This is a genomic window from Bradyrhizobium sp. HKCCYLS20291 (assembly GCF_051167715.1).
GTDB lineage: Bacteria > Pseudomonadota > Alphaproteobacteria > Rhizobiales > Xanthobacteraceae > Bradyrhizobium.
Map to the genome: position 1 here is coordinate 1 of NZ_JBNPTO010000005.1, position 454,764 is coordinate 454,764.

Annotated in this window: 404 protein-coding genes, 2 tRNA genes and 1 pseudogene (1 of these 407 only partly in view); 190 read left to right on the forward strand and 217 right to left on the reverse strand. The window is 65.3% G+C overall.

Features of this window, described 5'->3' with window-relative positions; all coding sequences use genetic code 11:
* Positions 1-169: 169 nt before the first annotated feature.
* A complete protein-coding gene (locus tag ACQR07_RS12970; protein ID WP_434902680.1) occupies positions 170-1,774 on the reverse strand; it encodes a glycosyltransferase family 39 protein in 1,605 nt (534 codons plus the stop codon).
* Between the two features lie 116 nt (positions 1,775-1,890).
* Here ACQR07_RS12970 and lepA point away from each other — a divergent pair, with 116 nt between their 5' ends.
* Positions 1,891-3,702 carry a translation elongation factor 4 gene (gene lepA / locus ACQR07_RS12975; protein ID WP_434902681.1) on the forward strand — a complete coding sequence of 604 codons (1,812 nt, stop codon included), beginning with the start codon at positions 1,891-1,893 and terminating at the stop codon, positions 3,700-3,702.
* 39 nt (positions 3,703-3,741) lie between these two features.
* Here the strand turns inward: lepA and ACQR07_RS12980 are convergent, their stop codons facing one another.
* Positions 3,742-4,311, reverse strand: coding sequence for a hypothetical protein (locus tag ACQR07_RS12980; protein ID WP_434902682.1), 570 nt, complete (start codon positions 4,309-4,311; stop codon positions 3,742-3,744).
* A 309-nt stretch (positions 4,312-4,620) separates the two neighbouring features.
* Between ACQR07_RS12980 and ACQR07_RS12985 the strand changes: the two genes are divergently transcribed.
* Positions 4,621-6,588, forward strand: a complete 1,968-nt coding sequence (locus tag ACQR07_RS12985) for a methyl-accepting chemotaxis protein (protein ID WP_434902683.1) — start codon at positions 4,621-4,623, stop codon at positions 6,586-6,588.
* Between the two features lie 184 nt (positions 6,589-6,772).
* Here the strand turns inward: ACQR07_RS12985 and ACQR07_RS12990 are convergent, their stop codons facing one another.
* Positions 6,773-7,171 (reverse strand): rhodanese-like domain-containing protein, encoded by a 399-nt coding sequence (locus tag ACQR07_RS12990; protein ID WP_434902684.1) that lies wholly within the window; start codon positions 7,169-7,171, stop codon positions 6,773-6,775.
* A gap of 99 nt (positions 7,172-7,270) precedes the next feature.
* On the opposite strand from ACQR07_RS12990, the gene ftrA reads away from it, so the two are divergent.
* Complete coding sequence (gene ftrA / locus ACQR07_RS12995; protein ID WP_434902685.1) at positions 7,271-8,254, forward strand: transcriptional regulator FtrA; 984 nt, start codon at positions 7,271-7,273, stop codon at positions 8,252-8,254.
* A gap of 144 nt (positions 8,255-8,398) precedes the next feature.
* Entirely contained in the window at positions 8,399-8,860 is a 462-nt protein-coding gene (locus ACQR07_RS13000) for a DUF1801 domain-containing protein (protein WP_434902686.1), read from the forward strand.
* A gap of 16 nt (positions 8,861-8,876) precedes the next feature.
* Here ACQR07_RS13000 and ACQR07_RS13005 read toward each other — a convergent pair whose 3' ends face one another.
* A complete protein-coding gene (locus ACQR07_RS13005) occupies positions 8,877-11,084 on the reverse strand; it encodes a putative bifunctional diguanylate cyclase/phosphodiesterase (RefSeq protein WP_434903064.1) in 2,208 nt (735 codons plus the stop codon).
* A gap of 370 nt (positions 11,085-11,454) precedes the next feature.
* Here ACQR07_RS13005 and mepA point away from each other — a divergent pair, with 370 nt between their 5' ends.
* From mepA to ACQR07_RS13025, 4 genes are all read left to right on the forward strand, one after another.
* Positions 11,455-12,399 (forward strand): penicillin-insensitive murein endopeptidase, encoded by a 945-nt coding sequence (mepA, locus tag ACQR07_RS13010; RefSeq protein ID WP_434902687.1) that lies wholly within the window; start codon positions 11,455-11,457, stop codon positions 12,397-12,399.
* Between the two features lie 180 nt (positions 12,400-12,579).
* On the forward strand, positions 12,580-13,095 hold the full coding sequence (locus ACQR07_RS13015) for a hypothetical protein (RefSeq protein ID WP_434902688.1): 516 nt from the start codon (positions 12,580-12,582) through the stop codon (positions 13,093-13,095).
* A 27-nt stretch (positions 13,096-13,122) separates the two neighbouring features.
* Positions 13,123-13,383 carry a hypothetical protein gene (locus tag ACQR07_RS13020; protein ID WP_434902689.1) on the forward strand — a complete coding sequence of 87 codons (261 nt, stop codon included), beginning with the start codon at positions 13,123-13,125 and terminating at the stop codon, positions 13,381-13,383.
* On the forward strand, positions 13,370-13,693 hold the full coding sequence (locus tag ACQR07_RS13025; protein WP_434902690.1) for a type II toxin-antitoxin system RelE/ParE family toxin: 324 nt from the start codon (positions 13,370-13,372) through the stop codon (positions 13,691-13,693). Before ACQR07_RS13020 ends, ACQR07_RS13025 begins: the two co-directional genes overlap by 14 nt.
* Positions 13,694-13,714: 21 nt before the next feature.
* Here ACQR07_RS13025 and ACQR07_RS13030 read toward each other — a convergent pair whose 3' ends face one another.
* Positions 13,715-15,508 carry a potassium/proton antiporter gene (locus ACQR07_RS13030; RefSeq protein ID WP_434902691.1) on the reverse strand — a complete coding sequence of 598 codons (1,794 nt, stop codon included), beginning with the start codon at positions 15,506-15,508 and terminating at the stop codon, positions 13,715-13,717.
* 209 nt (positions 15,509-15,717) lie between these two features.
* Here ACQR07_RS13030 and ACQR07_RS13035 point away from each other — a divergent pair, with 209 nt between their 5' ends.
* The 3 genes from ACQR07_RS13035 to ACQR07_RS13045 all read left to right on the forward strand — a co-directional run bounded on the left by ACQR07_RS13035 (position 15,718) and on the right by ACQR07_RS13045 (position 18,863).
* Entirely contained in the window at positions 15,718-17,037 is a 1,320-nt protein-coding gene (locus tag ACQR07_RS13035; protein WP_434902692.1) for a mechanosensitive ion channel family protein, read from the forward strand.
* 101 nt (positions 17,038-17,138) lie between these two features.
* Positions 17,139-17,963: a type I methionyl aminopeptidase gene (map, locus tag ACQR07_RS13040; RefSeq protein WP_434902693.1), complete on the forward strand. Its 825-nt coding sequence runs from the start codon at positions 17,139-17,141 to the stop codon at positions 17,961-17,963.
* A 96-nt stretch (positions 17,964-18,059) separates the two neighbouring features.
* Positions 18,060-18,863 carry an intradiol ring-cleavage dioxygenase gene (locus ACQR07_RS13045; RefSeq protein ID WP_434903065.1) on the forward strand — a complete coding sequence of 268 codons (804 nt, stop codon included), beginning with the start codon at positions 18,060-18,062 and terminating at the stop codon, positions 18,861-18,863.
* Here ACQR07_RS13045 and ACQR07_RS13050 read toward each other — a convergent pair whose 3' ends face one another.
* Both ACQR07_RS13050 and mddA read right to left on the reverse strand, forming a co-directional pair.
* Complete coding sequence (locus tag ACQR07_RS13050) at positions 18,864-20,054, reverse strand: MFS transporter (protein WP_434902694.1); 1,191 nt, start codon at positions 20,052-20,054, stop codon at positions 18,864-18,866.
* Positions 20,055-20,238: 184 nt separating this feature from the next.
* A complete protein-coding gene (gene mddA / locus ACQR07_RS13055) occupies positions 20,239-21,024 on the reverse strand; it encodes a methanethiol S-methyltransferase (RefSeq protein ID WP_434902695.1) in 786 nt (261 codons plus the stop codon).
* Between the two features lie 142 nt (positions 21,025-21,166).
* On the opposite strand from mddA, the gene ACQR07_RS13060 reads away from it, so the two are divergent.
* The 4 genes from ACQR07_RS13060 (at position 21,167) to ACQR07_RS13075 (ending at position 25,125) form a co-directional block, all read left to right on the forward strand.
* A complete protein-coding gene (locus ACQR07_RS13060; RefSeq protein ID WP_434903066.1) occupies positions 21,167-22,714 on the forward strand; it encodes an alpha/beta fold hydrolase in 1,548 nt (515 codons plus the stop codon).
* A 102-nt stretch (positions 22,715-22,816) separates the two neighbouring features.
* Positions 22,817-23,305, forward strand: a complete 489-nt coding sequence (locus ACQR07_RS13065) for an MAPEG family protein (RefSeq protein WP_434902696.1) — start codon at positions 22,817-22,819, stop codon at positions 23,303-23,305.
* Positions 23,306-23,357: 52 nt separating this feature from the next.
* The gene (gene radC / locus ACQR07_RS13070) at positions 23,358-24,071 is read left to right on the forward strand and encodes a RadC family protein (protein WP_434903067.1); all 714 of its coding nucleotides are present in this window, start codon (positions 23,358-23,360) and stop codon (positions 24,069-24,071) included.
* Between the two features lie 235 nt (positions 24,072-24,306).
* A complete protein-coding gene (locus ACQR07_RS13075; protein ID WP_434902697.1) occupies positions 24,307-25,125 on the forward strand; it encodes a DUF4261 domain-containing protein in 819 nt (272 codons plus the stop codon).
* 45 nt (positions 25,126-25,170) lie between these two features.
* Here the strand turns inward: ACQR07_RS13075 and ACQR07_RS13080 are convergent, their stop codons facing one another.
* Positions 25,171-26,031, reverse strand: coding sequence for a DMT family transporter (locus ACQR07_RS13080; protein WP_434902698.1), 861 nt, complete (start codon positions 26,029-26,031; stop codon positions 25,171-25,173).
* Positions 26,032-26,185: 154 nt separating this feature from the next.
* On the opposite strand from ACQR07_RS13080, the gene ACQR07_RS13085 reads away from it, so the two are divergent.
* Positions 26,186-27,556 (forward strand): PLP-dependent aminotransferase family protein, encoded by a 1,371-nt coding sequence (locus tag ACQR07_RS13085; RefSeq protein ID WP_434902699.1) that lies wholly within the window; start codon positions 26,186-26,188, stop codon positions 27,554-27,556.
* Positions 27,557-27,597: 41 nt separating this feature from the next.
* On the opposite strand, the gene ACQR07_RS13090 is transcribed toward ACQR07_RS13085, so the two are convergent.
* Positions 27,598-27,927: a hypothetical protein gene (locus tag ACQR07_RS13090; protein WP_434865365.1), complete on the reverse strand. Its 330-nt coding sequence runs from the start codon at positions 27,925-27,927 to the stop codon at positions 27,598-27,600.
* A 152-nt stretch (positions 27,928-28,079) separates the two neighbouring features.
* Positions 28,080-28,757: a TetR/AcrR family transcriptional regulator gene (locus ACQR07_RS13095; RefSeq protein WP_434902700.1), complete on the reverse strand. Its 678-nt coding sequence runs from the start codon at positions 28,755-28,757 to the stop codon at positions 28,080-28,082.
* A gap of 162 nt (positions 28,758-28,919) precedes the next feature.
* Here ACQR07_RS13095 and ACQR07_RS13100 point away from each other — a divergent pair, with 162 nt between their 5' ends.
* On the forward strand, positions 28,920-29,627 hold the full coding sequence (locus ACQR07_RS13100) for a hypothetical protein (RefSeq protein WP_434902701.1): 708 nt from the start codon (positions 28,920-28,922) through the stop codon (positions 29,625-29,627).
* 83 nt (positions 29,628-29,710) lie between these two features.
* Here the strand turns inward: ACQR07_RS13100 and ACQR07_RS13105 are convergent, their stop codons facing one another.
* Positions 29,711-30,658: a LysR family transcriptional regulator gene (locus ACQR07_RS13105; protein ID WP_434902702.1), complete on the reverse strand. Its 948-nt coding sequence runs from the start codon at positions 30,656-30,658 to the stop codon at positions 29,711-29,713.
* A gap of 113 nt (positions 30,659-30,771) precedes the next feature.
* Here ACQR07_RS13105 and ACQR07_RS13110 point away from each other — a divergent pair, with 113 nt between their 5' ends.
* From ACQR07_RS13110 to ACQR07_RS13120, 3 genes are all read left to right on the forward strand, one after another.
* On the forward strand, positions 30,772-31,155 hold the full coding sequence (locus tag ACQR07_RS13110; RefSeq protein ID WP_434902703.1) for a RidA family protein: 384 nt from the start codon (positions 30,772-30,774) through the stop codon (positions 31,153-31,155).
* Between the two features lie 65 nt (positions 31,156-31,220).
* A complete protein-coding gene (locus ACQR07_RS13115; protein ID WP_434902704.1) occupies positions 31,221-31,667 on the forward strand; it encodes a (2Fe-2S)-binding protein in 447 nt (148 codons plus the stop codon).
* Positions 31,668-31,708: 41 nt separating this feature from the next.
* The gene (locus tag ACQR07_RS13120) at positions 31,709-33,910 is read left to right on the forward strand and encodes a molybdopterin cofactor-binding domain-containing protein (protein ID WP_434903068.1); all 2,202 of its coding nucleotides are present in this window, start codon (positions 31,709-31,711) and stop codon (positions 33,908-33,910) included.
* A gap of 80 nt (positions 33,911-33,990) precedes the next feature.
* Here the strand turns inward: ACQR07_RS13120 and ACQR07_RS13125 are convergent, their stop codons facing one another.
* Positions 33,991-34,656 (reverse strand): GntR family transcriptional regulator, encoded by a 666-nt coding sequence (locus tag ACQR07_RS13125; RefSeq protein WP_434902705.1) that lies wholly within the window; start codon positions 34,654-34,656, stop codon positions 33,991-33,993.
* Between the two features lie 109 nt (positions 34,657-34,765).
* Here ACQR07_RS13125 and ACQR07_RS13130 point away from each other — a divergent pair, with 109 nt between their 5' ends.
* The 4 genes from ACQR07_RS13130 (at position 34,766) to ACQR07_RS13145 (ending at position 37,643) form a co-directional block, all read left to right on the forward strand.
* Positions 34,766-35,959, forward strand: a complete 1,194-nt coding sequence (locus tag ACQR07_RS13130; protein ID WP_434902706.1) for a cytochrome P450 — start codon at positions 34,766-34,768, stop codon at positions 35,957-35,959.
* A gap of 23 nt (positions 35,960-35,982) precedes the next feature.
* A complete protein-coding gene (locus ACQR07_RS13135) occupies positions 35,983-36,447 on the forward strand; it encodes an SRPBCC family protein (RefSeq protein ID WP_434902707.1) in 465 nt (154 codons plus the stop codon).
* A 19-nt stretch (positions 36,448-36,466) separates the two neighbouring features.
* Positions 36,467-36,676 carry a ferredoxin gene (locus tag ACQR07_RS13140; RefSeq protein WP_434902708.1) on the forward strand — a complete coding sequence of 70 codons (210 nt, stop codon included), beginning with the start codon at positions 36,467-36,469 and terminating at the stop codon, positions 36,674-36,676.
* Positions 36,677-36,818: 142 nt separating this feature from the next.
* On the forward strand, positions 36,819-37,643 hold the full coding sequence (locus ACQR07_RS13145; protein WP_434902709.1) for an alpha/beta fold hydrolase: 825 nt from the start codon (positions 36,819-36,821) through the stop codon (positions 37,641-37,643).
* A gap of 96 nt (positions 37,644-37,739) precedes the next feature.
* Here the strand turns inward: ACQR07_RS13145 and ACQR07_RS13150 are convergent, their stop codons facing one another.
* The 6 genes from ACQR07_RS13150 to ACQR07_RS13175 form a co-directional block, all read right to left on the reverse strand.
* The gene (locus ACQR07_RS13150) at positions 37,740-39,392 is read right to left on the reverse strand and encodes a PAS-domain containing protein (RefSeq protein ID WP_434902710.1); all 1,653 of its coding nucleotides are present in this window, start codon (positions 39,390-39,392) and stop codon (positions 37,740-37,742) included.
* Between the two features lie 140 nt (positions 39,393-39,532).
* On the reverse strand, positions 39,533-40,132 hold the full coding sequence (locus tag ACQR07_RS13155) for an AprI/Inh family metalloprotease inhibitor (protein WP_434865879.1): 600 nt from the start codon (positions 40,130-40,132) through the stop codon (positions 39,533-39,535).
* Positions 40,133-40,224: 92 nt separating this feature from the next.
* The gene (locus ACQR07_RS13160; protein ID WP_434902711.1) at positions 40,225-41,208 is read right to left on the reverse strand and encodes a 2-hydroxyacid dehydrogenase; all 984 of its coding nucleotides are present in this window, start codon (positions 41,206-41,208) and stop codon (positions 40,225-40,227) included.
* Entirely contained in the window at positions 41,208-41,936 is a 729-nt protein-coding gene (locus ACQR07_RS13165) for an ABC transporter permease (RefSeq protein ID WP_434903069.1), read from the reverse strand. The genes ACQR07_RS13160 and ACQR07_RS13165 overlap by 1 nt, the downstream gene beginning before the upstream one ends.
* A gap of 83 nt (positions 41,937-42,019) precedes the next feature.
* Positions 42,020-42,820: an ABC transporter ATP-binding protein gene (locus tag ACQR07_RS13170; protein ID WP_434902712.1), complete on the reverse strand. Its 801-nt coding sequence runs from the start codon at positions 42,818-42,820 to the stop codon at positions 42,020-42,022.
* 25 nt (positions 42,821-42,845) lie between these two features.
* A complete protein-coding gene (locus ACQR07_RS13175; RefSeq protein WP_434902713.1) occupies positions 42,846-43,871 on the reverse strand; it encodes an ABC transporter substrate-binding protein in 1,026 nt (341 codons plus the stop codon).
* A gap of 92 nt (positions 43,872-43,963) precedes the next feature.
* Between ACQR07_RS13175 and ACQR07_RS13180 the strand changes: the two genes are divergently transcribed.
* The 6 genes from ACQR07_RS13180 (at position 43,964) to ACQR07_RS13205 (ending at position 53,321) form a co-directional block, all read left to right on the forward strand.
* Entirely contained in the window at positions 43,964-44,779 is an 816-nt protein-coding gene (locus ACQR07_RS13180) for a creatininase family protein (protein WP_434902714.1), read from the forward strand.
* Positions 44,780-44,925: 146 nt separating this feature from the next.
* Positions 44,926-45,204 carry a hypothetical protein gene (locus ACQR07_RS13185; RefSeq protein ID WP_434902715.1) on the forward strand — a complete coding sequence of 93 codons (279 nt, stop codon included), beginning with the start codon at positions 44,926-44,928 and terminating at the stop codon, positions 45,202-45,204.
* 329 nt (positions 45,205-45,533) lie between these two features.
* Positions 45,534-47,546: a carbohydrate porin gene (locus tag ACQR07_RS13190; protein ID WP_434902716.1), complete on the forward strand. Its 2,013-nt coding sequence runs from the start codon at positions 45,534-45,536 to the stop codon at positions 47,544-47,546.
* Between the two features lie 343 nt (positions 47,547-47,889).
* Positions 47,890-49,200: a hemolysin family protein gene (locus tag ACQR07_RS13195; protein ID WP_434902717.1), complete on the forward strand. Its 1,311-nt coding sequence runs from the start codon at positions 47,890-47,892 to the stop codon at positions 49,198-49,200.
* 1,071 nt (positions 49,201-50,271) lie between these two features.
* Positions 50,272-52,005 carry an ABC transporter permease gene (locus tag ACQR07_RS13200; RefSeq protein WP_434902718.1) on the forward strand — a complete coding sequence of 578 codons (1,734 nt, stop codon included), beginning with the start codon at positions 50,272-50,274 and terminating at the stop codon, positions 52,003-52,005.
* A gap of 14 nt (positions 52,006-52,019) precedes the next feature.
* The gene (locus ACQR07_RS13205; RefSeq protein WP_434902719.1) at positions 52,020-53,321 is read left to right on the forward strand and encodes an ABC transporter ATP-binding protein; all 1,302 of its coding nucleotides are present in this window, start codon (positions 52,020-52,022) and stop codon (positions 53,319-53,321) included.
* A 26-nt stretch (positions 53,322-53,347) separates the two neighbouring features.
* Here ACQR07_RS13205 and ACQR07_RS13210 read toward each other — a convergent pair whose 3' ends face one another.
* The 6 genes from ACQR07_RS13210 to ACQR07_RS13235 all read right to left on the reverse strand — a co-directional run bounded on the left by ACQR07_RS13210 (position 53,348) and on the right by ACQR07_RS13235 (position 59,494).
* Complete coding sequence (locus ACQR07_RS13210; RefSeq protein WP_434902720.1) at positions 53,348-53,665, reverse strand: cupredoxin domain-containing protein; 318 nt, start codon at positions 53,663-53,665, stop codon at positions 53,348-53,350.
* Between the two features lie 9 nt (positions 53,666-53,674).
* A complete protein-coding gene (locus ACQR07_RS13215; RefSeq protein WP_434902721.1) occupies positions 53,675-54,196 on the reverse strand; it encodes a DUF4142 domain-containing protein in 522 nt (173 codons plus the stop codon).
* A 96-nt stretch (positions 54,197-54,292) separates the two neighbouring features.
* A complete protein-coding gene (locus ACQR07_RS13220; protein WP_434902722.1) occupies positions 54,293-54,994 on the reverse strand; it encodes an RNA polymerase sigma factor in 702 nt (233 codons plus the stop codon).
* Positions 54,995-55,075: 81 nt separating this feature from the next.
* Positions 55,076-56,701, reverse strand: coding sequence for an FMN-binding glutamate synthase family protein (locus ACQR07_RS13225; protein ID WP_434902723.1), 1,626 nt, complete (start codon positions 56,699-56,701; stop codon positions 55,076-55,078).
* 243 nt (positions 56,702-56,944) lie between these two features.
* Positions 56,945-58,510, reverse strand: coding sequence for an acyl-CoA synthetase (locus tag ACQR07_RS13230; protein WP_434902724.1), 1,566 nt, complete (start codon positions 58,508-58,510; stop codon positions 56,945-56,947).
* A gap of 210 nt (positions 58,511-58,720) precedes the next feature.
* Positions 58,721-59,494: a ferredoxin--NADP reductase gene (locus ACQR07_RS13235; RefSeq protein WP_434865349.1), complete on the reverse strand. Its 774-nt coding sequence runs from the start codon at positions 59,492-59,494 to the stop codon at positions 58,721-58,723.
* Positions 59,495-59,782: 288 nt separating this feature from the next.
* On the opposite strand from ACQR07_RS13235, the gene ACQR07_RS13240 reads away from it, so the two are divergent.
* The 3 genes from ACQR07_RS13240 (at position 59,783) to ACQR07_RS13250 (ending at position 63,599) form a co-directional block, all read left to right on the forward strand.
* A complete protein-coding gene (locus ACQR07_RS13240) occupies positions 59,783-60,769 on the forward strand; it encodes a RimK-like protein (RefSeq protein WP_434902725.1) in 987 nt (328 codons plus the stop codon).
* An 80-nt stretch (positions 60,770-60,849) separates the two neighbouring features.
* Entirely contained in the window at positions 60,850-61,989 is a 1,140-nt protein-coding gene (locus ACQR07_RS13245; protein ID WP_434902726.1) for an FAD-dependent monooxygenase, read from the forward strand.
* A complete protein-coding gene (locus tag ACQR07_RS13250; protein WP_434902727.1) occupies positions 61,986-63,599 on the forward strand; it encodes a benzoate-CoA ligase family protein in 1,614 nt (537 codons plus the stop codon). Before ACQR07_RS13245 ends, ACQR07_RS13250 begins: the two co-directional genes overlap by 4 nt.
* 38 nt (positions 63,600-63,637) lie before the next feature.
* Here ACQR07_RS13250 and ACQR07_RS13255 read toward each other — a convergent pair whose 3' ends face one another.
* Together ACQR07_RS13255 and maiA are read right to left on the reverse strand one after the other, a co-directional pair.
* Positions 63,638-64,147 carry a MarR family winged helix-turn-helix transcriptional regulator gene (locus ACQR07_RS13255; RefSeq protein WP_434902728.1) on the reverse strand — a complete coding sequence of 170 codons (510 nt, stop codon included), beginning with the start codon at positions 64,145-64,147 and terminating at the stop codon, positions 63,638-63,640.
* On the reverse strand, positions 64,137-64,769 hold the full coding sequence (maiA, locus tag ACQR07_RS13260; protein ID WP_434903070.1) for a maleylacetoacetate isomerase: 633 nt from the start codon (positions 64,767-64,769) through the stop codon (positions 64,137-64,139). Before maiA ends, ACQR07_RS13255 begins: the two co-directional genes overlap by 11 nt.
* A gap of 100 nt (positions 64,770-64,869) precedes the next feature.
* Here maiA and gtdA point away from each other — a divergent pair, with 100 nt between their 5' ends.
* Positions 64,870-65,907, forward strand: a complete 1,038-nt coding sequence (gtdA, locus tag ACQR07_RS13265; protein WP_434902729.1) for a gentisate 1,2-dioxygenase — start codon at positions 64,870-64,872, stop codon at positions 65,905-65,907.
* A gap of 5 nt (positions 65,908-65,912) precedes the next feature.
* Here the strand turns inward: gtdA and ACQR07_RS13270 are convergent, their stop codons facing one another.
* The 9 genes from ACQR07_RS13270 to ACQR07_RS13310 form a co-directional block, all read right to left on the reverse strand.
* Positions 65,913-66,743 carry an ABC transporter permease gene (locus ACQR07_RS13270; RefSeq protein WP_434902730.1) on the reverse strand — a complete coding sequence of 277 codons (831 nt, stop codon included), beginning with the start codon at positions 66,741-66,743 and terminating at the stop codon, positions 65,913-65,915.
* Positions 66,736-67,509, reverse strand: coding sequence for an ABC transporter ATP-binding protein (locus tag ACQR07_RS13275; protein ID WP_434902731.1), 774 nt, complete (start codon positions 67,507-67,509; stop codon positions 66,736-66,738). Before ACQR07_RS13275 ends, ACQR07_RS13270 begins: the two co-directional genes overlap by 8 nt.
* A 37-nt stretch (positions 67,510-67,546) precedes the next feature.
* Positions 67,547-68,548: an ABC transporter substrate-binding protein gene (locus ACQR07_RS13280; protein ID WP_434902732.1), complete on the reverse strand. Its 1,002-nt coding sequence runs from the start codon at positions 68,546-68,548 to the stop codon at positions 67,547-67,549.
* A 136-nt stretch (positions 68,549-68,684) separates the two neighbouring features.
* Positions 68,685-69,368 (reverse strand): alpha/beta hydrolase family protein, encoded by a 684-nt coding sequence (locus ACQR07_RS13285; RefSeq protein ID WP_434902733.1) that lies wholly within the window; start codon positions 69,366-69,368, stop codon positions 68,685-68,687.
* A gap of 88 nt (positions 69,369-69,456) precedes the next feature.
* Positions 69,457-71,115, reverse strand: a complete 1,659-nt coding sequence (locus ACQR07_RS13290; RefSeq protein WP_434902734.1) for a methyl-accepting chemotaxis protein — start codon at positions 71,113-71,115, stop codon at positions 69,457-69,459.
* 19 nt (positions 71,116-71,134) lie between these two features.
* Positions 71,135-71,458, reverse strand: coding sequence for a cupredoxin domain-containing protein (locus ACQR07_RS13295; protein WP_434902735.1), 324 nt, complete (start codon positions 71,456-71,458; stop codon positions 71,135-71,137).
* A 14-nt stretch (positions 71,459-71,472) separates the two neighbouring features.
* Positions 71,473-72,549, reverse strand: a complete 1,077-nt coding sequence (locus ACQR07_RS13300) for a cytochrome-c peroxidase (RefSeq protein ID WP_434902736.1) — start codon at positions 72,547-72,549, stop codon at positions 71,473-71,475.
* A gap of 301 nt (positions 72,550-72,850) precedes the next feature.
* On the reverse strand, positions 72,851-73,495 hold the full coding sequence (locus ACQR07_RS13305) for a nucleoside-diphosphate sugar epimerase (protein WP_434902737.1): 645 nt from the start codon (positions 73,493-73,495) through the stop codon (positions 72,851-72,853).
* 134 nt (positions 73,496-73,629) lie between these two features.
* Positions 73,630-75,942: a Tex family protein gene (locus tag ACQR07_RS13310; RefSeq protein ID WP_434902738.1), complete on the reverse strand. Its 2,313-nt coding sequence runs from the start codon at positions 75,940-75,942 to the stop codon at positions 73,630-73,632.
* 154 nt (positions 75,943-76,096) lie between these two features.
* Between ACQR07_RS13310 and ACQR07_RS13315 the strand changes: the two genes are divergently transcribed.
* Entirely contained in the window at positions 76,097-78,199 is a 2,103-nt protein-coding gene (locus ACQR07_RS13315) for an ATP-dependent helicase (protein ID WP_434902739.1), read from the forward strand.
* A gap of 276 nt (positions 78,200-78,475) precedes the next feature.
* Here ACQR07_RS13315 and ACQR07_RS13320 read toward each other — a convergent pair whose 3' ends face one another.
* A complete protein-coding gene (locus ACQR07_RS13320) occupies positions 78,476-79,504 on the reverse strand; it encodes an alpha/beta fold hydrolase (RefSeq protein WP_434902740.1) in 1,029 nt (342 codons plus the stop codon).
* 907 nt (positions 79,505-80,411) lie between these two features.
* Between ACQR07_RS13320 and ACQR07_RS13325 the strand changes: the two genes are divergently transcribed.
* Together ACQR07_RS13325 and ACQR07_RS13330 are read left to right on the forward strand one after the other, a co-directional pair.
* Positions 80,412-81,488 (forward strand): LLM class flavin-dependent oxidoreductase, encoded by a 1,077-nt coding sequence (locus ACQR07_RS13325; protein ID WP_434902741.1) that lies wholly within the window; start codon positions 80,412-80,414, stop codon positions 81,486-81,488.
* Between the two features lie 10 nt (positions 81,489-81,498).
* Entirely contained in the window at positions 81,499-81,849 is a 351-nt protein-coding gene (locus ACQR07_RS13330; RefSeq protein WP_434902742.1) for a DUF805 domain-containing protein, read from the forward strand.
* Positions 81,850-81,895: 46 nt separating this feature from the next.
* Here the strand turns inward: ACQR07_RS13330 and ACQR07_RS13335 are convergent, their stop codons facing one another.
* The 4 genes from ACQR07_RS13335 to ACQR07_RS13350 all read right to left on the reverse strand — a co-directional run bounded on the left by ACQR07_RS13335 (position 81,896) and on the right by ACQR07_RS13350 (position 85,985).
* Complete coding sequence (locus tag ACQR07_RS13335; RefSeq protein WP_434902743.1) at positions 81,896-83,590, reverse strand: methyl-accepting chemotaxis protein; 1,695 nt, start codon at positions 83,588-83,590, stop codon at positions 81,896-81,898.
* A gap of 330 nt (positions 83,591-83,920) precedes the next feature.
* Positions 83,921-84,601, reverse strand: a complete 681-nt coding sequence (locus ACQR07_RS13340) for a flavin reductase family protein (protein WP_434902744.1) — start codon at positions 84,599-84,601, stop codon at positions 83,921-83,923.
* A 157-nt stretch (positions 84,602-84,758) separates the two neighbouring features.
* Positions 84,759-84,835, reverse strand: a tRNA-Arg gene (locus ACQR07_RS13345).
* A gap of 109 nt (positions 84,836-84,944) precedes the next feature.
* A complete protein-coding gene (locus ACQR07_RS13350; protein ID WP_434902745.1) occupies positions 84,945-85,985 on the reverse strand; it encodes an alpha/beta hydrolase in 1,041 nt (346 codons plus the stop codon).
* Between the two features lie 314 nt (positions 85,986-86,299).
* On the opposite strand from ACQR07_RS13350, the gene ACQR07_RS13355 reads away from it, so the two are divergent.
* From ACQR07_RS13355 to ACQR07_RS13365, 3 genes are read left to right on the forward strand one after another with little or no spacing between them, the layout of a single operon-like run.
* The gene (locus tag ACQR07_RS13355) at positions 86,300-87,223 is read left to right on the forward strand and encodes a spermidine synthase (protein WP_434902746.1); all 924 of its coding nucleotides are present in this window, start codon (positions 86,300-86,302) and stop codon (positions 87,221-87,223) included.
* Positions 87,220-87,837 (forward strand): fused MFS/spermidine synthase, encoded by a 618-nt coding sequence (locus ACQR07_RS13360; RefSeq protein WP_434902747.1) that lies wholly within the window; start codon positions 87,220-87,222, stop codon positions 87,835-87,837. The genes ACQR07_RS13355 and ACQR07_RS13360 overlap by 4 nt, the downstream gene beginning before the upstream one ends.
* A 23-nt stretch (positions 87,838-87,860) precedes the next feature.
* A complete protein-coding gene (locus tag ACQR07_RS13365) occupies positions 87,861-88,805 on the forward strand; it encodes a M28 family peptidase (protein ID WP_434902748.1) in 945 nt (314 codons plus the stop codon).
* Here ACQR07_RS13365 and ACQR07_RS13370 read toward each other — a convergent pair.
* Both ACQR07_RS13370 and ACQR07_RS13375 read right to left on the reverse strand, forming a co-directional pair.
* On the reverse strand, positions 88,793-89,254 hold the full coding sequence (locus ACQR07_RS13370) for a hypothetical protein (protein ID WP_434902749.1): 462 nt from the start codon (positions 89,252-89,254) through the stop codon (positions 88,793-88,795). The genes ACQR07_RS13365 and ACQR07_RS13370 overlap by 13 nt on opposite strands.
* A gap of 101 nt (positions 89,255-89,355) precedes the next feature.
* The gene (locus ACQR07_RS13375) at positions 89,356-91,482 is read right to left on the reverse strand and encodes an FAD-dependent oxidoreductase (RefSeq protein ID WP_434902750.1); all 2,127 of its coding nucleotides are present in this window, start codon (positions 91,480-91,482) and stop codon (positions 89,356-89,358) included.
* Positions 91,483-91,888: 406 nt separating this feature from the next.
* Here ACQR07_RS13375 and ACQR07_RS13380 point away from each other — a divergent pair, with 406 nt between their 5' ends.
* The 3 genes from ACQR07_RS13380 (at position 91,889) to ACQR07_RS13390 (ending at position 93,618) form a co-directional block, all read left to right on the forward strand.
* The gene (locus ACQR07_RS13380) at positions 91,889-92,572 is read left to right on the forward strand and encodes a hypothetical protein (RefSeq protein ID WP_434903071.1); all 684 of its coding nucleotides are present in this window, start codon (positions 91,889-91,891) and stop codon (positions 92,570-92,572) included.
* A 147-nt stretch (positions 92,573-92,719) separates the two neighbouring features.
* Positions 92,720-93,316: a YidB family protein gene (locus tag ACQR07_RS13385; protein ID WP_434902751.1), complete on the forward strand. Its 597-nt coding sequence runs from the start codon at positions 92,720-92,722 to the stop codon at positions 93,314-93,316.
* A gap of 35 nt (positions 93,317-93,351) precedes the next feature.
* Entirely contained in the window at positions 93,352-93,618 is a 267-nt protein-coding gene (locus ACQR07_RS13390) for a GlsB/YeaQ/YmgE family stress response membrane protein (protein ID WP_434865323.1), read from the forward strand.
* Positions 93,619-93,892: 274 nt separating this feature from the next.
* On the opposite strand, the gene ACQR07_RS13395 is transcribed toward ACQR07_RS13390, so the two are convergent.
* A complete protein-coding gene (locus tag ACQR07_RS13395) occupies positions 93,893-94,675 on the reverse strand; it encodes an SDR family NAD(P)-dependent oxidoreductase (RefSeq protein ID WP_434902752.1) in 783 nt (260 codons plus the stop codon).
* A 254-nt stretch (positions 94,676-94,929) separates the two neighbouring features.
* Here ACQR07_RS13395 and ACQR07_RS13400 point away from each other — a divergent pair, with 254 nt between their 5' ends.
* From ACQR07_RS13400 to ACQR07_RS13410, 3 genes are all read left to right on the forward strand, one after another.
* Positions 94,930-95,994, forward strand: coding sequence for an acyl-CoA dehydrogenase family protein (locus tag ACQR07_RS13400; protein WP_434902753.1), 1,065 nt, complete (start codon positions 94,930-94,932; stop codon positions 95,992-95,994).
* A gap of 361 nt (positions 95,995-96,355) precedes the next feature.
* Positions 96,356-97,513, forward strand: a complete 1,158-nt coding sequence (locus ACQR07_RS13405; protein ID WP_434902754.1) for an acyl-CoA dehydrogenase family protein — start codon at positions 96,356-96,358, stop codon at positions 97,511-97,513.
* 265 nt (positions 97,514-97,778) lie between these two features.
* Positions 97,779-98,585 carry an enoyl-CoA hydratase/isomerase family protein gene (locus ACQR07_RS13410; protein WP_434902755.1) on the forward strand — a complete coding sequence of 269 codons (807 nt, stop codon included), beginning with the start codon at positions 97,779-97,781 and terminating at the stop codon, positions 98,583-98,585.
* A gap of 346 nt (positions 98,586-98,931) precedes the next feature.
* Here the strand turns inward: ACQR07_RS13410 and ACQR07_RS13415 are convergent, their stop codons facing one another.
* The 3 genes from ACQR07_RS13415 to ACQR07_RS13425 form a co-directional block, all read right to left on the reverse strand.
* Complete coding sequence (locus ACQR07_RS13415) at positions 98,932-99,693, reverse strand: hypothetical protein (protein WP_434902756.1); 762 nt, start codon at positions 99,691-99,693, stop codon at positions 98,932-98,934.
* Between the two features lie 144 nt (positions 99,694-99,837).
* Positions 99,838-100,629 (reverse strand): enoyl-CoA hydratase, encoded by a 792-nt coding sequence (locus ACQR07_RS13420; RefSeq protein WP_434902757.1) that lies wholly within the window; start codon positions 100,627-100,629, stop codon positions 99,838-99,840.
* 184 nt (positions 100,630-100,813) lie between these two features.
* The gene (locus ACQR07_RS13425) at positions 100,814-101,995 is read right to left on the reverse strand and encodes an ABC transporter substrate-binding protein (RefSeq protein ID WP_434903072.1); all 1,182 of its coding nucleotides are present in this window, start codon (positions 101,993-101,995) and stop codon (positions 100,814-100,816) included.
* Positions 101,996-102,190: 195 nt separating this feature from the next.
* Here ACQR07_RS13425 and ACQR07_RS13430 point away from each other — a divergent pair, with 195 nt between their 5' ends.
* From ACQR07_RS13430 to ACQR07_RS13440, 3 genes are all read left to right on the forward strand, one after another.
* On the forward strand, positions 102,191-102,982 hold the full coding sequence (locus ACQR07_RS13430; protein ID WP_434902758.1) for a thermonuclease family protein: 792 nt from the start codon (positions 102,191-102,193) through the stop codon (positions 102,980-102,982).
* A 49-nt stretch (positions 102,983-103,031) separates the two neighbouring features.
* The gene (locus ACQR07_RS13435; protein ID WP_434902759.1) at positions 103,032-104,501 is read left to right on the forward strand and encodes a M48 family metalloprotease; all 1,470 of its coding nucleotides are present in this window, start codon (positions 103,032-103,034) and stop codon (positions 104,499-104,501) included.
* Between the two features lie 238 nt (positions 104,502-104,739).
* Positions 104,740-105,675 carry a hypothetical protein gene (locus ACQR07_RS13440; protein WP_434902760.1) on the forward strand — a complete coding sequence of 312 codons (936 nt, stop codon included), beginning with the start codon at positions 104,740-104,742 and terminating at the stop codon, positions 105,673-105,675.
* A gap of 365 nt (positions 105,676-106,040) precedes the next feature.
* Here ACQR07_RS13440 and ACQR07_RS13445 read toward each other — a convergent pair whose 3' ends face one another.
* From ACQR07_RS13445 to ACQR07_RS13465, 5 genes and pseudogenes are all read right to left on the reverse strand, one after another.
* Positions 106,041-106,904: a CarD family transcriptional regulator gene (locus ACQR07_RS13445; RefSeq protein WP_434902761.1), complete on the reverse strand. Its 864-nt coding sequence runs from the start codon at positions 106,902-106,904 to the stop codon at positions 106,041-106,043.
* A gap of 481 nt (positions 106,905-107,385) precedes the next feature.
* Entirely contained in the window at positions 107,386-107,724 is a 339-nt protein-coding gene (fdxA, locus tag ACQR07_RS13450; RefSeq protein WP_434865313.1) for a ferredoxin FdxA, read from the reverse strand.
* Between the two features lie 114 nt (positions 107,725-107,838).
* Positions 107,839-108,108, reverse strand: a pseudogene (locus ACQR07_RS13455) (RNA-binding S4 domain-containing protein); the annotation flags it as partial.
* Between the two features lie 60 nt (positions 108,109-108,168).
* Complete coding sequence (locus tag ACQR07_RS13460; protein ID WP_434902762.1) at positions 108,169-111,714, reverse strand: helicase-related protein; 3,546 nt, start codon at positions 111,712-111,714, stop codon at positions 108,169-108,171.
* A gap of 458 nt (positions 111,715-112,172) precedes the next feature.
* Positions 112,173-113,021 carry a DUF3108 domain-containing protein gene (locus tag ACQR07_RS13465; protein WP_434902763.1) on the reverse strand — a complete coding sequence of 283 codons (849 nt, stop codon included), beginning with the start codon at positions 113,019-113,021 and terminating at the stop codon, positions 112,173-112,175.
* 543 nt (positions 113,022-113,564) lie between these two features.
* Here ACQR07_RS13465 and rpmB point away from each other — a divergent pair.
* Together rpmB and ACQR07_RS13475 are read left to right on the forward strand one after the other, a co-directional pair.
* On the forward strand, positions 113,565-113,873 hold the full coding sequence (gene rpmB, locus ACQR07_RS13470) for a 50S ribosomal protein L28 (RefSeq protein ID WP_434902764.1): 309 nt from the start codon (positions 113,565-113,567) through the stop codon (positions 113,871-113,873).
* 315 nt (positions 113,874-114,188) lie between these two features.
* The gene (locus ACQR07_RS13475) at positions 114,189-115,451 is read left to right on the forward strand and encodes a T6SS phospholipase effector Tle1-like catalytic domain-containing protein (RefSeq protein WP_434902765.1); all 1,263 of its coding nucleotides are present in this window, start codon (positions 114,189-114,191) and stop codon (positions 115,449-115,451) included.
* A gap of 59 nt (positions 115,452-115,510) precedes the next feature.
* Here the strand turns inward: ACQR07_RS13475 and ACQR07_RS13480 are convergent, their stop codons facing one another.
* The 3 genes from ACQR07_RS13480 to ACQR07_RS13490 all read right to left on the reverse strand — a co-directional run bounded on the left by ACQR07_RS13480 (position 115,511) and on the right by ACQR07_RS13490 (position 116,409).
* Complete coding sequence (locus ACQR07_RS13480; protein ID WP_434902766.1) at positions 115,511-115,759, reverse strand: hypothetical protein; 249 nt, start codon at positions 115,757-115,759, stop codon at positions 115,511-115,513.
* Positions 115,760-115,841: 82 nt separating this feature from the next.
* A complete protein-coding gene (locus ACQR07_RS13485; RefSeq protein ID WP_434902767.1) occupies positions 115,842-116,084 on the reverse strand; it encodes a transcriptional regulator in 243 nt (80 codons plus the stop codon).
* Positions 116,085-116,199: 115 nt separating this feature from the next.
* A complete protein-coding gene (locus tag ACQR07_RS13490) occupies positions 116,200-116,409 on the reverse strand; it encodes a cold-shock protein (RefSeq protein WP_434865306.1) in 210 nt (69 codons plus the stop codon).
* Positions 116,410-116,860: 451 nt separating this feature from the next.
* Between ACQR07_RS13490 and rpsU the strand changes: the two genes are divergently transcribed.
* On the forward strand, positions 116,861-117,160 hold the full coding sequence (rpsU, locus tag ACQR07_RS13495; protein ID WP_434902768.1) for a 30S ribosomal protein S21: 300 nt from the start codon (positions 116,861-116,863) through the stop codon (positions 117,158-117,160).
* Between the two features lie 45 nt (positions 117,161-117,205).
* Here rpsU and ACQR07_RS13500 read toward each other — a convergent pair whose 3' ends face one another.
* From ACQR07_RS13500 to cobS, 6 genes are all read right to left on the reverse strand, one after another.
* Positions 117,206-117,631: a hypothetical protein gene (locus ACQR07_RS13500; RefSeq protein ID WP_434903073.1), complete on the reverse strand. Its 426-nt coding sequence runs from the start codon at positions 117,629-117,631 to the stop codon at positions 117,206-117,208.
* 68 nt (positions 117,632-117,699) lie between these two features.
* On the reverse strand, positions 117,700-118,800 hold the full coding sequence (locus tag ACQR07_RS13505; RefSeq protein WP_434902769.1) for an LLM class flavin-dependent oxidoreductase: 1,101 nt from the start codon (positions 118,798-118,800) through the stop codon (positions 117,700-117,702).
* A gap of 217 nt (positions 118,801-119,017) precedes the next feature.
* Positions 119,018-120,130 carry an NADH:flavin oxidoreductase/NADH oxidase gene (locus ACQR07_RS13510; protein WP_434902770.1) on the reverse strand — a complete coding sequence of 371 codons (1,113 nt, stop codon included), beginning with the start codon at positions 120,128-120,130 and terminating at the stop codon, positions 119,018-119,020.
* A gap of 111 nt (positions 120,131-120,241) precedes the next feature.
* Positions 120,242-121,318: an esterase-like activity of phytase family protein gene (locus tag ACQR07_RS13515; protein ID WP_434903074.1), complete on the reverse strand. Its 1,077-nt coding sequence runs from the start codon at positions 121,316-121,318 to the stop codon at positions 120,242-120,244.
* A gap of 67 nt (positions 121,319-121,385) precedes the next feature.
* Positions 121,386-123,287 (reverse strand): cobaltochelatase subunit CobT, encoded by a 1,902-nt coding sequence (cobT, locus tag ACQR07_RS13520; RefSeq protein WP_434865299.1) that lies wholly within the window; start codon positions 123,285-123,287, stop codon positions 121,386-121,388.
* 143 nt (positions 123,288-123,430) lie between these two features.
* Positions 123,431-124,429, reverse strand: a complete 999-nt coding sequence (gene cobS, locus ACQR07_RS13525) for a cobaltochelatase subunit CobS (protein ID WP_172114496.1) — start codon at positions 124,427-124,429, stop codon at positions 123,431-123,433.
* A gap of 297 nt (positions 124,430-124,726) precedes the next feature.
* Here cobS and ACQR07_RS13530 point away from each other — a divergent pair, with 297 nt between their 5' ends.
* Positions 124,727-125,383 (forward strand): DedA family protein, encoded by a 657-nt coding sequence (locus ACQR07_RS13530; RefSeq protein ID WP_434902771.1) that lies wholly within the window; start codon positions 124,727-124,729, stop codon positions 125,381-125,383.
* A 4-nt stretch (positions 125,384-125,387) separates the two neighbouring features.
* On the opposite strand, the gene ACQR07_RS13535 is transcribed toward ACQR07_RS13530, so the two are convergent.
* Positions 125,388-126,611 (reverse strand): citrate/2-methylcitrate synthase, encoded by a 1,224-nt coding sequence (locus ACQR07_RS13535; RefSeq protein WP_434902772.1) that lies wholly within the window; start codon positions 126,609-126,611, stop codon positions 125,388-125,390.
* Positions 126,612-126,693: 82 nt separating this feature from the next.
* Here ACQR07_RS13535 and ACQR07_RS13540 point away from each other — a divergent pair, with 82 nt between their 5' ends.
* Entirely contained in the window at positions 126,694-127,782 is a 1,089-nt protein-coding gene (locus tag ACQR07_RS13540; protein WP_434902773.1) for a citrate synthase/methylcitrate synthase, read from the forward strand.
* Positions 127,783-127,831: 49 nt separating this feature from the next.
* Here the strand turns inward: ACQR07_RS13540 and ACQR07_RS13545 are convergent, their stop codons facing one another.
* Positions 127,832-128,476 carry a J domain-containing protein gene (locus ACQR07_RS13545; protein WP_434902774.1) on the reverse strand — a complete coding sequence of 215 codons (645 nt, stop codon included), beginning with the start codon at positions 128,474-128,476 and terminating at the stop codon, positions 127,832-127,834.
* A 110-nt stretch (positions 128,477-128,586) separates the two neighbouring features.
* Between ACQR07_RS13545 and ACQR07_RS13550 the strand changes: the two genes are divergently transcribed.
* Positions 128,587-128,856 (forward strand): BolA family protein, encoded by a 270-nt coding sequence (locus tag ACQR07_RS13550; protein WP_434902775.1) that lies wholly within the window; start codon positions 128,587-128,589, stop codon positions 128,854-128,856.
* A gap of 22 nt (positions 128,857-128,878) precedes the next feature.
* On the opposite strand, the gene ACQR07_RS13555 is transcribed toward ACQR07_RS13550, so the two are convergent.
* The 3 genes from ACQR07_RS13555 to ACQR07_RS13565 form a co-directional block, all read right to left on the reverse strand.
* Positions 128,879-130,183, reverse strand: a complete 1,305-nt coding sequence (locus tag ACQR07_RS13555; RefSeq protein WP_434903075.1) for an HlyC/CorC family transporter — start codon at positions 130,181-130,183, stop codon at positions 128,879-128,881.
* Between the two features lie 76 nt (positions 130,184-130,259).
* Positions 130,260-131,408 (reverse strand): 3-dehydroquinate synthase, encoded by a 1,149-nt coding sequence (gene aroB, locus ACQR07_RS13560; RefSeq protein WP_434902776.1) that lies wholly within the window; start codon positions 131,406-131,408, stop codon positions 130,260-130,262.
* Positions 131,405-132,082: a shikimate kinase gene (locus ACQR07_RS13565; protein ID WP_434903076.1), complete on the reverse strand. Its 678-nt coding sequence runs from the start codon at positions 132,080-132,082 to the stop codon at positions 131,405-131,407. The genes aroB and ACQR07_RS13565 overlap by 4 nt, the downstream gene beginning before the upstream one ends.
* A gap of 338 nt (positions 132,083-132,420) precedes the next feature.
* On the opposite strand from ACQR07_RS13565, the gene ACQR07_RS13570 reads away from it, so the two are divergent.
* The 5 genes from ACQR07_RS13570 (at position 132,421) to ACQR07_RS13590 (ending at position 139,574) form a co-directional block, all read left to right on the forward strand.
* On the forward strand, positions 132,421-132,567 hold the full coding sequence (locus ACQR07_RS13570) for a hypothetical protein (protein WP_006613638.1): 147 nt from the start codon (positions 132,421-132,423) through the stop codon (positions 132,565-132,567).
* 171 nt (positions 132,568-132,738) lie between these two features.
* Positions 132,739-133,695 carry a site-specific tyrosine recombinase XerD gene (gene xerD, locus ACQR07_RS13575; protein ID WP_434902777.1) on the forward strand — a complete coding sequence of 319 codons (957 nt, stop codon included), beginning with the start codon at positions 132,739-132,741 and terminating at the stop codon, positions 133,693-133,695.
* Between the two features lie 216 nt (positions 133,696-133,911).
* Positions 133,912-134,874, forward strand: a complete 963-nt coding sequence (locus ACQR07_RS13580) for an acetyl-CoA carboxylase carboxyltransferase subunit alpha (RefSeq protein WP_434902778.1) — start codon at positions 133,912-133,914, stop codon at positions 134,872-134,874.
* A gap of 306 nt (positions 134,875-135,180) precedes the next feature.
* Complete coding sequence (locus ACQR07_RS13585; RefSeq protein WP_434865288.1) at positions 135,181-136,647, forward strand: L,D-transpeptidase family protein; 1,467 nt, start codon at positions 135,181-135,183, stop codon at positions 136,645-136,647.
* A gap of 1,598 nt (positions 136,648-138,245) precedes the next feature.
* On the forward strand, positions 138,246-139,574 hold the full coding sequence (locus ACQR07_RS13590; protein WP_434902779.1) for a hypothetical protein: 1,329 nt from the start codon (positions 138,246-138,248) through the stop codon (positions 139,572-139,574).
* Between the two features lie 2 nt (positions 139,575-139,576).
* Here the strand turns inward: ACQR07_RS13590 and ACQR07_RS13595 are convergent, their stop codons facing one another.
* Positions 139,577-140,536 (reverse strand): hypothetical protein, encoded by a 960-nt coding sequence (locus tag ACQR07_RS13595; RefSeq protein ID WP_434902780.1) that lies wholly within the window; start codon positions 140,534-140,536, stop codon positions 139,577-139,579.
* Between the two features lie 470 nt (positions 140,537-141,006).
* Between ACQR07_RS13595 and ACQR07_RS13600 the strand changes: the two genes are divergently transcribed.
* Positions 141,007-143,406, forward strand: coding sequence for a membrane-bound PQQ-dependent dehydrogenase, glucose/quinate/shikimate family (locus tag ACQR07_RS13600; RefSeq protein ID WP_434902781.1), 2,400 nt, complete (start codon positions 141,007-141,009; stop codon positions 143,404-143,406).
* A 242-nt stretch (positions 143,407-143,648) separates the two neighbouring features.
* Positions 143,649-145,721, forward strand: a complete 2,073-nt coding sequence (locus ACQR07_RS13605) for a putative bifunctional diguanylate cyclase/phosphodiesterase (protein WP_434902782.1) — start codon at positions 143,649-143,651, stop codon at positions 145,719-145,721.
* A 228-nt stretch (positions 145,722-145,949) separates the two neighbouring features.
* Here ACQR07_RS13605 and ACQR07_RS13610 read toward each other — a convergent pair whose 3' ends face one another.
* Entirely contained in the window at positions 145,950-147,047 is a 1,098-nt protein-coding gene (locus tag ACQR07_RS13610; RefSeq protein ID WP_434902783.1) for an ISAs1 family transposase, read from the reverse strand.
* A gap of 473 nt (positions 147,048-147,520) precedes the next feature.
* Between ACQR07_RS13610 and ACQR07_RS13615 the strand changes: the two genes are divergently transcribed.
* Positions 147,521-149,425, forward strand: a complete 1,905-nt coding sequence (locus ACQR07_RS13615; RefSeq protein WP_434902784.1) for an acyl-CoA synthetase — start codon at positions 147,521-147,523, stop codon at positions 149,423-149,425.
* A 251-nt stretch (positions 149,426-149,676) separates the two neighbouring features.
* On the opposite strand, the gene ACQR07_RS13620 is transcribed toward ACQR07_RS13615, so the two are convergent.
* Complete coding sequence (locus ACQR07_RS13620) at positions 149,677-150,705, reverse strand: glycerophosphodiester phosphodiesterase (protein WP_434902785.1); 1,029 nt, start codon at positions 150,703-150,705, stop codon at positions 149,677-149,679.
* A 209-nt stretch (positions 150,706-150,914) separates the two neighbouring features.
* Between ACQR07_RS13620 and ACQR07_RS13625 the strand changes: the two genes are divergently transcribed.
* Both ACQR07_RS13625 and ACQR07_RS13630 read left to right on the forward strand, forming a co-directional pair.
* Entirely contained in the window at positions 150,915-152,213 is a 1,299-nt protein-coding gene (locus tag ACQR07_RS13625; protein ID WP_434902786.1) for a flavin-dependent oxidoreductase, read from the forward strand.
* Positions 152,214-152,288: 75 nt separating this feature from the next.
* On the forward strand, positions 152,289-153,488 hold the full coding sequence (locus ACQR07_RS13630) for a glycoside hydrolase family 3 N-terminal domain-containing protein (RefSeq protein WP_434902787.1): 1,200 nt from the start codon (positions 152,289-152,291) through the stop codon (positions 153,486-153,488).
* A gap of 347 nt (positions 153,489-153,835) precedes the next feature.
* Here ACQR07_RS13630 and secA read toward each other — a convergent pair whose 3' ends face one another.
* A complete protein-coding gene (secA, locus tag ACQR07_RS13635; protein WP_434902788.1) occupies positions 153,836-156,688 on the reverse strand; it encodes a preprotein translocase subunit SecA in 2,853 nt (950 codons plus the stop codon).
* Between the two features lie 394 nt (positions 156,689-157,082).
* Here secA and ACQR07_RS13640 point away from each other — a divergent pair, with 394 nt between their 5' ends.
* Both ACQR07_RS13640 and argJ read left to right on the forward strand, forming a co-directional pair.
* The gene (locus ACQR07_RS13640; RefSeq protein WP_434902789.1) at positions 157,083-157,985 is read left to right on the forward strand and encodes a peptidylprolyl isomerase; all 903 of its coding nucleotides are present in this window, start codon (positions 157,083-157,085) and stop codon (positions 157,983-157,985) included.
* 253 nt (positions 157,986-158,238) lie between these two features.
* Positions 158,239-159,480, forward strand: coding sequence for a bifunctional glutamate N-acetyltransferase/amino-acid acetyltransferase ArgJ (gene argJ, locus ACQR07_RS13645; protein ID WP_434902790.1), 1,242 nt, complete (start codon positions 158,239-158,241; stop codon positions 159,478-159,480).
* A 5-nt stretch (positions 159,481-159,485) separates the two neighbouring features.
* Here argJ and ACQR07_RS13650 read toward each other — a convergent pair whose 3' ends face one another.
* From ACQR07_RS13650 to ACQR07_RS13665, 4 genes are all read right to left on the reverse strand, one after another.
* Positions 159,486-159,857, reverse strand: coding sequence for an Ig-like domain-containing protein (locus tag ACQR07_RS13650; RefSeq protein ID WP_434902791.1), 372 nt, complete (start codon positions 159,855-159,857; stop codon positions 159,486-159,488).
* 128 nt (positions 159,858-159,985) lie between these two features.
* The gene (locus ACQR07_RS13655) at positions 159,986-160,237 is read right to left on the reverse strand and encodes an Ig-like domain-containing protein (protein ID WP_434902792.1); all 252 of its coding nucleotides are present in this window, start codon (positions 160,235-160,237) and stop codon (positions 159,986-159,988) included.
* 199 nt (positions 160,238-160,436) lie between these two features.
* Complete coding sequence (locus ACQR07_RS13660; protein ID WP_434902793.1) at positions 160,437-161,786, reverse strand: TadE/TadG family type IV pilus assembly protein; 1,350 nt, start codon at positions 161,784-161,786, stop codon at positions 160,437-160,439.
* Positions 161,787-161,959: 173 nt separating this feature from the next.
* Positions 161,960-163,216 (reverse strand): TadE/TadG family type IV pilus assembly protein, encoded by a 1,257-nt coding sequence (locus ACQR07_RS13665; RefSeq protein ID WP_434902794.1) that lies wholly within the window; start codon positions 163,214-163,216, stop codon positions 161,960-161,962.
* A 152-nt stretch (positions 163,217-163,368) separates the two neighbouring features.
* On the opposite strand from ACQR07_RS13665, the gene ACQR07_RS13670 reads away from it, so the two are divergent.
* Positions 163,369-163,779 (forward strand): (deoxy)nucleoside triphosphate pyrophosphohydrolase, encoded by a 411-nt coding sequence (locus tag ACQR07_RS13670; RefSeq protein WP_434902795.1) that lies wholly within the window; start codon positions 163,369-163,371, stop codon positions 163,777-163,779.
* A gap of 110 nt (positions 163,780-163,889) precedes the next feature.
* Here ACQR07_RS13670 and ACQR07_RS13675 read toward each other — a convergent pair whose 3' ends face one another.
* Positions 163,890-164,747, reverse strand: a complete 858-nt coding sequence (locus ACQR07_RS13675; protein WP_434902796.1) for a methyltransferase domain-containing protein — start codon at positions 164,745-164,747, stop codon at positions 163,890-163,892.
* 124 nt (positions 164,748-164,871) lie between these two features.
* On the opposite strand from ACQR07_RS13675, the gene ACQR07_RS13680 reads away from it, so the two are divergent.
* The 6 genes from ACQR07_RS13680 to ACQR07_RS13705 all read left to right on the forward strand — a co-directional run bounded on the left by ACQR07_RS13680 (position 164,872) and on the right by ACQR07_RS13705 (position 168,547).
* On the forward strand, positions 164,872-165,462 hold the full coding sequence (locus tag ACQR07_RS13680; protein WP_434902797.1) for a macro domain-containing protein: 591 nt from the start codon (positions 164,872-164,874) through the stop codon (positions 165,460-165,462).
* On the forward strand, positions 165,446-166,234 hold the full coding sequence (locus ACQR07_RS13685) for a ComF family protein (RefSeq protein WP_434902798.1): 789 nt from the start codon (positions 165,446-165,448) through the stop codon (positions 166,232-166,234). Before ACQR07_RS13680 ends, ACQR07_RS13685 begins: the two co-directional genes overlap by 17 nt.
* Before the next feature lie 29 nt (positions 166,235-166,263).
* Complete coding sequence (grxC, locus tag ACQR07_RS13690) at positions 166,264-166,539, forward strand: glutaredoxin 3 (protein ID WP_434902799.1); 276 nt, start codon at positions 166,264-166,266, stop codon at positions 166,537-166,539.
* Positions 166,536-167,414 (forward strand): carbon-nitrogen hydrolase family protein, encoded by an 879-nt coding sequence (locus tag ACQR07_RS13695; RefSeq protein WP_434902800.1) that lies wholly within the window; start codon positions 166,536-166,538, stop codon positions 167,412-167,414. Before grxC ends, ACQR07_RS13695 begins: the two co-directional genes overlap by 4 nt.
* Positions 167,411-167,899 (forward strand): DUF1178 family protein, encoded by a 489-nt coding sequence (locus ACQR07_RS13700; protein ID WP_434902801.1) that lies wholly within the window; start codon positions 167,411-167,413, stop codon positions 167,897-167,899. The genes ACQR07_RS13695 and ACQR07_RS13700 overlap by 4 nt, the downstream gene beginning before the upstream one ends.
* Positions 167,900-168,109: 210 nt before the next feature.
* A complete protein-coding gene (locus tag ACQR07_RS13705) occupies positions 168,110-168,547 on the forward strand; it encodes an EamA family transporter (RefSeq protein WP_434902802.1) in 438 nt (145 codons plus the stop codon).
* Here the strand turns inward: ACQR07_RS13705 and ACQR07_RS13710 are convergent, their stop codons facing one another.
* Positions 168,548-169,447, reverse strand: coding sequence for an EamA family transporter (locus ACQR07_RS13710; RefSeq protein ID WP_434902803.1), 900 nt, complete (start codon positions 169,445-169,447; stop codon positions 168,548-168,550).
* A gap of 254 nt (positions 169,448-169,701) precedes the next feature.
* On the opposite strand from ACQR07_RS13710, the gene ACQR07_RS13715 reads away from it, so the two are divergent.
* Complete coding sequence (locus ACQR07_RS13715; RefSeq protein ID WP_434902804.1) at positions 169,702-169,983, forward strand: GIY-YIG nuclease family protein; 282 nt, start codon at positions 169,702-169,704, stop codon at positions 169,981-169,983.
* Positions 169,984-170,364: 381 nt separating this feature from the next.
* Here ACQR07_RS13715 and ubiG read toward each other — a convergent pair whose 3' ends face one another.
* Positions 170,365-171,129, reverse strand: coding sequence for a bifunctional 2-polyprenyl-6-hydroxyphenol methylase/3-demethylubiquinol 3-O-methyltransferase UbiG (ubiG, locus tag ACQR07_RS13720; RefSeq protein ID WP_434865873.1), 765 nt, complete (start codon positions 171,127-171,129; stop codon positions 170,365-170,367).
* A 48-nt stretch (positions 171,130-171,177) separates the two neighbouring features.
* Complete coding sequence (locus ACQR07_RS13725; protein ID WP_434902805.1) at positions 171,178-171,645, reverse strand: PH domain-containing protein; 468 nt, start codon at positions 171,643-171,645, stop codon at positions 171,178-171,180.
* A 146-nt stretch (positions 171,646-171,791) separates the two neighbouring features.
* Here ACQR07_RS13725 and ACQR07_RS13730 point away from each other — a divergent pair, with 146 nt between their 5' ends.
* From ACQR07_RS13730 to ACQR07_RS13750, 5 genes are all read left to right on the forward strand, one after another.
* On the forward strand, positions 171,792-173,048 hold the full coding sequence (locus tag ACQR07_RS13730) for an aspartate kinase (RefSeq protein ID WP_434902806.1): 1,257 nt from the start codon (positions 171,792-171,794) through the stop codon (positions 173,046-173,048).
* Positions 173,049-173,349: 301 nt separating this feature from the next.
* Positions 173,350-175,617, forward strand: coding sequence for a phosphoenolpyruvate--protein phosphotransferase (gene ptsP / locus ACQR07_RS13735; RefSeq protein WP_434902807.1), 2,268 nt, complete (start codon positions 173,350-173,352; stop codon positions 175,615-175,617).
* Positions 175,618-175,679: 62 nt separating this feature from the next.
* Positions 175,680-176,765 carry a peptide chain release factor 1 gene (gene prfA / locus ACQR07_RS13740; RefSeq protein ID WP_434902808.1) on the forward strand — a complete coding sequence of 362 codons (1,086 nt, stop codon included), beginning with the start codon at positions 175,680-175,682 and terminating at the stop codon, positions 176,763-176,765.
* 193 nt (positions 176,766-176,958) lie between these two features.
* Positions 176,959-177,846: a peptide chain release factor N(5)-glutamine methyltransferase gene (prmC, locus tag ACQR07_RS13745; RefSeq protein WP_434902809.1), complete on the forward strand. Its 888-nt coding sequence runs from the start codon at positions 176,959-176,961 to the stop codon at positions 177,844-177,846.
* Positions 177,847-178,397: 551 nt separating this feature from the next.
* Positions 178,398-179,270 (forward strand): DUF4167 domain-containing protein, encoded by an 873-nt coding sequence (locus ACQR07_RS13750; protein ID WP_434902810.1) that lies wholly within the window; start codon positions 178,398-178,400, stop codon positions 179,268-179,270.
* Between the two features lie 114 nt (positions 179,271-179,384).
* Here the strand turns inward: ACQR07_RS13750 and ACQR07_RS13755 are convergent, their stop codons facing one another.
* Complete coding sequence (locus ACQR07_RS13755) at positions 179,385-180,173, reverse strand: class I SAM-dependent methyltransferase (protein ID WP_434902811.1); 789 nt, start codon at positions 180,171-180,173, stop codon at positions 179,385-179,387.
* 200 nt (positions 180,174-180,373) lie between these two features.
* On the opposite strand from ACQR07_RS13755, the gene gloB reads away from it, so the two are divergent.
* Entirely contained in the window at positions 180,374-181,141 is a 768-nt protein-coding gene (gloB, locus tag ACQR07_RS13760; protein ID WP_434902812.1) for a hydroxyacylglutathione hydrolase, read from the forward strand.
* Between the two features lie 14 nt (positions 181,142-181,155).
* Complete coding sequence (locus tag ACQR07_RS13765) at positions 181,156-181,590, forward strand: cupin domain-containing protein (protein WP_434902813.1); 435 nt, start codon at positions 181,156-181,158, stop codon at positions 181,588-181,590.
* Positions 181,591-181,596: 6 nt separating this feature from the next.
* On the opposite strand, the gene ACQR07_RS13770 is transcribed toward ACQR07_RS13765, so the two are convergent.
* From ACQR07_RS13770 to ACQR07_RS13785, 4 genes are all read right to left on the reverse strand, one after another.
* Positions 181,597-183,621, reverse strand: a complete 2,025-nt coding sequence (locus ACQR07_RS13770) for a putative bifunctional diguanylate cyclase/phosphodiesterase (protein WP_434903077.1) — start codon at positions 183,619-183,621, stop codon at positions 181,597-181,599.
* Between the two features lie 187 nt (positions 183,622-183,808).
* Positions 183,809-184,681 (reverse strand): aromatic amino acid exporter YddG, encoded by an 873-nt coding sequence (yddG, locus tag ACQR07_RS13775; RefSeq protein WP_434902814.1) that lies wholly within the window; start codon positions 184,679-184,681, stop codon positions 183,809-183,811.
* A gap of 115 nt (positions 184,682-184,796) precedes the next feature.
* Positions 184,797-185,234, reverse strand: coding sequence for a hypothetical protein (locus ACQR07_RS13780; RefSeq protein WP_434902815.1), 438 nt, complete (start codon positions 185,232-185,234; stop codon positions 184,797-184,799).
* Positions 185,215-185,940, reverse strand: a complete 726-nt coding sequence (locus tag ACQR07_RS13785; RefSeq protein WP_434902816.1) for a beta-ketoacyl-ACP reductase — start codon at positions 185,938-185,940, stop codon at positions 185,215-185,217. Before ACQR07_RS13785 ends, ACQR07_RS13780 begins: the two co-directional genes overlap by 20 nt.
* Positions 185,941-185,957: 17 nt before the next feature.
* Here ACQR07_RS13785 and ACQR07_RS13790 point away from each other — a divergent pair, with 17 nt between their 5' ends.
* A complete protein-coding gene (locus tag ACQR07_RS13790) occupies positions 185,958-186,152 on the forward strand; it encodes a hypothetical protein (RefSeq protein WP_434902817.1) in 195 nt (64 codons plus the stop codon).
* A 59-nt stretch (positions 186,153-186,211) separates the two neighbouring features.
* Here the strand turns inward: ACQR07_RS13790 and ACQR07_RS13795 are convergent, their stop codons facing one another.
* Positions 186,212-187,390 (reverse strand): acetyl-CoA C-acetyltransferase, encoded by a 1,179-nt coding sequence (locus tag ACQR07_RS13795; protein WP_434902818.1) that lies wholly within the window; start codon positions 187,388-187,390, stop codon positions 186,212-186,214.
* A 383-nt stretch (positions 187,391-187,773) separates the two neighbouring features.
* Here ACQR07_RS13795 and phaR point away from each other — a divergent pair, with 383 nt between their 5' ends.
* Entirely contained in the window at positions 187,774-188,376 is a 603-nt protein-coding gene (gene phaR, locus ACQR07_RS13800) for a polyhydroxyalkanoate synthesis repressor PhaR (RefSeq protein WP_434903078.1), read from the forward strand.
* Positions 188,377-188,403: 27 nt separating this feature from the next.
* Here the strand turns inward: phaR and ACQR07_RS13805 are convergent, their stop codons facing one another.
* Entirely contained in the window at positions 188,404-190,149 is a 1,746-nt protein-coding gene (locus ACQR07_RS13805; protein ID WP_434902819.1) for an EAL domain-containing protein, read from the reverse strand.
* A 259-nt stretch (positions 190,150-190,408) separates the two neighbouring features.
* Here ACQR07_RS13805 and ACQR07_RS13810 point away from each other — a divergent pair, with 259 nt between their 5' ends.
* Positions 190,409-190,690 (forward strand): hypothetical protein, encoded by a 282-nt coding sequence (locus ACQR07_RS13810; RefSeq protein ID WP_434902820.1) that lies wholly within the window; start codon positions 190,409-190,411, stop codon positions 190,688-190,690.
* A gap of 20 nt (positions 190,691-190,710) precedes the next feature.
* On the opposite strand, the gene ACQR07_RS13815 is transcribed toward ACQR07_RS13810, so the two are convergent.
* The 3 genes from ACQR07_RS13815 to mtgA form a co-directional block, all read right to left on the reverse strand.
* A complete protein-coding gene (locus ACQR07_RS13815; protein WP_434902821.1) occupies positions 190,711-191,415 on the reverse strand; it encodes a hypothetical protein in 705 nt (234 codons plus the stop codon).
* 185 nt (positions 191,416-191,600) lie between these two features.
* Positions 191,601-191,783 (reverse strand): 50S ribosomal protein L32, encoded by a 183-nt coding sequence (gene rpmF, locus ACQR07_RS13820; RefSeq protein WP_006610266.1) that lies wholly within the window; start codon positions 191,781-191,783, stop codon positions 191,601-191,603.
* 172 nt (positions 191,784-191,955) lie between these two features.
* The gene (mtgA, locus tag ACQR07_RS13825; RefSeq protein ID WP_434865248.1) at positions 191,956-192,696 is read right to left on the reverse strand and encodes a monofunctional biosynthetic peptidoglycan transglycosylase; all 741 of its coding nucleotides are present in this window, start codon (positions 192,694-192,696) and stop codon (positions 191,956-191,958) included.
* A 116-nt stretch (positions 192,697-192,812) separates the two neighbouring features.
* On the opposite strand from mtgA, the gene ACQR07_RS13830 reads away from it, so the two are divergent.
* Together ACQR07_RS13830 and ACQR07_RS13835 are read left to right on the forward strand one after the other, a co-directional pair.
* Positions 192,813-193,733 carry a polyprenyl synthetase family protein gene (locus ACQR07_RS13830; protein WP_434902822.1) on the forward strand — a complete coding sequence of 307 codons (921 nt, stop codon included), beginning with the start codon at positions 192,813-192,815 and terminating at the stop codon, positions 193,731-193,733.
* Positions 193,734-193,742: 9 nt separating this feature from the next.
* On the forward strand, positions 193,743-194,435 hold the full coding sequence (locus tag ACQR07_RS13835) for a DUF1345 domain-containing protein (protein ID WP_434902823.1): 693 nt from the start codon (positions 193,743-193,745) through the stop codon (positions 194,433-194,435).
* On the opposite strand, the gene ACQR07_RS13840 is transcribed toward ACQR07_RS13835, so the two are convergent.
* Positions 194,436-196,355: a caspase family protein gene (locus ACQR07_RS13840; protein WP_434902824.1), complete on the reverse strand. Its 1,920-nt coding sequence runs from the start codon at positions 196,353-196,355 to the stop codon at positions 194,436-194,438.
* A gap of 219 nt (positions 196,356-196,574) precedes the next feature.
* Here ACQR07_RS13840 and ACQR07_RS13845 point away from each other — a divergent pair, with 219 nt between their 5' ends.
* A complete protein-coding gene (locus ACQR07_RS13845; protein ID WP_434902825.1) occupies positions 196,575-196,949 on the forward strand; it encodes a nuclear transport factor 2 family protein in 375 nt (124 codons plus the stop codon).
* A 30-nt stretch (positions 196,950-196,979) separates the two neighbouring features.
* On the forward strand, positions 196,980-198,587 hold the full coding sequence (locus ACQR07_RS13850) for a Na+/H+ antiporter (RefSeq protein ID WP_434902826.1): 1,608 nt from the start codon (positions 196,980-196,982) through the stop codon (positions 198,585-198,587).
* Positions 198,588-199,602: 1,015 nt separating this feature from the next.
* On the opposite strand, the gene ACQR07_RS13855 is transcribed toward ACQR07_RS13850, so the two are convergent.
* The 4 genes from ACQR07_RS13855 to ACQR07_RS13870 form a co-directional block, all read right to left on the reverse strand.
* Complete coding sequence (locus ACQR07_RS13855; protein WP_434902827.1) at positions 199,603-200,115, reverse strand: GNAT family N-acetyltransferase; 513 nt, start codon at positions 200,113-200,115, stop codon at positions 199,603-199,605.
* A 466-nt stretch (positions 200,116-200,581) separates the two neighbouring features.
* The gene (gene ispG, locus ACQR07_RS13860) at positions 200,582-201,871 is read right to left on the reverse strand and encodes a flavodoxin-dependent (E)-4-hydroxy-3-methylbut-2-enyl-diphosphate synthase (protein WP_434902828.1); all 1,290 of its coding nucleotides are present in this window, start codon (positions 201,869-201,871) and stop codon (positions 200,582-200,584) included.
* Positions 201,872-201,884: 13 nt separating this feature from the next.
* Positions 201,885-202,838, reverse strand: coding sequence for a DMT family transporter (locus tag ACQR07_RS13865; protein WP_434902829.1), 954 nt, complete (start codon positions 202,836-202,838; stop codon positions 201,885-201,887).
* Between the two features lie 318 nt (positions 202,839-203,156).
* Positions 203,157-203,648, reverse strand: coding sequence for a Fur family transcriptional regulator (locus ACQR07_RS13870; RefSeq protein ID WP_434902830.1), 492 nt, complete (start codon positions 203,646-203,648; stop codon positions 203,157-203,159).
* Positions 203,649-203,827: 179 nt separating this feature from the next.
* Between ACQR07_RS13870 and ACQR07_RS13875 the strand changes: the two genes are divergently transcribed.
* The 3 genes from ACQR07_RS13875 to ACQR07_RS13885 are packed head-to-tail and all read left to right on the forward strand — an operon-like array spanning position 203,828 to position 207,018.
* Positions 203,828-204,307, forward strand: a complete 480-nt coding sequence (locus ACQR07_RS13875) for a MarR family winged helix-turn-helix transcriptional regulator (RefSeq protein ID WP_434902831.1) — start codon at positions 203,828-203,830, stop codon at positions 204,305-204,307.
* Entirely contained in the window at positions 204,300-205,457 is a 1,158-nt protein-coding gene (locus ACQR07_RS13880; RefSeq protein ID WP_434902832.1) for an HlyD family secretion protein, read from the forward strand. Before ACQR07_RS13875 ends, ACQR07_RS13880 begins: the two co-directional genes overlap by 8 nt.
* A gap of 4 nt (positions 205,458-205,461) precedes the next feature.
* Positions 205,462-207,018, forward strand: coding sequence for a DHA2 family efflux MFS transporter permease subunit (locus ACQR07_RS13885; RefSeq protein ID WP_434902833.1), 1,557 nt, complete (start codon positions 205,462-205,464; stop codon positions 207,016-207,018).
* A 555-nt stretch (positions 207,019-207,573) separates the two neighbouring features.
* On the opposite strand, the gene ACQR07_RS13890 is transcribed toward ACQR07_RS13885, so the two are convergent.
* The 6 genes from ACQR07_RS13890 to pcaF all read right to left on the reverse strand — a co-directional run bounded on the left by ACQR07_RS13890 (position 207,574) and on the right by pcaF (position 215,095).
* Complete coding sequence (locus tag ACQR07_RS13890; RefSeq protein WP_434902834.1) at positions 207,574-209,271, reverse strand: flotillin family protein; 1,698 nt, start codon at positions 209,269-209,271, stop codon at positions 207,574-207,576.
* A 72-nt stretch (positions 209,272-209,343) separates the two neighbouring features.
* Positions 209,344-209,994 carry an OB-fold-containig protein gene (locus tag ACQR07_RS13895; protein ID WP_434902835.1) on the reverse strand — a complete coding sequence of 217 codons (651 nt, stop codon included), beginning with the start codon at positions 209,992-209,994 and terminating at the stop codon, positions 209,344-209,346.
* Between the two features lie 21 nt (positions 209,995-210,015).
* Positions 210,016-211,182 carry a PspA/IM30 family protein gene (locus tag ACQR07_RS13900; RefSeq protein ID WP_434902836.1) on the reverse strand — a complete coding sequence of 389 codons (1,167 nt, stop codon included), beginning with the start codon at positions 211,180-211,182 and terminating at the stop codon, positions 210,016-210,018.
* A 251-nt stretch (positions 211,183-211,433) separates the two neighbouring features.
* Complete coding sequence (locus tag ACQR07_RS13905) at positions 211,434-212,513, reverse strand: phosphotransferase (RefSeq protein ID WP_434902837.1); 1,080 nt, start codon at positions 212,511-212,513, stop codon at positions 211,434-211,436.
* Positions 212,514-212,880: 367 nt separating this feature from the next.
* Positions 212,881-213,774: a dioxygenase gene (locus ACQR07_RS13910; RefSeq protein ID WP_434902838.1), complete on the reverse strand. Its 894-nt coding sequence runs from the start codon at positions 213,772-213,774 to the stop codon at positions 212,881-212,883.
* Positions 213,775-213,886: 112 nt separating this feature from the next.
* Positions 213,887-215,095, reverse strand: a complete 1,209-nt coding sequence (gene pcaF / locus ACQR07_RS13915; protein WP_434902839.1) for a 3-oxoadipyl-CoA thiolase — start codon at positions 215,093-215,095, stop codon at positions 213,887-213,889.
* A 447-nt stretch (positions 215,096-215,542) separates the two neighbouring features.
* Between pcaF and mutS the strand changes: the two genes are divergently transcribed.
* The gene (gene mutS, locus ACQR07_RS13920) at positions 215,543-218,275 is read left to right on the forward strand and encodes a DNA mismatch repair protein MutS (RefSeq protein ID WP_434902840.1); all 2,733 of its coding nucleotides are present in this window, start codon (positions 215,543-215,545) and stop codon (positions 218,273-218,275) included.
* 247 nt (positions 218,276-218,522) lie between these two features.
* Here the strand turns inward: mutS and ACQR07_RS13925 are convergent, their stop codons facing one another.
* From ACQR07_RS13925 to ACQR07_RS13945, 5 genes are all read right to left on the reverse strand, one after another.
* A complete protein-coding gene (locus ACQR07_RS13925; RefSeq protein WP_434902841.1) occupies positions 218,523-219,323 on the reverse strand; it encodes a hypothetical protein in 801 nt (266 codons plus the stop codon).
* A 187-nt stretch (positions 219,324-219,510) separates the two neighbouring features.
* Complete coding sequence (locus ACQR07_RS13930) at positions 219,511-220,026, reverse strand: OsmC family protein (RefSeq protein WP_434902842.1); 516 nt, start codon at positions 220,024-220,026, stop codon at positions 219,511-219,513.
* A gap of 58 nt (positions 220,027-220,084) precedes the next feature.
* Positions 220,085-220,870, reverse strand: coding sequence for an ABC transporter ATP-binding protein (locus tag ACQR07_RS13935; RefSeq protein WP_434903079.1), 786 nt, complete (start codon positions 220,868-220,870; stop codon positions 220,085-220,087).
* Entirely contained in the window at positions 220,870-221,718 is an 849-nt protein-coding gene (locus ACQR07_RS13940; RefSeq protein ID WP_434902843.1) for an ABC transporter permease, read from the reverse strand. Before ACQR07_RS13940 ends, ACQR07_RS13935 begins: the two co-directional genes overlap by 1 nt.
* A gap of 349 nt (positions 221,719-222,067) precedes the next feature.
* Positions 222,068-223,042 carry an aliphatic sulfonate ABC transporter substrate-binding protein gene (locus tag ACQR07_RS13945; RefSeq protein ID WP_434902844.1) on the reverse strand — a complete coding sequence of 325 codons (975 nt, stop codon included), beginning with the start codon at positions 223,040-223,042 and terminating at the stop codon, positions 222,068-222,070.
* 195 nt (positions 223,043-223,237) lie between these two features.
* On the opposite strand from ACQR07_RS13945, the gene ACQR07_RS13950 reads away from it, so the two are divergent.
* The 4 genes from ACQR07_RS13950 to ACQR07_RS13965 all read left to right on the forward strand — a co-directional run bounded on the left by ACQR07_RS13950 (position 223,238) and on the right by ACQR07_RS13965 (position 229,918).
* On the forward strand, positions 223,238-226,033 hold the full coding sequence (locus ACQR07_RS13950) for a [protein-PII] uridylyltransferase (RefSeq protein WP_434902845.1): 2,796 nt from the start codon (positions 223,238-223,240) through the stop codon (positions 226,031-226,033).
* Between the two features lie 111 nt (positions 226,034-226,144).
* The gene (locus ACQR07_RS13955) at positions 226,145-226,510 is read left to right on the forward strand and encodes a DUF1304 domain-containing protein (RefSeq protein WP_434865220.1); all 366 of its coding nucleotides are present in this window, start codon (positions 226,145-226,147) and stop codon (positions 226,508-226,510) included.
* Between the two features lie 636 nt (positions 226,511-227,146).
* Complete coding sequence (locus ACQR07_RS13960; protein WP_434902846.1) at positions 227,147-228,370, forward strand: ABC transporter substrate-binding protein; 1,224 nt, start codon at positions 227,147-227,149, stop codon at positions 228,368-228,370.
* Between the two features lie 300 nt (positions 228,371-228,670).
* Positions 228,671-229,918 carry an ABC transporter substrate-binding protein gene (locus ACQR07_RS13965; protein WP_434902847.1) on the forward strand — a complete coding sequence of 416 codons (1,248 nt, stop codon included), beginning with the start codon at positions 228,671-228,673 and terminating at the stop codon, positions 229,916-229,918.
* 163 nt (positions 229,919-230,081) lie between these two features.
* Here ACQR07_RS13965 and ACQR07_RS13970 read toward each other — a convergent pair whose 3' ends face one another.
* From ACQR07_RS13970 to ACQR07_RS13990, 5 genes are all read right to left on the reverse strand, one after another.
* Positions 230,082-230,699, reverse strand: coding sequence for an ATP-dependent Clp protease proteolytic subunit (locus tag ACQR07_RS13970; protein WP_434902848.1), 618 nt, complete (start codon positions 230,697-230,699; stop codon positions 230,082-230,084).
* A gap of 43 nt (positions 230,700-230,742) precedes the next feature.
* The gene (locus ACQR07_RS13975; RefSeq protein WP_434902849.1) at positions 230,743-231,102 is read right to left on the reverse strand and encodes an SRPBCC family protein; all 360 of its coding nucleotides are present in this window, start codon (positions 231,100-231,102) and stop codon (positions 230,743-230,745) included.
* Positions 231,099-231,413: an ArsR/SmtB family transcription factor gene (locus tag ACQR07_RS13980; RefSeq protein ID WP_434902850.1), complete on the reverse strand. Its 315-nt coding sequence runs from the start codon at positions 231,411-231,413 to the stop codon at positions 231,099-231,101. Before ACQR07_RS13980 ends, ACQR07_RS13975 begins: the two co-directional genes overlap by 4 nt.
* A gap of 75 nt (positions 231,414-231,488) precedes the next feature.
* On the reverse strand, positions 231,489-232,640 hold the full coding sequence (locus ACQR07_RS13985) for an alpha-hydroxy acid oxidase (RefSeq protein WP_434902851.1): 1,152 nt from the start codon (positions 232,638-232,640) through the stop codon (positions 231,489-231,491).
* A 74-nt stretch (positions 232,641-232,714) separates the two neighbouring features.
* Entirely contained in the window at positions 232,715-234,370 is a 1,656-nt protein-coding gene (locus ACQR07_RS13990; protein ID WP_434902852.1) for an L-lactate permease, read from the reverse strand.
* A gap of 234 nt (positions 234,371-234,604) precedes the next feature.
* On the opposite strand from ACQR07_RS13990, the gene ACQR07_RS13995 reads away from it, so the two are divergent.
* Positions 234,605-235,327 carry an FCD domain-containing protein gene (locus ACQR07_RS13995; RefSeq protein ID WP_434902853.1) on the forward strand — a complete coding sequence of 241 codons (723 nt, stop codon included), beginning with the start codon at positions 234,605-234,607 and terminating at the stop codon, positions 235,325-235,327.
* 22 nt (positions 235,328-235,349) lie between these two features.
* On the opposite strand, the gene ACQR07_RS14000 is transcribed toward ACQR07_RS13995, so the two are convergent.
* Positions 235,350-235,778: a DUF1330 domain-containing protein gene (locus tag ACQR07_RS14000; RefSeq protein WP_434902854.1), complete on the reverse strand. Its 429-nt coding sequence runs from the start codon at positions 235,776-235,778 to the stop codon at positions 235,350-235,352.
* A 148-nt stretch (positions 235,779-235,926) separates the two neighbouring features.
* Here ACQR07_RS14000 and ACQR07_RS14005 point away from each other — a divergent pair, with 148 nt between their 5' ends.
* Complete coding sequence (locus ACQR07_RS14005) at positions 235,927-238,137, forward strand: transglycosylase domain-containing protein (protein WP_434902855.1); 2,211 nt, start codon at positions 235,927-235,929, stop codon at positions 238,135-238,137.
* Positions 238,138-238,240: 103 nt separating this feature from the next.
* On the opposite strand, the gene ACQR07_RS14010 is transcribed toward ACQR07_RS14005, so the two are convergent.
* The 5 genes from ACQR07_RS14010 to ACQR07_RS14030 form a co-directional block, all read right to left on the reverse strand.
* Positions 238,241-240,901: an EAL domain-containing protein gene (locus ACQR07_RS14010; RefSeq protein WP_434902856.1), complete on the reverse strand. Its 2,661-nt coding sequence runs from the start codon at positions 240,899-240,901 to the stop codon at positions 238,241-238,243.
* Between the two features lie 300 nt (positions 240,902-241,201).
* Positions 241,202-242,041, reverse strand: a complete 840-nt coding sequence (locus ACQR07_RS14015; RefSeq protein WP_434865208.1) for a M48 family metallopeptidase — start codon at positions 242,039-242,041, stop codon at positions 241,202-241,204.
* 208 nt (positions 242,042-242,249) lie between these two features.
* A complete protein-coding gene (locus ACQR07_RS14020; protein ID WP_434902857.1) occupies positions 242,250-243,578 on the reverse strand; it encodes a polyhydroxyalkanoate depolymerase in 1,329 nt (442 codons plus the stop codon).
* A gap of 123 nt (positions 243,579-243,701) precedes the next feature.
* Positions 243,702-244,514 carry an ABC transporter permease gene (locus tag ACQR07_RS14025; RefSeq protein ID WP_434902858.1) on the reverse strand — a complete coding sequence of 271 codons (813 nt, stop codon included), beginning with the start codon at positions 244,512-244,514 and terminating at the stop codon, positions 243,702-243,704.
* Positions 244,511-245,302 carry an ABC transporter ATP-binding protein gene (locus ACQR07_RS14030; protein ID WP_434902859.1) on the reverse strand — a complete coding sequence of 264 codons (792 nt, stop codon included), beginning with the start codon at positions 245,300-245,302 and terminating at the stop codon, positions 244,511-244,513. Before ACQR07_RS14030 ends, ACQR07_RS14025 begins: the two co-directional genes overlap by 4 nt.
* Before the next feature lie 97 nt (positions 245,303-245,399).
* Here ACQR07_RS14030 and ACQR07_RS14035 point away from each other — a divergent pair, with 97 nt between their 5' ends.
* Together ACQR07_RS14035 and ACQR07_RS14040 are read left to right on the forward strand one after the other, a co-directional pair.
* Positions 245,400-246,749, forward strand: coding sequence for an ActS/PrrB/RegB family redox-sensitive histidine kinase (locus ACQR07_RS14035; protein WP_434902860.1), 1,350 nt, complete (start codon positions 245,400-245,402; stop codon positions 246,747-246,749).
* 155 nt (positions 246,750-246,904) lie between these two features.
* Positions 246,905-247,459 (forward strand): ActR/PrrA/RegA family redox response regulator transcription factor, encoded by a 555-nt coding sequence (locus tag ACQR07_RS14040; RefSeq protein WP_434902861.1) that lies wholly within the window; start codon positions 246,905-246,907, stop codon positions 247,457-247,459.
* 21 nt (positions 247,460-247,480) lie between these two features.
* Here the strand turns inward: ACQR07_RS14040 and ACQR07_RS14045 are convergent, their stop codons facing one another.
* Both ACQR07_RS14045 and ACQR07_RS14050 read right to left on the reverse strand, forming a co-directional pair.
* Positions 247,481-247,846 (reverse strand): hypothetical protein, encoded by a 366-nt coding sequence (locus tag ACQR07_RS14045; protein ID WP_434902862.1) that lies wholly within the window; start codon positions 247,844-247,846, stop codon positions 247,481-247,483.
* Between the two features lie 235 nt (positions 247,847-248,081).
* Entirely contained in the window at positions 248,082-248,564 is a 483-nt protein-coding gene (locus tag ACQR07_RS14050) for an MmcB family DNA repair protein (RefSeq protein WP_434902863.1), read from the reverse strand.
* A 125-nt stretch (positions 248,565-248,689) separates the two neighbouring features.
* Here ACQR07_RS14050 and ACQR07_RS14055 point away from each other — a divergent pair, with 125 nt between their 5' ends.
* Positions 248,690-250,390 carry an alpha-amylase family protein gene (locus ACQR07_RS14055; protein WP_434902864.1) on the forward strand — a complete coding sequence of 567 codons (1,701 nt, stop codon included), beginning with the start codon at positions 248,690-248,692 and terminating at the stop codon, positions 250,388-250,390.
* Positions 250,391-250,614: 224 nt separating this feature from the next.
* Here ACQR07_RS14055 and ACQR07_RS14060 read toward each other — a convergent pair whose 3' ends face one another.
* Positions 250,615-252,213, reverse strand: coding sequence for an alpha-amylase family glycosyl hydrolase (locus ACQR07_RS14060; RefSeq protein WP_434902865.1), 1,599 nt, complete (start codon positions 252,211-252,213; stop codon positions 250,615-250,617).
* Between the two features lie 143 nt (positions 252,214-252,356).
* Between ACQR07_RS14060 and ACQR07_RS14065 the strand changes: the two genes are divergently transcribed.
* Entirely contained in the window at positions 252,357-253,025 is a 669-nt protein-coding gene (locus tag ACQR07_RS14065; RefSeq protein WP_434902866.1) for an MBL fold metallo-hydrolase, read from the forward strand.
* A gap of 81 nt (positions 253,026-253,106) precedes the next feature.
* Here ACQR07_RS14065 and ACQR07_RS14070 read toward each other — a convergent pair whose 3' ends face one another.
* Entirely contained in the window at positions 253,107-254,666 is a 1,560-nt protein-coding gene (locus ACQR07_RS14070) for an extracellular catalytic domain type 1 short-chain-length polyhydroxyalkanoate depolymerase (protein ID WP_434902867.1), read from the reverse strand.
* Between the two features lie 497 nt (positions 254,667-255,163).
* On the opposite strand from ACQR07_RS14070, the gene ACQR07_RS14075 reads away from it, so the two are divergent.
* Positions 255,164-256,405: an LLM class flavin-dependent oxidoreductase gene (locus ACQR07_RS14075; protein ID WP_434902868.1), complete on the forward strand. Its 1,242-nt coding sequence runs from the start codon at positions 255,164-255,166 to the stop codon at positions 256,403-256,405.
* A gap of 290 nt (positions 256,406-256,695) precedes the next feature.
* Here ACQR07_RS14075 and ACQR07_RS14080 read toward each other — a convergent pair whose 3' ends face one another.
* On the reverse strand, positions 256,696-257,106 hold the full coding sequence (locus ACQR07_RS14080) for a response regulator (protein WP_434902869.1): 411 nt from the start codon (positions 257,104-257,106) through the stop codon (positions 256,696-256,698).
* Between the two features lie 130 nt (positions 257,107-257,236).
* Positions 257,237-257,662, reverse strand: coding sequence for a MerR family transcriptional regulator (locus ACQR07_RS14085; RefSeq protein WP_434902870.1), 426 nt, complete (start codon positions 257,660-257,662; stop codon positions 257,237-257,239).
* Between the two features lie 87 nt (positions 257,663-257,749).
* Here ACQR07_RS14085 and ACQR07_RS14090 point away from each other — a divergent pair, with 87 nt between their 5' ends.
* From ACQR07_RS14090 to ACQR07_RS14115, 6 genes are all read left to right on the forward strand, one after another.
* Positions 257,750-258,469 (forward strand): hypothetical protein, encoded by a 720-nt coding sequence (locus tag ACQR07_RS14090; RefSeq protein WP_434902871.1) that lies wholly within the window; start codon positions 257,750-257,752, stop codon positions 258,467-258,469.
* A gap of 57 nt (positions 258,470-258,526) precedes the next feature.
* On the forward strand, positions 258,527-258,850 hold the full coding sequence (locus tag ACQR07_RS14095; protein ID WP_434902872.1) for a YnfA family protein: 324 nt from the start codon (positions 258,527-258,529) through the stop codon (positions 258,848-258,850).
* 345 nt (positions 258,851-259,195) lie between these two features.
* Positions 259,196-259,909, forward strand: coding sequence for an outer membrane protein (locus ACQR07_RS14100; RefSeq protein WP_434902873.1), 714 nt, complete (start codon positions 259,196-259,198; stop codon positions 259,907-259,909).
* Positions 259,910-260,196: 287 nt separating this feature from the next.
* The gene (locus ACQR07_RS14105; RefSeq protein WP_434902874.1) at positions 260,197-260,397 is read left to right on the forward strand and encodes a hypothetical protein; all 201 of its coding nucleotides are present in this window, start codon (positions 260,197-260,199) and stop codon (positions 260,395-260,397) included.
* Between the two features lie 196 nt (positions 260,398-260,593).
* The gene (locus ACQR07_RS14110) at positions 260,594-260,749 is read left to right on the forward strand and encodes a hypothetical protein (RefSeq protein ID WP_006610278.1); all 156 of its coding nucleotides are present in this window, start codon (positions 260,594-260,596) and stop codon (positions 260,747-260,749) included.
* 771 nt (positions 260,750-261,520) lie between these two features.
* A complete protein-coding gene (locus ACQR07_RS14115; RefSeq protein ID WP_434902875.1) occupies positions 261,521-262,897 on the forward strand; it encodes a cytochrome P450 in 1,377 nt (458 codons plus the stop codon).
* A gap of 172 nt (positions 262,898-263,069) precedes the next feature.
* Here the strand turns inward: ACQR07_RS14115 and ACQR07_RS14120 are convergent, their stop codons facing one another.
* Positions 263,070-263,912: an SDR family NAD(P)-dependent oxidoreductase gene (locus ACQR07_RS14120; RefSeq protein ID WP_434902876.1), complete on the reverse strand. Its 843-nt coding sequence runs from the start codon at positions 263,910-263,912 to the stop codon at positions 263,070-263,072.
* A 169-nt stretch (positions 263,913-264,081) separates the two neighbouring features.
* Between ACQR07_RS14120 and ACQR07_RS14125 the strand changes: the two genes are divergently transcribed.
* The 10 genes from ACQR07_RS14125 to ACQR07_RS14170 all read left to right on the forward strand — a co-directional run bounded on the left by ACQR07_RS14125 (position 264,082) and on the right by ACQR07_RS14170 (position 276,105).
* On the forward strand, positions 264,082-265,044 hold the full coding sequence (locus ACQR07_RS14125; RefSeq protein WP_434902877.1) for a sensor histidine kinase: 963 nt from the start codon (positions 264,082-264,084) through the stop codon (positions 265,042-265,044).
* A gap of 186 nt (positions 265,045-265,230) precedes the next feature.
* Entirely contained in the window at positions 265,231-267,009 is a 1,779-nt protein-coding gene (locus ACQR07_RS14130; protein ID WP_434902878.1) for a putative bifunctional diguanylate cyclase/phosphodiesterase, read from the forward strand.
* Positions 267,010-267,150: 141 nt separating this feature from the next.
* Positions 267,151-268,344, forward strand: a complete 1,194-nt coding sequence (locus ACQR07_RS14135) for a substrate-binding domain-containing protein (RefSeq protein ID WP_434902879.1) — start codon at positions 267,151-267,153, stop codon at positions 268,342-268,344.
* A gap of 62 nt (positions 268,345-268,406) precedes the next feature.
* Positions 268,407-269,171: an ABC transporter ATP-binding protein gene (locus ACQR07_RS14140; RefSeq protein ID WP_434902880.1), complete on the forward strand. Its 765-nt coding sequence runs from the start codon at positions 268,407-268,409 to the stop codon at positions 269,169-269,171.
* Entirely contained in the window at positions 269,168-269,890 is a 723-nt protein-coding gene (locus ACQR07_RS14145; protein ID WP_434902881.1) for an ABC transporter ATP-binding protein, read from the forward strand. The genes ACQR07_RS14140 and ACQR07_RS14145 overlap by 4 nt, the downstream gene beginning before the upstream one ends.
* Positions 269,887-270,897 (forward strand): branched-chain amino acid ABC transporter permease, encoded by a 1,011-nt coding sequence (locus ACQR07_RS14150; protein WP_434865179.1) that lies wholly within the window; start codon positions 269,887-269,889, stop codon positions 270,895-270,897. Before ACQR07_RS14145 ends, ACQR07_RS14150 begins: the two co-directional genes overlap by 4 nt.
* Positions 270,894-271,964 (forward strand): branched-chain amino acid ABC transporter permease, encoded by a 1,071-nt coding sequence (locus tag ACQR07_RS14155; protein WP_434902882.1) that lies wholly within the window; start codon positions 270,894-270,896, stop codon positions 271,962-271,964. Before ACQR07_RS14150 ends, ACQR07_RS14155 begins: the two co-directional genes overlap by 4 nt.
* A gap of 162 nt (positions 271,965-272,126) precedes the next feature.
* Positions 272,127-275,231, forward strand: a complete 3,105-nt coding sequence (locus ACQR07_RS14160; protein WP_434902883.1) for a bifunctional diguanylate cyclase/phosphodiesterase — start codon at positions 272,127-272,129, stop codon at positions 275,229-275,231.
* A gap of 229 nt (positions 275,232-275,460) precedes the next feature.
* On the forward strand, positions 275,461-275,865 hold the full coding sequence (locus tag ACQR07_RS14165) for a YccF domain-containing protein (RefSeq protein ID WP_434865176.1): 405 nt from the start codon (positions 275,461-275,463) through the stop codon (positions 275,863-275,865).
* 163 nt (positions 275,866-276,028) lie between these two features.
* A tRNA-Arg gene (locus ACQR07_RS14170) sits at positions 276,029-276,105 on the forward strand.
* A 451-nt stretch (positions 276,106-276,556) separates the two neighbouring features.
* Here the strand turns inward: ACQR07_RS14170 and ACQR07_RS14175 are convergent.
* A complete protein-coding gene (locus ACQR07_RS14175) occupies positions 276,557-276,970 on the reverse strand; it encodes a hypothetical protein (RefSeq protein ID WP_434902884.1) in 414 nt (137 codons plus the stop codon).
* 772 nt (positions 276,971-277,742) lie between these two features.
* Between ACQR07_RS14175 and ACQR07_RS14180 the strand changes: the two genes are divergently transcribed.
* From ACQR07_RS14180 to ACQR07_RS14195, 4 genes are all read left to right on the forward strand, one after another.
* Positions 277,743-279,434 (forward strand): PQQ-dependent methanol/ethanol family dehydrogenase, encoded by a 1,692-nt coding sequence (locus ACQR07_RS14180; protein ID WP_434903080.1) that lies wholly within the window; start codon positions 277,743-277,745, stop codon positions 279,432-279,434.
* 143 nt (positions 279,435-279,577) lie between these two features.
* Positions 279,578-280,762 (forward strand): c-type cytochrome, encoded by a 1,185-nt coding sequence (locus tag ACQR07_RS14185; protein ID WP_434902885.1) that lies wholly within the window; start codon positions 279,578-279,580, stop codon positions 280,760-280,762.
* An 80-nt stretch (positions 280,763-280,842) separates the two neighbouring features.
* Positions 280,843-281,532: a response regulator gene (locus ACQR07_RS14190; protein WP_434902886.1), complete on the forward strand. Its 690-nt coding sequence runs from the start codon at positions 280,843-280,845 to the stop codon at positions 281,530-281,532.
* A 207-nt stretch (positions 281,533-281,739) separates the two neighbouring features.
* Positions 281,740-282,483 (forward strand): response regulator transcription factor, encoded by a 744-nt coding sequence (locus tag ACQR07_RS14195; RefSeq protein WP_434902887.1) that lies wholly within the window; start codon positions 281,740-281,742, stop codon positions 282,481-282,483.
* On the opposite strand, the gene ACQR07_RS14200 is transcribed toward ACQR07_RS14195, so the two are convergent.
* The gene (locus ACQR07_RS14200) at positions 282,437-283,789 is read right to left on the reverse strand and encodes a hybrid sensor histidine kinase/response regulator (RefSeq protein WP_434902888.1); all 1,353 of its coding nucleotides are present in this window, start codon (positions 283,787-283,789) and stop codon (positions 282,437-282,439) included. The genes ACQR07_RS14195 and ACQR07_RS14200 overlap by 47 nt on opposite strands.
* Positions 283,786-284,988, reverse strand: a complete 1,203-nt coding sequence (locus ACQR07_RS14205; protein WP_434902889.1) for an FIST N-terminal domain-containing protein — start codon at positions 284,986-284,988, stop codon at positions 283,786-283,788. Before ACQR07_RS14205 ends, ACQR07_RS14200 begins: the two co-directional genes overlap by 4 nt.
* Before the next feature lie 209 nt (positions 284,989-285,197).
* Between ACQR07_RS14205 and ACQR07_RS14210 the strand changes: the two genes are divergently transcribed.
* The gene (locus tag ACQR07_RS14210; RefSeq protein ID WP_434902890.1) at positions 285,198-285,569 is read left to right on the forward strand and encodes a c-type cytochrome; all 372 of its coding nucleotides are present in this window, start codon (positions 285,198-285,200) and stop codon (positions 285,567-285,569) included.
* 44 nt (positions 285,570-285,613) lie between these two features.
* Here ACQR07_RS14210 and ACQR07_RS14215 read toward each other — a convergent pair whose 3' ends face one another.
* The 5 genes from ACQR07_RS14215 to ACQR07_RS14235 form a co-directional block, all read right to left on the reverse strand.
* Positions 285,614-286,813 carry an acyl-CoA dehydrogenase family protein gene (locus tag ACQR07_RS14215; RefSeq protein WP_434902891.1) on the reverse strand — a complete coding sequence of 400 codons (1,200 nt, stop codon included), beginning with the start codon at positions 286,811-286,813 and terminating at the stop codon, positions 285,614-285,616.
* Between the two features lie 176 nt (positions 286,814-286,989).
* Positions 286,990-287,211: a hypothetical protein gene (locus ACQR07_RS14220; RefSeq protein WP_434902892.1), complete on the reverse strand. Its 222-nt coding sequence runs from the start codon at positions 287,209-287,211 to the stop codon at positions 286,990-286,992.
* Between the two features lie 572 nt (positions 287,212-287,783).
* Positions 287,784-288,797 (reverse strand): formamidase, encoded by a 1,014-nt coding sequence (locus ACQR07_RS14225; RefSeq protein ID WP_434902893.1) that lies wholly within the window; start codon positions 288,795-288,797, stop codon positions 287,784-287,786.
* A gap of 123 nt (positions 288,798-288,920) precedes the next feature.
* Positions 288,921-289,484, reverse strand: coding sequence for a TetR/AcrR family transcriptional regulator (locus ACQR07_RS14230; RefSeq protein ID WP_434902894.1), 564 nt, complete (start codon positions 289,482-289,484; stop codon positions 288,921-288,923).
* 24 nt (positions 289,485-289,508) lie between these two features.
* The gene (locus tag ACQR07_RS14235; RefSeq protein ID WP_434902895.1) at positions 289,509-289,967 is read right to left on the reverse strand and encodes a DUF1348 family protein; all 459 of its coding nucleotides are present in this window, start codon (positions 289,965-289,967) and stop codon (positions 289,509-289,511) included.
* Between the two features lie 292 nt (positions 289,968-290,259).
* Here ACQR07_RS14235 and ACQR07_RS14240 point away from each other — a divergent pair, with 292 nt between their 5' ends.
* Together ACQR07_RS14240 and ACQR07_RS14245 are read left to right on the forward strand one after the other, a co-directional pair.
* A complete protein-coding gene (locus ACQR07_RS14240) occupies positions 290,260-291,852 on the forward strand; it encodes an ATP-binding protein (RefSeq protein ID WP_434902896.1) in 1,593 nt (530 codons plus the stop codon).
* Positions 291,853-291,942: 90 nt separating this feature from the next.
* On the forward strand, positions 291,943-292,503 hold the full coding sequence (locus ACQR07_RS14245) for a hypothetical protein (protein ID WP_434902897.1): 561 nt from the start codon (positions 291,943-291,945) through the stop codon (positions 292,501-292,503).
* A 43-nt stretch (positions 292,504-292,546) separates the two neighbouring features.
* On the opposite strand, the gene ACQR07_RS14250 is transcribed toward ACQR07_RS14245, so the two are convergent.
* Complete coding sequence (locus tag ACQR07_RS14250; protein ID WP_434902898.1) at positions 292,547-293,515, reverse strand: carbon-nitrogen hydrolase family protein; 969 nt, start codon at positions 293,513-293,515, stop codon at positions 292,547-292,549.
* Between the two features lie 90 nt (positions 293,516-293,605).
* On the opposite strand from ACQR07_RS14250, the gene ACQR07_RS14255 reads away from it, so the two are divergent.
* A complete protein-coding gene (locus ACQR07_RS14255) occupies positions 293,606-294,511 on the forward strand; it encodes a LysR family transcriptional regulator (RefSeq protein WP_434902899.1) in 906 nt (301 codons plus the stop codon).
* A gap of 633 nt (positions 294,512-295,144) precedes the next feature.
* On the opposite strand, the gene ACQR07_RS14260 is transcribed toward ACQR07_RS14255, so the two are convergent.
* Positions 295,145-295,402 carry a hypothetical protein gene (locus ACQR07_RS14260; RefSeq protein ID WP_434865159.1) on the reverse strand — a complete coding sequence of 86 codons (258 nt, stop codon included), beginning with the start codon at positions 295,400-295,402 and terminating at the stop codon, positions 295,145-295,147.
* A 356-nt stretch (positions 295,403-295,758) separates the two neighbouring features.
* Here ACQR07_RS14260 and ACQR07_RS14265 point away from each other — a divergent pair, with 356 nt between their 5' ends.
* On the forward strand, positions 295,759-296,580 hold the full coding sequence (locus tag ACQR07_RS14265) for an outer membrane protein (protein ID WP_434902900.1): 822 nt from the start codon (positions 295,759-295,761) through the stop codon (positions 296,578-296,580).
* Between the two features lie 98 nt (positions 296,581-296,678).
* Here the strand turns inward: ACQR07_RS14265 and ACQR07_RS14270 are convergent, their stop codons facing one another.
* From ACQR07_RS14270 to ACQR07_RS14300, 7 genes are all read right to left on the reverse strand, one after another.
* Entirely contained in the window at positions 296,679-296,819 is a 141-nt protein-coding gene (locus ACQR07_RS14270; RefSeq protein WP_434902901.1) for a hypothetical protein, read from the reverse strand.
* A gap of 24 nt (positions 296,820-296,843) precedes the next feature.
* Positions 296,844-298,790 carry a tetratricopeptide repeat protein gene (locus tag ACQR07_RS14275; RefSeq protein WP_434902902.1) on the reverse strand — a complete coding sequence of 649 codons (1,947 nt, stop codon included), beginning with the start codon at positions 298,788-298,790 and terminating at the stop codon, positions 296,844-296,846.
* Between the two features lie 78 nt (positions 298,791-298,868).
* Complete coding sequence (locus ACQR07_RS14280) at positions 298,869-299,612, reverse strand: di-trans,poly-cis-decaprenylcistransferase (protein ID WP_434902903.1); 744 nt, start codon at positions 299,610-299,612, stop codon at positions 298,869-298,871.
* 36 nt (positions 299,613-299,648) lie between these two features.
* Positions 299,649-300,029 (reverse strand): winged helix-turn-helix domain-containing protein, encoded by a 381-nt coding sequence (locus tag ACQR07_RS14285; RefSeq protein ID WP_434902904.1) that lies wholly within the window; start codon positions 300,027-300,029, stop codon positions 299,649-299,651.
* Complete coding sequence (locus ACQR07_RS14290; protein ID WP_434902905.1) at positions 300,016-300,633, reverse strand: hypothetical protein; 618 nt, start codon at positions 300,631-300,633, stop codon at positions 300,016-300,018. The genes ACQR07_RS14285 and ACQR07_RS14290 overlap by 14 nt, the downstream gene beginning before the upstream one ends.
* Before the next feature lie 119 nt (positions 300,634-300,752).
* Positions 300,753-301,049, reverse strand: a complete 297-nt coding sequence (locus tag ACQR07_RS14295) for a DUF3551 domain-containing protein (protein WP_434902906.1) — start codon at positions 301,047-301,049, stop codon at positions 300,753-300,755.
* Positions 301,050-301,190: 141 nt separating this feature from the next.
* Positions 301,191-302,165: a Bug family tripartite tricarboxylate transporter substrate binding protein gene (locus tag ACQR07_RS14300; RefSeq protein WP_434902907.1), complete on the reverse strand. Its 975-nt coding sequence runs from the start codon at positions 302,163-302,165 to the stop codon at positions 301,191-301,193.
* A gap of 110 nt (positions 302,166-302,275) precedes the next feature.
* Between ACQR07_RS14300 and ACQR07_RS14305 the strand changes: the two genes are divergently transcribed.
* The gene (locus tag ACQR07_RS14305) at positions 302,276-302,686 is read left to right on the forward strand and encodes a VOC family protein (protein WP_434902908.1); all 411 of its coding nucleotides are present in this window, start codon (positions 302,276-302,278) and stop codon (positions 302,684-302,686) included.
* 15 nt (positions 302,687-302,701) lie between these two features.
* Here the strand turns inward: ACQR07_RS14305 and ACQR07_RS14310 are convergent, their stop codons facing one another.
* Both ACQR07_RS14310 and ACQR07_RS14315 read right to left on the reverse strand, forming a co-directional pair.
* Positions 302,702-304,033 (reverse strand): DUF2330 domain-containing protein, encoded by a 1,332-nt coding sequence (locus tag ACQR07_RS14310; protein WP_434902909.1) that lies wholly within the window; start codon positions 304,031-304,033, stop codon positions 302,702-302,704.
* Positions 304,030-304,854 (reverse strand): RnfABCDGE type electron transport complex subunit D, encoded by an 825-nt coding sequence (locus ACQR07_RS14315; protein ID WP_434902910.1) that lies wholly within the window; start codon positions 304,852-304,854, stop codon positions 304,030-304,032. Before ACQR07_RS14315 ends, ACQR07_RS14310 begins: the two co-directional genes overlap by 4 nt.
* A 155-nt stretch (positions 304,855-305,009) precedes the next feature.
* Here ACQR07_RS14315 and ACQR07_RS14320 point away from each other — a divergent pair, with 155 nt between their 5' ends.
* Positions 305,010-306,584, forward strand: a complete 1,575-nt coding sequence (locus tag ACQR07_RS14320; protein WP_434902911.1) for an AMP-binding protein — start codon at positions 305,010-305,012, stop codon at positions 306,582-306,584.
* Between the two features lie 33 nt (positions 306,585-306,617).
* On the opposite strand, the gene ACQR07_RS14325 is transcribed toward ACQR07_RS14320, so the two are convergent.
* The 9 genes from ACQR07_RS14325 to ACQR07_RS14365 form a co-directional block, all read right to left on the reverse strand.
* Positions 306,618-307,919, reverse strand: a complete 1,302-nt coding sequence (locus tag ACQR07_RS14325; RefSeq protein ID WP_434902912.1) for a cytochrome P450 — start codon at positions 307,917-307,919, stop codon at positions 306,618-306,620.
* Positions 307,920-308,030: 111 nt separating this feature from the next.
* Positions 308,031-309,140 (reverse strand): HD-GYP domain-containing protein, encoded by a 1,110-nt coding sequence (locus ACQR07_RS14330; RefSeq protein ID WP_434902913.1) that lies wholly within the window; start codon positions 309,138-309,140, stop codon positions 308,031-308,033.
* A 219-nt stretch (positions 309,141-309,359) separates the two neighbouring features.
* Positions 309,360-311,642 carry a molybdopterin cofactor-binding domain-containing protein gene (locus ACQR07_RS14335; RefSeq protein WP_434902914.1) on the reverse strand — a complete coding sequence of 761 codons (2,283 nt, stop codon included), beginning with the start codon at positions 311,640-311,642 and terminating at the stop codon, positions 309,360-309,362.
* Complete coding sequence (locus ACQR07_RS14340) at positions 311,639-312,127, reverse strand: (2Fe-2S)-binding protein (RefSeq protein ID WP_434902915.1); 489 nt, start codon at positions 312,125-312,127, stop codon at positions 311,639-311,641. Before ACQR07_RS14340 ends, ACQR07_RS14335 begins: the two co-directional genes overlap by 4 nt.
* 166 nt (positions 312,128-312,293) lie before the next feature.
* On the reverse strand, positions 312,294-312,407 hold the full coding sequence (gene pqqA / locus ACQR07_RS14345; protein ID WP_434902916.1) for a pyrroloquinoline quinone precursor peptide PqqA: 114 nt from the start codon (positions 312,405-312,407) through the stop codon (positions 312,294-312,296).
* A gap of 131 nt (positions 312,408-312,538) precedes the next feature.
* Positions 312,539-313,171, reverse strand: a complete 633-nt coding sequence (locus ACQR07_RS14350; protein ID WP_434902917.1) for a hypothetical protein — start codon at positions 313,169-313,171, stop codon at positions 312,539-312,541.
* The gene (locus ACQR07_RS14355) at positions 313,168-313,698 is read right to left on the reverse strand and encodes a c-type cytochrome (RefSeq protein WP_434902918.1); all 531 of its coding nucleotides are present in this window, start codon (positions 313,696-313,698) and stop codon (positions 313,168-313,170) included. Before ACQR07_RS14355 ends, ACQR07_RS14350 begins: the two co-directional genes overlap by 4 nt.
* Before the next feature lie 65 nt (positions 313,699-313,763).
* Positions 313,764-315,542, reverse strand: a complete 1,779-nt coding sequence (locus tag ACQR07_RS14360; protein ID WP_434902919.1) for a PQQ-dependent dehydrogenase, methanol/ethanol family — start codon at positions 315,540-315,542, stop codon at positions 313,764-313,766.
* Positions 315,543-315,625: 83 nt separating this feature from the next.
* On the reverse strand, positions 315,626-316,150 hold the full coding sequence (locus ACQR07_RS14365; RefSeq protein ID WP_434902920.1) for a copper chaperone PCu(A)C: 525 nt from the start codon (positions 316,148-316,150) through the stop codon (positions 315,626-315,628).
* A gap of 132 nt (positions 316,151-316,282) precedes the next feature.
* Between ACQR07_RS14365 and ACQR07_RS14370 the strand changes: the two genes are divergently transcribed.
* Positions 316,283-316,999 (forward strand): GntR family transcriptional regulator, encoded by a 717-nt coding sequence (locus ACQR07_RS14370; protein ID WP_434902921.1) that lies wholly within the window; start codon positions 316,283-316,285, stop codon positions 316,997-316,999.
* On the forward strand, positions 316,996-317,682 hold the full coding sequence (locus ACQR07_RS14375) for a GntR family transcriptional regulator (RefSeq protein ID WP_434902922.1): 687 nt from the start codon (positions 316,996-316,998) through the stop codon (positions 317,680-317,682). The genes ACQR07_RS14370 and ACQR07_RS14375 overlap by 4 nt, the downstream gene beginning before the upstream one ends.
* Before the next feature lie 25 nt (positions 317,683-317,707).
* Here the strand turns inward: ACQR07_RS14375 and ACQR07_RS14380 are convergent, their stop codons facing one another.
* From ACQR07_RS14380 to ACQR07_RS14520, 29 genes are all read right to left on the reverse strand, one after another.
* On the reverse strand, positions 317,708-319,075 hold the full coding sequence (locus tag ACQR07_RS14380) for a sensor histidine kinase (protein ID WP_434902923.1): 1,368 nt from the start codon (positions 319,073-319,075) through the stop codon (positions 317,708-317,710).
* On the reverse strand, positions 319,050-320,507 hold the full coding sequence (locus ACQR07_RS14385; RefSeq protein WP_434902924.1) for a sigma-54-dependent transcriptional regulator: 1,458 nt from the start codon (positions 320,505-320,507) through the stop codon (positions 319,050-319,052). Before ACQR07_RS14385 ends, ACQR07_RS14380 begins: the two co-directional genes overlap by 26 nt.
* 8 nt (positions 320,508-320,515) lie before the next feature.
* Complete coding sequence (gene hypE / locus ACQR07_RS14390; protein ID WP_434902925.1) at positions 320,516-321,556, reverse strand: hydrogenase expression/formation protein HypE; 1,041 nt, start codon at positions 321,554-321,556, stop codon at positions 320,516-320,518.
* Complete coding sequence (gene hypD, locus ACQR07_RS14395) at positions 321,553-322,680, reverse strand: hydrogenase formation protein HypD (protein ID WP_434902926.1); 1,128 nt, start codon at positions 322,678-322,680, stop codon at positions 321,553-321,555. Before hypD ends, hypE begins: the two co-directional genes overlap by 4 nt.
* On the reverse strand, positions 322,677-322,913 hold the full coding sequence (locus ACQR07_RS14400) for a HypC/HybG/HupF family hydrogenase formation chaperone (protein WP_434869089.1): 237 nt from the start codon (positions 322,911-322,913) through the stop codon (positions 322,677-322,679). The genes hypD and ACQR07_RS14400 overlap by 4 nt, the downstream gene beginning before the upstream one ends.
* On the reverse strand, positions 322,913-325,171 hold the full coding sequence (gene hypF, locus ACQR07_RS14405; RefSeq protein ID WP_434902927.1) for a carbamoyltransferase HypF: 2,259 nt from the start codon (positions 325,169-325,171) through the stop codon (positions 322,913-322,915). Before hypF ends, ACQR07_RS14400 begins: the two co-directional genes overlap by 1 nt.
* Positions 325,168-326,160 (reverse strand): hydrogenase nickel incorporation protein HypB, encoded by a 993-nt coding sequence (hypB, locus tag ACQR07_RS14410; RefSeq protein ID WP_434902928.1) that lies wholly within the window; start codon positions 326,158-326,160, stop codon positions 325,168-325,170. Before hypB ends, hypF begins: the two co-directional genes overlap by 4 nt.
* On the reverse strand, positions 326,160-326,501 hold the full coding sequence (hypA, locus tag ACQR07_RS14415; RefSeq protein ID WP_434902929.1) for a hydrogenase maturation nickel metallochaperone HypA: 342 nt from the start codon (positions 326,499-326,501) through the stop codon (positions 326,160-326,162). The genes hypB and hypA overlap by 1 nt, the downstream gene beginning before the upstream one ends.
* Entirely contained in the window at positions 326,494-327,597 is a 1,104-nt protein-coding gene (locus ACQR07_RS14420) for a nickel-dependent hydrogenase large subunit (protein ID WP_434902930.1), read from the reverse strand. Before ACQR07_RS14420 ends, hypA begins: the two co-directional genes overlap by 8 nt.
* Positions 327,594-328,103 (reverse strand): [NiFe]-hydrogenase assembly chaperone HybE, encoded by a 510-nt coding sequence (gene hybE, locus ACQR07_RS14425; RefSeq protein ID WP_434902931.1) that lies wholly within the window; start codon positions 328,101-328,103, stop codon positions 327,594-327,596. Before hybE ends, ACQR07_RS14420 begins: the two co-directional genes overlap by 4 nt.
* Positions 328,100-328,312: a rubredoxin gene (locus ACQR07_RS14430; RefSeq protein ID WP_434902932.1), complete on the reverse strand. Its 213-nt coding sequence runs from the start codon at positions 328,310-328,312 to the stop codon at positions 328,100-328,102. The genes hybE and ACQR07_RS14430 overlap by 4 nt, the downstream gene beginning before the upstream one ends.
* Positions 328,309-329,172, reverse strand: a complete 864-nt coding sequence (locus tag ACQR07_RS14435; protein WP_434902933.1) for a hydrogenase expression/formation C-terminal domain-containing protein — start codon at positions 329,170-329,172, stop codon at positions 328,309-328,311. The genes ACQR07_RS14430 and ACQR07_RS14435 overlap by 4 nt, the downstream gene beginning before the upstream one ends.
* A complete protein-coding gene (locus ACQR07_RS14440; RefSeq protein ID WP_434902934.1) occupies positions 329,169-329,615 on the reverse strand; it encodes a hydrogenase accessory protein in 447 nt (148 codons plus the stop codon). The genes ACQR07_RS14435 and ACQR07_RS14440 overlap by 4 nt, the downstream gene beginning before the upstream one ends.
* A gap of 223 nt (positions 329,616-329,838) precedes the next feature.
* Positions 329,839-330,129, reverse strand: a complete 291-nt coding sequence (locus tag ACQR07_RS14445) for a HypC/HybG/HupF family hydrogenase formation chaperone (protein ID WP_434902935.1) — start codon at positions 330,127-330,129, stop codon at positions 329,839-329,841.
* A 29-nt stretch (positions 330,130-330,158) separates the two neighbouring features.
* Positions 330,159-330,761: a HyaD/HybD family hydrogenase maturation endopeptidase gene (locus ACQR07_RS14450; protein ID WP_434902936.1), complete on the reverse strand. Its 603-nt coding sequence runs from the start codon at positions 330,759-330,761 to the stop codon at positions 330,159-330,161.
* A gap of 4 nt (positions 330,762-330,765) precedes the next feature.
* A complete protein-coding gene (gene cybH / locus ACQR07_RS14455; RefSeq protein WP_434902937.1) occupies positions 330,766-331,509 on the reverse strand; it encodes a Ni/Fe-hydrogenase, b-type cytochrome subunit in 744 nt (247 codons plus the stop codon).
* 15 nt (positions 331,510-331,524) lie between these two features.
* Entirely contained in the window at positions 331,525-333,315 is a 1,791-nt protein-coding gene (locus ACQR07_RS14460) for a nickel-dependent hydrogenase large subunit (protein WP_434902938.1), read from the reverse strand.
* Positions 333,316-333,339: 24 nt separating this feature from the next.
* Positions 333,340-334,425 carry a hydrogenase small subunit gene (locus tag ACQR07_RS14465; protein ID WP_434902939.1) on the reverse strand — a complete coding sequence of 362 codons (1,086 nt, stop codon included), beginning with the start codon at positions 334,423-334,425 and terminating at the stop codon, positions 333,340-333,342.
* Positions 334,426-334,651: 226 nt separating this feature from the next.
* The gene (locus ACQR07_RS14470) at positions 334,652-336,091 is read right to left on the reverse strand and encodes a nickel-dependent hydrogenase large subunit (RefSeq protein WP_434902940.1); all 1,440 of its coding nucleotides are present in this window, start codon (positions 336,089-336,091) and stop codon (positions 334,652-334,654) included.
* Positions 336,088-337,104 carry a HupU protein gene (locus ACQR07_RS14475; protein WP_434902941.1) on the reverse strand — a complete coding sequence of 339 codons (1,017 nt, stop codon included), beginning with the start codon at positions 337,102-337,104 and terminating at the stop codon, positions 336,088-336,090. The genes ACQR07_RS14470 and ACQR07_RS14475 overlap by 4 nt, the downstream gene beginning before the upstream one ends.
* A gap of 15 nt (positions 337,105-337,119) precedes the next feature.
* Positions 337,120-338,208 (reverse strand): HoxN/HupN/NixA family nickel/cobalt transporter, encoded by a 1,089-nt coding sequence (locus tag ACQR07_RS14480; protein WP_434903081.1) that lies wholly within the window; start codon positions 338,206-338,208, stop codon positions 337,120-337,122.
* Between the two features lie 165 nt (positions 338,209-338,373).
* Positions 338,374-339,690, reverse strand: a complete 1,317-nt coding sequence (locus ACQR07_RS14485; RefSeq protein WP_434902942.1) for a trypsin-like serine protease — start codon at positions 339,688-339,690, stop codon at positions 338,374-338,376.
* A 133-nt stretch (positions 339,691-339,823) separates the two neighbouring features.
* The gene (phoB, locus tag ACQR07_RS14490; RefSeq protein WP_434869071.1) at positions 339,824-340,531 is read right to left on the reverse strand and encodes a phosphate regulon transcriptional regulator PhoB; all 708 of its coding nucleotides are present in this window, start codon (positions 340,529-340,531) and stop codon (positions 339,824-339,826) included.
* A gap of 16 nt (positions 340,532-340,547) precedes the next feature.
* Positions 340,548-341,264, reverse strand: a complete 717-nt coding sequence (phoU, locus tag ACQR07_RS14495) for a phosphate signaling complex protein PhoU (RefSeq protein WP_434869070.1) — start codon at positions 341,262-341,264, stop codon at positions 340,548-340,550.
* A gap of 29 nt (positions 341,265-341,293) precedes the next feature.
* The gene (gene pstB / locus ACQR07_RS14500) at positions 341,294-342,118 is read right to left on the reverse strand and encodes a phosphate ABC transporter ATP-binding protein PstB (RefSeq protein ID WP_434902943.1); all 825 of its coding nucleotides are present in this window, start codon (positions 342,116-342,118) and stop codon (positions 341,294-341,296) included.
* Entirely contained in the window at positions 342,115-342,990 is an 876-nt protein-coding gene (pstA, locus tag ACQR07_RS14505) for a phosphate ABC transporter permease PstA (protein WP_434902944.1), read from the reverse strand. The genes pstB and pstA overlap by 4 nt, the downstream gene beginning before the upstream one ends.
* Before the next feature lie 3 nt (positions 342,991-342,993).
* A complete protein-coding gene (pstC, locus tag ACQR07_RS14510; protein WP_434902945.1) occupies positions 342,994-343,992 on the reverse strand; it encodes a phosphate ABC transporter permease subunit PstC in 999 nt (332 codons plus the stop codon).
* A 102-nt stretch (positions 343,993-344,094) separates the two neighbouring features.
* A complete protein-coding gene (gene pstS, locus ACQR07_RS14515; RefSeq protein WP_434902946.1) occupies positions 344,095-345,105 on the reverse strand; it encodes a phosphate ABC transporter substrate-binding protein PstS in 1,011 nt (336 codons plus the stop codon).
* A 1,226-nt stretch (positions 345,106-346,331) separates the two neighbouring features.
* A complete protein-coding gene (locus tag ACQR07_RS14520) occupies positions 346,332-347,261 on the reverse strand; it encodes a LysR substrate-binding domain-containing protein (protein WP_434902947.1) in 930 nt (309 codons plus the stop codon).
* 103 nt (positions 347,262-347,364) lie between these two features.
* On the opposite strand from ACQR07_RS14520, the gene ACQR07_RS14525 reads away from it, so the two are divergent.
* The 9 genes from ACQR07_RS14525 (at position 347,365) to ACQR07_RS14565 (ending at position 355,829) form a co-directional block, all read left to right on the forward strand.
* Positions 347,365-347,691, forward strand: coding sequence for a Dabb family protein (locus tag ACQR07_RS14525; protein WP_434869550.1), 327 nt, complete (start codon positions 347,365-347,367; stop codon positions 347,689-347,691).
* A 78-nt stretch (positions 347,692-347,769) separates the two neighbouring features.
* Positions 347,770-348,669, forward strand: coding sequence for an NAD(P)-dependent oxidoreductase (locus ACQR07_RS14530; RefSeq protein ID WP_434902948.1), 900 nt, complete (start codon positions 347,770-347,772; stop codon positions 348,667-348,669).
* A gap of 14 nt (positions 348,670-348,683) precedes the next feature.
* Positions 348,684-349,556: an intradiol ring-cleavage dioxygenase gene (locus ACQR07_RS14535; protein WP_434902949.1), complete on the forward strand. Its 873-nt coding sequence runs from the start codon at positions 348,684-348,686 to the stop codon at positions 349,554-349,556.
* 66 nt (positions 349,557-349,622) lie between these two features.
* The gene (locus ACQR07_RS14540; RefSeq protein WP_434902950.1) at positions 349,623-351,017 is read left to right on the forward strand and encodes an FAD-linked oxidase C-terminal domain-containing protein; all 1,395 of its coding nucleotides are present in this window, start codon (positions 349,623-349,625) and stop codon (positions 351,015-351,017) included.
* Positions 351,014-352,537 (forward strand): sugar ABC transporter ATP-binding protein, encoded by a 1,524-nt coding sequence (locus tag ACQR07_RS14545; protein WP_434902951.1) that lies wholly within the window; start codon positions 351,014-351,016, stop codon positions 352,535-352,537. Before ACQR07_RS14540 ends, ACQR07_RS14545 begins: the two co-directional genes overlap by 4 nt.
* The gene (locus tag ACQR07_RS14550) at positions 352,530-353,480 is read left to right on the forward strand and encodes an ABC transporter permease (protein WP_434902952.1); all 951 of its coding nucleotides are present in this window, start codon (positions 352,530-352,532) and stop codon (positions 353,478-353,480) included. Before ACQR07_RS14545 ends, ACQR07_RS14550 begins: the two co-directional genes overlap by 8 nt.
* Positions 353,477-354,454 carry an ABC transporter permease gene (locus ACQR07_RS14555; RefSeq protein WP_434869544.1) on the forward strand — a complete coding sequence of 326 codons (978 nt, stop codon included), beginning with the start codon at positions 353,477-353,479 and terminating at the stop codon, positions 354,452-354,454. The genes ACQR07_RS14550 and ACQR07_RS14555 overlap by 4 nt, the downstream gene beginning before the upstream one ends.
* A 38-nt stretch (positions 354,455-354,492) precedes the next feature.
* Positions 354,493-355,467 carry a sugar ABC transporter substrate-binding protein gene (locus ACQR07_RS14560; protein ID WP_434902953.1) on the forward strand — a complete coding sequence of 325 codons (975 nt, stop codon included), beginning with the start codon at positions 354,493-354,495 and terminating at the stop codon, positions 355,465-355,467.
* Between the two features lie 74 nt (positions 355,468-355,541).
* Positions 355,542-355,829 (forward strand): YciI family protein, encoded by a 288-nt coding sequence (locus ACQR07_RS14565; RefSeq protein ID WP_434902954.1) that lies wholly within the window; start codon positions 355,542-355,544, stop codon positions 355,827-355,829.
* A 538-nt stretch (positions 355,830-356,367) separates the two neighbouring features.
* Here the strand turns inward: ACQR07_RS14565 and ACQR07_RS14570 are convergent.
* From ACQR07_RS14570 to ACQR07_RS14580, 3 genes are all read right to left on the reverse strand, one after another.
* On the reverse strand, positions 356,368-357,264 hold the full coding sequence (locus ACQR07_RS14570; protein ID WP_434902955.1) for an NAD(P)-dependent oxidoreductase: 897 nt from the start codon (positions 357,262-357,264) through the stop codon (positions 356,368-356,370).
* Entirely contained in the window at positions 357,261-357,665 is a 405-nt protein-coding gene (locus ACQR07_RS14575) for a carboxymuconolactone decarboxylase family protein (RefSeq protein WP_434869540.1), read from the reverse strand. Before ACQR07_RS14575 ends, ACQR07_RS14570 begins: the two co-directional genes overlap by 4 nt.
* Positions 357,666-357,790: 125 nt before the next feature.
* Complete coding sequence (locus tag ACQR07_RS14580) at positions 357,791-359,251, reverse strand: aldehyde dehydrogenase family protein (protein WP_434902956.1); 1,461 nt, start codon at positions 359,249-359,251, stop codon at positions 357,791-357,793.
* A 380-nt stretch (positions 359,252-359,631) separates the two neighbouring features.
* Between ACQR07_RS14580 and ACQR07_RS14585 the strand changes: the two genes are divergently transcribed.
* From ACQR07_RS14585 to ACQR07_RS14605, 5 genes are all read left to right on the forward strand, one after another.
* Entirely contained in the window at positions 359,632-360,300 is a 669-nt protein-coding gene (locus ACQR07_RS14585; RefSeq protein ID WP_434902957.1) for a Crp/Fnr family transcriptional regulator, read from the forward strand.
* Positions 360,301-360,389: 89 nt separating this feature from the next.
* On the forward strand, positions 360,390-360,587 hold the full coding sequence (locus tag ACQR07_RS14590) for a YgaP family membrane protein (protein WP_434902958.1): 198 nt from the start codon (positions 360,390-360,392) through the stop codon (positions 360,585-360,587).
* A gap of 59 nt (positions 360,588-360,646) precedes the next feature.
* A complete protein-coding gene (locus ACQR07_RS14595) occupies positions 360,647-361,534 on the forward strand; it encodes an MBL fold metallo-hydrolase (RefSeq protein WP_434902959.1) in 888 nt (295 codons plus the stop codon).
* A gap of 162 nt (positions 361,535-361,696) precedes the next feature.
* Positions 361,697-363,367 (forward strand): adenylate/guanylate cyclase domain-containing protein, encoded by a 1,671-nt coding sequence (locus ACQR07_RS14600; protein WP_434902960.1) that lies wholly within the window; start codon positions 361,697-361,699, stop codon positions 363,365-363,367.
* Positions 363,368-363,466: 99 nt separating this feature from the next.
* Entirely contained in the window at positions 363,467-364,177 is a 711-nt protein-coding gene (locus tag ACQR07_RS14605; RefSeq protein ID WP_434902961.1) for a hypothetical protein, read from the forward strand.
* A gap of 352 nt (positions 364,178-364,529) precedes the next feature.
* Here ACQR07_RS14605 and ACQR07_RS14610 read toward each other — a convergent pair whose 3' ends face one another.
* On the reverse strand, positions 364,530-364,904 hold the full coding sequence (locus tag ACQR07_RS14610; protein ID WP_434902962.1) for a hypothetical protein: 375 nt from the start codon (positions 364,902-364,904) through the stop codon (positions 364,530-364,532).
* A gap of 26 nt (positions 364,905-364,930) precedes the next feature.
* Here ACQR07_RS14610 and ACQR07_RS14615 point away from each other — a divergent pair, with 26 nt between their 5' ends.
* From ACQR07_RS14615 to ACQR07_RS14630, 4 genes are read left to right on the forward strand one after another with little or no spacing between them, the layout of a single operon-like run.
* Positions 364,931-365,785, forward strand: coding sequence for a transporter substrate-binding domain-containing protein (locus ACQR07_RS14615; RefSeq protein WP_434902963.1), 855 nt, complete (start codon positions 364,931-364,933; stop codon positions 365,783-365,785).
* Positions 365,786-365,813: 28 nt separating this feature from the next.
* A complete protein-coding gene (locus tag ACQR07_RS14620; RefSeq protein ID WP_434902964.1) occupies positions 365,814-366,530 on the forward strand; it encodes an aspartate/glutamate racemase family protein in 717 nt (238 codons plus the stop codon).
* On the forward strand, positions 366,530-367,189 hold the full coding sequence (locus ACQR07_RS14625; protein WP_434902965.1) for an amino acid ABC transporter permease: 660 nt from the start codon (positions 366,530-366,532) through the stop codon (positions 367,187-367,189). Before ACQR07_RS14620 ends, ACQR07_RS14625 begins: the two co-directional genes overlap by 1 nt.
* A gap of 35 nt (positions 367,190-367,224) precedes the next feature.
* Positions 367,225-368,007 (forward strand): amino acid ABC transporter ATP-binding protein, encoded by a 783-nt coding sequence (locus ACQR07_RS14630; protein ID WP_434902966.1) that lies wholly within the window; start codon positions 367,225-367,227, stop codon positions 368,005-368,007.
* A gap of 3 nt (positions 368,008-368,010) precedes the next feature.
* Here ACQR07_RS14630 and ACQR07_RS14635 read toward each other — a convergent pair whose 3' ends face one another.
* A complete protein-coding gene (locus tag ACQR07_RS14635) occupies positions 368,011-368,916 on the reverse strand; it encodes an FCD domain-containing protein (RefSeq protein ID WP_434902967.1) in 906 nt (301 codons plus the stop codon).
* A 98-nt stretch (positions 368,917-369,014) separates the two neighbouring features.
* Between ACQR07_RS14635 and ACQR07_RS14640 the strand changes: the two genes are divergently transcribed.
* From ACQR07_RS14640 to ACQR07_RS14695, 12 genes are all read left to right on the forward strand, one after another.
* Complete coding sequence (locus tag ACQR07_RS14640; RefSeq protein WP_434902968.1) at positions 369,015-369,950, forward strand: hydroxymethylglutaryl-CoA lyase; 936 nt, start codon at positions 369,015-369,017, stop codon at positions 369,948-369,950.
* Entirely contained in the window at positions 369,947-371,164 is a 1,218-nt protein-coding gene (locus tag ACQR07_RS14645) for a CaiB/BaiF CoA transferase family protein (protein WP_434902969.1), read from the forward strand. Before ACQR07_RS14640 ends, ACQR07_RS14645 begins: the two co-directional genes overlap by 4 nt.
* A 48-nt stretch (positions 371,165-371,212) precedes the next feature.
* Complete coding sequence (locus ACQR07_RS14650; RefSeq protein WP_434902970.1) at positions 371,213-372,259, forward strand: ABC transporter substrate-binding protein; 1,047 nt, start codon at positions 371,213-371,215, stop codon at positions 372,257-372,259.
* Positions 372,256-373,104: an ABC transporter ATP-binding protein gene (locus ACQR07_RS14655; protein WP_434902971.1), complete on the forward strand. Its 849-nt coding sequence runs from the start codon at positions 372,256-372,258 to the stop codon at positions 373,102-373,104. The genes ACQR07_RS14650 and ACQR07_RS14655 overlap by 4 nt, the downstream gene beginning before the upstream one ends.
* Before the next feature lie 15 nt (positions 373,105-373,119).
* Positions 373,120-373,971: an ABC transporter permease gene (locus ACQR07_RS14660; protein WP_434902972.1), complete on the forward strand. Its 852-nt coding sequence runs from the start codon at positions 373,120-373,122 to the stop codon at positions 373,969-373,971.
* A gap of 139 nt (positions 373,972-374,110) precedes the next feature.
* Complete coding sequence (locus tag ACQR07_RS14665; RefSeq protein WP_434902973.1) at positions 374,111-374,983, forward strand: dienelactone hydrolase family protein; 873 nt, start codon at positions 374,111-374,113, stop codon at positions 374,981-374,983.
* A gap of 301 nt (positions 374,984-375,284) precedes the next feature.
* Positions 375,285-376,280 carry an autoinducer 2 ABC transporter substrate-binding protein gene (locus ACQR07_RS14670; protein WP_434869534.1) on the forward strand — a complete coding sequence of 332 codons (996 nt, stop codon included), beginning with the start codon at positions 375,285-375,287 and terminating at the stop codon, positions 376,278-376,280.
* A gap of 170 nt (positions 376,281-376,450) precedes the next feature.
* Positions 376,451-377,917, forward strand: a complete 1,467-nt coding sequence (locus tag ACQR07_RS14675; RefSeq protein WP_434902974.1) for a sugar ABC transporter ATP-binding protein — start codon at positions 376,451-376,453, stop codon at positions 377,915-377,917.
* Positions 377,910-378,914, forward strand: a complete 1,005-nt coding sequence (locus ACQR07_RS14680; protein ID WP_434902975.1) for an ABC transporter permease — start codon at positions 377,910-377,912, stop codon at positions 378,912-378,914. Before ACQR07_RS14675 ends, ACQR07_RS14680 begins: the two co-directional genes overlap by 8 nt.
* Entirely contained in the window at positions 378,911-379,918 is a 1,008-nt protein-coding gene (locus ACQR07_RS14685) for an ABC transporter permease (protein ID WP_434902976.1), read from the forward strand. The genes ACQR07_RS14680 and ACQR07_RS14685 overlap by 4 nt, the downstream gene beginning before the upstream one ends.
* A gap of 8 nt (positions 379,919-379,926) precedes the next feature.
* Entirely contained in the window at positions 379,927-381,345 is a 1,419-nt protein-coding gene (locus ACQR07_RS14690) for an FGGY-family carbohydrate kinase (RefSeq protein WP_434902977.1), read from the forward strand.
* Positions 381,342-382,037, forward strand: a complete 696-nt coding sequence (locus ACQR07_RS14695) for a class II aldolase/adducin family protein (RefSeq protein ID WP_434902978.1) — start codon at positions 381,342-381,344, stop codon at positions 382,035-382,037. Before ACQR07_RS14690 ends, ACQR07_RS14695 begins: the two co-directional genes overlap by 4 nt.
* 51 nt (positions 382,038-382,088) lie before the next feature.
* Here the strand turns inward: ACQR07_RS14695 and ACQR07_RS14700 are convergent, their stop codons facing one another.
* The 12 genes from ACQR07_RS14700 to ACQR07_RS14755 all read right to left on the reverse strand — a co-directional run bounded on the left by ACQR07_RS14700 (position 382,089) and on the right by ACQR07_RS14755 (position 392,554).
* Positions 382,089-383,264 (reverse strand): Gfo/Idh/MocA family protein, encoded by a 1,176-nt coding sequence (locus ACQR07_RS14700; protein WP_434902979.1) that lies wholly within the window; start codon positions 383,262-383,264, stop codon positions 382,089-382,091.
* A 12-nt stretch (positions 383,265-383,276) separates the two neighbouring features.
* Entirely contained in the window at positions 383,277-384,332 is a 1,056-nt protein-coding gene (locus tag ACQR07_RS14705) for a sugar phosphate isomerase/epimerase family protein (protein WP_434902980.1), read from the reverse strand.
* A 376-nt stretch (positions 384,333-384,708) separates the two neighbouring features.
* Positions 384,709-385,455, reverse strand: a complete 747-nt coding sequence (locus ACQR07_RS14710; protein WP_434902981.1) for an amino acid ABC transporter ATP-binding protein — start codon at positions 385,453-385,455, stop codon at positions 384,709-384,711.
* A 56-nt stretch (positions 385,456-385,511) separates the two neighbouring features.
* The gene (locus tag ACQR07_RS14715) at positions 385,512-386,339 is read right to left on the reverse strand and encodes a transporter substrate-binding domain-containing protein (RefSeq protein WP_434902982.1); all 828 of its coding nucleotides are present in this window, start codon (positions 386,337-386,339) and stop codon (positions 385,512-385,514) included.
* A gap of 56 nt (positions 386,340-386,395) precedes the next feature.
* Positions 386,396-387,052, reverse strand: a complete 657-nt coding sequence (locus ACQR07_RS14720; RefSeq protein WP_434902983.1) for an amino acid ABC transporter permease — start codon at positions 387,050-387,052, stop codon at positions 386,396-386,398.
* 11 nt (positions 387,053-387,063) lie between these two features.
* Complete coding sequence (locus ACQR07_RS14725; RefSeq protein ID WP_434902984.1) at positions 387,064-387,732, reverse strand: amino acid ABC transporter permease; 669 nt, start codon at positions 387,730-387,732, stop codon at positions 387,064-387,066.
* 51 nt (positions 387,733-387,783) lie between these two features.
* On the reverse strand, positions 387,784-388,647 hold the full coding sequence (locus ACQR07_RS14730; protein ID WP_434902985.1) for a shikimate dehydrogenase: 864 nt from the start codon (positions 388,645-388,647) through the stop codon (positions 387,784-387,786).
* A 12-nt stretch (positions 388,648-388,659) separates the two neighbouring features.
* Positions 388,660-389,487 (reverse strand): shikimate dehydrogenase, encoded by an 828-nt coding sequence (gene aroE, locus ACQR07_RS14735; RefSeq protein WP_434902986.1) that lies wholly within the window; start codon positions 389,485-389,487, stop codon positions 388,660-388,662.
* 3 nt (positions 389,488-389,490) lie between these two features.
* The gene (locus ACQR07_RS14740) at positions 389,491-390,732 is read right to left on the reverse strand and encodes a CaiB/BaiF CoA transferase family protein (RefSeq protein ID WP_434902987.1); all 1,242 of its coding nucleotides are present in this window, start codon (positions 390,730-390,732) and stop codon (positions 389,491-389,493) included.
* Positions 390,729-391,199, reverse strand: coding sequence for a MaoC family dehydratase (locus tag ACQR07_RS14745; protein ID WP_434902988.1), 471 nt, complete (start codon positions 391,197-391,199; stop codon positions 390,729-390,731). Before ACQR07_RS14745 ends, ACQR07_RS14740 begins: the two co-directional genes overlap by 4 nt.
* 19 nt (positions 391,200-391,218) lie before the next feature.
* The gene (locus ACQR07_RS14750) at positions 391,219-391,605 is read right to left on the reverse strand and encodes a VOC family protein (RefSeq protein WP_434902989.1); all 387 of its coding nucleotides are present in this window, start codon (positions 391,603-391,605) and stop codon (positions 391,219-391,221) included.
* A gap of 4 nt (positions 391,606-391,609) precedes the next feature.
* Positions 391,610-392,554, reverse strand: coding sequence for a ketopantoate reductase family protein (locus ACQR07_RS14755; protein WP_434902990.1), 945 nt, complete (start codon positions 392,552-392,554; stop codon positions 391,610-391,612).
* Between the two features lie 102 nt (positions 392,555-392,656).
* Between ACQR07_RS14755 and ACQR07_RS14760 the strand changes: the two genes are divergently transcribed.
* Entirely contained in the window at positions 392,657-393,634 is a 978-nt protein-coding gene (locus ACQR07_RS14760; protein WP_434902991.1) for a LysR family transcriptional regulator, read from the forward strand.
* 131 nt (positions 393,635-393,765) lie between these two features.
* Here ACQR07_RS14760 and ACQR07_RS14765 read toward each other — a convergent pair whose 3' ends face one another.
* The 13 genes from ACQR07_RS14765 to ACQR07_RS14825 form a co-directional block, all read right to left on the reverse strand.
* Complete coding sequence (locus tag ACQR07_RS14765) at positions 393,766-394,887, reverse strand: mandelate racemase/muconate lactonizing enzyme family protein (RefSeq protein WP_434902992.1); 1,122 nt, start codon at positions 394,885-394,887, stop codon at positions 393,766-393,768.
* A 585-nt stretch (positions 394,888-395,472) separates the two neighbouring features.
* Positions 395,473-397,095, reverse strand: a complete 1,623-nt coding sequence (gene ggt, locus ACQR07_RS14770) for a gamma-glutamyltransferase (RefSeq protein ID WP_434902993.1) — start codon at positions 397,093-397,095, stop codon at positions 395,473-395,475.
* A 9-nt stretch (positions 397,096-397,104) separates the two neighbouring features.
* On the reverse strand, positions 397,105-398,604 hold the full coding sequence (locus ACQR07_RS14775; RefSeq protein ID WP_434902994.1) for an amidase: 1,500 nt from the start codon (positions 398,602-398,604) through the stop codon (positions 397,105-397,107).
* A 6-nt stretch (positions 398,605-398,610) separates the two neighbouring features.
* Positions 398,611-399,618 carry a branched-chain amino acid ABC transporter permease gene (locus ACQR07_RS14780; protein WP_434902995.1) on the reverse strand — a complete coding sequence of 336 codons (1,008 nt, stop codon included), beginning with the start codon at positions 399,616-399,618 and terminating at the stop codon, positions 398,611-398,613.
* A gap of 4 nt (positions 399,619-399,622) precedes the next feature.
* The gene (locus ACQR07_RS14785; protein WP_434902996.1) at positions 399,623-400,489 is read right to left on the reverse strand and encodes a branched-chain amino acid ABC transporter permease; all 867 of its coding nucleotides are present in this window, start codon (positions 400,487-400,489) and stop codon (positions 399,623-399,625) included.
* Between the two features lie 10 nt (positions 400,490-400,499).
* The gene (locus tag ACQR07_RS14790; protein ID WP_434902997.1) at positions 400,500-401,198 is read right to left on the reverse strand and encodes an ABC transporter ATP-binding protein; all 699 of its coding nucleotides are present in this window, start codon (positions 401,196-401,198) and stop codon (positions 400,500-400,502) included.
* On the reverse strand, positions 401,185-401,907 hold the full coding sequence (locus ACQR07_RS14795) for an ABC transporter ATP-binding protein (protein ID WP_434902998.1): 723 nt from the start codon (positions 401,905-401,907) through the stop codon (positions 401,185-401,187). Before ACQR07_RS14795 ends, ACQR07_RS14790 begins: the two co-directional genes overlap by 14 nt.
* A gap of 11 nt (positions 401,908-401,918) precedes the next feature.
* Positions 401,919-403,220 carry an ABC transporter substrate-binding protein gene (locus ACQR07_RS14800; RefSeq protein WP_434902999.1) on the reverse strand — a complete coding sequence of 434 codons (1,302 nt, stop codon included), beginning with the start codon at positions 403,218-403,220 and terminating at the stop codon, positions 401,919-401,921.
* A 46-nt stretch (positions 403,221-403,266) separates the two neighbouring features.
* A complete protein-coding gene (locus tag ACQR07_RS14805) occupies positions 403,267-404,313 on the reverse strand; it encodes a CobW family GTP-binding protein (RefSeq protein WP_434903000.1) in 1,047 nt (348 codons plus the stop codon).
* A complete protein-coding gene (locus ACQR07_RS14810) occupies positions 404,310-405,983 on the reverse strand; it encodes an amidohydrolase (RefSeq protein WP_434903001.1) in 1,674 nt (557 codons plus the stop codon). Before ACQR07_RS14810 ends, ACQR07_RS14805 begins: the two co-directional genes overlap by 4 nt.
* Positions 405,984-406,101: 118 nt before the next feature.
* The gene (locus tag ACQR07_RS14815) at positions 406,102-406,893 is read right to left on the reverse strand and encodes an SDR family oxidoreductase (protein WP_434903002.1); all 792 of its coding nucleotides are present in this window, start codon (positions 406,891-406,893) and stop codon (positions 406,102-406,104) included.
* 2 nt (positions 406,894-406,895) lie between these two features.
* On the reverse strand, positions 406,896-408,275 hold the full coding sequence (locus ACQR07_RS14820) for a transaminase (RefSeq protein ID WP_434903003.1): 1,380 nt from the start codon (positions 408,273-408,275) through the stop codon (positions 406,896-406,898).
* Entirely contained in the window at positions 408,272-409,756 is a 1,485-nt protein-coding gene (locus ACQR07_RS14825; RefSeq protein WP_434903004.1) for an aldehyde dehydrogenase, read from the reverse strand. Before ACQR07_RS14825 ends, ACQR07_RS14820 begins: the two co-directional genes overlap by 4 nt.
* 205 nt (positions 409,757-409,961) lie before the next feature.
* Here ACQR07_RS14825 and ACQR07_RS14830 point away from each other — a divergent pair, with 205 nt between their 5' ends.
* The 3 genes from ACQR07_RS14830 to ACQR07_RS14840 are packed head-to-tail and all read left to right on the forward strand — an operon-like array spanning position 409,962 to position 413,257.
* The gene (locus ACQR07_RS14830; protein ID WP_434903005.1) at positions 409,962-411,227 is read left to right on the forward strand and encodes a Tm-1-like ATP-binding domain-containing protein; all 1,266 of its coding nucleotides are present in this window, start codon (positions 409,962-409,964) and stop codon (positions 411,225-411,227) included.
* Positions 411,224-411,889, forward strand: a complete 666-nt coding sequence (locus ACQR07_RS14835; RefSeq protein ID WP_434903006.1) for an HAD family hydrolase — start codon at positions 411,224-411,226, stop codon at positions 411,887-411,889. Before ACQR07_RS14830 ends, ACQR07_RS14835 begins: the two co-directional genes overlap by 4 nt.
* 18 nt (positions 411,890-411,907) lie before the next feature.
* Positions 411,908-413,257 carry an aspartate aminotransferase family protein gene (locus tag ACQR07_RS14840; RefSeq protein ID WP_434903007.1) on the forward strand — a complete coding sequence of 450 codons (1,350 nt, stop codon included), beginning with the start codon at positions 411,908-411,910 and terminating at the stop codon, positions 413,255-413,257.
* Positions 413,258-413,278: 21 nt separating this feature from the next.
* Here the strand turns inward: ACQR07_RS14840 and ACQR07_RS14845 are convergent, their stop codons facing one another.
* Positions 413,279-413,947 (reverse strand): response regulator transcription factor, encoded by a 669-nt coding sequence (locus ACQR07_RS14845; RefSeq protein ID WP_434903008.1) that lies wholly within the window; start codon positions 413,945-413,947, stop codon positions 413,279-413,281.
* A 286-nt stretch (positions 413,948-414,233) separates the two neighbouring features.
* Positions 414,234-414,668 (reverse strand): hypothetical protein, encoded by a 435-nt coding sequence (locus tag ACQR07_RS14850; RefSeq protein ID WP_434903009.1) that lies wholly within the window; start codon positions 414,666-414,668, stop codon positions 414,234-414,236.
* 98 nt (positions 414,669-414,766) lie between these two features.
* On the opposite strand from ACQR07_RS14850, the gene ACQR07_RS14855 reads away from it, so the two are divergent.
* Positions 414,767-415,438 (forward strand): phosphoribosyltransferase, encoded by a 672-nt coding sequence (locus ACQR07_RS14855; RefSeq protein WP_434903010.1) that lies wholly within the window; start codon positions 414,767-414,769, stop codon positions 415,436-415,438.
* Between the two features lie 9 nt (positions 415,439-415,447).
* A complete protein-coding gene (locus ACQR07_RS14860; protein WP_434903011.1) occupies positions 415,448-416,797 on the forward strand; it encodes a nicotinate phosphoribosyltransferase in 1,350 nt (449 codons plus the stop codon).
* Positions 416,798-416,998: 201 nt separating this feature from the next.
* On the opposite strand, the gene ACQR07_RS14865 is transcribed toward ACQR07_RS14860, so the two are convergent.
* The gene (locus ACQR07_RS14865) at positions 416,999-417,676 is read right to left on the reverse strand and encodes a dienelactone hydrolase family protein (RefSeq protein ID WP_434903012.1); all 678 of its coding nucleotides are present in this window, start codon (positions 417,674-417,676) and stop codon (positions 416,999-417,001) included.
* A gap of 25 nt (positions 417,677-417,701) precedes the next feature.
* Complete coding sequence (locus ACQR07_RS14870; RefSeq protein WP_434903013.1) at positions 417,702-418,133, reverse strand: DUF2267 domain-containing protein; 432 nt, start codon at positions 418,131-418,133, stop codon at positions 417,702-417,704.
* A 427-nt stretch (positions 418,134-418,560) separates the two neighbouring features.
* On the opposite strand from ACQR07_RS14870, the gene ACQR07_RS14875 reads away from it, so the two are divergent.
* The 16 genes from ACQR07_RS14875 to glmS all read left to right on the forward strand — a co-directional run bounded on the left by ACQR07_RS14875 (position 418,561) and on the right by glmS (position 443,856).
* Positions 418,561-423,789: a hypothetical protein gene (locus ACQR07_RS14875; RefSeq protein ID WP_434903014.1), complete on the forward strand. Its 5,229-nt coding sequence runs from the start codon at positions 418,561-418,563 to the stop codon at positions 423,787-423,789.
* Positions 423,786-425,585, forward strand: coding sequence for a type I secretion system permease/ATPase (locus ACQR07_RS14880; RefSeq protein ID WP_434903015.1), 1,800 nt, complete (start codon positions 423,786-423,788; stop codon positions 425,583-425,585). The genes ACQR07_RS14875 and ACQR07_RS14880 overlap by 4 nt, the downstream gene beginning before the upstream one ends.
* Positions 425,586-425,608: 23 nt before the next feature.
* Complete coding sequence (locus ACQR07_RS14885) at positions 425,609-426,958, forward strand: HlyD family type I secretion periplasmic adaptor subunit (protein ID WP_434903016.1); 1,350 nt, start codon at positions 425,609-425,611, stop codon at positions 426,956-426,958.
* A complete protein-coding gene (locus tag ACQR07_RS14890) occupies positions 426,955-428,910 on the forward strand; it encodes a hypothetical protein (RefSeq protein WP_434903017.1) in 1,956 nt (651 codons plus the stop codon). Before ACQR07_RS14885 ends, ACQR07_RS14890 begins: the two co-directional genes overlap by 4 nt.
* Before the next feature lie 230 nt (positions 428,911-429,140).
* Positions 429,141-429,938 (forward strand): sugar phosphate nucleotidyltransferase, encoded by a 798-nt coding sequence (locus ACQR07_RS14895; RefSeq protein ID WP_434903018.1) that lies wholly within the window; start codon positions 429,141-429,143, stop codon positions 429,936-429,938.
* A 12-nt stretch (positions 429,939-429,950) separates the two neighbouring features.
* Positions 429,951-430,880: an NAD-dependent epimerase/dehydratase family protein gene (locus tag ACQR07_RS14900; RefSeq protein ID WP_434903019.1), complete on the forward strand. Its 930-nt coding sequence runs from the start codon at positions 429,951-429,953 to the stop codon at positions 430,878-430,880.
* 104 nt (positions 430,881-430,984) lie between these two features.
* Positions 430,985-431,752: an endo alpha-1,4 polygalactosaminidase gene (locus ACQR07_RS14905; RefSeq protein ID WP_434903020.1), complete on the forward strand. Its 768-nt coding sequence runs from the start codon at positions 430,985-430,987 to the stop codon at positions 431,750-431,752.
* A 188-nt stretch (positions 431,753-431,940) separates the two neighbouring features.
* Positions 431,941-432,915: a hypothetical protein gene (locus ACQR07_RS14910; protein ID WP_434903021.1), complete on the forward strand. Its 975-nt coding sequence runs from the start codon at positions 431,941-431,943 to the stop codon at positions 432,913-432,915.
* Positions 432,916-432,924: 9 nt separating this feature from the next.
* Positions 432,925-433,890: a hypothetical protein gene (locus tag ACQR07_RS14915; RefSeq protein ID WP_434903022.1), complete on the forward strand. Its 966-nt coding sequence runs from the start codon at positions 432,925-432,927 to the stop codon at positions 433,888-433,890.
* Positions 433,891-435,378, forward strand: coding sequence for a GT4 family glycosyltransferase PelF (pelF, locus tag ACQR07_RS14920; RefSeq protein ID WP_434903023.1), 1,488 nt, complete (start codon positions 433,891-433,893; stop codon positions 435,376-435,378).
* Positions 435,375-436,751 carry an exopolysaccharide Pel transporter PelG gene (gene pelG / locus ACQR07_RS14925; RefSeq protein ID WP_434903024.1) on the forward strand — a complete coding sequence of 459 codons (1,377 nt, stop codon included), beginning with the start codon at positions 435,375-435,377 and terminating at the stop codon, positions 436,749-436,751. Before pelF ends, pelG begins: the two co-directional genes overlap by 4 nt.
* A gap of 61 nt (positions 436,752-436,812) precedes the next feature.
* Positions 436,813-437,796, forward strand: a complete 984-nt coding sequence (locus ACQR07_RS14930; protein ID WP_434903025.1) for an SDR family NAD(P)-dependent oxidoreductase — start codon at positions 436,813-436,815, stop codon at positions 437,794-437,796.
* A gap of 46 nt (positions 437,797-437,842) precedes the next feature.
* Entirely contained in the window at positions 437,843-439,201 is a 1,359-nt protein-coding gene (locus ACQR07_RS14935) for a tetratricopeptide repeat protein (RefSeq protein WP_434903026.1), read from the forward strand.
* Positions 439,202-439,335: 134 nt separating this feature from the next.
* Positions 439,336-440,736, forward strand: a complete 1,401-nt coding sequence (locus ACQR07_RS14940) for a polysaccharide biosynthesis/export family protein (RefSeq protein ID WP_434903027.1) — start codon at positions 439,336-439,338, stop codon at positions 440,734-440,736.
* A gap of 395 nt (positions 440,737-441,131) precedes the next feature.
* Positions 441,132-441,965, forward strand: coding sequence for a Crp/Fnr family transcriptional regulator (locus tag ACQR07_RS14945; RefSeq protein ID WP_434903028.1), 834 nt, complete (start codon positions 441,132-441,134; stop codon positions 441,963-441,965).
* A gap of 64 nt (positions 441,966-442,029) precedes the next feature.
* Positions 442,030-443,856: a glutamine--fructose-6-phosphate transaminase (isomerizing) gene (gene glmS / locus ACQR07_RS14950; RefSeq protein ID WP_434903029.1), complete on the forward strand. Its 1,827-nt coding sequence runs from the start codon at positions 442,030-442,032 to the stop codon at positions 443,854-443,856.
* Positions 443,857-443,922: 66 nt separating this feature from the next.
* Here glmS and ACQR07_RS14955 read toward each other — a convergent pair whose 3' ends face one another.
* Complete coding sequence (locus ACQR07_RS14955; protein ID WP_434903030.1) at positions 443,923-444,795, reverse strand: LuxR C-terminal-related transcriptional regulator; 873 nt, start codon at positions 444,793-444,795, stop codon at positions 443,923-443,925.
* Positions 444,796-445,277: 482 nt separating this feature from the next.
* On the opposite strand from ACQR07_RS14955, the gene ACQR07_RS14960 reads away from it, so the two are divergent.
* From ACQR07_RS14960 to ACQR07_RS14975, 4 genes are all read left to right on the forward strand, one after another.
* Positions 445,278-447,794, forward strand: a complete 2,517-nt coding sequence (locus ACQR07_RS14960) for a PAS domain S-box protein (protein ID WP_434903031.1) — start codon at positions 445,278-445,280, stop codon at positions 447,792-447,794.
* A 526-nt stretch (positions 447,795-448,320) separates the two neighbouring features.
* Positions 448,321-448,521, forward strand: a complete 201-nt coding sequence (locus ACQR07_RS14965) for a hypothetical protein (protein WP_434903032.1) — start codon at positions 448,321-448,323, stop codon at positions 448,519-448,521.
* 75 nt (positions 448,522-448,596) lie between these two features.
* A complete protein-coding gene (locus tag ACQR07_RS14970) occupies positions 448,597-448,800 on the forward strand; it encodes a hypothetical protein (RefSeq protein WP_434903033.1) in 204 nt (67 codons plus the stop codon).
* Positions 448,801-449,017: 217 nt separating this feature from the next.
* The gene (locus ACQR07_RS14975; protein ID WP_434903034.1) at positions 449,018-449,743 is read left to right on the forward strand and encodes a response regulator transcription factor; all 726 of its coding nucleotides are present in this window, start codon (positions 449,018-449,020) and stop codon (positions 449,741-449,743) included.
* Here ACQR07_RS14975 and ACQR07_RS14980 read toward each other — a convergent pair.
* The 3 genes from ACQR07_RS14980 to ACQR07_RS14990 all read right to left on the reverse strand — a co-directional run bounded on the left by ACQR07_RS14980 (position 449,720) and on the right by ACQR07_RS14990 (position 452,093).
* Positions 449,720-449,962 carry a hypothetical protein gene (locus ACQR07_RS14980; protein ID WP_434903035.1) on the reverse strand — a complete coding sequence of 81 codons (243 nt, stop codon included), beginning with the start codon at positions 449,960-449,962 and terminating at the stop codon, positions 449,720-449,722. The two genes, ACQR07_RS14975 and ACQR07_RS14980, sit on opposite strands and share 24 nt — an antisense overlap.
* Positions 449,963-450,467: 505 nt before the next feature.
* The gene (locus ACQR07_RS14985; protein WP_434903036.1) at positions 450,468-451,523 is read right to left on the reverse strand and encodes an alpha/beta fold hydrolase; all 1,056 of its coding nucleotides are present in this window, start codon (positions 451,521-451,523) and stop codon (positions 450,468-450,470) included.
* Between the two features lie 75 nt (positions 451,524-451,598).
* Complete coding sequence (locus tag ACQR07_RS14990) at positions 451,599-452,093, reverse strand: hypothetical protein (protein ID WP_434903037.1); 495 nt, start codon at positions 452,091-452,093, stop codon at positions 451,599-451,601.
* A 708-nt stretch (positions 452,094-452,801) separates the two neighbouring features.
* Between ACQR07_RS14990 and ACQR07_RS14995 the strand changes: the two genes are divergently transcribed.
* Positions 452,802-453,074 (forward strand): hypothetical protein, encoded by a 273-nt coding sequence (locus tag ACQR07_RS14995; protein WP_434903038.1) that lies wholly within the window; start codon positions 452,802-452,804, stop codon positions 453,072-453,074.
* A 337-nt stretch (positions 453,075-453,411) separates the two neighbouring features.
* Here ACQR07_RS14995 and ACQR07_RS15000 read toward each other — a convergent pair whose 3' ends face one another.
* On the reverse strand, positions 453,412-454,764 hold the 3' portion of the coding sequence (locus tag ACQR07_RS15000) for a hypothetical protein (RefSeq protein WP_434903039.1). The gene runs 81 nt beyond the window's last position; 1,353 of the gene's 1,434 nt are visible here — the last part of the coding sequence; its start codon lies beyond the right edge, outside the window; it ends in the stop codon at positions 453,412-453,414.

Genomic DNA, 454,764 nt, shown 5'->3' on the forward strand with positions numbered 1-454,764 from the left:
ACGGTCCCGAGAACGCTGGCAGCCTGCACACCGATCGGGACACACAGCCCGGGGAAAAACAACACAGTTGCTCACCCCAGCCCTCTCCCCGTAAGAACGGGGCGAGGGGGCGCACCGCCGATTCCGCAACATCTCGGCCGTTAACCCAGGCACGGTCGCGCGCCAGCCGCTACCTTCCGGGCGGCTGGATATAGACCTTCCAAACGATTGCAGGGCCCGCCTGGCCGTGGAAGAAGCGCTGGGTGGTCATCACCAGCGGCTCGGCTTTCGGGGCCTCCTTGGCCATCCAGGCCTCGCAGGCGGCGATCCGGTTGTCGGTGGTGTCGCAGACGCCGATGAAGCCGTCGCGCTTGAGGTCATCGAGGGTGCTCAGGCCGGAACCCCAGGTCTCGTCCGCCAGAAAGGGCACCGTGAACGACCGCGGATGATCCGGGCTGTAGAAGGTCATCGGCGCGTTCATCTCGGAGTAGCCGGCGACATGCGGCCAGGGCGAGCCGAACCGGGCGTGCCAGGCCTTGGTCAGCTCCCGCGCCAGTTCCGATCGCCCGCCATAGCCGGTGGCGCCGTTCGGATTGGCGGCCATTTCGCGCCGCGCGATCCACGGTGACGCTGCGAGCGTGAGCAGCGAGAGCACCAGCCAGACGGCGGCCAGCCGCGGCAGCATCACCGATCGCAGCCGCAGCGCCGGGATTGCGACCAGCGCCAGTGGCACCAGGAAGAACAGCGAGATGCCCCAATCGGTCTTCATGTAGATCGTGAAAGCGAGACCGCCGAGCGGCGGCCCGACGGCAACGATCGCCTGCACCAGCCAGACGTTGAGGGCCTGGCCCACATTGACGCCGGGATTGGGGCCACGCCGCCAGTTCGCGAACGCTAATCGCGGCGGCCAGGCCAGGACCATGGCGGCCAGCACCACCGGCACGGCGAGCAGCGCCAGATTGTGGCCGACATAGCCGAGCACGAGCTCGGCGGCCCGGCCACGGTCGGACAGCGAATAGACGTCGCCGGCATAGGTCAGCGGCACGAAATCGACCTGCCACAGCCAGACCAGATGCGGGATCATCGCGGCCAGCAGCGTGGCGATCGCGACCCAGGGCGCGGGCGACGCCAGGAAGCCCAGCCGGTCCGGGTGCAGCAGCGCCGCCAGACCGATCGCGCCGATCATGGTCAGCACCCAATATTTGGTCATCAGCGCCGCGGCACCGGCGAGGCCGAGCCAAACGCCCGACGCGACGCTGCGCTTCTCGAAGGCATGAAGATAGGCCAGCATCAGCAGCGGCAGCGTCAGGATCTGAACCAGATCGGCGTTGTACTTGAAGCCCTTGAAATTGAAGATCGGGTACAGCGCGACCATCACCACGACGAAGAACGCCCGGCGCCGGTCGACCACCTTCAGGCTGGCGAACCAGATCGCGACGAGGCCGCTGCCGTTGACCGCCATGGCCAGCGCATAGGTCGCCCAATCCTTGACCGGAAACACGGTGAACCACAGCCCGGCGATCCAGCCCGACAGCGGAGGGTGCTTGCCGTAGCCGAGCAGAAACCGGCTGCCCCAGGCATAGGCCTCGGCGACGTCCATGTGGACATCCTGGGCCGCCTTCAGATTGGTCAGGATCGCGGTCCACAGCACCGCATGGGCGAGGACGAAGGCGATCACGACCCAGGGCGCGGCCGCCGGCGCGGTCGCGCGCGCAACCAGCCATGCAGCGATTCTCTGCAATCCGAGGCGGCTGCGCGAGCGGGCCGGAGCGTGCGGAAGGGTGGTACTCGACATGGGCCTTCGGTAGCCTGTTTTCGGGCCACGGGGAATCAGCTTGGCGTGAAGAAAGGCCCTGGAAATTCAGCAATATGGTTGCTGGTCGGGGGCTCCAGGTGCTATCTGCGCGACCCATGACGACCGCCCCCATTACCAACATCCGCAACTTCTCCATCGTCGCCCATATCGACCATGGAAAGTCCACACTCGCCGACCGCCTGATCCAGATGACCGGCGGCCTGTCGGACCGCGAGATGGCGGGCAAGGAGCAGGTGCTCGATTCGATGGACATCGAGCGCGAGCGCGGCATCACCATCAAGGCGCAGACCGTGCGCCTGCAATACCGCGCCAAGGACGGCAAGGATTACATCTTCAACCTGATGGACACGCCCGGCCACGTCGACTTCGCCTACGAGGTCTCCCGGTCGCTGGCCGCCTGCGAGGGCTCGCTGCTGGTGGTCGACGCCAGCCAGGGCGTCGAGGCGCAGACGCTCGCCAATGTCTACCAGGCGCTCGACAACAACCACGAGATCGTTCCGGTCCTCAACAAGATCGATCTGCCGGCCGCCGAGCCGGAGAAGATCAAGCAGCAGATCGAGGACGTCATCGGCATCGATGCGTCAGACGCGGTGATGATCTCGGCCAAGACCGGCTTGGGCATTCCAGACGTGCTGGAGGCGATCGTCACCCGGTTGCCGCCGCCGAAGGGCGACCGCGACGCGACCCTGAAGGCGCTGCTGGTCGACAGCTGGTACGACGTCTATCTCGGCGTCGTCGTGCTGATCCGCGTCGTCGACGGCGTCATGAAGAAGGGCCAGCGGGTCCGGATGATGGGCACGGGCGCGGCGTACGATGTCGAGCGCGTCGGCTTTTTCACCCCGAAGATGACCCAGGTCGACGAACTCGGCCCCGGTGAGATCGGTTTCATCACCGCCGCGATCAAGGAAGTTGCCGACACCCGCGTCGGCGACACCATCACCGACGACCGCAAGCCGGTGTCCGAGATGCTGCCGGGCTTCAAGCCGGCCATCCCCGTGGTGTTCTGCGGCCTGTTCCCGGTCGACGCCGACGATTTCGAGACGCTGCGCGCCGCGATGGGCAAGCTCCGGCTCAACGACGCCAGCTTCTCGTTCGAGATGGAAACCTCGGCCGCGCTCGGCTTCGGCTTCCGCTGCGGCTTCCTCGGCCTGCTGCACCTGGAGATCATCCAGGAGCGGCTGAGCCGCGAGTTCGATCTCAACCTGATCGCGACGGCGCCATCCGTCATCTACAAGATGAAGCTGACCGACGGGGAGGAGATCGAGATCCACAATCCCGTCGACATGCCGGACGTGGTCAAGATCGCCGAGATCCAGGAGCCGTGGATCGAGGCCACCATCCTGACGCCGGACGAATATCTCGGCAGCGTGCTGAAGCTGTGCCAGGACCGCCGCGGCAATCAGAAGGAGCTCACCTATGTGGGCGCCCGCGCGATGGTCAAATACGACCTGCCGCTCAACGAGGTGGTGTTCGACTTCTACGACCGGCTGAAATCGGTCTCCAAGGGCTATGCCTCGTTCGACTATCATCTGACCGACTACAAGCCGGCCGACCTCGTCAAGATGCAGATCCTCGTCAACAACGAGCCGGTCGATGCGCTGTCGATGCTGGTGCACCGGACCCGCGCGGAGGGGCGCGGCCGCGCGATGGTCGAGAAGATGAAGGACCTGATCCCGCCGCACATGTTCCAGATCCCGATCCAGGCGGCGATCGGCGGCAAGGTGATCGCGCGCGAGACCGTGCGCGCGCTGCGCAAGGACGTCACCGCGAAGTGCTACGGCGGCGACATCACGCGCAAGCGCAAGCTTCTGGAGAAGCAGAAGGAAGGCAAGAAGAAGATGCGGCAGTTCGGCAAGGTCGACATCCCGCAGGAAGCCTTCATCGCCGCGCTCAAGGTGGATAGCTGAGGACGGATCTCGGTCCGAGCGCGGCCACCGGCGCACTCATTAGACACGGCCTGCGAGTTTCGACGCGCGAGCCTGTTCAAGCTCGGGGAAGGCCGCATAACCTTCCATCTTGTAGCACGCGAGCGGCGTGCCGTCGTCGCCAGTGAGGTTGATGCCGCGGCTGGTCTGGACGCCAGCCCGCAGCGTCTCGGTTCCGTCCGCTGCCGTCTGGATGACGATCAAAGCAGTTCTCCGAACGTACATGTCCAGCGCAGAGTCGATCTTGGCCCGCGCGCAATAGATGGTGACCGCGGCCGTCGTGGGCTTCAGCCAATTCTGCCACTCGCGCAGCTTGATGACCTTTGGTCCGGCCAGTTCGGCATTGAGGAGCGCCACCTTGCGCCCGGAAGCCAAGGCCGCGTTCTTCTCCAGCAACTCGGCAATGAGCTGACGGCGGCGTTGCAGATGGGCTGGAGCGAGTGTCTTCTCCCGCGCTTCCAGACGTGCGACGTCGTCGTCGAGCGGATCGGTGGTTGGAGCCGCATTCGCGCCGGCGGCCTGTTCCGACGGACTGCTGCCCTGCCCGGCGCAGCCCGACAACATCGACCCGAGCAACATCGCGACGACCACGATCGGCCAAGGCTTCCGAATTGGCGGACGCCACACCAGCACAGCCTGCCCCCAACCCGTAGAAATCCGGAACTCCCCGCCGACAGCAGTAACGTTCGATCTGTGCGGGCGTCAACGCATTGATACAGCCTCGGCACTCATTCAACCGGCCTGCACCGGGCGCGAGGCGCTCTGCCGCCGCGAGTGGCTTGCGTCGCACGAGGCTACGCCCGTGCGTTCCATCGACAAATCTGAACTACCGTAGAATCACGGTATCCGTTCCTTAACGGTATTCTGGGACCTTGCTGCAAAGCAAGGAATGCCCCCCGAATGTCCCGTCTCCGGTCGATCTCAGCCCGCCTCATCATCGCGCTCTCGCTCACCGTCGCCATCGCCTGTGCCGTGCTCGGCACCTTCTCCGTCATCCAGCAGCGTGCGCTGACGCGGCTCGCGCTGGAGCAGCAGCTCAAGCTGCAGTTCGACAGCGTGTCGGCCGGCATCGATTACGAGGGCCGCGCAGCGCTGGCGGTGAGCTCGACGCTGGCTGCGCTGCCGCCGATCGCGGACGCTTATCTGAAGGGCGACCGCGATGCGCTGGGCGCGCTGCTCGGCGGCGCCATGCCCTTGCTGAAGGCACAGGGCATCCCGCTGGTGAACGTGTGGGCGCCGCCCGCCACCAACTTCTACCGCGTGCATGAACCCAAGGTGTTCGGCGACGACACGTCCAAGCGCCGCATCACGGTCGTGCAGGCCAACCAGACCGGAAAGCAGATCGCCGGCGTCGAGCAGAGCCGGCTGTCGCTCGGCATTTTCGGCATGACCCCGATCATGCGCGACGGCAAGGTGATCGCGACCGTGGATGTCGGCGCCGCCTTCGGCAAGGAGTTCGTCGAGCGCGCCAAGCAGCGCTTCGGCATCGATCTCGCGGTGTACTGGATCAACGACGGCCAGCCGAAGCGGCTGTCCGCGACCTTCGGCGACGATGTCGTCGCCACGCCCGACGAGGTGCTCGCGGTGTTCAAGGGCGCGCCGCTGCAGCGTGATGCGACGCTGTCCGGCCGGCCGGCAGCGCTCTATGTCGGCCAGATCCGCAACTATGCCGGCGATCCTGTCGCGGTGCTCGAGCTGATCAAGGACACCACTGCCTATGAGGCGGCCGCCGCCAGCGCGCAGCAGCAGCTGATCGCCGGCACGCTGGTGATCCTGCTGCTCGCCGTCATCGTCGCGCTGTTCGTGGCGCGCGGCATCTCGCGTCCGCTGATTGCGATCACCGCCGTCATGCACCGGCTGTCGAGCGGCGACACCGAGGTCGTGATTCCCGGCGGCCAGCGCAAGGACGAGCTCGGCACCATGGCGCAGGCGGTCGACGTCTTCCGCCGTAACATGATCGAGACGAACAGCCTGCGTGAGGCCCAGGAGACGACGCAGCAGCAGGTCGAGCGCGACAAGCAGGCGCTGCAGCGGCAGATGGCCGACCGCTTCGAAGCGGACGTCAAGGGCGTCGTCTCCGCCGTCGCCACGGCCACCGCCGACATGGAGCGCGTGGTCCAGGAGATCACTGTCAGCGTCAACGGCACCTCGCAGCGGACGGCAGCCGCCGCGGCCGCGTCGGAAGAAGCCTCGAGCGGCGTCTCGACCGTCGCAGCCGCCTCGGAGGAGCTCGCCACCTCGGTGACGGAGATCGGCCGTCAGGTCGCGCATTCCAGCAAGGTGGCCGACGGTGCCGTCGTCAAGGCGCGGCAGACCACCGAGATGGTGAGCAGCCTCGCCGCGGCCGCCGAGAAGATCGGCGACGTGCTGCGCCTGATCGACGCCATCGCCAGCCAGACCAACCTGCTCGCGCTCAACGCCACGATCGAGGCCGCGCGCGCCGGCGACGCCGGCCGCGGCTTTGCCGTGGTGGCCGCCGAGGTCAAGGAGCTGGCCGGCCAGACCGCGAAGGCGACCGAGGAGATCGCCGGCCAGGTCAGCTCGATCCAGGCCGCGACTTCCGCTTGCGTGACCGCGATCGGCGGCATCAGCGCCACGATCCAGGAGATCAGCGGCGTTGCCGCGACCATCGCGGCCGCGGTCGAGCAGCAGGATTCGGCGACCCGCGAGATCGCGCGCAGCGTCCAGCAGGCGGCCTCGGGCACCAACGACGTGTCGCGGAACGTGGTCGGCGCCAGCGACGCCGCCGAACAGTCCCGCCAGCTCGCCGACCACGTCATGGTCGCCACCCGCGATCTCGGCAAGCGCGCGGGCGAACTGTTCAGGAGCGTCGACACGTTCCTCGCCGGCCTGCGCCAGGCGGCGTAGTCATGGGTGCCAACACAGCCCCCCAAAAAAAATGCTGTCGTCCCGGCCTCGAGCCGGGACCCATAGCCACCGAAGCTGGAGTGGAGTGAGCTGGAGCCACAGCGGCACATCACCGCAGGCTGCACGGAGTATCGGTCCGGGCGTTCGCCGGGACGACACTGGGGTGAGAGCCGGGCTCTCACGTTCAGCCGCCCGTGGTCAGCGCAAAGCCCTCGTCCAGCCAGCCGGTGATGCCGCCGATCATCATCTTCACCGGCAGCCCCAGCCGGGCGAAGCGGATGGCGGCGCGGCTGGCGCCGTTGCAGTGCGGGCCGGCGCAGTAGACCACGAACAACTTGTCGCTCGGATACGCGGCCATGCGCTCTGCCGTCATGGTCCGGTGCGGGATGTTGATGGCACCGGCGACGTGCCCCTTGGCAAACGAGGCCGGTCCGCGGACGTCGACGAGAATGAAATCGGGGTCGACGGTCTTCAGGCTCTCGTGAACGTCCCAGCAGTCGGTCTCGAATGCCAGCATGGCCTCGAAATGGGCGAGCGCCTGGGCCGACGACGCTGCGGGCACTTCGGTAACATGGGTGGTCATCGTCTCTCTCCTGCTGTGTTGCGCGAGGTGGCCTAGTCTCGCGCGCAAGGCTCCGCGTCCCAAGTGACGGATCGGACAAAGTCCGGTAAGTTTCCGCCAATGTCATCAGCCGCAACCAGCCATCGATCCGATCCAGGCCTCGTTGCCGTCATCACCTATGACGGGCTGTGCACGTTCGAATTCGGCATCGCCGTCGAAGTGTTCGGCCTGCCGCGGCCGGAGTTCGACTTTCCGTGGTATCAGTTCAAGGTCATCTCGGCCGAGGGCCAGCGCTCGCGCGCGATCGGCGGCATCGTCGTCGAGGCCGGGGCACCGCTCGCCCGCTTGAAAGAGGCCAGGACGATCGTCGTGCCGGGCTGGCGCGATCGCAACGAGCGTCCGCCGGACAGGCTGCTGCGCGCGATCTCGCAAGCCTCCGCGCGAGGAGCGCGCTGCCTCTCGATCTGCTCCGGCGTATTCGTGCTGGCCGCGGCGGGGTTGCTCGATGGCAAGCGCGCGACCACGCATTGGCGGCACATGCCCGACCTGAAGCGGCAGTATCCGGACATCCGCGTCGAGGAGGACACGCTCTATGTCGACGAGGGCAACGTCATCACCTCCGCGGGCAGCGCCGCCGGGATCGACGCCTGCCTGCACCTCGTCCGGCGCGACTTCGGCAGCAAAGTTGCCAACTCGGTTGCGCGCCGCCTGGTGATGCCGCCGCATCGCGACGGCGGCCAGGCGCAATACGTTGTCGCACCGGTTCAAGTGCGCCCGGGTGCGACGATCGGCGAGGTCATGGACTGGGCGCGTGCGCGGCTGTCACGTCCGATCGCGATCAGCGCCATGGCCAGGAGGGCCCGGATGAGCGAGCGAACCTTCCTGCGCCGCTTCCACGAAAGCACGGGAGCGCGTCCCGCCGCCTGGCTGCAGCAGGAACGCATGTCCCGCGCACGCGAATTGTTGGAGAGCGGGACGATGTCGCTCGCGGACATCTCGGCGCAGTGCGGCTACCAGTCGCTCGAAACCTTCCGCACCGCCTTCCGCCGCAATGTCGGCACCTCGCCCGCGGCGTATCGCGCACGATTTAAGACACGGGCGTGAAGCGCATGGATCGATAGCCGCCGGCCGATGCTCGCGTTTATCCGCGAGCAGGAGCTCAACGCGAGGCACGCCCAGTGAGGGGTCAGCGTAGCCAGCATCATCATCCTGCGTTAATCTACCTCCAACTGACATTCGGAGGCGGGCATGCTCACGGCGGCTCATCGCACCAGACGGGCGCGACCTTCCGCGCTGCCACCCGCGCCATCCGCCGTCGCTGCCGTCTTCGCAACCTATCCGCAGCCGCTGCGCCGGCGACTCGAGGCGCTGCGGCGATTGATCCTGGACACGGCGAGGACGACGACCGGGGTCGGTGCGCTGGAAGAGACCCTCAAATGGGGGCAGCCGAGCTATCTGACCACCGAGAGCGGTAGCGGCAGCACCATCCGGATCGACCGGATCAAGTCAGAGCCCGACCGTTACGCACTCTATGTCCACTGCAAGACCGATCTCGTCGCGACCTTTCGCGAACTCTACCCCGAGCTGACCTATGGCGGCAGGCGCAGCATCGTGCTCGACGCTTCCACGGATCCACCGGAGCAGGCGCTGCGGCACTGCATCGCCTTGGCTCTGACTTATCACCGCGCCGCGCGCAAGGCACCGCGATGACTGATCGCCGCGCCTGTCAGGCCACCCGTGCATCGCGCTCGGCCGCGTCTGCGCCGCATTGCGCCCGCAGCAGCCCCACGATCTCGGCGTTGGGCCGCGGGCGGCTGAACAGATAGCCCTGCGCCTCGTGGCAGCCTTCGGCGCGCAGGCAGCTCAGCTCGGCCTCGGTCTCGACGCCCTCGGCGGTGATGGTGACGCCGAGTCCCTTGCCGAGGCTGACGATCGAGCGGACGATCGCCTGGGCCTCGCGATTGGCGGCGAGATCGCGGATGAAGGACTGATCGACCTTGATCTTGTCGAACGGGAAGCTGCGCAGATAGCTCAGGCTCGAATAGCCGGTGCCGAAATCATCCATCGAGATGCGCACGCCGAGCGCGCGCAGCGCATGCAGCGTCGCCAGCACCTGGCCGCTCTTTTCCAGCACCAGGGTCTCGGTGATCTCGAGTTCGAGCCGGCTCGCCGGCAGGCCCGACTGTTTCAGCACATCCATCACCATCGACAGCACGTTGCCGGCGCGGAACTGCAGCGGCGACATGTTCACGGCGACGCGAACGTCGTCAGGCCAGTTCGCGGCATCGCTGCAGGCCCGGAGCAACATCGTGCGTCCCAGCGCCGAGATCAGCCCGGTCTCCTCCGCAATCGGAATGAACTCGGACGGCGGGATCATGCCGCGCTCCGGATGCGGCCAGCGCACCAGCGCCTCGAAGCCGGTGATGCGCCCGGTCGCGAGATCGATCAGCGGCTGATAGTGAGGCTGCAGCGCGTCGTGCTGGATGGCGTCGCGCAACTCGCTCTCGAGCCTGCGCCGGCGCTGTGCCCGCGCGTCCATGCCGGCTTCGAAATAGCTGAAGGTGCCGCGCGTCTCGGTCTTGGCGCGCGACAGCGCCATGGCAGCGTTCTTCAACAGCTTCTCGGCATCGTCACCATCGTTCGGCGCCATCGCGATGCCGATCGTCGCCCCAATCGTCACGGCGCTGCCGTCGATGAGATAGGGATCGGCGATCGCCTGCAGCAGGCGGCCGCAGAGCTGGGCGGCATCCTCCGGCCGCGCCAACCCGCCCTGCACGATCGCAAACTCATCCGAGTTGAGGCGCGCGACGATGTCATCCTGGCGCAGCATCGACCGCAGCCGCTTGCCGACGCCGCGCAGCAGCCGGTCGCCGACGGCATGGCCCAGCGTGTCGTTGACCGACTTGAAGTTGTCGAGACCGAGCACCAGCACGGCGATCTTCTCGGAGCCGCGCCGCATCTGCAGCAGCTTGTCATCGATCTGCTGGCGCAGCAGGTTGCGGCTCGGCAGGCCGGTCAGCGCGTCGTGCTGGGCCAGGAAGGCGAGCCGCGCCTCGGCGCGCTTGCGCTCGGTGATGTCCATCAGCGCCAGCAGCACGGCCGGCTGATCGTTATGCACGAGATGACGCGAATAGATGGCGAGATCGATCAAAGCGCCGTCGGCGCGAACATGCTTCCAGGTGCGCGCCGCCCGCTCTTCATCTGATAGTTCGCCGGCCCAGGGTGGCTCGCTCTCATAGGCTTGAAGATTGCGGATGCTGAGACGCTCGAACGCCGCGCGGCCGTAGCCATAATGCCGAGCGGCGGCTTCGTTGACGCTCAGCACACGGCCATCGTCCCGGGCGCAGACGATCATCGGCACCGGATTGCCGTCGAACAGCAGCCGAAATGATTCTTCGCGCTGCTTCAATTCGGTGATGTCGACGCGCAGGCCGATGACGCCGCCATCACGGGTCAATCGCTCCTCGATCAGGATCGTCCGGCCGTCGGCCAGCCGCTGCTCGTGACGTCCGCTGGGTTGGAACAGCTTCTGCAGCCGCTGGGCGATCCACTCGTCCTCGCGCCCGGCCGCTTCGGGATAGTCGCCGCGCGCCACGCCGACCCGGATCGTATCCTGCAGCCGCGCTCCCGGCGCGAACAGATCCGAGCTGCGATTGTAGATCTCGGAATATTTCTTGTTCCAGAGAATGTAGCGGCCGTCGGAATCGAGGAACACGATCCCCTCGGGAAGGATGTCGATCGCCTCCATCAGGCGGTCATGCGCCTTGTTCGCCTCGGCAATCGCCGCGTCCGCTGTGGCGCGTGGATCCGCCACGTCGCGCGCCTTGGCCGTCAGCCGCCCAAGCTTCGGGATTGGCTTGGCCGCCAGTCGGGAACCACAGGCGCGGGGCGCGCGGGCCGGCTTCTTGGGCTTGGTTGGCCGAACGGGCCGCATCGCATGCCTCTCTGTTCTTCGTGAGAGGCAGTGTTCCGCCAAGTATCTAAGGAATGGTATCTTGGTGCAGGCCACCAACGGCGAGAGGCGGCACGAAATGAGCAACTGGCTCGCTTATTCCCGCGAGCCCGCTCCTGCGAAGCTCAGTCGATACAACCTGGAATAGGTAAAAACGGCGAGCCGCCCAGCAAAAAATACTCGCATACCGGGTATGGGCCATCAAGATGCTGTTCAACTGTCGAACGAAATCAGGCAATTGAACCTTGTTGGGCCGGTTCCGCCAAACCGACAGCAGGGTTACGGGCCGGTTAAGATCGCCATGAATCCGCGCGCCCTTCCCTGCCCGCCTACAACCGCTACACTGCAACGCATGCAAGCTCGCCTGATTCTGCTCGCAGCCGCCGTCGGAATGGCCGCCCTGGCCGGGGCCGCGCCGCTTTGGGCACAGGACAAGGGCAGCGTGGAGCCGAAGGCGCTGCCGCCGCTGGCCCATCCGGACGCGCCGGGCACACCGGCCAAGGAGCTGTTCGCCCGCCGGCTGCTGCCCTCGGCGCAGCCGACCAAGGTCCTTGGCACCTACAATCGCGGCTGCATCGCCGGCGCCGAGCGGATGCCGATCAATGGCGACGACTGGCAGGTGATGCGGCTGTCGCGCAACCGCAATTTCGGTCACCCGCTGATGATCGCGCTGCTCAAGCGGCTGGCGGTCCGGGCGCACAAGGATGCGGGCTGGCCCGGCATCCTGGTCGGCGACATCGGCCAGCCCCGCGGCGGCCCGGCGTTGAGCGGCCATGCCAGCCACCAGATCGGGCTCGACGCCGACATCTGGCTGACGCCGATGCCCGAGCACCGGCTATCGAGGAACGAGCGCGAGGAGATGTCTGCGGTCATGATGGTGCGGCCGGACCGCCTCGACGTCGATCCGCGCGTGTTCACGCCAGGACATCTGGCCGTGATTCGTGCGGCGGCGAAGGAGCCGGCGGTGCAGCGCATCTTCGTCAACGCCGCGATCAAGAAGGCGCTGTGCCGCGACGCCCGGGGGGACCGTAGCTGGTTGACCAAGGTGCGGCCGTGGTGGGGGCACGACTACCACTTCCACATCCGCATGGTGTGCCCGGCCGGCAATCCGGACTGCCACGGCCAGACCGACCAGGACGGCGGCGACGGCTGCGGTGATCTCGACTACTGGTTCTCCGACGCGGTACTGCATCCGCCACCGCCGAAGGAGCCGCCGAAGCCGCCGCAGCCGATCACCATGGCGCAGCTGCCGCCGAGCTGCCGTGCCGTGCTGCATGCGCCGGATGCCAGGAATTGAGTCGCAAGGCACATACTCAAGGCACGTATTTGAGACTCGCGGCAGCGTCCGCTGATCGGCTAAGCTGACGACATCGCGCCGTAAGCGTGATCATCACACATCGGGACGACGGTCCCACGTCCTCATCGATCCGCTGCGTCCAACGCGAACCGCGGCGCATCTGCGTACGAGACCGTCATCATGCCAACCCATTCGCTGGGCGCCAGCGCCCTCCTCCTCACCCTGTGCGCGACCACGGCCACGCTCGCGGCCGAGCCCAGCGGCTGCGACAAGTTCAAATGGGACATCGCGCGTGAGCGCGCAGCGTTGACCGCGACCAACACTCCAAAGCTCGATTCGGGCGCTGACATCGCAGCGCTGCCTGCGTCGAGCCTGTCGCTGAGCTTGCGTCCGGCCGCCGACGCCAAGCTGCCGACCCCGCCGGAACGCGCGCCGAAGGACGGCACCTTCGCCGGCTTTGCGCGGATCACAACGGCCCCCAAAGTGGGCATCTACACCGTGAGCCTGTCAGCCGCGGCCTGGATCGACGTCGTACAGGACGGCAAGATCCTCAAGCCGATCGCGTTCAGCGGCGCCACCGACTGCGACGGCATCCGCAAGACCGTGAAATACGAGCTCGGCGCACAGCCCGTCCTGCTGCAGATCAGCGGCGCGCCGGAAGCCGTGATCTCGGTCGCCATCCTGCCGGCGGAGTGAGCTTGGCCACCAGCGGACACCCCTGTCATGAACCGTGCGCTGTTGTCGGAGATGCGCTATACTTATTCGATGATCAAGGCGCTCGAACACGCAATATCGGAGCTTGCGCGGCTGCCGGAGGCAGATCAGGAGCAGATCAGCCGAGAGCTGGTCGCGCATGTCCAGAAACTTCAGGCGCTTCGCGACGCGCTCGACCTGGGCGTGAAGTCCCTCGACGCAGGGAACGGTCAGACGTTAGACATCGAAGAGTTGATCCAGCGGAAAAACGCAGGACATGTCCGCGGGTGAGCGCAGCGCGCTTTGGTCGCCAGACGCTGTCGGCGACCTCGAACGCCTTTGGGATTACCTAGCGGCTGCGGCCGGGCCAGCGACCGCCGACCGGGTCCTGCGCGATGTTCAGAGCGTTGTACTGACCCTGGCCGAGTTCCCGCACGCGGGGCGGTCTCGCGACGAACTGCGACCAGGTCTTCGTTCGATTCCGGTCGGCGCTCAGGTCGTGTTCTACCGCGTCGTGAACGACAGACCGCAGATCGTCAGGATCATAGACGGAAGACAAGACATTGCTGCGGTCTTCACGGACGAGAAGCCGTCGAATTAGCTCGATCCGAGGAAACCGCCCTCACACCCCCACCACCGACGACCACACATCGGCGAGCTTGCGCTTGACTTGCTCCTTGCGCGTCAGCACCTGCACATCCTCTTCGTCCTCGGGCAGGCGCAGGCCGACGACGTTGACGCGGCCGCCGGAGATCGAGCGCGCGACCAGCACGATGGTGTCGAGCGCGACCGTGGCGCCTTCCTTCGGCGCGTTGTCGAGATGGATGTCGAAGTAATCGGCCAGCGTCAGCTTGTCCTCGCCTTCGCCGAGCTTGACGCCATAGATGCCAGCGACCTCGTCGAGCGTGTGCTCGGCCGAAACCATGAAGTCGCCGAGCAGATGCGGATCGGGCGCCGCCGACGGCGGCATGTCGACGAAAAAACGATCGAGCGACTCGGCCTTCTCCGGCGGCGCCAGCAGATAGAGATAGTCGCCGGGCGCGATCGGATCGGCCTCGACGGGCGACAGGATCTGCTGGTTGCGGATCACCAGGGTCGGCTTCGACCAGGACGGGATCAGCCCGCGGCGGAAATACAGGCTCTTGGAGCGGATCGCGTATCCGACGAGCTGCTGCTCCAGCTGTCCCGGCAGATCGAGCTCGATGCGGCGCGGGCCGCGGTCGGTGCGCGGCAATGCGACGTGCAGCTTGCGCGCGGCGACGCCGAGCGTCCAGCCCTGCGCCAGCAGCGAGATGATCACGACCACGAAGGCGACGTCGAAATACAGATACGCCTTTGACAGGCCGACCAGCATTGGGATCGACGCGAGGAAGATCGCGACCGCGCCGCGCAGGCCGGTCCAGGCGATGAACGCCTTCTCCCGCCAGTTGAAACGGAACGGATAGAGACACAGAAACACCGCGGCCGGCCGCGCCACCAGCATCAGCATCAGGGCCACGGCAATCGCCGGCAGCAGGCTGTCGAGCAGCCGATGCGGTGACACCAGGAGTCCGAGCAGCACGAACATCACGATTTGTGCGAGCCAGGTCGCCGCGTCGAGGAAGGTGACGACCGAGTTATGTGCGCGCGTCGGTCGGTTGCCGACGATGAGGCCGGCGAGATAGACAGCGAGGAACCCGGAGCCATGCGCGATCTGCGCCATGCCGAAAATGACCAGCGCGGCCGTGGTGACAAACGGCGCATGCAGGCCTTGCGGCAGTGCCACCTTGTTGAGGCCGATGACGACCAGCCGGCCGCCGACGATGCCGAACAGCGTGCCGAGCACGGCCTCGCTGACCAGCTCGAACACGAAATGCCCGAACGAACCGTGCCCGACCGAGATCAGCTCGACCAGCATCAGGGTGAGGAAGACGGCGAACGGATCGTTGCTGCCGGATTCCGCCTCGAGGGTCGCGCCGACGCGGGGGCGCAGGCGCAATCCTTGCGCATGCACCAGCAGGAACACCGCCGCGGCGTCGGTCGAGGCGATGACCGCTCCGACCAGCATGGCCTCGGTCCAGCCGAGATCGAGCGCATATTTCGCAACCGGCGCGGTGAGGAACGCCGTCAACAGCACGCCGACAGTCGCCAGCACTGTCGATGGCGCCAGCACGGTGCGGATGCTCTGGAATCGTGTGCGCAGCCCGCCGTCGAACAGGATCAGCGCCAAGGCGACCGATCCGACCAGATAAGTCGTACGGACGTCCTGGAATTCGATATGACCCGGACCGGAATCACCTGCCAGCATGCCAATCACCAGGAACACCAGCAGCAGCGGTGCACCGAAACGGAGCGCCAGCAGGCTGGACAGGATCCCGGCCATGACCAGGACCGCCCCGAGGAGGATGGCAATGCTGACGGCGTCGAGTGATGTCATGAAAAAACGTTGATGAATCCGACTTTTACATCCTTATCGTCGCCACACTTGCACGCCAACCGGATTTGCTCATATCGCGGCGATTTGCCCATTTTTCCATCCTCGACCGCGTTCGGGGTATATTTCAGGGCAATCGCTTGTAACGAAAACGAACTAAATCCCGCCGACCGGGCCTGCCCGCGCCCCTGTTCCTCTCCGAGACCCCGCTGATGGACCTCGACCTCAAAGACGTTCTCGAATTCCTGCAGACCGTTGCCCGCTCGATCGGCGCCGAGGTCACCTCGCCCTGGTTCTATCTTCAGCTCGGCCTCGTGCTGAGCGGCGCCGGCATCGCGTTCGCGGCGAGCGCAGCGGTGCGCGCGCGCATCGACCTGACGTCGCTGGCGATGGGCTGGCCCGGACCGCTGCGGCAGCTGCTGCGGGTGCTGCTGGAGAGCGTCACCACCGTCGTGTTCGTAATCCTGATGCGGATCGCGCGCACCGGCATGCTGCTGTGGACGTGGCCGAGCCGCAGCTACCTGCTCGCCGTCGCGCTCAAACTGGCGCTGGCCTGGATCGTCATCCGCCTGATCACCTCGGTGATCCGAAGCCACTTCATCGTCCAGACCGTGTCGATCGCGGCTTGGCTGGTCGCGGCGCTCAGCATCATCGGCCAGCTCGACAACGTCGTCGATGCGCTGGACTCGGTCTCGGTCGTGCTCGGCGGCCTGCGGCTGACGCCGCTCCTGGTGATCAAGCTTGGCGTGCTGCTGCTCGGCGTGCTCTGGCTGACCAACGTCGCCAGCAATTTCGTCGAGAGCCGGATCACGCGCTCGACCGACCTGACGCCCTCGATCCAGGTGCTGCTGATCAAGATGGTCCGCATGGGCCTGATGATCCTCGGCATCGCCATCGCGATCAGCGCTGTCGGCATCAACCTGTCGGCGCTGGCGATCTTCTCCGGCGCCGCCGGCGTCGGTATCGGTCTAGGCCTGCAGCGCATCGTCGCCAATTTCGTCGCCGGCATCATCCTGCTCGCCGACAAATCGGTGAAGCCGGGCGATCTCGTGACCATCGGCGACAGCTCGGGGCGCATCAGCGCGATGAACACGCGCTACATCTCGGTCGCCGCCGGCGACGGCCGCGAGTTCCTGATCCCGAACGAGGATCTGGTGACGCAGAAGGTCACCAACTGGACCTATACCGACAAGAACACGCTGGTGAAGGTCAATTTCGGCACCAATTACGACGCCAACCCGCGCGTCGTCTGCAAGCTCGCCACCGACATCGCCGCCGAGATGCCGCGTACGCTGAAATCCAAGGCGCCGAACTGCCTGCTGACCGAGTTCACCGAGGCCGGCATGAAGTTCTCGCTGACAACGTGGATCGCCGACCCCAGCTATATGGACAGCGTCAAGAGCGAGGTGATGCTGGCGTTGTGGGAGGCGTTCAAGCGCGAAGGCATCCGGGTGCCTTATCCGGTGCGAGAGCTTCGCGTTCGCGGCGGCGCACTGCCGGTGGAAACCACCGTCGAGGTCCCGACCGGCTAGGCTCCCGGCCAATCCGGCCGTGCAGACCCGGCTTGCACCGGCCGGCACGATCATTAAATTAGGCGATCACCCCACGACATGTTCGAGAACGAAACAGGCCCATGAGCTATATCGAAGCCACCGACACCGCTGCGCGCAAGAATGGCCAGATCAAGCTGCATGGCGCGAGCGGCTTTGCCGGCATGCGCAAGGCCGGCGCGCTGGTGTCGAAGTGCCTGGACGCGCTCACCGACATCGTCAAGCCGGGCGTCCCGACCTCGCGGATCGACGATCTCGTGCGCGAATTCGCCTTCAGCCATGGCGCCTATCCCGCGACGCTGATGTACCGCGGCTACCGCTACTCGACCTGCACCTCGATCAACCACGTCGTCTGCCACGGCATGCCGAACGACCGGCCGATGAAAGAGGGCGACATCATCAATATCGACGTCACCTTCATCGTCGACGGCTGGTACGGCGATTCGAGCCGGATGTATGCGATCGGCCCGATCTCGCGCAAGGCGGAGCGGCTGATCGAGGTCACCTACGAATCGATGATGCGCGGCATCGCCGCTGTCAGGCCCGGCGCCACCACCGGCGACATCGGCCACGCGATCCAGAGCTTCGTCGAGCCGCAGGGCATGAGCGTGGTGCGCGACTTCTGCGGCCATGGCCTCGGCCGGCTGTTCCATGACGAGCCGAACATCATCCATGTCGGCCGGCCCGGCGAGGGCGTGCTGCTCAAGCCCGGCATGTTCTTCACCATCGAGCCGATGATCAATCTCGGCAAGCCGCATGTGAAGATCCTGTCCGACGGCTGGACCGCCGTGACGCGCGACCGCTCGCTGTCGGCGCAGTTCGAGCATTCGGTCGGCGTCACCAATGACGGCGTCGAGATCTTCACGCTGTCCGAGCGCCATGGCGAGAAGCCGCTGACGCAGGTGTGAGCGGCCGCCAGCCGGTTTAGCCGCGGCGCGTCCGATTGTTGCCATCCGGGATTGCTCGACTGCCGCTCCATCGCAAGGCGATCGCGGGAGGCCGCTCTGACCAATGCAACGCGCCGGGGCGTCCTCGGCCTGCTCTCGTCCGGCGCGGCGCTGCTCGCGCCAGCGGCCCGCGCGGCGTCGGAGACACAGGTCTCAGCGACCGCAGCCGATGACGCCTGCCTGCTGACGCCGCAGTCCGAATCCGGGCCCTATTACCTCGATCCCAAGCTGCTGCGCGCCGATATTGCCGAAGGCCGGCCCGGCGTGCCGCTGGCGTTGCGCCTGCGCGTCATCGAGGCCGGGTCCTGCATGGCCATCGCGGGCGCGCGCGTCGACGTCTGGCATTGCGACGCGCGCGGCATCTATTCGGGCTATCCGGGCCAGAGCGACAGCCACAAGCTCGACGAGAGCGGCAAGACTTATCTGCGCGGCACGCAGATGGCCGACGCCGCGGGCTGGGCCGGCTTCAGGACCATCTATCCCGGCTGGTATCCGGGCCGCGCCACCCACATCCACTTCCGGGTGTTCCTCGACGACGCCACGGTGCTGACCGGGCAGACGTTCTTTCCCGAAGCACTCAACGAGTTCATCTACAGCAACGTGCCCGACTACACGGGACGGCCGAAGCAGCGGCTCGTCATCAATGCCAACGATCGCGTCGCCACCGAGGCCGACGCCGATCACAAGGCGTATTGCGCGATCAAGGAAGAGCGCGACCATTATCTCGCGACACTGACGCTGGCAGTGAGCCGAAAGCCGGGCGCGGCGGTCGAGATGCCCACCGGAAAGCTGCCACCGGTGCCCTGGATCAAGGACCGGCTGGCCGCGCTGGTGCCCGGCCTCAAGCGCAACCCGTTCTGATCAGCTGCGCTCCGTGAACTGATAGGCCAAGGCGGCCAGCGGCAGCGCCGTGCCGAGTACGGCCGCCAGCGTCCAGCCGCCATGCGCATAGGCGAACGCGCCTAGACCCGAGCCGGCAGCCCCCGCGACGAAGAAGGTCGTCATGTACAAGCCGTTGAGCCGGCTGCGCTGGCCGGCGCCGAGCATGAACAGAACGCGATAGCCGAGGATCAGGCTGAGCTGCGCGCCGCAATCGATCGCGATTGCTGCGATCACCAGCGCTGCCAGCGACCATGTCGTCCCCAAGGGAACCACAAGCGTCAGCGCGAAGCCCAGCGCACACATCAGCATCGAGGCGATCGTCGCCGGCCGCGTCCAGCCGCGATCGGCAATGCGGCCGGCCACTGGCGCCATGATCGCCCCGGCGACGCCGGCGAGCGCGAACAGCGCAATGCCGGTCTGCGACATCCGGAAATCGGGCCCGGCGAGCAGGAGCGGCGCGGTGGTCCAGAACACGCTGAAGCCGCCGAACAGCGCCGCTTGGTAAAGCGCCCGGCGGCGCAGCGCCGGCGTGTCGCGATAGAGCTGCACCATGGAGCCGAGCAGCTGGCCGTAGCTCAGCCGCGCCTGCGGCTCGCGCGGCGGCAGCGCGACCCGCAGCAGCACGGCGAGCATCAGCATGGCCGCCGCCGACGCGGCGTAGATGACATGCCACGACGCATGGGCCGCGACGAAGCTCGCGACCGGCCGCGCCAGCATGATGCCGAGCATCAACCCCGTGGTGACGTTGCCGACCGTGCGGCCACGGATCGCCTCCGGTGCCATGTGTCCGGCATAGGGGATCAGGATCTGCACCGCGACCGACCCGAAGCCGGTCAGGAGCGCCGACAGCAGGAAAGTCGACGGCTGCGTCGACAGCGAAGCCGCCGCCAGCGCAGCCGCGCCGACGACGATCGTTGCAATAACGAGCTTGCGGTTCTCGATGAGATCGCCGAGCGGCACCACGAACAGGAGCCCGGCGCCGTAGCCGATCTGACTCATGGTCACCAGCAAGCCGGCGAGCTGCGGCCGCAGCCCGAGCTCGGCGCTGATCGGCCCGATCAGCGGCTGCGCATAATAGATGTTGGCGACGATCAGCCCGCAGGAGAAGGCCAGCAGCAGCGTGATCCAGGCCGACAACGGATCGGCGGACTCGGACGTCAGGGTGGTCAACGCAGATCTCTCTCAGGCAGGGGTGGCGGGCCATTGGGCCCGCGAGAACGGGAGCTGTCGAGACGCGATTTTGCATCGCAACATTCAAGCCGGACATAGGTCCTGAGATCGACAGTACCAATTCACGTCTGCGTGGCCATGCGGAGACGCATGGCCTGCCCTGCACGCGGCGATCGCTCTCGCCTCAAGGGTTGGTGCGCGGCGCCGGCGACGGCTCGCCGTCCGCGCTCCCGCGGCCTCCGGTGATCCGCGGCAGCAGCATCGGAACCCGGCGGCGGTAGCGCTCATAGGTGTCGCCGAACTGGGTCACCAGGTCGCGCTCCTCGAGCTGCACGCCCAGCAGGATGTAGGCGGTGCTGAGCGCCGCGAACAGCACATGACCGACGGACATCTCCGGCGTGGCCCAGAAGGCGATCAGGAATCCGAGCATCAGCGGATGGCGCACCAGGCGATACAGCAGCGGCGTCTTGAACGGATGGGCCGGCGGTTGCGTCCCACGCAGGGCGAAGATCGCCTGGCGCAGCCCGAACAGATCGAAATGATCGATCAGATAGGTCGAGGTGAGCGCGATCAGCCAGCCGAGCCACTGCAGGGCCGTCAGAGCGATCGCCGCGGCGCCCTCGACGCGCCACACGAGCATGGGGATCGGCCGCCACTGCCAGAGCAGCAGTAGCAGGACCAGGCTCGACAACAAGACATAGGTGCTGCGCTCGCAGGCCGGAGGAATGATGCGCGTCCATGCGCGCTTGAAGGCCGGACGGGCCATCACGCTGTGCTGGACCGCGAACAGCACGAGCAGCAGCACATCGATGATGACGGCCTCAGTGACAGGGCCGGACACGCCGACGTCGATCGACTTGGGGGTCAGATAGTTGATATTGCCGACGAAACCGACCGCCCACACGAATGACATAAGAAAAAGCGCATAGCTCGTAACGGCGTAGAATAGGATGAGGAGACGACCGGACATGTTGATTTCCTTGTTGAACGAGGACGGCCTGGCCGAAATCGCGACGCTCGATCGGCCGATCGCGTGCGTCGTTCGCCAGCCTGAGCCGTAGCAAACGACCGTCCCCCAAGCGTCCCCCGGACGCGCTCATGCAGGTCCCATGATGGTTCCGCTCCACGTCCGGACATTCGGCTTCCCCGAGTTGCAGCGCGACGGCCAGGCCTGTCCGCTGTCGCTGCGCAAGGGCCTTGCCCTGCTGGTCTATCTGGCCGAGTCCAAGGGCCCAATTGCGCGCGACACCGTAGTCGCGATGCTCTGGCCTGACAGCGCCGAGGACGTCGCGCGGGCGCGGCTGCGCCGGCTGCTGCACCGGATCCAGCTGACGCTCGGCGACGGATGCCTGACGATCGACCGGTCGACCATTCGATGGGCGGCGACGGTCGCATTGGAGGTCGACTCCGCGCTGTTCGAAGCCGCGTGCGATCGCGGCGAGTTCGAGCTGGCCTGCCGGCTCTACACCGGCGATTTCCTCGACGGCTTCAGTCCCGGCGACAGCCCGCAATTCGACGAATGGGCCTTCTTCCGCCGCGAGGCGCTGCGCGGCCGGGCGGTGCAGGCGCTGGAGCGCGTGGTGCAGGACTGCAGCGCCGCCGGCGACCATGCCGCTGCAGCCGCCCATGCCCACCGCCTCGTCGCGCTCGATCCGCTCAGCGAGGTTTATGGCCGCTCCTTGATCCGCAGCCTGCTGCTGGCTGGCGACCGCGCGGCGGCCGAGCGTCAGCTTGAGGCGTTGACGCAGCGCCTGCGCGACGAACTCGGCGTCGCTCCCGAGGCCGAGACGCTGGCGCTGCTGAAGCCTGACGCAGCCGGAGGCGAGACCGTTCCACCGACCCGCTATGTTCGCGGCGGCAGCGTTCACCTCGCCTACCAGACCTACGGCCAGGGCCCGCTGGACGTCCTACTGCTGCCCGGCTTCGTCTCGCATGTCGAGCGCATCTGGGAGGAGCCGCGCTGCCGGGCCCTGCTCTCCGCGCTCGCCGCCATGGGCCGGCTGATCCTGTTCGACCGTCGCGGCATCGGGCTCTCCGACCGGGTCGGCTTGAGCCCGAGCGTGGCGGCGACCGCGCGCGACATCTCGACCGTGCTCGACGCGGCCGGCAGCCGGCGCACGCTGCTGCTCGGCGCCTCCGAGGCCGGCCCGGCCTGCATCGCCTTCGCCGCCGATCATCCCGAGCGGGTCGCCGGCCTGATCCTGTTCGCCTCGCTCGCCAAGGGCAGCGCCACGCCGGACTATCCGCACGCGCTGCAGGCCGCCCAATACGACATCTGGCTGCAACAGCTCGTCGCGGAATGGGGCGGGCCGGCCGGCATCGAGACCTTCGCGCCCAGCCTCGCCGCCGATCCGCAAGCGCGCGCCTGGTGGGCCGGCCTGCTGCGCGCATCGTCCAGCCCGGGCGCCATCAAGGGCCTGCTCGAGGCGTTGCGGGACATGGATGTCCGCGATCTGCTCGGCCGGATCGCAGCGCCGACCCTGGTGCTGCACCGCCGCCGCGACCGCGCCGTGCTGGTCGGCGCCGGCCGTGATCTCGCCGCCCACATTCCGCAGGCGAGCTTCGTCGAACTCGACGGCGCTGATCATTGGATGTTCGCTGGCGACCAGCAGCCGGTGCTTGCCAGTATCCAGGCGTTCATCAGCCGCCTCCCGGCCTAACCGGGACGGCGCGACCGATGGTCGTCCAAACAAGAAAGCGACTCGATGGCCCTACCAGACGATGCAGCATTCCGGCGCGAGCAGAGACAGGTCGCAGCTGGCATGGCCGCCGCCGCTCTGATCGCGATCGCCGCGATCGCATTTGCGTTGTGGAAGGCCGAAGGCCCGGCCCAGCCGGCGGCCGAGCGGCTCGCGCTCGCCTTGAAGCTCGATCTGTTCGTGATCGTCTGGCTGCTCGCATCGATCGGCAACGTCGCCCGGCTGCGCTTCTTCTCGGCGCAGGACATCGCCGGCAGTGCGACCACCGTGGCGAGCGACGCGGTCCGGCGCGGCAATGCGATCCTGCAGAACACGCTGGAGCAGGCGGTGCTGGCGGTCGGGGTCCATCTCGGGCTCGCGGCCACGCTGCCGAACCCGGCGCCCCTGCTGATCACGCTCGTGGTGCTGTTCGGGCTCGGACGGCTGTTGTTCTGGCTCGGCTATGCCGGCGGCGCGGCGGGCCGCGCCCTGGGCTTTGCGCTGACGTTCTACCCGACTGCCTTTTCGCTGATCGCAGGCATCGTCCTGGTGCTGACGGGGCACACCGCCTGAGGCCGAACACTTCGAGGTTGCAAAACCGCCGAGCAAGAGCATGCTTATGCCGATGCCCGAGAAAGCCCTTCCCCCGACCGATACGCCGCCGGAGACGCCGCACTATCACGGCCACCGGCAACGGCTGCGCGAGCGCTTCCACAGCGCCGGTCCCGACGCGCTCAACGACTACGAGCTGTTGGAGATGGCGCTGTTTCCGGCGCTGCCGCGCCGCGACGTCAAGCCGCTAGCAAAGGCGCTGATCAAGACCTTCGGATCGTTTGCCGAAGTCGTACATGCGCCCGAGCCACGCCTGCGCGAGATCGACGGCCTGGGCGATGCCTCGATCACCCAGCTCAAGCTGATCGCGGCCGCCGCGCATCGGATCGCGCGCGGCCAGGTCCGGCAGAAGCACGCGCTGGCGTCGTGGCAGGACGTCATCACTTATTGCCGCACCAGCATGGCGTTCGCCGACAAGGAGCAGTTCAGGCTGCTGTTCCTCGACAAGCGCAACCAGCTGATCGCCGACGAGGTGCAGCAGACCGGCACCGTCGACCACACCCCGGTCTATCCGCGCGAGGTGATCAAGCGCGCGCTGGAACTGTCCGCCACAGCGATCATCCTGGTGCACAACCACCCCTCCGGCGATCCGACGCCGTCGCAGGCCGACATCCGCATGACCAAGACGATCGTCGACATCGCCAAGCCGCTCGGCATCACCGTCCACGACCACATCATCGTCGGCAAGAACGGACATACGAGCCTGAAGGGCTCAGGGCTGATGTGAGGCTGTCGTTTTCGGCAGATGCTGGGTGGGCATCATCGGCATGCCAAACGGCCGGCCCTCGACAACCCGGACAATCGAGCGACAAAATCCCTGGCTATTGTCTGTCACGCTCGCCAAGATCAAGCAGACTACCAGCACGCCACCGGCGCAACGTTAGCCACCGCCTGCGCGAATACTTCTCACAAATACAACCCAATGCTTCGAAAAGGCCATTCGTCGGCCCAGGTCATTTAAAATGCAGTTTTCCGCCCGTCTGTTGCTCGAACATCCCCAGTCCGTTTCGGCGTCCCAGATCCAAGCTCAGCTCGTGCAACTCGCCCCCGGGACCAAGATCGACCTTCCGATGGGATCAACGGCGGCTTCGGCGGCCGGCGCTGACATCATCATCAACATCAACGATGAGCCGATCTCAGTTACATCCATCCCCGCGCCGGCCGAGTTGCAGGTGGTCGAACGAGAGCACTACGCCAATCACATCTGGCCGTCGTTCGAAGCCGATACGGCCAGGCAGAGCGCGCACATTATCGTCGCTGCGACCCGTGATGTTTCCCAACGCGAGCCTGCTCTCGCTCAAGCAAGGGCAGTGACATTGGCGACGGCCGCTATCGCCCGTCTCATTTCGTTTATCGGGGTTCAGTGGGTGGAGGGAACGAACTCGATCAGTGCGGCAGGCTTCATCAGAGCAACCGAGACCATCGGCAGACAGGATGCGAATGCCGTCCCGTTTTGGGTTCGCATCCTGATGTATCCGGACAAGTCCAAGAGCGACCAGCCGCGCATCATCGGGGGAACTCTCGGGCTGCACTTCTTCGGCCTCTTGGATCTCGAATATCCCGCATGCAGCCTTGAGCCGCGCCTCCTCATGCAGCATGCCTACGCGACGGCTGAATATCTGCTTGGCTCAGGCAAGTCCCTGCTCGATGGGGAAACAATCGGCGTTGAAGGCGAGAGTCCCGCATTCAAGGTGTCCTATGCGCGGGACGGCGTGTTCGTCCCGTTTCCGGTGGCGCGCCTCAACGCCATCTCCGGCAAGAAGCGATGGTGGCGGTGGTAGAGCCGGCCACGCGGTGAGCTCCGCCCCCTCGCGTCTCGCCACGGCTCACGCCCAGCGGCGTGCCATGGCGACGCAAAGGACCACGACGGCAGCGGCAACAACCATCGCGGCTGACACCGGCTCGTGCAGCAGCAGGCTCGCCAGAGCGAGGCCGAGAAACGGCTGCAGCAGCTGCAGCTGCCCGACGGTCGCAGTGCCGCCGCGCGCCAGGCCGCGGTACCAGAAGGCAAAGCCGATGAACATGCTGAAGACCGACACATAGGCGAGGCCAAGCCACGCCGCCGCCGTGACGGGTTGCGAGATGTCCGGCAGCGTGATCAGCGTCAGCAGCAGCATGACCGGCGACGCCAGCAGTAGCGCCCAGGAGATCACCTGCCAGCCGCCGAGCCGTCGCGTCAGCATCGCGCCCTCGGCGTAGCCGAGACCGCAGACGAGGATCGCGGCGATCATCGCGAGATCACCGACGGGCGATGCGGCACCGTCGCGTGACAGTGCAAATCCCGACACCGCCGCGGCGCCGACACAGGCGAACAGCCAGAACAGCGGCCGCGGCCGCTCGCCGCCGCGCAGCACGCCGAACAGCGCGGTCGACAACGGCAGCAGCCCGACGAAGACGATCGCATGCGCCGAGGTGATGTGCTGCAGCGCCAGCGCCGTCAGCAGCGGAAAGCCTGCGACCACCCCGAGCGCGACGATCCCCAGTGAAGCGAAATCCTGCCGTGCCGGACGCGGCTGGCGCAGCCAGGCGAGGCACAAGGCCGCCAGCAGCGCCGCGAGCGTGGCTCGCGCACCGGTCAGGAACAGCGGCGCAAAACCTTCGAGCGCCGCCCGCGTCGCCGGCAGCGAGCCGCTGAAGATCGCCATCCCGATGGCGCCGCTGCCCCAACCCTCGACCGAACCCTTCATCGCTGCCCTCCGTGCGGGTTCGGCTTACCGCGGGACGCCTTGCCCGGATAGCCACAAATCAATACAATTCAGCCAAACTGTACTGATACTCAAAGTGATACAATTGCGTCCAGAGCCCTCCGACACGCGCCGAGCCGGCGCCCGAACCGCAGCCGTGATCGATGCCATCCGGCAGCGGCTGGCGACGCGCGCGCTCGGGCCCGGGCAGCGCCTGCCGTCGATCCGCGCCCTTGCGACGACCATGGGCGTGGCGCCGGCGACCGTGGTCGAAGCCTACGACCGTCTGGCGGCCGAGGGCGTGATTCGCGCGCGGCGGGGATCGGGATTCTATGTCGTCGACGCGGCGCCGTCGCCGCTGCTGCTGACCGATCGGGAGCCGCGCCGGTCGCGCGCAATCGATCCGTTCTGGGTGTCGCGACAGTCGCTCGATGCCGATCCGAGGACGCCGACACCGGGCTGCGGCTGGCTGCCGTCCGACTGGCTGCCGCAGGAGGCGTTGCGGCGCGCGCTCCGCGGCCTGGCGCGGGGCGGCGGCTCCGCCCTGACCGATTATGGCGCGGCACGCGGATCGCCAGCGTTGCGGCGCGTGCTGCAGGGCCGGCTTGCCGGGCTCGGCATCGACGCGTTCAGCGAGCAGATCCTGCTGACCGCGTCGGGCACGCAGGCGATCGACCTGATCTGCCGCATGCTGCTCCGTCCCGGCGACACGGTGCTGGTCGACGATCCCTGCTACTTCAATTTCCTGGCGCTGCTGCAGGCGCATCAGGCACGGATCGTCAGCGTCGCCATGACGCCGACCGGTCCCGATATCGCGCAACTCGAAACAGTGCTCGCAGCCGAGCGGCCGCGGCTCTACATCACCAATTCGGGGGTGCACAATCCGACCGGCGCGACACTGTCGCTGCAGACGGCGCATCGGCTGCTCAACACCGCCGCCGCGCACGACATGCTCATCATCGAGGACGACATCTACGGCGATTTCGAGCTGGAGCCGTCGCCCCGACTCGCCGCGCTCGACGGGTTGCAGCGGGTGATCCTGATCGGCAGCTTCTCGAAGACGCTGTCCGCCTCAGTGCGGTCCGGCTACATCGCGGCGCGGCCGGACTGGATCGAGCCGCTGATCGATCTGCAGATCGCCACCGGCTTCGGCGGCCCCGGACAATTTGCCGCGGAGACGCTGGCGCAGGTGCTGACCGGCGGCAGCTACCGCAAGCACATGGACGAGTTGCGCGCACGGCTCGCACGGACCAGGCCGCGCGTGGCCGCACGGCTGCAGCGCCTCGGCATCACGCCCTGGCTGATGCCGCGCGGCGGCTTTCAGCTGTGGTGCCGGCTGCCAAACGGATGCACGGCGACCCAGGTCGCTCAGGCCGCGCTGGCCGACGATGTGGTGCTGGCGCCGGGTGACGTGTTCAGCGCCGCACGATCCGCGGCGACGATGATGCGCTTCAACATCGCGCATTGCGAGGATGGGCGCGTCTTCACCGCGCTGGAACGCGCGCTGCAGCACGAGGCCTCGCGCTGACCGGCGCGGCCTGCCGCAAGCGCGCGCTGATCAGTCCAGGCTCAGTAGCAGTAGCGCGGATGCACGCGGACATAGGCGCCGTCGCCACGCTGCAGGTAGCAGCCGTTGCGATAGGCATAATAGCCGCCGCGGCGACGCTCGCCATCGGCTGCGATCGCAGCGCCGGTGCCCGCGCCGATCACGGCGCCGATCGCCGCCCCGCGTCCGCCGCCGATCGCGCCGCCGAGGATGGCGCCGCCGGCGCCACCGAGAATCGCACCACCGAGCACGTCCTGCGCGGCAGCCTGATGCAGCGGCGCGACGGTCGCAAGCGTCAGCAGCGCAGCGGCGCTGAAGCGGGTGAAAAAGGAAATCCCCGGACGTCGGATCATGAAAAAGTCTCCGTTACGGGCTCGTTCGCCCGATCAGGCCGTTCTTGATGGCGATCAAGGCGCAGTCAAGGCAGGAGAATCACGGGCTTCCCAGCCACCGGGCGCAGCTGACGAACTGGATGTCGGCTCTATGCCGGCTGCGGCGGCAGGGCCTATTCGCCGCGATCCGGGGCGGTTGATGCGTTGCTGAGAAAACCCTTCGAAGGCGTGCTCGCTGCATCATCCTTCGGGTCGCCGACATTCTGCGCGAGAAGGCTCACCAGGATCGGACGGAGGTATCGCGGCGTGATCGGTTCGCGCAGCACGAACACACGCAGATACACCGCGCCGATTAGGCCCTGCATCAGGGGCCACGGGTCGGCGTCCCGCGGCCACTCGCCCCGTGTGACGGCGCGGTCGAAGGCTTGCTTCAACGTTTGGAAGCGCAGTGCCCACAGTTCCTGCATTTCCCGGGTGAGGGCCTCGTCCTCGCGCATCGCGAGTGCAAACTGCATGGCAGCGTAGCCGAGAGGGCTACTGAGATGGCGCCCCGCTGCAACCATCAGAGTGAGAAGGTCTTCGAGCAATGTGCCGCGGTTCGGCATCACGACCTTCTGCGCGAACAGCCCGAAGGTGGCCTCAACCACCAGCCCCTCGCGGGTTTTCCAGCGTCGATAGATCGAACTCTCATGCACGCCAGCGCGTGCCGCCACGGCGGCGATGGTCAGCTTATCGTAGCCCGAGTCCTGCAGCTCGGCGATCGTCGCGGCGACGACCGCTTCACGCACACGCGCGCTGCGTCCGCCGGGGCGCCGCCGCAGCGAGCCCTGATCTTCGGTCTGGAGCTTCATGCTGGCATTCTATCGGCCCATCGCCGGTCAGGCAACCAGCTAAAGCAATCTTTGTCGCGTTAGCTAACGCAAGACATCTTGCGTTTAGAGCGTGACCGTCTCATCATGTCCGCCGGCGGGGCCGATCCCCTGCCTTCGAGACCCCAAGAGAAAGAGGGCGACATGCAGGGAGTTACGTTCTTCAAGGATGGCGAGCCTGTGAGCGGCGAAACGCTGCTCAGGATGGAGGTGCGCCGGGCGCGGCACATGATGGCCATGCTCGCGCGCAAGCTGGATGCGGCGGCGATGGCCAAGCTGTTTGCGGAGGAGATCGCGCTCAGCGCTTCACAACAGTTGCAGTGGCGACAGGGGGAGACCTTTAGCGAATCTCTAGCTGTTGCCCATGTCGCCGAGGGTAGCGCCGCCGAATTCCTCGAATGGTATGTCACCGGCTATCTGCAGGCCAACACGGCAGCGATGCTGCGAGCCCATCCGGAGCACCTCGGAGTCCTACAGCTTCCGGGTGGCATCGTCGGTGTCCTCGAGGTCACCGGACATTCTCATGGACCGGAGTTGCTGCGCGCCAAGCGACTGGAAGATTGGTCGGGGATACCGATTCCGCTCGAGCCTGACATGCCCTATCGCCTGATGGCGCGCTCGGAATCGGAAGACGGCCAAGTGGTGGGCTACCTGCTGCACCAGTATCGCGACACGAATCCGGGCTTCGATGCGAGGCTGGCGATCTACTGGCCGGGCGGTGCACCGGAAGCATTGGTGAAGGGTCACGCGGACCATCTGATGGTGGAATTCAACAACTGGTTCCAGATGTATCTCCAGACACGAAAGCAGCCGGCCGACCTCATGCCTGTTGCGTTGACGGTGAACAGCTGAGGCGACTGTCGCGGACGAAGCAGCCCGCAATCCTGCGGACTGCTTCGATCCCGCGTCAGAAATGAACCGCTCTTCGTTGCCGGCTAAGACGTCTTCATGTCGGCCTTTGCGTTCAAGCTGCCAACTGAGAGCTGCAATTCAGCCTCGCCCGAACGGATCACACTGATAAAGGCGCGCATGCCAGCCGACAAATGCTTGTGTGGCGCGTAGTACAGGCTGAGCCGCGGCCCCGGAGGCGTCAGCTCCGACATGACGGGGATCAAGGCTCCCACCGTGATGTGCTCGCCGACGAGAGATTCACTGACCCAGGCGAGGCCGGCACCCTGGAGGGCTGCGTCGACCATCAGGGCTTGCCGGTTCAACGTGATGCCGCCTCCTACGTCGCACTCCACGGGTTCGCCATCCCTCAAGAACAGCCATGGCTGCAACGCGCCGTTAGGCAGTCGATTGCGGATGCAGGAGTGGTGCGCGAGGTCCGCGGGCTCGGCCGGCGGACTTCGACCGGCAAAGTAGGCGGGTGACCCGACGACGACCGAACGGGTCGGCAGGCCAAATCGCACGGAGATCATGTCCTGCGGCACAAGATGCTCGTGGCGAACGCCGGCGTCGAACCCTTCAGCCACGATATCCACCAAGCGACCTTCCGCCACCACGTCGAGCTGTACCGCGGGATAGCGTCTGGTGAACTCGAGCGCGTAGCGAAGCACGGTCCGGGCCGGACCTCCGTCAGGAATGTTGATACGCAAGACCCCGGCAGGCGTATCGCGGAATTCGTTGATCGCCTCCACTGCAGCCGACAAGTCGCTCAGCGCCGGCTTGACGCGTTGAAGGAACAGCTCGCCGGCCTCGGTGAGGGACACGCTTCGCGTCGAACGGCGGAAAAGGCTCACGCCCAGCTTCTGTTCAAGCGCAGCAACGGCATGGCTCACGGCCGATGGAGACATGTCCAGCTCCTTTGCCGCGCGTCGAAAATTGAGATGGCTCGCCACGATCACGAAGACATTCAGCGCGGTGAGATTTTCGGTCCGCATTGTTCGATCTCGTTCAACAGCTCATGCAACAGGCGCTGGATTGTTCCGTCAACTCGCGAAATCTATGCTGCCGGCTCAGGTCAGGTCCAGTCGCATGACGGTGGAGGTACGTAGTGCCGATCAACGTGGTGAAGCCACGCAATCCTTCGTTGCCTATCGCACCATATGCGCAGGCCATCGAGGTTTCCGCCATCAACAAGATGCTCTTCGTCAGCGGCACCATGGGCCTGCAGCCGGATGGCACGCTGAGCGACGACTTCGATACGCAGTGTCACCAGGTCTGGCGCAATATTCAGGACACGCTCGTCAGCGCAGGCATGGACTGGGACAACCTGGTCCGCGTGACGGTCTGGCTCGCCGACGGCAAGAACTGGAAACGCGCAGCCGCAATCCGGCAGCAATACCTGGGCGACAGACGTCTGGCGATGAGCGTGATTCAAGTTGGCTTGGTCGATCATGCCTGGCTGCTCGAAGTCGAGGGTATCGCCGTCGCCTAACAGGGGACGCGTGGATTCCTTGCTCAACATAATCAGATACTGCTCTTCTCACTCTGGAGTCACTTGTGAAACTGACGATCAATGGGACCAACCGCGACGTGACGTCGGAGCCGGACACGCCGCTGCTCTGGGTCATCCGCGACGAACTCGGGCTGACCGGAACCAAATACGGATGCGGCGTGGCCCAGTGTGGCGCCTGCACGGTATGGATCGACGGACAAGCGACCCGGTCATGTGTAACGGCCGTGCAAGACGTTGTTGGCAAATCCGTCACCACGATCGAGGCGGTCACGAATGATGCGGTAGGCCAGCGCGTCGTGGATGCCTGGATTGCCAATCAGGTGCCTCAGTGCGGCTACTGCCAGTCCGGGCAGGTGATGACCGCAACCGCGTTGCTGAAGCAGACGCCAAAGCCCAGCGATGCCGAGATTGCTGCGGCCATGATCAATCTTTGTCGCTGCGGGACCTACAATGCGATTGCCGCCGCCGTGCGGCAGGCCGCGCAAGCTTGAGGGGCGCGGTTATGGACACTGTTGATAGCAGCCAGTTCGACATGAAAATTCTTCCGGAACAGGGCGCGATCAATCTGTCGCGGCGCGGGTTCCTGGGCACCTCCGTTGGCGCGTTGGTACTTGCCGCGGGACTGCCCGGTGCCGCAGCCTTCGCAAAGGACGAAGCAGTGAAGCCCGGCACCCGCGTGCCCGCGTTCCTGGAAATTCGCCCCGACGGATCGGTCCTCCTGCGGAGTCCCTTCGTCGAAGGAGGCCAAGGCATCGCTACGGCGATGGCGCAGATCGTGGGCGAAGAGCTCGACGTCGATCCCGCCTTGTTTACCGTCGAATGCGCTCCGCCTGGATCGGACTACCTGGTCATCAACGGCCTTCGCTTCACGGGCGGCAGCCTCTCGGTGCGGTCGAGCTACGAGATCATGCGGCGGCTCGGTGCGTCGGCGCGCCAGATGCTGCTGCAAGCCGCGTCCGCCCGGCTCAAAGTGCCGGTGGCGAGCTTGTCCACGGTGCCGGGTCAGGTCCACCATTCGGCTTCGAACCGGACGCTTGGCTACGGCGCGCTTGCCGCCGAGGCGATGGCTCTGCCAGTGCCGACCGACGCGCCTTTGCGCGCCGAGACCGATTTTCGCTGGATCGGGAAGCCGGTCGCTCGACTCGACGTGCGCGCCAAGTCCACGGGCAAGTCCGTCTATGCGATCGATCTTGCCGTCGACGGCATGCTCCAGGCCGCTGTGCAGCACGCGCCGCGTCTTGGATGTCAGCCTGAAAAGCTCGACAATGAGGCGGCCGTGCGAAGCATGCCCGGCGTTCACTCCATCCATCGCCTTCCTGGCGCCGTCGCAGTCGTCGCCGACAGATGGTGGCGCGCTCGCCGCGCCGTCGAAAGCCTGCAGGTCCGTTGGTCGGACGCGGCGCCGGGCACGCGCGACGCGATGCCGGCGGATTTCTCTTCACAAAGCATGCTCGCGAAGCTGGCTGCAGCTCCTGGCCCAGGTATCGCGGCCGAGAAGGAGGGAGATTCCGCTGCCGCCTTGGGCGCAGCCTCGCGCGTGATCGAGGCGACCTACGATGCGCCTTATCTGGCGCATGCTCAGCTGGAGCCACCCTCGGCCATCGCGCGCTTCAACGCCGACGGGACTCTCGAGGTCTGGGTCCCGAACCAGGCGCCGGATCGATTTCAGCGCCTCGCCGCGGATACCGCCGGCCTATCGCCCGACAAGGTGATCCTTCATTCACCCATGCTGGGCGGGTTCTTCGGCCGTCATCTCCACGCACCGGCAAACCCGTTCGTACAGGCCATCCTGCTGTCGAAGTCGGTGGGGCGACCCGTGAAGGTGATCTGGAGCCGCGAGGAGGAATTCCTGCGCGATGCGCTGCGCCCGATGGGGCTCGTGCGTTTTCGTGCGGGTCTGGATGCACAGGGCCTGCCAGTCGCGCTGGAGGCCGAGGCGGTCGGCGAGGGGCCGTTCGGTCGCTGGGCTGGTCGCAAGCCTGATGCCGCCGACAGCTCCGCGGTCGAGGGCATCAAGGAGAAGTCCTACGCCATCCCCAATCGCCGGATCGCGCATGTGCCCGTTCAGCATCCAGCCGTGATCGGCTACTGGCGCTCTGTCGGACACTCGATGAACGATTTCTTCTACGAGAGCTTCCTCGACGAGATCGCGAATGCCGGCGGCCACGATCCCTTCGAGCTCCGGCTGCGACTGCTTGCGGGCAAGCCTCGCCAGAAGAGCCTCCTGGAAGCCGTTGGCGCGCTATCAGGGGGGTGGAAGCACGGCCCGTTCGCGGCGGCCGACGGCAGCCGGCGCGCACGCGGTGTCGCCATGGCATCGCCATTTCGCTCCGAGGTCGCGACAATCGCGGAGGTCTCGCTGAACGGTGGCACGGTCGCCGTTCACGATGTCTGGGTGGCGATCGATCCGGGGCGAGCGATCAATCCGGCGATCATCGAGTCGCAGGTCAAGTCGGCGGTGGCGCTGGGACTATCGTCGGCGCTGCTCGAGGAGTTCGTGTTTGGCGACGGTCAACCGCAGGCGCGCAACTTCGACGGCTATTCCATCCTTCCGCCGCAACTGATGCCGCGCGTCCACGTGAAGGTGATCGAGAGCGGCGCGGCATTGGGCGGCGTCGGCGAACCTGGGCTGCCCAGCGTGCCACCCGCAGTCGCCAACGCAGCCGCTGCTCTGACGGGACAGCGTGTGCGGACCCTGCCGCTCTCGAAGACGCAGTTCCGGGCCGCAGGCTGAGGACCCGCTGGACTTGCGTTCCAACGCCAACTAGCCGGACTTGTGGATGGGGCGCTTTCGTGCGCCCCGTCGAACGGCCATCACGCGACCGGCGAATGGCGCGCCAAATCCTCGACATAGGCGAGCAGACGCTCCGTTGCCTTGACGGCCTGATCGGCATCGCCGGCGGCGATGGCGCGAGCGATGTCGACGTGGCTTTCGACGCCTTCGCGCGGCAGCGTTCGCCGGTGGTGCATGAACCAGAAGCGCCGGTTCTGCGTGGAGATCAGGCGCATCATCGACGCCGCGATCGGGTTGCCGCAGGCTACCAGGCAGAGCTGATTGAACTCTGCATCGAGCTGTGCGAACGCGTCGAAGTCGCCTTTTTCGAGCGCGTCGAACATCGCATCCGCGATAGCCGCAAACCGGTGACGCTGATCAGCCGTCGCCCGCGCGGCAGCGCCGCGCGCCACCACGAGCTCCAGCGGCCGGCGCACCTCGATGACGTTCAGCTCTTCGCCAAATCGGCAGTCGGCGACGACACATCCCCGGCGGGGCATGATCTGCAGCAGATGTTCCCGGGCCAGGCGCTGCATCGCTTCACGAACCGGCGTGCGGCCGATGCCGAGCCGTTCGCACAGTTCGGCCTCGGAGACGAACGCGCCGGGCCGAAGCTCGAGCGTGGCGATCATCTGCTCGAGCTCCGCGTAGGCTCTCTCCGTCAGGCTGGATAGCTCGGTGCTCGGCTCGGCGTTCGGCGCGGCCATGGCGCGGGAGCCGCCAGATTGGGGTTGACGTTTTCTCATATATCAGATCATATATCAGTAACGGGGCCGGGAAAACGGCCGGTGCAGAAGGGAAGAGGCGGACAAGGGCATGGTGCGAGCTCCGGTGACCGATTGGGCGGCTGATTGGGATCATCTCGATCCGGCCTGGATCAGCAACCCATATCCGATCTGGCAGGAGTTGCGCGATCGCTGTCCGGTTGCTCGGACCGATCGCTACCGCGGCGTCTATTTCCCGACGCGATATGCCGACATCCGTGAGGTCGCCTACGATCCGGATCGCTTCTCCTCGCGGCGCGTCGTGGTTCGCGAAGGCGACTATCGGGTGAACTCGCCGCCGATCACGTCGGACCCGCCCGAGCACCGGCCGATGCGGATGGTGCTGATCCCGCCGTTCACGCCGCAGGCCGTGTCCAAGCTCGAACCCCAGACGAGAACCATCTGCAATGAGCTGATCGATCGCATCCTCTCGCAAGAAGCCTGCGATGCCGCCGTCGACTATGCCCAGCATATTCCAGTGCGGATCATCGCCCATATGCTGGGAATACCAGCCGAGCATGGCGATCGATTCCGCACGTGGATCACCATGGCCTTGCAGGAGGGCGTGACCAATCAGGCAGCGCTGACGCAGGCCGAGCAGGAAATATCGGACTATTTCGCTCAGCAGATCGCGCAGCGACGCGAGCAGCCTGCCGATGATCTCATCAGTTTCCTGATCCAGGCCCGGCACCCGAGCGGCGAGCCATTCTCGGACCGCCAGGTTCTTGGCGCCCTGCGACTGCTCCTGATCGCCGGCATCGACACCACCTGGAGCGCGATCGGATCGTCGCTGTGGCATCTGGCGACCCACCCCGCCGACCGCGAACGTCTGGTGCGCGAGCCTCAGCTGATCGACACGGCGATCGAGGAATTCCTGCGCGCCTATGCGCCCGTGACCATGGCGCGCGAGGTCGTCGAAGATACCGAGCTGGGCGGCTGTCCGATGCGCAAGGGCGAGATGGTGATGCTGTCCTTTCCCGCCGCCAATCGTGATCCGCAGAAATTCCAGGACGCCGGCGCTGTCCGGATCGATCGGGCGGAAAATCCGCACGTAGCGTTCGGGCTTGGCATCCACCGTTGCATCGGATCGAACCTGGCGCGGATGGAGATGCGCATCGCTCTTCAAGAGTGGTTGAAGCGGATTCCCGATTTCGAGCTCGACCAGAAGCGGCCCATGACCTGGTCCGAAGGAGCAGTGCGAGGTCCGCGCCTGCTTCCGATCTTTATCGCGCATCCGGCTGACTGAGATTGAAGCCACCTGGAGATCAGATGCACTTCGTCAGGAAACACGACATCCTCATCGACGCGACGCCGGAAGCGGTCTTCGACTACGTGTGCAATCCGCATTCCTGGCCGGAATGGCTGGCGGCCTCTCACACGATCGAGGGGCCGGATCGGCCGTTGCGGCTGGGCGAAACCTTCCGCGAGGAGTGGCAGATCCGGCGCGGCATGATCGAGCTGCATTGGACGGTCACCGAGAGCGACCGGCCCAGCGCATGGACGTGCCAGGCGGACACCGACTTCATCGGCCCGATTGTCATCCGCTACACGTTCGCGCTCGAGGGCGGCCGGACCCGCTATACGCGAGAGCTCACCAATCCTAACCGGCCATCCGAGCCAAGCGACGAGCAGCTCCAGCGCATGGACGAGGAAGCCAGGATCGGGCTCGGCAATATCAAGAAGCAGGTCGAACGGCGCTTCGCTGCGCTGCACGTCAGACCCTATCCGTGCTAACAACGCAGGAGACCATGAGGTGACAACCCAAATCACCATCCGCGTCGACCAGGACAAGTGCCAGGGCCATGCCCGTTGCCACGCGCTTGCCCCGGAGTTGTTTCAGCTGGATGAGTTCGGCAACGCGCGCGAAAAACTGAGCACTTGCTCCGATCCCGACTTGATCGAAAAGGCCCATATCGCCCGCGCAAATTGTCCCGAGGAAGCGATCACGATTTCAGAGCTCTGATGACGGAACGCGGTGGCGCGAGCCGGTACAGCTAGTCCGGAACACCAGCCCGTTGTCGAACGTCACAGCGACGATCAGAGCGGGTCCGCAGGTGGATCAAGTCTCGCCTTGTCATCAACAGTCGGAAGCGCGGACCAGATCAATGCCAATCGAGACGGCCGAATCTTACGACCCGCAGCCGCAACAGCATAGCATTGCGGGGATTCAGGTCAGCATTGAAGGCGACGGCCCGCGTACGGTGGTGATGATCCACGGTTGGCCGGACACTGCCGCTCTCTGGGACTCTCAGGTCGCAGCACTCCGCGCGCATGCACGCTGCGTGCGATTTACCTTGCCGGGCTTCGACCGCTCCCATCCACGCCGGATCTATTCGTTGGAGGAGATCGTCGCAACGATTGGCCGTATCGTCGATCTCGTCAGCCGGGACCGCCCCGTGACGCTGTTGTTGCACGATTGGGGGTGCGTGTTCGGCTATCGGTTCGCGGAAGCGTATTCGCAGCGCGTGGAAGCCATCGTTGGGGTCGATGTTGGAGATGCGGGTTCGCGCGAGCACCTGCAATCCCTCGATTGGCGCGCCAAGCTCGGGACTGCCGCGTATCAGCTCTGGCTGGCGCTGGCATGGCACATGCCCGTGCGGTTGGGCGACGTCATGACCCGCAGCATGGCGCGCTTGGCAGGGGCGCCGGCAGAGGTGGCCCTAATTGGTGCCCACATGAACTATCCGTATCACGTGCAATGGACGCGCGGCTACGGCCGCGCAGCTTTGGCGCCGCGCTGGCCGATGCTGTTTATCTATGGCACGCGCAAGCCGTTCATGTTCCACTCCGAGAGCTGGGCGCGCGCGGTTCAGGCCACGCCACACGGACGTGCGCTGCCCCTGGAAACCGGCCACTGGGTGATGCACCAGGCGCCGGAGGAGTTCAATCGCGAGCTGTTGAGCTGGTTGGACATGCTGCCCGCGACATGAGCGCTGGACGAACGTTTCCGAAGCGCTGGCACATCGATCCTGCAGACTCGCCTGTCATCGCTCGCGAAGGCGAGTTCCGCCGGGCTCGTCATGCCGTCATGCTGCAGCGCGCTGTTGCAGGGTCCGGTCTTCGATGATGCTGAGCAGGTATTTCGGCTCGCCCGTTCCTGCAGCAACAGGAAGCCGGCGCACGATGACGTCGCGTGGACCATTCCCCGGAGTGACGATTGTATGGGCGCGCGGTTCTTCGGCGGCGCGGCCCGCGAGCTGGTCGTGCGCGGCTTCCTCGAGCATGGAGCCGGTCGGCTCGGAAAACAGCTCGCGCGGCGTCCGGCCGATCATCTCGGAGCGCAACACGCCGAACAGCTGCTCGGCCGCCCGATTGACGAACACGTAGCGCAGCGACTGCGCGTCTTTTGCCACGACCGCCTGCGGGATGTTTTCCAGCAGCGCGGCGAGGAAATATTCCGCCCGCGCGAGTTTTCGCTCGGCGCGCCGCTGCGCGGTGAAGTCCTCATGGGTGGCGATCCAACCGCCGCCGGTGATCGGACGCTCCGAGATGCGGATGATGCGGCCGTCGGCGAGCTCGACCTCGACGATCTCGGCTCTGCCCTCCTTGATGCGCTCGCGCAGGGCGGCAAGGAATTCCGACGGCTTCTCGCGCAGCAGACCGAGCTTGGCACGATGGGCGAGGATCTCGCGCAGATGCGCACCGGGCTTCGCGATCGAGGCAGGAACGCTGTACAGCTTGCGGTACTGGTCGTTGACCATGAGCACGTAGCCGAAGCTGTCGAGCATGATCAGGCCCTGGGCCATGTTGGCGACCGCCGCGTCCAGGCGCTGCTGGCTGCTGAGCGCGCCCTGTTCCAGCCGCTCGTGGTCACGCAGAATGTCAGTGTACTGGCGCTCGATCTCGATCTCGTGCTCCTCGAGTTCCTGCAGACGGAACGCGCCGTTCTGATAGGTCTCGACGGCGTGCGCGACACGCCCGATCTCGTCATGGCGCCGCGCATGCGGAATCTTCAGCTTGATCCGGCCGGCGGCAATGCGGTCGGTGACGCGGGCGATGTCGAGCAGCGGCATCAGCACACCCCAGCGCAGCGCCAGCGCCGCAGTCGCGATCAGCGCGACGATGACCGCACCGAGCCCGCCCAGAAAGAACGACACCAGGCCGCGTTCGTCGGCCAGGCGGCCAAGCTCGTGCATGCGGTCGTCGTAGAGCCGCGACAGCTTCTCGAGGTCCTCGTTGAGCGCGGTGCGCACCGCGCGATTGTCGTCATTGTCGCCGAGCGCGCGCGCCGCCGATGATCCGACCGAGATCGTCTGACGCGCCATCTCGGTCCGGAATGCAACGAACTGATCGATCCGCCGCTTGAATCCGGCAAACAGCTCGGTGTCTTCGGGGACCACCAGCTCCTGCCATTCCTCCACGATCTTGGTCAGTTGCCGAAGCTTCGCGAGCTGCGAATCGGCGTAGCGCCGCGCCACGTTGCGGTCCTGAGACATGTAGATGCCGCGCGACTCCATGACGACCGCGTAGATCGCCGCATTGGTGCGCTCGACGTTTCGGGAGACGGCGGCGAGAGCCTCGAGCCCGCCGTAGAACTGGCGCTGCTCACGCAGGGCTGCGAGCGCTCCGAGCGTCAACAGCAGCACGAGGACGGCAAATGCCGCGGCGGCCGCCGAGATCTTGTCGTTCAGCGTGAACGACGGCAGCGACCCGTTGAACCTGCGCAGTAGCTCCCGCATGGTCGGCTCCTTGGATGGAGTGCAACCATCAGACGCAAGATGCGTAAACAACAAGTTCCGATCGAAGAAACAGGGCGCAAGGTCCCGTTAACCATGTTCAGCGGATCGGCGGGCCACGCAAGTGGCTCCAGCGCCCGGCCTCACTGCCTGAGCATGATCAGCGGATTGGCGCTGTCCGGCACCAGCCGCCACTGCGCATTGTCATCGGCCTCGAAGCGCCAGGTCTCGCCGCGGTCGGACATCAGCATCATCTGGCCGTGCTCGAGCCGCCACTGCGTCGGCGCGAAGGCTGCGACGGTGGGATCGCATTTCGGCTTCACGAACACCTGGAAATTGTCGTTGCCAGCGTCGTTGTTGGTCAGCACGAGGCTGCAGATCGTCGCGCCGTTGTTGCGGACCATGGCCCAGTCGCCGATCATCTGGTCCATCGACTTGGCGAGCGAGCGCGCCGCCGCCAGGTTCTGCAGGATGTAGACGCCCTCGCCCTGGCGCAGGCCCTCGAAGATGCCGGCCTCGACCTCGGTGAAGTCGATCACGGCCTCACCATTGGCGGACTGCAGGCTGACGATGTCGCCGAGCCCCTTCACGTTCCAGCCGGCGATGTCCTTGGTGAAGGGCAGCGCGGTGGCGCAGCTCGGCTCCAGCTCAAGCTTCTGCCCGCGCGGCGCGGCGTCGGGCTTCAGGGTGACCACGCAGGTCTTGCTGCGCTCGGTGGTCGCGAGCTCCCACTGCCCGATCATCGCCTTCTTCAGGCTGGTCGCATCCTGTGCGACGGCTGCGACGCTGGCGAAACACGACAGCAGCGCGATCAGCAATGGGAGCAAGCTCTTCATCAGCGGCCTTTCACCGGCGTTTCCGGAACGGGCGTCAGCGGCGGCTTGCCGGCAAACCAGACCTTGAGGTTGTCGATCACCAGCTGATCCATCGCGTTGCGGGTTACGATGGCAGCCGAGCCGATGTGTGGCAGCAGCACGACATTGTCCATCGCCTTGAGCGCGTCGGGCACCGCCGGCTCCTTTTCGAACACGTCGAGTCCGGCGCCGAGAATCGTGCCGGACTGCAGCGCATCAACCAGCGCCGCCTCGTCGATGACCGAGCCGCGGGCGACGTTGACGACCACGCCGCGAGGGCCCAGGGCCTTCAGCACCTCGGCATTGACGATTCTGTTGGTGCCGGCGCCGCCGGGCACGATCACGACCAGCGTGTCGACGTCCTTGGCCATCTGCAACAGGTCGGGATAGTGCTTGTTGCTGACGCCGGCCGCCGGATTGCGCGAATGATAGACGACCGGCACCAGCGACGCCTCGAGCCGGCGCGCGATCGCCTGGCCGATGCGGCCCATGCCGACCATGCCGACGGTGCGGTCGCGCAGCGAGCCGACGCTGAGCGGATAAGCCTTCGCGCTCCACTCGCCGGAGCGCACGAAGCGATCCGCCTTGATGAACTCGCGGCAGGTGGCGATCAGCAGGCCCAGCGCGACGTCGGCGACCTCCTCGGTCAGCACGTCGGGCGTGTTGGTGACGATGATGCCGTGCTGGCCGGCGTGGGCGGCGGCGATGTGGTCGTAACCCACGCCGAAGCTCGCGATCATCTCCAGCTTCGGCAGCATCGCCATCACGGCGGCGTCGGTCTTGACGGTGTGGAAGGTCACCGCGATGCCGCGGATCCGTCCCTTCACGTCCGCCGGCAGCGCTTCGAGATCGGCCTGAGTCGTCGCATGGTGCACATTGAAGCTGTCCGGGAACCCCTTCTCCAGGATCGGCCGCAGCGGCCCATAGATCAGAACATCGACCTTGTCAGACGAAGTGGCCGCCATCAGCTATCCTTTCCAAGCGCGCTCTCATGCCAGCGCCGCAAAACGAGGTGCGAAACTAGCGCCAGCAAGCCATAGATGACAATCCCGGCCACCGACAGCAGCACCAGCGCTGCGAACATGCGGGGTATGTTGAGACGATAGCCGGATTCCGCGATGCGATAGGCGAGGCCCGATCCGGCGCCGGCGCTGCCGGCCGCGATCTCGGCGACGACGGCGCCGATCAGCGACAACCCGCCGGCAATGCGCAGGCCACCGAGAATGTAGGGCAGCGCCGCGGGCAGCTTCAGATAACGCAAGGTCTGCCAGCGCGAGGCACCGTAGAGCTGGAACAGTCCGGCGAGATTGCGATCAACCGAATTGAGCCCGAGCGCGGTATTCGACAGCACCGGAAAGAAGCCGACGATCCAGGCGCAGGTGACCACCGCGGTCTGCTGCGGCAGGTAGATCAGCAGCAGCGGCGCGATCGCGATGACCGGCGTGACCTGCAGCACCACGGCATAGGGGAACAGCGCCCATTCCAGCCATTTCGACTGGTTGAACAGCAGCGCCAGCGCGATGCCGCCGAGCGCGGCGGCGATGAAGCCTTCGAGCGTGGTGACAAGCGTCGTCAGCAGCGACTGCGCCAGAATGTCCCAATCGGAGACCAGCGTCTTCAGCACCAGCAGCGGCCCGGGCAGCACATAGGGCTGGATGCCATTGATGCGGACCACCAGCTCCCATGCCGTCATCGCGGCCAGGAAAACCACGGCCGGAATGGCGAAGCTCGCCAGCCTTGCGCCGGCGCCGGATGTGGCTTTCACCCCCACCTCGCTCACAGCGCATGCACCCCGGTATAGGCCGGCGCCAGCGCATCCGAGACGCGGCGGCAATACTCAGCGTAGGCCGGCGAGGCACGGAACGCATCGTCGCGCGCCTCGGTCTCGATCCGGAGCTCGGCGCTGAGACGGCCAGGCCGCGCCGTCATCACCAGCACGCGCTGCGCCAGATAGACCGACTCGAACACCGAATGGGTGACGAACAGGACGGTCATGCTCAGGCTGCGCCACAGCGCCAGCAGATCGTTGTTGAGGCGAAAGCGGGTGATCTCGTCGAGCGCCGCAAACGGCTCGTCCATCAGCAGGATGTCCGGCCGCGTCACCAGCGCCCGCGCCAGCGACGCCCGCATCTTCATGCCGCCGGACAATTCGCGCGGGAACGCGTCGGCGAAATCGGCGAGCCCCACCTGCGCCAGCGCCGCATCGATGCGCGGCCGCGCCTCCGCGTCCGGCACATGCGCGAGCTTGAGCGGCAGGCCGACATTGGCGCGCACGCTGGTCCAGGGCATCAGGGTCGGCTCCTGGAACACGAAGCCGATACGATGACCGGGATGGGTCTGCGACGACACCGCCGCGATCTCGATCGCCCCGGTGCTTGGCCCGGTCAGGCCGGCGATCAGGCGCAGCGCGGTCGACTTGCCGCAGCCGGAGGGGCCGAGCAGCGAGACGAACTCGCCTTTGCCTATGGCGAGATCGATCGGCCCGAGCGCGGCGACGCCGCTGTCGTAGATCTTGGTGATGCCGCGCAGGCGCACCGCGATGTCGGCGGTACGCTTCGATGCTGGAGGCGAGTTCATCTGCTGAAAGGGCCGCTCACGCGCCCTACTTCTTCGGCCGGAGGTCGACGCCGACACCCTTGTTGACGAAGCGCAGCGTGTAGGACTTGCGATAGTCGACCGTCGGCTTGACCACACCGGCACGCACCATCTTGTCGAAGAAGCTGGTGATGCGCTCCTCGGTCATCGCGCCGATGCCCTTGTCCATGCTGTCGCCGGAATCGACGATGCCGTACTCCTTCATCTTGGCCACCGAATAGGCCAGGAGGTCGTCGGTCATCTCCGGGTTCATCTTCTTGATCAGCGCATTGCCGGCGGAGTTGTCGCCATAGATGTAGTTGTACCAGCCGATGATAGAGGCATCGACGAAGCGCTGCACCAGGTCCGGCTTGCTATCGATCAGGTCGCGCCGGGTTTCGATCAGGGTCGAATAGGTGTTGAAGCCGTTGTCGGCGAGCAGGATCACGCCGGGCTTGAAGCCGGCCGCGCGCTCGACCGCGAACGGCTCGGATGTCACATAACCCTGCATCGCGCTCTGCGGCGCGGCGATGAAAGGCTGCGGATTGAACGTGTAGGGCCGGACGTTCTTCTCGGAGAAGCCGTATTCGGATTTCAGCCATTGATAGTAGCTGGAGATGCCTTCCTTGGAGACGAACAAGGTCAGCGGCTTGAGCTCTTCGAGCTTGGTGACCTTGGACTCCGGATGCGTCAGGAACACCTGCGGGTCCTTCTGGAACATCGCCGCGATCGAGACCACCGGCACGTTGTTGGCGACCGCGTCGAACGCCATCAGGGTGTTCGCCGTCATGAAGAACTCGATCTTGCCGGAGATCAGCAACATGCGGTTGTTCTCGTTCGGACCGCCCGGCACGATCGTCACGTCGAGGCCGTAGCGCTTGTAGGTGCCGTCGGCCACCGCCTGGAAGAAGCCGCCATGCTCGGCCTCGGCGACCCAATTGGTGCCGAACGAGACCTTGTCCAGGGTCTGGGCTTGGACCTGGGCGGCGGAGACCATCGCACCTGCCACCAGCCATGCGGCCATTAACGTTCGCGACAGAAGCGATTGCGCCATGTCTGGTCTCCCCGGTTCTTTCTGGCTGAACATGTTAAGATTGATTGGGTGATAATTACCCTGCCCGACGCACGAAGGAAACTACCCGCGCGATGACCACCCCGCCCCGCGATTGGACCGAGCTGAGATGGCCCGCTCTGGAAACGCCCGAGACGGCGCGCTGGATCGCGGTGCTGCCGCTCGCGGCGACCGAGCAGCACGGCCCGCATTTGCCTGTTGGCACCGACGTCTACATCGCGGACGCCTATCTTGCCCGCGTCCGGGCAATGCTGCCGGCGACCCTCCCGGTGACCTTCCTGCCGGTGCAGCCGGTCGGCATCTCGACCGAGCATATCGACTATCCGGGCACGCTGACCTTGCCGACCGAGGTCGGCTTGCGGAGCTGGCGGGCGCTCGGCGACAGCGTCGCGCGGGCCGGCATCCGCAAGCTCGTCATCGTCACCAGCCATGGCGGCAACAGCGCCGCGATGAGCCTGGTCGCGCAGGATCTGCGCGCGGCCAACAGCATGCTGGTCGTGACGACGTCGTGGTCGCGCTTCGGCGCGCCCGATGGCCTGTTTTCCGCGCACGAGCTGCGTCACGGCATTCATGGCGGCGCGGTCGAAACCTCGATCATGCTCGCGCGTCACCCCACGCTGGTGCGCGGCGATGCGGTCGCAAATTTCGCGTCGTCCGGCGCTACGATGGCGCAGAGCCATCGGGTGCTGTCGACGCAGCGGCCCGCACCGATGGCCTGGCAGACGCAGGATCTCAATGCGAGCGGAGCGGTCGGCGATGCGACGCAGGCGTCGGCTGAAAAGGGCGAGCGCGTGCTCGATCACGGCGCGCGGGCGTTCTGCACTCTGCTCGAGGACGTCGATAACTTCGACGCGAACAGCCTCGGCGGAGGCCCGCTCGCGGGCCAGTGAATCCAGCACAAGACATTAAAATTACTTATGAATTTCGATCTCGCCCTGACCGCGACAGGGCGAATCGAACCGCTTTCGCGAAGGCTCCGTCCAATCTGTCAAGCGGCCAGCACCGGCCGCTGCAACAGACAACAGGAGCCAAGACCATGTCGATCAAGACCAAGATTGCCGCCGTCGCGCTTGCCGCGCTCGCCGTCACCGGCAGCATCGCCGCGACCTCCACGCCTGCCGAAGCCCACGGCTTCCATCACCGCTGGGGCTGGGGCGTCGGTGCCGGCCTCGTCGGCGCCGCCGTCGTCGGCAGCGCCATCGCAGCCAGCAACGATGGCTACTACTACAGCAACGGCTATCGCTATTGCCACTGGGTGCCGCAGTACAACGTGTATGGCCAGTATGTCGGCCGCGTCCGGACGTGCGGCTATTGATGCTGCGGCGCTCGCCCCGCCTGGCGTCTTTGCCAAGTCCACCGTCTGCTCCACTCGCCCCATCCGACATCTCCCCCGCCCGGCCGCCCCCGGGCGGGTTTTGTTTGTTGCAGGCACGCCACAGGTAGCCGTCAGAACACTCCGATGATGCGGCGCCGGGTCTTGCTGTTGCAAATTATTTGCAATAAAACTTATCCACATTCCGCCGCAGAAGACCCACAGCTGCGATCGAAGATGGGCCGTTCTGTAATCTTCGCGTGACTGTGTGCAGGCAATGAGGTTCTGACTAAGGTCTGCGTCGCGTCTGCTTGCCTGGGACTTTGCCCACCATGACTCGTTCGAACTGCACCAGGGAGATGATCGTTGCCGGCGCCATCCTTGGCGGCACCATGGCCGCGGCGGCGCTCGGATCCGTCGTGGCGCCGGCGGCAGCGGCCGATTTGCCGGTGAAGGCCAGGATGGCGCAGACGGTGTTCGACTGGACCGGACTCTATGTCGGTGTCCACGCCGGCTACACCCGCGACCACGCCAGTGCGACCCTAGTCGATCCGACCGGCGTGGCGAGCGCCGGCAGCAGGTTCAATGGGCTCACCGGCGGCGTGCAGGCCGGCTACAATTGGGTCACCCGCTCCGGGCTGCTGCTCGGCCTCGAAGGCGATTTCAGCTTCCCGAACTATCTGACCTCCAACCACACGGTGGCGATGCTCGGCACGCCCGGCTCCAGCGTGTCCGAGTTGTGGGACTATGTCGCCACCGCGCGGGGCCGGGTCGGTTACGCCAACGGCGACTGGCTGGTCTACGCCACCGGCGGTCTCGCCTGGACCGGCGGGCGCTTCATCAACACCGACGCGGCCGGCAACGACGAGAAGCTGCTGACCACCCGGCTCGGCTGGGCCGCCGGCGCCGGCATCGAGCGCGCCTTCGCGCCGCATTGGAGCTGGCGGCTCGAATATCTCTATAGCCACTTCGAGAATGGCGGCGTCCGCTTCTCCAACGGCGCCAGCTACAACTCCGCGCTCGAATTCCAGACGCTGCGGGTCGGCCTCAATCGCAAGCTCGATTTCGAAGCCGGTCCCGGCCTCAAGCTGAAGAACGATCCGTCGGACACCGAGTCGGACCGCTGGGAGATCCACGGCCAGGCCACCGTCATCGGCCAGGGCTATCCGGCGTTCCGCGCCGCCTATACCGGCCCCAACAGCATGACGCCGGCGCGGCAATTCCAGCAGACCTGGAGCAACAGCCTGTTCATCAATGCGCGGCTGTGGGACGGCGGCGAGGTCTACTACAATCCCGAGCTGCTGCAGGGCTTCGGCCTCAGCAACACCGTCGGCCTTGCCGGCTTCTCCAACGGCGAAGCGCAGAAGTCGGACTTCCCCTATCCGCATTACAACACCTCGCGGCTGTTCCTGCGCCAGACCTTCGGCTTCGGCGGCGAGCAGGAGCAGCTCGGCAGTGGGCAATTGCAGCTCTCCGGCAAGCAAGACGTGTCGCGCTTGACCTTCCAGATCGGCAAGTTTCCGGTGCTCGACGTGTTCGACGGCAATGCCTACGCCAAGGACGCGCGCAAGGACTTCATGAACTGGTCGGTGTGGGCGCCCGGCGCCTTCGACTACGCCGCCGACAAGCTCGGCCTGACCTATGGCGCGACCGCCGAACTGAACCAGAAGAATTGGGCGTTGCGCACCGGCTACTTCCTGATGGACGCGGTCTCGAACTCGAACAATTTCGACATGAACGTGTTCCGACGCGGCAGCTACGTCGTCGAGCTTGAGACACGTTATCAGCTGTTCTCACAGCCCGGCCATTTGCGCACCATCGGCTGGTTCAACAGCGTGTTCTCCGGCAGCTATCGCGAGACGCTCGACAATCCCGCGCTCAACCTCGACATCAGCCAGACCCGCCGCGGCCGCAGCAAATACGGCTATGTCGTCAGCTTCGACCAGGCGCTGTCCGACGATCTCGGCCTGTTCGGGCGGTGGAGCTGGAACAGCGGCAAGACCGAGATCATGGCGTTCACCGACATCGACAACAGCCTGTCGCTGGGCACCTCGATCAAGGGCAATCGCTGGGGGCGCCCCGACGATACGATCGGCATCGCCGGCGTGACCAACGGCCTATCGCGCGACCATCGCGACTTCCTTGCCGCTGGCGGCCTCGGCCCGCTGATCGGCGACGGCGCCCTGAACTACCGCCGCGAGAACATCATCGAGGCCTACTACGCCTACTCGATCAACAAATACTTGACCTTCACGGCGGACTATCAGTTCGTCAACAACCCCGCCTACAACGCCGACCGCGGCCCGATCTCGATCTTCTCCGGCCGCCTGCACGGGGATTTTTGAGGGCGGGCTGAGCCGGCGTTGCCGGCTGCGTCCTGACGCGAGTGAGAGAGCGATAAGTCGCGCTCCACAAACGGCGTCGTCCCGGCGAACGCCGGGACCCATACCGCGGACCCTGTCGAGGGACGTCACTGGCAGTTGCCTGCCTCATGCCGGCCGGTGGCTATGGGTCCCGGCTCAAGGCCGGTACGACACCGAGAGTGACGGACGGCCGGTGCGCCAAACTGACACGCTGCTTGCCGCACCCAGCCATGCGTCCCCCGCAGACCGGCAATGGGCGGTTGCCATCCCCATATGCTAGGACCTGTGTCCAATCCGCCCGTTCCGGGCGCCACATCGGGTCGCAATGCTTTCCGTCGAACTGTCGATCATCGTCGTCCTCATCGTCGTCAACGGGCTGTTGTCGATGTCCGAACTCGCGATCGTGTCGTCGCGGCCCGCCCGGCTGGCGCTGCTCGCTGAGAAGGGCATCACCGGTGCCCGGCGCGCGCTGAACCTGGCGTCGGATCCCGGCCGGTTCCTGTCGACGGTCCAGATCGGCATCACCCTGGTCGGCGTGCTCTCCGGCGCCTTCTCCGGCGCCACGCTCGGCCAGCGCCTGACGCAATGGCTGCTCGAGGTCGGACTTTCGGCCTCGGTCGCCGACATCGTCGGCGTCGGCCTGGTCGTCACCATCATCACCTATGCCACCCTGATCGTCGGCGAACTGGTGCCGAAACAGGTCGCGCTGCGTGATCCCGAGGCGATCGCCGTGCGCGTCGCCCCGGCCATGCAAGTGCTGGCCAAGGTATCGCTGCCGCTGGTGGTGCTGCTGGACGTCTCCGGCAAGCTGATCCTGGCCCTGCTCGGCCGCTCCGGTAACGCCGAGGAAAAAGTGTCCGAGGAGGAGATCCATCATCTCGTCCGCGAGGCCGAGACTGCGGGCGTGCTCGAGCCCGGCGAGAAGGAGATGATCGCCGGCGTGATGCGGCTCGGCGACCGCCCGGTCGGCGCCATCATGACGCCGCGGCCCGAGGTCGACGTCGTCGACCTCAACGATGATCCCAAGGTGATCCGCGAGCTACTGGCCAAGAGCCCGCATTCGCGCCTGCCGGTCTCCGACGGCGAGCGCGACCGGCCGATCGGCGTGCTGCAGGCCAAGGATCTGCTGGCGGCTTATCTGCGCGACGAGACGCCGGATCTGCGCAGCCTGGTGCGCGAGGTGCCGATCGTTCCCTCCACCGTGGACGCACGCGACGTCATCGCGATCCTCAAGGTCGCGCCGGTGCACATGGGCCTGGTCCATGACGAATACGGCGCGTTCGAAGGCGTCGTGACCGCGGCCGACATTCTCGAATCGATCGTCGGCGCGTTCTCCTCCGAGGAGGGCCCGCCAGAGCCCGCCTGTGTCCGCCGCGACGACGGCTCGCTGCTGGTCTCCGGCTGGATGCCGCTCGACGAGTTCGCCGACCTGCTCGCCATCGACGTGCCGCCGCATCGCGGCTACCACACCGTCGCCGGCCTTGTGCTGCAGCATTTCGGCAGCGTGCCCGAGGTCGGCCAGAGCTTCGACCTCCAAGGCTGGCGCTTCGAGATCCTCGACCTCGACGGCCGCCGCATCGACAAGATTCTGGCGACGAAGCTCGCAGCCGATGGCGGCGAGCCGAATGTGGGGTAGTTCGCGTCGCTCGAATACGATTGCCTCGCCAATTGAGCTTAGCTCTAGCCGCACGAGCGGTGCCCTCCCTCTCCCCGTTCTTCACGGGGAGAGGGTCGGGGTGAGGGGCAGCCGCACGGGCAGTGCTGCTATCAGCACCGGCCTACGAGTCCGATGGAGCCGCAATGTAGCTCCGTTGGTGCCATGCCCCTCACCCGGATTGCTTGCGCAATCCGACCTCTCCCCGCAGAAGGGCGGGGAGAGGTTGCACCGCGCGTACCGCGCTCGATGTGTCACAAATGAATCTTCTGATCACCGAGTCGCCCGTCGGGCAGAGTGCCTCTCACAAGCACTCGGAATGGGCAGCGATGCGCCTCGCCGAAGGTCTGCGCCGAAACACTCATTTCCGCAGCGCGCTCAACACGAAGCCTCGTTTCAAGAGGCCCAGCCAAAAATAAATCATTTCCGAAAATCATAACTACCGTTCTATCCTCCCGCCATTCCGGTCCTGATGAGGGGCGTACGCGTCGTCACGAACGTTGGGCCGGCAATGCGATGGACGTGACGAGGGCGCTGGACGGGTGCCGTGGTCACGGACGGTGAAGTCGTGTGGTCCTGACCTCCCGGTGCTGAGGTCCGCGGCAGCGCGCTGACATGCGTTGTCGCCACGGCGGCTACGAGCCGGACGCCGGGGAGAGCACGTATAAGCCGTTAAAACCGATCGCGCAGGGAGGGCCGGGCGTTCTCGGCTGTACCTGTGGTTCTGCCGCCTGCATTTTTCTCGCAGGCGGGCCACGGGCCTCAGTCGAGGTCCGGCCTTCCCTGCGCCCTCACTTTCCACGAGGGCCGACCGACCAGCAGACCCCGGACAGCCATGTCGCGGGAACGTGAAGACGCGGCCTGCGTATCCTTTGATAGGCCGATATGCGGAGCCGGATTCCGATCCCCCGCCGCTTGATATCAAACCATCATAGAGGGCACTTAGGGTGCGGATTCGGCCGGCAGCCCGGCCGTCGCAACCAGCCCTTCGACCCCAAGATAAGAACCGTCCGCAACCCTCGATGGCTGCGGCCGACCAGACGAGACACGCCGATGCTGCTTCGGGATATCAGGACCGCCGTGCTGCGCGACGCCGTGCGCCCCAACATCTGGGACGTGGTCGCGCTGATGATCGTGGTCGGCGCGATGGTGCTGATCGTCTATGGCGGCGAGCAGACCACGCTGCCGCTGTCGACGCTCGACTCGCCGCCGGTGTCGCTCGATCCGGCCAACCTGCCGCTGTATGCGCTGCGCACGACCCTGCGCATGCTGCTCGCGATCGTCTGCTCGCTGGGCTTCACCTTCGTCTACGCGGCGCTGGCGGCCAAGAGCCGTCGCGCCGAGATCGTGCTGATCCCGCTGCTCGACATCCTGCAGTCGGTGCCGATCCTCGGCTTCCTCACATTTACCGTCGTGTTCTTCATGAACCTGTTCCCGGGCAAGGTGCTGGGGGCCGAGCTCGCCTGCGTGTTCGCAATCTTCACCAGCCAGGCCTGGAACATGACCTTCAGCATGTACCAGTCGATGCGCAACGTGCCGAAGGACCTGGAGGAGGCGACGCGCAGCTTCCATTTGTCCGGCTGGCAGCGGTTCTGGCGGCTCGACGTGCCCTACGCGATGCCCGGCCTGATCTGGAATGCGATGATGTCGATGTCCGGCGGCTGGTTCTTCGTGGTGGCGTCGGAAGCGATCACCGTCGGCAACACCACAGTCACCCTGCCCGGCATCGGCTCCTATGTCGCGCTGGCGATCCAGCAGCAGGATCTCGCCGCGATCGGCGCCGCGCTGCTGACCATGCTGCTGGTGATCACGGCGTATGACCAGTTGCTGTTCCGCCCGATCGTCGCGTGGGCCGACAAATTCCGCTTCGAGCAGACCGCGTCAGGCACGCCGCCTGAATCGTGGATGCTCGACCTGTTCCGGCGCACCCGCGCGCTGCGCTCGCTGTCCGTTCCGTTCGCGGCCATCAACCGCACGTTCTCGAACCTGCGCATCAACTGGCCGGCTGCACTGGCCCCTGCTGCGCGCCACGCGCCGCCCTCGCAACTCGTCGACGGCGTCTGGGTCGCCGTGGTCATTCTCGGCTGCGGTTATGCCGGCTGGAAGACCTACCTCTATCTCTCCGCGACCCTCGCACCTGCCGATGTCCTCAGTGCGATCGGCTACGGCCTGATCACGCTCGTCCGCGTCGCCGTGCTGATCGCGCTGGCATCGCTGATCTGGGTCCCCATCGGCGTGTGGATCGGGCTGCGGCCGAAACTCGCCGAGCGCATCCAGCCGCTCGCGCAATTCCTTGCGGCCTTCCCGGCCAACCTCGCCTTCCCCGTCTTCGTCGTGCTGATCGTGCGTTACGGCCTCGATGCCAATGTGTGGCTGAGCCCGCTGATGATCCTGGGCACGCAGTGGTACATCCTGTTCAACGTCATCGCCGGCGCGAGCGCGTTCCCGACCGATCTGCGCGAGGCCGCCGCGAGCTTGCATCTCACCGGCTGGCGCTGGTGGTTCAAGGTCGTGCTGCCCGGCGTCTTCCCCTACTACATCACGGGCGCGATCACCGCCTCCGGCGGCTCGTGGAACGCGGCGATCGTCGCCGAGGTCGCGAGCTGGGGCGACACGCATCTCACTGCATCCGGCCTCGGCGCCTACATTGCGGCTGCGACCGAGCGTGGCGATTTCCCGCGCGTCGTGCTCGGCATCGCCGTGATGTGCATTCTCGTCACTCTGTTCAACCGGCTGCTGTGGCGGCCGCTCTATGCCTTCGGCGAACGCCGGCTGCGGCTCGGCTGACCGGGAGAATTGTCATGCGCGACCAGGTCAAGGACACCTCGCTGATCGAGATCAAGAGCGTCAGCCGGCTGTTTCCGAAAGGCAGCGGCGAGGATCTCGTCGTGCTGGAGAAGGTCGACCTCACCATTCGCGGCGGCGAGATCGTCGGCCTGCTCGGTCGCTCCGGCTCCGGCAAGTCGACGCTGCTGCGGATCATTGCGGGTCTTGTGTCGCCGTCCTCGGGCGAAGCGCGCTGCCGCGGCGAGATCATCGCCGGTCCCCCGCGCGGCGTCGCGATGGTGTTCCAGTCGTTCGCGCTGTTTCCCTGGCTCACGGTGCTGCAGAACGTCGAGCTCGGCCTGGAGGCGCTCGGCATCGACAGCGCCGAGCGGCGCAAGCGCGCGCTGGCCGCGATCGACCTGATTGGACTCGACGGCTTCGAATCCGCGTTTCCGAAGGAGCTGTCCGGCGGCATGCGCCAGCGCGTCGGCTTCGCCCGGGCGCTGGTCGTGCATCCCGACCTTTTGCTGATGGACGAGCCGTTCTCGGCGCTGGACGTGCTGACGGCGGAAACGCTGCGCACCGACCTTGTCGACCTCTGGACCGACGGACGGCTGCCGATCAAATCGGTGCTGATGGTGACGCACAACATCGAGGAGGCCGTGCTGATGTGCGACCGCATCCTGGTGTTCTCGTCCAACCCCGGCCGCGTCGCCGCCGAGTTCAAGGTCGACCTGCCGCATCCGCGCAACCGGCTCGATCCGGCGTTCCGCCTGCTGGTCGACAGCCTCTACGCGCGGATGACGCAGCGGCCGGAGCCGAAGCTGCCGAGCACCGCGAGCGCGGGTGTCGGCATGGTGCTCAACCATGTGTCGTCGAACTCGATCTCGGGCCTGATCGAGACGCTCGCCGGCGAACCCTATAACGGGCATGCCGACCTGCCGGTGCTGGCGGGCCATCTGCAGCTCGAGGTCGACGAGATCTTTCCACTGGCCGAGGCGCTGCAGCTGCTGCGCTTCGCCCAGCTCAGCGAAGGCGACCTGACCCTGACCGAGGCCGGGCGGCGGTTCGCCCATCTCGAGACCGACGACCGCAAGAAGCTGTTCGCGCAGCATCTGATGGAGAACGTGCCGTTGATGGGACTGATCCGCCGCGTGCTCGACGATCGCCCCTCCCACGCCGCCCCGGCCGCGCGCTTCCGCATCGAGCTCGAGGACTACATGTCCGAGCACTACGCCGACGAGACGCTGCACACCATCGTGTCATGGGGCCGCTACGCCGAGCTGTTCGCCTATGACGAGCAGTCGGAGACGTTCAGCCTGGAGAACCCGCATTGAGCCTTCGGGCATCGAGCCTCCGGGCCTCACGGCGCGATTGTCAGGGTCGCCTTCATGTTGGGATGAAAGCGACAATAGTACTCGACCATGCCCGCCTTCTTGAGCGCCGAGCTCACCGTCTTGCTCGGCGGCAGTGCGACATCGAAGTCGCCATTGCGCGCGGTGGCCGTATGCGCCAGCGCATCCTTGTTGACCCATTCGACGGTGTCGCCGACCTTGGCCGAGACCGAGGCCGGCGAAAACGCGAGCTTGTCGATCGTAACGCGGATCGTGGCCGCGCGCGCCGGAACGCTCACCGTCGCAAGCACGGCCACAGTCACGAGAGCGAGACGTCCCGGCAGCATCGTCGCGTCCTACTTCAGATCGGCCGCGACATGCTCGGCGTGCTGCTCGTGCCCCTGGAACAGCTTAAGCCCCGTCTGCAACAGCTCCTTCAGCTCCGAATTGCTCGCCGACGGAATGAGCTGGGTTTCCAGCGCGCCGTTCACCGTCTTGTGGTAGGCAACCTCGTTGGCGATATACGCCTTGTCGAACGCGTCCCCCTTCAGCTTGCCGAGTTCGGTGAGCTTCTCGCTCGCCTGCTTCGACAGCGCGCGGCTGGTGTCGTTATCCTCGGGCGTGACCTTCAGCTTCTTGACGAGATCGAGCGCCTGCTTGTTGACCGCCTCGTGGTCGCGCACCATGCCCTGCGCGAACTCCTTGACCTCCTTGCTGCTGGCCTTGTCCAGCGCCTGCTTCGCCGCCTTGATGTCAATCTCACCGGCCGTGTAGGCGATATGGGCGATCTGCGGATCGCTGGGCTTGGCGCCTTGCGACAGCGCGACGCTGCTGGAGAGGCAGAGCACGGCGATCGTCGTGCCGAGTTGCTTGAACATGGCTTTCATCTCCTGTGTCGCCGGATCTCGTCGCCGGCGCGTGAATGGCTGCACAGGGATTGGATGAAAAACCAGGGCCGACGTTCCCGGAAATTTTCAGTTCGGAATTCCGAGACGCGCGAGCACCGCGTCGGTGAGGCGCTCGCAGCGGGGCCCTGCGAAGGGAAACGCGTCCAGCAGCACGGGGCCGATCTCCTTCTCGACATTCTCGCGCAACATGCCGCGGGCGCGATGCAGGCGCGTCTTGACGGTCTCGGGCTTCAGCCCGAGCAGATCCGCCGTCTCCTCGATGCTCATCTCCTCGATCACGCGGGCGATGAACACCAAGCGAAACGGCTCGGACAATTCATCGATGGCCCGCTCGACGACGGACTGGATCTGACGCTGCGCCACGGACTTCTCCGGATCACTGGCCGTGGAGGGAAACTGGATCACCTCGGCCGCCGGCCTGTCGTCTCGCCGGCCATCCAATGGCAAAATCGGGCGCTGTCCACGCAGCCGTCCCATCGCCTCGTTCATCGCAATGCGGACGAGCCAGGTCGACAGGCTGGATTGGCCGCGAAACTCGTCCAGATGGGTGAGCGCGCGCACATAGGTCTCCTGCACGACGTCCTCCGCCTCGCTGTCGTTGCGCAGGATGCCGCGGGCGATCCGGAACAGGCGGCGGTTGTTGGCCTGCAGGATGGCGCGGATGGCCATCTCGTCGCGAGCCTTCGCCCGCTGGATCAGGTCATCCTCCGGGCCGGCCGCCGCGGACGCTGTGTTCGCCGTGGTCCAATTCGTCGTCGTCCAAGACATCGTCGATTATCCCAACTGAGCACGCATGGCTTAGATGGAATTCGGCCGCAGAGGTTCCCAAAAAAGATTGCGCTGGGCGCCTTACTGCACCGCCGCGAACGTATCCGGGCGCGCCATCGCCCAGGCGTCACGGAAGCGGACGTCCTGGGTGCCGTCGAGCAGTTCACCCGGCCGCAGCGACGGATAGAGTCTTGCGAAGGAGGACACTTCGGTAGTCGACGTCCGCTGCGAGAAGTGGATCGGACGCAGGTCCTGCGGATGCTCCAGGCCGGCGGCCGCGAGCAGCTCGGTCAGCGCATGCAGGGTGGCGTGATGGTAGTTGTAGACCCGGTCGATCTTGTGCGGAACCACCAGCGCCCGAGCGCGGGTCGGATCCTGCGTTGCGACACCGGTGGGGCAGCGGTCGGTGTGACAGCTCAGCGACTGGATGCAGCCGAGCGCGAACATGAAGCCGCGGGCGGAATTGCACCAGTCGGCGCCGATCGACATCGCGCGCGCCATGTCGAAGGCGGTGGCGATCTTGCCAGAGGCACCGATCTTGACGCGGTCGCGGATGTTCATTCCGACCAGCGCATTGTGCACGAAGTTGACGCCCTCGCGCATCGGCATGCCCAGATGGTCCATGAATTCCAGCGGCGCCGCACCCGTGCCGCCTTCGTTGCCGTCGACCACGATGAAATCGGGATAGATGCCGGTTTCCAGCATCGCCTTGCAGATCGCCAGGAACTCCCAGGGATGGCCGATGCACAGCTTGAAGCCGGCCGGCTTGCCGCCCGACAGCCGACGCATCTCGCCGATGAACTGCATCATGCCGATCGGCGTCGAGAACGCGCGATGCGCCGGCGGCGAGATGCAGTCCTCGCCCATCGAAACGCCGCGGATCTTGGAGATCTCCTCGGACACCTTCGCCGCGGGCAGCACACCGCCATGGCCCGGCTTGGCGCCCTGGCTGATCTTGAGTTCGACCATCTTGATCTGTTCCGTCGCCGCCACGCGCGCGAACGCGTCGGGATCGAAGCTGCCGTCACGATGGCGGCAGCCGAAATAGCCGGAGCCGATCTCCCAGATGATGTCGCCGCCCATCTCGGCATGATACGGGCTGAAGCCGCCTTCGCCGGTATCATGCGCAAAGTGGCCGCGCTTGGCGCCGCCGTTGAGCGCGCGCACCGCGTTCGGGCTGAGCGCCCCGAAACTCATCGCCGAGATGTTGAACACCGAAGCCGAATACGGCTTGGCGCAGTCGGGGCCGCCGATCTGTATTCGGAACTTCTCCTCGGCATGCGGCTTGGGCGAGACCGAATGGTGCATCCACTCATAGCCCTCGCGATAGACGTCCTCCTGGGTGCCGAACGGGCGCTTGTCGAGCACCATCTTGGCGCGCTGATAGACAACCGCGCGGGTGTCGCGCGAGAACGGCATGCCGTCCTTCTCGCTCTCGAAGAAATACTGCCGCATCTCCGGCCGGATCTCCTCGAGGATGAAGCGCAGGTGCGCGGAGATCGGGTAGTTGCGCAGCACCGCGTGGCTCTTCTGCAGCAGGTCGCGAACGCCGAGCAGGGTCAGCGCGCCGAGGATCAGCAGCGGAACGAGAATGATATCGAAGATCTTGCGGTCGAAGATGCCGAGGATGAGCAGCAAGGCGGTCGCCGTGGCGCACATCGTCAGCACGATGTAGCGCGGCGAGAACGGAAGCAGCAGCTTGTCCATATGAAGCCCCGGGCGGATCGTGGACGGTCAGCGATGACGGTATTACGCGCATCACGAAGTTATCGTTACACAGGCGCGCGCCGATTGACCATCGAAGGTATCACATCGTCGATAGCCTGCGGCTATCGACCCGGGTGCCACAACGTCCTTGAGCTCGGCGTGCTGGCGACGTCACATTCTAGCGGATCCGCCGGCCGTCGGCCCTACCCGGGTGGGCACTTGACCCGGCCGTTCCGCGATGCCTCAGCCCTCCGCGAACAGGCCAGAATGCGCCTCGCGCAACTGCCGCTTCAACAGCTTGCCGCTCGGGTTTTTCGGCAGCGCATCAACGAACACGACGCGCTTCGGCGTCTTGAACGAGGCCAGCCGGCTCGACGCCTGCTTGAGCAGCGCCTCCTCGGTGAGCTCGCAGCCGGACTTGACGACCACCATCGCCACGACCGCCTCGACCCAGCGCGGATGCGGCAGGCCGACGACGGCGACCTCGGACACCTCCGGGATCAGATACAGCGCCTCCTCAACCTCGCGGCTGGCGACGTTTTCGCCACCGGTCTTGATCATGTCCTTCTTGCGGTCGACGATGGTGATGTAGCCCTCCTCGTCGATGGTCGCGAGATCGCCGGAGTGGAACCAGTCGCCGTGGAAGGCCGCGGCGGTGCGCTCGTCGTCGTGGAAGTAGCCGAGCATCAGATGCGGCGAGCGGTGCACGACCTCGCCGACCTCGCCCGGCGCGACGTCATTCATGTCGTCATCGACCACGCGGGTCTCGACGTTGAGCACGGCACGGCCGCAAGAGCCGGGCTTGCGCAGCTGATCGTCGGGCCCCAGCATCGTCGCCAGCGGCGCGATCTCGGTCTGGCCGTAGAGATTCCACAGCTGCACCTTGGGCAGCCGTTGCGCCAGCTCGCGCAGCACCTCGACCGGCATGATCGAGGCGCCGTAATAGCCCTTGCGCAGGGTCGAAACGTCAGTGGTCTCAAACAGCGGCGAGCGCAGGATCGAGATCCACACCGTCGGCGGAGCAAAGAACGAAGTGATGCGATATTTCGCAATCAGCGGCAGCAGATTGTCCGGCGTCGGAAACGCGGTGATGATGTTGGTGGCGCCGACATAGATCGATGGACCGAAGAACACGTCGAGTTGCGCGCAGTGATACAGCGGCAGCGCGTGAAGCGTGACGTCATCGGCCGCGATGCCTGCGTCGACCACGCAGCTGACATACTGCCAGATCACCGCATCATGCGTCAGCATCGCGCCCTTCGGCAGCGACTCCGTGCCCGAGGTGTAGACGATCTGCGCCACGTCGCTGCCGGCAATCTCGACCGCAGGCACCGCGGCAGTCGAGGCTGCAAGCTCGGCAAAATCGATCATGTCGGTCTGCTGCTCGCTCGGGCCTTCCGACGGCAGCCAGATCAGTTGCTCGACCGCCGGTACCAGCGCCTTGGCGGCGCGCGCGACACCGGCAAAGCCGCTGTCGGTCGCGAGCAGCCGCGCGCCGGCATGCTTGAGGATGTAGGCGACCTCCTCGGGCTTGAGCATGAAGTTGATCGGCACCAGCACCGCGCCGAGTCGCGCCAGCGCGAAACGAAGGGCGGCAAAGGCATGCGAGTTACGGGCGAGAATGGCGACGCGCTCACCCTTGCCGACGCCGCGGCCGGCCAGGCCGGCCGCGAGGCGGTCGACGACGGCGTTGAATTCGGCGTAGGTCCAGCTGGTCTCGCCGCAGATCACCGCGGTCTTGCCAGGGGTGCGCGCCGCGCTCCGGCGCAGGAGGTCACCGAGCGTCTGCCTGCGAACGATGAAATCCATGGCCGTTCCCCTTGTTGTCGCGGGGATGGCCGCCCGGCGGGCAATCCAAGTCCCCTCCCTGTCGCGCGCCGGACGTCTGAAGGTCCGGTTCTGCGGTCGAAAATCGCACGGCCCCTCGGACCGGTGCAAGGAGGATATTGCCAACGAAAAAAGCGCCCCGATTGCGTCGAGGCGCTCCTTCACAAATCTCGGATCCGGATGACCGGCGGCTCAGCGCTCGACGAACGCCTTCTCGATCACGAAGTGGCCCGGCTGGTTGCCGCTGCCCTCGAGGAAGCCGCGCGACTCGAACATGGTCTTGAGCTCGTCCAGCATCGCCGGGCTGCCGCACATCATGATGCGGTCCTTGGCGATGTCGAGCGCATGCTGGCCGAGATCGTCGAACAGCTGCTGCGACGTGATCAGGTCGGTAATGCGGCCGCGGTTGCGGAACGGCTCGCGGGTGACCGTCGGGTAGTAGTGCAGCTTGCCTTCGAGCAGCTCGCCGAACAGCTCGTCCTCGCGCAGCTTGGCGACGACGCTCTCGCCATAAGCGAGCTCGGCGACCTGGCGGCAGCCATGGACCAGCACGATGCTCTCGAAGCGCTCGTAGACGTCGGGGTCCTTGATCAGGCTGGCGAACGGCGCCAGGCCGGTTCCGGTCGACAGCAGCAGCAGCCGGCTGCCGGGCAGCAGGTTGTCGGGGATCAGCGTGCCCGTGGCCTTGCGGCCGACCAGGATGGTATCACCCTCCTTGATCTGCTGCAGCCGGGAGGTCAGCGGACCGTCCTGCACCTTGATGCTGAAGAACTCCAGCTCCTCCTCGTGATTGGCGCTCGCCATGCTGTAGGCGCGCAGCAGCGGGCGGCCCTCGACCTCGAGGCCGATCATCGCGAACTGGCCATTCTGGAAGCGGAAGCCCGCGTCGCGGGTCGCCCGGAAGGAGAACAACGTGTCCGTCCAGTGCTGAACGGAAAGAACTTTCTCTTTATAGAACGCGCTCATGTCGTTTGTTTTTTCACGTGGGCTGAGAATGGAAGAAACAAGTCGTGACGTGGCAGGGATCGCAAAAACCCTATGGATCCAGGGGATTTCGCGCCTGATGTACGTGAAAACAGCAAATAATCAACCCGCATGGATGCACCATTGATCACGATCAAACGCATGCCAAACCCGCGCTCGGCGGCCTCGATCCGCCAATCGTTCGTATACAAACGGTCCGGGTAATTTACTTGCCCAAGATCTCGTCTTGAAGCACTTTAATTCCACAGCCATCGGCCCAATTCTTGAGCAATGATTAACCATCCACGCCTCCAGCTCGCCGCCGTCAGCCGCTACTGCAGCCGCCGCGGCATTCGTCTCGATATCCGGGAGGATGGCTGGCTGCTGGTGCTCGAGGACGCCACCCGGCGTCACCTGATCTTCGGTTATGACCTCGGCCTGAACAGTGCGGTGGCGCACAGAATTGCCTGCGACAAGGCCGCCACTGCAGCTCTGCTGAAAGCCGCCGCGGTTCCCGTGGTCCCGCATTCGTTCGTCCTGGCGCCAGCGCTGACAGGCGAAGGCACGCCTGCGTGGGCGTCCATTCTGCCTCTGCTCGACGAGCATCCGAACGGCTTGGTGGTGAAGCCCAATGAAGGGACATCGGGCCGTGGCGTGACGCGAGCGACGACTCCTGCTCAACTACGACAAGCGATCAGCTCCATTGTCGAGACCGGCGCCAGCGTCGCGATCGCGCCGCTGCTGGAGATCGCGGATGAGGTCCGGGTCATCCTGCTCGATGAGGCGCCGCTGATCGTCTATCGCAAGCAGCGACCGGTCGTGATCGGAGACGGCGTTCGATCGCTGCGCCACCTCGCGCTCGCATCGGTGTCACCTCGGCAACATGCGCAGCTGCTGCGGCGTCTCGCAGAGGAGTTCGAAGTGCCGACGCTGGATGCGGTGGTCCCCGAGGGCGAGCAGCGCCTGCTGAGCTGGCGGCACAATCTCGAATTCGGCGCCCACCCGGTCCTGCTCGGCGAGGGCGCGCCGCGAAGCGACTGCGCCGCGCTGGCCGCCGCGGCGGCACGCGCGATCGGCATCCGCTATGCGTCGGTGGACGTGGTGCAGGTTGACGGCAGCTGGCGGGTGCTCGAAATCAATTCCGGCGTGAAGATGGAGACGCTCGGCCGACATGCGCCGGAGCTGGTCGAGCGCGCCTACGTCGCCGCGCTGGACGCGATCTTCGGAAAGCCGCCCGGTGACCCGACGCAAAGCTCATCCGATCAGAATCGGCAATAAAATTTCTCTGGCCTCGATCACAAGGAGGGATTAGGCTCCGACCCAAATTAAACAGTATACTGTCAATCGGGAGAACGTCCTTGCGTATCGCCGTGCTCGGCGGCGGCCCTGGCGGGCTGTATTTCGCCTATCTCTGGAAGAAGCGGCATCCGGCCGCAACGGTCGATCTGTTCGAGCAGAACCCGGCCGGCGCGACCTGGGGCTTTGGCGTCGTGTTCTCCGACCAGGCGCTGGAGTTCCTGCGCGCCGACGATCCCGACACCGTCGACGCGATCGCGCCGAGGATGGAGAGCTGGCGCAACATCACGCTCAATCTGGGCGGCGAAAGCGTGGAGATCGATGGCGTCGGCTTCTCCGCGATCGGCCGGCTCGAGCTGCTCAAGCTGCTGCAGGCCCGCGCCGAGAGCGTCGGCGTCATCGCCCGTTACGGCACGACCATCCAGTCCCTGGACCAGCTGCAGGGCTACGACCTCATCGTTGCCGCGGATGGGCTGAACTCGCTGGTCCGTCGCAGCTTCGAAGGCGATTTCGGCTTCTCCGTGTCCTATTCCAGCAACAAGTTCGCCTGGTACGGCACGAGCAAGACCTTTCCAACGCTGTCGCAGACCTTCGTGTCGACCGAGCGCGGCACCTTCAACGCGCACCACTACCGTTACGCGCCCGACATGAGCACGTTTCTGGTCGAATGCGACCGCGCGACGTGGCAGGCCTATGGCTTCGCCGAGATGTCGGTCGACGAATCCCGGCGCATCTGCGAGCAGGTGTTTGCCGATACGCTCGACGGCCACGCCCTGGTGTCCAACCGGTCGGTGTGGCGCAATTTCCCCTGGGTCTGGAACGAGCATTGGTGGCACCGGAACATGGTGCTGATCGGTGATGCGCTTCACACCGCGCATTTTTCGATCGGCTCCGGAACACGGCTGGCCATCGAGGACGCGATCGCGCTCGCCAAGGCGCTCGATGCCGAAAGCAGTCTGTCGGACGGTCTCGCCCGCTACCAGGCGGAGCGGCAGCCGATCGTCAAGAAGCTGGTGAAGGCTGCACGCACCAGCGCCGACTGGTACGAGCAGTTTCCGTCACATATGAAGCTCAGCCTGATGGATTTCGCCTACAGCTACATCACGCGCTCCGGCCGGATCGACGACAACAGGCTGCGGATGATGGCGCCGCAATTCATGGCGCGCTACGCAGCGTCCCGCGACCAGGGAGGCCGGGCATGACAAACGAGATTGCCGATCATGTTCCTTTCGACAGTGCCGGCGCGCGCGAGATCGGGTTTGCGATCCCCGTGCGCTACAATGCCAGCCGCGTACTGTTCGACAATCTCGAAAGGGGCAATGCCAACAAGCTCGCGCTGATCGGCCCGGCCGGTGAGCGCAATTATGCGGAGCTGTGCGCTGATGCGTGCCGCTGGGGCAACGGCCTCGCCTCGCTCGGTCTCGCCCGCGGCGACCGTGTGCTGCTGTTCCTGGACGATACGCCGGCCTATCCGGCTGCGTTCTTCGGCGCGGTCCGCGCCGGCTTCGTGCCGCTGCTCATCAACACGCTGACACCGCCGGACCTGCTGCAGTTCTATCTCGCCGATTCCGGCGCCAAGGTCGCGGTCGCGGATGCCGAGTTCGCCGGACGATTCGACGCGCAGGCTTGCGCGGATACGGCGCTGCAGACGCTCATCGTCGTCAACGGCACGGTGCCGGCAACGGCTGCGCCGGCGACGCATGCAGGCGCTGAGTGGCTGCATGGCTTCGCCGATCAATTGGACGAAGCCGACACGCATCGCAACGAGATGGCGTTCTGGATGTACTCCTCGGGCTCGACCGGGCGCCCGAAAGGCATCGTCCATCTGCAGCACGACATGGCCTATAGCGAGCAGGCGTTCGCGAGGAACGTGCTGCGGCTGAAACCCGACGACATCTGCTTCTCGGTGCCGAAGATCTTCTTCGCCTACGGCTTCGGCAACGCCATCACCTTCCCGTTCACCGCCGGCGCGACGACCTTGCTGGTGCCGGGCCAGCCGAAGCCCGCGGTCATCTTCGACGCCATCACCCGCTTCCGGCCCACCGTGTTCTTCGGCCTGCCGACGCTCTACACGTCGCTGACCAAGGCCGACGGAGCGAGAGAGACCGACTTCTCATCACTGCGTTTGTCGGTCTCCGCAGCGGAGGTGCTGTCGGCCGAGGTCTTCAACGGCTGGAAGAGTCTGACGGGATTGGAGATCGTGGAAGGCCTCGGTTCGACCGAGGTGCTGCATGTCTACCTCTCCAACCGGGAGGACCGGAAGAAGCTCGGCGCGGCCGGCCTGCGCGTGCCCGGCTACGAGATCGCACTCCGCGACAAGGACGGTCATGACGTCGCGACCGGTGAAGAAGGCATTCTCTGGGTTCGCGGCGACTCCAATACGCCGCTGTACTGGAACCGGCCGGACAAGACTGCAGAGACGATCCGCGACGGCGGATGGATCTACACCGGCGACCGCTTCGTCCGCGATATCGACGGCTTTCATTTCTTCCGCGGCCGCGCCGATGATCTGATCAAGATCTCCGGGCAGTGGGTTTATCCGCTGGAGGTCGAACTCTGCCTTGCCGAGCACCCGGACATCCGGGAATGCGCCGTGTTCGCGCATGAGCTGTCCGACCGACGCATGAGCCTCAAGGCGGTCGTCGTGACCAATGGCGCGTCGTACGACGAGCCGGCCATGACCAAGGCGCTGCAGGACTACGTGAAGACCAAGCTGCTGCCTTACAAATATCCGCGTGAGATCGTCTTCATCGACGAACTGCCGAAGACCGGCACCGGCAAGATCGACCGTCAGGCGGTGATGCGGCTGTGAGGACGAGCGTCCCGCCATTCGACCGCAGAAGCCGGCGATCAGCCGGCCTTGCCGAGATGCTCCAGCGCATCCTCGGCGCGCAACGGCACGCGCGAGACCTCGTTGTTGAGATCCACGAGCTGCGACAGCAACGCCATCAGCGTCTTCCGGTCTGCGGCCTTGAGCGGCGCCAGCATCCGCGCCTGCGCACGGTCGACCGAAGGCATGATCGCGCGCAGCAGCGCAGCACCCGCCTTGGTCAGATAGAGCAGCTTGACCCGCTTGTCCTCGGCCGACGGCTTGCGCTCGACATGGCCCTTGGCCTCGAGCCGCTCGATCACGCTGCCGAGCGTGGAGCGGTCGAAGGCGATCACGGCAGACAGCCGGGTCGCATCGATGCCGGGATGATTCTGGATCGCGACCAGCGCGGCGTATTGCACCGGCGTCAGGTCGAAATCCCGGCACTCCTCGACGAAGATGGAAACCGCGATCTGCTGCATGCGCCGGAACAGATAGCCGGGCTTGGTGTAGACCGCGTCCATCGTGATTTCGGGCGGCCTACTCGGCATCGGGCTGGCGCTCCGGCGCTGCATTCGCGAAAGCCGGCATTGCCTTGGCAGCGGCTTCGGCCTGCAGCAGACGCGGGAAGGCCGCAACGTCGACGCCGAAGCGACGCGCATTGCCGAGCTGCGGCACCAGGCAGAGATCGGCCAGGCTCGGGGTGGCGCCGAAACAGAACGGGCCCGGCTCATGCTTGATCAGCGCCTCACAGGCTGCGAGGCCGTCGCGATTGGCCCAGCCCGCCCAGGCCGTGACCTTGTCCTCGGGCAGGCCGAGCTCACGCAGCCGCGCCAGCACCTTCAGGTTCTGGACCGGATGCGTATCGCAGGCCAGCACCTGCGCGAACGCGCGGACCTTGGCACGGCGCAAGGCATCCTTGGGCAGCAGTGGCGGCTCGGGGTGAGTCTCGTCGAGCCATTCGATGATGGCGAGCGACTGGATCAGCGTTGCGCCGCTGTCGTCCTCCAGCGCCGGAACGAAGCCTTGCGGATTGAGGGCGAGATAGGCGGGCGCGCGCTGCTCGCCCTTGCGGAGATGATGCGGCAGATGCTCCGCCTTGAGCCCTTTGAGGTTCAACGCGATCCTGACGCGATAGGATGCGCTGCTGCGGAAATAGCCGTGCAGCTTCATCATGGCACTCCTCCCGAAATGACAGCCTTGGTTGCGATTGACGGTAAGCGAATTGACAGTATACTGTCAATTAATAACGACATCTGATCGGGAGGCGTGCATGGCCGCAGTTTCGACCCCGGAGCGCGAGGCGTTCTACAAGAAGATCGACGGCGAGAACATGACCGCGCTGTGGACTGTCATGAGCGATCTCATCACGCCCGAGCCGAAGAGCGCCTGCCGTCCGCATCTGTGGCAGTTCGCGGCGATCCGCGACTACATGATCGAGGCCGGACGGCTGATCACGGCCAAGGAGGCCGAGCGCCGCGTGCTGATCCTGGAAAATCCCGGCCTGCGCGGGCAGTCCAAGGTGACGACCTCGCTCTATGCCGGCATCCAGATGGTGATCCCGGGCGACATCGCGCCCGCCCATCGCCACAGCCAGTCGGCGCTGCGCTTCGTGCTTGAGGGCAAGGGCGCCTTCACGACCGTCGAAGGCGAGCGCACGCTGATGGAGCCGGGCGACTTCATCATCACGCCATCGATGACGTGGCACGATCACGGCAACGAAACCTCCGAGCCGATGTTCTGGCTCGACGGCCTCGACATTCCCCTGGTGCAGTTCCTCGATGCCTCGTTTGCGCAAGGATCCCAGGAGGATCAGCAGAAGGTCGCACGTCCCTCGGGAGACAGCTTCGCGCGCTACGGCCACAATCTGCTGCCGGTCGATGCCAAGCGCAAATCGCGAACCTCGCCGATCTTCAGCTATCCGTATTCCTACACGCGCGAGGCGCTGGAGAGCGCCAAGCGCGGCGAGGCGTGGGATGCGTGCCATGGATTGAAGCTGAAGTTCTCCAATCCGGAGAGCGGCGACTTTGCCATGCCGACGATCGGCACCTTCATCCAGCTGCTGCCGAAGGGTTTCAAGACCGCCCGCTATCGATCGACTGACGCGACGGTGTTCACCGCGATCGAAGGCAAGGGGCGCAGTCGCATCGGCGACCAGGTCTTCGAATGGGGGCCGCGTGATCTGTTCGTCGTCCCGAGCTGGCAGTGGGTCAGCCACGAGGCTGACGAGGAGGCCGTGCTGTTCTCGTTCTCGGACCGCCCGGTGCAGGAGAAGCTCGATCTGTTCCGGGAAGATCGCGGCAATGCCTGAGGGCTTCAGCGCCAGTGCAGCAGGCGCGCCTCAAGCAGGCTGATCAGCCGGCCGACGGCGAGGCCGAACAGCGACAGCAGCAGGATCCCCGCCATCAGCTGGTCGGTCTGCATCAGGTTGCCGGCCTGCAGCACGAATGTGCCGATGCCGGTCTCGGCGCCGATCATCTCCGCCGAGACTACCAGCATCAGGGCCACCGAGGCGGTGATGCGGAAGCCGGCGAGGATCGATGGCAAGGCGCCCGGCCAGATCACCTTGCGGACGATCAGCGGAAACGGCACGTCGAAGCTCTGGGCCATCCGGATCAGGTTGCGCGGCACCGCGTCGACGCCGCTGTAGACCGAGATGGTCGTCGAGAAGAACACGCCGAGCGCGATGGTCGCGATCTTCGGCTGCTCGCCGATCCCGAGCCAAAGAATCAGCAAGGGCAGTACGGCGATCTTCGGAATCGGAAACAGCGCCGAAACGAATGTGATGCCAACGCTGCGCGCGACGCGCCACAGACCGATCGCGAAGCCTACAGCGATGCCCGAGGCCGTTCCGAGCGCCCATCCCGGGAGGATGCGCAGCAGTGATGCCGAGACGTGCTGCCACAACGCGCCGGTCTCGGCGAGCCGATACAGCGCGCGCAGGATCCCGAGCGGCGTCGGCAGGAACAACGGATTGATTAGGGCAAGACTGCCGATGAGCTGCCACAGCCCGAGCGCCGCGGCGAGCGCGAGCAGGCCCGCCCAGCGGCTCGCAGCCGGTGTAAAGCCGCCGCCGCGGAAGCGGACCGGCCGCGCCGCGCCCGCGTCGGTCACCGGTGGTGCGACCTTTGGTACGCGGTCAAGCATGCTGGACCTCGCGCTCGGCATCGATCGCTTCAGTCCGGATCAGTGCCCAGAGCTCGTTCTGCAGGTCCAATAGCTGCGCGCGGGCTGCGGGGCTGCCGCGCTCACGGCGGCCGATCGAAATGCTGACGACCTTGCGGATGCGGCCGGGACGGCGTGACAGCACGACGATGCGGTCGGCGAGCCGTACAGCCTCCTCGAGATTGTGCGTCACGTAGACCGCGCCCATCGCCCCATCCGCGAGCAGATCGACGAAGTCCTCCATCAGCAGCTCGCGCGTCTGCGAGTCCAACGCCGACAGCGGCTCGTCCATCAGCAGGATCGCCGGCCGGACGGCGAGCGCCCGCGCAATGCCGACCCGCTGGCGCATGCCGCCCGACAGTTGCCTGGGATAGACGGCGCGGAAATCGATCAATCCGGTGCGCCGCAAGGCGTCGTCGACCGCGGCGCGGCGCTGTTGCGCTGATAACGCGGTGTGCAGCAGCGGGAAGCCGACATTGTCTTCGACGCTCGCCCAGGGCAGCAAGGCGAAATCCTGGAACACGAATGTCAGAGGATTGAGGCAGCCATCCGGTGGCGCGCCGCGCAGTTGCGCCCGTCCGGCCGTCGGCTGCAGCAGCCCGCCGAGGATCGCCAACAGCGTGCTCTTGCCGCAACCGGAGGGCCCGACGATCGCGACCACCTCGCCCGGGCCGACGGAGAACGAGACCTCATGCAGCACGTCGAGCGCCTCGAAGCGATGGCTGATGGTGTCGGCGATCAGGTCCATGTCGAACGCACCGCTGAGGTTCCGCTGGCTTCCGCGATCAATCTGGCTTCACATAGTCCTTCGCGATGATCGCCGCCGCGTCATAGCCCTGGTCCGCGAAACCCTGCGCCTGCAGCCATTTGATCTGGCTGTCGATGTCCTTCACGTCGAGCTTGCCATCGGGATCGACGTAGGAGCAGTTGCCGACCACCTGCTCGACGGAAAGATTGGTGTACTTGCCGATGATCTCGAGCAGCGGCTTCGTCTTGTCGTTGACGGCAGCGTAGCCGTCCTTCACCGAGGCCAGCACGACGTCGTGGTACTCGCGCTCGGCGCGCTGCAGCGACGCGAGCAGTTTCGTCACCGCTGCGGCATTGGCCAGGGTCTTCGGGCCCGCGAACACGCCGGTGACCTGCCACGGCGTCTCGTCGCCGACCCAGCCAATATGTTTGACCGCCCCCTCCTCCACCAGCTTGCGCGCGACGGAGATCGGCATCAGCGCCGCATCCACGGTCTCGCCCTTGAGCGCAGCGGCCATGTTGGACATCGACTGCAGCGGCACGATCTTCACGTCGGACAGCTTGAAACCGTATTTGTCGGCGAGCAGCCCGACCGAATAATGGAAGCTCGACCCCACCTGGGTCACGGCCACGCGCTTGCCCGCAATGTCCTTCGGTGTTCTGAGACCGGCCTCATAGGCCTTGTTGCTGGCGAAATATCCGTTCAGCGGAAAGCCAGCGCGATCACGGCTCATGCCGGCGATGATTTTCAGCGCGCCCTTGCCGGCAAGATTGTACAGTCCCGCCGTGAACCCGGTAGCGCCGACATCGACATCGCCCGTCGCGGTCGCCACCGCGATCGGCTGCGCCGCATCGAAGAACTTCAGCTCCACGTCCAGGCCGGCTTCGCGGAAATACCCCTTGTCGAGCGCAATGAAGACCGGCGCCGACGAGGACAGCCTGAGAACGCCGATCCGCAGCTTGGCGTCATCGGCCTGAGCGGTGGACATCGGCACCAACGCCAGAATCGCCGCGAACATGACGCTTACGTATCGCAACATCGAACTCTCCAAGATCCGGCCGCCCGGAGACTTCCCTCCAAGGGGCTGCGGACTTGTTGCAATATTTCCGGGCCAATGTCGCGGCAAATTTTCCAGGAGGTCGGCAGCCAGGCGACGTGCTCTCCCGAGGCTTCGCTCAGACACCAGCGGCGTCCAGCCACGATGCGAATGCCTGCGCCAGTTCCGCCATGACAGGCCGATCATCCCTGCCCGAGCGCGCGGACACGTGGAAGGCATGATCGGCCTGTGCGATGCAGTGCAGCGTGGCGCGTCGTCCCAGCCGCTTCACGACTGGTTCGAGCAGCTCCATCTCCGCCAGCTTGTCGCGCGTGCCCTGGAGAAACAGCATCGGGACCTCGATCGCGTCGAGATGGTCGGCGCGCGCCGCGGAGGGCTTTCCGGCGGGATGCAGCGGAAAGCCGACAAATGCCAGCCCGACGACATCGGGCAGCGGCTGCAGGCTCTGCGCCTGTGACGTCATGCGGCCGCCGAACGATTTGCCACCGGCGATCAGCGGTATCCCCGGACAGAGCCTCGCGGCCTCCGCCACCGCGGCGCGCACCGTGGCCTGGGCGAGCGCGGGTGGGTCGGGGCGCTTGCTGGCTTTTTCCATGTAGGGAAACTGGAAGCGCAGCGTTGCGATGCCGTGCGCGGCCAAGGCTTCGGCCATCTGCTGCATGAACGCGTGCGTCATGCCGGCGCCGGCGCCGTGCGCGAACACGAAGCAGGCGCGCGGGCGAGAGGGCACGATGAGCAGCGCGGATACGGAGCCTGCGCCGTCGACCGGAATGGCGAGAGAACGCGGTTGATGCTCAGTCATGCCCGGCTTTTGGGCCACGCCTCCCGTCCCGTCAACAGATCTGCCCGGTCCGCTGCAGCGTCGCCGAACCGGCAGCGCTGCATCCGGATCAAGCGGCCCTGACCGTCGCGAGGAAGCGGTCGACCTCGGTTCGCAGCCGCTTGCTGTCATTGGCCAGCGACTTGGCTGCCGACAGCAGGTTGGACGAGGCCTGCCCCGTGTCGGCGGCGCCACGCTTGACGTCGGTGATGTTCGACGACACCTGCTGGGTGCCGTGGGCGGCGTGCTGAATGTTGCGCGAGATCTCCTGCGTTGCCGCACCCTGCTCTTCCACCGCCGAGGCGATGGTCGAGGACACTTCCGACAGACGCTCGATGGTGGAGCTGATCTGACTGATCGCACTCACCGACTCATGGGTCGCTGCCTGGATACCCGCGACCTGCTGGCCGATCTCGCCGGTCGCCTTCGCCGTCTGCTCGGCAAGCGCCTTCACCTCGGACGCGACGACGGCAAAGCCACGGCCAGCCTCACCGGCCCGCGCCGCCTCGATGGTCGCGTTGAGCGCAAGCAAATTGGTCTGGCCCGCGATGGCGTTGATCAGCTCGACGACATCGCCGATGCGGTTGGCGGCCTTCGACAGCTCACCCACGCGATCGGTGGTGGTGCGCGCCTGATCGACAGCTTCGCCTGCCATGCGCGCAGACTCCTGCACCTGACGGCTGATCTCGTTCACCGAGGACGACAGCTCCTCGGTGGCGGAAGCCACCGATTGGACGTTGCTGGACGCCTGCTCAGAGGCGCCGGCGACGACTTCGGCGAGTTCGCGGCCGCGGTCGGCGGTCCCCGTCAGATTGGTCGCCGAGGATTCCAGCGTGTCCGATGTCGCCGAAACCGTTCTGACGATTTCTCCGATAGCCTGCTCGAATGTATCGGCCAAGCGACGCATGTCGGCCTTGCGCAGCTCGGACGTGCGATGGTCCTGCTCGAGCTTCTCCTCCGCCTCGCGCTGCGCCCGCTCTGCGGCGAGCCGCTTGAAGCGTTCGACGGCGCGCGCCACATGGCCGATCTCGTCCTTGCGCCGCACGCCCGGGAGAACGACGTCGAAATCGCCGTCCGCCAGACGGATCATCGCCTTCTCCAGCGAGATGATCGGGCGGCTCAGCGAGTAGGCGAAGCCGAGCGCGAGCAGGATGCCCAGCACCAGCGTCGCACCCGACGCCGTCATCATCATCGTGCGGGAATCCGCCACGTGAGCCTCGGCCTGGACGCGATACTCGTAGCCGTAAGCAGCCACCAGCTCGACCAGGTCGTCGACGCTCGCAAGCGCCTCGTTGCCCAGCTTGCTCAGCATGAAGCCGGTCGGAATTTCGGTGACGCCCTCCGGCGCAGGCTTGAGGATCTTGAGCGCAGCATCGGACCAGTCGCGCAGCTTCTTTGCCGCCTGGTCCCGCGCGGCATCGACGCTGCTCGATTTGACGCGCTCACGGACGATGTCGAGATCTTCGGACATGGCCTTGGTGAGCTTTTCGAACTTGTCCGCCGTCGTCTTGGACGTCCCCACCGTCTCCGCGCGGCTCAGCACCAGCAGCGCGGCATTCAGTTCCGAGTGGATCGAACGGGCGTGATTGATCGCCATGAGTGGCCCGTCATAGAGGCGGACCACGAGATCGCCGGCCGAGGTGATCCCGCGCAGACCATAGAGCGCCAGGCCACCAGCCAATGTGAGCATGATGCTCAGGACCGCGAGGATCCTCAACCGGATCGACATTTTGAGCTGCTCCGAAAGCTTAGTCGACGACCTTGACCATCATCTTCATGCGCGGGTGAATCGCGCAGATGACGGCGACATCGCCGGTTTCCTTGAACGTGACGTCGGTGGACGCGCCCGGCGCCTGGGAGCCGAGATTGAACTCGTTGCCCTTGCTGGCGGACATGATGTTGTGCGGAATCGTGTCGTCGTTCAGGAAGGTCAGGGCATCGCCCTTCTTCACGGTGACGCTCTCGGACGAGAAGACGCGCCCCTGCTGATGGATCACCTCGGTCGCGGCCAGCGCGCCGGTGGACAGGCCCGCGACGACGGCGAGGGCGATGGCGGCTCGTGCTTGATACATGTTCAATTCCCTTGTTAGCGCGGCAGCACCGGGGCGGCCGTCGGGGTGAGATTGCTGGAGAGGGTTTTCAGGAACGCAACGAGGTCGGACTTGTCCTGCGCGGTCAGCCCGAGCGGACGCATCAGGTCAGAGCGGCTCGGCCGCTCGACGCCGCCGCCATCGTAGTGATCGACGACCTGTTCGAGCGTCGCCAGCGAGCCGTCGTGCATGAACGGCGCGCGGCGCGTGATCTCGCGCAGCCCCGGCGTCTTGAACGCGTGCTGCATCTTGATGACGCCGGGGGCGTATTCGCCACGGCCGACGTCCTTGCTCGGAAGCCCGATGTCCTGGAAGCCGTCATTGGTGAAATTCCAGCCTTCGTGACAGGTCATGCACTGGGCCTTGCCGTTGAACAGCGCGAAGCCGCGCTTGGCGTCTTCCGAGATCGCCTTTTCGTCGCCGTCGATCCAGGCGTCGAACGGCGCCCGATCCGACACGACGGTCCGTTCGTAGGTCGCGATCGCCTTGGCCAGCGTCTTCGGCGTCATGCCTTCCTTGGCGAAGGCCGCTTCGAACAGCGGCTTGTATTCCGGTATGGTGTTCAGCCGCTCCATCAGCTGATCGAGCGGCATGTTCATCTCGCCGGCCGCCTGGATCGGTCCGAGTGCCTGCTCTTCCAGGTTTGCCAGCCGGCCGTCCCACATGAAGATCGCGCCCCAGGCCGCATTGACGATGGTCGGCGAATGCCGGCCGAGCTTGTGCATCCCGTTACCGATGCCGACCGCCATGCCATCGCCCCAGCCATAGCTCGGGCTGTGGCAGCTTGCGCAGGACTGCGCCATGGAGATCGACAGCCGCGGGTCGAAATACAGCTTCTTGCCGAGGGCCGCCTTTTCCGGCGTGTAGGCGTTGTCCTTCGGAAAGGGGATGGTCGTCGGACGGCGATACAGCGCCTTCAGCGAATCCGTGCTGGACGGTCCCTTCTGCTGCAACGTGACCTGCTTGGTTTCGCCGACCAGGGCGGCGCCGAGCCCCGCGCTGGTGAATCCGACGATGAGGGCAAGGGCAGAGCCGAGCGAGAGAGATCGAGCTGTGAGGCTGCGCGGCATCATCGGTTTTCCTGAGATTTCTTTGCGACTGCGAACGCTGGAATCATTCGGTTGAGCTTCAGCGATGACACCTGCTTCGAATTAAGGAAAACTTGATCGACCTCGACGTTGTACCGCCGGAAAACTACGGGATTAGTGAAACTAATGAGTTCGCACACGTAAGGTGGTCCCCCGATGCGAACGCAAGAGCCATGATGCTCGGCCGAGCGCCGAATGGCAACGCACAACGAACCTGCCGCGGCGGCGATTTCGATTTTCAGAAAATGAGCAGCAATGGCTCGGTCCGCAAGGTGCGGAGCGGGAACTATTTGCGCATCGTCCCGGAGAGCAGCACTGTCGTCCCTGCGGCGCGGGGAACGGCCGAGAGCAGCGCTTGCGCAACGTCGGCGGCCTTGATCGGCTTGTAGTTCGGCGGGATCAGAAAGCCCAGGAGGTTGCTGAGCACCGTGCCCCATTCCTCGCCCGGCCGGGTCGGCTGGCCGAGCTCCGCTCGGGTCCCCACGAGCAAAGACGGCCGTGCGATGACCAGTCCCGCGAACGGCAGCGCTGTCAGCTCATCCTCGAGCTCGCCCTTCACGCGGCTGTAGAAGATGCTCGACTTGGCATCAGCGCCCATCGCGCTGACCAGCCCGACACGCTTTGTGCCGGACGCCAGCGCGGCCTTGGCGATGGCGAGATTGGCATCGTGATCGATGGCGCGGAAGGCGGCCTGGCTGCCGGCGACCTTGATGGTGGTGCCGAGCGCCAGATAGAGCTCGTCGGCCGCAGGCAGCGACGGCAGCGCGGCGAAGTTCACGACATGGGCCGTCAGCTTGGGTGACTCGACCGGCGGCGACCGGCGGCCCACGGCGTGAACATGATCGACGGAGGGATCGGCGAGCAGGCCGCGAAGAAGCTCGCGGCCGACTAGGCCTGTCGCTCCAGCGATGATCACAATGCGGTTTGCCATCCCCAGTCCTCACGCGGCGCGCCTGACGAGAGAGCTAGGCATCGAGAGGTCGATCCGGAAGGCGTCTCGACGTTTTTTGGTTCCGGCCGCGGAACTTGCACCCATTCCGCGGCAGGAGGTCGCTGTGGACGGGATCAGGCGCCCTTGCGCCGCTCCGCGGCCTTGGCCATCGCCGCGGCGAACGCGCCGCCCGACGGCTTTTCTTCGCGCGTGGTCATGCGCGCCCCCGCCGGCGGTCGCGCGCTGGTGCGCTTCTCGCCCTTCTCCGGCAACGGATCTGACAGCCGCAAGGTCAGCGAGATGCGGTTGCGCGGCACGTCGACGTCGAGCACCTTCACCTTCACGACCTGGCCCGGCTTCACCACCTCGCGCGGGTCGTTGATGCGCTTCTCGGACATCGCCGAGATGTGGATCAGGCCGTCCTGGTGCACGCCGATGTCGGCGAAGGCGCCGAAGGCAGCGACGTTGGTGACGGTCGCCTCCAGGATCATGCCCGGCTTGAGATGGGTAATCTTCTCGACACCTTCCTGGAACGTCGCAGTCTTGAACTCGGGGCGCGGATCGCGGCCGGGCTTGTCCAGCTCCTTGATGATGTCGGTGACGGTGGGCACGCCGAAGCGCTCGTCGGCGAACTTCGCCGGATTCAGCGCCTTCAACGTCTTGGTCTCGCCGATCAGCACCTTGATGTCGCTCTTGGTCGCTTCGAGGATCTTCTTCACGACCGGATAGGCTTCCGGGTGCACGCCGGAGGCGTCGAGCGGATTGTCGCCGTCGCGGATGCGCAGGAAGCCGGCGCACTGCTCGAACGCCTTCGGACCCAACCGCGGCACCTCCTTGAGCTTGTCACGCGTCGGGAACGGGCCGTTGGCGTCACGATGCGCGACGATGTTCTGCGCCAGCGTTTCGCCGATGCCGGACACCCGCGCCAGCAGCGGGGCGGAGGCCGTGTTGAGATCGACGCCGACGGCGTTCACGCAATCCTCGACGGTGGCATCGAGCGCGCGCGCCAGCTCATACTGGTTGAGGTCGTGCTGATACTGGCCGACGCCGATCGAGGCCGGCGGCACCTTGACGAGCTCGCCGAGCGGATCCTGCAAACGGCGTGCGATCGACACCGCGCCGCGGATCGAGACGTCGAGATTGGGAAATTCCTTCGCGGCGAACTCCGACGCCGAATACACCGACGCGCCTGCTTCCGACACGATCGCCTTGGTCAGCTTCAAGTCCGGCTTCAGCTTCATCAGATCGTTGACCAGCTTCTCGGTCTCGCGCGACGCCGTGCCGTTGCCGATCGCGACCAGATCGATGCGATGCTTGATGCAGAGCTGCGCGAGCGTCAGCATGCTCTCGTTCCACTGCCGCTGCGGCTCGTGCGGATAGATCGTGGCATGATCGACGAACTTGCCGGTGCGGTCGATGACCGCGACCTTGACGCCGGTGCGGAAGCCCGGATCGAGCCCGAGCGTGGCGCGGCCGCCGGCGGGCGCAGCGAGCAGGAGATCGCGCAGGTTCGCCGCGAACACGCGCACCGCCTCCTTCTCGGCCTCCTGCCACAGGCGCATGCGGACATCGAGCGCGAGCGAGGTCTTGATTCGGGTGCGCCAGGCCCAGCGCACGGAGTCGGACAGGAACTGATCGGCCGGGCGCCCCTGCCGCGAGATGCCGAAGGTCACCGCGATGCGGTTCTCGTACAGCGACGGGTCCTTCGAATCCTCCGGCTCGCCGTCACCGAAATCGAGCTGCAGCACCTCTTCCTTCTCGCCGCGCAGCATCGCCAGGATGCGGTGCGAGGGCAGCTTGCTGAACGGCTCGGCGAAGTCGAAGTAGTCGGCGAACTTGGCGCCTTCGGTCTTCTTGCCATGGCGCACCGACGACTTCACGGCGCCGCGGGTCCACATCTCCTCGCGCAACGAGCCGACGAGGTCGGCGTGCTCGGCAAAACGCTCGACCAGGATCGCGCGGGCGCCTTCGAGCGCGGCCTTGACGTCCTTGACCGGATTGTCGCCATCCTTCTTGATGAACGCCTTCGCTTCGACTTCCGGCGCCTTCATCGGGTCCCCGATCAGCATGTCGGCGAGCGGCTCGAGCCCGGCCTCCTTGGCGATCTGCGCCTTGGTGCGGCGCTTCTCCTTGAACGGCAAGTAGATGTCTTCCAGGCGCGCCTTGGTGTCGGCGGTCGCCAGCGCCAGCTCGATCTCCGGCGTCATCTTGCCCTGCGACTTGATGCTCTCGATGATCGCGGTGCGCCGCGCATCCATCTCACGAAGATAGCGCAGCCGCTCCTCCAGGTTACGCAGCTGCGTATCGTCCAGCATGCCGGTTGCTTCCTTGCGGTAGCGCGCGATGAACGGAACGGTCGCACCGCCGTCGAGCAGATCGATTGCGGCTTGAACCTGGGCATCGCGGACGGAGAGCTCAGCGGCGATGATGGAGGCAAAATTCGACACGGTGTTCTTCCGAGATTCGTGACGGGGGCTGAAGGGATAGGAGTGCACGCGCGCCAGCGCAAGCGGGTGGCGGAGGCTCTGTGGGCAACCGTGGCAAAAAAGACCGGTTGCGAATCACGCGAAACGCTGCCGCAGGCCGGCCATTTCGTTGCTTATGCAAAGGGAATCGCAGATTCTGCCGGCCTGGGAGCGATTCGTGCCGGCCACAGCTGCGACATATTTCGACGACCTCAATCCGGAGCAGCGCCGCGCCGTCGAGCATGGCGGCGCGTCGGCCGCACCGGGGCCGCCGCTGCTGATCATCGCCGGCGCCGGCTCCGGCAAGACCAACACGCTGGCGCATCGGGTCGCGCACCTGCTCGTCAATGGCGCTGATCCGCGCCGCATCCTGCTGATGACGTTCTCGCGCCGCGCCGCCGGCGAGATGAGCCGGCGCGTCGAGCGCATCGCGCGCAAGGTGCTCGGCAGCCAGGCGGAGGCGATCACCGCGGGCCTGAGCTGGGCCGGCACGTTTCACGGCCTGGGCGCGCGGATGCTGCGCGACTATGCCGAGCGCATCGGCCTCGATCCCGTGTTCACCATCCATGATCGCGAGGATTCCGCCGACCTGATGAACCTGGTGCGGCACGAACGCGGCTTGTCCAACACGCAGCGGCGTTTTCCTACCAAAGGCACCTGCCTTGCGATCTACTCGCGCTGCGTCAACGCCGACATGCCCCTGGAAGAAGCCTTGGTGCGGCACTTTCCTTGGTGCGCGGAATGGGCAAACGAGCTGAAAGGCCTGTTCGCGGCCTATGTCGAGGCCAAGCAGGCCAATGCGGTGCTCGATTACGATGACCTGCTGCTCTACTGGGCGCAGATGATGGCGGACGAAACCATCGCACGCGAGGTCGGCGAGCGCTTCGACCACGTGCTGGTCGACGAATATCAGGATACGAACCGGCTGCAGTCGCAGATCCTGCTCGGGCTCAAGCCTGACGGAATGGGACTGACCGTCGTCGGCGACGATGCGCAGTCGATCTACGCGTTCCGCGCCGCGACCGTGCGCAACATCCTGGAATTTCCCGATCAGTTCAGCCCGCGCGCCGACGTCGTCACGCTCGACCGCAACTATCGCTCGACGCAGCCGATCCTCTCCGCAGCCAACGCCGTGATCGGGCTGGCGCGCGAGCGCTTCACCAAGAATCTGTGGACCGACCGCGCGGCCTCGCGCAAGCCGCAGCTGGTGACGGTGCGCGACGAGGCCGACCAGGCGCGCTACATCGTCGAGCAGGTGCTGGCCAAGCGCGAGGAAGGCATCGTGCTGAAGCAGCAGGCCGTGCTGTTTCGGACGTCGTCGCATAGCGGGCCGCTGGAGGTCGAGCTGACACGGCGGAACATTCCGTTCGTGAAGTTCGGCGGGCTGAAGTTTCTCGATGCCGCGCATGTCAAGGATGTGCTGGCGCTGCTGCGCTTCGTGGAAAACCCGCGCGACCGCATCGCCGGCTTTCGCGTGCTGCATCTCATTCCCGGCATCGGACCCGCGTCGGCCCAACGGCTGCTCGATGCCGTCAGCGAGAGCGCCGATGCGATCGGTGCGTTGTGCGCACAGCCGGCGCCGGCACGGGCGGGCGAGGACTGGACGGCGTTCGTGCGCACGGTCGAGCAGTTGCGCCGCTCGGATTGGCCCGCCGATATCGAGCGCGTCAGGCAATGGTATCAGCCGCATCTCGAGCGCGTGCACGAGGATGCCGAAATGCGCAGCGCCGATTTGCTGCAGCTCGAGCAGATCGCCAGCGGCTATCCCTCGCGCGAGCGCTTTCTCACCGAGCTGACGCTCGATCCGCCCGACGCCACCTCCGACCAGGCCGGCGTGCCCCTGCTCGACGAGGACTATTTGATCCTCTCCACCATCCATTCCGCCAAGGGCATGGAGTGGAACGCGGTGCATGTGCTCAACGTCGTCGACGGCTGCATGCCGTCCGATCTCGGCGCCGGCTCCAGCGCCGAATTGGAGGAGGAGCGGCGGCTGCTCTATGTCGCGATGACCCGCGCCAAGGACGATCTGCATTTGCTGGTGCCGCAGCGCTTCTTCGTCCATGGCCAGCCCGTGCGCGGCGATCGTCACGTCTACGCCTCGCGCACGCGGTTCATTCCCGAAGCCCTGGTGCCGCTGTTCGAGCGCACGAGTTGGCCACGGGTGCAGCCGGGCGCCGCGTATGCGAGCCAGGGGCCGCGGATCGATCTGGGTGCGCGCATGCGTGAGCGGTGGCGGTAAGCTAACAGCAGCCTCCTGACAGCGCCAATGATTGCGCCCTCTCCCCCAAGGCGAAGCAAGAGCTTCTCCAGGGTGGGAGAGGGCATCGGAGCTATCAGCGTCATACACGCTTGGGTGAGGGGTTCGTGCCACGAATTCAGGTCCGAGTTCGTGGCAACCCCTCACCCGGCTTTCATGCTTCGCATGAAAGCCACCCTCTCCCACAAGGGGAGAGGGTGCACCTTCTGCGTGGCTATGGCTTGAACACGAACTCATCGTGCGGACTAATTCTGGGTCTCAGCTCTGCAGAAGGCCCTTGACGTTGGAATTGATGAAGTCGCGGTCGGCCGGGATGCGGATCGGATTGCCGGCTCGATGGCCGTGGATCGAGGGAATCGGCTTCAGCGCGGCGGAGCGGGCGTTGACCAGCTTCGGCAGCTCGCGTTCGTTGTCGCGCCAGTCGAAATAGCGGTCGGTCCGGCCGGGCATCAGCAGCATGTGCGCGGTGATCGCCCCGAGCGCGCGGTCGAGATCGCCGCCGAAGGCCGCGCAGTTGCTGATGTCGCCGCCTTGCCAGATCGCGATCTGCGTCAGCAGGTTGTCGGCGTCGCGATGCGCGAAGGCGGTATCCCAGATCGCGGCGAGATAGTCCTCCTGCGAGGCAAAGCCCTGCTCGCGCCAGACCTCGTCGCGATAGAATTCGTAGGACATCGCCCAGCCCGCATAGATGCGGCCCATGGCGCGCAGGCCCGCGACTGGCTTTTCGACGAAGCGGCCGTTCGTGTATGCGGGATCGGCCATCAGCGCGGCCTTCACCGCATCGAGGAACAGGTGATTGTAGGGTGAGCAGCGCGCGCTGCCGCAGACGACGGCCGCGCGCTCCACCATGTCGGCATGGCAGGCAGCCCAGTGGTAGGCCTGCATGCCGCCCATCGACCAGCCATACACCAGCGCGATCCTCTCGACGCCGAACTGCTCCTCGAGCAGCCGCCGTTGCACCGCGACCGCGTCGTGATAGGTGATCACCGGGAACGGCGCCTCGCCGAACTGCGCGCGCGTGTTCGACGGCGAGGACGACAGGCCGTTGCCGAACAGATTCGGAATGATGATGAAGTAGCGCTCGGGATCGAGCGCGCCGCCCGGGGCGATCAGCCATTCGGTGTCGTAGTGCTGGGCGCCGAACGAGGTCGGATACAGGATGACGTTGTCCTTGGCCGCGTTCAGCGTGCCATAGGTCTTGTAGGCGAGGCGCAGCGACGGGAATGTCACCCCGGATTGCAGCACCACATCGCCCGCCTCGAAGATCTGATAATCGTCAGCCGCCATGGACGTGATCCCCGTGAGATTTGATCGACAGCCTAGGTGATGCGCGCCGGGCTCACACGCCCATTTTTCGACATGGCCTGATCGCGCCAGCGGCGCGGCTTGGGCGGCGTGTGAGTCATGACGGCGCGATCTCGCGGCAGCTCATGCCCGAGTTTTGCTGGGATGTGACGCCCTCGGTAAGATGAGGGCGCAGGGAATGCCGGGTGAAGGCCTCACCCATGGCCCGCCTGCGAAAAAAATGCAGGCGGCGAGAACCACAGGTTCAGCCGAACATCCGGCATTCCCTGCGCGATGGGCTTACGGCTGCTCCGTGCTCTCCCCGGGGACCGGCTGTCTTGCCCCCGTCGCCGATGGGATCATCCCACCGGCTTGGTCTCAGCGTCGGGAGACCAGGACCACACGGCTTGACCGTCCGCGGCAGATCGTTCGTCGGCGCGACAAGCACGCTGCGATCCGCCATGGCCACCGCATCCCCGCCTCGCGTCTCGTGACGACCGCGCGTACGCCCCTCATCGATGAGGCAGGATGGGCGCAGTAGAGCATAGTTTTCGGAAAAACGAAAGAAGAATTTTTGCCCGTTCGCGCGGCTTCCGTGCCGACGGGAGAGCCCGGTCCTCCCCTCCCTCCGCCGTCATGGCCAGGCCTGTCCCGGCCATCCACGTCGTTCGGCGTCCTGGGAAGAACGTGGATGCCCGGGCCTTCGCCGCGCCGAAGCGGCTTCGGCCGCGCAGGCGGGACAAGCCCGGGCATGACGTGCCACAAAATGGCAGCCACGCCAGCCGCGAGATCATTTCCTCGCTGCGTCACAGAAACCCTGTGTTTCGCCACCGCCCGCTTGCAATCGGCCTCCGCCCCTTCCAGCTGACGAGCCAACGCCGTATGACGGCGCGACGCAATGGAACGAGACATGACCCCACAGATCGAATTCGGCCTGGACACGTTCGGCGACGTCACCCGCGCCGCCGACGGCACGATGGCCTCGCATGCGCAGGTGATCCGCGACGTGGTCGAGGAAGCCGTGCTCGCCGACCAGCTCGGGATCGACTTCATCGGGCTCGGCGAGCACCACCGCGGCGATTTCGCGATCTCGGCGCCGGAGGTGGCGCTGGCGGCGATTGCCGCGCGCACCAGCCGCATCCGGCTCGGCTCCGCAGTGACCGTGCTGAGCTCCGACGATCCGATCCGGGTGTTCCAGCGGTTCTCCACGCTCGACGCGGTGTCGAACGGCCGCGCCGAGGTGATTCTCGGCCGTGGCTCGTTCACGGAATCGTTTCCGCTGTTCGGCTTCGACCTCAAGGACTACGAGGCGCTGTTCGAGGAGAAGCTCGATCTGTTCGTCAGCCTGCTGCCGCAACAGCCGCTGACCTGGCAGGGCAACCTGCGCCCGCCGCTGCGGGATCAACTTGTCTATCCGCCGGTCGAGCGTGGCCAGCTGAAGGCGTGGATCGGCGTCGGCGGCAGTCCGGAATCGGTGGTGCGCGCCGCGCATTACGAACTGCCGCTGATGCTGGCGATCATCGGCGGCGACCCGAAGCGGTTCGCGCCCTATGTCGACCTGTATCAGCGCGCCATCAAGCAGTTCGGCCGCGAGATCAAGCCGATCGGCGTGCATTCGCCGGGCTATGTCGCCGACACCGATGCGCAGGCGCGCGAGGAGCTATGGCCGGACTACAAGACCATGCGCGACCGCATCGGCCGCGAGCGCGGCTGGCCGCCGATGGGCCGCGACGAGTTCGTCCAGGAGGCCGATCACGGCTCGCTCTATGTCGGCTCGCCCGAAACGGTGGCGCAGAAGATCGCGGCGACCATCAAGGCGCTCGGCCTGTCGCGCTTCCAGCTGAAATACTCCGCCGGCCCGCTGCCGCACGCCAAGCTGATGCGCAGCATCGAGCTGTATGGCAAGGTGGTGGTGCCGCGGGTGCGGGAGCTGTTGGGGGACAGTTCGAGCTTTTCGAGTGACGACGACCCGTCGCTGTCACGGTGATCAACGCATCATGACCTATCTGCGCGGCTTCTTCAGCTTCTCCGGCCGGATCAACCGGGCGCAATACGCGATGGTGATGCTGTTTGGTTATATCGGGTCGATCCTGGTGTTCTGGCTGACGTGGCCTCATCTTCGAGCGATGGGCGATCTCGGCGTGGCGCTGGGCATGACCAACGTCGCCGTCATCCTCTGGATCTTGTTTGCCGCCATGGCAAAGCGGCTTCACGACATCAACCGATCCGGCCTTTCCAGTTTGCGCATCCTGGTCCCGGTCATCGGCATCTACACGCCATGCTCCTTGTTCTTCATTCCCGGCGACCCGTCGGGCAATGATTATGGCAGTCCTCCAGACCGGTTCTGACTGTTTGCACGATGGCGCGTCGATTTCCGAACATGCCCTCGGCCTTCTATGCCTTTGACTGCAGACCTTCGAGCTTCCGGACAAATCCCAACGCCGCGTCGTTCAAATCGCCAAATCTGGCTCGCAGCGCCTCTGCCCGCGTACCAGCCCCCTGGGCAATCGACTGGCCCTTGGCAGCCTTCGAACAGACATCCTCGACCGACCTCTGCAGGTGCTCGGCACCCTCCGCGGCACTCCGGGCCGCACGATTGATGTCGCTGGTTGCGCCGCTCTGTTCCTGAACCTCCCGAGCAATCGTCGCGTTCTTCTCGCGAATGTCCCTGATGACATCCACGATCGAGGCGATTTCGCCTGCCGCCGCTTGCGTCGCCGACTGGATGCCGAGCACCTGGGACGAGATGTCTTCGGTCGCTCTGGCCGTTTGCGTCGCAAGGGTCTTGACCTCCGCCGCGACGACCGCAAATCCCCGGCCCGCTTCGCCGGCCCGCGCCGCCTCGATCGTCGCATTGAGTGCCAGCAGGTTGGTCTGGCCGGCAATATCGCTGATCAACTCCACGACGCTTCCTATCTTTGCCGCAGCTTGCACCATGCTCTCGACCATCAACCCGGCCTGGGTCGCGCGGCTGCTGGCGATATCTGCCACCTGGCTCGCTTCCTGGGCCCGCCCATTGATGTTGCGCGTGGAGGCATCGAGTTGCTCGACCCCGGCGGCCATGGCTTGCACGCTGCCGGCAATGTCTCCGGCGGACGCCGACGCTGTTCGGCTGCACATCATATTGTCGGCGTTGAACCGCTCCAGTTCCTGGATCGCGTCGGCAATGTGTCCGGCCGCCGCAACGACGTCATCCACGGAACCGGCGACCGATTCCTCGAAAGACGAGGTCGCGCGAGCCAGAACGTCTTTCCGCTCGCTCTCCGCCTGCATCTTGAACTCTGCCTGGGAGGCCTGCAGCGCCAGTCGATCGGCCGAGTGGTCACGCAGGACGGCGACGGCCGCGGCCATGGCGCCAATCTCGTCGCGCCGATCCAGCCCTGGAATGTGTCCTTCGATCTCACCCGACACGATCTTGCGCAGCCGCTCCTCGAGGCGCCGCAGCGGCCGGGAGATCGTTCCTGCGACCAGAACGGCAAACACGACGCTCATGAGCACCACCAGCAGCGCGAGCCCGCCGAGCCGCAGCGCCGCACTCCTGAACGACTCGTCGAGATCGTCGACATACATGCCGCTGATGACCATCAGCTTCAGGCCAGGAAGCGCCTTGACGAAGGCCTGCTTGCGCAACGGCTCGGCCTGGCCGTTGCGAGGGAAATGGTAGGTGACGGTACCGCTCCCGGCGCTATGCGCGAGCTCCACGATCTCGCGCCGGAACAGGCGTCCGTTGACGTCGCCCTTGTCGGTCAGGTTCTTCCCGACGTTTTCAGGCACGCCGCCATCGGCGAGATTGAGCCCGTCCCAGTCGTAGACGAAGAAATAGTTGTTGCCGTCATATCGCGATTTCGCGACGATGTCCCTGATCCTGGCGACCATGCCGTCGCGGCTCATCTGGCCTGACAGCACCTCCTGCTGATAGGCCGCGATCTGCGATGCGACAACGTCCACCGCACCGCGCAGGGCCCGCGTCCTCTCGGCCTCCATCTGATCGCGCAGCTGGACAAGGGACACGCCGACGAGGACCATCATCGCCAGAACGCTGCCAAGCGTGAGCAAGCCCAGTCGCCAGCCGATCTTGATCTTCTTCATGCAAAATCCCTTGTCCCCTGCGCGGATGTCGGAACTTGAAACCAAAAGCCTAACGATGACGGCGCCAAACGCGGCGCCCTCTGCAAAATCCTATGCATAATTTGCATCGACCAGTCGCATCCCGCATCGAAAGCGTAGCCTGCCGAAGCGCCGTCGCGGCAAGGCGGCCGAGCGACTGCAGCTTGGTTGCGCCGGCGGGTGTTCGCGCCGCGCTCCGCACGCCCTCTTGAAACGCCGATGGCCAACCGCGCGCTCCTCGAACCGTCGGCAACGCTCCGAGGAAGCGTCGGGTGCCGAAACCGGCCGCAGCGGCGTGCCCGCGTGAGGCGCCTAGGCGTCGACAGCGGCCACCTTGCGGGCACGCTCGACATCAGGGGTGCGATAGGCCGCCTCCGGAATCGTCCCGAGCCGCGAATCGTGGACGCGCGGACCGAGGCCATAGAACTGCTGGAAGCTCATGATCAGCGGCCGCCATTTGTCCGGATCGATGCGGTCGCGCGTGCCCTCCATCAGGATCGTCGGCGCGACATGCACCCGCTGCACACGGACCTCGAAGCACTGGATGTGCCCCTTGAGGACCGCATCGTCGTCGGCGATGCCATGGACCGCCTCGACACGCGCTTCGAGCTGGACCGGACATTCTGCGACCCGCGGCGCCGCGACGGTACCCGATGCGCACGCGGTCAGCCCGGCCGCCACAAACTTGTCCGCCTCGTGGCGATAGCCCTTATGCCGCTTCATCGCCGGCACCGGGTCAGAGCCGGTGGTCAGCGCCAGGCGATCAACGGCGGCAACCAGATCGACCGACGGCAGGTTCAGCACGCATTCGCCGGTGCGGCGCATGTTCTGCGGCGTCTTCGATCCGGCGGCGAGCCCCAGCATGCAGCGCCAGCCGAGCCAGAACGCCGAGGACATCGGTGCAAGATTGAAGCTGCCGTCCTCGTTGACGGTGCTGATGAGGACGACGGGCGTCCCGAAATACAGGATGCCCGGCTCGATGGTCGCGTGCATGGGATACGTCTCCAGGTGATGCATGGGGCGGCGATGGCCGCCATCTCATTCCTGGAAGGTCCTCGAAGGGGCCCGTGGAGGCCACCCGATCTCCGATCAGGCGGGATCAACGCCTCACGGTCTGAGCTGGACTCTGCGCGCAAGACGCTGCGGCAGATGGCGATCCCGGCATGACTCGAACATGCGACCTACGGTTTAGGAAACCGCCGCTCTATCCAGCTGAGCTACGGGACCGGAGCCTGCACCGACGTGCACCTGCTTCGCCGGCCTGCATAGCAGACCCGGCAACTGACCGGAAGCGTTTAAGTCCGGCCAGATCGCCGGTCGCACGGGCGTCGCCGGATCACGGACCTTCCACGCAGCCCGGGAGATCGAACAGGGCGTGCAGCCCGCAGGACGAGGTGAATATCTTGTCGCCGTTGTGGCCGACGCCCGCGACGTCCCAGAGCCGGTGGTTGGGCGTCCCGCCATCGCGCGCGGCGAGGACGGCCGCATAGGAATGACCGCGCACGAAGCGGGTCGGTCCCTGCGCTTCGGCCATGCAGCTCTTGTCCAAGGCCGCATGGTTGGGATCGGTGTCGCGGGTGCCGAGCAGATAGATCACGCGGCGGCTGACATAAGCCCGTTCGAGATCGGCCGGCGTCGCGGCGGCGAGATAGGCCGGCCGCTCGGCCATCCCGTATTTCCAGCGGTCATAGCCCGGACAGGCCGCGGCAATCGCAGGCGCGGGACGTTCGCTGGAGAAATAGGCGTAGGATGAGGGGTTGGCGACGACGTAGCGCACCGCGACGTGCTGCCTCGCCAGCGCTGCCTCGCCGCGGCCGGCGATCGCATAACGCTGCACCACCTGGCCGCCGCCGGAATGGCCGGCGATCACGACTTCGGTCAGCCCCGGGAACAGCGAGCGGTCGGCGAGGTGATCAAGGATCGCGTCGAGCGCCTCGAACGAACTGACGGGGTGAGGAGCCGTGGCCGCATCGCCGCCCTGCCAGCCCTCCAGCGTCCAGCGCAGCGTCTCCAGAGGCAGCCGATGCGCCTCGACGTCGAGATCGGCGAGAAACTGCGGCACCACCAGCAGCGTGCTTGCGCCGGCCGCGCCTGCGGCGTCCCGGGCCTTCTTCGCGGTGTCATAGTAGACGTCGGCATTGCGCAACCGGCCGTGCAGCACCAGCACGACGCGCGTGACATCGGGCTGCGGCCGGGTCCAGGGACGCGAGACATAGAGCGGCAGAACGCCGCGATCGCCGAGCGCGATGCGATCGCCGGCCACGACCGCCACCGGCCGCCGGTTCGGGGCGGTCTCGGACGCGGTCTCGTCCTGGGCCAGCGCGACGCCGCCCAGCAAGGCAAGACAGGCAATCCATGCCGACTTCAACGCAATCATGACCCTCCCCGGACCGGATGCGGGCACCGGACGGCGGTGCCCGGCAGCCATCCTAGGGACCTCGGCGCGAGAACAGAAGGCTGGCGGCGGCACACGCCGCGAACGATCACACCCCCGTTGGGAGGGGCGGTTTGACTATCCGCCCGGCGGCCGATGGTCTAAGAGAACGGCGCCGATGCGGAACCGGCCTCGGGATCGCCGTATTGGTCGTGCCTGAGCGCGGCTCGTGACCGTTGGACAGCCGTCCCGGCCACGCGGCCGCAGCGCGGTGCGCGCCCGCCCCCATTCTCCAGCCGAGGGAAACAGACAAGTCGATGCTCATTCGTTCGGTCATTTTCGGCGCGCTCGCAGGTGTCCTCTCCCTCGCCGCCGCCCGCGCCCAGGACACCCGCAATCTGCTGGAGTCCAAGGAGTCGCTCTACAACAACATCTATGTCTATGAGCAGGGCCCCTTCCGCAGCATGACCTTCGGTCACAACCGGCGCATCTATACCGAGAGCGTCTACAACACCCGCGACGAGCTCGATTTGCCGGTCGACTACACCCGCTTCATGACGGCGAGCGTGATGTACGCCAAGGAGGTCCGCTCAATCCTGGAGATCGGCTTCGGCGGCGGCCGCACCGCCTGGTACCTGCACCGCTTCCTGCCCAAGGTGCAGGTGACGTCGGTCGAGCTCGATCCGACGGTGCTGGAGTTCGCCAAGAAATATTTCGGCATCAAGGAGGAGCCGAACTTCCACGTCGCCAACCGCGACGGAAGGCTGTTCGTGCAGGAATCGAAAGAGCGCTACGACATCATCCTGATCGACGCCTATCGCGGGCCGTTCGTGCCGTTCCACCTGCTGACCAAGGAATTCTACCAGCTGGTCAAGGACCATCTCGCCGAGGGCGGCGTGGTGGCGCAGAACGTCGAGCCGTCGACGATGCTGTTCGACGCCGCGGTCAAGACCATCCACAGCGTGTTCCCGCAGGTCGACTTCTACGAGGCCGGCGGCAACGTCGTCATGGTCGCCTATCCCGGCGACGAGCGGAAGGCCGAGGATCTCGCGGGAATCGCGCAGGAGCGCGACAAGGAGTTCGGCTTCCGCTACAAGCTGGCCGAGCTGCTGGCGCAGCGCAAGCGCGTCGACATCGACAACGGCCAGGTGATCGACGCCAAGGCCAAGGTGCTGACCGACGACTTCGCGCCGGTCGAGGCGCTGAAGAGCATCGAGCGCCACAACAAGAAGCTGCCATGAGCGAGCACGTCTCCCGCGCCGGCGTCGTCGCGATCTACGTCTGCTCGTTTCTCGTCGGCTGCGTGCTGATGGGCTTCGAGATGCTCGGCAGCCGCTACCTCAATCCGTATTTCGGCAGCGGCATCGGCGCCTGGGCCAGCCTGATCTCGACCGTGCTGTGCGCGCTCGCGATCGGCTACTTCGCCGGCAGCGCCATCGTCGACCGCCAGCCGACCACGCGCACCATCGGCACCATGATCCTGATCGCCGCCGCCTACATGGCGCTGGTGCCGGCAACCGCCGACGCGGTCATGGCCGACATCCTCGACAGCATCGGCGACGGCCCGGCGGCCACCTTGATGGCCTCGACCGCGCTGCTGCTGGTGCCGCTGACGCTGCTCGGCACGTTCTCGCCGATCGCGGTCAGCCTGCTGACGCGCTCGGCCGGCGAGGCCGGCCGCGTCGCCGGGCTGGTCTACGGCGTCTCGACCATCGGCAACGTCGTCGGCACGCTGGTCACCACCTTCACGCTGATCCCGACCATCGGCTCGCGGGCGATCACCTATTACTTCGCCGTGGCGCTGGCCGTCTGCGCCGGCATCCTGTTCATTCCGTTTGGCAGGAAGACGTCCTGACATCAGTCATTGAAGAGTTTCGGATGAGAGAGTTCTGGCCCCGCCTCGCCATTCCAGCGGTTATGGCGATTGTCCTTGTGACATCCCTGCCGGCGCGCGCGGCGGACGTTCAGATCGAACTGTGGGACGGGCAGCGCGCGATGGGCCACATCGCCGATCTGCTGCAGTTCACGCCGCGGTCGATGGGCGAGCCCGGCCAGCAGAAGACGATCGACTACATCAAGGCGGCGATGGCCAAGAGCGCGGCCGACGCCGTGCTGACGCAGAGCTTCACCGTCAAGGGCGACGACGGCAAGGCGATCCCGCTCACCAACATCATCGCCCGCTTCCAGGTGCAGAACCCGCGCCGGATCATCGTCGCCACGCATTACGACAGCATCATCAAGGCCTATCGCGACGCCAAATCGCCTGACGCGCCGATGCCCGGCGCCAACAATTCGGCGTCCGCCGTGGCGCTGCTGCTGGAAACCGCGCGCGTGCTGTCGATGTCGCCGAAGCCGGACATCGGCATCGACTTCATCTTCTTCGATGGCGAGGAGGGCCCGAAATCGCTCGGCGCCGGCGATCCGACCTGGCACGCGCTCGGCTCGCCGTATTTCGCCGCGCACCTGAAGGATTATTACCCGACGCGCAAGCCGGAGAAGGCGGTCGATTTCGACATGGTCTGCGACAAGGACCTCAAGCTGCAGCCGGAGCCGTCGTCACTGCATTCGGCGCTGCCGGAGGTGAAGAAGTTCTGGAGCATCGGCAGCCGCATCGCACCGCAGGCGTTCTCGCCGGAGCCGACGTCCTACCCGATCAGCGACGACCACACCGCCCTGCAGCAGGCCGGCATCCCGAGCTTCCTGGTGATCGATTTCGACTACGAGCCGTATTTCAACACCACGCAGGACACGATCGAGCAGTGCTCGGCCTCGAGCCTCGAAAGCGTCGGCCGCACCTTGCTGCGCTATCTCTACACGCCCTGAGCGGCGCGCCCCTTGCTGGCGCAGGCCGCGCGGATCGCCGCGGCGAGACCATGCGGGTCGTCGGTGCCGATGCGGCGCAGCCCGGTGCTGAGCACGCGCAGTTCGACCGCGTCCAGCCCCGAGACGGTGTAGAAGCGGATCCCCGAGACGATGCCGACGCCGAGCCCATGCCACCAGCGGTTACGCACCACGGCGATCCCGGTGATAGCGTCGAGCCCGACGCGATAGCGCCACAGCCCCGGCCCGAAGTACCAGCACAGCTCGCCATCGGCGATTTCGACCGTGAGCGACGAGAACAGCAGCGCAATGACGAGCTCGGTCGCCAGCAGGCAGGCTGCCGCCAAACCGTGGCCGGCATTCCACAACAGCACACCGCCAACGGCGCCCGAGCCGAGACACATCGCGATCGCGACGAGGCCCCACTGCCTGTGACGGTACCGCACGGCCATCTCCCCCAAAAGCTGGCGGAGGAATATAGCGTGCAGTGAGACGAAGTCTCGCGCGTTGCGCGAACGAGCGGTGGAGATCTGGGCGGAAGCCGCGGGCCCGCTCAGGCCATCTCCGGGACGCGCTGCTGCGGCGCTTCGACAGCGTTTGACGGCCGCGACAGCAGGCCGGGCACCAGCGCCTCGGCCGCCTCCGCGCCCGAGATGACCACCGCCTCGACACCCGCGCCGGCGTTGCCGCCGCCGGCAATGACGAGATTGCGCAGCGGCGCCTTGGCGCCCTTCAGCCGCGCCGATCGCGCCACGCCATAGATCGAGCCGGCGCTGGCGAGGTCATAGCGCGCATAGGTCACCGGGCTGGCGTCGGTGCGATAGACGATGTGCTGCGACAGGCCGGGAATGATGGTTTCGGCGGCGGCGACCATGGCATCGCCGAGCGCGAGCTTGCGGGCCTCATAGTCCGGCGAGCGGCGCCATGCCTTCCAGTCGTCGCCGCCGTCGGCGGGAAACCAGGCCTTCGCCTCCTCGTGCGTGGCGAGCGTGATGATCGTCATCGTCGCATGTCCCTCGGGCGCCGCCGACGGATCGAGCTTGGACATCACGGCAAGGCCGATGCCCATAGGCGTGTCGAGATGGGTGGCCGGAGCGATGTCCGGCACGATGTCGAGCCCGAGATGCACCGAGAAGCAGGAATTGGCCGGCGCGATCGCGGCGGCGCGTTCGCGAAATGCGGCCGGCAGATCGCCTGATGTCAGCAACTCGGTGAAGGTGCGGCCGAGGTCGGCATTGGAGACGACAGCCCCGGCGCGGACCGTGCGGCCGTTGCCGAGCGCGACGCCGGTGGCGCGGCCCTGCTCCACGAGGATCCGCGTCACCTTCGACTTCAGCTGCACCTCGCCGCCGCGCGCGAGAATCGCATCGGTGAGCACGTCGGCGAGCTGGCCGGAGCCTCCGACCGGATAGAAGCCGCCCTTGAAGTAGTAGCCGAAAATCGGGACCATCTGCGCGCAGCTCAGCCGCTCGCTGCCATCACCGAGATAGCCGGACAGCGCATTGAGCGTGGCGATCAGCGCGGGATCGGTGACGTGGGCGGCGACCAGCTCGTCGAACGGCCGGTTCATCCAGCGGTAGGCCTGCGGATGCTTGCGCGGGAAGGCCAGCATGTCCTCGATCGATTGCGGCATGCCGGGAATGCCGCTGCGTCCCTGGCCGGTCGCATACATGCTCTCGAAGATCGCGTGGATCGTATCGAACAGCTTGACGAGGCCGTCCGCGCTGGCGGGAAACATCTCGCACAGCAGCTGCACATAGGCACGCCAGTCTTCGGGCACGTCGATGCGCCGGCCGGCGAGGTGATAGGAATGGCTGACGCGCTTCCACGCGATGCGGTCGGCAACGCCCAACCGCCGCAGCACGCCGTCGACCGGACCGCCGGGCCAGACGCCGGAGAAATCATGCGGGCCGGCATCGAAGCGGTACAGCACCGGCTTGTTGTCGTGATGCGCCTTGCGCAGATAGCTGTGGCAGTAGCCGCCGGGCACGACGTGGTGATCGAACACCTTCACCTTCAGGCCGGCATCGGCCAGCAAGGCGGCTGCGGTCAGGCCGCCGATCCCGGCGCCGACGATCGCGACGTCGCAATCACGCTCGGCGCCACCGGAGAATGCCGGCGCCGGCCAATGATGCTCCTCGCGCGACTCGCGCATCCGGCGCAGCGCCTGGCGGATCGCGAGCCGCGGGCCGAAGATCGAGATCAGCGCACCGACAACCACGATCGCGGTCGTGATCCAGGAGGCCACGCCAGCCCAGCGGCACAGCCCGAGCACGAGAAACAGCACGCCCCATAGTCCGGTCATCAGCATGTTGATCAGATGAAACTGCGGCGTCGCGGCGTTGTCGGCGTAGCTGGCGCGGGCATAGTCCGATGTCCAGGGCCGGCCGACCGCGAGCGAGGCGAGGCTGATGACGCCGAGCGCGGCAAAGGACAGCCACAGCGCATTTGCAGCCGTCCAATTCGGCGCGACGTCGTTGGCGATCGCGAGCAACACGAACAGTGCGAGGCCGCCGAGCTCGAGCAATGCGAGCTCACGCCGTGTTGCGCGCCAGAGATTGCCGGCAAGAGAGAGCGCGAGCGCGGACCAGACCGCCCAGTTCGGCTGCTGAGCGCCGAGCAAAGCCCAGAAGACAATGAAGGGCAGCAGCGCGAGCTTTACGGTGAGGAATACTTTCATACCGGCAACTCCTCTGCGCGACCGCAGACCATCTTTCCAATGTCAAGATAAGCTTAGGAGCGCAATCAGGTACCCGTCAAGCATTATCTTTCCATCGTCAAGATTAGATTCATCAACCAAGGCGGGATGAAACCGGGAGAACGGTGGCCGGCATCGTTCCGGCGCCACAGCCCGGCGGTATTCCGGCCCGACCTGACCTTCGATCGGCGCCCGACTGTGGCAACAAGATCACGGAATGCGGGCCCGCCACGAAGATGACCGCAATTCGCGCAGCATCGAAGAGACACCTCGCCGCAAAATGGCGACAATCTCCCGTCATCTGAGGCAGGAGACGTCGAGGAAGCCGTACGTGTACCCACCCCGCCTGCCAGTATTGGTGTTTGCTGCGCTCACTTGCTTGCCCGCGATTCAACCTCAACGCGTGCACGCGGAGTGGTGGAGCCGAACACCGACGGATTTTGAGGAATGCGCCGACGCCGCCGAGAAATCGGCGACCAAGGAAGAGAAGACGGCGGCGCTCGCTCAGTGCAACGCGAAATTTGCCGGCAGGCGGAAGCCCGGCGGCGGCTACGCCTATTACGACTTCATGCAGGATCGCAGCTTCGACATTGCCGGCCCCAATCCGACGCCGGACGAGCAGAAGTTCATCGACCAGCAATACACGCAATATCTCGAGCGGCAGCGCCACGCCAATATGAGTTCGGCGATGATGACGCGACCGCAGCCGCAGGACCTGCAGCGCGCTTCGTTGAAGGATCTCAACGTCCGCGCTGCGATCGAGCCGCCGAAGCCGACCGTGCCCGCTATGCCGCAGCAGCGGCCGGTCAAGCCGCCCGCGGCGGCCCAGGCTGCGATGGCTCCGGTGGGAACCGCGGTTGCGCCGGCCGGAACGCCGGAGGCGCGGGCCCGCGCCAAGGCCGCGCAATGTGCCAAGGGTGTCGTCCGGGATTCGTTCTCGTGCAATTTCCCGGTGCTGTCGGAGAAGCTCGACGAGCTGAAGAAGATGCTCGCCGGTCCGGGCCAGAGCCAGGCACAGGGACAACTCGCGACGGCCCCGAAGGCGCCCAAGCGGGCCGACATCCGCAACTGACGCACGCGCCGCTCAGGCGGCGCTTTCGTTCAGCCCCCGCTCATCATCACCGCGCAACATTGCCGCGGCGGGCCGTTGCGCCGCGCCGGCTTGTAACGGTGCGGACGACTGCCTAGTTTTGTCGCCGTGGGGCGCAGGAGGCAGTCCATGGGTCTACTCGACATTCTCAACGGCATGCAGAACGGCCCGCACGGGCCATCGCATCCCAGCACCAAGGACAACGGCGGCATGTCGCCGATGACCATGGCCATTCTGGCGCTGCTGGCGTGGAAAGCTGTGAAGCACTTCTCGCAAGGCGGCCAGCAGCCGAATGCAGCGCCGGCGCCCGTTCCACCGCCGACGCCGCACAGCCAGCCGAGCGGACCTCTCGGCGGCGCGCTTGGCGGCCAACTCGGTGGCGGGCTCGGCAACATCCTGGCCGGCGGCCTCGGCGGACTGCTCGCGGGCGGCGCGGCCGGCAGCGTGCTGTCCGGAGGCCTCGGTGATCTGCTGCGGCAGTTCCAGCAGAGCGGCCACGGCGACGCCGCGAACACGTGGGTCAGCCCTGGTCAGAACAAGCCGATCTCGCCCGGCGACCTCGCCAATGCCCTCGGTGCCGACCAGCTCGATCAGCTCACCGCGCAGAGCGGGCTGTCGCGCGACGAGCTGCTGAACGGCCTCAGCCAATACCTGCCGAAGGTGATCGATCAGCTGACGCCGGACGGGCGGCTGCCGAGCGAGCACGAGCTGGCCGGCCGGATCTGACGATCTTCGATGCGTGGACGTGAAGGACGATAATCATGCTGCACATTCTGATCGTCGGGCTGGTCGCCGGCTTCCTCGCACGGCTGATTTCGCCAGGGCCCAACAATCCCTCAGGATTCATCCTGACCATCGTGCTGGGCGTCGTCGGCGCGTTCCTCGCTACTGCTGTCGGACAGGCCATCGGGCACTACAGCCCTAGCGAAGGCGCGGGCTACGTGACCGCGACTCTCGGCGCCGTGGTCGTTCTGTTCATCTGGAACAGGCTGGTCGCCAGCGGCACCATTCGCGACTTCAACCGCTAGCCGCGACCACTCCCGTCATCGGAAGCGAAACGACGCAATCCAGAGTCCCTGCTGGGCCCCTGGATTGCTTCGCTGCGCTCGCAATGACGCGGAGGGAGAATGAATTCACGTCTCACACCACCGCCGTAGCGACGCTGTACTCGGAACTGTCACTCACCCCGGCTGGTCATTGACCTCACCACTATCACCCCGTCATTGCGAGCGCAGCGAAGCAATCCAGGGCCACGCGAAAGGTCTGGATCGCGTTGCCGTTTTCGACATTTCGCTGAAAGCTTCACCCCAAGAGATGCATCCCCGCATCCATGCGCACGACCTCACCGGTCATCTGCCCGGAGGCGGGGCTGGCCAGGAACGTGACCAGTTGCGCGACATCCTCGGCCGATGACGCCGTCCGCAACGGCACCCGCGCCACCACGGCATCGCGCACCTGCTTGGCGCCGGCCTCGCCGCGCCCCTTGGTGAACCACGGCGTATCAATGTAGCCGGGGCAGACCGTGTTGACGCGGATCGACGGCGCCAGCGCGCGCGACAGCGACAAGGTCATGGTGTTGAGCGCGCCCTTGCTCGCGGCATAGGCGACCGAGGAGCCGACGCCGCTGATGCCGGCGACCGACGACACGTTGACGACCGCCGAGGCGCGCCCGCTCTGCTTGGCCGCGGCTTCCAGCAGCGCCCGCGCCGCGCGCACCATCTGGAACGGGCCGATGGTGTTGACCGCGAAGATGCGCTGAAAATCCTCCGCCGACAGTCCGTCGAGCTGATCATGCGGGACATGCTTGGTGGTGCCGGCATTGTTGACGAGCGCGTCGATCCGGCCCCACGGCGCGGCCGCGGCGACGATCCTCTTGCAATCCTCGTCACGCGACACGTCGCCCTGGACGACGACGACCTCGACGCCTGCCTTGCGGCAGAGATCCGCGGTCTGTTCGGCTTCGGTCTTGCTGTTGGAGTAGTTCACGACGATGCGCATGCCGGCCTTGGCCAGCAGCTGCGCGGTCGCAGCACCAAGGCCGGAGGCCGAACCCGTCACGATCGCGCACAGACCTTCCATCGCCATTTTCGCCTTCCTTGGTTTGCCGGCTTGTCGTTCTCTGATCCCTGCTTCTTAGCCAAGATCACGGCATCTGCAAAATCAGGCCAATCTCCGCGCTGCGGAAATCGCTAGAGCCCATGCGGGGAACGGGCGGGGCCCTGCGGGCCGCGGCGCTTGTCAGGACCTTGGCTTGCGCTCATCATGCCCGAAAGCATCGCCGGTGCGCTTCGCTATCGTCGCGCGCCGAGACGGGCGATCTGGGAAAGGCGAGGAGCGCTGTGGCGGAAGCTGAGAACATCGTGGTTGCGACCGCGGAGAAGATCTTCGCCGATCTCGCCGACCCGCAGACGATCAATCACGACAAGGACGGACGCTGGACGGCGCCGCTGTGGCAGGCGCTGAGCGAGGCCGGACTGCCGCTGGCCTGGGTCGCCGAGGATCTCGGAGGCGCCGGCACCGATCTCGCCGACGGCTTCGCCATCATCCATGCCGCCGGCCGCTTCGCGCTCGCAGTCCCGCTGGCCGAGACCTTGCTCGCCGGCTGGCTGCTGCAGCAGGGCGGCATTGCCGCGCCCGCGGGCGCGATGACGGTCGCGCCGGCAAATCCCCGAGACGTGATCACGCTGAACGCCGACGGCACATTGTCCGGCCGCGCGCGCGGCGTGCCGTTCGCCAAGGCCGCAGAGCACGTCGCCGTGGTCGCGCAGGGACGCGACGGCGCGGCGATCGCGCTGGTCGAGACGGCGCAGCTGCGCATCGCGGCCGGTCTCAATCTCGCGGGCGATCCAAGCGACACTGTCACGTTCGACAACGTCGCGCCCTCAGCGTGCCGCCCTGCCCCGGCCGGGATAGATGTCACGACGTTGATGCTGATGGGCGGCGTCGCGCGCGGCCTGCAGATCGCCGGCGCGCTCGACCGGCTGCTGACGATCAGCGTCAACTATGCCGGCGAGCGCGTCGCCTTCGAGAAGCCGATCGGAAAATTCCAGGCTGTGCAGCACAACCTCGCGCGGCTCGCCGGCGAAAGTGCCGCCGCCAGCGCCGCCGCGACCTCGGCGGCCGACGCGATCGCCCGCGCCAGCGCATTCGACGATGCGGTGTTTCTCGAAGCGGTCTCGGCCAAGATCCGCTGCGCCGAGGCCGCCGAGAAGGGTGCTGCGATCGCGCATCAGGTCCACGGCGCGATCGGCTTCACCACCGAGCACATCCTGCACCGCTTCTCGCTGCGGGCGCTCGCCTGGCGCGACGATTTCGGCTCCGAGAGCCATTGGGCCGTCGCGCTCGGCCAGCGCGTCGCCGCCCGCGGCGCCGACGAACTCTGGCCCCTGGTCGCCTCGCGGTGAGGGACGAACCGATGACCTGTTTCGCGACGCACGAGTCCGATGGAGCTGCGATGTGGCTCAGCTTGTGCCATGCCCCTCACCCGGATTGCTGCGCAATCCGACCTCTCCCCGCAAAGGGCGGGGAGAGGTTGCAGCGCGCAAACGGCGCGAGATGGGCACAATCATCACCTTGTCGCTGCCAGCGCATAACGAGCCATCGCCGCACGAACAGTGCCCTCCCTCTCCCCGTTCTTCACGGGGAGAGGGTCGGGGTGAGGGGCAGCCGCACGGGCAGTATGCGTGGCGCACTCCTCCATCATCGATCGCCAGAAGACGCGCAACGCCCTCCACGACTACAAACTTCCTCCATGGGACGTGATACATGACCGCGCTCCGTTTCGATCCGATCCGCCTGCCCAGGGAATGCGAGGAGCTGCGCAAGGAGGTGCGCGCCTTTCTCGCTGAGGAGATTGCGGCCGGGACCTTCAATCCGTTCCAGCCCAAGCGCGAGGATGCGGATGCGCGCGAGTTCTCGCGACGCGTCGGCGAGCGTGGCTGGCTCGGCATGACCTGGCCGAAAAAATATGGTGGCCACGAACGTTCCTTTCTGGAGCGCTATGTCGTCACCGAGGAGATGCGCGTCGCCAACGCGCCGACCCGGCGGTTCTTCGTCGCCGACCGGCAGAGCGGGCCGATCCTGCTGCGCTACGCGCCCGAGCACATCAAGATGGACATCCTGCCGCGCATCTGCCGCGGCGAGCTGTGCTTCGCGATCGGCATGAGCGAGCCGAATTCGGGCTCGGACCTGTTCGCGGCCAAGACCCGCGCCACCAAGACCGATGGCGGCTGGCTGATCAACGGCTCGAAGATCTGGACCACCTCGGCGCATATGGCCGACTACATGATCGCGATCTTCCGCACCTCGCCGTCGACCAAGGAGAACCGGCGTCACGGGCTGACGCAGTTCCTGGTGAACATGACGTCGCCGGGCATCAAGGTGAATCCGATCGGACAGATCACCGGGCAGAAGGAGTTCAACGAGGTGGTCTTCACCGACGCCTTCGTGCCCGACGATCATCAGCTCGGCGAGATCGACGGCGCCTGGAAGCAGGCGACCTCGGAGCTTGCCTATGAGCGGTCCGGGCCGGAGCGGTTTCTCGAGACCTATTACGTGCTGACCGAGCTGGTGCGCGCCGTCGGCCCCGAGCCCGACACGCGCAGCGCCGAGGGCATCGGCCGTCTCGTGGCGCAGCTGCACACGATGCGGCGAATGTCGGTGTCGGTCGCCGGCATGCTGCAGGCCGGTAAGGAGCCGGTCGTCGAGGCCTCGATCGTCAAGGACATCGGCACGGTGTGGGAGCAGCAGCTGCCGCATCGCGTCCGCGACCTCGCCGCCTTCGTCGAGGAGGACGCAGGCAATCGCGAGACCTTGGAGAACCAGCTGATCTTCGCGATGCAGACCGCGCCCAAGCTGACCATTCAGGGCGGCACCACCGAAGTCCTCCGCGGCATCATCGCCCGCGGGCTGGGGTTGAGGTGAGGCGACGGCGCTGTGGTCTGCGAGCGCTGGTTGTGCGCGAGCCTTCGAGCGGCTGGCTCGGTGCACCCTCTCCCCTTGTGGGAGAGGGTGGATCGCTGGCGCAGAAGCGCCAGCGAGCCGGGTGAGGGGTTCTCTCGGCAGTTGACCGTGCGGATGGAGACCCCTCACCCGCCTTCGATGCTTCGCATCTTCGGCACCCTCTCCCACAAGGGGAGAGGGTGCACCGACCGTGTTGCTGAATGATTCCGCTATTAGGAGACCCCACATGCCCCACTTCCCTGACATCGGTGTCGAGATCCACGGCCATGTCGGCCTGATCGAAATCCGGCGGCCGCCGCTCAACTTCTTTGACATTTCGCTGATCAACCAGATCGCGGACGCGCTGGAAGGCTTCGACCGCGACATCGAGATTCGCGCGTCGGTGCTGGCGGCGCAGGGCAAGGCGTTCTGCGCCGGCGCCAACTTCACCGATCCGGCTCGGCAGGCGCAGGAGGCGGCCGCGTCGAAGGGCGATCCCGCCGACAGTCTCGGCGCGATCAATCATCTGTACATGCAGGCGGTGCGCATCTTCCGCTGCAAGAAGCCGGTCGTCGCCGCCGTGCATGGCGCGGCCATCGGCGGCGGACTGGGGCTCGCCGTCTCGGCCGATTTCCGCGTCACCTGTCCGGAGGCGCGCTTCTCGGCCAACTTCACCAAGCTCGGCTTCCATCCCGGCTTCGGATTGACGGTGACGCTGCCCGAGCTGGTCGGCAAGAACAACGCCGAGCTGATGTTCTACACCAGCCGCCGCGTCACCGGCGAGGAGGCGCTCAGAATGGGCCTCGCCAATGAATGTGTGCCGCAGGACCAGGTGCGGACGGCGGCCATGAAACTCGCAGCCGAGATCGCCGAATGCTCCCCGCTCGGCCTGCTCTCGACCCGCGCCACGATGCGCGCCAACCTCGCCGACCGCGTCATGGCCGCCACCGAGCACGAGCTCGCCGAACAGACCCGCCTGCGCGCCACCGAGGATTTCAAGGAAGGCGTCAAGGCAACGGAGGAGCGGCGGTTCGCGAACTTCAAGGGACGGTGAGCGGCTGCAGGCCTCAACTCCACACACTTCCCGTGTAGCTGCCCCTCACCCCGACCCTCTCCCCGTGAAGAACGGGGAGAGGGAGCGCAGCGTGCTCGCGGCAACGGCTGCAGCGTGCTCGAGGCGACGGCTCGTGTCGCTTTGAAAGTGGACTCCCACTTCGTTAGTTGGGCCAATCTCTGTCAGCACGGACGCTGTAACCTCTCCCCGCCCTTTTGCGGGGAGAGGCCGGATTGCATCGAAGATGCAATCCGGGTGAGGGGCATGGCACATATATAGCCCACTCGCGGTCCATCGGACGGGCACCGCGAATCCACAGCAACGAGATCTGAGACGAACTCACAACTTACGTGACCGGTGTAAACCTCACGCCCGCGATCTCGAAGCCATCACGCGACACCACATATCCACGCGCCCGCGCGGCGTCGATGACGCGCGCCACATCCGTCACGCGAAAGGCCAAGCCGCTCATCAGCTCGCGCTCGCCGGGTTCGACGCGGATCGCGGCGTACGGCAGCTTCAGCAGCTGAACACCGTGGCTGTCGATCGACGGCGCGACGTCGAGGATGCGTCCCCAATGCGCCGCGAGCGATGCGGGATCGGGGCTCTGCAGCACGATTTCGGTCAGCGCCGTGGTGACGTCGCCGCGGATGGCGCGCGTCCAGTCCGGACCGGCCGGCGGATACGGGCCCAGCACGTCGTCGCTTCCCGCGGTGTGATTGAGCTCGATGAAGGCGGCGCGGCAGTCGCGCGGATGCAGCTGCACGCCGTGATAGGGCGCATGATCGATGACGGTGGCCGTGCGCACGCCCATGGCGTTCGCACGCGCGGCGCGGTCGTCCGGATCGTCGCAGGAGAAGATCGCCATGTAGCCGCCCCGCCCGCCTGATTTGTCGAGGAAGCGCCCGGCCGCGGTGCCGTCGCGCGTCGGCGCCACCACTTCGAGCAGGATCGGTCCGACCGGCAGCAGCGCATTCTCGAGGCCGTATTTGCCGACATGCGGATCGCGGTAGCAGATCTCCAGGCCCATGATGGCGGCGATGTCGGACACGACCGGCTCGAGACTGCGGGCGACGAGACAGATCTGGCGCAGATGGAGGTAAGGCATGGCAATCCTCTTTGAATGATCACCGTTCGCACGAGCCAAAGGCGTAACCCTCGTCATTGCGAGCGAAGCGACGCAATCCAGAGCTTCACGCGCGGCTCTGGATTGCTTCGTCGCAAGAGCTCCTCGCAATGACGGCGAAGGGACCTACCGTCCGTGAAACACCGGCGCGCGCTTCTCGACGAAGGCTTTCGCGGCCTCCTTGTGATCCTCGGTGTCGCTACAGCGGGAGTGGTGCATCGCCTCGGCGTCGAAGCAGGCTTCCAGCGTCATGCTCTCGGCATTGTTGATGTTGCGCTTGATGTAGCCGAGCGTCACGGTCGGACCCTGGGCCAGCGACAGTGCGAGCTCGCGCGCGGCGGCTTCGACCTCGGCGTCGGGCACGACCTTCGTCACCATGCCGAGCGCAAGCGCCTCCTTCGCGCTCAGGATCGGCGATGTCAAATAGAGCTCGCGCGCCTTGGCGCTGCCGAGCAGCTGAGTGAGGAAATAGGTGCCGCCGAAATCGCCTGACAGCCCGACCTTGGCGAAGGCGGTGGTGATCTTGGCGGACTCGCCGGCGACGCGCAGATCGCAGGCCAGCGCGATCGACAGGCCGGCGCCGGCCGCCGCGCCGTCGATCTGCGCCACGACGGGCTTCTGCATCAGATGCAGCAGGCGCGACACCTCCATGCGCTCACGCAACGAGGTGATCTTGGTCTCGAACGACGGCGCCGTCCTGGCTTCGGCCATCGCCTTGACGTCACCGCCGACGCAGAACGTGCCGCCTGCGCCCTTCAGAAGCACGGCGCGCACGTCGGGATCACCGGCGGCCCGCTGCGCGGCCTCGACCAGCCCCTTGGTGAGGTCGCCATTGAGCGCGTTGCGCCGCTCCGGCCGGTTCATTGTGATCGTGAGCAGGCCGGACTCGAGATGCTGCAAGACTGTGGTGTTGGTCATGGCCGGCGCTCCGCTGTTGATGTGAGTAATGGTCATTCCGGGGCGACGCGACAGCGTCGAACCCGGAATCCCGGAGATGAGGGACTCATGTCGAGGTTCCCTGTTCAACGCTACGCGTTGCCCCGGAACGACGACGTCGTCGATGAGCCGGCATGTTATGTCGCACCAACGGCTCCCGCGGCCGTCACTTCTTCACCAGCGGACAGCGCGACAGCTCCAGCGACTGAAACGCCTCGTTGGCGGGCACGGTCGCCAGCAGCTTGTAGTCATCCGACTTGCCTTTCGACTCCGACGGCTTCTTGACCTCGAACAGATACATGTCGTGCACCATGCGGCCATCCTCGCGGATGCGGCCGTTCTTGGCGAACATGTCGTTGATCGGGGTCGCCCTCATCAGCTTCATCACGGCGTCCGGGTCGGTGGTGCCTGCGGCCTTCACCGCCTTGAGATAGTGCGTGACCGACGAGTAGACGCCGGCCTGCGCCGAGGTCGGGACGCGCTTGGTGCGCTCCATGAAACGCTTGGTGAAGGCGCGGGTGTCGTCGTTGAGATCCCAGTAGAACGCCTCTGCGACCAGCAGGCCCTGCGCCGTCTCCAGCCCGACGCTGTCGATGTCGGACACGAAGGCGAGCAGCGGCGACAGCTTCTGGCCGCCTTTGGTGATGCCGAACTCGGCCGCCTGCTTGATCGCGTTGATGGTGTCGCCGCCGGCATTGGCGAGGCCGATCACCTTGGCCTTGGAGGCCTGCGCCTGCAGCAGGAAGGACGAGAAGTCCGACGTATTGAGCGGATGCCGGACGCTGCCGACCACCTTGCCGCCCGACTTCACCACGACCGCGCTGGTGTCCTTCTCGAGGTCCTGGCCGAAGGCGTAGTCGGCGGTGAGGAAGAACCAGCTGTCGAGGCCGGATTTCACTGCGGCGAGGCCAGTGACGTTGGCCTGCCCGAAGGTGTCGAACACATAATGCACGGTGTAGGGGCCGCAGGCCTCGTTCGACAGCCTGACCGAACCCGGGCCGTTGAAGATGATGATCTTGTTGCGCGCCTTGGCGATCTCGCCTGCGGCAAGCGCCGTGGCCGAGGCCGCGACATCCCAGATCATCTCGACGCCCTGGTTGTCGAGCATGTCTCGGGCGATGTTGGCGGCGAGATCGGCCTTGTTGAGATGATCGGCCGCGAGCACCTCGATCTTGCGTCCCAGCACCTCGCCGCCGAAATCCTCCACTGCCATCTTCGCCGCGGTCTCGCTGCCGACGCCGGTGATGTCGGCGTAGAGGCTCGACATGTCGAGAATGCCGCCGATCTTCAGCGGCTTGCTCTGCGCGTGAGCTGCGCCCGCGGACAATGTCAGCGCCGATGCCAGCATGAACAGCGACGCCGCCGCGCCGCGCATGATTGTGCTCATCGATTTCCTCCCTGCAGGGCGCGCGCTGCATGGCGGCGGCCTCGTTGATAGTTCGCATCATGGCGCACGACCGCGGATGCGGCAAGCGCCCAACAAAGCACCAACACGCCGCTGTTTTCCGCTCAGTGGAACGGATATTTCGTGCGACGATGCGGCATGGCGCGTACACGCAACATCACCTGCAGACTCTGGTTCACCAGTGCCATCCTGATCGCAACACTCGCGGCGGCATCGACGAGTCGTGCCGCACCGTGTGCGTTCGCCGAGCTCGGCGACGGGCATGTGAGCGACGTCGTCGACCCACGCAGCCTCAGGCTCAGCGACGGCCGCGAGATCAGGCTCGCCGGGATCGAGGTCCCGCCATCCGAGGAGCGCACAGCCGCGATGGACGCGCTGCGCGCCGTGCTGGGTGACCGCGACGTGATGCTGCGCGGCGAGGACGACGCACCCGACCGCTACGGCCGGCAGCGGGCGTTCGCGTTCCTGCCCGGTGCCGACTTGCCGGTACAGGCCGAGCTGCTCCGGCAGGGCGCCGTGCTGCGCGGCATCGACGTGCCGGACCGGGATTGCGCCGCCAGCCTGGATGCGGCCGAGGCGGAGGCGCGCGCTGGCGGACGCGGTGTCTGGAAGATTGGGACCGTCATAAAAAACGCCGAAAGTCCAGACGATATTTTGGCTCGCACAGGGCTATTTACGGTTGTCGAAGGGAAGGTGTTGTCCGTACGACAGACAGGGACAACAACTTATCTGAACTTCGCTCGTAACTGGACACGGGGCTTCTCGGTGATTATTCCAAAGCGTATGCTGGCGGTATTGGAAGGTGCCGGCATCGATACGAAATCACTTGCGAATCGCCGAGTTCGAGTGCGCGGATGGGTTGAGGCGCAACAAGGCCCGAGACTGGAACTGACGCAGATCGCACAGATCGAGATTTTGGGCGGCAACTGATCCGCGAAGGTACGTGAGTAGCGACGTGAATTTGTCTGTTCGTGCACGCATGAGGATGCTGAGCTGCGGTTCGCGGATCGCACCGGTTTTGCTGTGCGCGGGGCTGGCGCTGGCTGGCTGCAGCGACATGGGCAAGCTGCAGCAGGCGGCCGCGCCGCTGCCGACGCCGCGTCCGAAGCCGGCGATGGTGCAGACCACGCCGGCCAGCGATCGCGAGCATGAGCGCATTCTTGCAACCTATGGCGGCGCCTACGAGGATCCCCAGCTCGAAGGGTTGATCAGCCGCATCGTCGATCGCCTCGTTGCCGTCTCCGATCGCCCCGATCAGGGCTACAAGGTCACGATCCTGAATTCGGGGGCCGTCAACGCCTTCGCGCTGCCGACCGGCCAGCTCTACGTCACGCGCGGCCTGATCGCGCTCGCCAACGACACCTCCGAGCTGTCCTCGGTGCTGAGCCACGAGATGGCCCACGTGTTGGCGCGCCACGCCGCCATCCGCGAGGACCAGGCGCGCCAGGCCGCCGTGGTGACGCGGGTCGTGTCCGACATGGGCAACAACGATCCGGATCTGACGGCACTCGCGCTCGCCAAGACCAAGCTGACGATGGCGAGCTTCTCGCGCACCCAGGAGTTCGAGGCCGACGGCATCGGCGTCGGCATCTCGGCCAAGGCCAAGTTCGATCCCTATGGCGCGGCCCGGTTCCTGTCGTCTATGGAGCGCAATGCCGAGCTGAAGGCCGGCAAGGTCGCGATCGACCCGCGAGCGCAGGATTTCCTGTCGTCGCATCCGGCGACCCCGGAGCGGGTGCAGAACGCCGCGGCGATCGCCAAGCAATACGTCTCGGCCGACGCCAAGGAGCATGACCGCGAGAGCTATCTCGCCGCAGTCGACAACATCGTCTACGGCGAGGATCCGAGCGAGGGCTTCGTCCGCGGCCGGCGCTTCCTGCATCCGAAGCTCGGCTTCACCTTCCAGGCGCCGGAGAACTTCTCCCTCGACAACACCGCGCAGGCCGTGATCGGCGTACGCGAGGGCGGCGCCCAGGCGATGCGCTTCGACGTGGTGCGCGTGTCCCCCCGCCAGACCCTCGGCGACTATCTCAATTCCGGCTGGATGGAGAACGTCGACAAGTCGGCGACCGAGGAGCTGACCATCAACGGCTTCCCGGCGGCCGCGACGACGGCGAGCGGCGATCCCTGGCAGTTCAAGGTCTATGCGCTACGCGTCGGCAGCGACGTCTACCGCTTCATCTTCGCCTCCCGGCAGAAGACCACCGAGAGCGAGCGCAACGCGCGGGAGACCGTGAACTCTTTCCGCCGGCTCAGCCTGGACGAGATTCAGTCGGCCCGGCCGCTGCGCATCAAGGTGATCACCGTGCAGCCCGGCGACACGGTGGAATCGCTGGCGCACCGCATGTCCGGCGTCGACCGCCCGATCGAGCGCTTCCGCGTCCTCAACGGCCTCGACGCCCGCGCCCAGGTCAAGGTCCGCGACCGCGTCAAGATCGTGGTGGAGTGAGCGAGAACTGAGGACCTGAGGTATGGGGCGAAGCCCGACCGCCGCAAGCAAAGCGAGCTGAGTTTGAACATCCCGTTTTGCGGGCCTTAACTTCATAAGCGAGACGACGTTCTGCGCGGCGCGCGATCGATTGGCGGTGACACGACCGTTTGCCAATATCGGCGGTATGACCGCCCCCTCCCCGGCTCCTCACCTTTTCCAGTTGTCGTTGTTCGATCGCGAGCAATGGTGCCCAGTGTTGCAGGCCCGGTTCGCCGTCACCGATCTCGATCGGCTCCGCGCGCTGCTCGATGGGCACGCCGACGACACCGACCTCGAATGGATGTACTATCTTGATGATGCCGAGGCGCAGGCGCTGTGCGAGGCCTTCGGGATCAGCCTCGACTGGACCGCTCTCGACTTTCCCGATCGCGAGTTCATCGTTGATCGCATTCATCCGATCCAGACCGCGCCCTACCTGATCCACACCGGCTACGAGTTGCCGCTGCTGCTCGATGGCCGCAAGAAGCTGGCGCTGTTCGTCGAAGCCTATCCACCGATGAGCTTCGAGGGCGAAAGCCGCTTTGACGAGTGGTTTGCGGCAGGACGGCTGCACAAGGAGGTCGAGCTTGAGCCCTTCGACAACAGAACGGCCAGCGAACTAGGCACGGAAGGAACGCGATCCGTCTACTTCACCGCCAAGGGTGAGGAGTGGCGCGTTCCCGCGATAAAGCTGGTGTGGGGCGCGGCACGGAAGGCGCACGGCGGCTGGAACGAGTATTTCGAGCGGCTGGAGGGCATGCTGTTTGGCTACGAGGACTGGCAGAACGATTGCTGGATCGAAACCGGGCTGTGCGGCGGCGGCTTCAGTGGAACGCGAGTGTGCTGCGCCGTCGACGAGCGGGGTCTCGCCTGGATCATGCAGGCCGGCTATCGAGCGCTGCCGCCGATCGATCTGCCGGAGTTCGTCGTCGACTACTATGACCCGCTCAGACCGCTCCACGAGCAGATGGCTCGGCTCATGCGAGCCGATGCACCGGCGCTCGCGATCTTCAACGTCGGCTGGCGGGCTGTGGAGATGTGGAGCGGACAAACGGCGCCATATCGTCTTCCGGCCGCGCGTATTCCCGAGCTGAATACGCTGCTGCTGCGGCCGATCACGATCAAGACGCTCGAGTCCGAGGCTGCCCGTTAAAGCCCGGACAGTGCTTTGCAGCCCCCCTCTCTCAGCAAAGACCGTCATCCCGGGCAAGCTTGGCAACGCGCCAGCGTTGCCGGGCGCCGACCCGTGATCCATAACCACAGGAGCAAATAGTGCGATGGGCTGGAGCTCCAGCGCGCTCTCTCGCTGGAGCCGGTGGTTATGGGTCCCGGCGACACCGAGATTGCGGAGACACGCAGGGTCCCATTGAAAGCACATGCGCGGCGAAGACGCATGGACGTTGCAGCCAAACCGCGCCGTTCGACCAGCGCCTCCAACAAGCGGCCCGTCAAACAAAAAGCCCGACCTTTCGGCCGGGCTCTCGTAAGCAACTAATTGGAAAACGCAGTCACGGTCGATCAGGCGGCCTCGTCGGCCACGGCGGTGTCGTCGCCGTCGATGTCGTCGGCATCACCCTCGGCGTCGGCATCGCCCTCGGCGACCGCATCGGCTTCGGTCTTGGCGCCGCGGCGCGGGCTCTTGGCGAGCTGCGTCTCGATCTCCTTGACGGCCTCGGTCTCGGTCGAGTGCTGCACAACCGCGATCTCGCGCGACAGCCGGTCGAGCGCAGCTTCATAGAGCTGCCGTTCGCTGTAGGACTGCTCCGGCTGCGACTCCGAGCGATACAGGTCGCGCACGACCTCGGCGATCGCGACGATGTCGCCCGAATTGATCTTCGCTTCGTATTCCTGAGCGCGGCGCGACCACATCGTGCGCTTGACGCGGGCACGGCCCTTCAGGGTCTCGAGCGCCTTCTTCACCAGCGCCGGGTCTGACAGCTTGCGCATGCCGACATTGGTGACCTTGGCGGTCGGCACGCGCAGCGTCATCTTGTCCTTGATGAAATTGATGACGAACAGCTCGAGCTTGGCGCCCGCGATCTCCTGCTCCTCGATGGCCAGGATCTGGCCGACGCCGTGAGCCGGATAGACGACGAATTCGTTGGTCTTGAAGCCCTGGCGCTGGGTCGGCAGCTTCTTCTCCTCGACGCGCGGCGCAGCAGCGGCAGGCGCGGGAGCGGCGGCCGGCTTGGCAGCGACGGGCGGCTTGGCAGCAACAGGGGCCGCCTTGGCGACAGGGGCAGCCGCGGCAGCAGGCGCGGCCGTCTTGGTCACCTTCGGCGCAGCAGCCGGCTTCGCAGCGGTCTTCGCAACAGAGTCCTTGGCAAGAGTGGTCTTAGCGGCGGATGCTTTCGCGGCAGTCTTGGCAGTCTTTTCAGGCATTGCGCTTCTTTTGTTCTTGGTGGACTTGGCAGCCGAAGCCTTCGCGGCAGCCCTGGTCTCCTTTACAGGAGTACGGGCACGGCCCTTGGAAACGCTGCGGCTGGCCGCGGCGGCTTTTTTTGTACTCTTGGAAGCACTCTTTTTACGCGTTTTCTGTGACACAGCCTGCGCGCGGAACTGCCACGCCCCTGTTTGATGTTGCGGAACCTAAAAGGGCGGCCAAAAATATACGCATGGCCGGGTTCGGCTCGAAGAATGTGCCATATATAGCACATTCCCCGCAAAAATCAATGATTTAGAGGGCGCAGGGGCGGGATTGTGACGGATCCGCAAAGTTAGGGTTAAGTGGGATGCGCTTAATTCGAAAAATTTTACGGCCGTCCCGCCGGCCGTAAAATCGTCCTACCTCGTTGTTTGCGCGCTGTGATTCCCACTGGCTGCGATTCGCAGCTGGACGGGGCCTCCGTACGGCCGGTCCGGCTCAGTCGCCGGCGCCGGGCTTGGGCGAGAAAAATTTTTCGAACTTGCCCTGCTCGCCGTCGTGCTCCTTGGCGTCGGCCGGCGGGTCCTTCTTCTGGGTGATGTTGGGCCAGGACTTGGCGTATTCGGCGTTGACGCCGAGCCATTTTTCCAGCCCCGGCTCGGTGTCCGGCTTGATGGCATCGGCCGGGCATTCCGGTTCGCAGACGCCGCAGTCGATGCATTCGTCCGGATGAATCACGAGCATGTTGTCGCCCTCGTAGAAACAGTCTACCGGGCAGACCTCAACGCAATCGGTGTATTTGCATTTGATGCAGTTTTCGGTGACGACGTAAGTCATCCAGGGCTCCGGAACGGATCGACAAATCGGCTGGCCTGCACTAGCGCAGGACGTGGTGTGCCGCAAGTCAGGCAGGACCAAGAACTGAACCGCGCGCGGCTTCGACACAGCCGGTCACGATCGGCCGGTGCCTTCGACATCATCGTACAGGCCGCGCGCCGCGCTCGCGTCGCCACGGCGCTCGGCGAAGCCGGCGACCTTGAGCACGCGGACATTGCGGTCGAGCGCGATCGTCAGCACGTCGCCGATCTTCACGCCGTGACCCGGCGAGGTCTCGCGGGCGCCGTTGATGCGGACATGGCCCGAGGACACCAGGGCCGCGGCACTGGTGCGGGCCTTCACCACCCGCGCATGCCACAGCCATTTGTCGAGGCGCTGGCGCTCTGAAGGGGCGTCGGACGTCGGCGTGGTCCTTCCGGCTCGGCCCGCGCGATCACGCGGGAATCAGTCCTTGCGGTTGTTCGCCGCCAACTGCTCCTTGAGCGCGGCGAGCTTGGCGAACGGCGAGTTCGGATCGACCGGCCGGTCACGCCCACCGCCGCCGCCACCGCTCGAGGCGTAGGGCCGCAGCGCCGGACCGCCCTCGCGCTTGTCGCGGCCGCCCTTGCCGAAGTCGCGGCCACCGCGTCCCTCGCGGTCACCGCCGAACTTGCCGCCCTTATTGCGATCGCGGTTCTGATCGCGCCCCTTGGCGTCGTGGTCACGGCGCGGACCGCGGTCCTCACGCGCAGGCGTCGCGGCGGCGGCCGCCGCATCGCCGCCCTCGCGCGGCGGTCCCTTGCGGAAGTCCTTGCCGAACTCCTTGACCCGATCGCGGCGGCCATGGCCGCGATGGCGATCACGCGCCTCGCCTTCAGCCGGCGCGGCACCGGCAGTCGGCTGCTCGCCGCCTGCGGCCTGTCCGCGGTCGTGCTGCGGGCGGTGATGCCTGTTGCGCTGATGATGCTCATGCCGCGGCCGGCGTTCCTCGGAGCGGCCACCCGGACGCCAGACCTCGACCAGCACCGGCTCGGCGGGCGTCTGCGCCGCTTCGGCCGGGGTCACTTCGGCAGACGGGGCCGCTTCAGGAGACGGGGCCGTTTCGGCCGGCGCCGCCTCGGCGGTTTCGGACTGCACCGGGTCGGGATGACCATCGGCTGCGCTGGCGTCAGCGCTCATCGCGTCTGAAGCCGGCTCGTCCGTCGGCTCGGCCGCAGGAACAGCAACCGGCGCGACACCCGCCGCTGCTGGTGTCACGAAGTCGACGGTCGGCAGCGAGGCCATCGTCGACACCGGCGGCTCAGGCTCCGCCTGGACCGCTGCCATATCATCCACCGAGGGCGTCTCAGGCGCGGCCATCACCTGCTCGGTGACGGGGGCGACGGCAGCTTCCGCGACCGTCGGCACCTCCTCGCCAGCGCCAGCCTCGACAGGCTGAGCCGCGTCATCGGCTGGTGCCGCCTCCGTTGTGGCAGCAGCCTCGCCGGACGCAGGCGTCTCGGCCGGCTTCTCGACCACCTTGGGCGGCAGCGGCGCACGCTTCTCCATCCGGTAGCCGAGTGCGCGCAGGACCGAGGCGAAATCCTCGCCGGCCGAACCGGTCAGCGAGGTCATCGCCTGGGTCACGACGAAGCCGCGGCCATCGAAGGCTCCTGCCGGTTTCTCACCGGCTGCGTTCTCGCGCCAGGCCAAAGCGGGACGAATCAGATCGGCGAGGCGCTCCAGGATGTCGACGCGCACCGCGCGCTCACCCGCCTGCTTGTAGCCGAGCACGCGATAAGCATCCCGCGGCAGCGCCTTGTCGGCCGGGAACGAGGTCCGTCCCGAGCTCGCCAAATGCTGCGCGCCGGTCAGCGCGGACATGTCGACATTGCCCTGCTTCTCCGCCCACAACAGCGCGGCGAGCGCGCGCGCGGCAGGCTTCAGCAAGGCCGGGACGTAGATGTGATAGGCGCCGAAGCGCACGCCATATTTGCGCAGGACCGCGCGCGAAGGCTGGTCGAGATCCTTCATCTCGTTGGCGATTTTCGTGCGCTCGATGACGCCGAGCGCCTCCACCAGCTGGAAGGCGATGCCCCGCGCGATGCCGGTGATGTCCTCGGCCTTGGACAGCTCGAACAAGGGCCCGAGCAACTTCTCGACATGCGTCTTCAGCCACAGGTCGAGCCGGGCCTGCACCTTGTCGCGCGCCGCGCCCGTGAGGCGCTCGTCAGCGATGATGCGCAGCCGCGGATGCAGCGCGTCGTCGGCAGCAACGAGCTTGGCAACGGCATCGCCGGTCCAGCGCACGGTTCCGTCGGCCGTGAGCACGATGTGCTCGTCGGGCGCGTTGGACAGCTTCTCGGCGCGCGCTTCGATCTCGCCGGCCAAAGCCTTCTGGGCGGCAGCCTGCAGGGCCTTGGCGTCCGAGCCAGCCTCGGCGGCGTCGGGCGCAAACGTGAATCCATCCAGGCGGCCGATCGCGTGCCCTTCAACGATCACTTCGCCGGTCTTGCCGATTTCCGTATTCAAAACACTGTTCTCCCGCAGGCGCCGCATCAATACACTGGTACGACGATCAACGAAACGCTCCGTGAGCCGTTCATGAAGGGCGTCTGACAATTTATTTTCGAGTTCGCGGGTAATACCCTGCCAATAGTCGGGATCAACAAGCCAATCCGGCCGGTTCGCGACGAAAGTCCAGGTGCGAATTTGTGCAATCCGCCCGGACAGCGTGTCGATGTCGCCGTCGACCCGGTCGGCCTGATCGACCTGGGCCGCATACCAGGCGTCGGGAATCCGCCCCTTCTGCATCAGGAAGCCGAACACGGTGGTGACGAGCTCGGCATGGGCGGCCGGCGACAGCCTGCGATAATCGGGAATCTGGCAGGTTTCCCAGAGACGTTCGACCGCCGTCGCACCATGTGCCATGTCGCGCACCTCGGCATCGCGCGCCGCATGATCCAGCACGCGCAGATCCTCGGCGATCGGCGCGCGGGTCAGCGCCTCGTGCGCCGGCGTCATGGCCAGTGACACCTGCAGCGCGCTCAACGACGCAAAATCGAGCTTCGCGTTGCGCCATTGCAGCACCTTCACGCTGTCGAAGGTGTGGTTCTGCAGCGCGTTGACCAGCTCGGGCTCGAACGGCGCACAACGTCCGGTGGTGCCGAAGGTGCCGTTGCGCGTCGCGCGCCCGGCGCGGCCCGCGATCTGGGCGAACTCCGACGGTGTCAGGCGGCGAAACTGATAGCCGTCATATTTCCGGTCGGAGGCAAAGGCGACATGGTCGACGTCGAGATTGAGGCCCATGCCGATGGCGTCGGTGGCCACGAGATAGTCGACGTCGCCATTCTGGAACATCGCGACCTGCGCATTGCGGGTGCGCGGCGACAGCGAGCCGAGCACGACGGCGGCGCCGCCATGCTGCCGGCGGATCAGCTCGGCGATCGCATAGACCTCGTCGGCCGAGAACACGACGATCGCAGTCCGGCGCGGCTGCCGCGTGATCTTGCGATCGCCAGCGAATTCGAGCTGCGACAAGCGCGGCCGCGTTACCATCGAGGCGCCCGGCAGCAGCCGCTCGATGATCGGGCGCATCGTCGCCGCACCGAGCAGCAGCGTCTCGTCGCGGCCGCGGCGGTTGAGAATGCGGTCGGTGAAGACATGGCCGCGCTCGAGATCGGCCGCGATCTGGATCTCGTCGACGGCGAGGAAGGCCACGTCGAGATCCCGCGGCATGGCCTCGACCGTCGACACCCAATAGCGCGGGCTCTTCGGCTTGATCTTTTCCTCGCCGGTGATCAGCGCGACAGCCTCGCTGCCGACCCGATCCGCGATCTTGTTGTAGACCTCGCGCGCGAGCAGCCGCAGCGGCAGACCGATGATTCCTGAGGAATGCGCGAGCATGCGCTCGATCGCCAGATGCGTCTTGCCGGTGTTGGTCGGACCGAGCACGGCGGTGACGCCGCTGCCGGCAACGCGATCGGGCGTGCGCTCGAAAGGCGAGGCAGCCGAAAAAGACGAAAAAGCCATTCGTTAAATTTGGGTCTCGAAGCGGACGTTGCAGGCGCGCGGGTCAGGCGCAATGGATGCTGAATTTGTCGTGGTTCTGAGAGGCTGGGTCCTCACCCCTGTGTCACATTGCTACGCATATAGGGACGCAGCTTAAGCTTCGGAACGCCTTGAGAACGAATCACGAAGGAATCGGTGACTCCATCGTCTTTCCGGCTTCGTTCACCGCAACATCTCGCGCTCTGCGATCTCATCAGCACTAGATCAAGTTTTTGCCGCCGCGACAAGCAACGCTTTTGCGAGGGAACTGGCACGTCGTTCAGTGAGTCCCGAGTCGAATCAGAATCGCGCAAGAGTCAAACGGATTCACTGATCGCAGACAGCAGCCATTTGAAAATCCACAGCGGGTCATTCCGGGACGCGTAGGCGCGAGCCATATGACGGGCGTCGGCCAAACCAGCGCCGGCGCGCCGGCGGGCCTATTGCGTCTTGGCGACGTGCGGCGTCGCCTGGACGTTGAAAGACGTCGCCTCCAGCATTGCGGTACCCAGCGGGGTCGGGATGACCACCTTGAAAGGCACCAGGACACGCGTGCCCGCGATCGGCACGAAGGAAATTTCCATGTTGCGGGCCTGGGCGAGATATTTGACCACCGGCCGGTCCGGAATGTAGCCGGCGACGGGGGTGAAGTAGATCGCGCACACCAGGGCCGTGCCGCGATAGCCCTTGTCGGCCTTGACGTTCTCCATGCGCTTGTAGTCGAGCTTGAGCTCGTAGCGCATGCGGCCGTCGAACACCGGCGCCGCGCCACGGCAGGACTCCGGCGACAGCAGCTCACCGGTGCCGGGCACACGCACCAGCGAAGCGGTCATCGGATCGAGCACGCCGCGCTTGTGCGCATCCGTGACCGGGATCCGGTCGGGATCGACCGGGGGCGCCGGCTCGATGGCGAAATCCTTCACGTTGCCGTTCTGCAGGTTGATATGGATCTGCTCAGACTTCTTCCCCGTCGTGGTCGAAGCCTGATAGCTCTGCCCGACCAGGGCGCCGTTGACGACCCGGCCCTGCACCGCGCCGGTGCCTGAGCCCTGCGAGAAGCTCTTGAGCAACCCGGCCGTGCCGCCTTGCGCGGACGCCGCGTATTGGTCATCGGCGATCTCGACGGCCCAGGTGCCCTTGCCGACAGGAATACCGGCCAACGAGGCCGTGTATTGCGCGTCGAGCCGGGCCTGGGCGTGCGCGCCCTGGGCGAGCAGCAGCAGGCACAGGAAGGACCCCGCTGCAATCGCGCGAGGAGAGCGAAACGGAAGAGCCGATGTGATGGTCACGTGAGGGATGATCCTGCCGATCCGCCTGCCTGAGAGCGCCGGGTCAATCCGGCACGCGTTCTGCTACTTAAGCCAAAACTGCCTTCGAACAACGCGAACCGTCCAACAATGGCGGTTTGTCCAGCGCTTTGCATCCGGCCCGGCAACGCTGGTCCGGCAGCTGCCGGAACCGCTCGCAATCTCCGGTACCGCACCAGCACCGCGCCGTTCTGGCGCTCGGGGCTGTTCGCGGGACAGCATCCATCGCGCTCGAATACGCCCTTTATATGGTCTAAGGTGCAAGCTATACTGTTGATTATACAATCGCTTTTCTGCTGCTCGGCGGCCTGGGCCAAGGCATTGGGGGCATGATCGGCTGGACGGGCGGCTGTTTTGGCCCGCGGCCACGTCCGGATTCGCCGCGGCCTTCAAAACCTTGACGAAAAGCCGCATCCCCCCTATAGGACCGCATCTCCCAGAGAAGAGCTGGACGAGTTTTGGACCCCCGCGGCCCACCGACCTTGGGTGGACGAAGGGTGCGGGGATGAGAGAGGATTTATTGCCATGTCGCGGCGTTGTGAACTGACGGCCAAGGGCCCCCAGGTTGGCCACAAGGTGAGCCACTCGAACATCAAGACCAAGCGGCGCTTCCTGCCGAACCTGTGCAACGTGACCTTCATCTCGGATGCACTCGGCCGCAACGTGCGCCTGCGCGTCTCGACCAACGCCATCAAGAGCGTCGACCACAATGGCGGCCTCGACGCCTATCTGCTGAAGGCCAACGCCGCCGCGCTGTCGCCGCGCGCGCTCGAGCTGAAGCGCGCCATCGAGAAGAAGGCCGCCGAGGCCGCTCCGGTCGCCAAAGCCAGCTGAAAGGCCAGCTGAGTTCCAGTACGACACGCCGAAGCCGAACGCGTCGCACGCGGGTTTCGAGCGCCATGACATGACGAACGGCCGGATCGCGAGATCCGGCCGTCGTCGTTTTGGCGGTCACCCGTGCTGTTTGTCGTTGGGCATGCGAACCATGGTTCGCATGGTGGCGAGTCCTGGCCCGTCGAGGCGACCGGCCTGCAGGAACGAGTCCGCCGGGCGCAACACAGACGAAGTGTCAGGGCGAACCGACTTCCCCAACATCGGCCGGATGCTCTACACTCGTTGCGGTAGCATTATCTCGGACATTCCTTTGCCATGAAAAATATTGTGATCTGCTGCGACGGCACCGGCAACGAGATCAGCGAAAACATTTCCAACGTCCTGAAGCTCTATCGCTGCCTGCGCAAAACCGACAAGACCACGCCCCATCAGGCGGTCTTCTACGACCCCGGCGTTGGAACCTTGACCCAGCCCGACAGCTGGCACCGCTTCAAGGCCAATTTCAACATGGTGCTCGGGCTCGCCACCGGTTACGGCCTCGACGACAACGTCATCAATGCCTATCGCTTCCTGGCGACGCGCTATCAGGACGGTGATCGCATCTTCCTGTTCGGCTTCTCGCGCGGCGCCTACACCGTGCGCGCGCTGGCCGGGCTGATCCACAAGGTCGGACTGATCTCGCCCGATCAGATCAATCTCGCCGGCTCGGGCCTGATTGCCTACAAGAAGTATTCGTCGGACAATCCCAAGGCAGGGCGCGGCGTCACCTCGGAAGTCGAGAGCAGCGACGAGGACGGTCCAATCCCGGAGAGCCGTGACGACCAGGCCGCACAGTTCGCGCGCATCACCTCGACACGCTGGCCGACGATCCACTTCGTCGGCGTATGGGACACGGTCGCCAGCGTCATCGTGCCGCGCACGGACCGGCTGTTCGCTCTACCGAGCTTCGAAGAACTCGCCTTCACGATCGAGAATCCGAGCGTCAACATCTTTCGTCAAGCTGCGGCCATGGACGAGCGGCGCTGCATGTTCCGGCTGAAGCCGTGGAACATGCCACAGACGTTCGCGTCCAACCGCTTCAACAAGGCGCAGGCGCGCCCGCAGGACACCAAGCAAGTGTGGTTCGCCGGCGTGCATTGCGACGTCGGCGGCGGCTATCCCGAAGCGGAGTCCGCAGCCTCGAAATATCCGCTGCTCTGGATGATCGACGAGGCGGTGGAAGCCGGGCTTGCGGTCAATCCCCGCACCGTGAACCAGCTCGCCTGGGGCGTCCAGCGCAAGAACAGTCCGTTCCAGTATGTCGCGCCCAGCATTCAGGGAGCATTGCACGATTCCATGACGCCGGCTTGGCGTCCGCTCGAATATCTGCCCAAGAAGGCCAAGTACAAGGAGTGGCCGGCGCGCAAGGTGCATCTCGGCTGCTACATTCCGAACTGCGAGCCACGCTTCATTCCAGAAGGTGCCATCATCCACGAGAGCGTACTGATGCGCATCGCCGAGTCGAAAGACTACCGCCCGGTCAATCTGCCGGCGACGTATGAGCGCGTTCCGCTTCCCGTTAAGCAGAAGACGGAATGATCAGCTCCGAGTGGAGACGGCGCAAGGTCGCGAAAATGCCCGCATCCCGGCGTGCGGCCTCAGATCATCTTCAGATGAATGACGCCGTCGGTGAGCTCACCGCGCAAGAACAGCTCGCGGGCGCGCTGCTCCAGGATGGTGCGGTTCCGCTGCAGATAGGCCAGCGCCTGATTGCGACTGCAGAAGCTGGTCTCGAGATGACAGACCTGCCTCGCAGCACCGATCGCAAGTGCGAACGCAATCGTCTGCCCTCCGTCGCTCGCATCGACCTTCGAAATGCGCACGTTCGACGTTGTGGGTCTGGTCACGTCAGCCTCCTCGGCAAGACGGTGAATCTGGACGCGGAACGCTGTTCGCCGGAATCAGCGGCAGTATATCACCGCAAGCGGGCTATGACGCGACCTTCTTGCGTCGCTTGAGGGTCGCGGCGGGCGGCGCATTGGCGGCGGCTTTCGCCTGTTCCGCCTCTTTCGCCAATCTCAGCACCCGCAGGCGCTCCATGTTCTGGCGCACCGCGATCGCGCGTCGATCGGACTCGGCCATCGCCTTCGCTCCCTCCTCGGCGGCGATCTGCCGGCGTTGCGCGCGGGCGATGCTTTCAGCCGAGGGCTGCGATGCCTTCTTCATGACCATCGACCGATCCTTTCACAAGCGGCAGTCAAAGCACAAACGCAAGCGGCCCGCTCAATCAGGAGATTGAGCGGGCGAACCAGCCATTTCAGTACATCCGTGAAATGGCGTGGGGCGATCAGGCCAGCGAGAGATTCTCAGCGCTGACCTTGCCGCGCATTTTATCGGTCTTCAGCTCGAAATTGACCTTTTGGCCCTCGGCCAGACCGCTCAGACCAGCACGCTCGACGGCGCTGATATGAACGAACACATCACTGCCGCCGTCCTGCGGCTGAATGAAACCAAAGCCCTTCTGGCCGTTGAACCACTTCACGGTACCTTGCGGCATGTCTTTCTCCAAAGCATTCATCGCGCGCGGATGGCGCGATCTCACATTCAACTGAGCGATGACTTTGGAAATAGCCCGCGGGCACATTCAGAAAGGCACGGCGGCTAATCGAACGACCTTAAGGTAGAGACTTTCTCGGGGATTACAAGGGTACGAGGCAAATATAGTTGCAGACGCCGGTGCCGCGCCACCGCGCTGGCGTTGTCGATCTTTCGCTCCTATGTTGTCAGGACCATCGGTAACGGCCCGGCCACCGATGGCTGAGAGACACCTCGTGCTCCCGCCTTCCACGAAGGGGATCACGCTGTCTCACTCAGCGCGACGTGCGCAGCTCATTTCCTGAACTTGCCTGTTCAACGTGACGCCTCGATGAGCGTCGCGCCGGCCGAACTAACCCAGACGCCGAACTTACCCAAACGATGTCATCGCGAGATGAAGAGAAGGAGGACGCTTGCAGGTTCTTGTTCGTGACAACGACGTCGAAAAGGCTTTGCGCATCCTGAAGCGAAAGATGCAACGCGAGGGCGTCTTCCGCGAGATGAAGCGCCGCAGATCCTATGAGAAACCATCGGAGCAGAAGGCGCGCGAAAAATCCGAGGCCATCAGGCGCCAGCGCAAACTGGCGCGCAAGCAGGCCATCCGCGAAGGCTTGCTGCCTGCACCTGCCAAGAAGCCCCTGCAGTCGCGGCCAGGCGCCGGACAGCCGACGGGCTCGGCTGCAACCGCCAGAGCCGCTGCACCACGCGCGTAGTTTGTTGTTTGTCCGGGCGTCGATTGCAGCGCGACGCGTTCCACCTCAGTGGCGCATGCGTGCAATCGCGCCCGCGACGATCTGCATCACCACACCGATCACCCAGCCGGCCATGATCAGGGAAGTCCAGACGATGTGCGGGTCTTCCCGCAGGATGATGATCCCGACGGCGAAGAACGCCGTCAGCGTTGCGAGAAACGTACCGACCGCACTGAGAAATTCGGCCGCATCGATCTTGTTCGCGGCCGGCGTCCCCTCCTCGTGCGGATGGAACGGCATCTGCGGCGTATCGATGCCGAGGTAGAACCCGAACGCGCCCGCCAGCATCATCAGCACCAGGAAACCCTGGGTGGTCAGCGCCGGGACACTGGAGCCGACATGGGCGCCGACGAACATGCCGCAGGCCGCGCCCGCCAAGGCTAGTCCCGAACGCTCGAGCACGTGGGCAAACTGGCGGACACGGATGCGCATGGTACGGCCTCTCATGGCCTCGTTGATCCGGACCGGCGACGACCGCCGGCCCGGCTGGCATCCAAAGCCTACGCCGCTTTGGTCATGCCGGCATTGAGATGGCGCAACCTCGGCATCACCTCGTGCTTCAGGAGACGCAGCGAGTTGTGCCAGGCTTCCGGCTTGTGCTTGTAGTCGAAGCCGAACACGCACAGCGTTCCGAAGCCGCCGACCTCGTGCCAGATCTTCTCGATCTTCTCGGTCACCGTCGCCGGCGAGCCAATGATCCAGTTGCGCTTGGCGCAATAGTCCACCGTCACGTCGGAGTCGGCCACGTCGGGCGAATGCTTCAGATAGTCCTTGAAGCCGAAATGGCTGAGCAGCGGCAGGAAGTACTCGCCCATCATCCGGCCCATCATGTCGCCGGACGACAAGCGCCAGGCTTCCTCATCGGTCTCGGCGACGAACACCTCGCGCACCAGCCGCCAGTCGTTGCGGTTCGGCGTGCGGCCCGACTTGGCGGCGCCCGCTTCGACCGAGTCCCAGTGCGACGACACATAGGCCGGGTTGAGGTTGAGGCTCATCGGAATAAAGCCGCGCTCGCCGGCGAGCTTCAAGGTGTCCGAGTTCTTCGACAGCCCGGCGACGCCGATCGGCGGATGCGGCGCCTGCACCGGCTTGATGTGCGGCTTGAGGAAGTCGAACATCACGTCCGGCTTGGTCACGGTCCAGTACTTGCCCTTGTGCGTGAACGGCGCCGGCTCGTTCCACAGCCGCAGGATGATCTCCAGCGCCTCGCGGGTCATCTCGCGGTTCTGGCCGCTCATGCCGTCGACATTGAACATCGCCCAGTCGCTCGGCAGGCCCGATGCGGCGATGCCGAAATTGAGCCGGCCGTCGGACAGGTGATCCAGCATCGCGACGCGATTGGCGAGCTCGGCGGGATGGTGATAGGGCAGCAGGAATCCGCCGGGCCCGAGCCTGATGTTCTTGGTCTCACGGAAGGCCTGCGCCAGGATCAGGTCAGGCGCCGGATGCGGCTCCCAGGGCGCGGTGTGATGCTCGCCGATCCACGCTTCCTGATAGCCGAGCTCATCGAGCCAGCGCAGGACCTGCAGGTCCCACTCCTGCCCTTCCTTCAATCCGCACTCCGGCGGATGCGAGGGCATCGTGAAGTATCCAATTTCCATGGCGCTTTCCTCTCGCGTTTGTTTGGCGGCGCATCTTGGCGATGCGCTCATCGTCACGCGAGACGAAACACGACCAACCGAGTCGGCAACGCCGCACGTGGTCTGCGAAGTCTAGCACTTCGTAAGACAGCGACAATCGTCCGCTGTGTCGCTGGCGGAATGATGACCTCAGATTTATGCAACGCTGATCCGCAACATTGCCGTGATCGATTGCACGTCAGCGTGCGCCGAACGTCGTCTTGCCGAACAGCTCCTTCTGCGTCGACGGCTGCGAGCGCCAATATTGCGGAGGCGCGGTCACCTGCGCGCCGAGCTCGGCTGCGGCATGCCAGCCCCAGCGCGGGTCGTAGAGCATGCCGCGGGCGAGCGCGACCATGTCGGCCTTGCCCGACGCCACGATCTCCTCGGCTTGCTGCGCCTGCGTGATCAGACCGACCGCCATGGTCGGCAGCCCGGTGGCCTTCTTGACCGCTTCGGCGAACGGCACCTGATAGCCGGGCCCGAGCGCGATCTTCTGCAGCGGCGAGACGCCGCCTGATGACACATCGATCCAGTCGGCGCCGCGGCGCTTGATCTCGTGCGCCAGCACGATCGTCTGGTCGAGATCCCAGCCACCCTCGACCCAGTCCGTTGCCGAAACGCGAAGACCGACCGGCTTGTCCGCAGGGAAGGCGGCGCGCACCGCGTCGAAGATTTCGAGCGGAAACCGCATGCGGTTCTCGAGCGATCCGCCATAGGCGTCGGTGCGCCGGTTGGCGATCGGCGACAGGAATTGATGCAGCAAATAGCCATGTGCGCCGTGGACCTCGATCGCATCGATGCCGAGGCGGGCGGCGCGTTGCGCTGCGGAAGCAAACGCATCGCGAATGCGTGCAAGGCCGGCTTGATCGAGCGCCTCCGGCGCGAGCTCGCCGTCCTTGTGCGGCAGGGACGAGGGCGCGACCGTCTGCCAGCCGCCATCGGCCAGCGGAATCTGCTGGCCGCCATCCCATGGCTTGTGGCTGGAGCCCTTGCGCCCGGCATGGGCGAGCTGCATCGCGATCGCCGTGTTCGAATGCTTGCGGGCCGAGGCCAGAATCGGTGCGAACGCGGCCTCGGTCGTGTCGTCCCACAGCCCGAGGCAGCCGGGCGTGATCCGCCCGATCGGCTCCACATGCGTCGCCTCGATGCAGAACATCGCGGCACCAGACAACGCCAGCGTATTGATGTGGGTGAAGTGCCAATCATTGGCCACGCCATTCTCGGCCGAGTACTGGCACATCGGCGAGACGATGAGGCGGTTGGCGAGCTCGAGGCTGCGCAGCTTGATCGGAGTGAACAGGGCGCTCATGCTGGGTTCCGGGCTGGATCGAAGGGACGATCTGACCATCTCGCTGGACTGATGTCGACGCGTATCAACGATGAACAGGGCTGCAAGCGCCGCAGCGGCCGCGGCGGCGCCCTACTCCAGCAGCGTGAACTGCAGCAGCAGCGTGCGCTGGATCATCGAGAAATTGTCGTCGGACACCAAGGTCAGAACGGTCTCTCCCTGGGCCGTCACATGCGCGTCGATGCCTTCGAGATTGTCGATCTCCTGGCCGAGATCGGCGGTGAAGATCGCCGGACCCTCGACCAGCGCGCCCGGCGCGATCTGAGCCAGCGTCAGCCGCCGGATCCGGATGCCGACGCCGCTGAGCAGCGAGAACTTGCGTTCGAGCACCAAGAGATCGCCCGACGGCAGCAGCACCGCATCGCTGACATCGAAATCGTCGCTGCGCACGAGGCTGAACTGTCCCGGGGACGGACCACCGATCAGGAAGGCCAGCAGATTGCCGTTCGCATCCATTCCGCGCTCGGACAGCGCGATCACGGTGCCGGCGAGCGGCAGGCCTGTCGGCACGACCACCAGCGCTTCCAGCCCCTTATTGTTGGGGAGCCGCTTCGCAGCCGGAGGCAGCGGCACGATCTCGCCGCGCGCGCCGGTCCCGCCCTTGCCGAAGTCGTAGCGCAGCAGCTGGTTGACGCGTTCGAGGCCGACATAGACGGTATCGCCGTCACGCGCGAGCGCCTCGGAATCATACCAGCCGCGATCGGTGATGGGCCGCGCGTCCGGACCGAGCAAGGGCGCCGCTTCGACATCTGCAAGTCCGGCGATCTCGCGACCGGAATAGACGATGCGGCCGGTGAACCAGCCACCCTTGTCGCTGATTGCAAGGAAGCGCTGGCCCGTGGCATCGAGCCGGATGCCGGAGAGGCCGCCAAAACCGGGATAGGACGAGGTCAGCGCGACGCCGCTGCGGTATTGCAGCATGCCGAAGCGCAACTTGGTCCGATCGCGCAGGTCGAACGAGGGCAACGGCCGCGCCTTGACCTCGATCTTGACCGCCGAGGTGACGGAGTGCTCGTCGACGGCTCCGCGCCTGCGCACCGGCGGCGGAGCCGTTTGCGCCGAGACGACGCCGGACCATGCCAGAGCCGACACGCCGCCCATGGCCAGCGCAAGAAAACGCCTGCGGTCGGCGAGCGCCTGCAGCGACATCGTCAGCGGGGCCCCCTCCCCCACACCTCCTCCGATGCAGGAGGAAGACCCAGCCGGCCGATGGCCGTTACGAATGCAGCTTGCGCTTCTGGCCGCGCGCGGGCTGCGGCGCCGCGTGGGTCTCCGTAAACAATTCGGCGAGCTTCTCGGTGATGGCGCCGCCGAGTTCCTCGGCGTCGACGATGGTCACTGCACGGCGGTAATAGCGCGTGACGTCGTGGCCGATGCCGATCGCGATCAGCTCGACCGGCGAGCGGGTCTCGATTTCCTCGATGATGTGGCGCAGGTGCCGTTCGAGATAGTTGCCGGCATTGACAGACAGCGTGGAATCGTCGACCGGCGCGCCGTCCGAGATCATCATCAGGATCTTGCGCTGCTCGGTCCGGCCAAGCAGGCGCTTGTGCGCCCAGTCCAGCGCCTCGCCGTCGATGTTCTCCTTCAACAATCCCTCGCGCATCATCAGGCCGAGATTTTTCCGGGCACGACGCCACGGCGCGTCGGCCGACTTGTAGATGATGTGGCGGAGATCGTTGAGGCGGCCCGGATTGGCCGGCTTGCCGGCCGCAAGCCAAGCCTCGCGCGACTGCCCACCTTTCCACGCCCGTGTCGTGAAGCCGAGGATCTCGACCTTGACGCCGCAACGCTCCAAGGTGCGGGCGAGAATGTCGGCACAGGTCGCGGCTACCGTGATCGGCCGTCCGCGCATCGAGCCGGAATTGTCGAGCAGCAACGTGACGACCGTGTCGCGGAAGGTCGCTTCCTTCTCGCGCATGAATGACAGCGGCTGATAGGGATCGATGACGACGCGCGACAGCCGGGCCGGATCGAGGATCCCCTCTTCCAGGTCGAACTCCCAGGCGCGGTTCTGCTGCGCCATCAGCCGGCGCTGCAGCCGGTTGGCGAGCCGCGCCACGATGCCCTGCAGGTGTGCGAGCTGCTTGTCGAGATAGGAGCGCAGCCGCTCCAGCTCGTCATGGTCGCACAGATCCTCGGCCGCGATGATCTCGTCGAATTTCGGCGCGAAGGCATGATACTCCGGCCCGCGCGGCTCGTTGGCGCCATGGCGGTTCGGACGCGTCGCCTCGCCCGGCGTCTCGTCGTCGCCGAGCTCGCCGTCGTCGAGCGTGTCGGAGGCGGAGGCCTGCGCCGCCTCCATGGCGCTCTCCGACATCTCGTCCGAGGTCGTCTGCGCCTGGTCGGCACTCATCTCTTGCGCGGCATCGGATTCCGGCGATCCTTCGGCGCCGGACTGGTCGTTGTCGCCGTCGCGATTATCGTCGTTGTCCTCGTCCTCTTCGGAATCGGCATTGCGCTCGTCGCCGAGATCGAGCGCCGAGAGAAGGTCGTGGACGAGATCGCCGAACTTGGCCTGGTCCTCGGTGAAACGGCCGAGCTCATCGAGCCGGGAGCCGATCCGGTCCTCGAGGAACGGACGCCAGAGATCGACCACCTTGCGCGCCGCATTCGGCGGCGCCATGCCGGTGAGACGTTCGCGCACCAGCATCGCCAGCGCATCCGACAACGGCGCATCGGCACGATCGGTGATCTCGTCATACTTGCCGCGATGGAAGTGATCGTCGAGCATCGCCGTGAGATTCTTGGCGACGCCGGCCATGCGCTTGGCGCCGATCGCCTCGACGCGCGCCTGCTCGACCGCCTCGAACACGCCGCGCGCCTGCGGATTGCCGGGGATCAGCTTGCGATGGATTTTCGGATCATGGCAGGCGATCTTCAGCGCGATCGAATCGGCGTGACCGCGGACGACCGCCGCATCGCGCTTGGTCATCTTGCGCGCCGGCTCCGGCAGCCGCGCCTTTCCCGGCGCAAGGCCGGGCCGCTCGGCCGCGAAGGAGACTTCGAGCTCAGGCGCCCTGGCGATCGCGCGCAGGCAGCCGGTCACCGAGCGCTTGAACGGCTCGGTCGGCGCTTCCTTGGTCCCGGGACGGAGTTTGCTGTTGGATGTGGTCATCTGATCCCTGCGGTGTCGTCCCGGCGAAACGCCGGGACCCATAACCACCGGCGGTCATCCATTCGTATCGACGCCAACTCCAGCCTATGGCCGAAACGTCACGGCGTGTGGGTCCCGGCACGAGGCCGGGACGACGCCCGTTATCAGCTCAGCGCGACGTTGATCGCCGATTCCGGCAGCTCCGCATTGAAGCAGCGCTGATAGAACTCCGCGACCAGCGGACGCTCGAGCTCGTCGCACTTGTTGAGGAACGTCACGCGGAAGGCAAAGCCGATATCGCCGAAGATCTCGGAGTTCTCCGCCCAGGTGATCACCGTGCGCGGGCTCATCACCGTCGACAGATCGCCATTGGCAAACGCGTTGCGGGTGAGGTCGGCGAGCCGCACCATCTTGTTGACGGTGTCGCGGCCCTGCGCATTCTGATAGTGCTTGGCCTTCGCCAGCACGATCTCGACCTCCTCGTCATGCGCCAGATAGTTCAGCGTCGTGACGATCGACCAGCGGTCCATCTGGCCCTGGTTGATCTGCTGAGTGCCGTGATAGAGGCCCGAGGTGTCGCCGAGACCGATGGTGTTGGCGGTCGCGAACAGACGGAACGCCGGGTGCGGCTTGATCACCTTGTTCTGGTCGAGCAGCGTCAGCCGGCCCGAGACTTCGAGCACGCGCTGAATCACGAACATCACGTCCGGGCGGCCGGCGTCGTATTCGTCGAACACCAGCGCCACATTGTGCTGCAGCGCCCAGGGAAGGATGCCGTCGCGGAATTCCGTGACCTGCTTGCCGTCCTTGACCACGATCGCGTCCTTGCCGACGAGATCGATACGGCTGATGTGGCTGTCCAGATTGACGCGCACGCAGGGCCAATTGAGGCGGGCGGCGACCTGCTCGATGTGGGTCGACTTGCCGGTCCCGTGGTAGCCGGTCACCATTACGCGCCGGTTCTTGGCGAAGCCGGCCAGGATCGCGAGCGTGGTCGCGCGGTCGAAGCGATAGTCGGCATCGACTTCCGGGACGTGCGGGTCGGTTGCGGAAAAGGCCGGCACCTCAAGGTCGCTGTCGATCCCGAACACCTGCCGCACCGACACCTTCATGTCGGGCACACCGGTCATCTCCTGCGCGTTGGTCGTAGCGGCGGTCGTCATTCATCCTCCGAGGTCCCGGGCATTCCCGAAACCAGATTTCATGATTGGCTGCGGTTGAAGGGCTTCATGGCCAGCCTAGCAGAGAGCACGCGCGGGCAGAAGCCTAAGCCTTGATCAAAGTTCCGTCGTTATATCATCGAGATAGGCATGGGACGACGTTTTTGAAAGGCAGCCCTGCGAATCGTGTCACCTTTTCGCCCGAACCGCGCTTGCAGCTTTCTGACGTGGCACTCCGGGGCGGGGTTCCTACTTATCGAAGAGTTCGTCGCTCTCCCACTCCCCACCGGCAGGACACGCTTGGCCCATCTGCTCGACCCCCTCATCGTCTTCGTCTCAGCGCATGCGGGACTGGCCTATCTCACCCTGTTTCTGGCCGCGCTGCTGGAGGCGGTGCCGGTCCTGGGCTCGGTGATCCCCGGCACGACCATCATCCTGGCGCTGAGCGCGCTGATCCCGGGCGGCGAGCTGACGCTGCAATGGGTGCTGGCCTCGGCCATTCTGGGCGCGGTGCTCGGGGATGGCGGCGCATTCTGGATCGGGCATCGCCAGCAACGCGAGATCCTGACCGCCTGGCCGTTCTCCAACTATCCCAAGCTCGTCGCGCAGAGCGAGGCCTTCTTCCACCGCTTCGGCACGCTCGCGATCTTCTTCGCCCGGTTCGTGGCGCCGATCCGCGCCGTGGTGCCGATCACGGCCGGCGCGCTCGATATTCCTCCGACCCGGTTCTATGCGGTCAACATCCCGGCCATCCTGCTGTGGGCCTGCGCCCACGTGCTGCCGGGCGTGTTCGCGGTCCAACTGCTGCACCGCTATGGCGGCATCCCGCACCACAGCCACATCGCCAAGTCGACCTGGATTCTGGCCGCGGTCGCGGGCACGATCGTGGTCTGGCTGGTGCTCCGGCTGCTGCGGAGGCGGCGCGAAACCCAGCTCGCCGCCGGTGGGGCGAACTAGGCTCTCACAGCGAATGTACCGTGGCGCTGCGGCCCGGCGCCGGCCCGGTGTAGCGCGCGCGCGGCCGGATCAGCCGGCCGAACTGCAGCTGCTCGCAGGCATGCGCGATCCAGCCGACGCAGCGGGCCATGGCGAACAACGCCAGCTCGCTGCCCGCAGGCAGCCTCAGGCTGTGCACCAGCACCGCAAGCGCATAGTCGATGTTGACGAACTCGCCGGTCGCCTCCGCGATCCGCTCGGGCACTTCGCGGGTGAATTTGCGCGGCGCGCCGGCGCGGGTCAGCGCATCCAGCAGCGACATCGCGCGCGGGTCGCCACGCTTGTAGACGCCGTGGCCGAAGCCCGCGAAGCGCTCGCCGAGCGCCACCCGCTCGCGGATCAGCGGCGCGACGTCGCGGTCGATCAGGGTTTTCACCAATTGCGAGGCCAGCACGCCGGCGCCGCCGTGCTGGGGTCCTTTCAGCGCCGCGAGTCCCGCAATCACCGCGTCGTAGAGGCTAAGTCCCGTCGAGGCTGCGCAGCGAACCGTGAAGGTCGACGCGTTGAGTTCGTGGTCGGCCAGCAGCACCAGGGTGCGGCGGATCAGGTCGGACGCGTGCTTGTGTTCGGGAGCCCAGGCCCTGGCGACCTGGATGTGCAGAGGCTCGGCTGAAGGCGCCGCATTGAGCATGGTCGCGACGACGAGGCGCACGATGCGGGCGCCAACCAGCGAGCGACCGTCCGGAGCGCGATTGAACGCCGCAGGATCGGCATTGGCCGCCAATGCGAACACAGCGATGGCCCGGTCGATGGGGGCAGCACGGCGCGCGGCCTCCGCGATGAGGCGCATTTCGTCCGAGACTTGCGGCAGATTGTCGGATGCGAACGGGTCGATGGCGGTGACGTCCCACAGCAAGGTCGCCGCATGCTCGAGCGAATCCCGCTCCGCCAGCTCGACGCAATTCACGCCGCGGTAGATCGGACCGGCTTCCGTGATCGTCGCCACCGCCGAATCGAACACCGGCAGGTCGGCGTCGAAGCTGCGGAAGGCGCGCGGCTCGGCGGCCGGTACACGCCGCTCCTTCAGCGCGCGGATATCCTCGGCACGATAGCGATTGCTCCGGGAGTTCGGTGACGGCTCCGAGCGGACGAGGCCGCGGCTGACATAGGCGTAGAGCGTCGCCGGAGAGATCGCGAGTTCTGCGGACGCCTCGGTGGCAGATAGGTAAAGGCCGCTGTCTTTTTTCATATTGATCAGCTTAATCAAGATTGATCAAGTTGTCCACGAGGCCGATCTTGCTGGCGTGACCATTCACGCAGGAGATCCCGTCATGACCATCCAGCTTTCGAAGTCTCCCATCGGTCTCGATGGCGTTCCGGCCGCCGAGACCGTGCTCAGCCATGTCGACGGCCAGCAGGGCGAGCTCATCATCGCAGGCCACCGGGTGGCGGATCTCGCCGCCACCAGCGGCTTCGAGGGAGTGACGGCCCGACTGTGGAGCGCGGCGACCAAGCGGAGCCTCAGCGAGGCGGATGTTCGCGCCAGCCTGGGCCAGGCCCGACGGCGCGCCTTCTCCCGCCTGCCCGAGCTGCTCGCCGCGACCGCTGGATTGTCGATCATCGACGGCTACCGCGCCGCGGTCGCCGCGCTGCGGCCCGAGGCTGGGCTCGACGACGAAGCGACGATCGTCGGTGCAGGCCCCGTCATCGCCGGCGCCCTGGTGCAGCGCGCCCGGCGCGCGCAGCCGATTGCGCCTGATCCCAACATCAGCCACGCCGCCGACACCCTGCGCATGGTCCGCGGCGACACGCCCACCGATGGTGAGGTGGCCGCGCTCGACACCTATCTCGTCACCGTCAGCGATCACGGCATGAACGCCTCCACTTTCGCCGCCCGCGTGGTCGCCTCCACCCAGGCCGATCTGTTCGCCGCGATCACCGCCGGCTACTGCGCGCTGACCGGCCCGCTGCATGGCGGCGCGCCGGAGCCGGTGTTGGAGATGCTGAACGCGATCGGGACGCGCCAGAACATCGCACCCTGGGTCGATGCGGCGCTGGGCCGCGGCGAGCGGCTGATGGGGTTCGGGCATCGGATCTACCGGGTGCGCGATCCCCGGGCCGACGTGCTCAAGGGCGCGATCGAGCGGCTGGCGGGGAGCGGGGCGGATCTGCCGTTTGCGAGCGAGGTGGAGGCTTACATTCGCCAGGCGCTGCGGCAGAAGAATCCGGAGCGGGTGCTCGATACCAATGTCGAGTTCTTCACTGCCATCCTGCTCGATGCGCTCAGGATTCCGCGCCAGGCCTTCACGCCGATCTTCGCGGTGGCGCGGGCCGCCGGCTGGACCGCGCATGCGCGGGAGCAGCAGCGGACGGGGCGGCTGATCCGGCCGAGCTCGGCCTATATCGGGCCGAAGCCCTGAGTGGTGCGCCGAACGGACGGTCGCTGCGCGGCAGCCTCGCTGCCGCGCGTCAGCCCTTCACCACCGTCTTCAGGTAGTTATAGGCCTTGATGATCTCGATCAGGCGATCCTCGGTCGAGCGGTCGCCGCCATTGGCGTCGGGATGGTGCTGCTTCACCAGCGCCTTGTACTTGGCCTTGACGTCTTCCAGCGTGACGTCGGGGCCGAGCCCCATCACCTGCAGCGCCTTTTTCTCGGCGTTGAACACCTTGCGCGTCTCGGCCTTCGGTGCGGACTGCGCACCCGGGCGCCAGCCGGCGCGGCCGTTGATCTCGGCGAACACGCTGAACGGATCCGACGCATCGCCGAGATCAGACTCGGCATTACCGGTGCCGCGCTTGCCCGCGGTATTGGCGCCCATCTTCCAGGTCGGCCGATGTCCGGTCAGCGCATCCTTCTGATAACGCGCGACCGCGTCGGCATTCATGCCGGAAAAGAAGTTATACGACTGATTGTATTCGCGCACGTGATCGAGACAGAAGTGCCAATACTCGCGCACGTTCTCGCGTCCCTTGGGCGCGCGGTGCGAGCCCTTGTTCTTGCAGTCCGGCCACTGGCACGGCTGAGCCTCCTCGCGCACCACCGGCTGCCGCGCAGCCGTCTTCTTGGGCTTGATGCGGATGGAGTCGAAGAATTTGTTTGAATCGATCGGCATGGCGGACTTTGACTACGCAACGCGCAAAGCTTCAAGTCTTGACATTGCGAATACCTCAGGCGGAGCCCGCCGATTGACGAAAAATAATTTGATGCGTATTTCCGGAGACCATGCGAACCCAAGATGCTATCATCAAAAAGTTACGCGAAGCTTTCTCTCCGGAAAGCCTCGACGTGCAGGACGAATCACATCTGCATGCGGGTCACATGGGACACCGTCCCAGCGGTGAGACCCATTTCCGCGTGTATATTGTGTCGCAGGCCTTCGCCGGCAAGAGCCGCGTCGATCGGCACCGCCTGATCAACGCCGCATTGGCGGCGGAACTTGCCGGATCGGTGCATGCGCTCGCGCTGCATGCGAAGGCGCCGGGCGAAGCCTGACTCCCAATCAGAACCCTCCCAATTAGAACGCCGTGCCGGCACGGCGCGGCCGCGTCTCCTCGGTCTCGCCGCGCGGCACCGGCACGATGCGCAGCGCGGTGATGCGATTGCGCTCGCGGCGCAGCACGCGGAAGCGGAAGCCGTGGAACGTGAAGCTCTGGCCGCGGTCAGGGATCGAGCGCGCCTCGTGAATCACGAGACCTGCCACCGTCGTCGCCTCTTCATCCGGCAAGGTCCAGTCCATCGCGCGATTGAGGTCGCGGATCGGCACCGAACCATCGACGACGACGGATCCATCCGGCTGCACACGGACGCCCGCGACCTGCACGTCCTGCTCGTCGGAGATGTCGCCGACGATCTCCTCGAGAATATCCTCGAGCGTGACGATGCCTTCGACCTCGCCATACTCGTCGACGACGAGCGCGAAATGCGTCTTGCGGCGGCGGAACGCCTTCAGCTGCTCCGACACCGAGCGCATCTCCGGAACGAACCAGGGCGGCAGCGCCAGTGACGCAACGTCGATGTGCGACACGTCGCCCTCGGCTGAGCGGATCGCACGCAACAGATCCTTCGCATGCAGCACGCCGATGATGTTCTCCGGCGAACCGCGCCACAGCGGGATGCGGGTGTACTCGGTGGCCAGCACCTCGCGCACCAGCTCCTCCTGCGGCAGGTCGGCATTCACCATCACCATCTCGGTGCGGTGAACCATCACGTCCGACACCTGCAATTCGCGTAGGTCGAGCAGGCCGCCGAGCATGTCGCGATCCTGCTTCTCGACCTTGCCCTCGTGATGCAGCAGATCGACCGCGCCGCGCAGACGTTCCGTCGGCGACAGGATCGGCTGGTTGGCGCCGACCTTGAAGCCGATCAGCCGCATCAGGACGCGCACGATGGCCTCGATCACGGCAAGCACCGGACCGAGCACGAACACGGTCGCGCGCATCGGCCGCGCCACCGCCAGCGACACGCGATCTGGCGCGTTGATCGCGATCGTCTTCGGCAGCACCTCGGCAAAGATCACCACCAGCGCGGTCATCACGCCGGTCGCATAGAGCACGCCGACCTCGCCGAACCAGGCCGTGAAGATGCCGGTCGCCAGCGCCGAAGCGCCGATATTGGCGATGTTGTTGCCGAGCAGCAGCGCGCCGATCAGGCGCTCGCGCATGTCGAACAGGCTCGACACCACGTCGGCATCGCGGTTGCCCTGTTTCGACAGCCGCAGCATCGAGGCGCGGGAGGCGCCGGTCAGGGCGGTCTCGCTCAGCGCGAAGAAGGCGGAGCCCGCGAGGAGGAGAATGACGATTGAGAGTGTGATCCAGTCCATGACGCCGATGTCGCTCTCAATGGAGGCCGCCGATGATCCGCTGGCAGTGCTCAACACGGCGTAAAGCCCGGCAGGGTCAGTGGCGGCTCTTCAGCTTGACCTGCAGGAAGTCGCGCACGCGCGCGGGATCGACGTCCTTGGCGATGACGGCCCGGCCGATCGCCTCCATCAGGATGAAGGTCAGCTTGCCGCGCTTCACCTTCTTGTCCTGCGCCATCAGGGCCAAAAGCCGGTCGGCGTCGCCGATCCCCTCCTGGGCGAAGCCGGCGATGTCCTGCAGATGGGTCGGCAGGCCCACCGCGGCAAGGTGACGCTCGATCCTGACGACATCGTCAGGCGGCAGCATGCCGAGCTCGGCCGAGAACTGCGCCGCCATGACCATGCCGACCGACACGCCCTCGCCGTGGAACAGCCGGTCGGAGAAGCCGGTTACGGCTTCGAGCGCGTGGCCGAAGGTATGGCCGAGATTGAGCAGCGCGCGGTCGCCGGTCTCGCGCTCGTCGCGGGCGACGATCGCGGCCTTGGCACGACAGGAGGTCGCCACCGCATGCTCGCGTGCCGCACCGCCCTTGACGATGTCGGCGTGGTTGGCCTCGAGCCAGGCGAAGAAGTTGGCATCGCCGAGCAGGCCGTATTTGGCGACCTCGGCATAGCCGGCGCGGAACTGGCGCGGCGACAGCGTGTCGAGCACCGCGGTGTCGGCGATCACCAGCACCGGCTGGTGGAAGGCGCCAAGCAGGTTCTTGCCCTGTGGCGAGTTGATCCCGGTCTTGCCGCCGACGGAGGAATCGACCTGCGCCAACAGCGAGGTCGCCACCTGCACGAAATCGACGCCGCGGCGCAGGATCGCCGCGGCAAACCCGGCGAGATCGCCGACCACGCCGCCGCCGAGCGCGATGACGAGATCGTTGCGCTCGATCTTGGCGGCGATCAACGCCTCGCTGACCTTCTCCAGCCCCGCATAGGTCTTCGAGCCCTCGCCCTCCTCGACCACGATGGTCGATGCGGGGATGCCAGCTTCGGCGAGGATCGCCTCCGTCGGCTTGAGCCAGTGCGCGGCCACGGTGCGATCGGTGACGATGGCGGTGCGAACGCCAGGCCGCAGCGCCGCGATGCGCTGGCCGAGCGTGGCCAGCACGCGGCGGCCGATGACGATGTCATAGGCGCGATCGCCCAGCGCGACGTCGACGGTGATCGGATCGGAATGCTTCAGGGGTGCCGTCATCGGAGCGCGCTCATTGCCTGTACAGAATCGGCCTGCACCGTACTGGATGGACCCGGATCGGACTGCGGAGGAAGCGCTTCGGCCACCGGCGCGGGCGACAGAAACGCCTGCAGCGCCTCCAGGCAATCCTCCATGACCCGGTCATGCGGCACATCGCGCGAGCAGATCGTGATGTCGGCCGTCTGATAGACCGGCTCGCGCTCGGTCAGCAGCCGGGCTACCGTGGCCTCGGGATCGGCGGTCTGCAGCAGCGGGCGGTCGGCCCGCCGCCGGACCCGGCGCATGATGACATCGGCATCGGCCTTCAGCCACACAGAGACGGCCTTGTCGTGGATGCGGCAGCGCGTCTCTTCGCGCATGAAGGCCCCGCCGCCGGTCGCCAGCACCGCCGGCCCGGTTTCCAGCAGGCGGGCGATCACCCGCGCCTCGCCATTGCGAAAATAGTCCTCGCCGCGCGATTCGAAGATTTCCGGTATGGTCATGCCGGCCGCGGTCTCGATCTCGGTATCCGCATCGACGAACGGCAGCCGCAGCCGCGACGCCAGCCGGCGCCCCACGGTCGACTTGCCGGCGCCCATCATGCCGACCAGCACGATCAGCCGCTTGCCGAGGCCCGCGAGGATCGCGGCCTCCGCAGCGGCGGGGCTGGGTGCTGGTTGGGTCGTGTCGGTCATCTCCCCGCTTCTAACCCAGGCCCTGCTGCTTTCAAAGGCATCCTGTTCCGCCGTACGCCCCCGGCCCTCGCCACGGACGTCATTCCGGGGCGCGCGCAGCGCGAGCCCGGAATCCATACCCACAGGCAGATGTCGTGGAGCGAGATACCCACCACCAGCCTGCCCCACACGGCATCCTGTGGGTATGGATTCCGGGCTCGTCGCGCTGCGCGCGCCGCCCCGGAATGACGGAGCAAGACTACTGGACATCGGACGGGAAGCCGGCAGCGCCGGACTTGCCAGCCGTGTCCGAACATGTTGGATGAAACGGTTCCTCTCCGGTGGCCTGCGCGAGCCCGATGCCCAGCCTGTTCCGCTTCCTGACCGTGATCGCCGTGATCGTCGGCGTGGTCTATGGCGCGATCTACGCGCTCGCCAATTTCGTCACGCCCAAATCGCGCGAGATGACGGTGTCGATCCCGCCCGACAAGTTCCAGAAGAAGTGAACCAGGACGGCGCGGCGAACACAAAAGCCACAGGGCATTGATTAAGATTTTTGCGCTTCTCTGAGGCGGCCCGGCGCCGCGATATCGGCCAGATTTTCGGTCACCGCTCAACGTGCCGGCGCGAACGCCTCGTAGTGATTCGATCGCCTCGGACGCAGCGGATTTCACGACATGAACGTCAAGGCCTCCGACGCCAGGCTGATGGGCCTTTTCCTCGACATGATGGCTGCCGAGCAGGGCGCCGGCCAGAACACCCTGGACGCCTATCGCCGCGACCTCACAGATCTCTCCGAATTTCTGACGCGCAAGGGCGGCACCTTCATCGCCGCCGACACCCAGGCGCTGCGCGACTATCTCGCCGACCTCGACGACAGAGGCTTCAAATCGTCCAGCGTGGCGCGGCGTCTTTCGGCGATGCGGCACCTGTTTCGTTTCCTGCTGAGCGAGCGCATCCGCAACGACGATCCGGCCGCGATCCTGTCTGGACCGAAGCGCGGCCGCTCCCTGCCGAAGGTGCTGTCGATCGGCGACGTCGACCGCATGCTGACCAAAGCCAAGGAGCTGTCGGAAGCCCCTGACGTCTCGCCGTCGCAGCGGCTGCGCGCGCTGCGACTGTACTGCCTGCTCGAGGTGCTTTACGCGACGGGCCTGCGCGTCTCCGAGCTGGTGGCGTTGCCGCGCACGGCGGCGCGCAACGATGCCCGCATGATCGTGGTGCGCGGCAAGGGCAACAAGGAGCGGCTGGTGCCGCTCAACCAGGCCTCGCGCCAGGCGATGGCCGACTATCTGGCTGTTCTCGACAAGCAGAAGCCGGAGAAGAAGGCCAGCGCAACGTTCGGCAAATGGCTGTTTCCGTCGTTCGGCGAGAGCGGCCACCTCACCCGGCAGCACTTCGCCCGCGACCTCAAGGAGCTCGCAGTGGCCAGCGGCCTGCCGGCCCGGCTGGTGTCGCCGCACGTGCTGCGGCACGCCTTCGCCAGCCACCTGCTGCACAACGGCGCCGACCTGCGCATCGTGCAGACCCTGCTCGGCCACACCGACATCTCGACCACCCAGATCTACACCCATGTGGTCGAGGAGCGGCTGAAGAGCCTGGTGCGCGACCTGCACCCGCTCGCCGAGACCTGAGCCCGCCCGACACCTTCCCGCAACCAATTCCGCCGCCGCGGCGCGCCGCCCGCTTGACTTCGCGCCCGTCTGCCCCGAAAGAGCGCCATCCTGCCCGCGATCCCGGCGTGATGCCTGGAGGCCGGGCACCGATCGTGCCTTAAGCTCCTGAAGTCCCTCACCTTCAGGTCCGACGGCCAGACCGATTTCGTCCAGCGCTCTTCCTTCAGCTCCTCCATGCCGGATCCCATGCGCAGCTACCTCGATTTCGAAAAGCCCGTTGCCGAGCTCGATTCCAAGGTCGATGAACTCCGGGCGATGGCCGCCTCCGGCACCGATATCGGCGAGGAGGTCGGCCGCATCGAGGAGAAGGCCGGCCAGGCGCTGGCCGAGCTCTATGCCAATCTGACGCCGTGGCAGAAGACCATGGTCGCGCGCCATCCGCAGCGGCCGCATTTCACCGACTTCGTCAGTGCGCTGATCACCGAGTTCACGCCGCTGGCCGGCGACCGCAAGTTCGGCGAGGACGCCGCCTTGCTCGGCGGCTTCGGCCGCTTCCGGGGCGAGCCGATCTGCGTGATGGGCCAGGAAAAGGGCGCCACCACCGAATCCCGCCTCAAGCACAATTTCGGCATGGCCCGCCCGGAAGGCTACCGCAAGGCGGTCCGGCTGATGGAGATGGCCGAGCGCTTCGGCATCCCGGTGCTGTCGCTGGTCGATTCCGCCGGCGCCTATCCCGGGATCGGCGCCGAGGAGCGCGGCCAGGCCGAGGCCATCGCGCGCTCGACCGACGCCTGCCTGGCGCTGGGCGTGCCGAACGTCGCGATCATCACCGGCGAGGGCATGTCGGGCGGCGCCATCGCGCTGACCACCGCCAACCGGGTGCTGATGCTGGAGCACGCGATCTACAGCGTGATCTCGCCGGAAGCCGCCTCCTCGATCCTGTGGCGCGACGGCACCAAGGCGCAGGAAGCCGCCAACAGCATGAAGATCACCGCCCAGGACATGCTGCGCTTCGGCGTGGTCGACACCATCCTGAAGGAGCCGGTCGGCGGCGCCCACCGCGATCCCGCCGCGATGATCGCGGCCACGGGTGACGCGATCGCCCAGGCCTTCGACGAGCTCAAGGGTCTCGACGCCGACGCCATCCGCAAGCAGCGCCGGCAGAAGTTCATCGAGATCGGCCGCAAGCTGAGCTGAGCCCGGAGTGGCCCCTGCCCGGCCGTCCGTGCTCGCGTTTTTGTGAGTCTTTCCAGCCGTTTGGCCGCATTTCGGCCCTGCCGGCGGGGTCAGTTGTTTAGAAGTTGTTGACCACGAGAGCCACCGCGCCGCGGCACCGCCGTGGCCCGGGTTGCGGCTCCCAGGGCCAAAGGGTACAATTTTAATCATTGGTTTGACGTGGGCATGGCGCGCCGTCGGCCTGGGATCCGTACCAGCTTTCCCGGGGCGATCGATCGAGACGAGAGTGGGGTGTCGCGACATGCTGGGTTTGCGGGGAGCTTCGCTTTGATCAACCGCGCTTTCGTCCGGGTTCTGATGACCTCGGCGGCGTTGGCCGCCGGCGCGCTGCTGACCGGTTGCAACAGCGACCAGGTCGCGCTCGCCACCAGCGCCAAGGCCAATCAGCCTGTTCCGCCCAAGCTCGTGGCGACGATCGCCGAGAAGGACATGGACACGCAGTCGCCGATCCTGGTGCGCGTGTTCAAGCAGGAGGCCGAGCTCGAGGTCTGGAAGCAGGACCGCTCCGGCCGGTTCGGGCTGCTCAAGACCTATCCGATCTGCCGCTGGTCCGGCGATCTCGGCCCGAAGGTTCGCGAGGGTGACCGCCAGGCGCCGGAAGGATTCTACTCGATCAATCCGAGCCAGATGAATCCGCAGTCGGCCTATTATCTGTCGTTCAACACCGGCTATCCCAACGCCTTCGACAAGGCGCTGGGACGCACCGGCTCGCAGCTGATGGTGCACGGCGACTGCTCGTCCCGCGGCTGCTTTGCGATGACCGACGAGCAGATCGCCGAGATCTATGCGCTCGGACGCGAGTCGTTCTTCGGCGGCCAGCGCGCCTTCCAGTTCCAGGCCTATCCGTTCCGGATGACACCGGCGAACATGGCGAGGCACCGCAACAATCCGAACATGCCGTTCTGGCGCATGATCAAGGAAGGCTATGATGCCTTCGAGGTCACCCGTCAGGAGCCGAAGGTCGACTTCTGCGAGAAGAAATACGTCTTCAATGCCCAGAAGCCGCCGGGCGCCACGCGCGATCCGGTGTTCGACGCCGCCGCGAAATGCCCGGCCTATGTCGTGCCCGATGAGATCACGACGGCGGTGCGCGAGAAGCAGCAGGCGGACGAGGCCGAATACGCCAAGCTGGTGTCCAAGGGCACGCCGGTCGCCAAGCTCAATACCGGCATCGACGGCGGCATGAACCCGGTGTTCGCCAATCGCGTGCCGGGCGCCTCGACCGGCCTGTCCGACGCCGGCGAAGCGCCGGGCCTGTCGCTCGCCAATTTCACGCCGATTCCGGGCACGATTCCGGGTCACGTCAACCCGCCGCGCGCGCCTGAGGCCGACGAGGTCGCGGCCGCGCCGGCCGCCAGCGCGGCGCCCGCCCCGGTGGCCGCACCGACCACGCGCGTGGCCGCCGTGAGCGCGCCCGAGAAGCCGGGCTTCATGTCTAGCCTTGCCCGCAAGATGGGTCTCGGTGGCAATGCGTCGGCCGAGACCACGGCGACGACGAAGCCGGCCGAGAGCAAGACCGCGGAAGCCAAGCCGGCGCCGAAGCCGGTCGCCGCCAAGCCCGCTGAGACCAAGCCGGCCGAAACCAAGCAGGCCGCCGCCCGGCCGCCGTTCAAGCCCGCCGCCAGCGAGGCACCGGCCTCGGCGCCCGCGCAGACCCAGACCGCCCTGGTCTCCGGTGCCGCCCCGGTGCTGCAGTCGAACTCGTTCGACAGCAGGTTTGCCGGGTTCAAGTAGACAGCAGCGGACGCCGCCGCCTTCGCAGCGGCGTCCCCGTCTCGCAAGCAACCAAGACTGCACACCGGTGCCACCCTCCCCTGGAGGGGGAGGGGCGATCGCACGCGAAGCGGGCGAGCGGGGTGGGGTGATCTCTCCACGCACGCTTGCGCCAGAGGAGAGATCACCCCACCCCGCCTCACGCCTCGCTTCGCTCCTCGTGAGGCGACCCTCCCCCTCCAGGGCAGGGCAATCGCATGTGGAATTTTTCGATTCTTTTCGTGCTTCCAAGGAGCAGTCTGGATTCGAAAATTTCCTCCCGTCGGCCTTCGCGATTCCAATATTTCGTTTGGGCCGCGTTGGAGAGCCATATGCGATTGCCCTGCCCTCCAGGGGAGGGTGGGCAGCCCGCCGTGTCGCTGGGTCCGCAACCGGCTCAAACCAATCAGTGTCATCCCGGCGAACGCCGGGATCCATAACCACCGTCGGAAATCGTTGCGCGAGGAGGATGCTCCAGCGTGCCTCATACAGGGGCCGCGGAGTATGGATCCCGGGTCGGCGCCCTGCGACGCTGCGCGTCGCCGGTCTTGCCCGGGATGACGCCGGAGTTTGTTGGCACGGTTGGGCATTCTCGCGCCCGCTTTCGCGTCCGAGTGTTGCTCGTCTGATCACCCTCTCCAAAGCGAGGGTGCAGGGAAGGCCGGGCCCCGACTGAGGCCCGTGGCCCGCCTGCGGAAAAAATGCAGGCGGCAGAACCACAGGTCCAGCCGGAACGACCCGGCCCTCCCTGCGCGATGGTTTGAACGGCTGCTTCGCGATCTCCCCGGTGCGCCGGGCTTGTTGGCCACCGTCATCCGCGCGAGCGCCCGAGGGCGCATCGGCACGGACTTGACCTCAGCTTCGGGAGGCCAGGACCACGCGACTTGACCGTACGGACCGGCATTGTTCGTCGGCGCAATTGTTCACGCTGCAAACCGGCCCGCCCATCACATCCCGCACTCCACGCTTCGTGACGACCGCGTAGCGCCCCTCGTCGATGAGGCAGGACGAGCGAGAGAAGACCACGCTCTTCTGAAAAAGAGAAGTCATATATTTTTTCGCGACGGACTGGACAGCCCAAATCAGCTTGAACGCGCAAACGAAATCAGTCTCTCGGCGCAGGCCGTTTGATGGCTCTTTCGGCGCTGACATGCGCGTGACCTACAACGACGCGAGCGCCTGAGTCGCCCGACGGGCAAGTCCAATGAGCTTTCGTATGAACCTAGACGAGCGTTTTGCTCGCAAAGCGATTGATTCCTGGTCGAGCTTTCGCCGTCCCAACCGCTGTCATGCTCCGCGAAGGCGGAGCATCCAGTACTCCGCAGCAGAAGAAATTGAACCGAGGTGTCACGGCGTACTGGATCGTCCGCCGGAGCCTGTCCTCGGGCTCGCCGGAGGCGAGACCCGGGGGCGGACGATGACAGCCGGGTCAGCATGATCACGGTGCCAGGACCTTGGAAACGGTCGTCTGGGATTTGCAGCATTTTCTTGCGTGACGTCGCGCACGGAGCGCGCGGCCGGGATCTGCGACAACAGCGCCGTCACCCGAGGCGAGGTGACGCAACCGAGAGGAGCAGATCATGGGCTTTTGGGATGATGTCACCGATGCCGTCAGTTCGGTCGTGGATGACGTAAAGGACGTGGCGAGCGATGTGGCGGGTGCGGTCGGCGGCGCGGCTTCGGCCGTGGTCGACACCGTGGAGCATGTGGCCGGCGACGCGGCGCATGCGGTCGGCAGCGTGGTGCACGGGATCGGCGCGCTGGGAGGCGAGGCCATTCACACCGTGGGTGGCGTGCTCGGCGCGCTCGGGCACGGCGCCGAGGCGATCGGGAGCGGTGTGCTCCACACCGTCGAGGATGTTGCGTCGACCGTCGTGCATGTCGGCAGTGACGTCATTCATACCGGCGTCAACGTGGTCGGCGACGTGGCCTCGGGCCTCGGCCATCTCGTGCACGGTGACCTCGACGGCGTGATCAACGACGTGAAGAATATCGGCGGCGACATCGTCGATGGCGGGCTGCACGTCGCCGGCGACGTGGCGCATGGCGCGCTCGATGTCGCAGGTGACGCGGTGCATACCGCAGTCGGCCTCGGCGAAGCCGGGCTGGAAGCGGCCGGCGCGGTCGGTCACGGCGCGCTCGACATGGCCGGCACCATCGTCGGCACCGCGGCCGATGTCGGTGCCGATGCGCTCGACGCCGCGGGCGCCGTGGTAAAGGGCGGCTTCGAGGCCGGCGTGGCGGTTGCCGATGGCGCCATCGGCGTGGCGACCGACGCCGCATCCGCCGCGGGACACATCATCGGCGGTCCGATCGGCGAGGCGATCTCCGGTATCGCGCATGGCGTCGATGCGGTCGGCACTGGTGTGGTCGACGGCGTCGGCCACTTCCTCGGCGAGGGCATCAGCGGCCTGGCGCAGACCGCCGGCGACATGACCGGCAGCATCGGCCACCAGCTCGAATCGATCGGGCACGATCTCGGCTCGCTGGTCAGCGATCTCAGCCACGGCAATCTCGGCGCTGCGATCGGCGACATCTTCAAGCTGGCGCAGGATGGCCTGCGCAGCGACGGCAGCATCCAGATCGCCCATGCCGGGGCGGATGGCGGCAGCCATGGCGGGTTCTGGGACTCGATCGCCTCGGCGGTCCACCAGGCCGGCGAGAACGTCCAGGGCGCCGAGTCCGGCTCCGGGTTCGGCTTCGGCGGCGGCCCGCTGCATGGCGAAGGCTCGTCGCACAACCCGATCATCGTCGACAATTTCGGCGATCACGGCCACCCCGGGAACACCGGCATCGTGCCGCCGAACTTCGACGTCGGCCATGCCGGCGGCGCGCACGACGCCCCGCATGTCGACTACAGCCACGTCGTCCAGATGGATGACGGACATCACTTCGCGATGCACGGCTGATGTCAGCAGACACGAAGCAACCCGCGGTGCATGTCGCCGCGGGTTGTTCGTCGTCCTGATTCCTGCCGTGACGCCTCAGTGCATCTGCACCGGCTGCACGATCGCCGCAGGCGCGGCCGCGGCACGATCGCGCGGGGCAGCTGATCGTTCATCGCCGACAGCGCGCACAGCGCCAGCGAGCCCCACACCGCAGCGCTGAAATACAGCGACATCCAGGCGATCTCTTCCTTCCAATGCTCGAACTCGTGGGTCACGGTCCACTGCGTGGCGGAATCGCGCAAGCCCACCAGCGGATGCAGCAGCGGCGTGCCGGCGGCGCGCTCGATGCGCCAACGCTTCACATACATCGGCACGTCGACGACGACGAGGAAGGCGAGATAGCAGGCGATGCCGACGAGGCCCGCGATCAGCAGGCCGCGCACCAGCCCGTCGAACTCCGGCAGCAGGCGGCCGAGGCCGATGCCGACGAGCAGGAAGGCGACCGCCCACAGCGAGTTCTCGATCGCGTTGTAGAGGAAGTTCTTCGTGACGACCGCGTACCAGGAGCAGATCTCGGCGACGACGATGATCGGCACGATGAGGCGCGCCATGTTGACCGCGGTCTCGGCATCGGCGATCGCGCCGAGCTGCGCCAGGATGATGGCCCACTGCGCGGCGAACGCGATCTCCGCGATGGTCGCGACGCTGCGGCCGACGAAGATGCTCGACAGCCAGCTGTCGACCAGGCAGATGCGCTGCACGTCGGCGCGCGGCAGCACCGAGCGGAAAGCGCAGCCGAACACATAGGCCGCCGACAGCGCCAGCATCGCACTGGTGTCGGAGGACTGACTCGCTGCGGCGCTCCCGCCGTTGAGCTGGCGATACAGGATGAACCAGAACACGATGTTGGCGAGGCTGACCAGGGTCAGCATCGCCCACCACAGGGCGACCGGGTTCGACAAGGCTCGCTGCTGCGCACGCATCCGGCACTCCAAAATTCATGTGACTGTCATCTGATCGTATGAATTTCGTCATGCAGCGGCAACCCGTTCCAGGCACGGGGGACGCAAAAGCGCGTGTGGGGGTTGCGACGGAGCAAGCGCGTCCGTCGCCGCACCGTCCTGGGCCTCATGGTTCTCACGGCGATGCGAGAGCATCGCCGGAACGCGCCGCGGATTCGCACATGTCGCATAGCCATCTAACGGGCGCGGCGCTCCTCACCATGAGGGTCAAGAGTTCGTTCCGTGACGGAATGTGAATTCGCCCGAGCTCGTATCACGCACTCCGCCCTCATCCTGAGGAGACCGCCGCAGGCGGTCGTCTCGAAGGATGGCCGCGGGCGACGCCTTCTCACGACAAGCTCAGCAGCAGGGAACTTCCGCGCGGCGCCGCCGTTCATGACGCGACTGCGGCGTCGTGCCGCGCGTCGTCATCATCAGCCTGGAGCCGCGCCATGGCCACAGCCCGCCATCTTCAGCGCGCGCCGCTGCTCACCTTCACCGCTGTCATCATCGGCCTGATGGGGCTGGCGCTGCTCGGAGGCGGCGGCTGGCTCGCGGCGATCGGCGGCTCGCTGTACTACGTCATCGCCGGCGCGGCACTGCTCATCACCGCGTGGCTGTTGTGGCAGCGGCGCGCGGCGGCGCTGTGGCTGTATGCGGCGCTGCTGTTGGGCACCATGATCTGGGCGATCTGGGAGGTCGGGCTGGATTTCTGGTCGCTGGCGCCGCGCGGCGACGTACTGGCCCCACTCGGCGTCTGGCTGCTGCTGCCGTTCATCACGTCGCATCTGATCGGCGACATGCGCGCCGCGCGCTGGGGATTGGTGGCCGTGCTCGCGGTCGCCGTCATCGTGCTCGGCACCGCGTTGCGCGGCGACCGCTTCGGCGTCGATGGCGCGCTGCCGCAGACGGCGGCTACGACGGCCGGCACCGACATCGCGCCGGCGGAAGCGCAAGCCGACTGGACCGCCTATGGCGCCAGCAATTTCGGCACGCGCTTTTCCAGCCTGAAGCAGATCAACGCCGATAACGTCAAGAATCTGCAGCTCGCCTGGGAATTCCAGACCGGCGACCACAAGGGCCCGGATGATCCCGACGAGTTCACCAACGAGGTGACGCCGCTGAAGATCGGCGACACGCTCTATACCTGCTCGCCGCACCAGATCGTGTTCGCGCTGGATGCCGCGACTGGAAAGCTCCAATGGAAGTTCGATCCGAAGATCGAGCACCACAAGAATTTTCAGCACATGACCTGCCGCGGCGTCGCCTACCACGAGACCAAGCCCGGCGCCGTCGACATCGCCGGGACGGCGGCCCCCGGCGAGTGCGCCAAGCGCATCTTCCTGCCGACCGATGACGGCCGGCTGTTCGCGCTCGACGCCGACAGCGGCAAGCCGTGCGACGGTTTTGGCGATCACGGCCAGATCGATCTCAAGGCAGGCAACGAGATCACCACGACAGGCTTCTACGAGGGCACCTCGCCGCCGGTCGTGACCGACAAGGTGGTGATCATGGCCGGCGCCGTGATCGACAACTACTCCAACAAGGTACCGTCGGGCGCGATCCGCGGCTTCGACGTCTACTCCGGCAAGCTGCTGTGGGCGTTCGATCCTGGCAATCCCGATCCCAACGAGATGCCGTCGGCGACACATCATTTCACGCCGGGCTCGCCGAACGGCTGGAGCGTCGGTGCCGCCGACGAGGCGCTCGGCCTGGTGTACATCCCGCTCGGCTCGAGCTCGCCGGACATCTGGGGCGGCAACCGCTCGGCCGACAACGAACGCTACGATTCCGCTGTCGTCGCGCTCGACATCGCCACCGGAAAATTGCGCTGGTCGTTCCAGAACGTGCATCACGATCTCTGGGACATGGACATGCCGTCGCAGCCGAGCCTGGTCGACATGCCCGGCAAGGACGGCGTGGTGCCGGCGATCTACGTGCCGGCCAAGACCGGCAACATCTTCGTGCTCGACCGCCGCGATGGGCACTTGTTAGTCCCAGCCCCCGAGAAGCCGGTGCCGCAGGGTGCGGCGCCCGGCGATCATCTGTCGCCGACGCAGCCGTTCTCCGAGCTCAGCTTCCGGCCGCGCCAGGAGTTGACCGGCGCGCAGATGTGGGGCGCGACGATGTTCGATCAGCTCGCCTGCCGCATCCAGTTCAAGCGGTTGCGCTACGAGGGGCCGTTCACGCCGCCCTCCGAGCAGGGCACCTTGGTGTTTCCCGGCGATTTCGGCATGTTCGAATGGGGCGGCATCGCCATCGACCCCATCAGGAAGATCGCGATCGCCAATCCGCAGTCGATCCCGTTCGTGTCCCGGCTGGTGCCGCGCGGCAAGGACAATCCGGCGGCGCCGAATTCGGCGCATCCGCCGGGCACCGAGCTTGGCGTGCAGCCGATGTACGGCACACCCTATGGCGTCTCACTCGGCATCTTCCTGTCGCCGCTCGGCATCCCCTGCATGGCGCCGCCCTGGGGCAGCCTCGCAGCGATCGACCTCAAGACCAACCAGATCGTCTGGCAGCACCGCGTCGGCACCATTCGCGACCAGGCGCCGCTGCCGCTGCCGTTCAAGCTCGGCGTGCCGATGCTCGGCGGTCCGATGGTCACGGCCGGCGGCGTCGCCTTCCTCTCGGGCACGATGGACGACTACATCCGCGCCTTCGACGTCAAGGACGGCCGCCTGCTGTGGCAGGACCGGCTGCCGGCCGGCGGCCAGTCGACGCCAATGACCTATGAGGCCGGCGGCCGGCAATATGTCGTCACCGTGGATGGCGGCCACGGCTCGTTCGGAACGAAACTCGGCGACTACGTCCGCGCCTATGCGCTGCCGGGCAACGTCGCGAGCCGCTGAGCCCAGTTCCAGCTCCGCGCAGAGTGACGAGATCCGTTGGTGATTTCGTCACGATGTCCCCGGTTCCACACGGAACTCCGAAGCAGGCGCCGCGTGCCTTAAGCATCGGCTTTCCACCCTCGTGCATGGATCGATGCGGGCAGCATTCCTGTCCGCATTGACGCTTTGCTAACTGCGATTCACGCGCGGCAAAACGCAGCGCACCGCGAACCGTAGCTGGCCCGCGTGAGGGTTCATTGCCGATGTTGACGATCCTGTCCTGCCTGCCTGCCGATCACGATCTCCGCTACGTCGCCGCCGCGCTGCTGGTCTGCGTGCTCGGCTCCATTCTGTCGATGCGACTGCTCGCCCGCGTCCGCCGCAACGCCGGCATCCGCCGCATCAACCTCCTGTTCCTGGCTGGCCTGGTCGCCGGCGGCACGGTCTGGACGACGCACTTCGCCGCGATCCTCGGTTATGACGCGCCAGGACATCGCTCGTTCGAGCCGGCGATCACGTTCGCCTCGCTCGGCCTTGCCGTCGTCTTCGCGTGGATCGGCTTCTTCATCACGACGCGGACGCAACGCGGACCGCTGATCGAGGCCGGCGGCGCCGTGTTCGGCTTCGGCATCGCCGCCATGCACTACACCGGCATGGTCGCGCTCAATCTGGACGGCCTGCTGACCTGGAACATGCCGCTGGTCTGGCTCTCCGTTCTGTTCGCGATGGGCCTCAGTGCCGTCGCCGCCAACCGCATCGCCCGGCCGGTGACGCGGTTCTGCAAATATGGCGGCGCGCTGGCCATGGTGCTGGCGATCCTGAGCCTGCACTTCACCGGCATGTTCGCACTGACCTTGCTGCCGATGGCCGGCTCCGCAGCGCCGGCGCAGTCGCTGTCCGACAGCATCATGCTGGTCACCGTCGTCACCGGCATCGGCCTGATCATGGCGATGGCGGCATCCGCCTACACGATCGACATGCAGGCGACGCGGGAGGCGGTCGAAGGCTATCGGCAGCTGGCGCTGCAGGATCCGCTGACCGGCCTCGCCAACCGCAACGGCCTCGGCCAGCTTCTGGTCCCGCTGCTGACCAACGGCGACCAGACCGCGCATCTCGTGATGCTGGCGATCGACCTCGACCGCTTCAAGGACATCAACGACGCGCACGGCCACGCCGCCGGCGATGCGGTGCTCAAGACGATCGCCGAGCGCCTCGCCGCAACGCTGCAGCCAGGCGAGTTTCTGGCGCGGATCGGCGGCGACGAGTTCGTCGCGGTCAAGAGCGAGATCTTCGCCCGCGCCGAGGCCGCGAAGTTCGCCGAGCGGGTCCGCGCGCTGGTTCTCAGCCCGGTCGAGTGGGAGCAACGCAGCCTGTCGGTCGGCTGCAGCATCGGCATCGCCCTGTATCCCGAGCACGGCCTGACCTCCGACGAACTGCTCGCCCGCGCCGACCTCGCGATGTATCGCGCCAAGAGCCTCGGCCAGGGCAAGATCTGCACCTATGAGCCATCGATGGACGAGGCCAGCCGGCGCCGCGCCGAGCTTGCCATCGACCTGAAGCGCGCGCTGGTCCGCAACGAGTTCGAGCTACACTACCAGGTCCAGAACGACACGCAGAGCGGCGAGATCATCGGCTTCGAGGCGCTGCTGCGCTGGAATCATCCGGTCAAGGGCCGCGTGCCGCCGAACGATTTCATCCCGATGGCCGAACAGACGGGGCTGATCGTCGACATCGGCGACTGGGTGCTGCGCACCGCCTGCGCCACCGCGGCGAGCTGGAGCCAGCCGTTCAAGGTCGCCGTCAACGTCGCGCCGATGCAGCTCAACCACGATCTGCCCAGGCGCGTCGCCGAGGTGCTGCGCGAGACCGGGCTGGCGCCGGCGCGGCTGGAGATCGAGCTGACCGAGACCGGCATCATCGCCGACCGCCAGCACGCGCTGCAGGTGATGCAGGCGCTGAAGGCGATCGGCGTCACGGTGGCGATGGACGATTTCGGCACCGGCTATTCGTCGCTCTCGACCTTGCAGGTATTCCCGTTCGACAAGATCAAGGTCGACAAGAGCTTCATCCAGTCGGTCGAGACCAGCGTGCACGCCGCCGCCATCGTCAAGGCGACCTTGCTGCTCGGGCGCAGCCTGAACATTCCCGTGCTCGCCGAAGGCGTGGAAACGGAGCAGCACCTCGCCTTCCTGCGCGAGGAAGGCTGCAGCAGCGTGCAGGGCTTCCTGTTCGGCAAGCCGATGCCGCGCGACGCCATCAGCCGCATGATCCGCGACGTGTCAGGCGTACAGACGGTGGCTCCGAGTGAGCCTTCTGATAAAGCCGCGGCCGCGTGAGCGCAGATCTCCCGTCGGGATATCCCCTGGCTGAACCGAACAACCACACGGGCTTTGCTCACCCTCCCCTGAAGGGGCCCTGAAGGGGGAGGGTCGATCGCACGCGAAGCGGGCGAGCGGGGTGGGGTGATCTCTCCACACGCCCCGGTGCCAGAGGAGAGATCACCCCACCCCGCCTCTCGTGCCGCTGCGCGCCCCGTGAGGCGACCCTCCCCCTCCAGGGCAGGGCTATCGCACGTGAGCGAGGAGTTCGAAAAAGAAGTCATCGCTCCAACCGGCGCGCTTGAGCTTGAGACGCAACGAGGTGGACGTATCGGGGTGGGCTCTGGCGACATTGAGGGCCAGGCGCCTGAGCACGGCAAGGTTAGCGGGACCGTTGTCCTTGCGGTTGCGGGCGAGATCCTCGTCGAGAACGACGTCGAGCGGCCAGTGCAGGCCGTTTTCGATGCTCCAATGGGTACGAACGATGCGCAGAACCTCCGTGCGGCTGAAGTTCTGACTCATCAGAAAGTAGCGCTCGACGGTTTTGTCCTTGCCGCGCTTGCTCTTGATCCGCGCGACGGCTTTGAGGCCTGGAAAGTTATGCCTCGCCCCCATGTCCTTGACGGACACCACGAGCGCACTGCGCTTTTCCTTGCGGCCATGGGCTGCATCGGTCGTAGCAACCGCTTTGCTGCCCTTGCGCGCCGCTGCGGCGATTGCCGCACGTGCGTCGGCCAGCAGAGCGGGCTGGTTCTCCTTCACCGCCAGGACGTAGTCGCCACCTCGCGCCACGATCTGCTTGGCCATCTCGCGATGGCAGTGCAGCGCGTCGGCTGTCACAACGCACCCCTTGAGCTGCAGGAGTTGCAGCAATTGCAAAGCGCCGGCCACTTCGTTGTTGTCTGGCGCCAGAACATTGGCCAGGGCCATGCGCGTCTGCGCCGCCCACGCCGTGACCATGACCGGCGGCATGTGGCTCTTGCCGCGCTCATAACCACGCCGGAGCGCCTTTCCATCCAGCGCGATCACGCCCCGCGGCTGTGCGATCTTCGCGCCTTCGGCGAAGGCTTCCATGAAGCGCCGGAATGCCGTCTCGAACGCCTTTGGGTCGAGCATGCGGAACACACGGCTGAACGTGTCGTGGCTCGGAAATCCATGCTTGAGCACCAGCACATCTTTCCAGAGATAGGCCTTCGACCGCGCAAACAGCGCCATGTCGGTACAACTGGTGGCCCCGCACAACGTCGCCATCAGCGCAACGAACAGAAGCTCGGTCAGATCGTGCAGCGCATTGTCCGCGCGCGGGTCGGGCAGGTCTTCGAAGCATTCCGAGAATCGATCCATCGGCAGCTCCTTCCATCTCAGGAGCCACCTTCAGAATCGATTTTTGACCAGATCACAATGCCTTACAGGGCTGGTTCACATGCGATTCCCCTCCCCTGGAGGGGCAGGGCAATCGCATGTGGAATTTTTCGATTCTTTTCGTGCTTCCAAGGAGCAGTCTGGATTCGAAAATTTCCTCCCGTCGGCCTTCGCGATTCCAATATTTCGTTTGGGCCGCGTTGGAGAGCCATATGCGATTGCCCTGCCCTCCAGGGGAGGGTGGGCACCGGACGCATCTCGGCCAGGCTCCCGCGGCTTTGGTCGGAGCTGCGGCAAATGCGTCGCCTTGCCCCGCGACGCCGGGATAGACGCAAGACGAATCCTCCATCATCCTGTGCTGTGACGATCGCGACGAACGGGCCAACAGAGCTCGCGCGCGGTGGCCGGCCGCATTCGGCCGGACGACGACACGACCGACACAGGGAGGACAGGCCATGGGCATTCATCTGCTCGATCGCGCCATCGGCAGCGACTATCCGACATTCGCCAGCACGGCAGACATCCGCGCCTTCGAGCAGATGCCGTATAGCGAACGGATCGCGGCACAGAGCACCTATGAGGCGCTCAAATGCGGCGCGTCGGCCAATCCGGACGCGCCGGCGATCCAGTTTCTGCAGAATGCCGATCCGGCCGATACGCCGGTCGTGATCTCCTACCGCGACCTCGTCGCCAGGGTGACACAGGCGGCCAACATGTTTCATGCGCTCGGCGTCGGCCCCGATGACGTCGTCAGCTTCATGCTGCCCCTGGTGCCCGATGCCTTCGTGACGCTGTTCGGCGCGGAGGCCGCGGGCATCGCCAACCCGGTCAACCCGCTGCTCGAGCCGCACCAGATCGCCGAGATCCTCGATGCCGCCAAGACCAAGGTGCTGGTGGCGCTCGGCCCCCTGCCCGGCACTGACATCTGGCAGAAGGTCGAAAAGGTGCGTGGCAGCCTCAGGCACCTCAAGGCGATCGTGCAGGTGCATGGCGGCGGCGACCCGGCCAACGGCATCCATGCCTTCAACGATCTGATCAAGCCGCAGCCGGCGGATCACCTCGTCAGCGGCCGGCAGATCAAGGCCAGCGACACGGCGGCGTATTTCCACACCGGCGGCACCACCGGCACGCCGAAGCTGGTGCGGCACAGCCATGGCAACCAGGTCTACCAGGCCTGGGGCATTAACCTCGTTCTGAAGGCGAAGCCCGGCGGCACGCTGCTGTTCGGCATGCCGCTGTTTCACGTCGGCGGATCGCTGACCCAGGCGCTGCAGACGCTGTCGGCCGGCGGCTCGCTCGTGGTGCTGTCCGGCGCCGGCTGGCGCAATCCGAATGCGGTGCGCAACATCTGGGGCCTGGTCGAGCGCTTCAAGCCGGAGACGCTGTCGAGCGTGCCGACGGTGCTGGCGGCGACGCTCGGCGTACCGCAAGGCCAGGCCGACATCTCCAGCCTGCGCTACGCCGCCGGCGGCGGCTCGGCAATTCCGGTCGCCGTCGGCCAGGCGATCATGGACAAGCTCAAGCTGCCGGTGGTCGAGGTCTACGGCATGACCGAGACGGCCAGCGTGCACACCATGGCCTATCCGGACCAGCCGATCCGGCTCGGCTCGGTCGGCCTGCCCCTGCCCTATGCCAAGGTGCGCATCGTCAAGCTCGATGCCGACGGGCGCTACGAGCGCGACTGCGCTGTCGACGAGATCGGCGTCGTGATCATGGCCGGGCCCGGCGTGTTCTCCGGCTATCTCGACGACGCCCACAACAAGGGCGCCTTCGTCGATGGACACTGGGTCAATTCCGGCGATCTCGGCCGGCTCGATGCCGATGGCTTCCTGTGGATCACCGGCCGCGCCAAGGACCTCGTGATCCGCGGCGGCCACAACATCGATCCGGCGCCGATCGAGGACATCCTGTTCCAGCATCCGGCGGTCGGCTTCGCCGCCGTGGTCGGCCAACCCGACGCCTATGCCGGCGAGCTGCCGATCGGCTACGTCCAGCTCAAGCCGGGCGCCTCCGTGCAGCCGGGCGAGCTGGAAGACTGGGTGCGCGCGCGCACGCCCGAGCGCGCCGCGGTGCCGGTGCAGATCATTCCGATCGATCCGATGCCGGTGACCGGCGTCGGCAAGGTGTTCAAGCCGCAGCTGCGCTGGGACGCCACGGCGCGCGTGTTCACCAAGGTGCTGTCGCAACTCACGGACCGCGGCATCGATTGCAGCGTGAAAGTCGGCGCGCATGGCAGCCACGGCAGCCTCGCCACGGTGACCCTGCGCAACGTGCCGGCAGAGCAACGCGAGGCGATCGAGCACGAGGTGCACACACTGCTGGCGCCGTTCGTGATCCGGCACGAGGTGGTGATGGGGTGAGGCGGGATCTCGCGCGCTCACTCGGTGCACCTCGCCCCGCTTGCGGGGAGAGTCGGATTGCATCGTCAGATGCAATCCGGGTGAGGGGGTACAGGTCTTACCACGAACACTTCCCGTGCGGTGGCCCCTCACCCCAACCCTCTCCCCGTGAAGAACGGGGCGAGGGAGCAGACCGGCGATGCCGCGCCGGCTCACGACAATCGAGGCATCTTGCATGACCTCAATCATGACTTCGAAACGACAGTAGCTTGCTACTCCAGATGTGCCTTCGGGCTCGTCGATTGCAGATGCAGCTCGCCCTTCAGCTTCACGAGGCCCTTGTCGAAGGCGACCTTGCGCAAGAGATCTGGCCGATCGGAGATGATGCCGTCGACACCGATGTCCATCAGCCGCGCCATATCGTCCGGCTTGTTGACGGTCCACACCACGACCTGAAGCCCGAGCGCGTGCGCCTCGCGGATCAGCTCCGGCGTGACGTCGGCGAAATAGGGCGACCAGATCTTGCCGCCGGCGGCGTGGATGGTTGATGGCAGCGAGCCGCCGTGATCGGCGGGGTTGAAGCCGGCGGTCCAGCGCGTCGCCTCGGTCAGCGACACCGTCGGCGCTTTGCCACGTTGCAGCGACAGATAAACGGTTGGAATCTGGGGCGCGCGCTGCTGCACCAGCTGCAAGGTGCGCCAGTCGAACGATTGGATCGTCACGCGGTCGGTAAAGTGCTCGGCCTCGATCAGGCCGAGCAGCAGGCTCACGAACCGCTCAGGGTCGGGTGCCTCATTCGGAAAGGCAGGATCGAGCTTGGTCTCGATATTGAGACGCGTCCGATCGATCTGGGCGGCGAGGTCGATGACCTCCTTCAAGGTCGGAATTCGCAATGCGGAAAATTCCGTGCCGGGCGGGACCTGCTGATCCGGAAACTGCCTCGCGTAGTCGCTGCCTGGACGGATGCGGCTGACGTCGTAGGACTGCACCTCGGCGAGCGAGAGATCGACCAGCAGCGGCCCCGGCGCGCCCACATAGTTGCCGCCGCGATCGCGCGCAAGATCGGGGTTGAGCCGCCGCTCATGCGAGACCACGAGTACGCCGTCACGTGTAACGCCGACATCGAGCTCGAGCGTGTCCAGACCGACATGCGAGACCAACGCCATGCCGAAGGCAAGCAGCGTATTCTCGGGAAACAGCGCGCGTCCGCCGCGATGAGCTTGGACGTCAAAGGCGATGGCTGGGCTCGCAAGCCCAAGCATCAGCAGAGTTGTGGCGAGCAAAACGGCGGAGCGGCGCATGGCACCAGCCTACCATGAAACCTCGGATTGCCCATGCCCCTTGTCTCCGCGGGCCTTCTGAACTAGGCCTTTGCCATCAGGCCGGCAGACAATGCCGGTCGTGGATCGAGGGGAGGCGATCCGCGCGCGCTGCAGTGCCGCGCCTGCATCCCTGAAGTCCCTCCTCCTCGACCCTTGTTTCTCGAGTTCACGTGTAGCGGACCATGCCCATGACCGACCTTCCTGTCCTCATCGCCGGCGGCGGCATTGGCGGCCTCGCGACGGCGCTGACCCTGCAGCAGATCGGCGTGCCCTGCATCGTCTATGAGAGCGTGCGCGAGATGCGGCCGCTCGGGGTCGGCATCAATTTGCAGCCCAATGCGGTGCGCGAGCTCTATGACCTCGGCATCGGCGCCGACGATCTGGACCAGATCGGCGTGCCCGCGAAGGAGTGGGCGCTGGTCGGCCTGAACGGCAACGACATCTATTCGGAGACGCGCGGGCTGCTCGCCGGCTACAACTGGCCGCAATATGCCGTGCATCGCGGCAAGCTGCACATGCTGCTGCACAGCCGGCTGGTGCAGCGCGCGGGCGCTGCGACCGTGCGGCTCGGCAGCCGCGTGACTGGCTATGAGAAGAATGCCGATGGCACGGTGACCGCCCGCATCGAGCATGCCGACGGCTCGCGCTCCGAGCAGCGCGGCCGGCTGCTGATCGGCGCTGACGGCATCCACTCGGCGGTGCGCGCGCAGATGCATCCGACGCAGCCGCCGATCCATTGGGGCGGCGCCGTGATGTGGCGCGGCGTCACCTGGGCGAAGCCGATGCGCACCGGCTCGTCGTTCGTCGGCCTCGGCACCCATCGCCATCGCGTCGTGGTCTATCCGATCTCGCATCCCGATCCCAAGACGGGGCTGGCGCTGATCAACTGGATCGCCGAAGTGACGATGGACAACACCGAGGGCTGGAAGCAGACCGGCTGGTTCCGCCAGGTGCCGGTCAGCGAGTTCGCGCATCATTTCGCGGGCTGGACCTATGACTGGCTCGACGTGCCCGCGCTGATCGCCGGCGCCGACGGCGCCTATGAGAACCCGATGATCGACCGTGATCCGGTCTCGACCTGGGTCGACGGTCCGGTCGCGCTGCTGGGCGACGCCGCGCATGCGATGTACCCGACCGGCTCGAACGGCGCGAGCCAGGCGATCGTCGACGCCCGCGTGCTCGGCACCATGCTGCTGGCCCACGGCGTCACGCCGGCCGCGCTCGCGGCCTATGACGAGAAGCTGTGCGGCCCGATTTCGGCGGTGATCCTGCGCAACCGCGGCGCCGGCCCGTTCGGCCTGCTCAATCTCGTCGACGAGCGCTGCGGCGGCAAGTTCACTAACATTGACGAGGTGGTGCCGCCTGCCGAGCGCGACGCGTTCATGGCCAACTACAAAAAGGCCGCCGGATTTGCGATCGAGCAGCTGAACACGGCGCCGCGCACGATCGCGGAAGGGGCGAGGGTCGAGAGCCTCGGGGCGATCTGAGGCCTGCCTTGGGCGACGTGATCTGAACCGGTGCATACGAGCCGTCACCGAAACAGCCGCTCAGCGGAGACCGCCATGCTCCGACGATCAGGCCGACTGTCGCTGGCCGCCGTGGTCCTGATGCTGTCGGGTCAGCCCGGCCTTGCCGCAGGCTGCAGCAACAGAGCTGCGACGCCGCAGCTCGTCGGCCCGATGATCATGGCCGGCTTCTTCGGGACCAAGCCGTCGGATCCGGGTTTCCAGCAGCTGCTCGCCGATCTGGAGGAGGGGCTGATCGGCGGTGTCGTCATCCTCGGGCGCAATGTCGGCACAGCGGATGATCTCACAGGGATGATCGAGCGGATCCGGTCCTGCAAATGCGCGGCGCCTCCGTTCATTGCCATCGACGACGAAGGCGGCACCGTCGAGCGGCTCGGGACGAATGTCGGCATGGCCGAAACACCATCGGCTGCAGAGGTCGCTCGGGGCTCCATCACCGCGGCGCGCAGCACCTACGCCGCACTCGCCGGGAAGCTCGCGAGGCTGCACATCAACATCAATCTCGCGCCGGTGGTGGACCTCAACACCAACCCGTCGAACCCGATCATCGGACAGCGGCAACGCAGCTATGGCAGCGATTCCGACACCGTGGTGCGCTATGCGGCGGCGTTCGTCCAGGCGCACCGAAACAGGGGCATCCTGACGGTGCTGAAGCATTTCCCCGGGCATGGATCGTCCACCGCCGACAGCCATGCCGGCATTGCCGACGTGACCAAGACCTGGTCGTCATCGGAGCTGAAGCCGTATCGACGGCTGATGCGGCGTGGGCTGGCTGGAGCGATCATGGTCGGCCATCTCGCTCATGCCGTCCGATGGGGCGGCGTCGCCACCCAGAGCGGCGGGCATGCGATCGACCGCCTGCTGCGGCGCGACCTCGGCTACGACGGCGTCGTCATGACGGACGACCTCGCCATGAAAGCCATCCTCGACGCCAAGCCGCCGGCCGCCGCCGCCGTCGATGCCGTCAAGGCGGGCGCTGATATCATCATGTTCACCAAGTTCAGCGACGAGGACCAGACCTCGGATGTCGGCCGCGAGATCAACGGCGCGCTGACAGAGGCGGTGTGCTCGGGCGAGATTGAAGCCGGCGCGCTGCAGCGCTCGGTCGCGCGGATTCGGCATTGGACGTCGGGTTGGAAGCCGCCCGGCGGCCGCACGCCGGCACAGCGGCACGTAAGCGTGGCTCCACTCGGCACATCGGCCGGTGGCTATGGATCCCGGCGTTCGCCGGGATGACGGCGGAGTGTATGACGCGATCGTGCCCAACAGATGGTGTCGTCCCTGCGAACGCAGGGACCCATAGCCACCGGCCGGCTTGAGGGAGCAGGGCTGGAGCTACCTGCCTGCCTCCTCACATGATCCTGTGGTTATGGGTCCCTGCGTTCGCAGGGACGACAGCGGAGTTTGCCGAGATCGCAGTGCCGTAGGGTGGGCAAAGGCGCACGCACGCTTCTACGACACGGCATCATGCCAGAGCGCAGTGCCCACCGTGCACGGGGATCGACTGCGGTGGGCACGCCATCACGCGGCATTCGCCGCGTGCTGTCTTTGCCCACCCTACAAAAAGGCAGTCCTATTGGCGCTTACGCGTACCTGCCGTGGCAGTGCTTGTACTTCTTCCCCGAGCCGCAGGGGCAGTCCTCGTTGCGGCCGATCTTGCCCCAGGTGGTGGGGTCGGTCGGGTTGCGGGCTTCGGCTGGGACCGGCGCGGCGGCGGAGGACGGCACCAGGGAGACGTTGGCGAAGGCCATCTCGTCCTCGCCGGTGTGGGGGTCGGCGTGGTGCGCCTGCATCGGCGGCAGCGTCTGCTGCTGCTCTTCCGGCGGCACGATCTCGACCCGCATCAGCTGCGCGGTGACGGCCTCGCGCAGGTGCGCGATCATGGCCTCGAACAGCGTGAACGCTTCCGACTTGTACTCCTGCAGCGGATCACGCTGGCCATAGCCGCGCAGGCCGATGACCTGGCGCAGATGGTCGAGCATGATCAGGTGCTCGCGCCAGAGGTGGTCGAGCGTCTGCAACAGGATGGTCTTCTCGACGTAGCGCATCACGTCGGGGCCCCATTGCGCGACCTTGGCGGCCATGCGCTCGTCGGCATGGGTCTCGATGCGCTTCAAGAGCTCCTCGTCGGCGATGCCCTCTTCCTTGGCCCAGGCATCGACCGGCAAATCGAGGTCGAGCACGCGCTTCAATTCGTCCTTCAAGCCCGCCACGTCCCACTGCTCGGCATAGGCGTGCTCGGGCACGTGCTTGCTGACGAGGTCGTCGACGAAGGCGTGGCGCATGTCGGTGATGGTCTCGACGACGCTCTCGTCCTGCATCAGCTCGACGCGCTGGTCGAAGATCACCTTGCGCTGGTCGTTCTGGACGTTGTCGAATTTGAGCAGGTTCTTGCGGATGTCGAAGTTGCGCGCCTCGACCTTCTGCTGCGCCTTCTCCAGCGCCTTGTTGATCCAGGGATGGATGATGGCCTCGCCTTCCTTAAGGCCGAGGCGAGTCAGCATGCTGTCGAGCCGGTCGGAGCCGAAGATGCGCATCAGATCGTCTTCGAGCGACAGGAAGAATTTCGAGCGGCCCGGATCGCCCTGACGGCCGGAGCGGCCGCGCAGCTGGTTGTCGATGCGGCGGGATTCGTGGCGCTCGGAGCCGATGATGTACAGGCCGCCCGGCTTGACCACAGTCTTGGCCGCCTTCGAGCCCTTGGCCGGCTCGATCTCGACGGTCTCCTCAGCCTTCAGCACGATCTCGCGGAAGCGGGCGATGTCGGCCTTGATCTGCTCGATCTTGGCGGCCTTCTCGGCCTCGTCGGTGATCCCGGCGGTCTCCTGCTGCAGACGCATGTCCAGCGAGCCGCCGAGCTTGATGTCAGTGCCGCGGCCGGCCATGTTGGTCGCGATCGTGATCGCGCCGGGCACGCCGGCCTCGGCCACGATGTAGGCCTCCTGCTCGTGGAAGCGCGCGTTCAGCACCGCGAACAGTTTTGCCGGCTTGCCCGCGCGGGCGGCCGCATAGAGCTTGTCGAGCGCGGCCGGCTGGCCGAAATCGATCTGCTTATAGCCGTGCTGCTTCAGATAGGCCGCGAGCACCTCGGACTTCTCGATCGACGCGGTGCCGACCAGCACCGGCTGCAGGCGCGCATTGGCGCGCTCGATCTCGGCGAGAATGGCGGCGTATTTCTCCTGCTGGGTGCGATAGACCTCGTCGTCCTCATCGAGACGCGCGACCGGCAAATTGGTCGGGATCTCCAGCACCTCGAGCTTGTAGATGTCGAACAGCTCGTCCGCCTCGGTGGCGGCCGTGCCGGTCATGCCGGCGAGCTTGGAATACATGCGGAAGTAGTTCTGGAAGGTGATCGAGGCCAGCGTCTGGTTCTCGGGCTGCACCGGCTGGTGCTCCTTGGCCTCGAGCGCCTGATGCAGGCCCTCGGAATAGCGCCGGCCTGGCATCATGCGGCCGGTAAACTCGTCGATGATCACCACCTCGCCGTCGCGGACGATGTAGTCCTTGTCCCGGGTGAACAGCGTATGCGCGCGCAACGCCTGATTGATGTGGTGCACCACCGAAACGTTCTCGACGTCGTAGAGCGACTCGCCCTTGAGCTGGCCGGCGTCGCGCAGCAAGGTCTCGATCTTCTCCATGCCGGCTTCGGTCAAGGTGACCGTGCGCTGCTTCTCGTCGACCTCGTAGTCGGTCTTGTCGAGCTTCGGCACGAAGGTGTCGATGGTGTTGTAGAAGTCGGAGCGGTCGTCGAGCGGGCCGGAGATGATCAGCGGCGTGCGAGCTTCGTCGATCAGGATCGAGTCGACCTCGTCGACGATGGCGAAGAAGTGCCCGCGCTGGACCATGTCCTCCAGCCGGTACTTCATATTGTCGCGCAGATAGTCGAAGCCGTATTCGTTGTTGGTGCCGTAGGTGATGTCGCAGGCATAGGCCGCCTTGCGCTCAGCATCGTCGAGGCCGTGCACGATAACGCCGGTGGTCAGGCCGAGGAAACCGTAGATCTGGCTCATCCAGCCGGCGTCGCGGCGGGCGAGGTAATCGTTCACCGTCACGACGTGGACGCCCTTGCCGGCCAGCGCGTTGAGGTACACCGCGAGCGTCGCCACCAGGGTCTTGCCTTCGCCGGTCTTCATCTCGGCGATGTCGCCCTCGTGCAGCACCATGCCGCCGATCAGCTGCACATCGAAATGGCGCTGGCCGAGGGTGCGCTTGGAAGCCTCGCGGACGGTGGCGAAGGCCGGGACCAGGATGTCGTCGAGCGCCTTGCCGTCGGCGAGCTGCTTCCTGAACTCCTCGGTGCGCGCCTTGAGCTGCTCGTCGGTCAGCTTGGCGAGCTCCGGCTCCAGCGCGTTGATGGCATTGACGCGGGACTGGTAGCCCTTGACGCGGCGGTCATTGGCGGAGCCGAAAAGCTTACGGGCGAGCGCGCCGATCATTGCTGAAATCCTGCCTCTATGGGTCTGCGTAGCAGCCGTAACTCATGGTTTGGGTTTGCTGTTCCCGGCGTGATGCACCGCAGCACCCGCGCCAGGCTCGAACGTCGGCGCCATGAGGCGGCCGTCAGATGAGTGGGAGACGAGCAAACCAGGGTTCAACGGCCAAAAACGCAGTAAAATAAGCGCTATCGCCCTTGAAGCGATCGGGCAGAGATATGGCTGGGGGGGAACGTTGTCAACGGCGCCCGACAGCGGGACTTTGCCCTCAAACCTGTCGCCGATTTCACGAAATTGACAGACTTTTCGCGTTGCCAAGGCACCGCGATTGGGCGAGTGTCCCCGCCGCCCTGAGGCCACGCCCCTGGAGCCCCCTCTTCCAAGACAAGGATTTTCCATGACCAAGTCGTTCCCGGTTACGAAAACCGGCCTGCGCTTCGGCCTTGCTACCGCTATTGCCGGCAGTCTCGCATTGTCGCTGCTGGTCGCCCCCGCGCGCGCCGCCGACGATGCCAACCCGGTGCTGGCCAAGGTGAACGGTGCCGAAATCCGCAAGAGCGACGTCACGCTCGCCGAGGAGGAGCTCGGCCAGAGCCTGGCGCAGATGGACCCGGCGACCAAGGACGAGAACGTGCTGTCGTTCCTGATCGACATGAAGCTCGTTTCCAAGGCGGCCGAGGACAAGAAGGTCGCCGACAGCGAGGAGTTCAAGAAGCGCCTCGCCTTCACCCGCAACCGCCTGCTGATGGACAGCCTGCTCGCCAGCGAGGGCAAGGCCGCGACCACGCCGGACGCAATGAAGAAGGTCTATGAGGAGGCCTCCAAGCAGATCGGCGGCGAGCAGGAGGTGCACGCGCGCCACATCCTGGTCGAGACCGAGGACGAGGCCAAGGCCGTCAAGGCCGAGCTCGCCAAGGGCGCCGATTTCGCCGAGCTCGCCAAGAAGAAGTCCAAGGACCCCGGCGCCTCGGATGGCGGCGATCTCGGCTTCTTCACCAAGGAGCAGATGGTGCCGGAATTCGCCAACGTCGCCTTCGCGATGGAGCCGGGCAAGATCTCGGACCCGGTGAAGACCCAGTTCGGCTGGCACGTCATCAAGGTCGAGGAAAAGCGCAACCGCAAGCCGCCGGAGTTCGACCAGGTCAAGAGCCAGATCGAGACCTACGTGACCCGCAAGGCCCAGGCCGACTACGTCGGCAAGCTGCGCGAGTCCGCCAAGATCGAGCGCCTGGACAAGCCGGCCGCTGCCGACGCTGCCAAGCCGGCGGACGCGAAGCCGGCCGAACCGGCGAAGAAGTAAGCGGCCGGGCCGCTCGGCTTGAGACGCGACATACGCGCGTCATAAACAGTGTCGTCCCGGCCTCCGCGCCGGGACCCATACCGCGTGATGTCGGGAATGGGCACGCGGCCGATACCGCGGATCACGGCTAAATCCTGTGGTTATGGATCCCCGCGTTCGCGGGGATGACACCGTCGGGGCCGCAAGCCTCTCCCGCATCATTGACCGAGATGATACAGAGCGCTTCCCGCAATCTTCCGCCGGAAGCCTCTCGATGTCCTCAGCCGTCTCCCCGCTCGCCCCGACCGAAGTCCCCGAGATGCCGGCGCTCGCCGGCGTCAGGCTTGCGACCGCTGCGGCCGGCATCCGCTACAAGAACCGCACCGACGTGCTGCTGGCGCTGCTCGATCCCGGCACCACCGTCGCTGGCGTGTTCACCAAGTCGAAATGCCCCTCCGCCCCGGTCGAATGGTGCCGCGCCAAGCTCAAGGGCGGCAAGGCGCGCGCCCTGGTGGTCAACTCCGGTAATGCCAACGCCTTCACCGGCAAGACCGGCAAGCAGTCGACGGCGCTGACGGCGGCGATCGCCGCCAAGGCGGTCGGCTGCAAGCAGGACGAGATCTTCCTCGCCTCGACCGGCGTCATCGGCGAGCCGCTCGACGCCACCAAGTTCGACGGCGTGCTCGAAGGCCTCGCCGGCACCGCTGAGGCCGGCGACTGGATGGGCGCGGCGCGCGCCATCATGACCACCGACACCTTCCCGAAGGTCGCGACCGCCACCGTCAAGCTCGGCAAGGCTAAGGTGACGATCAACGGCATGGCCAAGGGCGCCGGCATGATCGCGCCCGACATGGCGACGATGCTGTCCTTCATCTTCACCGACGCGCCGATCACGGCGCCGGCGCTGCAGGCACTGCTCAAGGCGGGCGTCGAGGACACCTTCAACGCCGTGACCATCGACGGCGACACCTCGACCTCCGACACCCTGCTCGCCTTCGCGACCGGCGCCGCCGCGGCCAGGGGCGCGGCGAAGATCAGCCGCATCAGCGATCCCAACGCCAAGGCGTTCGTGAAGGCGTTCAACGCCGTGCTCGCCGACCTCGCCGAGCAGGTCGCGCGCGACGGCGAGGGCGCGCGCAAGCTGGTCGAGATCGTCGTCGAGGGCGCCAAGAGCAAGCCGTCGGCGCGCCGAATCGCGATGTCGATCGCCAACTCGCCGCTGGTGAAGACCGCGATCGCCGGCGAGGACGCCAATTGGGGCCGCGTCGTCATGGCCGTCGGCAAGGCCGGCGAGCCGGCCGATCGCGACAAGCTGTCGATCTCCTTCAACGGCATCCGCGTGGCGTCGAAGGGCGCGCGCGATCCGTCCTACGACGAGACCGAAGTCTCCGAGGCGATGAAGGCGCAGACCATCCAGATCAAGGTCGCACTCGGCCTCGGCAAGGGCCGCGACCGCGTGCTGACCTGCGACCTGACCAAGGAGTATGTCGCGATCAACGGCGACTACAGGTCCTGAGAAGGTCAGAGTTGCTCGCTGACGTGGACGGTGACCTCGACTCCCTTGGTCACCGGCCGGTTGAGCGCATCGGCCCCGTGCCGGACGTAGGCGAAATGGTCCTCGCCGACGAAGCCGGGGCTCGACCGATAGACGACGTGTTGTCCCTGGACGGTGGCCGCGCCGTGGCTCGGGGAGGACAGCAGGCGGACGCTGACCATCGGCCCGCGTGAGCCGAGAACCATGATGCTACAGCGCCTGCCGGTCTTGGCGTACATGTGTCCCTGAACGGTCTGGTTTTCCAATGTCCGGATCGACGGCACCACGCAATCGGCGGCCCGTGCTCCCGCAGAGAGAGCTACGGTCAGCACACAGGACAGCACGGCAAGTTTCATCATGATCATCCCCCCGTTCAATTAAAGGCCCGCACTGACGGCACGTCAGATTGGCGGTCGAATTAACATGTCCCTATGCGCGCATCCGCCGGCCATCAGTTCGCAACAAGTGCGTCCGGCATGTTTGCACGTCACAGCTTCTGGCTCACCTGGACGCGCATCTCGACGGTCGACGTCCGCGGCCGGTTGATCATATCCAGCCCCTTCCAGGCGTAGACGAAGTGGTCTTCGCCGATGTAGTTCGGATGTGAGACATAGGTCACCCGAAGGCCGCGCACCACGGCGCGGCCGTGGCTCGGCGGCTCCAGCACCTGCGCGGTGAAGGTCGGACCGCCCGACCGCACCAACACCATGCTGCAGCGCTTGCCGCTGATCACCATCATCTGGCCCTGCACGGTCAGACCGCCGATCGTATGAACTCTCGGTGCCCAACAATTCCTGGCTTCGCTCGGACTGCACGCTGCGGCCAGCACGACACACGACAATGCAAGCTTGATCATAACGCCCCCGGTTACAGGACGTAATGCTACGTACCGTAACGGAACAAATCAAGCCATCCTGTGGATTGCATTCCGGCGGAGATCAACCCGCGATACGCGCGTCGGCGATGGCCCGATCGAACAGCTTCTGCAGCGCGTCCGAGATGCCTTGGGTCGGTGAGACCTCGAAGTAGAAGCCGTCGGAGGCGCAAGCCTGCATGTTCTGCGCGATTTCGCTGTTCGGCGAGGGACCGAACGGTCCGGCGTTGAACGGGTCGATCCAGTTCATGTACCAGTTGTTGGTCGGCAGTTGCAGGTAGGTGGTGTACAGCACGGCGATCTTGATGCCGCGGCTCTTGAGCGTGGTGCACAGCGCCGGATTGATCGGGGACTGGCAGCGGTTGCCGCTGGCCTTCGGCTTCAGACAGGCGGCGTTGCTTTCGTCAGCCACGCCGTCCGAAACGAAGAACAGGTATTTGAGCGGCGAGCCCGTGGTGCCGTCGCCGGGCGTCGAGATCTCGTTGTTGATGGCCGGGAACACGGTGGTGAACGGCGTATCCTTGTCGGCCGTGTAGGAATCGTTGTTGCCATACACCCCCATGAGGTCGATGCCTCCGGCTGCGCTTTTGGCACTGGACAGATTCGACGACAGCGCGAACAGCGACCGCAAGCCGATGGTCTTCGACGCGGCCCCGAAATCATAAAGCGCCATGCGGAACTGGTTCGGGTAGGTCTGCTTCTGCATCGCCCTGTCCATCAGCTGCTGGGTGGCGCTGCGCAGCACGTCGATGCGCGTGGTGACTCCAATGCTCTTTGCGAGATTGTAGAAGTTGTTGGAGTCGTTGTAATCGTGGCAGGCGAAGGCACAATAACGGTTGCTGCCGTACTTGCCGTCGGAAGTCGCGTTGACCATCTTGGTGACGTCGTCGGGCGTCGCCGCGACACCCATCGACGGCGAGTTGTCGAGCAGCAGGTAGAAGTCGACATATCTGGGCATCGAGGCCGTCGCCTTCGACGAGCCCTGCAGCGTCATGGTCTTGATGCCGACGACCGTCATGAACATCATCGGCACGGTGGCCGAGTACGACACGCTGGCCGTGAGGACCGCGCCAGTCTTCTTCACCTCCGGCGTCAGGCTGTTGAGCGTGTAGCCCGACGTGCCGGACATGTTACCGTTGAAGAGCTTGGTGGCGTCGTCATTGCCGGCGGCGATCACGCCGTCCGAGGTCATGCTCCCCGCCGCGATGAAGGCCGGGGATGTGCGGGACACGGCGCCGACCGAGGCGGCGTCCACCGCAGACTGCAGCTTGGCGCGCATCTGGTTGGCGCGGCTGTAGTCGACGCCGCAACCGACCGCCGAGATCACCGGCACGCAGACGATGGCGAACGTCACGGCAACGTTGCCGCTGGCGCTACGGCAAAAGCGAGCGAGAAGATTCGACAAGTGGCGCATGGATGAAGCCTGACAGGCAGTTTGGCGGCGCGGCGGATGGCCGAAAAACTAGGCGTCGGGCGTTTAAGGTTCGCTTAGCCGCTCCGTGGAAACCCGGATCGATGCGGCTGCAGTTAAGCGCGCGTTAACGGCACCGGTGGCCGCCCGAATGGCGCCTCATCGGATGCGGATCGTCAGTTGGTGAGCCGGACCGGCGCCGCCTTGCTGAACAGATAGGTGAACGAATCCTGAATCGTGGCAAGGTCGGCGGCGGCCAGGAAATTGTCGCCGGCGCAGGCCTTCAGCGCGATCGGGATGTCGTCCACGCGCGTGGCGCCGCCGAGGCTGCCCGGCTGGCCGAGCGTCGCCTTGTATCCCCAGTCCCAGGGCATCGGGTAGTAGGGCGTATTGATGATGGCGATCGTCACGGAATTCCTGGTCAGCGAGGTGCAGAAACCGGTGTTGAACACCCGCACCTGCGAGCGCAGCGAGGTCTGCGAGGTCCAGGCACGCGTCGGATCGTTGACGCCGTCGGTCGCGATGATGACCATCTTTTGCGGCGTGGCCGACGTGCTGCCGTCGCCGCCGGTGCCGACGGTGGAGACGAAGCTGTCGATCAGGCTGTCGAACGGCGTGGCCGCCGCGGCATCGTTGTAGGCGAGACCCGGCGCCGGAAAATTGTTGCCGACCGAGGTGAAGTTGGAGGTCAGCGGCGACATCTGGGTCAGCTGATTGTCGAACGACCACAGTCCGACCTTGACGTAGTTCTTATAGACGGAGCTGCCATTCAGATAAGTGAGAAGTTTCTGCACGCCCTGATTGACCACCTGATAGCGCAGCAGCACGTTGTTCTTCAGCGCATAGCTGTAGGAGTCCGTGCCATCGGTCGTCTCGTGGCAAGCCAGGGTGCAGCCGGTCCCATTGTTCATCTGGGTGATGCCGGCCTGCGTGGCGGGCAGCAGCATGGACGACGAAATGTCGACCAGCAGATAGACGTTCACATAGGGCTGCATCGTGGCCGACGATTTGGATTGGGCGGACAGTTGCATCGTCGGCAGACCGGCGATGCGCATGAAGGAGGTGTTCATCGCGCTGCTCGCGGATCCGACACCCGAGAGCTTGCGGCCGCTGACCGTGAAGGTCAGGGTCGGCGTTGCGCTCATGCCCTCGGTATTGCCGCTGAAGAACGCGCTTGCTGCGGCGTTGGCCTTCGCGATCGCGGCCGACTGGCTCGCCCCGGAATCGAGTGCCGCCTTGCCGGCGGCGACGCCGGCCAGCACGGCTTCGTCGACGGCCATCTGCAGCTTGGTCCGCAACCTGTTGGCCATCGAGTAGTCGACACCGGCGCCGATGAAGGCCAGCAGGGGCACGCAGGCGATGGCAAAGGTGATCGCGATGTTGCCACGCTGGTCGCGACGAAAACGGCGGAGATGATCGAACAGCCAACGCATCAAATGCCCCCGGTGAAAACAGGGAACCGGAGTACAATCGAACCACTTAAGGGGCGCTTGCCCCAGTTCCATACCGTCCCGTCGAGTTCCGTGGATTTGCGGGGATCGTGCGAATGGGTTAACGCTCGGTAAATTTCGTCACCCGTGAAGCCATGCCTGACCTCAAGCTGACCCTCGTCGTCGCCTGCGCCCTCGTCGACGCCGACAATCGCGTGCTGCTGGCGCAGCGGCCGCCCGGCAAGACGCTCGCCGGCCTCTGGGAATTTCCCGGCGGCAAGCTCGAGCCCGGCGAGCGGCCGGAGGCCAGCCTGATCCGCGAGCTCGACGAGGAGCTCGGAATCACCGTGCGCGAGGCGTGCCTGGCGCCGCTGACCTTTGCGAGCCACGCCTATGAGACGTTTCATCTGCTGATGCCGCTCTACATCTGCCGCCGTTGGGAAGGCGTGGTCACCGCGCGCGAAGGCCAGCAATTGGCCTGGGTGCGTCCGAACAAGCTGCGCGACTACCCGATGCCGCCGGCGGACATTCCGCTGCTGCCGCATCTGATCGATCTGTTGATTTGAGGCGCGACGCCGTCCTCACCTCCACTCGTCATGCGCGGGCTTGACCCGCGCATCCATCACCTTGCGAAGAGGATGGATCGCCGGATCAAGCCCGGCGATGACGAGTTTGCTCATTCGCGGTCACCAGCGCCCTGGCTGCGCTTCACCGCCGCCTCCAAACTCGCCGTCGCCGAGCCTGGCTTCAACGGCTTCTGCTGGCTCTCATGCGGCGCCCAGCCGGACATCCAGATGATGTCGAAGGTGGCGCGGATGCGGCCGTCGGGATCGGCGAAACGTTCGGCATAGATTTCCGCCATGCGCAGCAAGGTGGCGCGACGCAGCGGCGTGCGGCGGCGCTCGACCAGGCTGTTAGCCGCGCCCATGCGGCGCAGGTCCTGCATCAGGCCGAACGCGCTGGCATAGCGGACGACGACACGGTCGACATCGGTGACGGGCAGCGCGAAGCCGGCCCGCTGCAACAGCCCGCCGACATCGCGCAGATCGGCGAACGGCGCCACCCGCGGCGACACGCCGCCTTCGCATTCGGCTTCTGCCGCCGCGAAGGATTGCCGCAGTTCGGTGAGCGTATCGCCGCCGATCATCGCCGCGAGCAGCAGGCCATCCGGACGGAGAGCACGCCGGATCTGCACGAGCAGCCCCGGGAGATCGTTGACGAACTGGAACGCCAGCGCTGACAGCGCCAGATCGAGCGATTGCGGCGCCAGCGGCAGCGTCTCGGCGGCCGTGTCGGGCGCAGCAAGATGCACCAGCTGCGCAACCTGTCCGACCAAATGCGGTTTCAATCCGGCGCCCGGCGTCCAGATGTCCGCGACATCGGCGAAGGATCGGTTCACCGCGGCGAGGCGATCCACGAGATCTTCGGCAACACGCTCCAGCAGGAAAGTCTCAGGCGAACGCGCAGCACGCCGCTGCCTGAGGCCGAGCAAGGCACGATCGAACAGAACGGGGGCGCTGGCAGGCTGTGTCATCGAGGCTGGTTACGACGATCCCGGCGGACGGGCAATGCGTAGTCGCTTGAGCCGGCTGCAGAGCCACGCTAACCTATGATGGTCGAGCCGAAATTGGCGCTCGGCGCCCGGGTCGATTGCGATCATGCTCACGGTTCACCTTCGCGACATCAGCAACGAGGTGGTCGATGCGTGGCGTGTCGCGTTCGGCGACCTTGCAGGCGTGCACATCTCCCACGGCAGCATTCTGGAGCAATCCGCCGACGCCATCGTCAGCCCGGCCAACAGCTTCGGCTTCATGGATGGCGGCATCGACCTGCACTACGTGCGCCACTTCGGCTGGGAGCTCCAGACCACGTTGCGCGACGTGATCGCCGAGCACCATTACGGCGAGCTTGCGGTCGGTCAGGCGATCATCGTCGCAACCGGACATCCTGTCCCCCGTTTCCTGGTCTGTGCTCCGACCATGCGCGTGCCGTCACGCATCGACGATACGGCCAATGTCTATCTCGCATTTCGTGCAGCGCTCATCGCGGTGCTGGGACACAACAGAACAGCCCCGACGCCGATCTCATCGCTGCTGGTGCCGGGCATGGGCACGGGCATCGGTGCCGTGCGGCCGGAGCAGGCCGCCCGCCAGATGCGCGCCGCCTATGATGCGATCATCAACGGCCATGGCGTCCGGAGCAGATCGGCGCGCGCGATCCTCGGGGAGCACCATGATCTCCTTGCCTGATCCGGTGCGCTCGGCGTTCGGGTCGCTCCACAGCGCCTGCGCCCACATAGCCAAGCTCGCGCTCGACATTGCACTCCCCACCCTGTGCATCTCCTGCCGCGAGCCGGTCGACGGCGAGGGCGTGTGCGCCGCCTGCTGGGGCAAATTGTCGTTCATCGAGCGGCCCTACTGCCCCAAGCTCGGCATCCCCTTCGTCTACGATCCCGGCCCCGAGCTGCTGTCGATGGAAGCGATCGCGGCGCCCCCGGCCTATGCCAGGGCACGGGCGGCCGTGCGCTATGACGAGGTCGCGGGCACGCTGGTGCATGCGCTGAAATATCAGGACCGCACCGATCTGGCGCCAATCATGGGCCGCTGGATGGCCCGCGCCGGCCGCGAACTGCTGGCCAACGCCGACCTGCTGGTCCCGGTGCCGCTGCATTGGCAGCGCGGCTTCAGCCGCCGCTACAACCAGTCCGGCGCACTGGCGCGGGTGATCGCCCGCACCAGCGGCGTCCGCCTCAGCGGCGATACGCTGCGCCGGGTTCGCGCCACCGAGCAGCAGGTCGGGCTGTCGCGGGCGCAGCGGGCCAGCAATGTCCAGGGCGCATTCCAGGTATCAGCTGACCGCCTGCACACGGTCCAGGGACGCCGCATCGTGCTGGTCGACGACGTTCTCACCACCGGCGCGACGGTGGACGCCTGCGCCCGTGCCCTGCTGCGCGCCAAGGCGGCCGAGGTGAGCGTGCTGGTCTTCGCCCGGGTTGTCGATACCCCGCGCGCCACCATATAATCCGGCGCACCGTAACAGCTGAGCGCGACATGACCGCTGCGATCGAAATCTACACGCGTCCCGGGTGCGGCTACTGCACCGCCGCCAAATCGCTCCTGACCCGCAAGAACGTTCCGTTCACGGAGCACGATGCGGGCAAGGATCCGAGCATCCGGCAGAAGATGTACGACCGCGTCGGGCCGGGCTCCACCTTTCCGCAGATCTTCATCGGCAACGCCCATGTCGGCGGCTGCGACGATCTCTATGCGCTCGACCGTGAGGGCAGGCTCGACGCGATGCTGGCTGGAGACAAGGCGACATCATGAGCAACGACCGCAGCTTTACCGCCGCCATGGTGCAGATGCGCACCTCGCTACTGCCCGAGCCGAGCCTCGAGCAGGGCACCAGGCTGATCCGGGAAGCGGTCGCGCAAGGCGCGCAATACGTCCAGACGCCGGAAGTGAGCAACATGATGCAGCTCAACCGGACGGCGCTGTTCGAACAGCTCAAGAGCGAGGAGGACGATCCGTCGCTCAAGGCCTACCGCGCCCTGGCCAAGGAGCTGAACATCCATCTGCACATCGGATCGCTGGCGCTGCGCTTCTCGGCCGAGAAGGCGGTGAACCGGTCGTTCCTGATCGGGCCCGACGGCAACGTGCTGGCGAGCTACGACAAGATTCACATGTTCGACATCGACCTGCCGGGCGGTGAGAGCTATCGCGAATCGGCCAACTATCAGCCGGGCGAGACGGCGGTGATCTCGGATCTGCCGTGGGGCCGCCTGGGACTGACGATCTGCTACGACGTCCGCTTCCCCGCGCTGTACCGCGCGCTGGCCGAGAGCGGCGCCTCGTTCATCAGCGTCCCCTCCGCCTTCACCCGCAAGACCGGCGAGGCGCATTGGCACACGCTGCTGCGCGCCCGCGCCATCGAGACCTGCTGCTTCGTGTTTGCCGCCGCGCAATGCGGCCTGCACGAGAACAAGCGCGAGACCTTCGGCCATTCGCTGATCATCGATCCCTGGGGCGAGATCCTCGCAGAGGGCGGCGTCGAGCCGGGCGTGATCGTGGCGCGCATCGATCCGGCGCGCGTCGAGAGCGTGCGTCAGACCATTCCCTCGCTGCAGCACGGGCGCCGCTTCGGCATTGCCGATCCCAAGGCCGGCCCTGACCATCTGCACCTGGTGCGGGGCTCGGCATGATCCGCTACGCGCTGCGCTGCGAGCGTGACCATACGTTCGAGAGCTGGTTTGCGAGCTCGTCGGCCTATGACGCCCAGGTCAAGCGCAAGCTGGTGGAATGCCCGTCCTGCGGCTCGACCAAGGTCGAGAAGGCCATCATGGCGCCGCGCATCGTCAGCAAGAAGGGACGCGACGCGGCACCGGTGCCCACCGCAGCCGCTCCGGCGCCCGCTCCCGCGCAAGAGGTCATTCCGCCCGGGCCAACGTCACTGCTGATGGCCCAGGAGCGTGAGCTGCGCGCCAAGCTCAAGGAGCTGCGCGACCACATCGTCAAGACCGCCGACGACGTCGGTGAGCGCTTCCCGACCGAAGCGCGCAAGATGCATTACGGCGAGACTGAGCACCGGCCGATCTACGGTGAGGCGTCGCTCGACGAAGCCCGCGAGCTGATCGAGGAAGGCATCGAGGTCGCCCCGATCCCGGTGCTGCCGGACGACCGGAATTGACGATCCGGAATGATTGCGTCCGAGAACACGAAGCCGCGTGAATTGGAAGCAAACTCTCGCAGCATTCTCCGTCATTGCGAGCGCAGCGAGGCAATCCAGGGCTGCGCGTAGGACTCTGGATTGCTTCGCTGCGCTCGCAATGACGGTTGAGATGTCTGGAGCTGAACTGCGGCCTAGCCCTGAGATGCAATTTTCCTCCGGGAGTTGACCATGTCCCCCCTCTCCTCCTCCTGGCAGCTCTGGGCGTTGTTGTCGGCGCTGTTCGCCGCGCTGACCGCGATCTTCGCCAAGGTCGGCGTCGAAGGGCTCAATTCCGATCTCGCCACGCTGATCCGCACCGCCATCGTGCTGGTGACCTTGGCGATGATCCTGTTCGCGACCGGCCAGCTCACCAGCCCCGGCCCGATCTCGACCAGGAGCTGGATCTTCCTGACGCTGTCGGCGCTCGGCACCGGCGCCTCGTGGCTGTGCTATTTCCGCGCCCTGAAGCTCGGACCGGCGACATTGGTGGCGCCGATCGACAAGCTCAGCGTCGTCCTGGTCACACTGTTCGGCGTCGTCTTCCTCGGCGAGCGGCCCTCGCCGCAGGGCTGGATCGGCATTGCGCTCATTGCCTGCGGCGCCGTGCTGATCGCCATCAAGGGCTGACTACAGCGCGATCAGCAGCGCCACGCCGGCGACGATCAGCGCGATGCCGCAGATCTCGCGCAGCGAGGCCGATTGCTTGAACGAGTAGTACGACACGGCTTGCGCGAACAGCACCTCGACCAGCGCCAAGGTGCGGACGTTCGCAGCTGCCGTGAGCGCGAAGGCCAGGAACCAGAACTGCGAGGCGAACGCGCCGACGAAGCCGGCCATCATCGACGGCCGCCATAGCGAGAGAATTCCGCGCAGGATGTTCGGTGCGCGCGCCAGCAGATAGACGGTGAGGATCGCCGTCTGCACGAACAAGCCCCACACCAGCGTGGTCGACGCCGCGGTCACGAAGGATACGCCGTCGACCGTGATGATCGCGCCGCGAAAGCCGACCGCCGACAGCGCGAACGCTGCCGCTGCGACCAGTCCCGTGACCGTCGGCTTCAACTCGGCGAAGCTCTTGTCGCCACCCGGCCTCAGCGCGGTGATGACGACGCCGATGGTGGCGATCAGGATCGCGACCACCTTCGGGATCGACAAGGGATCGCCGAGAAAGATGAAGCCGAAGATCGCGGTCTGGATCGCCTCGGTCTTCAGATAGGCCGTCGTGACCACGAAGGAGCGATCGGTCATCGCCAGCAGCATCAGCCCGGTGGCGACGATCTGGCTGAGCGCGCCGAGCAGCAGCCACGGCCAGAAACTCGCCGACGGCCATGGCAGCCGGTCACCGGTCGCCAGCAGCACCACCGTCAGGAACACCAGTGAGAACGGAAACCCGAACAGAAAGCGGATATTGGTCGCGCCCCAGGTGCCGAGCTTGGCCGTCAACGACCGCTGCATCGCATTGCGCGCGACCTGGCCAGCCGCGGCAACCAGCGTGAACGGGATCCAGAGCGAGGTGATGGAGAGCATGGGCGAAACTGCGCGACGGTGAGGGGTGCACCGTGGCGAGCGCCGCGCGCCGGGTCAACAGCGCAGACGAAGGTTCAGCCGCATGTCAGGAATGCAGCGGTTTGTGGAAGAGCCAGGCTGTTGGTGTAAGCCAGGACCTTCCGCGTCTTGTGGTAAGCTCGCGCCACACAACCGGTGTCGTCCCTGCGAACGCAGGGACCCATAACCACCGGCTTCAATTGGGTTAGGCGATCCATCCACGTGGTGGTGCGGCAATGTATTACGTCTATATTCTCGCGAGTGCCCGTCACGGTACGCTGTATATCGGCGTCACCAATTCGATACGGAAGCGACTCGAGCAGCACCGCAACGGCGAAGGCTCGGATTTCGTCAAGAAGTACGGCGTTTTCCGCCTCGTTTACGTCGCAACCTATGCCGTCGCTGAGGAAGCGATCACCCGCGAGAAGCAACTGAAGCGTTGGAAACGCGACTGGAAGATCGAGCTGATCGAACGCGACAATCTCGAATGGCGAGATCTCAGCGACCTGATCTCCTAGCCTGCCCCAAACCACTCCCTGTGGTTATGGGTCCCTGCGTTCGCAGGGACGACACCGGTTGTGGAGCAACAGGCGGGCTGAACCGACGCTTGCAGACGACGGCACGAATCGCGGTAGCCCCAGGGGCTAGGCTCTGTACATTCGGATGTCGCTGGCGCGAGGGAATACAGCTGTCGTCCCGGGCAAGCCCGGTGACGCGAAGCGGCAGCGGGCGCTGACCCGGGACCCATACCGCGTGATCTCTCTTGGGGCAGGCGGTGCGTTGAAACGGTCGTGCCCTAAACGACTCCCGGGATTATGGGTCCCTGCGTTCGCAGGGACGACACCAGTTTTGGAGCGAACAGACGGGTTGAACCAGGGAAGCAAACGATCGGCTGCGCGCTACACCATCTGCTCGGCCACCATCATGTAGTTCACGTCCATGTCGGTGGACAGGCTCCAGCGGTCGGCGAACGGGCTGTAGACGACGCCGCTCTGCTCGGTGATGACGAGGCGGTTGTCGAGCAGATATTTGGTCAACTCGTCAGGCGTGACGAACTTGCTCCATTCATGGGTGCCGCGCGGCAACCAGCGCAGCACGTATTCGGCGCCGACGATGGCGAGCGCAAAGCTTTTCCAGTTGCGGTTGAGGGTCGAGACCACCATCATCCCGCCGGGCTTCAGCACCGCGGCGCAGCGGCCGAGGAAGGCGCTGACGTCGGTGACGTGCTCGACCACCTCCATGGCCAGCACGATGTCGAAGCGCTCGCGCGCGTCCATCTCCTCGATCGTGGTGCAGCGATAGTCGATCGAGAGGTGGCCCTTCTCCGCATGCAGCTTGGCGGCGGCGATGTTGCTGGCCGAGGGGTCGACGCCGACGACCTGCGCGCCCAGCCGCGTGAACGGTTCGCACAACAGGCCCGCGCCGCAGCCGATGTCGAGCATCCTCAAGCCGGAGAGACAATTGAGGCTCTTGGCGTTGCGCTCGAACTTCCGGCAGGCGGCATCGCGGATGTAGGTGAGGCGCAGCGGGTTGATCTTGTGCAGCGGCGCCATCTTGCCCTTGGGGTCCCACCAGGTCTCGGACAGTTTCGAGAACTTGGCGATCTCGGCCGGATCGACGGTCGAGCCCGGGGGAACGGAGGAGCTGCGGGAATCCTGAGGCATTGTCATCGCTGAATACTCAATGATGGGACCTGACGGGCCGTCGGACGGCTAACGCACCGTGATGGCGTTCCGGAACGCCAGCGGCTCCGCGATGGTGGTGATGGTTTCCTTGCCCTCGCCCACGCCCAGGATGGTGACGTCGCCGTAATTGAGAATCCGTCCCATGATGGTCTGGTTGACGTCGACGCTCTCGACCTTGTCGAGCGCCATCTCGAAGGTACGCCGGCGGATGAAACCGGTCTTGTGGACCACGCGGCGGTTGGTGACATCCGTCTCGGTGGTCAGGCGGTGGAACCAGGCCCGGACCGTCCAGTACAGCGCGACCGCCGCGATCACCGCAGCGGTGGCCAGGCACAGCATGGTCAGATTGTCATTGACGGTCATGCGCGACAGCAGGACGAGCCCGAACGCAACGATCCAGCCGCCGATGGCGGGGAGGTAGAACATCCAGTGCGCATTGGTCGAATACAGCACCTTCTCGCCGGGTTGCAGGATTTCGTCGATGTAACGCGCCATACTCCGCCTCTACCCCACCCCATCACCAATAGGAACCGTCTTGCCCCCGGCCGCGGCGCTATGTATACGCGCGTTTCGGCTGGCGCGCCTCCGGTTTCGCGCTGGACCGGTCAACTTATCCTCCTGATGGGAATGAGCGCGTCGTCATGGGTCGCCTCGTGCTGAAATTCGGCGGCACCTCCGTCGCCAACATCGACCGCATCCGCAACGTCGCGCGCCACGTCAAGCGCGAGGTGGATGCCGGTCACGAGGTCGCCGTCGTGGTCTCGGCCATGTCCGGCAAGACCAACGAGCTGGTGGCCTGGTGCACCGAAGCATCACCGATGCATGATGCGCGCGAATACGACGCCGTGGTGGCCTCGGGCGAACAGGTCACGTCCGGCCTGCTTGCGATCGTCCTGCAGAGCATGGGCATCCAGGCCCGCTCCTGGCAGGGCTGGCAGATTCCGATTCTGACCAGCGACGCCCATGCCTCGGCGCGAATCGTCGACATCGACGGCTCCGAGCTGATCAAGCGCTTTCAGGAACGCAAGGAGGTCGCGGTCATCGCCGGCTTCCAGGGCATCAACGCCGACACGGGGCGAATCACCACGCTCGGGCGCGGCGGCTCGGATACCTCCGCGGTGGCGATCGCCGCCGCCATCAAGGCCGACCGCTGCGACATCTATACCGACGTCGACGGCGTCTATACCACCGATCCCCGCGTGGTGCCGAAGGCCAAGCGGCTCGACAAGATCGCCTTCGAGGACATGCTGGAGCTGGCGTCCCAGGGCGCCAAGGTGCTGCAGGTCCGCTCGGTGGAACTGGGCATGGTCCACAACATGCCGATCTTCGTCCGCTCCTCGTTCGACAAGCCCGAGGATATCGATCCGCACGCCAATCAGCCGCCGGGAACGCTGATCTGCAGCGAGGAACAAATCATGGAAAATCATGTCGTCACCGGTATCGCCTTCTCCAAGGACGAGGCCCAGATCTCGGTCCGCCAGATCGAAGACAAGCCGGGCGTTGCCGCCTCGATCTTCGGGCCGCTGGCGGATGCCAACATCAACGTCGACATGATCGTCCAGAACGTGTCCGAGGACGGCAAGACCACCGACCTGACCTTCACGGTGCCGGCGACCGACTATAACCGCGCCCGCGAAACCATCACGGCTGCCAAGGACAAGATCGGCTACCAGCGCCTGGACACCGCGACCGACGTGTCCAAGGTCTCGGTGATCGGCTCGGGCATGCGCAGCCATGCCGGCGTCGCCGCCAAGGGCTTCGCGGCGCTGGCCGCCCGTAACATCAACATCCGCGCGATCACGACCTCCGAGATCAAGTTCTCGGTGCTGATCGACGCCGCCTATACCGAACTGGCCGTCCGGACGCTGCATACGCTCTACGGACTCGACCAGGCCTAGGAAATTCTCCTCCGGAGCTGGCGATGTCCCGTTTCGTAACAGCGGGACATCGCGCAGACGTGCGCGAAAGCCGTTGACGCCGGCTGCAGTGGCAGGCGTTTTGCTTGGCAAAACAAGCCCTAATTCGCTATACGCCTCGCAGGATGGCTGCCGCGAATTGTGCTCCAGTGTTGGTTGTCCTGATTCGACCCGGCAGCTTCGGCGTGCGAAGGTGACGAATCAAGAAAGCTGTTCGATTTCGCGACTTTAGCGCCAGCTCGGCCGCCCGCCGGGCTGGCCCCAGGAAGGGGGATTGTGCCACATGCGAAGCACGTCGGGAGGCCCCCGCGTCCTGCTCAGACGGCTTCGCGAGACCATGGCGGAGCAGGTCTCGGCACAGGAGCGGCTCGACAAGATCGTGGTGCTGATCGCGGCCAACATGGTCGCGGAGGTCTGCTCGGTCTATGTGCTGCGCGTCGACAACACGCTCGAACTCTACGCCACCGAAGGCCTGAACCGCGACGCCGTGCACATGACGGTGCTGAGCGCGCATGAGGGCCTGGTCGGCCTCGTCGCCAGCGAGGCCACGCCGCTCAACCTGAGCGACGCACAGAATCACCCGGCCTTCTCGTATCGCCCGGAGACCGGCGAAGAAATCTACCACTCCTTCCTCGGCGTGCCGATCCTGCGCGCCGGCAACACGCTCGGCGTGCTGGTGGTGCAGAACCGCGCCAAGCGCACCTATGTCGAGGAAGAGGTCGAGGCGCTGCAGACCACCGCGATGGTGCTCGCCGAGATGATCGCCTCCGGCGAGCTCGCAGCGCTGGCGCAGCCCGGCGCCGAGCCGGCGGTGCGCCATTCGGTACACAAGACCGGCGCAGTGCTGTCGGACGGCATCGCGCTCGGCCATGTTGTGCTCCACGAGCCGCGCGTCGTCGTCAACAACTACATCGCCGAGGACCTGCCCAAGGAGATCAAGCGGCTCGACGCCGCGCTGGCGAAGCTGCGCGCCGACCTCGATCGCATGCTGGAGCGCGGCGACGTCGCCGACGGTGGCGAGCATCGCGAGGTGCTCGAAGCCTACCGGATGTTCGCCAACGACCAGGGCTGGTCGCACAAGCTGCACGAAGCCGTCGCCACCGGCCTCACCGCCGAGGCCGCCGTCGAGCGCGTGCAGTCCGACACCCGCGCGCGCATGCTGCGCTCGACCGATCCCTATTTGCGCGAGCGGCTGCACGACCTCGAGGATCTCGGCTACCGCCTGCTGCGCCAGCTGGTCGGTCAGGACCACGCCCCGAGCCGCGAGCATCTGCCCGACAACGCCATCCTGATCGCGCGCGCGATGGGCCCGGCGGCGCTGCTCGACTATGACCGCAAGCGGCTGCGCGGCCTGGTGCTGGAGGAAGGCACCGCCAACTCGCACGTCGCCATCGTCGCCCGCGCGCTCGGCATTCCCGCCGTCGGCGAGGTGCCGAACGCGCCCGGCATCGCCGATCCCGGCGACGCCATCATCGTCGACGGCACCTCCGGCTCGATCTATGTGCGGCCGTCCGCCGAGATCGAATCCGCCTATGCCGAGCGGGTGCGCTTCCGCGCCCGCCGCCAGGCGCAGTACAGCGAGCTGCGCAATAAGCCCTGCAAGACCAAGGACGGCCAGCCGATTGAGCTGATGATCAATGCCGGCCTGGTCATCGACCTGCCGCATATCGAGGACACCGGCAGCGCCGGCATCGGCCTGTTCCGCACCGAACTGCAGTTCATGGTGTCGGCCAGCCTGCCGCGCTCCAGCGACCAGCTCGCGCTGTATCGTACGGTCCTCGACGCGGCCGGTACGAAGCCTGTCACGTTCCGGACACTCGACATCGGCGGCGACAAGGCGCTGCCCTACATGGAGACCGTGATCGAGGAAAATCCGGCGCTCGGCTGGCGCGCGATCCGCCTCGGGCTCGATCGTCCGGGCCTGCTGCGCGGCCAGATCCGGGCGCTGCTGCGCGCCGGCGGCGGCCGTTCGCTGCGCATCATGTTCCCGATGATCTCGGAGGTCGCCGAGTTCGACACCGCGAAGGCGATCGTCGAGCGCGAACTGACATACCTGCGCCAGCACGGCCACACGCTGCCGGAGCGGGTCGACGTCGGCACCATGCTCGAGGTCCCGGCGCTGCTCTATCAGATGGACGAGCTACTCGCGAAGGTCGACTTCATCTCGGTCGGCTCCAACGACCTGTTCCAGTTCCTGTTCGCGGTCGACCGCGGCAATGCCAAGGTCTCCGAGCGCTTCGACACGCTGTCGACGCCGATCCTGCGGGCGTTGCAGGAGATCGTGCGCAAGGCCAAGGCGGCCAAGCGCTCGGTGTCGCTGTGCGGCGAGATGGCGTCCAAGCCGATCGGCGCGCTGGCGCTGATCGCGCTCGGCTACCGGTCGCTGTCGCTGTCGGCGACCGCGCATGGCCCGGTCAAGGCGATGATCCTCGAGCTCGACGCCGCCAAGGCGGAAGCCAAGATGGCCGAATGGCTGGCGGCGCCGGCCGGCAGCCACTCGATGCGGCAGAAGCTGACCGAGTTCGCCGAGAGCGAAGGTCTCGCGCTGTAGCGGCCCTGTCGCACGCCGAGCGTCTTCCGTCCGTATCGTTTGCTCCTACATCAGATCGCATCATGTCGTCGCTTCCCGAAGCCAAACTGGACGTTCTGCTCGCGCACCACGCCTCGCTCGAGGCGGAGCTGCTCGGCCAGGTCAATTCCGACCGCTACGTCCAGATCACCCGCGAGCTCGCCGAGCTCAATCCGCTGATCGACGCGGTGAAGGCCTATCGCGCCGGTGTGAAGGAGCTCGCCGATACCGAGGCGCTGATCGCCGATCCCGAGACTGATGCCGAGATGCGCGCGATGGCCGAGGCCGAGCGCGACGAGCTGGTCGCCCGCCGCGGCGAGCTGGAGCAGAAGATCCGCGTTGCGCTGCTGCCGAAGGATGCGATGGACGACCGCAACGTCGTGCTGGAAATCCGCGCCGGCACCGGCGGCGACGAGGCCTCGTTGTTCGCCGGCGATCTGTTCCGCATGTATGAGCGCTTCGCAAGCTTGCAGGGCTGGAAGGTCGAGGTGATCTCGGCGTCCGAGGGCACCGTCGGCGGCTACAAGGAAATCATCGCCGAAGTGCAGGGCCGCGGCGCCTTCGCCAAGCTGAAGTTCGAATCCGGCGTGCACCGCGTGCAGCGCGTGCCCGACACGGAGACGCAGGGGCGCATCCACACCTCGGCCGCGACGGTGGCCGTGCTGCCGGAGGTCGAGGATGTCGACGTCGACATCAAGCAGGACGATCTGCGCATCGAGACCATGCGCGCGCAAGGCGCCGGCGGCCAGCACGTCAACAAGACCGAATCGGCAATCCGCATCACCCACATTCCGACTGGGATCGTGGTGATGATGCAGGACAGCCGCTCGCAGCATAAGAACCGGGCCTCGGCGATGAACATTTTGCGCTCGCGCATCTACGACGCCGAGCAGCAGAAGGTGGACGCTGCGCGCTCCGCCGAGCGCAAGGAGAAGGTCGGCTCCGGCGATCGCTCCGAGCGCATCCGCACCTACAATTTCCCGCAAGGGCGCGTCACCGACCACCGCATCAACCTGACGCTCTACAAGCTGCCGCAGGTGATCGCGGGCGAAGCGCTGGGAGAATTGATCGACGCGCTGACGACGGAGCACCAGGCCGCGCAGCTCGCCGCGCAAGGCGCAGCGGCGTGATGCGCGTGCACGCATTGCCAGAGGCGATGCGGCACGGCCTCGTCATGGACGGTGTCGTCCCGGCGAACGCCGGGACCCATAACCACAGGCTTCAGCGGTTGGCACGGAAGGCAACTCCGACCGCCCGTCCCGCAACGACACGGCGTATGGATCCCCGCTTTCGCGGGGAAGACGCGTGGAGAGAGCTTGCGCGATGAGCGAGATCATCGCCGGCGCAACGATCGATGCGGCGCGACGCGCGCTCGCCGCCCGCTTCGAGGCCGGCGGCCTCGATTCGCCCGAGCTCGATGCGCGGCTGCTTGTTGGGCACGCGCTACAGCTCGATCTCACCGGTCTCGTGATGCACGGCCAACGACAGCTCTCGCGTGACGACGTGCAACGCCTCGCGGCGCTGGTGCAGCGCCGGCTCACCGGCGAGCCGGTGGCGCGCATCATCGGCGCCAAGGAATTCTGGGGCCTCGAGCTGCGACTATCCGCCGACACGCTGGTGCCTCGGCCGGACACCGAGACCGTGGTCGAGCTGGCGCTGGACCATCTCGCCGGCGGCGGGGCGCTGACGCGGTCGTTGCGGATCGCCGATCTCGGCACCGGCTCCGGCGCCATCCTGCTGGCGCTGCTGTCCGAGCTGCCGCAAGCCTACGGCGTCGGCACGGACATCAGCATTGCCGCCCTCGCAACGGCCCGCGACAACACGCGGTTCCTCGGGCTCGGCGACCGCGCCGGCTTCGTCGCCTGCTCCTATGCGAGCGCGCTGCAGGCGCCCTTCGACCTGATCGTCTCGAACCCGCCCTACATCCCATCGGCCGACATCGCCGGTCTCGCCGTCGACGTGCGCGCCCACGATCCGCGCCGGGCGCTCGATGGCGGCGACGATGGGCTCGTTGCCTATCGCGCGCTGATCCCGCAGGCGGCCGACCTGCTTCGACCCGGCGGCGCCCTCGTCGTAGAGGTGGGGTTTGGGCAAAGCGACGATGTCGCGACGCTGATGGCAGAGGCCGGGCTGGCGACCGATTCGGCGTCGATCCGGGCCGATCTGGCCGGTATTCCAAGAGCGGTCATGGCCCTAAAAAAGCGCCGGTAAAGGCCAGTACATGCAGAAAAAGCTCTTGGAATATCCCCCGGGAGCGACTACGTTCCGCTCATAGCACCGGCGCAGGCCCCGCCGAGCGGTATTCATGGAGCACCGCCGCGGACCAATGCCAGAGAGCCGCGCCGGGCGATTGGTTCCAGAACGCAGATCTGTCGAGCGCGAGAGCCGGATGGCTGCGCAGCCTACGACTGCAAAGCGAACGAAAGCCTGACTTTGCACTTGAGGTCTTACGCTAAGCAAACTGGGTCCGTCGTGGCGCACACCGCCGTGGCTGGCTGAATGACGTGGTTCGCCGGCCGGAAGGGCTGGTGGGTGGGGAACGCGTTTTGAACGCGCTTTTGTCGAGAGATTCGGCTGTCGATCACATCGACATCGGCCAAGACCGGCATGCCGCAACCGGCATTGGTCGGGTTGGGCCATTTGGACCGCACGCAAGGTGTCCGGGCCATGGAGCGGTATTTCAATACGGTATTGGTACTCCGGTGACAATCAGTGCTGTGACAATCAGTGCTCCTAACGCAGGGTTGGAATAAAGGCAGGACATGAGAAACGGTCAGAACAACAAGCGGATGCGCAACCGTAACAACGGCAACAATAATAATAACAATAACCGGCGCGGCCAGAATCCGCTGACCAGGGTGTTCGAGTCCAACGGGCCGGACATCAAGATCCGCGGCACCGCCTCTCATGTCGCCGAGAAATACGTCCAGCTTGCCCGCGACGCCCGCTCCTCGGGTGATCCCGTCGCCGCCGAGAACTACTACCAGCACGCCGAGCACTATTTCCGCCTGATCGCGGCCGCCCAGGAGCAGTTCCGTCAGAACCAGCCGCAGCAGCCGCGCGCCACCGATGACCTGACCGTCGACGACCTCGACGATGACGGCGAGAGCTTCTCGAATTTCGGCCAGGAGCCCGGCTTCGTTCAGCCCCAACAGCAGCCCCAGCCCTTCATGCGCGACCGCGAGGGCGGCCAGCGCGAACGCGGCGACAATCAGCAGCCCTATCAGCGCGATCAGCAGCAGCCGCGCGAGCACCGCGAAGCCCGCGAACATCGTGAGCCCCGGGAGCAACGCGAGCCGCGTGAGCATCGCGAGCCCCGGGAGCAACGCGAACCGCGTGAGCATCGTGAACCGCGGGAGCATCGTGAACCTCGCGAGCCCCGAGAGCATCGCGAGCGGCCGCAGCCGGCACAATATCAGCCGCAGCCGCAACCGCAGCCCGTGATCGCCGACAGCGGCGTCGACCGCCTGCCCTCCTTCATCACCGGTCCGCAGCCGCAGATCGCCAACCCGCCCGCCGCCTTCGAGGGCGGTGGCGAGCGCTATCCGCGCCGCCGCCGGCGGCCGCACGGCCCGCGTTCCGAGGCAGCCGCAGCAGCGCCGGCCCCGAGCGAAGATCTCAATCCGGGCGAGTGATCTTGACGATCAGTTCGATCGAACGGGTGGGCATCGCGCCCACCCGTTTTCGTTTGCGGACCCGATTTGGGCGCACAACGAATCGGGCCAGATTTCGCCGCCGTGGTGATCCGCTCAGTTCGCGATGTCGCCGTGGCAATGGGCGCTCGGCAGGGCCGACGCGCCCAGCGGATTTGATCCCTGGGTCGACGGCGCCGGCGCTAGCACCGGCTCGAGGCGCGGGATGAGCCGGATGCGCTCGCGGCGCGCCGGAATGACGCGGTAGACCTGCTTGGTCGCCTCGACGATATGCACGCCGGCAAAGGGCAGCGACAGCGCCGCGCCGACGCGTTCCCAGGCCATCGCCGATTTCAGGAACCAGCCGCCGACCGGCGGCATGAACAGCGCCTCGCCCCAGGCGCTCGGCGTGAACCAGGTCTGGCGCAGCAGCTGGGTGATCTGCGAGCGCGAATAGGGCCGGCCATGGCCGAACGGCGTGTTGTCGGTCCGCGTCCAGACGCCGCGCCGGTTGGGGATCACGATGATCACGCGTCCTGCCGGCGCCAGCACCCGCCAGACTTCGCGCAGCAGCCCGGCCGGATCATCCGACATTTCGAGCGCATGCACGATGAGAATACGGTCGACAGCGGAATCCGGCAGCGGCAATGAGAATTCATCGACCAGCGAAGCCAGCGTCGGCCGCGCGGTCGGCCATTTCAGCACGCCTTGTGCGGCCGGCATGAAGGCGATGCAGCGCTCGGAGTCTTCCCGGAACAGGCCGAGATAAGGCGTCGGATAACCGATGCCGAGCACGCGCTGCCCGGTCGCGCTCGGCCAGCGCGCGCGGATGCCGCGGTTGATCAAGAGCCGCGCGACGATCCCGAGGCGACCCGAATAGAAATTTCGCAGATCGATCACGTCCATGACAGCAATGTATCATGCGGGCGCGGCCGGCCGCGCGCCGAATATTGCGTTGCGCCCGCAACGTTAACGCCATATCTCTGCCTCCAGGAGAGGCCGGGGACCGCCCACGACGCCGGGCCCGGCCCCTGGTCCCTCACGACCTTTTTGACATTCGCGAGCGGCACGATCGTGCCCCGCCAGGTCCCGCCGACGGAGACAACATGGCCGCCGACATCCGCGTCTTCACCTGCCTGTCCGACAATTTCGGCTACCTGATCCACGATCCCGCGACCGGTGCGACCGCCTCGATCGACGCGCCCGAAGCCGGCCCGATCGCGCGGCAGCTCGAGTCCGCCGGCTGGCGCCTCACCGACATCCTGATCACCCATCACCATCACGACCACGTCGGCGGCGTTGCCGAGTTGAAGCAGCGCTATGGCTGTCGCGTGGTCGCACCGCACGACAAGACGACCGCAATCGCCAATGCCGACCTGCGCGTCGGCCATGGCGACGTCGTCAAGATCGGCGACCTGCTCGCACGCGTGCTGGAGACGCCCGGCCACACGCTCGACCATGTCTCCTACGTGTTCGATGCCGACAAGGCCGTGTTCGCCGCCGACACGCTGTTTTCGATCGGTTGCGGCCGGGTGTTCGAGGGCACCTATCCGATGATGTGGGATTCGCTGTTGAAGCTGCGGGCGCTGCCGGACGATTTCCGGCTGTATTGCGGCCATGAATACACGGCTTCGAACGTCAAGTTCGCGCTCACGGTCGATCCGGACAACGCGGCGCTGAAAGCCCGCGCCGACGAGGTGATGCGGCTGCGTGCGGCCAATCACGCCACCATTCCGACGCTGCTCGGCGAGGAGAAGCTGGCCAACGTGTTCCTGCGCGCCGATGACCCGGCCGTGGCTGTCCGGTTGCGCATGAAGGGCGCAAGCCCCGACCAGGTGTTCGGCGAATTGCGCGAACGCAAGAACAAGTCCTGAGGCGAGACGGGCCGATGCCTGCACTTTCGGCTGCCGACATCATCGCGCGTCTCGGCCTGCAGCCGCATCCGGAAGGCGGCCACTTTCGCGAGACCTTCCGCGATCCGGCCACCGATGCGGATGGCCGGGCTGCGTCGACCCTGATCTACTTCCTGCTCGCCCACGGCGAACGCTCGCACTGGCACAGGGTGGACGCCGTCGAGACCTGGCACTTCTATGCCGGCGCGCCGTTGATCCTGCAGATCGCGGGCGAGACGCGGGAGCGGCAGACGATCACGCTGGGCATCGACCTCGTTGCGGGTCAGCAGCCGCAGGCGGTGGTCCCCGCCCATGCATGGCAGGCCGCAGCGAGCACAGGCGATTGGACCCTGGTCGGCTGCACAGTCGCCCCGGGATTCATGTTCGAGGGATTCGAACTCGCGCCTGCGGATTTCGAGCCGCAAGGCTGAGGCGCGCTAGATGCCCGCGCCGGCGAACTTGACCGGTTCGGCAGCGACGTCCGCGTTGGCGAAACGCTGGCGTTCCCGAGTCAGGAAGCCGAGCACGGCATCCCCCGGCATCGGCTTGGCGAAGTAGTAGCCCTGAATGTAGTCGGCGCCGAGCCGGCGCAGGCTGTCGAGCTGCTCCTGGGTCTCGACGCCCTCGACGACGCAGGAGATTTCCATATCGGCGCACAGGCCGGTCAGCGACTTGATGATCTTGTGGCTGACCGGATTGGCGTTGACGTCCCTCACGAAGCTGCGGTCGACCTTGAGCTTGTCGAGGGGCAGCCGGTGAACGTGACTGAGCGACGAATAGCCGGTGCCGAAATCGTCCAGCGAGATGCTGCAGCCGATCGCCTTCAGCGCCAGGACCGACTGCTCGGCGCGGGTGAAGTCGAAGGTGACCGCGGTTTCCGTGATCTCGAACTCGATGCGCCGGGGCGGCACACCGCTGGCGTGAATGACGGCGATCAGCGGCAGGACGCCGTCGGGCGAGCAGATGTCGTGAGCGGAGAGATTGAAGGAGATGCGGATGTCGTCGGGCCAGGTCCGCGCCGCCGCCAGGGCCTTCACCAGCAGGACGCGGGTGAGGGTGCGGATCATGCCGATGCGCTCGGCCGCAGGTATGAAATCGGCCGGTGACACCAGCCCGAGCCGGGGACTGCGCCAGCGGGCCAGCACCTCGAAGCCGGTGGTGCGCGTGTTCATCGCATCCATGATCGGCTGGAACACCAGCTCCATTTCAGTTTCGAAATCGGCGGTGCGCAGCAGATGCTCGATCAGGTTGCGGCTGCGGACCTCGGCTTCCAGCTCGCTGGAGAAGATCACCGCCTGGCCGCGGGCGCGGCGCTTGGCGTGGTAGAGCGCATAGTCGGCGCACTCGTACAGCGCATCAGCAGCGGTCGCGGACCGCGGATAGAGCGCGAACCCGGTCGAACATGACAGCCCGGTATGCGCGGTATCAAGCTCGTAGGGGAGCTTGATGCGTTCGGTGATCTGGCGCCCGAGCGCGAGAAGATCCTCATCCGACGGGCTTCCGGCGACGATCAATCCGAACTCATCGCCTCCCAGCCGCGCAAGATGGACCTGTTGACCGACGCTTTCGCACACCTCCCTGATCCGGCGCGCCGCCTCGATCAGCACGCGATCGCCGACACTGTGTCCATAGGTGTCGTTGATCGGCTTGAAGCCGTCGAGGTCGATGATGCCGACCGCGAGCCGTGTACCGTCCCGCTGGGCTTCGGCGAAGGCCTGCGTGAGCTCGGAGAAGAAGCGGCGCCTGTTCGGCAGGTCGGTGAGCGCATCGAGATTGGCGAGCCGGAAGTTCTCGTCGGACAACGCCTGCGTTGCGGCCTGCTCGGCCAGCAGCGACTTTCGGCTGGCGACGAGCGCGGCGAAGTCGCGATAGTAGATGAACAGCACCGTAACCATGGCGCCGGACACGAGCAGCTGATTGACGGCGATCGCGCGCAACGCGTGGACGCCGGTGGCCATGAAATAGATCACATAGGGGACGATGACGACGAGGGTCACGATCAGCGCCGCCGAGCGTAGATGCATCAGGCAGAAGATGATGCCGATGACCGTGACGGCCATGAAGAATGCGACCTGCCCCTGTGCGAACGGATCGCCGTAGGGAAACAGCAGGAACGACCAGACCACGAACAGCACACCGATAGGCCCGGCGATCCGGTTGGTGACGCGCAGGCTATGCAGCACCTCCGCGTCGCCGCTGGTGACATTGTTCTGGCGCAGCCACCACAGCATGCGAACGCCGGTGATGGTCGAGAGCAGCGCCGGCACGGAAATCGTCAGCCATGTCGGGGCGAGCGGCAGGAACGTGTAGGCGAGAGCGAGGCTGTTGGTGATCAGAATGAAATAGAGCAGCGGCACCTGCTTGGAGAAGGCCTGAAACTGCGCGCGCGTCAGCTCCGGATTGTCCGCGGGCACGCGAAACAAGCTCCCCGCGCGAGCGATGTAATGTCTCACGTCCGGCATCCGCCGCCCCGTTGTCAATCTCATTGCCGACGACTCTTGCGCAGCACGGGTAAAGGCGGGGTTAGGTGCAGATGGAACGAAAACTATATCGGCGGTTGCAAGCTACCGACAGACCGCTCTGCAGCACGAAAGGTTAAGCGTGCATCAAGGATAACAACAGGGACCTGCAGCGAAGCCGGCGGACGCCTCAACGGCGCTTCCGCAGCAGCATGTCCTTGGCCGCAACCAATCCGCCGCCAGCGATCAAGAGCGCGGCGAGCGCAATCGTGGCGGTCGGCTGGGCATAGCCGGCGACGATGAGGAAGGCGGTCGACAGCAGCGGCGTGGCGTAGGATGCGGCCCCGAGCACGCGGATGTCGCCACGCTTCATGCCGATGTCCCAGGCATAGAACGCCGCCCCGACCGGACCGATGCCGAGACCCAACACTGCGAGCCATTCCACCGTCGTGGCCGGCCAGACCGTGCGTTCCAGGACGGCATGCATCACCGCTGCGAGAACGGAGGTGGCGAGGCAGAAGCCTGCCACCGCGTCGGTCGGCACCGTCTTGAGACGGCGCGACAGCACCGAATAGATCGCCCACACGAAGGCCGCGATGACGGCAGCAGCGAGTCCGGGCACATGGCTCGATGCGAAGCTCGCGCCATTGCCGACCAGCAGCAGCGCGGTGCCGACGAGACCGATGGCGGCACCGATGACGTGGTGGAGCGCCAGCCGCTCGCCGGGAAGAAAGGCGGAGAACAGCACGATCAGCAACGGCCAGAGATAGTTCAGCAGTCCGGCTTCCGCCGGTGGCGCAAAACGCAGGGCGAGAAAATACAGCGCGTGATAGCCAAACAGCCCGCCGACCCCGACCATCCAGGCCTGCCACGGCTGCCGCAAGGCGCCCCACGCCTCGCGCCGGCCGATCCATGTGAGAAGGCCGACCAGCCCGCCGATCGCGAACGTCATGGCGGCAAGCTGAAAGGCTGGGATCGTGCCCGTCGCCACCGTCATCAGCGCAAGCAGCGACCACATCAGGATCGCGGTCAATCCGATCAAGGTCGCGTTGCGCTGGGACATCAGGTGGTCATTGCGAAGGAATTTGAGCAGTCCATGATCATTCAATAACGACTCTGGATTGCTTCGTCGCTATTGCTCCTCGCGATGACGCCCCAAAAGCGCGCAGTTCGCTTTGCTAATCCAAGTCTTTTGCTGGAACATGGATGCGGACGGGCAAGCGCTGGACGAACTTGGTCGGGAGATGCTCCCATTCCGGGGCATAACCGCGTTCGCGATATTCCTGCTCCGTCAGCTCAAGATGGGCCTTGCCATTGGTGAGCGTGACGGTCTCGGCCTGTCCGTTGACGTTCTTTTGGCGATAGATGCCCTTGAACGCTGCGTTCCCCTCCTGGGGCAACGCGACATCCTTCGTGAAGGCCACCTCGCTGCCCAGCGCAAGCCCTACGAGAGCCGCGAGCGAAAGCCGCAAGCCCCATCGCGCGACATCTCTTCGGTGGAGCATGCGCATCATAATTCCGGAGAGATCCATCGAACCGGACAACTGCAAATCCGGGCCACGCGCGAGTGCGTGGCCCGGAATGATGTCCTGCTCATCAGGCCATGTATTGACCACCGTTGATCGACAGCGTCGAGCCGGTGAGCGCGCCGGCCTCATCGGCCGCGAGGAACACGACGGCGCGCGCGATCTCCTCGGGCTCGCCGAGGCGGCCGACCGGGATCAACGGCAGGATCGACTTCTCCAGCACGTCCTTCGGCACGGCCTGCACCATCTCGGTGTTGATGTAGCCCGGGCAGATCACGTTGACGGTGATGCCTGCCTTCGCCGTCTCCAGCGCCAGCGCCTTGGTGAAGCCGATGTCGCCGGCCTTCGCGGCCGAGTAGTTCACCTGACCGAACTGGCCCTTCTGACCATTGATGGACGAGATATTGATGATGCGGCCGAACTTGCGCGAGCGCATGCCCTCGATCACCGGGCGGGTCATGTTGAACAGCGAGCCGAGATTGGTGTTGATGACGGCGCTCCACTGCTCGAGCGTCATCTTGTGAAAGGCCGTATCACGGGTGATGCCGGCATTGTTGACCAGGATATCGACCGGACCGAGCTCCGCCTCGACCTTCTTGATGCCTTCGGCGCAGGCGTCGAACGAGCTGACGTCCCATTTGAAGACGGGAATGCCGGTCTCGCCCTTGAATTTCTCCGCGGCGGCATCGTTGCCGCCATAGTTCGCCGCGACCTTGTGTCCCGCAGCCTTCAGCGCCTTGCTGATCGCTGCGCCAATGCCGCGCGTCCCTCCCGTCACCAACGCCACACGTGCCATATCGAATCCTTCCCTCGATGATCGATCGCGCGACGACAACCTCTGGATGCCGCCGCAGCTTTCCGTTGTTATTGGATCATGCGCGTCCGCGCGACAATCAACTTGCCGCAGAGACATTCATGATCGCTCACTTCCGTTTTTTAGTGGTCGATTATGCGACGTGTTTGACGGACATCAAGAACAAAACGCCCGGCGAGATCGCCGGGCGTTGATCTTTAGTTGAGATGGACGCGATTGCGAGGCCGAACGCTTCGCAAGCACTGCCGTCTTTTTAGTCGCGTGCAACGCACAGCGCGATGCCCATGCCGCCGCCGATGCACAGCGTGGCGAGCCCCTTCTTGGCGTCGCGCTTCTGCATCTCGTGCAGCAGGGTCACCAGCACGCGGGCGCCGGATGCGCCGATCGGGTGACCGATCGCAATCGCGCCGCCGTTGACGTTGACCTTGGACGTATCCCAGCCGAGATCCTTGTTCACGGCGCAAGCCTGCGCCGCGAACGCCTCGTTGGCTTCGATCAGGTCGAGGTCGGCAATGTTCCAACCGGCCTTCTTCAACGCCGTGCGCGAGGCCGGGATCGGGCCGGTGCCCATGATCTTCGGATCGACGCCGGCCTGGCCCCAGGAGACGATCCGCGCCAGCGGCGTCTTGCCTTCCTTGGCCGCCTGCTTGGCGGTCATCAGCACCACGGCCGCGGCGCCGTCATTGATGCCCGAGGCATTGCCGGCCGTGACCGTGCCGTCCTTCTCGAACGCCGCGCGGAGCTTGGTCATCGCCTCGATGGTGGCGCCGTGACGCGGATACTCGTCGGTATCGACCACGGTGTCGCCCTTGCGGCCCTTGATCGTCACCGCCGTGATCTCGTCCTTGAACCGACCGGCCTTCTGCGCCGCCTCGGCCTTGTTCTGCGACGCCACCGCGAACTCGTCCTGCTGCGCGCGCGTGATCTGATACTGCTTGGCGACGTTCTCGGCGGTGTTGCCCATGTGGTAACCGTTAAAGGCATCCCACAGGCCGTCCTTGATCATGGTGTCGACCAGATCGAGCGAGCCCATCTTCACACCGGCGCGCAGATATTGCGCATGCGCGGCCATGCTCATCGATTCCTGGCCGCCGGCGACCACGATGTCGGAATCGCCGTTCTTCAGAGCCTGATAGCCCAGCGCGACCGAGCGCAGGCCGGAGCCGCACAGCTGGTTGATGCCCCAGGCCGGGCTGTCGACCGGAATGCCGGCGCCGATCGAAGCCTGGCGCGCCGGGTTCTGGCCCTGCGCGGCGGTCAGGATCTGTCCCATGATAACTTCGGACACGCGGCCCGGCTCGACGCCGGCACGTTCCAGCGCGGCCTTGATGGCGATTGCGCCCAGCTCATGGGCCGGAACACTGGCAAAGGCACCGTTGAAGCTTCCGACCGCGGTGCGGGCGGCGCTGACGATGACGACATCGTCTGACATGGGCATCTCCTGGAGTTTCTGATCTTGGGTGTGAGAACGAGGGCTTGAGAGCTTGAGGTGTGTTTGAACTGAAAGCGAATTTTTCAATTCATGGTCGTGCCGGCCGTCCGCAAGCCCGGATTGGCAAGTGCAACCTTCGGCCGTCATCCTGTTAACGTCGTTGCGACATGTCAATTGGCGGAAGCAGCAATTCCTGCTGCGCCGCACTCAAATTAGTTCAGCTGGCCGTTTCCTGGGCAAGAATTCTGCTGTGGGATTAACCGTTCCGCACAAAACCGTAGCCGAACTCGCTCGAAAGTGATTACGTTATTGCATTGCGTAGCTCGTTTGCCCTGCGGCAATCCCGCCGGGTTCCCTGTTCTCGGTTTGCATGTGTGAGCTCCATGGCGAAATCTGACCAACCCACCACAATCAAGAAATACGCGAACCGGCGGCTCTATAATACCGGGACGAGTACCTACGTGACCCTCGAGGACTTGGCCGCAATGGTTAAGAACGGTGAGGATTTCCTCGTTTACGACGCCAAGACCGGCGACGACATCACCCGCTCGGTGCTGGCACAGATCATTTTCGAGCAGGAGAACAAGGCCGGGCAGAACCTGCTGCCGACCACCTTTCTGCGCCAGTTGATCCGCTTCTATGGCGACAGCATGCAGATGGTGGTTCCCAAATACCTGGAGCAGTCGATCGATACGCTGACCAGGGAGCAAGAGAAGTTCCGCAAGCAGATTGCCGACACCTTCAGCGGAACGCCGTTCGCGCCGCTTGAGGAGCAGGTGCGCCGCAACATGGAACTGTTCCAGCAGACCTTCTCGATGTTCAAGCCGTTCGCGCCCCCTGTGCCGGCTGCGCGCGCGGACGACAAGGCGGCAGAGCCGGCGGCTCCCGCCGGCGACAACATCGACGAGTTGCGCCGCCAGATGCGGGAAATGCAGGACCGGCTCGACCGCATGTCCGATCCGAAGAAGGACGAGCAGCAGGGCTGAGGCCCGCCGTTCGGAGCCGGCGGCCGATCAGCTCGCCGCCGGCAACTCCACTTTGCCGATCCCGGGCACCGCGCCGATCCCAGGCCCCGTGCCGATCCAGGGACGTTCGGCCGAGGCAAGGCCGATCACCCGGCCTTGGATGTAGTCGCAGCCCCAGTCGCGCAGCAGCGCAACCGACGCCTCGTCCTGCACCCATTCCGCCACCGTCCTGATCTGCAGCCGACGCGCCAGCTCGACCAGCGTCTGCACGAAGGCGCGGTCATCGGCCGAGCGCACCAGATTCTGCACGAACGCGCCATCGATCTTGACGATGTCGACGCCGAGCTTGCGCAGGTTGCGGAACGAGGTGTGGCCGGCGCCGAAATCGTCGATCGCGATCCGGCTGCCGAGATCCTTCAATCGCGACACGAAGCCGCGAAGATCGTCGATGTCCTGGATCTCGACCGTCTCGGTGATCTCGACGATCAGCCGCTCGGCAACGCCCGGATGGGCGCGCATCATCGATTCGATCGAGGCCCACCAGTCCGGATCCATGGTGGTCTCCGGCGAGATGTTGAGGCTCAGCGTCACTCCCGGCGAGCTCGCCAGCTCAGCCACGACCAGCTCCAGGATGCGGTGATCGACCAGACGGATCAGGCCGAGACGCTCGGCGACCGGCACGATGTCCGGCGCGAGCACGGCGCGGCCGTCGTCCTGGCGCATCCGCACCAGGCATTCGTAGAATGCGGTGTCGCGCGATTGGGCGTGCACGACCGGCTCGAACGCCGTGACGATGCGACGCTCGTTGAGCGCGGTGACGATCTCGTCGGTGACACGGATGTTGACCTTGCGCTGGGCGTCGCGCTCGACGTTCGGCCGCCAGGTCGAGAACGAACCGATGCGACGATGCTTCGCCAGATCCAGCGTCTCATGCGCGCGATTGACGGCTTCTTCGACCGATCGCGCGTGACGCGGCACGCTGACAGCGCCAATGGTCGCGGTCACCGCGACCGGTCCGGACTTGGTCGGCACGACGTCGTCGCGCACCGCGGCGAGGAAACGCTCGGCAGCGACCGTCATGTCGTCCATCGTGCAGTTCTTCAGGATCAGCCCGAACTTGTTGCCCGAGAACCGTCCCAGCGTGTCGCCGCCACGCAAGCGCGCGCGGATGCGCTGGGCGATCTCCAGCACGACACCGTCGGCAACGTCGAAGCCGAACGCATCGTTGATGCGCGCCAGATGATCGATCCCGACCAGCATGAAGGCGCAGGCGAAGCGGAAACGCTGTGACTCCTCGATCACCTCGGCGAGCGTCGCCAGCAGATGGGTGCGGTTCAACGCGCCGGTCAGCGGATCATGGCGCGACAGCTTGAGCAGTTGCTCGTCGCGCGCATGCCGCTCATTGTTGACCCTGACGATCCCTTGCGCCCGCGCCGGCTGGCCGTCCGGCCCGGCGAACCAGCAGCCGGTCTCTTCGACCCAGATCAGTGGCGCCGCCGAATGCGTCCGTACACCGTATTCGATGCGATAGGGCGTGCCGTCCACGCCGTGCAACGGCGCGGCCTGGCGCATGACCTCGGAACGGACGGCACGTTCCGGTTCGATCAGCTTGCCGAACTCCGCGCCGCTGGAGAGCTGCGGCAGCGGCACGTCGGGAAACACGGCGCCGACATGATCGCTCCAGACGATCACATCGCTCGCCAGATCCCACACGAAGGCGGCTTGGCCAAGGGAGGACAGGATCATCGCGGTCTGCGGCAAATCGGGGGTCAAGATCGCCTCGTTTCGGGACATGCCGGGGGCGGCCCGGCCTCGATTGCAATGAGTCCAGCGCCTACCGATGCGAGCGGAGACGCCGAGCTTCGCGAATCAGACTACGCACCTCTGGTTAACGGAGCGCATGTCGTCGCGATGCTGCGGCTCCGATTGCCCGTCAACCATGTTTCATCGAATCGGAACGCGATCCGCGGGAGAGGCATTGCTCTTGCGAGTTCGACTGGCGAAAGGCTCCGGCGTCCCATAGCGTGACAACAGCGCCGGATTGGGTAGGACGATGTTAACCAATCATCGGGATGAGGACCGCCATACGGCCGCGGCCGAAGCGTCTCCTGGCGTCGCGCTGGTGCCCGCCGGTCGCGCCTTCGAGCGCCGTGCGAGCGTCATCCGCGCGGCTCGTCCGGATGCCGGTTTCGTCACGCATCTGATCGCGACCGCCGAGCAGCTGCCGCAGACGCGCCAGCTCAGGCGCGCGGCGCCCGCCGATGCCAGATCCGCCTATTCAGCAAGGCTGCAGCCGGGCGCCGTCGCAGGCGGTGCAACCCGCCGGGTGATCTGAAACAGGCTGTCGTAGGCCGGTCAGGGCTTCGGCGCGTCCGGCGCCTTGGCATCGTCCTTCGGCAACTCGGGCACGATGCGGCCGGCGGGCTCCGGCTCGATATGCTCCGCAGCCGCGTTCTCTTCGACAGCCGCAGCCGAGGCCACGGGGCGCGGCACCGAGCGGTCGAGCAGCACGGATTCAGCGACCGAGGCGGCGGCCGGCACGGCATCGACCGGCTCCTCGACAACCCGCGTCTCTGCAACAGGAGCAGCGGGCGAGGGCGGAACCTCGACCTTGGCGGGCTCTTCGGTCATCTCGGGTGCCACCTCCGAGACCGGCTCGACGGCCGGTACGGCAACCGGCTGGCGGGCGCGGCGCTTGGTGCGCAGGGAGATGCCGCCGAAGAAGTCGACCATGGCCAGCAGCGTGAGCAGCAGGAAGGTCGAGTTCCCGAACTTCTGCCACATCACGAATTCGGCCGCGGCGCCGCCGAACACCAGCAACGAGAGCAGATGGTCGGTCAGATATTTTCCGTTCGGCTTCGCCGCCTTGATGACCTCGAGCAGCAGCAGCAGCACGCCGAGCGCCAGCAGCATGTCGCCGAGCGAGATCGTCCAGACCTCGCCGGAAGGGAGCTGGAGACGCAGCAGCGTCTCGCTGAAGGCGACCCCCGGCATCAGGAAGACGATCATGTTGTAGATCGCCAGCGGGATCAGCAGCAGCGGGAAACCGACCATGGACATCGGTTGAAGCCTTGGGGATGGCGCGGGCGATGGCTCGCGCGAGATCGACGGGTCCGAACGTGTTCCGGCGCGACGGGATCACACATGACGCAGATAACGGCCCCGGCGAATCAAATCGCGCGGGACCGATTTCAACCCCATCAATGGCCGAATTCGGGCAGCTCCGAAAGCTGCCCTGCGGACGCTCAGGCGTCTTTCTTCTTCAGGACCTGACGGCCCTTGTACATGCCGGTCTTCAGGTCGAGATGGTGCGGACGACGCAGCTCGCCGGAGTCCTTGTCCTCGACATAGGTCGGCTTCTTGATCGCGTCAGCCGAGCGGCGCATGCCGCGACGCGACGGCGAAGTTTTTCTTCTGGGGACGGCCATATCGGTATCCTCTAGGGTATTTTTGCAAGGCATCGTCCGCAACGGACGGCTGCAGCCATGAAGCTGGCGAGCCCGGATGCCGATCAAGGCCGCGCTTATAGAGGAAGGGGTCCGGAATGGCTAGGGCTCTCCGAGGCATTTTTGGCCAAATTTCGCGCCGCACCGCGCCCCCTCAACGGCGATCTCCCCAGCAGGCCTGCAGGCTCTGTGCCTGCGCCCGTACCATATAGGTCGCGGACAGCCGGCGCACGCCGGGACCCGGCGTCCGCGCGCTGCGCCGGACGGGATTGGGCAGGATCGAGGCCAGCAGCGCCGCCTCGCGCGGGCCCAGGCCGGCGGCCGAGCGGTTGAAGGCGTAATTCGCGCCGGCTTCGGCCCCGAACTGGCCGGAAGGGCCGAGTTCGGCGATGTTGAGATAGATCTCCAGGATGCGCCGCTTGCTCAGGACGAGGTCGATCCACAGCGCCAGCGGCAGCTCCAGCGCCTTGCGGACGTAGCTGCGGCCCTGCCACAGGAACAGGTTCTTGGCGACCTGCTGGGTGATGGTCGAGCCGCCGCGCGAGACCTCGCCGTCCTCGGCATCGTCCATGACCTCGCGCAGCGCCCCCCAGTCGATGCCGTGATGCCCACAGAATTTGGCGTCCTCTGCGGCCACCACCGAGCGCGGCAGATAGGGCGACATCGCCGCCAGGTCGATCCAGTGCCGCGTCACCGGCTGCCCCGTCAGCGACCGCCACAGCATCAGGGTCGAGATGGGGTGACCGACGGCATAGAACGGCGTCAGCACGTAGGGCACGAGCAGCACCAGGACGACGACCAGGAGGATGGCTCTGACGGTACGCAAGGGCAGGCGTCGCTCGGGTTGGACTGCCGCAGGGACAGACGACGGCCCCGGATTATCCGACATCTCCATCAGGATTCCTGCCTTTTTCCGCCGTTGCGGCCGAAAGCCGCCACCGTTCCCACAATTGACGAAGTCGCCGCCATCAACGATTGTCCGGCGAATTTTGCCCTTGGAGCTCTTCTTAAATGACCGCGACGGCCAACGACTTCACCCAACGCCTGGACAAGACCGCGGAGGAGACCGAAGCGCTGCTCGGCGAGCTCCTGTCCGATGCCGCGATGGCCGACGAGATCGCCCGTCCGAAGCGGCTGATCGAGTCGATGCGCTATTCCAGCCTCGGCGGCGGCAAGCGGCTGCGGCCGTTCCTGGTGGTCGAGAGCGCCGCCGTGTTCGGGGTGCCGCGCCGCGGCGCGCTGATGGCGGGCGCGGCGCTCGAATGCATCCATTGCTACTCGCTGATCCATGACGACCTGCCGGCGATGGACAATTCGGACCTGCGTCGTGGCCGCCCGACGCTGCACAAGGCGTATGACGATGCCACCGCGATCCTGGCCGGTGACGCGCTGCTGACCATCGCCTTCGACATCATCACCCGCGACGAGATCCATCCCGACGCCGGCGTCCGCCTCGCGTTGACCCGGGCGCTGGCCCGCTGCGCCGGTGTCGGCGGCATGGCCGGCGGCCAGATCCTCGACCTCGCCGGCGAGGGCCGGTTCGGCGATCGCGACCCGGTCGACGTCGCCCGCGTGCAGCAGATGAAGACCGGTGCCCTGCTCCGCTTCGGCTGCATCGCCGGCGCCCTGCTCGGCCAGGCCTCGGCCGCCGAGTACCAGGCGCTCGACGATTACGGCCGCGCGCTCGGCGAAGCCTTCCAGATCGCCGACGACCTGCTCGACGTCGAGGGCGATGCCGCCACGCTGGGCAAGCCGGCCGGCGCCGACGCCGAGCTCGGCAAGACCACCTTCGTCACCCAGCTCGGCATCGAGGGCGCCAAGCAGCGCGTCCGCGACCTGCTCGCGCGTGGCGACGCCGCGCTGTCGATCTTCGGCGCCAAGGGCGACGTGCTGCGCGCCGCCGCGCACTTCGTCGCCGAACGCAAGAGCTGAGCCGCACCGTTGGCCGGGCTGCTTCCTGACGACCCGGCGCTGGCGCGCTTCGCGCGGCTGCCGGCCGCCTTGCGCATCGTCTATGCGCGGCCCCGCACCTTCATGGCGCTCGGCCTCGCGGCTGTCGCGTTCTTCCTGCTGCCCTCCGCGCTGCGGCCGATCACGCGGCTGCTGATCAGCTGGGACATCTTCACGGCGATCTATCTCATGCTCGTGGCAGTGATGATGTTGCGCAGCGAGCACCAGCACATCCGCCGCAAGGCGATCATGCAGGACGACGGCCGCTTCGTGATCCTGCTGGTGACGGCGCTCGGCGCCTTCGCCAGCATCGCCGCCATCGTGTTCGAACTCGGCGCGTCCAAGCGCGACGCCCCCGCGCTGACCCTGGCGCTGCTCACCGTGAGCCTGTCCTGGGCCGCGGTGCATACCACCTTCGCCCTGCACTATGCCCATGACTACTATCGCGGCGCCAAGCCCGGCGGCCTGCAATTCCCGAGCGGCGACAAGGACGAGCACGCCGACTATTGGGACTTCGTCTACTTCTCCTTCATCATCGGCATGACCGCTCAGGTCTCCGACGTGGGGATCACCGACAAAGTCATCCGCCGCACCGCGACCGTGCACGGCATCATCTCGTTCATCTACAACACTGCGCTCGTCGCCCTCATGGTCAACATCGCCGCCAGCGCGATCTCGTCCTGATCAGTTGCACACCTCGGCGTTGGCGTTGTTGAACTTGCCTCCGCCGCCGCGGAACTCGAGGTGGCAGCCGGGCCTGACCGGACGACAGGTATAGTTGTCACAATAGATCTGGCCCGACGACGGCTTGGGACGCGCCTCCGCCCGCGGCTTGGGGACGGCCATGCTCGGCGCCATCCCGACGCCCACACCAACGCCGCCGACACCGATGCCGACGCCGACGTTGGGGGCCGCCATCGGCATGCCCGGCTCGGACAGCGTGCGGGCGCGGCGGCGCGACGGCGCGTCTGCTTCGTCGCTATTGTCGCGCTTCGCCACCGGCTTCTTGTCGCGCCGCTTCTCGCACTCGTTGTCGTCGTTCACGAACGAGCCCTCGGCGCAGACGATGCGGGTGCAGCGGTCGCCATCCGACTTGTAGCCGTGCTGACAGGTCAGCGGGCAGACCCGTGCCTGCTTGAGCTTGATGGCCTGGAGCGCATCGGCCGAGGCGGTCTGGGTCTCAAGCTTGGTGCCGGCGTAGCGGTTGAACTGCGACAGCGAGCGGCGCGAGGCGGAGCCCCAATCGCCATCTGCATCCTCGGTGAGGCAGCCGACGCGGCGCAGCTCGAGCTGCACCGACTTGGCGAGATCGGCGGGCTGATCGGCCGGGGTCAGCGCGGCCACCTGCGGCCCCTTCTCGGGTGCGGCGGCGGGCGCAGCAGGCGACGTCGCGGCGCGCGGATTGTCGGCAGCCGCGAGTTGCTGCTCCTGGCGCTTCTTCTCGGCCTCGGCGGCCTGCTGCTGCGCCAGCTGATTGGCCTTCTCGGCGGCGACGCGCGCCTGCTCGGCCGCCTTGGCTTGGGCCTCCGCCTTGGCCAGCGTATCCTTGCGCGCGCCCTCCGCGGCGAGGCGGGCCCGCTCGGCCTCGGCCAGGCGCGCCTTCTCCGAAGCCGCCGCCCGGTTCTCCTCGGCCGCGAGCTTCTCGAGCTGCAGCTTGGCGAGACTGGCATAGAAGCCGTCGGGATACTGCGCCAGGAAGGCGTTCAGCGCGCCCTTGTTGCCGACCTGCATCGCGAGCTCATAGTCGCGACGCATGTCGGCCTGCGGATTGGCCGGCGGCGGCGTCACCGGCATCTGCGTGACGACGCGCGGCACGCCCGCAACCAGCGGCACATCCTCGCCGCCGAGCGAGCCATAGACGAACGGCTCCTGGCGGTTGGCGGTCGACTTCAGCACCTCGTCGCGCACGAAGCCGAACGCCTTGCGGACGTCGAGGCCGGGGGTGGCGATGTGCCGCGACAGCGCCACCGTGAACGGCGAGTTCTTGCCGTCGCCATCCTGGGCGGTGGAACCGGCCTTGGCGGAATAGGCGATCAGCGTGTTGGGGCTGGTCGGCTCGACCTTGGCGAGGCCGCGGCCGAGGCTGCGGGTCGCCACCGTCCGCTGCATGTTGCGGGTGAACGGGTTGTCGCGGCAGGCATCGAGGATGACCAGCCGGAGCTTCTTCGCCGGCTCGACGGCGACCAGGATGCGATCGAGCGACAGCGTCTCATCATAGACGTCAGTGTCGCGCTCGAGCCGCGCATCGATCGGGATCAGGTAGTTGGATCCTTCGACCTCCATGCCGTGGCCGGCATAGTAGACCACCGCGATGTCGGCATCACGGGCGGCGTCGGCGAAATCGCGCAGCGCCCGCCGCGTCTCCCGCGCGGTCAGATCGCGGCGGTAATCGACGACGTCGAAGCCGGCACTCTTGAAGGTCGCAGTCATCACCGCGCCGTCATTGGCGGGGTTCGTGAGCTGCGGCACGTTCTGATAGGCGGAGTTGCCGATGACGAGCGCCACCCGCTTCTCCGCGAGCGCGGGGTGGCCGGCCAGCAGCAGCGCTGCCGCCAGCAGGAACCCGGCCCATCGAAATCCGCCCAATCCAGATGACCAAGACATCGTACCTACCCCACAGCCAAGGGAGACCTGTTGGCCTTGCGTATCGGAGAGCGCCCATTCGGCCTGTGACCGGAATCACGTAAGGCCCATATTCCCGGAACTTGCCGCGTCGGCCAGTATATTTCTGTCGACGCAGCATCGGCCGCAGTTCATGGCTTGCCAAGCCCGGATTTGCATCGAAAATGCGATGCTTGTTTGTCCGGGTTCCAGGAGCATGCCGTGAGCACAGATCGTTCCAGCGTCGAGGCCGTCGTGCAGGGCTATTTCGATGCGCTCTACGAGGGCGACGCCGACAAGCTCGGCGCGGTCTTCCACCCGACAGCCGACCTGCGCTGGGTCGAGAACGGCGAGCTCAAGATCCTGACCGTACCCGACTGGCTCGCCTGGGTACGCAAGCGTCCGTCGGTCAGGGCTGAGGGCAAGCCGCGCGAGGACTTCATCGTCACCGTCGACCGTTCGGACGACAAGACCGCCTTCATCAAGGTGCGCTGCCAGCTGCCGCCGCGCTTTTTCACCGACTATCTCGTGGCGATGAAGCTGAAGGACGGCTGGCAGATCGTTTCGAAGTCCTACCGCTACGATCTCCGGGACTGAGCCCGGCGCGGCGGCGCCCGGCTGTTTCCGATGGAAGCACATTTTCAGACATTCCTGATCCTGCTGGCGGTGCTGGCGGGAACCGCCCTGATCGCGCGGCGCGCTAACCTTGCGCCGGCAATCCTGTTGATGCTGGCCGGCATCGCGCTGGCCTTCGTGCCGAAGATGCCGGCGTTCGTGCTGCCACCCGAACTCGTGCTGCTGGTGGTTCTGCCGCCACTGATCTATTCGTCCAGCGTCGCGATGAGCTGGCGCGAGTTCAAGCGCAACCTGCGGCCGATCGTGCTGCTGGCGGTCGGCTGCGTGATCTTCACCGCTTCCATGGTCGCGGTCGCGACTCATACGCTGCTCGGCCTGCCCTGGAGCCTCGGCTTCCTGCTCGGCGCCATCGTGGCGCCTCCCGACGTCGTGGCCCCGCTCGCGATCGCCCGCCGGCTGCATCTGCCGCGACGGGTGATGGTGATCCTCGAAGGCGAAGGCCTCGCCAATGACGCGACGGCGCTGATCCTGTATCGCTTCGCGGTGGCCGCAATCACCACCGGCGCGTTCTCGCTTCCCGTGGCGGCCGGCGAGTTCGCCGCGATCGTGGTCGGCGAGATCGCCTTCGGCATCGGCGTCGGCTGGCTGATGCTGCGCGCCCGGCACTATTCGCGCGATCCGCAGGTCGAGATCACGCTGTCGCTGCTGACGCCCTATCTGGCCTACTGGATCCCCGAGCATGTCGGCGGCTCCGGCGTGATCGCGACCGTGGCCTGCGGCCTGTACATGAGCTGGAACGGTCCGCTCTGGATCTCCTCGGCGACCCGCCTGCAGGGCGTGTTCTTCTGGGACCTCGTGGTCTACCTGATCGAGGGCATGCTGTTCCTGCTGACCGGGCTGCAGATGCGGCTGATCTATGAGAAGTCGAAGGTGTTTCCGCTCGATGACATCATGATCGCGACCGCGCTGGTCGTTGCCATCGTGGTGATCGCGCGCTTCGCCTGGACCTTTCCGGCAACCATCCTGCCACGGGTTCTCAGCAGTTCGCTGCGTGCCCGGGATCCGCTGCCGCCGTGGCAGCAGACCTTCATCATCGGCTTCACCGGCGTGCGCGGCACGGTCTCGCTGGCGACCGCGCTGGCGCTGCCGCTGACCTTGTCGAGCGGCGACGCGTTTCCGTATCGCGACGAGATCCTGTTCATCGCCTTCGGCGTGATCTTCTTCACCCTGATCGGCCTCGGCCTGACGCTGCCGCTGGTCGTGCGCTGGCTCGGCGTCTCCAGCACCGGCCGCGCCGAGCATGTGCGCGAACACGAGCAGGAGGTCGCCGCCCGGCGCGAGGTGCTCGACCGCGCCTTGAAGTCGCTGGAGACGATGACCAATGATCGCGAGCTGTCCGACGAGGTGGTGCGGCTGCTGCGCGCCCGGCACGAGGTGCGCGCCAACCAGCTGCCGGACACGCTCAATGCCGACGATGACGACGCCTCCGCGCTCGGCATCGCGCTGACCCGCGAACTGATCGGCGTCGAGCGCAAGACCATTCATGCCATGCTCCGCGACGGCCAGATCACCGACGAAACCCGCCGCCGCATCGAGCGTGACCTCGATCTGGAAGAGGCCAGCCTCGCCAACCGGGAATACGGGCAATTGCCGATGTAGAAGCGAGTTGCCGACGTCGCATCCCACATTCAGTGTCATCCCGGCGAACGCCGGGATCCATAACCACCGGTCGTCATCGTGACGAAGGCTGATAGCTCCAGCGTGCCTCACATTCGCTCCCGGGAGTGTGGGTCCCGGGTCGGCGCTTCGCCAACGCATGCGCGTCGGCGAAGCTTGCCCGGGACGACGGCGGAGGGTGGAGACGCAGTTCCTCATCCTCGCGCCCGCTTTTCGCGTCCGAGTGTTGATCGTGTTCTCGCCCTCTCCAATCGGAGGGCGCAGGGAAGGCCGAGCCTCGGCTGAGGCCCGTGGCCCCCGTGCGGAAAGATTGCACGGGGCAGGAACCACAGGTTCAGCCAGAACGACCCGGCCTTCCCTGCGCGATGGTTTTAACGGCTGCTTCGCACTCTCCCCGGGGACCGGGCGTTCTTGCCCCCGTCACCAGCGGATCATCACCGCCGGCTTGGCATCAGCATCGGGATGTCAGGACCATGCGACTTGACCGTCCGCGCCATGGCGTTCGTCCGCAAGCCCATTGGCCCGCTGCGCCACGTCGCGTCCACCGCATCCCGCCTCCACGTTCGTGACGACCGCGAAGCGTCCCTCCTGAGCGAGGCAGGACGGGCGGAAAGATCGATCTGATTTGCCCGACGGCACAAGGCCAAAGAGGTGCGACATGGTAACGCGACGGGCAAGGTTTCAGTCGTCAAGAGTACGCCGGCAAAACAGCTGGTACGAATGTGACGCCGCTCTCTCCTCACGTCATTCCGGGGCGCGCATCGCGCGAGCCCGGAATCCATAGCCACGAGCGCCTATGAGGGAACGAGATGCTCGTGGCGCCTATCTTCGGCAAATTCCGATTGGTGGTTATGGATTCCGGGCTCATTCGCGCTGCTTCAAAATGGCTGCGCCATTTTGCGCGCGAATGCCCCGGAATGACGGCGTGGAAGGAGCTGGGCTCACTTGATGTCGTCGAGCGCAGTAAAACTCACGTGTCGCAAAAATGCTTGCAGCCTCACCGCTCGATCATCCAGCGTGTCACCGCCTGGCGATAGTTCATCGGGCCGGGCACCGTCTTGTAGGTCTTCAGATAACGGAAGCCGGCCTTCTGCAGCGCGCGGTTGGGGGCGGTGTTGTAGGCGTTCGGCTCGCAGAACAGTTGCTTGAGCTGCAGGCGGTCGAAGTAGAGAGCGAGACTGCGGCGGATACATTCGGTGCCCAGGCCGCGGCCGCGCAGCTCCGGCGCGGTGACGTGCAGATGCATGTTGGCGTGGCTGCCGCGCACGATGCGATCGCAACTGGAGAAGCCGATCGGCCGGCCGTCGAGCTGCCAGACCAGCAGCAGCACCGCGCGCTCGGCCGGCGGGGCGTCGTACAAGGCCGTGTACAGAAGTCGCCACGCCGGCACGGTCGGCATCCGCGTCGGATCGATGCCCATGAGGTCGAGCTGCTCGATGCTCGACGAATAGAAATAGTCGATGACCATGCCGGTCTCGTGCAGCTCCATCTCACGGATATCGAGAGTCATCGATGCGTCCTCTTCAGCGGGCCTCACAGTGCTGACGATGCGGGCAGCAGTGGGGCGATGCGGGACGCGTGTAGGAGCAGCTGCAGATTGGAGGCGAAGGACGACCTCGCCCAGCAACGGGAGTGAGTTGTTACGTCGCACGTTGCGGCCCTCTTACCTCTCCCCGCCCTTTGCGGGGAGAGGTCGGATTGCGCAGCAATCCGGGTGAGGGGGCATGGCACATCCGTTGCGCCGGGCACAGGGCCATCGGACGGGCACGGCGGCTCTGAGTCGATGTGAAATGCCCTTACAGATGATCACTGTCGGGGAGGCGTAGGAAGGGATTCTTATTAAGCCGCCGCACCACCCGTGCGGCTGCCCCTCACCCCAACCCTCTCCCCGCAAGAGCGGGGCGAGGGAGCGCACCGGCGTTGCGGCGACTAATCGGATCCAATGACCGTGACGCGTCGTGAGCGAACAGACCGCCCTACTCCGCCGCCGTCACGCTCTCCGGGGCCTTGGCATTGCTGCCGTAACGCTGGTCGATGTAGTCGATGACGAGCGCCTTGAAGTCGGCGGCGATGGTCGGGCCGCGCAGGGTGCGGAACTTCTTGCCGTCGACAAACACGGGGGCGGCTGGGGCTTCGCCGGTGCCGGGCAGCGAGATGCCGATGTTGGCGTGCTTGGATTCGCCGGGACCGTTGACGATGCAGCCCATCACGGCGACGTTGAGACCCTCGACGCCCGGATATTTCGACTTCCAGCTCGGCATCTCGTCACGGATGAAATCCTGGATCGAGCGGGCCAGCTCCTGGAACGTCGTCGACGTGGTGCGACCGCAGCCCGGGCAGGCCGCGACCAGCGGCACGAAGGTGCGGAAGCCCATGGTCTGTAGCAGCTCCTGCGCGACCTGCACCTCGAGGGTGCGGTCGCCGCCGGGCTCGGGCGTCAGCGAGATGCGGATGGTGTCGCCGATGCCCTGCTGCAAGAGAATGCCGAGCGCGGCCGAGGAGGCGACGATGCCCTTCGAGCCCATGCCGGCTTCGGTGAGACCGAGATGGATGGCGTAGTCGGAGCGGGCAGCGAGGTCCTGATAAACCGCGATCAGGTCCTGCACGGCCGAGACCTTGGCGGACAGGATGATGCGGTCCTTCGGCATGCCGAGCTCTTGGGCGCGCTCGGCCGAGTGCAGCGCCGACTGCACCATGGCTTCGCGCATGACCGCGCGGGCATCGCGCGGCGCGGCGGAAGCGGCATTCTCGTCCATCAGCTTGGACAACAGCTCCTGGTCGAGCGAGCCCCAATTGGCGCCGATGCGCACCGGCTTGGCGTATTTGTTGGCGAGCTCGATGATGGTCGAGAACTGGGTGTCGCGCTTGTCCTTGAAGCCGACATTGCCGGGATTGATGCGGTACTTCGCCAGCGCCTCGGCGCAGGCCGGGTAGTCGGTCAGCAGCTTGTGGCCGATATAGTGGAAGTCGCCGATCAGGGGCGTGGTGATGCCGCGCTTGTCGAGCTGCTCGCGGATGTGCGGGACGGCCGCCGCGGCCTCGTCGCGATCCACGGTGATGCGGACCATCTCCGACCCGGCGCGCGCCAGCGCTGCGACCTGGGCCACCGTCGAGTCAACATCGGCGGTGTCGGTGTTGGTCATGGACTGAACCACGATCGGCGCACCGCCGCCCACGGCGACGTTGCCGACCATGACTTTGGTGGTCTGATGCCGGGGAGCGGGTCCGGCGACATCGGTCTGGCTCAGGATCTCGGGCTTGTTCATGGGCGCTCGGATATCAGGTTTTGGTGACATTCAGCAATGGATCAGTCGCGGCGGCGACCGCGCGGTTCGGGCGGTTGACGAGAAAAAGCCCAATGATCACAAGCACGGCAGCGAGGCCAAAGGCCAGCGTCAGGGCGTCATGCAGGATGAAATAGCTCGCCACGACGCCGAATAAAGGGGTGATGAAGGTAAATGCCGACAATTTGCTGGCCGAATAGGCCTTGATCAGCGCGAACCAGATCGTGAACGTGGTGCCGACCACCCAGATCGCCTGATAGGCGAGTAGCCCGATCACGAACGGACTGGGAACCTGGCTCAGCCGCTCGCCGGCGATCAGCGCCGCCGCGGCCATGATCGGCACGGACACCGCCACCTGATACCCCAGCGCCCGCTCCGGTGCGATGAAGCGCATGCGGGTGCCCTTGATGAACACCGTGGTGACTCCCCACAGCAGCCCACCGCCGACCACCAGCAGATCGCCGAGCAGCACCCGGCCGTCGACATTGGCCTGCGGGATGCCGATCGCCAGCGCGACGCCGGTGAAGCTCATGGCCAGACCGCCCCATTGCGCCGGGCCGAGGCGCTCGCCCAGGAATCGGAACGAGCCGAGCGCGACGAAGAACGGCGCCGTGTACAGGAACACGACCGCGCGCGACGCCGAGGTCAGCAACAGGCCCTGGTATATCAGTACGAACTCGAAGCCGAACAGCGCGCCCGCGATCAGGCCGAGCCCCAGCGTGCCGTCGCGCTCGAACATCCTCACGCCGCGCAGCTGCGCGAAGATCAGCAGTACAGGCAGCGCACCGGCAGAGCGGAACGTTGCCTGCAGCATCGGCGGCACCTCGGGCAGCGCCAGCTTGATTGCGATCTGGTTGAAGGCCCAGGACAGGCAGAGCACGAGCGTGATGGCGATGGCGCCCGGACCGAGCGGCCGGGTCGCGGCGGACGAATTGGACGTTGCGGACACGAGGACGTTGGCTCCCGGAGGCGTTTCGTTTGTTTGGACCGCGGCGGTACGGTCAGCATTGTCTTGGTCCGCGCAATTGAGCGAACGCTAGGCCGGCAGCGGCGGTCCCCGCCTCTCCCCGCAGCGGGGAGAGGCCGGATTGCATCGTCAGATGCAAATCCGGGTGAGGGGGCTCTCCGCACGGTCGGTGGGTGCGGTGGCCCCTCACCCCAACCCTCTCCCCGTAAGAACGGGGCGAGGGAGCGCACTGCCGGTGCGGCAATAGCTCGAATACGACGATCGATCGCACGTGTACACCTTAGAGCGCCGTGACGGATCTCACGCCGCCTGCCTGCAATGGGCGCAGAGGCCGGTGATCTCGACCACGGACATCTTGGGCGTGAAGCCCGAGGCGGCGGCGGCGCTTCTGAGGCTCTCGGCGATCGGCGCGGCTGGAACCTCGCCGACGGCGCCGCACTTTTCACAGATCAGGAACGCCACCAGCGCCGTCTGCTCGTGGTCGTGCGCGCAGGCGAGGAAGGCGTTGCGGCTTTCGATGCGGTGCACGAGGCCGTTGGCCATCAGGAACTCGAGCGCGCGATACACCGTGATCGGGGCCGGCCGCGCCGCGACCTTGGCGAGTTCCTCGATGATCTCGTAGGCGCCGAGCGGCCGGTGGCTGGACAGCAGCGCCTCCAGCACCTGGCGGCGCTGCGGCGTGAATTTCTGTCCGCGCTGGGCGCAGACTTGCTCCGCATGGCTGAGTGCGTCGGCCGCGCAGCGGCCATGATCATGGTCCGGCGCCGGGAACGTGGGTTTTGGGCGTGTCATTCGGTCTAATCTAGCATTTCCGGGCGCGGTCGCCAAAGGCCGCGCTCGAGCCATGCAGCGGAGGCAGGGCCGGTCCGCACTCCAACACCATCCCAAAATTCATAAGCTTGCTTATCATATTCCAAGCTCATGAGAGCCAAAGCTTAGTTTCCCCCCTGCTTCACGAATCGAGAACCGCCATGACCCGCACGTCCGTGGACGTGAACTTCCTGTTTACGCTCGGCGAGCTGCAGCGCCTGGTGCGCGCCTATGCCGACAAGGAGGCGGCGCGCTTCGGCATGACCCGCGCGCAATGGGCCGTGCTCGCCAAGGTCGAGCGCAACGAGGGCATGAAGCAATCCGAACTCGCCGAGCAGATGGAGATGCAGCCGATCACGCTGACTCGGCTGATCGACAAGCTGGCCGATGCCGGGCTGATCGAGCGCCGCGGTGACGACACCGACCGGCGCGTCAACCGGCTCTATCTGAAGAAGGCCGCGCGGCCGCTGCTCGCCAAGCTTGCCGTGCTGCGCGGCGAGCTGACCGACACCGCCCTCGAGGGCATCAGCCCTGAAGAAGCCGAGCGGCTGATGACCCATCTCGAAGCCATCAAGGAAAATATCAGAAATGCCCTGCAGTCGCTCTGCGACGAGCAGCGAAAGGAGCAGCGTTATGGCTGAGCCCGCCCTGAAACTCGCCCCGGACCAGAAGGCCAATCCGGATGCGGCGCCGCCGGCAGCGGCGGCCGCCAAGCCCGCACGTCCCGGATTTCTGCGCCGCTATCGCCGCACGCTGCTGCTGGTGGTGCTGCCGCTCGCCGCTGCGATCGGCGGCCTCGCGCTATATCTCAACGGCGGCCGCTACGTCACCACCGACGACGCCTATGTCGGCGCGCAGAAGGTGCTGATCACGCCCGACATCTCCGGCAAGATCATCAAGGTCGTCGTCAAGGAAGGCCAGCAGGTCCAGAAGGGCGACGAGCTGTTCGAGATCGATCCGGTGCCGTTCCGGCTGGCGGTCGACCAGGCCAAGGCGGCGCTGGAGCAAGCGCGGACCAGCTATGACAATCTCACCGCCAACATCAAGATCTACGGCCAGATGCTCGACCTCGCCCAGCAGGGGATCGACCTGAAGCAGAAGGACGTCGAGCGCAAGCAGACGCTCGCCAAGAACAATTTCGGCTCGCAGCTCGATCTCGACAACGCCGCCAACGCGCTGGTCACGGCGGGCGCGCAGGCGCAGTTCATCAAGCAGCAGCTGTCGAACGCCAGGACGCAGCTGCTCGGCAATCCCGACCTGCCGATGGAGCAGTTCCCGCCCTACGTCCAGGCCAAGGCCAAGCTCGAGGAGGCGCAGCGCGACCTCGACCACACCACCTTGCGCGCGCCGATGCCGGGCATCGCCACCCAGGTCGACCAGATCCAGCTCGGCCGCTTCGTCACCGCGGGCACGCCGGTGTTCTCGGTGATCGACGTCAGCAATCCCTGGGTCGACGCCAATCCGAAGGAGAGCGACTTCACCTATGTCGCGGTCGGCCAGCCGGTCGAGCTCGACGTCGACGCCTTCCCGAACCACCGCTTCAAGGGCACCGTCGGCTCGCTGTCGCCGGGCACCGGGGCGCAGTTCGCGATCCTGCCGCCGCAGAATGCGACCGGCAATTTCGTCAAGGTGGTGCAGCGCGTGCCGATCCGGATCTACTTCGACAAGAGCGACAAGTTCGTCGCCAGGCTGAAGGCGGGCATGAGCGTCAACGTGTCGGTCGATACCGGCCATGAGCGCACGCTGGCCGGCCTGTTCGGGTCGGCCCACGCGGCGGACAAGGAGGAGTAGCGCCATGACCGCGCCGGCAGCCTCATCGGCGGTTCCGGGCTTTCGCCGCAACATGGTGACGATCTGCGCCATGACGGCGACGATCATGCAGGCGCTCGACACCACCATCGCCAACGTCGCCCTGCCCTACATGCAGGGCACGCTGTCGGCCTCGCAGGACCAGATCAACTGGGTGCTGACGTCCTACATCGTGGCGGCCGCGATCATGACCGCGCCGGTCGGCTGGATCGCCAACCGTTTCGGCCGCAAGCGCACCTTCATCGTCTGCTCGGCCGGCTTCACCATTGCGTCTGTCATGTGCGGGCTCGCCCAGGACATCACCCAGATGGTGCTGTTCCGCCTGCTGCAGGGCGTGTTCGGCGCGGCGCTGGTGCCGCTGTCGCAGGCGGTCATGCTGGACAGCTACGCGCTGCACGAGCGCGCCAAGGCGATGGCGATCTGGGGGATGGGCGTGATGCTCGGCCCGATCATGGGCCCGTCGCTCGGCGCCTGGCTCACGGAGACCTATTCCTGGCACTGGGTGTTCTTCGTCAACCTGCCGTTCGGCGCCGTCACGGTGCTCGGGCTGATGGCGTTCATGGAGGAAACCAACCCGAATGCGGAGCTGACCTTCGACTGGTTCGGCTTCGCCGCGCTCGCCATCGGCATCGGCTCGCTGCAGATCGCGCTCGACCGCGGCGAGGACCAGGGCTGGCTGGAGAGCAACGAGATCATCATCGAGTTCATCGTCGCGGCTGTCGGCTTCTATTATTTCCTGGCGCATTCGCTGACCACGAAGCGGCCGTTCATCCAGTTCGCGCTGTTCAAGGACCGCAATTTCGTCGGCGGCTGCGTGTTCATGACGGTCATGGGCCTGGTGCTGTTCTCGACCATGGCGCTGTCCTCGCCTTACTTGCAGAACGTCATCGGCTATCCCATCATCACCGCCGGCGTGCTGCTGGCGACCCGCGGCTGCGGCACCTTCGTCGCGATGATGCTGGTCGGGCGTCTGCTCCGCTACATCGAGGCGCGCACGCTGATCATCGTTGGCTTGGCACTGACGGCGCTGTCGCTGTTCGAGATGACGGCGTGGACCGACCAGACCGGAGTGCCCGAGATCATCACCATCAGCATCATGCAGGGGTTCGGCTTCGGCCTCGTCTTCGTGCCGCTGTCGACGGTCGCGTTCCTGACCCTGCCGGGCGCGCTACGCACCGATGGAACCTCGATGCTGACCCTGGTGCGCAATGTCGCGAGCTCGATCGGCATCTCGATTGCGATTGCGCAGCTCACCGAGGGAACCCGGCGGAACCACGCGATCCTGGTCGAGCACATCAACCCGTTCAATCACGCTCTGCAGATGCCGAACGTGAAGGGTTTCTTGAACCTGTCCACCGATGCCGGGCGGGCGATGGCGGATGCGATGGTCATGGTACAGGCGCAGATCCTGGCGTTCTCGCACGACTACCAGCTGGTGATGACGTTCATCCTGGTGTCGATCCCGCTCGCCGTGATGATCGGCTCGACCCGGACCGCGCTGCGTGCGCAGTCCGCCCCGGCCGATCACGCGGTGATGGAGTAATGGTGGAGGGGAGCATGCGTGCGATGTTCGGACGCAGTGTGCGCGGATAGCAAAAAGGTGACCGCGACGTGATGGATTTGTAACTTCAATCCGGCGCGTTTCCGGCTATCCTATCACTACCCCACTCGGCTCTCTGCGTATGAGTTGCGCGCAGAGACCGCACTTCATGAGCGCCCCACTCGTGATGTGCCGGGCGGGGGCGGTGGCTCCTCCAGCGCCGCCCCCAGCCCAGGGGGGAATTTTTCCCGCGGATGCGGTGGATCTGTTCTCGCCGATCGGCGTTTCCCGCATACACCAGTTCACAAAACCACGTCCGGTGCTTGTCGCACGACCGCGTCAACATCGAGCCTGCCTCAAGACAGATCACGCGGTATGGGTCCCGGATCTGCGCCCACCAACGCTGCGCGTTGGCGGGCTTGTCCGGGATGACGACCTTTGTTTTGAGCGCCGGTTGAATTCTCGTCGCCAGCCCCACCCTCCGCTGTCGTCCCGGCGAACGCCGGGACCCATACCGCGTGATGTCACTTGGGGCAGGCTGATCATTGATCCCTGTACCTACGGCGACGGTGCCGCGACCGGCAACGGCTCAACCGTCGCCGCGCCGTTCGCCCCCTTCGGCAGGACCACGCCCGCGAGCGCCTGCACCGGATCGTCGCCCGGCTTGAAGCCGGACTGCACCAGGATCTCGTCGATCAGGGGCTTCAGTGCATGCACGCGCAAGAGCTCGCCGGCGAGGCCTTCGCCGAAGCCGACATTGCCGCCTCCGGCGCCATTGCCATTGCCGCCGAACGCGCCGCCGGTGTGCAGGATGCGGACGTCCTTCAGGTTGGCAATCGGCTTCACCATCTCCCCGAGCGCCGCGGGCATCGTAGCGATGCGCTGCTTGGCGAGCTCGAAATCGATCACGTTGCTGCCGAGCTTGTTCTGCGCCTCGTTCTTCATCAGGATGACGGCAGCCTCCGCCTCGCCGATCTCGCGTACGCCGACGGCCTTGATCTTGTTGGCCTCGGCCTCGGCTTCGGCCAGCGTCTTGGCCGCCTCGCCGCGATCGACCGCCGCGCGCTTTTCCGCCTCGGCTGCGACGGTAATGCCGGTCGAACGCTGCTCGGCCTCCTTCCGCGCGGCCATGACTGCGGTCTGGCGTTCGCGATCGGCGATCTCGATGGCGCGTGCCGTCGTCACCTTTTCCTCTGCTGATACCGCGAGCGCCTCGGCGGCCTTGGCGACCGCGCGCGCCTCGGAGGTTTCCTTGCTCTTGGTCGCAATCTGGATGTCGTTGTCCTGGGTCGCGATCTGGATCTCGCGGTCGGCGTCGGTCTTGCGCCGGTTGATGGCGAGGTTGCTCTCGATCGTCGCGGTCTCGCGCACCTTCAACGCCTCGGCTTCGCGCTGCGCGATCCTCTGCTGCGCCTCGATGCGGGCGTTCTCCTCGGTCTGCCACGCCGTCTGCGTCGCGCTGGCGACCTCGGCGCGCGTGCTCGCGGTCTTGTTGGCGATATCGCGCTCCTGGCTGAGCTCGGCTTCCTTCTTGGTGCGCTCGATCTGCAAGGTGAGCTGGCGCGCCTCGAGATCCTTCTGCGCGATCGCCACCTCGTTGTCGCGTACGATCGCGTTGCGGTCGCGGCGCCGCGTCTCGGTCACGGTCTTCAGCAGGGTCAGGCCCTCGGCATCGAAGAAGTTCTCGGCGTTGAAGAACGAGATGTCGGTCTGGTCGAGCTTGGTCAGCGACACCGATTCCAGCTCCAGGCCGTTCGACTGCACGTCGGCCTCGACGGCGGCCTGAACGTGCTTGACGAAATCCGAGCGCTTCTCCTGCAGCTCCAGCAGTTCCATCGTCGCCGAGACCGAGCGCAGACCGTCGACGAACTTGGCCTCGACCTGGTCGCGCAGCGCCTCGGCATCATTGGTGACGGCGCCGAGCGTCTGCGCCGCGAGCGCGATCGAGTCGACATCCGGCTTCACGCGAACATAGAACTCGGCGTCGATGTCGACGCGCATGCGGTCCTTGGTGATCAGCGAGTCCTTCTTGGAGCGCTCGACCCGCAGTCGCAGCGTCTTCAGGTTCACGCGGGCAACCGAGTGGAAGATCGGCAGCACCACAGCGCCGCCGTCGAGCACGACCTTCTTGCCGCCGAGGCCGGTGCGGACGAAGGCCTCGTCGCGGGTAGAGCGGTGATAGAGCACGGCGAACACCGTGCCGAGAACGACCAGCAGCACGACGCCGATCGACGCAGGCAGAACCAGATCAAACATGGTGGCTTACTTTCGGGTTGGGGAAAGTGTCGTGAGCGAAACTGACTTGGAGCTACTTGGAGCTACTTGGAGCTACGGTGTTTTGGAGCTCGTGAGATCGTCGGCCGCCGCGATCGCGATGAAGCGGCCATCCTTGCGGTCGACGAGAAGAACCGGCGCGCCCACCGGCAGCGGCGGCGAATCCGGCGCGGCCGACGCCGTCACCGTGTGCCAGTTTCCGTGGACGTCCTTGACGCGGACACGGCCCGGCAGCCCGCCATCGAGCGGACCGACCGCGACCTCGCCGGTACGGCCGACGAGATCGGACAGGCCGACCGCATAGCTCTCGTCCTGCGGCACCAGCCGCGCCGCATAGCGCGTCGCGCTGCGCAGCAGAGGCACGGTGATGACGGCGGCGAGCGCGCCCGCGGCGGAGGGCGGCAGCGCCACCGCGACGAGCCGTGCGGCATCCTGGACGAGAAAGCCTGCAATCGAGAAGATGCCGAGGCCGAGCAGGATGCAGATCATCAGCGGCACGCCGCCGACGTTGATCCAGGACAGCACCTGGCCGATCCCGGTATTGTCGCCGTCATGGCCGAGATCGATGGCGTGGCCGAACAGCTCGCTGATCGACAGCCCGAGCAGCATCGAGCCAACCTCGATGCCGCCGACCAGCACGATCATCACGGCCGCCACTGCGAACGGCCGCACCTCGGGTTGCATGAAATGGTCAACGATGGTCATGGGACGACGCGCCCCGCCCGCTCAATTCTGCGACTTCAGACGCGCCAGCCGCTCGGCGATGTCCTTGTCGCGCTTCAGCTTCGACAAGTCGTCGATGTCGGGGGACGATGGGATGCTCTCGGGAACACCGGTCGCGCGCGCGATCGCCCGGGAGGCGCGCGCGGCCTTGGCGAGGCCGGCATCCTCGCTCTTGCGTCCGCCCGCCTTCGGCTGCATGGCCAGAGCTTCGCTGCGTTCGAGCTCGGCCAGCCGCATCTCGGCGTCCTGCAGACTAGACAGGATCGCGCGCAGGCTGGTCAGCACCGCGTCGATGCGCTCGGCATTCTCGTCGATCGCCTTCGACAGCACCTCGAACTGCGCCTCGAGATCCATCTGCCGGGCGATGCCGGCACGGGCGAGATCATCGCGGTTCTCGGTGATCGCCAGGCGGATCTGCTCGCTCAACACCGTCGTCTCGCGCTCGATCTCGGCGCGGCGCGCATTGAGCCGATATTCCTCGGCGCGCGCGGCGGCGAGGCTGTCGCGCTGCTCGCGCTCGGCCTGCTCGATCTCGCGGATCGCCTGCTTGACCAGCGCGACCTTGTTGTTGTCCTCGGCTTTCTCGATCGCCCCATAGGCGATCCCGGCGATGAGGCGCCCGGCGCGTGACAGGAGCGTGTCGGGAGCCGGCGCGTGTTCGGCGAGCATGACGTTGTCCTTTCGTGGGCTGCGGTGAGCATGTGAGGCGGTGACGCCGAAAGCGATTTCGAAGTCACCGTCGGTGGTGCGGACGAGTTGCGCTTGTGTCGCGTGGGGCCAGCCTGCGGCGTAGCCGGTCACCTCGAAGGGAATCGTGAAGCGGCCGAGCACGGTGCCGAGCGACAGATTGGAGGCGTCCCTGACATTCACCAATCGGTCGTCGAGCGGCAGCCGCGGGTTGGACGCGGCGCGATACGCCGCGCGGTCGCGCAGGCCGAGCGTGACCAGCCGCGACGGCAGCCGGGTGGCCTTGCGAATGGGTTCATAGGCATGGCCGTGCAGCGCGACGAGGTTGGCGCCGATGCCCTTGGCGGCGGCGATCTCGTCGAGCATGTCCATCATCCGGGCATAGTCGGCAAAGGTGGCCTCGATCGCGTCCCGTGCCTCCGGGGAGAGCAGGAGACGGTAGCGAACAGCCTGATCGTGGACGTTTCCGGCCATGGGGAACATCAAAGCACGAAAATTGTGCTTTAGCAAGTCACCCCTCGATCGAGAGATGCCGCACCCTTCCATGACCACGCCGAACGCCATGCCCATGCGGATTTGTCGCGCCGACCCGAGCCGACGTTCTGAACGGCGCGAACAATCTCTGGTGATCGTTAAGACGGCTTATCCGCGCGACTGTAGCTGCGAAGCACTCGCGCGTGATGAGGTTGCGATGCCGCCGAGCCGGTTCACCGGGGTTCGAGCGCGGCGCGCGATCAGTCCAGCAACGCGCGGCAACCGAGATCGTCGAAGGCGAGGAAGATGCGCTCCAGATTGTTCCACCAGATCACCGGCGGAAGCTGGATTGCCCAGTGCGAGACCGGCTGAGCGACGTGCAGGAGCACGGCGAGGCGATAGTCCTCTTCAAGCGCCGCCCGGTCGTAGCCGGCCACGCCGGCTGCGACCAATGTCTGATGATAGATGTCGAGCAGCGGCCGCTCGATCTGCGCCCGCCGATCGGGATAGAGCTGCAGCGCGAGCATGTAGGCGAGATCGTTGGCGGGCACGCCGACACGCCACTGGTCGAAATCAAACGCGCGCACGTCGTCGTGGCCCGCCACCTTGGGCACCAGGAAATTCCAGACATGCGCGTCGCCATGCAGGATGCTGAGGTTTCGCCGCGAAACATAGCGTTCCGCGAGCCGCGGCGTCGCCGCCATCAGGCGCTCGTAGACGGCGCGCCGGTCTGCGCTCAGGCGGTCCCCCATGTCATCGGCGAAGCGTTCATAGCGGCCGGCAAAAATCCTGCTGCGCTCAGCCCTCTCGTCCGCCGTCGTGAAGCTGCCGATCGATACGCCAAGCCGCGGATCGTCCCACCACGCCGCCTGCAGCCGCGCCAGCGCCCGCACGATGCCTTCGGCATGCGGCAGAGCGGGCGGCACCGGCCATGGCGTCGCCGTCTGGTGTGTGTCGGTGAGATCCTCGAGCAGCAAATGCCAGGTGAGCGCCGCTTCGTCCCACGCGCCGCCGTAACAGCCGGGCACCAGGCCCTTCGGCATGAGCCGCGCCAGCCCGCGATAGAAGTCGACCTCGTGGCGTCCGCCCCGCCACAGCGTCTTGGCGAAGGCCGGCATGGGAGTTTTCAGGATCAGCGTCTCCGGCGCATCCGGAGCGGCACCGCTGTAGGACACACCGAGGCGGATGATGCGCGATATCAGCATCGGCCGGTCGCTGATCACGGTGACGTCTGAGACCGCCCCGGAGGCGAGCACGCCCGCCTCACGCATCGTCGCCGTCAAGGCGTCGGGCTGGGCAACGGACGGCAAGTCGGTCGAGGACATGTCGGTCGAGGACATGGGCGCGCCCCTGCTCGGGAGACGGGATCAACATACCTGCAGCGAACCCACGCGCAAGGCTATTTGTAGGACAGGTCAATCTCACCCAGGTCGCGCGCCGCGTAGATGACGCGGTTCGCTTCGATTGTAAGGAAGCCGCTTCCCCACATCCGATGTCGTCCCGGCCAAGCCCTGGCGTCGCGCAGCGGCGGCAGGGCGCAGAGCCGGGATCCATAGCCACAGGCCGTTGTGAGGCGAAGACTCGGAGTTGCGATCCTGCCTCGAACGTCGCCCGGGAGTATGGGTCCCGGGTCGGCGCACGCCAGCGCTTCGCGCCGACGTGCTTGCCCGGGACGACACCGAATTCGTAGCGATGAAGCCGGCCGTGCTACTTGATCGGTGCGCGCGGCAGCTTGGTGTCGCCGATTTCCATGCGGTAGACATGATCGAGCGAGTACCAGGGCGCAGTGACGTCGGGCTCGGTCGGATGCGGCGCGTCGTGGCGAGTGAAATTGCCGAGCAACGCCTGGGTGACGCCGAACTGCACGTCGCTGTCGATGTGCGGGTCGGTGGGGTCGTAGACCTGCGAGATCAGCACCTTGAAGCCCTGCTTGACGATCAGCGCATGCAGATGCGCCGGGCGATAGGGATGACGGCCCTGCGCCTTCAAGAGCCGGCCGACGACGCCGTCGGTCGGAATGGGATAGCCGATCATCATGACCGAGCGGAACCAGAAGCGGCCGTCGGCGTCGGTGGTGAGCTTGCCGCGCAGGTTCATGTCGGCCTGCTCGGGATCCTGGTTCTCGTAGTAGCCGACCGGAGACGCATGCCAGACGTCGACCTCGGCGCCGGCGACCGCCGCGCCATGGGGATCGACGACGCGTCCATGGACGAACAGCGCCGGGCCCGGCGTCGCCGAGCGCACGATCGAGCCGCCATTCGCGGTCTCAGGCGAGTTCAGCCGCCAGAACGGGCCGAGCAGCGACTGCGCCGTCTCGGTGTTGCCGCCATCGCCATTGTTGAGCAGGCAGACCAGCGGCGAGACGCCGAGCGAGCCGGCCATCAGCACCACTTCGTTGTGCGTGTCGTTGGTGCGCTGGCCCAGTTCGGCGATGATGGCCGCAGCCTCCCGGAATTCGGCCTCGGTCAATCTGACATCGCGGACGAAGCCGTGCAGATGCCTGATCAGCGACACCATGATTTCGCGCAGCCGCGGGTTGGAGGTCTGCTCCATCACTGCCAGCACGGCGGGGGTGACATCCTGTTCGCGGGAGATGGTCATGGTGCAGTCCCTCGGCATTCTCCGTCATTGCGAGGAGCGAAGCGACGAAGCAATCCAGGGCTGCGTGTGCGACTCTGGATTGCTTCGCTTCGCTCGCAATGACGCCGGAGCGTCAGTTGATCATCTCGACCGCCAGCGCAACGCCCTGGCCGACGCCGACGCACATGGTGGCGAGCGCGCGTTTTCCCCCGCGGACTTCCAGGCCGTGCACGGCGGTCATCGCGATACGCGCGCCGCTCATGCCGAGCGGATGGCCGAGCGCGATGGCGCCGCCATGCGGGTTGACGAAATCGGCATCCTCGGCGACGCCGAGCTGGCGCAGACAGGCGATGCCCTGGGACGCAAACGCTTCGTTGAGTTCGATCAGGTCGAAATCGGTGATCTTCAGGCCGAGCCGCTCCATCAGCTTGCGCACGGCCGGCACCGGGCCGATGCCCATGATGCGCGGCGGCACGCCGGCCGAGGCGAGCCCGAGCACGCGCGCGCGCGGCGTCAGGCCGTGCTTCTTCACGGCTGCTTCCGAGGCAAGGATCATGGCGGCCGCGCCGTCATTGACGCCCGACGCATTGCCCGCCGTGACGGTGCCGGGATTGCGCACGATCGGCTTCAGCTTGGCGAGATTTTCGAGCGTGGTTTCGGGACGCGGATGCTCGTCTTTGTCCACCGTGATCGGCCCCGCCTTGCCGCCGGGGACCGACACCGGCGTGATCTCGGCGGCGAAATAACCGGACGCGATCGCCTGGCCGGCGCGCTGCTGGGAGCGGATCGCGAACGCATCCTGGTCGGCGCGCGACACCTGGAATTCCTCGGCGACGTTCTCGCCGGTCTCCGGCATCGAATCGACGCCGTACTGCTGCTTCATCAGCGGATTGATGAAGCGCCAGCCGATCGTGGTGTCGAAGATCTCGGCCGAGCGCGAGAACGCTTCGGTCGCCTTGCCCTGCACGAACGGCGCGCGGGTCATCGATTCGACGCCGCCGGCAATCGCGAGATCGACCTCGCCGGCGCGGATCGCGCGGCCCGCGGCGCCGACCGCATCGAGGCCCGAGGCGCAGAGGCGGTTGAGCGTCTGGCCTGGAATGGAATCGGGCAGGCCCGCGAGCAGCAGCGCCATGCGCGCGACGTTGCGGTTGTCCTCGCCGGCCTGGTTGGCGCAGCCGAAGAACACCTCGTCGACCGCCGCCCAGTCGAGATTCGGATTCTTGGCCTTCAGCGCTTTGAGCGGCGTCGCCGCGAGATCGTCAGTGCGCACCTTGGCGAGCGCGCCGCCGAAGCGGCCGATCGGGGTCCGTACCGCATCACAAATGAACACGTCGCGCATCGCTCTCTCCCGGGGATATCGGTGGTTTCTGATCAGAATTGACGGCGGTTTTAGGAGTGCGCCGGGGGCAGGTCAAATGACGGGAACGCGGGGTGGTATGCGCCGACAATGGCGTGCGCGCCGTGTTCACACAGGCGGTCCGCCCCCTCCCCGCCTGCGGCGGGAGGTTGCAGCAACGCAGACCGCCCCGACCGGCAACTTTAACGCACACCGTGGCTCCAACCTCGCCGTCATTCCGGGACGGCGCGCGAAGCGCGGCGAACCCGGAATCCATTGGGCCGCACAACCTGACGCACGATGGATTCCGGGTTCGTGCTGCGCACGCCCCAGAATGACGCCGGTGATCATCTCTAGCGCTCGTCCAAGGACAGATTGCCATCGTGGAAAACCGGGACATCGGCTGCAAAGCGGTAGGACCGTCCGGGCAAATTGGCTAGTTTCCGCGCCATGACGATCCAGCAGCCCATCTCCGCCCCGGTTCCACCAGAAGCCGCGCCTGCCGAGGCGACGGCCAAGCTCACGCCGATGATGGAGCAGTATCTCGACATCAAGGCGGCGCATCCCGGGCTGATGCTGTTCTACCGGATGGGCGATTTCTACGAGCTGTTCTTCGAGGACGCCGAGGTCGCCTCGAAGGCGCTCGGCATCGTGCTGACCAAGCGCGGCAAGCACCAGGGCGCTGATATCCCGATGTGCGGCGTGCCGGTCGAGCGCTCCGAGGATTATCTGCATCGCTTGATCGCGCAAGGCATCCGCGTCGCCGTCTGCGAGCAGATGGAGGATCCGGCCGCGGCGCGGGCGCGCGGCAACAAGAGCGTGGTCAAGCGCGGCGTGGTGCGCGTGGTGACGCCGGGCACCTTGACCGAAGACAATCTGCTCGACGCGCGCGCCAACAACTACCTGCTGTCGATCGCGCGCAGCCGCGGCTCGTCCGGCGGCGACCGGCTCGGACTCGCCTGGATCGACATCTCGACCTCGGATTTCATCGTCACCGAATGTGCGTTTGCCGAGTTGACCGCGACGCTAGCGCGCATCAATCCCAACGAGGTCATCGTCTCCGACGCGCTATACTCGGACCAAGCGTTCGAGCCGGTGCTGCGCGAGCTTGCCGCCGTGACGCCGCTGACGCGCGACGTGTTCGATGGCGCCACCGCTGAGCGGCGGCTGTGCGACTACTTTGCCGTGGCCACCATGGATGGCCTCGCGGTGCTGTCGCGCCTGGAAGCGACCGCGGCGGCCGCCTGCGTCACCTATGTGGAGCGCACGCAAGTCGGCCAGCGCCCGCCGCTGGCGCCGCCCGCGCGCGAGGCGACCGGCAGCACGATGGCGATCGACCCGGCGACCCGCGCCAATCTCGAACTGACCCGCACGCTCGCCGGCGAGCGCCGCGGCTCGCTGCTCGACGCCATCGACTGCACGGTGACGTCGGCCGGCTCGCGGCTCCTCGCCCAGCGCCTCGCCGCGCCGCTGACGGAGCCGGCGCAGATCGGCCGCAGGCTCGATGCGGTGAATGTGTTCGTCGCCGACAGCGCCGCGCGCGAGGATATCCGCTCCATCCTGCGCGGCGCGCCCGACATGACGCGCGCGATGGCGCGGCTGTCGGTCGGCCGTGGCGGACCACGCGATCTCGCCGCCTTGCGCGACGGCATTCTTGCCGCCGACCACGCACTGGCGCGGCTCGGCGCACTTGATCAGCCCCCGCAAGAGATCGCATCGGTCATGTCCGCGCTGGCGCGGCCGGCGCGTGCGCTGGCCGAGGAATTCGCCCGCGCGCTCGACGAGCAGCTGCCGCTGATCAAGCGCGACGGCGGCTTCGTGCGATCAGGCTATGATGCGACGCTCGACGAGACGCGCAATCTGCGCGACGCCTCGCGCCTCGTCGTCGCCTCGATGCAGGCGCGCTACGCCGACCAGACCGGCGTCAAGGCGCTCAAGATCCGGCACAACAACGTGCTCGGCTATTTCGTCGAGGTCACTGCGCAGCACGGCGACAAGCTGATGTCACAGCCGTTGAACGCGACCTTCATCCATCGCCAGACGCTGGCCGGCCAGGTACGCTTCACGACGTCGGAGCTCGGCGAGATCGAGGCCAAGATCGCCAACGCCGGCGAGCGCGCGCTCAATCTCGAGCTGGAGATCTTCGACCGGCTGTGCGCACAGGCGCTGGCGATCGGCGACGATCTGCGGGCCGCCGCACATGGCTTTGCCATGCTCGATGTCGCCACCGCACTCGCCAAGCTCGCGGTCGACGACAACTACGTCCGCCCGGAGGTCGATGGCTCGCTCGGCTTCGCCATCGAGGGCGGCCGGCATCCGGTGGTGGAGCAGGCGCTGAGGCGCGAGGGCCAGCCGTTCATCGCCAATTCCTGCGATCTGTCGCCGACGCCGGGACACAAGAGCGGCCAGCTCTGGCTGCTGACTGGTCCCAACATGGCCGGCAAGTCGACCTTCCTGCGCCAGAACGCGCTGATTGCCTTGCTCGCACAGATCGGCTCGTTCGTGCCGGCGAGCCGCGCCCGCATCGGCATCGTCGATCGGCTGTTCTCGCGCGTCGGCGCCGCCGATGATCTGGCGCGTGGACGCTCGACCTTCATGGTCGAGATGGTCGAGACCGCCGCGATCCTCAACCAAGCCGGCGAGCGTGCGCTGGTGATCCTGGACGAGATCGGACGCGGCACTGCGACGTTCGACGGCCTCTCGATCGCCTGGGCGGCGATCGAGCATTTGCACGAGAGCAATCGCTGCCGCACGCTGTTCGCGACGCACTATCACGAGCTGACCGCGCTCGCCGCCAAGCTGCCGCGGCTGTTCAACGCCACCGTGCGCGTCAAGGAATGGCAGGGCGACGTCGTGTTCCTGCACGAGGTGCTGCCCGGCTCCGCCGACCGCTCCTACGGCATCCAGGTGGCGAAGCTCGCCGGCCTGCCGCCGGCGGTGATCAGCCGCGCGAAGTCGGTGCTGGCAAAGCTGGAAGCCGCCGACCGCGGCCAGAACGCGCGCGCACTGGTCGACGACCTGCCGCTGTTCGCAGTCCCGTCGCGCGCAGCCGTGGAGCCTGCGATGTCGAAGGAGACGGAAGAGCTGATCGCCGCGGTGAAGGACCTGCATCCCGACGAGATGACGCCGCGCGAAGCGATGGACGCGCTGTACCGGCTGAAGGCGAAATTGCCGCGCAGCTGATGAGTTTCTCCGTCATTCCGGGGCGCGCGTCAGCGCGAGCCCGGAATCCATTTATCGTCAGTGCGTGCTGCCCGATGGATTCCGGGCTCGCGCTTCGCGCGCCCCGGAATGACACCGGTGGTGGGAAGGCAGGTGCGGCCTCAATCACCGTCATTGCGAGGCGCCCTTGCGCCGAAGCAATCCAGGATCCCACCCGAGCCCCTGGATTGCGTCGCTGCGCTCGCAATGACGGAGGAGGAGGAGAGAGCTAGCGGGTTACGGCCGCCTTCCGCCGCCCCAGCCACCACAGCCCCAGATTCCAGCCGACGCAGGTCGCCAGCGCGCCGCTCAGGCCGGCCACCGCACCGAGGTGCAGGCTGCCGAGATGCAGCACGATGATCGCGAGCGAGAAGCCGATCAGGCCCCAGGCGCCGTTGGCGAGCACGGCGGCGGTGGCCGGGCCGCCGATGCGCGGCTGCAGGATCAGCATCATCGAGGTGAAGACGATCGGAAACAGCGCGAGAATTCCGGAGACGCTCGGGCCGGCCCAGCCTGACACGGATGTGACCGTGGCCACGAGCGTCGCAACCAAGCATGCGCGCAGTGGTACGTCGTACCAGCGCCGTGTGATCAGCGGCATCTTCGCATGACGATAGCGCTGCAGCAGCGGCAGGCAGATTACGAAAGTGACGGCGTTGGCGGCGATGCCCATCAGAAGCGTCCACTGCACGCTCTTGATCAGCGATGCGAGCCCCAGCCAGACCGCAACCGCCGTGGCGCTCGCCACCAGCACGTTGTGACGCTGCGCCAGCACCGCATAGGCGAGGCTGAGGAAGATGGTCGCAGCGTTGATCGGCAGGCTGCTCAGCGCGCCCTGCGCGATGAAATCAGCGTCGTGATCGAGCGCCAGGAACACGTAGGTCGGTCCCGCCGAGATCGGCAAGGTCGCGACCAGCGCGCCGATCACCGGTCCGGTGCGCTCGGCGATCATCGATGCCGACACCACGAACGACGCGGCGATCGCCATGCGCAAGCCGAGTAGCAGCAGGAAGGATGGATCGAGGGACATGTTCAGCCGTCGTCCCGGGCAAGCGGACGGCGGCGATGCGCAGGCATCGCCGCAGGAAGCGCTGACCCGGGACCCATAACCACAGGCGGTGATGGGAAGGAGAAGATTGGAGTGACCAGCCGGGGCAACCATTGCCGACGGTGGTTATGGGTCCCCGCGTTCGCGGGGACGACACCGTGACTAGAGGCTACGACGCCACCCGCTTCAAACTCACCGACACCTTCGGGCCGTTCTTGATGGTCTGATAGACCACGCAATAGCGCTCGGTGAGCTTGAGCAGCAGGTCGAGCTTGTCCTGCGGGGCATCGGTGTCGACCTCGAAGCGCAGGCGGATTTCCTGGAAGCCGACCGGGGCCTCCTTGTCGACGCCGAGCGTGCCGCGGAAGTCGAGATCGCCTTCGGCCAGCACCTGCCCGCTCTTGAGCGGGACCTCGACGGCGGTCGCGACCGATTTCAGGGTGACGCCAGCGCAGGCGACCAGCGCTTCCAGCAGCATGTCGCCGGAGCACAGCTCGAGGCCGGAGCCGCCGGTGGCCGGATGCAGGCCGGCGACGGCCAGCGCGCGGCCGGTCTCGAGCTTGCAGGTCAGGCCGTCGCCGCCGACCTCACCCTTGGCCTTCAGCGTGATCACGGCGGCGGAGGGGTCGGCCTTGTAGCGTTCCTTGATCGGCGCCTGCATGGCGCGCAGCTCTGCAGCATCCATTGTCGTTCTCTCTCCCGGATTCATTTCCGAACAGATGTACCGGGCCGGGGCGCCGCTGTCACCACCACAGCCCGCCGCCGGGCTCACGCCTGCCCTGCGCATCCGGCACCATCCGGTCGAGCGACCTGTCCAGCGCGGTCAGCACGTGGCGCTTGAACTGCTCGAACAGCGGCGCAGTGCGGTCGCGCGGCCGCGACAGGTTGATGGTGATCTCCTCGAACAGCCGGCCGGGATGCGGCCGCATCACCAGCACGCGGTCGGCCAGCACCACCGCCTCCTCGACGTCGTGGGTGACCAGCACCAGGGTCGGGCGCGTGTCGGCCCAGAGGTCGAGCAGATGGTCCTGCAGGTCTTTCCGCGTGAAGGCGTCGAGCGCCGAGAACGGCTCGTCGAGCAACAGCACTTCGGGCTGCGCCACCAGCGCGCGGGCGATGGCGACGCGCTGCGCCTGGCCGCCGGACAATTCGCGCGGCCAGACCTTGGCCTTGTCGGCGAGGCCGACGCGCGCCAGTGCCTTGGCGACGCGCTCGCGGCGCGCGGCAGCGGGCAGCTCGGACAGACCGAAGCCGATATTGTCGGCGACGCTGAGCCAGGGCAGCAGCCGCGGCTCCTGGAAGATGATGCCGACCTTGGCATGCGGCGCCGTGATCGCCTCGCCGTCGAGCGTCACACTGCCGGCGCTGGCACGGTCGAGCCCGGCAATGGCGCGCAGCAAGGTCGACTTGCCGCAGCCGGAGCCGCCGATGATGGCGATGATCTCGCCGAGCTGGATCTCGGACGAGAACCGCTCCAGCGCGTGGACGCCGTTGGGATAGACCTTGGTGACGGATTGGAGCTGCAGCATCACGCCGCCCCGCCCTGGCGTGCAAAGCTGTCCTGCCAGCGCAACAGCGGCGCGGTCGCGATCTCCAGCAGCCAGTCGGTCGCCTTGCCGATGATCGCGAATATGACGATGGCGGCGACGATCTGCGCCGGCTTGCCGAGCTGCTGGCCGTCGATCAGGAGGTAGCCGAGGCCTTCGGAGGCGCCCATGAACTCGGCAGCGACGACGAACATCCACCCCAAACCCAGGCCGACGCGCAGCGCCACGACATAGGCCGGCAGCACCGCAGGCAGGAGGATGCGGCGGATCATGGCCGGGCCGGAGAGGCGGAAGACGCGGCCGACCTCAAAGATCTTGCGGTCGACCGACAGGATCGCGCCGGTCAGCCCGAGATAGACCGGGAAGAACACGCCGACCGCGATCAGCGCCACCTTCGAGGTCTCGAAGATGCCAAGCCACAGAATGAACAGCGGCACCCAGGCAATCGACGGGATCGCGCGCAGCGCCTGCACGGTCGGATCGATCAGCCGGCGGGCGAGGCTCCAGTAGCCGCAGATGCCGCCGAGCAAGGTGCCGGCGGCGACGCCGAGGCCGAATCCGATGCCGACCCGGGTCAGGGTCATCGTGATGTGGCGGGTCAGCTCGCCGGAGCGGGCGAGCTCGGCGATGGTGGTGAAGACCTTTGACGGCGGCGGCACCAGGCGGCCGTTCGACCAGCCGGCCGATACCAGGAGCTCCCAGGCCAGCGCCAGCGACAACGGCAGCAGCAGCCCGAGCAGCGGCCGCGCCAGGCGGGCGAGCCACGGCTGGCTGGCGGATGGAGGAGCGGCAGCCGCGGCGGGCGCCTGCAATTCGACGGTCATGGTCATAGTGAGAACAGCGTCTCGCGTGGGAATGCAAGGTGTGGTGATGGCGCGGATGCGCTGACGGAGGTGAGCGCGCCCCTGGCAGGGGTGAACCGACAGCGGCGCCACAACTTCGGTGTCGCCCCGGCCTCCGCGCCGGGACCCATACGCCGCGGCGGGTGTGTTGGAGCGAGATGCCGCTCCAGGGTGCTCAACAACAGACTGCACGGAGTATGGGTCCCGGATCGGCGCCCGACAACGCTGGCGCGTTGGCGGGCTTGTCCGGGACGACACCGGTTTTTTGTCGCGCTAGCGGTTTTTGTTGCGCTCATCCTGAGGGGCAGCGCGAGTTGCCGGCGAGCGTTGGGCAGCCCTAGTTCGTCGGCAGCGGCACCTGGTCGTCGATCAACGCATCGAGCGTCGCCTTGACATCGACCTTGGCGTCCACCACGCCCGCCTGCTGCAGCGCGAGGCCCGCCGCAAGGATCGACTCGCGCTGCGGCGCGCCGATGCGGCTGTGGGTCAGCTCGGTGCGCTCCTTGAGCTGCTTGTCGACCACCGCCTCCGGCAGCTTGGTCACCGCGATGAAGGTCTTCTTCAGGTCGTCGTAATTGGCCAGCGCGTCCTTGCGCGCGACCTCGTAGGTCGCGAGCACGCGGCGGACGATCTCCGGATTGTCCTTCAGGAACTGCTCGCGGACGTTGAGGATGCCCCAGGTGTTGGCGTCGGCCTTGCGGTAGAACAGCTTGGCGCCTTCCTCGACCTCGGCCTGCGCCATCATCGGATCGAGCCCGGCCCAGGCGTCGACGTCGCCGCGGATCAGCGCCGCCTTGCCGTCGGCATGCTGCAGCAGCACCGGGGTGATGTCCTTGTCGGTCAAGCCCGCGCCGAGCAGCGCGCGCACCAGGAAGATGTGCGGATCGGTGCCGCGGGTGACCGCGACGCGCTTGCCCTTGAGATCGGCCACCGAGGCGATCTTGGAATCCTTGCCCGTCACCAGCGCCGTCCATTCGGGGCGCGAATAGACGTAGATCGACTTGATCGGATTGCCGTTGATCTTGGCGACCAGCGCAGCCGACCCGGCGGTCGAGCCGAAATCGAGCGAGCCGGCATTGAGGAATTCGAGCGCCTTGTTGGAGCCGGCCGACTGCACCCAGACGATGCTGATGCCGTCCTTCGCGAACTCCTTCTCCAAGAGCCCCTTCTGCTTCAGGACCAGCGACACCGGATTATAGGTCGCCCAGTCGATGCGGATCTCCTTCGCAGGCTCGGCGGCTGTTGCAACGCCGCATCCCAGTAGAACCACGGCAGCAAGCCCGGCCAGTCCGCGCCTCGTCACTCCACGCATTCTCATCCCTCCAGATCTCAGAGAACATTGCTGTTGTTTCAACGCGTTATGCCAGGGGCGCGCGAGAATTGTTTTCCCTTTCGACGCCCTTACGAGCATGATCATCATCCTTTGACCGCCGATGACAGCATGGATCGATTGTTGCATTGGAAGTTTCGTGACAGCACAGGCCTTGTTCGATATCCGGTTGCATCCATGGACAGCGTCGCCACAGATTCCAAAGCCTTCACGTCAGACGACTTCGACAGCGCCGGCATCGCCGCGGCCGTCGATGCCCTGGCGCAGCAGCACTCCGGCCGGGAGGACATGTTCCGCGCCGCCGTCGTGCAATTCCTGAAAGCGGAGCTGGTCAAGGCGCGCGCCGCGGCCCAGGCGCAGCTGCTCAAGGACCGCCACGGCCGGCGCTGCGCCGAGCGGCTCTGCTTCGTGCAGGACGAGATCATCCGCGTGCTCTATGCCGCCGCCACCCAGCACCTCTACCGCTCCCAGGTGCCGAGCGGCGCCGAGCGCATGGCTGTCGTCGCGACCGGCGGCTATGGCCGCGGCCTGATGGCGCCGGAGTCGGACATCGATCTCCTGTTCATCCTGCCCTACAAGCAGACCGCCTGGGGCGAGCAGGTCGCCGAGGCCATCCTGTATTCGCTGTGGGACATGGGGCTGAAGGTCGGCCACGCCACCCGCTCGGTCGACGAGTCGATCCGCCAGGCGCGCGGCGACATGACCATCCGCACCGCGATCCTGGAGACCCGCTATCTGGCGGGCGACCGGCCGCTCTATGACGAACTGGTGCAGCGCTTCGACAGCGAGGTGGTGCAGGGCACCGCCGCCGAGTTCGTCGCCGCCAAGCTCGCCGAGCGCGAGGAGCGGCATCGCCGCGGCGGCCAGTCGCGCTACCTGGTCGAGCCCAACGTCAAGGACGGCAAGGGCGGCCTGCGCGACCTGCACACGCTGTTCTGGATCGCCAAATACGTCTATCGCGTGCGCGAGACCGCCGAGCTGGTCGAGCGCGGTGTGTTCGACGCGCACGAATACCGCACCTTCCGCCGCTGCGCCGACTTCCTGTGGTCGGTGCGCTGCAATTTGCATTTCGTCAGCGGCCGGCCGGAGGAGCGGCTGTCGTTCGACCTGCAGCGCGAGATCGCGGTCCGGCTCGGCTACACCAGCCACCCGGGCATGCAGGATGTCGAGCGCTTCATGAAGCACTACTTCCTGGTCGCCAAGGAGGTCGGCAACCTCACCGCGATCCTGTGCGCCAAGCTCGAGGACCAGCAGGCCAAGGCGGCGCCGGTGCTGAGCCGGATGATCTCGCGCCTGAAGCCCGGCAACACCTGGCGGCGCGTGCCCGAGAGCGACGATTTCATCGTCGACAACAACCGCATCAATCTCGCGGCCCCCGACATCTTCAAGCACGACCCGGTCAATTTGATCCGCATCTTCCGGCTCGCGCAGAAGAACAACCTCGCCTTCCATCCGGATGCGATGCGCGCGGTGTCGCGTTCGCTGAATCTCATCAACACCGAGCTGCGCGACGATCCCGAGGCCAACCGGCTGTTCATGGAGATCCTCACCGCCAACGACGCCGAGACCGTGCTGCGGCGGATGAACGAGACCGGTGTGCTCGGTCATTTCATCCGCGCCTTCGGCCGCATCGTCTCGATGATGCAGTTCAACATGTATCATCACTACACGGTCGACGAGCACCTGATGCGCTGCATCGGCTTCCTGCAGGAGATCGAGCGCGGCGGCAACGACGAGTTCGTGCTCGCCTCCGACCTGATGCGCAAGATCCGGCCCGAGCACCGCGCCGTCATCTACATCACCGTGCTGCTGCACGACGTCGCCAAGGGCCGGCCCGAGGACCATTCGGTCGCCGGCGCCAAGATCGCGCGCCGGCTGTGCCCGCGGCTCGGCTTCAACAATGCCGACACGGAGCTGGTCGCCTGGCTGATCGAAGAGCATCTCACGATGTCGACGGTGGCGCAGTCGCGCGACCTGTCCGACCGCCGCACGATCGAGAAATTCGCCGCCGTGGTGCAATCGGTCGAGCAGATGAAGCTGCTGACCATCCTTACCACCGCCGACATCCGCGGCGTCGGTCCCGGCGTCTGGAACGGCTGGAAGGCGCAGCTCCTGCGCACGCTGTACTACGAGACCGAGCCGGTGCTGACCGGCGGCTTCTCCGAGGTCAACCGCGCCAAGCGCATCACCGCCGCGCAGGCCGAATTCCGCAATGCCTTCACCGACTGGCCCGCGAATGAGCTCGAGGCCTATATCGACCGGCACTACCCGGCCTACTGGCTCAAGGTCGAGCTGCCGCGCAAGGTCCGCCACGCCCGCTTCGTGCGGTCGAGCGAGGATGCGGGCCACAAGCTCGCGATCAATGTCGGCTTCGATCCGGCGCGCGGCGTCACCGAGCTGACGATCTTCGCCATGGACCATCCCTGGCTGCTGTCGATCATCGCCGGCGCCTGTGCGTCTGCCGGCGCCAACATCGTCGACGCCCAGATCTACACCACGACCGACGGCCGCGCGCTCGACACCATCGCGATATCAAGGGAATACGAGCGCGACGAGGACGAGGGCCGGCGCGCGACGCGGATCGGCGAGACCATCGAGCAGGTGCTGGAAGGCAAGCTGCGGCTGCCCGACGCCGTGGCGCGACGGACCAACCGCGGCAAGCAGCACAAGGCGTTCTCGGTCGAGCCGGAAGTCACCATCAACAATCAGTGGTCGGAGCTCTACACCGTGATCGAGGTCTCCGGCCTCGACCGCCCCGGCTTGCTCTATGAGTTGACGACCGCAATCTCGAAGCTGAACCTGAACATCGCCTCCGCCCATGTCGCGACCTTCGGCGAGCGCGCCCGCGACGTGTTCTACGTCACCGACCTCTTGGGCGCGCAGATCAACGCGCCGACCCGGCAGGCCGCCATCAGGAGCGCGCTGCTGCATCTGCTGGCGAATGACGGAACGGCGGCACTGCCGGCGGCCTGAGGGGAGAGTGAACGGTCCGGAGTCGCCGTGCGCCGCTCCGGGCAGAGATGATTGAATGATTAAAGGGATCGCCACCACCGGCGCTTCCGATTGGCTTGGGGGAGCCGCACCATGGCACTTGTTGCAAACATCGTCGTCGGACTGATCGGCCTGCTGCACGTCTACATTCTCGTGCTCGAGATGTTTCTCTGGACCAAGCCGGCCGGCTTGAGGGCCTTCAACAACACGCCCGAGCGCGCCGAAGCGACCAAGGTGCTCGGCGCCAATCAGGGCCTCTACAACGGCTTCCTCGCCGCCGGCCTGTTCTGGGGCCTCGCCCACCCGACCCCGGCGTTCGCATTCCAGATCAAGATCTTCTTCCTGCTCTGCGTGCTCGTCGCCGGCCTCTACGGCGCCGCCACCGCCAGCCGCAAGATCCTGTTCATCCAGAGCGTGCCGGCCACCATCGGCCTGGTGCTGGTCTGGCTGGCGGGCTGAGCGCCGATCGAGTGCGCCTGAAGCGATAAAGGCACTTTGCAGCCTCCAACAACCGCCGTCGTCCCGGGCAAGCACGGCGGCGCAACGCGCCGGCGTGCGCCGACCCGGGACCCATAATCCCGGGCAGCGTTCGAGGCACGATCGCCACTCCGAGTCCTCGCCGCACGACGTCCGGTGGCTATGGATCCCGGCTCTGCGCCCCAACGTCGCTGCGCGACGTCAGGGCTTGGCCGGGACGACACCGGATGTGGGGCAGCGGCTTGGCTACAAATTCGGTGTCGTCCCGGGCAAGCACGACGGCGCAAAGCGCCGGCGTGCGCTGACCCGGGACCCATAATCCCGGGCAGCGTTCGAGGCACGATCGCCACTCCGAGTCCTCGTCACACGACGGCCGGTGGCTATGGATCCCGGCTCTGCGCCCTGACGTCGCTGCGCGACGTCAGGGCTTGGCCGGGACGACATCGAATTTGTTGAGCCAGCAAGGCCAGGCCCGCCTTAAGCATCGCCGCGGAACCGCCGCACCCGTGCCCTCCTCGCCTTGCGTCCGCCCAGGCCTTCCTCCACACTGCTCTGCAGCGATGGCGCCCGGCCGGGTAGACCAGCCGCATAACAACACTCAGGAGGAACCCACACCCCATGCGACAGGGAATTTTCCGTTTCGCGGGAGCGGCCGCCTTGGCCGTCACCCTCTCCGTCACGTCAGCCTACGCCCAGAAGAAGTACGATCCGGGCGCCTCGGACACCGAGATCAAGATCGGCCAGACCGTGCCGTTCTCGGGTCCCGCGTCGGCCTATGCCTCGATCGGCAAGACCCAGGCCGCCTATTTCAACATGATCAACGAGCAGGGCGGCGTGAACGGCCGCAAGCTCAAGCTGATCCAGTATGACGACGCCTATTCGCCGCCGAAGGCGGTCGAGCAGGTGCGCAAGCTGGTCGAGGACGACGAGGTGCTGCTGACGTTCCAGATCATCGGCACGCCGTCCAACGCCGCGGTCCAGAAGTACCTCAACGGCAAGAAGGTGCCGCAGTTGTTCGCGGCCACCGGCGCCACCAAGTTCACCGATCCGAAGAACTTCCCCTGGACTATGGGATATAATCCCAACTACTTCACCGAGGGGCGCATCTACGGCCAGTACATTCTGAAGGAGTATCCGAACGCCAAGATCGGCGTGCTCTATCAGAACGACGATCTCGGCAAGGACTATCTCAACGGCATCAAGGCCGGCCTCGGCGACAAGACCGCGATGATCGTGGCCGAAGCCTCCTACGAGGTCTCCGACCCGACCATCGATTCGCAGATCCTCAAGATCAAGTCGGCCGGCGCCGACCTGCTGTTCTCGGCCGCGACGCCGAAGCAGGCCGCGCAGGCGATCAAGAAGCTGCATGAGCTCGACTGGCATCCCGTGCACATCGTCGACATCAACGCCACCTCGGTCGGCGCCGTGATGCAGCCCGCCGGACTCGATGCCTCCAAGGGAGTGATCTCGGTCAACTACGGCAAGGATCCGCTCGACCCGACCTGGAAGGACGATGCCGGCCTGAAGCGTTATTTCGACTTCATGGCCAAGTACTATCCCGAGGGCGACAAGAACTCGAACTTCAATATCTACGGCTACTCCACGGCCCAATTGCTGGTGACCGTGCTGCAGATGTGCGGAGACAACGTGACGCGCGAGAACGTCATGAAGCAGGCGGCGTCGCTGAAGGACGTCGTCGGCGACCTGTCGCTGCCGGGCATGAAGATCAACACCTCGCCGACCGACTACCGCGTCAACAAGCAGCTCCAGATGATGAAGTTCAACGGCGAACGCTGGGAGCTGTTCGGCCCGATCCTGGAAGACAAGGGCCCGGCGGGCTAGTCGCGCTTCTCTCGTCATTCCGGGGCAGCCCGACAGGGCTGAACCCGGAATCCATCTCGCCATCGAACGTGACGCCAAATGGATTCCGGGCTCGCGCTACGCTCGCCCCGGAATGACGGCTTCTCACCGGTAAAGGGCTGCGCGATGGCGCAGCCCTTTTGCGTTGCGGCACGGATTGCGCTCGATCGTCGCGCCACGCAGCGTTGCGTTGCCGACTTGCTTCCTCCACACTCTCGTGCAGCGATGGCGACGTAAGAAGAAAAACGACCATCGACAAACATCACCGGAGGGAGGACTCGCATGAGAACGTCACTGCTCGGTCTCAGCGCCAATGCACGCGTCATGGCGCTCGCTGCATCGCTTGCCATCGCGCTTCCTGCATCATCGGCCTACGCCCAGAAGAAATACGACACCGGCGCCACGGACACCGAGATCAAGATCGGCCAGACCGTGCCGTTCTCGGGTCCCGCCTCGGCCTATGCCGGCATCGGCAAGACCCAGGCCGCCTACCTGAAGATGATCAACGAGAAGGGCGGCATCAACGGACGCAAGCTCAACCTGATCCAGTACGACGACGCCTATTCGCCGCCCAAGGCGGTCGAGCAGGTGCGCAAGCTGGTCGAGGGCGACGAAGTGCTGTTCACCTTCCAGATCATCGGTACGCCGTCGAACGCCGCCGTGCAGAAATATCTCAACGGCAAGAAGGTGCCGCAGCTGCTGGCCTCGACCGGCGCCTCGCGCTTCACCGATCCGCAGAACTTCCCGTGGACCATCGCCTACAATCCGAACTACCAGTCGGAGGGGCGGATCTACGCGAAGTACATTCTCGCCAACCACCCCAACGCCAAGATCGGCATCCTTTACCAGAACGACGACCTCGGCCGCGACTACATCGCTGGTCTCCGCAGCGGCCTCGGCGCCAAGGCCGACTCGATGATCGTCGCCGAAGCGTCCTACGAGCTGTCCGACCCGACCGTCGACTCGCAGATCGTCAAGCTGAAATCATCCGGCGCCGACCTGCTCTACAACGCCTCGACGCCGAAATTCGCCGCGCAGGCGATCAAGAAGCTGGCGGATCTCGCCTGGAAGCCGGTCCACATCCTCGACATCAATGCGAGCCCGGTGTCGGCCACGCTGAAGCCGGCCGGCCTCGACATCTCCAAGGACATCATCAGCACCAACTACGGCAAGGACCCCGCCGATCCGCAGTGGAAGGACGATCCGGGCGTGAAGGCCTATTTCGAGTTCATGGACAAATATTATCCGGAAGGCGACAAGCTCAACACGGTGAACACCTACGGCTACTCGACCGCCGAACTGCTGGTGCAGATCCTGCGCCAGTGCGGCGACGATCTGACGCGCGAGAACGTGATGCGGCAGGCGGCAAGCATCAGGGGCTACGTGCCGAGTCTGGCGCTGCCCGGCCTCTCCATCAACACCTCGCCGACCGACTTCCGCATCAACAAGCAGATGCAGATGATGCGCTTCAACGGCGAGCGCTGGGAGCTGTTCGGCCCGATCATCGAGGACACCGGCGCTGCGGGGTAAGCCACTCTGCTTCCACACCCACAACTGTCATGCCCCGCGCAGGCGGGGCATCCAGTACGCCGCGGCCTCTCGGGCGATCACCACCGCCGCGGAATACTGGGTCACCCGCCTTCGCGGGTGACGACACCGGTTGTGAAAGCGATCACCGTTGCGCCGAAGCGTATCAATCGCTGCTGACGCCAGCCAAGTCGCGCTGCTTCACGACTCGATCGATCAACCCCCACTCCTGGGCCTCGTCCGCCGTCATGAAGTGATCGCGATCCAGCGTGCGCTCGACGTCCTCGTAGCTGCGTCCGCAATGCTCGGCGTAGAGCCGGATCATGCGGCGCTTGGTCTGCTCCATCTCCCGGGCGTGGATCATGATATCAGACGCCTGCCCCTGAAAGCCGCCGAGCGGCTGATGGACGTGGAGGCTGGCATTGGGCAGCGCCGTCCGCTCGCCGGGCTCGCCGGCCATCAGCAGGAACGACCCCATCGACCGCGCCGTCCCCATGCACAGCGTATGCACCGGCGCCTTGACGAACTGCATCGTGTCGTACATCGCGAGCCCTGAGGTGACCACTCCGCCGGGCGAATTGATGTAGAGATGAATCGGCCGCTTCGGGTTGTCAGCCTCGAGAAACAGCAGCTGCGCGCAGACCAGGGCCGAGACGGTGTCGTTGACCTCGCCATTGAGGAACACGATCCGCTCGCGCAGCAGCCGCGAATAGATGTCGAAGGATCGCTCGCCGCGGCTCGACTGCTCGATGACCATGGGGACGAGTTGCATCGTGTCGCGCATGCGCGAGCTCCCGGGTTCGGTGAGTTGCTGAGAAGTTGGAGCGTCAGGCCGCTTGCATCAGGCTGCGCGTGTTGCTGTTCGCAGCCCTCGGCGTCCCCCGCAGCAGCGCCGTGGCAGGCGGGCCGTGGATGATTCTGAGCGTCGTGCCGCCGGCCGCATTGGGCATCAGTTGGAACGTCACGATGCTTTCGAGATAGGGCGGCGCGTCGTCGCGCATGCGATAACGGACTTCCTCGCCCGGCGTTGACGAGACCGGCGCGGCCTCGGCGAGGTCGCCCGAGGGCAGCCACGCGTCGCGCAGCGCCGGGATGCTGATGGCACGCCAGACCTTCTCCGGCGGCGCATCGAGCTCGTAGTCGAGCACGAGCTTGTCGTCCTGCTGGTCCACGTCGAGATCGGTCATTGGTCCATCTCCTTCAGCAGGGTTTTCAGCGCATCGACGCGTGACGGCCAATAGGCGCGGTACTTCGCCAGCCAGCGCGCGATCAGCGCCAGGCCATCGGGATCGACCTCGTAGTTGACGAAACGCCCCTGCCGCTGTTCCCGCACCAGCCCGGCATTGCGAAGCACGGCAAGGTGCTGCGACATCGCCGGCTGGCTGATCGTCAGCCCCTCGCGCAACGCGCTGGCATTCATGCTGCCATCCGCGAGCTTCTCGAAGATCGCGTAGCGCGTCGGATCGGCCAGGGCCTTGAAGATGTCACTCTCGATCATGTCGACACATAAGCAGAAACTTATGTGTCACGCAAGGGCCCGGTCGCAACGAGTGCGGCAGCGCGCCGCCGCGCGCTAATGCGACCGGAAGCGCAGATTCGTCCGCGACAGCTCGCTGATCGAGGTGCATCCCATCAGCCGCATGTCGCGCATGAGCTCCTCGCGCAGCCGGGACAGCGCGCGCTCGACGCCAGCTTGGCCCGCCGCCGCGAGCGGATAGAGATAATAGCGTCCGAGGCCGACGGCCTTGGCGCCGAGCGAGAGCGCCTTGAGGATGTGAGTTCCGCGCTGGATGCCACCATCCATCATCACGTCGATGCGATCTCCGACCGCATCGACGATTTCGGCGAGCTGATCGAACGCGGCGCGGGAACCGTCGAGCTGCCGCCCGCCATGGTTCGACAGGATGATTCCCTTGCAGCCGATGTCGACGGCGCGTCTGGCATCCTCGACGGACATGATGCCCTTGAGGCAGAATGGTCCGTTCCAGTTGCGCACCATGTCGGCGACGTCGTCCCAGGTCATGGAGGGGTCGAGCATCTCGGTGAAGTAGCGGCCGATCGACATCGCGCCGCCGCTCATGTCGACGTGATCCTCCAGCTGCGGCAGCCTGAATCGCTCATGCGTGACGTACTGGATGCCCCACATCGGCTTGATCGCGAATTGCAGCATGCCGGCCGGCGTGAGGCGGAAGGGGATCGAAAATCCGGTGCGCAGATCACGCTCGCGGTTGCCGCCGGTGATGCTGTCGACCGTCAGCATCATGACCTCGACGCCCGCCTCCTTCGCCCGCTGCATCATGGCGTGGTTCAGGCCGCGGTCCTTGTGAAAATAGAACTGATAGACCTGGGGAACATCATGGGCCTTGCGCAGCTCCTCCAGGCTGACCGTGCCGAGCGAGGACACGCCGAACATCGTGCCGATCTTTGCCGCGGCCGCGGCAACGGCGCGCTCGCCCTGATGATGGAACAGGCGCTGCAGGGCGGTGGGCGAGCAGTAGAACGGCGTCGCGAGCTTCTGGCCCATCACCGTCACCGAGAGGTCGATCTCGCGCACGCCACGCAGGACGTTCGGAACGAGATCGCAGCTCTCGAAGCTCTGGCTGTTGCGGCGCAGGCTCGACTCGTCGTCCGCGCCACCATCGATGTAGTCGAAGATCGGCCCGGGCAGCCGCCGGCGCGCAAGCCGGCGGAAATCATGGAAGTTGTGACATTGGCTGAGACGCATCGTTCACCCTCCCTGCTGTTGTTGACCGCCGGCGCGCCGAACCTGGCGGCGCGCCGTCGCTTGTCGCCGCCGCCTCAATGCACCAGGAGCTTGAGCGGCCAGAGATAGGCCTGGCCAAGCACCAGCAGGCCGACGAGCACGGCCAGCGCAAGGCTGTGGAAGAAGACGAAGCGCAGGATGGTGCCCTCGTGGCCGTACCATTTGGTGGCGGTCGAGGCGACGACGATGCTCTGCGCGTCGATCATCTTCCCCATCACGCCGCCGGAACTGTTGGCTGCCGCCATCAGCACCGGATTGAGGCCGAGCTGCTCGGCGCTGATCTTCTGCAGGCCCCCGAACAGCACGTTCGAGGACGTATCGGAGCCGGTGAGAGCAACGCCGAGCCAGCCGATCATGGCGCCGAAGAACGGGTACAGCACGCCGGTTTTTGCCAGGGCGAGACCGAGCGTCGCGTCGGTGCCGGAATATTTGGTGACGAAGCCCAGCGCCAGCATGCAGGCGATCGTCAGCAGCGAGTAGCGCACGATGGCCAGCGTCCTGCCGAACACCCTGACGATCCCGAGCGGGCTATAACCCAGCAGCAGCGCCGACAGCAGCGCCGAGAGGAAGATGCCGGTGCCGGCCGCCGACAGGATGTTGAAGGCGAACACTGCGGGCTCGGGAGACAGCTTCGCCACCACCGGAGGCGCCTTGAGGATCAAATTGTGAAGCCCCTCGACCGGAAAGCGGCCGATCCAGATGCCGTCGAGCCAGGCTTTCACCTGCGGCGTGCCCCAGGCGAACACGAACACCGAGAGAATGATCCAGGGCATCCACGCGCGGGCGATCGCCGCTGTCGAGGTCTTGTCGGGCTGATGCTCATGCTCGTCGTCGGCCTGCGCCTTGCCGAATCCCTCGGGCATGTCCTTCAAGACGCGCTTGGGTGTCCAGACCTGCAGGAAGGCCCACAGGCAGACCATCGAGGTGATGGCGGCGACGACGTCGACCAGCCACGGTCCGTGGAAGTTCGAGACGAGATATTGCGGGACGGCGAAGGAGACACCAGCGACCAGGATGGCGGGCCAGATCTCGAGCATCTTGCGGAAGCCGACGAAGGCCCAAATCAGCCAGAACGGCACGAGCAGCGAGAAGAACGGCAGCTGCCGCCCGATCATGCCGGACAGCGCCTGCAGATCGAGCCCGGTGACCGCCGCGAGCGCGATGACCGGCGTTCCCAAGGCGCCGTAGGCGACGGGCGCGGTGTTGGCGATCAGCGACAGACCGGATGCGGCGAGCGGTGAGAAGCCGAGGCCGATCAGCATCGCAGCTGTGACGGCCACCGGCGTGCCGAAGCCGGCAGCGCCCTCGAAGAAGGCGCCGAGCGAGAATGCGATGAACAGCAGTTGCAGCCGCCGGTCGTCGCTGAGGCTGCTGATCGAGCGCTGCAGAACCTCGAACTCACCCTTCTCGTTGGTGAGCTGGTAGAGAAAGATGATGTTGAGCACCAGCCAGCCGATCGGCAGCAGGCCATACGCGGCGCCGTAGGCAGCCGACAGGCCCGCCAGGCCCGCAGGCATGCCGAAGCCGAGCACGGCAACAGCCAGCGCCGCCGCCAATCCCAGGATCGCCGCCCAGTGGGCCTTGATCTCGAAGATCGCGATCGCTCCGAGCAGCACGATGACCGGCAGCGCGGCTGCGGCCGTCGAGAGCATGGGATTGTTGAAGGGGTCGTAAACCTGCGTCCACGTCACAAAACGTCTCCTCGAGTTTCCTGCGCAAAGGGTCGTCGCTTGGCCGCGATCTTGAATTTCCGGATTGGTAAAATAATTTGACCACTAACGTCAATTGGAAAGTTCCTTATACCTTTGACCACCTATTGCACGCGCGCTTGACCAGGCTCCCAATTGGCTCATAGTCGCCAGGGATTCTCCTGCTCGGCCAGATGGATGGTTGCCCCCGTGCGAACACCAAAGATTTCGGAAGCGATGGCCGACCACATCGAGAAGCTCATCCTCGAGGGGGTGCTGCGGCCGGGCGAACGGCTCGCTCCCGAGCGCGAGCTGGCCGAGAAGCTCGACATCTCGCGGCCGTCACTGCGCGAAGCGGTCGAGATCCTCGAAGGCCGCGGCCTGCTGGTGAGCGGCCGGTCCGGAACGTTCGTCGCGCAATTCCTGTCGCCGCTGCTCCGGCCGCTGGCGACGCTCCTGCACGACAAGCCGCGGGTCACCGCCGATTACTTCGAATTCCGCCGGATCCAGGAAGCGCATGCCGCGCGCTTTGCGGCGCTGCGCGCCACCGACGTCGATCGCCAGGCGATCGAGCAGTGCATGGAGCGGATGAAGAAGGCGCATCGCCTGGAGGATCCGACGCAGGAGGGCGATGCTGATGTCGACCTGCATCTGCTGATCTACGAGGCCAGCCACAACGTGGTGCTGCTGCACGTCATGCGCGCCCTCGCCGACCTTCTGCGCAACAACATCTTCTACAGCCGCGCGCAGCTCTATCTGCGCGACGGCGTGCGCGATCAGCTGCTCGCGCAGCATCTTGCGCTGGCAAGCGCCGTGATCGCGGGCAAGCAGAAGGACGCCGAAGCAGCCGCCGCGGAGCACGTCCGTTTCACCTTCGAAACGGTCGAGGAGATCAGGCGCGACAGCGAGCGGCTGGAGACGTCGCTCAGCCGGGTGAACAGGAGCGATTTCCTGGCCTGACGATTGCGGCTCGGGCCGCCGGCTACGGTGCCGGCACCTCGCCAAAGTTTTTGCCCACGGGCAGCACCGCGTGCCGGATCAGGCGAGAATCCTCCACCGCCGCCTGCCTGTGCTTCACCGCCTCGCGATAGACGGGATCGCGGATCATCTCGACAAAGGCCTGCACGCTTGGATACTCGGCGATGAAGCAATGGTCCCAGCGCTCCTCCTGCGGGCCGATCAGCATCAGCTCGAAGCGGCCCTGCCAGACGATGCGGCCGCCGAGGCGCTCGAACACCGGGCCGCTCTCGCGGCCATAGGCGGCATAGGCTTCGGCGCCGCTCATCTTGCGTCCATCGGGATACGCGGCCTCCTTGCGCAGCCGCACCAGGTTCAGCATGTGGATCGGGCCCGGCCGATCATTCTCCCGGAACTGCGCGAACAGCTCCTTGGTGGGGTCGATATGGCCCATGAATCGCCTCGCCTATTTGTCGTTTACGTTGGCTTAACCATAACGCGGCGTTCACGACGCGAAACTCCTAATCGCGCGTTAAGCTCTTCCTAACTGCCCCTTAAACTCCACTCACTACCGTGGTCGGACGGCAGGGCTCGGGTTGCGTATGGCGCGGGGACGGAAACAGGGCGGCGGACGCAAGGAGCCGCGATTCGGCCTTGCGGCAGCGATGGCCGACCTGCGTCTCGATCCCAAGGACCGCATTCCGGCCGGCGCGGACGCGCCGAAAAAGTCCACCAAGAAGAAGCCGGTCGAACCGGACGACGAGGACGACGTGCCGGCGCGCGAGCCGAAAGCCACGCCAGCGAAATCGAAGCCTGCCCGAGCCAAGTCGCGCTGGGGGATGTCCATCGGCCGCATGGCCTATTGGGCGCTGGTGTGCGGCCTGTGGGGCGTGATCGCGCTGGTCGGCGTCGTCATCTGGGCTGGCGCGCATCTGCCGCCGATCCAGTCGCTGGAGATTCCGAAGCGGCCGCCGACGATCGAGATCGTGGGTTATGACGGCACCATGCTGGCGCAGCGCGGCGAGATGGCGGGCGCCAATGTCGCGCTGAAGGATCTGCCGCCCTATCTGCCGAAGGCGTTCATCGCCATCGAGGACCGCCGCTTCTTTCAGCATTTCGGCATCGATCCCGTTGGCATCGCCCGCGCCGTGGTCGCAAACATCCTGCATCGCGGCGTGTCGCAGGGCGGCTCGACCCTGACGCAACAGCTTGCCAAGAACCTGTTCCTGACCCAGGAGCGCACGCTCGCCCGCAAGCTGCAGGAGGCCGAGCTCGCGCTGTGGCTGGAGCGCAAATATTCCAAACGCGAGATCCTCGAACTGTATCTGAACCGCGTCTATTTCGGCTCCGGCGCCTATGGCGTCGAGGCGGCGGCGCAGCGCTATTTCGGCAAGTCGGCGCGGCAGGTCACGGTCGGCGAGGCCGCGATGCTCGCCGGACTCGTCAAGTCGCCGTCGCGGCTGGCGCCGAACCGCAATCCGGACGGCGCCGCCAAGCGCGCGCAGACCGTGCTCGCCGCAATGGCTGAGGCGAAGTTCATCACCGACGCCCAGGCGCAGGCCCAGATCGCGCATCCCTCCGTCGCGGTGAAGCCCGCCGGCGCCGGCACCGTCAACTACGTCGCCGACTGGATCGGCGAAGTGCTCGACGATCTCGTCGGCCAGGTCGAGGAGTCGATCATCGTCGAGACCACGATCGATCCGAAGCTGCAGAGCGTGGCGGAGGCCGCCATCATCGACGAGCTCGCCGCCAAGAGCGTCAAGTTCAACGTCAGCCAGGGCGCGCTGGTGGCGATGACACCCGACGGCGCCGTGCGCGCCATGGTGGGGGGGCGCAACTACGCCGACAGCCAGTTCAACCGCGCCGTGACTGCCAAGCGCCAGCCGGGCTCGGCGTTCAAGCCGTTCGTCTATCTCACCGCGATCGAGCAGGGCCTGACGCCGGAGACGGTCCGCCAGGACGCGCCGCTCGATCTGAAGGGCTGGAAGCCGGAGAACTACACCCGCGAATATTTCGGCCCGGTCACGCTGACCCAGGCGCTGGCGATGTCGCTCAACACGGTGGCGGTGCGCGTCGGACTGGAGGTCGGGCCGAAGAACGTGGTGCGCACCGCGCATCGCCTGGGTATCGCCTCCAAGCTCGATCCCAACCCGTCGATCGCGCTCGGCACCTCCGAGGTCTCGATGCTCGAGCTGGTCGGCGCCTATACGCCGTTCTCGAATGGCGGCGTCAGCGTGTCCCCGCATGTGGTGACGCGGATCAAGACGCTGGACGGCAAGCTGCTCTACATGCGCCAGACCGAGCAGCCGGCGCAGGTGATCGAGCCGCGCGCCGCTGCGATGATGAACCAGATGATGCAGGAGACCTTGATCTCGGGCACGGCCAAGAAGGCCGAGATCCCGGGCTGGGTCGCCGCCGGCAAGACCGGCACGAGCCAGGATTTCCGCGACGCCTGGTTCATCGGCTACACCGCGCACCTCGTCACCGGCGTCTGGCTCGGCAATGACGACAACTCGCCGACCAAGAAGGCCACCGGCGGCGGACTGCCGGTCGAGGTCTGGACCCGCTTCATGCGCGCAGCGCATCAGGGCGTGCCGGTCGCCGCTCTGCCGAACGCGCAGGGCTCGGGGCTGGCTCCGACGCTGGCGCAGATCGCTTCGCAGATCACCGCGCCGACGGCCCCTGCCCCCACCGCGGCCTACTCGGCGCGATCAGCGGCGCCGACGAGCCAGGGCCGCGGCAATGTGCGGCCGGAGCCGGCCGCGGGATTGGATGGCTGGCTGGTGGACCGCCTGTTCGGCGGCCAGCGTTGAGCTGAGCTGAGCTGGTTGCGTCACGGGGCAAGGCCGCAGGCCTTGAACCCGAAATGATGATGGAGGCGAGGCTGCAGGACGGAAGCGATGCGGCCCGGCTGACTCAGCCAGCCGCCTTGGCGACCGGACGCGGGGCCGGCTTGGCCGCAGACGGGCCCACCGCCTGCGCCAGAACGCGCCCGACCTGCCGCAGCATCAGGCTCGCGCGGTGTGCGCTGTAGTCGAGCAGCCAGCGGCTGAAGGCGCTGGCGGCCATGGGACGCGCGAACAGGAAGCCCTGCATCGCATCGCAGCCGAGTTCCGCGAGCAGCTTGCGCTGCACCTCGGTCTCGACGCCCTCGGCCACGACGGCCACGTCGAGACTCTGCCCGACCCGGACCACGGCGGTCACGATCGCCCGCGTCCCATTGTCGTTCTCGAAGTTGCGCATGAAGCCGCGGTCGATCTTGAGCTCGTCGATCGGCAGCTGCGCCAGACGGCTCAGGCTAGAATAGCCGGTGCCGAAATCATCCAGCGACATGCCGACGCCCATGTTGCGCAGCTCGCTCATGGTCGCGACGACCGTGGCGCGCTCGTTGAGGATCACGCCCTCGGTGATCTCGAGCATCAGCATCTTCGCCGGCAGGTCATTGGCGGCCAGGATCTGGGCGACGACAGCCGCCAGATTGACGTTCTGGAAATTGATCGGCGACAGGTTCACCGAGATGCAGGGGATGTCGAGGCCGGCGCGGCGCCATGACGCCATCTGCTGGCAGGCCGTCTTGATCGACCACACCCCGATCTGCTCGATCAGGCCGCATTCCTCGGCGAGCGGGATGAACTTGGCGGGCGAGACGTCGCCCAGCACCGGATCGTGCCAGCGCGCCAGCGCCTCGACGCCATGGATGGCGCCGTCGCGGGTGCGAATCTGCGGCTGGTAGTGCAGGGTCAGCGCCTCGCTGGCGATCGCCTCGCGCAGCGCCGTCGAATGCATCAGCCGTTCCTCGGCGAGCTTGTCGATGTCGGCGCTGAAGAAGCGATAGGTGGCGCGGCCGGCCCGCTTGGCCTTGTACATCGCCCCGTCGGCCTGCTTGATCAGGGTCTCGATATCGGTGGCGTTGTCGGGATAGAGGCTGAGCCCCATGCTCGCGGACATCGGCACCTGGCGTTTGCCGATCGTGAGTGGCATCGCCAGCGCCGCGGTGATGCGCGCCGCGGCCAGCGAGGCCTCCAGCGCGTCGCGGTTCTGCAGCACGATGACGAACTCGTCGCCGCCGAGCCGGCCCAGCATGTCGCCGGTGCGGATCTGCGCGCGCAGACGGTTGGCGAAAGCGACCAGGAACTCGTCGCCGGCGGCATGGCCCAGCGTGTCGTTGACGTCCTTGAAATTGTCGGCGTCGAGGAACGCCACGGCGACATGCCCGCCCTCCGGGCACGCCTTGATCGCTTCGGCGATCAGCGAGGGGATGCGGGCGCGATTGGGCAGCCCCGTCAGCATGTCGTGATAGGCGACCTGCGAGATCGTCGACCGCACCTCCTGGCGCTCGATCGCGAGCGAGCCGAGCTGGACGCAGGCGGCGACGATCTGCTCATGCCAGGGACTCGGCCCGCGGCATTCGCGGTAGTAGAAGGCGAAGGTGCCGATGACGCGGCCGTCCTTGCCCTTGATCGGGGTCGACCAGCAGGCGCGCAGGCCCGCTTCGAGTGGTCCGGCCTTGTAGGCCTGCCAGCGCGGATCGTTGTCGATGTCGCGCGACAGCACCGGCTCGCACAAATAGGCGGCGGTTCCGCATGAGCCGACGTCGGGCCCGATCTTGACGCCCTCGAGACCAGCCGAATAGGCCGGCGGCAGGCTGGGGCCGCCGAGCGGGTGCACGTGACCGTCGGAATCGACATGGAGGATCGAGCAGACCACGTCGGGCGCCAGCTCCTCGACCTGACGGCAGAGCTGGTCGGCGATCGTCGTGATCGCGACGTCTGACGCCAGCGACGACATGATCAGCTGCTGCAGCGAACGCAGCTGCTTGGTCTCGCGGATGTCGTTGAGCAGTCCAACCAGGTATTTGACCTTGCCGCCCTGGTTCCGGTGCGCCTTGACGTGGGCCGTTGTCCAGATCTCGCAGCCCGCCTTGTCGTAGATCAGCAGGTCTTCCTCGATGCCCATTTCGCCGACGACGCATTGATTCAGCCGCTCGACTGTCTCCGGCGCGGTGCACGGTCCGACGAGAAGCTTTGTCACGTCGCGGCCAAGCGCCTCGTGCGCGCTGTAGCCGAAGATGCTGGTGAAGGCCGCGTTGGTGTAGAGGACCTTGAGCTCGGGATCGGTGACGACGACGGCACGATTGCTGCGGTCGGCAACCGACATCAGCAATGCGTTCTGCTCGCGAACGGCCACTTCGGCAGAAATGTCCTGAAGGAAGACAACCGACTGCACCGGCGCGTGATCCGCCGCCAGCGCTTGGGCACGGCAGCGCAGCCGGCTCCGCGAGCCGTCCGAGTGTTTGAGCGTCAGTTCGCGCGATTCGGGCTCCTGGTCACCCACATTGGAAGGGTCACCATCGGTGCTCTCCGCCGTCGCAGCGGCCAAGTCAGCCGGCAGGCCGAGGCTCTCCAGATCGGCGCCGATCAAGGTCGCGAGATCGCGACGCAACAGCGCTGATGCGGCAGGATTGGCGTGATGGACCCGGTCGTGCGCGTCGAGGAAGAGAATCGCTTCAGAGGCACGATCGAGCGCGGCCGAGAGCACGTTTGCGAATGCGGCCAGTTGGAACTCGCTTGCAAGCATCGTTCGATTCGAGGCGCGCTGCACGTTCCGAGGGAAACGGCCGGCGCTTTGGTTGCAGCGAACGGCCCGGCGGCTCGCTGGGACGTCACCTGGGGATGAATGACGTCAATCTGGCGAGTGCAGCGTTACAGCCACGTTAAAGCCCCGCTGCAAACGGCTTCATGGCGCGACCTGCACGCGGGAAGGCTTAAGGAATTGATAGTCGTCCCGTGGAGATCGCGCGCATTGCAGTTCCCTGCTGCGAATACAAAATGGCCCGGTCCGCAAGGGCCGGGCCATGTCGTGCCGAAGTCGCGTGCGTCAGTCTTCGACGCCGTAGCGATGCAGGTCGTTGCCGCAGGTGTCGAGCCACTTCTTGGCGCGCTCGACCGAGGAGCAGACCTTGCCGCACACCTTCCAGAACCGCGGCGAGTGGTTCATCTCGATCAGATGCGCCACCTCGTGCGCGGCGAGATAGTCGAGCACGAAGGGCGGCGCCAGGATCAATCGCCACGAGAACGACAGCGAGCCGGCCGAGGTGCACGAGCCCCAGCGGCTCGACTGGTCGCGGATCGACAGCCGCTTGACCTTGACGCCGAGCTGCTCGGCATAGGAATCAGAGGCCTTCTGCAGGTCGCGCCTGGCCTCACGCTTCAGGAAGTCGAGCACGCGGCGCTCGGTGTGCTCGATGCCGCCGGCCACGCACAGGATCTTCTCGCCGCTGTCGCGCGTTTCGGTCCACACCGTGCCGCGCTCACCGGCGCGGTGCACGATCTTATGCGGAACGCCTCGCAACGGCACCACGATGCCCGGCAGGAACGGCGCCGCCTTCGGCAAACGGCCGAGACGCGCCGCGATCCACGCGCCATGACGCTGCGCGAAGTCCTTGGCTTCGATGATGGTGCCGCGGGGAGGCATCGTCAGGATCGCTTCGCGATCCGACGGATGAATTCTCAGGGTATAACGTCGCGCACGACGGTGACGCCGCAATCTAATCGAGTAGATTTGCGAGCCATGCTTGACGAGAAGACGCGAAGGTTCGGCGGGCCGCCGATAGAGTAGCGCGCGAGTGGCCATTTCTGTCAGTCCGGGGGGTAAGAACTCGCCCGGATTTTGCCATATCCACCGCCAGGGAAAGCGCTCGGCGCAAAAACAAATCATTTGCCCAACATACAGGGGCTCGGAGGGTTCCGCACCCTACAGTTTGGGGCTCGCGCGCCGCTGAAATGGCGAATCCTGATTCAAAAGCATCGCTCAAGCAGTGAGGCCACATTCACTGCTTGAGCCACCCGGATTTTCCGGTTTTCAATGTCTCTTCAAAGAGTTAACGCGCAGCCGGATTCGGATGCGCGAGAACGCTCGTTGGTGCTCATTCAGCCGCAATGGTGATGAGCGACTTGGGATCCGCTGCAGACAACATGAAATCGCAGATGCGCGGCACGATCTCCGACTTGAATCGCGATCCATTGAACACGCCGTAGTGCCCGACGCCCGGTTGCACGTAGTGAACGCGGCGATGATCGGGAATCGACGAGCAGAGTCCATGCGTCGCTTCGGTCTGACCGATCCCGGAGATGTCGTCCTTCTCGCCTTCGACAGTCATCAGCGCGACGCGCGTGATCTTCGACGGGTCGACCAGCGCGCCGCGATGGGTCATCTCACCCTTCGGCAGCGCGTGACGGATGAACACCGTCTCCACTGTCTGCAGATAATACTCCGCGGCCAGGTCCATGACGGCGAGATACTCGTCGTAGAAGTCGCGATGCTTGTCGACCTGGTCGCCGTCGCCCTTCACCAGGTTGGCGAACAGCTCCTTGTGGGCGTCGACATGACGGTCGAGGTTCATGCTGATGAAGCCGTTCAGCTGCAGGAAGCCCGGATAGACGTCGCGCATGACGCCCGGGTGCGGGAACGGCACCTTGGTGATGACGTGGTTGCGGAACCAGTCGATGCCGCGCTCCTGGGCGAGATTGTTCACGCCGGTCGGATTGCGCCGCGTGTCGATCGGGCCGCCCATCAGGGTCATCGAGATTGGTGCGAACGGGTCGCGTTCGGCCTCCATGACCGAGACCGCCGCCAGCACCGGCACGGCCGGCTGGCACACCGCCATGACATGCATGTTGGTGCCGAGGAAGCGCAGCATCTCGATGACGTAATCGATATAGTCGTCGAGATCGAAACGTCCTTCGGCCAGCGGCACCATCCGCGCATCGGCCCAGTCGGTGATATAGACCTCGTGGGTCGGCAGGAACGCCTCGACCGTGCCACGCAGCAGGGTCGCGTAATGACCGGACATCGGCGCCACGATGAGCAGCCGGGGCTGCGGCGCGCGCAACGGGCGGATGTGCTTGCGGTCGAAATGAAGCAGCCGGCAGAACGGCTTTTCCCAGATCGAGCGGACCTCGACCGGCGTCCTGACGCCGTTGACCTCGGTTTCGTCAAGGCCCCATTCGGGCTTGCCGTAGCGGCGCGTGGTGCGCTCGAACAGCTCGCAGGCCGCCGCGATCGACTTGCCCATCTCGGTGTGGGCCCAGGGATTGAGCGGGTTCTGAAACAGGATCTTGGTGGCATCGGTGACGGCCCGCGCAGGATTGAGCGAGGCGTGCGCCATCTCGTACATCCAGTACATTGGCGTCGTCAGGATCGGACTGCCTTCTGACGCCAGTGGCGGTGCGCCGCCAAACTCACCTATCGGCATTTCTTGTTCTACCTCTCTGCAGCGCAGCATACTGCCGAATGCGTAATTAAGCGTCAATGCGCTGTGTTACGAGTTCGTGCCTGAAAGCGCCGAAAAGAGCCCGGAAATCCACGGGAAAAGCAATTATTCGCCCGAAGATAGCAGCGATCCGGCGCGACGCGCGCTGCGTAACAGGGCAACGAATGCTGCAAACGACGCCAGCAGCAGGGCAGCATTGAGCCCGAGCGAGGTCAGCATCAGGTCCGAACGGAAGACCTGGTCGGTCAGCAGTGCGCGCATGCCCTCGAACACATAGGTCGGCGGCAGCGACCAGGCGACCAGCTGCAGCCAATGCGGCAGCACCTGCACCGGATAGTACACGCAGGCGAGCGGCATCAGCGCGAACATCAGGGTCCAGACGATGCTCTCGGCGCCGAGGCCGTTGCGCAGCACCAGGCCGGACACGAAGATCCCGACCGCCCAGGAGGTGAAGATCAGGTTGCAGAAGAACGCGACCAGCGGCAGGCCGAGACTGTAGAAGTTGAAATCGAAGAACCACACCGCGATCAGCGTCATCGGGATGATGCCGATGGCCAGCCGGATCAGGCTCATCGTCATCAGCGCCAGCAGGAATTCGATCGGCGTCAACGGGCTCATCATCAGGTTGCCGATGTTGCGCGCCCACATCTCCTCCAGGAAGGAGATCGAGAAGCCGAGCTGACCGCGGAACAGGATGTCCCACAGGATCACGGCGCCGATCAGCGTGCCGCCGGCGCGGGCGAAGAACCCGGCATTCGCCGTGATGTAGGTCTGCAGAAAGCCCCAGGTGATGATCTGCAGGGTCGGCCAGTACATCAGCTCCAAGAGCCGCGGCCACGACGACAGCAGCAGATACCAGTAGCGCAGGATCATCGCGCCGATCCGGTGCGGCGCGATGCGCAAAGACACGTCGTTCATTGTGCGGCCTCCCGGTCGCGGCCGCGGGCGACGTCGAGGAACACCTCTTCCAGGGTCGCGCGATTGTAGCGCGCCATGATCTGGGCCGGACTGTCGTCGTCCTCGATGCGGCCGCGCTTCATGATGATGACCCGGTCGCAGAGGCGCTCGACCTCCAGCATGTTGTGCGAAGCAAGCAGGATGGTCGCGCCGCGGCGCTGGCGATAGCGCTCGAGATGGCCGCGCACCCAGTCCGCGGTGTCGGGATCGAGCGAGGCCGTCGGCTCGTCGAGCAGCAGCAGTTCGGGATCGTTGATCAGCGCCTTGGCCAAGGCTACGCGTGTCTTCTGGCCCGCCGAGAGCTTGCCGCTGGCGCGATCGATGAAGTCGGTGAGGTCGAGCTGGTCGGCGAGCTCGGCGATCCGCTGCTTGAGATGGTCGACCGCATAGAGCCGGCCGAAGATGGTGAGGTTCTGCCGCACCGTGAGCCGCATCGGCATGTCGACATAGGGGCTCTCGAAGTTCATCCGCCCGAGCACGGCGGCGCTCTCGTCGGGCATCTTGTGGCCGAGCACCTCCACGCTGCCGGATGTCGGCTGCACCAGCCCCATGATCATGGCGATGGTCGTGGTCTTGCCGGCGCCGTTGCCGCCGAGCAGCCCGGTGATGCTGCCGCGCCGGATCGTGAAGGAAATGCCGTCGACGGCGGTCGCCGTCTTGTAGATCTTGGTCAGCCGCGCGACGGCGATCGCAGGCGAGCCTGAACCGGAAGCGAACGATGGAGCCTGCGCTGCGTCATCTTGCGTCATGTCGGGAGTTCATTGAGGCATTGTGCCGCAAATCGCAACAGGCCACCAACGGCCAGCCCGATTTGTCGCCGCGTTGTCGCGGCATTAAGTTCCTGCCATGACCGACGCCCTGATCATCGACACGCCCGACACCGACTATCGCCACCCGCGCCAGCGCGTCCGGCTCGACACCATCCTGCGGCTGCGGTGGCTGGCGGCGCTGGGGCAGCTCAGCGCCATCTTCATCGTCGTGCAGGGGCTGGAATTCGACCTGCCTGTGGTCCCCTGCCTCGCCGTGATCAGCGTGTCGGCGCTGCTCAATCTCGCCCTGCAGATCGCCTTCAACCCGATGCAGCTGCTCGAGCCGGCCCATGCCGGCGGCCTGCTCGCACTCAACATCGTCGAGCTGACGGTGCTGCTCTATCTCACCGGCGGGTTGGAGAACCCGTTCTCCTACATGTTCCTGGCCCCGGTGCTGATCGCGGCGACCGCCCTGCCCGTACGCCTCACGATCATGCTCGGGCTGCTTGCGGTCGCCTGCGCCACGGCACTGTTCTTCATGCATCTGCCGCTGCCATGGGAGGGCGAAGAGCCGCTGATCTTCCCGCCGGTGTATCTGTTCGGCGTCTGGCTCTCGATCGCGCTCGCGATCGGCGTCACCAGCCTCTATGCCTTCCAGGTCACCGAGGAGGCGCGCAAGCTGGCGGACGCACTGGCGGCCACCGAGCTGGTGCTGGCGCGCGAGCAGCATTTGACCCAGCTCGACGGCCTTGCCGCAGCCGCCGCCCACGAGCTCGGCACACCGCTCGCCACCATCGTGCTGATCTCGCGCGAGCTGGAGCGCGCGCTGCAGGACAACGGCCAGGTCACCTCCGACATCAAGACGCTGCGCGAGCAGGCCCAGCGCTGCCGCGACATCCTCGGCAAGATCACCCAGCTGTCGTCCACCGGCTCGATGTTCGATCGCATGAAGCTGTCGACGCTGATCGAGGAGACGGTCGCGCCGCATCGCGACTTCGGCGTCGACATCAAGGTGCGGGTCGCCGTGACCGCCACCAAGGAGCCGGTCGGCAGCCGCAATCCGGCGATCCTCTACGGGGTCGGCAACATCCTGGAGAATGCCGTCGACTTCGCGCGCAATACCGTCGAGGTGAACGCGTGGTGGAACAACGAGACCGTCGAGCTCGTGGTCTCGGACGATGGACCCGGCTTCGCCCCGGACATCCTCAAGCGCATCGGCGAGCCGTATTTGTCGCGCCGGCGCAGCGCAGAGGATGCGCAAGGCGGCAACCAGGGCGGCGGACTGGGATTGGGGGTTTTCATCGCCCGGACCTTGCTGGAGCGGACCGGCGCCAAGGTGTCGTTTACCAACCGGACCTTTCCCGACCATGGCGCCGTGGTCCAGATTGCCTGGCCCCGGCGGCGGTTCGAGGCCAGCGAGGACGGCGACGAGGTGGAACCCGAATGACCCTCCGGGCTGCAGCTGGTATACGGAACAGCCTGCGCGGCGTCAGGCCGCAGACTGCGGCAACCAGCGATCTTGGCAGCAAGCCTTGCAGGGACCATATGTCTGCCATGACAGATCGTCTCGCAACATCGAGCCTTCTTCTCAAGGATATGACCGTGGGCGCCATCGCCGAACTGACGAACCATCCGGACCGCACGCTTCTCATCGTCGAGGACGACAAGCCGTTCCTGGAGCGGCTGTCTCGCGCCATGGAGACACGCGGCTTCACCGTGACCTCGTGCGAGAGTGTGGCCGAGGGCATCTCGCAGATCGGCAAGTCCGCGCCGGCCTTCGCAGTCGTCGACCTCAGGCTCGGCGACGGCAACGGCCTCGACGTCGTGTCGGCACTTAAGCGCAAGCGCCCCGAGGCGCGGGCCATCGTGCTGACCGGCTACGGCAACATCGCCACCGCCGTCACCGCCGTGAAGATGGGCGCGGTCGATTATCTCGCCAAGCCGGCGGATGCGGACGACGTTGTCGCGGCGCTGCTGGCGACCACCAGCGAGAAGTCCGAGCTGCCGTCCAACCCGATGTCGGCCGATCGCGTCCGCTGGGAGCACATCCAGCGCATCTATGAGATGTGCAACCGCAACGTCTCGGAGACGGCGCGCCGCCTCAACATGCACCGCCGAACCCTGCAGCGCATTCTCGCCAAGCGCGCGCCGAAGTAGCCGCGGCTCGATCGGGAGTGATCAGTGCGACTTCACGAACGCCTGGAGCGCATGGAACACCGTGCGCCGCTGGTTGCGGCTGCACCAGTTGCGCATCCAGCTGTCCATCTCGGTGAGATCGAGCTTGATCTGCATGCCCTCGTCGCCGCGGGCGGCGTTGACGGCCGAGACATAGCCCATCATCCATTGCTGATATTTCGAGATGCTGTTGACGTACGGACCGTCGGCGCTGCCGATCGCCTTGTAGGTGCCGGGCGGCTGCTCCTCGGCGGCGACGATGAACTTCTCGCAGGAGTCGGCGCCCACGCCGATGACGTAGAACGCCATTTCCTCCGCGCGGACCCCGGTCGCGAAGAGCAGTGTCAACGCCAAGACTACCCGTCGCATCTGTCGTCCCTGTCCGCACCCCTGGGCTGGATACCGTTCGAGTCTTAAGAACGTTTCGCGTTGTTGCGCCTTATGCGGGGCAATTGTCGGGCATCGCGGCGACGCCGGCCCTGAATCGCGAAAAGAGTCGCTTCACGGCAACACCGGGACCCCGACGGCGGCAGCGAGACCTGCCGCGCGCTGCCAACGCCGGTATCTAGTGCTTATGTGACAGCCGTCCGGAGGTCGCTCGCGATCACTCGCCGAGATGGCCCTGCGGGTCGATCAGCCGGTTCATCCGCTGGGCGGCGGCGAGCGCGAAGCGGACCGTCATCAGCTTGCGGGTCGGGGCCGGCAATTTGTGCTCGGGCGCCTCGCAATGCAGGTGGGCGCCATAGGCGTCCGCCACGATCAGCCCGGTGCCCTCGGGGAAGATCTCGCACGGCAGATCCTGGGTGAAGGCGAAGAATAGCCGATCGCAATGCGCCCGGTACTCCTCCCATTTGTGGTCGGCCCGCAAATCCTCCAGCGACGACTTGATCTCGACGATCCAGATCTCGCCGCGCTCGTTCAGCGCCACCAGATCGGCGCGGCGGCCCGACGGCAGCGGCAGTTCGGGGATGGTCGCAAAGCCGAGCGAGCGCAGCAACCGCGACGTGCCGCGCGCGATCGCCAGCGCCGTCTCCGATTGGCGGCGGTCGATGGGAACGAGGCTGATCCTGGCGGCAGGTGAGTCCATGGCCGGAGCATAGCCGATTCCGGCCTGCGCCCAAGCAGGGTCATCGCCCGGCAAAGGGAACCCGACGCCGGCCTTCCGCTTAACCACCGGCCGCCGGCGGGGCGGCGCAACGGGGCGCGCCGCGCATGATCGACGATCTCTGGTACAAGAACGCAGTGTTTTACTGCCTGTCGGTCGGCACCTACATGGATGCCGACGGCGACGGTATCGGCGACTTCAAGGGGCTGACGCGACGGCTCGACTATCTGCACGGCCTCGGCATCACCGCGATCTGGCTGATGCCGTTCCAGCCCTCGCCGCAGCGCGACGACGGCTACGACGTCGCCGACTATTACAACGTCGACCCGCGCTACGGCACGCTCGGCGATTTCGTCCAGTTCACCCATGGCTGCCAGCAGCGTGGCATCCGCGTCATCATCGACCTCGTCGTCAACCACACCTCCGACCAGCATCCGTGGTTCATCGACGCCCGCAGCTCCAAGACGTCGCGCCATCGCGACTGGTATGTGTGGTCGGACAAGAAGCCGGCCAATGCCGACAAGGGCATGGTGTTTCCCGGCGTCCAAAAAACCACCTGGACGCGCGACAAGCAATCGGGCGCGTTCTACTTCCACCGCTTCTACGACTTCCAGCCCGATCTCAACACGTCCAATCCCGAGGTGCAGGCCGAGATCCTGAAGATCATGGGCTTCTGGATCCAGCTCGGCGTCTCCGGCTTCCGCATGGACGCGGTGCCGTTCGTGATCGCGACCAAGGGCGCTGGCGTCAAGAAGCCAGTCGAGCAGTACGACATGCTCAGGATGTTCAGAGAATTCCTGCAATGGCGCCAGGGCGAGGCGATCATCCTCGCCGAAGCCAACGTCTTGCCGGAAACCGACATGCAGTATTTCGGCGACGACGGCGACCGCATGCACATGATGTTCAACTTTCACGTCAACCAGCACCTGTTTTATGCGCTCGCCGCCTCCGACATCCGGCCGCTGGCCAAGGCGCTGCAGGCGACCAAGCCGCGGCCAGCCTCCGCACAATGGGGCCTGTTCCTGCGCAATCACGACGAGCTGGATCTCGGCCGCCTCACCAGGCAACAGCGCGAGGCCGTGTTCGCGGCGTTCGGTCCGGACAAGAGCATGCAGCTCTACGACCGCGGCATCCGCCGCCGGCTAGCGCCGATGCTCGGCGGCGATCGCCGCCGCATCGAGCTTGCCTACAGCCTGATGTTCACCCTGCCCGGCACGCCGGTCATTCGCTACGGTGACGAGCTCGCAATGGGTGACGATCTCGGCCTGCCCGAGCGCAATTGCGCGCGCACGCCGATGCAATGGTCGGCTGAGCCGCATGGCGGCTTCACCAAGTGCGAGACATCGGTTTCACCGGTGATCGATCACGGACCCTATGGCTACGAGCACGTGAACGCGGCCAAGCAGCGGCGCGATCCGAACGCCATGCTGAACTGGACCGAGCGCATCGTCCGAATGCGCAAGGAGGTGCCGGAGATCGGCTGGGGTGATTTTGCCGTCATCGCGACCAAGGACCCGGCCGTGCTGATCATGCGCTACGACTGGCGCAACAATTCGGTGCTGTTCGTGCACAATCTCGATGAGAAGCCTCGCGAGATCACGTTCGATGCCGGCCTGTCTGACGACACCGGAAAGCTGCTGATCAATCTGCTGTCCGAGGACGCCGACGACCGCGGCCGCCACACCATGGTGCTGGAGCCCTACGGCTACCGCTGGTACCGCGTCGGCGGGTTGGACTATCTGCTGCGTCGGAGTGATATCGAGACGGAGAGCCCGGGGAAGCGGGCCAGGAAGACGCTGCGGCGGTGAGCGCAGCAGGCACGCGACCACACAACTTATGAGTTGGCGATGCGGCCTCCTCAAACTCAGTGTCGTCCCGGGCTTGACCCGGGACCCATAATCCCGGGAGACGCTTGAGGCAGGCCGGCAACTCCGAATCGTCGCCACACGACGGCCTGTGGCTATGGGTCCCGGGTCAAGCCCGGGACGACACCGAATTTGAGGCGCCGACGTCGCGCAACAACAACATGCCGCTACGCGCTCCGTCCAATCACCACGCCCTCATTTCCCCGCAGGTCGAGCGTCCCATCGATGCGTTCGCCGTCGCGGTCGAGCCAGGTGGAGAGCAGGATGGTGCCGGCGAGACCGTTTCCCTCTGTCGCGATCGAGACCGGCTCGTCGGCGAGGTTCAGCGCAATCGTGAGCACCTCGCCATTGCCTTCGCGGCGGTAGAGCAGGAGATCGCCCTGTGCCGCCAGCGGCAGGTAGCTGCCGGTGACGAGCACGCGATGCGTCTTCCGCAGGCGGATCAGTGCGCGATACAAATTGAGGATCGAGCGCAGGTCAGCGGAGAGATTGACGACGTTCTCATGGGTGTAGTCGTCCGCTACCGGCAGCCACGGCACGGCTTGCGTGAACCCCGCCTGCGCCAGCGCGCTCCATTGCATCGGCGTGCGGCAGCCGTCGCGGCCGACGCCGATGCCGGGGACGTTTGTCTCGAACGGATCACGCACCTGCTCCGGGCTGATCGCCACCTGATGCATCCCGATCTCGTCGCCATAATACAGCGTCGGCGTGCCGCGCAATGTCAGCAGCAGCATCGCCGCGACGCGGGCCTGCTCCGCGCCGACACGGCTCGCCACCCGCGGGCGATCGTGATTGCCGAGCACCCAGTTCGGCCAGGCGCCCGGCGGCAGCGCGGCCTCGTAGTCGGCGATGATGCGCTCGATGTCGCGCGCATGCCAGGGCGCCGACAGCAGCGCGAAGTTGAACGGCAGATGCGCGCCGCCGAGATCCTTGCCGTAATAGGTCATCAGCCGCTCGAGCGGCAGATAGATCTCGCCGATCAGCACGCGGTCGTCGAATTCATCGACCACGGCGCGCATCTCGGCGACGACCTCGTGCACCTCCGGCTGATCGGCGGAATACCGCGACAGGATCTGCTCATGCGGCGGCCTTTCGCCGTGATAGTCGGGATTGGCGGGGTTGTCGCGAAACTCGGCGTCCTTGATCAGATGCCAGATCACGTCGACGCGAAAACCGTCGACGCCCTTGCGCAGCCAGAACCGCATCACGTTGTAGACGGCCGCGCGCACCGCCGGGTTGCGCCAGTTCAGGTCCGGCTGCTGCGCCAGGAACGCGTGGTAGTAGTACTGTCCCGTATCCTTGTCGAACTGCCACGCGCTGCCGCCGAATTCCGACAGCCAGTTGTTGGGCGGGCCGCCATCGGCAGCGGGATCGCGCCAGATGTACCAGTCGCGATGCGGATCGTCGCGCGACTGCCGCGCCTGCAGGAACCACGGATGCTGATCGGAGGTGTGGTTCGGCACGAGATCGAGGATCAGCTTGAGCCCACCGTCATGCGCGGCCTTCACCAGCGCATCGAAATCCTCCATCGTGCCGAACAAGGGATCGATGCCGGTGTAGTCGGCGATGTCGTAGCCGAAATCGGCCATCGGCGAAGTGAAGATCGGGGACAGCCAGATCGCGTCGACGCCGAGCGTCATCAGATAGGGCAGCCGATGGATGATGCCGGTGATGTCGCCGACCCCGTCGCCGTCGCTGTCCTGGAACGAACGCGGATAGATCTGGTAGAAAATCCCCTCGCGCCACCAGGCGCCACGCTCCGTCATCGCTCGTCCTTGCACTCGCACCGTGCGGCCCAACGCAGGAACCGGCGGCAGGTTCAGAAGCCAACCTCAGTGGCCGCGGCTTCAAGCCCCCGCGCAGCGATCTTTTCGCTTGGCGCAATGCGAAAAATCGGCATGCTGCCGCCATGACCGAGCAGAACCAGACCAAGGCGAAGGCCGGCGCGATGATCGTGCCCGTCACGCCGTTCGAGCAGAACTGCACCCTCCTGTGGTGCGAGGCGACCAGGAAGGCGATCTTGATCGATCCCGGCGGCGACGTGCCGAACATCCAGGCGGCGATTGCGCAGGCCAATGTCACCGTCGAGAAGATCTGGCTGACCCACGGCCACATCGATCATGTCGGCGGCGCGGCCGATCTGCGCGATGCGTTGAAGGTGCCGATCGAGGGCCCGCATATCGCCGACAAGTTCCTGCTCGACAACGTCGTCGCCAGCGGCGCGCGCTTCGGCATCACGGGCGTGCGTGACTTCACGCCGGACCGCTGGCTGGAGGAAGGCGACACCGTCGAGATCGGCGAGCTCGTGTTCGACATCCTGCATTGCCCGGGACATTCGCCCGGCAGCGTCGTGTTCTTCAACAAGGCGATGCGCTTCGCCCATGTCGGCGACGTGCTGTTCAACGGTTCGGTCGGCCGCACCGATCTGCCCGGCGGCAGCCATGAGACGCTGATGCGCTCGATCAAGGACAAGCTGCTGCCGCTCGGCGACGACATCGGTTTCATTTGCGGCCACGGCGCCGGCTCGAGCTTTGGCCAGGAGCGGATGACGAACCCGTTCCTCACCGGCATGGCTTGATCGTCAGGCACGTCATTCCGGGGCAGCCCGCAGGGCTGAACCCGAATGACGGCTTCAAAACAATCGCCCGCGCGTGTGAGCTTATTTCAGCCCCACGGCCCTCAGCGCGCGGTTGATGACGGCGGCGACGTCGATGACGCGGCGGCGCTTCGCGGCCGGCGGCGGCGCGATCGGAGGGGGCGCAGCCTTCAGCGCAGCGACCGGCGGATCGGCGGGCGTCATGTCGATGGCCTTGGTCACCGCGGGCTTGTCCGCCACGGGCTTGGTCACCGCAGCCTTGGCCACAGCGGGCTTGGCGACCACCGGCGGCTTCACTTCAGCTGGCGCAACGGCCGGCGCTGCGCTCACGGCCTTGCTCTCGCCCGGCAGCGACACGCTCGCCACCGGCTCGGCCTTGCGCTTCGGCGGCCGCGCCGCGGAGCGGTTCGGCTTGGCGCGTGCGGGCCGCGGCTGCGCAGGCTTGTTCGGCTGCGCGGGCTTGGGCGACTTGGCCGGCACCGTCTCCACCGCAGCCGCCTTCGCCTCGGCCGGTGCGCCGGCCGGCGCATCGTCCGGCCCGCGCAGCAGCTTCGTCAGCGTCGGCAGCGCCGAAATCGGCGACACCTCGGGAATGAGCTTCGTGCTCGGCGACGTCACCGCCGGCTTCGGCTGCCGGATCCAGTCGGTGACGCCGAAGAATTTTGCGATCATGTAGGACGAGGAGATGCCGGCCTCGAGCAGGAACGGCCCCGCCTTGCCGTAGCGCTTGTCGTTGGCCGCGACGCCGATCGGCGTGCCATGCGACATGTTGGTGATGGTGAAGGATTCCACCACCGTCACGCCGTCGGCATCCCACCACTGCTCATGCGGATAGCCGTTCACGTTGTTCGCGGCCATCGGCGCCAGCGGCAGGTGGTGCAGGTCGAGCCACTGCTTGACGATCTCGCCGGCATTGTCCGGATGCACCGTGTAGTCGGCGGTGCCGTGCCACACCGACAGTCTTGGCCATCTGCCGCGATGGTCCGTGGCGCGGCGGACGAGATCGCCAAGCTCGCCGGCAGGGCGCGCCGGCGGCATCCGCATCTGCAGGATCGCATCGCGCATGTTGCGGGCGGCGCCGAACGGCAGTCCGGCGATGACGGCGCCGGCCGCGAACAATTCCGGATGCGCCGACAGCATCGCCATCGTCATCGCGCCGCCGGCCGACAGGCCGGTGACGAAGATCCGGCCGGGATCGATGGCGCAATCGGCGACCATGCGCGCGATCATCTCGCGGATCGAGGCGACCTCGCCCTGGCCGCGGGTGATGTCCTCGGACTGAAACCAGTTGAAGCAGCGCTGCGGATTGTTGATGCGCTGCTGCTCCGGCATCAGCAGCGCGAAGCCGAAATGCTTCGCCAGCGTCGACCAGCCGGCGCCGAGATCGTAGTCGGCCGCGCCCTGCGAGCAGCCATGCAGCACGACGACGAGCGGCAGCAGCGGCTGACGCTGCGCCGGCACATAGGCGAACATCTTCAGGCGGCCGGGATTGTCGCCGAAGCCCTCGACTTCGATCAGCGGACACTCGGGCACCGAACGCGGCTGACGGTGGAAATCGAATCCCGTGATGCCGTTCAGCTCGCGCAGCCGTCGCAAATACTCAACATTTTCAGCGAGGGACAACGGCAGCTCCTTGGCAGTCACATCTTCACGTCGGGATCGTCACGTCGAGGTCGTCACGTCGAGGTCGTCACGTCAGCGCCGATCAAACCCACCATCACCCAGATGGTTGCTGCAGCGCAAAAGAAAAAGCCCGCGTGAACGCGGACGGCAGCAATTTGATTGCGAATTTCGTTCGCGCTGCGATCAAAATGCCACGCCGAGGCGGCACTTCACGCAGCAATCACCGAAAAACGAACCAGGTACTCTCGAGATCGCGGACAGGGTGAGCACGAACGATCACGCAACTGCTTTAGGCTCACGGTCCTGGATTGAAGCCGCACGCATCGCCGTTCGAATCGCGATCTCGTTTCCCAGTGTGCGCAGCGATCGGCGATCCGTAAACAACAAATGGCAGGCATGCACGGCTCTCTTAGAGGCAGCAAGATGATTGCTTCCGCACGGGGCGCCAACTAGCCTGATGCGCAAACAACAACGACATTCCGCTGGGAGAAAACAACATGGCGCGCCTGAAGTTCGGAGCCTTCCTCGCTCCGCATCATCCGATCGGCGAGCATCCGATGCTGCAATTTCGCCGCGACCTCGATCTCGTCTCGCAGCTCGACGAGCTCGGCTATGACGAGTTCTGGTGCGGCGAGCATCATTCGAGCGGTTGGGAGACGATCGCCTCGCCGGAGATGTTCCTCGCCGCCGCCGGCGAGCGCACCAAGCGCATCAAGCTCGGCACCGGCGTCATCTCGCTGCCCTATCATCATCCCTACAACGTCGCGCAGCGCATGGTGCAGCTCGATCACATGACCGGCGGCCGCGCCATCTTCGGCTCCGGTCCCGGCGCGCTGGCCTCCGATGCGCACACGCTCGGCATCGATCCGATGACCCAGCGAGACCGCCAGGACGAGGCGATCGCGATCATCCGCCGGCTGTTCAACGGCGAGCGCGTCACCGCCAAGAGCGACTGGTTCACGATGAACGACGCCGCGCTGCAGATCCTGCCGCTGCAGGAGGAGATGCCATTCGTCGTGGCCTCGCAGATCTCGCCGTCGGGCATGACGCTCGCCGGCAAATACGGCATCGGCATCATCTCGCTCGGCTCGATGTCGACGCAGGGCCTGATGGCGCTGCCGCAGCAATGGGAGTTCGCCGAGGACGCCGCGAAGAAGCACGGCACCCATGTGAGCCGCGCGAACTGGCGCGTGCTGCTGTCGTGGCACATCGCCGAGAGCCGCGAGCAGGCGCGCCGCGAGGCCGGCCCCGGACTGATGCGCTGGCACAACGAGTATACCGTCGGCACCCTGATGCGGCCCGGCCTCAAGCCGTTCGACTCGCCCGATGAAGCCGTTGACAAGACCGCGTTCGTCGAGGGCGCGGCGTCGACGATCGGCACGCCCGACGATCTGGTCAAGACCATCAAGAATTTGATGCAGGTGTCCGGTGGCGTCGGCCATATCATCGGCTTCGTGCACGACTGGGCCAACCCGGAGAACACGCGGCGCAGCTGGGACATGGTCGCGCGCTACGTCGTGCCGGAGATCAACGGCTACATCGACGGGCTGCGCCGCTCGCAGAAATTCGTCATCGAGAACCGCGCCATCTTCGAGCGCGCCGGCCAGGCCGTGATGGCCAAGATCATGGACAACGACAAGGCCGCCGCCGCGCTGTCGCAGACCGGCCCGGGCCGCGTCGCGATCCCCGCGGTGAACGCGCCGGACCTGCAGGAGGCCGCAGCGAAGCGGCGGGGATGAAAGAACGTAGGAACGTAGGGCGGATTAGCGCAGCGTAATCCGCCGCCCCAAGCGAAGCTGGTCATGCCTATCTCAAAACGACACGAAGACTGACGGCGGATTACGCTGCGCTAATCCGCCCTACGCAGCTTCACTGTCATTAGCTACTCGTCATGCCCGGGCTTGACCCGGGCATCCACGTCCATCCCCCATGTCGAACGGCGTGGATGGCGGGACAGGCCCGGCCATGACGGCGATGATGGGTGGACGCAAAGCATTGAGCGTACGGCCGGCGAGCGCCGAGGAGAGCCTCACCTCACCGCAGCGACCAGCTTGCCGCAGTCGGCGATGGTCGCGATCTGCTTCAGGGTCTCGCGCAGCGCCGGCAGGTCGACGGGCTTCTGGAATTGCGGATAGACCACGAGTCCGAGAACCGTTGCGAGCCGGACATGCTCTTCGCGGGTGCCGTCCTCGGCGCCGCTGATGAAGATCACCGGGGTGCGTGATTTCAGCTCGTTGAGCAGCAGCAGGACGTCAGCGCCGCAGCGATCACCGAGCGACAGGTCGAGCGTGATGCAGTCGAACGTCCGTTGGCGCAGCAGCTCGGCGGCCGCGTCGACCGTCTCAACGCAGGTCGCCTCGTAGCCGCATTGCGCGGCAATCTTTCGCAGAATCGAGAGATGCACCTCAGTATCCTCGATCACCAGCAACTGATTGCTCATGGCTTTGCCCTCGTTGCCATCTGGCCAGACGTCCAGGTCCGGCTGTTGGTAAGGCGGCGGCAATGGCCGTGGGGTAAAGATTTGAGCCCGTAGATCTACGGAGCCGCGGGCGGAACGGGCGCCTCCCAGTCTACGACGATCTCGCCGGAGGCTTCGCCAGATCGTCGAGGATGACGCAGTCCGGTCCTGGCCCGCCGCAGCAGGACGCATCACAATCGGCGACGAAGGCGGCCATGCTGCGCTCCAACGCCTTCAACTCGACGAGCTTGGCCCTGACAGCGTCGAGATGCGTCTGCGCGAGATCGCGCGCGCCGACGCACGAGCTCGCCGGATTGCGAACCAGCGCCATGAGCTCGCGCACCTGGTCGATCGAGAAGCCGAAGGCGCGGCAGCGCCGGATGAAGGTGAGGCTCCGGACATCGCCCTCGCCATAGATGCGCTGATTGCCGGGCTGCCGGCCGGCCGACGGCAACAGCCCGATCTCCTCGTAATAGCGGATGGTCGGCGCATTGGTGCCCGTGAGCTTCGCCAGGGCTCCGATCTTCAGGGACTTCATCACGGCCGATCCATGCTCGAATTCGCGCTTGAAGCTCAAGTTACTTGAGCCTGTACGGTCGCGGCAACTCACATCAAGGAGACGCCGATGTCGATCGCCGAAGCCCCCATGATTGCCTGCACGCTGACGTCAGGAGCGATGAAGGACCGCATGGCGCGGATCGCCGCCCTCAACCGTGACGCGCTGCTGCATCATGAGCGCGACGATCTCGTGCTGCGGCTGACCTACGCGCCCGGCGCATGGCCGCACGTGCAGCGTCTCGTCGAGGCCGAGCAGAGCTGCTGCGCCTTCCTCGCCTTTGATCTGCAGCAATCGCCGGACGCGCTGCAGCTGACGATCACGGCGCCGGAGCGCGCGCGCGAGGCGGCGGATGCGCTGTTCGAGACGTTCCTGACCAGCGCGCCGGCATCGCCGGACCCGGCATCGTCCTGCGCATGTGCGGCAGCCGAGCGGCCAAAAGCGAAGCTGCTCGGCGCGCGGGCGGCCGGCGCCACCGCCATGACCCTTGCGACCGGCGCCGTCGCATGCGGGGCCTGCTGCGTGCTGCCGTTCACGCTGCCCGCGGCCGTGCTCGCCGGCAGCGGCTCGCTGCTGTCGACCTTGGTGAACCTGCATTGGTGGATGACGGGGCTTGCGGTGCTGGCGGTGACGGGCGCGTGGGGATGGCTCGCCTGGCAGGTCCGCCGCACCGGACTGAGACCGGCGAGGACGACTCTTGTGGCGTTGAGCGCATCGACGCTGTTCATGACGGTTGCGCTGCTGTGGCCGCTGATCGACAAGCCGCTGATCCGCGCGCTGCGCGTCTAGCTGACGAGATCGCGTGACCTTCGAATGGCCGCGATGGCGCGGGGGATGCCGACCATCATGAGGACCGCACTGATCTACATCGGCGCAGCCATCACCGAGATCGGCGGCTGCTTCGCCGTCTGGGGCTGGCTGCGCCTGGGCCGACCTGCGTGGTGGCTGCTTCCCGGACTGCTCTCGCTCACGGCCTTCGCGTCCCTGCTGACGCTGGCGGACAGCGATGCCGCAGGCCGCGCCTACGCCGCCTATGGCGGAATCTACATCGCCGCGTCGCTCGCCTGGCTATGGACGATCGAAGGCGCGCGCCCGGACAATTGGGACATCACGGGCGCCGGCGTCTGCCTGATCGGCGCGGCGCTCATTCTATGGGGGCCGCGAGGCTGATGGGCGCCAATAGCAGCCTGCCTGACAGCAAATCGTCCCGGCGAACCCGGCGAGGCGCCGCCGTCCGTCGGACCCGACACGCTAAACTCTGACGCTCCAAATCGTCTCGGGCAAGCACCGTATCCCGCCGGCAACATTGCGAGCTTTTTGGCCCGACTGCCCGCAATTGAATTGCCACCCTCATTGCGACAAGCGATGGTTGCCGCGATGGCGGCGAATGGACGTCGCGCGCTGGGGCGAAGCATGGCAAAATCTGGGGCTGCGGGGCTTTTAGCGGTACTGGCGGGAGCCGTGCTCGCGGGCTCAGCGCTTGCGGCCGATCTGCCCGTCAAGGCACCAACCGCCATGGCTGCGCCGACATGGACCGGCGCCTACGCCGGCGCGTCGATCGGCGTCCGTTGGGCCGACAATTATTGGCGAACCAGCGACGTCGCTCCGAACTTCGTTGGCGTGTTCGTGCCAACGGCGGGCACCGGCGGAAGCATCGACAGCCTGGCGGCCAGGATCGGCGGCTATCTCGGCGTCAATTGGCAGTTCGCACCGACATGGGTCGCAGGCCTCGAAGGCGACTTCGGCTGGGCCGATAACAAGAAGACGGCGAATCCCCAGCCTGGAACCACGGGTCTGTTCTTCGGCGCTCCGCTGCTCGGCCTTCCCCCAGCCACGGTGAAGGACACCTGGGACGGCAGCCTGCGCGCCCGGCTCGGCTATCTGGTTGCGCCGAACACGCTGCTCTATGGCAGCGGCGGCGTGGCGTGGCAGCGTGTCGAGCTGAACGCGAGTTGCGCCGTCGTCGCAGGCAACAGCTTCTGCGCCGGTAATCCGCACAACGACACCTTCGCCTCGACCCGGCTCGGCTGGACCGTCGGCGGCGGCGTCGAACACATGATCGGCGGCCACTGGCTGGTGCGCGCCGACTATCGCTACGCCGATTTCGGCACCTGGACTCAACAGTTCTTCACCGTCGGCGGCGTCGGTATCGGCTTCGACGACCGCTTCACCGCGCATGTCACGACGCGAACTCATACGGCAACGGTCGGGCTGGCCTACAAGTTCTGACGCGCGGTCGCACCTGAACAACGGAAAAGCGTAGGGTGGGCAAAGCGACGCCGAGAGGCGGCGCGTGCCCACCATCGGGCGACGAAATCCTCAGCGCCACGGTGGGCACGGCTCGCTGATCGAGGTGAGCACGATTGAACAACGGGGACCGAGGCTTGGCTGCAAGCCGCCCGAACGCTAACTTGTAGCGCCATGCCCGTTGCCAACCCTCCGCTCGCTCCACAGCCGCCCGCTCCCTTGTCTTCATCAAGGACACGATCAAGCGCTTCTATGGCGACGACGCAATCGTGCGCAATTTCGGCGCTGATCCGGCCCGCATGGAACTACACGTCGAAACGAGCCAGGACATCGGACTGGCGCACTATGACTGCTGCGGCATCCTGATGACCCGAATCGACCGCGATCAAATTGCAGTTAAGGTCACGCGGCGAGGCCGACGGGTGAGCGGGCGGGCCAAGCTCGCCTATCGCCAAGGCGTCGTGCTTTGAAGACTGCGGCTCGAGGCGAACCGACGCCCCGCCCAGCCGGGCATGCACCCCTGACCAACCGTCACGAGGATTTCTTAACCCGTGCCCGCTAGGCTCGGCGAGTCGAGCAGCGCCCGCTGGGGACCGCTCGCGCGTTTGGCAAGTGTGTTAGCCCGCCGTCCCGACCCGGCGGGCTTTTCCGTGGGAAAGGCCGTCAATGTCACTCTCGTCAGCCAAGAACTACGCGCTGCGCGCCGAACGGTCGCAGGATCCCAAGGAGGCCGCCGACCTCCTCGCCAAGGCGATCCTCGAGCTCGCTGCCTCGATCGAGGCCACCGATGCCAAGGTGAAGAAGATCAACAAATCGGGCTGATGGTCTTGCCCGGAAGGTCAGGCGACCCGACGGGCAAATCGCTTCCAGCCGAACGCCTTTGCAAAACGCGAAACGTCGTCGCGCCGACCTGCCGATCGCCGGTTGACCGCCATTCTACGGTGCGCGCAGAAACTCATTTCGCGAACCGCCTCAATCACATCACCCCTGTCCAGTCCTGCGCGCAAAAATATTCTTCTTTTGTTTTTCCGAATCGCGCCTATTTTCGCGCCGTCCCGCCTCGGCAAGAGGGGCGCATCGCGATCGTCACGACGCGCGAGGTGGGACGCGGTGGCCGCGATCGTGCCGCAGCGGGCCCTTGGGCTCGCGGACGAACGGCTGGTTGCGGACGTGAAGACGCGTGGTCCTGGCGCCCCGACGCTGGCGCTAAGCCTTTGGGTGATGTCGATGCCCTCAGGCGACGGTGGCTAACAAGCCGGACACCGGGGAGAGCGCGACATAAGCGTGAAAACCATCGCGCGGGGAATGCCGGGATGTCTCGGCTGAACCTGTGGTTCCTGCCGCCTGCATTTTTTTCGCAGGCGGGCCATGGGTGCGGCCAGCGCCCGGCATTCCCCGCGCCCTCTGTTCGAAGAGGGCGGAATATTCCATCCCTCGGACGCATGAACGCGCCGCGAGACCGCGGTCGTTTGCAACGCAGCACAATTCTCCGAGACCAAATCACGCAGTGTATTGCATGACGGCTGCAACCGCCTTTCAATACAGTGTCGGCGCGGCGCCCGCGCCGCGTGCCGATCACAGACGGAGCCCCCCATGTCGATGCAGAGTGTGGCCACGCCGACCTTTCGCCTGACCTCGCCACGGCGCAACTCGCTCACCCATATTCCCGGCGACGAGGGCTGGCCGATCATCGGCAAGACCTTCGATGTGCTCGCCGACCCGAAGGGGCACGTCGAACGTAATGCCAGGACATATGGCCCCGTCTATCGCACCCATATGTTCGGCGACGTCAACGTCGTGCTGCTCGGGCCGGAAGCCAATGAGCTCGTGCTGTTCGACCAGGCCAAACTGTTCTCCTCGGCGCATGGCTGGGGCCACATTCTCAACCTGCTGTTTCCCCGCGGGCTGATGCTGCTCGATTTCGACGAGCACCGGATGCACCGCAAGGCGCTGTCGGTCGCCTTCAAGGCCGGGCCGATGAAGTCCTATCTCGCCGGCCTCGACCGCGGCATCGCCGCACGCATCGCGCAGTGGAAGCAGGCGCCCGGCGAGATGCTGTTCTATCCGGCGATCAAGCAGCTGACGCTCGATCTTGCCGCGACCTCGTTCCTAGGCAGCGACATCGGGCCGGAGGTCGACGAGATCAACCGCGCCTTCATCGACATGGTCGCGGCTGCGGTCGCACCGATCCGCAAGCCGTGGCCGGGCACCCAGATGGCGCGCGGGGTCAAGGGCCGCCAACGCGTCGTCGCCTATTTCTCCGAGCAGATTCCGCTGCGCCGCGCCAGCGGCGACGGCGACGATCTGTTCTCGCATCTGTGCCGCGCCACCGACGATCACGGCGCGCTGCTGTCGACGCAGGACATCGTCGATCACATGAGCTTCCTGATGATGGCGGCGCATGACACGCTGACCTCGTCGCTGACGTCCTTCGTCGCCCAGCTCGCGGCGCATCCCAAGTGGCAGCAGAAGCTGCGCGAGGAAGTCGCGAGCCTCGGACTCGCGAAGGACGATGAGATGAGCTCGGAGCATCTGGAGAAGATGAAGCTGACCGAGATGGCGTTCCAGGAGACGCTGCGGCTGATGCCGCCGGTGCCGTCGCTACCACGCCGGCCGATCCGGGATTTCACCTTCAAGGGTTATGCGATCCCGGCCGGCACCGGCGTCGGCATCAATCCGATGTTCACCCATCATATGCCGGAGATCTGGCCTGAGCCCGCGACGTTCGACCCGATGCGCTTCACCGACGAGGCCCAGCGCGGCCGTCATCGCTTCGCCTGGGTGCCGTTCGGCGGCGGCGCCCATATGTGCCTCGGCCTGCACTTCGCCTACATGCAGGCAAAGTGTTTTGCGCGGCACTTCCTATCCAACATCGAGGTCTCGTTCGCGCCCGGCTACCAGCCGAGCTGGCAGGTCTGGCCGATCCCGAAGCCGCGCGACGGGCTGAAGGTGCAGATCAAGGCGGTGTGAGTCGGGCGCATTGATACAGCAAGGGCGCCAAGGATCTTGGTTTGTTGCGGAGCCTTACCACCTCGTCCTGGCCGGGCTTGACCCGGCCATCCATCCTGCTGCACCCGCGGATGGAAGGAGGTGGATGCCCGGGTCAAGCCCGGGCATGACGACGTGTATTCTTTGCCATCTCCTACTCCACCGCATCCCCGAGCAGCTTGCGCATCGTCTGATAGCCCTGCTGCTGCTGGCTCCAGTTGCGGCCGCCGGTGATGGCGCCGTCGATGACCAGATCATGGCCGTTGATGAAGCTGGATTCGTCGCTGGCGAGGAACACCGCGGCATGGGCGATGTCGTCGGGAAGACCGGCGCGCGGGATCGGCTGCGCGCTGGCATAGGCGGTGCGGATCGTCTCAGGTGTCTTCTCGGCGGCCTCGGTCGACAGCCCCAGCGCCTTGCCGAAGATGCCGGTCGCGATCAGGCCGGGCGAGATCGAGTTGACGCGCACGCCGGATTCGCCGAGCTCCATGGCGACGCATTTGGTCAAGTGGATCACGGCGGCCTTCGCGGTGCTGTAGACCACCGAGGTCGAAAAGCCCGCGAGACGTCCGGCGATCGAGCCGTTGTTGATAATGCTGCCGGTGCCCTGCTTCTTCATATGGGGCGCGGCGTATTTCATCCCGAGCATCACGCTGCGCACCAGCACCGCCATCGCCTGATCGAAACGATCGGCCTCGAGGCCCTCGATGCCGCCGGTCTGTGCCGGGCCGCCGGCATTGTTGAACAGGCAATCGAGCCGGCCGAACCGGTCGACGGCGAGATCGATCAGCGCGCGCATCTGCTCATCGACGGTGACGTCTGTCTGGCGGAATATGCAGCTTGCGCCGAGACGGCCCGCGAGCGCCTCGCCCTCGGCGCTGCGCCGTCCAGCCACGACCACCCGCGCGCCTTCGGCGACGAAGACCTCCGCCGTGCGCAGCCCGATGCCGCTGGTCGCCCCGGTGATCACGGCCACCTTGCCGTCCAGTCGTCCCATTTCCCGATCCTCTTGTTTGTTGATTGGTTACAATTCGCCCAAGTTCCCGTCACGGAACCATCATCGAGCGCGCAAAGTTGCAACACAAGTGATACGGCCTCCATTTACCGGACAAATTACCGCCACGCCGGCCTTAATTTGGATGCGCGATTGAGGCTGATGAACGTCCATGATGCGACTCATCGACGACATGAAACGGATCTGGCGTGGCGAGCAGCAGCCGTCGGCGATGTGGAGCAGCCTGTTTGCCGCGGCGTGCCTGCTGATCGCGACCGGCGTCCGTCTCGGCATGGCACAGCTGCGGCCCGACGTGTTCTTCACGCCGTATATCCCGGCCGTGTTCTTTGCCACCGCCATGGGCGGTTCGGCTGCCGGGCTCGTCACCGCGATCCTGGGCGCGGGACTCGGCCTGGCGCTGGACTTTGGCGGCGGTCCGGTCGATGCGGCGCGGCTGGCGCTGATGGCGATGTATCTCGCCGTGAACGGGCTGGTGATCTGGGGCGTCAGCCATTATCGCGGCCTTGCCGCCAAGCAGCGCGAGATCGCGCGGCGGCTGACCGAGGAGGAGCAGTATCGCAAGCTCCTGGTCGACGAGTTGCATCATCGGCTGAAGAACAAGACCTCCACCATTCACGCGGTGCTGCACCAGGTGCTGTACGAGCAGCCGCAGGTCTGGGACCGCATCGATCAGCGGATCCGCGCGCTCGCGACCGCCGACGACCTGATCGCGCGCGCCGATGGCCAGGGGTGCGACCTGAAGGATCTCCTGATGTCGGAGCTCGGGCCCTATGGCCACGTCCGCTTCGAGCTCAACGGCGATCCGCTGTTTCTTCCGGCCAAGCTCGCCGTCAGTCTGGCCTTGATCTTCCACGAGCTGGCGACCAATGCAGGCAAGTATGGCGCCTTCGCATCCCCGCGCGGCTTCCTTCAAGTCACCTGGGCCAGGCAGGAGGATCGCCTCACGTTGAGCTGGGACGAGGCCGAGGGCCCGCCGGTCGAGCACGTCGGCAAGCCGGGCTTCGGCACCAAGCTCCTCAAGGCGGCGTTGTCGCCGTTCGACGGCAAGACCGAAACCACGTTCTCGAACACCGGACTCCACTGCACGATGCAGTTCAGGATCCCGCACAGCTGAGATGCGCCGGCGCGGCGTTGTTCGACTTTCGCAGCAGGCCGGCGCCGCACCTGACGCGCGCGCGTTTACCGGCCATTAATGACGCTGCGGCTCGATCTCTCATTCGTTTCCCATGCTTGAAGGCGGCTTCCGTGTTTCCACGTACCGCTTAACTAAAATGAAGCGGGAACTTTGCACAATCGGTGCATGTACAGCAGCGACCATTTCAATTTTCTGGCTGAGACGTCGGACGATCGGGGGACCACCCAGGCCGAGCTGCGCTTTCTGCGCAGTGTCGTCAGTCAGTTGCCGTCCGGTGTCACGGTGCAGGACGAGCACGGTCGCTTTCTTCTCGTCAACGATGCCGCCGCTCTCCAGCTCGGCGCCGCAGCGAACAGCGTCGACGTCGTTTCGTCCCCGCAGCTCGACGGCCGGCGCGACGGCTGCCGTGAGCTGCTCGCGCGGGGTCGCACCGTGATCTCCGAAGAGAAGGTGACGAGCACGCTCGGTGCGCAGACGCTGCTGACGGCACACCGCCCGCTCCGCATCGGCGATCGGCACGTGCTGCTGTCGAGCTCGGCCGACATTACCGAGCAGAAGGAGTTCGAGGACCAGCTGTTCCGCGCCGCCTATTACGACGAATTGACCGGCCTGCCGATGCGCCGGGTGGTCGAGCATCGCGCCAACCATCTGGTCCGGCGCGGCGACATCGATGGCCGCTTCGCGCTCGCCTTCCTCGATCTCGACAATTTCAAGTACATCAACGACTATTATGGCCATGCCACCGGCGATGCGCTGCTCATCGAATTCGCCAAGCGCATCGGCCGCGACCTCCGCGAGACCGACCTGCTGTCGCGCATCAGTGGCGACGAGTTCCTGCTGCTGCTGCACCCGATCGACCGGGCCGAGGAGGTCGCCGAGTTCCTGCAGGACATGCTGAACCGCCTGAACGCGCCGTTCTTCATCGACGGAGCCGAGGTGTTCGCATCCGCATCCGTCGGAGTCAGCCTGTTTCCCGAGCACGGCGCGAGCTACGACATGCTGCGGCATAACGCCGATCTCGCCATGTATCGCGTCAAGAACGGCGGCAAGGGCGCGATGGCCTTCTTCTCCAGCGCGATGGAGCACGAGGCGCTCGCGCGCATGAAGGTGGAGCAGTCGCTGCGCTCGGCCATCCTGGAGAAGCGGTTCTGCTGCGCGTTCCAGACCAAGGTCGACATCCGTACCGAGGAGATCAAGGGTATCGAGGCGCTGGTGCGGCTGCGCGACAATGAGGGCGTGATCCAGGCTCCCGGCTCCTTCATCAATCTGGCCGTGGAGCTCGGCCTGATCGACGAGCTCACCCATCTCGTGCTGGACGAGATCGTCAAGTCGATCGACCTGATCAACGAGACCTTCGGGCACAGCGCGACGATCAGCATCAATGTCGCGGCCAAGCAGGCCTCGAACCTGGACTTCATGCGTCCGTTCGCGCGGGCGCTGGAGAACACCGGCTTTCCCAAGCGGTTCATGGTCGAGGTCACCGAAGACGCCTTCGTCACCCGCAGCCAATTCCAGGATGAGATCGTGCCGCTGCTGCGCGAGATCGGCGTCGCGATCTCGATCGACGATTTCGGCATCGGCTATTCGTCGCTTTCGGCGCTCGCCGACATCACCGCCGACGAGATCAAGATCGACCGCTCCTTCATTACCGACATCCACAAGCGGCCGCGCAGCCAGGGCATCCTTCGCGCGATCGAGTCGCTGAGCGAGGCGCTCGGCATGACCGTGATCGCCGAGGGCATCGAGTCGTTCGAGGAGCTCGCCTACCTGCAGGCGGCGACCAAGATCCGCTATGCGCAAGGCTACTACTTCTCACGGCCGATCTTCCTCGAGGAGCTCAAGCCGGTGACCCCGCTTGCAAGCGAGGCGCGCATGAGTCTGGCGAGTCGCGCGGTGCAGGAAAATCGCCAGTCCTACGCGCGCACCAGCCAATATCGGCGCTGATTTCCGTCGAGAGGCCGGGGATCCATCTGTCAGCACAAAGTATGAGGCGTTCCAGACTGCCTTCCAAAGCGCCTTGACCCGGCCCGCAGCTGCACACTATCAGTTGCAGCCAACAGCCGCCGGTAGCTGGGAGGAAGCGTCGTGAAGACCTCGCATATTGTAAAAGTTATTGTTTCGTCACTGACCGCAACCCTGCTGGCGTCAGCCGCGCAGGCCGACGACCTGAAAATCGCTCTCATCTACGGCAAGACCGGCCCGCTCGAGGCCTATGCCAAGCAGACCGAAGCGGGCCTGCGGCTCGGCTTCGAATACGCCACCAAGGGCACCAACATGATCGACGGTCGCAAGATCGTCATCATCACCAAGGACGACCAGGGCAAGCCCGACCTGTCGAAGGCCGCGCTGTCCGAGGCCTATCAGGATGACGGCGCCGACATCGCGATCGGTACGACGTCGTCGGCCGCGGCGCTGGCCGATCTGCCGGTCGCCGAGGAGAACAAGAAGATCCTGATCGTCGAGCCGGCGGTGGCCGACCAGATCACCGGCGAAAAGTGGAATCGCTACATCTTCCGCACCGGCCGCAACTCGTCGCAGGACGCGATCTCCAACGCGGTGGCGATCGGCAAGCCCGGCGTCACGGTTGCGACGCTGGCGCAGGACTATGCTTTCGGCCGCGACGGCGTCGCCGCCTTCAAGGAGGCGCTGGCCAAGACCGGCGCGACCCTGGGCGCCGAGGAATATGTGCCGACCAACACCACCGACTTCACCGCGGTCGGCCAGCGCCTGTTCGATGCATTGAAGGACAAGCCGGGCAAGAAGATCATCTGGGTGATCTGGGCCGGCGCCGGCGACCCCCTGACCAAGCTGCAGGACATGGATCCGAAGCGCTACGGCATCGAGCTGTCGACCGGCGGCAACATCCTGCCCGCACTCGCCGCCTACAAGAGGCTGCCGGGCATGGAAGGCGCGACCTACTATTATTATGACATTCCCAAGAACGCGGTGAACGACTGGCTGGTGGCCGAGCACCAGAAGCGCTTCAACGCGCCGCCGGATTTCTTCACCGCCGGCGGCTTCTCCGCGGCCATGGCGGTCGTCACCGCGGTGACCAAGGCGAAGTCGACCGACACCGAGAAGCTGATCGCGGCGATGGAGGGCATGGAGTTCGACACGCCGAAGGGCAAGATGATCTTCCGGAAAGAAGATCACCAGGCGCTGCAAAGCATGTATCACTTCCGCGTCAAGGTTGATCCCAATCTCGCCTGGGCCGTCAACGAGCCGGTTCGCGAGATCAAGATCGACGAGATGGCCGTGCCGATCCGCAACAAGCGCTAAAGATGACACCCGTGCCCGGCCCTCGTGCCGGGCACGTCCACTTTGGAAGTCATGCTGACGATATGACCCTCACTCTCGAAACCCGCGACCTCACCATCCGCTTCGGCGGCCATGTCGCGGTCAACACTGTCAGCTGCAGCTTCCGCCCGGGCGAGCTGACCGCGATCGTCGGCCCCAACGGCGCCGGCAAGACCACCTATTTCAACCTGATCTCCGGCCAGCTGTCTCCCTCCTCCGGATCCATCCTGTTCGACGGCCGTGACATCACCTCGCTGTCGGCGCCGCTGCGCACCCGTGCCGGGCTTGGCCGCGCCTTTCAGCTGACCAATCTGTTTCCCAATCTCAGCGTCGAGGAGAACGTCCGCCTCGCCGTGCAGGCGCAGAGCGGCGTGCACTACGATCTGCTGCGTCCGTGGATGGCGCGGCGTGACCTGATCGCGCGCGCGGATGCTATCCTCGACCAGGTCGCGCTCGGCAGCCGCCGCAGCGTCACGGCGACCACCTTGTCGCATGGCGACCAGCGCAAGCTCGAGGTCGCGCTGATGATGGCGCTGGAGCCCAAGGTCTTCATGTTCGACGAGCCGACCGCCGGGATGAGCATCGACGAGGTGCCGGTCGTGCTCGACCTGATCGGCCGACTCAAGCAGGACAAGAGCAAGATCATCCTGCTCGTCGAGCACAAGATGGACGTCATCCGCTCGCTCGCCGACCGCATCATCGTGCTGCATAACGGCCAGCTGGTCGCCGACGGCGCGCCCGCCGAGGTGATCGCCTCGCCGATCGTGCAGGAAGCCTATCTCGGCGTTGCGCCGCGGAGCGCGGCATGAGCGCGCTGCTGAAACTGTCTGCTGTCGAGACCTATATCGGCCGCTATCACATCCTGCAGGGCGTCGACTTCGAGGTGCCCGAGGGGCAGACCACGATGCTGCTCGGGCGCAACGGCGCCGGCAAGACCACCACCCTGCGCACGATCATGGGACTGTGGCAGGCGAGGAACGGCAGCATCACGCTGGCCGGCGAGCCGATCGAGAAGCTCACGACTCCCGACATCGCCCAGCGTGGCGTCGGCTACGTGCCCGAGAGCATGGCGGTGTTCTCCGACCTCACCGTCAAGGAGAACCTGTTGCTGGCGGCGCGCAACGGCCCGCTCGACGACGCCCAGCTCGCCTGGATCTTCAGCTTCTTCCCAGCGCTCAAGAAGTTCTGGCTGTCGCGCGCGGGCAGCCTGTCCGGCGGCCAGAAGCAGATGCTGTCGATCGCCCGCGCGATCGTCGAGCCGCGCAAGCTGCTCCTGATCGACGAGCCGACCAAGGGCCTGGCACCGGCGATCGTGATGTCCCTGATCGAGTGCCTCAAGGAGATCAAGCGCCGTGGCGCCACCATCCTGCTGGTCGAGCAGAACTTCCATGCCGCGCGCGAACTCGGCGACCAGGTTCTGGTGATGGACAACGGCACCATCGTCCATCGCGGCGACATGGCCGCGCTCGCCACCGACGTGACGCTGCAGGAGCGCCTGCTCGGCCTCAGCCTGGAGGCCCATCAATGAGCGATGTTGCTGCAAGCGACGCGCTGCCGAAGCCGAAACGCGATATCGCGCCGCTGCTGCTGCCTGTCGTGCTGGCCGTGCTGATGATCCCGCTGGTGGGCTCCGCGAGCTCCTGGGTCACGCTCACGGTCGCGAGCCTGGCGATGGGCATGATGATCTTCATCATGGCGTCCGGGCTGACACTGGTGTTCGGCCTGATGGACGTCCTGAACTTCGGCCACGGCGCCTTCATCGCCGTCGGAGCCTACGTCGCGACCCTGGTGCTGCTGCCGCTCGCGAGCTGGGCGCAGGCCGACTCGTTGCTGACCAACCTTGCCGTGCTCGTTCCCGCCGCGCTGCTGTCGATGGGCGTGACCGGGGCGCTGGGCCTGGTCGTCGAGCGCGTGCTGGTGCTGCCGGTCTACGGCCAGCACCTCAAGCAGATCCTGATGACCACCGGCGGCCTGATCGTCGCCGAGCAGACGCTGTACGCACTGTTCGGCCCACAGATTATTCCCATGCCGCTGCCGACAGCGCTGCGTGGCTCCTTCATCCTCGGCGACATCGCGATCTCGAAATACCGGCTGCTGGCGATGCTGGTTGGGCTCGCGATCTTCGTCGCCATCGAGCTGGTGCTGAACCGGACCAAGATCGGGCTGCTGATCCGCGCCGGCGTCGAGAACCGCGAGATGGTCGAGGCGCTCGGCTATCGCATTCGCCGCCTGTTCCTCGGCGTGTTCATGACCGGATCGGCCCTGGCGGGGCTCGGCGGCGTGATGTGGGGCCTGTATCGCGAGCAGGTGCACGCCTCGCTCGGCGACGAACTGACCGTGCTGGTGTTCATCGTCGTGATCATCGGCGGGCTCGGCTCGATCACCGGCTGCTTCATCGGGGCAATCCTGGTCGCCATGGTCGCCAATTACGGCGGCTTCCTGGTGCCCAAGCTCGCGCTCGTCTCCAACATCCTGCTGATGGTCGCCGTGCTGATGTGGCGGCCGCGCGGCCTCTATGCGGTGACCAGCCGATGATGATTCTCTCCGGCGACCCGCCCCGCAGCCGCGCGCTGTCCGTCCTGCTCATCGTCATCGTGCTGGCGCTGCTGGCGACGCCCTTCATCTTTCCTGGCGCCAAGGCACTCAACGTCGCCGCCAAGATCTGCATCTTCGCGGCGCTGGTCGCGTCGTACGATCTGCTGCTCGGCTATACCGGCTCGGTGTCGTTCGCGCATACGATGTTCTACGGCATCGGCTCCTACGCAATAGCGATTGCGCTCTATGGACTCGGTCCGAGCTGGACCTCGGTCGCCGTCGCAGTGGCAGCCGGCCTGCCGCTCGCTTTGCTGCTGGCGCTCGCGATCGGACTGTTCTCGCTACGGGTCGAAGCGATCTTCTTCGCGATGATCACGCTCGCGGTCGCCTCCGCCTTCCTGGTGCTGGCCTCGCAGCTGTCCTGGCTGACCGGCGGCGAGGACGGCCGCAGCTTTCAGCTGCCGGAGCTGCTGCGTCCCGGCACCGTGTTCATCGGCAAGGAGTGGTTCGGCTTCCCGATCAATGGCCGCATCCTGACCTATTATCTGGTGCTGTCGGTTTGCGCGCTGATGATCCTGGCGCTGCTGCGGGTCGTCAACTCGCCGTTCGGCCGGGTGCTGCAGGCGATCCGGGAGAACCGCTTCCGCGCCGAGGCGCTGGGCTATCGCACCGTCTTCCATCTCACCTATGCCAACTGCATCGCGGCGGTCGTCGCCGCGGGCGCCGGCATGCTGAACGCGCTGTGGCTGCGCTATGCCGGCCCCGACACCTCACTGGCCTTCTCGATCATGCTGGACATCCTGCTGATGGTGGTGATCGGCGGCATGGGCACGATCTACGGCGCCATCATTGGCGCGGCGATCTTCATCCTCGCACAGAATTACCTCCAGGCGCTGATGGGCCTCGCGTCGACCACAGCCGCCGACGCCGGATTGCCGCTGCTGCCGGGCCTGCTGCATCCGGACCGCTGGTTGCTGTGGCTCGGCCTGCTGTTCATCGCCAGTGTCTATTTCTTTCCGACCGGCGTGGTCGGCCGACTCCGGGGCAAGACGGGGTCGCCGCGCTGATTTTCAGCCTTGGGCGGTACGTGAATGGCGAAAAGCGCAATTGTCGACGACATTTTGCTGCCAATTTAACAAGCAGCTAACTGAGTTTCCTAACGGCTCCGGTACCAGTGCCTTGCTATCAAATTGGCCCACAACAATTGTTTTTCCCGGGTCGATCAAGGCATGCAACGCGCAGCAGACACGTCAGGGGCGGCCGCAACCGAACCGGAACGGGCCGGCATGTCGCTCTGGCGCGGCCCGGTGCCATGGCTCGCAGCCTGCGGCACGCTCCTCATCGCCGCCATCGTGATCGGGACGATCGTGATGGCCAACGGCTTCCGGGAGCGCACGATCGACAACAACGAGCGCGAGCTCGAGAACACGGTGCTGCTGCTCACCCGCCACTTCGCACAGCAGTTCGAGGATGCCGAAACCGCAGTGTCGCACGCAATTGGCCGCATGCAGCTCGGGTCGATCGATTCGCCGGCGGCATTTCAGACCCGGATGGCGCAGCCCGACATTCGCGAAATGCTGCAGTCGCAGGTCAACGGCCTGTCCTACATGGGCGACCTCACCGTCGTCGGCTCCGATGGCAACTTCGTCAACTGGTCACTCGACGAACCGCTGCCGCCGGTCAGCGTCGCACAGCGCGACTATTTCAAAGCCCTCGCCAACGATGCGCGATTCGACAGGGTCGTCATCGCGCCCGTGGTCAGTCACGTCACGAGGAAGTGGGCCACCATCGTCGCTCACCGGCTGAACGGCGCGAACGGCGAGTTCCTCGGCTTGCTGACCCGCCGGGTCGATCCGCTGACGTATGAACGATTCCTGGAATCGATGGCGCTCGGTAGCGGCGCATCGATCACGCTGTTCCATACCGACGGCACGGTGCTCGCGCGCTATCCGCGCGAGGAGACGGTCATCGGTCAAAAGCTCGAAACGCGCGAGCTGTTCAACACGGTCGCGGACGGCGCCGTCCACGCCGCGCTGATCAGGAGCCCGTTCGACAAGGTCGAGAAGATCGCGGCCGGCGCCAAGATCAGCCGGTTTCCGCTGATGATCACCGCGACGCGCCCGGTCGATGACGCGCTGGCGGACTGGCGTTCCCAGGTGGTGCTGCTGGTCGGTGCCGCGGCACTGGCCGTGGGCGTGATCGCCGTCATGTTCAGCCTGATGATCGTGCAGATTCTGCGGCAGAGCCGGATCGCCCGCGAACAGCTCGAAAGCGAAAAGCAGCGCGTCGAGACAGCGCTCGATAACATGACGCAGGGGCTGATCTCGTTCGACGCCGACGCGCGTGTCGTGATGTTCAATCAGCGCTTCATCGATCTGCTCGGCCTGTCCTCGGACGTGATCCAGCCCGGCACCCATCTTTACGACGTGATCGCGCACTGCAAGGAGCAGGGCTCCTTCAGCGGCGACGTATCGGAATACTGCGCCGGCGTGGCCGACCGGGCCGCAGGCGGCAGCACGTCGCAGATGATTGCGGAGTCGCGTGCGGGACGTTCCTTCAACATCATCGAGAAACCGCTCGCGACGGGCGGCTGGGTCACCACGGTCGAGGACATCACGGAGCAACGAAAGCTGGAGCAGGAGCGTGACCGCAACTACGCTTTCCTGCGCGAGATCATCGATCACATCCCGTCCTACATCATGGTCAAGGATGTTCGCGATCGCCGTTACGTGCTGGTCAACCAGTCCACGGAACGGAGTTTTGGCCGACCGCGCGAGGAGATCGTCGGGCAGACCGCATCCGAGCTGCTCCCCAAGGCGTCCGCCGACAAGGTGAAGGCCGATGACGACCGCGCGCTGGAGCATGCGGACGGGCTTTTCCTCAGCGAGCATCCGTGGCAATCGCCGGCGCTCGGGCTGCGCTACATCACGTCGCGCCGCATCGCCGTTGCCGACGACACCCATCGGCCGCGCTACTTGATCAATGTGATCGAGGACACCACCGAACGCCGGCTTGCAGACGAGAAGATCGCCCACCTCGCCCATTTCGACGCGCTGACCGAGCTGCCGAACCGCGTTCTGTTCCGCGAGCGGATCGCCGAGGAAGTCGAGCGCGCGCGTCACGGCAAATTCTTCGCGCTGCTCTATATCGACGTCGACGAGTTCAAGGCCATCAACGATTCACTCGGACATCACGTCGGCGACGAGCTGCTGAAGACGATCGCCAGCCGGATCAAGAACTGCCTCGCTCCGGAGGACATGGTCGCGCGGCTCGGCGGCGACGAATTCGCGGTGCTGCTGACCATGGCTGCCGACCGCGACGAGGTCGTCGTGACGGTGACGGAGATCCTGCACAGTATTCGCAAGCCTTGTCGCTGCCTCGGATATCAGTTGTCGACGGACGCGAGCATCGGCATCGCGCTCGCGCCGGAGCACGGCACCGACAGCGATCAACTGACCAAGAATGCCGATCTGGCGATGTACGCGGCCAAGTCCGACGGCCGTCACACCTTCCGCTTCTTCGAGCAGGCGATGGACGAAAACGCGCGGGCCCGGCTGCAGCTGCAGCAGGACCTGCGCCGCGCCATCGCGGAGGATCAGTTCGAGCTGCACTACCAGCCGCTGCTCGGCTTCAGCGAGAACAGCATGACCGGTTGCGAGGCACTGCTGCGCTGGAAGCATCCGGAACTCGGCATGGTGCCGCCGCTCGACTTTATTCCGCTTGCAGAGGACACCGGCCTGATCAACGAGATTGGCGACTGGGTGGTGCGAACGGCCTGCGCGGAGGCGGCGAGCTGGCCCGGCGACATTCGCGTCGCCGTCAATGTGTCCCCGGTCCAGCTCAAGTCACCGACGCTGGCGCTGCGCATCGCCAGTGCCCTGTCGGCGGCAGGTCTTGCTCCGGAGCGTCTCGAAATCGAGATCACCGAGGCGGTGCTGATCGGCGACGACGATGTGGCACTCGCCATCCTGCATCAGCTGCACGACATGGGCGTGCGCATCGCGCTCGACGATTTCGGCACCGGCTACTCGTCGCTCAGCTACCTCAAGCGCTTCCCGTTCGACAAGATCAAGATCGACCGCTGCTTCGTCAACGACCTCGGAGCGGACAGCTCGTCGGCCATCGTCCAGGCCGTGGTGAGCATCGCGGCCGCCAGCAACATGACGACGACGGCGGAAGGCGTCGAGACCGGAGCGCAACAATCCGCATTGCGCGATCTCGGCTGCACCGAGATGCAAGGCTATCTGTTCAGCGCGCCGAAGCCGGCCGCCGAGCTGCGCAAGCTGTTCGCCACGCGCGAGACGACCGCGGAGGATTTGCAGGCCGCCGGCTGACCCTGGCCGGGCCGCGCTCTGCAATCCTCCCGGACTCCGGCGGCGCCGCCAAATGCGCCCCGCGGCAGACAGCGACGCGACCGCTGGCGTCTCCGGCTTGGTGACGGCGGTCACACCCGCCACAATGCGCCAAACCGCCTCACGCGAGCTGAGCGATGCTGCGTTCCGTCCCGTTGGCGGGCGCCGGGGGCGACCTATATACAGGCGGCCGGAACTCAGCAGGTGGCCCATGCAACCCGTCTCATTGCTCCTCAATGTCCTCTGGATCGTGCTTGGCGGCGCCTACATGGCGTTCGGCTGGCTGGTGGCAGCGGTGGTCATGGCCATCACCATCGTCGGCCTGCCCTGGGCGCGCGCCGCCTTCAACATCGCGGCCTACACGCTGCTGCCGTTCGGCTCGCGCGCCGTCCGCCGCGACGAAGTGACCGGCCTCGAGGACGTCGGAACCGGTCCGCTCGGCCTGCTCGGCAACATCATCTGGTTCGTGCTGGCCGGCTGGTGGCTCGCCCTCGGCCACCTGGTCACCGCCATCGCGTTGGCGGTGACGATCATCGGCCTGCCGTTCGCCTGGGCCCATCTGAAGCTGGCCGGACTCGCGCTGTGGCCGATCGGCAAGACCATCGTGCCGGCCTGAGCCGGCCGGTGCGCCCCGGCGCCGCCGGCCCCAAGAAACCTCCGAATGGGCGCGACCGCGGCCATTCGGTCCAAAATCGACAGACAATCACGCTCCGGCGTGGCATCGGGCTGCGCTGCCCCGTTGCCTGCCCCCCGCCAATCGGCTAAACGAAGCGTCGCACGCACCCGTAGCTCAGCTGGATAGAGCGTTGCCCTCCGAAGGCAAAGGTCACACGTTCGAATCGTGTCGGGTGCGCCACTTCGGTACAAAACCGGGCACTGCAAACTTGCCGATTTTGCGCTGGAAGCGGCGACGAGCGTACGCAGGAGCGCGCTTTTCGATCCCATGATACGGACTTCTTTCGCGTCCAGTTCGACGCGTTGAGCGGGTGCGCGGAGATGATCCCGGCGGTAACCGCCCGGCTCGGCCGCATTCGCCTGCGGGCCTGGCTGGCGAAGGTCTTGAGCGCCTGGGGATGTGATGATCCAGCGCGGCCCGGGCCCGCTCTGCGTCCGCGCGGTGACGCGGCAATCTCGACGCGAATGACACTTTGCAGAAGTCGAACCCGCACCGCGGTGGCAAGCGTGGGCGCTCATCTGAACCAAGGCAATGGCCGGTGAAATTTCCAGCCAAAGGCGGTGGATGTGTCTTGATCCAGCGAAGGGGCATGAGGGTCGCGAGCGGTATCTCGCGTCGTCCTGGTTTCAATTCACTGGTGCGGCTCGTCGCTCCGAACCACAAAAGACTCAAGCACGCGCTTCATGCCGCCATTGTCGAAATTGATCGTGAGTATGCGGCCCTCTGCGGCAACAACTGTGCCGTGGCCGAACTGGCTATGCAACACCCGATCTGGCACCCGGAAGTTAGACGCTCCGGGATCGAGCTGGAGCGTCGTGCTCACAGTCTGCGGCATTATCAAAACGGGTCCGCTCAACTGGCCGCGATCATGATCCAGCCATAGGAAAAGTGCGACAAACCCTAAAATGGCAGCCAGGGCTGCCATGGTCCCGTGAAACGCGCGCATGCGCCAGGCCCACTCTGCGAACTGTCGGAATGGTACGTCGGCTTCACACGGTTCGCAATCGAGTGCCATTAAGGGCGGCAACGATCGCTTCTGGCCCATCACCTCGATCCCTCCGCTGGTCGAAATGGCCGCTATTGAAGGGTAACCTGACCACCAGCGAAATCGGGAAGCGGCCGCGCATAGGGCGTAGCGCAAGATCGTAGTCCCGCGGTTATCCGGGAGGATCGTCTTGGCGGCCGTAGCATCATAACGCCACGACGAAGCAATACTGCCTATCTTCATCGGCCGCGGCGCGCCAGCAACATCGATAGCCGGGGCTTGTATATCGATTTCCCGCCGGGCGATTTCTCAATCGCTCGTTCGATTGGGCCAGTCGCCGCGTCAATGTCTGATGACACCGCAGGAGCGACGAAACTCCGTCAAAACTCAATTCGCGACGAGACCAACGGAGAACGCTGCATTCAAGTCTTTGGGGTTGGTGCCCAGCCGATTCCAGAATCACGCCATCCGAGTTGGTACTACCGATCGGCGCCCACAGGAGTTGGTGTCGACCGAACGGACGGGCGGCGGCGTGACGGTCGACACCGGCGGTGCGCAAGACACCGACGACGGACTTCCCCAAGGCTTCCAATCCCTCTCCTCCTCGCACCGAGAAGCCGCTTCAAGCCCTCGATATCTCAGGATAAATCGGCGTACGACTTGGCCCGGCCGGGCTACTACCTTCCGCCTATGAGAGTCCGCCATCGGTGGTGGTCTAATTCCCGCCGATGCTTGCAGCGCGACTGCGCATCCGGCCTGGCGCGCACGCGCCACAGCCTCACAACAAAGACACATGCGGAGGGAACTGATGAATTTCACGAGCAGGAGATTCTTGGCTGGCATCTCGACGGTTGCCTTCCTCGTCGCCGGCACGCTTGGCGTCCGCGCCAACGATTCGGCGATGAAGGCCGCCAGCGAGCCCGGCGCCTGGGCCATGGCAGGCCATGACTACGGCAACACCCGGTTCAGCCCGCTGAAGGACATCAACACCGAGAACGCCGGCAAGCTGTCGCTGGTCTACTCGTTCTCGCTGGCCTCGCTGCGCTCCAACGAGTCCTCGCCGATCGTCATCGGCAACACGCTCTACGTCTCGAGCTCCTGGGGTCCGAAATACGTCTATGCGCTGGACGCCGCGACCGGCGCGCGCAAATGGACCTGGGAGCCGGACATTCCGGACGACGTGCTGCAATATGCCTGCTGTGACGTCAACAATCGCGGCGTCACCTATGCGGAAGGCAAGCTGTTCGTCGGCCGGCTCGACGGCAAGCTGACCGCGCTCGACGCCGCGACCGGCAAGGAGCTGTGGACCAGCAAGGTGGTCGACTACAAGCAGGGCTCGGTCATCACCTCGCCGCCGCTGGTGGTGCGCGACAAGGTCATCACCGGCTTCGGCGGCGGCGAGTACGGCGTGCGCGGCTCGCTGCAGGCCTTCGACCTCAACTCCGGCAAGCAGCTGTGGCAGACCTACACCGTGCCTGCACCCGGCGAACCCGGCAGCGACACCTGGAAGGGCGACACCGGCCTGCATGGCGGCGGCGCGGCGTGGCTGGTCGGCTCCTATGATCCGAAGACCGACACGGTCTATTGGGGCACCAGCAATCCCGGTCCCTGGAACACCGCGGTGCGCTCGACCGGCAATGGCGATTTCGGCAAGCTGACCAACCTCTACACCGCCTCGACCTTGGCGATCGATCCGAACAGCGGCGCCATCAAGTGGCACATCCAGGGCACGCCGGCGGATGCCTGGGACTATGACGGCGTCAACGAGGCGCTGCTGGCCGATCTGAAGATCGGCGGCGCGAGTGTTCCGACGCTGATGAAGGCCGACCGCAACGGCTTCTTCTTCGTCGCCAACCGCGAGACCGGCAAGGTGATCTCGGCCGAGAAATACGTCTTCGCCAACTGGGCACAGAAGTGGGACGTCGCGACCTCGCGTGCGGTCGAGGACCCGGACAAGCGCCCGGGCCCGGGACATCCGGCCAAGGACATCTGCCCGAACCTGATCGGCGGCAAGAACTGGCAGCCGATGTCGTTCAGCCCGGACACCGGCCTGGTCTACATCCCGACCAACAATGTCTGCATGGACTGGGCGGTCAGCGACGTCGCCTACAAGCGCGGCGTGTTCTATCTCGGCGCCGAATTCCCGACCAAGGAAGGCCCGGGCGGCTTCCTCGGCGAGCTCGTCGCCTGGGATCCGGTCGCCAACAAGAAGGTCTGGTCAATCAAGGAAGACCTGCCGTTCAACGGCGGCACCTTGGCCACCGCGGGCGGCCTGGTGTTCTCCGGCAATCTGCACGGAGACTTCCGCGCGGTCGATGCCAAGACCGGCAAGATCCTCTGGAGCAAGAATCTCGGCTCCGGCATCGGCGCGGGCCCGGTGACCTACTCCGTCGACGGCAAGCAGTATGTCGCCGTCGTGGTCGGCCGCACCGCCTCGCTGCCCGCCTTCCTCGGCGAGGTCGGCAAGAAGATGACGGCGGCGGCGCCGGAAGGCGGTTCGCTGTTTGTCTTCGCGGTCCAATAAGGGCCAGCGTCACGATGATGGCGCGTGTCCCCCGCAAGCGGGACACGCGCACTCCACCGCACCAAGCGGAGCACGATGGCCCGGCCGCGAAGACCGAGCCATCCTGACTTGCAAACAAGACGACACAATTGGAGGGAACGAGGATGCGCCGGAATCGTCGCTCGAACTGGCAGGCCGCCGTCGAAACGTCCGCACATATGACGGCTCTCGCTGCCGTGTTTGCCGCCGGCCTGCTGGCATCGCCGGCAGCGGTCGTGGCGAACGAGGTCGAGCCGTTGCGGCTCTGCGCGGATCCGACCAATCTTCCGTTCTCGAGCGACAATCCATCACAGCCGGGATTCTATCTCGAGATCGGCCAGGCGCTGTCGCGAGAGCTCGGCCGCCCGGTGACGTACGACTGGTACAAATCCTATTTCGGCAAGCGCACCGTGCGCGTGACGCTGCTCGGCAAGCAATGCGACGCGATGATCGGCCTGCCGCTGTCGTCGGATTTCATGGGACCGTCGGTGATCTTCTCGAAGAAGATCACGACCGAGACCTACGCGCTGGTCGGCCGCGCAACGCTGGACGTGCACGGCATCGACGATCTCCGCGGCAAGCGCGTCGCCGTGCAGTACCAGACGACGCCGCAAAATCTGCTGGCCGAACGGGACGACATTGAGAAGCTGACCGTGCTCACACCCGACGAGGGCATGGCAGCGCTGGCGCAAGGCAAGGTCGACGTCGCCTTCATCTGGGGACCGGTCGCGGGCTGGCTGAACAAGACGAGCTATGAGAGCCGCTTCCGGGTCCAGCCGGTCGAAGGCGCCGGCCTGTCCTGGGATGCAGCGATCGGCTTTGCCAAGAGCTCCACGCAATTGCGCGATCAGGTCGACGCGGCCTTGCCGCAGCTCGGAGCGCGGATTGCCGAGCTCGCTGCCAAATACGGATTGCCGGGCGAGCCGCCCATCAGGTTCGGCGCCGCGCCGAGCCGGATCAGGCTGGCCTCGCTCGCCGGTCCCGCTCAGTTCATCCGATCGCCGGCTACCGACGCAGCCGTGATCAGGGTCTCGGAGTCGGACGCAAACAAGACCGAGACGATCGCTGCCGGCAAGGAGATCTTCAACGGCACCTGCGCGCACTGCCACGGGCCCGATGCCGTGCAGGCCGAAAAGCGGATCGACCTGCGCCGGCTGCAGACCCGCTACGGCGAGGACATGCGCGACAAGTACTGGACCACGGTGCATGAGGGCCGCCCCGCCAAAGGCATGCCCGCCTGGAAGGAGGTCTTTACCGACGACCAGTTCGAGAGCATCTATGGGTTCCTGCTGACCGTGCAGTCCGACTAGGCCAATCGAGGGAGACGGATGGCGGTCGGCACGATCTGCCGGGATCACCCGAGCATGCTGGCGACGAATGCGAGTCGGACATGACCTGCTTCCTGATCATCGACGATCATCCGCTGTTTCGCGAGGCTCTCGGCAATGCCGTGCGCCTCGCGCATCCGGACGCGCGGATCTTCGAGGCGCTCTCGATTGCCGATGCGCTCAACATCCTCGCCGCCCAGCCCGAGATCGATCTGGCGCTGCTCGACCTGACGCTGCCCGATGCCACCGGCTTTTCGGGGTTTCTGCAGCTTCGCGCCACGCATCCGCGGCTTCCGGTCGCGATCGTCTCGAGCGACGAGGACCAGAATGTCGTGCGCGAGGCGCTCTCGCTCGGGGCGGCCGGCTATCTGCCGAAATCGACGTCGAAGCGTGAGCTGACGGCCTCGATCGAGCGCGTGCTGAGCGGCTCGGTCTCGGTTCCGAAGGACTTCGTGCCCGCCACCGAGCGCAACGGCAACGGCTCGGCGCGCGCGCTGCAGGCCCGGCTTGAGGAACTCACGCCGCAGCAGTTGCGCGTACTCGACCTGATCAGGCGCGGCTACCAGAACCGGGAGATCGCCGGCGAGCTGCAGCTGGCGGAATCGACCGTCAAGGCGCACATCACCGAGATCCTGCGCAAGCTTCGCCTGTTCAGCCGCAACAAGGCCGTCATCGAGACCGGCAAGATCGAGCTGCCGCTGCCGTCCGACCGCCAGACCTCCCGCACCGCCTCGCGCCGAAAGCAGACCTGACTGATCCGCGAGATGTTGCGACGCGAAACGTCCCGCCGGCGCGGGCGCCTGCCGTCTTGCGCGTTGATTGATCCTGGCCAAAGCGCTATCGCTGGAGTTCCGGTTCTGACGCGCGGGCGATCACGAGGCGCAGACATCGACGCGAATGTCAGATCCGCAAGGCCAACAAACTGGATCATTGATCCGGCCGGGGGGAGTGACAGGCACGTGGCTCGATTGCTCATCGTCGAGGACCATCCGCTGTTTCGCGAGGCGCTGGAGAGCGCGATCGGCGTCGCTCTGACCGATGCCGAGATGCGCGAGGCAACCTCGATCGACGCAGCCATCGGCATGCTGTCGACGCTACCGCGATTCGACCTGATCCTGCTCGATCTCTCGACGCCGGGCACCACTGGTCTCTCCGGCGTCATCAGAATCCGCAAGACCGCGCCGCGCACCCCGATCCTGGTCGTGTCGGCGCATCAGGACCCGCGGCTGATCTCCCATCTCCTCGCGCTCGGCGTCTCCGGCTACATCTCCAAGTCGACCTCGAAGCAGCAATTGGCGGACGCCATCAGGGCGGTGCTGCGCGGCGAGGTCCCCGTCGAAGGCGGCATCCCGCGCGCGAGTCGCCAGAGCAGGCAGCCTGCTCACGACCTCCTGAAACGCCTGAACGAGCTGACGCCGCAGCAGCTGCGCGTGCTCGATCTCATCCGCTGCGGATTGCAGAACAAGCACATCGCCTATGAGCTCGGGATCTGCGAAACCACGGTGAAGGTCCACGTCTCGGAGATCCTGCGCAAGCTCCACGTCATGAGCCGGACCAAGGCGATCATCGAGATGGAGAAGATCGACTTCGTGAACCTCATCGGCGAGCCGCGCCCCCGGGCGCCGGCCCAGGCGCGGGCCGACGGCGATGAAGCGCTCATGACAGCAGGAACGATAGCAGCGCGCGAAGCTCCGCCGGCCTGACCGGCTTGGTCAATGTCTCGAGCCCATACTGGCTCGCTTCCCTGGCGGCATCCTCGGAATAGTCCGCCGTCACGATCATCGCCGGGACATCCCTGCCGAGGAATTGCCGGATGTCCCTGATGGCGACGAGCCCGCTCTCGTCGCCATCGAGATGGAGATCAGCGATGATCGTCTCGGGCACGGCACCGAGCGCGATCAGACGCTGCACGGCCTCGCTGGCCGACACCGTCGCCACGACATCGCAGCCCCATGTCTCCAGCAGGCTGACCATCGCCTCGGCGGTCGCCAGGTCATTCTCGATCAGCAGGATCTTGGCGCCCTCGAACCCGCCATACTCGTGGACGATCTGGTCCGCCGGAGGCAGGTCCGGCTGTACGGATGCAGGATCCGCGCGATCGAGCTCGAGCTTGAAGGTGGATCCATGGCCCACCCGCGAGGCCAGCCCGACGCCGTGGCCCAAGGCCGCGGCGAAGCGGCGAACGATCGACAGGCCGAGCCCGAAGCCAGCCTGATCCTCGGCGCCCGACTGACCGCGCTGGAATTCGAGAAAGATCGCTTCCTGCTGCGGCTTCGGAATGCCCGGCCCGGTATCGTACACCTCGATGCGAACGCGGTCCGGCCCCGGTCCCAGCCGGCAGCCCATCACGACGCCGCCCTGCCGCGTGTAGCGCAGCGCGTTGGCGAGCAGATTCTGCAGGATCCGCCGCAGCATCATGGCGTCGGATACCACCGCGACGGCGCACGGCCGGATGCGCAGCGACAAGCCGCGTTTGGCCGCGATCGGCGCGAACTCGCGTTCGAGCGGCTCGAACAGGGTCGAGAGCAGGATCGGCCGGACATCGGGGCGCAAGGCACCGGCATCCAGCTTTGCAATCTCCAGCAGGGATCGCAGCAGATCTTCCAGCATGGCCAGCGATTGGTCGATCTGGCCGACCATGGTCATCCCACGATCCGACGCGACCTCGTCCGCCAAGGTCGACAGCGTCAATCGCGCCGCGTTCAGCGGCTGCAGCAGATCATGCGTGACGGAGATCAGGACCGAGGACTTCAACGAGCTCGCCGCCTCGGCGTGCTGCTTGGCGCGAAACAGGTCGTTGTTGGCGATTTCGACCGAATGCAGCGCATCGCGCAGCTGCCGCGTCCGCTCGCGGACCTGCTGGTCGAGCGCGATCGCGGTTTCGAACAGCGAGAACGCGTTGAGCTGCTGGTCCATCGAGCGTTCGACCCGGGACATCAGCACCGCGTTGATCTTCCTGAGCTTGGCCGCCTCGCGCTGCAGGTCGTCCGGAGCGCCGGAGCCGGTCATGGCTTGGCCTCGGATGGCTTGGTCTCAGATGGCTTGGCCTCGGGCCGCTTGCCGATCGCGACGCCGGTCAGCGTCTGATTGACATGCATCGAGCCGTACTGCTCGCCATAGGTATGGAAGCCGACGATGCGGTTGTCGCGATAGAGCTCGGACATATCGCGCGCGAACTGATGCTGCTCGGCGTCGAGACGCCGCAGGATGCATTCGAAGCCGATGAAGATCGAGACCTCGCCGAGGTCGGCGCGGACATCGGCCAGCATCTCGCGCGCGGCGGCCACCGAGTTGCGCGACTTCGCAGCCGTCAGCACCATGCCTTCGTCGATCGCGCAGAAGAACCGCAACGAGCCGTCCGGGCTGACGCGCTGGATCGAGCGCGCGAAATACGCGCCGCCGACGCGCACCAGCACCGGATGCGCCGCGAACAGGAACGGATCGAGCTCGGAATCGGCGATGCCCACCGCGCGGCAATATTCCTCCGCCGCCGGCTCGGCATTGAGCTGCTTGACGATGCGCTGCTCGAGATCGGCTTCGGTCACCACCATCTTGGTCGAGGTGGGCTCGAAATTATCGCACTTGAACAGCCGGAACGGCAACGACGTCCTGATCAGGATCAGCACCGCCATGTCGGTGTGAGCCTCGCCGTCGTGGAACACCCAGGTGCGCTCGAAGCGCAGGCCATCGCCCGCCGATCCGCCGACCAGCGGAATGTTGTCGAGCGAGGCGTAGATCGCCGACATGATCGCCTCTTCCCGCTGGCACATGCCGTCGATGAGGACGAGGCCGAACACCCCTTCGTCGTCGCGACCGCCGCGCCGGGCCAGTTCCTGCCGCAGCTGGCTGCCGAGGCGGCGCCCTTCGTCGACGCGAAAACCCGACAGCCCGAAGATCGGCTGGGCGAACACGGTGAAATCGTCTGCCGCGAAGGCGAGAGCGACGACGCTGTTGTCCTCCCAGCCATCGGGCGACAGCTCTCCAGCCGTCGTACAGCCATAGACGGGAATGCCGGCGAACCGTGGCGTCACCTCCGCCATGAACCGGATCGGATCGTAATGCGGCGACAAGAAGATCAGCACCATGGCGAGGCCGTCGGCCGGCAGCTGGCCGCAGATATCGGCCGCCGCAGCGGCCTCCGTCTCGGCCTTCGACTTGGCAGCCGTCACGCCGGACGCGCGCGCGGGCCGAGGATCGGCGTCTCCCACCAGGCACCTCCCAGAACGAAGCTCGGGTTCCGTGTTTCGTTCGTTTTTTTAGAAGATTAGGGCAATTGAACAGCAACGGCAACCGGTCGGCTTGATCCAGAACAAGGACATGAACCCCGCTCTCGTCCGATCCTGTGGGCGGATCTGCCGGCTGGCGCAGCCGCGGGGCTTGCCCCGCGTGACCGCCGGTCGAACAAGGGGGAATTCACATGTTCAGCCGCATCGTTCTCGTCGTCCTGTTCGCCAGCCTGGCGTCGAGCGCCCTGGCGCTGGACGGCGATCCCGCCGCAGGAAAGATCATCTTCCAGCGCATCTGCCAGAACTGCCACTCGCCGGAGATCGGCATCAACAAAGTGGGCCCGAGCCTGTGGAACGTCGTCGGGCGCCAGCCTGCGGCCGTGCCGGACTACGCCTATTCCGACAGCATGAAGAACAACAAGGCGACATGGAGCGCGGCGGCGCTGGATGCCTATATCGCCGACCCGCGCGGCGACGTTCACGGCGTCAAGATGTACTTCAAGGGGCTGGCGGACGGCAAGGAGCGCGCCGACGTCGTCGCCTATCTGTCGACGCTGAAATAGCGGAGCCGAGGGGCGGCGAACACGCGCTCCTCAGGCTCGACTGATCACGATCCGCGGATTGCGCCGCCTCGCGCCTTGAGGAATTCGCGCGCGACGATCAGCTTCTGCACTTCCGTCGCGCCCTCGTAGATGCGCAGCGCCCGGATCTCGCGGTAGAGGCTCTCGACGATCTCGCCCTTGCGGACGCCGCGTCCGCCGAACATCTGCAGCGAACGATCGATGACGCGTTGCGCGGTCTCGGTGGCGGCGAGCTTGGCCATCGCGGCCTCGCGCGTGGTCGGGAGCTTTTGCACATCGCGCCGCCACGCCGCGCGGTAGGTCAGCAGCGCCGCGGCATCGGTGTCGGTCGCCATCTCGCCGAACGCGGCCTGCGTCATCTGCAGATCAGACAGCGCGCCGCCGAACATCGGCCGGCTCTGCGCATGCGCCTGGGCCTCGTCGAGCGCGCGGCGGCCGAAGCCGAGCGCGGCGGCCGCCACCGAGGCGCGGAAGATGTCGAGCGTCTGCATCGCGAGCTTGAAGCCGCCGCCGGGCGCGCCGAGCCGCCGGCTCGCCGGAATGCGGCAGTTCTGCAGGCGCAACGTCGCCAGCGGATGCGGCGCGATCACCTCGATGCGCTCGGCGACGGAGAAGCCGGGATCATCGGGAAACACCACGAAGGCGGAGATGCCGCGCGCGCCGGGCGCCTCGCCGGTGCGCGCGAACAGCGTATAGACGTCGGCGATGCCGCCGTTGGAGATCCAGGTCTTCTCGCCGTCGAGCACGTAAGCGTCACCGTCGAGCCGCGCGGCGCAGGCCATCGCGGCGACGTCGGAGCCGGCGTCCTTCTCGGACAGTGCAAACGCCGCCAGCCATTCGCCCGCGCGCACCTTGGGCAGGACCGCGGCGCGCAGCTCGGGTGAGCCGCCGAGCGCGATCGCGCCGGAGCCGAGCCCCTGCATGGCGAAGGCGAAATCGGCGAGCCCGTCGGCATAGGCGAGGGTTTCGCGCGACAGGCAGATCGCGCGCGAGTCGATGGCAGCTGCGTCGGCATCCGGTGCCACGACCGCGCTGTCGAGCAGGCCGGCCGCGCCGAGCGCGCGCACGATCTTGCGGCAGGCCGCATCGACGTCGGAATGGTCGACATCGTCGAGCTGTCCGGACGCGACGAAGCCGTCGAGGCGCTCGCACAGCGCGCGATGCCCGGGCTCGAAGAACGGCCAGTCGAGCCAGTCGCGGGGGATGACCTTGGCCGTTACACGCATGATGGACCTCGAAGCCGGAGCGACAGCATTCGGGCGCACACCGGCGCGCATCGCCGCGGACCGCCCAATTATTTTAAACATAAAATAATTGGCGGCCGTTCGCATTGTCAAGACGGCCCGTCAGCCGGCGGCGGACGCCCCACCCACATGGTGACGACGAATCAGCTGCCGGCGGATCAATTCCCAGACATGGCGCTGCCGAGCTTCACCCCCATGGCGAGCACGAGCAGAACCCCGGCCGTGTAGAACAGATAGTCCGGATGGACGCAGAACAGCTTAGAGGACGAGCAGACGGCGACCGCCCAATTCTCGCCGATCGAGACCAGATCCCGCGCGTTGTAGAACGCCACGCCCGCACCGCCTGCCAGCAGTGCGAGCAGAAACAGAAGCCCCGCCATGATCCCCCCCTGAGCATTGCCCCGCGGCGGACCATGCGCCAATTCGCGCTGGACCACAATTCGGCTCGGGCGAAAGCTTCAGGAAACGACGGTGATCGCCGTGCCGAAGCCTGTTGCGAAGCGCTCGACACGGAACGATGCAACCGCTGCGCGCTGCTGCCGGCGCCGTTGCTCATTCGAGCCAAGCTCTCGCCGCGACGACGCTGCGCTCCCCTCCCCCGGCCGGCAAGCGCGTAGCGGTTGCCGGATGCGGGGAGGGGTCGGGGGTGGGGGACTCCGCGCGCCAGACGTCGTGGCGTACGACATCGAATTTTCGCTCCAGTCCATCGCGATTGTTGGGCGATGTAGAATTGCGTTGCCGTATCGATGTGCTCCTGACCTCGGACTCATCACATCGCGCATCGCCCGGAGGCCCCCACCCCCGACCCCTCCCCGCACGCCGTCATCGCTAGCGCGCTGCCGGCGCGGAGGAGGGGAGCGCACTGCCGTCGTTGAGACGGCGGTGATCATCAAGAGCTGGCGAAGCTGATCGCTGCCGGCGCGTCACGCCAGCATGCACGCGGCGTCGGCGGTCACTCCGCCGCCTTGCCGAGCTTGCCGAACGAGCGCGTCGGCGCGGCAAAGCCGCAGGACGTGCCGTCGGTGATCTTGACCTGATCCTCCCACGGCAGCCGGTAGGTGCCCGCCACCATGTCGTGCATGAAAGTGTAGGGACAGTCCATCGCGCCGCCCTTCACCGCGACATAGCCGCGATGCCAGAGCTGATAGATGTTGTTCTCGACGCCCCAGCCGATGCGCGCCTCGCGCACGAGGTCCGGGCGCACCTCGGCAGTGATGATCTCGTCGACCCGGCCAGTGGTGCCATGCGCGAGGATCGAGCCGTCGAAATTGACGATCATGCCCTCGCCCATCGAATCGAACGAGCCATCCGAGCCGCACATGCAGACATTGGCCGTCACCATCAGGTTCTGGAACGCATTGGCCTGGTTGGTGAAGCGCCAGCTGTCGCGGATCGGCGCGGTGTAGCCGGCGGTCCGGATCATGATCTCGGCGCCCTTGTAGGCGCATTCGCGCGCCATCTCCGGGAACATGCCGTCATGGCAGATGATCAAGGCGAGCTTGGCGCCGTGCGGCCCCTCGATGACGGGAATGCCGAGATCGCCCGGCTCCCACGGCTCGACCGGAATCCACGGGTGCAGCTTGCGATAATACAGCTTGATGTCGCCGTTATCGTCGATGATCAGGCCGGAATTGTAGGGGTTGCCGTCGGGATTGAACTCCATGATGGAGAAGCAGCCCCAGATCTTGTTGTCGATGCAGGCCTGCTTGAACGCGGCGACCTCGGGTCCGTCGAGCCGGCACATGATCTCCGGATTGGTGTCCATCGACAGGCCGTGCAGCGAATATTCCGGAAACACGACGAGGTCCATGGTGCCGAGATTGCGCCTCGCCTTGCCGACCATCCAGACGATCTTTTCGGTCTGGCGCGCCAGATCCTCCCTGGTCACGACCACGGGAAGCTGCAGTTGCACCAGCCCGATGACCACGCCGTTGTCCGACTTGTTGAGACCGCCGAGCCCGTTCATGCCAAACCTCCCTGATTGCCGCCGCTGACCGAGACGTTGCGCAAGACAATCACGATTTGGCACCACGGGCGCGCCGATATTTCAGCCCGTCGCCTGCCGCTTGCGCAGGCAGCTCCGCGCGGGTCAGACCGCACGGGAGCGTTGCAGACGTCGCCGGAACCGCGCCAGCGCGCGGCTGAACACCGCCGGGTCGTCGGTCGCACGCGCCAGCACCAATGCGCCCTGGATGCCGAGCACCACCTCCTCGGCGGCATCTTCGGCCGCTTGATCATCCCATCCGCCCCGCACCAGCGCGGCGCGCAGCGCCGCGATCCAGCGCGTGAAATAGCTGGCAATGATCGCGGCAAAACGATCCCGCGTGTCGTCGAGCGCGAACGCCCCGACCAGACAGACGCGGCGGCCGGAGCGGAAGTAATCGTCGACGCCGCGCCACATCCGCTCGATCGAGGGCTCCGGCGCAGCGCCGCGGAGCGGCGCATAGATCTCGCGCTCGAACCAGGCATCGACATGCGCCAGCACGGCGCGCGCCATCTCCTCCTTGCCGCCTGGGAAGAAGTGATACAGGCTGCCCTTGCCGAGCCCTGTCTTCTCGGTGATGCGGCTGAGCGACGTGCCCTCGAAGCCGAATTCGCGAAACACTTCGGCGATCAAGGGCACGACGTCGGCGCGCTCGTTCAGCGTCCGCATGGCGCTCCCAAGTCGAACTTCTCTTCAAAGACCGAGATCGGTCAGTCCGGGATGATCGTCCGGACGCCGCCCCAGCGGCCAGTGAAACTTGCGTTCGCTCTCTTTGATCGGCAGGTCGTTGATGCAGGCGAAGCGGCGCTGCATCAGGCCCTGCGCGTCGAACTCCCAATTCTCGTTGCCGTAGGAGCGATACCAGTGGCCGCTGTCGTCGTGCCATTCATAGGCAAAGCGGACGGCGATCCGGTCGTCGCTGAAGGCCCAGATCTCCTTGATGAGGCGATAGTCGAGCTCCTTCGCCCATTTGCGGGTGAGGAAGGCGACGATCTCGGCGCGCCCGGTGATGAACTCGGCCCGGTTCCGCCAACGGCTGTCCGGCGTGTAGACCAGCGACACGCGCTCGGGATCGCGGCTGTTCCAGCCGTCCTCGGCCATCCGGACTTTCTGGGTCGCGGTCTGGAGGGTGAAAGGTGGGGTAAGCGCCACGGACGACTCTCCTCAAATGCTCTGGGTGTGTACCTTACAGAACGGATTGTACTGAGCGGTACAAAGACGTCAAGCTGCTCGGATGTTCGATCAACGAACGATCATTGAGCCTCTTATGAAAGCCGTTGTGGCGGACGCGCGTGTCGACGCGGTGCCGATCTACCAATCTGCTGCTCGCGACAGTCAGCACCCTTGTGTGCTCAACGGAAATTGGATGATCTGCTAAGTGAACAGGCCGGGGCGCGGGGGCGAACGCGGTCGGTTCAGCTACGCGTTTGGGGGATTTTCGGACATGTCGATGCTCACGCCGCACGGCGAGTGCCTGCTGTGGACACCTGAACTGATCTGGGTGAACGCGATCTCCGACGTCCTCATCTCCATTGCCTTTTTCGCCATCGCGTTCGTGCTCGCCTTCATCGTCTACCGCCGCCGTGATTTTCAGTTCAGCTACATCTTCTGGGCCTTCGCGCTGTGGGTTTCCGTTTGCGGATTGACGCGGCTGATCGAGGTCCTCACGATCTGGGTGCCGGCCTATTCGCTCGAGGCCTCCACCAAGGGCGTCCTCGCCTTCATGTCGGTCGGCATCGCCGGCGCGCTGCTGCTGATGCTGCCGCGAGTGCTGACGATGCCGTCGCGCGCCGAGCTGAAAAACGCGTATGCGCAGCTCGAGGAGGAGACGCGGCAGCGGCGCACTGCGGAAGCCATGGTCCGGCGTTTCCAGGAGACCGAAGCCACCGAGGCCCAGGTGCGGCAGGCACAGAAGATGGAGGCGATCGGCCAGCTGACCGGCGGCGTCGCCCACGACTTCAACAACATCCTGACCGTGATCACCGGCACGATCGAGATCCTGGCCGACGCCGTGAAGGACCGCCCGCAACTGGTGCAGATCACCAGCCTGATCAACTCGGCCGCCGCGCGCGGCGCAGATCTGACGAAGCATCTGCTCGCTTTCGCCCGCCGCCAGCCGCTGCAGCCGCGCAGCGTCGACATCAACGGCATGGTGGTCGACACCGCGCGCCTGCTGCGGCGGACGCTCGGCGAGCAGATCGAGATCGAATCGATGCTGGCGCACGATTCGGCGCCCGCCATGATCGACCCCAGCCAGCTGTCGACCGCGATCCTCAACCTTGCGCTCAACGCCCGCGACGCGATGCCGAACGGCGGCAAGCTGACGCTGGAGACCAAGAACGTCCTGCTCGACGATGGCTATGCGCGGATGAACCCGGAGGTGATCCCCGGCAACTACGTCATGATCGCGGTCAGCGACACCGGCGAAGGCATTCCCGCCAACCTGCTCGACAAGGTGTTCGAGCCGTTCTTCACCACCAAGGACGTCGGCAAGGGGGTCGGCCTCGGGCTCAGCATGGTCTACGGCTTCGTCAAGCAGTCTGACGGTCACATCAAGATCTACAGCGAGCCCGGGCACGGCACCTCGGTCAAGCTGTACCTGCCGCAGGCCAACAGCGATGCCGAGGCAGCGGCCCTCTCTGCGCTCAGCGCCGCAGCCATGGAGCGGGGCGACGAAACGATCCTGATCGTGGAGGACGATTCCTTGGTGCGCGAATACGTCATCGCGCAGATCAAGCGGCTCGGCTACACGACCCTGGCGGCGAGCAAGGCCGACGAGGCGCTGGCGCTGATCGACGGTCCGGCGCGCATCGACCTGCTGTTCACCGACATCATCATGCCCGGCGGCATGAACGGGCGTCAGCTCGCGATCGAGGCGCTGAAGCGGCGCCCGGACCTGAAGGTGCTGTACACCTCGGGCTATACGGAGAATGCCATCGTCCACCATGGCCGCCTCGATGCCGGCGTGCTGCTTTTGACCAAGCCGTATCAGAGCGCCGACCTCGCCCGCATGATCCGGACCGCGCTCAGCACGTGACGGGCCTCATTCTGCGTGCGTGATCCGGCCTGGACCCAAGCTCGTTTCCGAGCCGATGCGGCGCGATGGCCTGCGGATATGAGGACGTGAATGGGCAAGATATTCGGACGCTGGCTGGCCGCCGTGCAGGCCTATGCCGCCGTCGACGATCCGCAGTCCGACATCGCCGCCAAGGTGGCGCTGGTCATCGTCGCCAACCAGCCGTTCTATCCGCTCTATTTGCACGCGATCGCGGGCGCGGCGGCGTGGCCGGCCTGGCTGACATTGCTCACCGCGCCTTTGTTCGCCGCCGTACCGGCGCTGGCGCGACGCAATCCCTTGGCCGGCCGCGCCGTGATGGTGCTGGCCAGCACCGCCCACACCGTGTTCTGCGTCAAACTGTTCGGCGCACGCAGCGGCGTCGAGCTTTTCCTGATCCCCTGCGCCCTGCTCGGCGCCCTGCTGTTCCGCCCCGACGAACGCATCCGCTCGCTGCCGCTGCTCGCGCTGCCCTTCGTATCGTATCTGCTGATCGACTCCCGCCTCGGCGAGCCGGTGATGCGGGTCGCCGAGTCCGACTACGCCTCGCTGGTGTCGATCAACGCCATGAGCGTGGGCGCACTGACCGCCTTGATCGGCCTGCTCACGTCGGCCCGCATGCCGGCGAACTGAATGGCCTGCACCCACCCCCGCACCTTGCGGGGGTTCGACAATCTCATCCGGCCGCATCGTTGAAGCAGGCGATCGCCTGACGGCGTCGATCGACGACGAGACGGACCACGTCAGGGCGCGCGTAGTGGCCGGCCAGATCGAAATTCTGCCGCTCGCGCCGCACGACACGATGGTCCAGCGTGGCCACGATCAGCTCCTCGGCACCGACCTGCGGCGGCACCACCCATTCACCGTCGGGACCTGCGATGCAGGAGCCGCCATTGGCCAACACCTCCGGGCAGGTTGCGAGCATCGCGCCCGCCGGACTGTCCGGCGGGACGTCGCTCCGGCGCAGCAGTCCGGAAACCGACAGCACATAGCTGCGCCCCTCGCGGGCCAGAAACCGTGTGCAGCCTTCGGTGTTGCGCAGGTTGCCCGGCCACAGCGCGACGTGCAGATCCTCGCCTTGCGCCTGGAGCGCGGCGCGGGCGAGCGGCATCCAGTTTTCATAGCAGTTGAGCCCGCCGACCTGGAACGGCCCGACGGCATGCACCTGCAGCCCGTGCCCGTCGCCCTGAGCCCAGCTCAGGCGCTCCTCATAGGTCGGCATCAGCTTGCGATGAACCGATGCGATGTTGCCGTCAGCGCCGATGTGTACGCGTGAGCAGTAGACGCTGTGGCCGCCACGGTCGGCCGGGCGCTCGATGATGCCGAGCACGACGGCGAGGCCAAGCTGCCTGGCCGCGCTCGCGACAGGCTCGAGATGACCAGCCTCGATCTGGACGGCCTGGTCGAGATAGTGCGCATGGATGTCCTTCTGCAGGCCCGACTCGAAGCGTGCGCCATCGGTGTGCTCGATCCAGAACGGATAGCCCGGCACGAGCGCCTCGCCGAACGCCACCAGGCCGCAGCCGCGCCCGGCCGCCTCGGCGCACCAGCGGACCACCTTGTCGATCGTCGCCGCGCGTTGCAGCCAGACCGGCGCGATCTGGGCAAGACCGACGGTCAATTGATCCTGTTCACGGCTGGACATCATGGACTCCTGCTGCATGCGGCATGCTTGTCAACCAGCTAGGCCCGGCGCTAGCATCAGTCCAATTAATCCTCTTGATGGGATAGGATCGTGTTTTCTAATATCACCCTGGTCCAGACCCGGTGCTTCTGCGCGGTCGCGGAGAAAGGCAATTTCACGGTTGCCGCCGAGCAGCTCTGCCTGTCGCAATCCGCGGTCAGCCAGGCCGTCGCCGCGCTGGAACGGAATCTCGGCGCGCAGTTGCTGGTGCGTGGCCGCGACGGCGTCACGCTGACCGGCGCCGGCCTTTCGGCGCTCGGCGAGGCGCGATCCGTGCTGGCGGCCGTCGAGCGCCTCGCCGGCAGCGCCCGCGGTGCAACGACGCTGCGCGGATCCCTGCGCATCGGCGTGGTGCAGAGCGCGGCCATCCGCCTGCTGCCCGGCTGGCTGCGACAGCTGCGCGCGGCGCATCCCGATGTGGCGGTGACGCTGTATGAGGGCACCGACCCGGAGGTGACGGCATGGGTCGAGGCGGGTATCGTCGAGATCGGTTTCACCAGCCGCACCCTCGCCGGCCTCAGCGCCTCGCCGGTTGCGCAGGACGACTACGTCGTGGTGGTGGCGCCGGGACATCCCTTCGCGGTGAAAGCATCGCTGGCGCTGAAGGACCTCGATGGCCAGCGCATGCTGCTGTCCGGTGGTGGGTGCGAGACGCTGATCCAGGAGCTCTTGGCGAGCGCATCGAGCACCCCCGACATCGTCTGCATGGTCCGCGACAACGCCGCGCTCGCCAGCATGGTGCGCGAAGGACTGGGACTGACCATCATGCCGGAGATGGCGTTGCCGCTCGACCAACAGGGCCTCATCGCCATCAGGCTGCGGCCGAACATGCGGCGCACGCTGCATGCGGTCACCCTCCGCTCCGAACGGCTCGGCCCGGTCACGACAGCCTTTCTCGAACTGGTGCAGTCGGACCGGACGAAGCCGACCCGCAAATTGGCGAAGCGGCCGACATGAGGCGAGGCTGGATGCCATCCTCCGCCGCCGGGCCGAGTCGCCCGTCGGGCACGGCCAAGGGGTTTTGACGACCCGCGGCGGCCGGTCAGCGGCACGGAAACGCGTGCGCCGGAATGCCGATTTCGAGCGACCGATCAAGGCGATGACCCCTGTCCAGATCATCGCGCAAAAATATTCATCTTTCGCTTTTCCGAATTTTCGTGTCTGCTCCCTGCATACCGCCTCGGGCAGAGGGCGTATCGCGGTCGTCACGACACGCGAGGCGGGGAGCGATGGCCGCGATGGACCGCAGCATCCGCTGAGGATGCCGACGAACGGGACGTTGCGGACGGTGAAGTCGTGTGGTCCTGACACCCCGACGCTGGTGTCTTCAGCGCGACGCGCAAGCGTTGTTGCCGATACGGTGGCCAGAAAGCCCGGTGCACCGAGGAGAGCACGTATAAGCCGTAGCCCGTTGCGCAGGGAAGGCCGGGATGCCCGGCCGAGCCTGTGGTTCCTGCCCCGTGCATTCTTCTCGCACGGGGGCCGCAGGCGCCGGTCGGCGCCTGGTCTTCCCTGCCCCTCTCGCTTGCAGAGGGTCCATGACCTCAACAACTCGGGCGCGGATCGCGCCGCGAGGCGGAAGAGACGTGTCTAAGCCGCGGCGATCTGCCAGGGCGACGGCGTGTAGGAGGGAGCGTGATAGTTCAGATTGGCCGGCGGCTGCGACGGCGCCTGGCGCGCCACGAAGTAGGCCTCGAGCTCGGCGACGGCGCGGCTTTCCCATTCCGCGGCCTGTGCCAGGAGCGACTCCCGCTGATGTGGACGAAATGTCGCAGTCTGCCGGTACAAGGAGGCGACGGTACGATAGCGCCGCACGTTTTCGAGAACCGCTTCTCCATTCATCGTCATGACCGCTCTCCCCGCTCCGTCCCCTCGGGACACGCCGAAAGTGCACGTGCGCGCTTTGCGAAATCGTTAGCAGCCGGAATAGCGCGTTCTCATGGTTGGCAAATTCTTGCTTGAGAGAATGCATCGAATTGTCCGGTTCTCGCCATCGGGGCAATGGCGGCAGTTGCCTTCTAAGATTGAACATATAACTGACAACCACTTTAGGTTGAGATAAAAAGTGATGTGATCACAGATACTTAGTGATGTTGTCACAGACGCATACGATTGCGAGTGTTGTAGTTCGACTACAGTCGATCGGTCCAAAATGTGAGAAGAGCATGTTCGAACATTGCTGAATTTGATTGAGGATTGTGACTATGAAAACGCTTGCCACCGCCGTCTCGCTGCTTGTCGCGAGCTCGCTCGGCGCCTTCGCTGCCGATATGCCGGTCCGCTACACCAAGGCTCCGGCGCCGGCTGCGATCTACAATTGGACCGGCGGCTATTTCGGCGGCAATGTCGGCTACGGCTGGGGCCGCTCGAACCTCGGCACCGTCCTCGACCAGACCAGCAGCTGGGCGGGCGAAACCGTCGCCTTCCAGAATCAGTTCGTCGCCCTCAGCAACAACCGCCTCAACCCTGCCGGCATCATCGGCGGCCTGCAGGCCGGCTACAACTGGCAGACAGGTCCGAGCGTGTTCGGCATCGAGGCGGACTTCAACGGCTCGGGCATGAGCCAGCGCCTCATCGTCACCGGACCCAACCCGCCGACGACCCGCACCTTCAACGAGAGCATCCGCAACGATTGGTTCATGACCGTGCGCGGCCGCGCCGGCTACGCGATCGACACGACGCTGCTCTACGTCACCGGCGGTCTCGCGGTCGGCAACGTCAAGGGCAGCTGGGATGTGACCTCTGGCAACGGCTACGCCAAGACTGCGTCAATCGACCAGACCCGGCTCGGCTGGACCATCGGTGCGGGCGTCGAGCACGCCTTCGCGCCGAACTGGACCGTCAAGTTCGAATATCTCTACACCGACCTCGGCAGCGTCAACTACACCTCGGCCTACGTGCCCGGCAGCACCTTCGCTCCTCCCGGCGCGAACTATGTCGAGCGCCTGTCCCAGGACTTCACCTTCCACACCGCCCGCGTCGGTGTGAACTACAAGTTCGGCGGACCGGCCGTCGCCCGCTACTGATCCCGACAACCGCGAGGTCTGCGCGCAAAAGCCTCAGCTGTGCTGAGGCTTTTTTGCTTCGCACCGCTGCGATTCGCTCGAGCCTTGGCCGCGATTGGTCACGGCGCCGAATCCGAGGGTGCGATCGCCTGGATCAGCAGCAGGCTGCTGAAGATGACGAACAGGCCGAAGGCCTGGAATTCGTCCAGCGACATGCCGAACAGCGCGAGCCGCCAGCCGGCTGGCAGAGCGGCGACCACCCGTGCAGAGCCATCCAGCCGCGCCTACCTCGAACCGGACGTAGCGACCTGCTCGGTGAGCGCCGCACGGACGCGCGCGACGACGTCGACATAATCGCGGCGCTCACTCTGCCGGAACAGACGCACGCTCGGATACCACGGGCTGTCGTCGCGGCCGAGCAGCCAGCGATAATCGGGCGTGAACGGCAGCATGATCCAGGTCGGCTTGCCAAGCGCGCCGGCGAGATGTGCAACGCTGGTGTCGACCGTGATGACAAGGTCGAGCGCGTCGATCAGGGCGGCGGTGTCGACGAAGTCGCGAATGTCGGCGGTGAGATCGAGAACATCGCCGCGCGTGGCGAGCAACGCCTTGTCCGAGGGCCGCGCATCCTTCTGCAGGCTGACGAACCGCGCACCGGCATCGAGCAGCGGCATCAGCGTCGTCAGCGGCATCGAGCGGTTGTGGTCGTTGAGATGCGCGGGGTTGCCGGACCACACCAGCCCGACGCGCAGCTTGTCGTGCGGGCCGAGCCGCTGCTCCCAGGTTGCACGGCGTTCCGCGGGCGCGCGTGGCAGATAGCGAGGCGCTGCTGGGATGGTGTCGAGGCGGGTGGCGAAGGCGAGCGGCAGGCTCGACAGCGGGCAGTGATAGTCGATGGCGGGCACCGCATCGATGCCGCGGGCCAGGCACTGCGCCACACCCTCCATCCCCGACAGCAGCGGCTGCAGCACCGCGTCGACTTCGAGCAGGACACGGGCACCCTGCGCGGCGACGGTGCTGGCATAGCGCGAGAACTGGATCGTATCGCCAAGTCCCTCGTCGCTGTGCAGCAGAATGGTCTTGCCCGACAGGGGTGCATCGGCCAGCCAAACCGGCACGTCGAAGCTGCGCGCGACGAAGCCGACGGCGCGGCATTGGCGGCCCCATTCGCGTGCGGCCCAGCCGCGAGCAAAGTCGCCGGTCAGCAGGCGGAACAGCGCGGCGTTCCAATGCGCATCGGCGAAATCCGGCTTCAGCGCAACGGCGCGATCGAAGCTGGCGAACGCCTCGTCGAACCGGTGCAGCTCGGCCAGCGAGGTGCCGCGATGATTGTGGAAGTCGGCGGTCTGCGGCCGGATCGCGATCGCCTTGTCGAACACGGCGATGGCTTCCTCGTGGCGATTGAGATTCTGCAGGATGCAGCCATAGCCGTTGGCAAGGTCGGGATCATGCGGCGCCAGCAGATGCGCACGGCGGCCGAACTCATCGGCCTGCGCGTAGCGGCGCAGTCGCCGCAGCGAGATCGCTTTCAGATACAGCACGCGCGCCTGATCCGGCACCACGGCCAGCGACCGATCGAACGCGGCGATGGCCCGTTCGTAGTGTCCGGCGTCGAAATGCAGCCCGCCGGCCTTGTTGGCGGCCTCGACGCAATCAGGCTTCAGCTTCAGCACCTCGTCGAACGCCAGCGCCGCCTCCGCACCACGGCCCTGCGCCTCGAGCACTTCGCCGAGACGAATCCAAATCGTCATGCGCTCCGGCGCAAGTTGCAGCAGGCGATCGCAGGCCAGTGCCGCCTCGGCATGACGGCCCGTCAGCTGCAACAACTCGCCGAGAGCGTCCCAGCTCTCGACCGCATCGCCCTGCAGCTGCAGCGCGCGATCATAGGCCTTGATGGCCTCGTCGAGCCGGCCCGCGAGCCGCAGCGCCTGCGCGAGGCCGACGAAGCCATCGGGCCCGGCCATGTTCTGCCTGATCGCGCGGGCGAACCACTCGATGGCATCGTCGGCGCGCTTGAGCGCGAGACAGACCTGCCCCATCGCCTGCAGCGCCTCGATCGAAGCGGCATCGAGCGCCAGGGCGCGCCGGCAGGCATCCTCGGCCTGGGCAAGCTGGCCCGCGCGCAGCAGCCTCAGCGCCGCGGCGCACATCGCCTCGGACGTATCGCCATGGCGCGACGGTCCGGGTTTGCCCGGAGAGGGGCCGGCAGGCCGGCGCGGCTTGTGCTTCATCGGGAGATCTCTGCGCTCGTGCTGCAAGCGGTAGATGATTCCCAGATGCACGGAAAGATTGTCGGCTCGCGCGAAAGATCAGGCGCTCTCGGCCGGCGCCAGCGGCGCCGGCTCGAGGCCGCCGAAGCGGCGCTCGCGGCCATGGAACGAGGCCAGCGCCTGGGCCAGATCGGCGGCATCGAAATCAGGCCACATGCGCGGCGTGAAGTGCAGCTCGGCATAGGCGCCTTCCCACAGCAGGAAGTCCGACAAGCGTTGCTCACCCGAGGTGCGAATGATGAGGTCGACGTCGCGCAGGCCTGCCTCTCCGGTCACCAGGTCGGAGAATGCCGCGCGCGTCAGCCCCTCGCCGGAGCCCGCCTTGGCGGCGGCGTTGAGGATCGCGTCGCGGGCCGAGTAGTCGACGGCGATACGCAGATGCAGGGTGCGTCCATCACGCGTCGCCGCTTCGGCACGGCCGATCGCATCGGCGATGCCGCCCGGCAGCCGATCGCGGCGGCCGATCACGGTGAGCCTGACGCCGTTGCGCACCAATGTCTCCACTTCGCTAGCGAGATAGACCCGCAACAGCGCCATCAGCGCCGCCACCTCGGCGCGCGGACGCCGCCAATTGTCGCTGGAGAAGGCGTAGAGCGTCAGCGTGCCGACACCTTGATCAGGTGCGGCCTCGACCACGCGCCGGATCGCCTCGACGCCGGCCTCGTGACCGCGCAGCCGCGACATCCCCTTGCGGGTTGCCCAGCGGCCGTTGCCGTCCATGATGATGCCGACATGCAGGCCGTCCACCACAGCAGGCGATTGGGGTTGCAGACTACTTTGCATTGCAAAGCTCCAGGTCAAAAAAATCCGGTGAGAGGCTCAGGCGCGGCCCGGGATCAGGCCAGCTTGAGATGGCGCGTGGTCCTTGCCGGCTGCCGCCGCGGCGTCGCGGACCAGGCGTTCGAGCACGGCGAGATAATCGAGAAAGCGGCGGCGGCCGGCCTTGGTCAGGCGGCAGCTGGTGTGTGGGCGGTTGCCCTCGTAACCCTTGGTGACTTCGACCAGCCCGGCTTCCTGCAACACCTGCAGATGCCGCGACAGGTTGCCGTCGGTCAGTCCGCAGAGCTGCTTGAGGTCGGCGAAAGCGAGGCCCTTCGGATGCGCCATCAGCGAGGTGAGCAGTCCGAGCCGCGCCTTCTCGTGGATGACGCGATCGAGCCCATCATAGGAGAACGGCGCGCTGCCGTCAGTCTTCGGCATCGGAATCTCCCGTTGCAAAATACAGAATGCCCGCCATCAGCGCCTGGCCGACGGCGAAGGGCACTCCCATGGTCCAGGGGGACAGCAGATGGGTCACGCTGCCGAACACGAGGACCGCGAAGCCCGCCAGGAAGTAGAACGCGCCGGCCAGCGCGACGGTGCGAGGCAACGAGCGCACCGAGGCGAACACGCCGAGCGACATCAGGATCTGCCAGAGGCCGGGCAGCATCCACAGCGCTTCAGGGGCGAATTTCCACAGCAGCACCGCCAGCAGCACGCCGGCGATTCCTGCGGGGAGAAACTGCTCGACCGCCTGGTGGATCATCGCGTCGGCCAGGCCGGAATGATGGCGGCGCGACCGCGCCCGCATCTCTACCCAGATCATGGTCAGCGAGACGCAGGCAGCCGCCGCCCAGCCGAGCAGGAAGGTCAGCGGCTCGCCGGTCGGATCGCGCAGCACGAGCTGCTGGACGATGGCAGTCAGGAGAGCGACCGCCGCGGTCGCCGCCATCGTCGCCGGTCCATAGCCGCGAAACGCAGTGCCCGCCGCGAGCTGGCTGCGGATCGCGATGATATCGGCCAGCGCCTTGTCGAGGTCGCGCATGTCTGACGGGGTCCGGCGCCATTAACTTTGCAATACAAAGTATACACGATGACAAAGTGAACACAAGCCCGTCAGTGCTCCGTTGGATAACGGTCCCGCGGAAGGAGCCTCAGAGCATCTCAATAATAGCTGAAGCGGTGCACGCGCCGCGGCGGCGGCATGTCGCCATAGACGGTCGGGCCGCGGCGCGCCGGATCGAACGCGACGCGCGGATTGATGCCGCAACCGGCGTTGCGTCCCGAGGCGCTGGCCCGGCATTGCTCGAAGGTCTGATAGGAGCAGTCGCCGGGATAGCCGACGCCCCTGCCCTGCACGCACCAGGGATAGTCGTAGCCGGCGACAGCGGGCGCGGCGCCGCCTCCGCCGATCAGTGCAACGCCGACGAGGCTGGCCGTCACCATCATCACCTTGCGCATGGCCTACTCCCTTTCAGGCGAGCAGGTTTCAGCACATGGCCATGGTCAAAAAACGACAAATCCGCGGAGCGCATCATCAAGCAGGGCGACGACGTGTCGCGCCGGCGGCACGCCTCGCGGCCAGCTTGCGATCGCCTCGCGTCAGTCCAGCTTCAGGCCGGCAAACTCGACGACCTTCTTCCACTTGTCGGTCTCGGCAGCGATCTGCGCGCCGAACTGCTCCGGCGACTGGATCAAGGGCTCACCGCCGAGCTCGACGAGCCGCTTCTTGATGTCGGGCTCGGCAAGGATCGCATTGACCTGCTTGTTGAGCTTCTCGATGATCTCCTTCGGCGTATTCTTCGGTGCGCCAATCCCGAACAGCGCGCTCGCCTCGTAGCCTGGCACGGTCTCCGCAACCGCCTGCACGTCGGGCAATTGCGGCGAGCGCTCCTGGGTGGTGACGCCGAGCGCACGCAGCGAGCCCGCGCGGATATGCTGAATGATCGAGGGCATGTTGTCGAAAATGACCTGGACCTGGCCACCGAGCATGTCGGTGATCGCCGGCGCAGCTCCGCGATACGGCACATGCTGCATCTTGGTGCCGGTCATCGCCATGAACATCTCGCCCGACAAATGCACCGAGGTGCCGTTGCCGGACGACGCCATGTTCACCTTGCCGGGGTTCTCCTTCAGATAGGCGATGAACTCGGCGACATTCTTGGCCTTGATGTCGCTGTTGACGGTCATCACGTTCGGCACGCGATTGAACGAGGCGATCGGTGCGATGTCGCGAACGAAATTGAACTTCAGGTTGGTGTAGAGGCTGGCATTGATGTAGTTGGCCGGATTGACGAGCATGATGGTGTAGCCGTCGGCGGCCGCGTTCACGACCGACTCCGTGGCGATATTGTTTCCTGCGCCCGGCTTGTTCTCGACCACGAACTGCTGGCCGAACGTCTCCGACAGCCGCTGGCCGATCAGCCGGGCCAGGATGTCGGTCGCACCGCCTGGAGGATAGCCCACCACGAAACGGACCGGACGGGCGGGATAATCCGCTGCGGAAGCACTGCGGAAGACGGCGACGGATGGAACGGCGGAAGCGATCAGGCCAAGCGCAGTGCGACGTGAAATCATGCGTTTCCTCAGATATATCGTTAAGCGTTCGTTAACGAACCGCCGACACGGATCGTAGCAGAATGCCGCTGCCGCGGCGAGGTCGATGTCTCAATCAGGGGGATGAACCCATGCCGGTCAAGGCCAACGCACTCGATCATCTGGTCATCAACGTCAGCGACGTCGAGCGGACGACGACGTGGTATCAGAAGGTCCTGGGCATGGAGCTGCAGGTCACCGACCTCGGCCCGGGGCGGGCCAAGCGCACCTCGCTGCTGTTCGGGAACCAGAAGATCAACGTGCGACCGAAGGACGCGGACAAGGTCGACTGGTTCACCGCCGACCATGTGACAGCCGGCAGCGACGACCTCTGCTTTCTTACCGCGAGCACGCCGGACGAGGTCGTGGCACATCTCGACGCGCTGGGCATCGCCATCGAGGAAGGGCCGGTCGCCAAGCAGGGCGCGCGCGGCACCCTGCGCTCGGTGTATTGCCGCGATCCCGACGGCAGCCTGATCGAGATCTCGTCATACCAGGATTGAGCCGGGGAGACCGAGCTACTTCGCCGCGGTTTCGCCGCTCTGCTCCATCCTTGCGGCGATCTCGCTGCGCGACCACCCGGTCAGTTGCGCCAGATCGGCAGCCTCCCTGGCGAAGCGTCCGGCGAGCTTGTCCTTGTAGGCCTTCGCCGCCTCGCACGCCGCCTCGCCCCGCCAGGGGTGGTGCTGAACGTAGCGTCCCTGAAAGTTGCTGCGGTCCTTGGTCTCGATGAAGACGATGTCCTCCGGAAAGGATTTCGCATCGTAGCGAACGTGCAGCCGGGTGACGAACGCGTTCGATGCGCCCGAGCCGCGCCGGACGCTGAAGGCCGTACCGTCGTCGCTGCCGATCCAGCGCGCACCGAGCTCGACCAGCTCCTTGTTGCTCATCGGATCGGCGGCGCAGGGATCGCACCATGCCATGTCCCAGGCATATTCGACGAACACCGCCTGCATGTTTTCGCGTGCGACGGCGCGCTCGAACGTCGCCTTGTAGAACGGCCCGAACTCATCCTTCACATAGAGCGGCACGTCGACATCGGAGGGGATCTTCACGGTGCGGTAGTTGGCCGCCTCGATGCGCCCGCTCTTGGTCAACGCATAGACGATCAGGTCCTGCGGACCTCTGGCGTTCACCGTCCCGAGCCGCAGCGGCACCATGAACTTGGCGCTCTGGTAGCGCACCTGCAGCGGCCGGAGCTGGCCATTGCCCAGCCCCGTCATGCGCTCGACATTGACCTTGGCGACGAAGAACCGCATGCCCTGCTTGATGTAGCTGCCGAGCACGGCCTCCGCGCCTGGCGGGATGCGGTAGTTGTTGTCGGTCAGCCAGCGCGTCAAGCCGTCGCTCTCCTGCGCGGACAGGATCAGCACGTCATACTCGGCGACGTCGTAGCTGGCCTCGATGGAGACGCCGTAATTCCGCCGGGCCATTTCATACACCGCTCCCGCCATCATCGGCGCCGCCGCCGGCATGGCCCGCGCGGCAACGACGACCGGCGCACAGGGATCGGCGTCGTGATACTCGACCAGCCGAGGTGCGGTGTATTTGTCGAGATGGTCGATCGTTTTCGGCTCGACCACGCCGATCTGCTTGCGTTCGATGAAGGTCGGCACGGGAACGACGACCGCGAACTCCTTCACGTCGCCTTCGAAGTCGCTGGCCATGGTGATCGCGGTCTGCTGGCCGTCGCGGGCGAGGATCACCTTCGACGACTGATTGAACAGCTTGGCATCGGCCTGCGCGACATAGAATCCGCAGAACGCGTTGGCGGGAACGACCGCCGCCTGGGCGAGGATCGCCGCGGCGGCGACACCGGTGCGGAAGAGCTTGGTGTAGCGCAGGGTCATGTCGATACTCCTTCGGGAACGGACGGACGCCAGGAAAACCGGGTGGCCGGGATGAGCCGGTCGAGCACCAGCGTCAGCGGCGACAGCGCGATGAGCGCCACATAGAGCGCCGGGCGCATCTGCATGAAGAAGGTCAAATAGTGCGCGGTCACCGCCACCGTCATCGCGAACAGCAGCCGTCCGGCACGCGAGTCCGGCGTTGTGCGTGGGTCGGAGATCATGAAGAAGGTGAAGATCAGCAGCGAGCCGCTCTGCAGCTGATGCAGCGGAATGACGAGGGGATCGCCGAGCCAGGCGGCGCGCAACAACAGCAGGGCGGCGTGACTGGCGAAGAAATACACCGCGACGTCGGCTCGCCGGGACGCGCTCAACACCAGGATCGCGAAGCAGCCGGCGAGGCTCGCGAACCAGATTTCGGTGCCCCATTGTCCCGGCGAGATCCACACCCCCTTGGAGGTGAACAACAGCACCACGATGGCAAGCCCGGCGGGGTTGAAGACATGCTTGCCGTCGATGCGCAGCACGAATTTCGAGCCGATCGCGATGACGGCCGCGGCCGCATGCAGCCACAGCGCGTCGGCGCGAAGCAGCAGGCTGAGCGACAGCCCCGTGATCAGCGGCGATTTGAGGTCGAGCGGCGCGCCGGAGATGCGGCAGCAGACCGCCTGCGTGAGCAGCGCAGTTGCGATCGCGATCACGCTGGCTGCGGGTCGCGCGCCGAAATCGATGACGGCGAAATTGATCAGCAGCAGCGTGGCCAATGCCGCGATCTGGAAATAGCGGGCGTCGGGCAGCCGCCATGATCTTGGCAGGGCCAGCATGCAAACCTCCGGGCGTGTCTTGCCGCGCCATTGGTCGCCCTCAGATTGAAACGGGTTCAATCCCGATTTGATCGTGCCGAGATGAGGTGGCACAACAGGAGAACGCGAACGAAGCGGCCGGGACGGGCGGCGGATCAAGAACAAGGGGAGCGGACATGAACGGGACGACAATCGCGGCCGGCACGGTGACGCCGTTCGACGGCATCGACGTGCCGTGGCTGCTCAAGCTGCGCAGCGAGACGAGGCGCGACCATCCGTTCCTGATATCAGCACCATTCGACGCGCCGGCGAGGGCCTGGAGCTACGGCGAATTTCACGACCGCGTCGGCGCCCTCGCGGCAGGTCTGGTCAAGCGCGGCGTCAAGCCCGGCGACGCGATCCTGATCCATCTGGACAATTGCATCGAGGCGATGCTCGCCTGGTTTGCCTGCGTCGAGCTCGGCGCGCTCGCGGTGACCACCAACACGCGCTCGGCAGCGGCCGAGATGAGCTACTTCGCCGAACATTGCCGCGCGGTGGCGGCGATCACCCAGCCGGCCTATGCCGAGATGATCTCGACGCATTGCCGCGGACTGCGCTGGCTTGCGGTGATCTCGCATGACCCGGGACAGACGGAAACGACACCTGTCGGACGGGGCGATCGCTTCGAAACGCTGTTCGCCGACAGCGCCGACCGGCCGCGGCGCGCACCCGACCCGATGGCGCCATGCAGCGTTCAATACACGTCCGGCACGACGTCACGGCCCAAGGCGGTGCTCTGGACGCACGCCAACGCGCTGTGGGGCGCCAAGGTCAATGCCGTGCACGAGGACCTGCACGAAAGCGATGTGCACCAGACCTATCTGCCGCTGTTCCACACCAATGCGCTGGCCTATTCGATGCTGGCGTCGCTCTGGGTCGGCGCGACCTGCGTGATCCAGCCGCGCTTCTCGGCGAGCCGGTTCTGGAGCGTGGCGCGGGAGCATGGCTGCACCTGGACCTCGACGATTCCGTTCTGCATGAAGGCGCTGCTCGACCAGGAGGTGCCGGCCGATCACAAGTTCCGGCTGTGGGGCACCGCGCTGTCGGAGCCGACGGCGTTCGCCAAGTTCGGCATCAAGATCATCGGCTGGTGGGGCATGACGGAGACCATCACCCACGGCATCGTCGGCGAGATCGATCAGCCGAACACGCCGATGTCGATCGGCCGCGCCGCGCCGGAATACACCATTCGCATCACCGACGATGACGGACGGCCGACCGCGGTCGGCGACACCGGCAACCTGGCTATCAAGGGCGTGCCGGGATTGTCGCTGTTTGCGGAGTATCTCTACAACGCGGAGGCGACGCGGACGAGCTTCGATGCCGACGGCTTCTTCCTCACCGGCGATCGCGTCACGCGGCTGCCGAACGGCTTCATCAAGTTCGGCGACCGCGCCAAGGACATGCTCAAGGTCGGCGGCGAGAACGTCGCGGCCTCGGAGATCGAGCAGGTCATCATCACCGTATCAGGCGTGCGCGAGACCGCCGTCGTCGCCCGGAAGCACCCGATGCTCGACGAGGTCCCGGTGGCCTTCGTGATTCCGCAGGCCGATGTTGCGCGCGAAGAGCTGGCCGACAAGGTGCTGGCCGCCTGCCGCGCCGGCCTCGCCGACTTCAAGGTGCCGCGCGAGGTGAGGCTGGTCGACGAGATGCCGCGCTCGACGCTCGAGAAGGTCGCCAAGGCCGAACTGCGCAAGCTGCTGGATTGAGACCGTGCCGGCCCCGTCAATCGGATCCGCGCCTCAATTCATGACGACGCGGATCGGCAGCTTCTTCGGTCCGTTGACGAAGGTCGCCTGCGTCATCTTCACGGGACCGGCCAGCGACAGCGTCGTGAGCCGCGGCAACAGCTCTTCGAACAGGATGCGCATTTCCAGCCGGGCGACGTGCTGACCGAGACACAGATGCGCGCCATAGCCGAACGCGAGATGCCGGTTCGGCTTGCGGTCGCAGCGAAAGCTGTCGGGATTTTCGAACACCGCCTCGTCGCGATTGCCGGAGGCGTAGCACAGCATCAGCCAGTCGCCCTTGGCGATGCGGCGGCCGCCGAGCTCGGTGTCGGCAGTGGCGCTGCGCATGAAATGCTTGACCGGCGTCATCCAGCGAATGGCCTCGTCGACGAGGCCCGGGATCAGTTCCGGATCGGCCTTGACGCGTGCGAACTGCTCGGGGTCCTCGGCGAGCGCCCAGATCGCGCCGGCGGTCGACGATGATGTCGTATCGTGGCCGGCGGTGGCCACGATCATGTAGTAGCTGGTGCGATCGTGCAGCGGCATGTCCTCGCCATTGATACGGGCGTTGGCGATGACGGTGGCGAGATCGTCGCGCGGATGGGCCTTGCGGTCCTCGGTGATGCGCTGGAAATAAGCCGCGAAGTCGGCCACCACGGCCTGCATCATGGCGGCGAAGACCTCGGCCGACAGCGCCTCGCGCACCCGCGCCGTGTCAGGATCCTGCGGCCCGAACAGCTCCTGCGTCAGCTTCAGCATGCGCGGCTCGTCCTGCTCCGGCACGCCGAGGATCTCCATGATTACATGCAGCGGATAGCCGAGCGCGACGTCGTCGACGAAATCGCACAGGCCGCCGCCGGCCGCGACCTTGGCCGCCATGCGATCGACGGTCGCGCGGGCGATCTCGCGGATGCGCGGCTCGAACTTGGCGATGTTGGCCGGCATGAACCAGCCCTGCGTCAGCGCGCGATATTTCGGATGATCGGGCGCATCCATCTGCACCAGCGAACGCACCAGATTGGGCTTTCCGGTGATCTTGTGGACGCGGTCCAGCACCGCCTTGTTGGTGAGGGTCGTGGCGCGGTCGGCGTTGTGGAACAGCTCGTTCTGCCGGCTGATGTTGAGAATGTCGGCGTGCCGGGTCACCACCCAGAACGGATCGAAAGTCTCGAGCTCGGCGCGGCCAAGCGGGTTGTTGGCGCGCAGCCAGCGATAGGCATCATGGATGCGGCGGTCGGCGTAGCACGCCGGATCGACCAGCGTGGCCGCGATGGATCCAGGAATGACCTCGTCAGCCCCTGTCGCTGCGCTCATGCCGATCCTCCCGCGCGCCTGTTCGTTGGCGGGTAGGATAGTGCGCGGCTGCGGACAGGCACTTGCGTCCAGCGGCTATCGCCGGCGATGGCGCGGCTCAGCGCGCGGGTCTCAGTGCGCGCCCATGGCGACGGGACGGAACGCCTGCAGCAGCTGCTGGTCGAGCTTCGGGCCCATGTTCTCCATGATCTGGAACGCGCGGGCATGCGAGAAGGCGGGACGATAGGCGCGGCGCTCGATCAACGCCGTATAGATGTCGACGATGGTGGTGAGGCGCACGATGTCGCTGATCTGCTCGTTGTGCAAGGCATCGGGATAGCCGGAGCCGTCGAGGAACTCGTGGTGATGCAGGATGACGTCGAGCATCTCCGGCGAGAAGCCGCCCTGCCGCCACAGCGCCTCATAGCCGCGCCGCGGGTGCTGGCGCAGGATCGCGATCTCCTCGGCGGTGAGCTTGCCCTGCTTGTCGAGAATGGCGACCGGAATGAACGCCTTGCCAACATCGTGCAGCAGCGACGCGCGGACCAGGCGGCGCTGATCGTCGTCGCGCATGCCGAGATGGATCGAGAAGCCGACGGCGAAGCCGGTCACGAACAGGCAATGCCGGTAGGTGTCGTTGTGATGACAGCCGACCACCGTCATCCACTCGCGCAGCGAGGAATGCTTGATCGCCTTGAGAATCCGGTTCTCGGCCGCGACGACATCCTCCATCGTCAGCGCCACGCCGGCGGGAAGCTTCTCGAAGATCTTGACCATCACGGCCTGCGCCGCCTCGACGCCGCGATTGAGCAGCTTGCCGCGATCGGTCTCGTCATAGCCGTCGTCGGCCGGCAGCGCCGAGCGGATGCGCTGCAGCACGTCGGCCGGGCTGAAGGGGCGCGCGATCGTATCGGTGGCGCCCAGCGCCCAGGCCTGCATGGTCGCATGATGCAGCGCCTCTGCCAGCACGAACAGGCGCGGCACCTCGCTGTAGGCCCGCGACGACAGCTTCTTGCGGACCCGCTGGACGCTCTCGGGTGAGCGCAGGTTGATGTCGACGACGACTCCGGAGAAGCGGTTGCCGGGATTTTCCGGAATCTCGGTGGTCGGCATCATGTCGACATCGCCGACCGAGCGGAGAATGCGCGCCAGCTCGTTGCTCTGCTCACCGCGGTCAGACGCGAGCAGGAGATGGCGCTTGGTCGCGGTCTGGGTCACGGTCTGCTTGGCTGTCGCGCTCATACGTGCTCGCCCCTGCGGTTTGCTGCCGTGCAAGTTACCGAGATACGGGTTCGCCGCGGCTTAAACCGATCGCTCAAGCTGTCTCCTTTCCGGTGAGCAAAGCGTTAAACCGATCGATCGAATTGAACGGCTTCCTCCCTCGCCATGGACCTCCGCAAAAGAAAACCGCCGGAGAAGCATCTCCGGCGGTTCCCAGTCGTTGCGGTGCAATCGGTCGGGCTAGGCCTTCATCGCGGCCTTGACCGCCGCGGCGGTGATCGGCAGCGAGCGCAGCCTTGCGCCGCAGGCGTTGTAGATGGCGTTGCCGAGCGCCGGCGCCACCACGGTCACCGCGGGCTCGCCGACGCCGGTGGCCTTCTCGCCATTGGCGATGACGGAGATTGCGACCTCCGGCACCTGGCTCATCCGCAGCGGTGTGTAGCTGTCGAAGTTGGTCTGCTCGATGCCGCCATCCTTCAACGTCGCCTTCTCGTACATCGCCAGCGACAGGCCCCACAGCGCCGCGCCCTCGACCTGGGCACGGATGTTGTCGGGATGCACCTGGGTGCCGACGTCGGTCGCCACGGTGAGCTTCTTCACCGTGACCGCGCCGCTGTCAGCCACCGCGACATGGGCGACGCAGGCCGTCCAGCTCGCGGTCGCACGCTCCTGCGACGACACGCAGGCGACGCCCATGCCCTCGCCCTTTGGCAGCTTCTTCGCGCCGTAGCCGGACAGGCCCATCGCCGCGAGCAGCGTGTTGCGCAGCCGCTGCGCGCCGCCATCGTTCTTGCCCTTGCCGTCGAGCAGCGCGATGCGGAACTGGGCCGGATCCTGGCCCGAGGCGGCGGCGATCTCGTCGATCATGCTCTCCACCGCCCAGAACGTCCAACCCGGCGCCACCGAGCGGAGCTGCCCGGACGGCGTCGCATTGTGCGCGAGCTCGTTCTTGATCGCGCGCACATGGTGGTTGGGCACGGTGTAGAAGAAGTCGGCGCCGTTGACCGTGAACGAGTCGAGCGGGCCCTTCTTGTCGACCGAGGGCGACAGAAAGTCCGGGATGCCCCAGCGCGCCGTCGGCCAGGCCGAGACCACGTCGTGGCTGAGCGCGACCAGCTTGCCGCTGGCGTCGAGGCCGGCCTTGACCTTCTGGTAGGTGAGCGGCCGCGAGTAGTCCATCGTCATGTCGTTCTCGCGGGAGTAGATCACCTTGACCGGCTTGCCGACGGCCTTCGCCGCCTGCACCGCCGGCACCATCATGTCGGCATCGAGCCTGCGGCCGAAGCCGCCGCCGAGCCAGGCCTGGTGCATCACGACATACTTCGGATCGATCCCGGCAGCCCCAGCCGCGATCGCGCCGGAGCGGGTCGCGAACTGATTGCCGGAATAGATGTGCAGGATGTCGCCCTTGAACTCCGCGGTCGCGTTCATCGGCTCCATCGGCGCATGGATGTTGATGCTGGTGGTGTACTCCGCCTCCAGCACCTTCACCGCACCGGCGAGCGCCGCATTGGCATCGCCGTCCTTGACGAAGAACTGCCCGGCATCGTCCTGCGCCTGCAGCCGCATCGCCTCGGTGATGATCGAGTCGGTGCTGACGTTGGCGTGCGGGCCCTTGTCGTAGCTGATCTTGAGCGCGTCCGCCGCCTTCTTGGCGTTGGCGAAGGTCGAGGCCACCGCGACAACCCAGCCCGAGGTCGAGCCGGTCTTGTCGTCGAGGGTGATGGCCTTGATGAAGCCCGGCACCTTCTTGGCCTCGGAGTCGTCGACTGCCGTGACGGTCGCGCCGAAGCGCACCGGCGGCGTCACCACCTTGCCGTAGACCATGCCCGGCAGCATCGTATCGATGCCGTATTTCGCCGTACCGTTGGTCTTGGAGGGAATGTCGATCTGCGGCACCGAGACGCCGATCATGGTGTACTGATCGGGTGTCTTCAGCGTCAGCGCCTTCAACTCGTCCGGCGTGAAGCTCTTGGTGATCTTGCCGCTCTTGACGATCTCGGCATAGCTCATCTGCTTCTTCGACTTCGCATGCATCACGACGCCGTCACGCACCGTGAGCTCCTTGGCCGGCACGCCCATCGACGCGGCTGCCGCCTCGGTGAGCGCGATGCGCCCTGCGGCGCCGGCGCGGCTCATGGCGTCGAAGTTCATCATCGTGCTCCAGCTGCCGCCGGTGATCTGGGCGCCGAGCACGGGATCGTTGAACTTCGGATCGTTGGAGGCGAGTTGGACGCGCATGTCCTTCCAGGCCGCACCAAGCTCTTCGCAGACGATCTGCGCCATGGTGGAGGCGATGTGCTGGCCCATGTCGGCCTTGCCGCAGGTCACGGTGACGAGACCATCGGGGGCGATCGAGTACCACACGCTGGGCTCGAAGGCCGACGGCGTCGTCGCGGCAAGCGCGGAATCGGCGAGGCCGGCATAGCCGAGCACGAGGCCGGTGGCGGCGGTGCCGACCAGGAAGGAACGGCGGCTGAGATCGGCGGCCATGGTGGGCGCTGCTTTCACGTGCTGGTTCATGTCGCCCTCCGGTCGCTGGTGTTGGACGCGGTGCGCATCTCGGACGCGGCGCGCTGGATCGCCTTCTGGATCCGCGAATAAGTCATGCAGCGGCAGAGATTGCCGTCCATGTGCGCTGTGATCTCCTCCTTGGTCGGGCTCGTGGTCTTGGCGAGCAGCGAGGCCGCCTGCATGATCTGGCCGGACTGGCAGTAGCCGCATTGCGGCACCTGCTCGGCGACCCACGCCTTCTGCAGCGGATGATCGCCCTTCTGCGACAGGCCCTCGATAGTCGTGATCTTCTTGTCCTTGACGTCGCCGACCATGGTCTGGCACGAGCGCACGGCTTCACCGTTGACATGCACGGTGCAGGCGCCGCACAGCCCGGCGCCGCAGCCGAACTTGGTGCCGGTCATCTGCAACTGCTCGCGGATGACCCATAGCAGCGGCGTGTCGTTCGCCGCGTCGACAGAGACATCCCTGCCGTTGATACTGAGTTTCGCCATTGCCAAGAACCTCCTTACGGGACGGATTTGCTCTGGAGCGAACGCCCATCGGCGTTCCGGGCACATCGCGGCCGCGCGGTGCCCCATCGTCCACGCGCTCGCCGGATTGGTGAAGTTGCAGTCTCGACTCGCGGCGGCGACACAGGCGGCCGCCGCCGCGATGAGGTCAGATCAGCTCTTGTCTGCTCTTGCGCTCGGCAGCCTTACGGGCGGCGCAGGCGTACATGTTGATTTCCATGCCGACGGGCACTTCGACGATCTTGGGGGCAGTCCAGCTCATGCTCGTTCTCCCGGAGAGGATGATGAACGCCGCGACCGGCGGCCACCTGCATCTCCGGCAACTCTCCGTAACCCGGCGACTGCAAGCGTGACGCGCATGCTCCCGCCCGTCCTGGCAGGAGCATCTCGGGATTAGTTCGTCTGCTTCGTGATCCGCACCAGCGTCTGGTCGACGAAGCTCTTGGCGTCCTGATCAGGCCTGCGGAACAGCTCGCGCTCGACGGTGAGCGTGCGACCGGGCACCGCTTTCTTGCACACCTCGCGCAGGAACACACCGCCGACAGGCTGCTCACCCGCCGTGGGCTGCTGTTCCTTGCAATCCCAGCCCTCGGCGCCGTAGCGCGACTTCACCTGGTTGCCGAGCAGGAACGCCTTCTTGCGGATGTAGAGCCGCGCCTTCGGATCGGTCTCGATGGTCAGGCCGCTGACTGTGCCCTTGTCATCGACCAGGGCGGTCAGCAGCACAGGGTGACCGGCGACCTTGGTGCCGTCCTGGCTGGTCTCCGGATCGAACTCGAACCGCACCGCCCGCGTGCCCTGCGGGTCGGCGGGACAATCGCGCCAGCCGGACCATGCGTTGAGCTTGCGCTCCGCGTCCTTGGCGCAGGTCAGATTGACATAGCCGGCATCCGGTAGATCGCCGATCGGCATGCCGACCGTGATGTCACGCAGATCGTAGCTCGGCACGGCCTGCGCCGAAGCGGGATGCATGACGAAAGACAACAGCAACGTTGCAAAGATGGCGGCGCAGGTTGAACGCTTCATTTTGACGGCTCGCTTGCAGGCTTGGTGGCGTTCGTCTTGTAGATGTCGCAGACCCGGGAGGTGGTGCCGAAAAACGCGGTGCACTCGTCGTAGTTCGGCTCGCCGCGGCCCTTGATGTGCGCGAGGACGTAGTCCGCGACGGCTTCGATGTCGTTCGGCCGCAGGAACACGCCGCCCTCCGGCGGCATGCGCTCGCCGACGTCCTGGCGGCTCATGCCGTAGCACTTCGTGGTGTCATAGGATCCGCGTGCGAAATACGGCATGCCCGTTCCGGGGCGACCGCAGGTCACGGTCTCGATGATGTGCTCGCGGTTGAGCTCGGTCTTGCGCAGCGACAGCGCGTCGCCGCCATAGCCGCCGCCGCCATTGCCGTGCCATTTGTGGCAGCCGACGCAATTGGCGCGCTTGAACACGGCCTTGCCGGCCTCGGTCGGATCGGCGGGCGCAGCTGACTGAGCCGACGCGACCGACGCGGAGAAGAGGACGAGAGCCGACGCCACGGCGGACGTGATCGCACTGAGTTTCATCTGATCTTCTTGTGGAACTGGGGAGATGGAAGGAGCGGAGGCAACGCCTCCGCTCCTTGATCTGATTACAGCGAGAAGACGTAGAGCATCGAGCCGGGCTGGATCTTCTTCAGCTCGGGCGTGGCTTCGATGAACCACTTGTCCCAGGCACCGCCGAGACCGACCAGGATCGCGACATACTGCTTGCCGTCGACCGAGAACGTCACGGGAGGCGCATTGACGCCACCGCCGGTGTTGAACTCCCACAGCTTCTGCAAGGTCTTGCCGTCGAGAGCCATCACTTCGCCCGAGGGCTGGCCGGTGAAGACGAGGTCAGGCGTCGACAGCATGCCGCCGAGATTCGGGAACGGCGTCTCCATCTTGCCGGCGATCTTGCCGGTGGTGACGTCGATCGCGGTCACGCTGCCCGTGATCTTGAACGGCTGGCTCGGTCCGCCACCGGTCCAGAACTCACGCGCCTTCAGCTTGTCCTTGGTCGCTTCCTCGACGGTGATCCGGTTGCAGCTCTCGATCACCGGAATGTACCAGAGCTTGAGATCCGGATTGTACGAGGTCGGCGGCCAGTTCTTTCCGCCCATGTTACCCGGGCAGATGTCCGCGACCTTGTTCTCGCGATGCGGCGTCACCGACGCATTGTAGCGCTGCACCGGGTTCTTCGGATCGTACTCGATCGGCTTGCCGGTCTCGGCGTCGAGCCCCTTGGTCCAGGTGACCTTCTTGACGAACGGCAGGCCCCACAGGAACTTGCCGTTGGTACGGTCGATCGCATAGGCGAAGCCGTTGCGGTCGGCCTCGAGCGCGAGCTTCAGGGTCTGTCCGTTCGGTGCAGGCACGTCGACCAGGACGTTCTCAGCAACGCTGTCATAGTCGTAGGGATCGTTCGGCGTGTGCTGATAGTGCCACTTGATCTTGCCGGTGTTGGCGTCGAGCGCCAGCGAACTGTCGGTGTAGAGGTTGTCGCCCGGACGATAGGCGTTGTCCCAGTCCGGACCGGGGTTGCCGACGCCCCAGATGATGGTGTCGGTTGCCGGATCATAGGTGCCCGTGACCCAGGTCGAGCCACCGCCGGCCGCAGCCGCGTCGTTGCTGTCCTTCCAGGTCTCGCTGCCGGGCTCGCCCTTCGCCGGAATGGTGTGAGTGCGCCAGACCTCCTTCTGCGTGGTGAGATCGGTGGCGGCGATCCAGCCGCGAATGCCGTATTCGGCACCGGCGACACCGGACACGGCCATGTTCTTCACGATCAGCGGCGCGCCGGTGATCACTTCGCCCTTGTCGGGATCGGCAACCTGACGCTGCCAGGCGACCTGTCCGGTCTCCTTGTTGGTCGCGATCAGACGGCCATCGAGTGTGTGCGAGACGACGAGATTGCCCCACAGCGCGACGCCACGGTTGTCGACGCCGCAGCAGGCGACCGCGCCGGCCCAGTCGTGATCCGTCTTCGGATCCATCTTCCAGACCAGCTGGCCTTTGCCGCCACGCGCATCGATCTTGTAGACCGAGCCCCAGCCGTCGGTGACGTAGATCATGCCGTTCTCGACGATCGGCGTACCCTCGAGACCGCCATGGCTCCAGATGCCGCCGCCCTCGACGCCACCCAGATGCATGGTCCAGGCGACCTTCAGATTCTTGACGGTGTCCTTGTTGATCTCCTTCAGCGCCGAGAAGCGCGTCCCCGAGTAGTTCTTGTGATGATGCAGCCAGTTGCCGGCTTCCTTGTCAGCATTGAGCAGCCGCTCCGGCGTCATCTCGTCGGCGGCGCGCGCCGGCGAGGCCAGATTGAAACAAGCAAAGGCCGCGCTGGCGAGCAGCATCGCCCGCAGGGTTGTCCTGACGTTGATCCTCATCGTTTCCTTCTCCCATCTTGATTATCAGTTCGAACGAAAACCACTCCGCCGGTGAGCGAAGGGCCGCAGGCGACAAACAGGCTTCAGGGGGACTTGCGAACCTCGACCTCCGTTTCGATGGATCCTGCTTTTTGAAACACGATCGTGCAGGTGAAGCGCTTGCCGGGCTCGAGCGGCTCGCGGGTCTGCAGCAGCATCACATGATAGGAGGTCGGCAGCAGCACCAGCGTGCTGCCTGCCGGAACGGGGATGTTCGGAATCGAGCGCATCGCTGGCGCGCCCTCGCCCCGATCGACGGTGTGACGCTCCGAGAAATTCGCGATCGGACAGCGCACGCGCATCAGCGCTTCCGGCGCCGTCGTTTCGTTCTTGATCGTGATCAGCAGCGGAATGTCGCGCCCGACCTCAGGCGCCGGCGGCACCCAGGCATCGGACAGCGTCAGCCCCTCTCCCGCGGACGCAACATGCCAGGAATCAAAAGCCACCAGCCCAACGAGCGCTGCCAGCAGCCCGCCAAGGGCATTGGCCAATAGGCGCACGCGCGCGCTGCCCTCCGAGGGCGCCGAGCAGTCGTAAACTCGCTTCTGACGAGCCGGATGATCCGACACGGACGCCCTCCCCGGTACGATGAAGCCGTTTTGTGTTGGCTTCCTTTCTTTGAATTCGTACTCTGAATTCGAATTCCCGGCAAATGGATTTTCACCCTTGACGTGCTATCGTCCGCGAAATTGTGATGCCCCATGCGAATCGAGACTCCTGCTCCCTCCCTGGTCGACCAGGTCGTCGAAGCCATCACTGACGAGATCGTCAGTGGCGTGCTCACCTCCGGCTCCCGGCTGATTCAAGATGATCTGGCCAAGGCCTATGGCGTGTCGCGCCAGCCCGTGCAGCAGGCGCTGGTGCTGTTGCGCGGATGCGGGCTGGTGCAGAGCGCCCCCGGGCGCGGACTGATCGTGGCACCGCTCGACCCCCGGCTCGTCCGCGACCTCTACGAGATGCGCGCCGTTCTCGAAGGGCTCGCGGCGCGGCTTGCAGCCGAGCGCGCGAGCCGACGCGCAGCAAGCGAAGGGCCGGCCTACATCGTCGCCGGGCACGAGGCCGTCAGGAGCGGGCTGGTCAGCCGCAAGATCGAGACGGACATCGCCTTTCATCGCTTCCTGAGCAGCCTGTCCGGCAACACGCTGATCGACGAGACGATGGCGCCGCATTGGCCCTATCTGAAGCGCGTCATGTCGGACGTGCTGCAGAAGGAGCAACGGATGTCGCAGACGGTCTGGGACGAGCACGAGGACATTCTCGCCGCCGTGATCGAGGGCCGCAGCGCCGACGCCGAGCGGCTGAGCCGCGAGCACATCACGCGGGCGGCCGCCGTCTTCATCCATCGCCTCGAGGCGCAGCAGGAGAGCAGGCCGATGCAGCGGCGCACCCTCTCGGCGCGAAAGGTCCCGCTGACGTGACGCCGCTGAAGACACAGCCCAACCTGACGGAACGCGTCTACCAGCGCATCCTCTCCGACATCGTCGGCGGCGAGCTGCCGGAATCGGCCCGCCTGATCCAGGACGATCTGGCGCGTGACCTCGGCGTCTCGCGGCAGCCCGTGCAGCAGGCGCTGCTGCTGCTGCGCAATCAGGGTTTCGTCCGCGAGGCTCCCGGACGCGGCCTCGAAGTTGCGCCGATCGACACCGACTTCATCCGCAATCTGTATGAAATCCGCGCCGTCGCCGAAGGCCTCGCCTGCCGGCTGGCCGCGACCCGAGGCGCAGAGCGCGCCGCCAAGGAAGGCCCCAGGCTGATCGAGGAAGGCCGCCGCGCCGAGCGCGAGCATTCGGTCGAGAAGCTGATCGAGGCCGACGTCAAGTTCCACGAATTCCTCTACGCGATCTCCGGCAATTCCGTCATCCAGGACACCACCCAGCCGCATTGGCTGCATCTGCGCCGGCTGATGGGCGAGGTCTTGATGCGCGATGAGACCCCGCGCCGGATCTGGGACCAGCACGAGGACATCCTCAACGCGGTGATCTCAGGCGATGCCGAAAAAGCCGAGGAGCTCGCGAGCCAGCACATCATGCGCACCGCCGGCGTCCTGCTGGCGCGCATGTCCAAGCAGCGCGAGCGCAGCGCCGTTCCGGCCCCGAGCTGAGACCATCAACGCCCGTCGATGGTGCTCAAGCCGCCGGCAAGCTGAAGGAGAACGTCGCGCCGCCCTCCGGCTCGTTGCTGGCGCAGAGCTCGCCGCCGTGCTCGCGCACAATGCCGTAGCTGATCCACAGCCCGAGACCGGTCCCCTCGCCGACGCGCTTAGTGGTGAAGAACGGCTCGAAGATGTGGCTTATATGATCCTTGTCGATGCCGGGACCATTGTCCCTGATGCTGAACAGGATCTCGCCGCCCTGACGCCCCGCCGCCACGACGAGCCGCGGCAACCCGGTGGCGCGCATTGCGTCGATCGCATTCTCGACGAGGTTGACGATCACCTGATGCAGCTGACCTTCATTGCCTGAGATCCACAGGTCCGGCTCGACCTCGACCTGGATGTCGACGCGGTGCTGCTTGGTGCGCCCTGCCCACAACACTGCGGTGTTGACCAGCCGCTCGATGTTGACGCGCTCGACCTCGCCGAGCTTGGAGAACGATAGCCGGCGCAGGTTCTTGACGATCTCGCTGATCCGCACCGCACCTTCGAGCGTGCCCTCGATCAGCGGCCCGAAATCCTCGAGGATGGCATCGATCCGCAGATCGGAACGCAACGCGGCCAGGTCATCGGCCACCGGCTGCTCGTGCACGGCATCGAGATAGCCGACGAGCGAGGTCCGGTAGCGCATCAGGGTGTGGATGTTGCCATAGACGAAGCTGATCGGATTGTTCAGCTCGTGCGCGACGCCGGCGACGAGGCGGCCGAGGCTCGCCATTTTCTCCTGCTCGACCAGCTGCCGCTGCGCCCGCTGCAGCTCGTGATGGGCCTTGTGCAGGGCCTCATAGGCGCGGCGCAGCTCGCCGATCGGCCGTCCCGTGAGCACGACGCCGATAAAGCGGCCGCGATGGTCGTGCCGGGGCGAGCTGTTGATGGCGAACAAATCGGAGCTTGCGCCATCGGCGGCAAAGCGCAGCTCGCCATCGACCACTTCGGCGCTGCTGCGCGGCTTCAGAAGAGCGGCCAGCTTGGTCCGGTGATCGAGCTCGATCAGCTCGGAGATGTCGCGACCGACGATATCGGCCAGAGCGCGGCCAGAGGTCTGCTGAAACGCCGAGTTGGCCTGCTGCACGTTGCCCCTGGCGTCGCAGACGACCAGGATGTCCGAGACCGACTCGATGACGTTGGTGACGAACGCTTGGGCCTCTTCGAGCTCCGCGTTCTTGTGCTCGAGATCGACCTCGTAGCGCAGCAGGTCGGAATAGACCTCGTCCATCTTGCGGATGACTTCGATCCACACGCCTTCGCGTTCGCTGTCCAGTTCGAGCGTGCTGCTGCTCGCGATCAGCTTGAGAAGCGTATCGGCTCCCGAGCCCTCAGGAGAATGCGTGGCCTTTGCCATTTTTCTTCAGATCGTATCTCGACAATTTGTTCCGCAAGCCCACCCGCGACAGGCCGAGCTCGCTCGCGACACGGCTGATGTTACCATCATATTTCTCGAGACAGTGAACGATGATGGTCTTTTCCAGATCCTCCACCCTGTCCTTGAGGCTTCCCGACCCGTTCAGCTTGCCGTTGGCCATGGCAGGCGCGGCGCGGCGGCCGCTGCGCCGGCCGCCAAAGGGCGGGCAGCGCAGCTCGTCGGCATCGGCCAGCACGGCCATGCGCTGGATCTCGTTCTGCAGCTCGCGGACATTGCCGGGCCAGTGGTATTTCGAGAATTCCTCCAGCGCCGGCGGCGCGAAGCGCAGATGCGGCCGGTTGAACGAGATCTTCACCGCCGACAGCACGCCCTCCGCGATCAGCGGAATGTCCATCGGACGCTCGCGCAACGACGGCATGTGCACCGGGAACGCCGCGAGCCGGTAGTAGAGGTCACGGCGGAAGCGGCCGGCCTCGACCTCGGCCTCGAGATCCCGGTTGGTGGCTGCGACCACGCGCACGTCGACCTTGCGCACGCGCTGGGCGCCGAGCGGCCGGATCTCGCTCTCCTGCAGCACACGCAGCAGCTTGACCTGGAAGGCAGGCGAGGTCTCGCCGATTTCGTCGAGGAAGATGGTGCCGCCATCGGCGACCTCGAACAGGCCGATGCGGTCCTGATAGGCCCCGGTGAACGCGCCCTTCTTGCAGCCGAACAGCTCGCTTTCCAGCAGTTCGTCGGGCAGCGCGCCGCAGTTCTCGACCACGAACGCCTTGTTGGCGCGGCCCGAGCCGTAATGGATGGCGCGGGCGAGCAGCTCCTTGCCGGTGCCGGATTCGCCGGTGATCAGCACCGAGATGTCATAGTCGGCGGCGCGGCGGCCGAGCTCGATGACGTTGCGCATCGGGCTCGCCGCCGAATGCACGATGCGGTCGAAGTCGTACAGCTTCTTGGCTGCGCCGCGCTTGACCGAGACGACCTTCTTGATGTGCTCGGGCGTCGCCTTGACATCGACGCCGGCGGTCTCGGTCTCCTTCTGCAGGCGATAGAGCTGCACGGCCTCGCGCACGATCTCGATCAGGCGGTCCGGCTGCCAGGGCTTTGTGATGTACTGATAGATGCCGGCCTCGTTGAGGCCGGCGATGATGTCCTCGGAGTCCGAATAGCCCGAGATGATCATCCGGACAGGATCGGGCCACAGCTCGCGCACGCGCTTGAGGAAGCTGACGCCGGATTCCTGCGGCATGCGCTGGTCGCAGATCACGGCATGCACGATCTCGCCTTCGAGCAGCTTCTCCGCATCGCTGGTGTTGCCCGCGCACAGCACCTCGAAATCCTGGTTGAGGACGCGCCGCAGCGCCTCCTGCGACCGGATCTCGTCATCCACGACCAGTATCGTTCCCTGGATGCCCATCGTCCGTCTCAGCAGATCCGCGGCAGCTGTTCGCCCGACAGCCAGTCGACGATGCGCCCGCCGCCGAAGCTCGTCGCCATCTGCACGAAGCGATGATCGTCAGCCACGGCTTCGCCAATGTCGGCCGCATCATGTCCCAGCGGATGCGCTTTCATTGCAGCGAGCACGGCGCCCGCGAGCTCCGGAGCAACGACCGCGACCAGCTTGCCTTCATTGGCGACATGCAGCGGATCGAGCCCGAGCAGTTCGCAGGCCGCGGCAACCGCCGGCTTCACCGGAATCGTCTCCTCCTGCAGGCGGAAGCCGAGATTCGATTGCTGCGCGATCTCGTTCATCGTCGCAGCAAGTCCACCGCGCGTCGGATCGCGCATCAAACGAATGCCCCGCCCTCCGGCGACCACCATGGCGGCGACGAGATCATGCAGCGCGGCCGAATCCGAGACGATCTCGGTGTCGAAGGTCAGGTTCTGCCGCTTCGACATGATGGCGACGCCATGGTCGCCGAGGCTGCCGGACAACAAGACACGATCGCCGGGCCGCGCCTTGTCAGCCGAAAGATCGAGGCCGTCAGGCAGCACGCCGACACCGGCCGTGGAGATGAAGACGCCGTCCGCCTTGCCGCGCTCGACCACCTTGGTATCACCCGTGATGATCGCGATGCCCGCTTCACGCGCAGCCTGCCCCATCGCGTCAGCGATGCGCTTCAGGTCGGAGAACGGAAACCCTTCCTCGATGATGAAGCTGGCTGAGAGATACAACGGCCTCGCACCGGCCATCGCGATGTCGTTGACGGTGCCGTGGACCGCGAGCGAGCCGATATTGCCGCCGGGGAAGAACAGCGGCGAGACGACGTAGCCGTCCGTCGTCATCACCATGCGGCCGGCGGCGACGTCGAACGCCGACTGGTCGTTGCCGCGCGCCAGCCATTCATTGCCGAACGCCTCGTGGAACAGCCCGGCGATCAGCTGCGCCATCGCCCGGCCGCCGGCGCCATGCGAGAGATCGACACAGCCGTTCTTCAGGTCGAGCCGGCGCTGATGCATGCTCATGATGCGAGCCTCCGCTGATGGTCGCGGAAGCGGCCATAGGTCCAATGCGCCGCGCAGGCGCCTTCGGACGATACCATGCAGGAGCCGATCGGCGTCTCCGGCGTGCACGCCGTGCCGAACAGCTTGCAGTCGACCGGCTTCTTGAGGCCGCGCAGGATCGCCGGACATTCGCAGGCCGGATTGTCGGCGACGACCAGTTCGGCCATGCCGAAGCGCTGCTCGGCATCGAGATGCGCGAAGGCGGGCCGCAGCTTCAGGGCGCTCGCCGGAATGCTGCCGAGACCGCGCCACTCGAACTGGTCGCGCAGCTCGAAGATCTCGGCAACCTCCCGGATGGCATGCAGGTTGCCGCTGCCGGTGACCGCGCGGCGATACTGGTTCTCGACCTCGTGGCGACCGTCGTTCACCTGCTCGATCAGCATCAGGATCGCCTGCATCATGTCGAGCGGCTCGAAGCCGGCGATCACGACCGGCTTGCCGTCATTGCGCGCGAACGGCGCATAGGGCTCGGTGCCGATCACGGTCGAGACGTGAGCCGGCCCGACGAAGCCGTCGATCTCCACGGTCTCCTTGCTGTCGAGGATCGCGCGCATCGCCGGTGGCGTCAGCACGTGGTTGCAGAACACGCTGAAGTTCGAAAGCTGCTTCTTCTCGGCGGCCCGGATCATCACGGCCGTCGGCGGCGTCGTGGTCTCGAAGCCGATGGCGAAGAACACGACCTCGCGGCCCGGGTTCTGCTCGGCGAGCGCGATCGCATCCAAGGTCGAATACACCATGCGGATATCGGCGCCGCGCGCCTTGGCCTTCAGCAGCGAGGCGCCGCGCGAGCCCGGCACCCGCATCAGATCGCCATAGACGCAGAGGATGACCTCCGGCCGCTCGGCCAGCGCGATCGCCATGTCGATGCGCCCGGCCGGCAGCACGCACACGGGACATCCCGGACCATGGATCATGCGGACGTTGTCGGGCAGCATGTCCTCCAGGCCATAGCGCGCGATCGCGTGGGTATGGCCGCCGCAGAACTCCATGAAGCGATAGGCGCGCGATGGGTCAGCCTTGGCGCGGATCGCCCGCGCGAGCCCGATTGCCAGCTCCTTGTCGCGAAACTCGTCGGCATATTTCATGGTCTGACCTCCGCGACTGCCTGTCCCATCTGCCGGAGCAGATCGAGCGTCTCGCGCGCCTCCTCCGGATCGATCTTCGCCAGTGCGTGGCCGACATGGAGAATGACGTAGTCGCCGATCGCGATCTCCTCGATCAGCGCGACCGACACCTCCTTGCTGACGCCGTCGATCGAGACGATCGCCATGTCGTCAGGCAGCAGCTTGATCACCTCGGCGGGAATGGCCAGGCACATCAGACGATCCCTCCAGATTGTTCGTTGTTGTCGATCAACTGCAGGCCGGCCACCCAGGCCTGTCCCAGACTGAGGCCACCATCATTCGGCGGCAGCCGGCGCGGCAGCAGCGGTTCGAGTCCGGCCGTACGGCAGCCGCGCACGATCGCATCGGTGAGAATCGCGTTGAGAAAGCAGCCTCCGCTCAGCACGACGGTGTCGATGCTGCTGCGCCGCGCAGCGCCTGCGATCCAGTCGACGCAGGCTGCGGCGAGGGTGCCATGAAACAGCCCGGCCGCTTCGCCCGCATCGACATCGTTTGCGATCAGATGCGCCAGCAGCGGCCGCAGCGACAGCACGCCATCGGTGATGGTCCAGCCCCGTGGCAGCACCGCTGCCTCCCGCACCAGCGCCTCCAGCATCATCGCGGCCTCGCCCTCGTAGTGCTGGACGGCGCTGACACCGAGCAATCCGGCGGCCGCATCGAACAGCCGGCCGGCGCTGGTCGTCACCGGGATCTCAGCGCGATCGAGCAATATCGGCAAGTGACGCGCCTGCGGCTGATCCGCGAAGCGCGCTGCGATCTCGGCCGCGCGGCCGGCATCGTGCAGCACAGCCGCCGCCATCCGCCACGGCTCCCGCGCCGCGCGATCGCCGCCCGGCATCTTCAATGGTGCGAGATGGCCGAGGCGCTGGAAGCGAGTCCCCTCGCAGCATAGCAACTCGCCACCCCAGGCGCCGCCATCGCTGCCGTAGCCAAAGCCATCGAGCACCAGTGCGAACGCGGGCTCCGTTCGGCCATGCTCGGCCAGCACGGAAGCGGCGTGAGCATGATGGTGCTGCACGGGCAGCGTCGGCAGACCCTGCGCCTGCGCGAAGCGCGTCGACGCCATGTCCGGATGCAGGTCATGCGCGATTGCCAGCGGCGTGACGTCGAGGATCGACGTCAGATGGCTGATGGTTTCCTCGAAGAAGCGGATCGCGGCGGCGGTATCGAGATCGCCGAGATGCTGCGAGACGAACGCCTCGTCGCCCCGCGTCACCGTGACCGTGGCCTTCAACTGCGCGCCGACGGCGAGCACCGGCGGCATGCTGCGCGCCAGCCGGATCGGCTCCGGAACATAGCCGCGGGCACGCCTGATGAAACGCGGCGCGCCGGCTATCACCGCGACCACGGAATCGTCAGCGCGGATGACGATGTCGCGGTCATGCGTGACGATCAGATCCGCGATGCCAGTGAGATCGGCCCTGGCTTCATCATTGTCGGTGAGGAGCGGCTCGCCACTCGGATTGGCGCTGGTGCAGACCAGCGTCCATGTCGTCTCGCGACGGTGCGCGCGCAGCGCCTGGAAGATCAGATGATGCAGCGGCGCGACCGGGAGCATGACGCCGATCTTGGCCAAGCCCGGCGCGACCGAGCGCGCAACGCGATGGCGCGAGCGCAGCAGCACGATCGGCCGCGCCACCTGCTCCAGCAGTGTGCGCTCGGCCTCGCCGATCTCGGCAACCTCGCTCGCAGCTTCGACGCTGTCCAGCATGACGGCGAACGGCTTGCCGTCGCGCTGCTTGCGGGCGCGCAGACGCTGGACAGCGTGCTCATCGCGCGCATCGCATAGCAGCTGATAGCCGCCGAGGCCCTTGATGGCGACGATCTTGCCTTCAGCCAGCGCCATCGCGACGTCATCGATGCCATGGCTCAGTTGCGGCCCACAGCGCGGGCACGAGATCGCCTCGGCATGAAACCGGCGACCGGACGGATCGTCGTAGTCGGCGCGGCAATCGTTGCACATCGGAAACCGCTTCATGGCGGTGCTCGCGCGGTCGTAGGGCAGCCGCTCGGCGATGGTGAAGCGCGGACCACAATGCGTGCAATTGACGAAGGGGTAGAGATGGAAGCGGCTGGAGGGATCGAACAGCTCGGCGAGGCACGCCGCGCAGGTCGCGGCGTCCGGCACGATCCGCGTCGTCACCCGGCCGCCCCTGCTCTCGGCAATGCGAAAGTCCGCGCCGGCGTCAGCTGCGACCGGCTCAACGACAATGTCGTCGATGCGCGCCAGAGGTGGCGTCTGTCGTGGCAGCGCGTCGACGAAACGGGCGACCTGATCGCCCTCGACCTCGATGACGACACCATCTGCATCGTTGGCGACAAAGCCGCCCAGTTGATAGCGCGTGGCCAGGCCATGGACATAGGGGCGGAAACCGACGCCCTGCACGGCGCCGCGAACGCGGAGCCGGAGGCGCTGGCGATCCACCACCAATGGCAGGCCCGACACGCTCATGCCTGGACAGCTCCCAGCGCGTTGGCCCGCATCCGCTCTCCCTGCTTGCGGATCCAGGCATAGAAGGCCGAAAAACCTTCGCCGGTCTTGGCCGAGATCGTCAGCACCTCGATCTTGGGATTCACGCGGCGGGCATATTCGATCGTCTGCGCCAGATCGAAATCGAGCACCGGCGCCAGATCGATCTTGTTGATCAGCATCAGCGCCGACGCCGCAAACATGTCTGGATATTTGAGCGGCTTGTCCTCGCCCTCGGTGGTCGAGAACACGACGATCTTGCTCGCTTCGCCGAGATCGAAGGCTGCCGGGCAGACCAGATTGCCGACATTCTCGATGAACAGCAGGCCGCCACGCAGCGCCGGCAGCCGGCCATAGGCCTCGCCGACCATCGCCGCGTCGAGATGACAGCCCTTGCCGGTGTTGATCTGGATCGCCGGCACCCCGGTCGAGCGGATGCGCTCGGCATCGCTGGAGGTCTGCTGATCACCCTCGATCACCGCGACAGGCCGGCTCTGCTTCAGCTCGGACACGGCACGAACCAGCAGCGAGGTCTTGCCGGCACCAGGGCTGGAGACGAGGTTGAACGCCAGCACGTCGTGGGCCGCGAAGCGCGCGCGGTTCTCGGCCGCCAGCCGGTTGTTCTTGCCGAGAATGTCGCGCTCGATCTGGATGATGCGCCCGCTCGACAGGCCGGCGATCTCCTGACCGGCCGGGTTGGCCGAGCAGTCGATGCGATCCGCTGAGTCATGGTGATGATGGTCGTCATGCGCGTGACCGTGGTCGTGATCATCGTGGCCATGATGGTGGTGATCATGATCGGGGCCGTGACCATGATGATGGTGATGGTGGCCGTGGTGATGGTGTCCGGCATGATCGTGGCCGTGATCATCCGCGTGCTCGTGATGATGATGATGATCACCGTGATCGTGATGATGATCGCCATGTTCGATGGAGGACTTGCCGTCACTGCAGCCACAGACTGTACACATCACTCGACCTCCAGTTCCTTGACCCGCATGTCCTCGCCGCCCGTGACCTGCAGCTGATGGCTGCCGCATGCAGGGCAGGCGTCACAACGTTGAACGATTTCGACGCTGCGCGAGCAACCCAGGCACCACGCCGTGCCCTTCTGTTCGATGATCTCGAGCGCCGCCCCTTTCGCGATCGTGTTCGCGGTGACCGCCTCGAAGCAGAACCGCAGCGCCTCCGGCGCAACATGGCTCAGCGCGCCGATCTCGAGCCATACGGTCTTCACCTTGGAGAACGCGCCCTTGCGCGCCTCCTGTTCGACGATCTCGACGATGCCCTCGCACAGCGCCATCTCATGCATCGGCCATCTCCCGAACCACCAGGCGACAGCCGACGCAGGCATCGAACGCGCCGACCATTGCCTCGACCGCGGCGTGATCGGCGGCGTCGCGGAGCCGCGCGCCGATCAGGCTGGTCGCAACCGGGCCACGCGGATGGAAATTCCATTCCGTCGGTGCGAGATAGTCGAAGCGCGCGATCGCGCCCTCGGCGTCGAGCTCGACGACGTGATACAGCCGCCCGCGCGCGCATTCGACCACGCCTGCGCCGCGCCCCGGCCCCATCGCGAAACCTGCAACGAGACGGTCGTCGCTGGCTTCATCCTCAGCCTCGCCGGCCTCGATCCAGCGCGCCAGCGCAGCGATCTCGGCAACCCTGGCGGACAGGCGCTCCAGCGGTCCTGCGGCTCGATGCGCCCTGTGCACCGCATGCCGGGCCCACACGCCGGTCTCCGGCACGCGGCCATCGAGATCAGGCAACTCCGCGAACGCCGAGTCCGGCTCCGCCAGCCGGGCGACCACGTCGGCATCGTCGACCGCCGAGAGCACGCCGTGCTCGGACGAAATGGGCTTCCATCCTTCATCGGCAGCCGTTCTGGACGCCGCCATCAACGACGCGAGCGGAGTTCCCGGCAAAACGAGCTCCGCCTCCAAGCCTATGCCCAACGCCGACAGGCCGATCTTGATCTGTGACAAGGTTTCCACCCGCTGCAAAGCGGGCTCGGCCGCGCCCGATGCGCCCTGCAGCGACGCGACGGCCTGCAGAAGGCGCTGAGCCGATTGCGTGGTGCCGCGATCCCCAGCCAGCGGGCCGAGCAGCAGCCCGCGCAACATCTCGACAAACCGCTCGTTGATGACAGCCTTGATACGACGGTGGTGCGTCAAGGATGACGGCTGCTGGCCGCGCGCCGCCTCGAGCGCCGAGATCAGCGCGACCTGATGCGCGCCGGCACACAGCGAGAACAGCCGCGGCAGTGTCGCGAGCAGCGTCTCGGCCGGCTTGCCGGCGAACAGACGTCGCAGCGGCGGACGCGTGCGCGGCTGGATATCCACGCCGGCGATCACTTGATCGGCAACCGACAGCCTCACGTCGATGTGGTTGCGGAAGGCGAGCGTCATGGACGCCCCTCCGACAGCGTGCCGCGCAGGAAGGCGCGGCGGTCAATGGCGCCCGGTGGCTTTCCGGCAGGCACGGCTGACGCTTCGTCCTCCGGCGGAGCCATGATCGCAACCAGCGCCGCATCGGCGGCCGCGCGCGCCGCGGCCATGTCCACGAAGTCGAACATCGGCGAGAACAACGAGCAGCTCGCGATCCGCCCGATCCCGTCGACCTCGCCGATCGTGAACTCGAAGCCGCCAGCAGGAAGCGCGATCGTCACGGACGATCCGGCCGCGCCTTGTGCAACCGGAGTCACCACATTTAGGAACCAGGGCGTGATCACGATGCCGATCGTCCGTCCCTGGAAACTGGTGAAGCCGATCGCTTCGACGGCCAGCGCATCGTGATAGATCGGCAGGTCGCGCATCACGCGCTCGCCGATGTCCTGGTAGTATTGGACCAGGCGTTCGCCCCACGCGACCGGTGTGACGTCATCAGTCCCCTGCCCGGCCGCCGCGGCGCTCATGACTCCACCACCATGAACTTCGCCTTCGGCGCGTCGCAGTTCGGGCAATGCCACTCGTCCGGCAGCGCGGAGAACGGCGTGCCCGGCACGATCTGCGCGACGGCATCGCCTTCCGCCGGGTCGTAGCGCGTCCAGCAGATGCCGCACTCCAGCAGCACGTCATCGGCGAGATCGCTGCGCACGCCGAAATTCTCAAAACCTCCGCTCATGAGAAATAGGCCTCGATGATCTGCTTCAGGCGCTCGGCGGAATCCTCGAAATCCTCGGGCGCGGCGAGCGCGACCACCGGCACGCCGCCGACCTCGAGCGTGTCCAGGATGATCGTGTCCATGGCGTTGAAGAACTGCACCGACCAGACATGCCGCACGCCGGTTGCGAGCACGCGACAGGTGCCGTACCCGCGCGACATCAGCTGGATCGGCCCGTTGCCGAGCGTCTCCTGCAGGAAGCTCATGTCGGCGGCGCTCATCGGCAGCAAGGTGAAGTTGATCGTCTGCGAGCGCTGGCCTGGGCGCCAGGACAGCGCGCGGTCGCGGATCTCGGCGAGCACCGGCAGCGCATTCATCGCGCCCTCGGGCGCCGGCCCGATGACGATGTCGGACGCCGTCAGATCGGTGGCTGCGCGCGCCACGATCTCGGGGACGGCGCCGATCTCGATGTAGTCGTGGCTCTCGTCGCGCTCCAGCCGGACCCGCCAGATGCCCGCCAGCACGGATTCCTGGATCTGCGCGAGCGTTCCGTCGGGCAAGGCCACCACGCCCGCGACCTCGCCTTCTCCCAGCACGTCGTCGATCAGCCGGCGTTCGAGGTCGTTGAGACCGGCGAGCCGGAACAACTGCGTCGGCGCATCGGCGGTCTGCGCTGCGACGGCGGATGCGATCGTCGACAGCAATTCGACCGCGCGCGGACAGCTGCGGGCCAGCGCCTCCGAATCCAGCGTGGCGAGCTTGGCCAGCGCGCCGGAGGCCGTCAGCCCCCTGTACTGCGCCTTGAGCGCCTCTTCGCCGATTGGAAACACGCTGACCGGCTGCTCCGCGCCTTCGGGAGCGATCCAAAATCCGGGTTTCATCGATCGGCTCCTGATGGCTGATGGGACGGAATGATGCTCGCGACCACTGCGGCCGTTGCGCCTGCACGGCGATCGATCAGGCGCGAGATGCGCTCGACGTAGACCGACCAGTCCTGAATCTTCGCGATCAGTCCCAGCGTCTCGGTCCCGCGGCACAGGATCAGGCTCGGCTGCACACGCACGCCAAACCTGGTCCCGAGTTCGGCTTCGGCATCGCGCGCGATAACGGCGCCACGCAGCCGCCCCTGAAATGCGGTGATCAGCTCGGGCAGTACGATCGCGACGTCGAGCGCCTCGGGAAACCGCGCCGGGTCTCCGGCGGACAGCAGCACGGCAATGGTGCCGGCGCGATGCGCGTCGTCGAGTAAGGCGTCGACCGTCGTGGTATCGACCTCCGGCAATCCGTGTCGCCTGCGCGCTGGATCACGCAGCAGCATTTCCATCGACGTCTCCCCCTGACCAGTTCTCGTTGACGTATTCTGGATGGTTAGCAATCAACGTGCCAGAAGCCGCGCTCGTGGCGACTTCAACAAGTTATTGAAAAATTTATGTATTCTTAGAGGTCAGAGTTCCGCCAACAAACTTGCCAAGGAACTTTGCAGGTAAAGACTGCCAACTTTCTTTATATATGGCAACCTTGTTTCCGGCGGGCGGCGGAGCAAAGGCCTAGCGCAGATGCTCCGGGAGCTGCGGCTCGCGGTCGATCAGGTCGGCGAAGAAGTCGTCGCAGTTCTCGCCATTCATCGCCGCCTGCAGCCCCCGCAGCGCCTCGCCGATCAGCCGGGCTTCCTCGTCGTCAAGCACGCGTACGGCGTTGTCGAGATAGACCAGCACCTTCGCGCCGACGGGCGGATCGGACAGCAGCAGCACCGAGACGCGGCGCTGCTCGCCATCAAGGCTGCACAGCGCCGAGACGCCATCGGTCTCCACGATGGTCATCGGCAGACCCAGGCACATGAACGTCTCTCCCTCGTGAGGCCGGGGCCTCACTCTGCCGCGCCGGCCCGCATCTCGTAGCTGTGATGATCGATGTCGTTCGCGAGCAGCCGCGCATCGCCGGCGAGCGGCTCCAGCCGCAGCACGGCCGGCGCGCCCCACTCCGCGAGCAATGCGCAGGCGAGTTCGATCGCCGGCTCGATCTGCGCGCGCACGGGCGAGGTGAGCGGCCCGCCCCAATCCTCGAGATCGAGCGGCTGGCAGCCGATCAGCGCCAGGCGGCGCGGATAGCGGCCGAGCAGATCGGCCGCGCTCAGGACCTCCTGGAATCCGGTCTGGTGCAGGCTCATCTTCTTGGCGCCGGTGAAGCGCGGCACCTCCTCGTCCCGGACGAGCTTGAGCTCGCCCGGGACGAGTCCGTAGTCGATCGCATCGAACACGATCAGGTCGTCGGCCTCCTCGACGTAGTTGACGAGGTAGAGCCCCTGCGTGCCGCCATCGAGGATCGTGACGTTGTCGGGCACGGTGTAGCGGCGGTGGAATTCCTCCACCACCCGCACGCCGAAGCCTTCGTCCGCCCACAGGATGTTCCCGATCCCGAGCACCAGGATGCGGTTGCGCCCGACCTCGTCCATCGCCGCCTGCTCCGTCATCTCATCAATCCCGGAACTGCCGCTCGCCCGAGATCATCGACGAGATGATGCTCTGGCGGGACATGATGTCCTCGCGAATGGCCGCGTAGATGTGGACGATCACGAACGTCACCAGCGCCCACATGCCGAGATGATGCCAGGTATGGACATCCTGGCTGTTCGGCCAGATCGAAAACACCCAGCCGAACAGTTTGTGCTGCCAGCTGTCGATGCCGGTGCCTTCCGAATAGAGCGCGAAGCCGGTGACGATCATGAAGGCGACGAACAGCGTGAAGCCGGTGAACATCGCCGTCTGCGCCAGCGGATTGTGACCGACATACATCTTCGGCTCGCGTTCCAGGAACGCGTACCAGCGGATCTCGTGCAGCACTTCCTTCCAGAACTGCTTGCGATGCACCGGGATGTAGAAGATCTGCCGCGAGTGGTGATTGCCGACAAAGGCCCAGAAAATGCGGGCGAGGAAGAACACCGCCAGCACCTGCCCGGCCGCAAAATGGGCAAAGCGGATGTAGCCCATCACGAAGTTCGCCGACGCCTCTCCCGACACCGTCGGGAGCGGCGTTCCGATCAGATAGCCGGTGGCCATCAGGATCAGGATCGCGAACGCATTGATCCAGTGGCAGATGCGGACGGGGGCCTCGTAGACATAGACCGTAGGCCTGCCGACCGCATGCTCGCCGGCCGCATCGGCCGCGATCGCGGCCAGATTCGGCTCGGTATCGGCGGGACGTGCAACTGCATCCATCATGACAATCCTCCCGCGCTACCTGACCTTGACCTCGGCCAGTTCCTGGCCGTCGGGACTCATGACGTGCGTGGAGCACGCCAGGCACGGATCGAACGAATGGATCGTGCGCAGGATCTCCAGCGGCTGCTCGGGATTGGCCATCGGCGTGTTCATCAGCGAGGCCTCGAAAGCGCCGATGTTGCCCTTGGGATCACGCGGCGAACCGTTCCAGGTCGTCGGCACCACGCACTGGTAGTTGTCGATCTTGGTGTCCTTGATCTTGATCCAGTGCGCGAGCGCGCCGCGCGGCGCCTCGGTGAAGCCGACGCCCTTGGCCTCCTTCGGCCAGCTTTCCGGCTTCCATTTGTCGACATTCGCCGTCGAGCTGTCGCCCGCCTTGATGTTGGCGATCAGCTTGTCCTGGAAGTAGCGCATCTGGCGCCCCGCCCACACCGACTCCAGCGCGCGTGCCGCGGTGCGGCCGAGCGTCGAAAACAGCGCGGTCAGAGGCAGATCGAGGTCCTTGAGAAACTTGTCGACGGGATCCTTGAACTCCGCCTTGTTCTGCGCGTAGCCGACCACCCAGCGCGCCAGCGGACCGACCTCCATCGCGTGCCCGCGCCAGCGCGGCGCCTTGATCCAGGAATACTTGCCGCCCTCGTCGAGCTCCTTGATGTCGGTCTTGGTGCCCTTCGCGTTGGGGCCGAGCACGTAGTTCGGCTCGGTGATGCCATCCCAGGGATGCAGCCCCTTGGTCTCGTCGGGATATTTGTACCAGGAATGAACGACGAACTCCTGGATCTCGTCCGGGTTGGCGTGATCGACCGGAAACACCTCGGACAGGTTGCCGTTGATGATCGCGCCGCGCGGCAACTTCAGGCTCTTGGCGGAGTAGTCGTTGGCATGCTCGGGCACGTCGCCATAGGCCAGGACGCTCTTGCCGGAAAGGCCACCGCCGTAGAGCCAGTCCTTGTAGAACGATCCGATCGCTGCGACGTCGGGCAGATAGACCAGCTCGTTGAATTCGATCAGCCGATCGATGATCGACGACACGAGGTTCAACCGCTCCATGTTGATGGCGCCGACCGCGCCGGTGCCGTCGATGTTGATCGGACACGGCACGCCGCCCACCAGCCAGTTCGGGTGCGGGTTCTTGCCGCCGAAGATGGTGTGGATCTTGACGATCTCCTTCTGGAAATCGAGCGCTTCCAGATAGTGCGCCACCGCCATCAGATTGGCTTCGGGCGGCAGCTTGTAGGCCTTGCTGCCCCAGTATCCGTTCTTGAACGGGCCGAGCTGTCCGGACTCGACGAACTTCTTCAGGCGGGTCTGGAGATCACGGAAATAGCCCGGCGACGACAGCGGCCAGCTCGAGATCGACTGTGCCAGGGTCGACGTCGCTTTCGGGTCGGCCGAGAGCGCCGACACCACGTCGACCCAGTCCAGCGCATGCAGATGATAGAAGTGCACGACGTGATCGTGCACCTGTAGCGCGAGCTGCATGAGATTGCGGATCGAGTTGGCATTCTCCGGAATGGTGATGCCGAGCGCGTTCTCGACCGCCCGCACCGATGTGAGTGCATGCGTGCCGGTGCAGACACCGCAGATCCGCTCAGTGAACGCCCAGGCGTCGCGCGGATCGCGGTTCCTGAGGATGACCTCGATGCCGCGCCACATCGTGCCGGTGGAGACGGCGTTGCGGATGACGTTGTCGGCGTCGACATTGACCTCGACCCGCATGTGTCCCTCGATGCGGGTGACCGGATCGACGACGATGCGCTTGCCGGAATTGTCGAGATTGAAGCCGTTGGGAGTCTGGATGCCCATCGTGGTTACCTGCCCTGAATTCGATCAATGATCTTGTTTGGCGTCGTCGCGCTTGGTGGCGAGCCGCTTGACGGCCGTGACCGCCGCATGCGCCGCGACTGCCGCTCCCACCGTTCCTGCGGCCACCATGCCGACCTGGTCGGCGTTGCGCTCGATGCCGAACTGCTTGATGTTGGTGAGACGGTCGTAGAACGATCCCTTGTCCCAGAAGCCGTCCTCCGAGCAGCCGATGCAGCCATGACCGGACTGGATCGGGAAGGACACGCCGCCATTCCAACGCACCGTCGAACAGGCGTTGTAGGTGGTCGGGCCCTTGCAGCCCATCTTGTAGAGGCAGTAGCCCTTGCGCGCCGCCTCGTCGTCCCACTCCTCGACGAACTGGCCGGCATCGAAATGCGGCCGGCGATAGCATTTGTCATGGATGCGTTGCGAGTAGAACATCTTCGGCCGGCCCTGGCGGTCGAGCTCGGGCAGCTTGCCGAAGGTGGTGATGAAGGTGACGACGCCGGTCATCACCTCCGCGATCGGCGGACAGCCCGGCACCTTGATGATCGGCTTGTTGGTGATGACCTTGTCGATCGGCGTCGCCTGCGTCGGATTGGGCTTCGCAGCCTGCACGCAGCCCCACGAGGCGCAAGCGCCCCAAGCGATGATCGCCATCGCGTCCTCGGCCATCATCTTCAACTTCTCGACGAACGGCTTGCCGCCATCGATGCAGAACATGCCGCCTTCGTTCAACGGCGGATTGCCTTCGACCGCGAGGATGTATTGTCCCTTGTACTTCGCCCGCGTCTCTTCGAGAATGGCTTCGGCTTGGTGTCCCGCCGCGGCCATGATGGTGTCGTCGTAGTCGAGCGAGATCATCGACAGTACGGCGTCCTTCACCAGCGGGTGCGCGGAGCGGATGAAGCTCTCGGAGCAGCAGGTGCATTCCAGCCCGTGCATCCAGATGACCGGCGTGCGCGGCTTGGTCTCGAGCGCGTTTGCGATCCGCGTCGCCGCGAGCGGGCCGAGGCCAAGGCTCGTCGCCGTGAGGCTGCAGAATTTGTGGAAGCTTCGCCGCGTGATGCCCTGGCGCCTGATCACGCTATAGAAAGTTTCCGCGCCCATGAGTCCTCCCCCTGTGACCACCTTGGCGACCGTTGTGGTCGCTATCTGACAGAAGGGGACAGCAAGATGCGGGCCAGCATCATTGCTGAGTTTGAATCATAATGATTCCAGATGCTTGGAGTCGGGGCACGAGATCAAACAACACATCCGAGCCGGATCTCGGGTTGGAAACGGAAATCACGCGCTTTGCACCCGGCAAGCTGGTTTCCGCTCGTTCGCGGCGCGCTCAATGCGCAGTGCAGACCATGCAGGGATCGAATGATCGGACGACATGCTGGATGCTGACAGCGCGCGCGCCGGCATCGCCGACGTCGGTTCCGACCAGCGCCTGTTCGAGCGGGCCGGCGACGCCCTGGGCATCGCGCGGCGAAAAATTCCAGCTCGTCGGCGCGATGATCTGATAGCGCTCGATATGCCCAGAGCGCACCGCGAGCCAGTGGCCGAGGCTGCCGCGCGCGGCCTCGACCCGTCCGACGAAATGGCCGTCGGCCACGTCAGCGCTGTTTTCACAGAACGGCTCGCTGAGACGCAGCGCCCTCACCCAGCTCTCGATCGACAGCGCAAGCTGTGCCGTCTCGATCAGCCGCGCGATGACGCGGTTGCGGACATTGCTGCCATCGGCATTGACCAAGGCGGTGATCAGCCTCTGACCGTCGACCGCCTGCCTCGCGAGGGCGCCGACCTCCACGGGTTGTCCGGCAAGCCGCGGCGCCTTGCACCAGCTGTAGGCGTCGGCCTTGTCGGCATCGGGCAGCGTGCGGCTCTCGGCCGGATCGCTCGACGTCTCGCGCATCCAGGCATGCGAGACGTCCTCGGTGATCTGATCGCCCGGCAGGACTCCGATCGCGCCAGTACCCGCGCGCAGACCGGCGCGAAAGCGAGCGCCATCCGCATGGTGATAGGCCCCGAAGCTCATCAGCACGCCCGGCCCCTTGCCGAGATCGGCCAGCGCCAGCGCGTCAGCCAGGCGAAGGAAATGCGCGAAGTCACCGCCGCGACCCTCGCGCCAATGATCGAGTTCATCCTGCGTCGACAGAGCGAGTACGTTTTCCAGCCTGTCGGCAAAGACGATTCGTTCGAGGAAGCCGCGAAACGACGCCGCGATTGCATTGAGCCGGACGCGCTCGCCGAGCTCGATCGCGCGCGTCGTGCCCCCGGGCTGGAACGCCAGGCTGTGCGGCCATTTTCCGGCAATCAGGCCCATGATCTCAAGCAGCCGCGCCCGCGCCGGCAGCGCCTCGCGTGTCGCGCTCCCTTTGGTCGCAGTGAACCGCTCGGCCGTCGCGGCATGCCAGGCGTGCGCGGCATAGGCGTCGCGGGCGAAGTCGGGCATGAAGAAGATGTAGAAATGGGTGAGATGATCGGCGGCGTTCTCGGCGGCGTGCGCAATGTTGGTTGCGAGCATGCCGTTCGGGGCCGCGCTCACTCCCATCGCCTGACGCAGCGCGCTGGCGGCGGCGATCGATTGCGAGACTGAGCAGATGCCGCAGATGCGCGGCGCGATCACCAGGGCATCGAGCGGCGGGCGGCCTTCCAGGATCTGCTCGAAGCCGCGATAGAGCGGCGCCGTCACTTCCGCGCGCGCGACCCGGCCACTCTCGATGTCGAGCCTGACCTCGAGGTCGCCCTCGACGCGATTGAACGGGCCGACGGTGATCCGTGTCATGAGCTGCGCTTGTCACTGGGCCGGCTCGGCGGCACCACGACGTGGTCGGCGGTCGCGTTGACGCGCACGCGCCGTGGCGTCGCCGATTTCGACAGCGCTGCGAGCGCGACGAACCAGGCCTTCGGCATGTCGGTCGGCAAGCCCACCGGTATGCCGGCAAGCTTGGCCGTCTGCAGATAGCTCTGCGCGCTCTCGAATCCCGGCGAAGTGCAGGCGATGCAGGCGTAGCCGCCCTTGGTGCAGGAGCCGCCGCCATTCCACGAGCGCTGATTGCAGTCGCCGACCGCCTGCGTGGCGCGGCAGCCGAGATGTTCCATCAGGCAGCCGCGCTCCGACATGGTCTCGGCGCTTGCCTTGAACTCATAGAACTCGTTGCGCGAGCAGCCGTGATGGGCGAGGTGATTGGCGATGAAGGTCGGACGTCCCACGGCGTCGAGGCCATCCGCCGTCAGGTCGCCCGACACGAGCGCCAGCAGGCTTTCCATCATCCAGCCCGGATGCGGCGCGCAGCCGGCGACGTTGATCACCGGCAGCCCGCGCTTCGACCGAAAGCCGGCACCGAGCGCACCGCCGATATCGCTGCCCTCGAACTGTAGTCCGACCGCGTCGGTCGGATTGATGCCGGCCGCGGGAATACCGCCATAGGCGGCGCAGCTGCCGACCGCGACGACGTAGTCGGCCAGCGGCGCCAGGTCGAGCAGCCAGTGATAGATCGAGCGGCCGGTGCCGGCGAGCATGTTGAAGCGCCCGGTCAGGCCGGGTCCACGCGCCACCGAGCCTTCGAGGACGAGCAGGTCGAGCCGCTCGCGGCCGTTGCGGATCGCCTCGAGCACAGCGACGACTTCGTCGCCGGTCTGTTCGCTGACTGAGGGATGCCAGATCAGATCGATGCCGGATTGGCGCAGCTCGTCGAACCAACCCGAGGCACCGCTTTCCAGGATCGACATTGTGCAGCCGCCGCAGCTCGCGCCCTGCAGCCACAGCATCCTGATCATTGCGTCCGAGCCGGCCATCGTCAGGTCCCGCCGCTATCCCGTTCCAAGCGTTCGGCCTACCGAGTTCGGGTTTAGCCCTCCGGCGCGAATGCTGGCAAGCGGTTCGCCCGATGCGGAACCGGGCCGCCGGCCGGCCAGCATGGCGCCGGCCCAGATCAGCCCGAACGCGCCGATCGCGACGATGCCGAGATTGGCGATCTCGTCGCCGAGGCCGATCACGGGAAGGCCGAGCCGAGGCGCCAGCAGCGTGGCCGCCTCGACACTGCCGATCACCAGCGCAATCGCCACCGACGCGCCTGTGATCACGAGATTGTAGCGCCGCTTGCGCGCGGGATCGGTCAGCGCCCAGCGATAGGCGCCGACCATCAGCATGCTGTCGGCCGTATCGACGGTGGCCATCGCGGCGGCGAACAGCGCCGGAAACACCAGCACATGCGCGAGACTTGCGCCGCGCGCGGCTTCGGTCGCCGACAGGCTCAACAGGCCGATCTCGCTGGCGGTGTCGAAGCCGAGGCCGAACAGGAAGCCGAGCGGGTACATGTGCCAGGCCCGCGAGATGATGCGCAGCACCGGACGGAGGAGACGAATCAGCAAGCCGCGCCCTGCACTGGCGGCTTCGATCTGGGGCTGCGATCCAGCCGAGCGGCGCCACAGGTTGACGAACAGGATCAGGTTGGACACCGCGATCAGCAGCAGGAAGCCTGATGACACCGCAGTGCCGATGGTGCCGCCGATCGCCCGGATCGCGCTGTCCTCGCTCAACAGATCGGCGCCGGCGATCAGGCTCACGACGATGGTGGCAATGACGACGACGCTGGAATGGCCGAGCGCGAAGTACAGACCCGCGGCGCGCGGGGCGTCGCCGTCCTGCACCAGCTTGCGCACCACGTTGTCGATCGCCGCGATGTGATCGGCATCGACCGCGTGGCGCAGGCCGAGCAGCCAGGCCAGCATGGCGGTGCCGACGATGGCGGGACGGTCGGCATAGAGCGCAAAAACCCAGGCCCAGGCGAGCGCGTTGGCGAGCACCAGGCCCGCCAGCAGCGCCGCGTTCCGGCCGCCCTCGGTGCGGAACCGGGCGAGGATCGAGGACCGAGGATGATCAATTGGCAAAATCGTCATACTTGGACAAGAGAGCAAGACCTGCGCCAAAAGGCAAGGCTCGCGCTCCAGCGTCAAAATCTCCCGCAAATCAACTGCTGCGCCCGTTCGACCCAGATCGATCTCCCCCCCTTGGCAACCCGCTATCCGGTCACGCACAAACATTGACCAGCTCGCCCTCTCACCTCACCGCGCCGAGGCACTCTGCGCCGCGATCTCGCGCCGCACCGCTGCTTCGAACTGGCTGGCGGGGGCGGCGAACATCAGCCGGGTCTCCTCGTGAAAGGCGGAGAAGATGCCGACCACCGTCGGAACGCCGCCGATCTCGGCGAGGATCGGCGAGCCCGAATAGCCGAAATTGGCAAGGCAATGCACGATGAGCAGCCGCGCATCCTTGGTCATGCCGGCGGTGCAGTTGCGCTGTCCGGTCGGCGAATAGCGCCGCTCCTGGCCGTAGCCGATCTCGGAGATGGTGCCGGCCTGGGTCGCCGCGGCGAGCTCGTCGCGGCTCATCACCTTCACGGGCACCGGCTTCGACGGCAACGCGTCCTTCAACACGATCAGCGCCCAATCAGCGGGTGAACGGTCGCTCGACCATTTGTCGTGCTGCGTCGGGATGAAATCCGGCGCCACGATCAGCTTGTCGGCGATCGACGACGCGGCAGGGGTGCCCTTGTTCATGCCCACCAGAAAGTGGACGTTCCCTGGGCTGACCAGCGTCACGCCATTGAACACGCAGTGCGCCGCCGTCAGCACCACGCGCGGCGCCACCAGCGTGCCCGTGCACGAGCCTCCGGTGCTGAACTGCGCCACGGTGACGACGCCGATCGCCGACGCCGGCCACGAGGTGGGATCGACGACATCGCCGAAATGATGGTCCAGACCGAGCAGCTGCTCGGCGCGCGGATTGACGATACCCGCATCGGCCGATTCCGGCTTCGGACGCCACGCCGCGATCGTCGCCTCGGCCTGCTGCCGCTGCGCGTCGTTGAGCTTGGCCCGCTGGAGCTCGCGACCGGCCGACCTGACGCCGTTGCGGCCGGCCATCACCAGCCACGCATAGCCTTGGATGACATCCCGGGTCATGACCTGACCGTCGAGCATCATCAGGCCGAGCATGTATTGCGACTGGGCAAAGCCCTGCGCGGCGGCGCGGTTGAACCAACGTCCGGCTTCGCCGTGATCGCGGGCGGCGCCTTCGCCGTTGAAATAGGCGATGCCGAGATAATGCTGTGCGACGGCGAGCCCCTGATCGGCAGCCTTGCGGTACCAGACCAGCGCCTCGGTCGGATTGCGCGGCACGCCCCAGCCGAAGGCGGTCATGAAGCCGAGATCGAACTGCGCCCGCGCATCGCCTTTGGCGGCCAGCGGCTGCAGACGGCGCAGCGCCGCCGCGGGCTGTCCATTCGCCGCAGCAGCGACGGCGTCCTCGAGCTCGGCGGCCGAGACGCTCGTGACGGCGCCGAGCAGTACGGAAAGAATGATGATGAGGGGCTTGATCAAAGGCGTCCGCTGCGACTGGCAACACCGAGATGGGTCGTCCAGCCAAGATGATCAAGACGGCGGCGGCGTGGCGGAAAGCGGACGATGAACTCCTTAATGCTTAATGCGCCCGGCCGTCAGACCTGCCCGCCGCTCACGCCTGCTCGGATTTGGCGAAGCGGTCGTCGAGCGCATAGCCGGCGCCGCGCACGGTGCGGATCGGGTCCTGCTCGCGGCCGGGATTGAGCAGCTTGCGCAGCCGCCCGATATGCACGTCGACGGTGCGCTCGTCGATATAGATGTCGCGGCCCCAGACGCTGTCGAGCAGCTGCTCGCGGCTGAACACCCGGCCGGGGTGCTCGAGGAAGAATTCGAGCAGCCGATATTCGGTCGGGCCGAGATCGATCGGCCGTCCCGAGCGCGCCACGCGGCGCTTCTCGCGGTCGAGCTCGATGTCGCCATAGGACAGGATCGTTGCGAGCCGCTCCGGGATCGCCCGGCGCAGCAGGCCCTTCACCCGCGCCAGCAGCTCCGGCACCGAGAACGGCTTGACAATGTAGTCGTCGGCGCCGGTGGCGAGCCCGCGCACGCGCTCGCTCTCCTCGCCGCGCGCAGTCAGCATGATGATCGGCAGCTGCTTGGTCTCGGAGCGCGCCCGCAGGCGCCGGCACAGCTCGATGCCGGACAAGCCCGGCAGCATCCAGTCGAGCACCACGAGATCGGGAATGCGCTCCTTCAGCCGCGTGTCGGCCTCGTCGCCGCGCCCCACCGTCTCGACCTCGTAGCCCTCGGTCTCGAGATTGTAGCGCAGGAGCGTGGTCAGCGCCTCTTCGTCTTCCACCACCAGAATGCGCGCGGTCATGTCGAACAGGTCTTTCTCAGTTGCCGGGGATCGTCGCCGTGAAGCTCGTCATGTCGCCCTTCGGACGCTTGTCGACGATCGCCTGGCCCTCGATCATGTAGAACACGGTCTCCGCGATATTGGTCGCGTGATCGCCGATCCGCTCGATGTTCTTGGCGCAGAACATCAGATGGATGCAGAACGAGATGTTGCGCGGATCCTCCATCATGTAGGTGAGAAGCTCGCGGAACAGCGAGGTGCAGATGGCGTCGACCTCCTCGTCGCCCTTCCACACCGCCATTGCCGCCGGCAGATCATGCGCGGCATAGGCATCCAGCACCGACTTGACCTGCGACTGCACCAGATCGGTCATGTGCTCCAGGCCGCGGATCAGCTTCAGCGGATGGAAATCGCTCTCCAGCGCCGCGACGCGCTTGCCGATGTTCTTGGCGAGGTCGCCGATCCGCTCGAGATCGGTCGCGACGCGCATGGCGCCGACGATCTCGCGCAAATCGACCGCCATCGGCTGGCGGCGCGCGATGGTGAGCACGGCGCGCTCCTCGATCAGCCGCTGCAGACGGTCGACCTCGGCATCCGCGGTGACGACCTTCTGCCCGAGCGCCACGTCGCGCCGCACCAGCGCATCGACGGAGTCGACGATCAGACGCTCGGCGAGGCCGCCCATCTCGGAGACGAGGCGGGTCAGATCCTGCAGGTCGCTGTCGAATGCCTTGGCGGTATGTTCACTGGCCATGATGATCTCCTGAAAGCAATGCGTCGGCGTCAGCCGAACCGGCCGGTGATGTAATCCTGGGTCCGCCGATCGCTCGGCGAGGTGAAGATCTTGTTGGTGTCGTCGAACTCGATCAGTTCGCCGAGATACATGAAGGCGGTCTTGTCGGAGACGCGCGCCGCCTGCTGCATGTTATGGGTGACGATCGCGATCGTGTAGTTCTCGGCGAGCTCCTGGATCAGCTCCTCGACCTTGGCGGTCGAGATCGGGTCGAGCGCCGAGCACGGCTCGTCGAACAGGATCACCTCCGGGCGGACCGCCACGGTGCGCGCGATGCACAGGCGCTGCTGCTGGCCACCGGACAGCGACAGGCCGGACGCGTTGAGCTTGTCCTTGACCTCGTTCCACAGCGCGCCGCCGCGCAGCGCCTTCTCGACCCGGTCGTCCATCTCGGACTTCGAGATCTTCTCGTAGAGGCGGATGCCGAAGGCGATGTTCTCGTAGATCGTCATCGGGAACGGCGTCGGCTTCTGGAACACCATGCCGACCCGGGCGCGCAACAGATTGAGGTCGAGCTTGGGATCGAGGATGTTGGTGTTGTCCAGCATCAATTGCCCGGTGGCGCGCTGGCCCGGATAGAGATCGTACATCCGGTTGAAGATCCGCAGCAGCGTGGACTTGCCGCAACCGGACGGGCCGATGAACGCCGTGACACGGTTGGTGCCGAGCGTCAGGTTGATGTTCTTCAGCGCGTGGTGATCGCCGTAGTAGAAATTCAGGTTGCGCGCGGTCACCTTGGCCGGCGCCTCGGGAAGCGACTGGCCATGCAGGAGAGCGGGATTAGGTTGGCTGACGGAAACGGACAGTTCGGTCATTTTGCGTTCCTCTCGGCGCCGAGAATGCGTGCACCGACGTTCAGAGCGAGCACGGCCAGAGTGATGAGAAGAGCTCCGCTCCAGGCCAGCTGCTTCCAATAGGCATACGGGCTCTGGACGAAATTGTTGATGGTGACGGGCAGGTTCGCCATCGTCTTGAACAGGTTCAGGCTCCCGAACTGGTTCGACAGCGCGGTGAACAAGAGCGGCGCGGTCTCGCCGGCGACACGCGCGGTCGCCAGCAGCACGCCGGTGATGAGGCCCGACCGGGCCGCGCGGTAGGCGATGCGGCGGATCACCAGCGAGCGCGGCAGGCCGAGCGCCGAAGCGGCCTCGCGCAGCGGGTTCGGCACCAGCAGCAGCATGTCCTCGGTGGTTCTGAGCACGACGGGGATCACGATCACCGCCAGCGCCAGCGCGCCGGCGATCGCCGAGAAGCCGCCCATCGGCACCACGACAGCGCCATAGATGAACAGGCCGATGATGATCGACGGCGCCGACAGCAGGATGTCGTTGATGAAGCGGATCACCGAGGTGAGCCGGTCGTTGCGGCCGTATTCGGCGAGATAGGTGCCGGCGAACAGGCCAAGCGGCGCACCGATGCCGACGCCGATCACGGTCATGATCACCGAGCCGACGATGGCATTGCGCAGTCCGCCCTCGCTGGCGCCCGGCGGAGGCGTGTCGGCCGAGAACACCTGCAGGCTCAGGCCGGCAAGGCCGTTGTAGAACAGCGTGAACAGGATCAGCGCCAGCCAGGTGACGCCGAACGCCGCGGCGGCGATGCACAGGCCGCGGATCACGATGTCCTTGCGGCGGCGGCGGGCATAGATCGGATTGACGGTGTTGACCGGCATATCGACGGTGGACATGAGCTACTTCCCCGCCTTGGCTTCGAGCCGCGCCAGCATCAGCCGGGCACTCGCGAGCACGAAAAAGGTGAGAACGAACAGCAGCAGGCCGAGCAGGATCAGGCTCGACTGATGCAGCCCGTCACTCTCCTGGAATTCGGAGGCGATCGCCGCCGAGATCGTCGTACCCGGGGCGAAGATCGAGGACGAGATCCGGAACGAGTTGCCGATGATGAAGGTCACCGCCATGGTCTCGCCGAGCGCGCGGCCCAGCGCCAGCATGACGCCGCCGATCACGCCGACCCGGGTGTAGGGGATGACCACGCTGCGCACGACCTCCCAGGTGGTGCAGCCGACGCCATAGGCGGCTTCCTTCAGCACCGGCGGCACCGTCTTGAAGACGTCGACCGAGATCGAGGTGATGAAGGGCAGCACCATGATCGCCAGGATCAACGAGGCGTTGAACAGGCTGAGATAGGACGGCGGGCCGGCGAAGATGTCCTGCAGCACCGGGATGTTGGCGCAGAGGCTGATCATGAACGGCTGGAAGGTGGTGGCCAAGAACGGCCCCAGCACGAAGAAGCCCCACATGCCGTAGATGATCGAGGGAATGCCGGCGAGCAGCTCGATGGCCAGCCCAATCGGGCGGCGCAGCCATTGCGGGCACAGCTCGGTGAGAAAGATCGCAATGCCGAGACCGACCGGAATGGCGATCAGCATCGCGATGAACGAGGTGACCAGCGTGCCGTAGATCGGACCGAGCGCGCCGAGCACCGGCGGATCGGCCGAGGGCGCCCAGCGCTTGGTCAGCAGGAACTGGAAGCCGTATTCCTTCATCGCCGGCCAGGCGCCGATGACCAGCGAGATGATGATGCCGCCGAGGATGAGCAGCACCGAGATCGCCGACAGCCGGGTAATCCAGTAGAACGTCACATCGCCGAGCTTGAAGGCGCTCAAGGCGCGGGCGCGGTCGTAAGGCCCTGCAGAGGCAGCCATATCGCTCACCTCGGATTGAACGGCCATTTCCGCCAACTCAGCCCCCTGTTTGTTGGACACGCTGGAGATCCGTGAGACCCGTCGGCCTCCTCCCACGGTGGGGAGGAGGCCGTTACCGATGTGCTGAGATCAGCTCTTGATGTCGGCCGACCAGGTCTTCTCGATCAGCTTCACGACGCTGTCGGGCATCGGGATGTAGTCGAGATCCTCGGCCATCTTACCACCCTTCTCGAACGACCATTTGAAGAACTTGATCGCTTCCGCGGAGGCCGCCTTGTCGGCCGGTTCCTTGTGCATCAGGATGAAGGTCGCAGCCGTCATCGGCCAGGACTTGTCGCCGGGCTGGTTGGCCAGGATGACGTAGTAGCCGGGAGCCTTGGCCCAGTCGGCATTGGCGGCCGCGGCCTGGAAGGCCTCGACGGTCGGCTGCACGGTCTTGCCGGCCTTGTTGACCATACCGGTGTAGGTCAGCTTGTTCTGCTTGGCGTAGGCGTATTCGACATAGCCGATCGCGTTCTTGGTCTGGCTGATGTTGCCGGACACGCCCTCATTGCCCTTGGCGCCGACGCCGACCGGCCACTCGACCGCGGTGTTGAAGCCGACCTTGCTCTTCCAGTCGGCGCTCGCCTCGGACAGATAATAGGTGAAGTTGAAGGTCGTGCCCGAACCGTCGGAGCGGCGGACCACGGCGATGGCATCGCCCGGCAGCTTGACGTTGGGGTTGAGCTTCTTGATCGCAGCGTCGTCCCACTTGGTGATCTTGCCGAGATAGATGTTGGCGAGCGTCTCGCCGTCCAGCACCATCTCGCCGGGCTTGACGCCGTCGAGGTTGACGACCGGCACGATGCCGCCCATCACCATCGGCCACTGCACCAGGCCGTCCTTCTCGAGCTGCGCGGCCTTGAGCGGCGCGTCGGTGGCACCGAAGGTCACAGTCTTGGCCTGGATCTGCTTGATGCCGCCGCCGGAGCCGATCGACTGGTAGTTCAGACCGTTGCCGGTCTCCTTCTTGTAGGCGTCGGCCCACTTGGAATAGATCGGGAACGGAAACGTCGCGCCCGCGCCGGTGATGTCGGCGGCAAATGCCGACGTCGATGCGGCGACCAAGCCGGCAGCGACGAGTGCTTTGACGAAATTCATAGCTGGTCTCCATGCTCGGGAAGCGAAGCGCCATGTGCGCCCGATCGCGCTTCCCCGGCCGCTTTAAGGGGCCTCGGTGCCGCTTTTATAAAGGTTCGATGACAGCTGGATGACAGACGCAAGCAGTTGATAATATTTGATGATTTGATTTTGCTCCGGATTTCCACGGATCGCTCGGCAGGACTCGGAGGGCGGCCGGGCGTCATCTTGGAAGAACCCTGCTCACGACGTGTAAGGACCCCTGCTCACGACGAATTGCCAGCGCCTCCCCATCCTCGGTGTCGTCCCGGGCAAGGCCGCCAACGCGAAGCGTTGGTGGACGCCGACCCGGGACCCATACGCCGTGACGGTCGTGGCTGGGCGGGATGGAGCTGCCTTCGTGCCTCATACTCCTCCCTGTGGTTATGGATCCCGGATCTGCGCGCGCGTGACCGCGCGCTTGTCCGGGATGACGGCGGAGGGTGGGGTTGGCGGGGTCGGCATCCATGGACATCAGTCCCGGTTTGCCCGCGCCGCCCACCACACCAACAGTGTCATCCCGGGCAAGGCCGCCAACGCGAAGCGTTGGTGGCCGCTGACCCGGGATCCATACGCCGTGACGGGTGTGGCTGGGCGAGATGGAGCGGCCATCGTGCCTCATACTGCTCCCTGGGGTTATGGATCCCGGATCTGTACGCGCGTGGCCGCGCGCTTGTCCGGGACGACAGTAGTGTGTGGGGTTGGCAGCCGCGCCAACTCACGACACGCGACAACGACATCTCGCGGCACGGCGTGCCCGAGTGATGCTTTCGTCATCGCCCTCCAAACAACGAGAGGGCGCGGAGAAGGCCGGGAGCCTGCCGCCCCCATGGCCCGCCTGCAGAAAAAAATGCAGGCGGCAGGTACCACAGGTTCGGCTGGGACATCCCGGCCTTCCCCGCGCGACTGGTTTTAACGGTGTCCTTCGTGCTCTCCCTGGGGATCGGCTCTCTTGCCCCCATCGCCCGCGCGTGCCGTCAAGCAACGATCACGGACTTGACCTCAGCGTCGAGAGGCCAGGACCACACGACTTCTCCGTCCGCGTCGACCGCGCTCGTCAAGCGCAACCGCCACGTCCATCGCAGCCCACCTCACGTTCGTGACGACGCGTACGTCCCTCTGCTCGAGGCGGGTTGAACACAAGAAAACATGATTTCCGAAAAAGCGCAACAGTTTTATTTTTTTCAGAATCGAACCGCCGCCATAGCTCAAGCCGGCTTCGGCGGCTCGATCCAGATGCCCGGATCGGAATGGGTGCGGATGTGGTCGATCAACGCGTCGGCGAACACCCTGATCTTCGCCGGCAGCCGGCCGCGGTTCTGGTAGGCGATGTTCATCGTCAGTAGCGGAAGCTCCCAGTCGAGCAGCACCGGCACCAGCCTTCCGGCGAGAATGTCGGCCTGCACGATGTAGAGCGGCTGGATCAGGATGCCGAGCCCGGCCAGCGCGGCGCCGCGGATCACCTGGCCGTCATTGCTGTCGAGTGTCGGTGCGATCCGGATGCTCTGGGCGGTGGCGCCGCTGCGCAACGACAGCGAATAGGGATCGTTGGCCAGGTTGTAGATCAGCATGTCGTGACGCGCGAGATCGGCCGGTATGACGGGACGGCCGCGGCTGGCGAGATAGGACGGGGCCGCGGCCAGCACGCGCCGCATCTGGCCGATGCGGCGGACGACGATGCTGGAGTCCGGCTCGGACTCCCGGGTGCGGATCGCCACATCGATGCCCGCCTCGATGAAATCAGGATAGCGATTTGCGGCGATGATCTGCAGGTTCAGCTTCGGATACGCCGCGCGGAACGCCGGCAGCATCGGCGCGAGATAGATGGTCGCGAACGACAGCGAACTGGTGACGCGCAGCATGCCCTGCGGCGACAGCGCGCGATCGCTGACGGCATCCTCGGCTTCGGCGAGCTCGTTGAGCAGCGGGCTGCAGCGCTGCAGCAGCTCCTGCCCCGCTTCGGTCAGCCACAGCCGGCGCGTGTTGCGCTCGATCAGGCGCACGGCGAGCCGCTCCTCCAGCGCGCTGAGATGCCGGCTCGCTGCCGCATTGGACATGCGAAGCGTCTCGGCGGCCTTGGACAGGCTGCCCAGCTCGGCCGTCTTTGAAAACACCTCGAGCTGGAGCAGACGGTCCATTGTTGCGCATAGCGGAAAAGAGAGTTACAAATTTTGGTCTTTATTTCCGCCTGACGCAAGGCAAAATCGCCCGACAAGAACAATCACAGGTGAGGACGCACGGATGTCGGGGCCGATCAGGCACATCGTGATGTGGCGGCTGCGCGCCGAAACGGCCGCCGAGCGCGCCGCGGCCCGGCTCAAGGTGAAGACCCTGTTCGAGGGGCTGAAAGGTCGGATCGACGGCCTGACCCATATCGAGGTGGGCGTCGATGTCAGCGACGTCGACTATGCCTGCGATGTCGTCCTGTTTTCCGAATTCGCCAGCCACGCCGCGCTCAAGGCCTACGCGTCGCATCCAGAGCACCTGCGGGTGCGCGACGAGCTCGGCGACCTCAGGATCGGGCGCTTCCAGGTCGACTATCCCATTGGCGGAGCGGCGGGCGCGTGATCGGTCGTTGTCACCAGAGCCAACCACGCAGACATCCCGCCGCAGGCAGCGCGGTGACGCAAGCAACGGACGACCGCCATGTCACGTCCTGACAACAGCATCGCCTTCATCGGGATCGGCAAGATCGGCCTGCCGATCGCGGTGCGGCTCGCCAAGGCCGGTTATGCCGTCACCGCATTCGACCCGAACGCCGTGCGGCTCGACGAGGCGCGCGGGCTCGGTGTCACGTCTGCGCCGTCGGCCACCGACGCCGTGCGCGACAGTGCCGTGGTGATCTCGTCGCTGCCCGACGACGGCGCGCTGCGCAGCGCGATGCTCGGCAGCGGCGGACTGATCGCGGCGATGGCACCTAGCGCGATCCTGATCGAGACCAGCACCGTGGGCGTCGACGCGTCGAGTGCGGTCGCGGCGGCCGCTGACGCGCGCGGCATCGCCTATCTGCGTACGCCGATCTCGGGCAATGCCAGCATCGCCCACACCGGCGAGCTGACCTGCTTCGTGTCGGGACCGCAGGACGCCTTCGTCAAGGTCACGCCGCTGCTGCAGGCGTTCACGCGGGCCCAGACCTATCTCGGTGCCGCGGAAGAAGCGCGCTACGCCAAGCTCGCCGTCAACCTCATGATCGCGACGACGGCGGCGATGATGGCCGAGAGCCTGGCGCTGGCGCGCAAGGGCGGCATCGCCTGGCCTGACATTCTCAAGGTGCTGCACGACAGCGCGATCGCCTCGCCGATGGTGAAGTACAAGACTGCGCCGCTGCTGGCGCGCGACTTCGCCGCGACCTTCTCCTGCGCGCAGATGGCCAAGGATCTCGACCTCATCCTCGGCGCCGGCCACGCCGCGGGCGTGCCGTTGCAGCTCGCCGCGCAGGTCCGCGAGACCTATACTGCATTGATTGCGTCAGGCGACGCCGAGACCGACTTCCTCGCAACCGTTCGGCACGTCGAACGGCTGTCCGGCCTCGGCGAGCCGCTCTGAAAGGAGACTGCATCTTGCGAAACTTCGACGAGAACACGATCACGCATGCGGTGCTCGAACGGCTGGCGGGAGCAACCGATGCCAGGGCCAAGCAGGTCAGCGAGGCCCTGGTGCGCCATCTCCATGCCTTCTTGCGCGAGGTCCGCCCGACGCAGGCGGAATGGGAGTTCGGCATCGACTTCCTCACCCGCACGGGCCACATGTGCGACGACAAGCGCCAGGAGTTCATTCTTCTGTCGGATGTGCTCGGCGCCTCCATGCTGGTCGACGCCATCAACCATCCGGTGCCGGAGGGCGCCACGGAGACCACGGTGCTCGGCCCGTTCTTCGTCCAGGCCGCGCCCGAACGCGCCAATGGCGACGACATCTCGGGGCCGATGAAGGGCGATCCGCTGCTGGTGACCGGCTCGGTGTCGAGCGCGGACGGCCGGCCGCTGGCGGGCGCCATCGTCGACGTCTGGCACTCCGACGATGACGGCTATTACGACGTGCAGCGGCTCGAGCAGATCGGCAATCTCGCCATGCGCGGTCGCTTCCGCGCCGATGCCGACGGGCGTTTTCATTTCTGGTCGATCAAGCCCGCCGCCTACCCGATCCCCAATGACGGGCCGGTCGGCGACATGCTGAAGGCGCAGGGGCGGCACCCGTGGCGGCCGGCGCATGTGCATTTCATGATCTCGGCACCAGGCTTCGAGCGGCTGGTGACGCATGTGTTCGTGGCCGGCGACGAATATCTCGATTCCGATGTCGTGTTCGGCGTCAAGGACAGCCTGATCCGCGACTTCGCGCGCTGCTCGCCGGGCCGTGCGCCAGATGGACGCATGGTGACAGACCACTATTATCATCTCAAATACGATTTCGGCCTGAAGCAGCTTGCGCCCGCGTAGCGGTCTGAGCTGACGACAATCGACCGCGCGGGTCAGCACAACGTCGCGGCATCAACGGGAGGACTGATGGACCTGCGGGTCGGCGCGAGCACATTGGCCGAGCGGCTTTCGAACCTGATCGGCGCCCGCGCGAGCCTCGCGCGCGGCGTGCTGGATCAGCATGGCCGCAGCGAATCCTACTACCCGGCCATGCCGCCCGACATCGTCGTGTATCCCGAGACCACGCAGGAGGTCGCCGGCATCGTCAAGCTGTGCGCCGAGGCCGCCATGCCGATCGTCCCGTTCGGGGCCGGCACCTCGCTCGAGGGCAACGCCGCGGCCGCAGCCGGCGGCGTCTGCATCGACTTCGCGCGCATGAACAAGGTGCTGTCGATTGACGCAGCCGACATGGACGTGGTCGTGCAGCCCGGCATCACCCGCAAGCAGCTCAATGCCGAGCTGCGCGGCAGCGGCCTGTTCTTTCCGATCGATCCCGGCGCCGACGCCTCGATCGGCGGCATGACCTCGACCCGCGCCTCCGGCACCATGGCGGTGCGCTACGGCACGATGAAGGACAACGTGCTCGCGCTCGAGGTCGTGCTGGCCGACGGCCGCGTGATCCGTACCGCACGGCGCGCGCGCAAATCCGCCGCCGGCTATGACCTGACGCGGCTGTTCGTCGGATCGGAGGGCACGCTCGGCGTGATCACGGAAGTGACGCTGAAGCTGCATCCCCTGCCGCAGGCGATCTCGGCCGCAACCTGCAGCTTTCCAAGCTTGCACGACACGGTCGACACAGCCATCGCCCTGATCCAGTCGGCGGTGCCCGCGGCGCGGATCGAGCTCGTCGACGATGTCATGATCCGCGGCATCAACGCCTATTCGAAGCTCGGCTATCAGGAAGCGCCGACCCTGTTCCTGGAATTCCACGGCTCCGAGGCCGCCGTCGCCGAGCAGGCGCAGATCGCGGAGGCGATCGCGAACGAGCATGGCGGCCGCGGCTTTGCCTGGGCCAAGGCGGCCGAGGACCGCAGCCGTCTCTGGCACGCGCGCGACAACACGCTGTATGCCGGCTTGGGACTGCGACCCGGCGCACGCGCCGTGATCACCGACGTCTGCGTGCCGATCTCGCGGCTCGCCGAATGCCTGATTGAGACGCGCCGCGACGCTGACGCCAGCGGCTTCCTCGCGCCGATCGTCGGCCATGTCGGCGACGGCAATTTCCACATGCTGATCCTGGTCGATCCCGATAACGAGACCGAGCTCGCCGGCGCCAAGGCGCTGCAGGCGCGCATGGTGGCGCGCGCGATCGCGATGGACGGCACCTGCACCGGCGAGCATGGCATCGGCCTCGGCAAGGTCGACTATCTCAGGGACGAGCTCGGCGACGCCGTCACGGTGATGCGCGCGATCAAGACCGCGCTCGATCCCGCGGGCCTGATGAATCCGGGCAAGATCTTTGCCGGCGGAGCGCTGGCATGACCGCGGCGGCCGCGCGCGCAACATCCTCGGACCTGCCGCTGCTGGAGCTGCGCGGCATCAGCAAGTCGTTCCCCGGCGTCAAGGCGCTGGACGACGTGTCGTTCGCGATCCATCCGGGCGAAGTGCACATGCTGCTCGGCGAGAACGGCGCCGGCAAGTCGAGCCTGATGAAGATCCTGTGCGGCGCCTACAGCGCCGATGCCGGCGAGGTCTACTACAACGGCAAGAAGGTCGAGATCTCTTCTACGGCGGACGCGCAGGCGCTCGGCATCGCCGTGATCTTCCAGGAGTTCTCGCTGGTGCCGTTCCTCGACATCGCGCAGAACATCTATCTCGGCCGCGAGCCGAAGGGCCGCCTCCCCGGCACCATCGATCGCCGCCGGATTTTGGCCGATGCGCGGCGCGTGCTCGACAGCATCGGCTTCGACATCGATCCCTCCGTCATCGTCGATACGCTCGGCGTGGCGCAGCAGCAGATGGTCGAGATCGCCAAGGCAGTCAGCCAGAACGCGCGCATCCTGGTGATGGACGAGCCGACCGCGGCGCTGTCGGACCGCGAGGCGGAGCTGTTGTTTGCGCTGATCGCGCGGCTGAAGGCCGACGGCGTCGCCATCGTCTACATCTCGCACCGCATGGCCGAGGTGTTCGCGCTCGGCGACCGCATCACCGTGCTGCGCGACGGCCGCCGCATCGGCGACGTCCGGCCCGGCGAGGTCACGCCCGACCAGCTGGTGCGCATGATGGTCGGCCGCACCGTCGACATGAGCTATCCGCGCCGCTTCGCCGACGCGCCGGGCGAGCTCGTGCTCGAGGTCAAGGGGCTGAGCGCGCCGAGCGGCATCACCGACATCAACATCGAGGTGCGGCGCGGCGAGATCGTCGGCCTGTGCGGCCTGGTCGGCTCGGGCCGCACCGAGGTGGCGCGCGCGATCTTCGGCGCCGATCCGGTCAGCGCCGGCGAGATCATCTTCGACGGCCGGCCGATCACCGGCGAGCCCGACATCGCGGCGCGCCGCGGCATCGCGCTGATCCCCGAGAGCCGCAAGAGCGAGGGCCTGGCGCTGCTGCGCTCGGTCAGCGACAATCTCGTGGTGTCGGCGCTGAAGAAGCTGTTTCCGAGCGGACTGTACGATCCCCGTGGCGCGCAGCGCACGGCGGACGGCCTGATCCGGCAGCTGCGGATCGCGACGCCGACGGCGCGGCAGACGGTCGGCCTGCTCTCCGGCGGCAACCAGCAGAAGGTCGTGATCGGCAAATGGCTCGCGGCCGGCGCCAGGCTCTTCATCTTCGACGAGCCGACCCGCGGCATCGACGTCGGCGCCAAATCGGAGATCTTCGCGCTGATCGACCGGCTGGTCGCCGAGGGCGCGGCGGCGCTGATGATCTCGTCCGAGCAGATCGAGATCTGCCACGTCTGCGACCGCGCCTATGTGATGCGCGAGGGCCGCATCGCCGGGCATCTGTCGCGCGGCGAGCTGACCGAGGAGAATATCGTACGACTGGGGATGCATGATGAGTGACGCCGCCATCGTCTCGCCGATCCGATCCCTGCAGCGCATCCCGGGCGTCGCGATCGTGCTGGTGCTGCTGATCGCGCTGTTCGGCGCGATCGCGCCCGGCTTCCTGTCGGCCGCGAACCTCTCCAACGTGCTGGTGCAGTCGACCATCCTCACGATGCTCGCGCTGCCGATGACCCTGATCATCATGACCGAGGGGCTCGATTTGTCGATGGGCGCGGTGCTGACGCTGACCTCGCTGTGCGTGGCCATCGTCTCGCTCGCGACCAAGTCGGTGCTGCTGGGATTGGGCGCCGCGGTGCTCGTCGGCGCGGCCTTCGGCACCGTCAATGGCTGGCTGGTCGCGATCGTCGGTATTCCGCCATTTGTCGCGACGCTCGCCACGCTCGGCATGGCGCAGGGCCTGTCGCTGATCGTCAGCGACGGCCAGAGCGTGGTCGGCATTCCCCATGGCGTGCGCGACATCTATTCGGCGACGCTCGCCGGCATCCCCGTGCCGATCCTGATGGGGCTCGCCACCTACGCCGTGTTCCACGCCCTGCTCTATCACACCAAATTCGGCACCTACATCTTCGCGCTCGGCGGCAACCGCGAGGCGCTGCGCTATGCCGGCCTGTCGCCGAACAAGCTGCTCATCGCGGTCTACGCGATCAGCGGCACGATGGCCGGCATCGCCGGGCTGCTGATGACGGCGCGGATGAATTCGGGGCATCCGACAGCAGGTCTCGGGCTGGAGTTCGACGCCATCGCGGCGGTCGCCGTCGGCGGCACCTCGTTCGAGCGCGGCAATGGCTGGCTGCTCGGCACCGTGCTCGGCGTCATCGCCGTCGGCGTGCTGCGCAACGGGCTCAACCTGGTGTCGCTGCCCTCCTCGGTGCAGGTCGCGAGCGTCGGCGCACTGGTCATCTTCGCGATGTTCCTCGATGGCCTGCGGAGCCGGTCATGAGCGACATCGCCAAGGACACGCTGCCGCCGCCGCGCTCGTTGCTGTCGCAGAACGCGACGCAGCTGTTCTACCGGCTGGCGGCCGCGCTCTTGATCTGCGCGGCGCTGAGCGTGCTGAGCGACTCCTTCCTCAGCCTCGGCAACATTCTCAACGTGCTGAGGCAGGCGAGCCTGACCTTCTTCATCGCCTCCGGCCTCACGCTGGTGGTGCTGACCGCCGGGCTCGATCTGTCGGTCGGCGCCAACGTGGCGCTGTCGGCGTGTCTCGCCGGCACCGTGATCCATCAGACCGGCTCGCCAGTGCTCGGGATCCTGACCGGGCTCGCCGCCGGCGGCAGCGTCGGTTTCCTCAACGGCTTCATGGTCACCGCGCTGCGCATCCCCTCCTTCATCGCCACCTACGGCATGCTGTGGGTGCTGAACGGCGTGACCTATTGGTACATGGCGGGCGAGACCATCCACGGCTTTCCGGCCGGCTTCCGCCAGATCGGCAGCGGCTATTTCCTCGGCCTGCCGATCCCGGTCTATCTGCTGCTGGTGTTCCTCGCGATCGGATCGTTCTTCGCGCAGCGCACGATCTGGGGCCAGGAGATCTATGCCGTCGGCGCCAACCCGGTCGCGGCGCGGCTGTCCGGCATCCCCGTCGCGCGCCGGCTGCTGCTGGTCTACACCGTGTCGGGCACCATGGCCGGGCTCGCCTCGATCATCTTCCTGTCGCGGCTCAACTCGGCGGAGGCCGACATCGGCGAGAGCCTGACCCTGCCGGCGATTGCCGCCGTGCTGATCGGCGGCACCTCGCTGTTCGGCGGCGTCGGCACCGTGTTCGGCACCTTCATCGGCGCCTTGATCCTGACGCTGGTGCTGAACGGCATGAACCTGCTCGCGATCAGCGCCAACTGGCAGCCGCTCGTCACCGGAATCATCGTGATCATCGCAGTCTGGCTCGACATGAAGACGCGGCGCCGGACGCAATGAAGTCGGAAGCAAACCAAAAAAACAGGGAGGGAAACAACATGAAATACCGGATATCGCGCGGCCTCGCGCTGTCACTGCTGATCGCTGCGGCCACCACCCAGGCCCGCGCCGACGGCGAGACCATCGCCGTCTTCACCAAGAACCAGACCAACCCGTTCTTCCAGACGGTGCGCGTCGGCGCCGACAACATGGCCAAGGTGCTCAACGCCAAGATCCTGCACTACATCCCGACCAAGCCGGACTCGATTCCCGAGCAGCTCAGCCAGATCGAGGACGTGGTGGTGAAGAAGCCGAGCGCGATCGTGTTCACGCCGGTCGACTACAAGGCGATGGTGCCCGGCGTCGAGAAGATGAACGACGCCAAGATCCCCGTCGTCAACATCACCGACCGCTCGGCCGGCGGCAAGTTCGTCTCCTTCGTCGGCGCCGACGACTACAGCCTCGGCCTGGAGACCGGACGCTTCCTGCTCAAGACGCTCGGCGGCAAGGGCAACATCGTCATCATCGAAGGCGTCAAGGGCTCGCTGACCAATGTCGACCGCGTCCGCGGCTTCAACGACGCGCTGAAGGAGAATCCCGGCGCCAAGCTCTTGGCGTCGCAGCCCGGCAACTACCAGCGCCTGCAGGCCTTGCAGGTGATGGAAAACCTGATGCAGTCCAACCCGCAGATCGACGGCGTGCTCGCCGCCAACGACGCCATGGCGGTCGGCGCGATCGAGGCGCTGGACGGCGCCAACCGCAAGGCCCAGGTGATCGGCATCAACGGCACCAAGGAGGCGATCGACGCGATCAAGTCCGGCAAGCTGCTCGCCAGCGGCGACTACAACGGCTTCGCCCAGGGCTGCCTCGGCACCATGATGGCGGTCCGCACGCTGCGCGGGCAGCCTGTCATCACCGAGATCGTGCTGAAGCCGACGGTCATCACCAAGGACAACTACCAGCCGTTCGACGTGCCGCTGGAACAGCGCAGCTGCCCGAGCTTCGAGGATGCGAGCAAGCTCGCGGCGAAGTAGGAATAGCCCATCATTGACATGCGGGACGGCTCGCGGCGTGCAGCCGTCCCGCATCAGCTCTCGGAGTATTCTTCATGCTGTTTGCGATTCACGCGCTCGACAAGCCCGGCGCGCTGCCGGCCCGGCTGGCCAATTACGACGCGCACAAGGCCTATCTCGGCGACACCGCGCGCCTGCCCGTCACCATCGTCATGTCGGGCCCGCTGGTCTCCGACGACGGCGCGACGATGATCGGCAGCCTGTTCCTGGTCGAGGCCCCCGGCCGCGCCGAGGTCGAAGCGTTCAACCGCAACGACCCGTTCGCCGCCGCCGGCATCTGGGAGAAGGTGACGATCACGGGTTTTCTGCGGCGGCAGGGGTAGCCCGACGTCCAACCACACTCTCACTGTCATCCCGGACAAGCGCGCGGCACGCGCGCGCAGATCCGGGATCCATAGCCACAGGGAGATCTGCTAGGCACGAAGGCCGCTACAGCTCGCCCAGCCACAAACGTCACGGCGTATGGATCCCGGGTCGGCGGCCACCAACGCTATCGCGTTGGCGGCCTTGTCCGGGATGACAGTGGTTGTGGGGTGGGCGGCGCGGGCAAACCGGAACAAGCATGGCGATTCCGACTTCGCCTAGCACACTCCCATGTGGATGCCGACGCCGCCAACCACACCCTCGCTGTCGTCCCGGACAAGCGCGCGGCACGCGCGCGCAGATCCGGGATCCATAGCCACAGGGAGATCTGCGAGGCACGAAGGCCGCTACAGCTCGCCCAGCCATAAACGTCACGGCGTATGGATCCCGGGTCGGCGGCCACCAACGCTGTCGCGTTGGCGGCCTTGCCCGGGATGACACTGCTTGTTTGGTCAGCGGTGCGGGCCACCTGACGGGATTTTGCAAGCGGTCGACTAGCTACTCACCGCCCAGTTCGACGCCCGCCAGCGCTTCGCTCAGCTTCGCCAGCGCCGTGTGATCCTGACCCGGACCGAGCAGGCCTTGCGCACTGGCGCTCAGCTCCCGGCACAGGTTCGAGAATGGCGCGGCGACGCCGGTGGCGCGGGCGACTTCGAGGGCGATCGAGAGATCCTTGACCATCAAATCGAGGCCGAAGCCGCTGTTGAACTGCCGCGACAGCACGAACTGCCTGAACTTCTTCTGCGTCGAGTTGTTCATGCCGGTCGACGCATTCAGCACGTCGGTCATCAGGCCGGGATCGATGCCGAACTGCTGGCCGATCAGCAGCGCCTCGATGCCGATCAGGAAGCCGCCGGCGGAAACGAGATTGTTGAGCGCCTTCATCGCCTGCCCCGAGCCAAGGCCGCCGATGCGGTGGATGGTGGTGCCCATCGCACGCAGCAGCGGCTCGACGCGGTCGAGCGCCGCGGCATCGCCGCCGGCCATGATCGCGAGCTCGCCGGTTTTCGCGCGCGGCACGCCGCCGCTGACCGGCGCATCGAGCATGATCACGCCGAGCGGCGCGAGATCCCCCGCGATCGCCTGCGTCGCCGCCGGCGCGCCGGAGCTCATGTCGACGACGATGTGTCCCTGCTTCAGGCCGGGACGCAACGCGGCGACGGCGTCGGCGACATGCTTGCTGGTCGGCAGCATGGTGATGACGACATCCGCCTGCGCCGCCGCCGCCCCGAGATCGGCCGCCTCAGCGCCGCCGACCTCGCGGACGAAATCAGCGGCGCGGCCGGCAACGGCGTCGTTGACGGCCACTGTATAGCCGGCGCCGAGCAGCCGCGCGGACATCGGCCAACCCATGTTGCCGATACCCACGAACAGGACGGATTTCGGCGCGCTCATGCGCCGTCCTTCTTGGCGATGGCGCCTTCCGCCACCAGCACCTCATGCGCAGCCTTGAAGGCCTCGAGGCCGGCGGGAATGCCGCAATACACGGTCGCGTGCAGCAGGATCTCCTTGATCTCGTCGACCGTCACGCCGTTGGTGAGCGCGCCCTTGACGTGCAGCTTCAACTCGCTGGGCTTGCTCAGCGCCGTCAGCATCGCGAGATTGACGATGCTGCGGGTGCGGCGATCGAGACCCGGGCGGGTCCAGGCATAGCCCCAGCACATTTCGGTGGTGATGTGCTGGAACGCCATCATGAAGTCGTCGGCCTTGGCGAGGCTGCCGTCGACGTAACCGGCGCCGAGCACCTCGCGACGCACCTTCAAACCCTTCTCGAACAGTTCCTTCTCGTCGCTCATTCCGCTCGTCTCCTTGCCACACCTGACGTCATTAGCCTTTTGCCGCGCGGACTGACAACAACGCCGAACGTCGTGCGGTCGTCGCGTCCGTGCGGCGGAATTGACCGGAGCCCCGGCTCGCTGATCTAGCCGTGCTTCACGATCAGGGTCTTCATCGCGCCGAACTCGTACAGCGCCTCAAACCCCTTCTCGCGGCCATGGCCGGACTTCTTCATGCCGCCGAACGGCAGCTCGATGCCGCCGCCGGCGCCGTAGCCGTTGACGAACATCTGCCCGACCTTGACCTTGCGCGCGACGCGCATCGCCCGCGAACCGTCACCCGACCACACGCCGGCGACCAGGCCGAAATCAGTGCCGTTGGCGAGCCTGATCGCGTCGGCCTCGTCGTCGAACGGCATCGCCGCCAGCACCGGACCGAACACCTCCTCGCGCGCCAGCTCGGAATTGCGGTCGACATGCTGATACAGCGCTGGCGCGACGTAGAAGCCCTCGCTCGGCACGCCTTCGGCGATCCTGCCGGTCGCAACGCGCTTGGCCCCGCCGCTCTCGGCGCGTGCGAGCATGCCCTCGATGCGCTTCTTCTGCACCGCGCTGATGACCGGGCCAAGATCGAGATCCATCTCCGGCGTGCCGGCGGTGATCTTCTCGAAGCGAAGTTTCAGCTCCGACAGGAAGCGGTCCCACATCGAACGCTCGACCAGCACGCGCGAGCCGGCCGAGCAGGTCTGCCCGGCATTCTGCACGATTGCCGCGGCAACCGAGGTCAACGCCGCATCGAGATCGGCGTCGGCGAACACGATCTGCGGCGACTTGCCGCCGAGCTCCAGCGTGCAGCCAATGTGATTTCTCGCGGCCGCCGTCTGCACCAGGGTGCCGACCTCAGGGCTGCCGGTGAAGGAGACGAAGTCGATGCCGTCATGCGCCGACAGCGCGGCGCCTGCCTCCTCGCCGAGACCCGGCACGACATTGATGGCACCGGGCGGAAAGCCGGCCTCCGCCGCAAGTTCGGCGAGCCGCAGCGGCACCAGGCACGCTTCCTCCGCCGGCTTGATCACGGCCGCATTGCCCATGGCCAGCGCCGGCGCAACGGTGCGGCCGAACATCTGGCCCGGATAGTTCCAGGGAATGATGTGGCCGGTGACGCCGAGCGGCTCGTAGACCGTGGTGACGAAGAAGCCGTCGAGGAACGGGATGGTGTCGCCATGCACCTTGTCGGCGGCGCCGCCATAATATTCGAAGTAGCGCGCGACCGCGACGACATCGGCCTTGGCCTGCTTCATCGGCTTGCCGGTGTCCGCGGCCTCGAGCTTGGCCAGTTCCTCGGCATTGTCCTCGACGAGACGGCCGAGCTTGGACAGGAGCCGCCCGCGCTCCACGGCCGTCAGCCTGCCCCACGGGCCCTCCAGCGCGCGGCGCGCTGCGGCCACCGCGAGATCGATATCGGCCTTGTCGCCGGCCGCGATCGAGGCGATCACCTGCCCGGTGGCTGGCGCCAGCATCGCGATGGTGCGGCCCGATTGTGCGGGTTGCCACTTGTTGTCGATGAAGACGCCCTTGGCGGCAGGCAGTTTGACATTGGCATTCATGGCAGCTCTCCAGCTCGTCGCGACGATCCACTCTCCCCGGCTTTCTCAGCCGTTCGCTCGGGCGCAAAAAGAGGAGACGAATGTCGTTGATGGGTACGAGCAATCCTAGCACGACCGGCAGATCCTGCGACCTCCGCGCGCGATCACGTTGCGTCGGCCTGATCGTGGCCAGGCGGACAGATGACGCGCGGTCGGGATCGCTGCATCGCAATAGATCCGTGGGGGCGCACGAGCTCCTCATGCATGTCCGGATCGAGCTGCCTGGACAATCCATCGTTGACGCAGCTCAAGTAACGATGATCATCCTCGCGCTAGCAGTCTCCAAGGGTGCGTTCGGTCGTCGCGGCGGCCGGGCCGCTGCCACACAGTCGGATGTCGTGATGTCGTCGAAGCAGGATTGGACGCACGCTTTCCCGCCGTTGCGGCAGCTGCCCGCAGAGGTCTTCACGCAACTGCGCGAGTCGAGCCTGATCGTCGAACTCCCCGAGGGCAGCCGCATCTTCGGTCCCGGCCAGGCGCCGGACTCCTTCCTTTTGCTGCTGGACGGGACCATCCGCGTGCAGCAGACATCGGAGTCCGGCCGCGAGATCGTGCTGTACCGCGTCCAGGCCGGCGAAAGCTGCGCGCTCACCACCGCATGTCTGATGGGCTACGAGGAATACCAGGCCGAGGGCATCGCCGAGACGCAGATCCGCGCCGTGGCCATTCCTCGCACGCTGTTCGACCGGCTGATCGCGAGCTCGCGCGAATTCCGCCAGTTCGTCTTCACCGCGTTCAGCCGCCGCGTCACCAACCTGTTTCGCGTCATCGAGGAAGTCGCGTTCGAGCGCATCGACGTGCGCCTGGCGCAAAAGCTGCTCGAGCTTGCCGGCACGAAGCCGCAGGTGGTCGCGACGCATCAGGAGCTCGCCAACGAGCTCGGCAGCGCGCGCGAGGTCATCAGCCGGCAGCTCAACGAGTTCGCCAGGCGCGGCTGGCTGCGGGTGACGCGCGGCGCCGTGGAGATTGCCGACAGATCGGCGCTGACCCGGCTGGCGCAGCACGGTTGAGAGCTGTCGTTCTCGGTGACTTAGTTACATACCGCAGCCGGGTCCCGCATTATCACTCGCATCGTTGCAAAGCCAAAGGGGAGCGCGACATGACACAGAACGTTGGCAATATCGACCGGTTGCTCAGGATCATCGTCGGGCTGGCGGTGCTCAGCCTGGTTTTTGTCGGCCCGCAGACGCTGTGGGGCCTGTTGGGCCTGATCCCGCTCGGCACGGCACTGACCGGCTGGTGCCCGCCTTACGCGATGCTCGGCATCAACACCTGCGGAACCAAGCCGGCACCCTAGACCGGCAGAAACACGAACAGCGCGTGGGCGGCGGTGCCGCCCCGGAACGGAGCAGAGCCATGTCCTATCCAATCGATCTGCGCGTGCAGCCCAAGGTGGCCGGTTTCTTCGATCCGGACACCAGCACGATCAGCTATGTGGTGAAGGACCCGTCGTCGCCGTCCTGCGCGATCGTCGACCCCGTGCTCGACATCGACTACGCGGCGGGGCGCCTCAGCACCCGCTCCGCCGACACGCTGATCGACTATGTGCGGATGAACGGCCTGCGTCCGGAATGGCTGATCGAGACGCACGCCCATGCCGACCATCTCTCCGCCGCGCCCTACATCCAGGACCGGCTCGGCGGCAGGATCGGCATCGGCGAACATATCCTGACCGTGCAGGAAACCTTCGGCAAGGTGTTCAACGAGGGCACGGAGTTTCGCCGCGACGGCAGCCAGTTCGACCGGCTGTTCAAGGACGGCGACACCTACCAGGTCGGAGAGATGACCGCGTTCGTGATGCACACGCCCGGCCATACGCCGGCCTGTGCGACGCATGTGATGGGCGATGCGGCCTTCGTCGGCGATACCCTGTTCATGCCCGACGGCGGCACGGCGCGGGCCGACTTTCCCGGCGGCGATGCGCGCACGCTGTTCCGCTCGATCCGCCGGATCCTAGAAACGCTGCCGCGTGAGACGCGGCTGTTCATGTGCCACGACTACGGTCCGAACGGCCGTGACGTGCGCTGGGAGACGACCGTCGGCGAGGAGCGGCTGCACAACATCCATGCGCGAGACGGCATGTCGGAGGACGAGTTCGTCGCGCTCCGCGAGGCCCGCGACAAGACGCTGGGGATGCCGCGCCTGATCATTCCCTCGCTGCAGGTCAATATCCGCGCCGGACATCTGCCGCCCGCGGATGCCAGCGGCAAGACCTTTCTGAAAGTGCCGATCAACGTGCTCTGAGCATCAGGCCTCCGGGCAGCGCCGCGATCGCGCCCGGGCACACGCGCCCAGCGCGATCGCGCGGCTTGACCCGCTCGCGTCGGGCTAGGCATTATGGCCCTCCAACACGAGATGGACCCCGTACAGATTTCTGGCCAAGCTCACGAGACGTCGGCTGACAGGATGACTGAGCACCGCCAGAGAATCGCGCGTGTCGCGCGCCTGTGGGCTCTCGGCTCGGGCCTCGTCATATTTGCATTCGCAGCCCTCGAGCTGGTCACCGATGCGGTCGGATTGGTCTCGCTCGATACCATGGGCCGCATCGCCGATTGGCGCGACGCGCTGCTGCAGTCCAGCCCGTGCCTGACGATTCTCACCCTCGCGCTGGCGAGCCACATCGGCGCGACGTTGTGGCTCACGGCCAGCCGCGGGACGTTGCGGATGTCGTGGCAAGATGCGCTCGAAATCATCAGCGGCATCCTGGTTCCGCTGCTACTCCTGCCGGCCATGGTCGATACGGCCGGCGCTGCCATTCTGTTCGGGGTCACCGACGACACGCTGTACCGGCTGGCCAAGCTCTGGCCCGAGCGCGCGTCTCTCTACGTCGCGCTGATCGCGCTGTTGTGGGCGCATGGCTGTCTCGGACTGCACCAGGCGCTGCGGCCGCGCCCCGGCTACGCCCGCATCGCGCCGCTGCTCGGCGTGATCGCGCTCGCCTTGCCGATCGCGGCCATTGCGGGACTGATCGCCTCGGCCCGCGTCGCCGGCGTGCTCGTGGCCGACGAGCAGGTCGCGGCGCAGATCCGCAGCATGGGTCATTGGCCCTCCCCTGAGGCCGAGGCGATACTCGGGCGCATCCGGCTGCTGGCGCTGTCGGTGTATGGCGTGGTGTTGCTCGCAGCCGCCGTCGCGCTGGTGACGCGGTTGCTTCGCATCGTCGTGGCGCCCAAGATCGACGTCACCTATGTCAACGGGCCGACGCTCAAGACCGCGATCGGGCCGACGCTGCTCGAGATCAGCCGCATCCATGACCTCTCGCATGGCGACGGCTGCGGCGGGCGCGGACGCTGCACCGCCTGCAGCGTGCGGATCGAGCACGGCATCGACACACTGCCGCCCGCCGGCGCAACGGAGCGGGCGATGCTGGGCGACGCCGACAGCCAGGTCCGCCTGGCCTGCCAGATCTGGCCGACCGCATCACTCACGGTGACCCGCCTGGCCGCAGCTCACGGCGATCCGGCAGCCGCCGGGCCGGACATCGACGCTTCAGGCATCGAGCGCCAGGTCGTGGCGCTGTGCATCCAGCTGCGCGATCACGCCGCCCTGGCTCGGAACCGCGCGGCCTATGACGCGATCTTCCTGCTCAACGCCTTTCTCGATGCGGCGCATGAGGCCGTCACGGCCCATCACGGCTGGGTCGCCCACACCAGCGCGGGCGGACTGATCGCGGTGTTCGGCCGCGAGGACGAACTTGGTGCAGCCTGCCGATCAGCCGTCGCCGCGAGCGCGGCGATGGACGTGGCGCTGGACCGCTTGAACGAGCGGTTTGCCGCCGAGCTCGGACGGCCGGTCGAAGCCGCGATGGGCCTGGTCAGCGGGCCGGCCTATATCGGCCGGCTCGGCGCCGGCCCGGCCAAGACGCTGAGCGCGATCGGTGTCGCGATCGATCTGGCTTCGGTTCTGGCGGCGCAGGCCGCGCGCCGCGGCACGCAGCTGCTGGCCGATCCGGCGGTCTTCCGCCACGCCGGTATCGACGCATCGGCGTGCGAGGTGCTCGCACTGGGCGACGGGGCTGGCGCGCACGACGTGTTCGCCCTCGCCAAGGCGAGGGTGATCCCGCTGGAGCCGATTTGAGCCGAACGGCGATCGGCCGACAGAAGCCGCCGTGATCGACGTCACAGTCGCCGCCTGCGCAATCGAGGATTCTCCCGCCAGCAATTCGGGGAGATGCACATGACCAAGATCTTGATGCTGAGCAGCGTTGCCGCGATTTCAGCTATCGTCGCGATGCCCTGGGGCGCGCAGCCGGCACGCTCGTCGCAGGATTGGCTGGCAAAGGCCCAGTCCGAATTCGCCACCAAGGCGCGGGATGCCGTAATCCAGCGCAAGATCGGCGCGGACGCAGGCGTCGCCCCTGCGAGCACAACCCAGCCGCCAAGCGTCGCGGAAGCGGCCGACCAGCCCGCCGCGCCCCGCCCGCCGGCTGCAGTGCCCGCTGTGGCCGCCGCAAAGGACGTTCCTGCGACGCCCGAGCGCGAGCCCGGCACCGCCATGGTCCTGGCGTCAGCCCCGACCCAGACGATGATCACGCCGCCGGCCAAGCCCGCACTCGAGGAGCCCACCCCTCCGCCGGCCGTCGTTCCCGTCGCCGCCCCCGCGCGCGAGGACTCCAAGCCGGCCGATGTTCTCTCCCAGCAGCCGGTCGACGCGGCACCCGCGCAGCCAGCCCCCGCTGTTAGCACTGCCGCGCCGACGACGGCGCCGGCGAAGATCGCCGAGCCGGCCGCTCGCAACGAGACGACACAGAAGCCGCGGCGCGCCAGCAAGGCGGTCGCCTCCGCCCACACCAGCAATCGGCCGGGCTCCACAATGGAAGAGCGCGGCCTGCAGGCGCTGCGGCAGCATGCGCCTGACATCGCGGCCATGGTCGCGCGCTACATGTAGGCGGAGAACACCTTCGGCGGCGTGACCAACACGCCAACGCGGCTTTGCACCGTGCAACCAGAGGAGTTCGCATCCTCTCACCACGCGCTTGCGGCGATCGCGTCGAGACGCGCGTGCCGCGCGATGATAGCTGGCGCGCGCGGCCTGGCTCATCGCGAGCATCGGCATCCAGCCAGATTCCACCGGTATCATCATGGCTGGAGATACGTAGCACCGGCAGCGCTCATCCCTCGCAGGATAGCGCAGTGCTCAGGACGGTTGAACCAAGACCGTCCCGCTCGCCGAGCAGGCCATGAGCACGTTGGCTGGGCCGGCAGCCCCCAACTTGCCTTGAGTCGAGCTTCAAGCTTCGCTACCAAGGTCTGCAACGCTGGGATCTCCACAGGCCGGGTGGATTTCCGAAGGAGCAGGATGTCGTCGTCAGCGCCTGTCCATCGATTTCAACCAGGGCATCGCACGGGACGCTGTGGAGACTGGGACACATCAGTTCGAGCTGACCGAGGCCGGGGCGCCAACGGCCAACATCGCGGATATCGCGGCTCGCCGCACCACGAAGCTCGACGTCGCAGATCAACTGCTTGCCGGACGCCCAGACGGCCGCCGGTTCCGGAATCGTGAACTCGCTCGAGATGCGCGATCGAACGCCGCCACTCTCCCACGCCTGCAGCGCCGCCGTGATCCGGTCCGTCGGCCGGAAGAGCAAAAACTTCACATCATCCAGGTTCAAGCCATCAACTGAGAGGATCGTCTGTCATGGTCAATCGTCGTGAAATCGGATCGCTCGTCGGCCTCGGCGCCGCCGCGGCCGCGATCGCCGCAGGGTCGACCGTCACCCAGGCCGCCGCGCAGGCGCAGCCGGGCGAGAGCACCTTTGCCCAGATCCGCCGCACCAAGAAGCTTCGGATCGCCGGCATCGTCGGCACCGAGCCGTACTATCACAAGGACATCGCGACCGGACAATGGTCCGGCTTCTGCGTGGCCATGGCGACGGATCTCGCGAAGTCGCTGGAGGCCGAGGTCGAGATCGTCGAGTCCACCTGGGGCAACTCGGTGCTCGACCTGCAGAGCAACAAGATCGACATCATGTTCGGCCTCAGCCCGACGCCGTCGCGCGCGCTGATCGTCGAGTTCACGCGTCCGATCATGAACAACACCTTCACGATCATCGCCAAGCCCGGCTTCGAGCCGAAGACGTGGGACGATCTCAACAAGCCCGACGTGCGCGTCGCCGTCGACATCGGCTCGACCCACGATCTCTACGCGCGGCGCATCCTGCCCAAGGCGACACTCGTGGCGCTGAAGACGCCGGACGAGGCTGTGCTGGCGGTACAAGCGGGACGCGCCGACTGCCTGATCCAGGTCGCGATGCTGTCGCTGGTGACGGTGAAGAAGAATGCCAAGGTGGGCAAGGTGATCATCCCGACGCCGGTGGCGGCGCAGCCGACCTGCTGCGGCGTTCGCGTCGACGTCGACACCCGCTTCCGCACCTATGTCGACAACTGGCTCGAATACAGCCGCGCGCTCGGCGCCTTGCGCGAATGGATTCTCGGCAGCCTGGCGCTCGTGAACATCCAGGAGCAGGACGTTCCGCCCGGACTGCAGTTCTAGTTCGACGAGCCGAGGACAGCTTCGAACGATGCCAAATGAGCGACATCCGCTGGGGATCATCATGCTCGACATCGCGATCGAGCGCCCGCCGGGGGATGTCGGTCATTCCGCGAGCTGGCCGTTCGAGGTCATCTTCAAGACCGTTCCGGGCGCGACGGCGCGCAAGGTTGTCGGTGGAGATGATGCCGATCTGATGGATGCGTTCGTCGCCGCCGGCGAGGTGCTGCGCGCGCAAGGCGCGGTCGGACTGACGACGTCGTGCGGCTTCCTGGCCTCACGCCAGCGGGAGTTGTCGGCGCGCATGACATTGCCGCTCGCCACTTCGAGCCTGCTGCAGCTACCCATGGTGGAGCGCTGCCTGCCTCGCGGCCGCCGCGCCGGCGTCATCACCTATGATGCGGACGCCTTGACGGAACGGCATTTCACCAGCGTCGGCGCCGATCCCTCGACGCCAGTCGCCGGCCTGCCGCCCGATGGCGGGCTGCGCGCCCACATCGAGCACGGACAGCCCTATGATCGCGACCGGATCGGGAATGACATTTGTTCAGCGGTTCGCGCCCTGCTCGCCAATAACAGGGACATCGGCGCGCTCGTGTTCGAATGCACCAACCTTCCGCCATTCTCGAACGAGGTGTCGCGGGAATTCGGGCTCCCCGTCTATGACATCCTCACACTCGGACGCTGGTTTCATTCGGGATTGATCCAAGGCGCCGCTTCGCAATCATTCGGCACGGGACAGGCGTGATGCACTACGAATGGAGTTTTGGCTTTCTCTGGCAGTACAGCCGGCTGATTGGCGTCGGAACGGCCTACACGATCGGGTTCACGATCCTCACCGCCGCCAGTGGCTTCCTGATCGGATGCGTGGTCGCGATCGCGAGCCTCTCCAACGTCCGGCTGATATCGGCGCCGCTGGTCATGCTGGTCGAGGTATTTCGCTGCACGCCCGTGCTGGTTCAGCTGGTGTGGATCTATTATGCGCTTCCGGTCCTGATTGGCGTCGAGCTCTCGCCCGCGTTTGCCGCGTTCATCTCGCTCAGCCTCTATGGCGGCGCCTTCTATTCGGAGATCATCCGCGGCGGCATCGTCTCGATCGACATCGGGCAATGGGATGCGGGGCGCGCGCTCGGCATGCGCCGCTTCGATCTGCTCAAGCGCATCATCATGCCGCAGGCGCTGAAGCGGATGATTCCACCGCTGGTGAACCAGGCCGTGCTTCAGCTCAAGAACACCTCGCTGCTGTCGGTGCTCGCCGTTCCCGACCTGCTCTACCAGGGCCAGCTCATCACCTCGGCGACCTACCGGCCGCTCGAGACCTACACGATGATCGCCGTCATCTATTTCATCATCCTGTTCCCGATGACGCGCGCCGCCAGCGCGCTCGAAGCGCGGTTGGCGCGGTGAGGCAGGACGCGATGCTGCAAACAGGAAACGCTGCCGTGCCTGACGTTCCGATGATCGAGATGACGCACGTCAAGAAGGCTTTTGGCGCGGTCAGCGTTCTCAAGGACATCTCGCTGCAGGTCCCGCGCGGCGGCGTCGTCGCGCTGATCGGCCCGAGCGGCTCCGGCAAGTCGACGCTGCTCCGGTGCCTCAACCTTCTGACCATCCCCGAGAGCGGCCAGATCCGGGTCGGTCAGAGCCGCATGGACTTCACCAGCGGCCACAAGCTGCCGGGCGACCGCGAGCTCGCGGCGTTTCGCGCCCGGACCGGCATGGTGTTCCAGAACTTCAACCTGTTTCCGCACATGTCGGCGATCGAGAACGTCATGGCGGGGCCGGTGACCGTGTTGAAGACCCGACCCGAGGAAGCCCGCGCGGCAGCGCTGGCCCTGCTGGACAAGGTCGGCCTGAGGGACAAGGCCGACGTCGCGCCCGACAAATTGTCCGGCGGACAGAAGCAGCGCGTTGCGATCGCGCGCGCGCTGGCGATGAAGCCGGAGGTCATGCTGTTCGACGAGGCGACGTCGGCGCTCGACCCGGAGCTGGTCGGCGAAGTCCTCGCGGTGGTGCGCCAGCTCGCCGCGGAAGGCATGACGATGATGCTGGTGACCCACGAGATGGCGTTTGCGCGCGAGGTCGCCGACACCGTCGTCTTCATGCGCGACGGCGTCGTCGTCGAGCAGGGACCGGCGCGGCAAGTCATCGACGCGCCCAATGAGCCGTCGACGCAGAGCTTCCTCAGCCACTTCCACAACAGCGCCCTGCCGGCGCAGCGTTGAAGGTCAGGCGCCGCGCGACAGCGGCCGCTGCAGATGGCGGAGCATCAGCGCGGCCGCCTCCTCCAGGCGCTCGGCTTCTAGCAGGTCGAGCAGACGCAGATGCTCCTTGACGTGGCGGCGCATGCCGTCGCGATCGGCGAAGCTGCGATAGGCAAACAGCCGCCGGATCGAGTTCACACGCCGCAGTGAGTCGACGAAGAACGGGTTGCCGGCGCCGCGCGCGATCTCCTCGTGGAATTCGCAGCCGGACTGATAGACCTCGCCGACCGTCATCTTGTCGAGCTCGCCGCCGAGCACGCGCTGCTGATGCCGGCGCAGCCGGTCTATGACCTCGCTGTCGAGACGAAAGCCGGGCTGCAGGATCGCGGCCGGCTCGATCACGGCGCGGAAAGCCGCCGCCTGCGCCTGCGCTTCCGGGCTCGACAGCGTGTCGGCGAAGCGCCAGCCATAGCCGGGCAGCCGCGCGATCCAGCCCTCGGCGGCGATGCGGTCGAGCAGGCGCTGCAGCTCGGTGCGGCTCAGCTCATAGCGCCGCATCAGCTCGGCCTCTGTGACGTCGGCTGCGATACGCTGATCCAGGACGTCGGCGGCGATGTCGGCATAGGCCTGCTCGGCGCGACTGACCGCTGCAAGCGTCGGCCGCGCCGCGCCGCTCGTCGGGTTCTTGGTCAACACGAAACCGCGGTTGGGCTCGCCGCGCGCGAGACCCGCGGCCTCCAAGGCCTTCAACCCAAGCCGGATCGGCGCGCGCGACACGTCGAGCGCATCGGCCAGCTTCTGCTCGATCAGCCGGTCGCCGGCCTTCATGCCCTCGCGGCGCGCAAACGCCAGGATCAGGCCGGCCAGATGCTCGGCACGGTCGGTCGTGCCCGACCGTCCTGCGGCGGAGGATGTGTCCTGGTCGGTCATGGCCCGGATGAGACCTCTTTTGGCTTGACAGATCGTCCGCAAGATTGTTCTTTATCCATAAAATGTACAATCGAAAAGAGAACGGGGAAGGACGGCCGATGAGCCGCGAGCCGGATGTCCATATTTGCGAGGTAGCGCCGCGCGACGGACTGCAGATCCTCGACGTCTTCGTTCCGACGGAGGCCAAGTGCGCGCTGATCGACGCCATCGTTGCCGCTGGTGTGCGCGAAATCGACGCCGGCTCGTTCGTGCCGCCGAAGGTGGTGCTGCAATTCGCGGACGTCGATGCTGTCATGTCCCATGCGCTGTCTCATCGGGACACCAGGATCGGCGCGCTGGTGCCGAATTTCAAGGGCGCGGAGCGCGCCATCGCAGCCGGCGTCAACAGCATCTATTTCGTGATCTCGGCGAGCGAGACCCACAACCGCGCCAATGTGCGGCGGACGGTGGACGAGCAGGTCGAGGCCTTCCGCGCCGTTCGCGCCGCGATCGACGCGAGATCCCCGGCCGAAAGGCCGCATCTGATGGGCGCGATCTCGACGTCGTTCGGCTGCTCGCTCGAAGGCGACATCAGCGAGGCGGCGGTCTGCAATCTGGCGCGCCGTTTCGCCGAAGCGGGCGCCGACGAGATCGGTCTCGCCGACACCGTCGGCTATGCCACGCCGACGCTCGTCAAGCAGATCGTCTCCGCGGTGCGCCGCGAGATCGGCCCTGGCGTCCCGCTGCGCCTGCATCTGCATGACACGCTCGGTGCGGGCCTCGCCAATGCCGTCGCGGGCCTCGAAGCCGGCATCCGCCGCTTCGACGCTGCGGTCTCCGGGCTCGGCGGCTGTCCGTTCGCGCCGGGCGCCCGCGGCAACATCGTGACCGAAGATCTCGTCTTCATGCTCGAACGCATGGGTCTTACGACCGGCATTGACCTCGACCGGCTGATGCTGACGCGGGAGATCCTGGCCCGCCACATCGCGCCGAAGCATCTCACCGGCCATCTGCACGAGGCCGGCATTCCCAAGGTGCTGCGGAGGGCGGCATGACGGGCTGGCCCGGAGATCACGCCGCTCCGAGCGACCAGCTGCGTCCGCTGGAGGGCGTGCGCGTCGTCGAGTTCAGCCAGATGGTGATGGGCCCGAGTTGCGGGCTGATCCTCGCCGATCTCGGCGCCGACGTGATCAAGGTCGAGCCGCTCAAGGGCGACCGCACCCGCTCGTTCAAGGGGCCGGCGGCCGGCTTCTTCGCCACCTATTGCCGCAACAAGCGCAGCATCGCGCTCGACACGTCCGCGCCCCAGGGCCAGAGCGTGGCGCGCAAGCTGATCGCGCGCAGCGATGTCCTGATCGAGAATTTCCGTCCGGGACTGATGAAGCGCATCGGGCTCGACTACGAAGCCGTGGCGACGTTCGCGCCGCAGCTGATCTACTGCTCGCTGAAGGGCTATCTGCCGGGCCCGTATGAGAACCGCCTCGCGCTCGATGAGGTGGTGCAGATGATGGGCGGCCTCGCCTACATGACCGGCCTGCCCGACCGGCCGATGCGCGCCGGCGCCTCGGTCAACGACATCATGGGCGGCATGTTCGGCGTGATCGCGATCCAGGCCGCGCTGGCCGAACGCCAGCGCACCGGGCGTGGCCGCTACGTGCAGAGCGCGCTGTACGAGAACAACGTGTTCCTGATGGCGCAGGCAATGATGTACGAGACCGTCACCGGCCAGCCCTCGATCCCCTATTCGATCAAGGACAGTCCGTGGCCAGTGTATGATCTGTTCGACACCAAGGACGGCTCGAAACTGTTCGTGACCATCGTCGGTGAGGAGCAATGGGTGGCGTTCTGCCGCGCCTTCGATCGCACCGCATGGCTCGACGATCCCCGCTTCGGCACCGCGCAAGGGCGGGTCGATCATCGCGACTGGCTGATCCCCGAGATCGCCGCGATCTTCAGGACATGGGACAAGCACGACCTCGCCGCCGTGCTCGAGCGGCTCGAGCTGCCCTATGCGCCGGTCAACAAGCCGGGTGATCTGTTCGACGATCCGCATCTCAACGCATCGGGCGGCCTGACCGAGATTCGTCTGCCCGACGGACGGCGCGCCAAGACTCCCGTGCTACCGGTGTCGCTTGACGGACAGAGGCTTCCGAACCGCTACGATCCGCCCCAGATCGGCGCGCACACGCGCGACGTCCTGGCCGAGATCGGGCTGTTGCCCGACGACGTTGCGTTGCTGGAAGCGGATGGAACGATTTCGACGGCCTGAGAAACGACGACGCGCGTCATCAAACAATAGGAACTGCGGGAGGATGTCATGACGATCACACGGCGCCGCGCGCTCGCGACCGGCGCAGCACTCGCAGGCGCCTCGTTGCTTCCGGGGCGGCTGTTGGCCGAGAGCAAGCCTGCCTCGATCGCGTTCGGCCCGGTCTCGCCGGTCTACGCGATTGCGATGATCGCGGAGCTCAAGGGTTACTTCAAGGACGAGGGCCTCGATCCCAAGCTGCTCACCGGCAATTCCGGCACGTTCGGCCGCCAGACGCTGGCCGCCGAGCAGGCACTGTTCGCGCATGGCGATGCGAGCCATCCACTGCAGCTCACGGCGCGCGGCAAGCCGTGCAAGATCCTGTTGGCGACCGAGATGGTCTGCTCCTACGCCAACGTCGTGGTGCGCCAGGATCTCTACGACAGCGGCATCACCTCGGTCGAACAGCTCGCCGCCTACAAGCGCGCCGATGGTGCGAAGCCGGTCGTTGCGGCCACTGCGATCGGATCAGGTACCTGGGTCTACGGCACCTATGTGTTCGAATCGCGCGGCCTGGGCGACAAGGTGAACTGGGTGGCGGGCGGCGGCACCAACACGATGTTTCCCTCGCTTCAGACCAAGCAGTTCGACGCCATCATGGCGCCGCCAAGCTGGATCGTCGAAGTCGAGAAAAAGGGCTTTGGCAAGGTGATCTACGACACCTCGAAGCCGGGACTGTTCGAGAAGGACTTTGGCGGCACGATCCCCGTGCTCGTCCTCTATGCGCTGAAGGACACGGTCGAGCAGGACAAGGCGCTGGTGCAGGCGTTCGTCAACGCCATCTATCGCGCCATGGCCTGGGTCAAGAGCGCGCCGCTGGCCGAGGTTCAGGCCCTGGTCACCTCGAAATACTTCTCGGGCATCGATCCCGATGCCGTCAAGGCCGAGCTCGGCTTCGACACCTCCACCTGGGCCTATGACGGCAGCATCGACAAGGCGTCCTACGCGCGCGGCGCCAAGCCCTGGTACCGCAAGGGGACCGACATTCCCGAGATGAGCTACGAAGATATCGTCGATCCGAGCTTCCTCGCGGCTGCAAAGGCGAAATACAAATGATGTCGGCGTCTGGTCCAAGCCTCGCCGCGGCGCGCGGTGCGGACAGCCCAGCTGCTGCACGCACGCGGATCGCGGTCCAGGGGCTGATGAAGACCTACAACACCGGAAGCGGCGAGTTCGTCGCCGTCGACAACGTCTCGTTCGATGTTGCGCAAGGCGAGTTCGTCGCCCTGCTCGGGCCGTCCGGCTGCGGCAAGAGCACGATCCTCAACATGGTCGCCGGGCTGCTGCCGCGCTCGGGCGGACGCATCCTGATCGACGGCGACACGGTCGAGACCGGCAAGGTCAATCCGCGGGTGGGCTACGTGTTTCAGCGCGACACGTTGTTTCCGTGGCGAACGGTCGAGCAGAACATCGGTTATGGCCTGGAGATCGCCGGAGTGCCGAGGCCGGAGCGCGCACAGCGTGTCACGGACGCTATCGGCAGAGCCGGCCTCACCGGCTTCGGCCGCAGCTTTCCGCGCATGCTGTCGGGCGGAATGCGCCAGCGCGTGGCGCTGATGCGCACGCTCATCCTGGCGCCCGAGATCCTGCTGATGGACGAGCCGTTCGGCGCGCTCGACACCCACACCAAGCTGGAGATGCACAAGACCCTGCTCGAGATCTGGGAGCGCGAACGCCAGACCGTGCTGTTCGTCACCCATGACCTCGGCGAGGCGCTGACGCTCGCGAGCCGCATCATCCTGCTGTCCGCACGACCCGGCCGGCTGAAGGACGATTTCGAAGTGTCGTTCCCGCGGCCACGCGATCCCGTCAGCCTGCGCGAGACCGCCGAGTTCGGCCGGCTCTATTCCCACATCTGGCATTCCCTGGGCGAAGAATTCCGCCGCACCAAGGCCGACTGAAGAGGCTGACTGATCATGTCGACCCGCCGCGCCGTCATCCTGTTCTGGCAGATCGCGATCCTGGCCATCGTGCTCATCGTCTGGCAGTGGGGCTTCGAATGGAGCAAGGCGGTGCTGCCGAAGGCTTATGTGCCGAAGATCCTCGATCCCTATTTCGTGGCGAAGCCGACGCTGATCTGGCAGAGCTTCCTGCGGCTCGGCTGCCTCAGCGATCCCGCCGGCCTGGCCGCCTGCGTCGGCAATACCGACAACAACCTGTGGACTGCCACCCTGGTCACGCTCAAGAACACCTGGTGGGGCTTTCTGTTCGGTTCGCTCTCCGGCATCGCGGCCGGCGTGGTGCTCGGGCGCTCCGACTTTCTCGCCCGCGTGTTCGGCCCCTACATCATCGCGCTCAACTCGATCCCGCGCATCGCGCTGGTGCCGCTGGTCATCCTCATCTTCGGCCTCGGTGATCTCTCGAAGATAGCAACCGCATGGCTCGTCGTGTTCTTCGTGGTGTTCTTCAATACCTTCGAAGGCACCCGCGCGGTCGATCGCGACCAGATCGCCGCGGCGCGCCTGATGGGCGCGAGCGAGATGATCGTGCTGCGAACGGTCGTCGTCCCCTCGGCGCTCGCCTGGGTGTTCGCCTCGCTGCTTCCCGCGGTGTCGTTTGCCCTTGTCGGCGTGATCGTCGGCGAATTCATCGGCGCCGAACGCGGGCTCGGCAAGCTGATCATCGAGGCCGAGGCGCGCGCCAATGCCAGCGAGATGATGGTCGCGATCTTCGTGATGATGTTCGTCGGCATCCTGCTCGCGCTCGCGGTGCAGTCGCTGCAGTCCTATTTGCTGCGCTGGCAGCCGCAGTTCGAACGGTCGAGGTAGAGCGGTCTGCGCGAGCGGTAACCAAAGCCGTGCGTTTGCGGTCTGCAAAGGCGATCGACTATCCTGCTCCCCAAATGACAGCTCGTCCTTCATCCCCATCTTCCGCTGCACATCGGAACCGTGGAGAAAGCAAAGCGTCATGTTGAATCTCGGACGATTGATTCTCGGCGGCGTGCTCGCGCATCTGCTTTGCGCATCGGCGTTCGCCGCCGCCCCGGAAACGGTCTATTTCAAGAGCGCAGACGGCCAGGACGAGATCGTCGGCTATCTGTTCAGGCCGACGGCGGGCGGGCCGTATCCTGCCGTCGTCATGCTGCACGGTCGTGCCGGCCCCTACTCCGCCAACGACAACGCCGGCTGCACCTTGGTCGCGCGCTCCGTGACGTCGCGCTGCAACGCGGCCACTCTGTCGAAGCGGCATCAGATGTGGGGACAGTTCTGGGCCGAGCGGGGCTACCTCGCACTGCTGCCTGATAGTTTCGGTCCGCGCGGCAAGGCGCACGGCTTCGGCCGGTTCACCCACCGCGATCCGGACCGCGACAGTGTCAACGAGCTGACCGTGCGTCCGCTCGACGCCGAGGGTGCGCTCGCCTATCTGCTCGCGCGCGGCGACGTCGTTGCAAACCGCGTCTTTCTGCAGGGATGGTCCAATGGCGGCAGCACGACGCTGAACGTGATGATCCGGCAACGCGCACGGCCGGGCTTCCGCGCCGCCTTCGCCTTCTATCCCGGCTGCGGAAAGGAGGCGCTGCTCGAATCCACGGTGACGACGACGACGCCGATCACGCTGCTGCTCGGATCGGACGACGAGGAGGTCTCGCCGGACATCTGCCAGCACGTGGCGGATCGTTCGCGCGCCGCGGGCACGCCGATCGATGCCGTTCTCTATCCAGGAACGACGCACGGTTTCGACGATCCCGGCAACAAGCAGCAGTCCGTTCCGGGCAATGCCGCAGCAAAGGCCGACGCGATGTCGCGCGTGCTCGGGATCGTGAATGGCTTCGCTCGCTAGGGTATTGGCACAACCGCACTTGCTCGCGAGTTCGAGGCCGAAGCCCTGCGACGGCACCACCGCGTATCCGGTATTGCAAAGCTGAAGCCATCTTTGCTGCAGCGCAGATGTCGGCGCAGGCGTGCTGCGCAGTCGCGTTCGCTTGACACGAGAGGTGCAGCCTCTAGTCTTGACAGTGCGGCCTACATGGCCCGACCGGTGGTCTCATCCGGCGTTCTCATGCGATCCGACGAAAAGCTCCGCTCCGGCCAAAGCCGAGAACGTGCGAGCAGTGTCATAAAGATGTTCCTGGGAGGGAATAATGAATAGACGCGAGACGCTCAAGCTGATGGGCGGAGCCATGTCCCTGGCCGGCCTGCCGAGTCTGGCCTGGGCTGATACTCCGAAGGAAATGGTCACCGTCGTCAAGATCGCAGGCATCCCGTGGTTCAACGCGCTGGAAAAGGGAATCCAGAAGGGCGCCAAGGATTTCAGCATCAACGCCAGCATGGTGGGCCCGGCGAACGTCGACCCGGCGCAGCAGGTCAAGCTGCTGGAAGACCTGATTGCCAAGAAGGTTGCCGTCATCGGCCTCGTCCCGCTCGACGTCAAGGTGTGCGAGCCGGTTCTGAAGCGCGCACAGGCCGCAGGGATCAAGGTGATCACGCATGAAGGTCCGGAGCAGGAAGGGCGCGACTGGAACGTCGAGCTGATCGATTCCGTCCGCTTCGGCGAAGTGCAGATGGAGCGCCTCGCCAAGGACATGGGCGGCAAGGGCGAATACGTCGTCTATGTCGGCACGCTGACGACGCCGCTGCATAACAAGTGGGCCGATGCCGCCATCGCCTACCAGAAGAAGAACTTCCCCGACATGAAGCTGGTCGCCGACCGGTTTCCGGGCGCCGACGAGATCGACACCAGCCAGCGGACGACGCAGGACGTCATCAAGGCCTATCCGAACCTCGCCGGTATTCTCGGCTTCGGCTCGAACGGACCGATCGGCGCCGGCAACGCGGTTCGCCAGCAGCGTCTGCAGAAGAAGATCGCCATTGTCGGCACCGTGCTGCCGAGCCAGGCCAAGGCGCTGATCAACGACGACATCATCCGCGAGGGCTTCCTCTGGAATCCCACGGATGCAGGCTACGCGATGGTGTCCGTGGCTTCGCTCGTGCTCAGCGGCAAGCCGATCACCGATGGCATCGAGGTGCCCGGCCTGGGCAAGGCGGCGGTGGACGTGGCTGGAAAGCAGATCAAGGTCGACAAGATCATGCGGATCAACAAGGAAACCGTCGACGGCCTGATCGCCGGCGGACTCTGATCCATCACATCGCGCTCCGGGCACTGTGCCCGGGGCGCGACGTTGCCGATCCCGCGCGTGCTGCCGTCTCCCTGCAGCGCGCGTCATTCTGGCCGCTCCTCACTCTTGCCGCTCCTCTTGCCGGCATCTTTCTTCAGTTCGAGACCAAGACCTTGGCGCCATTCCTGGACATGTCCGGCATTTCAAAGCGCTTCGGCGGCGTCCATGCCCTTCGCAATGTGGACCTGACGTTGGAAGCCGGCGAAGTGCATTGCCTGGTCGGCGAAAACGGCTCCGGCAAGTCGACGCTGATCAAGATCATTTCCGGCGTGCAGGCCCCCGAGCCCGGCGGGCGTATCTCGATCGCTGGCCAGGACTACCCGCATCTCAATCCGGTCCGCTCGACCCATTGCGGCATCCAGGTGATCTACCAGGACCTGTCGCTGTTTCCCAACCTCACCGTGGCGGAGAACATTGCGATCGGCCAGCATCTCGGCGGCCTGCGCAAGGTCGATTGGGCGGCGATGCGCACCATTGCGCTGAACGCGATGGCCAAGGTCGGCGCCGAGTTCGATCCGGACACCAAGGTCGCCGAGCTGCCGATCGCCGGACGCCAGCTGGTCGCGATCTGCCGCGCCTTGGCGGCAGATGCCAAGCTCATCATCATGGACGAGCCGACGGCGTCGCTGACCCGGCACGAGGTCGATGCCCTGATCGCTTTGGTCAGCGAACTCAAGCGGGCCGGCATGTGCATCGTTTTCGTCAGCCATCGGCTGGACGAGGTGCTCGAGATCGCCGAGCGCGTCACCGTCCTGCGCGACGGCGCCAAGGTCGGCACCTTCGCCGCCGACACCATCGACAGCCGCAAGCTCAGCCATCTGATGACCGGCCACGCCTTCGACTACGACATTCATCCCTACAATCTCGCGGGCGCGCCGGTGGTGCTCGAGCTGCAGGGGCTCGGTCGCGACGGCGACTACGAGGATATCGATCTGACCTTGAGGTCCGGAGAGATCCTCGGCCTCACCGGCCTGCTCGGCTCCGGCCGGACCGAACTGGCGCTGTCGCTGTTCGGCATGAACCCGCCCGATCGCGGCGCCATCCTGCTCGACGGAAAGCCGGTCACGCTTGCCTCCAATGCGGACGCGATCCGCAAAGGCATCGCCTATGTGCCGGAGGACCGGCTCACCCTGGGTCTCGTTCTCGACCAGTCGATCACCTCGAACCTCACGCTCACCGTTCTCGAGCGCCTGGCGGGCCCGCTTGGGCTGATCAGCGCCGGGACGCGGAAGGATCACGTCGCGCAATGGGTGTCCAAGCTCGGGATCAAGGTGTCCGATCCGGAGAACCCGGTGAAGACACTGTCGGGCGGCAACCAGCAGCGGGTCGTGCTGGCGAAGTGGATGGCGACCAACCCACGCGTCCTCATCCTCGACAGCCCGACAGTGGGCGTGGACATTTCCGCCAAGGACGGCATCTACGACGTCATTCGCCGCCTCGCGGACGCCGGCGTTGCAGTCTTACTGATATCCGATGAGATCCCCGAGGTGCTCTATCACAGCCATCGCGTGCTGGTGATGCGGCACGGACGGTTGACCGTGGATGTCCCGTGCTCGCAAACCTCCGAGCCGGCATTGCGACAGGCGGTCAATGCCTGACAGTCTCAAAGCCGCATTGGCACGATTCCGGCGCAGCCACGAATTCTGGCTGCTTGCGGTCATCCTGGTGCTCTGTGCTGGCCTCGGCATCGCCAACGCGCAGTTTCTGACCATGCAGAATCTGTTCGATCTGCTGACCTCCTACGCATTCGTCGGCATTCTGGCGCTCGGGCTCCTGGTCGTGCTGATCGCCGGCGGGATCGACATCTCATTCACCGCGACCGCATCGGTGGCCCAATATGTCGCGCTGGCATTGGCCAATGCCTATGGCGCAAACTGGTTCACCGTGTTCGCGATCGCGTGCGGCGTCGGCCTCGCGCTCGGCGCCATCAATGCGCTGTTCATCCAGACGCTGCGCATCCCCTCCATCATCGTCTCCGTCGCCACGCTCAACATCTTCTACGGCCTGTTGATCTTCGTCACCGGCGGCAAATACATCTATTCGCTGCCGGACTGGTTCGCGACCGGCATCTTCTGGTTCGAGTTCGATTGGGGCCCGACCAGCTCGTACGGCGTCAACCTGCAGATCCTGGTGCTCGGCATCGGCTTCCTGGTGACCTGGCTGCTGCTGAACCGCACCAATATCGGCCGTCAGGTCTACGCGATGGGCGGCAATCCGGACGCCGCGCAGCGGCTCGGCTTTCACACCTTCAGGCTCAATGTGCTGGTCTACTGCTACATGGGCGTGATGGCGGGTGCCGCCTCGCTGGTGCAGGCGCAGCTCGCCCAATCTGTGGCGCCCACCGTGCTGGTCGGCAAGGAGCTCGACGTGGTGGCCGCCGTGGTGCTCGGTGGCGCCAGCCTGTCGGGAGGCGTCGGAACGGTGTTCGGCACGTTCCTCGGCCTGACCTTGCTCGCCGTGTTGCAGAACGGGCTGATCCTGCTCGGCGTGTCGTCCTACTGGTCGCAGCTGTTCGTCGGGCTCGTGATCCTGATCTCGGTGTCGGTGACGGCGTGGTCGCAGCGCGAACGGCGCGCAAGGCGAGTGCGGGCATGAAGCAGGAAACCTCGCTCTCGCTGCTCACGCGCGTCGGCCGCTTTGTCGGCGGCGGCACCATCGGGACGCTGATCCTGCTGCTGGTGTCGCTGTGGGTCGTGTTCGCGCTCGTGATCGGCGACCGCTTCTTCTCGGCGAGCACGCTGCAATCAATGGCCTTTCAGATGCCGGAGCTCGGCATCCTGTCGCTGGCGATGATGCTCGCTCTGCTGTCCGGGGGACTCAATCTCTCGATCATCGCCACGGCGAATCTCACCGGCCTCACCATCGCATTCGTGCTGACGCGCATGGTGCCCGGCAGCGAAGGCATCGCCTGGGTGGGATGGCAGCTGGTGGCGATCGCCGCCGGCTTCGCCGTCGCCGGGCTGATCGGACTCATCAACGGCTACGTGATCGCCTATCTCGGCGTGTCGCCTATCCTGGCCACGCTCGGCACCATGACGCTCTGCAAGGGCATTGCCATCGGGCTGACCCGCGGCAACGTGATCTCCGGCTTTCCCGATCCGATCATCTTCATCGGCAACGGCACCATCTTCGGTGTGCCGTTCGCCCTCGTCGTCTTCGCGCTCTGTGCTATTCCGGTGGCGATCCTGCTCAACGCCACGCCATTCGGCGCCCAGGTCTATCTGATCGGGTCGAACGAGAAGGCGACACGCTATTCCGGCGTCGATACCCGCGCCGTGCTGTTGCGGCTCTACGTCTATTCGAGCCTGCTCGCCGGCGTCGCCGCGGTCGTGATGATGGCGCGGTTCAATTCCGCCAACGCTGCCTATGGCGAGAGCTACCTCCTGGTCACGATCCTGGCCGCGGTGCTGGGCGGGGTCGATCCGTTCGGAGGATTCGGCAAGGTCGGCGGCCTGATCCTGGCGCTGGCGATCCTGCAGATGATCTCGTCGGCCTTCAATCTGCTCAACCTCAGCCAGTTCCTCACGCTGGCGATCTGGGGCGGCACTCTCATCGCCGTGGCCGCCGTGCCGCATCTGCGCGCCTTGCTGCGAAGGTGAGGCCTGCGATGCACGGCGCGGCAGCACCTTCCAGGATCGCCGTCCTCGACATCGGCAAGAGCAACCTTAAACTCCTGGTCGCGAGCGATGACGGCTGGCCGATCGAGACGTTGTCGATTCCAAATTCTGCTACGACCTCCGACCGTTATCTCGCCTACGATCTGGCGGCGCTGGAAGGCTGGTTCCTCGATGCCTTGACCGAGGTCGCGCGGCGCCACGCCATCCGGGCCGTGGTCGCGACCGCGCATGGCTGCTCCGCTGTGCTCACCGACGGTCAATCGCCGGTGCTGCCGATGATGGACTACGAGGCGGTTTCGCCGCCCGAGATCGATCGCGCGTATGAAGAGATCGCGCCGCCCTACACCGAGGTGTTCTGCTCCAATGGTTCGGGAGCGATGCGGCTCGCCAAGCAACTGCTCTGGCAACAGACCGCATTCCCGACCGAGTTTGCCCGCGCCACCTTGTATCTCACCACGGCGCAATACATCGCCATGCGGCTCGGTGGCCGCGCCACGAGTGAAATCTCGCAGCTGGCTGCGCAGGGCCATATCTGGGATGCGATCCGGCAGCGACCGTCCTCGATCATGCGCGCGCGAGGCTGGGACCGGCTGTTGCCGCCGCGCGAGACGGCGGGGGCCGTGCTCGGGACGGTGTCCGAAGCAGTGAGCCGCCGCACCGGCCTGTCGCCGTCGACCGAGATCCTTTGCGGGGCGCACGATTCAAACGCCAATTTGTTCCGCTACAAGGCCGCCGGCCTGCGCGAGGCCTCGGTGCTGTCGACCGGGACCTGGATGATCTGCTTCAACCGCGGCCTCGATCCGGCCCAGCTCGATCCCGATCGGGCCATGGTGCTCAACGTCGATGTCGATGGCGAGAATGTGCCGTCGACGCTGACGATGACGGGACGGGAGTATGATCTGATCCGGCGCGACCACCTGGCCGACGACGCGGCGGTGCTGGCCGCGATCCCCAGGCTTTGCGCGCAGCGGACGCTGGCGCTGCCCTCCTTCGTCGGCGACGACGGACTGTTTCCCGGAGCCGGCCGGCGCGGCCGGATCACGGGCCCGTCGCCGCTCGCGCCGTCGGAATGGCAGGCGCTGGCGGCGCTCTATGCCGCGTTCACCGCCAGCAAATGCCTCGATGAGCTGGCGAGCAGCGGGCACGTCATCATCGACGGCGGCTTTGCAGTGAATGCACCTTTCGCGCGGGCGCTGGCGACGCTGCGGCCGGGTCAGCGCGTGTCGCGGAGCCAGTCGCGCGATGGTACCGCGCTCGGTGCCGCGCTGCTCTGGAAGCGTTCGTCCCGTACCGCACCGGTCTCGAGCGTTCTGCTCGATGAGGCCACCCCGCTCGACGACGTCGCCGAGCGCAGGCAAGTTCTCGAGGCCTACCAATCCTGGCTCGTCCAATCGGAGCAATCAGCATGACCAGAGACCACCACACGATCCTTCGCCAGGGCATTGTCGAAACCTGCCGGGAAATGAATCGCACCGGACTCAACCAGGGCACGTCGGGCAATCTCTCGCACCGGATTCCCGGCGGCATGCTCATCACACCGACCTCGCTGCCCTATGAGCAGATGACCACAGACGACATCGTCGCGATGGACTTTTCCGCCGAGTATGAGGGCAATCATCGGCCGTCATCGGAGTGGCGCTTCCATCGCGACATCCTGAAGGCGCGGGACGACGTCAATGTCGTGCTGCATACGCACTCCACCTTCTCCACCATCCTGGCGGTGCACGAGCGCGCGATTCCGTGCTTCCACTACATGGTCGCGGTCGCCGGCGGCAATGACATCCGCTGCGCGCCCTATGCCTGTTTCGGCACCCAGGCCTTGTCGGACCACGCGCTCGCCGCATTGGACGGACGCAAGGCCTGCCTACTCGGCCATCACGGACTGATCGTCACCGGGCCGACCTTCGAGAAGGCGCTCTGGCTCGCGGTCGAGGTGGAGACCTTGGCCAAGATGTACGTCCATGCGCTGGCGATCGGCGAGCCGCCGCGCCTGACGGAGGCCGACATGGCACAGGTCCACGAGCAGATCCGCCGCATGGGCTATGGCCAGGCCCCGGATCTGGATGGCGTGGGAGATCTGCCGCGGCTGAAGTCGGTCTGAGACACGAAGAGCGCAGTCTCATTTTCTGGTCCCCAGCCGATGACGGGCTCGTCACGTCATTGATACCCACGCGCCTTTCCGCGCCGATGATCTCACCGCCGCATCGATGAACTTCACACCGGCGAGGCCATCCTCGACGGTCGGGAACAGGACCTCGCGATCCGGCTTTGCTCCGGCCCTTGCTGCTCGAATGGCGAGCGCGGCCTCGGCATAGATCGTCGCAAAACCTTCGAGATAGCCTTCGGGGTGACCCGAGGGCACGCGGGTGACGCGAGCCGCGTCATGGAGCGCGCCCGCGCCGCCGCGGGTCAGGAGCTGCTTGGGCCGCCCATGCGGCGTGAACCAGAGCTGGTTCGGATTCTCCTGGGCCCATTCGAGGCCGCCCTTGCTGCCATAGACGCGCAGCGTCAGGCCGTTCTCGTTGCCGACCGCGACCTGGCTTGCCCAGAGCAGGCCCTTGGCTCCGCCCTTCCATCTCAGCAGAATCTGGACGTCATCATCGAGCCGCCGTCCCTCGACGAAGGTCGACAGCTGCGCGAGCAGTTCATCCAGTTCGAGGCCGCTGACAAAGCAGGCGAGATTATAGGCGTGCGTGCCGATGTCGCCGATGCAGCCGCCCGGGCCGGAGCGGGCCGGGTCGGTGCGCCACGCCGCCTGCTTGTGATCGCTCTGCTCCAGCCGCTCGGTCAGCCAGTCCTGAAGATATTCGGCCTGCACCAGCCGGATGTCGCCGAGCTCACCACTTGCGACCATCGCCCGCGCCTGCCGCACCGTCGGATAGCCGGTGTAGTTGTGCGTCACCACGAACACCTTGCCGGTCGACCGCACCAGAGCCACCAGCTCTTCGGCCTCGGCCACGGTCGTCGTCAGCGGCTTGTCGCAGATGACGTGGATGCCGGCCTGCAGAAAGGCTTTCGCGACCGGAGCGTGCATGTGGTTCGGCGTGACGATCGACACCGCCTCGATGCCGTCGGCGCGCGCCGCTTCAGCCTTGGCCATCTCTTCGAACGAGCCATAGGCGCGATCGTCGGCGATGCCGATCTCCCTGGCCGATGCCTTGGCCCGGGCCGGATCGGACGCGAGCGCCCCGGCGACCAGTTCGAACTGGTCGTCGATGCGTGCGGCGATGCGATGGACGGCGCCGATGAAGGCCCCCTGCCCGCCGCCGACCATTCCCAGCCGGATGCGCTGACGTCGACCGGCTTCGTTGCTTGCGTTGATGGCCATGTGCTCCTCCGCTCAGGCGAGGCCGAGCATCTTGCGGTTCGCCATGTCGTCGGCGCCCGAACCTGCGAAATCGTCGAAGGCCTTCTCGGTGACCTCAATGATATGATTCCTGATGAAGTCGGCGCCCTCGCGCGCGCCCTGTTCGGGATGCTTGATGGCGCACTCCCATTCCAGCACGGCCCAGCTGCCATAGTCATATTGCGTCAGCTTGGAGAAGATCGCGCCGAAATCGACTTGGCCATCACCGGGCGAACGGAAACGGCCGGCCCGATCGACCCAGCTCTGAAATCCGCCGTACACGCCCTGGCGTCCGGTCGGGTTGAACTCGGCGTCCTTGACGTGGAAGGCCTTGATGCGCTCGTGATAGATGTCGATGTAGTCGAGATAGTCGAGCTGCTGCAGCACGAAGTGCGAGGGATCGTACAGCAGGTTGGCGCGCTTGTGGTTGCTCACCCGCTGCAGGAACATCTCATAGGAGACGCCATCGTGCAGGTCCTCGCCGGGGTGGATTTCATAGGCGATGTCGACCCCGTGCTCCTCGGCATGATCGAGGATCGGCCGCCAGCGCCTGGCGAGCTCGTCGAACGCGGCCTCGACGAGTCCGGGCGGACGCTGCGGCCACGGGTAGATGTAGGGCCACGCCAGTGCGCCGGAGAAGGTCGCGTGGGCGGTGAGCCCGAGCCGACGCGACGCCAGGATCGCCCGCTTCACCTGGTCGACGGCCCAAGCCGCGCGCGCCGTTGGATTGCCGCGGACCTCCGGCGCTGCGAACCCGTCAAAGGCCGCATCGTAGGCTGGGTGAACGGCAACCAGCTGGCCCTGGAGATGGGTCGAGAGCTCGGTGATCGCCAATCCATGCCGCGCCGCAATGCCCTTCACCTCGTCGGCATAGTCCTGCGACTCGGATGCCTTGGTGAGGTCGAAGAGCCTGCCATCCCAGGTCGGGATCTGAACCCCCTGATATCCGAGGGACGCCGCCCACCCGCAGATCGCATCGAAGGAATTGAACGGCGCCGCGTCCCCGGCGAACTGGGCCAGAAACAATCCGGGTCCCTTGATCGGCTTCATCGCATGCTCCCCTTCTGTCGTGGGTTCCCTCAAGCGCGTGCTCGAGGCATGCGAGTGTGCCACCGAGACCGACCCTACGGCTAGGGCGGAATCATCGCGCTGTTCACGACGATTGCCGCCGTGCGCCATTGGGGCGGACCAGCGGCTACGGCGCGCGAATGCTCATCCGCGCCCACAGTGCCGCCGTTGACGGGCCGAGAGTTAAGAATCAACCGCGGCTCGGACCGAACGGCACCCAAACCTTTTGGTAGCGCTGGAGCGCTACCGCCTCTCCCCACACCAGCCAAATCTGCGATATCTCATCCTCTCCTACGCATGAGGGGGGCGAAGAGGGCGAGGAAAGTCAACTGTTGCGCTCCAGGCCCAGCCTCTCCGTTCAATGATGGGCAAGAATCTCACCAAGAAACTGCCTGGTGCGGGCATGCTGTGGATCGCCGAAGAAAGCCTCCGGCGCGCCTTCTTCGATGATCTGGCCTTCAGCCATGAAGATCACGCGGTCGGCCACTTGACGGGCAAAGCCCATCTCGTGGGTGACGCAGATCATGGTCATGCCGTCGTTGGCGAGGCCGATCATCGTATCGAGCACCTCCTTGACCATTTCGGGATCGAGAGCCGAGGTCGGTTCATCAAACAGCATGACCTTGGGCTGCATGCAGAGCGCACGCGCGATCGCGACACGTTGCTGCTGACCGCCTGAGAGCTGGGCCGGATACTTCTCGGCCTGGTCACCGATGCGCACGCGCTCGAGATATCTTCGCGCCGTCGCTTCCGCCTCAGTCTTGCTGACACGGCGCGCGCGAATGGGGGCGAGCATGCAGTTCTGCAGCACCGTCATATGCGGAAAAAGATTGAAGCTCTGAAACACCATCCCGACGTCCTGCCGTACAACGTCAATCGCCTTGATGCTGTCGTCCAGCCGATGACCGTTCACCACGATACTGCCCTGCTGGATCGGCTCCAGCCGGTTGATGCAGCGGATCAGCGTCGACTTGCCCGAACCGGATGGACCGCAGAGCACGATCTTTTCACCCCTGCGCACGGTGAGATCGACGTTGCGCAGAGCCTGGTACCCGCCGTACCACTTCTGTACGCCCTTCATTTCGATCAGGGTCTGGTCCTGCATGCTGGCCTCCGCTATCGAGCGGCGGCCGACGCAGATCGCGCCGGCCGCTCGCGTGGCTACTGGACGGTGAACGGAACGCCGGTGATCGAGTCTGGGAAGGCCGGCACGGGCACCTTCATCCATTTGGCGTAGAAGGCGGCCAGCCTGCCGTCCGACTTGATCTGGTCGATGAACTTGTTGACCGTCTCGTTCCACTCCTTCTCGCCCAGCCGCGTGCATGCGCCATTGTACAGCGCGGTGAAGTGGAGCTTGGGCTCGAATCCGAGGTCTGGCTTTGCTGCGTTCAGACGCTGCGGGTAGAACAGGTTTGCGCCGACGGCCTGGACCTGCCCGGAAAGCAGCGCCTGTATGGTGGCCGCGTCATCGTCGAATCGGCGGATCTCGGTGCCCGACGGGGCGTTGTTGGTGACCTGTGTATCTTGCGTGGACGAGCGCGGAACGCCGATGACGTATTTGCCCATATCCGCATTGCTGCTGATCGGCGTTGCCTTCGCGGCAACAAGCGTGATCTCGTTGGCGACATACGGCTTGGAATACTGCACCGCCTTGGCGCGGTCCGGCAGCATCGCCATGGTCGCGAACAGGATGTCAACGCGGCCCGTGGTCAGAGCAGGGATACGATTAGCCACGGCCAGCGGCGTGAACTCGGCCTTGACGCCAAGAAATTCAGCGAAGGCGCGCCCCATGTCAGCATCGATGCCGTCCTGCTTTCCCGAACTATCGACGTAGCCCCAAGGAGGATTGTCGCCCTGAATACCGATGACGACGACTCCCTTCTTCTTCACGTCGTCCAACGTCCCGGCCTGCACTTTGCCCGCGGTGGCTACAGCTGCCAATGCGAGCAGCGCGATTCCAAGGTGGCGGCGAATGATCGAATGTAGCATTTTCTTTCTCCTCCTCTTTGCGGCGGCTGTGTTTTGATTGGGCAGGTGTGCCGCTCCTACCTTTGATTTGCTGGGGAAAGCCTGGCCTCCATCCGGCTGCCCCACCATGAGAGTGGCCAGCAGAGGACGAAATACATTGCGCCGACCACGCCGAAGACGAGCAGCGGCTGGAAGGTCTGATTCGATACGATCTGGCCGGCGCGGGCGAGTTCGATGAATCCGACGATCGCGGCGAGCGAGGTGCCCTTGATGAGCTGCACGAGATAGCCGATGGTTGCCGGCAGCGAGATGCGGATCGCCTGCGGCAGCACGATGTCGCGCATGCGGGATGAATAATGCAGCCCGAGCGCCATCGCCGCCTCGGTCTGGCCGCGCGGCACGGCCTGTATCGCGCCGCGCCAGATCTCGCCAAGAAAGGCCGAGGCATTCACGGTGAAGCCGATCGCCACCGCGACGAAGGCGTCGAGCTTCAGCCCGGTCAACGCCAGTCCGTAGTACACGACGAAAAGCTGCAGCAGCAGCGGAGTGCCCTGGAAAATCCCGATATAGATGCGGACGGCCCACTCCACGCCCTTGTGACCACAGGTACGCAGCAGTGCGACGGCCAGCCCCGCGGTGCAACCGCCCGCAAACGCGACCAGCGTCAGCAGCATCGTCCATTGCAGCCCACGCAGCAGGAAACCGAACTCAGGGAGGCCGAAATGCGGTGCCATGATCTCCCCCCTCAGCGTGTCGGATACGACAAGAAGCGATGAGAGATGGCGGCGAAGCCCAGCATCAACAGCCAGGAGATCGCGAGGTAGAGGAAGGTGACGGAGAAGTAGACCTCGAAGCTGCGGAACGTGTCGCTTTCGATGCGCTGAGCAACCGACGTCAATTCATAAGCCGACACCGCCGAACAGATCGACGAGGTCAGCGTCAGCATGATGAACTGACCGGTCAGCGAGGGATAGATCGCGCGGAGCGCGGGCTTGAGGACGATGAACCGGAAGACCTGTCCTCTGTGCAACCCCAGAGCGTAACCGGCCTCCAACTGTCCTTTGTGAATGGACTGTACCCCGCCGCGGATGATCTCGATGGCGTAGGCGCCGCCATTGACACCGAGTGCGATAATGGCGGTGGCCGTCGGGTTGAGCTTCAATCCGATGAGCGGCAGGGCGAAGAACAGAAAGAAGATCTGCACCAGGAAAGGTGTATTGCGCACGATCTCAACGAAGCCGATCACCAGAGCACGCAACCAGGCCGCCTTCGCATCGCGCGCCGCGACACCGGCGACACCGATCATCATCGCGAGCGTCATTCCGGCAAGCGCAAGGCCCGACGTACCCACGCAACCCAACAGCAGCGCGGGCATCGCATGCCAAACCACCGAGAAATCGAGCGTGTAGCCCATCCTGCGTTTCCTCTCGGGCGTTGTGCGTACCGCTCGCCCATCGGCCGGGTGTCACCCTCCCAGGGATGCGAAAGTTGCAAAGAAGATGTCTGGATCAGGTGAGATGCCCGTGAACAGGCGGAATGCTTCGGTGCCCTGGAAGATCGCCATGCCACCGCCATCAAGCGTGCGGCAGCCCAGGGCTCGCGCTGCGCGGAGCAGTGCGGTCTCCAGCGGGAAGTAGATGATCTCGGCGACCCAGAGACTCGGACGCAGCAAGGCTGCCGGTAGCGGCGTCCCTGGATACTTGTCCATGCCGATCGGCGTCGCGTTGACGATTCCGTCCGCGGCAGCCACGGCGGCTGCGACATCCTCGCCGACCTTCAGGCGTCCCCTTTCGAATCGAGACGACAACCCGTCGACCACGCTCTGCGCCTTGGCCAGGTCGACGTCGATGATCGTCAGATACTGCACGCCGAGCTTCATGAGCGCGAACGCAACTGCGGCGCCTGCCCCACCCGCTCCGAACTGGACGACGCGGCCGAGCGGCGCGCCCTGCATGTTGCGGCGAAAATTCTCCGCGAAACCGAACCAGTCCGTGTTGTGGCCGATCAGTCGACCGTTCCTGATGACGACGGTGTTCACGGCGCCAAGCGCCTTGGCGTCCGGCGAAAGCTCGTCCAACAGCGGAAGGATCGCCTGCTTGCAGGGATGGGTCACGTTCAACCCGTCGAAGCCCATCCGCGTTGCGGCCTCGAGCAATTCCGGCAATGTCTCCACGCCGAGCTTCAACTCTGCGAGGTCGATCTTCTTGTAGAGATATCGGATGCCAGCGGCGTCGGCCGCGGCTTCGTGCATGCGCGGGGTGCGGGATGCCGCGATGCCGCTGCCGATCAGGCCGACGAGAAAGCTGGACTTCGGATGAACCGCCAACATGCCGCTGCCCCGTCAGCTCAAGGGAACGGTCAGCTTGGCGATCACCTCAGCCGTGCTCGGGCGAACGCCGCGCCACCAAACAAAGGCTTCCGCCGCCTGCTCGACCAGCATGCCGACGCCGTCCGCCAGCTTGGCTACACGTTCGGCGCGGGCGGCACGTAGAAAAGGCGTCAATCCCTTGCCGTAGGCGAGTTCGTACGCCAGCTTTGCGCCCTGGAAGACATTCCCTGGAACCGGTGGCATTTCGCCACGCAGGCTGGCCGAGGTCGCGTTGACAACGATGTCATAGCCTTCGGCAAGGTCGGCCAGTCCTGCATAGCCGCTAACAATCAGCGGACCACGGCCGGCGAACTCCTCAGCCAGGGCCACAGCTTTGGACAGCGTTCGATTGACGAGCACCAGCTCTGACGGCTGCTGGCGCAGGAACGGCAGCAGCGCACCACGCGCAGCTCCTCCGGCGCCCAGCATCAGGACGCGGCGGCCTTTCATCGTCACACCGAGGTTCACCGTGATGTCGCGCACGAGGCCGACACCGTCAAAATTCTCGGCAATGATCCGGTCGCCCTCGAACTTCAGGCAGTTCACGGCGCCGGCCTGCTTTGCGCTGTCCGACAGCTCCGTCGCATAGACGAAGGCGTCAAGCTTGAATGGAGCGGTGACGTTCAGCCCCTTGGCGCCCTCAGCGCGAAATTGATCGACCCGTCCGGCAAAGTCTCCAAGCGGGGCTTCGATTGCTTCATAGGAAAGGTCCTGTCCGGTTGCGTCGGCGAACGTGCCGTGGATGAAGGGGGACTTCGTGAACCCGATCGGATTGCCTATGACGGCATAGCGGTCAGTCATCGCTCACTCCTTCACGGCGGCTTCGCTGTAGAGAATGCCGTCGCGGACCATCGCATCGACATTCTCCGCCGAAAAACCGAGCGAGGCGGCAATGCGTCGATTGTCCTGGCCGAGCAGAGGCGCCGAGGTGCGCACCGTCGTGTCACAGTCGGAGAAGCGGAACGGCAGGTTCGGCAGCGTCACCTTGCCGAGCACCGGATGCTCCTGCTCGATCAGCATGCCGCGGGCGTGGACCTGCGGATCGTTCACGACCTCTTCGATCGTCTGCACAGGAGCGGACGGCACACCTGCTTTATCGAGTGCAGCAAGGCAGGCATTCCGAGACGGCTGCGACAGCGTCCAATTGCGCACAATCTCCATCGCTTCGGCATAATGGGCGTTCCGCGCGGCAGGCTTGGCGAAGCGCTCGTCAGATGCCAGCACGCTCCCGCCGATCAGCGTTGCCAGCCGTCGCCATGCATCATCGACCTGCGCGGCAATGACAAGGTTGCCGTCCCTGGCCGGGAAGACTCCGTAGACAGTCGAGTCCGGCTGTCCGCTGCCGGTCTGCTTCGGCAAGTCGGTGCCGCCCGAGAGGAAGTAACGCTGAACCGCATAGTCGTGCATGGAGACCATGCAATCGTATAGCGCGAGATCGATATGCTGGCCTCGTCCGGACGACGCACGACCGACAAGAGCTGCATTGATTGCTGCGACACCATGAATGCCGGTGTACATGTCGGCCAGTGGCATCCGCAGCAGCGGCGGCGTTTCGCCGGGATTGCCCAGCTGCGCCAAGGCACCCGACATCGCCTCTGCGATCAGGCCGAAACCCGGACGGTCGGCATAGGGACCGGTGTGGCCGTAGGCGGAGACGGAGCAGTAGATCAGTCTCGGATTGCGCGCCGCCAGCGCCTTGTAGCCGAGCCCGAGACGTTCGAGCGCGCCGGGGCGGTAGTTCTCGATGAAGACGTCGGCCGTGTCGACCAGCTTCATCATCAGGTCGAGACCACGCGTATCGCGGAGGTCGATGCACAATCCCTGCTTGCCCATGTTCTGCTGCAGGAAGTAACCGGATTGTCCGTCCTTGAAATAGCCGTGGGCGCGGCCCGCATCGCCCTGCTTCGGACGCTCGACCTTGATGACATCTGCACCCATCGCCGCGAGGCAACGGCCCATGAAGGGGCCGGCCAGGAAATGGCTGTAGTCGATGACACGAATGCCTTTGAGTGGCAGATCCTGGAGCGGCAGATCTTGCGCGGTCATGCCTGCTCTCCTACGGAGTTGCCCTTTGGGCGCATCGGAATCATCAGCCGATGCTCACCTAGCTGCACCACCTCGCCGCGCTGATTGATCAGCTCGGAGGGCAGCACAACGATGCCCCACCCATCACGCCTTGTGGCGCGCATCGAACCGACACGGAATTTCACGTGCACGGTGTCGCCGAGCTTGATCGGCAGCTTGAAATCCCACGTCCAGCCCAGCGACATTCCCGGAAGGAAGCGGTAGTCGGCACGGGTCTTCAAGCCGTCGGCAAGCGACAGACCGAACAGCCCGTGGGCGACCCGCGTGCCGAATGGCGTGGTCTTGGCGTATTCCTCGTCGACATGAACGGGCGTAAAATCGCCGGTCAGTTCGGCATAGGCATTCACCATCGCTTCGGTGACCGTCACCGAGGGCGTGATGCATTCGTCACCCACCTTGGCATCGTCCCAGTAGCGCTCATCGGTCATGGCGCGTCTCTTTCTTAGTCTAGGCGCGGGGATTAATCGCCAGGGCGGCTTCAACGGCGCCTACGCTGGCTTGTAGGATTTCGACGTTGAGCCCGCCCGGCAGCTCAAGCCAGTTCGGCCCGGCAGGCAACGCCTTGGCGCCCCAGGCCGCAGCGCGGATCAGCACGCCGTCGAAATCATCGACCATGATGCCGAGATGAGCGAGACGCCCCTCTGGTCCGACAAAGTTCGGATCTTCGATCAGCTGCACGCTTCCGAGCACCCATACCTGGCGCGGACGTCCGGCGTCCGCAGGTTGCTCGTCGCGAATGGCGAGACCGAGCACGTCGCGAAAGAAGCCGACGTGACGATCGACGTCGGGCACGCGGATCGCGACGTGCTCGACATAAGCGCGCGGCAGCGACATCGTCTCAGGCCTTTCCAGGATAGTCGCAGCGGGCGTACTCGATGCCCTTGACCAGCGCGACGAGAGTGGAGTTGACCGGGGTCGGCACGTTGAGCCTGGCGCCCCAACGCACGACGGAGCCGTGGATGTAGTCGACCTCGGTCAGATTGCCGGACTGCAAGCTCTGCAGCATGGACGTCTTGAATTCGGGCGGCAGTCCAGCAGACGCCATCGTCCAGGCCCGTCGCGGTTCGGTAATCGAGATCTTCACGCCGGCGGCTTGCGCGACCGAGATGCCCTCCGAGATTGCGGCCAGCGCGCACTCTTCCAGAATCGGGAGCGAATAGAGGCCGCCATAGGTCAGACCGGTAATGGCGGTTACCCCACCGCCGGCGACGTTGATAAAGAGCTTGTCCCACATCGCGCCCAGGATGTTGTCGCTGAGCTGCGTGAGGATGCCGGCGCGATTGAAAGTCTCGGAAATCCGCCGGGCGCGTTCCGTCACGCTGCCGTCGAGTTCGCCGATGACCGTTTCCTTTCCCATGACCCCCGAGCGAACACGGCCAGGGCCGAGCAGAACCCCGCCGATGTAGGTCTTGCCCGCCATGACGCGGTCACGACCGACCTCCTCCGACAGGATGTCCTCGTGGCCAAGGCCGTTCTGAAGCGACATCACCACGGTCCGCGGCCCGATGATCGGCGCTGCCGCCCGGATGGCATCCCGCGTGTGGTAGGATTTGACCAGGACGATCAGGAGGTCTGCCTCCGCGCCCAGCTCGGCGGCTGAGGTGCAGGCCCTGACCTTCACAACGCTCTCGGCGTCACCTTCGAGCATCCGCAGGCCCGAGGCATTGATTGCGTCGACATGAGCCTGGAACGGATCAATCAGCCAGACCTCGGCCCCGCCGCGCGCCAGCGTACCCCCAATGGTCGAGCCAAGGGCCCCTGCTCCTATGAAGCAGATCCTCATCCGAACGCCTCTCCCTCGCCTGCCGGCGTTGGGGTGGGTTGGTATCAGGCCGGCTCACATTACGATATGCTATGGTCTTTATATCCATTATTGTGTTTCGCAATGACGCACCCGGATGATGCCGAGACCAGCCTGCTCGACCCTCGCCTGCTCAGGCTGTTCGACGCATTGTTCACCACGGGCAGCGTCACCAAAGCGGCCGAGAAGCTCGGTCAAAGTCAGCCGACGATCTCGATCTGGCTGGCACGGCTGCGCAGGGAATTGGACGATCCGCTCTTCGTCCGGTCAGCGGAAGGGATGCTGCCGACCCCGCGCGCCGAGGCCCTCATCGGCACGGCAAGGCAGGCCTTGGAGATGCTGCGTCGTCTCGCGGAGCTTCGCACCGACTTCGATCCGACCACTGCGAAGCGCCGGTTCGCCATCTGCATGACGGATGCAAGCCATGTCACGCTGCTCCCGTCCATTCTCGCTCACGTCCGCCGCGTTGCTCCTGGCGTCCGTATCGAGGCCAGGCAGATCGGCGCTGACACTCCACGGATGCTGCAATCCGGTGAGGCCGATCTTGCACTCGGCTACATCTCGGATCTCGACGCCGGGCACTTCCAGCAGGCGCTCTTTCCGCAGGACTGGGTCTGTTTGACGAGCGCCAAACACGCGCGAATCCGCGACCGCATAACGCCAAAGGATTTCAGGCGCGAGGCACACGTCCTCATTCGCTCCGGCACGGGACATCAGCTGCTCGCTGGCGCGCTACGGGACCAGCGGATAGTCCTTGAGGTTGCGCTCGAGCTACCCGGGTTTTTAGGACTACCCGCCATCGTCGGGACGACCGATCTGGTCGCCACGCTTCCGAGGCACATTGGCGAGACGCTGGCTCACTACTATGGACTGCACGTGCTTGACTGCCCGCTGAAGATCTCGGGGTTCACGGTAAAGCAATATTGGCACGCCCGTTTCCATCACGATCCCGCCAGCCAATGGTTGCGTGGTGTCTGTGCGGAGCTCTTTCAACAGCAGGAAGTACGAGGTCTCCATCGTTCGAGTCGGCCAAAACGAAGGCCACGCGTTTTGCAGTCGTAGTGGAGCACTTGTTGAAGTCGGCTTTTAACGTTGCTTGCCATATGACCAAAGCTGAACGCCCGGTTTGCGCCAGCTGCTACCGACATCCGACTTGCCCTGTTCCGATGTAGCGGAAGCCGGAAATCTCTCGTCTAGCTGCGATAGCGCTCGATACAGGAAAGATCAGGCACTATTCCGAGCCCCGGAGTTTCATCCAGTTCGACCGTACCTTCCCTCACGTTGATGATCGAGCCGCAAAACAAATCGCGCAACGGGTTGTCGTTGGTGTCGATTTCGAGCCAGCCATCACCGCCCACTCCGGCAAGAAGATGCGCCGACGCAAGCAGGCCGAGACCGCCGCCGAGATAATGCGGGCAAAACGTCTTGCCTGCCCTCAGGATGTCGCGAGCCAGCACGGCACAGGTGCTGAGGCCCCCCCATTTGGCGATGTCGGGTTGGACCACGCCGAGCACGTCTTCAGACAAGACGTGCCTGAATGCTTCGACGCCGGAAATGTTTTCGCCGGCGGCCAGCGGCATCGTCGCTTCGGCATGCAGCCTGCGCCATTCCTCACGCGGACGATCGGCGCGGATCGGCTCCTCCAGCCAACGCAGACCGAATTCGGCAAGCCGCGGCAGCATCTCCATCGCCTGCGCGACTGACCAGCCCTGATTGGCATCGGCGGCAAGCATGCCGGCGCCGATGATCTCGCGCAACGCATTCAAATTGGCAAGATCGGTCTCCGTGGCGAAACCGACCTTGAGCTTCAGCGCACGATGACCACGCTTGACCGCGGCCTCAGCCGTTTGCGCGGCAGCGCCGGGATTGATGCCGCTGGCATAGACCTTGATCTTGCGCGACTGTCCGCCAAGCAGTCGCCATAGCGGCAGCCGCTGACGACGCGCGCAGAGATCCCATAACGCAAGATCGATGCCCGAGATCGCCTGCGCGAACGGACCGGGTTCGCCGCATTGAAGCGCCAGAACTTCCGTACCCCTGGTCAGGGTCTCGAAAGCCTGAGCAGGACTGTCGAATGTGTGCCCGACGAGGCCAGGAGCAAGCACCTCGTTGACCAGCCGGGCACGATGCTCCGCGCCCGGCGCGGGAAAGTTCGACCAGGCTTCACCCCAGCCCTCGACGCCGCCTTCATCGACAACGCGAACGAAGACCGCAGGACGGTCAAGCATTTTGCCGAACGACGTCACCACCGGGGTTGCCAGGGGATACCGATAGCAGAACGCCGCGACCTCACGAATGGTGAAGCTGTCAGCCATGTTGCAGATCCTGCGATCAGGATGAGACAACGCGGAACCTGATCTCAGTCGGCCTCCGCGAAGTCACCCTCCTGCTTGATGTCGTGAACACCGGAAAGCGGGCTTTCCATGGTGTCCCCTTGGCCGTGGTCAGCCGATCGAGCCGTTCCACGCCGAGGCCGTTCTTGCGCAGGCTCGCCGACACCGCCGCACGGTCCGGAAAGTTCTTCAGAACGGCATCGAGCCGGATGGTGCGATCGGAAGAAACCTCCCGCTCGCGCAGTATACACAAAATCGAGGACGCGCTCGAACGTTTGCGGCGCAACTTTGCCGGCCCTGTTTTCTTACCTAAGAACGAGCCAGCTCGCGAAGTGAATCAGAAGATTCGTTAGAGTCCGCCTTCCTTGCGCAAATCTTCGCCAGCAGTGTAGCGAAGCAGGCCCGTGGCCAAAGGCGTCGAAGATATCCGCTGACGCCGACACAATGCCGATCACCGAACGGCCGGATCACAGGGCAGGCCAGTTTTCTGGTATGGAGAGCCGGCCCATCGTCGGCGAAGCGCCACGACACTGGGGATGCCATCGTTGGGATCGCACCTGTCCAGAACTACCAGCCGAGCGCAGCACCGTCGCTCCGAGGATCGGAGCCTCCGGCCAGGATGCCACTCTGCAGGTCGCGCGTAATGCCGTGGGCATGGCCGGCCATCTCGTTCCATGCGCCCCAGCGGTTGAGGACGTGGCCGCGCTGCGCCAGATCCTTGACAGTCTCTTCCGGGAAACGCCCTTCCATATGGAGCGTATCCCGGGCTTCGCCGAGGCCGAAGCGGCCGGAGAGGAAGCGCGGCAGCTCGATCGCTTCCTGGATATCGAGGCCGTGATCGATCATCGCCGAATAAAGCTGCAACTGAATCTGCGGCTGTCCGTCCGCTCCCATGCAGCCGAGCACGCTCCACAACTGCCCATCGCGCTTGGCGATCGAGGCGATCAACGTGTGCAACGGGATCTTGCCCGGCTCGAGCCGATTGGGATGATCAGGATCGAGCGAGAAATAGGCGCTGCGATTCTGCAGCACGACGCCTGTGCGGCCGGCGACCAGGCAGGATCCGAACGCACCGTACAGGCTCTGGATCAGGGAGACGGCGTTGCCGTCGCCGTCGACCACCGCGACATAGACGGTGTCGCCAGCGAGGCTGCCATAGGACGGGACCTGATCCCACCGCAGCGCGCGGCGAAGATCGATCAGTCCGGCGCGGCTGTCCGCATAGGCTTTGGAAATGAGCTGCTGAGCCGGCACGTCGACGAAGGCGGGATCGGCGAGCACGCGGTCACGGTCGTGATAGGCGATCTGCTTGGCCTGCACCATCAGATGCACGCGGTCGGGACCGAGCAGATCCTTCTCGTGCAGTCCGTGCGGCTCGAGCAGATTGAGCATCTCGAGCACCGAGAAGCCTTGGGTCGGCGGCGGCGTATTGTAGATCTCGACGCCGCGGTAGCGGCCGACGAGCGGCGTGCCCCAGCTCGCCCGCTGCTGCGCCAGATCGCTGTCGCAAAAGAAGCCTCCCGCCTCGCGCGAGAACCGCGTCAGCTCGTCCGCCACCGGCCCGGCATAGAAACCGTCCCAGCCCGCGTCCGCGATGGCGCGCAGCGTCCGGGCGAGATCCGGATTTGCGAGCCTCGCGCCCGCAGCGGGGACAGTGCCCCCGGGCATCAACAGCGCGGCCGCCTCCGGCTGCCGGCCGAGCTCGTCGCGCATCAGCTCGATGAAGCTCGCCAGCCGGGCCGTGACCGGAAAGCCGTCCTGCGCGTAGGCGATGGCGTTGTCGAGCACCTTGGCGAGCGGCAGGCGGCCGAAGGCGCGATGCGCCTCGGTCCAGCTGGCGACAGCACCGGGCACCGTCAGCGTGGCCGGGATGATCCCGCGCAGCGGGATCTCGCTGATGCCTCGGTCGCGCAACGCTGACAACGAGGCCGATGCGGCCGCCTTGCCGCCGCCGTTCAGGAATTTGACCGCTCCGCTGCGGCCGTCGTGGATCAGCCAGAACGCGTCACCGCCGAGGCCCGTCATGTGCGGATAGACCACCGACAGCACGGCGCTGGTGGCGATCGCGGCATCGATGGCGGAGCCGCCGGCGCGCAGGACGTCGACGCCTGCGCTCGAGGCCAGCGCATGCGGCGACGTCACCATTCCGCGGGGCGCAAGCGTGACCGGCCGGCCGGTGCTGATGTCCATGACAGATCCTCAGACGCCGGGCGGACGGGCAAAGCCGCCGAGGGCCTGCTCGACCAGCTGGGCAAATTTCAGCGTGGTGCGGTCGCCGAGATAGGGTCCCACGATCTGCACTCCGGCGGGGACGCTGCCGACCCTGCGGCCGGTCGGAATAGCCGTGGCCGGCAGGTTGGCAACCGTCACCAATCCGGGCCAGGCCAGGTTGTCCATGTACGGAATGCTGCCGCCATCCACGGCGAGGCGCCGGGTGAATTGCGCGGCGAGATCGAGCCGCTCGACATCGTGCGGGAACGCCACCGTGGGCGTGACCGGACAGATCAACACGTCGTAGTCGGCGAAGAAGCGACGCCAGGCGCGAAAGAGCTGATGGCGCTGCTCTCCTCCAGCAAAATGCTGCGGCAAGGATTGGCTGACCGCGTCGGCGACGCGGCGCGCGTAGCTGCCCTGCTCCGCCTGCTCACCTTCGGCGAGCAGCGCGGCGCGCGCGGGCGGCGGCAGCCCGGCCCCGATGATGCCGAACAGGGTCTGCAGATAGAGCTGGTAGCTCGCGGCAGGATCGATCGGCGGACGCGCGTCCCTGTCGACCGTCGCGCCGAGGCGGACGAGATCATCGACGAAGGCGTCGATCGCCGCCGCGTAGCCGCCGTCCAGCGGATAGGACTTTGCGTCGCTCCACACCGCCACGCGGAAAGCGCGGAGATCCTGATGCCGGGCGCGCGGCAGCCGCAGTTCGGCCCCCGCAGCCGCGATCTCGGGCATGCCCTGGACGACGTCGAGCAGCAGCTCGAGATCGAAGGCGCTGCGCGCCAACGGGCCAGCGACACCGAGCTCAGCCGGTGCAATATGTCCCGGCGGCGGCGGAATGTGGCCTTCGGTACTGACGAGGCCGTAGCTCGATTTGTGCCCATAGACACCGCAGAAATGCGCGGGCACGCGGATCGAACCGCCGATGTCGCTGCCGAGCTCCAGCGACGTCAGCCCCGCTGCGAGCGCTGCGGCGGAGCCGCCGGACGAGCCGCCGACGGTGCGCTCGCCGTCCCAGGGATTGCGCGTCAGGCCGAACAGCGTGTTGCAGGACTGGTGGTCGGCCGCCCCTGCCGGCAGGTTGGTCTTGCCGAAGATCACGGCGCCGCTGGCGCGGATCTTCGCCACGGCGACGGCGTCTTCCGGCGGGCGATAGCCGCGCAGGTCTTCGAGCCCGCAGGTCGCGGCCATGCCGGTCACGGCGAAGGAATCCTTGATCGTCATCGGCAGGCCATGCAACGGCCCGGCCTGCGCGCCGCGCGCGCGTGCCTCGTCGGCGGCGACGGCCTGACGGCGCGCGCCCTCTTCATCGAGCGCGACCACGGCGTTGCAGGATGGATTGACGCGCTTCACGCGATCGAGATGAATATCGAGCAGTTCGCGCGCACTGATGCGCCGCGCGGCCAAGAGCGCACGCTGCTCAGTGGCGCTGAGAAAGCAGATGTCATCGGCAGGCGTGCCGGTCGTCGACATTCCGTTCACAGACATGATGCACTATCCTATTTGTCCGGCCTTGCCGGCTACTGCAGCAAGATCCGGTGCGACCGGTGCTGTCCGGCCGACGCCGAGAAGGTTGAGCCCGAATCGATCGCGTAGCGGCGGCCACAGCCCCCGCGGCGACCACAGCATGACAATCACGGCGACCGAGCCCAGCGCGACCAGGTACCAGCCGGCGGACAGTCCGAGCTGGTCGGTGATGAGCTCGCGCAAGCCGAAGAATATCACCGTGCCGATGATCGGGCCTTCGAGCGTGCCGATGCCGCCGATCATCACGACGAACATCATGTAGACCACCCAGTTCACGTCGAACGCCGCGGCGGGCGAGACATAGAGATTGCCGAGGAAGGAGACCGCGCCGGCCAGCCCGCAACCGGCGGCGGACAACACGAATACGATGAAGCGATTGCGCTGGACGTCGACACCGACGCTCATCGCCGCGAGATCGTTGTCGCGCACGCTCATCAGGCCGAGACCGAAGCCGGAGCGCATCAGAACGAACAGGCCGCCGATGGTCCCGAGCGCCAGCGTCCCTGCCATCCAGAACAGCGCCGGCTCGAACCAGTCGAGATCCATGAGCCGGCTCGATTTCAAGGGCAGGCCCGACGTCCCGCCAAGCCAGCCGGCCTTCATGACGAGGGCGGCAACGATCTCCGAGAACACCCACATCGCGATCGAGAAATACGCCTCGCGCAGCCGGAACAGCGGCCGCGCGATGATCGCCGCCACCACGGCGCAGGCCAGCGGCGCGATCGGCAGAACCCAATAGGGCGACAGCTCGAACGTATCGGAGATCAGGAACAGGCCGTAGGCGCCGATGCCGACGAACACCTGGTGACCGAACGACACCAGCCCGGCATATCCGGCCAGCAGATTCCACATCTGCGCCATCGCCAGCACCAGCAGGCACTCGGTCGCAAACCGCAGGGTGCCCTCGCCGAGCAGCCATGGGCCGGCGACGAGCAGCGCCGCGGCGATGGTCAAGGAGATCGCTATTCCTCTCATCGGATCACGCCCTGCTCGCGACCAGACCGGCGGGCCGGATCAGCAGCATCACAAAGAACAGCAGGTGCGCATAGAGCAGGCCCGCATTCGCATCCCATTTCAGGCCGGCGAGCTGCGCCATGCCGAGCACGATGCCGCCGAGCAGCGCGCCCCAGAACGAACCGATGCCGCCGAGCACCACGACCTCGAAGGCGATCAGCAGGCGTTCGACGCCCGAGAACGGGGTGAAGCTCGAGCGGACCGCCAGCAGCACGCCGCCGATCGCGCCGAGCGCCAGCGACAGGCCCATGACGTAGTTGTAGACCATATCCGGCCTGACGCCGAACAAGCGGACGATGTCGCGCCGGTCTGCCGTCGCGCGCACGATGCGGCCGAATACCGTGCGCTTGAGCGCCCATTGCAGCAGCAGGAACAGCAGCACGGCGACGCAGAGCGTCAGCAACGGCATGACGCCGATGTTGAGCCCGAACAGCCTGATGCTCGCGCGGGAGAGCTCTCCGAGCTGCAATCCCCTGACGTCGGCCCCGAAGATCTCGACCATCAAATTGCGCAGCACGATCGAGACCCCGAAGGTCAGCAACAGCGGCGCCAGCGGGTCCGGCGCGCGGGCCACCCGGTTCATGATGCCAGCCTGATAGAGATAGCCGACGCCGAACGCCGCCAATACGACCGGGATCAGCACGAACAGCGGATGCACCTGCGGAAACAGGCCGACCAGCAGCACGGCGAGATAGGCGGCCAGCACCATGAACTCGCCATGGGCAATGTTGACCAGCCGCATCACGCCAAAGACGAGCGCAAGCCCGATGCCGAGCAAGCCGTAGAGCCCGCCCAGCAGTGCCCCGTTCACCAGCGTCTCCACCCAGGCCATGTCCCCTCGCTCACATCCCGAAATAAGCGTGTGTCAGTTCGGCGAGGCCGACCTCGCCCGCGCGCGCCGACAGCGACACGCGCCCCTTGAGCAGGCAGTAGATGCGGTCGCTCGCGCTGGCCGCGCGCTTGACGTCCTGCTCGACCAGCACCAGCGCCGTGCCTTCGCTGCGAATGTCGGCGAACGCGCCGTAGATCTGCTCGACCATGACCGGCGCGAGACCGAGAGAGATCTCGTCACACAGCAGCAGCCGCGGATTGCACATCAGCGCGCGGCCGATCGCGACCATCTGCTGCTGCCCGCCGGAGAGCTGGCGCGGCATGTGATTGCGCCGCTCCTGCAGCGCCGGAAACAGGTCGTACACGCGCTTGAGGGTCCACGCCCCCGGTCGCTGGCTCACCCGGCCCATCAGGAGATTCTCCTCGATGGTCAGCGTATCGAACAGCATGCGCCCCTCGGGCACCATGCCGAGGCCGAGCCGAGCGATGCGCTCGGCCGGCATGTCGACGATGTCACCGCCGTCGAACCGGACGCTGCCGCGCTTGCTGTCGATCAGTCCGACCAGCGCGCGCAGGAAGGTGGTCTTGCCGGCGCCGTTGGCGCCGACGAGTGCCACGGCTTCGCGCTCGGCGACGGTGAAGTCGAGGCCGAACACCGCCTGCAGGTCGGCGTGAAAGACGTCGAGGCCCGCGACCTCAAGCAATGTCATCGGCCGTCAGCCCCATATAGATTTCCTTGACCGTCCGGCTCTCCATCACTTCCGCAGGCGGTCCATCCAGCACCTTGCGGCCGAAATTGAGCACGAGGATGCGATCGGCGACGGCGCGCAAGGCGTGCGGAATGTGCTCGATCCAGATCATGGCGTGATCGGTCTTGACGCCCGCGATGATGTCGATCAGCCGCTCGACTTCCGGCTCGGTCAATCCGGCCGCGATCTCGTCGAGCAGGATCAGCCGCGGCTTGGAAGCAAGCGCCTTGGCGAATTCGAGCCGCTTGCGGTCGATCAGCGGCAACGCGCCGGCGACACGGTTCGCCTTGCCGGCGAGCGAGGTGCGGCCGAGCACCTCCATGGCCCAGCCGGTGGCCGCTGCGCCGTGCAGACCACCGCCATAGGTCGCGGCGACCAGCACGTTCTCATAGACGGACAGATGGGGGAACGGCTGCGGAATCTGGAAGGCGCGGCCGATGCCGAGCCGCGCCCGGCGATGCGGCGGCTCGTTGGTGATATCGCGGCCATCGAGCGTGATCGTGCCGGCATCCGGCTTGAGCAGCCCGACGATCAGGTTCAGCACAGAACTCTTGCCGGCTCCGTTCGGACCGATTACGCCGAGACACTCTCCGCGCGCGAGCTCGAATGCGAGGTCATCCGCGACGCGGATGACCCCGAAATTCTTGCAGAGACCTTCTACGCGCAGCACGCGGCCATTCCTCAGGCGAGCTTGGACAGCAGTGCGAGATCGGCCTGCTTCGGGATGAACGGCGCGGTGCCATTGTGCACGATCAGGAGCTCATAGGGCGACTTGCCACTCTTGGTCTTGCGCCATTGTCCGCCGGACAGCGAGGTCACCGCGACGTTCTTGATCGGGCTGCCCTTGAATTTCACGGGGCCGACGACGGTCTCGAGATCGAGCCCGGCGATGGCATCGCGCAGCGAGTTCTTGTCCTTGGGATCGCTGTTGCGCAGCGCCGCAAAGCCGACCTCCCAGAGCGCATGCGCATAGCCGATCGGCTGCGTCCATTGCTTGCCCGTCGTCTTCTCCCACTCGGCCGCAAGCTCGGCAGCCGTCTGGCCGGTGAGCGAGGATCTGAACGGATAGGCAGGCGTCCACCACACCTCCGTCGACATGCCGTCGCCGCGATCGCCGAGCGCGTTGACCGCGCTCGGGAACAGGAACGCCGCCGCGACGGTGCAGATCTGCGGTTTGAAGCCGGCCTGCGCGGCCTGATTCCACAGCGTGACCCAATGATTGCCGTAGGCAAAGCCCGAGACGATGTCCGCGCTGGCATTCTTGAAGGTCGACACCTGATTGGAGAAGTCGTCGGTCGCGATCTGGAAGCTGCCGGTCGTGACCTCCTGGAAGCCGGCCTGCCTGATGCCGGCCGGCAGACCGAGCTTCTGATCGGAAAACGCCGTGCCCGCGGGATTGTCGATGTAGAGCGTTCCGACCTTCTTGTTGGTCTCGACCGACTGCCACATACCCATGAAATTCTTCACGACGTCGTCAGCGCCCCAGAAGAAATGGAAGGTGTAGGGGAAGCCCTTGTCCGGCGTCGACTTACGCGGGAACATCCAGCCTTGCCAGGGCAGCATGGTCGAAATCGTCGGCACGCCGCGCGCATCCGCCAGCTCGCCGATCGGAATTTCGGCGTCGCCGTCCTCGACCAGGATGAGATCGCATTTCTCGCGCAGCACGAGCTCGCTGGCCACGACCGACGCGCGGTTGGGATCGGACTGATCGTCCTTGATGACGAACTCCACGGCGTAGTTCTTGCCGCCGATCTTCAGGCCGTCCTTCACCAGTCCCTTCATTCGCTCGTGAATCCAGGGATCCGGCTCGGCGAAGGCGGCGCGCACACCGGACAGGCATCCGGCCCAGCCGATCTTGATCGTCGTCGACGCTGCGCCGGCAATATTGACCAGCGGCACGTTGCTGGCCGCAGCCAGACCTGCGGTTCCGGCGGCCTTGAGCAGGCTGCGCCGGCTGACCTTATGAGCACCGATCTTCGTCACGACATGTCTCCTGCGAAATCATGGGTTGGTTGAAGGGCCGTCACTCTCATGCAGCCGGCCGTGCGATGCTGTCGCGACTGATCTCGCCGAAGCGCGCGAGCGTGTGCTCGATCGCGTGGGCCGGAATGTCGCGGACAATGAACACGAGGCGGGAGCTACGGTCGTCCGACGGCCAAGACTCCAGCACGATCGGCGGATGCAGCACATGCTGCACGGCGTGCACGACCACCGGCCCTTGCGGACGATCCTCGACATTGACCATCGCCTTGAAGCGAAGCAGGTCATCTCCCTTCAGCGCGACCACATAGTCCAGCCAGCGCGAGAAGGCGGCCCAGCGGATCGGCTCGTTCACCACGAGGCAGTAGGACGAGATGCCTGAGCCATGGGCGTGATGATCATGATGCGCCTGCGCGTGGACCTTGGCGGCTGACGCAAACCAGGCTTCGACCTGCCGCGATCGCAACTGCGGCGCGAACAGGCCGGCCTCGAACAATGCGTCCTGCGCGATCGCTCCGTGCGCCACGCGGATGACGGAGGCCGTCGGATTGATCGAGCGGATCGACTGCTCCACAGCAGCGATATTTGCGGCTTCGGCGAGATCGGATTTCGTCAACAAGATCCGGTCGGCCACGGCGATCTGCTTGATGGCTTCTTCATGCCTCTCGAACGAGGAGATCGCGTTGACCGCATCGACGGTCACCACGACACCGTCGATCCGATAGCGCGCGATGACGCTCGGCGCTGTCATCAGCGTGTGCAGCACCGGCACCGGATCGGCAAGCCCGGTGGTTTCGACCAGGATGCGCCGCACCGGCGGCAATGCGCCGCTGGCTTCACGCGACGACAGATCGTCGAGCAGCGCGACGAGGTCCTCGCGGACCGAGCAGCAGACACACCCATTGTCCAGCAGAGCGAAGCGCTCCTCACTGGTTTCGACCAGGAGGTGATCGAGACCGACCTCGCCGAACTCGTTGATGATCGCGACCACTCCGTCCATGCCGGGCTGACGCAACAGATGGTTCAGCACCGTGGTCTTGCCGCTGCCGAGAAAACCGGTCAGCACGGTGATCGGAATGAGCGGTTCACTGCTCATCGGTTTCGCTCATGGACCTTGCGACCCTCGAAGAAGGTCATCTGCACATTCGTCTCCGCGATCTGATCGGCGGGGATCTCGAACAGCAACTGATCGAGCACGATCAGATCGGCGGACTTGCCGACCTCGATCGATCCGGTGATGCCGCCGAGGCCTGCCGCCCGCGCGGCATCGATGGTGTAGATCTCGATCACGGTTGCCAGGTCGAGCGCCTGCTCGGGCCACAGCGCCTGGCCGGGAAAGTCGCCCGCCGGATTGCGCCGCGTCACCATGCCTTCGATGCCGTGCCAGGGATCGGGGTTCGGGATGACGGGCCAGTCCGAGCCGCCAGCCATCAGCGCGCCGGCCAGCTTCAGATCGCGGTTGGGCCAGAACCGCTCTGCCCGCTCCGGACCCATCGCCGCCTTGTGCGCCTCGAGGAAGATCGTCGGAAACCAGATGATCGGCGAGAGGTCGGCCGCAACACCGAGATCGGCGAAGCGCCGGATATCGTCGGGCGCGATGTAGCTCGCATGCGCGATGTGATGGATGAGTGCAGTCGGTCCGTTGAACGAGCGCACCACCTCGATCGCGTCGAGCGCCTGGGTCACGGCGGCATCACCGGCGCAATGGATCTTGGCTGCAAGGCCGAGCTTCTCGCATTTTCCAAGCCAGCGGATCAACTCCGGCACAGTCAGCATGGTGGTGCCACGAAAGCAGCAGCCGCGCACGGGATCTGTCAAATAGGGCTCGTGAAAAGCAGCCGTCTTGGCGCCGGGGACGCCATCGAGGAACATCTTGGCGTAGTCGGGCTTCACATGGGCGGAGCGATACTGGTCGCGCAACGCGAACAGTTCCTCGCCCGACGTACCGAACATGAAGCCAGGCTCCACGATGGGCATGGCGCAGACCGCCCACGCCGACAACTCGCCGCGGTCGTCGAGCCCTTTCAGCGCCGCCAGGATCGGCTGCATGCTCGCGGCGTCCACGAAGCCGGTGACGCCGAACGAGTTCAGCACGCCGATCGAGCGCGCAACAGCAGCGCGGTCCATCTCAGCCGTATAATGGCCCGCCTTCGCGAGCGCGCGCTCGATGATGCCGGACGCCGCTTCCACCATCAGCCCGGTCAGCCGGCCACTGTCGAGATCCCGGCCGATCTCGCCGTCGACGGGGTTTTCCGTCTCCTGGGTGAGACCTGCAATCCGCAACGCCTCGGCGCTGGCCCAGCGATTGTGATAGCTGTCGTCGCGCAGCAGCACGGGATGGCCGAGGCTCGCGGCGTTGAGCTCCGCTGCCGCGGCGTCGGTGTTGAGCCTCTGCAACAGGTCGTTGCCGAACTGTCCGCCGACGATCCAGCTTCCAGGCGCCGCCTTCTCCGCCGCGTCCCTCACCACAGCCGCAATCTGGCTGATCGAATGGCTCGACGGAAAGCGCAGCTCGTAGAGATCGGCCTGACCGCCCATCATGATGTGGTTGTGGATGTCGACGATGCCCGGCATGACCATGCGGCCTGCGAGATCCACTACCTCGGTGTCGTTACCGACGAAGGGTTCAACATCGGATTCCTCACCGACGGCGACGAAGCGCCCAGCCTTGACAGCCGCGCAGCTTGCCCAGGGACGGCCAGGATCGACGGTGTAGATCCTGCCGTTCCGGAACAACGTGTCGGCGCTGGTCTTGATCTCGCTCATTCCCCGATCCCGATTGCACCCTGAGCTTGTTCCGCGCTTCCGCCTCTCACAATCAGCCGTTTGGTTGATGACGCGACGAATCCCGCACCTGGCTCGTGCAGCGCCAACGGTTCGCGCATCAGCCCCACTGCCGTTCGACTGCAAAGCCCGTCTCGGGGAGTGTCGTTCCCCCATCGACCACAATGGTCTGTCCGGTGACATAGCCGGCCTGCTCGGAAGCGAGATAGAGCATCGCGTAGGCAACGTCGTCGGCGGTCCCGATCCGTCCCATTGGAATATGGCGAGCGACCCGCGACAGATTTTCGGGAGTGCTCAAGGTCCCTCGCCCGGGCTTCGCGATGAAGCCGGGCTCTACTGCGTTTGCGGTGACCCCGTCGCGCGCCAATTCGAAGGCTGTGCCTCGGATGAATGCGTTGATCGCTGCCTTTGCAGCCGAGTAGTGCGCGCCGCCGCCCATCGCCAGGCGCGACGAAATCGACGACGTCACGAGAATCCGCCCATATTGCTGCGTGCGCATGAACGGCACGGCCGCTTGGATGAGCCAGATGGCCGCGTTGAGGTTGATCGACAGGGCCTGATCGAGCTTGTCTTCGTCGAGTTCCTCGATTCCGGCCCAGGGGCAGCCGCCTGCGTTGTGCACGAGGATGTCGAGCCCGCCTAAACGGCCAGCCACGTCCTTCACGAGCTCGTGCAGACCGTCGCGATCAATTCGATCGAACCCCGCAGTGCTCACGGCGAGCCGGCGCCCGCTCAAATCAGCCGCGAGAGCATCGGCGACATCGCGCGAGCGATTGGCGATCACGACGTGCGCGCCCGCCTCCGCCAGCCGCGTCACGATCGCAGCACCGATGCCCCGGCCGCCGCCGGTCACGAGCGCAACGCGCCCCGTCAGATCGAACGGCTGGACCATGCTCAGATCACTCCTGCGTCTCCGGCCAGCCCGACGAAGCGCTCGAACACTTCCGCATGCCTGTCCACATCGGCCGACGAAGTCGCCGGGCATGTCAGCAGCATGCCGTGGAACGGCGTGATCAGGATGCCCTCGTTCATGTAGTAGGCATGCATCAACGTCTCGAGATCCGGCTGTCGCGCCGCGATCACGTCTGCGCCGTTGCGCGGCGGATCAGGCATGAACATGATCTCGATGCGGGCGCCGATCTGGGTCACATGCCAGGGCACCCCATGGCGGGAGATCGTGTCATGGGCGTATTTGGCAAGCCGTTCGGCGTGTTCGATCATCCGGTCATAGGCAGACGCCGTCAGCACGTCCTCCAAAACAGCACGCATCGCGGCGACCGCCAGCGCGCCGCCAGCCAGCGTGCCGCCGAAGCCAAGATGCGCCGATTGTCGGTGCCGGGGATTGACCGGCGGCACGATCTGCCACAGCCGTTCGGCGATGGCTTCGTCGAGCCCGAGAACGCCGGCTGGAATGCCGCCGGCGATCGCCTTGCCGGCGACGAGGATGTCCGGCTCAAGCCCGTGAAGCGCGGTGTAGCCGCCCGGTCCGCACGACAAGGTATGCGTCTCGTCGATGATCAACACCGTGCCGGCGCGCCGCGTCGCCTCACGCAGGGCGTGATGAAACCCGTCGGCGACCGGGATCATGCCGAAATTCGTCATCACCGGCTCGGTGAGGACGCAGGCTACATCGCCTGCGGCGAGCGCCGCTTCCATCGCCGCAACATCGTTGAATTCGACCACCTTCGCCACGGCGTCATAGGCGACTGCATTCGGGTGGATCATGTTGCGCAGACCGACCCGCCCGTCGCAAAGCTCGACATGCGCCTCGTCGACCCCGCCATGATAGCAGCCGGAGAACACCAGGACCTTGGCACGACCGGTGATCATGCGTGCGATCCGAATGGCCGCGCGGTTGGCATCGGTTGCCGAAGTCGTCAGCGTCCAGTAGCGATGACCGAAGCGGCGCGACAGCTCGGTGCCGATCCAAAGGCTGTCCTCGGTCGGCAACATCATCGTGGCGCCGCGCGCGATCTGCCGGGTGACCGCTCGCGTCACGGGTTCGGGCGCATGGCCACACATCGCCCCCGTGTCGCCAAGGCAGAAGTCGACATAGTCGTGGCCATCGATATCCCAGACATGGGAGCCCGTCGCCGCGTCCACATAGACGGGGAAGCCGCCAGCCCAACGTCGCATCCAGTGCGACGGTGCGCCATACAGGAAATGCCGCTGCCCCTCCCGCCACGCAGCCGCCGAGCGCGGATGCAGCTGCAGGAAGCGCGCCTGCTCCGCGTCGATCAGCCGGTCGAGCGCCAATTGACCTGGCGGATTCATAGCGAAATCCACGCGGTTTTCCGATCGGTGTATTCGTCCAGCGCGTGGAGCGACTTGTCGCGGCCGAAACCGGACTGCCTGAAACCTCCGAGGGGGACCGTCAGATCGGTGCCGCCATAGGTGTTGACATGCACAACGCCGGCATTGATCGCGCGCACCATCCGGTGCGCCGTCCGGAGCGATCCGGTCCAGACCGCGGCGGCGAGGCCGTAGGTGCTCGCATTGGCGAGCCGCACCGCGTCCTCTTCATCCTCGAACCACGTCACCGCGAGCACCGGGCCGAACACCTCCTCGCGCCACAGCTGCATGCCGGGATTCACACCGGCGAAGATCGCCGGAGCCATGTAGTAGCCGCCGCTGGCTTCGTGCAGCCGCTCACCGCCACACAGGCGCTCTCCGCCCTCCTCCTCCGCCGTCCGCACGACGTGGAGATTCCTGCTCAATTGAGCATCGCTATTGACCGCACCAATATCGGAACCGAGATCGAGCGGATCGCCGATCTTGAGCTTGGACGTGACCGCGAGCAGTTCGCTCATGAAGCGGTCATAGATTCCGGACTGCACCAGCAGCCGCGAGCCGGCCACGCAGACCTGACCGGAGTTGCGAAAAATGCCATTGACGGACACCCTGGCGGCCTGCTTGACGTCCACGACATCGTTGAAGACCACATTCGGCGACTTGCCGCCGAGCTCGAGATAGACCCGCTTCAGATTGGAGCGGGCCGAATACTCCAGCAGCCGTCGCCCGACCGGCCCCGATCCCGTGAACGCCAGCACGTCGACATCCATATGCATCGCCAGCGCCTCGCCGGCGGTGGCGCCTCGCCCGGTGACGACGTTCAGGACGCCGTCCGGCAAACCCGCCTCAGTCGCAAGCACAGCCAGACGCAACAACGTCAGCGACGCGGTCTCCGGCGGCTTCACCACCACGGAGTTCCCGGCAGCAAGCGCGGGCGCGATTTTCCACGCGCCGATCATCAACGGGAAATTCCACGGAACGATCACGCCGATTACGCCGAGCGGCTCGCGATGGATCAGACCGAGCACATCCCGGCTGGTCGGCGCGATCTCGCCATAGACCTTGTCGATGGCCTCCGCGTAATAGCGAATGGAGCCTGCTGCCGACAGCGGCTCCGCCTTGTAGGCCATGCCGATCTCGGTACCATTGTCGCGCACGCCGAGCACCGCAAGCTCGAGCGCATGGCTCTCGACGAGATCGGCGAACCGCAACAGCACCCTCTTGCGCTCCGCAGGCGCGACGCGCGACCATGCTCCGCTGTCATAGACTCGTCGGGCGGCCACCACCGCGCGGTCGATATCCGCGGCGTTGCCGTCGGCGATCGTCGTCAGCCGCCTGCCGTCGATCGGGGAGATCACGTCCAAAGACATGCCGGCTGAACTCTCGGCCGGGGCGCCGGCGATGAAGTGCCGTTGCGGAGAAACGGTCGCTGCGCGCAACGCGTCGATTTCGGATTGCAACATGAAGGAGCCCTGCGGAGAAACGGCCGGCCGATTGCCGCGCAGCCGGATCCGATCGTTCCTCATTCAGCCGGATGAGCCATTTCTCACAATCCACCGATAGGTGGATGTCATGCAACGCAGCAACTTCATAGGTTGCAGACAACACCCGCCTGCACACGACGACAGGTTGCGGCGCTTCTCGCATTCGGGACGACAATCCAAGACCATGACAAACAGATCACGCCCGCGCATCCTCCTGATCGGCACCGGCGACACCAAGGCAGATGAGCTTCTGTTCATGCAGCGCTGCATCGACGATGCGGGCGGCGAGGCCGTGATGATGGACATCAGCGTGCTCGGTGATCCTCCCTACGTGGCAGCGCACGACAAGAACGCCGTGGCTGCCGCTGCCGATACGACGATCGCTGCGGTGATCGCCAGCGGCGACGAGAATTCGTCGATGACTCTGATGGCGCGCGGCGCATCCCGCCTGACGCGACGATTGTGCGACGAAGGTGAGATCGACGCCATGATCGCGATCGGCGGCACCATGGGTACCGACCTCGCGCTCGACGTCGCGCTCGCGCTGCCGCTCGGCTTTCCCAAGCTGATCGTCTCGACCATCGCGTTCTCGCATCTGATCCCGCCGGAACGCATCGCCGCCGACCTGATGATGATCCTGTGGGCAGGCGGGCTCTACGGCCTCAACGGCACCTGCAAGGCGGTGCTGTCGCAAGCCTGCGGTGCCGTCGTCGGCGCAGCCCGCAGCGCCATCAGGCTGCGGCCCGACCGGCCGATCGTGGCGCTGACCTCGCTCGGCAAGAGCTGCCTGAGTTACATGGTCGAGTTGAAGCCTCAGCTCGAAGCGCGCGGCTATGAGGTCGTGGTCTTTCATACCACCGGCATGGGTGGCCGCGCGATGGAGTCGATCGCGGCGCATCGCGGATTTGCCGCGGTGCTCGACCTCAGCCTGCAGGAGGTCGCCAATCAGCTGATGGGCTCGGTGGTCAGTTCCGGGTCCGATCGGCTGACGAATGCGGGACGCAGTGGCATCCCGCAGATCGTGGCACCTGGCGCCATCGATATGGTGGATTTTCCCGCTTGGCTACCGGTACCGGCCGAGCTCGGCGACCGCCCATTCCACGCGCATAATCGCCTTCTCGCGTCCGCGACGTCGCGTCCCATCGACCGGCGCCGGATCGCGCGCGCGATCGCGGCAAAGCTCGCCGCAGTGAATGCGCCGATTGCCTTCGTGCTCCCGGCCGGGGGGATCCAGCAATGGGATCGGGACGGCGAGCCGCTGCATGATCCGGAGGGCCTCGACGCCTTCGTCACGGAAATGCGCGACGCCATACAGCCGCCCGTCGAGCTTCATGAAATCGATGACCACATCAACGACACGGGCTTTGTTGCCAAGGTGCTGACGATCTTCGATCGCTGGGTTGCCGGCGGCATCATCCCCGCGGGCGCGATCCACACGGAGCAGCGATGACCGCCGCCTCATCACGGGCACTGGTTCTGGATTTTGGCGGGGTGATCTCGAAGACCCTGTTCGAGACCCACGACGCGACGGAGGCCGCGCTCGGTCTGGCCAAGGGCACGCTGACGTGGCGCGGCCCGTTTGCTGAGGACAGCGATCCACTTTGGTCGGCCATGCAGCGCGGCGAGTTGTCCGAACGCGACTATTGGGCGACCCGCAGCCGCGAGGTCGGCCGGCTCGTCGGCGAGGACTGGCGGGACATGCAGACCTTCGTGCGCCGCGCGCGCGGCGCTGATCCGGCGCTGGTGATCCGTCCCGAAGCAGAGCGCGCGATTCGCATCGCGGGCCGCGCCGGCTGCAAGCTGGCCATTCTCTCCAACGAGCTCGACCTCTTCTACGGCGAGGACTTTCGGCGCAGGCTGCCGCTGCTCGCGCATTTCGACGTCATCATCGATGCGACGCATACAGGCATCCTGAAGCCTGATCACCGCGCCTACCTGGCGGTGTGCGACGCTCTGCAGCTCCCGCCGCAAGCGTGCGTCTTCGTCGACGACCAGCGGCGCAACATCGACGGCGCGATCGCCTGCGGCTTGTCGACCGTCTGGTTCGATGTGCGCCGCCCTGAAAAATCCTATAGTCAGGCCTTGCAAATGCTCGGCCTCGCCCTCGACTGACCTCCATCGGAGCACTCTATGCGCGACATCAACTTTCTCATCGAGAACAACGCCCGGCGCATCTGGCACCCGATGGCGCATCCGAAGGAGATGCAGGACCATCCGCCGCGCATCATCGCCAAGGGCGAGGGCATCCACGTGACCGACATCCATGGCAAGTCGGTGCTCGACGCCGTCGGCGGCCTGTGGAACGTGACGCTGGGCTACAGCTGCGACCCGATCAAGCAGGCGATCGCCGATCAACTCAGCGAGCTGCCGTATTATTCCGGATTCCGCGGCGTCTCGACGGGCCCGGCGATCGAGCTCGCCTACGAGCTGACCGAATGGTTCAAGCCCGAAGGCATGACCCGGACGTTCTTCACGTCCGGCGGCTCCGACTCCGTCGAGACCGCGCTGCGGCTTGCGCGGCAATACTGGAAGATCAAGGGCCAGCGCGACCGCACCAAGTTCCTGTCTCTCAAGAAGGGCTACCATGGCACGCATTTTGGCGGCGCGTCGGTCAACGGCAATGCCAATTTCCGCCGCAACTACGAGCCGCTGCTGCCGGGCGCACACCACATCCCCTCGCCCTGGACCTATCGTAATCCGTTCAACGAGATCGATCCAGCCAGGCTTGCGCAGCTCTGCGCCAACGCGCTGGTCGACGAAATCGAATTCCAGGGCGCCGACACCATCGCCGCCTTCATCATGGAGCCGGTGCTGGGCGCCGGCGGCGTGATCGTGCCGCATGACAGCTTCATGGGCCTCGTGCGCGAGATCTGCGACCGCACCGGAATCCTGCTGATCTCGGACGAGGTCGTCACCGGCTTCGGCCGCACCGGCGCATGGTCCGGTGCGCGGCTCTGGAACGTCAAGCCGGACATGATGACGATCGCAAAGGCCGTGACGTCAGGCTATTTCCCGCTGGGCGCCACCATGATCGGCGGCAAGATGGCCGAGGCCTTCGAGAGCGACGAGACCAGCTTCGGCTCGATCGGCCACGGCTACACCTATTCGGGTCATCCGGTGGGTTGCGCCGCGGGCATCGCCGCACTGGCCGAAACCAAAAGGCTGCAGCTCGATGCGAAGGCCGCAGCCTCGGGCATCGTGCTCAACGATGCGCTCGCCGCGCTGAAGCAGAAGCATGACATCGTCGGAGATGTCCGCGGCAAGGGACTGATGGCCGCGCTGGAGCTGGTGGCGGACCGCGCCACCAAAAAGGCTCTCGACAAGAAGATTGTCGGCAGAATCGCGGATGCGATCTACGACGCCGGCGTGATGGTGCGCGTCTCCGGCAGCAACATCATCCTTTCACCCCCTCTGATCATCACCGCCGACGATGCAAGGACGATCGCAGACGCCATCGATCACGGCCTCGCCAGCGCCTGAGCACGTGAGCGCGGCCGCGGGCTAGTTCGGCCGCGCCATCAGCGCCACGACGGCGGACCGCGTCTCCACGCCGAGCTTCTCGAAGATGTGGATCAGGTGCGTCTTCACGGTGGCCTGGCCGATCTTCAGACCTTCGCCGATTTCGCGATTGGTACGGCCACAGCACAGGAGTCGCACCACGTCCATCTCCCGACTGGTCAGACCATAACGTTGCCCGTCCTCGGACCCGGCCGGCCGGCCGACCAGGTTGAATTGAAGATACTGGTGAATCTTCTGGGCGATGACTTCCACGCCGTCTGGAATGCGCGCATCCTTGCTCCATCCGACGCTCATGCCGGCCACGATCTGGTCGTCGCGCCGGAAGAAGAAGTCCATCATATCGACGATACCGCACTGATCGACGAAGGCGCGGTAGCGCGCCATCTCGTCGGGCCGTCGGCTGGACATCGTTCTGCTGAGCCGCGCGACCACAAGCCCTCCCGCGTGACGCGGATGCTGCGGATCGAACTCGCCCATGCCCTCGACATACTGCCTGTGAAACGGCTCGGGAACGCCCGACAGAAGGAAGCGCTGGAGATTGTACCGTCCGTCGACCTCGTAAAACGCTGTCGACGATCCGTCCAACATGGACTGAGCGAAGTGCAAGGCTTCGCTGGTTGCCGCGTCCGTGCGGTCCTGACGCATCAGCATGGCCTCCCCTCCTCGATTTTACTCCATCCGGGACATCTGGCGTGTCCTCGCGCCGGCAACGCTGAGACAGGTACCGCGCTTAGTCAAGCAATTTCCGGACCACGTCGATCACTTCGTATCGGTCGAGTGAGACCATCTGGATCCTGACTTCAACCGATCGGTTGATTGACGGGCCAACAGTCGTGTTTTCCAGCAGTTTCACTCGTGTGCACGACGGTGAGCCTTCTCGCACAGACTGTCGGCGGCCAGAAAGATGATGCAGGTCGCACCTCTTCGAAGCGTCTTCTCAGCGATGCCTCAACCACCTCGGATTGCGGAGAATAGGCACTCGCCGTCGCAGTCGGCATGGAGCCAAACATGGTGGCCTGCGGCCGAGACAACCAAGACCCCCGCAACCGATAGCACCAGTTTCCGCCACAGTGAGCGGCACCAAGCCGAGATAAACGTCCGGGGCCAATCGGCGATTGAGCGCCTGCTCTGCCCGGCACGCCGTCTCACGCCGTTCGAGCGTCGAAAAATCGAGATAGGGAAACCGCACCGGTTTCTTCAGCTTGTAGACGCGGTCGCCGGCGAGGAAGACCCACGACATGTGGGTTTCGCGCGCGACCACGGCCGCGGGTGCAGAAAGGTAGCTCTGCGGGCGCTTGAGATGACCGACCTTTCGCGCGAGCACTGCTGCGTCGTCGACGACGTCGAATGGTTTATTCTGACGTTCGTGCATCACGGGATATCACAATCGGAACTCCCATTTGCTTGATATCGATCAATCGACGAACTTGCCCAGTTTATAGCATAACGCAAAATTGCGGAGGAGCGTGCATGCTGTTCCGAGATCGCACCGATGCCGGCCGCCGGCTTGCTGAAGCGTTGAACCGATACAAGAGCCGCCACCCGGTCATACTCGCATTGCCTCGCGGAGGCGTTCCGGTCGCGGCCGAGGTGGCCCGCGCGCTTGATGCGACCCTCGACTTGCTCCTGGTGCGCAAGATCGGCCTGCCGCTGCAGCCGGAACTGGCAATGGGCGCGGTTGCTGAAGGCGAACAGCCGATCATCATACGCAACCGCGATATCATCGAAGCCTCAGGCGTCAGCGAAAAGGAGTTTGACACGGTCTGCCGGAAGGAGCGCGGCGAGATCGATCGGCGCCGCGCGCGCTATCTCGGCGACCGGACGCGCGCCGACGTGACGGGACGCGTGACGATCATCGTTGATGACGGAATTGCGACCGGCGCGACAATACTCGCGGCCATCCGCGCCGTCGGCGCGCGTCGACCGAAGGAGCTCGTGCTCGCGGTCCCAGTCGCGGCACATGAGACCATCAATCGGCTACGGCCCGAGGTCGACACAATCGTCTGCCTGGACACCCCTCAGGAGCTTGGTGCGATCGGCTGCTTCTACCGTGACTTCCGCCAGGTCGATGATGACGAGGTCATCGCCGCGTTGAACAGATTTCCAGACAAGCACCCGCCACCCGCCTCGGAAGACGGCTAGGAGTGACGCATGTCGCTGTCGCCAACCGCGCTGCTGACAGACCTGTATCAACTCAGCATGGTCCAGGCCTATCTGGAGTCCGGCCAGACCGACATTGCGGTGTTCGAGTTCTTCGTCCGGAAACTGCCGGAGCCGCGCAACTTCCTCGTCGCAGCGGGCCTGGAGCAGGCGCTCGACTTTCTGGAGAACCTGCGGTTCTCCGAGGACGACATCGACTGGCTCGGTCGCAGCGGCAAGTTCAGCAGCGCGCTGATCGACTATCTCGACCGGTTCCGCTTCAGCGGCGACGTGCACGCTATCGCAGAGGGAACGCCGTTCTTCGCCAACGAGCCGATCCTACGGGTCACCGCTCCGATCGCGCAAGCGCAACTCGTCGAGACGCGGCTGATCAATATCCTGCATTTCCAGACATTGATCGCCTCAAAGGCTGCGCGCATGGCGTTGCTGGCGCCTGGGAAATTGCTGGTCGATTTCGGCCTGCGGCGGGCTCACGGCTCTGAAGCCGGACTGCTCGCGGCGCGGGCCAGTTATGTCGCCGGGTTCGCCGGGACGGCGACGCTGCTGGCGGAGAAGTCGTTCGGAATTCCGACCTATGGCACGATGGCGCATTCGTTCGTCCAGTCCTTCGATGATGAGGTCGCTGCGTTCGTGGCCTTTGCCCGCGCCCGTCCCGAGAACCTGACGCTGCTGATCGACACCTACGACACTGAGGCAGCCGCGCGAAAGCTGGTCGCGTTGGCGCCACGTCTCAAACAGGAAGGTGTCGCAGTGCGAGCCGTGCGGATCGACAGCGGCGATCTCGCAGCGCTTGCTCGAAGCGTCCGCGGTATCCTCGATGCAGGTGGCCTGACGGACGTCGGCATTTTTGTCAGCGGGGGTGTCGAGGACGAGACCCTCGTTGCATTCTCTCAAACCTCCGCACCAATCGATGGCATCGGCGTCGGTACGAGCCTTGTCACCTCGTCAGACGCTCCTGCGCTCGACTGTGCCTACAAGCTTCAGGAGTATGCCGGATTGCCACGGCGCAAACGATCCGTAGGCAAGGCGACTTGGCCAGGCCGCAAGCAGGTCTGGCGACATTACGACGGCCATGACCATCGCATGACCGGCGATATTCTGTCGACCGAGAGCGACAGGCACGATGGCGAACAATTGATTCACCGGGTCATGACGAATGGTCATCGGATCGCGCCACAGCTTTCGCTCAACGACATCCGGGCTCATGCAGCGCGGCAGCTCCAGCGGCTGCCGGTGGAGTTCACGAGGGCCGCTCGGTCGACGCCCTATCCGGTTCGGATAGCGCCGCCCTTGCAGCAGCTCGCTGCCGAGGTTGATCGCAGGATGGGCCTTCCGTCGTAGCGGCGGCAACAGCCTGCCGGCGCAACACCGCCGTCGATCTGGACCTCCTGACTGTCGCACGTGACGGTCGCGTCGCGGGAGAGCGTCTGATGAGGTACGATACGGTCGAAAGCTTGTTTGGTTTGCAGCTCGGCCGTCAATCGGACTCCGTTCGGCCGGACCTCGGCGAACATCACGGGCTCTCGAGGGCCAACGGTCATCTCATTTCGTTCTCGGACCTTGCTGCCCCCGAGCCGTCAAATACTGCTCAAACCAATGGGCGGCATGCGCGATCACCGCGTCCATTGCACCAAGCTCCGAAAACAAATGGGTCGCTCCGGGAATGATCTTAAGCGCCTTCGGCACTGCCAGCTGGGTCAGAGCTGCTTGATTCAGCTCGATCACGCTGAAGTCCGCGCCTCCGACGATGAGCAGCGTCGGGGACCGAACCATGGGCAGGGCATGACCCGCGAGGTCTGGGCGTCCTCCACGCGACACCACCGCCCGAACCCGCTCCGGCAGCCGCGCCGCGGTGACCAGGGCCGCCGCCGCGCCGGTGCTGGCGCCGAACAGCCCGACCGGAAGCGCAGCGATCGACGGTTCCTGCACCCCAAGCCACTGAACGACATTCACCAGCCGCTCCGCAAGCAACGAAATGTCGAAAACGTTAGCGCGGTCTGCCTCTTCGGTCGGCGTCAGCAGGTCAAACAACAGAGTCGCAAATGTCAGCTCGTTGAGCGCCCCCGCAACGGCCTGATTGCGTGGGCTTTGACGACTGGACCCGCTGCCGTGCGCGAAGATGATCAACCCGCGCGCGTGTTGAGGCACAGTGAGTGTTCCAACGAGATCCGCCGGCGGAATGGTGACCTCGGACGTCCCGGTGGACAGCCGACTGGTCATGACATGAGAGCCCCTGCACTGACCGTCATGACGAACTCCGCATGTCCCTGATCGACTCTGGCAGGTGATTCATCACTTTCTTGAACTCGCCGGGGTCGATCTTTTCCCAGAGCGTCTCGAACACGCCCCGGATCGCGGCCAGAGATTTGCAAGGAAACGCCGGCGGCAGCTCGCCTTCGACATGCTCCACGAACTCCTCGAGGTGCCGTTCTCTGGTCGGCGTCGCTGCCGGATGCCATCCTTCATAGTAGATGCCGCGCACCAGAATAGGGAGTTGGGCGGCGAACTTCACGGCCACCTCGGGCGGCAAGCGATCGCGCACGGCATGCAGCACGGCACGTAAGGCATTGTAGGCCTGCTGGCGATTGGTCAGCGCGAGCCCGTCCTGGACCGCCTTGAGCCAGACGCTTGTTTCCTGAACCGTGTGATCCAGCGTAGCCACGCCGATTGTGCTCATGAGGCCTCCTTCGCAACCGCCCCAAAAGGCAGCGGGCTATGACGCGCCGTCCGACGCCCCGGTCACCGCGCCGCGACCATGCCCTTGTTGTTGGAACGTCGCCAACGACACGGATATCCGAGCACGCGTGCACGGCGACCTGCTGCTGACCGCCGTGCAGGCGCCGTGAGCCGAACGGCATGCCTCTGTGACGCGATACTCGCGCAGAAGCCGCACGTCGATCATCGACACCTGCTGGTCACAGATCGTAGAGCAATACGGATTTACAGCAGTGGCAAGAACTCTGACCTGCAGCAGGGATTTCGGTTGGACAGGCAAGCGATGCATGCCGTCTAGTTCTGACCTCTCGATCGCGCCATGGCGGCTCTTGTCACCACGAATCGGCTGCCGCCAAGGCTCGTTCACTGATCGATTGAGGAATCGTCGCATGACCACAAACATCGGCAACATGATCACGCTGGACGGCCTCTTTTCAGATTGGTCCGCGTCCGAATCCCTCACGACGGCGGAAAACACTGTCGCAGGATATGCTGTCTACGGTGCGCTGATCACCGATCTGCAATTGGGCAACACCTATGTCATCGGCATAGAATCAACCAACTCGGCGGAGCCCGTGATCGCGTCCGGCACCTACATTTATCTCAATACCGATCAGAATACGTCGACAGGGTACAGCCCATTCGGAACGGTCGGCGCTGAATACTACGTCCAGTTCGCGCCCGATGCCACCGGCACAATTCAGCCCTACCTCTATTCAGTCATGTCCAACGGCACGCCGACCTTGCTCAACGGGGGCGCACCACTCAATTTTGGCTTATCCAGCACTGGCCAGAGCCTGGAGCTCGCGATTCCCCAATCGCTCCTTACCCCAGCCGCCGGCCCTGAGCCTCATGCGATCAACTTCGACGCATTGATTGACAACGGGGCCGCGGCTCTGCCCGGCGACTTCGCCAACAACCCGCAATATGTCATCCCCGATCAAGCCGCCGTCGTGCCGAAGACAATTGGCAACCTGATCACCCTCGATGGGCATTTCACTGATTGGCCGGCATCTGACGCGCTGATGACGCCGGGGAATACGGTGGCGGGATATCAGGTCTACGGCGCTCTCCTGAACGATGCGACACTTGGCAATACCTATGTCATTGGCATCAACGCGACCAGCACGACCGACGCGGTGATCGGGTCCAACACGTTCATCTACCTCAACACCGATCAGGCATCATCGACCGGTTACAGTCCTTTTGGCGCTGTCGGCGCTGAATATTACGTGCAGTTCACAGTCGGGTCGAGCGGCACGCTTCAACCCTATCTCTATTCCGTGACTTCGACGGGGGCGGCGTCGCTGCTGAACGGCGGCGCGCCGCTCACTTTTGCCACGTCCAGCGACGGCAAGAGCGTCGAACTCGCCATTCCGCAGGCGCTGCTGACACCTGCCGGCGGATCGGCCCCTCATACGATCAACTTCGACGCGCTGATCAACAACGGCGCGGCAGCACTGCCCGGCGATTTCGCCAGCAATACCCAATACACGATCACGGATCCATCGACACTGGTAACGGTCGACCACACGATCAAGAAGGTCGGCATCGTATATTCCGCGACGACAGCCGCGCTGTATTTTGGCGGCGGCCAAGCGGGACAGACGGCCTACGCCGATCTGTTCATGGCCGCTCAGCACCAGGCGGAAGCCGCAGGTGTCTCCTACGACCTTCTGACCGAAGCCGACCTCACCAACGTGGCCAAGCTCGCGCAATACAGCGCGCTCATCTTCCCGGACATGCAGAACGTCCAGAGCAGCCAGGTCGAAGCGATCTCGAACGCGCTGAGTCAGGTCGTTTACAGCTACCACGTGCCGCTCATCACGGCCGGCGACTTTCTGACCAATGACCAGACCGGCACAGCGCTTCCGGGAAATCCCTATATCTACATGCAGACCCTGCTCAACCTGACCCAGAGCGGCTACGGGACTGCGACCTACTCCGTCACGGCCGATCCGGCGGCGCTGGCCAGCCAGAACCCGGTGATGACCGGCTACGGGGCGACCGAGCTGATCGGCGGCGCCAGCGGACAGATCGCCGGAACGACCTCCGGATACTATACCAATTCCGGATACCTCACCTTTTCCGGCGTGACCCAGCCCGCCACAGTGCTGGCGGATATCAATCTACAGGGCGGCGCCACGCTGCCCGGCGTCGTCCAAACCGTGACGGGCGCCACCAATACCCACTTTGCGACGACAGCACTGCTTGGCGACAGCAATCTTCTGCAACATGCCATCCAGAACGCCGTCCTTGGCGCGACGCCAAGTCTTACGATTGACTTGACCCGAATGGCCGGCGTCGTCGCGTCACGCACTGATATGGATCAGTCTCAATTCCCATCCGATGTGTCCCCCGGCGCCGGTCAACAGGGGATCTACGATCAGCTGATTCCGCTGCTGCAGCAGTGGAAGCAGCAGTACAATTTTGTCGGCTCGTTCTATGTCAATGTCGGTGACACCGCCAATCCTGCCAATGGCAACACGACCGATTGGTCTATCTCCGCCCCCTACTACAAGGCAATCATCGCCCTCGGCAACGAAATCGGAAATCACTCCTATACCCACCTGATCAATCCGCCAACGATCGACGCCAACGGAAACCCTGTTCCCACAATCCTGGTGAACGGCGTCCCTGTCTCGCTATGGAACGAGAACACAAATTTTCTTTACGTGACTCCGCCGTCGAACGGCTCTGCGCCAAATTGGACTTTTTCCTATGAGTTCGGCCAGTCAAAGACCGTCGAGCAGCAGAACCTCGGCATAACGATCGCCGGCGCAGCCGTGCCCGGCGCGGGCGATACGTTCAGCACAGCCCAGCAGATCATGCAATATTACCAGAGCGTGGCAGGCGGCCTGACTGGCTATGTCAGCGGCGGCTGGACGGGCGTCGGCGCCGGCTATCCAAATGCCTTCGGCTATCTCAGCCCGACCGACACGGGATCGGTCTATATTGCGCCCAACATCACTTTTGATTTCACGGAGATCCAATTCCAAAACAAGACAGCGGCCCAGGCGCTTGCCGATTGGGAAGCACTGTTCAACCAGCTCTCCGCACACTCGCAGACGCCGATCATCGTCTGGCCCTGGCACGACTACGGTCCGACGGACTGGAACACCAATGGCACGGGCAGTCCTCCCGCATATACCACCCAGATGTTCAGCGATTTCATAGCCTATGCAGCCGCCGCGCGTTACGAGTTCGTGACGCAAGAAGATCTCGCAGCCCGCATCTCCGCCCAACAGAAGGCCCACTTGTCCGAGACGACGACCGGCAACGTCATCACGGCGACGATTACGCCTGATGCCAGCGCGCCTGATCTCGGTGCCATGGCACTCAACGTCACCAACGCCGCCACGGGCCAAGTCATCCAGAATGCTGGAAATTGGTACGCCTATGATACCCACAGTCTGTTTCTGCCTTATGGCGGCGGAACGTTCAACGTCACGCTCGGGACGACACAGGATGATGTGACACACATCGACCTGCTGCCGATGCGCGTCGATCTGAAGACCGTGTCGGGCGACGGATCGAATCTCAGCTTTTCGATGACGGGGGATGGCATCGTCGATGTGCATGTCAAGACACCGGGTCTCAATATTGTTTCCGTGCAGGGAGCTCCCGCGGCATCGCTCAACGGCACAGACCTGTCCCTCGCCTTCAACGACGGCCAGCTTGCGATTTCATCGAGCTCGCCGCAAGGCACGCCCGTGCTCCACAACGTCGCGATCGTCGAAGGCACGACCGCTGTCTTGTCGAGCGGGACGAACATTCTATTTGGCGGATCTGGCACAAATACGCTTAATCTCACGGGTCTCTTCGAGAACTACACAATCAAGCTGAATGCGGACAGTAGCAACACCCTGATTGATACGAGGGCCGGGACACCCGATGGCACCGATATCAGCTACAACTTCCAAGACTTCCGCTTCCTCGATCAATTGGTTCTGACCACCGCACAATTGAATGGAAACGGCGTCCTGCTCGGTACCGCGGGCTCCGACGTCCTGACCAGTGCTCTCACTGGCGCAGTCGTGCTCGGTCTGGCGGGCGCGGACAGCCTCATGGCCGGCGCCGCGAACCAGACGCTCGATGGCGGAACAGGCGCCAATACGCTGAACGACGCAGGCTTTGCCGGCGTGACGCTGATCGGCGACGGTGGCAATGACATCTTTATCGTCGGCAACGCAGCAACGGCGATCTTGGAAATGCCGAATACGGTCGCGGCAGCCATCTATACTGGCCTCTCGAGCCTTGTGATGCCCGCAAACATCGAGAAGTTCGTTTACACGGGGAAGACCGGAATCCAGATCATCGGCAACGCCCTCAACGACATCTTCAGCGGGTTTACCGGCGTCAGCACGGTAAGCGGGGGCGGAGGCACGGACACCATCGACTTCAGCGGAACTTTCAACCAATACAGCATCGTGAACAATGCGGACGGCAGTGTCACCTTCGTCGACAAGAGGGCAGGCTCTCCGGACGGTACGCTGACGGCGATTGCCGTTTCTTTCTTCGACTTCAGCGACGGCCTCGTATTGACCGCATCTCAACTCGCCACCACCGCCTTGACCATCAATGGAACGGCCGGCGCAGACGTTCTGACGACCTCGACACCGAGCGCACTCGTCCAGGGCCTTGGCGGCAACGACATGCTGACCGCCGGCGCCAATGGCCAGATCCTGGACGGCGGCGCCGGTGCCGATACTCTCAATGATAATGGCCTATTCGGGGTCACCCTGGTCGGCGGCGCCGGCAACGACACCTACATCGTCCACAGCGCAAGCACAATCGTGACCGAGCTGTCGAACAACGGAACCGACACGATTCAGACCACTTTGAACGACTACGCGCTCCCGACGAATGTCGAAAAGTTGGCCTTCGTCGGCGTCGGCAGCTTCACCTCGACGGCAACGGCGGCCGGAGAGACCTTGACCGGCGGCACCGGTCCCGACACGCTTGGCGACGGCAACTTCGGCAATGTCATCCTGCGCGGCAACGGCGGAGCCGACACCTTCTTGGTCAGCAGTGCGACCACCAGTGTCTCAGAAGTCGCCGGCAGCGCCAATGCGACGGTCCTGACCACGCTTCCGAGCTACACTCTGCCTGCCAACGTCCAGAACCTGACCTACACGGGAACCGGCAACTTCACCGGTTCGGGCAATGGCCTCGCCAATACCATCACCGGCGGCTCCGGCAACGACACGCTCACCGGCAATGGCGGCGCAGATACGCTGATCGGCGGGGCTGGCAACGACAAGTTGTCCGGTGGGGCCGGCCAGGACACGTTCGTCTTCGCGCCTGTCAGGCCGGCGACGACGAACGGCGTCTATAGCGCCGGCTTTGGCAATGATACCATCACGGATTTTATCGCCAACGCGAATAATACCAATCACGACATTCTTCAGCTGTCCGCGACAATGTTCGCAACGGGCACGACCGCGGCGTCGCTGCTCGCCGGCACCGCGCATAACATTTCGGGAGACGCGGTCACCGTCGCCCAGTCGGGCGCAAACACCGTCATCACCATCGATCCAACGGATTCGATCACGATGAGCAACGTGAGCCTCGCGACGCTGAAGCTGGGTGCCCTGGCCGATATTCACTTCGTGTGAAGACGGGAGATTACGTCCGTCCCTGGAACAACGACCTGCGGATCATCTGCCTTCTTGAGACGGAGCACGCTTTGCCTTACTCGCCGATCGTCAACAGTGCCACATCGCCCGCGACCCCGGGTGCCGCATTTGCAGGTTTTCGTGGCGCGATCCTGGGTGTCTCGGTGATTTCCGGCATCATCAACGTGCTAGCTCTGACAGGCTCGCTCTACATGCTCCAGGTCTATGATCGGGTGTTGTCGAGCCACAGCGTACCGACATTGATTGCGCTGTCGTTCCTCATGATCGTGCTCTATGCCTTTCACGGCACGTTGGACATGCTGCGTAGCCAAGCATCGAGCCACGCTGCGGCGCTCTTCGATCGGCGCATGGCACGCCCGGTGCATTTTGCGGTTCTCAACCTGCCTCTCCAAGGCGCGTCGCGGTCGCTTGCGCAACAACCCATGCGCGATGTCGACGCCATTCGACACTTCCTGGCCAATGGCGGACCCGTCGCCTTTCTCGATTTGCCATGGATGCCTGTCTATCTCGCCTTTGTCTTCGTGCTCCATCCTCTGCTTGGCTTGGTATGCCTCGCCGGCATGCTGATGCTGGTGATGCTGACGCTGCTCACGGAATGGCTGACACAGAAGGATGCCCTTGCGGCCACACGCGCCGACGCTGCCAGGCGCGGCATCGCGGACACCCAGGCACGAAGCGCTGAAGTGCTGAAGGCGATGGGTCTGGAGGACAGAGCCGCTCAACGGTTCGACGCAGCCAATCGCTCATATCTGGCCGTACAGACGCGCTCGAGCCAACTGATTGCAAGGCTGACGTCCGTGTCGCGCTTCATGCGGCTTACGCTGCAATCGGGCATGCTCGGACTCGGCGCATATCTCACGGTCCGCGGTGAAATTACGAGCGGCGCGATCATCGCAGCATCGATCACCACCTCACGAGCGCTGGCGCCGATCGAACAGGTCATCGCGCATTGGCGGCCGTTCCTCGCCGCTCGGCAAAGTCTCAGACGCCTATCCGAAACGCTCCGGAACCTGCCACTTCTGGATCCGCCGTTCGCGCTTCCCGCTCCAACACAAAGATTGTCCCTGGAGAATGCAACGCTCTGCGCTCCCGGCACCCAATGTCTCGTCCTGTCCAATATCAGCTTCGAGCTGCGCGCCGGACAGGCCTTGGCGATCATCGGCCCGAGCGCCGCCGGGAAATCATCGCTGGCTCGCGCCATCTGCGGCGTATGGCCGTTGAAGCAGGGCTGCATCCGCCTTGACGGTGCCGAGATCAATCACTGGTCTTCCAAGCAACTCGGACAGCATATCGGTTACCTGCCACAGGATGTCACGCTGTTCGACGGAACCATCGCAGACAATATCGGCCGCATGGAAGATGAAAAAGACAGCATGGCCATTATCGCCGCCGCGAAAGCGGCAGGCATCCACGACATGATTCTGCGCCTCCCAAACGGATATGAAACGGATGTCGGCCCTGACGGATCCGCCCTGTCGGCAGGGCAACGCCAACGCCTCGCGCTTGCGCGCGCGCTCTTCCGTGACCCATTTCTTGTCGTCCTGGACGAGCCGAACTCCAATCTCGATTCAGACGGTGAGGAAAGCCTGACGACGGCCATCCAAGGTATCCGAGATCGCCATGGCATTGCGGTCGTCGTCGCCCATCGATCAAGCGCGCTCAACGCCGTCGACCTCGTTGCCGTCATCAACGCCGGACAACTCACCGCTTTCGGTCCGAAGGAGGACGTTCTTAGAAAAGTGCTGCGTCAACCGCTTCGTACGGCTGTCGGCTGACGGCCAGCGGGAGGAATGAACGGATGCCTGCTTCAATTCTCGCTCTCAAACCAACGCCGCGACCAGCCAGCGCCGAAGCGGCCGTCGGGCCGGATATCGCCGAGATGTGGCGACCGATCCTGATCGGACTGTTCCTTTCCGCATCCATCGTCCTCACGATATTCATGTGGGGCAGCCTGGCGAAATTGTCCGGCGCCGTCGTTGCGCGCGGGATCGTGGTCTCGGCTGGAAGCAGCAAGAAAATTCAGCACGCCCAGGGCGGGACGATCCAACGGATCGAGGTGAGGAACGGGACTCGCGTCGTCACCGGCGATCTCCTGGTTCGGCTGGACGATACACAGCCACGCGCAACCCTCGGCATTGTCAACTCGCAATTGATCGAGCTGAACGGCCGTAAGCTCCGTCTGACCGCCGAACGCGACGGCCTCGACAATCTGTCGTTTCCGCCTGAGTTCTCCGCGGATGGACCCGCGGCGGCGAACGTTGCAAATGGTGAAACGCGCCTGTTTCAAGCCCGCCTCGCGGCCTTGCAAGGACAGCAAGCCCAGCTCCGAGAGCGGATCAAGCAGTATGACGAGGAACGCGCCGGCGTGACCAGGCAAAATGAAGCGAAAGGTCATGAGCTCGTCTTGATCCGCGAGGAACTCGATCGCGTCAACGATCTCTACGCGCGCAACCTCCTCCCGATCACGCGCGTCCTCAGTCTGCAACGAGATCAAACACGTATCGAAGGCGAAATCGGCACGCTCACCGCGCAAATCGCAAGGCTTGCTGGCCAGATGACCGAAGCGAATCTACAGATCATCGCTCTGAGCCAAAGCCGCCTGGCCGATTCGCAAAAGGAGTTGCGCGATATCGAAGGCCGCATTGCAGAGCTGATGGAGCGCAAGATCGCTGCGGAAGACCAGCTTCGGCATGTTGAACTGAGGTCGCCGATTGACGGTATCGTCAACGAAATGAGCGTCCACACCATAGGCGGGGTCGTGAATCCGGCAGAGCAGCTGATGCTGATCGTGCCGAGCGACGACACGCTCGAAGTGGAAGTCCGCATTCCCAGCTCCGACATCGAGCAACTCGAGACTGGCCAGACGAGCACGCTGCGCTTCACCGCCTTCAATCAACGGACCACCCCGGAGGTCGACGGTACGGTCACCCGCATCTCCCCCGACGCGAGTCGCGATAACGAAACCAATCAATTCTACTATACGGTTCGCATCCTACCAAACGCCGCCGATCTTGCAGCGCTCGGCAATCACAAATTGCTCCCGGGCATGCCAGTCGACGCGTTCATCCAGACTCCCTCCCGAAGCGCCCTCTCCTACCTGGTCAAGCCACTCGCAGATCAGCTTGGGCGAGCTTTTCGGGAGCGATGATTCTGCCCCCTGATCCGACGCTGATTAAAAAACGGCATATGCGGATGAAAACACGACTCGCTATACTGCTCTTCATTTATGCGGCTTGGGTCATCGGCTGCAGCAATGCCGCGGCACGGAACCCGCAGCTCGGCCCAGTCAAACGCCACCTTCTGGCGCTCTATGACGGTGGACAAGAGGGCGGCAACATCAATTTCACCAGGCTGCATCGCTTCGCAGAGCTGCCGCTCAATCACGATGGCTTCGTACTCGACTTCCGTGACGTCCGTGACAAGCTGCCTGATGCCGCCGATCTCGACCAATACCGCGCGGTCCTGACGTGGTTCGCCGGCCCGGTCCAGAATCCCGATCACTATCTGACATGGGCTGATCAGGTCGTACGAAGAGACATCCGTTTCATCATACTCGGCGACATCGGTGTTGCAGTCGGGCCCGACAATATCGCGGTCGTCAACCGACTGCTCGCGCTGGCTGGTCTGCGTCATACCGGTACATTCGTATCGCCAACTCTTGGGACCCGTATCGTCGACAAAGACCCGGAGCTCCTGGAGTTCGAATGCCATCTCGATCCAGTTCTCCCGGATTTTCCAGTGCTCGAACCAACCGGCGCAGATACACGCATCGGTCTGACGCTCCAACTGCCAGCATTTGAATCCGGCCGCACAACAGTACCCGTCGCCATCGGGGCACGCGGCGGCTATGCCGCCTTGAACTACGAGTTCTGTCATCCGACACAGCCATTTTATCACGGACGCTGGCTCATCAACCCGATGACCTTCTTTCGTGCAGCGCTCGGCTCTCACGGCGAGCCAGTCCCCGACACGACCACGGTTTCCGGCCGTCGGATCTATTTCAACCTGTTTGGCTCAGAGGGCTGGAACCGGCCGAGCACGATCGAGCACTTTCGCGATGAGGGCGCGACCGCCGCCCGCGTTGTTCTGCACGAACTCATCGGCGCCTTTGCCGACCTGCCGACGACGATCGATCTGCCCGATGACGCGTTTCCAAAGTCCGGTCGGAGCGCTGTTGAGGCGAGACGGATCGCGCAGGACATCCTTGCGACACCCAGCGTTCGAAACTCCCGGCGTCACTTCGAGGCGCCACGGTCACGATTCGACGCTGAATACCCCTCGATCTCCAACCTGTCGCCGCTGGTCAGCGCCAGCCCCCGCAGCCCGGCCCAGCGCGTTGTCAATACGGCTCTGAACGCAGGGATCATCTTTGATGCCGGAGGCGCCACGAACGAGGGGGATCTCGCCGGGCTCGAGCAGACCTTCGCCAGGACGGAAGGTCCGCCGCGGCTGACACCCTTCAATTTGAATTATCAAGCTCATGTCGGAGAACGGGCGGATCTCCTTCAAAGCGTACGCCGGATCCTGCAGATCGCAAACACGGCCGCGCTGGCTCCCATCTCCGCCGATCGTTATGCAGCCATCGTCGACGGATTTTTCAGCGCACGCATCGAGAGAGTCGGCAGCGGATCGTGGCGTATTGGCAACCGCGGTGCCCTGCAGACGATCCGCTTCGATGACGCCGACGGCATGAGCGCGTCGATCGCTAGCAGTGTCGGCGTTATTGGACAACGGCGCGTGGGACACGCGCTCTACGTCGCACTCGACGAGGACGTCGAAACGGCCGTCATCGTCATGACCTACTCGAAAGCGACGTTGCCAGGGACCTTGGCCCTGGACGATAGTCGATGGCAGATTCGACATGTAACGAGAGGTCCTTGCGCGACGCGCTTCGAGGCACAGGGTTTCGGTCCCGGCACGTTCTCCTGGTCTGGCGCGAGCGCCCGAGGCTATCTGATCAGCGTGACGCAATCTGACCACGAGCTCTGGCGCGACAACGCTGAGGCCGACGCCGCCGGGCAACTCCGCTTCGCAGTACCGACTACTGCCGTTGATCCCGTCACGATCCATATCGTCTGTCGTGGTTCCGAGAGCGATTAGCTCGCGCGGCCTCAAATGAGCGCGCCGGCTCACTGTCATGCTCGGACGCCGTGCTCGTACTGCACTGATCGACGTCAGAGTTTTTGCTTCGCCTCGATCGCCGTGAATTCGTATTGTTACGTTCGGGATGGCCATAGACGTCGCAGCTCTTCTCCAACGTCTGCCAAGCCCCCGGCATCAGATCGTTTGCGATGGTGTCGCGATCTTCAGCAGTTCGCAGGAGCATGATCATGAACAAGCACATCTTGCTACCCGAGCACAGCCCCAGCGGTCACTCCGAGCGTCTTGCAATTCCGAACGCGCCGCTCGTGAGGCAGGCCGTCATCATGGCCGGCGGCAAGGGAACCCGGCTGCATCCTTACTCTGCTCTTTTTCCGAAGCCTCTGATGCCCCTTGGCGACATGCCGATACTTGAACTGCTGCTGCGGCGAATGAAATCGGACGGCGTGGAAGAAGTGATCATCGCCGTCAACCATCTTCGACATTTGATCGAAGCCTACTTTGGCGACGGCGCGTCGATCGGGCTGAAGCTTCGCTATAGCAACGAAAGCAAGCCGCTCGGAACTGCAGGCGCGCTCGGCAATATGCTCGACCTGCTGGATGAGACCTTCTTTCTGGCCAACGGCGATCTTCTGACCACTATGGATCTCGGCAGGATGGCGTTCAACCATGTGACCGAGAAGGCAGATGCGTCGATTGGTGTCTTCGAGCGAGAGAACAAGATCGATTTCGGCCTGATCGAATTCGATAACCAGCACCGGTTGAGCGCCTATCGCGAGAAGCCGACCAGCAAGTATTTTGTCAGCATGGGCGTCTATATTCTCGATCGCGCCGCCATCCGGCCGCATGTATCGAACGTCGACTATCTCGATATGCCCACGCTGCTTCTCAAGATTCACGCTGCGAACGGCACCGTTGTATGCTTCGAAGATGATTGTGTCTGGCTCGATATCGGTCGTCCGGACGACTTTGCGTTGGCTCAGCAGATGTTCGAGCGGGATCGTGACGCCTTTCTCGGTCATGCATAGCGCGCTGCCGTCATGCATCGCGCGATTGTGACCGGCGGCTCCGGTTTCATCGGCAGACACCTCGTGCGGGCGCTTCGTCGTCGCGGCGTTGATGTCTATACGATCGGCCGCCAGCTAGGACTTGACGGCAAGCACATCGTTCTGGGTGGCGACGATTGGAATGCCGACGCGCTTGCTGGCATTCTAAGGACCGTGGATCCCGAATGCATTTTCCATCTGGCAGGTACCGCAGTTGGGCCTGGTGAGGAACTGACAAGGGTCAATCTAGGAATGACCGAGGCTCTGCTCGACGCCCTGGCGTCGGTTCACTTGCGCCCAGTGCTGGTGATTGCGGGAAGCGCAGCCGAGTATGGCTCTGCCATCCGCAATGGAGAGCCGATCGAGGAGTCGACGCCATGCGCGCCATGCTCCGACTATGGCATGAGCAAGTACGCGCAGACCCACGCCGCGTTGCGCTATGCCGACAAAACCGGAAATCCCGTTCTCGTTGCTCGCATCTTCAACGCGCTCGGGCCGGACATGCCCTCTCATCTCGCGATCGGTGACTTCGCGAAACAGCTCGCGTCCATGCCGCGAGGCGGAGGAACATTGAAGGTCGGCAATCTCGATGTGAGACGAGACATGATCGACGTCGAGCATGTGGCTACCCTGCTTTGTCGATTGGCCGATCATCCGGCCGCACGCGGCATCGTGAATGTGTGCAGCGGCCAGGCTCCCATACTGCGTGCTCTGGTCGAGATGATCATGGTCAATTTCGGCGAGCCGATCTGGGTCGAGCTCGACAGCGCCCGTCTCAGAGAGAAGGAGTTGAGGACTATCGTCGGAAGCACCAAGCTCCTCTCGGATCTCGGATGTGCGCCACCCAAGACGGATTTTCCTGCGCTGATGTCACGCATTGCCGAGGCGGCCCGGTGCCAATCACGTATCAGCCACATCCGATGATCTTACGTCTGAACAGGCGGAGATGCATCATCGGCGCGAGCTGGGTTTCGGCGACTGCAATCGGTCTGGGCTCACTTTCGAAACCGGCAGCAAGCAGGCAAGAGATGGGCCCGGTTCGATGGCTCGCGTTCTATGGGGAGATCGCCGACGACATGGCGTTTGATGGCTATCAGATCGTCATCTTGGACCGTGGGTATCGCGGCTCCATCACGAATATCGGCGCGTCCGGCGCTCGCGTCTGCAGTTATCTGAGCCTTTGCGAAATCAGGACCGGAGACCCTCTGTTTTCTGCTCTTCACGCGTCAGCGCTGCTCGAGCCGAACCCGGACTGGCCTGGAACGCGTCGGGTCGATGTCAGACATTCGTCCTGGCGCGCCTTCATTCTCGATACAGCCATCCCTTCTATCGAGGCCGCCGGCTTTGACGGTCTGATGCTCGACACCCTGGATACCGCGACATATCTCGAAGCAACCGACGCTGAGCGCTACCGGGGAATGCGGGCGGCGGCAATCGCGCTCGTCGACGCGATCCGCGACGGGCATCCGAACATGACCCTAATCATGAACCGCGGCTATGACTTGCTCGCCGACCTCGCGCCAAGGATTGACGCAGTGATCGTGGAGAGCCTGCTGACGGTGCCGGACGGACAGGGACACTTCGTACTCGCAGATCCCGACGCCGTTGCACTTGAGAGGGCGTTGCTCGCGCCAGCGGTAAGACGCCGGCCGCCGCTGCCCATTCTCAGCCTCGACTACTGGGATCCCGGCGACCGCAAGATGATCGCTGAGCTGTACCGGCGTGAACGGGCGTTCGGTCACCATCCCTATGTCGCGACCCGCCTGCTCGACAGCATCGTTCCCGAACCCCGCTGAACCCCTTCCCATACTCACCATTGCGAGTGCATTTGGCGACTGCACTGCGCTCGTTTCACTGATTTGCGTCAGAGGTCTGCATTGGCGTTCCTGGCTCGCGGCCGCTAGCTTCAAAATGGAACCCAGGCACTCCTGAGACGCGCGATGATCGCCAACACCCGCGTCCAGGCTCACCGAGGACTTGCGTGATGACGACGGATTGCGTCACGGACGGAGCTGCCTCGTCGCAAATCGTTCGGCCGATCGACGCACCAGCGGAGCCAGATTTCGCACTGCTCCAATCACTGTCGCTGGCGAACTGGCCGAAATTCACACTGGAGACCTCGGTCCTTCTCGCGGCAACTGCCATTCTGACCTTCTGGCTTCCTAACCTTTCCGGGATCCCTGGCCTGCCGCAACCGTACTGGATCCCCGTGCTGCTCATATCCAGCCAGTATGGCGTGTTCGGTGCCACGATCGCTGCCTCGGCGGCATCTCTGCTCTATCTCCTCGAGCTCCCAGCGGGATCTGCGGCACAAGACCTCTACGTCTATGCCAGCGCGGCCGCGCTTCAGCCGACACTCTGGCTCACGACCGCCCTGGTGCTCGGCGGACTGCGCAGCCTCCAGATCCATCAAGCGAGTGAGCTCGCGAACGAGCTGTCCCTGTTCGAGCAACGCGCCAACGATCTCGCCGATGGGCTCGAGAATGCTCTCAAAGAGATTACCGCTTTGGAGCGGCGCATCGCCACCGACGCTGCGACTGTCGCGACCTTCACGGAGGCTCTGTCCCGGATTGATCTGAGCAGCAGGGCGAGTGCGGCGGTCAGCCTGGGTGACCTGTTCAGGACTGCGACCGGCGCACAGGATTTCACGGTCTTTGTCCAGAGTGACGGACACCTGCGGCCGGTTCTGGCAATCGAGAACGACATGCGGCGGCCTCTAACGTCGGTAGCGCCATTAGATGGCGGCGGTGAGCCAAGCGAAGACCCAGTGGCACCGCCCATTGGGCAGCGTACGCTGGTGCTGCGCTCCAACGCGACCGATCGCCATCCCCCGATTGCTGCGATCCGTTACCTCGTTCCGCCAGACGCATCCAACGATCAACGGCTCGATCGTCGCCTGGACGATCTGAAACGCGCCTTTTCGACCATCCTGTCCAAGGTTCACGAGCAACAGGCCTAGGATTCGACAATGGGTTCTGCTCAATCCTTGAAATCACTTGCTTACGAAGCGGACCAGGGGCGCGATAGACGCGTCGTTGACGCGCCCGAGATCGATCGCGACGACCTTCTCTCGCGCCACCTTGTGAGCTTTGCGGCGGTCCTTGTTGGCTGGCAGCTCACACTCCTCACAGCCCTGCTCGCCGGCCTCATCGCATTCAGTCAATATCTCGCTAGCCACCTGCTCAGTTGCATCCTGCTCGCCGTCTCGGTGTTCAAGTGCTTCGGTCCGATCCGTCACGAGCGCTACGTCGCTCTTCAAATGATCGCCTGGTCCACGTTTGTTGGCGCCGGGGGAGCCGTGGTGGCCATCGCTCTGGCGTTGCGGTTGACCCCGCCCGTATCTCGACGAGAGTCCGCGGACCTGGCCGACGCTACGAAGGATCGCCGGGACATCACGCTAGCAGAGCGATTGCAGAGCGCGCTCCACAACCACCGTGTTCGGATCGACGGCGCCCGGAACGTCCGCCCCTTGATGGACGTCATGATCGATGGCTCCCGCTCGGACAAGCTGGAGGCACTCGCCGTCGCGTTCAGGACGTACGATGCCAGCTTGGCGCGGCTGCTCAGGCGGGCTTTGGAGGATCCTGACGCATCCGTCCGGGTGCTCGCCGCCACGGTCATCGCAAGGCTCAACGCCCTGTTCAGTCGGAGGATCGGCGAACGCCAAGCGAACAGCGCGAGCGAGACGACTGACGCCAAAGTCTTTCTGCAGCTCGCTGACGCCCGGCTGGCTTATGCGGCGAGCGGGCTGCTCGAGCCCGCGCAGGCCAGGGTCGAAGCCGACGCAGCCATGATGGCCCTTCTACGCGCCAGGGAGATCAATCCGCTGGAACCAGGCCTCGTCGAGCTGGACCGCGCGACCGTCCGATGGCGTCGCGAGCCGCCTGACAGCGATCGCACGCCCGCCACCACGACCGATTGCCGGAGCAATTAGATGTCGAACGACGCGGACATCTGCATGATTGTGGAGGGGGGTTACCCCTACGTCGTCGGCGGTGTCGCATCATGGGCCGATGCGTTCATGCGCGCCTCCTCTCAGCTCCGGTTCCACATCATTGCGATCGGCGTCTCAAGCCAAACCCGCCGCCAAAGCTACGACTTCCCGCCGAACGTGGTCGGACTCACCGACATCATTCTGGATGCCTGTCCTGCCGGACGGCTTCCATCGCGGCAGGACCACGAAGCCATCGAGCAGCTTCTTCACCTGTTGCACTCCTCAATGATCACGGGAGATGGCACCATCTTCAGGCAGCTCATCTCGCAACTTCTCGCGACCGGCTTCAGCCAAGCTGCACTCCTGGACTCGCGGGCGGGTTGGCTCGCGATCGAGGCTGCTTACGCCAAGCTCCTGCCCAGCAGCCCATTGCTGGACTTCTTCTGGTCTTGGCGCTTCCTGTTGCGTAGCGTGCTGGCCATCGCGACGACCCGATTGCCGAGCGTCGACGTCTTCCATGCCTCGGCGACGGGATTCTCGGGCCTTGTCGGCAGCTTCGCCAAGATTTCGACCGGACGCCCGCTGCTTCTGACCGAACACGGAATCTATACCAACGAACGCCGCATCGATCTCGCCGTCTCGGAATGGCTGTTCGACTCCGGCGCAAGCGGGTTCGGGATCCCCACCCACCCGACCGAGCTCCGCGCGATCTGGCTCAACGCCTTCCAATGCATTTCACGTATCAGCTACGCAACCGCCGATGTCGTGACCACACAATATCGTGCCAACCAGCTGCTCCAGAACCTCGAAGGCGCCCCCGAACCGAAGCTCCGTATCATTCCCAACGGTATCGACGCTGACGCCTTCTCGGCCCTCGCCCGTAGCACGGCCTCACGCCGCCCGACCGTGCTGATGATCGGACGCATCGTTCCGATCAAGGACATCCGTACCTTCATCATGTCGATCGCGCTCTTGAAGGACCTCGTGCCGGACGTGCTCGGCATCATCATCGGTCCCGAGGGCGAGGATCCGGCCTATGCAGCCGGATGCCGTCAGCTCGTTGAGCAGCTCGGCGTGTCGTCATCAGTCGATTTCCTGGGTCGGGTCCCGGACGTCCGGACCTATCTTCTATCGGCCGACGTGCTCGCCTTGTCGAGCATCAGCGAAGCGCAGCCGATTGCAGTCCTGGAAGCTGCGGCTACCGGACTGCCCGTGGTTTCGACCGACGTCGGATCCTGCCGCGAGATCATCGAGGGATTCGAGGATGATCCGGTCAAGGGCGCTGGTGGGCTCGTCGTCGCCCCATGCAATCCCGGCGCAATGGCTGCGGCGCTCGCAACCATCCTGAATGACGACGACCTGCGTGCTGCGATGGGTCAGGTGATGCGAAAACGTACCGCGACTTACTACCACAAAGATCGCGTCAAAGTCCTCTACGAGGAGCTCTACACCAAGCTCGTCTCCAATACGTCTGGTGCGCACGCATGATAAACAGCAACGCGACCATTTCGGACCTGACACGGCGCGGCACCCTTGCCGCCATATTCGGCGCCTATTCCTATGCAGCGATGATCGTTGCGGGGCCGTGGCTCTTTACCGTCCTCGGGCTTTCGTTCCTGAGCGCGACCGCCTGCGACGGAACATGCTTGGATTTAACGATATTCCGTTCAGTCGTCATCTACAACTCGATGTTCTCCTTGATCATAACTAGCCCCCTCGCGTTCTTCGCCGGCCGCTATACATCTCGTCAGATCTATCGAGGCTCCGAAGATCACGTCTACTATGTACTGGTGCTTTCACTCGCCATCTTTCTCGCCGTTGTCCTACTGCTGGTCGTTTCATTCTATGTTTTCGGAACCACGCTCGAGGCGATCGAGTCGTTGGCGAGCATACACACCCTCTTCCTGATCGGCTGCGCCTGGCTGCTTATTCCTTTCCTTGGCGCCATCCGCGCTCACAACCAGATCATCTTCGCCTTCGGCGCTGGCAGCCTGGCAATACTCCTGTTCAGCCATATCCCGGTTGACACCACGGTTACGTCTCTTCTGCTGTCGTTCAATGGCGGCTTTACAATCATCGATCTGATCATGATGTGTGTCATCGTCCGCAGATTCGGCTGCGCAATCGTCGTGGACCGCGACCTGATCGGCGAACTTCGCGAGGTCTGGGAACTGCCACTTGCCGGCTTCGCTTACGCGCTCGGTCTGTGGATTGACAAGATTGTCATGTGGCACCTCGCCCCCTCCGACAGTCTCGCCGTCGCCGGGCTGTTCCAGACGATGCCGAGCTACGATACTGCGATGTTCTGGTCGCAATTGTCGTCGATACCGGTCATTGCGATCTTCGTCGTCCATGTAGAAACCCGTTTTTCCGCCCGCCTGTCGGCATTCCACCGAGCAATGCAGGCGCGCGCGAGCTTGACCGATCTGAAGGACCTCGTCAGCGACGCGACGAGCCTTGTGCTCTCAAGCATTGTCGCTCTGTTTGGAACATTCACGATTGTCGCAGCCATGATGATTCTTGCATCCGTGGCATTCATGCCTCAGCTCGGCTTGCGTCCCGCTTATATGAGCATCCTGCGGATCTCTCTCTGCGCGATGGCGTTCTACTCAAGCGCAATTCTCTGCTTCAATTTCCTGCTGCTGATGGACTTGCGTCGTCCTGCCCTTCGGATCGTATTTACGTTTCTTGTTCTCAATGGCGCGCTGACACTGGCGTTTCTGCCACTCGGCCCCGCGTTCTACGGCTACGGCAGTCTCTTTGCGTCAGCCGCCAGCCTGCTCGTCGGCTTTCGTCTCCTGATGAAGGAGCTGCCCTGGATTCATTTTCACGCGTTCATCACGAACAACAGCTCGCTTTGACCTGGTCGTGGACTCGCTGATGCACTGACGTTTCGTTCATCTCAACCCTGGGAATTTTGACATGCTGACGAACAGAAGGGTCGCGGTAACCGGAGCTGCCGGCTTCATCGGAAGCCATCTCGTGGATGCGCTGATCGACGCCGGCGCGAACGTAACGGCGATTGTTCGCTATAATTCTGCGTCCTCGATCGGCAATCTTGCCTTCCTGGAGCCAGCTCACCTCGATGCAGTCAATGTCGTGAGCGGAAACGTCGAGGACAGCGACTTCGTTTACCGCGCCCTAAAAGACGCGGAGATTGTCTTCCATCTCGCCGCGCTCATCGCCATTCCGTATTCTTATGACGCGCCACGGAGCTATCTGCGTACGAATGTCGAGGGGACATTGAATGTCCTCGAAGCGGCGCGACGGTACGGCAACCTGGTTATCCACACTAGTACGTCCGAGGTCTATGGGACCGCCCTCTCCACGCCGATCAGCGAGAGCCACCCGCTGCAGGGTCAATCGCCATATTCCGCTTCCAAGATCGCGGCAGACAAGCTCGCTGAAAGTTATCATCGATCGTTCGGTACAAGCGTCGTGACCGTACGCCCTTTCAATACATTTGGGCCTCGCCAGAGTGCTCGGGCATTCATCCCGACGATCATCTCGCAAGCCATCGATTGCCGAAAAATTCGCCTAGGCTCGCTGACACCTGAGCGCGACATGACTTACGTGAGCGACACGGTTGCAGGCTTCTTGGCAGCCGCGACCACTCCCGGACTCGATGGCCAAACGATTAACCTTGGCACTGGCGCGACCCATCCGGTCGGCTGGTTCGCCGATCGCATTCTCACTTTGATGGGCGTCCAAAAGCCTATCGTAACTGACGATCAACGGCTACGCCCTGCCCGCAGCGAGGTCATGAAGTTGGTTTCGGACAACTCGCTCGCGCGACGCGCGATGGGCTGGTCGCCCACCATCTCGCTCGATACTGGCCTGAGACAGACAATCGATTTCGTGCGGCAGCATTCTGCCTGCTACCGTACCGACAGATACGTCAAATAGAACGTCTTTCGGTGTCACGACCGCGATACTGAGGGGAAGCCTCCCTATGACGACACCCTCCAGGTTTGTCATCGTGTTGGTCCTGCTCCTGGGTCTCATGTCGGCCGCGGCATTTCAACGCCAGCCGGAGCAGATATCGACGCTGGCGGCGGATGGGCGCTACCAGACGGCGATCCGCCTCCTCAACCAACAATTGGCAAAACGCCCCCACGACGCCAGCCTGCTGGCGGCGCTTGCTCGCTCCCATACCGCACTTGGCGAATATGATCAGGCCATTTCGTTGTACGACCAGTATCTCGCCGCTCGGCCGGACGACCTCGTCGCGCTGCAGAAGCAGTACAGGCTGTTGATCGAGACTGGTCTTGTCGATCGCTATTTCACGGTGTTGGCCCATGCTGTCGAGATACACCCCAGCCCTGACAAGCTCGCTCGGTTGATTGCTCTCTATCGTCTGCATGGACGGACAGCGGACGAGCTGAAGATCCTGACGACCTATGCGAAACGCGGACTTCTCCAGACCGATCAATTGGAGCGGTTGGGCGCTCTTTTGGCAAGCGAAAGCGATTGGCGCGGAGCGCAGCAATGGCTCGCTGCAGCCGAAAGCATGTCGGCATCGAGCAGCAGTACAGGACGCCTGCTTCTCCTGGAGGTTCTCCTGCAGAATGGTGAACGCGACCGCGCGCTTCGCTATGCACGCCAATGGATGGTTGCATGGCGAGATCCATTTTTGTCAGGAAAGTTGATCCTGCGGATGGCAAAGGCCGGGTTGACCGGCGCAGCCACCGAGCTGGCATCGGAGTGGGAAAACCTGATGCCGGCGACGACATTCGACTTGGCGGGTCTGTTCATCAGTCGAGGTCATTCGGAACTCGCCCGGGTCATGCTCGCACGCTGGGCCGATCGTGTGGAGCATCCAAGCCAGACGCAGCTCCATGCGTTCGTGCTTGTTTCCGCCAGGCTCGATGCATCCTCGATCGTGGTCAAGACATTCCTGCGGCTTCTGCACGATGGTTCCAATCGCGCCGCCTTGGCACGTCTTGCCGAAGACACGGCGGATACGTTTGGGACGCAGGCCGTGGCCGCCATACGCCCGTTCGTCTCGACCGAGATGCTGCTTGCCCGTCCGCTGTTTGCCGCCAAGCTGTCTCTGTCCGAGGGAAATCGTGAGACCGCGCGCCGGTTTCTGAACTTGTGCGATCCGAACGATCTGACGCCCGAAGGGCGCGAGAAGTGGCTCGGACTTCTGCAACAAATCGACACGCCAGCAGACGCGGTCGATCGGCTGCTGTCCCTCTGGCAAGTCCGACGCCTGCCAATCGACCTCGCCCCAGAACTCGCCAAGCAAGCCTTGGTCCTCGGCCGTCCCGATCTGCACGATGCGGTATGGCGATCGCTCGAACGTTGAGCTTCTCGTCTGATGCATGTCAGGGATTATCGTTGGCGTCCCCGACTGGCCGGTCGTATCAAGATGGGTCTGAGCACGTACGCAAATCGGACGCCGGCCCTGCTTCATCACATTGGTTCTGGGGAGATGTTTCAATGCGCATCAGACTCACTCAAGCCGCCGCGGTCGCAGCCATTGTGACGATCACAAGCACGCCCCTCGGGCCCGTCCGTGGCCAGGCACTCTCCGCAGCCGCCTCCGTAAGGGCCGAACCAGCGCCCGAGCCCGCCCCATCTCATGGACCAACGATCGGCGTCGACGACAAGCTCAAGATCTCGTTTTTCGAATCAGTCGAGCTCGGAAGCCGCAAGGCGGACGACCGTGCTCCGGCGATGAGCACACTACGGACCTTCTATCAGCGCATGGATTTGAGTGGAGAGTATCAGGTCGATCAAGACGGCTCCATTGCAATTCCGCTCCTTGGCAAATTCCGACTTGCCGGTCGCACACTCGACGAGGTCCGTAACGATTTGATCGCCACCTTCGCGACGGCCTTCACGGCGCGGACCGCCGACGTCAGCCTTGCCATCATCGACCGGCCACCGATCTATGTGGTCGGACCGGTCAAGGCCCCCGGCGCCTACAAGTATGTCCCCGGCATGATCGTCTTGCAGGCCGTTGCGCTCGCTGGCGGCCTCGATCGCGGCGAAACCAGCCTGTCGAGCGCCATCGACGGTGTCCGCGAGATGGAGCGGTTCCAGACGACGTCGGACCGGGTCCAACGGCTGTTCGCGCGTCGCGCCAGGCTTGAAGCGCAGCGCAATGGCCTCACATCCGTGCCTTTTCCGCTCCACCTCGCCAAGCTCGATCGAGATTCTGGGATCGCGGCCTTTCTGTCGATGGAAAACACGCTCTTGCGCGTCGAGTCTTCCAAGCGACAAGAGCGAGAGCAAGCGCTCACGGCCAAGGTGGCCGCAGCAGGTAAGGAGCTAGAGGCGCTCAAGCGTCGGCTCAGTCAAGCCGACGTACAACGCGACATGCGGGTTGACCGTCTCGATGACCTGCAAAAGCTGAAGGACCGCGGCATCGTCAACAACAACAGCGTCATTGCGCTGCGCACGGAACTCGCCGATATCGAGGCTCGCCGCGAGGAATATGTCGTTGCAGTGGTACAAGCGACGACTCGATTGGCACAGGCCGAGCAGGAAAAGGCCGCGTTTTCGGCTGATCAAGACGAGTCCCTTGCGAAAAGCATCGCGGCCGTTGATCAGGACATTGCAGAAGCGCGCGGTTCCCTCAATTCTTCTGAAGCGATCGGTATCCTCCTTGCTGCCCACCGTGGACAAGCCCCTCAGAACTATCAGATCGTGCGCCCCGGACCGGAGGGTCCCGCCACCATTCCCGCGACCGAGACTGCGGTCCTGAAGCCGGGAGATGTGCTGAAAGTCGAAGTCGGTGGATCGCAACCAAATACAGGTGCTCAACGGTTGCCCGGCGCGACCACATCATTCCGCAGCCGGGCCATACCGATCGGTCAGCAGAGCGCAAGCCGCTGACGTCGACGGAGTTCACCATTTGGCGGCGAACGGACCGGCGAGAGCTGGTGCGTTCGCGTCCAGTTCGTACGGTCAGCGATCGGCCGAGACGTTTGACGCTGCAAGGACACCCCGGAGATCACTCAGGTCGCTGCTTACAGCGTTGCGCGGCAGCCCTGGTCGCTTCTTGAGACTCTCGTGGTAGGACCGGCGCTCCCGTCCGGTCGCCAGCCGACAATCCCCCTCTCTCCGCGCAACGCGCCATTGCTCGCTGGTGTCTCAACGGGCTCAAATACTACCTTGGCGGCATGCTCCATCATTTCGCTATTTCGGGTTAATCCCTCTGCACCCAAGCAAGATGAACCGAAAGCCCTTAATCTTGTCGCGGACCAGGTTCAAACGAGAGGGGCTGCATCATGACTGTCACGCCAAATTCCCATGCGATTGGTCGACAGAGCATTCATGGCAACGGTTATCGCCCCACCTCCATCCAGATAGCGGATCTACGCCCTGCTTTCCGCACTGACGACGGCGGCGTTCCTGATCAGCTTGCAAGCTACGGTCGCACCATCACGCTTCGCCCTCAGCAACGATTCTCCCTCACTGCTGCGAATGAGATCATCGTGCTCCTGGATGGCTTTCTCGCGCTGGATGCCGCACCGACGACGAGCCGGCTGCAGATCTTGGATTTCCTCGTTGCCGGCGACGTCGTGGCAGCTCCCATCATTCGAACGGCATCAGGGCTATCGGTACGCGCGATTACGTCTGCTCGGCTCGTCTCATTCGACATCAGCCTTCTGGAAGACGGCGTTCTGCCATCGAGCTGCTGGTCGTTCCTGTTTGATCGCTGCCAGCAGCAGATCTTTCGATCGCATCTTCACCAGCTCATGACCGGGCGACTGGAGATAGAGCCACGCGTCGCCTCGTTCCTCCTGGCAATGAGTTGCATCTACAACGTCAAGCCGGTCTCCGGAGTCGTCGTCCGGCTTCCGATGTCACGCGCGGACATCGCCAACTATCTCGTGATGAATAGCGACACCCTCAGCCGCACGATGGTGAAGTTCTCGACCTTGGGCCTCATCAAGCGCGTGAGCCGCCACACCATTCTCTTGCTCGATCTCGATCGGCTCAGGACGAGATCGCCATTGGCACGGCAAATGGCGTCCGCTCCTGTGTCCCGGGGTCACGTCGGGTCGGCGGCGCGAGCGAACTTGCAGGCGATGAACGAGAACTGTCTCAAATCGGCATGAGCTCGCTTGGTTCATCGCGCAAGTCCGGCGTTCGATCACTTCGCCGTTGCATGGGAGACAAATGATGTGTGGGATCGTCGGAATCTTGGGTAATTTACCGGTTGCCGATCGACTGATCGACTGCCTGCAGCGGCTCGAGTATCGCGGTTACGATTCCGCCGGCATCGCAACGCTCGAGAGCGGCCGCCTAGTCTGCCTGCGTTCTGAAGGCAAGTTGCGGCATCTTCAAGACCGTCTCATCGACGGCCGACTGAATGGCGTCGTCGGCATTGGTCATACGCGTTGGGCGACGCATGGTCGCCCGAGCGAGGCAAATGCCCACCCACATGCAACCGATGTCGTCGCCGTGGTCCACAACGGCATTATCGAGAACTTTCAGGAACTCCGCCAGCAGCTCACGGACGTCGGCATCATCTTCAAGAGCGACACCGACACCGAGGTCGTCGCACATCTGGTCAGCCAGGAATTGCGATCCGGCCGCTCACCCATTGAAGCCGTTTCGCGCGTGTTACCCCGATTGCGCGGCGCGTTTGCACTTGTCTTCCTGTTCGACCACGAGCAGGATCTGCTGATCGGCGCGCGGCGAGGATCGCCACTCGTGGTCGGTCACGGCACTGCCGAGACCTATCTGGCGTCGGACGCGATTGCTCTGGCACCGCTGACTCAGACGATCCGCTATCTCGAGGATGGCGACCTCGTCGTTGCAAAGCATACCAGCACGATAATTCTGGATGCCACTGGCCGACTCGTGACTCGACCGATGGTCAGGTCGACAGCATCGGCCCTGCTGGTCGACAAGGGCAGCTACCGCCACTTCATGGCGAAGGAGCTCTTCGAGCAGCCGGAGGTCATTGCTCACACCCTCGAACATTATATCGACCGCGAGAGCCGTCAGATCTCGCTGCCGGTCGAACTCCCATTCGATTTTGCGGAGCTCTCAAGGCTATCGATCCTGGCTTGCGGCACGGCCTATTACGCGGCCTCGATCGCCAAGCAATGGTTTGAGACGTATGCGCGTCTGCCAGTCGACGTTGATATTGCATCGGAGTTTCGGTATCGCGCGGCGCCTTTGCGTCCAGGCGACGCCGCCCTATTCGTCTCGCAATCCGGCGAGACCGCCGATACGCTGGCCTCGCTTCACTACGCCAGAGAGCAGAGCCAGCACATCCTTTCGATTGTCAATGTCGCCACGTCATCGATCGCGCGAAACAGCGACGTCGTTCTTCCGACGCTGGCCGGTCCGGAAATCGGAGTCGCATCGACGAAAGCCTTCACTTGCCAGCTCGCCGTCCTCGCCTGCTTGGCCATTGCCGCCGGCCGGGCACGGGGCGTCCTCGCGCAGGACCGGCAACAGAGGCTCATACAAGCGCTGATCAACGTTCCCCGGCTGGTCTTTCAGGCACTTCAAGTCGAACGTGACGTCGAGTCCCTCGCACGTTCCGTCGGCGACACCCGCAACATGCTCTTTCTCGGCCGTGGGATCAGCTATCCTCTCGCTCTCGAAGGCGCCCTCAAGCTGAAGGAGCTATCCTACATTCATGCAGAAGGTTACGCTGCCGGCGAACTCAAGCACGGACCGATCGCGTTGGTGGACGACACCATGCCTGTTGTCGTCATTGCCCCATCGGACCATGTCATAAAAAAGACCGCATCAAACATGCAGGAGGTCGCAGCCCGCGGTGGACGACTGATCTTGATCACCGACCAGGAAGGCCTCCACGAAGCCTCGATCGCGCCTTGGAGACAGATTCTTCTGCCAACGCTTGATCCGTTTATCGTCCCGCTGGTCTACGTGATCCCATTGCAGCTCTTCGCCTATCATATGGCCCTCTATAGGGGGACCGACATCGACCAACCGCGGAATCTGGCTAAATCCGTTACCGTTGAGTGATCCATTCCGGGACAGACCCGGGCCCACACGCGCGCAAGTGGTGGAAGACAAAGCGCGGGGCTTTGCTCACTTTGGACGAACCAACATGATTTCACGGTCATCGACCTGCAGTACGGCCTCGCCATTGCGATGCGCATGATCGCAAGCGACGTCAGCCATGGGCGCCTCGAGCGCGATCGGTACCTCGTCGCTTGCGAAGGGCGCTCTATATCCGATCCTGCTCATAGCCCAAATTGCAGCTTGGGTACGGTTCTGTACGTCAACCTTGCGAAGGATGGATTTAACGTGAACTTTGACCGTCGCTTCGGCAATTCCCAGTTTTCGGGCGATTTGCTTGTTCGACGCGCCGTGAGCGATGCAGCGCAGGATGGCCTTTTCCTGCTCTGACAGAGGCGAACGAGGACCCTCAATAAAGGGATCTACCGGGCGATCTGCTTCACTTACGTCAGATGTAGCTGTTCCCAGGGTCTTAGAGAATGCCTCGGACCACACCTCGAGGTCATTCAGCAATTCAACTGGAAGAATAGGCTCGCCAAGCATAACAAGCTCAAGGGCTTTTATGAAGACATCCCGAGTTGGGACATTCACGAGATACGCATTCACCCCAGCACGGAAGGCCGCCAACACAAGTTCAGAACTCGAATATTCCGCGAGAAGGACGAAGCGACTCCCGGGCAAATCGCTTTTGATCGCGGCGACCTTATCGACGATTGAGCTGATATCGCTTCCGCAGTCGACGACAAACAACAGCTCGCCATACTGCGCAAGTGATGCACTTACTATCTTTCCGAGATCCGAAGCGAGCGCGACGACCCGAAATTCAGTATCGCCAAGCACTAGCAAGGTACCTTCCCTACGCAGCGCATTTGGACCAATAAGAACTGTTGCAACAAAACGACGCGGCATGTCGCAAACCCAACTCATTTTACTATTTTTCACATTTACTTTTTCCTCACTTCTAACAAAAGCCCTCAATTGTGCAATTATGTACGCCCATTATACAATGCACCATAACGTGCATCTATTGAAACATTTCGCTTTGAGCTCTGGCTGCCGCTCCTTGCTGACATTGCCGCCCCACCGCCTGACCAGCCGCCTCGTGGATACAGTTGATTGAGTCTTGGGCGTTCAATTTTGTAGTCGTTCGAAAACGTGTCCCTTTGCTCGACGCGGCCTATTCGCTCAAGACCGTCTCGAATATGGGCACCAGTCAAGCCGTTGTTGCGGGCTGGACGTCGAAGTCGCCTCTATCGCTGGTGATATACCCGCAATTCCGCATGGCGCCGTTGAACATCCCGGCAAGCCTGCTTCATTCATAAATGACATACTTAATTTCCGCACCGAGTATGGCGGCAATAATATCCATTACTGATTTACCGGGATATACATCGCTCATCGCCGCCGACAGGATGCTCCGAGCCATGGTTGATTTGATTAAAACCAGCGATGTCGTGCCTTCCAGCGGCACTGAAACATCGTCAGACCGGATGATCCAACGGATGCGTGCATTGCTCCGAGCTCGCGGTGGTCACGGTGCTGTCGATCGAAGGCGCTCGGCCGTGCTCCAACGTCTTCTACGGCGTACACAGCAGCTCGAAGCGAGCCGGAAGGAGCTACAGACTGCTAACAACACATTGAATGTACTCAACTTCGAACTCAAGTCCCAGCTGGAAACTCTTGGTCGATATCAATCGGATCTAGACAACCTGACCGCGACAACTGGCGAAGCGACACTGTTCTTAGGTCCTTTGCTGCACGTCAAGCGCGCTACACCGAGGGTTCGCAAATACTTCAATCTCTCGGATGGATATGAAGGGATCCTACTGACGGATTTGAACAGCCGGCTCAAATATCCAGATCTTGTCGCGGATGCACGCCGCGTACTCACGCACTCGATTCCGATCGAGAAGGAAGTTGAAGGAGATGATTCGAACTGGTCGCTTGTTCGTATCCATCCGTATCTGACGAGCGATCATCGGATTGACGGTATCGTCATCACGATTGTCGACGTCACACCGGCTCACAACGCTCTGCAAGCCCTGCATCAGACCGAAAGCCGCTATCGCGCACTGGTTACATCGACATCAGAGGCAACATATCGAATGAGCCCCGACTGGACCGAGATGCGTCACTTGGAAGGCGGCGGTTTCCTGCAAGACGCGCCGGGTCCGATGGCCGACTGGTTGGATATCTATATTCCAAAGTCAGATCAGCCGGCCGTCAAGGCAGCGATCCACGCGGCCACCCAGACGACTGGCACCTTTCAGCTCGAACACCGCGTCAAACGCGCAGATGGGCATCTCGGATGGATGTTTTCCAGGGCCATTCCTGTGCTTGACCGGAGCGGACACATCATTGAGTGGTTCGGTACGGGGACGGACACCACGAGCCGAAAAGACATGGAAATGTTGGCCGCCGACAGCGATGCGCGCTATCGCGCGATCGTCGAATGCGCTCCGCTGGCAATCGTCATCATCGACGACAAAGGAATCATTCAGACCGCAAATGCCACCACGGCTTCGATGTTCGGCTACGACCTGAGCGAAATGATCGGGCAGAACGTCTCGATGCTCATGCCTTCCGATCACGCAGCGCGTCATGATAGCTATCTGCAGAATTATAAGATTAGCGGCATACGCAGGATTTCTCAGGACGGTCGGGCGGTCACGGGACGCCACAAGGACGGGTCGGCCGTCGAACTGCATCTCGCGGTCGCCGAATGGGTGTCCAAGTGCGGCGATCGGTTTTTTGGGGGCCTGATCACGGATCTGACAGAGGGTAAGAGGGTCGAACGAGAACTGTCCGATGCCCGCAGCATGGCTGCGATAGGTGAGCTTTCCGGCCTGATCGCACACGACTCGAATAATCTGCTGGCAATCATTTCCGGCAATCTGGAGCTGCTTGATCAGCAGATCAGCGACGATCGGCTCCGACGACTCGTTCGCTCCGCGATGCGCGCAAGCGAGTCGAGCGCCTTGTTCAATCGAAGGTTGCTATCGATGAGCCGGCGACAAGGAAGCCAGCTTGCCGCCCTGAGAGTCAATGATCGACTGCGCGATCTGGCGTTGCTGCTCCAGGGGTCGCTGGGACCGCAGATCAGCCTCACGCTGGACCTTGCACAGGACGTATGGACGTCAATAGCCGACGTCGGTGAAATCGACAGTGCGGTACTCAATCTCGTTACCAACTCTCGTGATGCCCTTCCCAAAGGCGGCAGCATCGTCATTCGAACGCGCAACATGACCATCGAAGACACGAGTCATACGCCCCCACAAGAAGCACTGACCGGTGACTTTGTCTGCGTATCCATTATCGACGATGGAATAGGCATGCGAAAGGATATTCTGGAGCGCGCAACGGAGCCGTTCTTCACGACCAAACGCGCCGGCAAGGGAATTGGCCTCGGTCTTCACGGGGTGAAGACCTTCGCTCAATCAGCTGGCGGTTTCTTCTCCATTGAAAGCCGCGAGAATGATGGAACGACGGCGAGCTTCTATCTGCCGCGCACCAGGGAGCCGCTACCGAGCGCGCCAGATCCTGAGGATGGCGTGCTCCCCTTTGGAGAAGGGCAGCTTATTCTGGTGGTCGAAGACGAGGACCAGCTTCGGGAAATCACTTTGCAGCGAATTGAAGCGCTGGGGTATGCCGTGGAGGGAGCTCGTTCCACCGCGGAGGCAATTGAGCTGCTAAAGTCGGGCCTGAAGGCCGATTTGATCTTCAGCGACGTTCTCATGCCGGGAGACAAAGGCGGGGTAGATCTCGCCCGCTGGGCAGAAGCGGAGCGGCCCGGTTCGAAAATCATTCTCACGACGGGTTTTGCAGGCGAATCCTCCGCTGAAGCTGCCTATGCGAGATGGACCGTGCTGCACAAACCCTATAGCCGCTCGCAGCTCGCCGTGGCTCTGAGGGGCGCCTTCGAAGATCGCGGTCAGTCGTAAACACCTAGCTGCATTTGCGTCCTGAGCTCCCGGAACCGAGCTTCGGAAGTTGTCGCTTTTGCTTTACAAGTTCGTGTCAAGCAAACGGCAGCAGATGCCCGCAGTACTCGCAATCATATTTCTGTACAAATTAATTCTGGCATCGAAAGGAGCCATTTGTAACAGTTTTCAACCTGGGGGTTCATTCTCTGTAGTAAATATAAGTGTGCGTGAGGAGTACGATGCAGCAACTGTCATCCGACAAAGACGTCGCCAGACGGTCCGCCGATTCACCCTACTCTAGTCATTACGATAGCGCCCATTGGTTGCAACGTGCATACCCTACACGCGAAAAGGCTCTTTGGGCCACAGATCCTCGTCTCCATGACAGGCTCATCAAGGTCGCTGTTGAGTACGAGCGCCTTGCCCTTCGTGCCGGGTCTACGTGAGGTCTCGCTCGACCGCTGAAGTTCAGGGCGGCACGATCAATCACGTGACCACCCGCGCAAGCCGGCCGTCGTTCACATTCGATGAGGGAGCAGCCATCATGATCGACTTCGTCGTTCAAGAAAACATCGCCTTGTTCAATGACCAGCTTCTAACGGAGAAAAATCCCGCCAAACGCGACACCATCGCCAAGCTGCTTGCGCTGGAAATAGAAAAACTTCCCGACAGCATCGAGCGCGATCTCGCGCGACGCAAGCTCTCTGCCGATAGAGCGGCAAACGGCGGTGGCGCTCTCGATTGAGCGGGCATGCCGCGCCCACAGTCGCCAGCCTCCTCTCGATCTTGTGACCCGATCACCTGTCCTGGATGACCTACCATGAACGAACACGACATCCCGATAACTCCGGCTCAGGCTTACGATGGAGATTATTGGCGAGAGCGGGCACGCGAACTTCGTGCCAAGGCTGACGAGCACGACTCGCAGCGGCACTGTCTTGCGGTTGCGGCATCCGATTTTGACAAGCTCGCCATACGCGCGGATGCCATTCAGCACGAAATCGAGAAGCTGAACGGCAGCTGACTTGCCGCTATTAAGCGTTCGGCTCCGCCAGGCAGGCTGGTCCGTGACGGCTCCTACGGCCAGTTGCGCGTGCCCCGTTGCACGGCACGAATTGCAGCCCAGTCGAACCGCGGACCCGTCATGTAGACCCGTTTGTCCCAGTCGCAAAAACATTTCTCAACTCTGCAGGTTCCGGCTAGACTGCCCGGTATTCGAAAACCCCAGACCGTTTACAATTATGCACATCCTTGTTGTAGATGATGAGTCGGAGGTACGTGCCGTGCTTCGCGAAGCACTGGAACTGGACGGCTTTGTCGTTGAAGAAGCGGCCGACCTCGCTTCGGCACTGCAATGCCTCGAGGATCACGCGATCGATCTGGTTACCCTTGACCTCAGTCTAGGGCGCGAAGACGGGCTTGAGGCAGCTCGCCTGATTCGAAACAAGCGAAACATCCCGATCGTCATGGTTACCGCGCGCGATGCGCTTTGGGATCGAATTGCCGGACTTGAACATGGAGCGGACGACTATATCACGAAGCCCTTCCACATCCGCGAGGTTGTCCTACGTATCCATAATGTTCTGCGACGTTACTCTTCGATCCCATCCTCAGAGCACTCACACAAGATCGCGTTTGATGGATGCGTCATCGATCCGACCAAGCGCGAGTTGCGCTCGCTTGACGGGATCGTGGTCGGGTTGACCGATATCGAATTTCGTCTCCTTCAGTGCCTCGCCAGCAATGCCGGCCGGGTCCTGTCTCGAGATGAGATTTCCAATTCGCTGTTGGGGCACGAATGGTCTCCTCTCGACCGGACCATCGATGGCCACATTGCACGCCTTCGGCGCAAGCTCGAGACCTCGGCTGACGAGCCTCGCCTCATCAAAAGCGTACGCGGCGTCGGATATGTCTTCACCGGAGACGTCCGCCTGTTAGGTCCTTCAGGGCCGCTCTTGTCTCAATAGCTCGACATAGGTGAAGTGCAGCGTGATCGGCGATTTCGATCCGTCGAGAACGATCCGCAGACTTTTCGGATAATAGCCATGTCCGACGACATGCCCAATCCTTCCTGATAATTTCGGTCCGGCCAACGACGTGATGCCAACGCGCGAGCCGACTGACACATCGCGCTTTTCGATGACGGACTCCTCCGAGGAAGTCGCTTGCCAGAGCATCTTCACCATTAAACCACCCACTGCCAAACGGAATGATCAACTCTGGAAACCAAGCCATACACACTTGCGCACTTGCCATTCTCGAATCGCAAACAGTTTTCTGCTAAATAATGAGGGATTCTAAGATTATACTACATTTGAAGTGTGGAGTTTTGTACGAGTTTTGATGCTGACGGCCCAATCAGCCTTGCGATCGGCGCTCGGATCAGTATGAGGCGCGCTCCGTAGACTCAGGCGCGTCCGCCACGGAAGATAGCGACCGTATCCCCTCCGTGAGCTGCCCTGCGACCGTCAGTGCCCCACCTGTTCTGGCGCCGAAAGCCGACCACACGTCAGAAATCGCCAGTCCTTCACTGTCTTATATCTCTGAGCGAGGCACGCTCGTAGCACCGCTGAGCATGACAGAGCTAGAACCTCTCACCGATCGACTGATTTTCCTGGAAGCCGGGTCTGGGTGATTTGGTCGACCGGTCTCCTCGCTCGCTCTCAGCCCCGCCTCTCTTGCTGACCGGATCTATCTATCCGCGGCTCGACTGCTGATCCATTTTATGATTTTCGGCCACACTTGGTCATGCGCTCGCCTCCCGACGAGAATGCCGAGATGCTGCAGGCCAATGCCGCGCTCTCCAGGATAGACGATGATCTGAAATCTTCCAGCGCCGAGCACGTCCCTGATGGGGCTCACCGAACTCAACGGCGCGACGGGATCTGCGGCATTGGCGATAGCGAGAACCGGAGCCGAGATCCGTTCCGGTCCTATGGTCGATGCACCGATCTGCAAGATCCCGCGACGGAAGCAATCCTGCTTGTATAGCAATTCTACCACCTCGCTCACCAGCCTTCCGGGCAGAGCGATCTCATCGAGCGCCCAACGTTCGATGCGCGTTTGAATGTCGACCACGAAGGGATCACCTCCGGAGACTCCGGCAGCCAACAGGCGGGACCAGACAAACGCATAGGGCGATATCAGAGCACTTGCCTGCGACAGAATCGACCCGGGAAAGGGGTGTAGATTCGGCACGTGCTCTGGCACGAGCGTCATCAGCGCGTCGCGAAACGGGCTGCTCCCGAAACACAGCGGCACACCGAGCAGGACCAGCCCGGCGATTGCGGGTCGCTCCTTAGCCGCAAATAGCGTCGCCAGCGTACCTCCGAGCGAGTGCCCCATGAGTATGGGCCTCGGTTGATCGGATCGCTGCTCGATGGCAGCCAGCGCAGCTTCGATCGCCCGTACATACTCAGCCAGGCCAACATCGGCCGTTTCAGCAGATGCTGGCATCCACTCCAACAGGTAGACGTGGAGGCTAGCTTCGAGACATCGCCGAATGGCGCTCACCACTGGCAACAAATCCCAGATATAGGGACGCTTGATCGGCGCAGCGACGATGAGAACCGGCTGCATTTGATCGCCACCACCATAGTCTCTGAGCATCCAGTGAGAGCCGGCGAGCTGAACGCGATAGGGCGTCTCCCTCGGTCCAAAACCGAGCATGTCCAGCAGATCCCCCTGCATGCGGCGTGATCGGTCGAGCAGACTGAAGCTCCAGCGGACCGCATCCAACGACGTCACACGACTAAGCCTTTGGCTTGCTTCATTGAACTCTCCGGTCAGGCCCGAGAGACACTCGCAGTTCACAACTGCGCTTTACAGCACGGCAAGGCGGCATAAGAAGCACCTCGCCGGTCGCGCTCGACGACGTTGATTACTGGCACGGATGTTGTAGTCCGTCTTCGCCTCGATACAGAGTACCTGGTCTGCAGACAATTCCGTTTCTGGCTGCACAATCATCCCAGCTTCGATATCCGTATAGCGAATATGGACCGCCAGCTCCTGACGGACCTGGTTCCTTCGTGCTTGAGCCTCCCAATATGTGATCGTCCCGTTGTCAACTCCCGCCGGCTCGACATCACCGACGTGGGACCTCGGCGGACTACGCCGTGACTCGGTTGGGACGTTCTGGCTCGCTTCTTTTCGTGCCTTGTGCGCCGCCTGCGCGGCCGAGACGCACATGATAAGAACGAGACTCGCCATCATCGAGCGGATGATGGCCTTGCAGACCATCGTCTTACCATTTGCATTGCGTGCATTGGCGCGCAATTCGCACGAATGAAGCGAGGCGCATGCGTATTTTATTCTCATCGAGATATTTCCATCTTAGTCCCCGTAAAATTCTGGCTTCAACGTACGCCGCCGACTTTGCGTCAAATCAAGATCGTCGCGCGGATCGGTTGCTGGTCAACGGCTTCATCAGTATATCCCGTTGCAAATTCGATGGTTCGTAGTTCTGTGCAGATTTGTTGGGCTCGAGGGCCCCTTCGCGCTGACAATCAAATAACTATCAGCCTCACTGATAAATTTGGCTTTACATTTCCGCCTCTGCACTCTCCACCTCAGACAAAAATGCACAAAGTCGGAATAGAAGCTCATGGCTGGCTGTGATCTATATGATATGGACAGCCAAGTTGGGGGGACAAATGTTGCTATGGCGTCTAAGTCAGTCCGTGCCAATTCACGATCGAATCTCCGCGTGGACGAAAAGGATTCGGCGGAAAGCTTTGCAGAAGCAGCGATCAGGACCACCTCTCGGCAAGTCGCAGCGGGACGATCTTTCGGTTCGTATCGAGAGATGGGTGTATTCGCGAGGCTTGCGACCGCCGGATTAGCTGTATCTGCATGATGCTGCTCGGCGAGCAGACGGCCTTTCGCTCACGAACCTCTGGCGATGGGTCGTCTGATGATCATTGGTCCCGGTGCTTGAACTACTCAGTGGCTCCCACGATCCGATGCTCTGGCTGGTGCCGTTGTCAGGCGGCCTTCCGCCGGTATTGACGATCGGCATAGTTCGACTTGGGCGTCGAAGCCATGCGCGCCTACGCTGAAGAGCCGAACCGGCTGAACCGCGAGCGGCGCGCCAGCGCTGATCGCTGGCGCGACGAGTTGATGAAGGTCGAACAGCGGATCCAAGGACTCGTCGAGGCGGTAAGGAGCGCAAAGATGCGACTGAGACACACTACTCGTGAAGCTATTGCGCAGCTTCTAAGCGCAATTCAGCTTGAGATTGGAGATGAGCGAACGTCGGGCCGGTCCGACTGGCGGCGTAATCGAGCGAGCACGAAGTGAGACAGTTTCGGCAGCAAAGGCGCAGCATGCGCCTAAGCGCGGCGGGCGAAGCCGGCTCACCAGCCTTGACTGGACCTCGCGCGGCTCGGCTCTTCGGCTTCGGCACGCCTATGGCTTCTTGTGAGTGGGACTGTTCTGATCAGAAAGGCGAAGCAAACGGCAGGTCAGCTTTTCGCTGGAGACCAGAAGCGATCCTACCCGATCCGAGGCGACGCGATTGACCCAAAGCTGCTTCATTAGCAAATTGGCTCATGCATTTGCATGCAAATGTCTCATGGCATGCATTACATCCCCTTCGCCTAACATATCGCTAACGCACGCATTCCCGTATCACCGGTCAGCGCAGGGGGTGAGCGGCGAAGGCTTGGGGCCACGGAATCTGCTGCCAGGGCACGGGTGAGACGACAGGCTGCGGAGCCGTTTTGGGCGGCGGGCAGGTGTCCAGCAGCAACTTCAGGGCGTTCTGCAGGCCGTCGCCGTCGACCGGGAACGTCGCGTCGTCTGCACGCGCGACGTTCGATGGGCCCTCGACCAATTCGGCAGCCGACGTCGCCAGCGCCCGCGCCTGGCCGAAGTCGAGCAACACGCCCCACGTTTCACGGCTGTCTGATCGGCGCGGCGGCGAGAGGAAGTTCAACCGGACCTCCCGGCTCACCAGCGCCAGCGATGCAGATCCGGCGCCGGCGGGCGCATTGCGCTCGACATCAAGCTCGAAACGGTCCTGATTGAAGCAAACGAGCTGAAAGCGCGTGGCGCGGAACGACGCCTCGCCTTCCTTGCGGACGAGAATGGTCTTGGAGGCGACGCCGCGATTGGCCGCCTCGAACATCCAGGGGCTCTCGATCCGCTCGCGCCGATCGAGCGCAAAGCTCGCGATCTCCTCGCGCGTCAAGTTGCGCATGCCCTCGAAGGGAACTGAGCGCGACACGGTCCATAGGCGCGGATCCGCGCCGAGCTTGCTGATATAGTCGAGCACCATCCGGTCCAATCGCGCCATGGCCTGCTGCATCGGCTGTGCGCGCACCTCGTAGGTCAGCGAGCCGCCGGTGAAGTTCATGACGCGCGGCGAATGCACCGCGAGCGTTGCGTCCGGGGCGATCTCGCGGCTCGGCGCGCCCAGGATCAGGTAGGGACAGGCCGAGTTGCACATCGTCCCGCGCGTCCAGACCTCACCGTGCAGCTCACGCCCGGACTGCTTGAGCCTGGTGCAGGTCTCGCCGTCCTGGGCCTCGAAGCCGCACTCGCGCAAGGTGGTGCGGCCGATGCGAACCACGGCCTCGCGCTCGCGCAGAAGGGTGCCGATGGCGAGCGCCTGCTCGAGAATGCCGCCCAGAGAATTGAAGTAGATCGGCAGCTTACGGTTACCGATCTGCTTCATGAACTTGCGGAAACGCGCCGCCGCGCCGGGGTCGATCGTGCCCTCGGCCGCGATCCAGCTGTCGCAACCAGCACCACAGGCATCGGCGGAGCCTCTGACGAGGGCAAACGAAATCGGCACGAGGCCGTGAAATAGACCAGGGGGAGCACCATCGGCATCGCGCAGACGATGGAGGCCATCGCCAGGCCGAGCTGATCTAGCCGGAGCGTGGGCAGCGCGGGACGATGGTCGCGCGGGACGCGCGGCGAGCTTGAGCTGTGTGGCGGGCTTCGTCATCGCAGCCGGCTTGATCGCCGCCGGCGCGGCTGCAAA

What these genes read in the sequence shown, in the direction of transcription:
- ACQR07_RS12970 (WP_434902680.1), bottom strand. Translation starts at nt 1,774, where the DNA reads ATGTCGAGTACCACCCTTCCGCACGCTCCGGCCCGCTCGCGCAGCCGC.
- lepA (WP_434902681.1), top strand. Translation starts at nt 1,891, where the DNA reads ATGACGACCGCCCCCATTACCAACATCCGCAACTTCTCCATCGTCGCC.
- ACQR07_RS12985 (WP_434902683.1), top strand. Translation starts at nt 4,621, where the DNA reads ATGTCCCGTCTCCGGTCGATCTCAGCCCGCCTCATCATCGCGCTCTCG.
- ACQR07_RS12990 (WP_434902684.1), bottom strand. Translation starts at nt 7,171, where the DNA reads ATGACCACCCATGTTACCGAAGTGCCCGCAGCGTCGTCGGCCCAGGCG.
- ftrA (WP_434902685.1), top strand. Translation starts at nt 7,271, where the DNA reads ATGTCATCAGCCGCAACCAGCCATCGATCCGATCCAGGCCTCGTTGCC.
- ACQR07_RS13000 (WP_434902686.1), top strand. Translation starts at nt 8,399, where the DNA reads ATGCTCACGGCGGCTCATCGCACCAGACGGGCGCGACCTTCCGCGCTG.
- ACQR07_RS13005 (WP_434903064.1), bottom strand. Translation starts at nt 11,084, where the DNA reads ATGCGGCCCGTTCGGCCAACCAAGCCCAAGAAGCCGGCCCGCGCGCCC.
- mepA (WP_434902687.1), top strand. Translation starts at nt 11,455, where the DNA reads ATGCAAGCTCGCCTGATTCTGCTCGCAGCCGCCGTCGGAATGGCCGCC.
- ACQR07_RS13015 (WP_434902688.1), top strand. Translation starts at nt 12,580, where the DNA reads ATGCCAACCCATTCGCTGGGCGCCAGCGCCCTCCTCCTCACCCTGTGC.
- ACQR07_RS13020 (WP_434902689.1), top strand. Translation starts at nt 13,123, where the DNA reads ATGAACCGTGCGCTGTTGTCGGAGATGCGCTATACTTATTCGATGATC.
- ACQR07_RS13025 (WP_434902690.1), top strand. Translation starts at nt 13,370, where the DNA reads ATGTCCGCGGGTGAGCGCAGCGCGCTTTGGTCGCCAGACGCTGTCGGC.
- ACQR07_RS13030 (WP_434902691.1), bottom strand. Translation starts at nt 15,508, where the DNA reads ATGACATCACTCGACGCCGTCAGCATTGCCATCCTCCTCGGGGCGGTC.
- ACQR07_RS13035 (WP_434902692.1), top strand. Translation starts at nt 15,718, where the DNA reads ATGGACCTCGACCTCAAAGACGTTCTCGAATTCCTGCAGACCGTTGCC.
- map (WP_434902693.1), top strand. Translation starts at nt 17,139, where the DNA reads ATGAGCTATATCGAAGCCACCGACACCGCTGCGCGCAAGAATGGCCAG.
- mddA (WP_434902695.1), bottom strand. Translation starts at nt 21,024, where the DNA reads ATGTCCGGTCGTCTCCTCATCCTATTCTACGCCGTTACGAGCTATGCG.
- ACQR07_RS13060 (WP_434903066.1), top strand. Translation starts at nt 21,167, where the DNA reads ATGGTTCCGCTCCACGTCCGGACATTCGGCTTCCCCGAGTTGCAGCGC.
- ACQR07_RS13065 (WP_434902696.1), top strand. Translation starts at nt 22,817, where the DNA reads ATGGCCGCCGCCGCTCTGATCGCGATCGCCGCGATCGCATTTGCGTTG.
- radC (WP_434903067.1), top strand. Translation starts at nt 23,358, where the DNA reads ATGCCCGAGAAAGCCCTTCCCCCGACCGATACGCCGCCGGAGACGCCG.
- ACQR07_RS13075 (WP_434902697.1), top strand. Translation starts at nt 24,307, where the DNA reads ATGCAGTTTTCCGCCCGTCTGTTGCTCGAACATCCCCAGTCCGTTTCG.
- ACQR07_RS13080 (WP_434902698.1), bottom strand. Translation starts at nt 26,031, where the DNA reads ATGAAGGGTTCGGTCGAGGGTTGGGGCAGCGGCGCCATCGGGATGGCG.
- ACQR07_RS13090 (WP_434865365.1), bottom strand. Translation starts at nt 27,927, where the DNA reads ATGATCCGACGTCCGGGGATTTCCTTTTTCACCCGCTTCAGCGCCGCT.
- ACQR07_RS13095 (WP_434902700.1), bottom strand. Translation starts at nt 28,757, where the DNA reads ATGAAGCTCCAGACCGAAGATCAGGGCTCGCTGCGGCGGCGCCCCGGC.
- ACQR07_RS13100 (WP_434902701.1), top strand. Translation starts at nt 28,920, where the DNA reads ATGCAGGGAGTTACGTTCTTCAAGGATGGCGAGCCTGTGAGCGGCGAA.
- ACQR07_RS13105 (WP_434902702.1), bottom strand. Translation starts at nt 30,658, where the DNA reads ATGCGGACCGAAAATCTCACCGCGCTGAATGTCTTCGTGATCGTGGCG.
- ACQR07_RS13120 (WP_434903068.1), top strand. Translation starts at nt 31,709, where the DNA reads ATGAAAATTCTTCCGGAACAGGGCGCGATCAATCTGTCGCGGCGCGGG.
- ACQR07_RS13125 (WP_434902705.1), bottom strand. Translation starts at nt 34,656, where the DNA reads ATGGCCGCGCCGAACGCCGAGCCGAGCACCGAGCTATCCAGCCTGACG.
- ACQR07_RS13130 (WP_434902706.1), top strand. Translation starts at nt 34,766, where the DNA reads ATGGTGCGAGCTCCGGTGACCGATTGGGCGGCTGATTGGGATCATCTC.
- ACQR07_RS13135 (WP_434902707.1), top strand. Translation starts at nt 35,983, where the DNA reads ATGCACTTCGTCAGGAAACACGACATCCTCATCGACGCGACGCCGGAA.
- ACQR07_RS13145 (WP_434902709.1), top strand. Translation starts at nt 36,819, where the DNA reads ATGCCAATCGAGACGGCCGAATCTTACGACCCGCAGCCGCAACAGCAT.
- ACQR07_RS13150 (WP_434902710.1), bottom strand. Translation starts at nt 39,392, where the DNA reads ATGCGGGAGCTACTGCGCAGGTTCAACGGGTCGCTGCCGTCGTTCACG.
- ACQR07_RS13155 (WP_434865879.1), bottom strand. Translation starts at nt 40,132, where the DNA reads ATGATCGGGCAGTGGGAGCTCGCGACCACCGAGCGCAGCAAGACCTGC.
- ACQR07_RS13160 (WP_434902711.1), bottom strand. Translation starts at nt 41,208, where the DNA reads ATGGCGGCCACTTCGTCTGACAAGGTCGATGTTCTGATCTATGGGCCG.
- ACQR07_RS13165 (WP_434903069.1), bottom strand. Translation starts at nt 41,936, where the DNA reads ATGACGGCATGGGAGCTGGTGGTCCGCATCAATGGCATCCAGCCCTAT.
- ACQR07_RS13170 (WP_434902712.1), bottom strand. Translation starts at nt 42,820, where the DNA reads ATGAACTCGCCTCCAGCATCGAAGCGTACCGCCGACATCGCGGTGCGC.
- ACQR07_RS13175 (WP_434902713.1), bottom strand. Translation starts at nt 43,871, where the DNA reads ATGGCGCAATCGCTTCTGTCGCGAACGTTAATGGCCGCATGGCTGGTG.
- ACQR07_RS13180 (WP_434902714.1), top strand. Translation starts at nt 43,964, where the DNA reads ATGACCACCCCGCCCCGCGATTGGACCGAGCTGAGATGGCCCGCTCTG.
- ACQR07_RS13185 (WP_434902715.1), top strand. Translation starts at nt 44,926, where the DNA reads ATGTCGATCAAGACCAAGATTGCCGCCGTCGCGCTTGCCGCGCTCGCC.
- ACQR07_RS13190 (WP_434902716.1), top strand. Translation starts at nt 45,534, where the DNA reads ATGACTCGTTCGAACTGCACCAGGGAGATGATCGTTGCCGGCGCCATC.
- ACQR07_RS13195 (WP_434902717.1), top strand. Translation starts at nt 47,890, where the DNA reads ATGCTTTCCGTCGAACTGTCGATCATCGTCGTCCTCATCGTCGTCAAC.
- ACQR07_RS13200 (WP_434902718.1), top strand. Translation starts at nt 50,272, where the DNA reads ATGCTGCTTCGGGATATCAGGACCGCCGTGCTGCGCGACGCCGTGCGC.
- ACQR07_RS13205 (WP_434902719.1), top strand. Translation starts at nt 52,020, where the DNA reads ATGCGCGACCAGGTCAAGGACACCTCGCTGATCGAGATCAAGAGCGTC.
- ACQR07_RS13210 (WP_434902720.1), bottom strand. Translation starts at nt 53,665, where the DNA reads ATGCTGCCGGGACGTCTCGCTCTCGTGACTGTGGCCGTGCTTGCGACG.
- ACQR07_RS13215 (WP_434902721.1), bottom strand. Translation starts at nt 54,196, where the DNA reads ATGTTCAAGCAACTCGGCACGACGATCGCCGTGCTCTGCCTCTCCAGC.
- ACQR07_RS13220 (WP_434902722.1), bottom strand. Translation starts at nt 54,994, where the DNA reads ATGTCTTGGACGACGACGAATTGGACCACGGCGAACACAGCGTCCGCG.
- ACQR07_RS13225 (WP_434902723.1), bottom strand. Translation starts at nt 56,701, where the DNA reads ATGGACAAGCTGCTGCTTCCGTTCTCGCCGCGCTACATCGTGCTGACG.
- ACQR07_RS13230 (WP_434902724.1), bottom strand. Translation starts at nt 58,510, where the DNA reads ATGGATTTCATCGTTCGCAGGCAGACGCTCGGTGACCTCCTGCGCCGG.
- ACQR07_RS13235 (WP_434865349.1), bottom strand. Translation starts at nt 59,494, where the DNA reads ATGAGCGCGTTCTATAAAGAGAAAGTTCTTTCCGTTCAGCACTGGACG.
- ACQR07_RS13240 (WP_434902725.1), top strand. Translation starts at nt 59,783, where the DNA reads ATGATTAACCATCCACGCCTCCAGCTCGCCGCCGTCAGCCGCTACTGC.
- ACQR07_RS13250 (WP_434902727.1), top strand. Translation starts at nt 61,986, where the DNA reads ATGACAAACGAGATTGCCGATCATGTTCCTTTCGACAGTGCCGGCGCG.
- ACQR07_RS13255 (WP_434902728.1), bottom strand. Translation starts at nt 64,147, where the DNA reads ATGCCGAGTAGGCCGCCCGAAATCACGATGGACGCGGTCTACACCAAG.
- maiA (WP_434903070.1), bottom strand. Translation starts at nt 64,769, where the DNA reads ATGAAGCTGCACGGCTATTTCCGCAGCAGCGCATCCTATCGCGTCAGG.
- gtdA (WP_434902729.1), top strand. Translation starts at nt 64,870, where the DNA reads ATGGCCGCAGTTTCGACCCCGGAGCGCGAGGCGTTCTACAAGAAGATC.
- ACQR07_RS13270 (WP_434902730.1), bottom strand. Translation starts at nt 66,743, where the DNA reads ATGCTTGACCGCGTACCAAAGGTCGCACCACCGGTGACCGACGCGGGC.
- ACQR07_RS13275 (WP_434902731.1), bottom strand. Translation starts at nt 67,509, where the DNA reads ATGGACCTGATCGCCGACACCATCAGCCATCGCTTCGAGGCGCTCGAC.
- ACQR07_RS13280 (WP_434902732.1), bottom strand. Translation starts at nt 68,548, where the DNA reads ATGTTGCGATACGTAAGCGTCATGTTCGCGGCGATTCTGGCGTTGGTG.
- ACQR07_RS13285 (WP_434902733.1), bottom strand. Translation starts at nt 69,368, where the DNA reads ATGACTGAGCATCAACCGCGTTCTCTCGCCATTCCGGTCGACGGCGCA.
- ACQR07_RS13290 (WP_434902734.1), bottom strand. Translation starts at nt 71,115, where the DNA reads ATGTCGATCCGGTTGAGGATCCTCGCGGTCCTGAGCATCATGCTCACA.
- ACQR07_RS13295 (WP_434902735.1), bottom strand. Translation starts at nt 71,458, where the DNA reads ATGTATCAAGCACGAGCCGCCATCGCCCTCGCCGTCGTCGCGGGCCTG.
- ACQR07_RS13300 (WP_434902736.1), bottom strand. Translation starts at nt 72,549, where the DNA reads ATGATGCCGCGCAGCCTCACAGCTCGATCTCTCTCGCTCGGCTCTGCC.
- ACQR07_RS13305 (WP_434902737.1), bottom strand. Translation starts at nt 73,495, where the DNA reads ATGGCAAACCGCATTGTGATCATCGCTGGAGCGACAGGCCTAGTCGGC.
- ACQR07_RS13315 (WP_434902739.1), top strand. Translation starts at nt 76,097, where the DNA reads ATGCAAAGGGAATCGCAGATTCTGCCGGCCTGGGAGCGATTCGTGCCG.
- ACQR07_RS13320 (WP_434902740.1), bottom strand. Translation starts at nt 79,504, where the DNA reads ATGGCGGCTGACGATTATCAGATCTTCGAGGCGGGCGATGTGGTGCTG.
- ACQR07_RS13325 (WP_434902741.1), top strand. Translation starts at nt 80,412, where the DNA reads ATGACCCCACAGATCGAATTCGGCCTGGACACGTTCGGCGACGTCACC.
- ACQR07_RS13330 (WP_434902742.1), top strand. Translation starts at nt 81,499, where the DNA reads ATGACCTATCTGCGCGGCTTCTTCAGCTTCTCCGGCCGGATCAACCGG.
- ACQR07_RS13335 (WP_434902743.1), bottom strand. Translation starts at nt 83,590, where the DNA reads ATGAAGAAGATCAAGATCGGCTGGCGACTGGGCTTGCTCACGCTTGGC.
- ACQR07_RS13340 (WP_434902744.1), bottom strand. Translation starts at nt 84,601, where the DNA reads ATGCACGCGACCATCGAGCCGGGCATCCTGTATTTCGGGACGCCCGTC.
- ACQR07_RS13350 (WP_434902745.1), bottom strand. Translation starts at nt 85,985, where the DNA reads ATGATTGCGTTGAAGTCGGCATGGATTGCCTGTCTTGCCTTGCTGGGC.
- ACQR07_RS13355 (WP_434902746.1), top strand. Translation starts at nt 86,300, where the DNA reads ATGCTCATTCGTTCGGTCATTTTCGGCGCGCTCGCAGGTGTCCTCTCC.
- ACQR07_RS13360 (WP_434902747.1), top strand. Translation starts at nt 87,220, where the DNA reads ATGAGCGAGCACGTCTCCCGCGCCGGCGTCGTCGCGATCTACGTCTGC.
- ACQR07_RS13365 (WP_434902748.1), top strand. Translation starts at nt 87,861, where the DNA reads ATGAGAGAGTTCTGGCCCCGCCTCGCCATTCCAGCGGTTATGGCGATT.
- ACQR07_RS13370 (WP_434902749.1), bottom strand. Translation starts at nt 89,254, where the DNA reads ATGGCCGTGCGGTACCGTCACAGGCAGTGGGGCCTCGTCGCGATCGCG.
- ACQR07_RS13375 (WP_434902750.1), bottom strand. Translation starts at nt 91,482, where the DNA reads ATGAAAGTATTCCTCACCGTAAAGCTCGCGCTGCTGCCCTTCATTGTC.
- ACQR07_RS13385 (WP_434902751.1), top strand. Translation starts at nt 92,720, where the DNA reads ATGGGTCTACTCGACATTCTCAACGGCATGCAGAACGGCCCGCACGGG.
- ACQR07_RS13390 (WP_434865323.1), top strand. Translation starts at nt 93,352, where the DNA reads ATGCTGCACATTCTGATCGTCGGGCTGGTCGCCGGCTTCCTCGCACGG.
- ACQR07_RS13395 (WP_434902752.1), bottom strand. Translation starts at nt 94,675, where the DNA reads ATGGCGATGGAAGGTCTGTGCGCGATCGTGACGGGTTCGGCCTCCGGC.
- ACQR07_RS13405 (WP_434902754.1), top strand. Translation starts at nt 96,356, where the DNA reads ATGACCGCGCTCCGTTTCGATCCGATCCGCCTGCCCAGGGAATGCGAG.
- ACQR07_RS13410 (WP_434902755.1), top strand. Translation starts at nt 97,779, where the DNA reads ATGCCCCACTTCCCTGACATCGGTGTCGAGATCCACGGCCATGTCGGC.
- ACQR07_RS13415 (WP_434902756.1), bottom strand. Translation starts at nt 99,693, where the DNA reads ATGCCTTACCTCCATCTGCGCCAGATCTGTCTCGTCGCCCGCAGTCTC.
- ACQR07_RS13420 (WP_434902757.1), bottom strand. Translation starts at nt 100,629, where the DNA reads ATGACCAACACCACAGTCTTGCAGCATCTCGAGTCCGGCCTGCTCACG.
- ACQR07_RS13425 (WP_434903072.1), bottom strand. Translation starts at nt 101,995, where the DNA reads ATGCTGGCATCGGCGCTGACATTGTCCGCGGGCGCAGCTCACGCGCAG.
- ACQR07_RS13430 (WP_434902758.1), top strand. Translation starts at nt 102,191, where the DNA reads ATGGCGCGTACACGCAACATCACCTGCAGACTCTGGTTCACCAGTGCC.
- ACQR07_RS13435 (WP_434902759.1), top strand. Translation starts at nt 103,032, where the DNA reads ATGAGGATGCTGAGCTGCGGTTCGCGGATCGCACCGGTTTTGCTGTGC.
- ACQR07_RS13445 (WP_434902761.1), bottom strand. Translation starts at nt 106,904, where the DNA reads ATGCCTGAAAAGACTGCCAAGACTGCCGCGAAAGCATCCGCCGCTAAG.
- fdxA (WP_434865313.1), bottom strand. Translation starts at nt 107,724, where the DNA reads ATGACTTACGTCGTCACCGAAAACTGCATCAAATGCAAATACACCGAT.
- ACQR07_RS13460 (WP_434902762.1), bottom strand. Translation starts at nt 111,714, where the DNA reads ATGGCTTTTTCGTCTTTTTCGGCTGCCTCGCCTTTCGAGCGCACGCCC.
- rpmB (WP_434902764.1), top strand. Translation starts at nt 113,565, where the DNA reads ATGTCGCGGCGTTGTGAACTGACGGCCAAGGGCCCCCAGGTTGGCCAC.
- ACQR07_RS13475 (WP_434902765.1), top strand. Translation starts at nt 114,189, where the DNA reads ATGAAAAATATTGTGATCTGCTGCGACGGCACCGGCAACGAGATCAGC.
- ACQR07_RS13485 (WP_434902767.1), bottom strand. Translation starts at nt 116,084, where the DNA reads ATGGTCATGAAGAAGGCATCGCAGCCCTCGGCTGAAAGCATCGCCCGC.
- ACQR07_RS13490 (WP_434865306.1), bottom strand. Translation starts at nt 116,409, where the DNA reads ATGCCGCAAGGTACCGTGAAGTGGTTCAACGGCCAGAAGGGCTTTGGT.
- ACQR07_RS13500 (WP_434903073.1), bottom strand. Translation starts at nt 117,631, where the DNA reads ATGCGCATCCGTGTCCGCCAGTTTGCCCACGTGCTCGAGCGTTCGGGA.
- ACQR07_RS13505 (WP_434902769.1), bottom strand. Translation starts at nt 118,800, where the DNA reads ATGGAAATTGGATACTTCACGATGCCCTCGCATCCGCCGGAGTGCGGA.
- ACQR07_RS13510 (WP_434902770.1), bottom strand. Translation starts at nt 120,130, where the DNA reads ATGAGCGCCCTGTTCACTCCGATCAAGCTGCGCAGCCTCGAGCTCGCC.
- ACQR07_RS13515 (WP_434903074.1), bottom strand. Translation starts at nt 121,318, where the DNA reads ATGTCGCTGCAGGCGCTCGCCGACCGCAGGCGTTTTCTTGCGCTGGCC.
- cobT (WP_434865299.1), bottom strand. Translation starts at nt 123,287, where the DNA reads ATGACCACATCCAACAGCAAACTCCGTCCCGGGACCAAGGAAGCGCCG.
- cobS (WP_172114496.1), bottom strand. Translation starts at nt 124,429, where the DNA reads ATGACGACCGCCGCTACGACCAACGCGCAGGAGATGACCGGTGTGCCC.
- ACQR07_RS13535 (WP_434902772.1), bottom strand. Translation starts at nt 126,611, where the DNA reads ATGAAAAAAGACAGCGGCCTTTACCTATCTGCCACCGAGGCGTCCGCA.
- ACQR07_RS13540 (WP_434902773.1), top strand. Translation starts at nt 126,694, where the DNA reads ATGACCATCCAGCTTTCGAAGTCTCCCATCGGTCTCGATGGCGTTCCG.
- ACQR07_RS13545 (WP_434902774.1), bottom strand. Translation starts at nt 128,476, where the DNA reads ATGCCGATCGATTCAAACAAATTCTTCGACTCCATCCGCATCAAGCCC.
- ACQR07_RS13550 (WP_434902775.1), top strand. Translation starts at nt 128,587, where the DNA reads ATGCGAACCCAAGATGCTATCATCAAAAAGTTACGCGAAGCTTTCTCT.
- ACQR07_RS13555 (WP_434903075.1), bottom strand. Translation starts at nt 130,183, where the DNA reads ATGGACTGGATCACACTCTCAATCGTCATTCTCCTCCTCGCGGGCTCC.
- aroB (WP_434902776.1), bottom strand. Translation starts at nt 131,408, where the DNA reads ATGACGGCACCCCTGAAGCATTCCGATCCGATCACCGTCGACGTCGCG.
- ACQR07_RS13565 (WP_434903076.1), bottom strand. Translation starts at nt 132,082, where the DNA reads ATGACCGACACGACCCAACCAGCACCCAGCCCCGCCGCTGCGGAGGCC.
- ACQR07_RS13570 (WP_006613638.1), top strand. Translation starts at nt 132,421, where the DNA reads ATGCCCAGCCTGTTCCGCTTCCTGACCGTGATCGCCGTGATCGTCGGC.
- xerD (WP_434902777.1), top strand. Translation starts at nt 132,739, where the DNA reads ATGAACGTCAAGGCCTCCGACGCCAGGCTGATGGGCCTTTTCCTCGAC.
- ACQR07_RS13580 (WP_434902778.1), top strand. Translation starts at nt 133,912, where the DNA reads ATGCCGGATCCCATGCGCAGCTACCTCGATTTCGAAAAGCCCGTTGCC.
- ACQR07_RS13590 (WP_434902779.1), top strand. Translation starts at nt 138,246, where the DNA reads ATGGGCTTTTGGGATGATGTCACCGATGCCGTCAGTTCGGTCGTGGAT.
- ACQR07_RS13595 (WP_434902780.1), bottom strand. Translation starts at nt 140,536, where the DNA reads ATGCGTGCGCAGCAGCGAGCCTTGTCGAACCCGGTCGCCCTGTGGTGG.
- ACQR07_RS13600 (WP_434902781.1), top strand. Translation starts at nt 141,007, where the DNA reads ATGGCCACAGCCCGCCATCTTCAGCGCGCGCCGCTGCTCACCTTCACC.
- ACQR07_RS13605 (WP_434902782.1), top strand. Translation starts at nt 143,649, where the DNA reads ATGTTGACGATCCTGTCCTGCCTGCCTGCCGATCACGATCTCCGCTAC.
- ACQR07_RS13610 (WP_434902783.1), bottom strand. Translation starts at nt 147,047, where the DNA reads ATGGATCGATTCTCGGAATGCTTCGAAGACCTGCCCGACCCGCGCGCG.
- ACQR07_RS13615 (WP_434902784.1), top strand. Translation starts at nt 147,521, where the DNA reads ATGGGCATTCATCTGCTCGATCGCGCCATCGGCAGCGACTATCCGACA.
- ACQR07_RS13620 (WP_434902785.1), bottom strand. Translation starts at nt 150,705, where the DNA reads ATGCGCCGCTCCGCCGTTTTGCTCGCCACAACTCTGCTGATGCTTGGG.
- ACQR07_RS13625 (WP_434902786.1), top strand. Translation starts at nt 150,915, where the DNA reads ATGACCGACCTTCCTGTCCTCATCGCCGGCGGCGGCATTGGCGGCCTC.
- ACQR07_RS13630 (WP_434902787.1), top strand. Translation starts at nt 152,289, where the DNA reads ATGCTCCGACGATCAGGCCGACTGTCGCTGGCCGCCGTGGTCCTGATG.
- secA (WP_434902788.1), bottom strand. Translation starts at nt 156,688, where the DNA reads ATGATCGGCGCGCTCGCCCGTAAGCTTTTCGGCTCCGCCAATGACCGC.
- ACQR07_RS13640 (WP_434902789.1), top strand. Translation starts at nt 157,083, where the DNA reads ATGACCAAGTCGTTCCCGGTTACGAAAACCGGCCTGCGCTTCGGCCTT.
- argJ (WP_434902790.1), top strand. Translation starts at nt 158,239, where the DNA reads ATGTCCTCAGCCGTCTCCCCGCTCGCCCCGACCGAAGTCCCCGAGATG.
- ACQR07_RS13650 (WP_434902791.1), bottom strand. Translation starts at nt 159,857, where the DNA reads ATGATGAAACTTGCCGTGCTGTCCTGTGTGCTGACCGTAGCTCTCTCT.
- ACQR07_RS13655 (WP_434902792.1), bottom strand. Translation starts at nt 160,237, where the DNA reads ATGATGGTGATCAGCGGCAAGCGCTGCAGCATGGTGTTGGTGCGGTCG.
- ACQR07_RS13660 (WP_434902793.1), bottom strand. Translation starts at nt 161,786, where the DNA reads ATGCGCCACTTGTCGAATCTTCTCGCTCGCTTTTGCCGTAGCGCCAGC.
- ACQR07_RS13665 (WP_434902794.1), bottom strand. Translation starts at nt 163,216, where the DNA reads ATGCGTTGGCTGTTCGATCATCTCCGCCGTTTTCGTCGCGACCAGCGT.
- ACQR07_RS13670 (WP_434902795.1), top strand. Translation starts at nt 163,369, where the DNA reads ATGCCTGACCTCAAGCTGACCCTCGTCGTCGCCTGCGCCCTCGTCGAC.
- ACQR07_RS13675 (WP_434902796.1), bottom strand. Translation starts at nt 164,747, where the DNA reads ATGACACAGCCTGCCAGCGCCCCCGTTCTGTTCGATCGTGCCTTGCTC.
- ACQR07_RS13680 (WP_434902797.1), top strand. Translation starts at nt 164,872, where the DNA reads ATGCTCACGGTTCACCTTCGCGACATCAGCAACGAGGTGGTCGATGCG.
- ACQR07_RS13685 (WP_434902798.1), top strand. Translation starts at nt 165,446, where the DNA reads ATGATCTCCTTGCCTGATCCGGTGCGCTCGGCGTTCGGGTCGCTCCAC.
- grxC (WP_434902799.1), top strand. Translation starts at nt 166,264, where the DNA reads ATGACCGCTGCGATCGAAATCTACACGCGTCCCGGGTGCGGCTACTGC.
- ACQR07_RS13695 (WP_434902800.1), top strand. Translation starts at nt 166,536, where the DNA reads ATGAGCAACGACCGCAGCTTTACCGCCGCCATGGTGCAGATGCGCACC.
- ACQR07_RS13700 (WP_434902801.1), top strand. Translation starts at nt 167,411, where the DNA reads ATGATCCGCTACGCGCTGCGCTGCGAGCGTGACCATACGTTCGAGAGC.
- ACQR07_RS13705 (WP_434902802.1), top strand. Translation starts at nt 168,110, where the DNA reads ATGTCCCCCCTCTCCTCCTCCTGGCAGCTCTGGGCGTTGTTGTCGGCG.
- ACQR07_RS13710 (WP_434902803.1), bottom strand. Translation starts at nt 169,447, where the DNA reads ATGCTCTCCATCACCTCGCTCTGGATCCCGTTCACGCTGGTTGCCGCG.
- ACQR07_RS13715 (WP_434902804.1), top strand. Translation starts at nt 169,702, where the DNA reads ATGTATTACGTCTATATTCTCGCGAGTGCCCGTCACGGTACGCTGTAT.
- ubiG (WP_434865873.1), bottom strand. Translation starts at nt 171,129, where the DNA reads ATGCCTCAGGATTCCCGCAGCTCCTCCGTTCCCCCGGGCTCGACCGTC.
- ACQR07_RS13725 (WP_434902805.1), bottom strand. Translation starts at nt 171,645, where the DNA reads ATGGCGCGTTACATCGACGAAATCCTGCAACCCGGCGAGAAGGTGCTG.
- ACQR07_RS13730 (WP_434902806.1), top strand. Translation starts at nt 171,792, where the DNA reads ATGGGTCGCCTCGTGCTGAAATTCGGCGGCACCTCCGTCGCCAACATC.
- ptsP (WP_434902807.1), top strand. Translation starts at nt 173,350, where the DNA reads ATGCGAAGCACGTCGGGAGGCCCCCGCGTCCTGCTCAGACGGCTTCGC.
- prfA (WP_434902808.1), top strand. Translation starts at nt 175,680, where the DNA reads ATGTCGTCGCTTCCCGAAGCCAAACTGGACGTTCTGCTCGCGCACCAC.
- prmC (WP_434902809.1), top strand. Translation starts at nt 176,959, where the DNA reads ATGAGCGAGATCATCGCCGGCGCAACGATCGATGCGGCGCGACGCGCG.
- ACQR07_RS13750 (WP_434902810.1), top strand. Translation starts at nt 178,398, where the DNA reads ATGAGAAACGGTCAGAACAACAAGCGGATGCGCAACCGTAACAACGGC.
- ACQR07_RS13755 (WP_434902811.1), bottom strand. Translation starts at nt 180,173, where the DNA reads ATGGACGTGATCGATCTGCGAAATTTCTATTCGGGTCGCCTCGGGATC.
- gloB (WP_434902812.1), top strand. Translation starts at nt 180,374, where the DNA reads ATGGCCGCCGACATCCGCGTCTTCACCTGCCTGTCCGACAATTTCGGC.
- ACQR07_RS13765 (WP_434902813.1), top strand. Translation starts at nt 181,156, where the DNA reads ATGCCTGCACTTTCGGCTGCCGACATCATCGCGCGTCTCGGCCTGCAG.
- ACQR07_RS13770 (WP_434903077.1), bottom strand. Translation starts at nt 183,621, where the DNA reads ATGCCGGACGTGAGACATTACATCGCTCGCGCGGGGAGCTTGTTTCGC.
- yddG (WP_434902814.1), bottom strand. Translation starts at nt 184,681, where the DNA reads ATGTCCCAGCGCAACGCGACCTTGATCGGATTGACCGCGATCCTGATG.
- ACQR07_RS13785 (WP_434902816.1), bottom strand. Translation starts at nt 185,940, where the DNA reads ATGGCACGTGTGGCGTTGGTGACGGGAGGGACGCGCGGCATTGGCGCA.
- ACQR07_RS13790 (WP_434902817.1), top strand. Translation starts at nt 185,958, where the DNA reads ATGATCGATCGCGCGACGACAACCTCTGGATGCCGCCGCAGCTTTCCG.
- ACQR07_RS13795 (WP_434902818.1), bottom strand. Translation starts at nt 187,390, where the DNA reads ATGTCAGACGATGTCGTCATCGTCAGCGCCGCCCGCACCGCGGTCGGA.
- phaR (WP_434903078.1), top strand. Translation starts at nt 187,774, where the DNA reads ATGGCGAAATCTGACCAACCCACCACAATCAAGAAATACGCGAACCGG.
- ACQR07_RS13805 (WP_434902819.1), bottom strand. Translation starts at nt 190,149, where the DNA reads ATGTCCCGAAACGAGGCGATCTTGACCCCCGATTTGCCGCAGACCGCG.
- ACQR07_RS13810 (WP_434902820.1), top strand. Translation starts at nt 190,409, where the DNA reads ATGTTAACCAATCATCGGGATGAGGACCGCCATACGGCCGCGGCCGAA.
- ACQR07_RS13815 (WP_434902821.1), bottom strand. Translation starts at nt 191,415, where the DNA reads ATGTCCATGGTCGGTTTCCCGCTGCTGCTGATCCCGCTGGCGATCTAC.
- rpmF (WP_006610266.1), bottom strand. Translation starts at nt 191,783, where the DNA reads ATGGCCGTCCCCAGAAGAAAAACTTCGCCGTCGCGTCGCGGCATGCGC.
- mtgA (WP_434865248.1), bottom strand. Translation starts at nt 192,696, where the DNA reads ATGGAGATGTCGGATAATCCGGGGCCGTCGTCTGTCCCTGCGGCAGTC.
- ACQR07_RS13830 (WP_434902822.1), top strand. Translation starts at nt 192,813, where the DNA reads ATGACCGCGACGGCCAACGACTTCACCCAACGCCTGGACAAGACCGCG.
- ACQR07_RS13840 (WP_434902824.1), bottom strand. Translation starts at nt 196,355, where the DNA reads ATGTCTTGGTCATCTGGATTGGGCGGATTTCGATGGGCCGGGTTCCTG.
- ACQR07_RS13850 (WP_434902826.1), top strand. Translation starts at nt 196,980, where the DNA reads ATGGAAGCACATTTTCAGACATTCCTGATCCTGCTGGCGGTGCTGGCG.
- ACQR07_RS13855 (WP_434902827.1), bottom strand. Translation starts at nt 200,115, where the DNA reads ATGACTCTCGATATCCGTGAGATGGAGCTGCACGAGACCGGCATGGTC.
- ispG (WP_434902828.1), bottom strand. Translation starts at nt 201,871, where the DNA reads ATGAACAAGCCCGAGATCCTGAGCCAGACCGATGTCGCCGGACCCGCT.
- ACQR07_RS13870 (WP_434902830.1), bottom strand. Translation starts at nt 203,648, where the DNA reads ATGACACGCCCAAAACCCACGTTCCCGGCGCCGGACCATGATCATGGC.
- ACQR07_RS13875 (WP_434902831.1), top strand. Translation starts at nt 203,828, where the DNA reads ATGACCCGCACGTCCGTGGACGTGAACTTCCTGTTTACGCTCGGCGAG.
- ACQR07_RS13880 (WP_434902832.1), top strand. Translation starts at nt 204,300, where the DNA reads ATGGCTGAGCCCGCCCTGAAACTCGCCCCGGACCAGAAGGCCAATCCG.
- ACQR07_RS13885 (WP_434902833.1), top strand. Translation starts at nt 205,462, where the DNA reads ATGACCGCGCCGGCAGCCTCATCGGCGGTTCCGGGCTTTCGCCGCAAC.
- ACQR07_RS13890 (WP_434902834.1), bottom strand. Translation starts at nt 209,271, where the DNA reads ATGTTTGATCTGGTTCTGCCTGCGTCGATCGGCGTCGTGCTGCTGGTC.
- ACQR07_RS13895 (WP_434902835.1), bottom strand. Translation starts at nt 209,994, where the DNA reads ATGACCATCGTTGACCATTTCATGCAACCCGAGGTGCGGCCGTTCGCA.
- ACQR07_RS13900 (WP_434902836.1), bottom strand. Translation starts at nt 211,182, where the DNA reads ATGTTCCCCATGGCCGGAAACGTCCACGATCAGGCTGTTCGCTACCGT.
- ACQR07_RS13905 (WP_434902837.1), bottom strand. Translation starts at nt 212,513, where the DNA reads ATGTCCTCGACCGACATGTCCTCGACCGACTTGCCGTCCGTTGCCCAG.
- ACQR07_RS13910 (WP_434902838.1), bottom strand. Translation starts at nt 213,774, where the DNA reads ATGACCATCTCCCGCGAACAGGATGTCACCCCCGCCGTGCTGGCAGTG.
- pcaF (WP_434902839.1), bottom strand. Translation starts at nt 215,095, where the DNA reads ATGCGCGACGTGTTCATTTGTGATGCGGTACGGACCCCGATCGGCCGC.
- mutS (WP_434902840.1), top strand. Translation starts at nt 215,543, where the DNA reads ATGACGATCCAGCAGCCCATCTCCGCCCCGGTTCCACCAGAAGCCGCG.
- ACQR07_RS13925 (WP_434902841.1), bottom strand. Translation starts at nt 219,323, where the DNA reads ATGTCCCTCGATCCATCCTTCCTGCTGCTACTCGGCTTGCGCATGGCG.
- ACQR07_RS13930 (WP_434902842.1), bottom strand. Translation starts at nt 220,026, where the DNA reads ATGGATGCTGCAGAGCTGCGCGCCATGCAGGCGCCGATCAAGGAACGC.
- ACQR07_RS13935 (WP_434903079.1), bottom strand. Translation starts at nt 220,870, where the DNA reads ATGCTGCAGCTCCAATCCGTCACCAAGGTCTATCCCAACGGCGTCCAC.
- ACQR07_RS13940 (WP_434902843.1), bottom strand. Translation starts at nt 221,718, where the DNA reads ATGACCATGACCGTCGAATTGCAGGCGCCCGCCGCGGCTGCCGCTCCT.
- ACQR07_RS13945 (WP_434902844.1), bottom strand. Translation starts at nt 223,042, where the DNA reads ATGCGTGGAGTGACGAGGCGCGGACTGGCCGGGCTTGCTGCCGTGGTT.
- ACQR07_RS13950 (WP_434902845.1), top strand. Translation starts at nt 223,238, where the DNA reads ATGGACAGCGTCGCCACAGATTCCAAAGCCTTCACGTCAGACGACTTC.
- ACQR07_RS13955 (WP_434865220.1), top strand. Translation starts at nt 226,145, where the DNA reads ATGGCACTTGTTGCAAACATCGTCGTCGGACTGATCGGCCTGCTGCAC.
- ACQR07_RS13960 (WP_434902846.1), top strand. Translation starts at nt 227,147, where the DNA reads ATGCGACAGGGAATTTTCCGTTTCGCGGGAGCGGCCGCCTTGGCCGTC.
- ACQR07_RS13965 (WP_434902847.1), top strand. Translation starts at nt 228,671, where the DNA reads ATGAGAACGTCACTGCTCGGTCTCAGCGCCAATGCACGCGTCATGGCG.
- ACQR07_RS13970 (WP_434902848.1), bottom strand. Translation starts at nt 230,699, where the DNA reads ATGCGCGACACGATGCAACTCGTCCCCATGGTCATCGAGCAGTCGAGC.
- ACQR07_RS13975 (WP_434902849.1), bottom strand. Translation starts at nt 231,102, where the DNA reads ATGACCGATCTCGACGTGGACCAGCAGGACGACAAGCTCGTGCTCGAC.
- ACQR07_RS13980 (WP_434902850.1), bottom strand. Translation starts at nt 231,413, where the DNA reads ATGATCGAGAGTGACATCTTCAAGGCCCTGGCCGATCCGACGCGCTAC.
- ACQR07_RS13985 (WP_434902851.1), bottom strand. Translation starts at nt 232,640, where the DNA reads ATGCGTCTCAGCCAATGTCACAACTTCCATGATTTCCGCCGGCTTGCG.
- ACQR07_RS13995 (WP_434902853.1), top strand. Translation starts at nt 234,605, where the DNA reads ATGGCCGACCACATCGAGAAGCTCATCCTCGAGGGGGTGCTGCGGCCG.
- ACQR07_RS14000 (WP_434902854.1), bottom strand. Translation starts at nt 235,778, where the DNA reads ATGGGCCATATCGACCCCACCAAGGAGCTGTTCGCGCAGTTCCGGGAG.
- ACQR07_RS14005 (WP_434902855.1), top strand. Translation starts at nt 235,927, where the DNA reads ATGGCGCGGGGACGGAAACAGGGCGGCGGACGCAAGGAGCCGCGATTC.
- ACQR07_RS14010 (WP_434902856.1), bottom strand. Translation starts at nt 240,901, where the DNA reads ATGCTTGCAAGCGAGTTCCAACTGGCCGCATTCGCAAACGTGCTCTCG.
- ACQR07_RS14015 (WP_434865208.1), bottom strand. Translation starts at nt 242,041, where the DNA reads ATGATTTGTTTTTGCGCCGAGCGCTTTCCCTGGCGGTGGATATGGCAA.
- ACQR07_RS14020 (WP_434902857.1), bottom strand. Translation starts at nt 243,578, where the DNA reads ATGCCGATAGGTGAGTTTGGCGGCGCACCGCCACTGGCGTCAGAAGGC.
- ACQR07_RS14025 (WP_434902858.1), bottom strand. Translation starts at nt 244,514, where the DNA reads ATGAACGACGTGTCTTTGCGCATCGCGCCGCACCGGATCGGCGCGATG.
- ACQR07_RS14030 (WP_434902859.1), bottom strand. Translation starts at nt 245,302, where the DNA reads ATGACGCAAGATGACGCAGCGCAGGCTCCATCGTTCGCTTCCGGTTCA.
- ACQR07_RS14035 (WP_434902860.1), top strand. Translation starts at nt 245,400, where the DNA reads ATGACCGACGCCCTGATCATCGACACGCCCGACACCGACTATCGCCAC.
- ACQR07_RS14045 (WP_434902862.1), bottom strand. Translation starts at nt 247,846, where the DNA reads ATGCGACGGGTAGTCTTGGCGTTGACACTGCTCTTCGCGACCGGGGTC.
- ACQR07_RS14050 (WP_434902863.1), bottom strand. Translation starts at nt 248,564, where the DNA reads ATGGACTCACCTGCCGCCAGGATCAGCCTCGTTCCCATCGACCGCCGC.
- ACQR07_RS14055 (WP_434902864.1), top strand. Translation starts at nt 248,690, where the DNA reads ATGATCGACGATCTCTGGTACAAGAACGCAGTGTTTTACTGCCTGTCG.
- ACQR07_RS14060 (WP_434902865.1), bottom strand. Translation starts at nt 252,213, where the DNA reads ATGACGGAGCGTGGCGCCTGGTGGCGCGAGGGGATTTTCTACCAGATC.
- ACQR07_RS14065 (WP_434902866.1), top strand. Translation starts at nt 252,357, where the DNA reads ATGACCGAGCAGAACCAGACCAAGGCGAAGGCCGGCGCGATGATCGTG.
- ACQR07_RS14075 (WP_434902868.1), top strand. Translation starts at nt 255,164, where the DNA reads ATGGCGCGCCTGAAGTTCGGAGCCTTCCTCGCTCCGCATCATCCGATC.
- ACQR07_RS14080 (WP_434902869.1), bottom strand. Translation starts at nt 257,106, where the DNA reads ATGAGCAATCAGTTGCTGGTGATCGAGGATACTGAGGTGCATCTCTCG.
- ACQR07_RS14085 (WP_434902870.1), bottom strand. Translation starts at nt 257,662, where the DNA reads ATGAAGTCCCTGAAGATCGGAGCCCTGGCGAAGCTCACGGGCACCAAT.
- ACQR07_RS14090 (WP_434902871.1), top strand. Translation starts at nt 257,750, where the DNA reads ATGTCGATCGCCGAAGCCCCCATGATTGCCTGCACGCTGACGTCAGGA.
- ACQR07_RS14095 (WP_434902872.1), top strand. Translation starts at nt 258,527, where the DNA reads ATGAGGACCGCACTGATCTACATCGGCGCAGCCATCACCGAGATCGGC.
- ACQR07_RS14100 (WP_434902873.1), top strand. Translation starts at nt 259,196, where the DNA reads ATGGCTGCGCCGACATGGACCGGCGCCTACGCCGGCGCGTCGATCGGC.
- ACQR07_RS14110 (WP_006610278.1), top strand. Translation starts at nt 260,594, where the DNA reads ATGTCACTCTCGTCAGCCAAGAACTACGCGCTGCGCGCCGAACGGTCG.
- ACQR07_RS14115 (WP_434902875.1), top strand. Translation starts at nt 261,521, where the DNA reads ATGTCGATGCAGAGTGTGGCCACGCCGACCTTTCGCCTGACCTCGCCA.
- ACQR07_RS14120 (WP_434902876.1), bottom strand. Translation starts at nt 263,912, where the DNA reads ATGGGACGACTGGACGGCAAGGTGGCCGTGATCACCGGGGCGACCAGC.
- ACQR07_RS14125 (WP_434902877.1), top strand. Translation starts at nt 264,082, where the DNA reads ATGATGCGACTCATCGACGACATGAAACGGATCTGGCGTGGCGAGCAG.
- ACQR07_RS14130 (WP_434902878.1), top strand. Translation starts at nt 265,231, where the DNA reads ATGTACAGCAGCGACCATTTCAATTTTCTGGCTGAGACGTCGGACGAT.
- ACQR07_RS14140 (WP_434902880.1), top strand. Translation starts at nt 268,407, where the DNA reads ATGACCCTCACTCTCGAAACCCGCGACCTCACCATCCGCTTCGGCGGC.
- ACQR07_RS14145 (WP_434902881.1), top strand. Translation starts at nt 269,168, where the DNA reads ATGAGCGCGCTGCTGAAACTGTCTGCTGTCGAGACCTATATCGGCCGC.
- ACQR07_RS14150 (WP_434865179.1), top strand. Translation starts at nt 269,887, where the DNA reads ATGAGCGATGTTGCTGCAAGCGACGCGCTGCCGAAGCCGAAACGCGAT.
- ACQR07_RS14155 (WP_434902882.1), top strand. Translation starts at nt 270,894, where the DNA reads ATGATGATTCTCTCCGGCGACCCGCCCCGCAGCCGCGCGCTGTCCGTC.
- ACQR07_RS14160 (WP_434902883.1), top strand. Translation starts at nt 272,127, where the DNA reads ATGCAACGCGCAGCAGACACGTCAGGGGCGGCCGCAACCGAACCGGAA.
- ACQR07_RS14165 (WP_434865176.1), top strand. Translation starts at nt 275,461, where the DNA reads ATGCAACCCGTCTCATTGCTCCTCAATGTCCTCTGGATCGTGCTTGGC.
- ACQR07_RS14175 (WP_434902884.1), bottom strand. Translation starts at nt 276,970, where the DNA reads ATGGGCCAGAAGCGATCGTTGCCGCCCTTAATGGCACTCGATTGCGAA.
- ACQR07_RS14185 (WP_434902885.1), top strand. Translation starts at nt 279,578, where the DNA reads ATGCGCCGGAATCGTCGCTCGAACTGGCAGGCCGCCGTCGAAACGTCC.
- ACQR07_RS14190 (WP_434902886.1), top strand. Translation starts at nt 280,843, where the DNA reads ATGACCTGCTTCCTGATCATCGACGATCATCCGCTGTTTCGCGAGGCT.
- ACQR07_RS14200 (WP_434902888.1), bottom strand. Translation starts at nt 283,789, where the DNA reads ATGACCGGCTCCGGCGCTCCGGACGACCTGCAGCGCGAGGCGGCCAAG.
- ACQR07_RS14210 (WP_434902890.1), top strand. Translation starts at nt 285,198, where the DNA reads ATGTTCAGCCGCATCGTTCTCGTCGTCCTGTTCGCCAGCCTGGCGTCG.
- ACQR07_RS14215 (WP_434902891.1), bottom strand. Translation starts at nt 286,813, where the DNA reads ATGCGTGTAACGGCCAAGGTCATCCCCCGCGACTGGCTCGACTGGCCG.
- ACQR07_RS14220 (WP_434902892.1), bottom strand. Translation starts at nt 287,211, where the DNA reads ATGGCGGGGCTTCTGTTTCTGCTCGCACTGCTGGCAGGCGGTGCGGGC.
- ACQR07_RS14225 (WP_434902893.1), bottom strand. Translation starts at nt 288,797, where the DNA reads ATGAACGGGCTCGGCGGTCTCAACAAGTCGGACAACGGCGTGGTCATC.
- ACQR07_RS14230 (WP_434902894.1), bottom strand. Translation starts at nt 289,484, where the DNA reads ATGCGGACGCTGAACGAGCGCGCCGACGTCGTGCCCTTGATCGCCGAA.
- ACQR07_RS14240 (WP_434902896.1), top strand. Translation starts at nt 290,260, where the DNA reads ATGTCGATGCTCACGCCGCACGGCGAGTGCCTGCTGTGGACACCTGAA.
- ACQR07_RS14245 (WP_434902897.1), top strand. Translation starts at nt 291,943, where the DNA reads ATGGGCAAGATATTCGGACGCTGGCTGGCCGCCGTGCAGGCCTATGCC.
- ACQR07_RS14250 (WP_434902898.1), bottom strand. Translation starts at nt 293,515, where the DNA reads ATGTCCAGCCGTGAACAGGATCAATTGACCGTCGGTCTTGCCCAGATC.
- ACQR07_RS14260 (WP_434865159.1), bottom strand. Translation starts at nt 295,402, where the DNA reads ATGACGATGAATGGAGAAGCGGTTCTCGAAAACGTGCGGCGCTATCGT.
- ACQR07_RS14265 (WP_434902900.1), top strand. Translation starts at nt 295,759, where the DNA reads ATGAAAACGCTTGCCACCGCCGTCTCGCTGCTTGTCGCGAGCTCGCTC.
- ACQR07_RS14275 (WP_434902902.1), bottom strand. Translation starts at nt 298,790, where the DNA reads ATGAAGCACAAGCCGCGCCGGCCTGCCGGCCCCTCTCCGGGCAAACCC.
- ACQR07_RS14280 (WP_434902903.1), bottom strand. Translation starts at nt 299,612, where the DNA reads ATGCAAAGTAGTCTGCAACCCCAATCGCCTGCTGTGGTGGACGGCCTG.
- ACQR07_RS14285 (WP_434902904.1), bottom strand. Translation starts at nt 300,029, where the DNA reads ATGCCGAAGACTGACGGCAGCGCGCCGTTCTCCTATGATGGGCTCGAT.
- ACQR07_RS14290 (WP_434902905.1), bottom strand. Translation starts at nt 300,633, where the DNA reads ATGCGCGACCTCGACAAGGCGCTGGCCGATATCATCGCGATCCGCAGC.
- ACQR07_RS14295 (WP_434902906.1), bottom strand. Translation starts at nt 301,049, where the DNA reads ATGCGCAAGGTGATGATGGTGACGGCCAGCCTCGTCGGCGTTGCACTG.
- ACQR07_RS14300 (WP_434902907.1), bottom strand. Translation starts at nt 302,165, where the DNA reads ATGATTTCACGTCGCACTGCGCTTGGCCTGATCGCTTCCGCCGTTCCA.
- ACQR07_RS14305 (WP_434902908.1), top strand. Translation starts at nt 302,276, where the DNA reads ATGCCGGTCAAGGCCAACGCACTCGATCATCTGGTCATCAACGTCAGC.
- ACQR07_RS14310 (WP_434902909.1), bottom strand. Translation starts at nt 304,033, where the DNA reads ATGACCCTGCGCTACACCAAGCTCTTCCGCACCGGTGTCGCCGCCGCG.
- ACQR07_RS14315 (WP_434902910.1), bottom strand. Translation starts at nt 304,854, where the DNA reads ATGCTGGCCCTGCCAAGATCATGGCGGCTGCCCGACGCCCGCTATTTC.
- ACQR07_RS14320 (WP_434902911.1), top strand. Translation starts at nt 305,010, where the DNA reads ATGAACGGGACGACAATCGCGGCCGGCACGGTGACGCCGTTCGACGGC.
- ACQR07_RS14325 (WP_434902912.1), bottom strand. Translation starts at nt 307,919, where the DNA reads ATGAGCGCAGCGACAGGGGCTGACGAGGTCATTCCTGGATCCATCGCG.
- ACQR07_RS14330 (WP_434902913.1), bottom strand. Translation starts at nt 309,140, where the DNA reads ATGAGCGCGACAGCCAAGCAGACCGTGACCCAGACCGCGACCAAGCGC.
- ACQR07_RS14335 (WP_434902914.1), bottom strand. Translation starts at nt 311,642, where the DNA reads ATGAACCAGCACGTGAAAGCAGCGCCCACCATGGCCGCCGATCTCAGC.
- ACQR07_RS14340 (WP_434902915.1), bottom strand. Translation starts at nt 312,127, where the DNA reads ATGGCGAAACTCAGTATCAACGGCAGGGATGTCTCTGTCGACGCGGCG.
- pqqA (WP_434902916.1), bottom strand. Translation starts at nt 312,407, where the DNA reads ATGAGCTGGACTGCCCCCAAGATCGTCGAAGTGCCCGTCGGCATGGAA.
- ACQR07_RS14350 (WP_434902917.1), bottom strand. Translation starts at nt 313,171, where the DNA reads ATGAAGCGTTCAACCTGCGCCGCCATCTTTGCAACGTTGCTGTTGTCT.
- ACQR07_RS14355 (WP_434902918.1), bottom strand. Translation starts at nt 313,698, where the DNA reads ATGAAACTCAGTGCGATCACGTCCGCCGTGGCGTCGGCTCTCGTCCTC.
- ACQR07_RS14360 (WP_434902919.1), bottom strand. Translation starts at nt 315,542, where the DNA reads ATGAGGATCAACGTCAGGACAACCCTGCGGGCGATGCTGCTCGCCAGC.
- ACQR07_RS14370 (WP_434902921.1), top strand. Translation starts at nt 316,283, where the DNA reads ATGCGAATCGAGACTCCTGCTCCCTCCCTGGTCGACCAGGTCGTCGAA.
- ACQR07_RS14380 (WP_434902923.1), bottom strand. Translation starts at nt 319,075, where the DNA reads ATGGCAAAGGCCACGCATTCTCCTGAGGGCTCGGGAGCCGATACGCTT.
- ACQR07_RS14385 (WP_434902924.1), bottom strand. Translation starts at nt 320,507, where the DNA reads ATGGGCATCCAGGGAACGATACTGGTCGTGGATGACGAGATCCGGTCG.
- hypE (WP_434902925.1), bottom strand. Translation starts at nt 321,556, where the DNA reads ATGAGCATGCATCAGCGCCGGCTCGACCTGAAGAACGGCTGTGTCGAT.
- hypD (WP_434902926.1), bottom strand. Translation starts at nt 322,680, where the DNA reads ATGAAATATGCCGACGAGTTTCGCGACAAGGAGCTGGCAATCGGGCTC.
- ACQR07_RS14400 (WP_434869089.1), bottom strand. Translation starts at nt 322,913, where the DNA reads ATGTGCCTGGCCATTCCCGCCGAGGTGATCAAGCTGCTGCCTGACGAC.
- hypF (WP_434902927.1), bottom strand. Translation starts at nt 325,171, where the DNA reads ATGAGCGTGTCGGGCCTGCCATTGGTGGTGGATCGCCAGCGCCTCCGG.
- hypB (WP_434902928.1), bottom strand. Translation starts at nt 326,160, where the DNA reads ATGTGTACAGTCTGTGGCTGCAGTGACGGCAAGTCCTCCATCGAACAT.
- hypA (WP_434902929.1), bottom strand. Translation starts at nt 326,501, where the DNA reads ATGCATGAGATGGCGCTGTGCGAGGGCATCGTCGAGATCGTCGAACAG.
- ACQR07_RS14420 (WP_434902930.1), bottom strand. Translation starts at nt 327,597, where the DNA reads ATGACGCTCGCCTTCCGCAACCACATCGACGTGAGGCTGTCGGTTGCC.
- hybE (WP_434902931.1), bottom strand. Translation starts at nt 328,103, where the DNA reads ATGAGCGCCGCGGCGGCCGGGCAGGGGACTGATGACGTCACACCGGTC.
- ACQR07_RS14430 (WP_434902932.1), bottom strand. Translation starts at nt 328,312, where the DNA reads ATGAGCGGAGGTTTTGAGAATTTCGGCGTGCGCAGCGATCTCGCCGAT.
- ACQR07_RS14435 (WP_434902933.1), bottom strand. Translation starts at nt 329,172, where the DNA reads ATGAAACCCGGATTTTGGATCGCTCCCGAAGGCGCGGAGCAGCCGGTC.
- ACQR07_RS14440 (WP_434902934.1), bottom strand. Translation starts at nt 329,615, where the DNA reads ATGGAAATGCTGCTGCGTGATCCAGCGCGCAGGCGACACGGATTGCCG.
- ACQR07_RS14445 (WP_434902935.1), bottom strand. Translation starts at nt 330,129, where the DNA reads ATGTGCCTGGGTCTGCCGATGACCATCGTGGAGACCGATGGCGTCTCG.
- ACQR07_RS14450 (WP_434902936.1), bottom strand. Translation starts at nt 330,761, where the DNA reads ATGACGGAGCAGGCGGCGATGGACGAGGTCGGGCGCAACCGCATCCTG.
- cybH (WP_434902937.1), bottom strand. Translation starts at nt 331,509, where the DNA reads ATGATGGATGCAGTTGCACGTCCCGCCGATACCGAGCCGAATCTGGCC.
- ACQR07_RS14460 (WP_434902938.1), bottom strand. Translation starts at nt 333,315, where the DNA reads ATGGGCATCCAGACTCCCAACGGCTTCAATCTCGACAATTCCGGCAAG.
- ACQR07_RS14465 (WP_434902939.1), bottom strand. Translation starts at nt 334,425, where the DNA reads ATGGGCGCGGAAACTTTCTATAGCGTGATCAGGCGCCAGGGCATCACG.
- ACQR07_RS14470 (WP_434902940.1), bottom strand. Translation starts at nt 336,091, where the DNA reads ATGACACGGATCACCGTCGGCCCGTTCAATCGCGTCGAGGGCGACCTC.
- ACQR07_RS14475 (WP_434902941.1), bottom strand. Translation starts at nt 337,104, where the DNA reads ATGGCCGGCTCGGACGCAATGATCAGGATGCTGTGGCTGCAGGGCGCG.
- ACQR07_RS14480 (WP_434903081.1), bottom strand. Translation starts at nt 338,208, where the DNA reads ATGACGATTTTGCCAATTGATCATCCTCGGTCCTCGATCCTCGCCCGG.
- phoB (WP_434869071.1), bottom strand. Translation starts at nt 340,531, where the DNA reads ATGACCGCGCGCATTCTGGTGGTGGAAGACGAAGAGGCGCTGACCACG.
- phoU (WP_434869070.1), bottom strand. Translation starts at nt 341,264, where the DNA reads ATGGCCAGTGAACATACCGCCAAGGCATTCGACAGCGACCTGCAGGAT.
- pstB (WP_434902943.1), bottom strand. Translation starts at nt 342,118, where the DNA reads ATGACCGAACTGTCCGTTTCCGTCAGCCAACCTAATCCCGCTCTCCTG.
- pstA (WP_434902944.1), bottom strand. Translation starts at nt 342,990, where the DNA reads ATGTCCACCGTCGATATGCCGGTCAACACCGTCAATCCGATCTATGCC.
- pstC (WP_434902945.1), bottom strand. Translation starts at nt 343,992, where the DNA reads ATGGCCGTTCAATCCGAGGTGAGCGATATGGCTGCCTCTGCAGGGCCT.
- pstS (WP_434902946.1), bottom strand. Translation starts at nt 345,105, where the DNA reads ATGAATTTCGTCAAAGCACTCGTCGCTGCCGGCTTGGTCGCCGCATCG.
- ACQR07_RS14520 (WP_434902947.1), bottom strand. Translation starts at nt 347,261, where the DNA reads ATGGACCGTCTGCTCCAGCTCGAGGTGTTTTCAAAGACGGCCGAGCTG.
- ACQR07_RS14525 (WP_434869550.1), top strand. Translation starts at nt 347,365, where the DNA reads ATGTCGGGGCCGATCAGGCACATCGTGATGTGGCGGCTGCGCGCCGAA.
- ACQR07_RS14530 (WP_434902948.1), top strand. Translation starts at nt 347,770, where the DNA reads ATGTCACGTCCTGACAACAGCATCGCCTTCATCGGGATCGGCAAGATC.
- ACQR07_RS14540 (WP_434902950.1), top strand. Translation starts at nt 349,623, where the DNA reads ATGGACCTGCGGGTCGGCGCGAGCACATTGGCCGAGCGGCTTTCGAAC.
- ACQR07_RS14545 (WP_434902951.1), top strand. Translation starts at nt 351,014, where the DNA reads ATGACCGCGGCGGCCGCGCGCGCAACATCCTCGGACCTGCCGCTGCTG.
- ACQR07_RS14550 (WP_434902952.1), top strand. Translation starts at nt 352,530, where the DNA reads ATGAGTGACGCCGCCATCGTCTCGCCGATCCGATCCCTGCAGCGCATC.
- ACQR07_RS14555 (WP_434869544.1), top strand. Translation starts at nt 353,477, where the DNA reads ATGAGCGACATCGCCAAGGACACGCTGCCGCCGCCGCGCTCGTTGCTG.
- ACQR07_RS14560 (WP_434902953.1), top strand. Translation starts at nt 354,493, where the DNA reads ATGAAATACCGGATATCGCGCGGCCTCGCGCTGTCACTGCTGATCGCT.
- ACQR07_RS14565 (WP_434902954.1), top strand. Translation starts at nt 355,542, where the DNA reads ATGCTGTTTGCGATTCACGCGCTCGACAAGCCCGGCGCGCTGCCGGCC.
- ACQR07_RS14570 (WP_434902955.1), bottom strand. Translation starts at nt 357,264, where the DNA reads ATGAGCGCGCCGAAATCCGTCCTGTTCGTGGGTATCGGCAACATGGGT.
- ACQR07_RS14575 (WP_434869540.1), bottom strand. Translation starts at nt 357,665, where the DNA reads ATGAGCGACGAGAAGGAACTGTTCGAGAAGGGTTTGAAGGTGCGTCGC.
- ACQR07_RS14580 (WP_434902956.1), bottom strand. Translation starts at nt 359,251, where the DNA reads ATGAATGCCAATGTCAAACTGCCTGCCGCCAAGGGCGTCTTCATCGAC.
- ACQR07_RS14585 (WP_434902957.1), top strand. Translation starts at nt 359,632, where the DNA reads ATGTCGTCGAAGCAGGATTGGACGCACGCTTTCCCGCCGTTGCGGCAG.
- ACQR07_RS14590 (WP_434902958.1), top strand. Translation starts at nt 360,390, where the DNA reads ATGACACAGAACGTTGGCAATATCGACCGGTTGCTCAGGATCATCGTC.
- ACQR07_RS14595 (WP_434902959.1), top strand. Translation starts at nt 360,647, where the DNA reads ATGTCCTATCCAATCGATCTGCGCGTGCAGCCCAAGGTGGCCGGTTTC.
- ACQR07_RS14600 (WP_434902960.1), top strand. Translation starts at nt 361,697, where the DNA reads ATGACTGAGCACCGCCAGAGAATCGCGCGTGTCGCGCGCCTGTGGGCT.
- ACQR07_RS14605 (WP_434902961.1), top strand. Translation starts at nt 363,467, where the DNA reads ATGACCAAGATCTTGATGCTGAGCAGCGTTGCCGCGATTTCAGCTATC.
- ACQR07_RS14615 (WP_434902963.1), top strand. Translation starts at nt 364,931, where the DNA reads ATGGTCAATCGTCGTGAAATCGGATCGCTCGTCGGCCTCGGCGCCGCC.
- ACQR07_RS14620 (WP_434902964.1), top strand. Translation starts at nt 365,814, where the DNA reads ATGCCAAATGAGCGACATCCGCTGGGGATCATCATGCTCGACATCGCG.
- ACQR07_RS14625 (WP_434902965.1), top strand. Translation starts at nt 366,530, where the DNA reads ATGCACTACGAATGGAGTTTTGGCTTTCTCTGGCAGTACAGCCGGCTG.
- ACQR07_RS14635 (WP_434902967.1), bottom strand. Translation starts at nt 368,916, where the DNA reads ATGACCGACCAGGACACATCCTCCGCCGCAGGACGGTCGGGCACGACC.
- ACQR07_RS14640 (WP_434902968.1), top strand. Translation starts at nt 369,015, where the DNA reads ATGAGCCGCGAGCCGGATGTCCATATTTGCGAGGTAGCGCCGCGCGAC.
- ACQR07_RS14645 (WP_434902969.1), top strand. Translation starts at nt 369,947, where the DNA reads ATGACGGGCTGGCCCGGAGATCACGCCGCTCCGAGCGACCAGCTGCGT.
- ACQR07_RS14650 (WP_434902970.1), top strand. Translation starts at nt 371,213, where the DNA reads ATGACGATCACACGGCGCCGCGCGCTCGCGACCGGCGCAGCACTCGCA.
- ACQR07_RS14655 (WP_434902971.1), top strand. Translation starts at nt 372,256, where the DNA reads ATGATGTCGGCGTCTGGTCCAAGCCTCGCCGCGGCGCGCGGTGCGGAC.
- ACQR07_RS14660 (WP_434902972.1), top strand. Translation starts at nt 373,120, where the DNA reads ATGTCGACCCGCCGCGCCGTCATCCTGTTCTGGCAGATCGCGATCCTG.
- ACQR07_RS14665 (WP_434902973.1), top strand. Translation starts at nt 374,111, where the DNA reads ATGTTGAATCTCGGACGATTGATTCTCGGCGGCGTGCTCGCGCATCTG.
- ACQR07_RS14670 (WP_434869534.1), top strand. Translation starts at nt 375,285, where the DNA reads ATGAATAGACGCGAGACGCTCAAGCTGATGGGCGGAGCCATGTCCCTG.
- ACQR07_RS14675 (WP_434902974.1), top strand. Translation starts at nt 376,451, where the DNA reads ATGTCCGGCATTTCAAAGCGCTTCGGCGGCGTCCATGCCCTTCGCAAT.
- ACQR07_RS14680 (WP_434902975.1), top strand. Translation starts at nt 377,910, where the DNA reads ATGCCTGACAGTCTCAAAGCCGCATTGGCACGATTCCGGCGCAGCCAC.
- ACQR07_RS14685 (WP_434902976.1), top strand. Translation starts at nt 378,911, where the DNA reads ATGAAGCAGGAAACCTCGCTCTCGCTGCTCACGCGCGTCGGCCGCTTT.
- ACQR07_RS14690 (WP_434902977.1), top strand. Translation starts at nt 379,927, where the DNA reads ATGCACGGCGCGGCAGCACCTTCCAGGATCGCCGTCCTCGACATCGGC.
- ACQR07_RS14695 (WP_434902978.1), top strand. Translation starts at nt 381,342, where the DNA reads ATGACCAGAGACCACCACACGATCCTTCGCCAGGGCATTGTCGAAACC.
- ACQR07_RS14700 (WP_434902979.1), bottom strand. Translation starts at nt 383,264, where the DNA reads ATGGCCATCAACGCAAGCAACGAAGCCGGTCGACGTCAGCGCATCCGG.
- ACQR07_RS14705 (WP_434902980.1), bottom strand. Translation starts at nt 384,332, where the DNA reads ATGAAGCCGATCAAGGGACCCGGATTGTTTCTGGCCCAGTTCGCCGGG.
- ACQR07_RS14710 (WP_434902981.1), bottom strand. Translation starts at nt 385,455, where the DNA reads ATGCAGGACCAGACCCTGATCGAAATGAAGGGCGTACAGAAGTGGTAC.
- ACQR07_RS14715 (WP_434902982.1), bottom strand. Translation starts at nt 386,339, where the DNA reads ATGCTACATTCGATCATTCGCCGCCACCTTGGAATCGCGCTGCTCGCA.
- ACQR07_RS14720 (WP_434902983.1), bottom strand. Translation starts at nt 387,052, where the DNA reads ATGGCACCGCATTTCGGCCTCCCTGAGTTCGGTTTCCTGCTGCGTGGG.
- ACQR07_RS14725 (WP_434902984.1), bottom strand. Translation starts at nt 387,732, where the DNA reads ATGGGCTACACGCTCGATTTCTCGGTGGTTTGGCATGCGATGCCCGCG.
- ACQR07_RS14730 (WP_434902985.1), bottom strand. Translation starts at nt 388,647, where the DNA reads ATGTTGGCGGTTCATCCGAAGTCCAGCTTTCTCGTCGGCCTGATCGGC.
- aroE (WP_434902986.1), bottom strand. Translation starts at nt 389,487, where the DNA reads ATGACTGACCGCTATGCCGTCATAGGCAATCCGATCGGGTTCACGAAG.
- ACQR07_RS14740 (WP_434902987.1), bottom strand. Translation starts at nt 390,732, where the DNA reads ATGACCGCGCAAGATCTGCCGCTCCAGGATCTGCCACTCAAAGGCATT.
- ACQR07_RS14745 (WP_434902988.1), bottom strand. Translation starts at nt 391,199, where the DNA reads ATGACCGATGAGCGCTACTGGGACGATGCCAAGGTGGGTGACGAATGC.
- ACQR07_RS14750 (WP_434902989.1), bottom strand. Translation starts at nt 391,605, where the DNA reads ATGTCGCTGCCGCGCGCTTATGTCGAGCACGTCGCGATCCGCGTGCCC.
- ACQR07_RS14755 (WP_434902990.1), bottom strand. Translation starts at nt 392,554, where the DNA reads ATGAGGATCTGCTTCATAGGAGCAGGGGCCCTTGGCTCGACCATTGGG.
- ACQR07_RS14760 (WP_434902991.1), top strand. Translation starts at nt 392,657, where the DNA reads ATGACGCACCCGGATGATGCCGAGACCAGCCTGCTCGACCCTCGCCTG.
- ACQR07_RS14765 (WP_434902992.1), bottom strand. Translation starts at nt 394,887, where the DNA reads ATGGCTGACAGCTTCACCATTCGTGAGGTCGCGGCGTTCTGCTATCGG.
- ggt (WP_434902993.1), bottom strand. Translation starts at nt 397,095, where the DNA reads ATGGACATCAGCACCGGCCGGCCGGTCACGCTTGCGCCCCGCGGAATG.
- ACQR07_RS14775 (WP_434902994.1), bottom strand. Translation starts at nt 398,604, where the DNA reads ATGTCTGTGAACGGAATGTCGACGACCGGCACGCCTGCCGATGACATC.
- ACQR07_RS14780 (WP_434902995.1), bottom strand. Translation starts at nt 399,618, where the DNA reads ATGAGAGGAATAGCGATCTCCTTGACCATCGCCGCGGCGCTGCTCGTC.
- ACQR07_RS14785 (WP_434902996.1), bottom strand. Translation starts at nt 400,489, where the DNA reads ATGGCCTGGGTGGAGACGCTGGTGAACGGGGCACTGCTGGGCGGGCTC.
- ACQR07_RS14790 (WP_434902997.1), bottom strand. Translation starts at nt 401,198, where the DNA reads ATGACATTGCTTGAGGTCGCGGGCCTCGACGTCTTTCACGCCGACCTG.
- ACQR07_RS14805 (WP_434903000.1), bottom strand. Translation starts at nt 404,313, where the DNA reads ATGAGCAGTGAACCGCTCATTCCGATCACCGTGCTGACCGGTTTTCTC.
- ACQR07_RS14810 (WP_434903001.1), bottom strand. Translation starts at nt 405,983, where the DNA reads ATGAGCGAGATCAAGACCAGCGCCGACACGTTGTTCCGGAACGGCAGG.
- ACQR07_RS14815 (WP_434903002.1), bottom strand. Translation starts at nt 406,893, where the DNA reads ATGGTCCAGCCGTTCGATCTGACGGGGCGCGTTGCGCTCGTGACCGGC.
- ACQR07_RS14820 (WP_434903003.1), bottom strand. Translation starts at nt 408,275, where the DNA reads ATGAATCCGCCAGGTCAATTGGCGCTCGACCGGCTGATCGACGCGGAG.
- ACQR07_RS14825 (WP_434903004.1), bottom strand. Translation starts at nt 409,756, where the DNA reads ATGTTGCAATCCGAAATCGACGCGTTGCGCGCAGCGACCGTTTCTCCG.
- ACQR07_RS14830 (WP_434903005.1), top strand. Translation starts at nt 409,962, where the DNA reads ATGACAAACAGATCACGCCCGCGCATCCTCCTGATCGGCACCGGCGAC.
- ACQR07_RS14835 (WP_434903006.1), top strand. Translation starts at nt 411,224, where the DNA reads ATGACCGCCGCCTCATCACGGGCACTGGTTCTGGATTTTGGCGGGGTG.
- ACQR07_RS14840 (WP_434903007.1), top strand. Translation starts at nt 411,908, where the DNA reads ATGCGCGACATCAACTTTCTCATCGAGAACAACGCCCGGCGCATCTGG.
- ACQR07_RS14845 (WP_434903008.1), bottom strand. Translation starts at nt 413,947, where the DNA reads ATGCTGATGCGTCAGGACCGCACGGACGCGGCAACCAGCGAAGCCTTG.
- ACQR07_RS14850 (WP_434903009.1), bottom strand. Translation starts at nt 414,668, where the DNA reads ATGCACGAACGTCAGAATAAACCATTCGACGTCGTCGACGACGCAGCA.
- ACQR07_RS14855 (WP_434903010.1), top strand. Translation starts at nt 414,767, where the DNA reads ATGCTGTTCCGAGATCGCACCGATGCCGGCCGCCGGCTTGCTGAAGCG.
- ACQR07_RS14860 (WP_434903011.1), top strand. Translation starts at nt 415,448, where the DNA reads ATGTCGCTGTCGCCAACCGCGCTGCTGACAGACCTGTATCAACTCAGC.
- ACQR07_RS14865 (WP_434903012.1), bottom strand. Translation starts at nt 417,676, where the DNA reads ATGACCAGTCGGCTGTCCACCGGGACGTCCGAGGTCACCATTCCGCCG.
- ACQR07_RS14870 (WP_434903013.1), bottom strand. Translation starts at nt 418,133, where the DNA reads ATGAGCACAATCGGCGTGGCTACGCTGGATCACACGGTTCAGGAAACA.
- ACQR07_RS14875 (WP_434903014.1), top strand. Translation starts at nt 418,561, where the DNA reads ATGACCACAAACATCGGCAACATGATCACGCTGGACGGCCTCTTTTCA.
- ACQR07_RS14885 (WP_434903016.1), top strand. Translation starts at nt 425,609, where the DNA reads ATGCCTGCTTCAATTCTCGCTCTCAAACCAACGCCGCGACCAGCCAGC.
- ACQR07_RS14890 (WP_434903017.1), top strand. Translation starts at nt 426,955, where the DNA reads ATGATTCTGCCCCCTGATCCGACGCTGATTAAAAAACGGCATATGCGG.
- ACQR07_RS14895 (WP_434903018.1), top strand. Translation starts at nt 429,141, where the DNA reads ATGAACAAGCACATCTTGCTACCCGAGCACAGCCCCAGCGGTCACTCC.
- ACQR07_RS14900 (WP_434903019.1), top strand. Translation starts at nt 429,951, where the DNA reads ATGCATCGCGCGATTGTGACCGGCGGCTCCGGTTTCATCGGCAGACAC.
- ACQR07_RS14905 (WP_434903020.1), top strand. Translation starts at nt 430,985, where the DNA reads ATGGGCCCGGTTCGATGGCTCGCGTTCTATGGGGAGATCGCCGACGAC.
- ACQR07_RS14910 (WP_434903021.1), top strand. Translation starts at nt 431,941, where the DNA reads ATGACGACGGATTGCGTCACGGACGGAGCTGCCTCGTCGCAAATCGTT.
- ACQR07_RS14915 (WP_434903022.1), top strand. Translation starts at nt 432,925, where the DNA reads ATGGGTTCTGCTCAATCCTTGAAATCACTTGCTTACGAAGCGGACCAG.
- pelF (WP_434903023.1), top strand. Translation starts at nt 433,891, where the DNA reads ATGTCGAACGACGCGGACATCTGCATGATTGTGGAGGGGGGTTACCCC.
- pelG (WP_434903024.1), top strand. Translation starts at nt 435,375, where the DNA reads ATGATAAACAGCAACGCGACCATTTCGGACCTGACACGGCGCGGCACC.
- ACQR07_RS14930 (WP_434903025.1), top strand. Translation starts at nt 436,813, where the DNA reads ATGCTGACGAACAGAAGGGTCGCGGTAACCGGAGCTGCCGGCTTCATC.
- ACQR07_RS14935 (WP_434903026.1), top strand. Translation starts at nt 437,843, where the DNA reads ATGACGACACCCTCCAGGTTTGTCATCGTGTTGGTCCTGCTCCTGGGT.
- ACQR07_RS14940 (WP_434903027.1), top strand. Translation starts at nt 439,336, where the DNA reads ATGCGCATCAGACTCACTCAAGCCGCCGCGGTCGCAGCCATTGTGACG.
- ACQR07_RS14945 (WP_434903028.1), top strand. Translation starts at nt 441,132, where the DNA reads ATGACTGTCACGCCAAATTCCCATGCGATTGGTCGACAGAGCATTCAT.
- glmS (WP_434903029.1), top strand. Translation starts at nt 442,030, where the DNA reads ATGTGTGGGATCGTCGGAATCTTGGGTAATTTACCGGTTGCCGATCGA.
- ACQR07_RS14960 (WP_434903031.1), top strand. Translation starts at nt 445,278, where the DNA reads ATGGTTGATTTGATTAAAACCAGCGATGTCGTGCCTTCCAGCGGCACT.
- ACQR07_RS14965 (WP_434903032.1), top strand. Translation starts at nt 448,321, where the DNA reads ATGATCGACTTCGTCGTTCAAGAAAACATCGCCTTGTTCAATGACCAG.
- ACQR07_RS14970 (WP_434903033.1), top strand. Translation starts at nt 448,597, where the DNA reads ATGAACGAACACGACATCCCGATAACTCCGGCTCAGGCTTACGATGGA.
- ACQR07_RS14975 (WP_434903034.1), top strand. Translation starts at nt 449,018, where the DNA reads ATGCACATCCTTGTTGTAGATGATGAGTCGGAGGTACGTGCCGTGCTT.
- ACQR07_RS14980 (WP_434903035.1), bottom strand. Translation starts at nt 449,962, where the DNA reads ATGGTGAAGATGCTCTGGCAAGCGACTTCCTCGGAGGAGTCCGTCATC.
- ACQR07_RS14990 (WP_434903037.1), bottom strand. Translation starts at nt 452,093, where the DNA reads ATGAGAATAAAATACGCATGCGCCTCGCTTCATTCGTGCGAATTGCGC.